At 71.0% G+C, this 459,191-nt stretch carries 417 protein-coding genes, 1 tRNA gene, 5 pseudogenes and 1 riboswitch (2 of these 424 only partly in view); of the genes and pseudogenes, 235 read left to right on the top strand and 188 right to left on the bottom strand.

Going from position 1 to position 459,191, the window contains the following annotated elements; translation table 11 throughout:
• Positions 1-167, bottom strand: the 5' portion of a protein-coding gene (locus AFR_RS28105; RefSeq protein ID WP_023560194.1) for a GAF and ANTAR domain-containing protein. The gene continues 553 nt to the left of window position 1, outside the view; 167 of the gene's 720 nt are visible here — the first part of the coding sequence; the start codon lies at positions 165-167; its stop codon lies off the left edge, out of view.
• 239 nt (positions 168-406) lie between these two features.
• Here AFR_RS28105 and fdh point away from each other — a divergent pair.
• The 3 genes and pseudogenes from fdh to nrfD all read left to right on the top strand — a co-directional run.
• Positions 407-3,628, top strand: a pseudogene (gene fdh, locus AFR_RS28095) (formate dehydrogenase); the annotation flags it as partial.
• Positions 3,629-3,647: 19 nt separating this feature from the next.
• Positions 3,648-4,679, top strand: a complete 1,032-nt coding sequence (locus AFR_RS28090) for a 4Fe-4S dicluster domain-containing protein (protein ID WP_023560191.1) — start codon at positions 3,648-3,650, stop codon at positions 4,677-4,679.
• Positions 4,676-5,758 (top strand): NrfD/PsrC family molybdoenzyme membrane anchor subunit, encoded by a 1,083-nt coding sequence (nrfD, locus tag AFR_RS28085; protein WP_084298160.1) that lies wholly within the window; start codon positions 4,676-4,678, stop codon positions 5,756-5,758. Before AFR_RS28090 ends, nrfD begins: the two co-directional genes overlap by 4 nt.
• 1 nt (position 5,759) lies before the next feature.
• Here the strand turns inward: nrfD and selD are convergent, their stop codons facing one another.
• Positions 5,760-6,770, bottom strand: a complete 1,011-nt coding sequence (gene selD / locus AFR_RS28080; protein WP_023560189.1) for a selenide, water dikinase SelD — start codon at positions 6,768-6,770, stop codon at positions 5,760-5,762.
• Positions 6,771-6,842: 72 nt separating this feature from the next.
• Between selD and AFR_RS28075 the strand changes: the two genes are divergently transcribed.
• The 3 genes from AFR_RS28075 to selB all read left to right on the top strand — a co-directional run bounded on the left by AFR_RS28075 (position 6,843) and on the right by selB (position 10,042).
• A tRNA-Sec gene (locus AFR_RS28075) sits at positions 6,843-6,936 on the top strand.
• Between the two features lie 42 nt (positions 6,937-6,978).
• Positions 6,979-8,271 carry an L-seryl-tRNA(Sec) selenium transferase gene (selA, locus tag AFR_RS28070; RefSeq protein ID WP_023560188.1) on the top strand — a complete coding sequence of 431 codons (1,293 nt, stop codon included), beginning with the start codon at positions 6,979-6,981 and terminating at the stop codon, positions 8,269-8,271.
• A gap of 1 nt (position 8,272) precedes the next feature.
• Positions 8,273-10,042 carry a selenocysteine-specific translation elongation factor gene (gene selB / locus AFR_RS28065; RefSeq protein WP_023560187.1) on the top strand — a complete coding sequence of 590 codons (1,770 nt, stop codon included), beginning with the start codon at positions 8,273-8,275 and terminating at the stop codon, positions 10,040-10,042.
• 7 nt (positions 10,043-10,049) lie between these two features.
• On the opposite strand, the gene AFR_RS28060 is transcribed toward selB, so the two are convergent.
• Positions 10,050-11,450 carry a hypothetical protein gene (locus AFR_RS28060; protein WP_023560186.1) on the bottom strand — a complete coding sequence of 467 codons (1,401 nt, stop codon included), beginning with the start codon at positions 11,448-11,450 and terminating at the stop codon, positions 10,050-10,052.
• A 101-nt stretch (positions 11,451-11,551) separates the two neighbouring features.
• Positions 11,552-12,271 (bottom strand): annotated as a pseudogene (locus AFR_RS28055) (carboxylate-amine ligase); the annotation flags it as partial.
• 229 nt (positions 12,272-12,500) lie between these two features.
• Between AFR_RS28055 and AFR_RS47495 the strand changes: the two are divergent.
• Positions 12,501-14,222: a serine/threonine protein kinase gene (locus AFR_RS47495; RefSeq protein WP_052359487.1), complete on the top strand. Its 1,722-nt coding sequence runs from the start codon at positions 12,501-12,503 to the stop codon at positions 14,220-14,222.
• 10 nt (positions 14,223-14,232) lie between these two features.
• On the opposite strand, the gene AFR_RS28040 is transcribed toward AFR_RS47495, so the two are convergent.
• Positions 14,233-14,937 (bottom strand): SDR family oxidoreductase, encoded by a 705-nt coding sequence (locus AFR_RS28040; RefSeq protein WP_238547398.1) that lies wholly within the window; start codon positions 14,935-14,937, stop codon positions 14,233-14,235.
• Positions 14,938-15,173: 236 nt separating this feature from the next.
• On the opposite strand from AFR_RS28040, the gene AFR_RS28035 reads away from it, so the two are divergent.
• Entirely contained in the window at positions 15,174-16,058 is an 885-nt protein-coding gene (locus AFR_RS28035) for a helix-turn-helix transcriptional regulator (protein WP_023560182.1), read from the top strand.
• A 6-nt stretch (positions 16,059-16,064) separates the two neighbouring features.
• Here the strand turns inward: AFR_RS28035 and AFR_RS28030 are convergent, their stop codons facing one another.
• The gene (locus tag AFR_RS28030; protein WP_041842811.1) at positions 16,065-17,402 is read right to left on the bottom strand and encodes a serine hydrolase domain-containing protein; all 1,338 of its coding nucleotides are present in this window, start codon (positions 17,400-17,402) and stop codon (positions 16,065-16,067) included.
• A gap of 199 nt (positions 17,403-17,601) precedes the next feature.
• On the opposite strand from AFR_RS28030, the gene AFR_RS28025 reads away from it, so the two are divergent.
• Positions 17,602-18,276, top strand: coding sequence for a class I SAM-dependent methyltransferase (locus AFR_RS28025; protein ID WP_084298158.1), 675 nt, complete (start codon positions 17,602-17,604; stop codon positions 18,274-18,276).
• Between the two features lie 11 nt (positions 18,277-18,287).
• Positions 18,288-18,941: a hypothetical protein gene (locus tag AFR_RS28020; protein WP_023560179.1), complete on the top strand. Its 654-nt coding sequence runs from the start codon at positions 18,288-18,290 to the stop codon at positions 18,939-18,941.
• Here the strand turns inward: AFR_RS28020 and AFR_RS28015 are convergent.
• A complete protein-coding gene (locus tag AFR_RS28015; RefSeq protein WP_023560178.1) occupies positions 18,908-19,579 on the bottom strand; it encodes an acetoacetate decarboxylase family protein in 672 nt (223 codons plus the stop codon). The genes AFR_RS28020 and AFR_RS28015 overlap by 34 nt on opposite strands.
• 41 nt (positions 19,580-19,620) lie before the next feature.
• Between AFR_RS28015 and AFR_RS28010 the strand changes: the two genes are divergently transcribed.
• Together AFR_RS28010 and AFR_RS44030 are read left to right on the top strand one after the other, a co-directional pair.
• Positions 19,621-20,730 (top strand): CaiB/BaiF CoA transferase family protein, encoded by a 1,110-nt coding sequence (locus AFR_RS28010; RefSeq protein WP_023560177.1) that lies wholly within the window; start codon positions 19,621-19,623, stop codon positions 20,728-20,730.
• A gap of 41 nt (positions 20,731-20,771) precedes the next feature.
• On the top strand, positions 20,772-21,539 hold the full coding sequence (locus AFR_RS44030) for a DUF6544 family protein (protein ID WP_023560176.1): 768 nt from the start codon (positions 20,772-20,774) through the stop codon (positions 21,537-21,539).
• Positions 21,540-21,542: 3 nt separating this feature from the next.
• Here AFR_RS44030 and AFR_RS44025 read toward each other — a convergent pair whose 3' ends face one another.
• From AFR_RS44025 to AFR_RS27985, 4 genes are all read right to left on the bottom strand, one after another.
• Complete coding sequence (locus tag AFR_RS44025; RefSeq protein WP_023560175.1) at positions 21,543-21,941, bottom strand: hypothetical protein; 399 nt, start codon at positions 21,939-21,941, stop codon at positions 21,543-21,545.
• A complete protein-coding gene (locus AFR_RS27995) occupies positions 21,941-22,960 on the bottom strand; it encodes a hypothetical protein (protein ID WP_023560174.1) in 1,020 nt (339 codons plus the stop codon). The genes AFR_RS44025 and AFR_RS27995 overlap by 1 nt, the downstream gene beginning before the upstream one ends.
• Positions 22,957-24,075 carry a glycosyltransferase gene (locus AFR_RS27990; RefSeq protein ID WP_023560173.1) on the bottom strand — a complete coding sequence of 373 codons (1,119 nt, stop codon included), beginning with the start codon at positions 24,073-24,075 and terminating at the stop codon, positions 22,957-22,959. The genes AFR_RS27995 and AFR_RS27990 overlap by 4 nt, the downstream gene beginning before the upstream one ends.
• Before the next feature lie 261 nt (positions 24,076-24,336).
• Positions 24,337-24,897, bottom strand: coding sequence for a GNAT family N-acetyltransferase (locus AFR_RS27985; RefSeq protein WP_023560172.1), 561 nt, complete (start codon positions 24,895-24,897; stop codon positions 24,337-24,339).
• 41 nt (positions 24,898-24,938) lie between these two features.
• Here AFR_RS27985 and AFR_RS27980 point away from each other — a divergent pair, with 41 nt between their 5' ends.
• The 3 genes from AFR_RS27980 to AFR_RS27970 are packed head-to-tail and all read left to right on the top strand — an operon-like array spanning position 24,939 to position 28,099.
• The gene (locus tag AFR_RS27980; RefSeq protein ID WP_041841193.1) at positions 24,939-26,198 is read left to right on the top strand and encodes an alpha/beta fold hydrolase; all 1,260 of its coding nucleotides are present in this window, start codon (positions 24,939-24,941) and stop codon (positions 26,196-26,198) included.
• A gap of 45 nt (positions 26,199-26,243) precedes the next feature.
• Positions 26,244-26,666 carry a hypothetical protein gene (locus AFR_RS27975; protein WP_023560170.1) on the top strand — a complete coding sequence of 141 codons (423 nt, stop codon included), beginning with the start codon at positions 26,244-26,246 and terminating at the stop codon, positions 26,664-26,666.
• Between the two features lie 44 nt (positions 26,667-26,710).
• Positions 26,711-28,099, top strand: coding sequence for a serine hydrolase domain-containing protein (locus AFR_RS27970; protein ID WP_023560169.1), 1,389 nt, complete (start codon positions 26,711-26,713; stop codon positions 28,097-28,099).
• A gap of 7 nt (positions 28,100-28,106) precedes the next feature.
• Here AFR_RS27970 and AFR_RS27965 read toward each other — a convergent pair whose 3' ends face one another.
• Positions 28,107-29,432: a glycoside hydrolase family 43 protein gene (locus tag AFR_RS27965; protein WP_023560168.1), complete on the bottom strand. Its 1,326-nt coding sequence runs from the start codon at positions 29,430-29,432 to the stop codon at positions 28,107-28,109.
• 154 nt (positions 29,433-29,586) lie between these two features.
• Between AFR_RS27965 and AFR_RS27960 the strand changes: the two genes are divergently transcribed.
• Complete coding sequence (locus AFR_RS27960; protein ID WP_023560167.1) at positions 29,587-30,432, top strand: SGNH/GDSL hydrolase family protein; 846 nt, start codon at positions 29,587-29,589, stop codon at positions 30,430-30,432.
• Between the two features lie 4 nt (positions 30,433-30,436).
• On the opposite strand, the gene AFR_RS27955 is transcribed toward AFR_RS27960, so the two are convergent.
• The 4 genes from AFR_RS27955 to AFR_RS27940 form a co-directional block, all read right to left on the bottom strand.
• Positions 30,437-30,979: a hypothetical protein gene (locus AFR_RS27955; RefSeq protein ID WP_052359485.1), complete on the bottom strand. Its 543-nt coding sequence runs from the start codon at positions 30,977-30,979 to the stop codon at positions 30,437-30,439.
• 102 nt (positions 30,980-31,081) lie between these two features.
• Positions 31,082-31,450, bottom strand: a complete 369-nt coding sequence (locus tag AFR_RS27950; protein WP_023560165.1) for a cyclic-phosphate processing receiver domain-containing protein — start codon at positions 31,448-31,450, stop codon at positions 31,082-31,084.
• An 18-nt stretch (positions 31,451-31,468) separates the two neighbouring features.
• Positions 31,469-31,852 (bottom strand): GntR family transcriptional regulator, encoded by a 384-nt coding sequence (locus AFR_RS27945; protein WP_023560164.1) that lies wholly within the window; start codon positions 31,850-31,852, stop codon positions 31,469-31,471.
• Entirely contained in the window at positions 31,849-32,664 is an 816-nt protein-coding gene (locus AFR_RS27940) for a hypothetical protein (protein ID WP_023560163.1), read from the bottom strand. Before AFR_RS27940 ends, AFR_RS27945 begins: the two co-directional genes overlap by 4 nt.
• Before the next feature lie 138 nt (positions 32,665-32,802).
• Here AFR_RS27940 and AFR_RS27935 point away from each other — a divergent pair, with 138 nt between their 5' ends.
• Positions 32,803-34,857 carry a serine/threonine protein kinase gene (locus tag AFR_RS27935; protein ID WP_238547397.1) on the top strand — a complete coding sequence of 685 codons (2,055 nt, stop codon included), beginning with the start codon at positions 32,803-32,805 and terminating at the stop codon, positions 34,855-34,857.
• A gap of 4 nt (positions 34,858-34,861) precedes the next feature.
• On the opposite strand, the gene AFR_RS27930 is transcribed toward AFR_RS27935, so the two are convergent.
• From AFR_RS27930 to AFR_RS27910, 5 genes are all read right to left on the bottom strand, one after another.
• Positions 34,862-35,071 (bottom strand): hypothetical protein, encoded by a 210-nt coding sequence (locus tag AFR_RS27930; RefSeq protein WP_023560161.1) that lies wholly within the window; start codon positions 35,069-35,071, stop codon positions 34,862-34,864.
• An 85-nt stretch (positions 35,072-35,156) separates the two neighbouring features.
• Positions 35,157-36,380, bottom strand: coding sequence for an NAD(P)-dependent oxidoreductase (locus tag AFR_RS48485; protein ID WP_202963955.1), 1,224 nt, complete (start codon positions 36,378-36,380; stop codon positions 35,157-35,159).
• A 40-nt stretch (positions 36,381-36,420) separates the two neighbouring features.
• A complete protein-coding gene (locus AFR_RS27920) occupies positions 36,421-37,722 on the bottom strand; it encodes an NAD(P)/FAD-dependent oxidoreductase (RefSeq protein ID WP_041841192.1) in 1,302 nt (433 codons plus the stop codon).
• A complete protein-coding gene (locus tag AFR_RS27915; protein WP_023560158.1) occupies positions 37,707-39,074 on the bottom strand; it encodes an aspartate aminotransferase family protein in 1,368 nt (455 codons plus the stop codon). The genes AFR_RS27920 and AFR_RS27915 overlap by 16 nt, the downstream gene beginning before the upstream one ends.
• A complete protein-coding gene (locus AFR_RS27910; protein WP_023560157.1) occupies positions 39,071-39,526 on the bottom strand; it encodes an Lrp/AsnC family transcriptional regulator in 456 nt (151 codons plus the stop codon). The genes AFR_RS27915 and AFR_RS27910 overlap by 4 nt, the downstream gene beginning before the upstream one ends.
• A gap of 256 nt (positions 39,527-39,782) precedes the next feature.
• Here AFR_RS27910 and AFR_RS27905 point away from each other — a divergent pair, with 256 nt between their 5' ends.
• The gene (locus tag AFR_RS27905) at positions 39,783-40,988 is read left to right on the top strand and encodes a saccharopine dehydrogenase family protein (protein ID WP_023560156.1); all 1,206 of its coding nucleotides are present in this window, start codon (positions 39,783-39,785) and stop codon (positions 40,986-40,988) included.
• On the opposite strand, the gene gabT is transcribed toward AFR_RS27905, so the two are convergent.
• Both gabT and AFR_RS27895 read right to left on the bottom strand, forming a co-directional pair.
• Positions 40,962-42,248 carry a 4-aminobutyrate--2-oxoglutarate transaminase gene (gene gabT / locus AFR_RS27900; RefSeq protein WP_023560155.1) on the bottom strand — a complete coding sequence of 429 codons (1,287 nt, stop codon included), beginning with the start codon at positions 42,246-42,248 and terminating at the stop codon, positions 40,962-40,964. The genes AFR_RS27905 and gabT overlap by 27 nt on opposite strands.
• Entirely contained in the window at positions 42,245-43,681 is a 1,437-nt protein-coding gene (locus AFR_RS27895) for a gamma-aminobutyraldehyde dehydrogenase (protein ID WP_023560154.1), read from the bottom strand. Before AFR_RS27895 ends, gabT begins: the two co-directional genes overlap by 4 nt.
• Positions 43,682-43,850: 169 nt before the next feature.
• Between AFR_RS27895 and AFR_RS27890 the strand changes: the two genes are divergently transcribed.
• Positions 43,851-46,190, top strand: a complete 2,340-nt coding sequence (locus tag AFR_RS27890; RefSeq protein ID WP_023560153.1) for an FdhF/YdeP family oxidoreductase — start codon at positions 43,851-43,853, stop codon at positions 46,188-46,190.
• Here the strand turns inward: AFR_RS27890 and AFR_RS27885 are convergent.
• From AFR_RS27885 to AFR_RS27870, 4 genes are read right to left on the bottom strand one after another with little or no spacing between them, the layout of a single operon-like run.
• Complete coding sequence (locus AFR_RS27885; protein WP_084298156.1) at positions 46,165-47,205, bottom strand: lysylphosphatidylglycerol synthase transmembrane domain-containing protein; 1,041 nt, start codon at positions 47,203-47,205, stop codon at positions 46,165-46,167. The two genes, AFR_RS27890 and AFR_RS27885, sit on opposite strands and share 26 nt — an antisense overlap.
• Before the next feature lie 42 nt (positions 47,206-47,247).
• Positions 47,248-48,879, bottom strand: coding sequence for an FAD-binding protein (locus AFR_RS27880; RefSeq protein ID WP_023560151.1), 1,632 nt, complete (start codon positions 48,877-48,879; stop codon positions 47,248-47,250).
• On the bottom strand, positions 48,876-49,076 hold the full coding sequence (locus AFR_RS27875) for a hypothetical protein (protein ID WP_023560150.1): 201 nt from the start codon (positions 49,074-49,076) through the stop codon (positions 48,876-48,878). The genes AFR_RS27880 and AFR_RS27875 overlap by 4 nt, the downstream gene beginning before the upstream one ends.
• Entirely contained in the window at positions 49,073-50,320 is a 1,248-nt protein-coding gene (locus AFR_RS27870) for an NAD(P)/FAD-dependent oxidoreductase (RefSeq protein WP_023560149.1), read from the bottom strand. Before AFR_RS27870 ends, AFR_RS27875 begins: the two co-directional genes overlap by 4 nt.
• 97 nt (positions 50,321-50,417) lie before the next feature.
• Between AFR_RS27870 and AFR_RS27865 the strand changes: the two genes are divergently transcribed.
• The 3 genes from AFR_RS27865 to AFR_RS27855 are packed head-to-tail and all read left to right on the top strand — an operon-like array spanning position 50,418 to position 52,314.
• A complete protein-coding gene (locus tag AFR_RS27865; protein WP_023560148.1) occupies positions 50,418-50,969 on the top strand; it encodes a hypothetical protein in 552 nt (183 codons plus the stop codon).
• Positions 50,970-50,982: 13 nt separating this feature from the next.
• Positions 50,983-51,819 (top strand): siderophore-interacting protein, encoded by an 837-nt coding sequence (locus AFR_RS27860; RefSeq protein WP_023560147.1) that lies wholly within the window; start codon positions 50,983-50,985, stop codon positions 51,817-51,819.
• Between the two features lie 60 nt (positions 51,820-51,879).
• Positions 51,880-52,314: a DUF885 domain-containing protein gene (locus AFR_RS27855; RefSeq protein WP_148308075.1), complete on the top strand. Its 435-nt coding sequence runs from the start codon at positions 51,880-51,882 to the stop codon at positions 52,312-52,314.
• Between the two features lie 23 nt (positions 52,315-52,337).
• On the opposite strand, the gene AFR_RS27850 is transcribed toward AFR_RS27855, so the two are convergent.
• Together AFR_RS27850 and AFR_RS48035 are read right to left on the bottom strand one after the other, a co-directional pair.
• Positions 52,338-53,858 carry an alpha-amylase family glycosyl hydrolase gene (locus tag AFR_RS27850; protein ID WP_238547396.1) on the bottom strand — a complete coding sequence of 507 codons (1,521 nt, stop codon included), beginning with the start codon at positions 53,856-53,858 and terminating at the stop codon, positions 52,338-52,340.
• A 48-nt stretch (positions 53,859-53,906) separates the two neighbouring features.
• A pseudogene (locus tag AFR_RS48035) lies at positions 53,907-54,251 on the bottom strand (DUF4259 domain-containing protein); the annotation flags it as partial.
• A 144-nt stretch (positions 54,252-54,395) separates the two neighbouring features.
• Between AFR_RS48035 and pulA the strand changes: the two are divergent.
• From pulA to AFR_RS27820, 6 genes are all read left to right on the top strand, one after another.
• Entirely contained in the window at positions 54,396-59,801 is a 5,406-nt protein-coding gene (gene pulA / locus AFR_RS27845; protein ID WP_023560144.1) for a pullulanase-type alpha-1,6-glucosidase, read from the top strand.
• A 49-nt stretch (positions 59,802-59,850) separates the two neighbouring features.
• Complete coding sequence (locus AFR_RS27840) at positions 59,851-61,728, top strand: propionyl-CoA synthetase (RefSeq protein WP_023560143.1); 1,878 nt, start codon at positions 59,851-59,853, stop codon at positions 61,726-61,728.
• A gap of 61 nt (positions 61,729-61,789) precedes the next feature.
• Positions 61,790-62,545 (top strand): hypothetical protein, encoded by a 756-nt coding sequence (locus tag AFR_RS27835; RefSeq protein ID WP_023560142.1) that lies wholly within the window; start codon positions 61,790-61,792, stop codon positions 62,543-62,545.
• A complete protein-coding gene (locus AFR_RS27830; RefSeq protein ID WP_023560141.1) occupies positions 62,542-62,895 on the top strand; it encodes a GntR family transcriptional regulator in 354 nt (117 codons plus the stop codon). Before AFR_RS27835 ends, AFR_RS27830 begins: the two co-directional genes overlap by 4 nt.
• 131 nt (positions 62,896-63,026) lie before the next feature.
• Positions 63,027-63,833, top strand: a complete 807-nt coding sequence (locus AFR_RS27825; RefSeq protein ID WP_023560140.1) for a trypsin-like serine protease — start codon at positions 63,027-63,029, stop codon at positions 63,831-63,833.
• 231 nt (positions 63,834-64,064) lie between these two features.
• Complete coding sequence (locus AFR_RS27820) at positions 64,065-65,318, top strand: IS701 family transposase (protein WP_023358104.1); 1,254 nt, start codon at positions 64,065-64,067, stop codon at positions 65,316-65,318.
• Between the two features lie 134 nt (positions 65,319-65,452).
• Here the strand turns inward: AFR_RS27820 and AFR_RS27815 are convergent, their stop codons facing one another.
• Positions 65,453-66,952 carry a class I SAM-dependent methyltransferase gene (locus tag AFR_RS27815; protein WP_193786326.1) on the bottom strand — a complete coding sequence of 500 codons (1,500 nt, stop codon included), beginning with the start codon at positions 66,950-66,952 and terminating at the stop codon, positions 65,453-65,455.
• Positions 66,953-67,037: 85 nt separating this feature from the next.
• Here AFR_RS27815 and AFR_RS27810 point away from each other — a divergent pair, with 85 nt between their 5' ends.
• The gene (locus AFR_RS27810; protein WP_023560138.1) at positions 67,038-68,387 is read left to right on the top strand and encodes an NAD(P)/FAD-dependent oxidoreductase; all 1,350 of its coding nucleotides are present in this window, start codon (positions 67,038-67,040) and stop codon (positions 68,385-68,387) included.
• Between the two features lie 4 nt (positions 68,388-68,391).
• On the opposite strand, the gene AFR_RS27805 is transcribed toward AFR_RS27810, so the two are convergent.
• From AFR_RS27805 to AFR_RS27790, 4 genes are read right to left on the bottom strand one after another with little or no spacing between them, the layout of a single operon-like run.
• The gene (locus AFR_RS27805; RefSeq protein ID WP_023560137.1) at positions 68,392-69,573 is read right to left on the bottom strand and encodes an ABC transporter permease; all 1,182 of its coding nucleotides are present in this window, start codon (positions 69,571-69,573) and stop codon (positions 68,392-68,394) included.
• Positions 69,570-70,250, bottom strand: coding sequence for an ABC transporter ATP-binding protein (locus tag AFR_RS27800; protein ID WP_023560136.1), 681 nt, complete (start codon positions 70,248-70,250; stop codon positions 69,570-69,572). Before AFR_RS27800 ends, AFR_RS27805 begins: the two co-directional genes overlap by 4 nt.
• Positions 70,247-71,338: an efflux RND transporter periplasmic adaptor subunit gene (locus AFR_RS27795; RefSeq protein ID WP_041841189.1), complete on the bottom strand. Its 1,092-nt coding sequence runs from the start codon at positions 71,336-71,338 to the stop codon at positions 70,247-70,249. The genes AFR_RS27800 and AFR_RS27795 overlap by 4 nt, the downstream gene beginning before the upstream one ends.
• Positions 71,322-71,876 (bottom strand): hypothetical protein, encoded by a 555-nt coding sequence (locus AFR_RS27790; RefSeq protein WP_023560134.1) that lies wholly within the window; start codon positions 71,874-71,876, stop codon positions 71,322-71,324. Before AFR_RS27790 ends, AFR_RS27795 begins: the two co-directional genes overlap by 17 nt.
• Positions 71,877-71,978: 102 nt before the next feature.
• On the opposite strand from AFR_RS27790, the gene AFR_RS27785 reads away from it, so the two are divergent.
• Positions 71,979-72,662: a response regulator transcription factor gene (locus AFR_RS27785; protein WP_148308074.1), complete on the top strand. Its 684-nt coding sequence runs from the start codon at positions 71,979-71,981 to the stop codon at positions 72,660-72,662.
• A gap of 1 nt (position 72,663) precedes the next feature.
• Positions 72,664-74,427 (top strand): sensor histidine kinase, encoded by a 1,764-nt coding sequence (locus tag AFR_RS27780; protein WP_023560132.1) that lies wholly within the window; start codon positions 72,664-72,666, stop codon positions 74,425-74,427.
• A 34-nt stretch (positions 74,428-74,461) separates the two neighbouring features.
• On the opposite strand, the gene AFR_RS27775 is transcribed toward AFR_RS27780, so the two are convergent.
• Positions 74,462-76,258, bottom strand: a complete 1,797-nt coding sequence (locus AFR_RS27775; RefSeq protein WP_023560131.1) for an ABC transporter ATP-binding protein — start codon at positions 76,256-76,258, stop codon at positions 74,462-74,464.
• A gap of 85 nt (positions 76,259-76,343) precedes the next feature.
• On the opposite strand from AFR_RS27775, the gene AFR_RS27770 reads away from it, so the two are divergent.
• The 8 genes from AFR_RS27770 to AFR_RS27735 all read left to right on the top strand — a co-directional run bounded on the left by AFR_RS27770 (position 76,344) and on the right by AFR_RS27735 (position 85,543).
• Entirely contained in the window at positions 76,344-76,751 is a 408-nt protein-coding gene (locus AFR_RS27770; protein WP_023560130.1) for a MarR family winged helix-turn-helix transcriptional regulator, read from the top strand.
• Between the two features lie 92 nt (positions 76,752-76,843).
• Positions 76,844-77,389 carry a TetR/AcrR family transcriptional regulator gene (locus tag AFR_RS27765; protein ID WP_023560129.1) on the top strand — a complete coding sequence of 182 codons (546 nt, stop codon included), beginning with the start codon at positions 76,844-76,846 and terminating at the stop codon, positions 77,387-77,389.
• 1 nt (position 77,390) lies between these two features.
• Positions 77,391-79,565: an MMPL family transporter gene (locus AFR_RS27760; protein WP_023560128.1), complete on the top strand. Its 2,175-nt coding sequence runs from the start codon at positions 77,391-77,393 to the stop codon at positions 79,563-79,565.
• 184 nt (positions 79,566-79,749) lie between these two features.
• Positions 79,750-81,297, top strand: a complete 1,548-nt coding sequence (gene mmsA, locus AFR_RS27755; RefSeq protein WP_023560127.1) for a multiple monosaccharide ABC transporter ATP-binding protein — start codon at positions 79,750-79,752, stop codon at positions 81,295-81,297.
• Positions 81,294-82,592, top strand: coding sequence for a multiple monosaccharide ABC transporter permease (gene mmsB / locus AFR_RS27750; RefSeq protein WP_023560126.1), 1,299 nt, complete (start codon positions 81,294-81,296; stop codon positions 82,590-82,592). Before mmsA ends, mmsB begins: the two co-directional genes overlap by 4 nt.
• A 58-nt stretch (positions 82,593-82,650) precedes the next feature.
• A complete protein-coding gene (locus tag AFR_RS27745) occupies positions 82,651-83,751 on the top strand; it encodes a substrate-binding domain-containing protein (RefSeq protein WP_023560125.1) in 1,101 nt (366 codons plus the stop codon).
• A gap of 173 nt (positions 83,752-83,924) precedes the next feature.
• Positions 83,925-85,106 carry an ROK family transcriptional regulator gene (locus AFR_RS27740; protein WP_041842795.1) on the top strand — a complete coding sequence of 394 codons (1,182 nt, stop codon included), beginning with the start codon at positions 83,925-83,927 and terminating at the stop codon, positions 85,104-85,106.
• A 38-nt stretch (positions 85,107-85,144) separates the two neighbouring features.
• A complete protein-coding gene (locus AFR_RS27735; RefSeq protein ID WP_023560123.1) occupies positions 85,145-85,543 on the top strand; it encodes a hypothetical protein in 399 nt (132 codons plus the stop codon).
• On the opposite strand, the gene AFR_RS27730 is transcribed toward AFR_RS27735, so the two are convergent.
• A complete protein-coding gene (locus tag AFR_RS27730; protein ID WP_023560122.1) occupies positions 85,540-86,175 on the bottom strand; it encodes an HAAS signaling domain-containing protein in 636 nt (211 codons plus the stop codon). The two genes, AFR_RS27735 and AFR_RS27730, sit on opposite strands and share 4 nt — an antisense overlap.
• A gap of 241 nt (positions 86,176-86,416) precedes the next feature.
• Here AFR_RS27730 and AFR_RS27725 point away from each other — a divergent pair, with 241 nt between their 5' ends.
• From AFR_RS27725 to AFR_RS27710, 4 genes are all read left to right on the top strand, one after another.
• On the top strand, positions 86,417-88,720 hold the full coding sequence (locus AFR_RS27725; protein ID WP_023560121.1) for a putative bifunctional diguanylate cyclase/phosphodiesterase: 2,304 nt from the start codon (positions 86,417-86,419) through the stop codon (positions 88,718-88,720).
• 317 nt (positions 88,721-89,037) lie between these two features.
• Positions 89,038-89,964, top strand: a complete 927-nt coding sequence (locus tag AFR_RS27720; protein WP_023560120.1) for a sugar phosphate isomerase/epimerase family protein — start codon at positions 89,038-89,040, stop codon at positions 89,962-89,964.
• Positions 89,965-89,976: 12 nt separating this feature from the next.
• On the top strand, positions 89,977-92,055 hold the full coding sequence (locus tag AFR_RS27715; RefSeq protein ID WP_023560119.1) for a PQQ-dependent sugar dehydrogenase: 2,079 nt from the start codon (positions 89,977-89,979) through the stop codon (positions 92,053-92,055).
• A gap of 97 nt (positions 92,056-92,152) precedes the next feature.
• The gene (locus AFR_RS27710; protein ID WP_023560118.1) at positions 92,153-92,920 is read left to right on the top strand and encodes a hypothetical protein; all 768 of its coding nucleotides are present in this window, start codon (positions 92,153-92,155) and stop codon (positions 92,918-92,920) included.
• Here AFR_RS27710 and AFR_RS27705 read toward each other — a convergent pair.
• The 9 genes from AFR_RS27705 to AFR_RS27665 form a co-directional block, all read right to left on the bottom strand.
• The gene (locus AFR_RS27705) at positions 92,907-93,341 is read right to left on the bottom strand and encodes a VOC family protein (RefSeq protein ID WP_023560117.1); all 435 of its coding nucleotides are present in this window, start codon (positions 93,339-93,341) and stop codon (positions 92,907-92,909) included. The two genes, AFR_RS27710 and AFR_RS27705, sit on opposite strands and share 14 nt — an antisense overlap.
• 99 nt (positions 93,342-93,440) lie before the next feature.
• Positions 93,441-94,577 (bottom strand): ABC transporter substrate-binding protein, encoded by a 1,137-nt coding sequence (locus tag AFR_RS27700; RefSeq protein ID WP_084298153.1) that lies wholly within the window; start codon positions 94,575-94,577, stop codon positions 93,441-93,443.
• A gap of 17 nt (positions 94,578-94,594) precedes the next feature.
• Positions 94,595-95,359: an ABC transporter permease gene (locus AFR_RS27695; protein WP_023560115.1), complete on the bottom strand. Its 765-nt coding sequence runs from the start codon at positions 95,357-95,359 to the stop codon at positions 94,595-94,597.
• On the bottom strand, positions 95,356-96,138 hold the full coding sequence (locus AFR_RS27690; RefSeq protein WP_023560114.1) for an ABC transporter ATP-binding protein: 783 nt from the start codon (positions 96,136-96,138) through the stop codon (positions 95,356-95,358). The genes AFR_RS27695 and AFR_RS27690 overlap by 4 nt, the downstream gene beginning before the upstream one ends.
• Entirely contained in the window at positions 96,135-96,977 is an 843-nt protein-coding gene (locus AFR_RS27685) for an ABC transporter permease (protein WP_041841186.1), read from the bottom strand. Before AFR_RS27685 ends, AFR_RS27690 begins: the two co-directional genes overlap by 4 nt.
• Positions 96,974-97,969 (bottom strand): TIGR03842 family LLM class F420-dependent oxidoreductase, encoded by a 996-nt coding sequence (locus AFR_RS27680; RefSeq protein ID WP_023560112.1) that lies wholly within the window; start codon positions 97,967-97,969, stop codon positions 96,974-96,976. The genes AFR_RS27685 and AFR_RS27680 overlap by 4 nt, the downstream gene beginning before the upstream one ends.
• A gap of 5 nt (positions 97,970-97,974) precedes the next feature.
• Positions 97,975-99,459 carry a CoA-acylating methylmalonate-semialdehyde dehydrogenase gene (locus AFR_RS27675; protein ID WP_023560111.1) on the bottom strand — a complete coding sequence of 495 codons (1,485 nt, stop codon included), beginning with the start codon at positions 99,457-99,459 and terminating at the stop codon, positions 97,975-97,977.
• An 8-nt stretch (positions 99,460-99,467) separates the two neighbouring features.
• Positions 99,468-100,868, bottom strand: coding sequence for a dihydropyrimidinase (gene hydA, locus AFR_RS27670; RefSeq protein ID WP_023560110.1), 1,401 nt, complete (start codon positions 100,866-100,868; stop codon positions 99,468-99,470).
• Complete coding sequence (locus AFR_RS27665) at positions 100,865-101,704, bottom strand: nitrilase-related carbon-nitrogen hydrolase (protein WP_023560109.1); 840 nt, start codon at positions 101,702-101,704, stop codon at positions 100,865-100,867. Before AFR_RS27665 ends, hydA begins: the two co-directional genes overlap by 4 nt.
• Positions 101,705-101,929: 225 nt before the next feature.
• Between AFR_RS27665 and AFR_RS27660 the strand changes: the two genes are divergently transcribed.
• The 6 genes from AFR_RS27660 (at position 101,930) to AFR_RS27635 (ending at position 107,554) form a co-directional block, all read left to right on the top strand.
• Entirely contained in the window at positions 101,930-103,306 is a 1,377-nt protein-coding gene (locus AFR_RS27660) for an aminotransferase-like domain-containing protein (RefSeq protein WP_023560108.1), read from the top strand.
• A 54-nt stretch (positions 103,307-103,360) separates the two neighbouring features.
• On the top strand, positions 103,361-104,626 hold the full coding sequence (locus AFR_RS27655; RefSeq protein WP_052359829.1) for an aspartate aminotransferase family protein: 1,266 nt from the start codon (positions 103,361-103,363) through the stop codon (positions 104,624-104,626).
• Positions 104,627-104,853: 227 nt separating this feature from the next.
• On the top strand, positions 104,854-106,080 hold the full coding sequence (locus tag AFR_RS27650; RefSeq protein WP_041841185.1) for an inorganic phosphate transporter: 1,227 nt from the start codon (positions 104,854-104,856) through the stop codon (positions 106,078-106,080).
• Positions 106,081-106,091: 11 nt separating this feature from the next.
• Positions 106,092-106,403, top strand: coding sequence for a hypothetical protein (locus AFR_RS27645; RefSeq protein ID WP_023560105.1), 312 nt, complete (start codon positions 106,092-106,094; stop codon positions 106,401-106,403).
• 8 nt (positions 106,404-106,411) lie between these two features.
• On the top strand, positions 106,412-106,738 hold the full coding sequence (locus AFR_RS27640; RefSeq protein ID WP_023560104.1) for a DUF3349 domain-containing protein: 327 nt from the start codon (positions 106,412-106,414) through the stop codon (positions 106,736-106,738).
• Between the two features lie 87 nt (positions 106,739-106,825).
• Positions 106,826-107,554 carry a metallophosphoesterase gene (locus tag AFR_RS27635; RefSeq protein ID WP_023560103.1) on the top strand — a complete coding sequence of 243 codons (729 nt, stop codon included), beginning with the start codon at positions 106,826-106,828 and terminating at the stop codon, positions 107,552-107,554.
• On the opposite strand, the gene AFR_RS27630 is transcribed toward AFR_RS27635, so the two are convergent.
• Positions 107,548-109,323 carry a flavin-containing monooxygenase gene (locus AFR_RS27630; RefSeq protein ID WP_041841184.1) on the bottom strand — a complete coding sequence of 592 codons (1,776 nt, stop codon included), beginning with the start codon at positions 109,321-109,323 and terminating at the stop codon, positions 107,548-107,550. The genes AFR_RS27635 and AFR_RS27630 overlap by 7 nt on opposite strands.
• Positions 109,324-110,217: 894 nt before the next feature.
• Here AFR_RS27630 and AFR_RS27625 point away from each other — a divergent pair.
• From AFR_RS27625 to AFR_RS27610, 4 genes are all read left to right on the top strand, one after another.
• Complete coding sequence (locus AFR_RS27625; protein WP_023560101.1) at positions 110,218-111,387, top strand: sigma-54-dependent transcriptional regulator family protein; 1,170 nt, start codon at positions 110,218-110,220, stop codon at positions 111,385-111,387.
• A gap of 2 nt (positions 111,388-111,389) precedes the next feature.
• Positions 111,390-111,806, top strand: a complete 417-nt coding sequence (locus AFR_RS27620) for a DUF1801 domain-containing protein (RefSeq protein ID WP_023560100.1) — start codon at positions 111,390-111,392, stop codon at positions 111,804-111,806.
• 87 nt (positions 111,807-111,893) lie between these two features.
• The gene (locus tag AFR_RS45385) at positions 111,894-113,063 is read left to right on the top strand and encodes a hypothetical protein (RefSeq protein ID WP_023560099.1); all 1,170 of its coding nucleotides are present in this window, start codon (positions 111,894-111,896) and stop codon (positions 113,061-113,063) included.
• A 71-nt stretch (positions 113,064-113,134) separates the two neighbouring features.
• On the top strand, positions 113,135-114,283 hold the full coding sequence (locus tag AFR_RS27610; protein WP_023560098.1) for a glycoside hydrolase family 3 N-terminal domain-containing protein: 1,149 nt from the start codon (positions 113,135-113,137) through the stop codon (positions 114,281-114,283).
• Here AFR_RS27610 and AFR_RS27605 read toward each other — a convergent pair.
• Positions 114,280-114,681 (bottom strand): nuclear transport factor 2 family protein, encoded by a 402-nt coding sequence (locus AFR_RS27605; protein ID WP_023560097.1) that lies wholly within the window; start codon positions 114,679-114,681, stop codon positions 114,280-114,282. The genes AFR_RS27610 and AFR_RS27605 overlap by 4 nt on opposite strands.
• 76 nt (positions 114,682-114,757) lie before the next feature.
• Here AFR_RS27605 and AFR_RS27600 point away from each other — a divergent pair, with 76 nt between their 5' ends.
• Positions 114,758-115,267 carry a TetR/AcrR family transcriptional regulator gene (locus AFR_RS27600; protein WP_023560096.1) on the top strand — a complete coding sequence of 170 codons (510 nt, stop codon included), beginning with the start codon at positions 114,758-114,760 and terminating at the stop codon, positions 115,265-115,267.
• 15 nt (positions 115,268-115,282) lie between these two features.
• Here AFR_RS27600 and AFR_RS44020 read toward each other — a convergent pair whose 3' ends face one another.
• The gene (locus AFR_RS44020; RefSeq protein WP_148308072.1) at positions 115,283-116,524 is read right to left on the bottom strand and encodes a 3-keto-alpha-glucoside-1,2-lyase-like domain-containing protein; all 1,242 of its coding nucleotides are present in this window, start codon (positions 116,522-116,524) and stop codon (positions 115,283-115,285) included.
• 199 nt (positions 116,525-116,723) lie between these two features.
• On the opposite strand from AFR_RS44020, the gene AFR_RS27590 reads away from it, so the two are divergent.
• Both AFR_RS27590 and AFR_RS27585 read left to right on the top strand, forming a co-directional pair.
• Positions 116,724-117,476 carry a GNAT family N-acetyltransferase gene (locus AFR_RS27590; protein WP_023560094.1) on the top strand — a complete coding sequence of 251 codons (753 nt, stop codon included), beginning with the start codon at positions 116,724-116,726 and terminating at the stop codon, positions 117,474-117,476.
• Positions 117,477-117,525: 49 nt separating this feature from the next.
• Positions 117,526-118,143: a maleylpyruvate isomerase family mycothiol-dependent enzyme gene (locus AFR_RS27585; protein ID WP_023560093.1), complete on the top strand. Its 618-nt coding sequence runs from the start codon at positions 117,526-117,528 to the stop codon at positions 118,141-118,143.
• 14 nt (positions 118,144-118,157) lie between these two features.
• Here AFR_RS27585 and AFR_RS27580 read toward each other — a convergent pair whose 3' ends face one another.
• Genes AFR_RS27580 through AFR_RS27570 form a run of 3 tightly spaced genes read right to left on the bottom strand, consistent with a single transcriptional unit; the run spans position 118,158 to position 122,206 of the window.
• Positions 118,158-119,864: a glycerol-3-phosphate dehydrogenase/oxidase gene (locus AFR_RS27580; RefSeq protein ID WP_023560092.1), complete on the bottom strand. Its 1,707-nt coding sequence runs from the start codon at positions 119,862-119,864 to the stop codon at positions 118,158-118,160.
• On the bottom strand, positions 119,857-121,374 hold the full coding sequence (glpK, locus tag AFR_RS27575; protein WP_023560091.1) for a glycerol kinase GlpK: 1,518 nt from the start codon (positions 121,372-121,374) through the stop codon (positions 119,857-119,859). Before glpK (AFR_RS27575) ends, AFR_RS27580 begins: the two co-directional genes overlap by 8 nt.
• On the bottom strand, positions 121,367-122,206 hold the full coding sequence (locus AFR_RS27570; RefSeq protein ID WP_041841183.1) for an MIP/aquaporin family protein: 840 nt from the start codon (positions 122,204-122,206) through the stop codon (positions 121,367-121,369). Before AFR_RS27570 ends, glpK (AFR_RS27575) begins: the two co-directional genes overlap by 8 nt.
• A gap of 126 nt (positions 122,207-122,332) precedes the next feature.
• Here AFR_RS27570 and AFR_RS27565 point away from each other — a divergent pair, with 126 nt between their 5' ends.
• The 3 genes from AFR_RS27565 to AFR_RS27555 all read left to right on the top strand — a co-directional run bounded on the left by AFR_RS27565 (position 122,333) and on the right by AFR_RS27555 (position 126,879).
• On the top strand, positions 122,333-123,088 hold the full coding sequence (locus AFR_RS27565) for an IclR family transcriptional regulator (RefSeq protein WP_041841182.1): 756 nt from the start codon (positions 122,333-122,335) through the stop codon (positions 123,086-123,088).
• Positions 123,089-123,106: 18 nt separating this feature from the next.
• Positions 123,107-124,600, top strand: a complete 1,494-nt coding sequence (glpK, locus tag AFR_RS27560; RefSeq protein WP_023560088.1) for a glycerol kinase GlpK — start codon at positions 123,107-123,109, stop codon at positions 124,598-124,600.
• 104 nt (positions 124,601-124,704) lie between these two features.
• The gene (locus AFR_RS27555) at positions 124,705-126,879 is read left to right on the top strand and encodes a helix-turn-helix transcriptional regulator (RefSeq protein WP_023560087.1); all 2,175 of its coding nucleotides are present in this window, start codon (positions 124,705-124,707) and stop codon (positions 126,877-126,879) included.
• On the opposite strand, the gene AFR_RS27550 is transcribed toward AFR_RS27555, so the two are convergent.
• Positions 126,876-127,994: a glycerophosphodiester phosphodiesterase gene (locus AFR_RS27550; protein WP_041842788.1), complete on the bottom strand. Its 1,119-nt coding sequence runs from the start codon at positions 127,992-127,994 to the stop codon at positions 126,876-126,878. The genes AFR_RS27555 and AFR_RS27550 overlap by 4 nt on opposite strands.
• 250 nt (positions 127,995-128,244) lie before the next feature.
• Here AFR_RS27550 and AFR_RS27545 point away from each other — a divergent pair, with 250 nt between their 5' ends.
• Positions 128,245-128,937: a DUF6392 family protein gene (locus tag AFR_RS27545; protein WP_023560085.1), complete on the top strand. Its 693-nt coding sequence runs from the start codon at positions 128,245-128,247 to the stop codon at positions 128,935-128,937.
• Positions 128,938-128,944: 7 nt separating this feature from the next.
• Here the strand turns inward: AFR_RS27545 and AFR_RS27540 are convergent, their stop codons facing one another.
• Entirely contained in the window at positions 128,945-129,655 is a 711-nt protein-coding gene (locus AFR_RS27540; protein WP_023560084.1) for a siderophore-interacting protein, read from the bottom strand.
• 1 nt (position 129,656) lies between these two features.
• Positions 129,657-130,823: an FAD-dependent monooxygenase gene (locus tag AFR_RS27535; protein ID WP_023560083.1), complete on the bottom strand. Its 1,167-nt coding sequence runs from the start codon at positions 130,821-130,823 to the stop codon at positions 129,657-129,659.
• A 90-nt stretch (positions 130,824-130,913) separates the two neighbouring features.
• On the opposite strand from AFR_RS27535, the gene AFR_RS27530 reads away from it, so the two are divergent.
• Positions 130,914-131,651, top strand: a complete 738-nt coding sequence (locus AFR_RS27530) for an AraC family transcriptional regulator (protein ID WP_023560082.1) — start codon at positions 130,914-130,916, stop codon at positions 131,649-131,651.
• Between the two features lie 16 nt (positions 131,652-131,667).
• On the opposite strand, the gene AFR_RS27525 is transcribed toward AFR_RS27530, so the two are convergent.
• Positions 131,668-134,604, bottom strand: a complete 2,937-nt coding sequence (locus tag AFR_RS27525; protein WP_023560081.1) for a glycine--tRNA ligase — start codon at positions 134,602-134,604, stop codon at positions 131,668-131,670.
• A gap of 44 nt (positions 134,605-134,648) precedes the next feature.
• Here AFR_RS27525 and AFR_RS27520 point away from each other — a divergent pair, with 44 nt between their 5' ends.
• Positions 134,649-135,800, top strand: a complete 1,152-nt coding sequence (locus AFR_RS27520; RefSeq protein ID WP_023560080.1) for an acyl-CoA dehydrogenase family protein — start codon at positions 134,649-134,651, stop codon at positions 135,798-135,800.
• An 8-nt stretch (positions 135,801-135,808) separates the two neighbouring features.
• Here the strand turns inward: AFR_RS27520 and AFR_RS27515 are convergent, their stop codons facing one another.
• Entirely contained in the window at positions 135,809-136,894 is a 1,086-nt protein-coding gene (locus AFR_RS27515; RefSeq protein ID WP_041841180.1) for an EstA family serine hydrolase, read from the bottom strand.
• 53 nt (positions 136,895-136,947) lie between these two features.
• Here AFR_RS27515 and AFR_RS27510 point away from each other — a divergent pair, with 53 nt between their 5' ends.
• Positions 136,948-137,592 (top strand): class I SAM-dependent methyltransferase, encoded by a 645-nt coding sequence (locus tag AFR_RS27510; RefSeq protein WP_023560078.1) that lies wholly within the window; start codon positions 136,948-136,950, stop codon positions 137,590-137,592.
• A 36-nt stretch (positions 137,593-137,628) separates the two neighbouring features.
• On the opposite strand, the gene AFR_RS44015 is transcribed toward AFR_RS27510, so the two are convergent.
• Positions 137,629-138,189, bottom strand: coding sequence for a hypothetical protein (locus tag AFR_RS44015; protein ID WP_023560077.1), 561 nt, complete (start codon positions 138,187-138,189; stop codon positions 137,629-137,631).
• Positions 138,190-138,295: 106 nt separating this feature from the next.
• Between AFR_RS44015 and AFR_RS27500 the strand changes: the two genes are divergently transcribed.
• On the top strand, positions 138,296-140,443 hold the full coding sequence (locus AFR_RS27500; protein WP_148308071.1) for an FUSC family protein: 2,148 nt from the start codon (positions 138,296-138,298) through the stop codon (positions 140,441-140,443).
• A gap of 581 nt (positions 140,444-141,024) precedes the next feature.
• Here the strand turns inward: AFR_RS27500 and AFR_RS27495 are convergent.
• From AFR_RS27495 to AFR_RS27465, 7 genes are all read right to left on the bottom strand, one after another.
• The gene (locus tag AFR_RS27495; RefSeq protein WP_023560075.1) at positions 141,025-142,068 is read right to left on the bottom strand and encodes a Gfo/Idh/MocA family protein; all 1,044 of its coding nucleotides are present in this window, start codon (positions 142,066-142,068) and stop codon (positions 141,025-141,027) included.
• Entirely contained in the window at positions 142,065-142,829 is a 765-nt protein-coding gene (locus tag AFR_RS27490) for a ThuA domain-containing protein (protein ID WP_023560074.1), read from the bottom strand. The genes AFR_RS27495 and AFR_RS27490 overlap by 4 nt, the downstream gene beginning before the upstream one ends.
• 10 nt (positions 142,830-142,839) lie before the next feature.
• On the bottom strand, positions 142,840-143,646 hold the full coding sequence (locus tag AFR_RS27485; protein WP_023560073.1) for a carbohydrate ABC transporter permease: 807 nt from the start codon (positions 143,644-143,646) through the stop codon (positions 142,840-142,842).
• Positions 143,643-144,584 (bottom strand): carbohydrate ABC transporter permease, encoded by a 942-nt coding sequence (locus tag AFR_RS27480; protein WP_023560072.1) that lies wholly within the window; start codon positions 144,582-144,584, stop codon positions 143,643-143,645. The genes AFR_RS27485 and AFR_RS27480 overlap by 4 nt, the downstream gene beginning before the upstream one ends.
• Complete coding sequence (locus AFR_RS27475; RefSeq protein ID WP_023560071.1) at positions 144,577-145,788, bottom strand: sugar ABC transporter substrate-binding protein; 1,212 nt, start codon at positions 145,786-145,788, stop codon at positions 144,577-144,579. The genes AFR_RS27480 and AFR_RS27475 overlap by 8 nt, the downstream gene beginning before the upstream one ends.
• An 80-nt stretch (positions 145,789-145,868) precedes the next feature.
• Positions 145,869-146,882 (bottom strand): LacI family DNA-binding transcriptional regulator, encoded by a 1,014-nt coding sequence (locus AFR_RS27470; RefSeq protein ID WP_023560070.1) that lies wholly within the window; start codon positions 146,880-146,882, stop codon positions 145,869-145,871.
• Positions 146,883-147,752: 870 nt separating this feature from the next.
• Positions 147,753-149,345 (bottom strand): sensor domain-containing diguanylate cyclase, encoded by a 1,593-nt coding sequence (locus tag AFR_RS27465; RefSeq protein ID WP_023560069.1) that lies wholly within the window; start codon positions 149,343-149,345, stop codon positions 147,753-147,755.
• 58 nt (positions 149,346-149,403) lie between these two features.
• Between AFR_RS27465 and AFR_RS27460 the strand changes: the two genes are divergently transcribed.
• The gene (locus AFR_RS27460; RefSeq protein ID WP_023560068.1) at positions 149,404-150,771 is read left to right on the top strand and encodes a UDP-glucose dehydrogenase family protein; all 1,368 of its coding nucleotides are present in this window, start codon (positions 149,404-149,406) and stop codon (positions 150,769-150,771) included.
• Positions 150,772-150,785: 14 nt separating this feature from the next.
• On the top strand, positions 150,786-151,670 hold the full coding sequence (locus tag AFR_RS27455) for an aminoglycoside phosphotransferase family protein (protein ID WP_084298150.1): 885 nt from the start codon (positions 150,786-150,788) through the stop codon (positions 151,668-151,670).
• A gap of 437 nt (positions 151,671-152,107) precedes the next feature.
• Here AFR_RS27455 and AFR_RS27450 read toward each other — a convergent pair whose 3' ends face one another.
• Positions 152,108-152,776 (bottom strand): copper homeostasis protein CutC, encoded by a 669-nt coding sequence (locus AFR_RS27450; protein ID WP_238547142.1) that lies wholly within the window; start codon positions 152,774-152,776, stop codon positions 152,108-152,110.
• Between the two features lie 274 nt (positions 152,777-153,050).
• On the opposite strand from AFR_RS27450, the gene AFR_RS27445 reads away from it, so the two are divergent.
• Both AFR_RS27445 and AFR_RS27440 read left to right on the top strand, forming a co-directional pair.
• Positions 153,051-155,519, top strand: a complete 2,469-nt coding sequence (locus AFR_RS27445) for a LamG-like jellyroll fold domain-containing protein (protein WP_023560065.1) — start codon at positions 153,051-153,053, stop codon at positions 155,517-155,519.
• Between the two features lie 99 nt (positions 155,520-155,618).
• On the top strand, positions 155,619-156,599 hold the full coding sequence (locus AFR_RS27440; protein ID WP_023560064.1) for an endonuclease/exonuclease/phosphatase family protein: 981 nt from the start codon (positions 155,619-155,621) through the stop codon (positions 156,597-156,599).
• Positions 156,600-156,612: 13 nt separating this feature from the next.
• Here AFR_RS27440 and AFR_RS27435 read toward each other — a convergent pair whose 3' ends face one another.
• Positions 156,613-157,179: a TetR/AcrR family transcriptional regulator gene (locus tag AFR_RS27435; RefSeq protein WP_023560063.1), complete on the bottom strand. Its 567-nt coding sequence runs from the start codon at positions 157,177-157,179 to the stop codon at positions 156,613-156,615.
• A gap of 82 nt (positions 157,180-157,261) precedes the next feature.
• Between AFR_RS27435 and AFR_RS27430 the strand changes: the two genes are divergently transcribed.
• Complete coding sequence (locus AFR_RS27430; protein WP_023560062.1) at positions 157,262-158,242, top strand: ketopantoate reductase family protein; 981 nt, start codon at positions 157,262-157,264, stop codon at positions 158,240-158,242.
• Positions 158,243-158,409: 167 nt separating this feature from the next.
• Here AFR_RS27430 and AFR_RS48480 read toward each other — a convergent pair whose 3' ends face one another.
• Entirely contained in the window at positions 158,410-158,541 is a 132-nt protein-coding gene (locus tag AFR_RS48480; protein WP_274519436.1) for a hypothetical protein, read from the bottom strand.
• A gap of 258 nt (positions 158,542-158,799) precedes the next feature.
• Positions 158,800-158,943, bottom strand: a complete 144-nt coding sequence (locus AFR_RS46875) for a hypothetical protein (protein WP_158510575.1) — start codon at positions 158,941-158,943, stop codon at positions 158,800-158,802.
• Between the two features lie 112 nt (positions 158,944-159,055).
• On the opposite strand from AFR_RS46875, the gene AFR_RS27425 reads away from it, so the two are divergent.
• The 8 genes from AFR_RS27425 (at position 159,056) to AFR_RS27395 (ending at position 168,763) form a co-directional block, all read left to right on the top strand.
• On the top strand, positions 159,056-160,444 hold the full coding sequence (locus AFR_RS27425; protein ID WP_023560061.1) for an OFA family MFS transporter: 1,389 nt from the start codon (positions 159,056-159,058) through the stop codon (positions 160,442-160,444).
• Positions 160,441-160,536 carry an MFS transporter small subunit gene (locus tag AFR_RS48825; RefSeq protein WP_023560060.1) on the top strand — a complete coding sequence of 32 codons (96 nt, stop codon included), beginning with the start codon at positions 160,441-160,443 and terminating at the stop codon, positions 160,534-160,536. The genes AFR_RS27425 and AFR_RS48825 overlap by 4 nt, the downstream gene beginning before the upstream one ends.
• Positions 160,537-162,329: 1,793 nt before the next feature.
• Positions 162,330-164,096, top strand: coding sequence for a glycoside hydrolase family 6 protein (locus tag AFR_RS27420; RefSeq protein WP_041841179.1), 1,767 nt, complete (start codon positions 162,330-162,332; stop codon positions 164,094-164,096).
• Positions 164,097-164,170: 74 nt separating this feature from the next.
• Complete coding sequence (locus AFR_RS27415) at positions 164,171-165,019, top strand: class I SAM-dependent methyltransferase (RefSeq protein ID WP_023560058.1); 849 nt, start codon at positions 164,171-164,173, stop codon at positions 165,017-165,019.
• A 78-nt stretch (positions 165,020-165,097) separates the two neighbouring features.
• Entirely contained in the window at positions 165,098-165,757 is a 660-nt protein-coding gene (locus AFR_RS44010) for a hypothetical protein (protein WP_023560057.1), read from the top strand.
• 75 nt (positions 165,758-165,832) lie between these two features.
• Positions 165,833-167,515, top strand: coding sequence for an RCC1 domain-containing protein (locus AFR_RS44005; RefSeq protein ID WP_023560056.1), 1,683 nt, complete (start codon positions 165,833-165,835; stop codon positions 167,513-167,515).
• Positions 167,516-167,568: 53 nt separating this feature from the next.
• Positions 167,569-168,294, top strand: coding sequence for a PP2C family protein-serine/threonine phosphatase (locus AFR_RS27400; protein ID WP_023560055.1), 726 nt, complete (start codon positions 167,569-167,571; stop codon positions 168,292-168,294).
• Positions 168,287-168,763, top strand: coding sequence for a GNAT family N-acetyltransferase (locus tag AFR_RS27395; RefSeq protein ID WP_023560054.1), 477 nt, complete (start codon positions 168,287-168,289; stop codon positions 168,761-168,763). Before AFR_RS27400 ends, AFR_RS27395 begins: the two co-directional genes overlap by 8 nt.
• Before the next feature lie 207 nt (positions 168,764-168,970).
• Here the strand turns inward: AFR_RS27395 and AFR_RS27390 are convergent, their stop codons facing one another.
• The 3 genes from AFR_RS27390 to AFR_RS27380 all read right to left on the bottom strand — a co-directional run bounded on the left by AFR_RS27390 (position 168,971) and on the right by AFR_RS27380 (position 171,059).
• The gene (locus AFR_RS27390) at positions 168,971-169,558 is read right to left on the bottom strand and encodes a DUF3455 domain-containing protein (protein ID WP_023560052.1); all 588 of its coding nucleotides are present in this window, start codon (positions 169,556-169,558) and stop codon (positions 168,971-168,973) included.
• A gap of 123 nt (positions 169,559-169,681) precedes the next feature.
• Entirely contained in the window at positions 169,682-170,230 is a 549-nt protein-coding gene (locus AFR_RS27385; protein ID WP_041841177.1) for a DUF305 domain-containing protein, read from the bottom strand.
• A 25-nt stretch (positions 170,231-170,255) separates the two neighbouring features.
• The gene (locus AFR_RS27380) at positions 170,256-171,059 is read right to left on the bottom strand and encodes a hypothetical protein (RefSeq protein ID WP_023560050.1); all 804 of its coding nucleotides are present in this window, start codon (positions 171,057-171,059) and stop codon (positions 170,256-170,258) included.
• A 455-nt stretch (positions 171,060-171,514) separates the two neighbouring features.
• Here AFR_RS27380 and AFR_RS27375 point away from each other — a divergent pair, with 455 nt between their 5' ends.
• Genes AFR_RS27375 through AFR_RS47490 form a run of 5 tightly spaced genes read left to right on the top strand, consistent with a single transcriptional unit; the run spans position 171,515 to position 178,054 of the window.
• Complete coding sequence (locus AFR_RS27375; RefSeq protein WP_023560049.1) at positions 171,515-173,395, top strand: ferric reductase-like transmembrane domain-containing protein; 1,881 nt, start codon at positions 171,515-171,517, stop codon at positions 173,393-173,395.
• Entirely contained in the window at positions 173,392-174,864 is a 1,473-nt protein-coding gene (locus AFR_RS27370) for an NADH-quinone oxidoreductase subunit NuoF family protein (protein WP_023560048.1), read from the top strand. Before AFR_RS27375 ends, AFR_RS27370 begins: the two co-directional genes overlap by 4 nt.
• Before the next feature lie 2 nt (positions 174,865-174,866).
• Positions 174,867-175,430 (top strand): TlpA family protein disulfide reductase, encoded by a 564-nt coding sequence (locus AFR_RS27365; protein ID WP_041842778.1) that lies wholly within the window; start codon positions 174,867-174,869, stop codon positions 175,428-175,430.
• A gap of 3 nt (positions 175,431-175,433) precedes the next feature.
• Complete coding sequence (locus tag AFR_RS27360) at positions 175,434-176,294, top strand: cytochrome c biogenesis CcdA family protein (RefSeq protein WP_023560046.1); 861 nt, start codon at positions 175,434-175,436, stop codon at positions 176,292-176,294.
• 2 nt (positions 176,295-176,296) lie between these two features.
• A complete protein-coding gene (locus AFR_RS47490; protein WP_023560045.1) occupies positions 176,297-178,054 on the top strand; it encodes a serine/threonine protein kinase in 1,758 nt (585 codons plus the stop codon).
• Here the strand turns inward: AFR_RS47490 and AFR_RS27350 are convergent.
• Complete coding sequence (locus tag AFR_RS27350; RefSeq protein ID WP_041841174.1) at positions 178,020-178,427, bottom strand: hypothetical protein; 408 nt, start codon at positions 178,425-178,427, stop codon at positions 178,020-178,022. The two genes, AFR_RS47490 and AFR_RS27350, sit on opposite strands and share 35 nt — an antisense overlap.
• 99 nt (positions 178,428-178,526) lie before the next feature.
• Between AFR_RS27350 and AFR_RS27345 the strand changes: the two genes are divergently transcribed.
• The 10 genes from AFR_RS27345 (at position 178,527) to AFR_RS27300 (ending at position 188,881) form a co-directional block, all read left to right on the top strand.
• Positions 178,527-179,585 carry a sensor histidine kinase gene (locus AFR_RS27345; protein ID WP_023560043.1) on the top strand — a complete coding sequence of 353 codons (1,059 nt, stop codon included), beginning with the start codon at positions 178,527-178,529 and terminating at the stop codon, positions 179,583-179,585.
• Positions 179,578-180,282 carry a response regulator gene (locus tag AFR_RS27340; RefSeq protein ID WP_052359481.1) on the top strand — a complete coding sequence of 235 codons (705 nt, stop codon included), beginning with the start codon at positions 179,578-179,580 and terminating at the stop codon, positions 180,280-180,282. Before AFR_RS27345 ends, AFR_RS27340 begins: the two co-directional genes overlap by 8 nt.
• 55 nt (positions 180,283-180,337) lie before the next feature.
• The gene (locus tag AFR_RS27335) at positions 180,338-181,216 is read left to right on the top strand and encodes an FAD binding domain-containing protein (RefSeq protein WP_023560041.1); all 879 of its coding nucleotides are present in this window, start codon (positions 180,338-180,340) and stop codon (positions 181,214-181,216) included.
• A 2-nt stretch (positions 181,217-181,218) separates the two neighbouring features.
• A complete protein-coding gene (locus AFR_RS27330; RefSeq protein WP_023560040.1) occupies positions 181,219-181,743 on the top strand; it encodes a (2Fe-2S)-binding protein in 525 nt (174 codons plus the stop codon).
• Positions 181,740-184,136: an aerobic carbon-monoxide dehydrogenase large subunit gene (locus AFR_RS27325; RefSeq protein ID WP_023560039.1), complete on the top strand. Its 2,397-nt coding sequence runs from the start codon at positions 181,740-181,742 to the stop codon at positions 184,134-184,136. The genes AFR_RS27330 and AFR_RS27325 overlap by 4 nt, the downstream gene beginning before the upstream one ends.
• 10 nt (positions 184,137-184,146) lie before the next feature.
• Positions 184,147-184,998, top strand: a complete 852-nt coding sequence (locus AFR_RS27320) for an XdhC family protein (RefSeq protein WP_023560038.1) — start codon at positions 184,147-184,149, stop codon at positions 184,996-184,998.
• Between the two features lie 3 nt (positions 184,999-185,001).
• The gene (locus AFR_RS27315) at positions 185,002-185,592 is read left to right on the top strand and encodes a nucleotidyltransferase family protein (protein ID WP_023560037.1); all 591 of its coding nucleotides are present in this window, start codon (positions 185,002-185,004) and stop codon (positions 185,590-185,592) included.
• Positions 185,582-186,481, top strand: coding sequence for an AAA family ATPase (locus tag AFR_RS27310; RefSeq protein WP_023560036.1), 900 nt, complete (start codon positions 185,582-185,584; stop codon positions 186,479-186,481). The genes AFR_RS27315 and AFR_RS27310 overlap by 11 nt, the downstream gene beginning before the upstream one ends.
• On the top strand, positions 186,478-187,707 hold the full coding sequence (locus AFR_RS48030; protein ID WP_023560035.1) for an SRPBCC family protein: 1,230 nt from the start codon (positions 186,478-186,480) through the stop codon (positions 187,705-187,707). Before AFR_RS27310 ends, AFR_RS48030 begins: the two co-directional genes overlap by 4 nt.
• A gap of 67 nt (positions 187,708-187,774) precedes the next feature.
• The gene (locus AFR_RS27300; protein ID WP_438829946.1) at positions 187,775-188,881 is read left to right on the top strand and encodes a vWA domain-containing protein; all 1,107 of its coding nucleotides are present in this window, start codon (positions 187,775-187,777) and stop codon (positions 188,879-188,881) included.
• Between the two features lie 12 nt (positions 188,882-188,893).
• Here AFR_RS27300 and AFR_RS27295 read toward each other — a convergent pair whose 3' ends face one another.
• Positions 188,894-189,850: a LysR family transcriptional regulator gene (locus tag AFR_RS27295; RefSeq protein ID WP_023560033.1), complete on the bottom strand. Its 957-nt coding sequence runs from the start codon at positions 189,848-189,850 to the stop codon at positions 188,894-188,896.
• Positions 189,851-190,050: 200 nt separating this feature from the next.
• On the opposite strand from AFR_RS27295, the gene AFR_RS27290 reads away from it, so the two are divergent.
• On the top strand, positions 190,051-191,814 hold the full coding sequence (locus tag AFR_RS27290) for a serine/threonine protein kinase (protein ID WP_023560032.1): 1,764 nt from the start codon (positions 190,051-190,053) through the stop codon (positions 191,812-191,814).
• Between the two features lie 262 nt (positions 191,815-192,076).
• Here AFR_RS27290 and AFR_RS27285 read toward each other — a convergent pair whose 3' ends face one another.
• Complete coding sequence (locus tag AFR_RS27285) at positions 192,077-194,593, bottom strand: Tex family protein (RefSeq protein ID WP_041842775.1); 2,517 nt, start codon at positions 194,591-194,593, stop codon at positions 192,077-192,079.
• Positions 194,594-194,690: 97 nt separating this feature from the next.
• On the opposite strand from AFR_RS27285, the gene AFR_RS27280 reads away from it, so the two are divergent.
• Positions 194,691-195,740, top strand: coding sequence for a zinc-dependent alcohol dehydrogenase family protein (locus tag AFR_RS27280; RefSeq protein ID WP_041841173.1), 1,050 nt, complete (start codon positions 194,691-194,693; stop codon positions 195,738-195,740).
• Here AFR_RS27280 and AFR_RS27275 read toward each other — a convergent pair.
• Positions 195,718-196,686 (bottom strand): helix-turn-helix transcriptional regulator, encoded by a 969-nt coding sequence (locus AFR_RS27275; protein WP_238547141.1) that lies wholly within the window; start codon positions 196,684-196,686, stop codon positions 195,718-195,720. The two genes, AFR_RS27280 and AFR_RS27275, sit on opposite strands and share 23 nt — an antisense overlap.
• A 76-nt stretch (positions 196,687-196,762) precedes the next feature.
• Here AFR_RS27275 and AFR_RS27270 point away from each other — a divergent pair, with 76 nt between their 5' ends.
• Positions 196,763-197,485 (top strand): PP2C family protein-serine/threonine phosphatase, encoded by a 723-nt coding sequence (locus tag AFR_RS27270; protein ID WP_041841171.1) that lies wholly within the window; start codon positions 196,763-196,765, stop codon positions 197,483-197,485.
• 127 nt (positions 197,486-197,612) lie between these two features.
• On the opposite strand, the gene AFR_RS27265 is transcribed toward AFR_RS27270, so the two are convergent.
• A complete protein-coding gene (locus AFR_RS27265; protein WP_023560027.1) occupies positions 197,613-197,951 on the bottom strand; it encodes a S24/S26 family peptidase in 339 nt (112 codons plus the stop codon).
• 58 nt (positions 197,952-198,009) lie between these two features.
• On the opposite strand from AFR_RS27265, the gene AFR_RS27260 reads away from it, so the two are divergent.
• Positions 198,010-198,558 carry a GNAT family N-acetyltransferase gene (locus AFR_RS27260; protein ID WP_023560026.1) on the top strand — a complete coding sequence of 183 codons (549 nt, stop codon included), beginning with the start codon at positions 198,010-198,012 and terminating at the stop codon, positions 198,556-198,558.
• On the opposite strand, the gene AFR_RS27255 is transcribed toward AFR_RS27260, so the two are convergent.
• From AFR_RS27255 to AFR_RS27215, 9 genes are all read right to left on the bottom strand, one after another.
• A complete protein-coding gene (locus AFR_RS27255; RefSeq protein ID WP_023560025.1) occupies positions 198,510-198,863 on the bottom strand; it encodes an MmcQ/YjbR family DNA-binding protein in 354 nt (117 codons plus the stop codon). The genes AFR_RS27260 and AFR_RS27255 overlap by 49 nt on opposite strands.
• On the bottom strand, positions 198,863-199,279 hold the full coding sequence (locus AFR_RS27250; RefSeq protein WP_023560024.1) for a VOC family protein: 417 nt from the start codon (positions 199,277-199,279) through the stop codon (positions 198,863-198,865). The genes AFR_RS27255 and AFR_RS27250 overlap by 1 nt, the downstream gene beginning before the upstream one ends.
• Before the next feature lie 443 nt (positions 199,280-199,722).
• Positions 199,723-200,451, bottom strand: a complete 729-nt coding sequence (locus AFR_RS27245) for a nucleotidyltransferase domain-containing protein (protein ID WP_023560023.1) — start codon at positions 200,449-200,451, stop codon at positions 199,723-199,725.
• Between the two features lie 43 nt (positions 200,452-200,494).
• Complete coding sequence (locus tag AFR_RS27240) at positions 200,495-200,887, bottom strand: GNAT family N-acetyltransferase (RefSeq protein ID WP_023560022.1); 393 nt, start codon at positions 200,885-200,887, stop codon at positions 200,495-200,497.
• A gap of 63 nt (positions 200,888-200,950) precedes the next feature.
• On the bottom strand, positions 200,951-203,113 hold the full coding sequence (gene glgB / locus AFR_RS27235) for a 1,4-alpha-glucan branching protein GlgB (RefSeq protein WP_023560021.1): 2,163 nt from the start codon (positions 203,111-203,113) through the stop codon (positions 200,951-200,953).
• A 23-nt stretch (positions 203,114-203,136) separates the two neighbouring features.
• Positions 203,137-204,447 carry a maltokinase N-terminal cap-like domain-containing protein gene (locus tag AFR_RS27230; protein WP_023560020.1) on the bottom strand — a complete coding sequence of 437 codons (1,311 nt, stop codon included), beginning with the start codon at positions 204,445-204,447 and terminating at the stop codon, positions 203,137-203,139.
• The gene (gene treS / locus AFR_RS27225) at positions 204,444-206,219 is read right to left on the bottom strand and encodes a maltose alpha-D-glucosyltransferase (RefSeq protein ID WP_023560019.1); all 1,776 of its coding nucleotides are present in this window, start codon (positions 206,217-206,219) and stop codon (positions 204,444-204,446) included. The genes AFR_RS27230 and treS overlap by 4 nt, the downstream gene beginning before the upstream one ends.
• 48 nt (positions 206,220-206,267) lie before the next feature.
• Positions 206,268-208,238: an alpha-1,4-glucan--maltose-1-phosphate maltosyltransferase gene (locus AFR_RS27220; RefSeq protein ID WP_041842772.1), complete on the bottom strand. Its 1,971-nt coding sequence runs from the start codon at positions 208,236-208,238 to the stop codon at positions 206,268-206,270.
• 139 nt (positions 208,239-208,377) lie between these two features.
• Positions 208,378-209,193: a spermidine synthase gene (locus tag AFR_RS27215; RefSeq protein WP_023560017.1), complete on the bottom strand. Its 816-nt coding sequence runs from the start codon at positions 209,191-209,193 to the stop codon at positions 208,378-208,380.
• A gap of 93 nt (positions 209,194-209,286) precedes the next feature.
• Here AFR_RS27215 and AFR_RS27210 point away from each other — a divergent pair, with 93 nt between their 5' ends.
• The 3 genes from AFR_RS27210 (at position 209,287) to AFR_RS43995 (ending at position 211,419) form a co-directional block, all read left to right on the top strand.
• Positions 209,287-209,853, top strand: coding sequence for a hypothetical protein (locus tag AFR_RS27210; protein ID WP_023560016.1), 567 nt, complete (start codon positions 209,287-209,289; stop codon positions 209,851-209,853).
• A gap of 152 nt (positions 209,854-210,005) precedes the next feature.
• A complete protein-coding gene (locus AFR_RS27205) occupies positions 210,006-210,509 on the top strand; it encodes a sigma-70 family RNA polymerase sigma factor (protein ID WP_023560015.1) in 504 nt (167 codons plus the stop codon).
• A complete protein-coding gene (locus AFR_RS43995) occupies positions 210,499-211,419 on the top strand; it encodes a hypothetical protein (protein ID WP_023560014.1) in 921 nt (306 codons plus the stop codon). Before AFR_RS27205 ends, AFR_RS43995 begins: the two co-directional genes overlap by 11 nt.
• Positions 211,420-211,491: 72 nt before the next feature.
• Here the strand turns inward: AFR_RS43995 and AFR_RS27195 are convergent, their stop codons facing one another.
• Together AFR_RS27195 and ppgK are read right to left on the bottom strand one after the other, a co-directional pair.
• Positions 211,492-211,953: a PPOX class F420-dependent oxidoreductase gene (locus tag AFR_RS27195; protein WP_023560013.1), complete on the bottom strand. Its 462-nt coding sequence runs from the start codon at positions 211,951-211,953 to the stop codon at positions 211,492-211,494.
• A 33-nt stretch (positions 211,954-211,986) separates the two neighbouring features.
• Positions 211,987-212,766 carry a polyphosphate--glucose phosphotransferase gene (gene ppgK, locus AFR_RS27190; protein ID WP_023560012.1) on the bottom strand — a complete coding sequence of 260 codons (780 nt, stop codon included), beginning with the start codon at positions 212,764-212,766 and terminating at the stop codon, positions 211,987-211,989.
• 218 nt (positions 212,767-212,984) lie between these two features.
• On the opposite strand from ppgK, the gene AFR_RS48025 reads away from it, so the two are divergent.
• The 3 genes from AFR_RS48025 (at position 212,985) to AFR_RS27180 (ending at position 217,971) form a co-directional block, all read left to right on the top strand.
• Complete coding sequence (locus tag AFR_RS48025) at positions 212,985-214,589, top strand: S8 family serine peptidase (protein WP_023560011.1); 1,605 nt, start codon at positions 212,985-212,987, stop codon at positions 214,587-214,589.
• Between the two features lie 41 nt (positions 214,590-214,630).
• Positions 214,631-217,075 carry a putative bifunctional diguanylate cyclase/phosphodiesterase gene (locus tag AFR_RS48615; protein WP_338012117.1) on the top strand — a complete coding sequence of 815 codons (2,445 nt, stop codon included), beginning with the start codon at positions 214,631-214,633 and terminating at the stop codon, positions 217,073-217,075.
• Positions 217,076-217,257: 182 nt separating this feature from the next.
• Complete coding sequence (locus AFR_RS27180; RefSeq protein ID WP_238547393.1) at positions 217,258-217,971, top strand: RNA polymerase sigma factor SigF; 714 nt, start codon at positions 217,258-217,260, stop codon at positions 217,969-217,971.
• Positions 217,972-218,041: 70 nt separating this feature from the next.
• On the opposite strand, the gene AFR_RS27175 is transcribed toward AFR_RS27180, so the two are convergent.
• Positions 218,042-218,611 carry a general stress protein gene (locus AFR_RS27175; RefSeq protein ID WP_023560008.1) on the bottom strand — a complete coding sequence of 190 codons (570 nt, stop codon included), beginning with the start codon at positions 218,609-218,611 and terminating at the stop codon, positions 218,042-218,044.
• Between the two features lie 15 nt (positions 218,612-218,626).
• Positions 218,627-219,577 (bottom strand): phosphatase PAP2 family protein, encoded by a 951-nt coding sequence (locus AFR_RS27170; protein ID WP_023560007.1) that lies wholly within the window; start codon positions 219,575-219,577, stop codon positions 218,627-218,629.
• A gap of 239 nt (positions 219,578-219,816) precedes the next feature.
• Here AFR_RS27170 and gsmA point away from each other — a divergent pair, with 239 nt between their 5' ends.
• Positions 219,817-220,950 (top strand): sporangiospore maturation cell wall hydrolase GsmA, encoded by a 1,134-nt coding sequence (gsmA, locus tag AFR_RS27165; protein WP_041842768.1) that lies wholly within the window; start codon positions 219,817-219,819, stop codon positions 220,948-220,950.
• A gap of 65 nt (positions 220,951-221,015) precedes the next feature.
• Entirely contained in the window at positions 221,016-223,340 is a 2,325-nt protein-coding gene (locus AFR_RS27160; protein ID WP_238547140.1) for an ATP-binding protein, read from the top strand.
• On the opposite strand, the gene AFR_RS27155 is transcribed toward AFR_RS27160, so the two are convergent.
• Complete coding sequence (locus tag AFR_RS27155; RefSeq protein ID WP_023560004.1) at positions 223,273-223,638, bottom strand: response regulator; 366 nt, start codon at positions 223,636-223,638, stop codon at positions 223,273-223,275. The genes AFR_RS27160 and AFR_RS27155 overlap by 68 nt on opposite strands.
• Before the next feature lie 149 nt (positions 223,639-223,787).
• Here AFR_RS27155 and AFR_RS27150 point away from each other — a divergent pair, with 149 nt between their 5' ends.
• The 6 genes from AFR_RS27150 to AFR_RS27125 all read left to right on the top strand — a co-directional run bounded on the left by AFR_RS27150 (position 223,788) and on the right by AFR_RS27125 (position 232,801).
• Complete coding sequence (locus AFR_RS27150) at positions 223,788-224,576, top strand: aldo/keto reductase (RefSeq protein WP_052359824.1); 789 nt, start codon at positions 223,788-223,790, stop codon at positions 224,574-224,576.
• 43 nt (positions 224,577-224,619) lie between these two features.
• Entirely contained in the window at positions 224,620-228,543 is a 3,924-nt protein-coding gene (gene hrpA, locus AFR_RS27145; protein ID WP_023560002.1) for an ATP-dependent RNA helicase HrpA, read from the top strand.
• Positions 228,544-228,598: 55 nt separating this feature from the next.
• Complete coding sequence (locus tag AFR_RS27140; protein ID WP_023560001.1) at positions 228,599-230,908, top strand: EAL domain-containing protein; 2,310 nt, start codon at positions 228,599-228,601, stop codon at positions 230,906-230,908.
• A 115-nt stretch (positions 230,909-231,023) separates the two neighbouring features.
• Complete coding sequence (locus tag AFR_RS27135) at positions 231,024-231,404, top strand: DUF6401 family natural product biosynthesis protein (RefSeq protein ID WP_023560000.1); 381 nt, start codon at positions 231,024-231,026, stop codon at positions 231,402-231,404.
• 67 nt (positions 231,405-231,471) lie between these two features.
• Complete coding sequence (locus AFR_RS27130; RefSeq protein WP_023559999.1) at positions 231,472-232,203, top strand: LamG-like jellyroll fold domain-containing protein; 732 nt, start codon at positions 231,472-231,474, stop codon at positions 232,201-232,203.
• A gap of 79 nt (positions 232,204-232,282) precedes the next feature.
• Positions 232,283-232,801, top strand: a complete 519-nt coding sequence (locus tag AFR_RS27125) for a GNAT family N-acetyltransferase (protein ID WP_023559998.1) — start codon at positions 232,283-232,285, stop codon at positions 232,799-232,801.
• Positions 232,802-232,873: 72 nt separating this feature from the next.
• Here AFR_RS27125 and AFR_RS27120 read toward each other — a convergent pair whose 3' ends face one another.
• The 7 genes from AFR_RS27120 to AFR_RS27095 form a co-directional block, all read right to left on the bottom strand.
• A complete protein-coding gene (locus tag AFR_RS27120) occupies positions 232,874-233,107 on the bottom strand; it encodes a hypothetical protein (RefSeq protein WP_023559997.1) in 234 nt (77 codons plus the stop codon).
• A gap of 156 nt (positions 233,108-233,263) precedes the next feature.
• The gene (locus AFR_RS27115; RefSeq protein WP_023364578.1) at positions 233,264-234,307 is read right to left on the bottom strand and encodes a cobalamin B12-binding domain-containing protein; all 1,044 of its coding nucleotides are present in this window, start codon (positions 234,305-234,307) and stop codon (positions 233,264-233,266) included.
• Entirely contained in the window at positions 234,304-235,965 is a 1,662-nt protein-coding gene (locus AFR_RS27110) for a PP2C family protein-serine/threonine phosphatase (RefSeq protein ID WP_023364576.1), read from the bottom strand. The genes AFR_RS27115 and AFR_RS27110 overlap by 4 nt, the downstream gene beginning before the upstream one ends.
• A 54-nt stretch (positions 235,966-236,019) precedes the next feature.
• Positions 236,020-236,823 (bottom strand): exodeoxyribonuclease III, encoded by an 804-nt coding sequence (locus tag AFR_RS27105; RefSeq protein ID WP_023364574.1) that lies wholly within the window; start codon positions 236,821-236,823, stop codon positions 236,020-236,022.
• 25 nt (positions 236,824-236,848) lie between these two features.
• Complete coding sequence (locus AFR_RS46870; RefSeq protein ID WP_158510574.1) at positions 236,849-236,986, bottom strand: hypothetical protein; 138 nt, start codon at positions 236,984-236,986, stop codon at positions 236,849-236,851.
• A 134-nt stretch (positions 236,987-237,120) separates the two neighbouring features.
• A complete protein-coding gene (locus AFR_RS27100) occupies positions 237,121-239,412 on the bottom strand; it encodes a putative bifunctional diguanylate cyclase/phosphodiesterase (RefSeq protein ID WP_041842765.1) in 2,292 nt (763 codons plus the stop codon).
• A gap of 23 nt (positions 239,413-239,435) precedes the next feature.
• Entirely contained in the window at positions 239,436-240,293 is an 858-nt protein-coding gene (locus tag AFR_RS27095) for a universal stress protein (RefSeq protein WP_023364568.1), read from the bottom strand.
• A gap of 180 nt (positions 240,294-240,473) precedes the next feature.
• On the opposite strand from AFR_RS27095, the gene AFR_RS27090 reads away from it, so the two are divergent.
• Positions 240,474-241,757, top strand: a complete 1,284-nt coding sequence (locus AFR_RS27090) for a citrate synthase (protein WP_023364564.1) — start codon at positions 240,474-240,476, stop codon at positions 241,755-241,757.
• Between the two features lie 31 nt (positions 241,758-241,788).
• Here AFR_RS27090 and AFR_RS27085 read toward each other — a convergent pair whose 3' ends face one another.
• A complete protein-coding gene (locus AFR_RS27085; protein WP_023364561.1) occupies positions 241,789-243,039 on the bottom strand; it encodes a glycosyltransferase in 1,251 nt (416 codons plus the stop codon).
• Between the two features lie 58 nt (positions 243,040-243,097).
• Here AFR_RS27085 and AFR_RS27080 point away from each other — a divergent pair, with 58 nt between their 5' ends.
• The 8 genes from AFR_RS27080 to AFR_RS27045 all read left to right on the top strand — a co-directional run bounded on the left by AFR_RS27080 (position 243,098) and on the right by AFR_RS27045 (position 252,065).
• On the top strand, positions 243,098-243,403 hold the full coding sequence (locus AFR_RS27080) for an ArsR/SmtB family transcription factor (protein WP_023364559.1): 306 nt from the start codon (positions 243,098-243,100) through the stop codon (positions 243,401-243,403).
• The gene (locus AFR_RS27075; protein ID WP_023364556.1) at positions 243,400-243,921 is read left to right on the top strand and encodes an SRPBCC family protein; all 522 of its coding nucleotides are present in this window, start codon (positions 243,400-243,402) and stop codon (positions 243,919-243,921) included. Before AFR_RS27080 ends, AFR_RS27075 begins: the two co-directional genes overlap by 4 nt.
• Before the next feature lie 56 nt (positions 243,922-243,977).
• The gene (locus AFR_RS27070; protein WP_023364554.1) at positions 243,978-244,475 is read left to right on the top strand and encodes a SigE family RNA polymerase sigma factor; all 498 of its coding nucleotides are present in this window, start codon (positions 243,978-243,980) and stop codon (positions 244,473-244,475) included.
• The gene (locus tag AFR_RS27065) at positions 244,472-245,782 is read left to right on the top strand and encodes a hypothetical protein (RefSeq protein WP_023364553.1); all 1,311 of its coding nucleotides are present in this window, start codon (positions 244,472-244,474) and stop codon (positions 245,780-245,782) included. The genes AFR_RS27070 and AFR_RS27065 overlap by 4 nt, the downstream gene beginning before the upstream one ends.
• 49 nt (positions 245,783-245,831) lie before the next feature.
• Entirely contained in the window at positions 245,832-247,403 is a 1,572-nt protein-coding gene (locus tag AFR_RS27060) for a gluconokinase (RefSeq protein ID WP_023364551.1), read from the top strand.
• A gap of 426 nt (positions 247,404-247,829) precedes the next feature.
• Positions 247,830-247,960: riboswitch (cobalamin riboswitch) on the top strand.
• Between the two features lie 31 nt (positions 247,961-247,991).
• On the top strand, positions 247,992-250,070 hold the full coding sequence (locus AFR_RS27055) for a VWA domain-containing protein (protein ID WP_041841168.1): 2,079 nt from the start codon (positions 247,992-247,994) through the stop codon (positions 250,068-250,070).
• Positions 250,071-250,113: 43 nt separating this feature from the next.
• Complete coding sequence (cobO, locus tag AFR_RS27050; protein ID WP_023364547.1) at positions 250,114-250,713, top strand: cob(I)yrinic acid a,c-diamide adenosyltransferase; 600 nt, start codon at positions 250,114-250,116, stop codon at positions 250,711-250,713.
• Entirely contained in the window at positions 250,707-252,065 is a 1,359-nt protein-coding gene (locus AFR_RS27045; RefSeq protein WP_023364546.1) for a cobyrinic acid a,c-diamide synthase CobB, read from the top strand. The genes cobO and AFR_RS27045 overlap by 7 nt, the downstream gene beginning before the upstream one ends.
• On the opposite strand, the gene AFR_RS27040 is transcribed toward AFR_RS27045, so the two are convergent.
• Positions 252,055-252,696, bottom strand: a complete 642-nt coding sequence (locus AFR_RS27040; RefSeq protein ID WP_023364543.1) for a TetR/AcrR family transcriptional regulator — start codon at positions 252,694-252,696, stop codon at positions 252,055-252,057. The genes AFR_RS27045 and AFR_RS27040 overlap by 11 nt on opposite strands.
• Before the next feature lie 56 nt (positions 252,697-252,752).
• Here AFR_RS27040 and AFR_RS27035 point away from each other — a divergent pair, with 56 nt between their 5' ends.
• Genes AFR_RS27035 through AFR_RS27025 form a run of 3 tightly spaced genes read left to right on the top strand, consistent with a single transcriptional unit; the run spans position 252,753 to position 254,292 of the window.
• Complete coding sequence (locus AFR_RS27035) at positions 252,753-253,049, top strand: hypothetical protein (RefSeq protein WP_023364542.1); 297 nt, start codon at positions 252,753-252,755, stop codon at positions 253,047-253,049.
• 1 nt (position 253,050) lies between these two features.
• Entirely contained in the window at positions 253,051-253,896 is an 846-nt protein-coding gene (locus tag AFR_RS27030) for a class I SAM-dependent methyltransferase (protein ID WP_023364540.1), read from the top strand.
• A gap of 12 nt (positions 253,897-253,908) precedes the next feature.
• Positions 253,909-254,292 carry a cobalamin biosynthesis protein gene (locus AFR_RS27025; protein ID WP_041842763.1) on the top strand — a complete coding sequence of 128 codons (384 nt, stop codon included), beginning with the start codon at positions 253,909-253,911 and terminating at the stop codon, positions 254,290-254,292.
• Here AFR_RS27025 and AFR_RS27020 read toward each other — a convergent pair.
• Positions 254,279-254,830, bottom strand: coding sequence for an isochorismatase family protein (locus AFR_RS27020; RefSeq protein WP_023364535.1), 552 nt, complete (start codon positions 254,828-254,830; stop codon positions 254,279-254,281). The two genes, AFR_RS27025 and AFR_RS27020, sit on opposite strands and share 14 nt — an antisense overlap.
• A gap of 65 nt (positions 254,831-254,895) precedes the next feature.
• Positions 254,896-255,123 (bottom strand): annotated as a pseudogene (locus tag AFR_RS27015) (helix-turn-helix domain-containing protein); the annotation flags it as partial.
• Between the two features lie 111 nt (positions 255,124-255,234).
• Here AFR_RS27015 and AFR_RS27010 point away from each other — a divergent pair.
• The gene (locus tag AFR_RS27010; RefSeq protein WP_023364530.1) at positions 255,235-257,283 is read left to right on the top strand and encodes a sensor histidine kinase; all 2,049 of its coding nucleotides are present in this window, start codon (positions 255,235-255,237) and stop codon (positions 257,281-257,283) included.
• Positions 257,276-257,974 carry a response regulator transcription factor gene (locus tag AFR_RS27005; RefSeq protein WP_023364528.1) on the top strand — a complete coding sequence of 233 codons (699 nt, stop codon included), beginning with the start codon at positions 257,276-257,278 and terminating at the stop codon, positions 257,972-257,974. The genes AFR_RS27010 and AFR_RS27005 overlap by 8 nt, the downstream gene beginning before the upstream one ends.
• Here the strand turns inward: AFR_RS27005 and AFR_RS27000 are convergent.
• From AFR_RS27000 to AFR_RS26980, 5 genes are all read right to left on the bottom strand, one after another.
• Positions 257,971-258,339 carry a PPOX class F420-dependent oxidoreductase gene (locus AFR_RS27000; RefSeq protein WP_023364526.1) on the bottom strand — a complete coding sequence of 123 codons (369 nt, stop codon included), beginning with the start codon at positions 258,337-258,339 and terminating at the stop codon, positions 257,971-257,973. The genes AFR_RS27005 and AFR_RS27000 overlap by 4 nt on opposite strands.
• A complete protein-coding gene (locus tag AFR_RS46255; protein ID WP_023364524.1) occupies positions 258,336-258,965 on the bottom strand; it encodes a hypothetical protein in 630 nt (209 codons plus the stop codon). Before AFR_RS46255 ends, AFR_RS27000 begins: the two co-directional genes overlap by 4 nt.
• Positions 258,962-259,330 (bottom strand): hypothetical protein, encoded by a 369-nt coding sequence (locus tag AFR_RS46250; protein WP_023364522.1) that lies wholly within the window; start codon positions 259,328-259,330, stop codon positions 258,962-258,964. The genes AFR_RS46255 and AFR_RS46250 overlap by 4 nt, the downstream gene beginning before the upstream one ends.
• Positions 259,331-259,398: 68 nt before the next feature.
• Entirely contained in the window at positions 259,399-259,965 is a 567-nt protein-coding gene (locus AFR_RS26985; protein WP_041842761.1) for a GNAT family N-acetyltransferase, read from the bottom strand.
• A gap of 5 nt (positions 259,966-259,970) precedes the next feature.
• The gene (locus AFR_RS26980; RefSeq protein ID WP_023364519.1) at positions 259,971-261,446 is read right to left on the bottom strand and encodes a glutamate-cysteine ligase family protein; all 1,476 of its coding nucleotides are present in this window, start codon (positions 261,444-261,446) and stop codon (positions 259,971-259,973) included.
• A 91-nt stretch (positions 261,447-261,537) separates the two neighbouring features.
• On the opposite strand from AFR_RS26980, the gene AFR_RS26975 reads away from it, so the two are divergent.
• Positions 261,538-261,864, top strand: a complete 327-nt coding sequence (locus AFR_RS26975) for a DUF3817 domain-containing protein (protein WP_023364516.1) — start codon at positions 261,538-261,540, stop codon at positions 261,862-261,864.
• Here the strand turns inward: AFR_RS26975 and AFR_RS26970 are convergent.
• A complete protein-coding gene (locus tag AFR_RS26970) occupies positions 261,827-262,675 on the bottom strand; it encodes an alpha/beta fold hydrolase (RefSeq protein ID WP_023364514.1) in 849 nt (282 codons plus the stop codon). The genes AFR_RS26975 and AFR_RS26970 overlap by 38 nt on opposite strands.
• 82 nt (positions 262,676-262,757) lie before the next feature.
• On the opposite strand from AFR_RS26970, the gene AFR_RS26965 reads away from it, so the two are divergent.
• Positions 262,758-264,032, top strand: coding sequence for an SGNH/GDSL hydrolase family protein (locus tag AFR_RS26965; RefSeq protein ID WP_023364512.1), 1,275 nt, complete (start codon positions 262,758-262,760; stop codon positions 264,030-264,032).
• 4 nt (positions 264,033-264,036) lie between these two features.
• On the opposite strand, the gene AFR_RS26960 is transcribed toward AFR_RS26965, so the two are convergent.
• Positions 264,037-264,576: a hypothetical protein gene (locus AFR_RS26960; protein ID WP_023364510.1), complete on the bottom strand. Its 540-nt coding sequence runs from the start codon at positions 264,574-264,576 to the stop codon at positions 264,037-264,039.
• Between the two features lie 181 nt (positions 264,577-264,757).
• Between AFR_RS26960 and AFR_RS26955 the strand changes: the two genes are divergently transcribed.
• Positions 264,758-265,723, top strand: a complete 966-nt coding sequence (locus AFR_RS26955; RefSeq protein ID WP_023364509.1) for an iron-containing redox enzyme family protein — start codon at positions 264,758-264,760, stop codon at positions 265,721-265,723.
• On the opposite strand, the gene AFR_RS26950 is transcribed toward AFR_RS26955, so the two are convergent.
• Both AFR_RS26950 and AFR_RS48015 read right to left on the bottom strand, forming a co-directional pair.
• A complete protein-coding gene (locus tag AFR_RS26950) occupies positions 265,669-265,950 on the bottom strand; it encodes a CDGSH iron-sulfur domain-containing protein (protein WP_023364506.1) in 282 nt (93 codons plus the stop codon). The genes AFR_RS26955 and AFR_RS26950 overlap by 55 nt on opposite strands.
• A gap of 1,749 nt (positions 265,951-267,699) precedes the next feature.
• Positions 267,700-268,308 carry a hypothetical protein gene (locus AFR_RS48015; protein ID WP_041841165.1) on the bottom strand — a complete coding sequence of 203 codons (609 nt, stop codon included), beginning with the start codon at positions 268,306-268,308 and terminating at the stop codon, positions 267,700-267,702.
• Positions 268,309-269,422: 1,114 nt separating this feature from the next.
• Between AFR_RS48015 and AFR_RS26935 the strand changes: the two genes are divergently transcribed.
• Complete coding sequence (locus AFR_RS26935; RefSeq protein WP_041841163.1) at positions 269,423-270,535, top strand: sigma-70 family RNA polymerase sigma factor; 1,113 nt, start codon at positions 269,423-269,425, stop codon at positions 270,533-270,535.
• Here the strand turns inward: AFR_RS26935 and AFR_RS26930 are convergent.
• From AFR_RS26930 to AFR_RS26915, 4 genes are all read right to left on the bottom strand, one after another.
• Complete coding sequence (locus AFR_RS26930) at positions 270,532-271,272, bottom strand: ATP-binding protein (RefSeq protein ID WP_023364500.1); 741 nt, start codon at positions 271,270-271,272, stop codon at positions 270,532-270,534. The two genes, AFR_RS26935 and AFR_RS26930, sit on opposite strands and share 4 nt — an antisense overlap.
• A 62-nt stretch (positions 271,273-271,334) precedes the next feature.
• Complete coding sequence (locus tag AFR_RS26925; protein WP_023364498.1) at positions 271,335-273,182, bottom strand: CheR family methyltransferase; 1,848 nt, start codon at positions 273,180-273,182, stop codon at positions 271,335-271,337.
• A gap of 33 nt (positions 273,183-273,215) precedes the next feature.
• Entirely contained in the window at positions 273,216-274,280 is a 1,065-nt protein-coding gene (locus AFR_RS26920; RefSeq protein ID WP_041841162.1) for a chemotaxis protein CheB, read from the bottom strand.
• Positions 274,281-274,347: 67 nt separating this feature from the next.
• Entirely contained in the window at positions 274,348-275,085 is a 738-nt protein-coding gene (locus tag AFR_RS26915; protein WP_023364494.1) for an ATP-binding protein, read from the bottom strand.
• Positions 275,086-275,218: 133 nt separating this feature from the next.
• On the opposite strand from AFR_RS26915, the gene AFR_RS26910 reads away from it, so the two are divergent.
• Positions 275,219-276,964 (top strand): ABC transporter ATP-binding protein, encoded by a 1,746-nt coding sequence (locus tag AFR_RS26910; protein WP_023364493.1) that lies wholly within the window; start codon positions 275,219-275,221, stop codon positions 276,962-276,964.
• 72 nt (positions 276,965-277,036) lie between these two features.
• Positions 277,037-279,325, top strand: coding sequence for an accessory Sec system translocase SecA2 (gene secA2 / locus AFR_RS26905; protein WP_023364491.1), 2,289 nt, complete (start codon positions 277,037-277,039; stop codon positions 279,323-279,325).
• On the opposite strand, the gene AFR_RS26900 is transcribed toward secA2, so the two are convergent.
• Both AFR_RS26900 and AFR_RS26895 read right to left on the bottom strand, forming a co-directional pair.
• On the bottom strand, positions 279,326-280,255 hold the full coding sequence (locus tag AFR_RS26900) for a DUF3500 domain-containing protein (RefSeq protein ID WP_023364488.1): 930 nt from the start codon (positions 280,253-280,255) through the stop codon (positions 279,326-279,328).
• Positions 280,252-280,653, bottom strand: coding sequence for an ankyrin repeat domain-containing protein (locus tag AFR_RS26895; protein WP_023364486.1), 402 nt, complete (start codon positions 280,651-280,653; stop codon positions 280,252-280,254). The genes AFR_RS26900 and AFR_RS26895 overlap by 4 nt, the downstream gene beginning before the upstream one ends.
• 52 nt (positions 280,654-280,705) lie before the next feature.
• Between AFR_RS26895 and AFR_RS26890 the strand changes: the two genes are divergently transcribed.
• From AFR_RS26890 to AFR_RS26870, 5 genes are all read left to right on the top strand, one after another.
• Positions 280,706-281,083 carry a hypothetical protein gene (locus AFR_RS26890; protein ID WP_023364484.1) on the top strand — a complete coding sequence of 126 codons (378 nt, stop codon included), beginning with the start codon at positions 280,706-280,708 and terminating at the stop codon, positions 281,081-281,083.
• Positions 281,084-281,338: 255 nt separating this feature from the next.
• Entirely contained in the window at positions 281,339-281,923 is a 585-nt protein-coding gene (locus tag AFR_RS26885; protein WP_023364482.1) for a winged helix-turn-helix domain-containing protein, read from the top strand.
• A 9-nt stretch (positions 281,924-281,932) separates the two neighbouring features.
• On the top strand, positions 281,933-282,556 hold the full coding sequence (locus tag AFR_RS26880; protein ID WP_023364480.1) for a nucleoside/nucleotide kinase family protein: 624 nt from the start codon (positions 281,933-281,935) through the stop codon (positions 282,554-282,556).
• Positions 282,557-282,775: 219 nt separating this feature from the next.
• Entirely contained in the window at positions 282,776-283,195 is a 420-nt protein-coding gene (locus AFR_RS26875) for a TraR/DksA family transcriptional regulator (RefSeq protein WP_023364478.1), read from the top strand.
• A gap of 71 nt (positions 283,196-283,266) precedes the next feature.
• Entirely contained in the window at positions 283,267-284,139 is an 873-nt protein-coding gene (locus AFR_RS26870; RefSeq protein ID WP_023364477.1) for a DUF72 domain-containing protein, read from the top strand.
• Here AFR_RS26870 and AFR_RS26865 read toward each other — a convergent pair.
• Both AFR_RS26865 and AFR_RS26860 read right to left on the bottom strand, forming a co-directional pair.
• The gene (locus AFR_RS26865) at positions 284,136-284,924 is read right to left on the bottom strand and encodes an aminotransferase class IV (RefSeq protein ID WP_023364475.1); all 789 of its coding nucleotides are present in this window, start codon (positions 284,922-284,924) and stop codon (positions 284,136-284,138) included. The genes AFR_RS26870 and AFR_RS26865 overlap by 4 nt on opposite strands.
• A gap of 9 nt (positions 284,925-284,933) precedes the next feature.
• A complete protein-coding gene (locus AFR_RS26860) occupies positions 284,934-285,668 on the bottom strand; it encodes a DUF72 domain-containing protein (RefSeq protein ID WP_238547139.1) in 735 nt (244 codons plus the stop codon).
• Between the two features lie 126 nt (positions 285,669-285,794).
• On the opposite strand from AFR_RS26860, the pseudogene AFR_RS26855 reads away from it, so the two are divergent.
• Positions 285,795-285,950, top strand: a pseudogene (locus AFR_RS26855) (BatC protein); the annotation flags it as partial.
• A 10-nt stretch (positions 285,951-285,960) separates the two neighbouring features.
• Positions 285,961-287,208 (top strand): cupin domain-containing protein, encoded by a 1,248-nt coding sequence (locus AFR_RS26850; RefSeq protein ID WP_023364470.1) that lies wholly within the window; start codon positions 285,961-285,963, stop codon positions 287,206-287,208.
• Between the two features lie 1,320 nt (positions 287,209-288,528).
• Here the strand turns inward: AFR_RS26850 and AFR_RS26845 are convergent.
• The 4 genes from AFR_RS26845 to AFR_RS26830 all read right to left on the bottom strand — a co-directional run bounded on the left by AFR_RS26845 (position 288,529) and on the right by AFR_RS26830 (position 293,501).
• Positions 288,529-289,242, bottom strand: coding sequence for an MFS transporter (locus AFR_RS26845; protein ID WP_023364468.1), 714 nt, complete (start codon positions 289,240-289,242; stop codon positions 288,529-288,531).
• Positions 289,239-291,875 (bottom strand): FtsK/SpoIIIE domain-containing protein, encoded by a 2,637-nt coding sequence (locus AFR_RS26840; RefSeq protein WP_041842758.1) that lies wholly within the window; start codon positions 291,873-291,875, stop codon positions 289,239-289,241. The genes AFR_RS26845 and AFR_RS26840 overlap by 4 nt, the downstream gene beginning before the upstream one ends.
• Before the next feature lie 883 nt (positions 291,876-292,758).
• Positions 292,759-293,019, bottom strand: a complete 261-nt coding sequence (locus AFR_RS26835) for a hypothetical protein (RefSeq protein WP_023364464.1) — start codon at positions 293,017-293,019, stop codon at positions 292,759-292,761.
• A gap of 107 nt (positions 293,020-293,126) precedes the next feature.
• Positions 293,127-293,501 (bottom strand): PIN domain-containing protein, encoded by a 375-nt coding sequence (locus AFR_RS26830; protein WP_023364462.1) that lies wholly within the window; start codon positions 293,499-293,501, stop codon positions 293,127-293,129.
• Positions 293,502-293,617: 116 nt separating this feature from the next.
• On the opposite strand from AFR_RS26830, the gene AFR_RS26825 reads away from it, so the two are divergent.
• On the top strand, positions 293,618-296,137 hold the full coding sequence (locus tag AFR_RS26825; RefSeq protein ID WP_023364460.1) for an ATP-dependent Clp protease ATP-binding subunit: 2,520 nt from the start codon (positions 293,618-293,620) through the stop codon (positions 296,135-296,137).
• A 37-nt stretch (positions 296,138-296,174) separates the two neighbouring features.
• Here the strand turns inward: AFR_RS26825 and AFR_RS26820 are convergent, their stop codons facing one another.
• Both AFR_RS26820 and AFR_RS26815 read right to left on the bottom strand, forming a co-directional pair.
• Positions 296,175-297,155: a LysR family transcriptional regulator gene (locus AFR_RS26820; RefSeq protein ID WP_023364458.1), complete on the bottom strand. Its 981-nt coding sequence runs from the start codon at positions 297,153-297,155 to the stop codon at positions 296,175-296,177.
• A 178-nt stretch (positions 297,156-297,333) separates the two neighbouring features.
• Positions 297,334-297,936 carry a hemerythrin domain-containing protein gene (locus AFR_RS26815; protein WP_023364457.1) on the bottom strand — a complete coding sequence of 201 codons (603 nt, stop codon included), beginning with the start codon at positions 297,934-297,936 and terminating at the stop codon, positions 297,334-297,336.
• Between the two features lie 68 nt (positions 297,937-298,004).
• Between AFR_RS26815 and AFR_RS26810 the strand changes: the two genes are divergently transcribed.
• From AFR_RS26810 to AFR_RS26795, 4 genes are all read left to right on the top strand, one after another.
• Positions 298,005-299,315: a M20/M25/M40 family metallo-hydrolase gene (locus AFR_RS26810; protein WP_023364455.1), complete on the top strand. Its 1,311-nt coding sequence runs from the start codon at positions 298,005-298,007 to the stop codon at positions 299,313-299,315.
• Positions 299,316-299,334: 19 nt separating this feature from the next.
• Positions 299,335-300,003, top strand: coding sequence for a hypothetical protein (locus AFR_RS26805; RefSeq protein ID WP_023364453.1), 669 nt, complete (start codon positions 299,335-299,337; stop codon positions 300,001-300,003).
• Between the two features lie 74 nt (positions 300,004-300,077).
• Positions 300,078-300,692: a helix-turn-helix transcriptional regulator gene (locus AFR_RS26800; RefSeq protein WP_041841161.1), complete on the top strand. Its 615-nt coding sequence runs from the start codon at positions 300,078-300,080 to the stop codon at positions 300,690-300,692.
• A 21-nt stretch (positions 300,693-300,713) separates the two neighbouring features.
• Positions 300,714-301,172, top strand: a complete 459-nt coding sequence (locus AFR_RS26795; RefSeq protein WP_023364449.1) for a DUF3291 domain-containing protein — start codon at positions 300,714-300,716, stop codon at positions 301,170-301,172.
• Positions 301,173-301,216: 44 nt separating this feature from the next.
• On the opposite strand, the gene AFR_RS26790 is transcribed toward AFR_RS26795, so the two are convergent.
• Positions 301,217-301,408 (bottom strand): DUF5703 family protein, encoded by a 192-nt coding sequence (locus tag AFR_RS26790; protein ID WP_023364447.1) that lies wholly within the window; start codon positions 301,406-301,408, stop codon positions 301,217-301,219.
• A gap of 5 nt (positions 301,409-301,413) precedes the next feature.
• Complete coding sequence (locus AFR_RS26785) at positions 301,414-302,430, bottom strand: aldo/keto reductase (protein WP_023364444.1); 1,017 nt, start codon at positions 302,428-302,430, stop codon at positions 301,414-301,416.
• Positions 302,431-302,595: 165 nt separating this feature from the next.
• Here AFR_RS26785 and AFR_RS26780 point away from each other — a divergent pair, with 165 nt between their 5' ends.
• From AFR_RS26780 to mshC, 5 genes are all read left to right on the top strand, one after another.
• Complete coding sequence (locus AFR_RS26780; RefSeq protein ID WP_023364443.1) at positions 302,596-303,648, top strand: LLM class F420-dependent oxidoreductase; 1,053 nt, start codon at positions 302,596-302,598, stop codon at positions 303,646-303,648.
• A gap of 2 nt (positions 303,649-303,650) precedes the next feature.
• On the top strand, positions 303,651-304,343 hold the full coding sequence (locus AFR_RS26775; RefSeq protein WP_023364441.1) for a histidine phosphatase family protein: 693 nt from the start codon (positions 303,651-303,653) through the stop codon (positions 304,341-304,343).
• 109 nt (positions 304,344-304,452) lie between these two features.
• On the top strand, positions 304,453-305,055 hold the full coding sequence (locus tag AFR_RS26770; RefSeq protein ID WP_023364439.1) for a DUF3090 domain-containing protein: 603 nt from the start codon (positions 304,453-304,455) through the stop codon (positions 305,053-305,055).
• 62 nt (positions 305,056-305,117) lie between these two features.
• Positions 305,118-305,867, top strand: coding sequence for an SCO1664 family protein (locus tag AFR_RS26765; RefSeq protein WP_084298440.1), 750 nt, complete (start codon positions 305,118-305,120; stop codon positions 305,865-305,867).
• A gap of 55 nt (positions 305,868-305,922) precedes the next feature.
• On the top strand, positions 305,923-307,161 hold the full coding sequence (mshC, locus tag AFR_RS26760; RefSeq protein WP_023364436.1) for a cysteine--1-D-myo-inosityl 2-amino-2-deoxy-alpha-D-glucopyranoside ligase: 1,239 nt from the start codon (positions 305,923-305,925) through the stop codon (positions 307,159-307,161).
• A 19-nt stretch (positions 307,162-307,180) separates the two neighbouring features.
• Here the strand turns inward: mshC and AFR_RS26755 are convergent, their stop codons facing one another.
• A complete protein-coding gene (locus tag AFR_RS26755) occupies positions 307,181-308,248 on the bottom strand; it encodes an alkene reductase (protein WP_023364434.1) in 1,068 nt (355 codons plus the stop codon).
• A gap of 121 nt (positions 308,249-308,369) precedes the next feature.
• Between AFR_RS26755 and AFR_RS26750 the strand changes: the two genes are divergently transcribed.
• Positions 308,370-308,834, top strand: coding sequence for a MarR family winged helix-turn-helix transcriptional regulator (locus AFR_RS26750; protein ID WP_041842757.1), 465 nt, complete (start codon positions 308,370-308,372; stop codon positions 308,832-308,834).
• Here AFR_RS26750 and AFR_RS26745 read toward each other — a convergent pair.
• On the bottom strand, positions 308,821-309,612 hold the full coding sequence (locus AFR_RS26745; protein WP_023364429.1) for a GntR family transcriptional regulator: 792 nt from the start codon (positions 309,610-309,612) through the stop codon (positions 308,821-308,823). The two genes, AFR_RS26750 and AFR_RS26745, sit on opposite strands and share 14 nt — an antisense overlap.
• A gap of 114 nt (positions 309,613-309,726) precedes the next feature.
• Here AFR_RS26745 and AFR_RS26740 point away from each other — a divergent pair, with 114 nt between their 5' ends.
• Positions 309,727-310,530, top strand: coding sequence for a class I SAM-dependent methyltransferase (locus AFR_RS26740; RefSeq protein WP_052359822.1), 804 nt, complete (start codon positions 309,727-309,729; stop codon positions 310,528-310,530).
• Positions 310,531-310,539: 9 nt separating this feature from the next.
• A complete protein-coding gene (locus AFR_RS26735) occupies positions 310,540-310,893 on the top strand; it encodes a hypothetical protein (RefSeq protein WP_023364425.1) in 354 nt (117 codons plus the stop codon).
• Here the strand turns inward: AFR_RS26735 and AFR_RS26730 are convergent.
• Positions 310,890-311,780: a TetR/AcrR family transcriptional regulator C-terminal domain-containing protein gene (locus tag AFR_RS26730; protein WP_023364423.1), complete on the bottom strand. Its 891-nt coding sequence runs from the start codon at positions 311,778-311,780 to the stop codon at positions 310,890-310,892. The two genes, AFR_RS26735 and AFR_RS26730, sit on opposite strands and share 4 nt — an antisense overlap.
• A 111-nt stretch (positions 311,781-311,891) precedes the next feature.
• On the opposite strand from AFR_RS26730, the gene AFR_RS26725 reads away from it, so the two are divergent.
• The 6 genes from AFR_RS26725 to AFR_RS45360 all read left to right on the top strand — a co-directional run bounded on the left by AFR_RS26725 (position 311,892) and on the right by AFR_RS45360 (position 316,378).
• Entirely contained in the window at positions 311,892-312,632 is a 741-nt protein-coding gene (locus tag AFR_RS26725; RefSeq protein WP_023364421.1) for an ABC transporter ATP-binding protein, read from the top strand.
• Entirely contained in the window at positions 312,629-313,927 is a 1,299-nt protein-coding gene (locus tag AFR_RS26720; RefSeq protein WP_023364420.1) for an FtsX-like permease family protein, read from the top strand. The genes AFR_RS26725 and AFR_RS26720 overlap by 4 nt, the downstream gene beginning before the upstream one ends.
• A 275-nt stretch (positions 313,928-314,202) precedes the next feature.
• Positions 314,203-314,610, top strand: a complete 408-nt coding sequence (locus tag AFR_RS26715) for a DUF6232 family protein (protein ID WP_023364417.1) — start codon at positions 314,203-314,205, stop codon at positions 314,608-314,610.
• A 219-nt stretch (positions 314,611-314,829) separates the two neighbouring features.
• Positions 314,830-315,726 (top strand): helix-turn-helix domain-containing protein, encoded by an 897-nt coding sequence (locus tag AFR_RS26710; protein ID WP_023364415.1) that lies wholly within the window; start codon positions 314,830-314,832, stop codon positions 315,724-315,726.
• A gap of 64 nt (positions 315,727-315,790) precedes the next feature.
• Positions 315,791-316,030: a DUF397 domain-containing protein gene (locus AFR_RS48735; protein ID WP_369076483.1), complete on the top strand. Its 240-nt coding sequence runs from the start codon at positions 315,791-315,793 to the stop codon at positions 316,028-316,030.
• 156 nt (positions 316,031-316,186) lie between these two features.
• Complete coding sequence (locus tag AFR_RS45360) at positions 316,187-316,378, top strand: DUF397 domain-containing protein (protein ID WP_023364413.1); 192 nt, start codon at positions 316,187-316,189, stop codon at positions 316,376-316,378.
• A 56-nt stretch (positions 316,379-316,434) separates the two neighbouring features.
• Here AFR_RS45360 and AFR_RS26705 read toward each other — a convergent pair whose 3' ends face one another.
• The gene (locus AFR_RS26705; protein ID WP_023364411.1) at positions 316,435-317,304 is read right to left on the bottom strand and encodes a PAC2 family protein; all 870 of its coding nucleotides are present in this window, start codon (positions 317,302-317,304) and stop codon (positions 316,435-316,437) included.
• Between the two features lie 368 nt (positions 317,305-317,672).
• Between AFR_RS26705 and metH the strand changes: the two genes are divergently transcribed.
• Positions 317,673-321,260 carry a methionine synthase gene (gene metH / locus AFR_RS26700; RefSeq protein WP_041842755.1) on the top strand — a complete coding sequence of 1,196 codons (3,588 nt, stop codon included), beginning with the start codon at positions 317,673-317,675 and terminating at the stop codon, positions 321,258-321,260.
• Here the strand turns inward: metH and AFR_RS26695 are convergent.
• From AFR_RS26695 to AFR_RS26685, 3 genes are read right to left on the bottom strand one after another with little or no spacing between them, the layout of a single operon-like run.
• Positions 321,245-321,889 carry a response regulator transcription factor gene (locus tag AFR_RS26695; RefSeq protein WP_041842754.1) on the bottom strand — a complete coding sequence of 215 codons (645 nt, stop codon included), beginning with the start codon at positions 321,887-321,889 and terminating at the stop codon, positions 321,245-321,247. The genes metH and AFR_RS26695 overlap by 16 nt on opposite strands.
• Positions 321,890-321,891: 2 nt before the next feature.
• Positions 321,892-323,220 (bottom strand): sensor histidine kinase, encoded by a 1,329-nt coding sequence (locus tag AFR_RS26690; RefSeq protein ID WP_023364406.1) that lies wholly within the window; start codon positions 323,218-323,220, stop codon positions 321,892-321,894.
• Positions 323,221-323,274: 54 nt separating this feature from the next.
• Entirely contained in the window at positions 323,275-323,832 is a 558-nt protein-coding gene (locus tag AFR_RS26685; RefSeq protein WP_023364404.1) for an AAA family ATPase, read from the bottom strand.
• A 41-nt stretch (positions 323,833-323,873) separates the two neighbouring features.
• On the opposite strand from AFR_RS26685, the gene AFR_RS26680 reads away from it, so the two are divergent.
• Positions 323,874-324,479, top strand: a complete 606-nt coding sequence (locus tag AFR_RS26680) for a LysE family translocator (RefSeq protein WP_023364403.1) — start codon at positions 323,874-323,876, stop codon at positions 324,477-324,479.
• On the opposite strand, the gene AFR_RS26675 is transcribed toward AFR_RS26680, so the two are convergent.
• From AFR_RS26675 to hpt, 3 genes are read right to left on the bottom strand one after another with little or no spacing between them, the layout of a single operon-like run.
• Positions 324,476-324,988, bottom strand: a complete 513-nt coding sequence (locus tag AFR_RS26675; RefSeq protein ID WP_023364401.1) for a pyridoxamine 5'-phosphate oxidase family protein — start codon at positions 324,986-324,988, stop codon at positions 324,476-324,478. The genes AFR_RS26680 and AFR_RS26675 overlap by 4 nt on opposite strands.
• A complete protein-coding gene (locus tag AFR_RS26670) occupies positions 324,979-325,686 on the bottom strand; it encodes an HAD family hydrolase (RefSeq protein ID WP_023364399.1) in 708 nt (235 codons plus the stop codon). Before AFR_RS26670 ends, AFR_RS26675 begins: the two co-directional genes overlap by 10 nt.
• Positions 325,683-326,231, bottom strand: coding sequence for a hypoxanthine phosphoribosyltransferase (hpt, locus tag AFR_RS26665; protein WP_023364396.1), 549 nt, complete (start codon positions 326,229-326,231; stop codon positions 325,683-325,685). Before hpt ends, AFR_RS26670 begins: the two co-directional genes overlap by 4 nt.
• Before the next feature lie 259 nt (positions 326,232-326,490).
• Between hpt and AFR_RS26660 the strand changes: the two genes are divergently transcribed.
• From AFR_RS26660 to AFR_RS26635, 6 genes are all read left to right on the top strand, one after another.
• On the top strand, positions 326,491-327,489 hold the full coding sequence (locus AFR_RS26660) for a CDP-alcohol phosphatidyltransferase family protein (RefSeq protein ID WP_023364395.1): 999 nt from the start codon (positions 326,491-326,493) through the stop codon (positions 327,487-327,489).
• A 49-nt stretch (positions 327,490-327,538) separates the two neighbouring features.
• Positions 327,539-328,237 (top strand): hypothetical protein, encoded by a 699-nt coding sequence (locus tag AFR_RS26655; protein ID WP_023364393.1) that lies wholly within the window; start codon positions 327,539-327,541, stop codon positions 328,235-328,237.
• Entirely contained in the window at positions 328,234-328,947 is a 714-nt protein-coding gene (locus AFR_RS26650) for a spermidine synthase (RefSeq protein WP_023364391.1), read from the top strand. Before AFR_RS26655 ends, AFR_RS26650 begins: the two co-directional genes overlap by 4 nt.
• A gap of 18 nt (positions 328,948-328,965) precedes the next feature.
• Positions 328,966-329,511 (top strand): hypothetical protein, encoded by a 546-nt coding sequence (locus AFR_RS26645; RefSeq protein WP_023364390.1) that lies wholly within the window; start codon positions 328,966-328,968, stop codon positions 329,509-329,511.
• 72 nt (positions 329,512-329,583) lie between these two features.
• Positions 329,584-329,925, top strand: coding sequence for an ArsR/SmtB family transcription factor (locus tag AFR_RS26640; protein ID WP_023364388.1), 342 nt, complete (start codon positions 329,584-329,586; stop codon positions 329,923-329,925).
• Positions 329,922-330,371 (top strand): SRPBCC family protein, encoded by a 450-nt coding sequence (locus AFR_RS26635; protein ID WP_023364385.1) that lies wholly within the window; start codon positions 329,922-329,924, stop codon positions 330,369-330,371. Before AFR_RS26640 ends, AFR_RS26635 begins: the two co-directional genes overlap by 4 nt.
• Here the strand turns inward: AFR_RS26635 and AFR_RS26630 are convergent.
• Complete coding sequence (locus tag AFR_RS26630; RefSeq protein ID WP_023364383.1) at positions 330,368-331,264, bottom strand: hypothetical protein; 897 nt, start codon at positions 331,262-331,264, stop codon at positions 330,368-330,370. The two genes, AFR_RS26635 and AFR_RS26630, sit on opposite strands and share 4 nt — an antisense overlap.
• Before the next feature lie 9 nt (positions 331,265-331,273).
• Positions 331,274-332,017 (bottom strand): YqjF family protein, encoded by a 744-nt coding sequence (locus AFR_RS26625; RefSeq protein WP_023364381.1) that lies wholly within the window; start codon positions 332,015-332,017, stop codon positions 331,274-331,276.
• A gap of 46 nt (positions 332,018-332,063) precedes the next feature.
• Here AFR_RS26625 and AFR_RS26620 point away from each other — a divergent pair, with 46 nt between their 5' ends.
• From AFR_RS26620 to AFR_RS26610, 3 genes are all read left to right on the top strand, one after another.
• Positions 332,064-332,555: a hypothetical protein gene (locus tag AFR_RS26620; RefSeq protein WP_023364379.1), complete on the top strand. Its 492-nt coding sequence runs from the start codon at positions 332,064-332,066 to the stop codon at positions 332,553-332,555.
• A gap of 117 nt (positions 332,556-332,672) precedes the next feature.
• Positions 332,673-333,410, top strand: coding sequence for a neutral zinc metallopeptidase (locus tag AFR_RS26615; RefSeq protein ID WP_023364377.1), 738 nt, complete (start codon positions 332,673-332,675; stop codon positions 333,408-333,410).
• A 105-nt stretch (positions 333,411-333,515) separates the two neighbouring features.
• Positions 333,516-334,163, top strand: a complete 648-nt coding sequence (locus AFR_RS26610; RefSeq protein WP_023364374.1) for an HAD family hydrolase — start codon at positions 333,516-333,518, stop codon at positions 334,161-334,163.
• A 43-nt stretch (positions 334,164-334,206) separates the two neighbouring features.
• Here the strand turns inward: AFR_RS26610 and AFR_RS26605 are convergent, their stop codons facing one another.
• Positions 334,207-336,759, bottom strand: a complete 2,553-nt coding sequence (locus tag AFR_RS26605) for an ABC transporter permease (protein ID WP_023364372.1) — start codon at positions 336,757-336,759, stop codon at positions 334,207-334,209.
• Entirely contained in the window at positions 336,759-337,526 is a 768-nt protein-coding gene (locus AFR_RS26600) for an ABC transporter ATP-binding protein (protein ID WP_023364369.1), read from the bottom strand. Before AFR_RS26600 ends, AFR_RS26605 begins: the two co-directional genes overlap by 1 nt.
• 224 nt (positions 337,527-337,750) lie before the next feature.
• Here AFR_RS26600 and AFR_RS26595 point away from each other — a divergent pair, with 224 nt between their 5' ends.
• Complete coding sequence (locus AFR_RS26595; RefSeq protein WP_023364368.1) at positions 337,751-338,242, top strand: toxin-antitoxin system HicB family antitoxin; 492 nt, start codon at positions 337,751-337,753, stop codon at positions 338,240-338,242.
• Between the two features lie 24 nt (positions 338,243-338,266).
• Entirely contained in the window at positions 338,267-339,058 is a 792-nt protein-coding gene (locus AFR_RS43985; protein WP_023364366.1) for a DUF4097 family beta strand repeat-containing protein, read from the top strand.
• A 206-nt stretch (positions 339,059-339,264) separates the two neighbouring features.
• Here the strand turns inward: AFR_RS43985 and AFR_RS26585 are convergent, their stop codons facing one another.
• Entirely contained in the window at positions 339,265-339,975 is a 711-nt protein-coding gene (locus tag AFR_RS26585; RefSeq protein WP_023364364.1) for a response regulator, read from the bottom strand.
• Positions 339,976-340,519: 544 nt separating this feature from the next.
• On the opposite strand from AFR_RS26585, the gene AFR_RS46245 reads away from it, so the two are divergent.
• On the top strand, positions 340,520-340,753 hold the full coding sequence (locus AFR_RS46245; protein WP_148308067.1) for a hypothetical protein: 234 nt from the start codon (positions 340,520-340,522) through the stop codon (positions 340,751-340,753).
• Between the two features lie 21 nt (positions 340,754-340,774).
• On the opposite strand, the gene AFR_RS26580 is transcribed toward AFR_RS46245, so the two are convergent.
• Complete coding sequence (locus tag AFR_RS26580) at positions 340,775-341,734, bottom strand: RecB family exonuclease (protein WP_148308066.1); 960 nt, start codon at positions 341,732-341,734, stop codon at positions 340,775-340,777.
• Positions 341,735-341,869: 135 nt separating this feature from the next.
• Between AFR_RS26580 and AFR_RS26575 the strand changes: the two genes are divergently transcribed.
• The 3 genes from AFR_RS26575 (at position 341,870) to AFR_RS26565 (ending at position 344,598) form a co-directional block, all read left to right on the top strand.
• Positions 341,870-342,973, top strand: coding sequence for a site-2 protease family protein (locus AFR_RS26575; RefSeq protein WP_041842749.1), 1,104 nt, complete (start codon positions 341,870-341,872; stop codon positions 342,971-342,973).
• An 11-nt stretch (positions 342,974-342,984) separates the two neighbouring features.
• Positions 342,985-343,932, top strand: coding sequence for a tRNA (adenine-N1)-methyltransferase (locus tag AFR_RS26570; RefSeq protein WP_023364358.1), 948 nt, complete (start codon positions 342,985-342,987; stop codon positions 343,930-343,932).
• 75 nt (positions 343,933-344,007) lie between these two features.
• On the top strand, positions 344,008-344,598 hold the full coding sequence (locus AFR_RS26565) for a hypothetical protein (protein ID WP_023364356.1): 591 nt from the start codon (positions 344,008-344,010) through the stop codon (positions 344,596-344,598).
• A 58-nt stretch (positions 344,599-344,656) separates the two neighbouring features.
• On the opposite strand, the gene AFR_RS26560 is transcribed toward AFR_RS26565, so the two are convergent.
• A complete protein-coding gene (locus tag AFR_RS26560) occupies positions 344,657-344,950 on the bottom strand; it encodes a ferredoxin (protein ID WP_023364354.1) in 294 nt (97 codons plus the stop codon).
• Between the two features lie 175 nt (positions 344,951-345,125).
• Here AFR_RS26560 and arc point away from each other — a divergent pair, with 175 nt between their 5' ends.
• The 6 genes from arc (at position 345,126) to prcA (ending at position 350,889) form a co-directional block, all read left to right on the top strand.
• Positions 345,126-346,904 carry a proteasome ATPase gene (gene arc / locus AFR_RS26555; RefSeq protein WP_041841158.1) on the top strand — a complete coding sequence of 593 codons (1,779 nt, stop codon included), beginning with the start codon at positions 345,126-345,128 and terminating at the stop codon, positions 346,902-346,904.
• Positions 346,905-347,080: 176 nt separating this feature from the next.
• Positions 347,081-348,598 (top strand): depupylase/deamidase Dop, encoded by a 1,518-nt coding sequence (dop, locus tag AFR_RS26550; RefSeq protein WP_023364350.1) that lies wholly within the window; start codon positions 347,081-347,083, stop codon positions 348,596-348,598.
• Between the two features lie 93 nt (positions 348,599-348,691).
• Positions 348,692-348,907 (top strand): ubiquitin-like protein Pup, encoded by a 216-nt coding sequence (locus AFR_RS26545; protein WP_023364349.1) that lies wholly within the window; start codon positions 348,692-348,694, stop codon positions 348,905-348,907.
• Positions 348,908-348,992: 85 nt separating this feature from the next.
• Complete coding sequence (locus tag AFR_RS48730; RefSeq protein WP_169739479.1) at positions 348,993-349,127, top strand: endonuclease domain-containing protein; 135 nt, start codon at positions 348,993-348,995, stop codon at positions 349,125-349,127.
• Positions 349,128-349,137: 10 nt separating this feature from the next.
• Positions 349,138-349,977 (top strand): proteasome subunit beta, encoded by an 840-nt coding sequence (gene prcB, locus AFR_RS26540; RefSeq protein ID WP_023364347.1) that lies wholly within the window; start codon positions 349,138-349,140, stop codon positions 349,975-349,977.
• Positions 349,978-350,034: 57 nt separating this feature from the next.
• Complete coding sequence (gene prcA / locus AFR_RS26535; RefSeq protein ID WP_023364345.1) at positions 350,035-350,889, top strand: proteasome subunit alpha; 855 nt, start codon at positions 350,035-350,037, stop codon at positions 350,887-350,889.
• A 342-nt stretch (positions 350,890-351,231) separates the two neighbouring features.
• Here the strand turns inward: prcA and AFR_RS26530 are convergent, their stop codons facing one another.
• Positions 351,232-352,146: a dTDP-glucose 4,6-dehydratase gene (locus AFR_RS26530; RefSeq protein WP_023364343.1), complete on the bottom strand. Its 915-nt coding sequence runs from the start codon at positions 352,144-352,146 to the stop codon at positions 351,232-351,234.
• A gap of 128 nt (positions 352,147-352,274) precedes the next feature.
• On the opposite strand from AFR_RS26530, the gene pafA reads away from it, so the two are divergent.
• Together pafA and AFR_RS45350 are read left to right on the top strand one after the other, a co-directional pair.
• Complete coding sequence (gene pafA, locus AFR_RS26525; RefSeq protein WP_023364341.1) at positions 352,275-353,633, top strand: Pup--protein ligase; 1,359 nt, start codon at positions 352,275-352,277, stop codon at positions 353,631-353,633.
• Between the two features lie 25 nt (positions 353,634-353,658).
• The gene (locus tag AFR_RS45350) at positions 353,659-353,880 is read left to right on the top strand and encodes a hypothetical protein (protein ID WP_041841157.1); all 222 of its coding nucleotides are present in this window, start codon (positions 353,659-353,661) and stop codon (positions 353,878-353,880) included.
• A gap of 7 nt (positions 353,881-353,887) precedes the next feature.
• Here AFR_RS45350 and AFR_RS26515 read toward each other — a convergent pair whose 3' ends face one another.
• A complete protein-coding gene (locus AFR_RS26515; RefSeq protein ID WP_023364337.1) occupies positions 353,888-354,379 on the bottom strand; it encodes a helix-turn-helix domain-containing protein in 492 nt (163 codons plus the stop codon).
• 62 nt (positions 354,380-354,441) lie between these two features.
• On the opposite strand from AFR_RS26515, the gene AFR_RS26510 reads away from it, so the two are divergent.
• The gene (locus AFR_RS26510) at positions 354,442-355,074 is read left to right on the top strand and encodes an O-methyltransferase (RefSeq protein ID WP_023364335.1); all 633 of its coding nucleotides are present in this window, start codon (positions 354,442-354,444) and stop codon (positions 355,072-355,074) included.
• A 1,244-nt stretch (positions 355,075-356,318) separates the two neighbouring features.
• Here the strand turns inward: AFR_RS26510 and AFR_RS26505 are convergent.
• Positions 356,319-357,401 carry a DUF3866 family protein gene (locus tag AFR_RS26505; RefSeq protein ID WP_023364333.1) on the bottom strand — a complete coding sequence of 361 codons (1,083 nt, stop codon included), beginning with the start codon at positions 357,399-357,401 and terminating at the stop codon, positions 356,319-356,321.
• Positions 357,402-357,409: 8 nt separating this feature from the next.
• Positions 357,410-358,435, bottom strand: a complete 1,026-nt coding sequence (locus AFR_RS26500) for a cation diffusion facilitator family transporter (RefSeq protein WP_438829908.1) — start codon at positions 358,433-358,435, stop codon at positions 357,410-357,412.
• 89 nt (positions 358,436-358,524) lie between these two features.
• Here AFR_RS26500 and AFR_RS26495 point away from each other — a divergent pair, with 89 nt between their 5' ends.
• From AFR_RS26495 to AFR_RS26465, 7 genes are all read left to right on the top strand, one after another.
• Positions 358,525-359,520: a helix-turn-helix transcriptional regulator gene (locus tag AFR_RS26495; protein WP_023364329.1), complete on the top strand. Its 996-nt coding sequence runs from the start codon at positions 358,525-358,527 to the stop codon at positions 359,518-359,520.
• On the top strand, positions 359,517-360,503 hold the full coding sequence (locus tag AFR_RS26490) for a helix-turn-helix transcriptional regulator (RefSeq protein ID WP_023364327.1): 987 nt from the start codon (positions 359,517-359,519) through the stop codon (positions 360,501-360,503). The genes AFR_RS26495 and AFR_RS26490 overlap by 4 nt, the downstream gene beginning before the upstream one ends.
• A gap of 10 nt (positions 360,504-360,513) precedes the next feature.
• Positions 360,514-360,783: a hypothetical protein gene (locus tag AFR_RS26485; RefSeq protein ID WP_023364325.1), complete on the top strand. Its 270-nt coding sequence runs from the start codon at positions 360,514-360,516 to the stop codon at positions 360,781-360,783.
• A gap of 168 nt (positions 360,784-360,951) precedes the next feature.
• Complete coding sequence (tatA, locus tag AFR_RS26480) at positions 360,952-361,317, top strand: Sec-independent protein translocase subunit TatA (RefSeq protein ID WP_023364323.1); 366 nt, start codon at positions 360,952-360,954, stop codon at positions 361,315-361,317.
• Positions 361,318-361,323: 6 nt separating this feature from the next.
• Entirely contained in the window at positions 361,324-362,271 is a 948-nt protein-coding gene (gene tatC, locus AFR_RS26475) for a twin-arginine translocase subunit TatC (protein ID WP_023364321.1), read from the top strand.
• A 24-nt stretch (positions 362,272-362,295) separates the two neighbouring features.
• Complete coding sequence (locus AFR_RS26470) at positions 362,296-363,195, top strand: YegS/Rv2252/BmrU family lipid kinase (RefSeq protein WP_023364319.1); 900 nt, start codon at positions 362,296-362,298, stop codon at positions 363,193-363,195.
• Positions 363,196-363,296: 101 nt separating this feature from the next.
• Entirely contained in the window at positions 363,297-363,494 is a 198-nt protein-coding gene (locus tag AFR_RS26465) for a hypothetical protein (RefSeq protein WP_023364317.1), read from the top strand.
• A gap of 10 nt (positions 363,495-363,504) precedes the next feature.
• Here the strand turns inward: AFR_RS26465 and AFR_RS26460 are convergent, their stop codons facing one another.
• A complete protein-coding gene (locus tag AFR_RS26460; protein ID WP_023364315.1) occupies positions 363,505-364,251 on the bottom strand; it encodes an HAD family hydrolase in 747 nt (248 codons plus the stop codon).
• Between the two features lie 86 nt (positions 364,252-364,337).
• Between AFR_RS26460 and AFR_RS26455 the strand changes: the two genes are divergently transcribed.
• Together AFR_RS26455 and AFR_RS26450 are read left to right on the top strand one after the other, a co-directional pair.
• The gene (locus AFR_RS26455; protein ID WP_041842746.1) at positions 364,338-367,139 is read left to right on the top strand and encodes a DEAD/DEAH box helicase; all 2,802 of its coding nucleotides are present in this window, start codon (positions 364,338-364,340) and stop codon (positions 367,137-367,139) included.
• Positions 367,139-367,471 carry a HEAT repeat domain-containing protein gene (locus tag AFR_RS26450; RefSeq protein ID WP_023364311.1) on the top strand — a complete coding sequence of 111 codons (333 nt, stop codon included), beginning with the start codon at positions 367,139-367,141 and terminating at the stop codon, positions 367,469-367,471. The genes AFR_RS26455 and AFR_RS26450 overlap by 1 nt, the downstream gene beginning before the upstream one ends.
• Here AFR_RS26450 and AFR_RS26445 read toward each other — a convergent pair.
• Complete coding sequence (locus tag AFR_RS26445; RefSeq protein WP_023364309.1) at positions 367,468-368,463, bottom strand: LacI family DNA-binding transcriptional regulator; 996 nt, start codon at positions 368,461-368,463, stop codon at positions 367,468-367,470. The genes AFR_RS26450 and AFR_RS26445 overlap by 4 nt on opposite strands.
• 52 nt (positions 368,464-368,515) lie before the next feature.
• Between AFR_RS26445 and AFR_RS26440 the strand changes: the two genes are divergently transcribed.
• Positions 368,516-369,331: a phytanoyl-CoA dioxygenase family protein gene (locus AFR_RS26440; protein ID WP_023364307.1), complete on the top strand. Its 816-nt coding sequence runs from the start codon at positions 368,516-368,518 to the stop codon at positions 369,329-369,331.
• On the opposite strand, the gene AFR_RS26435 is transcribed toward AFR_RS26440, so the two are convergent.
• Complete coding sequence (locus tag AFR_RS26435) at positions 369,315-370,229, bottom strand: saccharopine dehydrogenase family protein (protein ID WP_023364305.1); 915 nt, start codon at positions 370,227-370,229, stop codon at positions 369,315-369,317. The genes AFR_RS26440 and AFR_RS26435 overlap by 17 nt on opposite strands.
• A 71-nt stretch (positions 370,230-370,300) precedes the next feature.
• Between AFR_RS26435 and AFR_RS26430 the strand changes: the two genes are divergently transcribed.
• Positions 370,301-371,236: a helix-turn-helix domain-containing protein gene (locus AFR_RS26430; RefSeq protein WP_023364303.1), complete on the top strand. Its 936-nt coding sequence runs from the start codon at positions 370,301-370,303 to the stop codon at positions 371,234-371,236.
• On the opposite strand, the gene AFR_RS46860 is transcribed toward AFR_RS26430, so the two are convergent.
• Positions 371,212-371,370 carry a hypothetical protein gene (locus AFR_RS46860; RefSeq protein ID WP_158510572.1) on the bottom strand — a complete coding sequence of 53 codons (159 nt, stop codon included), beginning with the start codon at positions 371,368-371,370 and terminating at the stop codon, positions 371,212-371,214. The genes AFR_RS26430 and AFR_RS46860 overlap by 25 nt on opposite strands.
• Positions 371,371-371,420: 50 nt before the next feature.
• Between AFR_RS46860 and AFR_RS26425 the strand changes: the two genes are divergently transcribed.
• On the top strand, positions 371,421-371,885 hold the full coding sequence (locus tag AFR_RS26425; protein ID WP_023364302.1) for an SRPBCC family protein: 465 nt from the start codon (positions 371,421-371,423) through the stop codon (positions 371,883-371,885).
• 4 nt (positions 371,886-371,889) lie between these two features.
• Here AFR_RS26425 and AFR_RS26420 read toward each other — a convergent pair whose 3' ends face one another.
• The gene (locus tag AFR_RS26420; protein ID WP_023364300.1) at positions 371,890-373,194 is read right to left on the bottom strand and encodes a pectate lyase family protein; all 1,305 of its coding nucleotides are present in this window, start codon (positions 373,192-373,194) and stop codon (positions 371,890-371,892) included.
• A 119-nt stretch (positions 373,195-373,313) separates the two neighbouring features.
• Here AFR_RS26420 and AFR_RS26415 point away from each other — a divergent pair, with 119 nt between their 5' ends.
• From AFR_RS26415 to AFR_RS26405, 3 genes are read left to right on the top strand one after another with little or no spacing between them, the layout of a single operon-like run.
• Positions 373,314-374,264, top strand: a complete 951-nt coding sequence (locus tag AFR_RS26415) for a sigma-70 family RNA polymerase sigma factor (RefSeq protein ID WP_023364298.1) — start codon at positions 373,314-373,316, stop codon at positions 374,262-374,264.
• Complete coding sequence (locus AFR_RS26410) at positions 374,261-374,608, top strand: VOC family protein (protein ID WP_023364296.1); 348 nt, start codon at positions 374,261-374,263, stop codon at positions 374,606-374,608. The genes AFR_RS26415 and AFR_RS26410 overlap by 4 nt, the downstream gene beginning before the upstream one ends.
• A 9-nt stretch (positions 374,609-374,617) precedes the next feature.
• A complete protein-coding gene (locus tag AFR_RS26405; protein ID WP_023364294.1) occupies positions 374,618-375,400 on the top strand; it encodes an inositol monophosphatase family protein in 783 nt (260 codons plus the stop codon).
• Here AFR_RS26405 and AFR_RS26400 read toward each other — a convergent pair whose 3' ends face one another.
• The gene (locus AFR_RS26400) at positions 375,401-375,853 is read right to left on the bottom strand and encodes a DUF1707 SHOCT-like domain-containing protein (protein WP_023364292.1); all 453 of its coding nucleotides are present in this window, start codon (positions 375,851-375,853) and stop codon (positions 375,401-375,403) included. It lies immediately after the preceding gene.
• 97 nt (positions 375,854-375,950) lie between these two features.
• On the opposite strand from AFR_RS26400, the gene AFR_RS43980 reads away from it, so the two are divergent.
• Positions 375,951-377,639 (top strand): GDSL-type esterase/lipase family protein, encoded by a 1,689-nt coding sequence (locus AFR_RS43980; RefSeq protein ID WP_023364290.1) that lies wholly within the window; start codon positions 375,951-375,953, stop codon positions 377,637-377,639.
• On the opposite strand, the gene AFR_RS26390 is transcribed toward AFR_RS43980, so the two are convergent.
• The 11 genes from AFR_RS26390 to AFR_RS26340 form a co-directional block, all read right to left on the bottom strand.
• Positions 377,627-378,193, bottom strand: a complete 567-nt coding sequence (locus AFR_RS26390) for a DinB family protein (protein ID WP_023364288.1) — start codon at positions 378,191-378,193, stop codon at positions 377,627-377,629. The two genes, AFR_RS43980 and AFR_RS26390, sit on opposite strands and share 13 nt — an antisense overlap.
• 67 nt (positions 378,194-378,260) lie before the next feature.
• Positions 378,261-378,911, bottom strand: a complete 651-nt coding sequence (locus AFR_RS26385; RefSeq protein WP_023364286.1) for a double zinc ribbon and FHA domain-containing protein — start codon at positions 378,909-378,911, stop codon at positions 378,261-378,263.
• Positions 378,908-380,173 carry a vWA domain-containing protein gene (locus AFR_RS26380; protein ID WP_023364284.1) on the bottom strand — a complete coding sequence of 422 codons (1,266 nt, stop codon included), beginning with the start codon at positions 380,171-380,173 and terminating at the stop codon, positions 378,908-378,910. The genes AFR_RS26385 and AFR_RS26380 overlap by 4 nt, the downstream gene beginning before the upstream one ends.
• 11 nt (positions 380,174-380,184) lie before the next feature.
• The gene (locus AFR_RS26375) at positions 380,185-381,159 is read right to left on the bottom strand and encodes a PP2C family protein-serine/threonine phosphatase (RefSeq protein ID WP_023364282.1); all 975 of its coding nucleotides are present in this window, start codon (positions 381,157-381,159) and stop codon (positions 380,185-380,187) included.
• Between the two features lie 34 nt (positions 381,160-381,193).
• The gene (locus tag AFR_RS26370) at positions 381,194-383,398 is read right to left on the bottom strand and encodes a serine/threonine-protein kinase (protein ID WP_023364280.1); all 2,205 of its coding nucleotides are present in this window, start codon (positions 383,396-383,398) and stop codon (positions 381,194-381,196) included.
• Positions 383,395-384,591, bottom strand: coding sequence for a hypothetical protein (locus AFR_RS26365; RefSeq protein WP_023364277.1), 1,197 nt, complete (start codon positions 384,589-384,591; stop codon positions 383,395-383,397). Before AFR_RS26365 ends, AFR_RS26370 begins: the two co-directional genes overlap by 4 nt.
• A gap of 5 nt (positions 384,592-384,596) precedes the next feature.
• Positions 384,597-385,559: a glutamate ABC transporter substrate-binding protein gene (locus tag AFR_RS26360; protein WP_023364276.1), complete on the bottom strand. Its 963-nt coding sequence runs from the start codon at positions 385,557-385,559 to the stop codon at positions 384,597-384,599.
• Positions 385,559-386,881 carry a GlnX family signal transduction membrane protein gene (locus AFR_RS26355; RefSeq protein ID WP_023364273.1) on the bottom strand — a complete coding sequence of 441 codons (1,323 nt, stop codon included), beginning with the start codon at positions 386,879-386,881 and terminating at the stop codon, positions 385,559-385,561. The genes AFR_RS26360 and AFR_RS26355 overlap by 1 nt, the downstream gene beginning before the upstream one ends.
• A 152-nt stretch (positions 386,882-387,033) precedes the next feature.
• Positions 387,034-388,581 (bottom strand): long-chain-fatty-acid--CoA ligase, encoded by a 1,548-nt coding sequence (locus tag AFR_RS26350; protein WP_023364271.1) that lies wholly within the window; start codon positions 388,579-388,581, stop codon positions 387,034-387,036.
• 91 nt (positions 388,582-388,672) lie between these two features.
• The gene (locus AFR_RS26345) at positions 388,673-390,976 is read right to left on the bottom strand and encodes an ABC transporter permease (RefSeq protein WP_023364269.1); all 2,304 of its coding nucleotides are present in this window, start codon (positions 390,974-390,976) and stop codon (positions 388,673-388,675) included.
• Positions 390,973-391,719, bottom strand: a complete 747-nt coding sequence (locus AFR_RS26340) for an ABC transporter ATP-binding protein (RefSeq protein WP_023364267.1) — start codon at positions 391,717-391,719, stop codon at positions 390,973-390,975. The genes AFR_RS26345 and AFR_RS26340 overlap by 4 nt, the downstream gene beginning before the upstream one ends.
• A 111-nt stretch (positions 391,720-391,830) precedes the next feature.
• Between AFR_RS26340 and AFR_RS26335 the strand changes: the two genes are divergently transcribed.
• Together AFR_RS26335 and AFR_RS26330 are read left to right on the top strand one after the other, a co-directional pair.
• Positions 391,831-393,072 (top strand): sensor histidine kinase, encoded by a 1,242-nt coding sequence (locus AFR_RS26335; RefSeq protein WP_023364265.1) that lies wholly within the window; start codon positions 391,831-391,833, stop codon positions 393,070-393,072.
• A 41-nt stretch (positions 393,073-393,113) separates the two neighbouring features.
• The gene (locus AFR_RS26330; RefSeq protein WP_238547392.1) at positions 393,114-393,701 is read left to right on the top strand and encodes a LuxR C-terminal-related transcriptional regulator; all 588 of its coding nucleotides are present in this window, start codon (positions 393,114-393,116) and stop codon (positions 393,699-393,701) included.
• Positions 393,702-393,704: 3 nt separating this feature from the next.
• Here AFR_RS26330 and AFR_RS26325 read toward each other — a convergent pair whose 3' ends face one another.
• Complete coding sequence (locus tag AFR_RS26325; RefSeq protein ID WP_023364261.1) at positions 393,705-394,547, bottom strand: DUF1028 domain-containing protein; 843 nt, start codon at positions 394,545-394,547, stop codon at positions 393,705-393,707.
• Positions 394,548-394,595: 48 nt separating this feature from the next.
• Here AFR_RS26325 and AFR_RS43975 point away from each other — a divergent pair, with 48 nt between their 5' ends.
• Positions 394,596-395,339, top strand: a complete 744-nt coding sequence (locus tag AFR_RS43975; protein WP_023364259.1) for a hypothetical protein — start codon at positions 394,596-394,598, stop codon at positions 395,337-395,339.
• Positions 395,340-395,445: 106 nt separating this feature from the next.
• On the opposite strand, the gene AFR_RS26315 is transcribed toward AFR_RS43975, so the two are convergent.
• Positions 395,446-395,649 carry a hypothetical protein gene (locus tag AFR_RS26315; RefSeq protein ID WP_023364257.1) on the bottom strand — a complete coding sequence of 68 codons (204 nt, stop codon included), beginning with the start codon at positions 395,647-395,649 and terminating at the stop codon, positions 395,446-395,448.
• 38 nt (positions 395,650-395,687) lie between these two features.
• Positions 395,688-396,350: a maleylpyruvate isomerase family mycothiol-dependent enzyme gene (locus AFR_RS26310; RefSeq protein WP_023364255.1), complete on the bottom strand. Its 663-nt coding sequence runs from the start codon at positions 396,348-396,350 to the stop codon at positions 395,688-395,690.
• 73 nt (positions 396,351-396,423) lie between these two features.
• Here AFR_RS26310 and AFR_RS26305 point away from each other — a divergent pair, with 73 nt between their 5' ends.
• From AFR_RS26305 to AFR_RS43965, 4 genes are all read left to right on the top strand, one after another.
• Entirely contained in the window at positions 396,424-396,846 is a 423-nt protein-coding gene (locus AFR_RS26305; RefSeq protein ID WP_023364253.1) for a MarR family winged helix-turn-helix transcriptional regulator, read from the top strand.
• A 320-nt stretch (positions 396,847-397,166) separates the two neighbouring features.
• Positions 397,167-401,042, top strand: coding sequence for a ThuA domain-containing protein (locus tag AFR_RS26300; RefSeq protein ID WP_023364251.1), 3,876 nt, complete (start codon positions 397,167-397,169; stop codon positions 401,040-401,042).
• A 131-nt stretch (positions 401,043-401,173) separates the two neighbouring features.
• On the top strand, positions 401,174-401,545 hold the full coding sequence (locus tag AFR_RS46855) for a hypothetical protein (RefSeq protein WP_023364249.1): 372 nt from the start codon (positions 401,174-401,176) through the stop codon (positions 401,543-401,545).
• Between the two features lie 2 nt (positions 401,546-401,547).
• Positions 401,548-404,085 carry a caspase family protein gene (locus AFR_RS43965; RefSeq protein WP_023364247.1) on the top strand — a complete coding sequence of 846 codons (2,538 nt, stop codon included), beginning with the start codon at positions 401,548-401,550 and terminating at the stop codon, positions 404,083-404,085.
• Between the two features lie 72 nt (positions 404,086-404,157).
• Here the strand turns inward: AFR_RS43965 and AFR_RS26290 are convergent, their stop codons facing one another.
• A complete protein-coding gene (locus tag AFR_RS26290) occupies positions 404,158-404,913 on the bottom strand; it encodes an HpcH/HpaI aldolase family protein (RefSeq protein WP_023364245.1) in 756 nt (251 codons plus the stop codon).
• Entirely contained in the window at positions 404,906-405,793 is an 888-nt protein-coding gene (locus AFR_RS26285; RefSeq protein ID WP_041842740.1) for a 2-hydroxy-3-oxopropionate reductase, read from the bottom strand. The genes AFR_RS26290 and AFR_RS26285 overlap by 8 nt, the downstream gene beginning before the upstream one ends.
• A gap of 154 nt (positions 405,794-405,947) precedes the next feature.
• On the opposite strand from AFR_RS26285, the gene AFR_RS26280 reads away from it, so the two are divergent.
• Positions 405,948-406,772: an NAD-dependent epimerase/dehydratase family protein gene (locus AFR_RS26280; protein ID WP_023364241.1), complete on the top strand. Its 825-nt coding sequence runs from the start codon at positions 405,948-405,950 to the stop codon at positions 406,770-406,772.
• On the opposite strand, the gene AFR_RS26275 is transcribed toward AFR_RS26280, so the two are convergent.
• On the bottom strand, positions 406,769-407,581 hold the full coding sequence (locus AFR_RS26275) for an IclR family transcriptional regulator (protein WP_052359820.1): 813 nt from the start codon (positions 407,579-407,581) through the stop codon (positions 406,769-406,771). The two genes, AFR_RS26280 and AFR_RS26275, sit on opposite strands and share 4 nt — an antisense overlap.
• 125 nt (positions 407,582-407,706) lie before the next feature.
• On the opposite strand from AFR_RS26275, the gene AFR_RS26270 reads away from it, so the two are divergent.
• The 5 genes from AFR_RS26270 to AFR_RS26250 are packed head-to-tail and all read left to right on the top strand — an operon-like array spanning position 407,707 to position 413,186.
• The gene (locus AFR_RS26270; protein ID WP_041841152.1) at positions 407,707-409,032 is read left to right on the top strand and encodes a sugar ABC transporter substrate-binding protein; all 1,326 of its coding nucleotides are present in this window, start codon (positions 407,707-407,709) and stop codon (positions 409,030-409,032) included.
• Positions 409,029-409,964 (top strand): carbohydrate ABC transporter permease, encoded by a 936-nt coding sequence (locus AFR_RS26265; RefSeq protein ID WP_023364235.1) that lies wholly within the window; start codon positions 409,029-409,031, stop codon positions 409,962-409,964. The genes AFR_RS26270 and AFR_RS26265 overlap by 4 nt, the downstream gene beginning before the upstream one ends.
• Positions 409,961-410,842: a carbohydrate ABC transporter permease gene (locus AFR_RS26260; RefSeq protein ID WP_023364233.1), complete on the top strand. Its 882-nt coding sequence runs from the start codon at positions 409,961-409,963 to the stop codon at positions 410,840-410,842. Before AFR_RS26265 ends, AFR_RS26260 begins: the two co-directional genes overlap by 4 nt.
• Positions 410,839-412,104 carry a glucarate dehydratase family protein gene (locus tag AFR_RS26255; protein ID WP_041841151.1) on the top strand — a complete coding sequence of 422 codons (1,266 nt, stop codon included), beginning with the start codon at positions 410,839-410,841 and terminating at the stop codon, positions 412,102-412,104. The genes AFR_RS26260 and AFR_RS26255 overlap by 4 nt, the downstream gene beginning before the upstream one ends.
• Positions 412,098-413,186: a hypothetical protein gene (locus AFR_RS26250; RefSeq protein WP_023364229.1), complete on the top strand. Its 1,089-nt coding sequence runs from the start codon at positions 412,098-412,100 to the stop codon at positions 413,184-413,186. Before AFR_RS26255 ends, AFR_RS26250 begins: the two co-directional genes overlap by 7 nt.
• Here AFR_RS26250 and AFR_RS26245 read toward each other — a convergent pair.
• Positions 413,150-413,926 (bottom strand): sugar phosphate isomerase/epimerase family protein, encoded by a 777-nt coding sequence (locus AFR_RS26245; protein WP_148308064.1) that lies wholly within the window; start codon positions 413,924-413,926, stop codon positions 413,150-413,152. The two genes, AFR_RS26250 and AFR_RS26245, sit on opposite strands and share 37 nt — an antisense overlap.
• Before the next feature lie 201 nt (positions 413,927-414,127).
• Here AFR_RS26245 and AFR_RS26240 point away from each other — a divergent pair, with 201 nt between their 5' ends.
• Genes AFR_RS26240 through AFR_RS26225 form a run of 5 tightly spaced genes read left to right on the top strand, consistent with a single transcriptional unit; the run spans position 414,128 to position 417,846 of the window.
• Positions 414,128-414,322 carry a ferredoxin gene (locus AFR_RS26240; RefSeq protein ID WP_023364226.1) on the top strand — a complete coding sequence of 65 codons (195 nt, stop codon included), beginning with the start codon at positions 414,128-414,130 and terminating at the stop codon, positions 414,320-414,322.
• 18 nt (positions 414,323-414,340) lie between these two features.
• On the top strand, positions 414,341-415,060 hold the full coding sequence (locus AFR_RS45345) for a hypothetical protein (protein WP_052359474.1): 720 nt from the start codon (positions 414,341-414,343) through the stop codon (positions 415,058-415,060).
• Positions 415,053-415,640 carry a Fic family protein gene (locus AFR_RS45340; RefSeq protein WP_052359473.1) on the top strand — a complete coding sequence of 196 codons (588 nt, stop codon included), beginning with the start codon at positions 415,053-415,055 and terminating at the stop codon, positions 415,638-415,640. The genes AFR_RS45345 and AFR_RS45340 overlap by 8 nt, the downstream gene beginning before the upstream one ends.
• Complete coding sequence (locus AFR_RS26230) at positions 415,637-416,311, top strand: TMEM175 family protein (RefSeq protein WP_023364224.1); 675 nt, start codon at positions 415,637-415,639, stop codon at positions 416,309-416,311. Before AFR_RS45340 ends, AFR_RS26230 begins: the two co-directional genes overlap by 4 nt.
• A 50-nt stretch (positions 416,312-416,361) precedes the next feature.
• On the top strand, positions 416,362-417,846 hold the full coding sequence (locus AFR_RS26225) for a M1 family metallopeptidase (RefSeq protein WP_023364222.1): 1,485 nt from the start codon (positions 416,362-416,364) through the stop codon (positions 417,844-417,846).
• A gap of 19 nt (positions 417,847-417,865) precedes the next feature.
• Here the strand turns inward: AFR_RS26225 and AFR_RS26220 are convergent, their stop codons facing one another.
• Genes AFR_RS26220 through AFR_RS26205 form a run of 4 tightly spaced genes read right to left on the bottom strand, consistent with a single transcriptional unit; the run spans position 417,866 to position 423,247 of the window.
• A complete protein-coding gene (locus AFR_RS26220; protein ID WP_084298139.1) occupies positions 417,866-419,131 on the bottom strand; it encodes an extracellular solute-binding protein in 1,266 nt (421 codons plus the stop codon).
• 1 nt (position 419,132) lies between these two features.
• Positions 419,133-421,643 (bottom strand): caspase, EACC1-associated type, encoded by a 2,511-nt coding sequence (locus AFR_RS26215; protein WP_438829945.1) that lies wholly within the window; start codon positions 421,641-421,643, stop codon positions 419,133-419,135.
• A gap of 10 nt (positions 421,644-421,653) precedes the next feature.
• Positions 421,654-422,049 (bottom strand): hypothetical protein, encoded by a 396-nt coding sequence (locus AFR_RS26210; RefSeq protein ID WP_148308063.1) that lies wholly within the window; start codon positions 422,047-422,049, stop codon positions 421,654-421,656.
• Between the two features lie 46 nt (positions 422,050-422,095).
• Entirely contained in the window at positions 422,096-423,247 is a 1,152-nt protein-coding gene (locus tag AFR_RS26205; protein WP_023364214.1) for a DUF2786 domain-containing protein, read from the bottom strand.
• An 89-nt stretch (positions 423,248-423,336) separates the two neighbouring features.
• Between AFR_RS26205 and AFR_RS26200 the strand changes: the two genes are divergently transcribed.
• Positions 423,337-423,954 (top strand): LysE family translocator, encoded by a 618-nt coding sequence (locus tag AFR_RS26200; protein ID WP_041842739.1) that lies wholly within the window; start codon positions 423,337-423,339, stop codon positions 423,952-423,954.
• On the opposite strand, the gene AFR_RS48725 is transcribed toward AFR_RS26200, so the two are convergent.
• Positions 423,951-424,406 (bottom strand): MmyB family transcriptional regulator, encoded by a 456-nt coding sequence (locus AFR_RS48725; RefSeq protein WP_158510571.1) that lies wholly within the window; start codon positions 424,404-424,406, stop codon positions 423,951-423,953. The genes AFR_RS26200 and AFR_RS48725 overlap by 4 nt on opposite strands.
• A gap of 245 nt (positions 424,407-424,651) precedes the next feature.
• Between AFR_RS48725 and AFR_RS46240 the strand changes: the two genes are divergently transcribed.
• Positions 424,652-424,924 carry a hypothetical protein gene (locus AFR_RS46240; RefSeq protein ID WP_148308062.1) on the top strand — a complete coding sequence of 91 codons (273 nt, stop codon included), beginning with the start codon at positions 424,652-424,654 and terminating at the stop codon, positions 424,922-424,924.
• Positions 424,925-424,983: 59 nt separating this feature from the next.
• On the opposite strand, the gene AFR_RS26185 is transcribed toward AFR_RS46240, so the two are convergent.
• The 3 genes from AFR_RS26185 to AFR_RS26175 form a co-directional block, all read right to left on the bottom strand.
• On the bottom strand, positions 424,984-425,403 hold the full coding sequence (locus AFR_RS26185; RefSeq protein ID WP_023364207.1) for a hypothetical protein: 420 nt from the start codon (positions 425,401-425,403) through the stop codon (positions 424,984-424,986).
• Between the two features lie 63 nt (positions 425,404-425,466).
• Entirely contained in the window at positions 425,467-426,273 is an 807-nt protein-coding gene (locus tag AFR_RS26180) for a phosphatase PAP2 family protein (RefSeq protein ID WP_023364205.1), read from the bottom strand.
• Positions 426,274-426,342: 69 nt separating this feature from the next.
• The gene (locus tag AFR_RS26175; RefSeq protein WP_023364203.1) at positions 426,343-428,517 is read right to left on the bottom strand and encodes an MMPL family transporter; all 2,175 of its coding nucleotides are present in this window, start codon (positions 428,515-428,517) and stop codon (positions 426,343-426,345) included.
• Between the two features lie 175 nt (positions 428,518-428,692).
• Here AFR_RS26175 and AFR_RS26170 point away from each other — a divergent pair, with 175 nt between their 5' ends.
• The 14 genes from AFR_RS26170 (at position 428,693) to AFR_RS26105 (ending at position 442,483) form a co-directional block, all read left to right on the top strand.
• A complete protein-coding gene (locus tag AFR_RS26170; RefSeq protein WP_023364201.1) occupies positions 428,693-429,883 on the top strand; it encodes a sensor histidine kinase in 1,191 nt (396 codons plus the stop codon).
• On the top strand, positions 429,880-430,560 hold the full coding sequence (locus AFR_RS26165) for a response regulator (protein ID WP_023364198.1): 681 nt from the start codon (positions 429,880-429,882) through the stop codon (positions 430,558-430,560). The genes AFR_RS26170 and AFR_RS26165 overlap by 4 nt, the downstream gene beginning before the upstream one ends.
• 150 nt (positions 430,561-430,710) lie before the next feature.
• Positions 430,711-432,054, top strand: a complete 1,344-nt coding sequence (locus AFR_RS26160; RefSeq protein ID WP_041841149.1) for a glycoside hydrolase family 6 protein — start codon at positions 430,711-430,713, stop codon at positions 432,052-432,054.
• Positions 432,048-433,187 carry a cellulose-binding domain-containing protein gene (locus AFR_RS26155; RefSeq protein ID WP_023364194.1) on the top strand — a complete coding sequence of 380 codons (1,140 nt, stop codon included), beginning with the start codon at positions 432,048-432,050 and terminating at the stop codon, positions 433,185-433,187. Before AFR_RS26160 ends, AFR_RS26155 begins: the two co-directional genes overlap by 7 nt.
• A gap of 47 nt (positions 433,188-433,234) precedes the next feature.
• On the top strand, positions 433,235-434,314 hold the full coding sequence (locus AFR_RS26150; RefSeq protein WP_041841148.1) for a hypothetical protein: 1,080 nt from the start codon (positions 433,235-433,237) through the stop codon (positions 434,312-434,314).
• Between the two features lie 138 nt (positions 434,315-434,452).
• Positions 434,453-434,731 (top strand): MSMEG_0570 family nitrogen starvation response protein, encoded by a 279-nt coding sequence (locus tag AFR_RS26145; protein WP_023364190.1) that lies wholly within the window; start codon positions 434,453-434,455, stop codon positions 434,729-434,731.
• A complete protein-coding gene (locus AFR_RS26140; protein ID WP_023364188.1) occupies positions 434,728-436,050 on the top strand; it encodes an MSMEG_0569 family flavin-dependent oxidoreductase in 1,323 nt (440 codons plus the stop codon). Before AFR_RS26145 ends, AFR_RS26140 begins: the two co-directional genes overlap by 4 nt.
• The gene (locus tag AFR_RS26135; protein ID WP_023364185.1) at positions 436,047-436,847 is read left to right on the top strand and encodes an amidohydrolase family protein; all 801 of its coding nucleotides are present in this window, start codon (positions 436,047-436,049) and stop codon (positions 436,845-436,847) included. The genes AFR_RS26140 and AFR_RS26135 overlap by 4 nt, the downstream gene beginning before the upstream one ends.
• 9 nt (positions 436,848-436,856) lie before the next feature.
• Positions 436,857-437,369, top strand: coding sequence for an MSMEG_0572/Sll0783 family nitrogen starvation response protein (locus AFR_RS26130; protein WP_023364183.1), 513 nt, complete (start codon positions 436,857-436,859; stop codon positions 437,367-437,369).
• Positions 437,369-438,421, top strand: coding sequence for an MSMEG_0568 family radical SAM protein (locus tag AFR_RS26125; protein ID WP_023364181.1), 1,053 nt, complete (start codon positions 437,369-437,371; stop codon positions 438,419-438,421). The genes AFR_RS26130 and AFR_RS26125 overlap by 1 nt, the downstream gene beginning before the upstream one ends.
• Positions 438,418-439,770 (top strand): MSMEG_0567/sll0787 family protein, encoded by a 1,353-nt coding sequence (locus AFR_RS26120; protein ID WP_023364179.1) that lies wholly within the window; start codon positions 438,418-438,420, stop codon positions 439,768-439,770. The genes AFR_RS26125 and AFR_RS26120 overlap by 4 nt, the downstream gene beginning before the upstream one ends.
• A gap of 5 nt (positions 439,771-439,775) precedes the next feature.
• Positions 439,776-440,600 carry a carbon-nitrogen hydrolase family protein gene (locus AFR_RS26115; protein ID WP_023364177.1) on the top strand — a complete coding sequence of 275 codons (825 nt, stop codon included), beginning with the start codon at positions 439,776-439,778 and terminating at the stop codon, positions 440,598-440,600.
• Positions 440,601-440,603: 3 nt separating this feature from the next.
• Positions 440,604-441,440, top strand: coding sequence for a carbon-nitrogen hydrolase family protein (locus AFR_RS26110; protein ID WP_023364175.1), 837 nt, complete (start codon positions 440,604-440,606; stop codon positions 441,438-441,440).
• A complete protein-coding gene (locus tag AFR_RS26105; RefSeq protein ID WP_023364173.1) occupies positions 441,437-442,483 on the top strand; it encodes an MSMEG_0565 family glycosyltransferase in 1,047 nt (348 codons plus the stop codon). The genes AFR_RS26110 and AFR_RS26105 overlap by 4 nt, the downstream gene beginning before the upstream one ends.
• Here AFR_RS26105 and AFR_RS26100 read toward each other — a convergent pair.
• On the bottom strand, positions 442,468-445,437 hold the full coding sequence (locus AFR_RS26100) for a BTAD domain-containing putative transcriptional regulator (protein ID WP_084298138.1): 2,970 nt from the start codon (positions 445,435-445,437) through the stop codon (positions 442,468-442,470). The two genes, AFR_RS26105 and AFR_RS26100, sit on opposite strands and share 16 nt — an antisense overlap.
• Before the next feature lie 360 nt (positions 445,438-445,797).
• Here AFR_RS26100 and AFR_RS26095 point away from each other — a divergent pair, with 360 nt between their 5' ends.
• Positions 445,798-446,547 carry a hypothetical protein gene (locus AFR_RS26095; protein WP_041841147.1) on the top strand — a complete coding sequence of 250 codons (750 nt, stop codon included), beginning with the start codon at positions 445,798-445,800 and terminating at the stop codon, positions 446,545-446,547.
• 66 nt (positions 446,548-446,613) lie between these two features.
• Entirely contained in the window at positions 446,614-448,059 is a 1,446-nt protein-coding gene (locus tag AFR_RS26090; RefSeq protein WP_023364167.1) for an ATP-binding protein, read from the top strand.
• 3 nt (positions 448,060-448,062) lie between these two features.
• On the opposite strand, the gene AFR_RS26085 is transcribed toward AFR_RS26090, so the two are convergent.
• From AFR_RS26085 to AFR_RS26055, 7 genes are read right to left on the bottom strand one after another with little or no spacing between them, the layout of a single operon-like run.
• On the bottom strand, positions 448,063-448,983 hold the full coding sequence (locus AFR_RS26085; protein WP_052359472.1) for a tetratricopeptide repeat protein: 921 nt from the start codon (positions 448,981-448,983) through the stop codon (positions 448,063-448,065).
• Positions 448,980-449,426 carry a hypothetical protein gene (locus AFR_RS26080; protein ID WP_023364163.1) on the bottom strand — a complete coding sequence of 149 codons (447 nt, stop codon included), beginning with the start codon at positions 449,424-449,426 and terminating at the stop codon, positions 448,980-448,982. The genes AFR_RS26085 and AFR_RS26080 overlap by 4 nt, the downstream gene beginning before the upstream one ends.
• Positions 449,423-450,916 (bottom strand): FxSxx-COOH system tetratricopeptide repeat protein, encoded by a 1,494-nt coding sequence (gene fxsT / locus AFR_RS26075; RefSeq protein WP_023364162.1) that lies wholly within the window; start codon positions 450,914-450,916, stop codon positions 449,423-449,425. The genes AFR_RS26080 and fxsT overlap by 4 nt, the downstream gene beginning before the upstream one ends.
• Before the next feature lie 42 nt (positions 450,917-450,958).
• On the bottom strand, positions 450,959-453,181 hold the full coding sequence (locus AFR_RS26070; RefSeq protein WP_041841146.1) for a putative bifunctional diguanylate cyclase/phosphodiesterase: 2,223 nt from the start codon (positions 453,179-453,181) through the stop codon (positions 450,959-450,961).
• Positions 453,182-453,226: 45 nt separating this feature from the next.
• On the bottom strand, positions 453,227-455,464 hold the full coding sequence (locus tag AFR_RS26065) for a putative bifunctional diguanylate cyclase/phosphodiesterase (RefSeq protein WP_052359471.1): 2,238 nt from the start codon (positions 455,462-455,464) through the stop codon (positions 453,227-453,229).
• Between the two features lie 37 nt (positions 455,465-455,501).
• Entirely contained in the window at positions 455,502-457,133 is a 1,632-nt protein-coding gene (locus AFR_RS26060; RefSeq protein ID WP_052359470.1) for an isovaleryl-CoA dehydrogenase, read from the bottom strand.
• Positions 457,134-457,160: 27 nt separating this feature from the next.
• Complete coding sequence (locus AFR_RS26055; protein ID WP_041841144.1) at positions 457,161-457,871, bottom strand: alpha/beta hydrolase; 711 nt, start codon at positions 457,869-457,871, stop codon at positions 457,161-457,163.
• A gap of 73 nt (positions 457,872-457,944) precedes the next feature.
• Here AFR_RS26055 and AFR_RS26050 point away from each other — a divergent pair, with 73 nt between their 5' ends.
• Positions 457,945-458,709, top strand: coding sequence for an alpha/beta fold hydrolase (locus tag AFR_RS26050; RefSeq protein ID WP_023364152.1), 765 nt, complete (start codon positions 457,945-457,947; stop codon positions 458,707-458,709).
• Between the two features lie 55 nt (positions 458,710-458,764).
• Here the strand turns inward: AFR_RS26050 and AFR_RS48820 are convergent, their stop codons facing one another.
• On the bottom strand, positions 458,765-459,191 hold the end of the coding sequence (locus AFR_RS48820) for a helix-hairpin-helix domain-containing protein (protein ID WP_023364150.1). The gene runs 1,160 nt beyond the window's last position; the window shows 427 of its 1,587 coding nt (coding positions 1,161-1,587); its start codon lies beyond the right edge, outside the window; the stop codon is at positions 458,765-458,767.

The raw sequence follows: 459,191 nt of genomic DNA, 5'->3' as shown, positions 1-459,191 counted from the left end.
CTCCGGTGCACCATCGTCACCGAGACGTCGTCCGCACCCGGAACGGTGCGCTGCGCCAGCTCGGCGACGTGCGTCAGGACTCCGTCGAGGTCGGTCTCCGCGAGGTTGATGCGGGCGAGGGCCGCGAAAGCGGTGTGGGGGTCGAGGGTTTTCGACGGCATGGACATCGCGCTTTCCTGTCCCGGACCGCCGTGAGGCGGGGTCGATGGCGTCTGCGGATCTGCCGGCCCGAACGAGGCACCGGGACCTGCGCCCGTCGCCGGCCGAAGGCTTCCGCTACCGCGACGGGTAGCAGCCAGTCCGGCGGCCTTCCCACCTTTTCTGCCCGTAACCCTCGGAAGCCAAGAGTTTTTTGGTGCTCCGGCCTGGTGTGCGCCGGTCCGGGTTGTCATCTATGTTCGATCTCATGGGAGTCCGTACGTGGATCCAGGACTGGCCGGTCTACCGGCAGCTGACCGGCACCGACCCGCTGGGCCGGGGCGCGGCCGCGCAGTCCGGCCGGTCGAAGGCTCTGACCGCCCGGACGGAGACGGCCGACTCGGTCGCCCGGTCGGTGTGCCCCTACTGCGCGGTCGGCTGCGGGCAGCGGATCTTCGTCAAGGACGGCGAGATCGTCCAGATCGAGGGTGACCCGGACAGCCCGATCTCCAAGGGCCGGCTGTGCCCCAAGGGCTCGGCGAGCAAGAGCCTCGTGACCAGCGACCGCCGCCAGCAGAAGGTCCTCTACCGCCGGCCGTACGCCACCGCGTGGGAAGAGCTCGACCTGGACACCGCGATGGAGATGATCGCGGACCGGGTGCTCGCCGCCCGGGAGGAGACCTGGCAGGACAAGGACCCCGACGGGCTGGCGCTCAACCGCACGCTCGGGTTCGCCAGCCTCGGTGGCGCCACCCTCGACAACGAAGAGAACTACCTGATCAAGAAGCTCTTCACCGCGATGGGCGCTCTGCAGATCGAGAACCAGGCGCGTATTTGACACTCCGCCACCGTCCCCGGTCTGGGGACCAGCTTCGGCCGTGGCGGGGCCACCGGATTCCTCCAGGATCTGGCCAACGCAGACTGCATCGTCATCCAGGGCTCCAACATGGCGGAAGCCCATCCGGTCGGCTTCCAGTACGTCGTGGACGCCAAGAAGCGCGGCGCCAAGGTTTTCCACGTGGACCCGCGGTTCACCCGGACGAGCGCGCTCGCTGACACGTACGTGCCGATGCGGGCGGGTGCCGACATCGCGTTCCTGGGTGGTGTCGTCAACTACATCCTCAGCCACGGCAAGGATTTCCGGGAGTACGTGCTCGCCTACACCAATGCATCCACGATGGTCAGTGAGGACTTCCAGGACACCGAGGACCTGGACGGCCTGTTCTCCGGATTCGACCCGGAGACGAAGGCGTACGACCAGAAGAGCTGGGCGTACGCGGGACAGCAGGAGGAGGGCCAGGACGAGGAGGAGGCGCACACCGATCGGGAGACCGCGTCCGGGCTGGAGCAGGAGTCGCACGGCCCGCCGGTGCCCGCCGACGTGCCCCGCGATCCGACGCTGCAGGACCCCCGCTGCGTCTACCAGGTACTCAAGCGGCACTACGCGCGGTACACGCCGGAGTTCGTGGAGCGCACCTGCGGCGTCCCGCAGGACAAGTTCCTCGAGATCTGCGAGGCCTGGACCGCCAACTCCGGCCGCGAACGCACCACGGCGCTGGTCTACTCCGTCGGCTGGACCCAGCACAGCGTCGGTGTGCAGTACATCCGCACCGGCGCGATCATCCAGCTGCTGCTGGGCAACATGGGACGCCCGGGCGGTGGCGTGATGGCGCTGCGCGGGCACGCCAGCATCCAGGGCTCCACGGACATCCCGACGCTGTTCAACCTGCTGCCGGGCTATCTGCCCATGCCGCACTACCGCCAGCACCCGGGCTTCCGCGAGTGGGTGGACGCGATCCGGCACCCCGAGCAGAAGGGCTTCTGGGCCGAGGCCGAGTCGTACGCGACCAGTCTGCTCAAGGCCTACTGGGGTGACGCCGCGACCGCCGCCAACGACTGGGGGTACGACTGGCTGCCCCGCCTGACCGGCGACCACGGCACCTACCAGCAGGTTCTCGACATGATCGACGGCAAGATCAAGGGGTACTTCCTGCTCGGGCAGAACCCGGCCGTCGGGTCCGCGCACGGCAAGGCCCAGCGTCTCGGCATGGCGAACCTCGACTGGCTCGTGGTCCGCGATCTGTTCATGATCGAGAGCGCCACGTTCTGGAAGGACGGCCCGGAGGTCGCCACCGGCGAGATCGTCCCCGAGCAGTGCCGGACGGAGGTGTTCTTCATGCCGGCTGCCTCGCACGCCGAGAAGGAGGGCACCTTCACCCAGACGCAGCGCATGCTGCAGTGGCGCGAGAAGGCCGTCGAGCCGCCGGGCGACTGCCGCTCCGAGCTCTGGTTCTTCTATCACCTGGGCCGCCTGGTCCGGGAGCGCCTGGCCGGGTCCACCCTGCCGCGCGACCAGGGGATCCTCAACCTGACCTGGGATTATCCGCTCTCCGGCGAGCGCGGTGACGAGCCCAGCGGCGAGGACGTGCTCAAGGAGATCAACGGTTACGACACGGCGACCGGGGAGCCGGTGCCGAACTTCACCGCGCTCAAGGCCGACGGTTCCACCGCCTGCGGCTGCTGGATCTACTCCGGTGTCTACAAGGACGGCGTCAACCAGGCGGCCCGGCGCAAGCCCGGATCCGAGCAGGACTGGGTGGCTCGCGAGTGGGGCTGGGCCTGGCCGTCGGACCGGCGCACCCTCTACAACCGCGCGTCGGCCGACCCTGAGGGCAACCCGTGGTCCGAGCGTAAGAAGTACGTGTGGTGGGACCCGGAGGCGGGCGAGGCGGGGGAGTGGACCGGCTACGACGTGCCGGACTTCGAGAAGACCAAACCACCGTCGTACCGGCCGCCGGAGGACGCCACCGGTGTCGCCGCGATCGCCGGCGACGACGCGTTCATCATGCAGGGCGACGGGAAGGGCTGGCTCTACGCGCCCAGCGGTCTCATCGACGGCCCGCTGCCCACGCACTACGAGCCGTCCGAGTCGCCGGTCCGCAACCCGCTCTACGCCCAGCAGGCCAACCCGACGCGCAAGGTCTACGACCGTCCGGACAACCCGATCAACCCCAGCGCGCCGGATGAGCGCACCGGTGTCTTCCCGTACGTGTTCACGACCAGCCGCCTCACCGAGCATCACACCGCCGGGGGCATGAGCCGGCAGCTCGCGTACCTGTCGGAGCTGCAGCCGGAGATGTTCGTGGAGGTCTCACCGGAGCTGGCGGCCGAGCGCGGGCTGACCCACCTGGACTGGGCGCACGTCGTCACCGCCCGCGCCGCGATCGAGGCCAAGGTGCTGGTCACCGACCGCCTCGCCCCGCTGCGCATCGACGGCCGGGTCGTGCACCAGATCTGGCTGCCCTACCACTGGGGTGGCGAGGGCCTGGTCACCGGCGACTCCGCCAACGACCTGATCGGCATCACGCTGGACCCGAACGTGCTGATCCAGGAGAGCAAGGTCGGCACCTGCGACATCCGTCCCGGCCGCCGGCCCACGGGCCCCGAGCTGCTGGCCTACGTCGCGGACTACCGGAGCCGGGCCGGGCTCCGAGCTGAGGAGACCTGAGATGGCCGGACCGAACAGCCTGTACGGCCCGGTGGACCCGGCCCCGGACGCCGGATATGTCGACGCCCCGCCGCGGATGGGCTTCTTCACCGACACCAGCGTCTGCATCGGTTGCAAGGCGTGCGAGGTGGCGTGCAAGGAGTGGAACGCCATCCCCGACGACGGGTTCAACCTGCTCGGCACCTCGTACGACAACACCGGCGGACTGACGGCCAACTCGTGGCGGCACGTCGCGTTCGTCGAGCAGCCGGGCGGTGCGCCCGACGTCTTCGCCGGGCTGCCGGTCGGGCCGCCCGCGAGCCCGCAGAGCGCTGTCGTCGCGGCGTCCACCGGTCAGGACACGGGCACCGAACCCGGCGTCCGCCCGGCGGTCGACGCCCTGGCCGCGGCGGGCACCACCGGGACGCAGTTCCTCGGCATGCCCCTGTCCGACCTGCCCGGACGCACCCTGGACGCGCCGCGCAGCGACTTCCGCTGGCTGATGATGTCCAACGTCTGCAAACACTGCACCCACGCCGCCTGCCTCGACGTGTGCCCCACCGGGTCGCTGTTCCGCACCGAGTTCGGCACGGTCGTGGTGCAGGAGGACATCTGCAACGGCTGCGGCTACTGCATCCCGGCGTGCCCGTACGGCGTGATCGATCAGCGCAAGGACGACGGCCGGGCCTGGAAGTGCACGATGTGTTACGACCGCATCGGCGACGGTCTCACCCCCGCCTGCGCCAAGGCGTGCCCCACCGAGTCCATCCAGTACGGCGAGCTGGACGAGCTGCGCGCCCGCGCCGCCCACCGCGTGGAGAAGCTGCACGAGCAGGGCGAGAGCAGTGCCCGCCTCTACGGTCACGACCCGGAGGACGGCGTCGGTGGTGACGGCGCGTTCTTCCTGCTCCTCGACGAACCCGAGGTGTACGGCCTGCCCCCGGACCCGGTGGTGACCACCCGCGACCTCCCGGCGATGTGGAAACGTGCCGGCCTGGCCGCGCTGACCATGGCGGCTGCCGCCGTGGTGTCCTTCGCGGGACGGCGCGGATGAGGCCCCGCGAGGAGGCCGAGCGTCCCCGTGACGAGTCGCTGAGCCCGCCACCCGCGGGCCGGCCCGGCAGCGGCCTGGCCCGCGACGAGGCCCCGGGTGGCCCGGTCCGCGATCGCCGGGACCGCAGGGGGCGCGGGCGCCGCGGGGCGGACCGGCCGATGGTGCCGCCGGCCGATTTCCGGTCCTACTACGGGCGGCCGATCGTCAAGGCGGCGGTTTGGCGGCACGACATCCCCGCGTACCTGTTCACCGGTGGTCTGGCCGCCGGATCGGCGCTGCTCGCGGCGGGTGGAGACGCCACCGGCCGGCCGGCTCTGCGCCGGGCCGGCCGGTTCGCGGCGCTCGGAGCCGTCGCCGCCAGTGGCTACTTCCTCATCAACGATCTCGGGCGGCCGATGCGGTTCCTGCACATGCTGCGGGTGGCCAAGCCGACCTCGCCGATGTCGATGGGCACCTGGGTGTTCAGCGCCTTCAGCGCGGCCGCCGGAGTCGCCGCGGCGGCCGAGGTCGTCCCACCGCTGGCCCCTTTCGGCACTGTGGGGCAGTACGGCGCGGCACTCACCGCCCCGGCCCTGGCCACCTACACGGCGGTGCTGCTGGCCGACACGGCCACACCGAGCTGGCATGCGGCGTACCCGGAGCTGCCCTTTGTCTTCGCCGGCAGTGCCCTGGCCAGCGGTGCGGGGATCGGACTGATCGCGGCACCGGCCGATCAGGCCGGGCCGGCCCGCAGGATGGCGGCCCTCGGCGCCGCGCTGGAGCTCTACGGCGCCCACCGCGTCGAGACCACCAAGGGACTCCTGAGCGAGCCCTACCAGCAGGGCAAGGCCGGGCGCTACCTGCGGGCGGCGCGGACGCTGACGGCGCTCGGGGCCGCCGGTGCGGTGCTCGGCCGGCGCAGCCGCGTCGCCTCCGCGCTCGCCGGGGTCTCCCTGCTCACCGGTTCGCTGCTCACGCGGTTCGGGATCTTCGAGGGAGGGCAGGCCTCGGCCCGCGACCCGAAGTACACCGTCGTCCCGCAGCGCGAACGTCTCGCCGAGCGAGCAGCCGCGGACGGCGGCGCCAAAACGGCCGAGTAGTTCAGCGGATCACCAGCGTGACACCGTCCTGGCGGGCGGGGACGAGCTCGCCGACGACCGGATGCCCCGGCACCTCACCGGCGACCAGCAGACCACCCGAGGTCTGTGCGTCCGCGAGCAGCAGCAACTCGTCCTCGGAGACAGCACCGCCGTCGAGGTGCGGCCGGACCCAGTCGAGGTTGCGACGGGTGCCGCCGCTGACAAAACCGTCCCGCAGGGCATCCCGGGCGCCGTCCAGGAACGGCACCGCGGCGGCATCGACAACGGCGGTCACCTTGCTCGCCCGCGCCAGCTTGTGCAGGTGACCCAGCAGCCCGAAGCCGGTCACGTCGGTCGCGCAGACCGCACCGGCGGCCAGGGCGGCCTCGGAGGCGGCCCGGTTGAGCTCGGTCATCGCCGCCACCGCCTGCGGGAACACCTCGCCGGTGGTCTTGTGCCGGCTGTTGAGCACACCGATCCCGAGCGGCTTGGTCAGCGTCAGGGGCACACCCGGCCGCCCGGCGTCGTTGCGCATCAGCCGGTCCGGGTCGGCCACCCCGGTGACCGCCATGCCGTACTTCGGCTCCGGGTCGTCGACGCTGTGCCCGCCGGCGACGTGACAACCGGCCTCACGGGCCACGGCCAGCCCGCCGCGCAGCACCTCGGCGGCCAGTTCCATCGGGAGCAGGTCGCGGGGCCAGGCCAGCAGGTTCACTCCGACGACGGGTGCGCCGCCCATGGCGTACACGTCGGACAGGGCGTTGGCGACGGCGATCCGCCCCCAGTCGAAGGCGTCGTCGACGACCGGCGTGAAGAAGTCGGCGGTCGCCACGACGGCCACACCGGCGGCGATCCGGACCACCGCCGCGTCGTCGCCGTCGTCGAGCCCGACCAGCAGCTCACCCGGGCCCCGCGGCGCCGACTCGCCCATCAGGCCCGACACGACCTGCTCGAGCTCGCCCGGCGGGATCTTGCAGGCGCAGCCTCCACCGTGGGCGTACGCGGTCAGCCGCTTCTCCTGGATGCTCGTCACCCGTCCCACTTTTGCACGGGTGGCGGCGTTCCGCCCGTGCAGAGCGGGGCGTCCCGGCCTAGTGTGATCACCGGAGGCGTTCAGGTGGCTGGTGCCCCTCCCGGTCTTCAAAACCGGTGTGGCCCGGTATCCGGGCCGGGCGGGTTCGATTCCCGTCCGCCTCCGCTTTCCAGCTCCTCGAGGGGTGTGGGCGGGACAGGAGGCTCGGGTGGCGGACGCCACGGTCGACCGGCGCAGGCTGGTGCCGCGTACCGATGTGGTCCTGGACGACCCCCGGCTGGCCGGCGCTCTGACGCGGCTCGGCCGCCCGGCGGTCAAGGCCGTCGTCACCGCCGTCCAGCAGCGTGCGCGGGCCGGTGAGCTCGACCCGGCCGGGGTGGTCGACGCCGTGGTGGACGCGCTTCCCGGCACCGCGGGTGGCCTGCGGGCCGTCCTCAACGCGACCGGCGTGGTGCTGCACACCAACCTGGGCCGGGCCGCGCTGTCACCGGCCGCCCTGGACGCCATCGCCGCGGCCGGCGCGCACACCGACGTCGAGCTGGATCTCGCGACGGGCCGGCGCGCCCGGCGTGGCCGCACCGCTCTCGCCGCTCTGGCCGCCGCCGTTCCCGCTGCGGGCGCCGTGCACGTGGTCAACAACGGCGCCGCCGCCCTGGTCCTCGCCGCGACCGCGCTGAGCGCCGGACGGGAGATCGTCGTCAGCCGTGGTGAGCTCGTCGAGATCGGCGACGGTTTCCGGCTGCCCGACCTGCTCGAGTCCACCGGTGCCCGGCTCCGCGAGGTCGGCACCACCAACCGCACGTCCCGCGCCGACTACCTCGCCGCCGTCGGGCCGGACACCGGTTTCATCCTCAAGGTCCACCCGTCGAACTTCGTCGTCCGCGGCTTCACCCGTTCCGTCGGCGTCGCCGAGCTGACCGGGCTCGGCACCCCCGTCGTCGCCGACATCGGTTCGGGTCTGCTCGCCCCCGACCCGCTGCTGCCCGACGAGCCGGACGCGGCCACCACCCTGCGGGCCGGCGCCGATCTGGTCATCGCCAGCGGGGACAAGCTGCTCGGCGGTCCCCAGTGCGGCCTGCTGCTCGGCGCGGCGGACCTGATCGAGCAGCTCCGGCGGCATCCGCTCGCCCGTGCGCTGCGGGTGGACAAGCTGACCCTCGCCGCGCTGCAGGCCACGCTCACCGGTCCCGAGACACCCACCTGGCAGGCCCTCCGGTACGACCCGGCGGCGCTGCGCGTGCGTACCGAGAAGGTCGCCGCCGCGCTCGGCGCCGAGGTCGTGCCGTCCGTGGCGGTGGTCGGCGGTGGTGGCGCGCCGGAGCTCGAACTTCCGTCCTGGGCGATCTCGGCGCCCGCGGACCGGGCCGAGCCGCTGCGCCGCGGCAGCACCCCGGTCGTCGGCCGTGTCGAGCGCGGCCGGCTGCTGCTCGACCTGCGCTGCATCAGCGTGGATGATGACGCCGCGCTGATCGCCGCCGTCCGCTCGGCCGGAGACCGCTGACATGCACGTGCTGGCCACCGCCGGGCACGTCGACCACGGCAAGTCGACCCTGGTCCGGGCCCTGACCGGCATGGAACCGGACCGGTGGGCCGAGGAACGCCGCCGCGGCATGACCATCGACCTCGGCTTCGCGTGGACCGGCCTGCCGTCCGGCGCGACCGTCGCGTTCGTCGACGTCCCCGGTCACGAGCGCTTCGTGCCGACCATGCTCGCCGGGATCGGCCCGGTGCCCGCCGCGATGATCGTCGTCGCGGCCGACGAGGGCTGGCGGGCCCAGTCCGCCGAGCACCTCGCCGCGCTGGAGGCCGCCGGCGTGCGGCACGGGCTCCTGGTGGTCACCCGCAGCGACCTCGCCGACCCGGGACCGGCGACCGCGCAGGCCCGGGCCGAGATCGGCGCCACCCCGCTCGGCGACGTCGAGGCGGTCGCGGTCAGCGGCGTCACCGGCGCCGGGCTCGACGACCTGCGCGCCGCCCTGGACCGGCTGGTCGACCGGCTGCCCGAGCCCGACACCGGTGCCACGGTGCGGCTGTGGATCGACCGCTCCTTCACGATCAAGGGTGCCGGGACGGTGGTCACCGGCACGCTCGGCGCCGGCACCCTGCGACCCGGTGACGAGCTCGAACTGACCGGTGCCACCCGGCCCGTGCCGGTGCGCGTCCGAGGGCTGCAGAGCTTGGGCGCCGCCACCGACGAGGTCCGCGCGGTCGCCCGGGTCGCCGTCAACCTGCGCGGGGTCGGCAAGGACGATGCCGGCCGGGGCAGCGCGCTGCTGACCCCCGGCCGGTTCCGTTTCACCGACCTCGTCGACGTGCGCGTCCACGGAGACCCGGTGGCCGACCTCCCCGCCTCGGTCACCCTGCACGTCGGGTCGGCCGCCGTTCCCGCCCGGGTACGCCCGCTCGGCACGGACACCGCCCGTCTGCGGCTCGGCACAGTCCTGCCCCTGCGCATCGGCGACCGCGCCCTGATCCGCGACCCGGGCCGCCACCACATCGCCGGTGGGGTCACGGTCCTCGACGTCGTACCGCCGGGGCTCAGCCGCCGGGGTGCCGCCGCGGCCCGGGCCACCGAACTGGCCACGATGCACGGCGTGCCCGACGCGGCGGACGAGTTGCGCCGGCGCCTGCTCGTGCCGCGCGACGACCTGCTCCGGATGGGCGTCGACGACCCGGGTGCCGCCGTCGCGGGCCGCTGGCTGGCCGACCCCGGCCACTGGCGAGCGCTGGGTGAGCGGCTGAGTGAGGAACTGGCCGCGTACGCCGCCGAAAATCCGCTGGAGCCGGGCGCACCCGTCGAGGCGCTGCGGCACCGGCTCGGTCTGCCGGACCGGGCGCTGGTCGAGGCGCTCGTCCGTCCACCGCTGGTCAGCCGGGGCGGCCGGATCTCGTCCGGCGCCATGGGCGTACCGGAGGATCTGGTCCTGGCCGTCGACCGTGCTTTTGAAGGGCTGGCCGACCGGCCGTTCACGGCGCCGGAGGCGAACCGGCTCACCGAGCTGGGGCTGGGCGGCCGGCAGCTCGGCGCCGCCGTCCGGGCCGGGCTGGTGGTCCAGCTGGGCGGCACCGTGATCCTGCGTGCCGGGGCGCCGCGTCAGGCCGCCCGGGTCCTCGCCGGGCTGCCCGACCCGTTCACCGTGAGCGAGGCCCGGCAGGCGCTGGGCACGAGCCGGCGGGTCGCCGTGCCGCTGCTGGAACTGCTCGACAGCACCGGTGTCACCCGGCAGATGCCCGGCGACCGGCGGATCGTCGCCGCGGCACCGGGCGACTGACCTCCGCTCAGCCCACCAGGAAGCCCAGCCGCGACCCGGCCTGGCGCAGCGCGGTCACGACGTCCGGCATGGTCAGCGGATCCGGGTCCGGCGACTGCTTCTCCAGACCACGGATCACGGTGGACGCGTGACTGGTCGCCAGGGGCAGCAGGGGATAGCGGCCCATGGCCTGACGGCTCAGGTCCGGCCGGTGCCGGGCGAAACGGGACACGGCCCGCCACTGCGCGACATCGGCGTGCGTGTCGCAGACGGTGCCCGGCGCCTCCGGAAGACCCGTGACGGAGTCGAACGGCGCACTGCCGGCCAGCCACCACTCGGCCGCGTCGACCGCCGCCCGTGACGGGAACTCGCACCAGAACGGCACCAGGCCCGACTTCAGCACCCGCCAGGGGTCGACGAGCCGGCCGGACTCGATGACACACCGGTCGGCGTTCCGGCCGGCGGCGGCCAGCATCCGGCGGTACAGGTCGGCGACACACGAGCTCAGCGCGTCCGGGCCCCGGTAGAGCGCCCGGTGCACGGGCCGCCCGGAGTCGGCGCAGAGCCGGCGCAGGTCGCGGTCGAGCTCGGGCTCCCCGGCCAGCTCGGCGTAGCGGGGCAGGCCGTTCCACCCGGGGACCGGCCAGCTCTGCTCGCCGATGCTGTACATCAGCCGCCGGAACGGCGCGTACTCCATCGAGTACTGCTCCGGGGCCAGGCCACTTGCCGGGCTGCCGAGCTGGAAGCTGTGACCCGGGCCCGGCTCGACGACCGGCCAGCTGCGGGTGTCGCGCAACAACAGGACCGGCGCCCCCGGATCCAGGCGCGTCCGGAGGAAATGCCGGTACGCCGGAGGCAGCTGCCGCCACCGCACGTGGAGGGTGATCGTCGAGCCGCACAGCGGGCCACGGCGTACCGGATCGTGCACCTGCCGCACGCTGACCTGGGGGTTCCGGGCCAGGATCAGGCCGGCGGCAGTGGCCCCGGCGGCCATTGCGCCCGCCCAGTCACCGGCCGAGCTGTCGTCCCGCGGCACGGTGACCGTGAAGGTGGTCGGCAACCAGGCCGCGCCCAGCGCTGCCGCCAGGTGCACCGCCCCGCCGTGCGCGGAGCCGATCACCACCCCCGGATAGGACCCGGCCGGATAGTGCTCGGCGATCCAGGCCGCGACGGACGCCGCGTCCACGTGCGGAAGCTGTTCCAGCGGCACGGCCTCGGCCCGGTCGAGGTGCGCCAGCGCGTGCCGCCGCAACGAGTCCGGCAAGCTTCCGTGCCGGCCCAGCACCGGCACCCGGTTCAGGTCGTCGCAGCTTCTCCCGCGGGCGGCGCGGGACGCCGCCTCCAGGAGAGGGCGTTCGGGTCCGTCGTGCGACATGACCCGGTCCATGGTGAGTCCCCGTTCACCCGGGCCGGTCACGAACTCTTCCACGGCACGTTCTCCTCGCGGACGGTCACGGTCGGTCACTGTGGGTCGCCGCGTACCCGCATCGATCGGTTTCATTCACGGCGGACTCAGCCGTCGACGGTGAGCCGGGCCCGGGCGAGACCGTCGCGGACGAACCCCAGGTCGCCGTGCCGGGTCAGGGCGGGGCCGACCGCCGTGACCAGGTCGTCGAGCAGCGCCCAGGCGGGCCTCGACGCCAGGGTCCGCAGATCGAGCAGCGTCCCCTCCAGACCCTCGTGGGCGGCGTCGCGCTGAGCGGCGCGCAGCACGCGGTCGGCCACCGGCACCGCCGGTACGCCGGTGGCGACGTACTCCGTGGCGGTCGCGACCAGCGCGCGGAGGAGACCCGCCACCAGCACGGTGTCGTCGACCGTCGGGCACACGTCGCCGACCCGTACCTCCACACCCGCCGGGAAGGCGGCGGACGGCCGGGCCGTGGCCGGCAACACCCCGGTGGCGTCGTGCCCGGTGTCGGCACCCTCACGCAGCGGGGAGCCGGCGGTCAGCGCCTGGATCAGCGGCAGCCAGGCGAGAAGGTGGTCACAGACCTGGGACGCCGTCCTGCGATCCGGCACGGCGACGTGGACCCGCGTCCCGTGGGCAGCCGTCGCGGAGACCCGGCGCAGCTCCCTGAGCCGTGCCGCGAGCTCCGGCAGGCCGGTGCAGGGCGGCGTGACCGTCCTGACCGTGCTGTGCCGGACCTCCGGGCGGCTCTGCAGATCGAGCAGCAGAAACTCCTCCTCCACCCGCAGAGCCGGGACACTCGGCGCTCGCCGGCGGGCAACCCGGGGACCTTCGCTGTTCATGGGGCCGCGCATGCCCAGCAAACGCCGTCTCAACCACCCGTCCTGCGGCCACGGGTGAAGGAAGAACGAACCGCCGGACGAATGGTGACGGGCATCATGAAGGCCTGACACTTCGTGACACTTCCGGCACGCGGCCGTTGCGGGGACGAATCACGCCCACCAGGATGTCGTCGCCACAGCTGTCACCGGCCGCGAAAGGACACCACGACACGTGCAGCCAGACTCCTCCTTGAACGGGACCGGGCTGGACGAGCCCGCCACCGTCGACCTCAGCGGCCGGTGCGTCGGCAATTCGTACATCCTGATCTGCCCGGTGGGTCAGGGGGCGACCGGGACCGTGTGGCGGGGGATCGAACGGACCTCGGGCGAGCAGGTCGCCGTGAAACTGCTGCACGAGGGGCTGCTGCGGCAGCCGAAGCTGGTCACCCGCTTCGTTCAGGAACGCACGATCCTGATGCTGGTCAAGCACGAGAACATCGTCGGCGTCCGGGACCTCTTCAGCGCGGGGGAGTCGCTGGGCCTGGTCATGGACTTCGTTGCCGGGGGCAGCCTGCGCGAACGGCTGCGCTCGGACGGCACCCTCGCCCCCGGCGAGGCCGCGCGGCTGCTGGCCCAGGTCGCGGCGGCCCTGGCCGAGGCGCACGCGCTCGGGGTCGTGCACCGCGACGTCAAACCCGACAACATCCTGCTCCAGGCCGGCGACACCCGCGCCGACGTGCGCCTCACCGACTTCGGCATCGCCCGTGTGATCGACGCCGCCGGCCTCACCACCCCGCACTCCATCATCGGTACGCCGCACTACATGGCCCCCGAGGTCATCACCGGCGGTGACGCCTGCGCAGCCGCCGACGTGTACGCCCTCGGCGTTGTCCTCTACGAACTCGTCGCCGGGCGTACGCCGTACGCGGGAGAGCCGCTCGCCGTCCTGCGCCGCCACCTGGACGACGAGCCGGACCGGCCCGCCGGCATGCCCGACCGGATCTGGTCGGTGATCGAGTCCTGCCTCGACAAGGACCCTGCCGGGCGGCCCGCGGCCGGTGACCTCGCCACCGTCCTGCGCGACCTGGCCCGCATCCTGGCGTCCGAGCCCGCCCTGCCCCCGCCGCTGGACCACGCCGACGAGACCGTGCTGACCCCGGCCGTCCGCGCGACACCACCCCGAGCCCCCGAGGGCGGCCCGGCGCGCCGCCGCCGCCCGCCGAACAGCCCGCGGAGCTGGGTCTGGGGCCGCCGCAACGGCATGATCGTCGCCCTCGTCGCGGGCGCCGCCCTGATCGCGGGCATCGGCGGCTACCAGGCCTTCCAGCAGCGCGACGCGGGCTCCGTGCGGACCGACGCCGGTCCCGCGCCCGCACAAGGACTGGGCACCGGCGGTGGTGCCGCCGTGCTGCCGACACCCCTGACCTCCGGCTCGGCCCCACCCGCCGGCGCCGCGCCGCAGTCGGGCGCCGGTGCGCTGGGAGCGGCCACACCCACAACGACCAGGGCCGGGGGCAGATCCGCGCCGCCCCGCGCTGTCGCTCCGTCGGCCCCACTCGTTCCCAAGCCGGGAGTGACCCCGCCCGCACCCGGCAAAGTGGAGGGTGAGGCCGAGTACGGCCCGTACCAGTGCGCGGACACGAACAGCTGGAGCCTGGGCCACCCCGTCCTCGCCAAACCGTGTTACGCCTTCGGCGACGCGGTCCGCATCATCGGCAACATGGAGGCCACCCCGGGCATCCAGGTCGACATCACCATGTCGGTCCGCGACGCCGGCACGCAGGCGGTCGCCGCCGGCCCGTACACGTGCAAAGGCCTGATGTTCACCGACCTGGCCATGGAACACGTGTGCGGCCCGTTCGAGGTCAACATCCCGCACGGCGACACCTACTACGTCGAGGAATCCTGGGAATACACCGGCCGCGACCTGATCCCCAGCGGCACCGCCAAGAGCCCCGAATTCACCTGGTGACCCCCGACCGCTACGCGGTGGTGGCGATGCCGCCGTCGACGGGAATCACCGCTCCCGTCAGGTAGGCGCCGGCCCGGCCGGAGAGGAAGACGGCGACACCCGCCATGTCGTCGTCACGGCCGATCCGGCGTAGCGGGGCCGCCGCTGCGATCGCCTCGCCCAACTCGTCGAGGGTTGCCGCCATCATCGCCGACGGGAACGCTCCCGGCGCCACGGCGTTCACGGTGACGTGCTGCGGTCCCAACTCCCTGGCCAGCACCCGGGTGAGCTGATGAAGCGCGGCCTTGCTGCTGGAGTACGAGTAGTTGGGCCGGTGGGGGACGTGGATGGCGGCGATGCTGCCGATGTTGACGATCCGCGCCGGATTGTCGGCGCTGCCCGCCTTGCGAAGCGCGGGCAGAAGCGCCTGGACCAGCCAGAACGGCGCCTTCAGGTTCAGATCGACGACCGTGTCCCAACCCGCGTCCGGAAACGTCTCGAGCGGCTCGTCCCACATGGCGCCCGCGTTGTTGACCAGGATGTCGAGACGCTCCGAGCCGGCGGTGACGAGGCCGGCCAGCCGTCGGCACTCATCGTGGCGGGACAGGTCGGCCGGGATGGCCCGCACCTCACCGAAGCCGGACAGCTGTTCCTGCGCCTGAGCGCACGCTCCGGCGTCGCGTGAGCTGATCACCACGCGGGCGCCGGCCTGGAGAAGGCCACGCGCGATCATCATCCCGATGCCCCGGGTGCCGCCGGTGACGAGCGCGCGTTTTCCACTCAGATCGAAGAGTCCTGCATGGGTCGTGAATTGGTTGACCACCACTTGCCGCCTGTCTCGTGGGTTGTGCGGGGATACGGGCCCGTCGGGTACGTCCACAACAACCCCTTTCGGACGCGGGCGGGAGTCACTGCTCTTCCGGGTAACGGCAGTACCTCCCAGCACACCGCCGCGCGACCTACGGTGGTGGGGTGACCGACAGTGAGAGGCGTGAGCGGGCCGCCGAGGTGCGGGAGTTTCTCGGTACGCGTCGCGCCCGCATCACGCCCCAGCAGGCCGGGTTGCCCGTCTTCGGTGCCAATCGCCGGGTGACGGGGTTGCGCCGCGAAGAGGTGGCCCTGCTGGCCGGGATGAGCATCGACTACTACATCCGCCTCGAGCGCGGGAACCTGAGCGGCGCCTCGGACTCGGTGCTGGACTCGCTGTCCTATGCGCTCCAGCTCGACGATGCCGAACGGGCCTACCTCTACGACCTGGCCCGCGCCGTCAGCGCATCGCAGCGCCGGCCGCCCGCTGCGACCGGGCGGGTCCGGCCGATGGTTCTGCGGATGCTCGACGCGATGACCGACCTGCCGGCGTACCTCCGCAACGGGCGGTTCGACATCGTCGCCGCCAACTCTCTCGGCCGGGCCCTGTACGCCCCGGTCTACGACTCCCCGCTGTTCGCGCAGCGTGGTCCGGTCAACGTCGCGCGGTTCCTGTTCCTCGACCCCGGTTCGGCCGACTTCTGGCCCCGGTGGGAGAAGGCCGCGGACGACTCGGTCGCCTTCCTGCGTACCGAGACCGGCCGCTGGCCGCACGACAAGGGCCTGACGGACCTGATCGGGGAGCTCTCCACGCGGAGCGACGAGTTCGCGCGGCGCTGGGCCAGGCACGACGTGAAGTTCAACCGCTCCGGTGTGAAGCACCTCCGCCACCCGCTCGTGGGCGACCTGGTCCTGCCCTACGAAGCCCTCGACCTGCCCGCCGACCCGGGGCTCCGCATCACCGTCTACTCGCCCGAGGCCGGCTCACCCGAACGCCAGGCCCTCGATCTCCTGGCCAGCTGGACCAGCACGACCGCACTCGAGCACTGACACGTCCTAGCGGACGCCGCCGGCGACGGCGTTGGCTACGGCCACGCGGTGGGTGTCGGGGTCGGACCAGGACCAGTTGGGGTGGGCGCGGTTGGTGAGCAGGACCAGGACCAGCTTGCGGCGGGGCTCGACCAGCAGGGACGTGCCCGTGAAGCCCGTGTGGCCGAAGGTCGCCGCGGTGGAGAGTTTGCCCATGAACCACGACTGGTTCATTTCGACGCCGAGGCCGTGGTCGGCGGTGCGCTTCGGGCGTTCCGGGTCGATCGCGGGTTTGCCTTTGTTGACGTTGGTGAGCATCTTCCGGACCGTGGCCGACGTCAGGATGCGCTTGCCGTTGTGGGTGCCGCCGTTGAGGAGCATCTGGCCGATGACCGCGACGTCCCTGGCGGTGGCGAAGATGCCGGCGTGACCGGCGACGCCGCCGAGGTGGTTGCAGACGTCGTCGTGGACGGTGCCGCGGAGCAGGCCGCGGGACGAGCGGGCATCGGTCGCCACCAGGCGGTTCTTGGCGCCGACCCACTTGAGGGGCAGGAAGCCGGTGTCCTTCAGCCCCAGCGGGGTGGTCAGGTTGTCGCGGAGGGCCTTGTCCAGGGACTTGCCCGTGAGCTTCTCCACGAGGCGCCCCAGCACCATCAGCCCCACACTGGAATACCGGAAGGTCGTCCCCGGCACACCACCCTTGACCAGCGGCGTGCTCAGCACGGACTTCCAGCGGGCCGTGTTGTCCGGCAGGCCGGTGACCTTGGCCCCGACCGGCAGGGCACTGGTGTGCGCCAGCAGCATGGCGATCGTGATCGCGCCCTTGCCCGTGCCGGTGAACTCCGGCAGATACTTCTGCACGGGCGCGTCCAGCTCGACCTTGCCCCGGTCGACGAGCTGGAGCACGAGGATCGCGGTGTAGACCTTCGTCAGGGAGGCCACATCGAAGATCGCGTCGGTTTTCATGGTGACCCGTTTGCTCGCGTCCAGCTCGACGGGTCCGGCCTTGTAGCGCAGCGCGTGCCCGGCTGCGGTGTGGACCGTGGTGCGGCCGTCGACCATGACGAGGGCGACGGCTCCGGCGTACCCGGGATGTCTGGGGTTGTCGGAGGTCGGCTTGAGGTACTTGGCCAGGACCGACTTGACCTTGTCGCCGTAGGTGGCCGCGACGACGGCCTCACCGGCCGGGCGATCCGTGACGGCCGGCGCCGGACGGGTCGGCGTGCCGCCGGCGAGCGCCGGCTCGGGCGGGGCGGCCGGCTCGGCCCAGGTCGGCCCGGCCTGCGGGCTGCTGTCACCGCTGCCGCAGCCGGCCACGGTCGCGGCAAATCCGGCGCCGAGCAGCACTCGTCGATTCAAGGGCACGGCCACGATGATGGCACGCCGAGCTGCCGGAACGAACCCCTCAGGGGTGACCCCTCCGCGATTGACACTGCGGCGACGTGGCCCGCAGAATCGATTTCCCGGCCCACCGCAGGCCGGGAGAAGACGAGGCCGCCGCGTGCCACCTTCCGGAACCAGCGGATCCGATACCGGCCCCGCCCGGCCGCTCACCGACCTCCTGATGAACTCACCGATCCCACCGGCTCACCTGGTCCGCAATCTTGCGCTCTACCAGCGCCGGGACGCCGTGGCCGACACGCTCGCGCTCAACGAGATCTACCTCAGGATCCTGCGGGTGCCGGGCGTGCTGATGGAGTTCGGCACCCAGTGGGGACGCCGGCTCGCGGTCCTCGCGGCCCTGCGGGAGACGTACGAGCCGTACGACTACACGCGTGTGATCGTCGGCTTCGACACGTTCGAGGGATTCCCCGACCCGCACGACTACGACGGCTCGTTCGAGGAGATCCACCGGGGCGGGATGGCTGTCACCCCCGGTTACGAAGAGCATCTCGCCGAGGTTCTGCGGGCGCACGACCGGGAGAGTCACCAGTCGGACCGCGAACGGTTCGAGTTGCGCCGCGGTGACGTGCGCAAGACGCTGCCGGACTATCTGGTCGAGCGTCCCGAGACCATCGTCGGGCTCGCCTATTTCGACCTGGACCTCTACGAGCCGACCAAGGCCTGCCTGGAGATCATCCGGCCCCGGCTGGTGCCGGGCAGTGTGCTGGCGTTCGACCAGCTCGGCCATCGTGATTACCCGGGCGAGACGGTCGGCTTTCTCGAGTCGCTCGGGGTGCAGCCGTCGGCGGTGGAGAAACTGAACTACTCCCGGTCGCCGACACTCGTGACGATCTGACGGGCGGGACCGTGGCCGACCGCATCGACGTGCACCTCAAGGAGTACGAGCAGCTGCGCCACGAGCTGGTCCATCGCATAGGGCTGGCCTACGCCCTGATCACGCTCAACCTGACCGTTCTCGGGGCGGGGCTGACCGTCCTGCAGCGACTGCCCGCCGTCGGGGTGGGGCTGGCCATCGCCTCCAGCTCCCTGTGGCTGTTCTTCATCGACCACGCCAGCCAGGTCTACAAGATCGCCGCCTACATCGCGCTCCGGATCGGGCCCGCCGTCCGGACCGTGGCCCCCGAGGCGTTCCGCTGGGAGGAGTTCGTCCGGGAGCTCGACGCGGGCGGCTCGCGGGCCTCCCGGGTCCTGTACCCCGGCCAGTCCGGTCCGGCTCCGCAGAACTGGATCGTCTCCGGTGGACCCAGCCGCTACCTCGCCGCGCTCTTCGGGGGCTCACCACCGATCCTGCTGATCGCGTTCATCGTGTCGTCGGGGTTCGACGGGTCCGCCGCCGAGGTGGTGCTGCGGTTCGTGGTCCTGCTCGCGGGTCTCGGGATCTGGGCCATCGCGCTGACGCGGTACCGCGCCTTCCGGCGTACGGTCAGCGCCATCAACGAGGCGATCTCGGCGTCCTACCGCAACGATCAGGCCTCCGGCGGAGCGCCCGCCGGGGCGTAGGTGGTGTCAGCTTGTGCCCCGAAGCGCAGCCGGAAGTCGGCCAGGGTGGCCGTGAGCAGGGGGCGGCGGCCGGCGAGGTGGCGCAGCGGTCCGCCGGGTTCGATCCGCCAGGTGGCACCGCCGAGGCGCAGGCGCGCGTGGCCGCGTACCGGGGAGTGTTTGACGGTGTCGCCGAACGCCTGGGCCAGGGTCATCGGGGTCGGCCAGCGGCCGGGCAGGCGGATGCCGGGGCTGAAGGACGCCGCGGCGATCGGACCTCGCGCGGTGCTCGCGGCCCCGGAGGTGCGGCCGCTCGGGCCGGTGTGGACGGTGAGCTCGGCCAGGTCCTTGGGGATGCCCCACAGGGCGCGGCCGCCGTCGCGGGACGGCACACTGTCGACCCAGATGTCGGTGATGCTGACCCGCAACCGCCGGCCCGACCGGGTCAGGGCCGCGGCCAGCAGCTCCTCGTAGGTCAGGACACCGCCCGGCTCGTAGCGGACCCAGGCCACCCCGACTATCGCTTTCCGGCCGATGGTCACCGGACGCACGGTCGCGGCGAGCGGATCGGGCAGTGCCGGCAGCGTGTCGCGGGGCACGGCGAAGACCGACAGGAAAAGCTGACCGCGCAGGTCCCACGGTTCGGGCGGGTAGTTCACAGGCGGCCTCCCCATTACATCCTAGACCCCGGAGGTGTTCGATGACCGGTGCTCAGGGCCCCCTGCGCGGGCTCAAGGTGGTGGAACTCGCGGGGATCGGCCCGGCGCCGTTCGCCGGGATGCTGCTGGCCGACCTCGGTGCCGACGTCGTGCGTGTCGACCGGCCCGGACCCGGTTCGCCGCTCGCCGGTGACCCCCGCCTCGACCTGCTCAACCGGGGCAAACGTTCGATCACCGCCGACCTCAAGCAGGACAGCGGCCGGGAGCTCGTGCTCGCCCTCGCCTCGCGGGCCGCGGTCCTGATCGAGGGCTACCGGCCCGGCGTCACCGAACGCCTCGGCATCGGTCCCGCGCAGGTGCTGGCCCGCAACCCCGCCCTGGTCTACGGCCGGATGACCGGCTGGGGCCAGGACGGCCCGCTCGCCGGCAGCGCCGGCCACGACATCACCTACCTGGCGATCACCGGCGCGCTGCACGCGATCGGCCGCGCGGACGGCCCGCCGCAGGTCCCGGCCAATCTCCTCGGCGATTTCGGCGGCGGCGCGCTCTACCTGGTGGTCGGCCTGCTGGCCGCGCTGCGCGAGGCCGACCGCACCGGCCGGGGCCAGGTCGTCGACGCCGCCATCACCGACGGGGTCACCCACCTCACCACCCTCCTGTACGGGCTGAGCGCCGAAGGTCGGTGGGAGGACACCCGGGGTGTGAACCTGCTGGACACCGGCGCCCCGTTCTACGACGTCTACCCGGCGTCGGACGGCGGTCACCTGGCGGTCGGCGCGCTGGAGCCGCAGTTCTACGCTGAGTTCGTCCGGCTGCTCGACCCCGGTGACAACCTCCCCGCCCAGTACGACCGCGCCCGCTGGCCCGAGCTGCGTACCCGCCTCGCCGCCACCTTCGCGACCCGCACCCGCGACGAATGGGCGGTGATCTTCGAGGGCACCGAGGCGTGCGTGGCGCCGGTGCTGTCGTTCGCCGAGGCTGCCCGCCACCCGCACCTGGTGCACCGCGCCACGCTGGCCGACCGCGACGGGGTGCGCCAGCCGGCACCGGCGCCGCGCTTCTCGGCCACCCCGCCCGGGCCGGTGGGAGCACCCGCCCTTCCCGGCGAGCACGCCGCGTCGATCCTCGCCGACTGGGAGATCTCGCCCTGATCAGGCGTACGGTGGCGGCACACCGACCCGAAGGGCACTTCATGGCTTATCCGCGTGGACTCACCGACGACGTGCGTACCGATTGGGGCGACCTCGGCGAGGCCACCGGCAAGCCTGCTGTCTTCGGCGAGGGTGACCTGTCCGCTTTGCCGGAGCCGGTCCGGCGCTGGCTGACCCACTCGATCGCCCCGGAGACGCCGCTGCTGACCGCGGTGGAGGTCACCACGCACGGCACGGTCCGCGACAGCGCCTGGCGTGACTTCTCCGCGACCCAGCGCCTGTCACCGGCCCGCGGTTTTGTCTGGGCGGCGAACGGCACGATGGCCGGGATGCCGGTCACCGGCTTCGACCGCTACACGCGCCTGACCGGACAGAAACGCTGGCGGCTGCTCTCCCGGGTGCCCGTGCGGACCGCCGACGGGCCCGACCTCACCCGCAGCTCTGCCGCCCGGCTGGCCGGTGACCTGCTGATCGTCGCCCCGGCCGCCGCGCTGAGCAGCCGGGTGAAATGGCAGCCGCTCGACGCCGACCGGGCCGTCGCCCGGATCCGGGTCGACGCCGGATACCACGAGGTCACCCTGACGGTCGCCGCGGACGGGTCGCTGACCTCGATGTCGATGCCGCGCTGGGGCGCCGACACCCGGGGCTCCTTCAGCGAACGTGTCTTCGGCGCCGACCTCACCGACGAGACGACCTTCGAGGGTTTCACCATCCCGGGCACCGTCGTCGCCGGCTGGGACCACGGTACGGCCGCATGGGCGGACGGCCAGTTCCTGCGCTACACCGTCGACGCCGCCCACTACCGCTGACCCTCAGCGCCGGAAAGGGCTCCGGCGTGTGTCTCTGCGCTGCAGCAGCCCCGCCAGCGTCTCGCCGGGGGAGTAGGTGTGCTGGGACGGGTGTGACCGGACCCGGGGATCGTCCTGCTCCCCCGCACGCCGGGCGGCGATGCCGATGATCCAGCCGGCCACGTCCGTACCGGGGGCGGTGTGCAGGTCCGCGGACTGCCAGGCCTCGAGGAACGTGGCGGCGGCGACCTCGTCGGCCCGCTCGCCGCCGAGCGTCACGTGCACGGCGGCGTCCACGTCCGGCGCGAGGGCCTGGTAGAGCCGCGTGAACGCGTCCCGGTCGGCTGCGGCCGCCCGGCGGAGCAGTCGGAGCAGGCGTGCGGGTTCCCGCCGGTACTCGGGCAGGAACACCACCGTGTCCATCAGCCGTTGATCCGCTGCGCGTGCTGGAAGGTCGAGATGAGCGCCAGCGTCGACTCCGCGCCCTGGTTGAGGTTGGCGCCGAGCGGGGTCAGCCCGTCGTAACCGCCGCCCGTCTCCGGGTCCCACATCACCGTGCCGCGATCGTTGTCGCCGAGGAACCAGCCGATCGCCTGCCGGACACCGTCGTTCCAGCCCGTGTCGCCGGTGGCGGCGGCCGCGGTGGCGCAGGCGTCGGCGAGAGCGGCGGCCTCGATCGGCTGCTGGTCGTACCGCTGCCGCGGGGTCCCGTGCCGCCAGCCGGACGCCGGCAGCAACGACAGGTGCCCACGATCGAGCTGAAGGTCGCGCAGCCAGCTCAGCATGCGCAGGCCGGCCGCCCGCAGCGCGACGTCCTGCTGGAACTGCCCGGCGGCGATGACCACCTCGGCCAGGGCCGCGCTCGCGTAGGACAGGTGACGGCCCGGCCACGACCACTGCGGATCGGAGTCCGGCCACCCGACCGCCGTCGCCGCGTCGGAGAGCAGCGCGGCCGCGAGCGTGTTGCCCGGCTCCCGCCGCAGCACCTCGGCCGCACCGAGCCCGGCGAAGGCCATCGTGTGCGGTGCGGGCGAGCGGCGGGCCGCCCCCAGGGTGAAGGCGACCATGGCCTCCTGACGGATCCAGGGTGCGGTGCTGCGGGCTGCCGCCGTCCCCAGACCCCACAACGCCCGGCCCCACCAGTCACCCAGCCCGGGCTCGTCCTGCCAGCGCCGGTCGAAACCGAGCCGGTTGTGGAAGGCGCCGCTGTCGTGCTGGGCGTGGGTCAGGAAACCCAGATACGTCTCGGCCAGCCGCAGCACGTCCGGGGCGGGATCACGCTCGCGGCTCGTCACGACCAGGCCCCGGGCGACGTCGTCGGTGCAGTACCCGTGCTCGCGCCGCGCCACCGCGTGCCGGGCGTGCTCCAGCAGCCCGGTGTCGTCGGTGAGCCGGGACAGATGCACGAAGCTGGGCGCGCGGACGCCCAGAGCGACGGTCACGCCGGTGCGGCAGCGGTTCGCGCGCCCTCGGTGCTGAGCTTGTCCGCCAACGCCTCGTACTCGGCGGCGACCTCCGGCCAGCGCATCGTCACCGGGGTGCCGGCGGCGGCTCCGGCGGCGGCGGTCCGCGTGAGGATCTTGCGGATCGCGGTGGCCAGCGCGCGCGGGTTGCGGTGCGGGACGAGCAGGCCCGGGCCGTCGGTGAGGAGCTCGACCGCGTGCGGGAAGGCCGTCGCCACCACGGGCACGCCCGCGGCGACGGCCTCGATCAGCACGCCGGAGGTCACCTGCTCGACCGAGTCGTAGGGCAGCACGACAACATCGGCGGAACGGATGAGACCGCCCAGGGCGGCGTCGTCGAGATAGTGCGAGCGGTAGTCCATGTTCTGCGCCACTCCCAGCTCGGCGGCGAGCTGGTGCAAACCCGTCCGGTACGCCTCACCGTGCCGTTCGACCACCTTGGGGTGGGTGCGGCCGGCAACGGTGTAGACGGGGTCGAGACGGCTCAGGTGCGGCAGGGCGCGGATGGCCCACTCGATGCCCTTGCCGGGACCGAGCAGACCCCAGGTGAGCAGCTGCGGTCGCGGCCCGCGGGCCACCGGCGTACCGGTGGAGGCGCTGACACCGTGCGGGATGATCGAGAGCTTGGCCGGATCCACGTCGTACCCGGCGACGAGCCTCTCCCGGGCGGTGGTGGTCATCGTGACGGCGGCACCGGCAGTGGCCACGACCTGCTCGAGCACCGACTTCTGCCGGGGTGTGGGCCGGCCCGGCACGGTGTGCAGGACGACGATGCTGGGCACCCGCAGCCGCCGCATCAGCCGCAGTACGTCGGCGCCGTCCGCACCCGGATAGATGCCGTACTCGTGCTGGATGATCGCGATGTCGTAGCTGTTGAGAGCGTCGGCCGCGGCACGCCAGCCGCTCGGGTCCTGCGCCTGCCAGGTGTGCGAGACGTCCGGGCCCGGCGGTCCCTCACCACCGCCCGACGTGACACGGACGACGCCGCCGGAGCTCGCGCCCGCGGTGAGGCTCGCGGCCAGGGCGGCATTGAACGTCGCCAGCCCGCAGTAGGTCGGCGGGTGGGTGCTGAGGAAGCCGTATCTGGTGGCCACAGGGCCTGCTTTCACTAGAGGGCACGCGGGCACACCGGGTCACCCGGCAGGACCGGATCGGTGTCCGTGCGTCGCACCGGTGGTGCTGAGAAGCCGGCGGCACTCCGGCGGGGCGTGCCCGGCGCTGCTGGTGCCGATCGGAGAACCCGGTGACGAGCCGGTGGAGCGGTCACCACGAGGGTGTGATGTCGTCGTCCGGGTGCCGTCAGCCTACGCGCCCCCGACCGCGGACCGGATGACGGCTTCGTCACTGACGACCGGCTACCGCAGCTCACCCGGCAGAAGGCTGAAGATCATGGTGTCGCGGCGCGCGCCCTGGAAGGGCAGGTGGGAGCGCAGGACACCCTCGCGGACGAAGCCGCAGCGCAACGCGACCCGCTGGGAGGCGGCGTTGTCCGGTGCGCAGGTCAGTGTCAGGCGTTCAACCGCGAGCTGCCCGAGCGCCCACGCCGACAGCAGCCGCAGCGTCCGGGTGGCGATGCCGCGCCCACGGGCCTGCGGGGCCAGCCAGTAGCCCACCGAGGCCGACGCCGACCGGGGATCGACGTCGTAGATCGAGGTGCCGCCCCAGATCACGCCGGTGTGCGTGGCATCGGTGACGGCCAGGTTCAGGGACTCGCCGGCCAGGCGTCCCTCCTCATCCTGCGCGAAGGCCGCGCGGGTGTGCTCCTCGGTGAACGGTGTCGCCGGCGACCACGAGAACTGCTGGCACAGCGGGTCCGCAAAACCCGCGTGGCGCTGGGCCTCGTCCGCCTCGTGCCAGGCACGCAGGAGCACTGTGCCGTCGGTGAGCGGCGGTTCGGGGAAGGGCAGAGCTGACATGTCCCGAACCTAACGCCCGCGCGACTGGCTACCGTGGTCGGATGATCGCTACTCCCGGGTTGGCCGTCAGGGATCACACCATCGCCGTACCGCTGGATCATGCCGATCCGGACGGGGCGACCATCGATGTCTTCGCCCGGGAGGTGGTCTCGCCGGCGCGTGCCGGCGACGACCTGCCGTGGTTGCTGTTCCTCCAGGGCGGCCCCGGTGGCAAGAGCCCGCGGCCCCTGCAGGCCGAGGCGTGGCTGGCCCGGGCCCTGAAGACCCACCGGGTTCTGCTGCTCGACCAGCGCGGGACGGGCCGCAGCACCCCGGTGACCGCCCGGACGGTGGCCGGGATGGAACCGGAGCGGCTGGCCGCGTACCTGCGGCTCTTCCGGGCGGACAGCATCGTCGCGGACGCCGAGATCGCCCGTGAGCGCATCGCGGGGGTGCGGCAGTGGGAGACGCTCGGGCAGAGCTACGGCGGGTTCATCACTCTCGCGTACCTGTCGAGGGCGCCCGAGTCGCTGCGGGCCTGCTACGTGACCGGCGGTCTTCCCGGCCTGACCACCACCGCCGACGACGTGTACGCCCGCACCTACCCCCGCGTGGCCGCGAAGAACGCCGAGTTCTACCGCGAGTACCCGCAGGACGTGGCGACGGTCCGGAGGATCGCCGACCACCTCGAGGCGAACGAGGTGTTCCTGCCCGACGGCGACCGCTTCACCGCGCGGCGCCTGCGGGTCGCCGGGAGCTGCTTCGGGATGAGCGACGGGTACGCCCGGATCCACTGGATGCTGGACGAGGCCTGGCACGGCAAGGACCTGTCCGACGGTTTCCTCTATCAGATGATGATGGAGACGGCCTTCGTCGACATGCCCATCTTCGCGCTGCAGGAGTTCACCTACGGCCAGGGCACCTTCGCGGCGAACTGGTCGGCCGACCGTGAGCTGGCCAACCACCCCGAGTTCGCCGCCGACGCCGACCCGCTGCTCTTCACCGGCGAGATGTTCTACCCCTGGATGTTCCGCGAGATCAGATCCCTCGAGCCGTTCGCCGCGGCCGCCGACCTCCTGGCCGCCCACGCCGACTGGCCGATCCTGTACGACGCCGCCCGCCTGGCCACCAACGAGGTCCCCGTCCGCGCGGCGGTCTACTTCGACGACATGTACGTCGACGCGAACCTGCAACTGGAGACGGCCCGCGCGGTGGGCAACACCCGCGTCTGGATCACCAACGCCTACGAGCACAACGGCCTCCGCGCGGCCGGCGAATACATCCTCGATCGCCTGATGGGCATGGTCGACGGCCGGTACTGAAACGGCACACGCGGCCACGCTTCCCGGGCGTAGCATCGAACCACCATGGAACTGCACTGGTGGTCCATCGAGATCTTCGACAGCGCGACGCTATCGGCGGCGCGCTGGCAGGACGCGCACGGCAACGCCCTCACCGAGGCGGCTATCACCCACGGTGCGTACGAGTGGAGTTGGCGCCCGCACTCCTGGGGTGTGCTCCTCGAGATCGCCTTCCGCAGCGACGAGCAGTGGCACGTCTTCCGCGATCTGCCGGCCGTGCACGCCGCCCTCGACGCGGTGCCCGACCCGGTCAACGGTCTGATGGTCTACCCGGGTCGTGGCGGCAGTTCCGGCCGCGTCCAGCCCCGCCGCCCCCGCCCCATCATGGGGGCCGGCGCGGCGGCGCTGCCGATCGAGCCCGAGATGCTCGGCGCCGTTCTGGCTGAGAGCGAACCCCGCACGACCAGGCCGGGCCTGCTCGCGGTCTGAAAACCGGGGCGCCGGAAAGCTGCCGGCGTTGCTACGGTGCCCGGGTGCTCCTCCCTCGATCGACACCGGCTGCCTCGGGAGTCTCGTCCCGCGCGATCACCGCGCTGCTGGACCGGTACGAGGCGCAGGGCATCGAGTGTCACTCCATCATGGTCGTCCGCCACGGGCACGTTGTCGCCGAGGGCTGGTGGACGCCGTACTCCGCTGAGCGCCCGCACCTGCTCTACTCGCTGACCAAGTCGTTCACCTCGATCGCCGTGGGCCTGGTCATCGCCGACGGCCTGCTCTCGCTGCACGATCGAGTCGTGGACGTGCTCTACGACCACGTTCCGGCCGATGCCTCGGAGCAGGCGCGGCGTCTCACCGTGCACCACCTGCTGTCCATGACCACCGGACACGTCACGGACAGCCTCGACGAGGCCTGGGAGCGGGAACCGGACGACCTGATCCGGGGCTTCTTGCGCGTACCGTTCCCGGAGCCCGAGGGAACGCTGCACGCCTACGACAACGCGACCACCTTCGTCCTGGCCCGGATGGTGGAACGGGTCACGGAACAGGACCTGCCGCAGCTCCTGCGCGAGCGGCTGTTCGGCCCCATGGGCATCGATCACGCCGAGTGGGACCTGGTGGCGAGTGGTTCCTCCTTCGGATTCCACGGGCTGCACCTGACGACCGAGGCCGTCGCGGCGTTCGGTGAGCTGCTGCTGCACGGCGGCCGCTGGGGCGACCGGCAGCTCGTCCCGCGCGACTGGGTGGAGCTCGCCACTCGCCGGCACGTCTCGATCCCGGACAAGAACGACCCGGGCTTCGGGTACGGCTACCAGTTCTGGACGTCTCAGCACGGCTTCTACGGCGACGGTGCTTTCGGCCAGCAGTGTGTGGTCGTCCCGTCGCACGACCTGGTGGTGGTCGTGACCGCCGCCATCACGCAGGAGGGGGTCGGCACCGCGCAGTTCTGCTGGGAGACCCTGCTCCCCGGCCTGGACGACGTGGACAGTGCCCGCGACGACCAGCTCCTCGCCGAGCGGCTGCGGGGGCTGTCACTCACGCCGGTGCCGGGTTCGGCCGGGCCCGGGCGTTCCCTGACCGCGAAGATCGAGGGCTCGGTGGTGCCTTCCGGCTCTGTCTTGACCGTCGATCCCGATGAGCACGGCTGGCTGCTGAACCTCGGGTCCGGCATCGAGGTCGGGGTCGGGCACGGCGAGTGGCGGGAGAGCTCACCGCTCGGCCGGCCGGTCGTCGCCACCGGCGCCTGGCAGGGCGACACCTTCGTCGCCGAGCTTTATGTCATCACCTCCCCGCACCGGGTCCGGGTCGAGGCCCGCCCCGGTACGCCCACAGCCACCGTGACGTGGAGCAGCGTGCCCCTGACCAGTCCCGAACTGCGTCTGCACCTGAGGTCACCGCTCAAGACACGGCCGCACAACAGGTAGGTCCACCTCAGCCCAGCGGCGCGGAGACGGTGAAGGACGCGTCTGCCTTCAGCGTGGCGGAGTTGTCGTTGCGGTCGATGCGAAGTTCGTAGTTGTAGTGCCGGAGGTAGAAGCCCGGGTAGTTGTACGACTCGAAGGACGTCGTCCCGGTGCCGGAGAGGCCCGCCCGGCCGCAGAAGGTCGCGTCGTTGCGGAACGTCGCCGTGCCGTCGTTCGCCGAGAGGATCAGCCGGTTGTTGTTGTGGCGCAGGTAGCGGCCGGCGGGGTTCACGGACTGCAGTGAGTAACAGTTGCCGTTGGCCAGCCCGGCGCCGATCGTGAAGGTCGCATCGAGCCGGTCGGTGGCCGTGCCCGGCACCTCGACGTAACCGAGGCTGTTGCGGTGCCGGACGTACCGGTCGGGGAAGTTGGACGAGCGCAGCGAGCGGTTGCCGGTCGGCACGGCGGTGCTGTCGCCCACGTTCTCCCGCAGCACGGTGAAGTGCCGCACCGTGCCGGAGAGGCCGGGCAGTTCCGTCTTTGCCGACCACGTCGTCAGGTTGCTGCTGTCGGCGTAGTAGTAGCGGCCGGCCCCGTACTGGTCGAAGTAGAGCCGCCAGGCGCCCGACGGCAGCTGGACCAGCGCGGGCCCTTCCAGCCCGGAGCCCCAGCCGGCCCAGTTGCCCGTACCGGTGAAGGTCCAGGGGCCGGTCAGGGCCGGCGCCGTCGCGTGCTCGATGTACTTGGTGGTCTCGTTCTTGACGAACGCGTGGTAGGTGGCGCCGGAGCGGACGACAAACGTGTCGATGTGGTTGGCCGGGATGCCGATCGCGGTGCGCGCGCTCCACGTCGAGAGGTCACCGCTCGTCGCAGTGATCTTGTACGGCTGGAACTGCCCCGCCGTGCCCGCCGTCGACGCGGAGAACACGACGTGGACGCTGCCGTCGGTGTCCTTGAACCACTCCGGCGCCCAGGTGCTGCCGGTCGAGCCGTTCAGGCCGACGGTGACGTTGCGCAGGAACGTCCAGGTCACGTGGTCGGCGCTGCGGGCGAAGCCGATCGTGTTCCCCGTCCAGTTGGTCGTGTAGACGAGGTAGTAGTAGCCGTCGGTGTGCCGCATGACGCTCGGGTCGCGGATGAGCCCGGCCGGCGGCGTGTACGCGTTCGCCCGGATCAGGCTGTAGTCGGTGCCGTTCGCCGAGTCGTAGACGTACATGTTCGACTCGCTGGAGTTGGTGAACGCCGTCATCAGGTAGTGCGGCGCCGGGCCGGCCGCCTCGGCGGGAGCGACGAACAGCGCGGCACTCGCCAGGACACCGCTTACCACAGCGGCCAGAATCCGGATCTTCCGCATGGGCGCTCCCTGATGTGACCGTTAACATCGACGGTGTTCATCTCAACGCAACACATCGATCCCCGTCAAGGTGTATCGCGCCGTCCTCGACTTCCCGCCGGGCAATGCCTTACCGTCATGGAGTCGTCGCTCACCGTGAACGAGGGGATGGTCCGTGCCGCGTCGCTGGCAACTGGTCGCCTTGGTGCTCCTGGCCGCACTGGCCCTGGCCTGCGAGGGTGAAGGCACCGCCGCGCCGGACCCGACCGGCAAGCCGAAGAGCAACCGGCCCGCCTCGATGGCCGCCCTGGGCGACTCCATCACCGCCGGCTACGGCACCTGCTTCACCCTCGTCGCCTGCTACCGCAACTCCTGGTCGACCGGCAGCAGCGCCGCGGTCGACAGCCACTACCGGCGGATCCGGGACGACAATTCCAAGATCAAGGGCAACGCCGACAACTACGCCGTACCCGGGGCGCGGGCCAGAGGCCTCTCCGCGCAGGCCAAACGGGCGGTCGACGCCAAGGTCCAGTACGTCACCGTCCTGATCGGGGCCAACGACGCCTGCACCGACACCGCCGCCGGCATGACGTCCGTCGCCACGTTCCGTGAGCAGATCGACGCGGCCCTGACCCGCCTCAAGAAGGGCCTGCCCAAGGCGCGGGTCCTGGTCGTCAGCATCCCGGACCTCTACCGGCTCTGGCAGCTCGGCCACGAGAACACCAACGCCGTACGCGCCTGGAACCGCGGCGTCTGCCCCTCGCTGCTGGCCCGCCCCACCTCGACCGCCCAGGCCGACGAGGACCGCCGCCGCCAGGTCGACAAGCGTGTCGACGCCTACAACGACGAGCTCGCGGACGCCTGCGAGGACTACGGCAAGCGCTGCCGCTGGGACGGCGGGAGCGCTCACCGCGTGCGGTTCTCCCTCGACCTGGTCAACGAGCGCGACTACTTCCACCCCGACATCGAGGGTCAGAACAAACTCGCCGACGTCACCTACCCGGGCCGCTTCACCTGGTGACCCCTCAGATCTGCCGCACCCATCCCACCAGGAAGAGACCCCCGGCCACGCAGAGCCCGGCAGTCACCGGCGTCAGCCAACGGGCGCGGCGCTCCCCGTCCAGCGAGGCCGTCAACCGCTGATGCATCGCGGCGATGCCCACGAGCAGCGCCAACCCGGCCAGACTCAACGGAACGCTGATCAGGAAGTGCGCGGCCCACGCCCCACCACGGGTCGGCCCACCCCACGACGTGTCGTACGGCCCGGGATCGACAAAGCCGTAGAGGGCACCCCGCAGCACCATCAGCACCTGCATGCCGAGCGGAATCAGAGCAGCAACCCCCAGCAGCAGACTCTGCACCGCGTGGACCGCCACCGCGCCCGTGCCGGGACGGCCCTCCGCCACGGGTGCAGCCTGGAGCAGGCGCGTGCGCAAGGCCCGCCACCAGCCCGCCGCGCCCCGCCCGACCACCAGTGCGCCGAGCGCGACGGGAATCAACACCGCGCAGTAGGCGAGGCTGCGCCAGACTTTCTCCGCTGTGCCGGTCCGGGCAACAACTTCGTTCATGGTCAGGACTCCCGTGGTCGAGGACTGTCCCCTCATCCTCGGGATCGGGTCTTGCAGTTCCCACCGAGACGCCCCGCCCTTCCTGGTGTGGTTAACCCGCGGTCAGGCCGAGGGTGGGTTGTCGGCCAAGTAGCCGACCCGGGGCGACCCGGAAACGACGCGAACCGTGTAGCCCCACCGGGTCAGGGCCTGGCTGATGCGGGCCGCGCCCGGTGGGTTCGCGGAATGAATGTGGACGACGCCGATGGTCAGGGGGTTGCCGGTGAAGGCGGCTTCCTCGAGGACCGCCACGACCGGCCAGATGGTGTCGTCGCCGCCCAGGTCGTGATCGAGCCAGAGTTCGTCGATGCGGCCGGCGCCCAGGGTGGTGAGCAGCTGCACGCCCGCGGCGCTGGTCCGGGCGATCTCCGCGACCGTGCCGTCGGTGAAGGAGCGTAGGTCGTCGACCAGAACGATCTTGGGCGGAGTCATGTCGCGATTCACTGCCTCTCAATACCTGGCTTCGAGGGCTCGGTGCAGCGCGGCCAGGATGGCGTCGCGGCTCGCGCCGGCCGCCCGGGCTCGCCAGACGTAGTCCTCGGCGGCCCGGAGCAGGACGTCCGGTTCGGGTTCGGCCTGGGCGGGCCGGTCCGCGACCCGCGTGCCGCCGCCGCGGCGTGAGACGACCAGGCCGGCGGCTTCCAGCTCCCGATATGCCCGGGCCACCGTGCCGATCGCCAGCCCGAGGTCACCGGCGAGCTGACGCAGCGGTGGCAGTCGTTCGCCGCGGGGGAGTGCGCCGCTGCCGATCAGTTCCGCGAGCTGGCGGCGTACCTGCTCGTACGGCGGGGTGGGATCGGTCGTGACGACGCTGAGCTGGGGCGGTGAGGTCATGCCCGGCTCCGGCGGGACGGGGTGAGCAGGCAGGCGCCGCACCACACGGCCGTTCCGAACGCCAGCAGACTGAGCACCATCAGGGACCGGCCGGCGGGCTCCCACCAGGGCGTGTTGCAGGTGAGATCGGTCGATCCGAGCAGGACGCCCGCCGTGAGCGAGATGCCGGCCAGAGGGAGTAGCACGAGGATTCCGGCCGCCGCGGTGATCACCTCGGCCGAACGGCGGCGCGAGGAGTCGGTCTGCGGGCCACGCGCCACGCGGTGCAGGGCGTAGGCGGCCACGGCGAGCCCGGCGGCAACCAGGGCCAGGGCCGGAAGTGTGTAGTACGAGCCGGGCCAGGGCGTCTGCAGGAGCCCGGGGCAGCTCAGGGCCCGGCCCGCCCGGCCGAGGTCGTCCGCGGATCCGGCCGCAGTGGTCACCGTGGCGATGGCCGCGAGCAGCACTGTGGACACCACGACGACGCCGCCGAGCACACGGGGGACGTAGTCCCGGGCGCGCCGCACCCGCAGAGTGGCGCGACGGATCTCGCCGTCCGGGCCGGGACGGGTCAGCTCGCCGATCAGCGCACCGGCGAAGACGGTCAGGCCGAACGCCGGGCCCGCCACCAGGAAGCCGCGTCCCAGGTCGCCGCTGCGGGCCACCAGGACGGCAACGGCCGCCCCGGCCACGATCCCGGCCAGGCGCCAACCTGTCGTGGCCCGGAAGATCAACGGCGATGGTGACGGCGCCGGCCAGGCGACCCTGATGATCACCATGGCGGCGGTGCCGAGCGCCAGCAGCGCCAGGACGGCCGTGGCGAACGCGAACATCGGGCACCCCTTTTGTGTCATGTGCTTGATACAAGACTGAAGAGTGCCAGGTGGTGAGGGCTTGTGTCAATACAAGTCGGAGACCCGCCGGTGCCCCAAGGGTGGGCGCGAACCGGTACGGTCTCTCGCGTGTCCGACATGCCTCAGCAGCCGATCGGCGGCCGCTACCGACTCGTCCGGCCGCTCGGTCAGGGCGGTCAGGGTCGCGTCTGGCTGGCCCGTGACGAGGTGCTGCGCCGCGACGTCGCCATCAAGGAGCTCCTGCCGCCACCCGGACTGTCCGAAGAGGAACAGGACTACCTGTGCGAGCGCTCGATGCGCGAGGCCCGCACCATCGCCCGCCTCAACCAGACCAACGTGGTCCGCATCTACGACGTCCTGCCCTATGACGGACGCCCCTGGATCGTCATGGAGTTCATCGCCTCCAGGCCCCTCCACCAGGTGTTGCGGCGCGAGGGCCCGATGGCTCCGGAACGCGCCGCCCGCATCGGCCTGAGCGTGCTCGCCGCCCTGCGCGCCGCGCACGAGGCCGGGGTGCTGCACCGCGACGTCAAGCCGGCCAACGTGCTGCTGGCCCACGACGGTCGTGTCGTCCTGACCGATTTTGGTCTGGCGACCGCCTCCGAGGACCCCGGGATGACGCAGTCCGGCGTGGTGCTCGGCTCCCCGGCCTACCTCGCGCCCGAGCGTGCGCTGGACCACCCCGTCGGTCCCGCTTCCGACCTCTGGTCACTCGGCGCGACCCTCTATGCCGCGGTCGAGGGCCGTTCCCCGTACGCCCGGACGACCCCGATCGCGACGCTGGCCGCGCTCACCACCGAGCTGCCCCCGGCGCCGGAGCACGCGGGTGTGCTGCGCCCCGCGCTCGAAGGGCTGCTGCGCCGCGACCCGGAGGCGCGGATCAGTGCCGCGGAGGCGGAACACCTCCTGCTCCAGGCAGCCGGCGACGAGCCGAGCCTCGGCCTGCCCCTCCCGCCGCCCTCCGGCGGATCGTCCTTCGACCGCGAGGTCTCCTTCAGCAACGCCCCGTCACAGCCGAGCGCATCCATGAGCCGGCCGAGCGCATCCATGAGCCGGCCCATGAGCGGCGCCACCCCGATCTTGGACGACGCGCCGAAACCGCGGAGGTCCCGTCTGCGGATCGCGGCCGGTGCCCTGGTCGGTGTGGCCGTGCTCGCGCTCGGCGTCGGTGTGGTCCTGGCCAACCCCGGTCTGATCGGCGCGCAGGCCGGCGCCGCCCCGCAGCAGCCGTCCGCCGACCCGTCCCGGCACACCGCCGCCGGCTGGCACTACTACCGGGACAGCCCCGGCTTCACGGTCCCGGTTCCCGACGGCTGGCTCACGGTCCGCGACGGCCGCCACGTCGAGTTCCGTGAACCGGACGGTCCGGGCCTGCTCTCGGTCGACGAGCTCACGTTCGCCCCGTCCGACCTGCTCGCCGACACGCGCACCCGGGAGAAGCCGGCCCGCAAGAAGCCGGGTTACACCCGGATCGCGCTGGCCGCGGTCGACTATCAGGTCCGGGCCGTCGAGCACGAGTTCACCTACACCGGCCCCTCGGGTACGCCCATGCACGCGATCACCCGCAGCTTCGTCAGCGAGTCCCGCCGGGCGTACCTGATCGGCTGGCACACACCCGACGCCACCTGGGCCGCCAGCCGGCCGGCACTGGCCCTGGTCCTCGACGGCTTCCGGGCGAGCACCGTGGCACCCGCCCCGGCCCCGGCGTCCGCACGCCCGTCGAAGTCCGCGAAGCCCGCACCGAAGCCGACCCGTACCCGGACGACCACCCCACCGCCACCACCGCTGGCCGCGGGCGGGCAGTCGCTGCACAACCAGGCGACCGGCACCTGCGTCGACGTCCCGAACAGCGACCCGGCAACCACCCTCAACCTGCAGACGTTCGCCTGCAACGGCACGGTGGGCCAGCAGTTCCAGCTGCCCGCCGACGGCACGCTGCGTGTCCTGGGCAAGTGTGTGGAGGTGGCCGGCACCGCGGACGGGAGCGCGCTGCGGCTCGCCACCTGCACCGGCGGCGGCCTGCAGCGCTTCACCCTCAACGCCGCCGCCGACCTGGTGAGCCTCCAGCTCGACAAGTGTGTCGAGGTGCCCGTGGCCAACGCCGGCAACGGCGTCCGGATCCAGGTCGTGACGTGCGCCGGGCCGAGTCACCAGAAGTGGATCCTCGGCTGAGCAATCACATCATCATGTCGATCCGGCCCCCGGACATCTGCCGCGCGGCCAGGGCCTCGTTCGCTGCCTTGGTCGAGTCGATCTCGTTGGCGACCGCCAGCTTCTCGGCGGCCCGGGCCGCCAGGTCGGACGTCAGCTTCTGCTGAGAGCGCTGCAGTTCGATCCGCGGCAAGTAGTCGCTCGCCCGCGACGCTCCGATGGGCTCGATCGCCATGATGTCTCCTGTTCTCTCCGGCCTGCCTGTCGGGGCTCCCATCGTCCGGCCCTCACCGTTCTGCACCTAAATGCCGGCGATTTTTTCAGTACGCGATCCCGAGCGTGTGCCCCACCGTCCGAGGCTCGTCCAGAACCGCCAGCATGTGCCGGGCAACATCGGCCCGCGCGATGAACAGCCCGGTCCGCACGTTGCGATCCTCGGCCGTCCGATACCTCGGCCACAGCCGCACGTCCAGAAGCCGCGGCGGCCGCGACACGGTCCAGTCCAGCGCGCTGTCACGCAACACGTCCTCCATCCGGGCCAGATCGGCATACTGCCGCCGGAACGCCACCTTGGCCAGCGGCGCGATGACATGCCGCATCACGACCCCGTCACCCGGATTGAACCGCGGCGGCCGCGGCCGGCCCGGCGAAGCCACGGTCCCCACGGACGCGGCACTGACAACAACGATCCGGCGCACGCCGGTGGCCTGCATCGCCTCGACGAGCGCCTCGGTGCTTCGCCGGGCCACCCCGGCCCCCGCATCGGCCCCGGTCCGCGCCCCCACGGCCGACAGAACTGCATCAGCACCGCGCACCGCGTCCCGCACCACCTCCGGATCCGCGCCGACAAGATCCGCCACCACGACTCGAACGCGGCCATGCCCCGACGTCGGCTCGCCGGCAGCCCAGGCCCAACTTCGGTGAAGGTGGGTCTTCCGGGCCGGGTCGTGTTCTGGCGCCGGCTTGGGGGTGGTCCGGGCCCAACTTCGGTGAAGTTGGGCCTTCCGTGCCTGGCTATGTTCCGACGTCGGCCCGCCGGCAGCCCAGCCCCAACATCCGAGAAGTTGGGCTCCCCGGGCCCGGCCGTGCTTCGACGTTGGCTTGGGGGTGGTCCGGGCCCAACTTCGGTGAAGTTGGGCCTTCCGTGCCCGGGCATGTTCCGACGTCGCCCCGCCAGCAGCCCGGCCCCAATATCCGTGAAGTTGGGCCTTCGCCAACTCTGCGCGGGGGCGAGCGTCCTGACTCACATCCCGCGTCGCGGCCGAAGCCCTTCCACGAGCCGCGTTCCGCGTCACGGCCGAGCCTGTCCCGCGAGCTGGATCCTGCGTCACGGCCGAGCCTGTCCCGCGAGCCGCATCCCGCGCCACGCCCGAGACCGTCCCACGATCCGGGTCCGAGGCAACGGTCCCGGACGACGTGATCAGGTCGGGTGGCAGGTTCTCCGGATGACGGACCACGACCGTGACGTCATGGCCGGCCGAGACAGCCAGCCTCAGCAGGTGGCGCCCAATCCCGCCGGTAGCCCCGAAGATCGTCAGTCGCATGCCGCACCCCTCGAACCCGCCCTACTTGAACAGGTTCAAGTTAGCGTTCGCGGGCAAGTTCCCAGCGGTCGCGCAAGCCCGCACCGCGCAGGGCGGCGTTGATGCCGAGCCACCGAACCGGTTCCGGCTCCCACGGCCGAGAACGATGGCCGACCCAGGGCAACGTGGTCAGGTCGGTTAAATTGCCCGTGATCAGGTCGGCGAGCGTCCGCCCGGCGAGGTTGGTTGCCGCGACGCCGTCGCCGACGTAGCCGCCGGCCCAGGCCAGGCCGTTGTCGAGGCCGACCGAGGGCATCCAGTCGCGGGGGATGCCGAGCGGGCCACCCCACCGGTACGCGATGGGCGGGTCGATGCCGAACAGTTCGGTCAGGGTGCGCCGCAACGCCGAGAAGACGCGCGGCGACTGGTCGTAGGCGGGCCGCACGCTGGACCCGAAGTGGTACGGCGCACCGCGACCGCCGAAAGCAAGTCGGTCGTCGGCGGTGCGCTGGCCGTACACGATCATGTGGCGGTGGTCGGTGAAGGTCTCGCGCCGGGCCAGGCCGATCCGGTCCCAGGTCGACTGGGGGAGGGGCTCGGTGGCGATCATCAGCGAGTACACCGGGGCCAGGGTGCGGCGGTGGCCGGCCAGTCCCGCCGTGTAGCCCTCGAGGGCGCGGACGACGACGTCGGCACGTACCGTGCCGTGGTCGGTGACGACCGAGCCGCGGGACAGGCGCAGGGCGCGGGTGTTCTCGTAGATCGCGACGCCTGAGGCTGCCACGGCCGCGGCCAGGCCTCGGACCAGGGAGGCGGGCTGCAGCGACGCGCAGTCGGGGCTGTAGGTCGCGCCGAGCACGCCGGTCGCGCCGCAGATCTCGCTCGCGGCCGCGGCGTCCAGCAGGCGCACGTCGAGGCCGTACTCCTCGGCTTCGCGGGCTTCGGCCTCGGCGCGGCGCAGCTGTGGCGCGGAACGGGCGAGGGCGATGGTGCCGCCCTTGGCGTACGAGCAGTCGATGCCGGTCCGGCCGACCTCGTCCACGGAGGCCGCGAGGGCGCGGTGCATGGCCACGGCCTGCTCTCGTCCGTACCGGCGGGCCAGTTTGCCGACCGGGACCGGGAAGAGGCCGGAGCACCAGCCGCCGTTGCGCCCGGAGGCGCCGAAGCCCGCGTATTCGGCCTCGAGCACCGCGATCCGCAGGCCCGGGTCCGCCCGCGCGAGGTAGTAGGCGGTCCAGAGCCCGGTGTACCCGCCACCGACGATCGCGACGTCCACGCTGCGGTCGCCGGGCAGGGGCTCGCGGGCGGCGGCCGGTTCGCCGGTCGCCGCCAGCCAGAAGGATTCGTTCAGAGCCGGGTCCAGGCCTCGGTGAGCACACCGCGGAGCGCGTGCTCGATCTCGGCGAAGTGCTCTTCCTCGCAGATCAGCGGGGGAGCGAGCTGGATGACCGGGTCGCCGCGGTCGTCGGCGCGGCAGTAGAGCCCGCTCTCGAAGAGCGCCTTGGACAGGAAGCCGCGCAGCAGGCGCTCGGACTCGTCGACGTCGAACGTCGTTTTGGTCGCCTTGTCCTTGACCAGTTCGATGCCGAAGAAGTAGCCGTCGCCGCGGACGTCGCCGACGATCGGCAGGTCGGTCAGGCGTTCCAGGTAGGACCGGAAGAGCGCGGAGTTCGCCCGGACGTGGCCGTTGAGGTCCTCGCGTTCGAAGATGTCGAGGTTGGCCAGGGCGACCGCGGACGCGACCGGGTGCCCGCCGAAGGTCACACCGTGCGAGAACGAGTTTGCGCCCTGCAGGAACGGCTCGACCAGGCGCTCCGAGGCGATCATCGCGCCGAGCGGGACGTACCCGGAGGTCAGGCCCTTGGCGCAGGTGATGATGTCGGGGGTGTAGCCGTAGTGGGTGGAGCCGAAGTACTCACCGAGCCGGCCGAACGCGCAGATGACCTCGTCGGAGACCAGCAGCACGTCGTAGCGGTCGCAGATCTCGCGGACCCGCTGGAAGTAGCCGGGCGGCGGCGGGAAGCAGCCGCCGGCGTTCTGCACCGGCTCGAGGAAAACGCAGGCGACCGTGTCGGGGCCCTCGAACTCGATGGCCTCGGCGATGCGGTCGGCGGCCCAGATGCCGAACTGCTCCTCGCTCATCGACTCGTCGGGACGCCGGTAGTAGTTGGTGTTGGGCACCTTGATCGCGCCGGGCACCAGCGGCTCGAACTCCTGCTTGATCAGCGGCAGCCCGGTCAGCGACAGCGCGCCCATGGTGGTGCCGTGGTAGGCGATGGTCCGCGAGATCGCCTTGGTCTTCATCGGCTTGCCGGTCAGCTTGAAGTAGCTGCGCGCGAGCTTCCACGCGCTCTCCACCGCCTCGGAGCCGCCGGTCGTGAAGAACACGCGGTTGAGGTCACCGGGGGTCAGCCCGGCGAGCCGCTCGGCCAGCTCGACCGCGGTCGGGTGGGCGTAGGACCAGAGCGGGAAGTAGGCCAGCTCGGAGGCCTGCTTCGCGGCCGCGTCGGCCAGCTCGCTGCGGCCGTGGCCGGCCTGCACCACGAAGAGCCCGGAGAGCCCGTCCAGGTAGCGCTTGCCGTTCTGGTCCCAGACGTACGGGCCGGAGCCGCGCGTGATCACGGGAACCTCGGTGGCGCCGCCGGTGTACGACGACATGCGGGTGAAGTGCATCCACAGGTGGTCGCGGGCGGAGGCAGAGAGGTCTTCGGTCATCGGGTCCCCCACGCGTAGGTCTGCTTGGCGAGTTTGAGGTACATGAAGGTCTCCGTGCTGGTGACGCCGGGAACCGCGCGGATGGAGTCGTTGAGCAGGCTCAGCAGGTGCTCGTCGTCGGTGCAGACGAGCTCGACGAGCAGGTCGTAACCGCCGGCGCAGTAGACGACGTAGTCGACCTCGGGGATCTGGGCGAGGGCCTCGGCCACCGGGCGCAGGTTGCCGGTCACCCGGACGCCGACCATCGCCTGCCGGGCGAAGCCCAGCATCAGCGGGTCGGTGACCGCGACGATCTGCATCATGCCTCCGTCCAGCAGGCGTTGGACGCGCTGCCGGACGGCGGCCTCCGACAGCCCGATGATCTTGGCGAGCGCGGCGTAGGACATGCGTCCGTCACGCTGCAGGTGCTCGATGATCTGCTTGTTCACATCGTCCAGAGCCAGGTCCGTCACGCAGCGATTCTGGCCTGAGGTCCGGTTGTTGGCAACGGAATCCGTTGACGGATTCCCAGCACTCCCTTGATTCCGTCGCCAGGGCTCCCGGGAGTGCGCCGGGGTCGGGGGGTCGGTGGTGTGAAGCCCTTGCAACTGCGTTTATCGCAGATTTCTGAGCCATTGACAAGTGTTTCCGTCGCGCTAACGTGCTCGTAACACGTTTTCGGTGTGGTAGGCGCAACCCGCGCACCCCCTGGTCGAGAGAGGCGCTGCCATGCGTGTATTGCTCGTCGGTGCCGGCGGTGTGGGCGCCGCCGCGACCCGCATCGCGGCCCGCCGCGATTTTTACGACCTTTTTGTGGTGGCCGATCACGACTTCGCCCGGGCACAGACGGCAGTGTCCGGTCTGGAGTCCCGCGGCTTCGTCGCTGCCAAGGTCGACGCCTCGTCCGCGCAGGCCGTGGCCGATCTCTGCCGCGAGCACGGCATCACGCACGTGTTCAACGCCGTCGACCCGCGTTTTGTCATGCCGATCTTCGACGGCGCGTACGCCGCCGGCGCCGACTACCTCGACATGGCGATGTCGCTGTCGCACCCGCACGCCGAGCAGCCGTTCGAGAAGACCGGCGTGAAGCTCGGCGACGAGCAGTTCGCCGCGTCCGGTCAGTGGCTCGACTCCGGTCGCCTGGCGCTGGTCGGGATGGGTGTCGAACCGGGCTTGTCCGATGTCTTCGCCCGATATGCCGCCGATCATCTCTTCTCGCGCATCGACGAGATCGGGATCCGCGACGGCGGCAACCTGGTCGTCGCCGGTTACGACTTCGCGCCCTCGTTCTCGGTGTGGACGACGATCGAGGAGTGCCTCAACCCGCCGGTGATCTGGGAGAAGGACCGCGGCTGGTTCACCACCGAGCCGCTGAGCGAGCCGGAGATCTTCGACTTCCCCGGCGGCATCGGCGAGGTCGAGTGTGTGCACGTGGAGCACGAGGAGGTGCTGCTCATCCCGCGCTGGGTCGACGCGCGGCGGGTCACCTTCAAGTACGGCCTGGGCAAGGAGTTCATCGACGTCCTGAAGACCCTGCACAAGCTGGGCCTGGACCGGACCGCCCCGGTGTCCGTCGGCGGTGTCTCCGTGTCACCGCGTGACGTCGTGGCGGCCTGCCTGCCCGACCCGGCCGGTCTGGGCGACCGGATGACCGGCAGCACGTGCGCAGGCACGCTGGTCTCCGGCACGGACAAGGACGGCAACCCGCGGACCGTGTACCTCTACCACGTCGTCGACAACGAGTGGTCCATGCGGGAGTACGGGTCGCAGGCCGTCGTGTGGCAGACGGCCGTCAACCCGGTCGTGGCGCTGGAACTGCTCGCGACCGGGGTGTGGCGGGGTGCCGGCGTCCTGGGCCCGGAGGCCTTCGACGCCGTGCCCTTCCTGGAAAAACTGGTCGAGTACGGCTCACCCTGGGCGATGCGCGAGCAGTGACTCGGTGAGGATGCCGAGGCCCCGGGCCACCTGCTCGTCGCTGATCACCAGCGGCGGCAGGAATCGCAGCACGTTGCTGTAGGTGCCGCAGGTCAGCACCAGCAGCCCCGCGCTGTGGCAGGCCCGGGCCACCGCGGCGGTCCGCAGCGGGTCCGGTTCGATGCTGCCCGGCTTGACCAGCTCGATCGCCAGCATCGCGCCGCGCCCGCGCACCTCGCCGATTCCCGGGTCGTCCGCCGCGAGCGCGGTGAGCCGGGGCCGGAACAGCTCCTCGAGGTGCCGGGCCGCGGCGTTCAGGTCCAGCTCACGCATGGTCTCGATGGCGGCCAGCGCCGCTGCGCAGGCGATCGGGTTGCCGCCGTAGGTGCCGCCCAGCCCGCCCGGGTGGACCGCGTCCATCAGCTCGGCCCGGCCGACCACACCGGCCAGCGGCAGCCCACCGGCCATGCCCTTGGCCGTCGTCACCAGGTCGGGCTCCACACCCTCGTCCTCGCAGGCGAACCACGAGCCCGTGCGGCAGAAACCGGTCTGTACCTCGTCGGCGATGAACACCGCGCCGGCCTCGCGCACCCAGGCGGCCAGGGCCGGCAGGAACCCGGCGGCCGGGACGACAAAACCGCCCTCACCCTGGATCGGCTCGATCAGCACCGCCGCGACGTTCGCGGCACCGACCTGCTTCTCGATGACGTCGATCGCCCGGGCCGCGGCTTCCGGGCCGGTCAGCCCGCCGTCGCGCAGCGGGTACGACATCGGTGCCCGGTAGACCTCCGGTGCGAACGGGCCGAACCGGTGCTTGTACGGCATGGACTTCGCCGTCAGCGCCATCGTCAGGTTGGTCCGCCCGTGGTACGCGTGGTCGAACACCACCACGGCCTGCCGTCCCGTCGCGTGCCGCGCGATCTTGACGGCGTTCTCCACCGCCTCGGCACCGGAGTTGAACAGGGCCGCACGCTTGTCGAACGACCCCGGTGTCAGCGTCGCCAGCTGCTCGCACACCGCGATGTACGACTCGTACGGCGCGACCATGAAGCAGGTGTGCGTGAACCGCTCGACCTGCTCCCGCACGGCGGCCACCACCCGGGGCGCCGCGTTGCCGACGCTGGTGACCGCGATGCCCGAGCCGAAGTCGATCCACTCGTGGCCGTCGACGTCGGTGATGCTGCCGCCGGACGCACGGTCCACGTAGGACGGCACCACGGACGTGACTCCGCGGGCGACGGCGGAGTGCCTGCGCTTCTGCAGTTCCTCGGAGGACGTCATGACTCGACGCTGTGCATGACGTGCTTGAGCCGGGTGTAGTCCTCCAGCCCGTACACGGAGAGGTCCTTGCCGTGGCCGGAGTGTTTGAACCCGCCGTGCGGCATCTCCGCGACCAGGGGGATGTGGCAGTTGACCCAGACGCAGCCGAAGTCCAGCCGCCGGGTCATCCGCATCGCCCGCCCGTGGTCCCGGGTCCAGACCGAGGAGGCGAGGCCGTACTCGACGCCGTTGGCCCAGCGCACCGCCTCGTCCTCGTCGGTGAAGCGCTGGACGGTGATCACCGGGCCGAACACCTCGTCCTGGATGATCTCGTCCTGCTGCCGGAGCCCGGAGACGACCGTGGGGGAGTAGAAGTAGCCGCGGTCGCCGACCCGCGCGCCGCCGGCGTCGAGGCTGGCGTGGTCGGGCAGCCGGTCGAGGAAACCACCGACGCGATCGAGCTGGCGGGCGTTGTTCAGGGGGCCGTAGAGCACGTCCTCGTCGCTCGGCGGTCCCGTGCGGGTGCCGCGGGCCTGCTCGGCCAGCGCCGCGACGAAGTCGGAGTAGACACCGGGGGCGGCCAGCACACGGGTCGCGGCCGTGCAGTCCTGACCCGCGTTGAAGTAGCCGGCCTCGGCGATGGCCGCGGCGGCCGCCTCCACGTCGGCGTCGTCGAAGATGACGACCGGGGCCTTGCCGCCCAGCTCGAGGTGGGTGCGCTTGAGGTCGGCGGCGGCCGCAGAGGCGACCTCCATGCCGGCGCGGACCGACCCGGTGATCGACACCATCGCCGGCGTCGGGTGCGAGATCAGGGCGCGGCCGGTGTCGCGGTCACCGACCACGACGTTGAGCACACCCGGCGGGAGGAACTCGGCGGCGATCTCGGCCAGCATGATCGTGGTGACCGGTGTGGTGTCGGAGGGCTTGAGCACGACCGCATTGCCCGCCGCGAGCGCGGGTGCGAGCTTCCACACCGCCATCATCAGCGGGTAGTTCCACGGGGTGACCTGCGCGCACACGCCGACCGGCTCGCGTCGCACGTAGCTCTCGTAACCCGCGAGATATTGACCGGCCGAGCGGCCCTCGAGCAGCCGGGCCGCACCCGCGAAGAAACGGATCTGGTCGATCGCCGGCGGCAGCTCCTCGCTAGCGGTCAGCCCGAGGGGCTTGCCGGTGTTCTGCGACTCCGCGGCGACCAGCTCGTCGGCGCGGGCCTCCACGGCGTCGGCGAACCGCAGCAGGGCGCGCTGGCGCTCACTGGGTGTCGTGTCGCGCCAGATCTCGAAGCCGGACGCCGCCGCCTCCATCGCCCGGTCGACATCGGCCTGACCGGACACCGGCGCCGCGGCGAACACCTCGCCGGTCGACGGATCGATCAGGTCCTCGTACCGCCCGTCGACCGGCTCGGCCGCGGCCCCGCCGATGAAGTTGGTCAGCACACTCTTGGTGGTCATCCGGCCTCCCGCAGAGATATCACGCCTCGCGGAGACATCTTTTCACCGAATCCGCAGCTGACAAGACCCTGCGGCCACTGTTTCCGTCGCGATCGCGGCTCCGGTTGGCTTTATGACCATGGACGGGGAAGCTTGGCCCCAGGCGGGCACGCAGGGCGAAGGAGCAGACATGACGGAGATTCCGGGAGACCGGCAGGGTCAGGGCGCACCGGGAACGCCGGCGACCGGTCGCGGGCCCAACCGGGGCGGCGACTTCTCCCAGCGCGACGACCACCACCCGTCGGCCGGCTGGGGTGCCGCCCGCAGCGTCGGCAAGATCATTGCGGCCGCCCGCGAGCCCGTCGGCGCCCCGCACGCCGTCCTCAAGATGAACCAGCTCAAGCTCAGCGCCAAGAAGGACGGTTTCGACTGTCCCGGCTGCGCCTGGCCCGACGACCGCAACGGCCTGCACCTGGACTTCTGCGAGAACGGCGTCAAGCACGTCACCTGGGAGATGACCCGCAAGAAGGTCGACGGCGAGTTCTTCGCGAAACACACCGTCACCGAGCTCAACGGCTGGAACGACTTCGACCTGGAGAACCAGGGCCGGATCACCGAGCCGCTGAGCTACGACCCCGCCTCCGACAAGTACGTCCCGATCTCCTGGGACGACGCGTACGCACTGGTCGGCGACACCCTGCGCGGTCTGTCCGGGCCGGACGAGGCGTCGTTCTACACCTCGGGGCGGCTCAGCAACGAGGCGACGTTCCTCTATCAGCTGTGGGTGCGGGAGTTCGGGACGAACAACATGCCCGACTGCTCCAACATGTGCCACGAGGCGAGCGGCCGGGCCCTGACCGCCGCGATCGGCACCGGCAAGGGCACCTGCGACCTCGAGGACTGGGAGTCGGCCGACCTGCTGATCCTGATGGCGGTCAACGCGGCCTCCAACGCACCGCGGATGCTCACCGCCCTGGCCGAGGCGTCCCGCCGCGGCGCCGAGATCGTGCACGTCAACCCGCTGATCGAGGCGGCCAGCAGGCGCACGATCGTGCCGCACGACTTCGTCGCGATGGGCACCTTCCAGGCCACGAAGACGGGCACGATGAACGTGCAGCCGCGCATCGGCGGTGACCTCGCGCTGCTGCGCGGCGTGGCGAAGGTCGTCTTCGAGCAGGACGCCGTCGACCAGCACTTCATCGAGCAGCACACCGACCAGTACGAGGCGTACCGCAAGCTGGTCGACGACACGCCGTGGGACGACGTCGTCCACCAGTCCGGCGTCGCCGAGGAGATCATCCGCGACCTGGCCGGCCGCTACATCGCCTCGCGGCGTTCGATCATCGCCTGGTGCCTGGGCCTGACCCAGCAGGAACACAGCGTCGACACGATGCGCGAGATCATCAACCTGCTGCTGCTGCGCGGCAACATCGGCCGCCGCGGCGCCGGTCCGTCGCCGATCCGCGGGCACAGCAACGTCCAGGGCAACCGCACCTGCGGCGTCAACCACCACCCGACCGAGGAGTGGCTGGCCAAGCACGACGCCGCCACCGGCATCACCTCACCGCGTGAGCACGGGCTCGGCACGGTCGCGACCATCGAGGCGATGGCGGCCGGGCAGGTGAAGGTCTTCGTCAGCCTCGGCGGCAACTTCGCCCTGGCCGCGCCGGACACCCGGGCGACCTTCGCGGCGCTGCGCAACACCGAGCTGACCGTGCAGGTCAGCACGAAGCTCAACCGCAGCCACCTGGTGCACGGCCGTCACGCGCTGATCCTGCCCTGCCTGGGCCGCACCGAGCTGGACGTCCGGGCCACCGGCGAGCAGGGCGTCACGATCGAGGACTCGATGAGCTACGTCCACCTCTCGTACGGCAAACGCAAGCCGTCGTCGCCACTGCTGCGCTCGGAGTCCGCGATCCTGTGCGGTCTGGCCCGCGCCACGCTGCCGGAGTCGGCGACACCCTGGGAGGAGTACGCCGAGGACTACGACAAGATCCGCGACGTGATGGCCCGGGCCCTCACCGGCTTCGAGGACTTCAACCGACGCGTCCGCGAGCCGCTCGGCTTCCGGCTGGACCAGCCCGCCCGCGAACGCGTCTGGCTCACCCCGTCGGGCAAGGCGGAGTTCCACCCGTCGCCGCTGCCGGACGTGGTCCCGCCGGAGGGCCGGCTGATGCTCTCCACGGTCCGCTCGCACGACCAGTGGAACACCACCATCTACTCCGACAACGACCGCTACCGCGGTGTGAAGAACCTCCGCACGCTGCTCTTCATGAACCGCGAGGACATGGCCGAGCGGGGGCTGACGGAGTTCGACCTGATCGACATCACCAGCCACGCCCGCGACGGCAGCACGCGCTCGGTCTGGGGTTACCGCGCGATCGCCTACGACACCCCGCGCGGCAGCGTCACCGGGTACATGCCCGAGCTCAACATCCTGTGTGCCCTCACCGACAACAGCTCCCAGAGCGATCAGCCGCTGACGAAGCACCTGGTCGTCGAGGTCACGCCCGCCGCACCGGCACCGTAGTCGCCCGGCGCAGCGCGACCGCGGCGGCGCCGCCGACCGGGATGATCAGCCAGCAGGAGAGCAGCCGGTAGATCAGCACGGCGGCGGCGGCGCTGACCGCGGTCGCCCCGGTCGCGGTGAGCCCGGCGACCAGGGCGGTCTCGATGACACCGACACCGCCCGGGGTCAGCGGCACCTGCCGCACGATCTGCACACCCAGGTAGATCCCGGCGAGGGTGGTCACGCCGACCGGCAGCCCCAGCGCCCGGCACGCGGCGGCCAGGCAGAGCAGGTCGGTGAGCCAGTTGACCGCCGCGTAGGCCAGCGCCACCGCCCAGTCGCGCACCCGCAGCGACGCACCCTTCTGCCAGGCGTCACGGCCTGCGGCCACCAGCCGGCTGACCTTCCCGTACGGCTGGGTGCGCGCGCGTTCCGGCCGGCCGGCCTGCCACCGGCCGATCACGACGGCACCCGCGGCGACCACAGCGATCCCCGCGACGATCGCCAGCGGCTGCCAGCTCAGGAAAGCGCTAGGGTTCTGGGCGACCAGACCCGCACCACCGGCCAGGTAGAGCAGCGTCAGGCCTCCGATCGACGCCAGCCCGGAGACCACCGCGGAGGCGGCGCCGATCTTCCGGCCGACCCCGGCTTTCCTGTACTCCCGGATGGCGTACGCGGTCGACACCGCGGCCCCGGCCGGCAGACTGATGGACAGCGCCGACCGCGCCAGCGTGATCGCCATGATCCGCCGTCGTCGCAGCCGGACCCCGAGATTGTCGAGCAGCCGCCGCTGCTGGAACGCGAACGCGGCCAGCGAGACGACCTGCAGCACGGTGGCGAGGGCGACCCAGCCGTAATCCGCACCGGCCAGCGCCGCGAGGAACTCCCGCGGGTCGGGCAACCGTCCCCGCAGCCCGACGATCGCCAGCACGACGACCGCTGCCACGATGCCGCCGATGCGCAACCACCGCGAAAGGCCCGGACGGGCCGAAACCGCTGCCGGGCGCTCACGCACCTCGGATCGCGGACGTGACATCGCCTGATCCTCGCAAACGAGAGCCACCCGGTGACTGCCTCGTCACTGACCGTCCGATCGCCGTCCGGTGGCGTGGAGGGCGCCGAGGTATCCGAAGATCGCTGCCGGGGCGATGGTGGCGCCCGCGCCGGGGTAGGTGCGGCCCATGACCGAGGCCGTGGTGTTGCCGGCCGCGTACAGGCCGGGGATCGGGGTGCCCTCGGTGTCGAGGACGCGGGCGTGCTCGTCGGTCAGGAGACCCCCCTTGGTGCCCAGGTCGCCCGGGACAAGCTTGATCGCCTGGAACGGCGGCTTCTCCAGGGCGCCGAGGTTGGGGTTCGGCTCGACCGTCGGGTCGCCGTAATAGCGGTCGTACGCCGTCCGGCCCCGACCGAAGTCCTCGTCGACGCCGGACGCCGCGAAGCGGTTGAAGCGCTCGACGGTCGCGCGCAGCCGCCACGGGTCCATCCTCAGCTTGGTGGCGAGGCGCTCGATCGTCTCGGCCTGCACCAGCGTCCCGGTTTCCCGCAGCTTGCGACCACCGGCCGCGAGCGCCGCGAACAGGTAGCGGCGGCGATGCCGGCCGTCGACGATCAGCCAGGACGGTACGGCGTTGTGCTCGAGCATGTGGTGGCCGAAGTCGACGTAGCTCTCCGACTCGTTCAGATAGCGGTCACCCGCCCCGTCGACCACGATGCTGTACGGGAACGAGCGCTCCCACAGCAGAAACTGTGTCGTGCCGTCGGGCATCGGCACACCCGCACCCCACCAGGCGTCGTCCATCAGCGCGAGCTGCGCCCCGGCACGCTGACCGAGCTCGATCGCGGTGCCCTGGTCGCCGGTCGAGGCCGAGCTCCAGCCGGACAGGCCGTGGTGTTTCTCGCGCCACTCGGTGTTGTGCGCGAAGCCGCCCGCACCGAGCAGCACACCCTGCCGCGCGCGGACGGCCAGGCCGCCCGCGATCGCCCCGGTCACCTCGCCGTTCTCGATAACCAGCTCGGTCACCGGCGACTCCAGCAACACTTCGGTGCCCTGCGTCCGCACGATGTGCATCAGGCTCGCGGACACCGCTGTGCCCGTACCGTAGAGGCGTTTTCCGGTCAGGAGGGCCGCTGCCGTCCGGCCGGCGAAGCGGGCGCCGCGGGCAAAACCGTCGCGGGTGGACCAGGACCGGGCGATCAGCCAGACGTCGTCGGTCTTCAGCGGTACGGGCGGCAGGCCGTCACGGGCGCGCGACTTCGCGAACCAGTCACCGAGTTTGCGGACGTCGAACGGCTCGACCTCGATCGATCGGCCGGTCATCCCGCCCGGCTTGTCCGGGTAGTAGTCGGGATAGTCCGCCGCGACGGCCCAGCGCACACCAAGACGCTCGAGCAGCGTGTAAAGGCCGGGCACGGCGTGCACGAACGCCCGCCGCCGCTCGGGGGAGCTGGCCGGGCCGACGTCGCCGATGACCGTGTCCAGGTAGAGCAGAGCCTTCGCGGCGGTGTCGGTCTTGCCGAGCCCGGCCATGAGGGGGTGGGCCGGCATCCACAGGCCGCCGCCGCTCATCGTGGTCGTGCCGCCCCACAGCTCGGTGCTCTCGACGACCAGCACCTCGGCGCCGGCGTCCTTCGCGGTGATCGCCGCGGACAGCCCGGCGGCGCCGGTCCCGGCGACGAGCAGGTCGACCTCGCGGTCCCACCGCCGGGTCATGGCGCGTCGTCCTCCGAGCGGGAACGGTCGCCGATGTGCGCGAGGACCGCCGGGTCGGCGCTGCGCAACCGGTCGACCTCCTCACCGGCGTCGCAGGTGAGCAGGGCCAGTTCCACCGATTCCGGGGTACGCACGACCACCCGCCAGGTCGCCCCCGACTCCTCCCAGCGGCGCAGGTGCTCGAGGGCGTCACTCATGGCAGCAGGTCCGTCAGCGGCACGTCGGGGTCGGCGAGCCGTGCCGGGTCGACCGTCGCGCCGCGCAGACCGGCCTTGACCAGGTCCTGGATCTGATCCGTCACGTCCCACACGTTGACGTTCATGCCCGCCGCGACCCGCCCGCCGACGGTCCAGAAGGCGATGAACTCGCGCCCCTCCTCGTCGCCGCGGACGACCACCTCGGTGGTGCTGCCGGGCGGCACCCAGCCCGCGTACTCCATGCCGAGGTCGTACTGGTCGGTGAAGAAGTACGGCAGCCTGTCCCACGTGGCGTCCTGACCGAGCATCGCCTTCGCCGCCACCGGGCCGGTGTGCAGGGCGTTCGCCCAGTGCTCGACCCGCACCCGGGCGCCCAGCAGCGGATGGTCGATGTTGGCGAGGTCACCGGCCGCGAAGATGTCCGGATCGCTGGTGCGCAGCTGCCCGTCCACGAGCACACCGTTGTCGACCCGCAGCCGGGCCTGATCGGCGAGACCGGTGTTCGGGGTGACACCGATCGCCACGAGCACCGCGTCGGTGTCGATGACCGAGCCGTCGCTCAGCACGACCTGGGACACGTCGGTGTCGCCGCGGGCCTCCCGCACCTCGCTCACCTGGGTGCCGAAGCGGAAGGCGACCCCGTGCTCCTGGTGCAGCCCGAGGAAGACCCGCGCGAGCCGGTCACCGAGGACCTTCTGCAGCGGCAGCGCGGCCGGCGACACCACGGTCACGGTCGCGCCCCGGGCGCGGGCCGCTGCCGCGACCTCCAGGCCGATCCAGCCCGACCCCACGACGACCAGGCGCGTGTCCGACCGCACGGTCTCCGAGATCCGGTCCGAGTCCGCCAGCGTACGCAGGGAGAACACCTTCCCCAGCCCCGCACCCGGCACGCCGAGTGGTCGCGGTGAGGCCCCGGTGGCCAGCAGCAGTTTGTCGTACGCGAGGTCGTCGCCGTCGGAGAGACGCACCCGCTGCTTCTCCGCGTCGATGGCGCCGACGGTGGTGCCGGTGCGCAGCTCGACGTTGTTGGACGCGTACCAGGCCTCGTCGTGCACGAAGGCCTCGGACCGCTGGGCGGTGCCGAGCAGAAGGCCCTTGGACAACGGCGGCCGTTCGTACGGGATCTCGGTCTCCGTGCCGATCAGCGCGATGCGGCCGGTGAAGCCCTCGGCGCGCAGGGTCTCGGCGGCCTTCGCGCCGGCGAGTCCGGCGCCGGCGATGACGAACGTGCGGTCCCCGGTCATGGCACCCTCCTATCCGGACACCATGCCATGACTCTCGGGGTCACGTCCGGGTCAATCCCCGATGTGGCCCTGACGGTGTGCACGCGAGGCTGCTCCCATGTCGCGACTCATCAGGTTCTCTGCCGCTGCCGCACCCGCGCTCCTGCTCCTCTACGGCCTGCTGCGGGTGGTCGACGGGCTCGACGGCGACCGCCACAACGGCCCGGCGTGGGACCTCGGCCACCTGGCGTTCTTCGCCGGGATCGTGCTCTTCGCCGTGCTGGCGGTGGCGCTGCGCCGCACCGACGGGCCGGCGCTGCTGCTCGACCTCACCGTCGTGGCGACGGTGTTCGGCGCGGGCTGCTTCCTGTGGGTGATCCTCGGTGACCTGTTCGAGAGCTTCCAGCAGTCGGCGCCGCTCCCGGACGCACTCAAGCTGGTCGGTCCGGCGTTGTTCGAGGTCGGGCTGCTGGTCCTTCTCGTCCGGCAGGTGGTGCTGCGCCGGCTGCCGATCTGGAGCCCGGTGGCCGTGCTTGTCGGATTTGCGGCTATCGGGGTGAATCTCGACCTGCTGCCGATCGGTGCGACCCTGGTCCTGGTGGGACTGCTGCCGCTCTGGCTCCCCGCTCGGGTCCGTAAGGGTAGCCTTACCCGGACCGACGCTGAGTAGGGAAGTGTTTTGCATGGCGAACAGGCCTGTCCGGGCGGCGAAGATCGGCGAAGTCACCCGCGTCGAGCAGCTCACACCACACATGGTCCGGATCGTGGTCGGCGGCGCCGGGCTCACCGGGATGAGCGCCGGTGAGTACACCGACCTTTACGTGAAGATCTACTTCCCGCAGCCGGGTGTCACCTACCCGGAGCCGTTCGACCTCGCCACGATCCGCGAGACGATGCCGCGCGAGCAGCAGCCGGTCGTCCGGACCTACACGGTCCGCCGCTGGCTCCCCGAGATCCCCGAGCTGTGGATCGACTTCGTCGTCCACGGCGACACGGGCATCGCCGGACCGTGGGCGGCCGGCGCCAAGCCCGGCGACGCGGTCCACTTCATGGGCCCGGGCGGCGGTTACACCCCGGACCCCGACGCGGACTGGCACCTGCTCGCCGGTGACGAGAGCGCCCTGCCGGCGATCTCCGCGGCGCTGGAGAGCATGCCCGCCGGCGCACAGGTCAAGGCCTTCATCGAGATCGAGGACCCGGCCGAGGAGCAGAAGCTCGAAACGGCCGCCGACGCCGACATCACCTGGCTGCACCGCGGCGACCGCCCCCACGGCGACCTGCTCGTCCCGGCCGTCCGCGCCCTGACCTTCCCGCCCGGCCAGGTCCACGCCTTCGTCCACGGCGAGGCCACCTTCGTCAAGGACCTCCGCGGCCTGCTCCGCGTCGAACACGGCCTCCCGATGTCCCAGCTCTCCATCTCCGGCTACTGGCGCCGCGGCATGAACGAGGACGGCTGGCAGTCCAGCAAGCGCGAATGGAACCAGCAGGTCGAAAGCGAACAGGAGTCAGGCGCCGCCTGATCCGAGACGTTGTTCTGTCAATGGCGGCCGATCAAGCTCGTCGGCCGCCATGATGACGACATGCAATGGACGCCCGTGTGGGCTGTGCTCGGTGCTCTGATCGGCGCGACCGGGACCTACCTCGGTGTGGTGCGCGCGCAGCGCGAGACGCTGAAGCGCGAGCTGGAGGTCAGCCGATGGCGGCTGAGCGCCGACACCTACGTCGAGCTGCTCAACTGGACCGGGTGGGTGCAACACTGGTTCGTGGCCGGCGCACCGGACCCGCATGAACGGCCGTTGACCGTCGACATGGCCAGGATCGCTGCGCGACTCCGTGCTTTCGGTGACACCGGTGCGGCGGACAAAGCCTCCGAGCTCTTCCATCAGCTCAGACCTGAGGTCAGCGCCCAGAACATCTCGGGCAAAGCGCCTCCCGGCGACCACATTCGGGTTCTCGCCGAGCAATTGACCGAACTCGCGGGGCAGCGGCTCTCCATCACCGTGGTCCGCAAGTAGCCGCTTGCACGGCGGCAGCGCGTTCAGGCGTGGCGCAGCCAGGCGGCGGTGTCGGGTGGCAGGGTGCCGTCGCCGGGGAGCGGGCCGCTGGCCAGGACAACCTCGCCGGCGGGGAGCGGCACGGCGGTGTCGCCCATGGCCACGGCCAGGGTGAAGCCGCTCGTGCGGCGGGCGAGCAGCAGACGGTCCTCGGTCACCGACCAGTCGACGGTGTCCGCGGCGGGCAGCAGGTGCCGGAGCCGCAGGGCCGCGCGGGTCAGCGCGAGAGTCGACTCCGGGTCGCTCTCCTGGGCCTCTACCGACAACGGACCCCAGTGGTCCGGGACGGGCAACCACGGTGGCGCCGCGCCGACCGGGGAGAAGCCGTAGGTGCCGGACGGATCGGCCGTCCACGGGAGCGGCACGCGGCAGCCGTCGCGGGAGACACCCGAGCGGATCCAGGCCGGGTCCTGGCGGGCCTCGGGGGAAACGTCCACTTCGGGCAGCCCGAGCTCCTGACCCTGGTAGAGGTAGGCGGCGCCGGGGAGGCCGAGAATCGTCAGCAGTGCCGCCCGGGCCCGGGCCGCGCTGCCGTAGCGGGTGGGCCGGCGGACGACGTCGTGGTTCTCGACCACCCAGGTGACCGGTGACGTGGTGCGGGCGTGGGTGAGCAGGTCCGCTCCGACCTCGCACCACACGTCGGCGTCCCAGGGGGCGGCCACGAAGGCAAAAGCAAACACTTGGTCCAGCTCGCCGGGGCGGACGAACCGGGAGGCGCGGTCCGGTGGCAGGTTGACCTCGCCGATCAGGGTGCGCGGCGGGTCGTACGAGTCGGCGATCACCCGCCACCGGCGGTAGACCTCGTGGACCTCCTCGCGGTCGCTGGCCAGGGTGTTGCCGCGCAGCCGCATCGGCTCCGGGATCTGGTCCGGCGCCAGGTCGGGCAGCCCCGGTGCCTTGAACAGCCCGTACGCGACGTCGATCCGCAGCCCGTCGACACCACGGTCGAACCAGAAGCGCAGCACGTCGTCGAAGAACGGGGCGGTACGCGGGTCACGCCAGTTCCAGTCGGGCTGCTCCGGGGCGTACAGGTGCAGGTACCACTGGCCGTCGGGGACCTGCGTCCAGGCCGGCCCACCGAACACGCTGGGCCAGTTGTTGGGGGCGTCGGCGAAGTGGAAGCGGGCCCGTTCGGGGCTGCCCGGCCCGGCGGCGAGCGCGGCCTGGAACAGCGGATGCTGGTCGGAGCAGTGGTTGGGCACGATGTCGATGACCACCTTCAGCCCGAGCTCGTGCGCCCGGGCGACCAGCGCGTCGAAGTCCGCCAGCTCCCCGAAGAGTGGGTCGACGTCGGTGTAGTCGCTGACGTCGTACCCGTGGTCGGCCTGCGGTGACCGCTGGAACGGCGTCAACCAGATCGCCCCGGCCCCGAGACCGGCGACGTACCCGAGACGTTCGGTGATTCCGGCCAGGTCCCCGACACCGTCCCCGTCGGCATCCGCGAACGACCGCGGATAGATCTGATAGACCACGGCGTCACGCCACCAGCCTGCGCCGGAGCCCAGAATCGCGGCGACTCCCGCGACCTCGGCGAGCGCCTCGTCCCGATCCGCGGGCGAGACCCAGGACGTGGCCCAGTGGCCGTCGGGAGAGGTGGCAACGGTGAGCGCACGCAGTGCGTCGGCGGCCAGGTGTCGTGCGGGCTCCGGAAGTGCGGCGGCGAAGGCCTCGTCGTCGAGGAGATCCTGACCGCCAGGCAGGCTCGCGGCGACCAGTGCGGCTGCCGCGACCACAGTCTCCGGGAAGACGGTTCTCATCAACGAGCCCGGGTCGTCCAGGAGTTCCCGGAAGATCTTGCTGAGCTCGGCCGGTCGTGCGGCCGGGTCCAGCTCGGCCAGCTCCTCGAGAAAGTCCTGAGCACTGTCACTGGAGAACAGGCCGGGGCCCCACGTCGACATCCGCTGATTATGGCAGCCGGGTCGATGTCCACAGTGTTTCTGGCGCGATGCGTTGTAATTGCATGACAGTTACTGCAAGGTCTTGCAAGGGTGGCTCGCCGGAGGTTAGCGTGCGTCGTCGCCACTGCATCGGAAGGCCTCAATGTGGAAAAGTCGCTGTTCAGACGGGTTCTGCTGACCTGTGCGCTCCTGCTGCCGCTCGCCGCGGCGGCCCCGGCGGAAGCCGCAAAACCGGCCGAGCCCAGTGCGGCTGCCGTCGCGAGCTGGGGTTTCGACCAGCGGCCCAAGCCCTCCGAGCAGTTCTACTTCGTCCTGCCGGACCGGTTCGCCAACGGTGATCCGTCGAACGACCAGGGCAAACTCCCCGGTGACCGGCTGGCGACGGGTTTCGACCCGGCCGACAAGGGCTTCTACCACGGTGGTGACCTCAAGGGGATCATGGACCGCCTGGACTACATCCAGGGGCTGGGCACCACGGCGATCTGGCTGGCGCCGGTCTTCAAGAACCGCCCGGTGCAGGGCAGTGGCAGCGACGTCTCGGCCGGGTACCACGGCTACTGGATCACCGACTTCACGCAGGTCGACCCGCACTTCGGCACGAACGCGGATCTCGAGCGGCTGGTGAAGCTCGCGCATCAGCGAGGCATGAAGATCTTCCTCGACATCATCGTCAACCACACCGCGGACGTCATCAAGTACGCGGAGAACAAGTACGACTACATCGACAAGACGACGTCGCCGTACGAGGACGCGCAGGGCCGGGCGTTCGAGGACCGCAACTACGCCGACGGCACGCGGGCCTTCCCGAAGCTGGACGACGAGTCGTACCCGTACACGCCGGTGATCGACAAGAAGGACGCCAAGGTCAAGGTGCCTGGGTGGCTCAACGATCCGGCGATGTACCACAACCGCGGCGACTCGACGTTCGTCGGTGAGAACAGCGAGTACGGCGACTTCTTCGGGCTCGACGACCTCTTCACCGAGCGGCCCGAGGTCGTCAGGGGCATGACGAAGATCTACGGCGACTGGATCGCGAAGACCGGCATCGACGGGTACCGCCTCGACACGGTCAAGCACACCAACCTCGACTTCTGGCCGCAGTTCGCCGACGGGATCGACGCCGCCGCGCGCAAGGCCGGCAAGAAGGACTTCTTCATGTTCGGCGAGGTCTACAGCGCCGATCAGGAGGTCGAGTCGACCTACGTGCGCCGCGGCGGTCTGCCCGCCACCCTCGACTTCTCCTTCCAGGCCGCCGCGAAGTCGTTCGCCGCCGACGGTGGACCGGCCCAGGCCCTGTCCGACCTGTACGCGGCCGACGACCTCTACACGACCGGCACCACGGGTGCGGACCGTCTGCCCACATTCCTCGGCAACCACGACATGGGCCGCATCGGCTCGTTCATCGAGGCCGGCCCCGCGGATCCCGGCACCTACCTGCGCCGTGACCAGCTCGCGCACGAGCTGATGTTCCTGACCCGCGGCCAGCCGGTCGTCTACTCCGGCGACGAGCAGGGCTTCACCGGCCCGGGCGGCGACAAGGACGCCCGGCAGGACATGTTCGCCACGAAGACCGCGGACTACCTCGACGACGACCTGATCGGCACCGAGCGCACCCACGCGGTCCCCAACTACGAGACCGCCCACCCGATCTACAAGACCATCAAGACCCTCGGTGAGCTGCGCCGCGGTCATCCCGCGCTGGTCGACGGCCTGCAGATCACCCGGTACGCGGACACGGGCCCCGGCGTCTTCGCGAGCTCCCGCATCGACCGCAAGAGCCGTACGGAGTACGTCGTCGCGGCGAACAACGCGACCACCGCAAAGACCATCACGCTCGACACGTGGACGCCGAACGCCTCGTTCCAGGGCCTCTACGGCGGCGCGGTGTCGTCCACGACCGCCGCCGACGGCAAGCTGACGATCCTGGTCCCGGCGCTGTCGGCGATCGTGCTCAAGGCCGGCAAGCCGATCGCGGCGCCGGCGGCAGCACCGACCGTGAAGTTCACGGCTCCCGCGGCCGGTGCACTCGTGCCCACCCGCACCGAGTTGACCGCCGAGACCACCGGCGACCCGCTCGCCACCGTCACCTTCGCCGCGCAGGTCGGCAACGGCCCGTGGAAGCTGCTCGGCACCGCCGACCGCGCGCCCTACAAGGTGTTCCACGACCTGACCGGGCTGGCCGGTGGCACACCGGTGAAGTACAAGGCGGTCGTCCGCGACAGCAAGGGCCGGCTCGCGAGCACGTCGACGCAGATCAAGGTCGGTACGCCCGCGGTCACCAGCGGCCCCGACTACGCGATCGTGCACTACCAGCGGCCCGCGGGCGACTACGACAACTGGGGGCTGTACGCCTTCGGGGACATCGACCCGTCGGCCGCGACGACCTGGCCCGCCGGGCAGCCGTTCGACGGCGTGGACGCGTACGGGCGCTTTGCCTGGGTGAAGTTGAAGCCGGGTGCGAAGAACGTGGGTTTCATCGTGGTCGACAAGGACGGTGTGAAGGACGTCGGCGCCGACCGTTTCCTCGACCCGACTAAAACGCCGGAGGTGTGGCTGAAGCAGGGTGATCCGGCGGTCGGCACCGAGGCGCCGGCGGTCGAGCAGGACGAGAACACCGCCGTCATCCACTGGCGTCGCGCCGACGGTGACTACAGCGGCTGGGGCCTGCACGTCTGGGACGGCGCCGCGAACCCGACCGAGTGGACCGCGCCGCTGCAGCCGGCCGCGACCGACAAGTTCGGTGTCACGTTCCGGGTGCCGCTGGCGCCGGGAGCGACCGGGCTGAACTACATCCTGCACAAGGGCGACGCCAAGGACCTGCCCGGCGACCAGCGGCTGGACTTCACCGCGGCCGGGCACGAGGTGTGGCTGCTCTCCGGCGTACCGGATCGGCTCCTGCCGGTGGTCCGGAAGGCCGGCGGCGGTGTCGCGGACCTGAGCAAGTCGGCCGCGGTCTGGATCGACCGGGGAACGATCGCCTGGAAGACCGGCACGGGCTCGACCCTCGAACCGGTCGGCGCGGGCACCGACGGGCGTGTCTACGACCTGGTCTGGGCGCCCGAGGGCGGGATGAGCATCGTCGACGGTGAGCTCGCCGGTGCGCATCAGAGCATCCGGCTCGGCGCGCGGCGCAACGGCCTCACCGAGGCGCAGCGGATCAAGAACCCGCACCTGTGGCAGTATCCGGCGTTCCAGGTCAGTGACGTCTCCAAGCTCAAGGACGTGCTGCGTGGCCAGGTCGCGGTCACCGAACGCGATGCCGAGGGCAAGCTCCTTTCGGCCACCGGCGTGCAGACCGCGGACGTCCTCGACGACGTGTACGCCAAGGCGGCGTCGGCGAAGCTCGGCCCGACGTTCAGCGGCGGGCGGCCCACGCTCGCGGTCTGGGCGCCGTCCGCGCGTACCGTCGGGCTCGAGGTCTTCGACAACCCGGCGGCGGCCGCGAAGCTGGTGCCGATGACCCGCGACGCCGCCACCGGGGTGTGGTCGGCGACCGGGCCCCAGGACTGGAAGGGCAAGTTCTACCGGTACCGCGTGACCGCGTGGCAGCCCGCCGCGGGCAAGGTCGTGACGGCGTCGGTGACCGACCCGTACTCGGTGGATCTGACGGCGGACTCGACCCACAGCCGCATCACGGACCTGGCCGACAAGGCGCTCGCGCCGTCCGGCTGGTCCGGTCTGCGCAAGCCGGCCGTCAAGCCCGGCAAGGTGCAGATCTCCGAGCTGTCCGTGCGGGACTTCTCGATCGCCGACACGACCGTTCCGGCGGCCGAGCGCGGCACCTACCGGGCCTTCACCGACCTGCGGACCGCCGGCATGAAACAACTGAAGTCCCTGGCCCAGGCGGGTACGACCCACGTGCACCTGCTGCCGGTCTTCGACTTCGCGACCATCCCCGAGAAGCGCGCCGACCAGAAGCAGCCCGCCTGTGACCTCGCGGCCCTGCCGCCGGACTCCGCCGAACAGCAGAAGTGCATCGCGGCGGTCGCGGCCCAGGACGGCTTCAACTGGGGTTACGACCCGCTGCACTACACGACACCCGAGGGTGGTTACGCGGTCGACCCGGCCGCGCGGATCAAGGAGTTCCGGCAGATGCAGGCCGGTCTCAACGCCGCCGGCCTGCGCACGGTCCTCGACGTCGTCTACAACCACACGTCGGCCGCCGGCACCGACCCGCACTCGGTGCTCGACCAGATCGTCCCGGGCTACTACCAGCGGCTGCTGGAGGACGGCACGGTCGCCAACTCCACCTGCTGCGCCAACACCGCCCCTGAGCACACGATGATGGGAAAGCTGGTCGTCGACTCGATCGTGACGTGGGCCAAGGCCTACAAGGTGGACGGGTTCCGTTTCGACCTGATGGGCCACCACCCGAAGGCGAACATCCTGGCCGTGCGGGCCGCCCTCGACCGGCTCACGCTCGCCCGGGACGGCGTCGACGGCAAGAAGATCTACCTGTACGGCGAGGGCTGGGACTTCGGCGAGGTCGCGGGCGACGCCCGCTTCGTGCAGGCCACCCAGACCAACATGGCCGGTACGGGCATCGGCACGTTCAACGACCGGCTGCGCGACGCGGTCCGTGGCGGCGGCCCGTTCGACGACAACCCGCGCATCCAGGGCTTCGCCTCCGGCCTGTTCACCGAGCCCAACGGTGACGCGGCCAACGGCACCGCCGAGGAGCAGAAGGCCCGGCTGCTGCACTACCAGGACCAGATCAAGGTCGGCCTGAGCGGCAACCTCGCCTCCTACAAATTCACCAGCAGTGCCGGTACGCCCGTCACGGGCAAGGACGTCGACTACAACGGCGCACCGGCGGGCTACACCGCGGCGCCCGGCGAGGCCATCACCTACGTCGACGCGCACGACAACGAGATCCTGTACGACGCGCTGGCGTACAAGCTGCCCCAGGTGACCTCGGCGGTCGACCGCGCCAAGATGCAGTCGGTCGCCCTGGCCACCACGGCGCTCGGCCAGGGTGCCGGGTTTGTCACCGCGGGCAGTGAGCGGCTGCGCTCGAAATCGCTCGACCGTAACTCGTTCAACTCCGGCGACTGGTTCAACCAGATCTCCTGGGACTGCACGAAGGGCAACGGCTTCGGCCGCGGCCTGCCCCCGGCCGCCGACAACGAGGCCAAGTGGCCGTACGCCAAGCCGCTGCTGGCCGACCCGAAGCTGATCCCCGGCTGCGACGCGGTGAACCTGTCCGACGCCCGCTACCGGCAGCTTCTCGAGATCCGCAGGTCGTCGCCGGTCTTCGGGCTGCCGACGGCGGCCGAGGTGCAGAAGCGCCTGACGTTCCCGCTGTCGGGCACGGCCGAGACCCCGTGCGTGATCACGATGCATCTGGACGGGCGCGGCCTCGACCGCCGCTGGAAGTCCGTCACGGTCGTCTTCAACGCCACCCCGGCCGAGGCGGCACAGACCGTCCCGGCGCTCAAGGGAACCTCGGTCGCGCTGCACCCGGCCCAGCACGAGCCGGCCACGTTCGACCGGGCCACGGGCACCTTCAAGGTCCCGGCGCGCACGGTGGCGGTGTTCGTGCAGAACTGATCCGGTCCCGCCCTGGACGTACCGGCCTGCCGGTGGTCACCATCGCTGCATGGGTGACTACCGGCAGGCCTACGACCGCAGTCTCCGCGACCCCGAGGGCTTCTGGCGGGAGGCGGCCGAGGCGATCGACTGGGACGTCCCACCCGGGCGGATCCTCGACGACAGCGACGCCCCGCTCTACCGCTGGTTCCCCGGCGCCCGCCTCAACACCTGCCACAACGCCCTCGACCGGCACGTCGACGCCGGGCACGGCGACCGGCCGGCCCTGATCCACGACAGCCCGGTCACCGGACAGCAGCGCACCTTCACGTACGCCGAACTGCGCGACGAGGTGGCGCTCTTCGCGGGGGCGTTACGTCGCCTCGGTGTCGGCCCGGGTGACCGCGTTGTCATCTACCTGGCCATGGTCCCGGAGGCGGTCATCGCGATGCTGGCCTGCGCCCGCCTCGGCGCCGTCCACTCGGTGGTCTTCGGCGGTTTCGGCGCACCCGAGCTCGCCGCCCGCATCGACGACGCCCGGCCGGTGGTGATCGTGGCCAGCTCCTGCGGGGTCGAGGCGTCGCGCGTCGTCCCGTACAAGCCGCTGCTGGACCGGGCGCTCGGGCTCGCCGCCCACCAGCCCGCGCACTGCGTGATCCTGCAGCGGCCGCAGCTGGTCGCCTCGCTCGAACCCGGCCGCGATCTGTCCTGGTCCGATGCGGTCGCCGGCGCTTCGCCGGCCGAGTGTGTGCCGGTCGCGGCGACCGACCCGCTCTACATCCTCTACACCTCCGGGACGACCGGGCGGCCCAAGGGAGTCGTCCGCGACAACGGCGGTCACGCGGTGGCCCTGCGCTGGTCCATGGACGCGATCTACGCGGCCGGGCCCGGCGACGTCTTCTGGGCCGCGTCCGACGTGGGCTGGGTCGTCGGCCACTCCTACATCGTCTACGCACCCCTGCTGACCGGCGCGACCACCGTCCTCTACGAGGGCAAACCCGTCGGTACGCCCGACGCGGGCGCGTTCTGGCGGGTGATCGCCGAGCACCGCGTCAACGTCATGTTCACCGCGCCCACGGCGATCCGCGCGGTGAAGAAGGAGGACCCCACCGGCAAGCTGATCGAGGGCTACGACCTGTCCAGCCTGCGCCTGCTCTTCCTCGCCGGTGAACGCCTCGACCCGGAGACCTACACCTGGGCGGGGGAGCGGCTGGGCGTACCGGTGATCGACAACTGGTGGCAGACCGAGACGGGCTGGCCCATCGCCGCGAGCCCCCGCGGCCTGGAGGACCTCCCGACCCGGCCCGGCACCCCGTCGGTCCCGGTCCCGGGCTACCGCGTCCGCGTGGTCGACCCGTCCGGCGCCGACGTCCCCGCGGGCCAGGACGGGGCCATCGTGATCGGCCTCCCGCTGCCCCCGGGCTGTCTGCCGACACTGTGGCAGGACGACGAACGGTACGTGCGCTCGTACCTGTCGGCCTTCCCCGGCAACTACCTGACCGGCGACGGCGGCCGTTTCGACGCCGACGGTTACCTCTACGTCATGGGCCGCACCGACGACGTCATCAACGTCGCCGGCCACCGCCTCTCCACCGGTGCGATGGAGGAGGTCCTGGCCGCCCACCCGGCGGTCGCGGAGTGCGCGGTGATCGGCGTCCACGACCCGCTGAAGGGCCAGTCGCCCCGCGGCTTTGTCGTCCTCAAGTCCGGCGCGACCATCACCGAGGACCAGCTGCGGACCGAACTGGTCGCCATGGTCCGCGACCGCATCGGCCCGGTCGCTTCGTTTCGCCGCGTCGATGTCGTGCCGGGCCTGCCCAAGACCCGCTCGGGCAAGATCCTGCGCCGCACGATGCGCGGCATCGCCGACGGCGTCCCCGAGCCCGTCCCGTCCACCATCGAGGACCCCGCGGTCCTGGACGCCCTGCGCCCGATCCTCACCACTTGACGTTGTCGCAACCTTTGACGCATGCTGTTGAGACAAAGCTTGCGACATTGGAGGTGGGGTCATGCGTGAGGCAGATCGTGTGGAGACCGGTCGGTGGCTCGAGCGGCACGGCCTGACCGGCGCCGAGCCCACCCCGTTGCTGGCGACACGGCTGGCCGTGCGGCGGCGGGCGCGGATCGCCGACAGCCTCCTGCTGGCCGGGTTCCTGATCGGCGCGGCGCTCGCGCACGTCTCCGGCCGGGCCACGTCGTTCTGGATGCCGCTGCTGGTGGTCGTGCTGCTGTCCGGGCAGTGGCTGCTCGGCCGGTGGGTGCGGCGCGCCGACCAGCGGGCCGGCGCGCAGCTGTCCCGGCGGGTCGCCCACCCGGTGCAGCTCGGCTGGCGGGCCGTGCTGGGCCGGCCCTACGCCGTCTTCACCGTGGCCTCCTTCGCCGCCGCCCTGGTGCTCGCGGTCAGTGTGCTGCCCGGGGCCGATCCGGTCCTGCGCTACGGCGCGATCGTCGTCCTGATCGGCCTCACCGGCGCCGGTGCCGGCACGATCCTGCAACTGCGCCAGGTGCTGGCCAGCCCGGCCGTCGCGGAGGACGAGGTCTCGCTCACGGCGGATGTCGTCATGCGGGTCGAGGACGTCCGCGCCCTCGTCACACCCAGCCTGGTCTGGACCCTCCCGGCCATCTTCCTGTACGGCACATCGTTCGGCTGGTGGAACGTCGTCGCCCTGGCCCTCGTCGTGGTGGGCGCGGTTGTCCTCGGCCTGCTCCAGCACCGCACCGCCTGTGTCGGCGCGGCGGCCCGCCAGGCCCTGGCCGCCCGATGATCGTCATCGACGCGTCGTCACCGACGCCACCGTACGAGCAGCTCCGCGCCCAGCTCGCCCGGCAGATCCAGGACCGCTCCCTGGTCGTCGGCACCCGGCTGCCGACGATCCGCCGCCTCGCCGCCGACCTCGGGCTCGCCGTGAACACCGTCGGGCGGGCGTACCGGGAACTGGAGGACGCCGGGCTGATCGAGACCCGCGGCCGGGCCGGGTCGTTCGTCTCGGCCGCCGGCGAGCAGGCCCTCGAGCAGGCCCACCGCGCCGCCCGCGACTACGCCTCGGTCACCAGCAGCGCCGGCATCGACCCCGCCCACGCCCTCCGTATCGTCGAGGCCGCTCTCAAGTGTTGAACGCCCACCGGGACGCAGCCTGCTGGTGCACCGATCGCGGCGCAGGGCCACGTTCGGATTAGGCCGGGTGTGGCGCGGCCCGGCCCGGCGGACGGATGGAGTGTCACAAAAAACTCACCTAGCGTCAAAACATGATGATCCGCCCCACCGCCCGCCGACGACGTCTGCTCGCCGCTGCGGGATCACTGCTCACTCTCGGCCTGCTCGGTGTTGCCGCGCCGGCCGAAGCCATCGTCAAGGGCGAAGTTGTCCCCGGCGGCTGGGCCGGCGACCGGGTGCCCGCCGTCAACCTGTACGGCTTTGTCGGCCGGATGGCCGTCGGCTGCACCGCCTCGCTGGTCGCACCGGGCGTGGCCCTCACTGCCGGGCACTGCGGCAAGGTCACCGGCACAAAAGTGTGGTTCGGTGTGCTCAACGCCGACCGGGACACCGGCGTGGAACGCACCATCGTCAAGCAGCAGAACCTGGGCGACGCCGCCTTCTCGGCCGGCGCGTCGATCCTCGTCGTGTGGCTCGACCGGCCGGTCCGCGAGGTCGCCCCGGTGGCTCTCGCCCGCCCCGACCAGGGCGCCCTGTGGTCCGGCGGCTCGGCCCTCTCCGCCTACGGCTGGGGTCAGATCAATGATCCTTGCATCGTCGGCGGCAGAACCGTCCCCACGGCCGAGCTCCGCCGCACCGGCATGAAGATCGTCGATACGGCGGTCTCCACCGGGATCTACCGCAACCTGGCCAAGGTGCGGAGCCTGGGCGCAGGTCACCCGTCCAAGGGGGACAGCGGCGGCCCGCTGATCGCTCAGGAGGGCGCCGGACGGCCCTACCTGGTCGGCGTTTTCCAGGCCGCCGCGGGCTTCTGCAAGGGCAAGAACTACGCGTACTACTACAACCGCGTCTGGACCCAGCAGAAGTTGCGGGACTACGTGAACTCCCAGCAGCGCTAGAGGGTGTCTGGTGGATCACGGCGAGTCTGCGGCGAGGTCCAGGTTTCGCGTCGCCAGTGGGCCGGAAGGTCGCATACCGGTGTTGTATGTGGCCTTTCGGACCGCGCAGCGAGGCGGAAGCTGGGCCCGGCGCAGGCCGTCGTGATCCACCAGACACCCCCTAGTAGTGCTTTGTCATCTTTTGGGTGGGTGACGGTGACATATCAATGCTGATCTTGGTGTCCTGGAGGGATGGACACTGCTGAGGTTCAGCAACTGGCCGATGATCTGGACGCGTTCGTGGCGGATGTGTTCGCTTCATTGACCAGGTCGCGGTGGCAGGAGCGCGCCGAGCATTACCTGCGCGGTCTGATGTTGGACGGTCGTCGCAAGTCGATCCAGCCGATGGCGGCCCGGCTTGCCGGGCCGCACGAACAGGCGTTGAACCATTTCGTCACCAACAGTCCGTGGGATGCCGCGTTGGTGCGCCGACGGCTGGCGGTGCGGATGGACGAGGCGATCGTCCCGGCTGCGTGGGCGTTGGACGACACCGGCTGGCTCAAATACGGTACCGCGTCGGTGGGTGTGACCCGGCAATACACCGGCACGGCCGGGAAAGTGACCAACTGCCAGATCGGAGTCAGCCTGAACCTGGTCACCGACACCGCGTCGTGCCCGGTCGACTGGCGGCTGTTCGTTCCCGAGTCCTGGGACCCGGCCAGCGACAAGGCCACCTCCGAGACCCCCGAGCGCCGCCGCAAAACCGGAATGCCGGACGACGTCGTGCATCGCGAGAAGTGGCGTCTGGGCATGGACATGATCGATGAAGCCCGCGGGTGGGGGCTGACGCCGCCGTTGATCGTCGCTGATGCCGGTTACGGCGACGCCGCTGAGTTCCGCCAAGGTCTCGAGGACCGGAACCTGAGCTACGTCGTCGGCGTGAACTGCGCGCATACCGCTTTCACCATCGACGCCCAGCGCACCTCACCCCCGTATAAGGGTGCTGGCCGGCGGCCGCCGCTGATCTACCGGCAAGCCGCACCCGGCCTCAAAACCCACGTCTTGGCCGCCGGCCGCGACGCGACTCGCAGGGTCACCTGGCGCGAGGGTTCACGCCGCCGGGCCGGCAAAGCCCGGAAGATGGGCGGCAGTTTCGTGTTCCTGCGGCTGCGTCCCGCCAGCCTGGTGCATCGCCGGGCCGTCGGCTTCGACGAAGACCTGCCCGTGCGGTGGCTGATCGCCGAATGGCCACCCGGCGAGCCGGAACCGACCCGCTACTGGCTGTCGAACCTGCCCGCCACGACCCCATATCGGCACCTCGTCAGGCAGGCCAAGCTGCGCTGGCGCATCGAACACGACTACCGCGAGGTCAAAACCGGGCTCGGCCTGGACCACTACGAAGGCCGCACCTGGCAAGGCTGGCACCACCACACCACCCTGGTCTCCGCCGCTCACGCGTTTCTCACCCTGCAACGCCTGGACCCAAAAACCCGTGCGCCGGAATGACTCTCTACGCCGTACTCCGACGCCTGCAACACCTGCTGGCCCGCCTCATCGGCACCTGCCCGACCTGCCAAACCCGCTTCCCGCAACGAAAAACCCGCGCGGGAAGAGGACCATGACAAAGCACTACTAGGCGCTCAAGTGTTCAAGGGGCGGCGGGCGACCAGCAGGACGTGGGTGACCGGCCAGTCGAGGGGGGTGGCGTCCGGGGTGGTCAGGGTGGCGGTGGGGGCGAGGCGGTTGTCGACGATCCAGTCGTTGCGGGTGGTGTGGGAGGCCGGGTCGACCTCGAAGCCCACGTCCGCCAGCAGGGACTTCCAGTCGGCGTACTCCAGGCCGCAGAACTGCTCCTGGGTTTCCGAGAGCCAGTTGTCGGTGTAGTCCTTGCGGGTCAGGTAGTCCATCGCGTCGCCGAAGGTCAGCTCGAGCGCGTCGCCGGCGGGGGAGTACGTGAAGGGGAAGCGGTAGTCGACGGCGAACTGGTCCAGGCGCGCCCTCGTGGACAGGCCGCCGACGTACGCCGAGACCTCCTCCGGGGGCAGTTCGCCCAGGTCACGGCGTACCGAAGCGGGGTTGGTGCCGTCGGTCGTGGTGAGGGTGAGGTGGACCGGGCGGTCGCGGCCGTCGGGGCCGCAGACGTCGCTGTTGATCCAGACGCCGCCGGGGGCGGTGTGGTCGTAGATGGCCTGGGCGAAGCGGCGCATCGACTCCCAGCGGTCGCCGTAGGACCAGATCTCGTGGGTCAGGGCGAACGTCAGTGTCGTGTCGATCGAACGCGGCGGGAAGATGGCGCCGCCGAGGACGTTGCGGCGGTAGAAGAAGACGTTGGCGTTGTGGAAGACGCCCTGGGCCTTCTTGTGCATGCACTCCTCGTAGAGGTGGCGGGCGATCTCGACACCGATGAGGTCGCTCTCGCGCAGGGCCGGGTCACGGTCGGCGAGCTCGAGGACCGCGCCGGCGCCGCAGCCGATGTCGACGATGCGGCCTGGGCGGACGTGCTGGTCGACGAGTTTCCACTTGCGGGCCGCGCTGTCGGCGAACGCCTCGACGTAGGTGCGGTAGTTGCGGGTCGGGGTCAGGCCGCCCTCGTCGCCGACGACCGGGTCGTTGACGACCGAGCGGACGGTCTCGACCAGCTGGTAGCGCTCGAAGACGTCGATGGTCGCGGGGTGGGCCAGCTCATGCCAGGTCTCGTCACCGGCCGCGAGGCGCAGCAGGACGTCCCACGGGCGGGCCGGCTCCGGGTCCTCCGAGGCCTCGACGCCGGCGATGCGGAAGCCCAGCGCCGAGTAGAGCGCCGCGACCGCGGGGGTCGAGCACGCCACCACGGTGTTGTCCGGGGTCAGGTCCAGGCCGGTGGCCACCGTGATGTTCTTGAGCGTGACCTCGGCGAACCGGTCCGTCGGCGTCGTGTCGAAGACCGGGACGACCACGGAACGCAGGTCGGCGAGCACACTGAAGCGCTCGATCGCCGCCTCGCGCCGGTGGTACGGCACCGGATTGCGCTTCGTGTTCTCGTGGTTGGCCGACGTGACCGCCCACACAACCGTCGCGCCGGGCCACCGTCGCAGGTACTCGGCCTGAAAACGGGTAAGGACGTGGTGACGTCCTGGGAACAGCAAGAAGAGAGTTTCCATCACGTCGTTGATACCGTACGCGCAGGACGACCACGACAACCGGAGACTTTTGATGCCTCAACGATCTGATCGCCGGCACCGCGTAGTGGTCGTCGGAGCCGGCTTCGGCGGGCTGTTTTCCACGAAGGCGCTGCGTAAGGCGCCCGTCGACATCACGCTGATCAACAGCACCGCCTATCACCTGTTCCAGCCGCTGCTCTACCAGGTCGCGACGGGCATCCTCTCGGAGGGTGAGATCGCGCCGCCGATCCGGGAGATCCTCAAGCGCCAGGACAACGTCGACGTGAAGCTCGGCACGGTCACCGACATCGACGTCGCCACGAAGACGGTCGCGGTCGAGGCGCCGGGCATCGACTACACCGTCGAGTACGACACGCTGATCGTCGCCGCAGGCGCCTCGCAGTCGTACTTCGGCAACGACGCCTTCGCCGAGTACGCACCCGGCATGAAGAGCATCGACGACGCCCTGGAGCTGCGGGCGCGCATCTTCGGTGCGTTCGAGCTGGCCGATCTGCAGGCCAACCCCGAGGACGTCGAGCGCTGGATGACCTTCGTGGTCGTCGGGGCGGGCCCCACGGGTGTCGAGATGGCCGGGCAGATCGCCGAGCTCGCGCACCGCACCCTGCCGGGGCAGTACAAGCACATCGACCCGCGCAAGGCCCGGATCATCCTGGTCGACGCGGTCGGCGCGGTGCTGAACACCTTCGGTGACCACCTGTCGACCCGGGCGCTGCGGCAGCTGCACCTGCTCGGTGTCGAGGTCGAGCTGGAGACCAAGGTCGTCGGTGTCGACGCGACCGGCATCGAGGTCGAGACCGCCCGCGGGCACCAGCGCATCGAGTCGATGACCAAGATGTGGGCCGCCGGTGTGGCCGCCCCGCCGCTGGCCCGCAAGCTCGCCGCGGCGGCCGGCGCCGAGACCGACCGGGCCGGCCGGCTCAAGGTCAACCCGGACTGCTCGGTGCCCGGGCACCCGGAGATCTTCGCGGTCGGCGACATGATGGCGCTGGACCAGCTGCCCGGTGTCGCCCAGGTCGCCATCCAGAGCGGGCGGCACGTCGCCGACCAGATCAAGCGCCGCCTCGACGGCCGCGAGACCGGTCAGGCGTTCAAGTACTTCGACAAGGGCAGCATGGCGACGATCTCCCGCTTCTCGGCGGTGGCGAGCATCGGCAAGCTGCGGGTGTCGGGGTTCCTCGGCTGGCTGATGTGGCTCGCGGTCCACCTGCTCTATCTGGTCGGCTTCAAGAACCGCCTCACCGCGGTGCTGCACTGGGCGGTCAGCTTCCTGGGTCGCGGGCGCTCGGAACGCGTGTCGACGTTCCAGCAGGCGTACGCCCGGGCCGCCGTCCGGGAGTACGGCGACCCGTTCGAGCGCCGCCGGGCCGCGGAGGCCGAGGCGACGCAGGTCCAGCCGGCCACGACGGTCAGGTGACCGGTCACGTCGCCAGCGCCTCGGTCGGGGGCAGGCGCGCGGCGCGGATCGCCGGGTAGCCGCCGGCGACGATCCCGACCAGCACCGCGACGCCGACCGCACCGGCCGGCGTCTGCGGTGAGAGGACCGGTGGCCAGCCCTGGCGCAGGGCGTAGGCCACCGTGGCCGCACTGCCCAGCGCCGCCCCGGTCAGGGCGCCGAGCAGCGACAGCACGACCGACTCGGCGAGGAACTGCGCCCGGATCCAGCCGCGGTGCGCGCCCAGCGAGCGCCGCAGCCCGATCTCGCGGCGGCGTTCCAGCACCGAGATGACCATCGTGTTGGCCACCCCGATGCCGCCGACCAGCAGCGCCACCGCGGCCAGGCCGAGGAAGAGCGCCGAGAAGGTGGTCTCCGTCGCGCGTTTGGCGGCAAGCGCGTCCGACGGGCGGCTCACCCGGACCAGTCCCGGCCCCTGCGGGTGGATGGTCGCGGCCAGCACCGCGCGGACGTCCTCGACGGCCGCGTCGTCGGCGCGGACGTAGAGGACCGTGGGCCGCCCGTCGAAGTGCAGCAGGGCGCGGGCCGCGTCCCAGCCGACGAGCACGGCCCGGTCGATCTCCGGTGCGAGCGGGATCGGCCGCAGCACCCCCACGACGGTGAACTTCCGCCCGTCGACGACCGTCTGCGGTGAGGAGCCCGGCGCCACCTCGGTGATGCCCAGCCGGCTCGCCGCCTCGGCGCCCAGCACCACCACCGGGAACCGCTGGTTCGCGGCGTCCAGGAAGCGGCCGGACCCGACGTGGCCGCCGAGCACACCGAGCAGGTCGAGATGCGCGGCGAGCACCGCCGTACCGGAGGCCGGGTCGGTCCGGTCGTTGCGCTGGATCCCGAGGTGGGTGTTGGCGACCGCTGTCGCCGCGGTGACCGGCGCGATCCGCTCGGTCATGGCCACGGACTCCGGCGCCAGGAGCACCGGCGGGTCCTGATCGGGGACGGCGCTCGCCTGCGACAGGTTGGTGCCGAGGCGGTCGAGCTGTTCCAGCAGCCCGGCCCGGCTGGACGCGGGCACGCCGGTGACGACGACCATCGTGGCGACACCGATGGCGATGCCCAGCGCCGACAGGGCCGCGCGCAGCCGCCGGGTCCGGATGCCGAAGAACCCCAGAGCGAGCAGGTCCAGCGGGGAGAGCCGGACCCGCCTCATCCGGGGCCACCGGTGTCCCGGACGAGCCGGCCGTCCCGCAGCTCGACCCGGCGGGGCAGGGCGGCGGCGATGTCACGGTCATGGGTGATCACGGCGATGGTCGTCCCCTCGGCGTTCAGGCGGGTGAGCAGGTCCAGCACCGACCGCCCGGTACGGCTGTCCAGCGCACCCGTCGGCTCGTCGGCCAGCACCAGCGAGGGCCCGTTGACCAGCGCACGGGCGATGGCCACCCGTTGCCGTTCACCACCGGAGAGCTGGTGCGGCTGGTGCTGCGTACGGTGGGCGAGCCCGACACGGTCCAGGGCGGCCGCCGCGAGCGGGCGCCGGCGGCGGCGGGGGACCCCGGCGTACTGCAGGCCCAGGGCGACGTTCTCGGCCGCGCTCAGCCCGTCGGTCAGGTGGAACTGCTGGAAGACGAAGCCGAGTTGCTGCCCGCGCAGCGCCGAGAGCCGCCGGTCGCGCAGCCGGGCGGCATCCTGCCCGCCGAGGGTCACCGTGCCGCTGGTCGGCCGGTCGAGGGTGCCCATGATGTGCAGCAGTGTCGACTTGCCCGAGCCGGACGGCCCGACGATGGCCAGCAGCTCACCCGCGGCGATCTCCAGGGTGACGTGGTCGAGGGCGGTGACCGTGCCGCCGTACACCTTGCTGACGTCGTGCACGGCGAGGACCGAGGTCATGAGGCGGTCACCACGGTGACACCCTCGTCGAGGCCGGGCCCGCTGACCTCGACCCGGCCGTCGGCGAACAACCCGGTGTCGACCGGCACCAGGGCACCACCGGCGATCTGCACCGCGTACCCGCCCTCGAGCAGCGCCAGCAGGGCGCCGACCGGCACGGCCAGGACGTCCGGGCGGGTCTCGCCGGTCACCTCGACCTGGACCGGCGCAGCGGTGAGCCGGGACACCGCCCCGGAATCGTCGAGCTTGACGGTGACCGTGGTGCGGGGCTGTTCCGTGCCGTCCCCGCCTTCCGGAGCACGGGCCGTCGTGCCGACCGACGTGACCTTCGCCTTCGCGACATCCCCGTCGGGCAGCGTGACCCGCACGGCGTCCCCGCGCCGGACCGAGCCGCTGTCACCGGCGTCGAGCTGCACGGTCACGACCTTCGCCGTACCGGTGACGGCCATCAGCGGCGCGTCGGACGGGCGGCCGGGCCGGGCGATCAGGGCCGCGACACGCAGCTTGCCGCTGTGCACGAGCACGTCACCGGGGGCGATGACCCCGGTTGCCGGTACGCCGTGATCGGTCTGCCACCGCTTGACGGCCGCGATGAGCGACCGGGTCATGACCCCGTCGCCCGCGTGCACCTTCAGCGGCGCCGGCTCGGCAGGACTGCCCGGCAGCGGCTGATCCCCGGTGCGGTACCCCAGGGCCCGCAGGTTGTCGACGACCACCCGCACGTCCCGCCCGACCAGGCCGGCCCGGTCCAGGGGCCGGAAGAGCGGCGTCCGGCCGTAGAAGAGCGGCACCGGCCGGTCGTCACGCCGGTAGACCGGTTGCCCGCGTTTGACCACGGCACCCTGTTTCGGCAGCCAGGTGACCGTGCCGGCACCACCCTCGAGCTCCTGCGGCGTGCCGTAGCCCAGCTCGCCGGAGACCGTCCGCGTCGTCGACAGGTCGGTCCGGGTGACCACCGCTGTAGCCGCGGGCGGCCCGGTTGCTTCCTCGGTGCCGGTGGGCTTGCGCTCGGGCAGGAACCGCAGCCCGGCGACGACCAGCCCGGCCAGGACCAGCACCAGGGCGGCCCACCTAACCCCTCTTGCCATCGTAAGCCTGCACCTCGCACGCCTCGGTCACCGCGTCCGCGTTCGGGAAGTCGCCCCACTTCGGGCCGGGCTCCCAACCGTCGGCCACCTTGTGGACGTCGTCGCCGTGGTCCTTCAGGCATTGCCAGAAGTTGTTCTCGTCGTCCTTCAGGTACGGGTTCTGCTCCGGATCCTTCTCCGGCGGCGGCTGCGGCAGGGTGTGGTCACAGGCTTTGTGGATCTCGGGTGTGTCGGCCTGCATCTTGCCCTCGGCGCTGTTGAACTCGTAGACGCCTTCGGCGTTCTTCTTCATCGGCACGCCGGCTCCGGCGAGACAGGCGTAGAAGGCGTTCCAGAGCTGGTCCTCCTCCTCGCGGCTCATGTCCATGCGCATGACGGGCGGGCCGGCGGACCTGGCCGGGGCCGAGGCGCCGGCGACCGGTTCGCTGCGGAAGCTCACGACCTTCGGGGCGTTGTCGTCACCGGACGAGGACGAACAGCCGGCGACGCCGCCGAGACAGAGGGTCAGCGCCAGCAGGGCGCGCAGGGGAGTGGGCATGCCGGAGATCGTGCGGGCCCGCGATCAGCCGTCCGTCAGTCACTTGTATCGAGGTTGTCAGATTTTCCGGGCGTCCTTGCGACCCTGCCTATAGTCGGCACCGTGCGAACCCAGGTGCTCATCGCCGAGGACGACCCCCGGCAGGCCGAAGGCGTCCGCCGCTACCTGGTCGCCGAGGGCTACGAGGCGCTGGTGGTGCCGGACGGCCGCGCCGCCATCGACACTGTCCGGCGTGAACGCCCCGACCTGCTCATCCTCGACGTGATGATGCCCAAGGTCGACGGGCTCGACGTGTGCCGCGTGCTGCGCGCCGAGTACGACCTGCCCATCCTCGTGCTGACCGCCCGGTCCAGCGAGGAGGACCTGCTGCTCGGTCTCGACCTGGGCGCCGACGACTACCTGACCAAGCCGTACAGCCCGCGCGAGCTGATGGCCCGGGTGCGGACCCTGCTGCGCCGCACGTCGCGGGCGGTCACCGTGGATCATCGGGTCCATGCCGTGGCCGGCTTTGTCGTCGATCCGGTACGCCGTGAGGTGCGCCGCGGCGACACCGTCGTCGTCTGCACCCGCGGCGAGTTCGAGGTCCTCGCGACACTGGCCGCCGAGCCGGGCCGGGTCTTCACCCGCCGGCAGCTGCTGCAGCGCACCCGGGGCTGGGAGAGCTACCCGACCGACCGCACCATCGACATGCACGTGCTCAACCTGCGTCGCAAGCTCGAGTCCGACCCGGCCCGCCCGCGCCACCTGATCACGGTCTACGGCGTCGGCTACAAGCTGAGTCCCTGACGTGGGCGCCACCCGGGTGCCGCTGCACCGCAGCCTGCTCACCCGTCTGCTGGCCACCTCGCTCGCGGTGGCCGTCTGCGCCGTGGCCGCCACCGCGTGGCTGGCGGTCCGCACGACGAGCCGGGTGATCAGGCAGGAGCAGGGCCAGTCCATCGCGGCCGACAGCAGGATCTACGACGGGCTCCTCGGGTACGCGGCCACCCACGCGAGCTGGCAGGGTGTCGAGCCGGTGCTGACCGAGCTGGCCGCCGGTACGGGCCGCCAGGTCACCCTCACGGACGCCCAGGGCCGGTGGCTGGCCGGCCGCACGGGTGAGCTGCCGTCCCGCCCGTCGGCCGTGGTCGACGCCCTGCACGTCGACACCGCACTGCGGGGCGGCACCAACGCGACCGAGATCGACCCGCGGGCGGTCGGGCCGTTCCGGCTCACCGCGGCCGAGCGTGCGGTGCTGCGCAAGGCGGCCACGGCGCAGATCGCCTGTCTCGAGGACATCGGCTTCGGCGGTGTGCTCACCGAGTCGCCGTCGGGGCGGGTGTCCGTCTCGGCGCAGGGTGATCTCGACACCCAGGGTGCGCTGTTCAAGTGTGACCGGGGGATCGGCCCGACGAGCACCGAGAAGAGAGCCCTCGACAAGCTCACCGGCCTGGTCACGGGTTGTGTCGAACGCCAGGGAGCCCGGATCAGCCTCCAGCTGTCGGCCGACTTCTCCTACCGGGCCAAGACCGGCCCCGGGGTCGACGACGGGCAGATCCGCGACTGCCTCGACGCGGCCCGCCGCGAGCAGCTGCGGCCGTACGTGGCGCCGGCCGCCCGGCTCTACATGGGAAGTCCGGCCCGGCAGCCCGACGCCACGTTCGACCTGACCGGCCGCAACGCCGGGTATGTCGCCGGGGTCACGGGACTGGTGCTGCTCCTCGCGGTGCTGGTGACCGTGCTGGTGGGACTGCGGCTGGTCCGCCCGCTGCGGGTGCTGACGGCGGCCGCGCAGCGCCCGCTGGACCGCGACGCCCCGGTGCCGGTCACCGGCGACGACGAGATCGGCCGGCTCGCCGCGGCCTTCAACGACCTGGCCGAGCGCCGCCAGGTCAGCGAACGCCGGCGCAAGGCGATGGTCAGCGACGTCGCGCACGAGCTGCGGACCCCGCTGTCCAACATCCGCATCTGGCTCGAGGCCGCCCAGGACGGTCTGGCCCCGCTCGATCCCGAGCTGCTGGACCTGCTGACCGAGGAGGCGCTGCTTCTGCAGCACGTCATCGACGACCTGCGGGATCTTGCCGCCGCGGACGCCGGTTCTCTGCGGCTGCACCCGTCGCGGGTCCACGTCGAGGACCTGCTGCGGCAGGTGGCCGAGGCGCAGCGGGAGACCGCCACGCGCGGCGGCGTCGACCTGCGGCTGGAGCTGGCCGGTGACCCGGAGGTCGAGCTGGACCCGGTCCGGCTGCGGCAGATCGTCGGCAACCTGCTGTCGAACGCCGTCCGGCACACCCCGCCGGGCGGCCGCGTCGTCCTGCGGTCGCGGATCGCGGGTGACGAGCTGCTGGTCGAGGTGGCGGACACGGGCTCCGGCATCGCGCCGCAGGACCTGCCGCACGTCTTCGACCGGTTCTGGCGGGCCGACAAGGCGCGCAGCCGGCAGACCGGGGGCAGCGGCCTGGGCCTGGCGATCGCCCGCAAGCTCGCGCGCGAGCACGGGGGCGATCTGACCGCGGCGAGCCGGCCCGGCGCCGGCAGCACCTTCACCCTGAGGCTGCCCTCACGCGGCTAGCCCGGCCGGGGTGCCGGCCACCGGCCGACCAGGCTCACGCGGCCAGGTCGGCGTACCGGCCACCGACCGAGACCAGGCTCTCGTGGGTGCCGGACTCGAGGATCCGGCCGTGGTCGACCACCACGATCTGGTCGGCGTCACGGACGGTGGAGAGCCGGTGCGCGATGGTCACCGTCGTCCGGCCGCGGGCCAGCTCGTCGAACGCGCGCTGCACGGCCCGCTCGGTCGAGGTGTCGAGCGCGCTGGTGGCCTCGTCCAGGACCAGGATCCGCGGGTCCCGCAGCAGGGTCCGGGCGATGGCGATGCGCTGCTTCTCACCACCGGAGAAGCGGTGACCGCGCGAGCCGACAACGGTGTCGTAGCCGTCCGGGAGCCCGGCGATCAGGTCGTGGATCTGCGCGGCCCGGGCGGCCTGCTCGATCTGCTCGTCCGTGGCCTCCGGGCGGGCGTACCGCAGGTTCTCCCGCACGGTCGTGTGCAGCAGGTACGTCTCCTGGCTGACCACGCCGACGATGCCCGCGAGGTCGGCCAGCCGCAGGTCGCGCAGGTCGATGCCGTCGACGGTGATGCGTCCGGCGTCGGGGTCGTAGAGGCGCGCGATCAGTGCGGCCAGGGTGCTCTTGCCCGAGCCGGTCTCGCCGACCAGGGCCAGGGACGTGCCGGCGGGCACATCGAGGCTGACACCGGCGATCGCCGCGGTCTCACTGCCCGGGTACGCGAAGGTCACGTCCTCGAAGCGCAGGTGGCCGCGTACCGGACGGGTCAGGGTGACCGGCTCGGCGGGATCGTCCACCTCGACCGGCAGGTCCAGATATTCGAAGATGCGGGCGAAGAGCGCGAGCGAGCTGGTCAGCTGGACCCCGACGCCGAGCAGGCCCATCAGGGGCCGGAAGAGCCCGGCCTGCAGCGAGGTGAACGCGACCAGGGTGCCGATGCTCAGCTTGCCCGCGGTCATCGGCAGACCGGCGCTCAGGTAGATGAGCGCGGGGATCGCGGCGAAGATGATGCTCATCGCGGCCATGCGCCAGCGGCCGGCCAGCTCGGAGCGCAGCTCCAGGTCGATGAGGCGGGTCGACGACGCGGTGAACCGCTCGACCAGCGCCGGGCCGGTCCCCATGGTCTTGCTCAGCTGCACGCCGCTGATCGACAGGCCTTCCTCGACGGTGACGTTGAGGTCGGCGAGCTCCCGCTGGCGCTGCGCGGTGATCTCCTTGCGCATCTTGGCGACGCGGCGGGTCAGGTAGATCGCGGGCGGCAGGACGACCAGCGAGACGAGGGAGAGCTGCCAGCTCAGGGCGGCCATGGCGACCGCGGTGGCGACGGCGGTGGTGAGGTTCGAGGCGATCGAGGTCGCGGTCGAGGTGACCACGGACTGCATGCCGCCGATGTCGTTGGTGATGCGCGACTGCACCTCGCCGGTCCGGGTCCTGGTGAAAAAGGCCACGGACTGGCGCTGTAGGTGGGTGAAGACGTCGGTGCGCAGCCGGTGCATGACACGCTGGCCGACGGTGGTGGAGATCCAGGTCTGGACGACCCCGAGCGCGGAGGTCACGGCGGCGACGGCGACCATGCCGGCGACCAGCCAGACCAGCAGCGTCAGGTCCTGCTGCGGCAACGCGCGGTCGATGACCTCGCGGAGCAGGAAGGGGGAGGCCATGGCGATCACGGACGAGGCCACGATGATCGCGGTGACCAGGGTCAGGGGTGTGCGGTGAGCGGTGAAGAGCCGTCCGATGCGACGGAGCGAGACCTCTTTGGCCTGCTTCTTCTCGGCGGCGGTGACGGTCTGGGAGCGGCCTCGGCGGCCGGTTTCGACAGGTGGCGATTCCAAGAGCAACAACCTTCTTCCGGTACGGGTTAAGCTGAGGTTACCTCAACATGAGGCTACAACCGCAATCGCTGATACGGTATTCCCCGTGGACGACGACCACCTCTCCGAGCTGTTCTGGTCCGTGGCCCGCAACCTGCGCCACCTCAACCGCGAGGCTCTGGAGCCGCTGAACGTCTCGCCGTCGCACGGCCGCGCGCTCAACGTGCTGCTCAAACACGGCTCGCTGCGCCCGGGTGCCCTCGCCGAGCATCTGCGCATCGCGGCCCGCTCGGCCACCGAGGTCGTCGACGACCTGGAGCAGCGCGGTCTCGTGGCCCGGGCCCCCGACCCCGCCGACCGCCGGGCGACCCTGGTGACCCTCACGGCGGAGGGCCGGGCCGCCGGCGACGCGATCCGCTCGGCCCGCCAGCAGGCGGCGGAGCGGTTCTTCGCCGCGCTCAGCGACACCGACCGCACAGAGCTGACTCGAATTCTTCGCCAGCTCCGCGACTGACAATCTCCTGCGGGGGTAGCAGAGAGTTACGTCAGTCACTTTCCTGACCGATCGGCCAGCTTCTGACCGATCGGTCAGGCATGCTGAGATCCATGGTCCGCACCAGTACGCGGGACGAGATCCTCAGCGTCGCCGCCGAGCAGTTCGCCCACTCCGGGTTCAAGGGCACCTCGCTGCAGGACATCGCCGCCCGGGTGGGCTGTTCCAAGGCCACGTTGCTCTACCACTTCGCCAGCAAGGAAGCGATCTTCGCCGAGATGCTGGCACCCGCCGCGCGGGAGTTCGCCGAGCTCAGCGCGGGCTTCGCCGCCCTCGACGACCGCGCCGCCCAGGCCGCGGCCATCGAGGGCTTCGTCGATCTGGTGCTGCGGTACCGCCGCGAGATCTCGCTCATCTACGACGGCACGGCGCAGTTCCTGCAGGAGCCGGCTTTCGAGTTCCTGCTCCCGCTCACCGAGGACCTGTGTTCCGTGTTCGCCGCGCGCTCCACGGACCCGGCCACCCGCCTGGCCGCGGAGGTCGTACTCGCGGGCATCGTCACCGTCGCCATCGACAAGGACGACGAGGGCCTGCGCGAGGCCCTCATCGGTGTCGCCAAGCGTGCCCTGATCACCCCTATCCCTCACGACAAGGACTGACATGGCAACCCTGTTGTACCGGCTCGGCCGGGCCTCGTTCCGGCGCCGCAAGCTCGTGGTCGCCCTGTGGCTCGTGCTGCTGGCCGCGCTCGGTGGCGCCGCCCTGGCCTTCAAGGGACCGACGTCGAGCAACTTCACCATGCCCGGCACCGAGTCGCAGCGTGCGATCGACGCGCTGCAGAAGGAGTTCCCCGAGGCCAGCGGGGCCACCGGCACGATCGTCGTCGCCGCGCCGCAGGGTGCCACGCTCGCCGATCCGCAGCTCAAGGCGGCGGTGCAAGGGTTGGTCAAGGAGGCCGGCACGCTGCCGGGTGCACTCGCGGCCGTCGACCCGTACGCCGTGAAGGCGCTGTCCCAGGACGGCCGTCACGCGCTGATCCAGGTCCAGTTCGCCGAGCGCGCGGATGCCGTGACCGAGGACCAGCGCACCGCCTACGAGAACAGCGGCGCCGCGGCCGAGGCAGCCGGCCTGCAGGTGGAGCACGGCGGCGAGGTGATGAACGCACCGCCGGAGGTCGGCGGCACCGAGGCCATCGGCGTGGTCATCGCGCTCGTCGTCCTGGTGATCACGTTCGGCTCGCTGGTGGCCGCGGGCATGACCATGCTCAACGCGCTGATCGGTGTCGGCGCCGGCATGGCCGGTCTGTTCGCGCTGAGCAGCGTCATCGACCTGACCAGCACCGCGCCGGTCCTGGCGCTGATGCTCGGCCTGGCGGTCGGCATCGACTACTCGCTGTTCATCACCTCGCGCCACCGCCAGAACCTGGTCGACGGCCTCGAACCCGAGGAGGCGGCCGCCCGCGCGGTCGGCACCGCCGGGTCCGCGGTCGTGTTCGCAGGCATCACGGTGGTCATCGCGCTCGCGGGTCTCGCCGTGGTCCGGATCCCGTTCCTCACCGTGATGGGCCTGGCCGCCGCCGGCACCGTCGCGGTCGCCGTGGTCGTCGCCATCACGCTGCTGCCCGCACTGCTGGGCTTCGCCGGTGAGAAGGTCCTGCCCCGCAAGCTGCGCGGGCACGCCGCCTCGCACGCCACGACCAAGGAGGCCTTCGGCTTCCGCTGGGCCCGCATCGTCACCCGGCTGCGCATCCCGGTCATCCTGGTCGGTGTGCTCGGCCTCGGCGCCCTGGCGATCCCGGCCATGGACATGCGGGTCGCCCTGCCCGACGCGAGCGCGGCCGCTCCCGGTACGCCGGCCCGTGAGGCCGCCGACCTGATCACCGCCGGCTTCGGCCCGGGTTTCAACGGCCGGCTCGCGCTGGTCGTCTCCAGTGACTCGCCCGAGCAGACGGGCGCCGCGGTGCAGCAGGTCAGCCAGGTCCTGCAGGGCACACCCGACCTGCTCACGCTGACCCCGCCTAACCTGAGCCGGGACAAGCTCACCGCGCTGCTGGCGATCATCCCGCAGACCGGCCCGACCGACGCGGCCACCGAGGAGCTGGTCCACGAGGTCCGCGACCGGGTGGCCGGTGTCAGCGGTGCCGAGGTGGCGGTGACCGGGCAGACCGCCGTCGGCATCGACGTGTCGGAGAAGCTGTCCGACGCCATGCCCGTCTACCTGTTGCTGGTGGTCGGACTGTCGGTGCTGCTGCTGATGCTCGTCTTCCGGTCGGTGCTGGTGCCGCTCAAGGCGGCGCTCGGCTTCCTGCTGACCGTCGGCGCGACCTTCGGCATCACGGTGCTGGTGTTCCAGGAGGGACACCTGGCCTCGCTGGTGGGTCTGGACACGCCGGGCCCGCTGGTCAGCTTCCTGCCCATCCTGCTCATCGGCATCCTCTTCGGTCTGGCCATGGACTACGAGGTGTTCCTGGTGTCCCGGATGCGCGAGGACTACGTGCACGGTGCCGACGTCCAGGCGGCGACGATCAGCGGCATGGGTCACGGCGCCCGTGTGGTCACCGCGGCCGCGCTGATCATGACGTCGGTCTTCGCCGGCTTCATGCTGATCGACGACCCGGTCATCAAGTCCATGGGCTTCGCCCTCGCGATCGGTGTCGCCATCGACGCGTTCGTGGTCCGGATGACGATCGTGCCGGCCGTGATCTCACTCCTCGGACGGGCCGCCTGGTGGCTGCCGGCCTGGCTGAACAGGGCATTGCCGAATGTCGACATCGAGGGTGAGCGCCTGCGCGATCAGCTGAGCGAGGAACCTGAACGGGAAACCGTCACCGTCTGAACGAACGACCGCCGGGGTGTGCACAGCACGCCCCGGCGGTTTATTGCCGGATTGTTACCTGTCCGGTGATCTAGAAACTTGCGAATCATCTTCTGCTCTGAATAGGTTGCCTTCGGCAACAAAACCACATCACAGCCAGACCCCTCCCGGAGGCATCCATGACGTTGGCGAGGTGGTGCGACCTATGAGCGACACGCACATCCTCCTGGAGATGCGCTCCATCACCAAGGAGTTCCCCGGAGTCAAGGCCCTCTCCGACGTCAACCTGGTGGTGCGCGCCGGCGAGATCCACGCGATCTGCGGTGAGAACGGTGCCGGCAAGTCCACGCTGATGAAGGTCCTCAGCGGGGTCTACCCGTACGGCACGTACGACGGTGACATCGTTTACCAAGGGGCGGAGACGCGCTTCGGTGACATCCGGGCCAGCGAGAACGCCGGCATCGTGATCATTCACCAGGAGCTCGCGCTCATCCCGGACATGTCGATCGCCGAGAACATCTTCCTCGGCAACGAGCCCCGCAAGCGCGGCGCGATCGACTGGAAGGCCGCCAACCGCCGGGCGCTCGACCTGATGGCGCGGGTGGGCCTCCAGGAGGACCCCGACACGCTGATCAAGGACATCGGCGTCGGCAAGCAGCAGCTGGTGGAGATCGCCAAGGCGTTCGCCAAGGACGTCAAGCTGCTCATCCTCGACGAGCCCACCGCGGCCCTGAACGAGGCCGACTCCCGCCACCTGCTGGACCTGCTGCGCGGGTTCCGCGAGCGCGGCATCACCTCGATCATGATCTCGCACAAGCTGAACGAGATCGAGGCGATCGCCGACCAGATCACCATCCTGCGGGACGGCAAGACGGTCGAGACGCTGAACATCAAGGCGGACGGCGTCGACGAGGACCGCATCGTGCGGGGCATGGTCGGCCGCGAGCTGAGCAGTCGCTTCCCGGACCACACGCCGAAGATCGGCGAGGTCTTCTTCGAGGTCAAGAACTGGAACGTCCGGCACCCGATCTCCGCCGACCGCCAGGTCTGCAAGAACGAGAGCTTCGTGGTGCGCCGCGGCGAGATCGTCGGCTTCGCCGGCCTCATGGGCGCCGGCCGTACCGAGCTCGCGATGAGCGTCTTCGGCCGCTCGTACGGCGTCTGGGAGTCGGGCACGATCATCAAGGACGGCAAGGAGATCGAGCTCAAGTCGGTCTCCGACGCCATCGCCAACGGTCTGGCGTACGTCAGTGAGGACCGCAAGGCGATCGGCCTCAACCTGCTCGACGACATCAAGACGTCGACGGTGGCCGCCAAGCTGAAGAAGATCTCCCGGCACGGCGTCCTGGACGAGGTCGCGGAGTACAAGGCCGCCGAGTCCTACCGCAAGGAGCTGCGGACCAAGGCTCCGACGGTCGACGAGGGCGTCTCCAAGCTCTCCGGTGGCAACCAGCAGAAGGTTGTCCTGGCGAAGTGGATGTTCACGGACCCGGATCTGCTGATCCTCGACGAACCGACCCGCGGCATCGACGTGGGCGCGAAGTTCGAGATCTACGGCATCATCCAGCGGCTCGCCGACCAGGGGAAGGGCGTTGTTGTCATCTCCTCGGAGCTGCCTGAGCTGATCGGGCTCTGCGACCGCATCTACACCGTGTTCGAAGGCACCATCACCGGCGACATTCCCCGGCGGGACGCGGACCCGGAGACCCTCATGAAGCAGATGACCTCGACGAAGAAGATGCAGACGCGATGAGCCGATTCAAGGACCTTCAGAAGAACCTCTTCGGAGGCACCACCTCCAACGCCCGTCAGTTCGGGATGATCTTCACGCTGGTGGCGATCGTCGTCCTGTTCCAGGTGCTGACCGACGGCCTGACCCTGCGCTCGGACAACCTGATCGCGTTGTTCCAGCAGAACTCGTACATCCTGATCCTGGCCATCGGCATGCTGATGGTGATCGTGGCCGGGCACATCGACCTCTCGGTCGGCTCGATCGCGGCGTTCGCGGGCATCCTGGTCGCCAAGTCGATGGCGGAGTGGGACCTGCCCTGGCCGGTTGCGATCCTCTTCGGCCTGCTGATCGGCGCGGCCATCGGCGCCTGGCAGGGCTTCTGGGTCGCCTACATCGGCGTACCCGCGTTCATCGTGACGCTGGCCGGCATGCTGATCTTCCGTGGCGGCAACCAGTTCATCGGTAACGCCAGCACCATCCCGGTGCCGGAGGGCTTCCGGACGATCGGCGCGGGCTTCCTGCCCGAGGTCGGCCCGAGCACGGGGTACAACAACCTGACGCTGCTGCTCGGTCTCGCCGCCTGTGCGGCCGTGGTCTGGCGCGAGGTGCAGGCCCGCAAGACGCGCCGCGAGATGGACGCCGACGCCGCTCCGCTGTGGATCTCCATCTTCCGGATGGCCGTCATGGTCGGCGTGCTCGTCTTCGTCACGCTGCGCTTCGCCAGCGGCCGCGTCGGCACCAGCTTCCCGGTGTCGGGCATCATCCTGGTCGCGCTGGTCATCCTGTACTCGTTCTACACCCGCAACACCGCCGGTGGCCGGCACATCTACGCGGTCGGCGGCAACTCGCGCGCCGCGGAGCTGTCCGGCGTCAAGCTTCAGCGGGTCAACTTCTTCGTCATGATGAACATGTCCGTGCTGGCGGCGCTGGCCGGCATGATCTTCGTGGCGCGTTCGGCGGCCTCCGGCCCGCAGGACGGTAACGGCTGGGAACTGGACGCGATCGCCGCTGTCTTCATCGGTGGCGCGGCTGTCTCCGGCGGTATCGGCACCATCAGCGGATCCATCGTCGGTGGTCTCGTCATGGCCGTGCTCAACAACGGTCTGCAACTCCTGGGCGTCGGCACCGACCGGGTCCAGATCATCAAGGGCCTGGTCCTGCTGCTGGCCGTCGCACTCGACGTCTACAACAAGAGCCAGGGGCGCTTCTCCATCATCGGAAGCATCATGCGCCCATTCCGCCGGGAGGCATCAGCCGGACCGGCTTCATTGTCGGACGCGGGCTCAGAACCCGCCAAGACAACGGTGTCCGGCTGACGGTCACCGAACCCCTCTCACCCTGTATCACCACTGAAAAGAAAGGCATTACCCCCCAATGCGTAATTTCTTCGGCAAGACGGTGGCCATCGGCGCCATCTCGATGCTGGCCCTTACGGCCTGCGGCGGCGGCCGTGACGAGGAGACCGGTGGCTCCGACGCCCCGGCCAAGGGCTTCGCGGCCAACTCGCTCATCGGTGTGGCCCTCCCGGCCAAGACCTCCGAGAACTGGGTTCTCGCCGGTGACCTGTTCACCAACGGCCTGAAGGAGGCCGGCTTCCAGAGCGACGTGCAGTACGCCGGCGCGTCCACGACGGTTGCCGACCAGCAGGCGCAGATCACCGCCATGGTCACCAAGGGCGCCAAGGTCATCGTCATCGGCGCGACCGACGCCGCGCAGCTGTCGACCCAGGTCGCCGCGGCGCACCAGGCCGGCGCGAAGGTCATCGCGTACGACCGCCTCATCACCAACACGCCGGACCTCGACTACTACGTCGCGTTCGACAACTTCAAGGTCGGCCAGCTCCAGGGCCAGGCCCTGCTGGACGGCATGAAGGCCAAGAAGGCGACCGGCCCGTGGAACGTCGAGCTCTTCTCGGGCTCGCCGGACGACAACAACGCCGGTGTGTTCTTCAACGGTGCGATGGACGTCCTCAAGCCGGCCATCGACAAGGGTGACGTCGTCGTCGCGTCGAAGCAGACCGACGTCAAGCAGACCGCCATCCAGGGCTGGAAGGCCGAGGGTGCGCAGGCCCGCATGGACCAGCTGCTGACCTCGACCTACGGCAGCAAGGAGCTGGACGGCGTCCTCTCCCCGAACGACACGCTGGCCCGCGCGATCATCACCTCGATCAAGGGTGCCGGCAAGCCCGTCCCGGTTGTCACCGGTCAGGACTCCGAGGTCGAGTCGATCAAGTCGATCATGGCCGGCGAGCAGTACATGACCATCAACAAGGACACCCGCAACCTGGTCAAGGAAAGCATCAACATGGTCAAGGCTCTGCAGACCGGTGCTGCCCCCCAGGTGAACGACACCAAGTCCTACAACAACGGCAGCAAGGTCGTCGACACGTTCCTGCTCCCGCCGGTCGCCGTCACCAAGGCGAACGCGGCCGAGGCGTACGCGAACGACCCGAAGCTCGCGCCGCTCACCAAGTAAGTACGACTGGGTAGTCACTGACGGCCCTTGGGTCCCCGGAGTCCGTCTCCGGGGACCCTTCGTCGTCAGGGATACCGACATTTGCTCCAAAACAGCTCGGAGAGGGGGTCGGCATCGTGGCCACACCCGTACGATCCGGCCTTTCCCGGGCCGGTCGTCACCCGGAGGTTCCCCTGCCCGCGGCGCCCGGCGCCAGCCAGGAGGAGATCCGCCGGCAAAATCTGGGCGCCCTGCTGCGGTACGTCCACGTGCACGGCCCGACCTCCCGCGCCGAGCTGACCAGCCGGCTCGGGCTCAACCGCAGCACCATCGGCGCCCTCGCGGCCGACCTCGTCACTGCCGGCCTGGTCACCGAGGAAGCGCCCACCACCGTACGCCGGGCCGGCCGGCCCTCCCTGGTCGTGAGCCCCTGCTCCGAACGCGTCTACGCGATCGCGCTGAGCATCGAGGCCGACCGGCTGCGGGCCGCCTGCATCGGACTCGGCGGCCGAATCCTCGACCTGCGTGAGGTGCCCCGGGAGCCCGGGAGCACAGCCCTCGAGACGATCGCCCCGCTGGCGGCGGTCGCCCGGGAGATGGCCGGCGGCCTGGCCGAGGACGCCCTCTGCACCGGCGGCGGTGTGGCCGTGGCCGACACGACCCGCGACGAGGACGGCCGGATCCGGATCGGCGGCGCCGACGAGGAGCTGAACGCCGCCCTTGACGCCGAGTTCGGCAGCGGCCCGGCCTTCGTCGCCGGGGACATGGCCGACATCGCCGCCCTGGCCGAGCACATCCGCGGTGTCGCCGCCGGCCTCGACGACCTCGTCTACCTGCACGGCGACCTCGGCATCAGTGCCGGCATCATCACCGGCGGGCGGCTCGTCGCCGGCCACCGCGGGCACAGCGGCAAGGTCGGTCACATGGTGGTCAATCCCGACGGCCTGCCCTGCGGCTGCGGCTCGAAGGGCTGCTGGGAGACCGAGATCGGCGCGGCGGCCCTGCTGCGGCACGCCGGACGCGAGCCGGGGGAGCCCGGTGCCGTCCTCGACGTCCTGCGGGCGGCGGCGCGCGGTGAGCGTACGTCCCGGGCGGCCGTCCACCAGGTCGCCGGCTGGCTCGGTTTCGGTGTCGCGAACCTGGTCAACGTGGTCAACCCCGACCTGGTGGTCTTCGGGGGTGCCCTGCGCGAGGTCTACATCGCGGGCGCGGGGGTGGTCCGCCGCCGCCTGGACGGGATCGCGCTGCCCGCCTCCCGCGAACACGTCCAGCTGCGAGCGGCGACGCTCGGCCGCAACGCCGCCCTGATCGGCGCCGCGGAACTCGCCTTCGATCGTCTGCTCGCCGACCCGTTGAACGCGGGGGTTGCGGGGTAGGAGCAGACTGAGCAGGCCCAACCGAGAAGAGGCGTTCCATGGCGGGATCAACGGCGAGCACGGCGAGCAGTCGCTGGACCGGTCTGCTCATGTGGCTGCTGCCGCCGCTGTTCGAGCTCCCCGTGGTGGTCGCTCTCTGCTCCGGCGTGCCCGAGGTCGCCCGCGAGGCGGTCTTCGGCGCCCCCGGCACGCAGGTCGTGGTGCTGCTCGCCTTTGTCGCCTCGGTGGGCGGCTTCGTGGCCGCGGCCCGCGGCACCAGCGGTCTGGTGCAGGCGGGGATCGCCGGCATCCTCGCGATCGCCGCCGGTGTGGTGGCGGCGCTCGGCGCGGGCTTCCTGACCGGTGGCGGCTTCCTGGTCCTCGGTCTGCTCCTGGTCCACTCCGCCGTCTCGATCGCGATGCTCGCCCGCGCCACGCTGCGCCGCACCACCCCTTAGGGCCGGTGCTCCCGGCGGGCGGTGAGGCCCGGGAGCAGGGACAGGCCGGCGATGACCGAGCCGGCGACCATCGCCAGGTAGGCCAGCACCAGGATCTCGGCACCACCGCCGATGGCCATCGCTCCCAGGACCATGACGAACCCCAGCAGGGCCGGCAACGCCGTGAGCACCCAGGCGGCCGTCTTCTGCGCCGGGCTCCACCGCGGTGAGCCCGAGACCAGCAGCAGACCCGCCAGCGGGCAGATCACCGGCAGGATCACGGAACCCGCGGTGAGCAGGCCGATCCCGGCGTACTCAAGATGTCCGGAAGGCGCCACCCGGACGGCGGCCGGGGCCATCGGGACGGGCACGGCGGGCCGGCGCAGGTGGGCGGGAACGCGCCCGCGGCGGGCAGCTGCCGCGAGCGCCTCGGGAGGGCCCAGACGCTGGAGGATCTCCCCGGCGTCCTCGAGGGGGTTGGCCGGAGACGTCCGGCGCATGGCGATGTAGTCCGCGACCGTGGTCATCAGCTCGTCCCGCAGACCCGGCTCGAGCTCCTCGCTCGCGGCCCAGAGCGCGGCCAGGTAGTCGAGGACGAGCACGTCCGTGTGCGCCAGCGGCGCCGTGTCGTAGTGGTGCGGTACGGCCGTCATGCGGTCCCCCTGGGTCGGTGCGCGTCAAGTGCAGCCAGCATCGCCTCGGACTGCCCCCGGCCACATCTGGCCGCGGACGGAGAAGCCGGGGTGCACTCCGTCTTTCGGCCGATCCGTTTCTCCGATGGACCTCCCGTGCCCGGTGGTGCAGGGTGGGCCTGTGAGGCGCGGCGATCATGCGAGTTGTGCCACGAAGCCGGATTTATCTACACCGGGCGACCGGGCCGCCGATGCATTCAGCATGGCCGACGACACCCGCGTACCCTCGCGCTACGTGTGGATCACCGCCGGCCTCGCCGTTGCGAGTCTGCTGTGGTACCTCCTGTTCAGCACCGTGGGCGCCGGTCACGTGGCCATCGCGTACGTCGCCGTGCCGCTCGAGGGACTCGTCGCGGTCGCTGCGTTGTTCCGCCTCTGGCGGAGGGTCCGCAGCGAGCCGGTGGCCGGGCGGTTCTGGCGTGCCCTGCTGATCGCCGCGGTCTTCATGACCGTCGGCTACGTGCTGATGCTGATCAACGCCGCCCGGTTCTCGGCCGGCGACATGCCGCCGGACATGCCCCTGTCGGCTGCCGTGGCCGTCGGTCTCGGCTTTGCGCTCGCCATGTGGGCCGTCGCCCGAGTGCCGCAGGGCGCGGTCAGCCCGGCCGAACGCTGGCGGATGCACCTCGACCGGGTCGTGGCCTTCCTGGGCTGCGCCACGGTCCTCTGGCACTTCGGACTCGCTCCCATGCTCACCGCGACCGAGCGGTGGAGCCCGCAGACGCTGACCCTGGTCGGCCTCGCGTTCCTGCTGACCATCGGCGGCATCACCAAGGTGTCCTACCTCGGTGACGGGCCCGTCGACCGGACGGCGATGCGCCTGGTCGCCACCATGGGCCTGGCCGCCGCCGGGGTGGCGGTGCTCGCCACCACCTTCGGCAACGCGGGCGGTGTCCCGTCGCAGTCCGTCGTGCTGCCGATGGCGCCGGTGCTGCTCGTCCTCGCCGTCCGCGCGCAGGGCACGGCGAGGCTCGGCCGCCGCCGGGTGTCGCGCCGGTCGTCGCCACTGCTGCCGTACCTGGCGATCGCCGGCGGTGACCTGCCCCTGATCGCCATCGCCGCCGGGCCGCTGCAGTGGCCCGGCCGGGTCTCTCTCCTCGCCGCCGTCCTGGTCAGCGTGCTCGTCACGATCCGCCAGTTCGTGGCGTTCCGCGACAACAAGCTCCTGCTACGCGACATCCGCGGCCAGGAGGTACGCCTGCAGCACGAGGTCAGCCACGACGGCCTGACCGGTCTGGCCAACCGCGCCCGCTTCCGCGACGCCCTGCACACGGCCCTGGAGAACGGCGAGTCCGCGACCGTGCTGCTGGTCGACCTCGACGACTTCAAGACCGTGAACGACTCACTCGGCCACGACGTCGGCGACCGCCTGCTCGTGGCGGTGGCCCACGTCCTCGACGAGGCCTGCGGCACCGACGCGCTGCCCGTCCGCATCGGCGGCGACGAGTTCGCCGCGCTGCTCGTCGGTGGCACCACGGTGGGGGAGACGGTCGCTCAGCGCATCCTCGACGCCCTCGAGAGCCCGATCAGCGAGCACCGCCTGCTCGTGCAGGCCAGCATCGGCATCGCCACGGCCGCGCCCGCCGCGACGGTCGACGGTGTCCTCCGCGACGCCGACGTCTCCATGTACGCCGCCAAGCAGCGCGGCAAGGCCGGCTTCGTCCGCTACGAGCCGGGCATGGAACAGCCGGTCCTGGCGCACATCCAGCTCGGCGGCGAGATCCGGCGGGGCCTCGACGAGGGCGAGTTCCGCGTCGTCTACCAGCCGGTCGTGCTGCTGGAGACCGGCAAGGTCATCGGCGTCGAGGCGCTGGTCCGCTGGGAGCACCCGACCCGCGGCACGGTCCCGCCGATCGAGTTCATCCCGGCCGCCGAACGCACCGGCCTGATCGTCGAGCTGGGCCGCTTCGTGCTGCGCGAGACCTGCCGGCAGACGGCGGCGTGGCTGGCCGAGTTCGGCCCCGACGCCCTGCAGAAGCCGGGGGTCAACGTCTCGGCCCGGCAGCTGCACGACCCCGGGTTTGTCGCCGACGTGCTCGCGGCCCTCGCCGACAGCGGCCTCTCGACCGACCGCCTGGTCCTCGAGCTGACCGAGTCCGCGGTCCTGCGCGGCAGCCAGATCTCGCGGACCCTGCACGAGCTCGACCGCCATGGCGTCAAGCTGGCCCTCGACGACTTCGGCACCGGCGAGTCGTCGCTGAGCCTGCTGCGGGCGTTCCCCGCCGCGATCATCAAGCTCGACAAGTCCTTCGTCGACGGCATCGAGATCGACGACGCGAACCCGGCGGCGCGCGACGCCCGCCAGGCGGTCGCCCGCGCGGTCATCCAGCTGGCGGGTGCGCTGGGCCTGGACACCGTCGCCGAGGGCATCGAGAACGAGGCGCAGGTGGAGCAGCTGCGCGCCCTGGGTTACACCCTCGGCCAGGGTTACCACCTGGCCCGCCCGATGAACGCCGGCAACTTCACCGCCCTCCTGGCCTCCCAGCGCGACGCGGTGGCCGCGTAACTTCGTCGGAGTGACCGTTCACAACGGAGCGTGAGCTGGGCGAAGCCCTTCGGACCGGGTGATGTCCGGCGTGTCCACATCGGTCTGACTCACGGCATTGACGGGGACTTATGCCTCGGCCCAGCGAAACTTTTGCATATTTCGAAGATTCTTTTGGCCACTCAGGCGAAACAAACCATTAACATCAGCAAGCGAACGACTTCGATGCACCAAAAGTGCTCCGACGTGGCGCGCGGTCCATGAGGGCCTCCGCTTGATCGGCCGCTTCCGCGCGCCCACGTCCATCCCGCACCATCTACCGGGAGGCAGTGCAAGCGATGCAGAACGAGTCCACCGTCAGCCGCCGAAACCTACTGGGCGCCGCAGCCGCCGGCGCCGCCGCGATCGGCACGTCCGCCGTGCTGGCCTCGCCCGCCGAGGCCGGGGGCAGGGGCGGTCACCACCCGTCCCGGGTGCCGCGCGACAAGATCAGCGTGCAGCTCTACACCCTGCGCGACCAGCTCAACATCGACCTCGACGCCAGCCTGGCCGAGCTCGCCGAGATCGGCTACAAGCGGGTCGAGCACGCCGGCTTCGTCGGGCGTACGGCGGCGCAGTTCCGGGCCGCCCTGGACCGTGCGGGTCTCAAGGCGACCTCCGGGCACGTCGGCATCCCGCAGCCGTTCAACGCCTCGACCTGGCAGAAGGCCCTCGAGGATGCGCTGATCGTCGGCAACAAGTACATCGTGCACCCGTACTTCGGTGGCGCTGCCGACGGTGGCCCGATCGTGGACGGGTCCGTCTACAAAGCCTTCGCGAAGGACCTGAACAAGGCCGGTGCGCTGGCGCGCAAGGCCGGGCTCAGCTTCGGGTACCACAACCACCACAACGAGTTCGCCCGCCAGGACGGCGGCAAGCGGACCGGATTCGACATCCTCACCGGCGAGACCGACCCCGGTCTGGTCCACCTCGAGGTGGACCTCTACTGGGCGTGGCGGGGAGCCAACGACCCCGTGGACCTGATCCACCGGCACAAGGGCCGGATCCGTCAGGTGCACGTCAAGGACATGGCGACCTCCAGCAGCTTCGCCGACCCGGGCACCGGCCTGATCGACTTCGGCCGCATCTTCGAGCACTCCCGCGAGGCGGGGCTCGTCGAGTACATCGTGGAACGTGACGACGCGGGCAGCCCGCCGCGTACCCCCGCCGACGCCCTGGTCACGGCCGAGGTCGGCTTCCGGTACCTCGACAACCTCCGGTTCTGAGAGGGGAACTGCATGAAGCGACTTCTGACCGCCGTACCCGTACTGGCTCTGGTCGCGACGGCGCTGTCGGCGCCGTCCGGGCCGGCCACCGCGCAGGCCGCCGCCGCGCCGCCGCCGGACTCCGCCTTCCAGAAGGTCACCCTGAACGACTTCCCGGGTGAGCCGATCGCCCTGGCCGTGCTGCCCGACAAGCGGGTGCTGCACACCTCCCGCAAGGGTGAGGTCCGGATCAACGACCCGAAGAGCGGCCGCAACATCCTCGCCGCGACCATCCCCGTCTATCTCCACGACGAGGAGGGTGTGCAGGGCGTCGCGATCGACGGCAACTTCGCCCAGAACAAGTGGGTCTACATCTACTACTCGCCGCCGATGAACACCCCGTCCGACGACCCGGCGACCCCGGGTGTCAACGAGGGTGACGCCCCGGAGACGGGCACCGCGGCGGACTTCGCGCGCTACAAGGGCGTCATGCGCCTTTCGCGCTTCAAGCTCAACGGCAACACGCTCTCGCTCGGCAGCGAGCAGAAGATCATGGAGGTCGGCACCGACCGCGGCATGTGCTGCCACGTCGGCGGCAAGATCGACTTCGACAACGCCGGCAACCTGTACCTGTCGACGGGTGACGACACCAACCCGTTCGCCTCCGGCGGGTACGTGCCGATCGACGAGCGGGCCAACCGCAACCCGGCCTTCGACGCCCAGCGCACCGCCGGCAACACCAACGACCTGCGGGGCAAGCTGCTGCGCATCAAGGTCAACAACAACGGCAGTTACTCCATCCCGAAGGGCAACCTCTTCAAGCCGGGTACGGCGTACACCCGCCCGGAGATCTACGCGATGGGCCTGCGCAACCCGTTCCGCTTCGCGGTCGACAAGAGCACCGGTGTCGCCTACGTCGGTGACTACTCGCCGGACGCCAACTCGCCGAACCCGGCGCGTGGACCGGCCGGTCACGGTCGCTGGATGGCCATCGACAAGCCCGCGAACTACGGCTGGCCGTACTGCGTCTCGCCCGAGCTGCCGTACGTCGACTACGACTTCGCCACCGGGACCTCGGGCGCACCGTTCAACTGCGCCGCGCCGGTGAACGAATCACCGAACAACACCGGCAAGCGCAAGCTCCCGCCGGTCGAGAAGGCCGAGGTCATCTACTCGTACGCCGCCAGCGCCGAGTTCCCCGAGCTGGGTACCGGCGGCATCGGCCCGATGGGTGGGCCGGCGTACGAGTTCGACGCCAAGAACAAGTCGGCGACCAAGTGGCCGCAGTACTACGACGGCAAGCCGCTCTTCTACGAGTGGACCCGTGACTACGTCAAGGGCTTCAACCTGGGCCCGGCCAACGAGGTCACCTCGATCGAGTCGGTGCTGCCGTCGATCGTCTTCGACAACCCGATGGACCTCGAGTTCGGCCCGGACGGCGCGCTCTACGTCCTCGAGTACGGCGACGGCTACTTCTCCGAGAACCCGGAGGCGCAGCTGGCCCGCATCGACTACGTGCGCGGCAACCGGACACCGATCCCGCGTGTCAGCGCCACGCCCACCAGCGGCGAGGCACCCCTGACCGTCACCTTCTCCAGCGCCGGCACGACCGACCCGGACGGTGACAGCCTGAAGTACGCGTGGGACTTCAACGGCGACGGTGTTGTCGACTCCCGGCAGGCGAACGCGGTCTACACGTTCACCGAGAACGGCAACTACCGGCCGACGCTGAAGGTCACCGACCCCACGGGTCGCTGGGCGTCCGCGGAGGTTCTCCTCCCGGTCGGCACGCTGGCCCCGGTGGTCACTCTGGTGACACCGACCGACGGTCAGCCGTTCGAGTTCGGTGACGTGGTGCCCTTCGAGGTCAGTGTGGTCGACGACCAGCCGGTCGACTGCTCGAAGGTCACGGTGACCTACATCCTGGGTCACGCCGAGCACGGGCACCCGCTGTCCACGGCCTCCGGCTGCTCCGGCTCGATCACCACGTTCCTCGACGCCGGTCACGCCGGTGCCGACGACCTGACCGGGGTGTTCGTCGCGCAGTACACCGACTCCGGCACCCCGCCGCAGAGCGGCTCGGACCAGGTCGTCCTGACCCCGACCGCCTGACCCGAGGAGTACGACCCGAGGTCACCGCCGTCACCCACGGCGGTGACCTCGGCCGTTTCCCGCCCATCCGGCCACCACTTGCGTCACGCTGAGAGACGTGGGGACGCACCTGGAGCAGTGGTGGGCGCAGTTCCTCGAAGCCTCGGACCGCTTCGACGCCGCGTACGTGGTCGAGGGCATCAGTGATCTTGTCGGGCCGTACATCAAGGCCCCGCTGCTGCGCCGCGAGGTGAAGATCGCCGCCGACAACGTGGTCCGCTACCTCGAGCGTCCCAGCAGCAAGGAACGCGCCGAGCAGGCCCGCGAGGCCTCCGACCGCCTGGTCCGCACCCTGGACCGCATCGAGGACCGTTCCACCGGCTCGGCGATCTCGACCGAGGAGGCGGGCATCATCGGCCTGGCCCTGCGCGGCGAGTACGCCGCCGCGGCCGCCGCCGCCGAACCCCTGGTCGGCACGTCCAAGCTCCAGCGCCTCTTCGTGACCGCCCTGCGCCTGGAACGCTTCGACATCCCGATGGCCCTGCGCCTGCTCGACGGCGGCCAGACCCCGCGGGAGGCGGTCCGCTCGGGCCACCTGCTCGGCAAGTACAGCTGGTGGCCCTCCTGGCTGCTGCGCATCGTGACCGAACGCGCGCTGGAGGGCACCCTCGACGAGGAGACGATCGTCGCCCTCGACACCTGCGCGTACGCGGAACTGACCCCGATCCAGGCGAACCTGGCCCGCAAGCTCCTCAGCGGCAACGAGTCCCTGATCGACACGGCCGCCCACCGCCTGGCCGGCCTCGGCGAGACCGAAGCCGCCGCCGCCCTCCGCCAGGGCGACATCAACGCGGTCGCCCTGGCGGCACGGCTCATCCCGTTGTGACCTCGGGGTGGTGGCAGACCGCTTCGAGGTTGATGCCGTGGGGGTCGGTCACGAAGGCGCCGAAGTAGTCGTCGTGGTATTCGGGGTGGACGCCGGGCTCCAGCCGGGAGGTGGCTCCGGCGGCGAGGGCGGTCTTGTAGAAGGTCTGGACGTCGTCGCGGGTGTCGACGGTGAAGGCCAGGTGCATGTTGGTGCCGACCGTGCCGCCGTCGATGAGCCAGAAGTAGGGCTTGACCCGGTCGAGGCCGAAGCCGGTCATCGCCGTCGGCTGGTTCGGGGTGGCGTTCGGCGGGATCTCCAGCATCTTGGTGATCCCGATCGAGGCGAGGACGGGCTCGTAGAACGCCACGGCGGTGGCCAGGTCGGGTACGGCGATGTTGAGGTGGTCGATCCGGGAGCCGGAACGGTCGAGATCAGTCATGCCGCCACGATGCCCGTCATTGCGGTCACTTCCTGACCGGTACACGAAAGGACCCGGCCGTGGGGAGACGGCCGGGTCCTTTGCCGGGAGGGCGGGTGGCTATGCGCCGCCCGCTGTCAGCGTCACGGTCTGGGGCTGGAACGCTGCTCCGTTGATGTCTACGCCCGCCGTCTTCGCCTGGTTCAACGCCTGCTGGATGTAGTCGTTGGTGTAGGCGAGACCCTCGGGCTGCTTGGTCAGGACGGTGTCGCCGGTCTGGTTCTTGGTGGTCATCGACAGGTCGACGGTCTGCTTCCAGTCGGCCTCGTTGATCAGGCCGACGCCGGCGGTGGAGGGCCAGACGAGCTTGTTGACCTCGTTCATCTGCCAGAGCTGGTGACTCTTGCCGAGCTTGGAGCCCTTGGCCACGACCAGGTCGCGGCACTTCTCGGCGTTGTCGCGGCAGTACGCCCAGCCCTTGATCGTGCCGGCCAGGAACTTCACCGTCTGCTGCTGGTACGCGGGGTCGTTCAGCTTCTCGGTGTTCGCCCACACCGCGTCCTGCAGCATCGACGAGCCTTCGGTCTTCCAGTCGAGGATGGAGAAGTCCTCGGGGGTGTAGAGCTTGCCCGTCGCCGGGTTCGTCGCCTCGAGGAGCTGGGCGTACTCGTTGTAGCTCATCGCCTGGGCGGCGTCGATCTCCTTCTTGAGCAGTGCCTGCATGTCGAACTGCTGCTGGACCAGGGTGACGTCCTTGCCCGGGTCGAGGCCGGCCTTGGTCATGCCGGCGAAGAGCTCGAACTCGTTGCCGAAGCCCCAGTTGCCGACCTTCTTGCCCTTGAGGTCGGCGGCCTTCGTGATGCCGCTGTCCTTCCACGCCACCTGGTACGTCCCCGAGCGCGCGAAGATCTGCCCGACGTCGGTGATCCCGGCGCCCTGCTCGCGGGAGGCGAGGGCCTTCGGCACCCAGGCCACGGCGTAATCGGCCTTGCCGGTCGCGAGCACGGTCTGCGGCACGATGTCGACGCCGCCTTCGAGCAGCTGGACGTCGAGGCCCTGCTCCTTGTAGAAGCCCTGGTCCACGGCGGCGATGTAGCCGGCGAACTGGGCCTGGTAGAACCACTGCAGCTGCAGCTTGATGGGGGTCAGGGCGCCGCTGGCACCGGGGGCGGGGGTCGACGGGGTGTCGGCGGTGCCGCAGGCGGACAGGATCAGCGCGGACGCGGCGACAACGGGGAGGAAGAGCTTCTTCAACAAGGTGGTCTCCCGAGAAACTACGAGATCAGGCGGGTTTTCCAGGGCATCGCGAGCCGCTCCAGCAGGAGCGTCGACAGGTAGAAGACAAGTCCGAGCAGGCAGGCGCCGACCACGAAGGCCCAGGCACGGGGGTAGGCGGTGAACGCGGCCGCGGAGGTGATCCGTGACCCGAGCCCGTTCTGCAGCCCGCCGAAGTACTCGGCGACGACCGCGGCGATGACGGCCAGCGACGACGCCTGTCGCAGGCCGGTGAAGACGAAGGGCAGCGCGCCGGGCAGGCGGACCAGGCGGGTGAACGTCCAGCCGCCGGCGGCGTAGCTGGTCATCAGCTCCCGGTGGGTGGGGTCGACCTCGCGCAGGCCGCGCAGGGTGTTGATGAAGACCGGGAAGAACACGATGATCCCGGCGATCAGGCGCCGCGGCACGCTCGAGGTCGACTCGAACATGTTGTTGAGGATCGGGGCGAGGGCGATGATCGGCAGCGCGTTCAGCACCGCGGCCAGCGGGACGGACACCTCGGACAGCAGCCGGAAACGGCTCGCGGCCATCGCCGCCAGGATGCCGGCCACGGTGCCCCAGGCGAGACCGATGAGGGCGTTGAGACCGCTGGCCAGCGCCGCCTCCCAGACGTTGGTGCGCTGGGCGACGAGCTCGTGCCAGATCGCCGACGGTGCGGGCAGGATGAACGGCGCGATGCGGCCGAGCGACACGACGAGCTCCCACGCGACCAGGGCGGCGATGCCCAGGAGGACGGGCGGGGCGACGCGCCACAGCAGCTTCACGGGGTGGCCGCCGCGGGGGAGGACCCGCGCAGGGCCTGGCGTACCGAGGTGATCGCTTCGAAGTAGGCGGGGGACTGCCGGGCCGCATCGTCGCGGGACGGCAGGTCGATGTCGATGGTCGCGGTGATCCGCCCCGGCCGTGGTGTCATGACGACGACCTTGTCGGACAGGAACACCGCCTCCGAGATGGAGTGGGTGACAAAAACCGTGCTGGTGCCGGTCTTGGCGCAGATCGCGAGCAGCTCCGACTGCAGCCGCTCGCGGGTCATCTCGTCGAGGGCGCCGAACGGCTCGTCCATCAGCAGCAGCGGCGGGTGCACGGCCAGGGCGCGGGCGATGGCGACCCGCTGCTGCATGCCGCCGGAGAGCTGCGCCGGATAGTGCCCGGCGAAGTCGGCCAGCCCGACCAGGGCCAGCATCTCCGTCGCGCGGGCCTTGCGCTCGGCCCGTGAGGCGCCGCGCAGCTCCAGGGGCAGCTCGACGTTGCGCTGCACGGTCCGCCACTCGAAGAGGCCGGCTTGCTGGAACGCGATGCCGTACTCCTGGTCGAGGCGGGCCTGGGTGGCGGACTTCCCGGCCACCTCGACGACGCCGGCGGTGGCCGGGATGAGGTCGGCGATCAGCCGCAGCAGCGTGCTCTTGCCGCAGCCGGACGGGCCGATGAGCGAGACGAACTGCCCGTCGCCGATGTTCAGGTCGATGTCGGACAGGGCGGTGACCTCGTCGGGCCGGCCCTGGTTGAAGACCTTCGAGACGTCCCGCAGGGATACCGCAGTCACATCGTCACCACCGATACGCGTCGTCGGTGCCGCATGAGCGGCAGTTCCAGCAGGCTGACCAGTGCGGCGACGACCAGCCCGAGCAGGGCGGCGCCGAGCATGGCCGTGTAGACCTTCGCGGGGTCCGAGGTGGCCTCCCGGGAGTACTCGATGATGAGACGGCCGATGCCTCCCCGCGTACCGGTGGAGATCTCACCGACCACCGCGCCCACGACGGCGGCGGCGCCGGCCAGCCGGAGCGCGGGAAAAAGATAGGGCAGCGACGCCGGGAAGCGGAGTTTGAGCAGGGTGCGCCACCAGCCGGCGGCGTAACTGCGCATCAGCTCGACGCCCGCCGCCTGCGGCGACTGCAGACCGCGCAGCATGCCGACGGCCACCGGGAAGAAGGCCAGGTACGCGGCGATCAACGCGACGGTCATCCACTCGGGCCAGATCGTGCCGCCCCACCCGGCGATCAGCGGGGCCAGCGCGACCAGCGGCACCGTCTGCGACAGGATCACGTAGGGGAGCAGGCCGCGCTCGACGATCCGGAACCGTTGCATGGCCACGGCCAGCAGCAGGCCGATGACCGCGCCCGCGACGAAGCCGACGGCGGTGATGCCGAGCGTGAAGAGGCTCGCGCTCAGCACCACCTGCCAGACCGGCCGGCCACCCGTGAGCTCCGGGCGGCCGAGCCGTTGCAGCATGTCCCAAACGTGCGGCATCGACAGGTCGTCGGCCCGGGGCAGGACACGCACTCCGAGGAGCACGGTCCCGTCCGGATTGCCGACCGCCTTGTAGCCCTCCCACAGGGCCACCAGCACGACCAGGCCGACGACAGCACTGAACACACGTCTCACGAGACCACCGGAATGATCTTTTCCCCGTACGCGCGCAGCGTCGCGTCCTTGTCGTCGTGCTGCAGGTAGAGCGCGAACTGGTCCACGCCGATGGCCCGCAACTCCTCGAGCCGCTTCAGGTGGTTCTCGATCGGGCCGAGGATGCAGAACCGGTCGACCACCTCGTCCGGCACGAACGACGTGTGCGAGTTGCCCGCCCGTCCGTGCTCGGCGTAGTCGTACCCCTGGCGGCCCTTGATGTAGTCGGTCAGCACCTGCGGCACCGCGCCGTCGCCGCCGTACCGCGCGACGATGTCCGCGACGTGGTTGCCGACCATGCCACCGAACCACCGCGTCTGGTCCCGCTGGTGCTCGAGGTTGTCGCCGACGTAGGCCGGTGCCGCGACACAGAACTTGATCGCCATCGGGTCGCGCCCGGCCTTCTCGGCGGCGTCCCGCACCGCCTTGATCATCCAGGCCGCGATGTCCGGGTCGGCGAGCTGCAGGATGTAGCCGTCACCCACCTCACCGGTCAGGGCCAGAGCCTTCGGCCCGTACGCGGCGACCCACACGTCCAGCCGGCTCTCGGGCGCCCAGGCGAACTGCAGCTCCTGTCCGCGCAGCGTCACCTGCTCCCCGCTCGCCAGCCCCTTGATGACACCGATGCTCTCGCGCAGCTGCCCGAGGGTGTTCGGCTGCAGACCCAGGACCCGCAGGGCGGAGTCGCCCCGGCCGATGCCGCAGATCGTGCGGTTGCCGTACATCTCGTTGAGGGTGGCGAACTGCGAGGCGATGACCGTCCAGTCCCGGGTGCCGGGGTTGGTGACCATCGGGCCCACGATCACCCGCTCGGTGTCGGCGAGGATCTTGCTGTAGATGACAAACGGCTCCTGCCACAGCACGTGCGAGTCGAACGTCCACACGTGGCTGTACCCGAGGTCCTCGGCCTTCTTCGCCCACTCGACGATCTCCAGCGCGGGCGGGTCGCACTGCAGGACAACACCGATGTCCATGCCGCTCACCGCACCTTCGGGAAGCCGAGGTCGATCTCCGAGGTGGCCGGGTCGGGCCAGCGCGAGGTGACGACCTTGCTGCGCGTGTAGAACTGCAGACCCTCGGGGCCGTACATGTGCAGGTCACCGAAGAGCGAGGACTTCCACCCGCCGAAGCTGTAGTACGCCACCGGTACGGGCACCGGCACGTTGACGCCGACCATCCCGCAGTTGACGTCGTACTGGAACCGCCGTGCGGCGCCGCCGTCGCGGGTGAAGATCGCCGTCCCGTTGCCGTACTCGTTGGTGTTGACCAGGTCCAGGGCTTCCTCGTACGTCTCCGTGCGTACGACCGACAGCACCGGGCCGAAGATCTCGTCGGTGTAGAGCGGCGAGTCCGTCGGCACCTTGTCGACCAGTGACGCGCCCAGGAAGAAGCCGGGCCCGTCGCTGATGGGGGCGTCCCGGCCGTCGACCACGACCTCCGCGGTGCCGGCGTCGGCGAGGTAACCGGCGACCTTGTCGCGGTGCTCGCGGCTGATGAGCGGGCCCATCTCGGCCGCCGGGTCGCTGGCCGGGCCGACCGCGATGCGGCCGATCCGGTCGCTGATCGCCGCGACCAGGTCGTCACCGACCGAGCCGACGGCCACCACGACCGAGACAGCCATGCAGCGTTCGCCGGCCGAGCCGTAGCCCGCACTGACCGCGGCGTCCGCGGCCGCGTTCACGTCGGCGTCCGGCAGCACGACCATGTGGTTCTTCGCGCCGCCGAGCGCCTGCACCCGCTTACCCTTGGCGGTCGCGGTCTCGTAGATGATCCGGGCGACCGGTGTCGAGCCGACGAACGACAGCGCCTGCACGTCCGGGTGGGCGATCAGCGTCTCGACGGCCTCCCGGTCACCCTGCACGACGTTGAACGCGCCGTCCGGCAGCCCGGCCTGGCGCAGCAGGTCCGCCAGCATCAGCGAGACTGACGGGTCCTTCTCGCTGGGCTTGAGGATGAACGTGTTGCCGCAGACCAGGGCGTTGCAGAACATCCACATCGGGACCATGGCCGGGAAGTTGAACGGCGTGATCCCGGCGACGACACCGAGCGGCTGGCGGATCGAGTAGACGTCCACACCCGACGACGCCTGCTCGCTGTAGCCACCCTTGAGCAGGTGCGGTGCGCCCGCGGCGAACTCGATGTTCTCCAGGCCCCGGGCCAGCTCTCCGCCGGCGTCCGCCACGGTCTTGCCGTGCTCCTGGCTGACCAGCGAGGCGATCTCCTTGCGGTTCGCGTCCACCAGCTCGCGGAAGCGGAACATCACCTCCGCGCGGCGGGACAGTGACGCCGCCCGCCAGGCCGGGAACGCCGCCTTCGCCGACGCGACCGCCTTGGCAGTCTCGTCCGCCGTCGCCGCGACCACGTACGCCTGCTGCTCACCGGTCGCCGGGTCCCACACGGGGAGCTGCCGGCCGCTGGTGCCCTCGACGGCCGTACCGTCGATCCAGTGTTTGATCTCGCGCATGTGGCCCCCTAGACCAGGTAGTCCGAGAGTCCGCGGCGGACGTACCGGCCGTGGCCCTTGCGTCCCTTGTATTCGTCGCCCTGCACGACCACCGTGCCGCGGGAGATGACCGTGTCGACCTTGCCCGCGATCTCCCAGCCCTCCCAGGCGGAGTAGTCCATGTTCATGTGGTGCGTCGACGCGCTGATCCGGGTACGGCCGTTCGGGTCGTAGAGCACGATGTCGGCGTCGGACCCGGGCGCGACGACACCCTTCTTCGGGTACATGCCGAACATGCGGGCCGGGGTCGTCGCGATCGTCTCGACCCAGCGGGCCAGCGACAGCTTGCCGTCGACGACACCTTGGTAGAGCAGGTCGACACGGTGCTCGACGCTGCCGATACCGTTCGGGATCTTCGAGAAGTCGCCGATCCCCATCTCCTTCTGGTCCTTCATGCAGAAGGGGCAGTGGTCGGTGGAGACGACGGCGAGGTCGTTGGTGCGCAGGCCCCGCCACAGGTCGGCGCGGTGGCTCTCGTGCTTGCTGCGCAGCGGCGTCGAGCAGACCCACTTGGCACCCTCGAAACCGGGCGCGCCGAGCTGGTCCTCGAGCGTCAGGTAGAGGTACTGCGGGCAGGTCTCCGCGAACACGTTGCGGCCCTGGTCACGGGCGGCGGCGACCTGCTCGAGCGCCTTGCTCGCGGACAGGTGCACGATGTAGAGCGGGCAGTCGGCGGCCACACTGGCCAGCCAGATCGCCCGGCTGGTCGCCTCGGCCTCGAGCTCCTGAGGCCGCGTGACACCGTGGTAGTACGGGTCGGTCTCGCCGCGTTCCAGGGCCTGCTTGACCAGGACGTCGATCGCCGGGCCGTTCTCCGCGTGCATCATGATCATGGCGCCGTTGTCGCGGGCCTTCTGCATCGCGCGCAGGATCTGGCCGTCGTCGCTGTAGAACACCCCCGGGTACGCCATGAACAACTTGAAGCTGGAGATGCCCTCGTCGTTGACGAGCTGGTCCATGGCCTTGAGCGACTCGTCCGTGACGCCGCCGAGGATCATGTGGAAGCCGTAGTCGATGTGGCAGTTGCCCGCCGTCTTGGCGTGCCAGGCGGCCAGACCGTCCTGCACCACCTCACCGGTGCGCTGGATCGCGAAGTCGATGATCGTGGTGACACCGCCGAACGCTGCTGCCCGCGTACCGGTGTCGAAGCTGTCGCTCGCCTCGGTGCCGCCGAACGGCATCTGCATGTGGGTGTGCGCGTCGACCGCACCCGGAATCACGTACTTGCCGGTGGCGTCGATCGTCTCCACGTCCTCGGGGCCGCGGCCCGGCGCGAAGACGGCGGCGATGGTCTCGCCGTCGACCAGCACGTCGGCGGCCGAGGCCCCGGTCGGGCTGACAACCGTCCCACCCTTGATCAGGTACGTCACGGCTGCACCAGCCCGTCGTAGCTGTCCGGGCGCCGGTCGCGGTAGAACGCCCAGCGGTCGCGGACCGTGGCGAGCAGGTCGAGGTCGAGGTCGCGGACGATCAGCTCCGGGTTGTGGGTGTCGCCGACGTCGCCGACGAACTTGCCCTCCGGGTCCACGAAGTACGACTGGCCGTAGAAGTCGTTGTCACCCAGGTCCTCGATGCCGGTGCGGTTGATCGCGCCGATGAAGTACTCGTTGGCCACGGCACTCGCCGGCTGCTCCAGCTGCCACAGATACGAGGACAGGCCCCGGCTGGTCGCCGACGGGTTGAAGACGATCTGGGCGCCGTTGAGACCGAGCGCGCGCCAGCCCTCGGGGAAGTGCCGGTCGTAACAGATGTAGACGCCGACCTTGCCGACCGCGGTGTCGAACACCGGGTACCCGAGGTTGCCCGGGCGGAAGTAGAACTTCTCCCAGAAGCCCTTGACCAGCGGGATGTGGTTCTTGCGGTACTTGCCGAGGTAACTGCCGTCGGCGTCGATCACGGCGGCGGTGTTGTAGAGGACGCCCGGCTGCTCCTGCTCGTACATCGGCAGGACCATGACCATGCCCAGCTCGGCCGCGAGCGCCTGGAAGCGTTCGGTGGTCGGGCCGGGGACCGACTCGGCGTACTCGTAGTAGGCCGGGTCCTGGACCTGGCAGAAGTAGGGGCCGTAGAACAGCTCCTGGAAGCAGATCACCTTGGCGCCCTGGGCGGCGGCGTCACGAGCGTAGACCTCGTGAGCCTTGATCATCGATTCCTTGTCGCCCGTCCAGTTGGTCTGGACGAGGGCGGCGCGGATGACGTTGCTCATGATGCCGGCCCCTCTCTGTAGGTCACTCTGATGGCGGTGGCGTGGGTCACCCCACGATTGTGATCGTCTCTCCACCGCCTGTCACCGGTCCCTGGTCATCGCTTGACATCCGGGCCCGATGTCGTAGGACACTAATGACACAGCTCAGGGCGAACAATTGCTCGGCTGTTACCAAATGTTTCGGTCGAGAAAATTCGCACCGAGCCCGATCGGGAGGCTGACGGTTTGCTGGGGCTCATCGCCGGCGCGGTCGACGACCGCAGCGCCCGGGGCATCGCCGCGGCCGTCAGCCGCCTCGTCACCGCCGGTGAGCTGCCGGTCGGCGCGAGGCTGCCCACGGTGCGTGACGTCGCCCGGGAGCTCGGGGTCAGCCCGACCACGGTGAGTGAGGCCTGGCGCAGCCTGACCCGCGCGGGCGCGATCCAGACCCGCGGCCGGTCCGGCTCGTTCGTCACCACCCCGGCCCTCCCACGGCAGAGACTCCGGTACGCCCAACTCGGCGGCTTGTTACAGGGAGTGGTGCGCGACTTCTCGACCGGCGTCCCCGACCACGATCTGTTGCCCAACCTGACCGAGTCCCTCAAACGTGTCGGCGATGCCCGGCTCACCACGAGTTATCTCGAGGGTCCGGTGCTGCCGCCCCTGGAGGCGGCGTTGCGGCGACGGTGGCCGTACCAGGTCGAGCAGTTGACCGTGGTGGACGGTGCCCTCGACGCGCTCGACCGGGTGACCGCGACGGTCGTCCGCTTCGGAGATCACGTCCTGGTGGAGAACCCGGCCTTCCCGCCCGTGCTCGACCTGCTCGAAGCGGCCGGCGCGACGGTCGTCGGCGTGCCGATCGACGAGCACGGGATGTGCCCGGACGCGCTCGGCGAGGCCCTCAAGACCTACGACCCGGTCGCGGTCTTCCTGCAGCCGCGGGCGCACAACCCCACCGGGGTGAGCCTGACCGCCCGCCGGGTCTCCGAGCTGGCGGACGTGCTGGCGGCGTACCCGGAAGTCACGATCGTGGAGGACGACCACGCCGGGGACATCGCAACCGCGCCCCCGGTCAGCCTGGGGACCCGCCTGCCGGACCGGACCGTCCACGTCGCCGGATTCTCCAAGAGCCACGGTCCCGACCTGCGGCTGGCCGCCCTCGGCGGCCCGGCCGCGGTGATCACCGCGATCGCCGACCGCCGCCTGCTCGGTCCCGGCTGGTCCAGCCGCCTGCTCCAGGCCGTCCTGCTCGACCTGCTGACCTCCGCCGACGCGATCGCGCAGATCGCCGCCGCCCGCGACGTGTACGCCCAGCGCCGCGCCGCCCTCCTGACCGCACTCGCCGCCCACGGCGCGACCGCGGTGTCCGCCGACGGCATCAACCTGTGGCTGACCGTCGAGGACCAGCAGATGGCCATGCTCGCCCTCGCCGCCCACGGCATCGCCGTCGCCCCCGGCGCGCCGTTCGAGGTCACACCCCTCGGCGCCGACCACGTCCGGGTGACCGTCGGCCTGATCCGCGACGACTTCGACTCCCTGGCACAGATCCTCGCCTCCGCTGCCGGTGCGCCCTCGCGCGCCAGCGGCAACCGTTCCCGCCCGCACCCGCGCGGCTGGCGCTGACTCCCGTAGGAGGAACCCGTGACCGATGACCTGCTCGCCCGGCACCAGGCCGTCATGCCCTCCTGGGTGACGACGTACTACGGCGACAACGCGATCGAGCTGGTGAGCGGCTCCGGCCGGCGTGTCACCGACGCCGCCGGACGCACCTACCTGGACTTCTTCGGCGGCGTGCTGACCAACATGCTCGGGTACGACATCGCCGAGGTGCGCGAGGCCGTCGAACGCCAGCTCGCCACCGGCATCGTCCACAGCTCCACGCTGTACCTGATCCGGCAGCAGGTCGAACTGGCCGAGAAGATCGCCCGCGTCTCCGGCATCCCGGACGCCCGGGTCTTCTTCACCAACTCCGGCACCGAGGCCAACGAGGCCGCGCTGCTCTTCACCACGAACCACCGCCGCTCCAACCAGATCCTGGCGATCCGCAACAGCTACCACGGCCGCTCCTTCGCGGCGATGGCCATCACGGGTCACCGCAGCTGGTCGGCCAGCGCCCTGAGCCCGGTCAGCGTCTCCTGGCTGAACTCCGGCGAACGCCTCCGCGGCCGCATGAAGGGCCTCTCCGACGCCGACCACATCGACGCGGCCGTCGAAGACCTCCGCGAAGTCCTGGCCACCACCACCTCCGGCGACGTGGCCGCCCTGATCGCCGAACCGATCCAGGGCGTCGGCGGTTTTGTCCACGCCCCCGACGGCCTGCTGGGCGCTTTGAAGAAGGAACTCGACAACCACGGCATCCTGCTCATCGCCGACGAGGTCCAGACCGGCTGGGGGCGTACGGGTGACCATTTCTGGGGGTACCAGGCCCACGACGTCCAGCCCGACCTGATCACCTTCGCCAAGGGCATCGGCAACGGCTTCGCCCTGGCCGGCGTCGTCGGCCGCGCCGAGCTGGTCAACGCCGTCCCGGCCACGAGCTTCTCCACCTTCGGCGGCAACCCGATCTCGACGGCAGCAGGCAACGCCGTCCTGGACTACGTCCTCGACCACGACCTCCAGGCCAACGCCGCACGCACCGGCACGATCCTCCTCGACGGCCTCCGCGCAGCGCTCGGCGACACCAAGATCGTCGGCGAGATCCGCGGCCGCGGCCTGATGATCGGCATCGAGTTCGTCCGCCCCGGCACCACCGACCCCGACACGGCCGCGACCATGCGCGTCTTCGACGAATGCCGCAAGGGCGGCCTGCTGGTCGGCAAGGGCGGCCTCTACGGCAACGTCCTCCGCATGGGCCCGCCCCTCACCCTCACCGAGGACGAGGCCCGCGAAGGCCTCGCCATCCTGACCGAAGCCATCCGCACCGCCGACGCCGAATCCTTCTGAGCCCCAGGCCGGCACCCACCCGGGTGCCGGCCTGCTCACGTCAGGCCGTAGACCTGGTTGACTTCCAAGAGCACGCGGCGCCGAACACTGGCCCTTGGCTGTCTATTCCCATTTGCAAGTGAACATCAGATGGAATTTCGCTGACCGGTCCGAGGCGGTCGACAAAATTTCCTACGTGTTACCTGCGGGGTCTGTTGCTGGTTGATCCTCCGAGCGACTATCTGCATGTGACAGAGACTTCCGTGATTCTCGCCCTGGTGGTGATCACCGCTCTCGGGTTCGACTTCACGAACGGGTTCCACGACACCGCGAATGCGATGGCCACGTCCATCGCCACCCGCGCCCTCAAGCCGAAGGTCGCCGTTGCCCTTTCCGGCATCCTCAACCTCGTCGGGGCTTTCCTCTCCGTCGAGGTTGCCCTGACCGTCACCAACGCCGTTGTCAAGATCCAGAACTCCAACGGTACGCCGAAGCCGGAACTGCTCGTGGACGGTGGGTCGGCGCTGTTGCTGATCGTGCTGGCGGGCCTGGTCGGCGGCATCGTCTGGAACCTCCTGACCTGGTTGCTCGGGTTGCCCTCGAGCTCCTCGCACGCGTTGTTCGGCGGCCTGATCGGCGCCAGCATCGCGGGGCTGGGCTGGGCCGGGGTCAACTGGAACGGCGACGGCAGCAAGCTCGACGGGGTCATCGGCAAGGTGATCCTCCCGGCGCTGATGTCGCCGGTCATCGCCGGTGTCGTCGCCGCCGCGGGTACCTGGCTGATCTACCGGGTGACCGTGGGGGTCGCCAAGCGGTTCACCGAGAACGGGTTCCGGTGGGGGCAGATCGGCAGTGCTTCGCTGGTCTCGCTCGCGCACGGCACCAACGACGCGCAGAAGACGATGGGTGTCATCACCCTCGCCCTGATCGCCGCGGGGGACTGGACCGACACCAAGAACATCCCGTTCTGGGTCAAGGCCGCCTGTGCGCTGGCGATCGCCCTCGGCACCTATCTCGGGGGATGGCGGATCATCCGTACCCTCGGCAAGGGTCTGGTGGAGATCGCGCCGCCGCAGGGGCTGGCGGCGGAGTCCGCGGCCGCGGCAGTGATCCTGTCGTCGAGCCACCTCGGCTTTGCGCTGTCGACCACGCACGTCGCGACGGGCTCGATCCTCGGCTCGGGTGTGGGGCGGCCGGGCGCGCAGGTGCGGTGGCGGGTCGCCGGACGGATGGTCGCCGCCTGGCTGATCACCCTGCCGGCCGCCGCGATCGTCGGCGCCGTCATGTGGTGGGTCGGCAACCTGCTCGGTGGTGGTCTCGCCGGTTCACTCGCGATCTTCGTGATCCTGCTGGCGGCGGCCGTGTTCATGTGGCTGCGGTCGCGGCGCACGCCGGTCGACCACAACAACGTCAACGACGAGTGGGAAGGCGCGCCGCCTGCGGACGAGCGCGTGCCCGCCGGTGCGGCGAGCTGAGAGGGAGCGACATGCACAACCTGGGATTTGCACTCGAAGGCGCGTGGAAGGTCCTGCTCGCCAGTGTCATCCTCGGCGCCGGTCTGCCGCTGCTCTTCGCCCTCGGGATCCGCTCACTCGCGTACGGCGCCGGTGGTGACGCCGAGGTGCACGAGTCCGGCGTGACCGGTCCGAAGCCGCACGCGATCGGCACGGTGCTCGGATATGCGCTGTTCGCGATCGTGTTGCTCGGCGTCGCCCTGGGTATCACCTTCATCGTGGCCAGCGGTTTTGGTAAGGCGCTGAGCTTCGAGCACATCTACCCGATGATCGTGGACAAGTAGGGGTTGCTGTGAGCGATCTCCGTTCGAACTTCATGATGCGGGCCGTCGAGTGGCTCCGGGCCGGTTATCCGACCGGTGTGCCGCGCCAGGACTACGTGGCGCTGCTCGGCGTGCTGCGGCGCAAGATGACCGAGGAAGAGGTCCGGAAAATTGCGGTGGACCTCGCCGACCAGTCGGTGCTGTCCGGCGACGACCCGATCAGCACCGAGGACATCGAGCAGGTGATCAGCGCGTCCATGCTGCAGCAGGCGACACCGGAGGACGTGGTCCGGGTGTCCGCCCGCCTCGCCGCCGGTGGCTGGCCGCTGGTGGACCCGCCCGACGACGGCGAGTGACGGTTACGCGGGCGGCGGAATCCGCCGCCCGCTGAATCGCCCCTTCCGGGGCAGCGGGCGCCGACGGTCGTCCCTAGCGTCGCCCGCATGATGATTGCGCACCTCAGTGACTCGCAGCTGCTCGCCGGCGCCCTCGCAGGCGAACCGGCGACAGCCCTGAATCGCGCGTTCGGGCGGCTGCTCGCACTCGAGCCGCCGCCCGATTGTGTGGTCATCACCGGGGACCTGGTCGAGACCGCCGGCCCGGGCGAGTACGCCGTCCTGCGCGACATCCTCGACCGGTGCCCGTTCCCGGTGCACGTGGTCGGCGGCAACCACGACGGCGAGCGCCTCGTCGACGAGCACGGCGGTACGCGTTACCTCGCCGGGGGTACGTGTCTGGCGTACGCGGTGGATTATCCGGAAGCGACCGTGATCGTGGCCGATTCGCCGATCCCGGGCCGCCCCGAGGGGCGTCTGGGCGCCGGCCAGTTGCGGTGGATCGACGAGACGCTCGGCCGGCGACCGGACGTTCCGGCGATCATCTGCCTGCATCACCCGCCGGTGACCGTCGGCATCCCGTTCCCGGACGGTATGGGGCTGCTCGACGCGGCCGAGCTGGGTGAGGTGATCGCCCGGCGGGGCAACGTCGCCCGGGTGCTGGCCGGCCACGTGCACCCCGATGTCGCCGTGCCGTTCGCCGGGACGCTCGTGAGTATCGCCTCGGCGACCTACCGGCAGAGTGCGCCGGGGCCGACGAGTTTCCTCCTGCACGTGCTGACCGGGGACGGGTGCGCGACGCATGCCGTCCCGGCCGGCGACGTGTTCGCCTACTGAGTGTGGTGGACCTCCTGGAGGCCGTAGACCGGGGTCGGTATTCCCTCGTACCGGGCCTTGAGCTGCAGTGCGAGATAGAGCGAGTAGTGCCGCGACTGGTGCAGGTTGCCGCCGTGGAACCACAGGTTCTCCTGCTGGGTCGGCTTCCACATGTTGCGCTGCTCGCCCTCCCACGGCCCGGGATCCTTGGTCGTGCCGGACCCCAGCCCCCAGACCTTCCCGACCCGGTCGGCCGTCTCCTGGTCGATGAGGTCGGCGACCCAGCCGTTCATCGAGCCGTAGCCGGTGGCGTAGACGACCAGGTCGGCGTCGAGCGTGGTGCCGTCCTGCAGCACGACCGCCGTCTCGGTCAGGTGGTCGACCTGGCCCTGGACCAGCTTGATGCGGCCGTCGGCGACGAGCTCGGCCGCACCCACGTCGATGTAGTAGCCGGACCCGCGTCGCAGGTACTTCATGAACAGGCCGGACCCGTCGTCACCCCAGTCGTGGCGGAACCCGGCCTTCTCCAGGCGGGCGTAGAAGTCCCGGTCGCGTTCGGCCATCTGCTCGTACAGCGGGATCTGGAACTCGTGCATGATCCGGTAGGGGAGCGAAGCGAAGATCATGTCGGCCTTGTCGGTGGTGACACCCGCCTCGACCGCGCGCTCGGAGTAGAGATCACCGAGCCCGATGTCCATCAGCGACGCCGACTTGACGATGTGCGTCGACGAACGCTGCACCATCGTCACGTCGGCCCCGTGCTCCCACAGCGCACCGCAGATGTCGAAGGCCGAGTTGTTCGACCCCACCACCACAACCTTTTTCCCCCGGTACGCCTCAGGGCCGGGATGTCCGCTCGAGTGATGCTGCTCGCCCCGGAACACGTCCTGACCCGGGAACGTGGGCCAGTTCGCCTTGCCGGACATGCCGGTCGCAAACACGAGCTGCTTCGGCCGCAACTCGACCGACTCGCCGTCCCGGTCAACGATGACACTCCACGTCTTCGTGTCCGCGTCGAAGCTCGCCGACCGCACCTCGGACCGAGACCAGTACGGCACCTCCATGACCCGCGTGTACATCTCCAGCCAGTCACCGATCTTGTCCTTCGGCGCGAACACCGGCCAGTTCTTCGGGAACGGCAGGTACGGAAGATGGTCGTACCAGACGGGATCGTGCAGGCAGAGACTCTTGTACCGCTTACGCCACTGATCACCCGGCCGGTCGTGCCGGTCCAGCACCAACGCCGGTACGCCCAACTGCCGCAGCCGCGCCCCGAGCGCGATGCCGCCCTGACCACCACCGATGACCACAACGTACGGCTGCTCGGCGTACCCGAGGGTCTGCTCCTCGGTCCTGCGCCTTTCGAGCCAGGAGGTGCGGCCGGGCTCGAGCTCGTGCTCGACACCCTGCGGGCGGCCCTCCTCGAAACCCTTGAGCTCCCGCAAACTGGTCAGCAACGTCCACGCGCCGTCATCCTTGAGCCGCAGATGCCCGGCGCCGCGGCCGACGCGGGTCTCGAAACGGATCCACGCTTCGGTGACGTCACCGGCCTCCGTGGGCTCGCCGTCGACCTCGAACTTGCCCGGGTCGGCGTCGTCTAGGCGGGCCCTGAGCAGGTCGGCGACGCCGGCACGACCCTCCACGGTGGTGATGTTCCAGGAGAACGCGACCAGGTCGCGCCAGAAGCTCTCGACGCCGAAGAGGGCCGCGGCCCGCTCGACGTCCCGGTCGCGTAGCGCGGTCTCGAACTCGGCGAGCCACGCCTCCACCCGATCTCGTGTCTCTGTCATGCCCTCAGCACACGGGGTGGTACCTGTTCCGCAACAGGGTTGCAATGTGTTGCACATCTTCACGGCCCGGCGGGCGGGCCCAACTTCCTTGTAGTTGGACCTGGCTGGCGGCTTGCAGGCCCGACTTCCTTGTAATTGGGCCCGGCCGGCGGCTTGCAGGCCCGACTTCCTTGTAATTGGGCTGGCTGGGTGGGGCCCGACTTCTTTGAGGCCGGGTGAGGGCCCGATTTCCTTGTAGTTGGGCCTGGCTGGCGGCGTGCTTGCCCGACTTCCTTGTAGTTGGGCCCGGCTGGGCACGTGGAGGGCCGACTTTCTCAAGGTTGGGGCTGTGCGGCCGGGTGGGGGCCCGACTTCCTTATAGTTGGGGCTGTCCGGCTGCGTGGAGGACCAACTTCTTTGAGGTTGGGCCTATCTGGGCGGGTGAAGGCCCGACTTCCTTGAGGTTGGGCCTATCTGGGCGGGTGAAGGCCCGACTTCCTTGAGGTTGGGCCTATCTGGGCGGGTGAAGGCCCGACTTCCTTGAGGTTGGGCCTATCTGGCCGGGCGAGGGCCCGACTTCCTTGAAGTTGGGCCTGGGCCAGCGGCGTAGGGGCACAACTTCCTTGAGGTTGGGGCTGTCCGGCCGAGTGAGGGCCCGACTTCCTTGAAGTTGGGCCCGGCCGGCGGCGTGCTTGCCCGACTTCCTCGTAGTTGGCCCTGATCGCGCGCTTGGAGGGCGACTTCCTTGAAGTTGGGCCTGGCCAACCCCATGGAGGCCCAACTTCCTTGAAGTTGGGCCTGGGCCGGCCGCCGGGTGAGAGCCCAACTTCCTCGAGGCTGGCCTTTCTCGCTCGCGGTGTGGCGCCCGTCACAGCCTGCGGGTTACGCTCGCCGAGTCGGTGAGGAGGCCGGAGCGTGGGCGAGTTGAGCGCGATCAGCCCCGGCACGGACCTGTCCCAGCACGCCCGCGAGCTGACCCGGGTCCACGATGCCGTGCTCGGTGGCCGTCGTGCCCCGGGCCGCCCCCGCGCCGTGGTCGCCCGCTCCTGGTCCCGTGTCATGCGAGCCGGGCTCGACCCCGACGGTGCCAACGCCCGTGACCCGTTCACCCGGGACGAGGTTGAGCGCCGCCGCCGCGAGTCGCCCCTGAGTCTGATCGTCGGCGAGCTCGCCCAGGTGATCCAAAATGTCGCCCTGCTGGTGGTGACCGACGCCGACGGGGTCATCCTGTGGCGTGTCGGCGGCCCGTCCGTGCTGCGCCGCGCCGACACGCTCGGGTTCGGGGAGGGCGCCACCTGGACCGAGTCTGTGGTCGGGACCAATGCCATCGGTACGGCCCTGGTCGAGGCGGCACCCGTGCAGCTCTTCTCGGCCGAGCACTTCGAGCAGGCGCAGCACGCCTGGTATTGCAGTGCACACCCCATTCACGACCCGCGTACGGGTGAGCTGCTCGGCATCGTCGACGTCAGCGGACCCGCTCTGACTCTGCATCCGGCGATCGAGGCGCTGGTTGGTACGGGCGTACGTCTGGCCGAGTCGCAGCTGTGGCGGCACCACGCCGCACGGCTGGAGCGGTTGCGGCGGTCCGCTGAGCACATTGTCGGTACCGCCGCCGGGCCGTTGCTGATCGTCGACGATCACGGCTGGGTTGCGCACAATTCCGGTGTGGCCGCTCGCGACCGCATTGCCGCGCCGCGGGCAGACACGGCTCTCGCCGTACCCGGGCTGGGTCTGTGTCTGCCGGAACGACTTGCCGAGGGCTGGATCGTGCGCCCGGCGGGGGCGGCGCACACGATCCGGGCGCGGCTGGACCGGACCGGGTCACCGCTGCTGTCGGTGACCGGGGCCGGGTCGGTGTGGCGGGCGCCGCTGACCCGGCGGCATGCGGAGATTCTCACGCTGCTGCACCACGCGGGTGCCGAGGGGCTGAGCGCCGGCCGGTTGAGCCGGGCGCTCTACGGCGACGATGCGCACGTGGTGACCGTCCGGGCGGAGATCTCCCGGCTGCGGCGTGCCATCGGTGCCCTGGTCGTCACCAACCCGTACCGTCTGGCCGACGGTGTTGACCTGCAGATCGTGAGCTGACCATGTCCGGCCCCGCAACCGTCCCGACCGGTGCCAGCGTGGGGGACTTCCTCGCCGCTGTGCAGGATCCGAAGCGGCGCGCCGACGCCCAGGCCCTCTGCGCGCTGATGGCCGAGGCCGCCGGGGTCGCGCCGGTGATGTGGGGACCGTCCATCGTCGGCTTCGGCAGCTACCACTACCGGTACGCCTCGGGGCAAGAGGGCGACTGGCCGGTGGTCGGGCTGTCGCCCCGCAAGACCGCCATGACGATCTACCTGTCGGCGGGTTTCGAGCAGGAGATCCTCGACCGGCTCGGCCCGCACCGGCTCGGCAAGGCGTGTCTCTATCTCAAGCGGCTCGCGGATGTCGACGACGCCGTGCTGCGGGAGCTGGTGGCGGACGCGTTCCGCAAGCTGGACGGCCGCACCCTCGCACCGTGAACACTTTCTTCGCCAGATCTTGATCCTTCGTGGGAGCGCTTCCGTATGAGGGGGCGAGGTCCTACGACAGGAAGGCTCAGGCGAAGAATGAATTCCTCCCGTACCACCGCCCGACGCTGGCAGATCGCCGGAGTCGGTGCGGTCGCCGTGGTGCTCGTCGGTGTCGGCCTGGGTGTCGCATCCGCCGCAGAGAGCGGCCCGCCCACGGTGAACTGCCCCGGAGTCGCCGGAGCGCTCGGCGCCGTGCCGGACCGTGCCAGTGACGAGATCGCCCGTAACCTCACCCTGCTCAACACGCAGATCGCCGAGGCGAACAAGCGGCTGGTCACCAGCGCCGGTGAGGGTGGTCCCGCCTTCATCCAGAACGCGATCCTCGGCCCGCTGAAGGACAAGCGTGTCGCGACCATCAACCGGATGGCGACCGCGATCGGCCGCAGCGCCCCCAAGCCCGACCTCGACGTGAACAAGCTTGCGACGTGCTCGCTGAACGAGAACGGTGGCGGCGCGGCCGCACCCGAACCCACCGCGGCCCCGGAAGCTCCCGACACGGCTGCGGGCGCCGCCCCGACCGTCGACTGCCCGGCGGTGGCCGACGAGCTCGGCACGGTCCCGGCGCAGGCCCAGGCCGAGATCGAGCGCAACCTGGCCCTGCTCGACACGCAGATTGCCGAGGCGAACAAGCGCCTGGCGTCCAGCGTGGGTGAGGGTGGCAAGAACTTCATCCAGAACGCGATCCTCGGCCCGCTGAAGGACAAGCGTGTCGCGACCATCAACCGGATGGCCACGGCGATCGGCCGGAACGCGGACAAGCCGGTGCTGGACGTGGACGGCCTGGCCACGTGCTCGCTCAACGAGAACGGCGGCGGCGGCGAGGAAGCCGGGAACGGTGGCGCAGGCGAGGAAGCCGAGAACGGCGACGGTGGCGAGGAAGCGGAGCCGGCGCCGACCGAGGTCGGGACCGGTGAGGCGCCGACCGTGAACTGCCCCGACGTCACCGGCCTGCCGGCGATCCCGGCGCAGGCCCAGGCCGAGGTCACCCGCAACCTGGAGCTGCTCGACACCCAGATCGCCGAGGCGAACAACCGTCTCGCGTCGACGATCGGCCAGGGTGGCCCGAACTTCATCCAGAACGCGATCCTCGGCCCGCTGGAGGACAAGCGCATCGCCACGCTCAACCGCATCGAGACGGCGATCGGCCGGAACGCCGACCGGCCCGAGGGCCTGGAGCGCTTCGGCGCCTGCAGCCTGAACGAGTAACCGCAGCACGAGGATGGGGCCACTCCGGTGGCCCCATCCGTCGTTGTGCCGCCCGGCTAGCGTGGGCCCGGATGATGATCAGATCGTGGTGGGCCCTGCCGGTCGTGGTGCTCGCGCTCGTCGGCCCGCCCGCACCGGTTGTCAGTCGTCCACCCGCCACGTCCACGGTGTCGTCGCCCGCCGGCACGTTCCCGGCCTGTGTGACGGCCGCGGTGGAGACGATGTCGCTCGAGGAACAGGTCGGCCAGACCCTGATGGTCGGCGTCCCGCTGCACTCACCGCAGGGGATCGGTGGTCTGGTCGCCGGTTATCACCTCGGCGGCGTTTTTCTGTCCGGGCGCAGCACCCGCTCCTCGGCCGGCCTGCGCGCCGACATCACGGCGTTGCAGCGCACCGCGAAGGTGCCCTTGCTGGTCTCGGTCGATCAGGAGGGCGGCAGCGTCCAGGCGTTGCAGGGCACCGATTTCCCGGACATCCCCGCCGCCACGACCCTCGGCGCGGGCCCGCCGGACGAGCTGCGCCGCACGGTGCGCGACAGCGCCGATCGCCTGGCGGGGATCGGCGTCACCGTCAACCTCGCGCCAGTCGCCGACACGGTCCCCTCCGGTACGGACGACAGGAACCCGCCCATCGGTGCGTTCCGCCGCCAGTACGACTCCGACCCGATCAAAGTCGCGGAGGACATCCGTACGGTCGTGGCCGCGTCCCAGGGCGCCGGAGTCCTGACGATCCTCAAGCACTTCCCGGGCCTGGGACGGGTCCGCGCGAACACGGACACGTCCACACGCGCCGTCGACCGCACGGCGACCGTCGACGACCCGTACCTGGATCCCTTCCGGGCCGGGATGCGGCAGGACTCGGCCGGGGTGATGATCTCGCTGGCGACCTACCCCCGGATCGATCCGGCGTCGATCGCGGCGTTCTCCCGGCCGATCGTCACGGGCCTGCTGCGGGAACGGTACGCCTTCACCGGCCTGATCATGTCCGACGACCTGGGTGCGGCCGACGCGGTCGAGTCCGTGCCGACCGGTGACCGGGCCGTACGCTTCCTGGACGCGGGCGGCGACCTCGCGCTGACGATCCGCCCGCAGAACGTCGGACCGATGGTCGCCGCACTCCTCGCCGCGGCCCGCACCTCACCGGTCTTCGCGGCCCGGGTGACCGACGCGGCCTCCCACGTCCTCGCGGCCAAACACCGGGCTGGCCTCCTGCGCTGTTAACCGGGCATCGCGGCGGCGAGCAACATCGAGTGCTGGTATTCACGCCATCGCGCAATACGTCCTTCATGGACGGTCAGCACCGCGATGAACGGCGCCGACGCGGAAACCCCGGTGGCGGGAATCGTCGCGGCCAGCTCGTACTCCACGACGATGGTCCGCGGGTCGGCGGTGTCGTGGACCGCGGCGACGTGACAGCCGTCGAAGCGGAACGGCACCGAGGCGTGCCCGGCGCGGACGTACGCGAGGACCTCCGCCCTGCCCTCCCGCCGGACCGGCCGGCCCGGTGGCGCGAACGGCGTCTCCAGCACCACGTCATCGGTGAGCATGTCCTCGTCGAAAGCGGGCCGGTCGGTCAGCCAGTGCTCGCGCACGCGCTCGAAGAGCTGTCGAGGTGTCACGGGGCTCCCTCCGTTAAACTGAGTGTCGGCTCGACTTACCATAGTGAGTCACGACTCATTTTCCAAGGGGGATGGCGTGCGGGCAGACGCGCAGCGCAACCGGGAACGCATCCTGGACGCCGCGGAAGAGGTGTTCGCGCAGCTGGGCGCGTCCGCGTCGACCGAGGAGGTCGCCCGCCGCGCCGGCGTTGCGATCGGCACGGTCTTCCGGCACTTCCCGTCCAAGGACGACCTGCTGGCCGCGATCCTCAAACGCCTGCTGGCCCGCCTGGTTCAGGACGCGTCCGAGCTCGGCGGCGCGGACGGCCTCTTCACCTTCTTCGAACGCCTCGTCGCCCAGGCCGCGGACAAACGCATGGTGGTCGAGCTGGTCGGCATCAGCATCCCCTCAGCGGTGGCCACCCTGGGCGACGCGGTGGGCAATCTGCTGCACCAGGCCCAGGCCGCCGGCACGGTACGCCGTGACATCGCCCTGCCAGAGGTCATGGCCCTCCTGGTCAGCCTGTGCCAAGGCGCCCTGCAAGGCGGCTGGCCCCCCGACCTCCAAACCCGCACCCTCGCCGTAATCTACGCCGGCCTCCGCTGACATGCGCCGGCGGCGCTAGGCAGTCGGCGTGGGTGTCGGGGTCGGGCCGTAGGGCACCAGGGGGCTGGACGCGGAGTTCCACGCGGCGTCGTACGCGATCACTCGCACCAGCGGGTTGCTGCCGTTGACGGTGACCGTGGCGGTCGGCTCGCTGACCTTTGCCAGCAGCCGGACCTCGTCGATGTTGGTGACCAGGATGACGTGGTATTCGCGGACAGCGACGTTGTCGGTCGCCGGGGTCCAGGTCAGGATGCCGCGGCCGTCGGCGGTCCGCCCGCTGAGCACCGGGCTTCCGGGGGCCGAAGGCGCCACGGCGTCGTCACCGGTTTTCGGGTAGCTCGGTGGCTGCGGGACGCTCGTGCGGTCCGTGACGAGCGAGACGTTGCCGGCCGCGTCCCGGGCTGCGACGGAGAACTGCATGGACGCCGCCGTCGGGCTGAAGGGCAGGGTCACGGGGCCGGTGCCGGTGACAGTTCGCACCGGGATCTGCTGATAGAACTGCTCACCCTGGTAGACGATGTAGTCCACCACGCCGACGTTGTCGATCGTCGGCCGCCAGGTGAGTGTCACGGTGGTCGGCGTGACCTCGACAACGCTCGGCCGTCCCGGTGCGAGCGGCGCCTGCGTGTCGGGTGAGGTCGCCGTCCAGCCGTCGACACGGACGTCGTCGAACGCCGCGGTGGCGTAGTTGGTGGCGACGGCGGCGCGTCCGCGGGTGAGGCGGGTGTCGGTGGCGTTGAGCAGCGGCGTGCCGTTGACAACACCGATGAGCTGCGAGCCCTTCACGACCAGGCTCAGCGATCGCCAGAACTGCAGCGCCGAGGCGTAGTCGGCGGTGGCCAGCACGGTGGTCCGTCCGCTCACCACCCGGCCCAGCTCGACCTTGTTGTCGGCGCGGGTCGTCAGGTAGTAGTGGCTGCCGTCGCTCTGCACCCGCGCCTGCACGCCGGCCGATGAGCGGGAGTCGCGGTAGGCGAGGGGCTGTACGCGTACGGAGACGGCGTAGTCCGACCAGGACTGATCGCCGGTGCGTGCGGTGGCCCGGGCGCTGACCGAGTCCTGCCGGAACGTCTCGTCGGCGACCGACCAGCGGCCACCGGACGTTCGCCAGCCCGCGGCGTTGCCGTCCTGGAAGTCGTCGCTCAGCAGCACGGGCACTGCGGCCGCTGCGGGATCAGCCGGTCCGCTGACCACCAGCGCCGCGGCCAGGCCCGCACCGAGAAGACGACGGGTCCACGTGCGAACGACTGCCCCCATGACAGAAGGCTAGAAGCCCCATCGGCCAGCGTCAATGTCGTGCTTCCGATAACCGATTGCGGCCTCCGCGGCGCCGTGACAAGCTGCCTTTCCGCACCTCTGACTGAAGGAATGACGCCTGTGATCTCGGTTCGGCCCTCGGCCATCTGAGCACGTCTCCAGCGTCTTCACTTCTCACCGTCAGAGGTTCGTCTTGATCATGGATGCCCGCATCCAGCAGTCCGTCGTCGCCAACCTGTCGGCCCGTCCCGCACCCGTCGAGGTGGGACCGTTTGTCATCGGGGTCGACCCCGGCACCGACAGCCCTCACATCAACTACGCGACACCCCGGCCCGGCGTACCGATCAGCGCGGCGGACGTGTCCGCCCTGGTCGCCGCCTTCCGGCAGGTGGGCCGCAAACCCCGCCTCGAGTACGTGTCCAGCACCGCACCCGGGCTCGAAGCACTCTTGGGTGCCGCCGGGTTCGCCGTCGAGGCCCGGCACGACTATCTCGTCTGCGTGCCCGGCTCGCTCACCGTGCCGTCCACACCGGACGGGTACGACGTGCGCGAGCCGGTCACCGCCGAGGAGATCGCGGCCCTGATCCGGGCTCAGAACGAGGCCTTCGGCGGCGAGCCGGTGGCCACCGAAGCCGACGTGGCGCGAGTGAAGCGCCTGCAGGCCGCCGGGGGCATCGCGATCGTGGCCGTCGCGTCCGACGGCACCTGCGCCGGAGGCGGCCAGGCCGTTCCGCCCGGCAACAACGTCAGCGAAGTGGCCGGCATCGCCGTCCGCGACCAGCACCGCCGCCGTGGCCTGGCCGGCGCGATCACCGCGGCGGTGGCCGGCGCGTTGTTCCGCGGGGGTGCGGAGATCGCCTGGCTGGAAGCCTCCGGCGAGGACTCCTGGCGCGTCTACGAACGTGTCGGCTTCCGCCCGGCCGGCAAACGCCTCTATCTCGTACTCGACTGACCTGCGGCAAACCGTGAGACCCGGGCGGCCGGCTGGCAGACTGGCGCAGGTGTGGGAGCTGGTACATGCCGAGCGGGCCGCGCTCGCCGGGGACCTGAAGGATCTGCCGGGCGAGCGGTGGCAGACACCGTCGCTGTGTGAGGGGTTGTCGGTGCGTGAGGTCCTGGCGCACCTGACCGCAGCCGCCCGGCTGAACGGCCCGCGCTGGCTGGCGGGGGTGATCCGCTGCCGGTTCGATTTTGACAAGCAGGTCACGATGCGGCTGCGCGAGCAACTCGGCGCCGACGGCACGGAGACGTGGGAGCGTTTCCGTGCCGTCGTCACGAGCACGACCAAGCCGCCGATCCCGGTGCCGGCGATGCTCGGCGAGATGGTCGTGCACGGCGAGGACATCCGCCATCCGCTGGGCATCCGGCGCGACTACCCGGCGGCGACCCTCGCCCAGGTGGCCACCTACTACTCCGGTACCGACATGGTGGTCCTGGCCAAGGGCCGCATCGGTGGCCTGCGGCTGGTGGCCGACGACAGCCCGTTCACGGCGGGCTCGGGAGAGCTCGTCTCCGGCAGCACCCTCGCCCTGATCATGGCCATGACCGGCCGCGCCGGCCACGGCGGCACTCTCACCGGCGCGGGCGCCGAAATGCTGCGTGCCCGCGCCGGTGGCTGAGTGACCGCCCGGAGTCAGGGGGTGCGGAGAGGCACCACCTCGGGGGCGCCGAGGCGGGCCGCGTCGGCCGTCTCGTCGTCCGGTTGTTCCTGCGAGGCGCGTTCGGCCTCGACGCGGAGGCGGTAGTTCCGGACCTCGCGGTCGGTCTGGTCGGGGCTCCAGCCCAGGACGCTACCCATCAGGTCGGCCGCGACATCGGCCGCGGCCAGGCCGCGGTCGAAGGTCTCGATGGAGATCCGGGTACGCCGGGTGAGGACGTCCTCGAGGTGCCGGGCGCCCTCGTGGCTGGCGGCGTACACCAGCTCGGCCCGCAGGTGGTCGTCGGCGCCGTCGACCGGTTTGCCGAGGCCGGGATCGGCCCTGATCAGGTCGAGCAGCTCGTGGATCAGGGACCCGTACCGCCCGAGCAGGTGTTCCACCCGTGCGACGTGCAGGCCGGACTCGTCGGCCAGGACGCGGCGGCGGTTCCACAGCGCCTGGTACCCGTCGGCGCCCAGCAGCGGTACGCGTTCCGTGCACGACCGGGGTACCGAGCGGCCCAGCCCGTGCACCGCCGCGTCGACGGCGTCGCGGGCCATCACCCGGTAGGTCGTGTACTTGCCGCCCGCCACCACGACCAGGCCCGGGGTGGGGCTGCCGACGGTGTGCTCGCGGGACAGCTTCGACGTGGACTCCGACTCGCCGGAGAGCAGCGGGCGCAGGCCGGCGTAGACACCCTGGACGTCGGTGCGGGTCAGCGGGGTGGCGAGCACCTTGTTGACCTGGTCCAGCAGGTAGTCGATGTCGGTGCTGGACGCGGCCGGGTGCGCCTTGTCCAGCGTCCAGTCGGTGTCGGTGGTGCCGACGATCCAGTGCCGGCCCCACGGGATGATGAACAGGACACTGCTCGGGGTGCGGCTGATGATGCCCGTCGCCGACTGGATGCGGTCGCGGGGCACGACCAGGTGGATGCCCTTGGACGCGCGGACGTGGAACTGCCCGCGTTCGCCGACCAGCGCCTGGGTGTCGTCGGTCCACACACCCGTGGCGTTGATGACCTGCTGCGCGCGTACCTCGAAGGTCTTGTCGTGCTCGAGGTCGTGGACCCGGACGCCGGTGACCCGCTCGCCCTCCCGGAGGAATCCCACCACCTCGGCGCGGGACGCGACGTGCGCGCCGTAGGCCGCGGCGGTGCGGGCCAGGAACATCGTGTGCCGGGCGTCGTCGAGCTGGGCGTCGTAGTACTGCAACGCACCGACCAGGGCGTCACGCCGCAGCGCCGGAGCGACCCGCAGCGCGCCGCGCCGGGAGAGGTGCCGGTGCCGCGGCAGGCCGGGCGCCGCCGCGGCCATCGTGTCGTAGAGCAGCACACCGGCGCCGGCGTAGAGGCGTTCCCAGCCGCGGTGCTGCAACGGATAGAGGAAGGGGACCGGGCGGGCCAGGTGCGGCGCGAGCCGGGTCAGGATGAGGCCGCGTTCGCGCAGGGCCTCGCGGACCAGCGCGAAGTCCAGCATCTCCAGGTAGCGCAGGCCGCCGTGGATGAGTTTGCTGGACCGGCTGGACGTGCCCGAGGCGAAGTCGCGCGCCTCGAGCAGGCCGACGGACAGGCCGCGGGTGGCGGCGTCGAGGGCACTGCCCGCGCCCACCACCCCGCCACCCACGACGAGCACGTCGACCTCGTTGCCGGCCAGCGCGGAGAGCGCGGCTTCCCGCGCGGCCGGTGAGAGCGTGGTGTCAGTCAACGTCGACCCAATCGAGAGTGCGTTGCACGGCCTTCTTCCACCGGCCGTACCCGTCTGCCCGCTGTTCGTCGTTCCACTCCGGTTGCCAGCGGCGGGACTCGTTCCAGTTTTCGCGCAGTTCGTCGGTCGACTTCCAGAAACCGACGGCAAGACCGGCGGCGTACGCGGCGCCGAGTGCGGTGGTCTCGGCCACGACGGGCCGGCTCACCGCCACACCCAGGACGTCGGCCTGGATCTGCATGCACAGCTCGTTGACCGTGATGCCGCCGTCGACCTTGAGCACGTCCAGGGTCACGCCGGAGTCCTGCGCCATGGCCTCGACGACGTCGCGGCTCTGGTAGCAGATGGACTCGAGGGTGGCCCGGGCGATGTGCGCGTCGGTGTTGAAGCGGGACAGGCCGACGATCGCGCCGCGGGCGTCGGAACGCCAGTACGGCGCGAACAGCCCCGAGAACGCCGGCACAAAACAGACGCCGCCGCTGTCGGGGACCGACGCCGCCAGGGTCTCGCTCTCGGAGGCGGCGTTGATGATGTGCAACTGGTCGCGCAGCCACTGCACGGCCGAGCCGGTGACGGCGATCGAGCCCTCCAGGGCGTAGACCGGTGCCGCGTCGCCGAACTTGTAACAGACCGTGGTGAGCAGGCCGTTGTTCGAGCGCACCAGCTCCGTACCGGTGTTGAGCAGCATGAAGTTGCCCGTACCGTAGGTGTTCTTGGCCTCGCCCGGCGCGAAGCAGACCTGGCCGAACATCGCCGCCTGCTGGTCACCGAGGTCGCCGGTGAGCGGGACGTCGCCGCCCAGCGGGCCCGGCGCGTGGGCCATGCCGTAGGTGTTCGGGTCCGACGACGGCCGGATCTCCGGGAGCATCTGCCGCGGGATGTTGAAGAACGACAGCAGCTCGTCGTCCCACTCGAGGGTCTCGAGGTTCATCAGCATCGTGCGGCTGGCGTTGGTCACGTCGGTGATGTGGTTGCCGCCGTCGACGCCACCGGTGAGGTGCCAGAGCAGCCAGCTGTCGGTGTTGCCGAAGACCGCTTCACCGCGTTCGGCCGCCTCGCGGACCCCGTCGACGTTCTCCAGGATCCACTGGATCTTGCCGCCGGAGAAGTACGTCGCCGGTGGCAGGCCGGCCTTCTGCCGGATGACGTCACCGCGCCCGTCCCGGTCCAGGGCGGAGGCGATCCGGTCGGTACGCGTGTCCTGCCAGACGATCGCGTTGTAGTAGGGCCGCCCGGTGCGCCTGTTCCACACCACGGTGGTTTCGCGCTGATTGGTGATGCCCAGTGCCGCCAGATCACTGGCCTGCAGGTTCGCCTTCTGCATGGCCGTACGGATGACGGAGACCGTGCGGTCCCAGATCTCGATCGGGTTGTGCTCGACCCAGCCGGCCTGCGGGAGGATCTGCTCGTGCTCGAGCTGGTGGCGGCCGACCTCGTTCCCGCCGTGGTCGAAGATCATGAATCGGGTGCTGGTGGTGCCCTGATCGACGGCACCGACGAAGTCAGCCACGGTTTGCCTCCACGGGTTCGGTTCGCTGGGTGGGGAGCTCACCGGGCTCCTGCGGGGCGTCGGACGGGAGGAACCGCCCGATGAGTCCCTGGTAGAGGCCGGCGCCCACGATCCCGCCGACGATGGGGCCGACGATCGGGATCCAGAAGTACAGATAACCCGTCTGGTCGCGGAACGCGCCACCATATCCGGTGAAGAAGCTGGCGAGCCGCGGGCCGAGGTCACGCGCGGGGTTGATCGCGTAGCCGGCGTTGGTGCCCCAGGCCATGCCGATGCCGACCACGAGCAGGCCGATGATGAACGGCGTCAGGTTGGCGCCCGGGGGAGTGCTCGCGGCGTCGGTGATGGCCAGGATGAGGAACAGCAGGATCGCCGTGCCGATGACCTGGTCGCGCAGGGCGCCCCACTCGCTGACCGGCAATGTCCCGTTTCCCGGCAGGGTGGAGAAGACGCCCTGGGTCTTGATGGTGAGACCGGGGTCGGCCGCGTGCAGGACCTCGGTGTAGTTCCACCGCACGAGCAGCGCGGCGACGAACGCCCCCAGCAGCTGGGCCAGGGAGTAGGGGGCGACCTTGCGCCACTCGAAGCCCTTGAAGACCGCGAGGGCGATGGTGACCGCCGGGTTGAGGTGCGCGCCGCTGATGCGTCCGGCGACGTAGACGCCGAGCATGACGCCGAGGCCCCAGGCCCAGGCGATGCTGTCGTGGTCGCCGATGCCGCCACCCGCGACCTGCGCGACGACGCCGACGCCGAAGAGGATGAGGATCATGGTCCCGGCGAACTCGGCGGCCAGTTCGCCGAGCATTCCCGGGATCTTCAGTCGTGCTGCCATGTGCCCTCCAGGGTCCGATGTGACCCGACGTTAAGGAGGCCTGGAGGGCCCGGCAATGAACGTCGTTCGGCATTGTCGAACGCTCAGCGTGCGCGTGTCGTAACGGATCGGCATAGCATCGGAAACGTGCCCGGAACGGTGCAGTCGATCGAGCGAGCAGCCGCGATCCTTCGGATGCTCGCCGGTGGCACGGGCCGGCTCGGTCTGGGAGAGATCGCGAAATCTCTCGATCTCGCCAAGGGCACGACCCACGGAATCCTGCGTACGCTGCAACATGTCGGCTTCGTCGAACAGGATCGGGTGTCGGGCCGCTATCAGCTCGGCGCGGCACTGCTGCACCTCGGCACCAGCTATCTCGACATCAACGAACTGCGTTCCCGCTCGATCAACTGGGCGGACCCGCTCGCCGCCCGCAGCGGTGAGGCTGTCCGGATCGGCACCGTCCTCGAGGGACGCGTGCTGGTCGTCCACCACGTCTTCCGGCCCGACGACACCTTCCAGACCCTCGACATCGGCACGCTCCTGCCGCTGCACGCCAGCGCGCTCGGCAAGGTTCTGCTCGCGTACCGGTCGGCGCTGCCGCCCGCGGAGCTCGAGCAGTTCACCCGGCGCACCGTCGTGTCGCCCCGCGAGCTGGCCGCGGCCCTGGAACAGGTGCGCCTGGCCGGCTGGGCCGCCGAGATCGAGGAGCTCACCCTCGGCGAGGCGGCGATCGCCGCACCGATCCGCGGGTACGGCGGCCTGGTCGTCGGCGCGATCGGCGTCTCCGGCCTCGTCGAACGGATCTGCGACACCAGGTACCGGCCGCAGCCGCAGCTGGTCGGCTACGTCCGGGACGCCGCCCGCGCGGTCTCCCGGGATCTCGGGGCCGCCCGGCACTGAGGCTCAGGGGGAGGAACCATGACCGAGCGCTACGTGGTCGCCATCGACCAGGGCACCACCTCGACGCGGTGCATCGTCTTCGACCGGCACGGTCAGCTCGTCTCCCTGGCCCAGCAGGAACACAAGCAGTACTTCCCGCGGCCGGGCTGGGTCGAGCACGACGCGGCGGAGATCTGGCGCAACGTCGAACGCCTCGCTCCGCTGGCCCTGAGCCGGGCCGGGATCACCACGGAGCAGGTCGCCGCCGTCGGGATCGCCAACCAGCGCGAGACCACGGTGCTGTGGGACAGGCGTACGGGTGTGCCGGTCGGCCGGGCCATCGTCTGGCAGGACACCCGCACCGACGGCCTGGTCAACGCGCTCGTCGCCGCACCCGGCGCCGACGAGGTGCAGGAGCGGTGCGGGCTGCCGCTGGCCACGTACTTCTCGGGGCCGCGGGTCAGCTGGATGCTCGACCACACCCCCGGCCTGCGGGAACGCGCCGAGAGCGGCGAGGTGCTGTTCGGCACGATGGAGACCTGGCTGATCTGGAACCTCACCGGCGGCCTGCACGTCACCGACGTCACCAACGCCAGCCGCACGATGCTGCTCGACGTGCGCACCCTGCGGTGGTCGCCGGAGGCGTGCGCGTTCTTCGGTGTGCCGATGGCGATGCTGCCCGAGGTCCGCCCGTCGGTCGAGGTCTTCGGCACGGCGACGGCCGCGTTCCCCGGCGTCCGCATCGGGGCGGCGCTCGGCGACCAGCAGGCCGCACTCTTCGGGCAGACCTGCTTCACCCCGGGCGAGGCCAAATGTACGTACGGCACCGGCAGTTTCCTGCTGCTCAACACGGGTACGGAGCTGGTCCGCTCGACCCACGGGCTGCTCAGCACGGTGGCGTACCAGCTGGCCGGTGAGCCCGCGCAGTACGCCCTCGAGGGCTCGATCGCGATCACCGGCTCGCTGGTGCAGTGGTTCCGCGACCAGCTCGAGCTGATCGCCAGCGCGCCGGAGATCGAGACCCTGGCCCGGACGGTCAGCGACAACGGTGGCTGTTACATCGTCCCGGCCTTCTCCGGTCTGTACGCCCCGCACTGGCGCAGCGAGGCCCGCGGTGTGATCGTCGGCCTGACCTCCTACATCACCAAGGGTCATCTGGCCCGGGCGGTCCTGGAGGCGACCGCGTGGCAGACCCGCGAGGTCGTCGACGCGATGAACGCCAACTCCGGCCTGACCCTCAAGACGCTCAAGGTCGACGGCGGGATGACGGCCGACAATCTGCTCATGCAGTTCGTCGCGGACGTGCTCGACGTGCCGGTGGTCCGCCCGCTCGCCAGCGAAACGGTGTCGCTGGGTGCCGCCTACGCCGCCGGCCTGGCGGTCGGCTACTGGTCCGACCTGGAGGATCTGAGCCGCAACTGGCACCGCGCGGCGCAGTGGATGCCCGCGATGGACCCGGCGGTCCGCGACTCGGAGTACGACAACTGGCGCCGCGCGGTCGAGCGCACCTTCGACTGGATCAAACCCGCCTGATCGAGCCGGCGCGCGAAACATTTTTGACACATCGGTGAAATCGCGGGGCTTGCACATCCGGGCATCGTCGGCCGAAACTGGCCCGTATGGTAGTTGCACCACTAGTGCAAGAAGCCCTCGACGACGAGGCCGCCGAAGCACTGCTGGCCGACCGGCTCCCGGGGCTGCCCGGCGAGGTGGCGGTCGCGCTGATCCGGCTCGCGGGCGGTGACCCCGCCGTCCTGCTGGAGATCGCCGGAGCACTCACACCGGAGCAGATCCGCGGCACCGTTCCGCCGCCGTGCACCCTGTCCACGACCAGCGCACTCGGGCGCAGCTGCCGGGCGGTGGTGGCCCGGTTGCCCCGGCGCACCCGCCACGCGCTGCTGCTCGCGGCGGCGGACGCGGACCTCACCCCCGGCGAGCTGCTCGCTGCCGCCGGTGCCGACGACCTCGCCGTGGCCGAGCAGGCCTGCCTGATCACGATCACCGCCGACACCGTCCAGTTCGTCCCGGCGGTGCTGCGTGCGGTGATCTACTACGACGCCCCGCTCGCCGCCCGCCGGGCCGCGCACCGGGAGCTGACCGTCGTGCTCACCGGACGGGGCGAGCGGTTGCGGGGCCTCGTGCACCGTGCCGCCGCCGCGCCCGGTGCCGACGACGGCCTGGCCGCCGAACTCCTCGACGCCGCAGCCGACGGGCCGCCACCGACGGCGACGGCCGCGTACAGGTATGCCGCCGGGCTCTGCACCGAGCCGGACATGGCCGCGGATGCCCTGGTCGCGTCGGCCCGGCAGGCGTGGCTGGCCGGTGAGCGGCACCAGGCCCGGCTGCTGCTGCGCCGGGTCGCCCGCCGCACGGCGTTCCGTGCGCACGCCCGGGCCCGTCACCTGACCGGCGAGATGGACCTGCGGGAGGGCGACCCCGTCGTCGCCCGTGACACGCTGCTCGACGCGGCCGCCCGGCTCGCGACCCACGACGTCCCCGCCGCCCTCGACGCGCTGCTGCTCGCCGGGGAGGCCGTGCACCTGGCAGGGGAGCACGGCCGCTATCCGGAGGTGGCCCGGCAGACCCTTGCGCTGTGCCGCGGCGACGAACCGGTGGCCGTCGCACTGGCCTACCACCAGGTCGCCGGGCTGTCCGGCCTGTACGCCGGAGAGCACGCCGCGGCGTTCGGCCACCTGCGGACCGTCCTGCGGCTCGCCACCCGCGTCGAGGACCCGGCCGCGCTGATCCGCGCCGCCCACGCCGGTGTTTTCGTCGGCGACGGCCCGGGTGCGCGGACGCTCGCCGGCCGCGCGGTGGCCCTGGCCCGCCAGCGCGGTGAGGTCGCCCTGGTCCCGCAGGGGCTGGAGGTGGCCGCCTTCGCCGGGCTGGCGACCGGGCACTACGAGGCCGCCACGACCGCCGCGACCGAGGGTGCCGCCCTGGCCCGCGCCACCGGCCAGCCGGGCCTGGCCGAGAGCCATCTCGGCATACTCGCCGTGCTGGCCGCGCTGGTCGGTGACCGCGACACCTGTGTCCTGCGGGTCCGTGAGGCGGACGCCCACGACAGCGCCGAAGGCCCGGGTCAGGCGCGGGCCCTGTGCGAGTGGGCGCTCGCGCTGCTGGACCTGGTCGAGGGCCGCCCGCAGGCCACCGTGGACCGTCTCGGCACGATCTTTCTGGCGCCTTCCGGCCACGGGAACCTGGTCGTGCAGATCGCCTCGACCCCGCACCTGATCGAGGCGGACTGGCGCTGCGACCCGCGGACGGCCACGCTCGACGGCGCGTTCGAACCGTTCGACCGCTGGGCCGCCGGTACGGGTCAGCCGTCCTGGCTCGCCCTGCGGGCCCGGTGCCGGGCGCTGCGCTCGGCTGACCCGCAGGCGGCCGAGGACCACTTCGAGGAGGCGCTGCGCCAGCACCGGCGGGGCGACGCGGACTTCGCGCGGGCGCACACCGAGCTGCTGTTCGGTCGTGACCTGCGCCGACGGCGGCGCCCGGGTGCCGCCCGCGAGCACCTGCGGCGGGCGGAGGAGACCTTCCGCCTGCTCGACGCCGGGCCGTGGGCCGTGCAGGCGGACGTCGAGCTGCGGGCGGCGGGTGCGGCCGTACCGTCCCGGCCGGTCCCGGCGGCCCCCGGGCTGACCGCTCAGCAGGAGCGGATCGCCCGGCTGGTGGCCGACGGGGCCACCAACCGGGAGGTCGCCGAGCAGCTCTTCCTCAGCCCCCGGACGATCGATCACCACCTGCGCAACGTTTTCGCCCGCATGGGCGTCCGCTCCCGCACCGAGCTGGCGCGCCGGCTCGCGAGTTAGACCTTCGCGAAGACGACGCTGCGGGCCAGGACGCCGATGTCGGGCTGGTCGGTGAACAGCCCGTCGAGCCCGGTCTTGAGGAAGGTGACCTGCTCGTCGATGGCCCGCCCGTACGCGTTGGGGTCCGTCCCGACCCGGTAGTCGACCGGCAGGAACTGGTTCTCGGCCCGGAACGTGTACGGCATGACCTTGATATCGGCCGCGTGGGCGTCGGCGACCAGGCCGGTCGGCGTGCCCAGGGTGCCGTCGGCGTTACGGGGGATGATCTGGTTCTTCTCCGGCCCGATGCCGTCGACGTACCGGGAGAGCTGTCGCAGCCCGGCCGGCGTCAGGTAGTCCGCGTAGGTCTTCGTGTCGTCGAACGGGCTGCCGGCCGCGCTGGTCAGGAACACCATCGGCGCCCGCAGGCGGTACTCGTCGTGCAGCAGCTCGAGGTTCTTCGCCTCGAACGACTGCACGAAGACCTTGGCGTCGGCCCGGTCCAGGCCGTTGCGGCGCAGCGCCCGGACCAGCGGCGTCTCCAGGTCCAGGCCGAGGCGGCGGAAGTAGGTCGGGTGCTTGGTCTCCGGGAAGACGCCGATCTCGCGGTCGAGCTCCCGCGACAGCTTCTTGCGCAGGTCCAGGATCTCCTGGAACGTCGGAACCTGGAACAGTCCGTTGTAGAGGGTGTTGTGCTGGCGCACCTGCGGGATGCGCTCGGTGGCCCGCAGGGTCCTGAGCTCGGCCAGCGTGAAGTCGTGGGTGAACCAGCCGGTCACCGACACGCCGTCGAGCACGACGGTGCGCTTCCGCGCGGCGAACTCCGGCCGCGACGCGACGTCGGTGGTCCCGCCGATCTCCGGCTCGTGCCGCGCCACCAGGACGTGGTCCTTGGTCGAGACCAGGTCCGGCTCCATGAAGTCGGCGCCCATCCGGGCGGCCAGCTCGTACGACGCGAGCGTGTGCTCGGGCCGGTAGCCGGAGGCGCCCCGGTGTCCCACGACGAGCGAGTCCTCGTCGTGCCTTCCGTGCCCCTCGTGCTGCGGTGTCGCGAGGGCGGGCGTCGCCGCCCCGAGCACGGCCGGTACGCCGGCGGCCAGCGCGCCGAAGCGCAGCACCTGTCGGCGATCTGCCACGGTTTCCTCCACGGGATCCGCCGGCGACCGTCGCCGTACCTCCCGAAGCCGAGTTCAGGCGATGCGTCCGACGCCGAGGCGAAGTCGCCGTGGCTCCCCGGCAAACGCCGTCAGAAGGATCATCGGGGAGAGGTGTACCGGTGTGTCCTGTTGGGCACCTGGAGTCCAGGTCATCCCTTGAGGCCGATAAGTGATCGGCTTAGGGTGGTGGTCCGAACGCTCACCGTGAAACGCCGTCGTGGGAGACACCATGGGATTTCTCGAGCGTCGCCCCGACCGGAACACGCAGGTCACACGGCCTGACGACCGGTACGGGTCCAAGCCCCGCCCGCAGACCGGCGGCTCCAACGAGCCCCTCTACGAGGCGCGCCGCTCCAACGGTGACCCGATCGGATTACCTTCCCCGGCACCCGCGCCGGCGCCGGCGCCCGTCACGGCTGCGGCTGTGGTCCCCGCGCAGCCCCTGGCCCGCCCGGTGGGACGCACCGACCTGACGATGCTGCTCGGCCGCACGGTGCTCGAGGCCCGTGTCCAGCAGATCTGCCAGGAGTACGGCCTGATCCCGCGGTCCGGCCCGGCGGTCGGCTCCGGGCTGTCCCGCTCCTACCTGGCCCGCGACGCCGGTGTGGAGCTCGCCGCCGACGCGCACGGCACGGTCACCACGGTGTTCCTCCACTTCAACGGGGACGACGGCTTCACGTCCTACCAGGGCGAGATCCCCGGCGGCGCCGGCAGTGTCGCCCGCCGCTCCCACCTGTGGGCCATGCTGGGCCGCCCCGACGAGCAGGGCGACCCCTACCGTGACCGTTTCCTCGGTGACTACGGCCCGTGGGACCGCTGGATCCTCGCCGGTTTTGCGCTGCACGCGCAGTTCGCCACCGACGGTGAGCTGCTCAGCCGCATCACCCTGACCCTGCCGGACCGCCTGCCCCGGGCCGCCTGAGGACGGCTCAGTCGAGGCCGGTGCGGTTCTCGGCCCAGTACGCCTTGCCCCTGACCTGCCGGGGTTTGTGCTCCCAGCCCCGGCTGTCACGCCGGACCGCGTGCACCGTCGCCGCGTCGCCGGTGACCACCAAGGTGTACGCCGTCCGCGCTGCACCGTCGCGGGCCCGGCGCAGCAACTCGCCACGGTCGGTGGACTTCGCGACGACCGTGACCCGTTCGGTGATGCCCAGCCCGGAGAGCACACCGGTGAGCCCGGCCGGATCCTGCGCCTCGAAGACGGACGTCACGTCGTCGCCGACGGTCCGCAGCGCGCAGGCGAGCGCCACGCTGGACTCGTCGCCGATGAACAGCACCGGGCCGGTGGCCTCGCGCAGGTCGATCGAGCGGCGCGGCCCGAACACCTCACACGTCCGGCCCTCGGCCACCTCCTCGAACCACTGCGCCGCCGGACCGGTCCCGTGCGTGTATGCGATCAGCTCGGTCGTACCGCGGGCGGTGTCCCAGCTGATCGGCGTGTAGGTGCGCAGGCTGAGCGAGCCGCGCCGGGGCCGCATCTGCAGTTTTGCCCCGGGCACCCAGGCCGCCTTCCGGAACGCCTCGGCCGACAGCTCCACCCGGACGAAGGCGGGCGAGAGCCGGCTGCACCCCGTGACCTGCGCATCGTCCAGCATGGCCCCACTGGCCAGGTCGGCCAGTCGTCCGGCAAGTCCGGCCATCTCAGGCTCCCAGCGGCAGATAGTCGTGCAGGGGCAGGTCCTCGACCAGGGTCCCGAAGTCGGTGAAGTCACCGGGCCCGAGGGTGTCCTCGTCGTTGAGCTTCCGCGCGGCCGCCTGGTTGCGCAGCACGTACCCGCGGATCTTGTCCTCGTAGCGGCGGATGCCCGTCGCCGGGTCCTCGGCCGCGGCGGCGATCTCGCCGGCCAGGACGTAGGCGCCGACCATCGCCATGGACGCACCCTGCCCGGTGGTCAGCGACACCGCATAACCGGCATCGCCGACCAGCGCGACCCGCCCTCGCGTCCAGTGCTCCATGATCACCTGGATGCGGGCGTCGAAGTGGAACCCCGAGGCGTCGTGTTTCATGTGCTCGATGATCTGCGGGACCACCCAGCCCAGCCCGGCGGACCGCTCGGCCAGCAGCTGCTTCTGGGCGTCCTCGTCGCGATGGTCGTAGACGACGGGTTCCTTGCTCCCGAAACCCAGGTAGGCCCGGGCGGTGCCGCTGCTGTCCAGACCGATCAGCCCGGCACCGGAGTCGTTCTCACTCAGGTAGAAGGTCTGCCAGTGGTCCAGGCCGAGGAAGTTGGGAATGGTCATGACCGCGACGTAGCCGCCCATGTAGCGCAGGAAGGGCTCCTCGGGACCGAACACCAGCCGCCGGGTGCCCGAGTGCGCACCGTCGGCGCCGATCACCACGTCGAAACGTTCCGGTGCGGCGTGGCGGAAGTCGACGTCGATCCCGTGCTCGTCCTGCCGCAGGCCCGTGATCCGGTCGTCGAAGACGAACCGCACGTCCGGCCCGCACGCCTCGCGGAGGATCTCGACCAGGTCGTCGCGCAGCACCTCGAGGTCCTCGGAGTCCAGGCGGCCACCGGTGAGAGTGCGTTCCGTCGAGCGGTGGATCTCCGTCCCGGAGTCGTCCACCATCGACATGCCCCGCAGCCGGGTCGTCCGGCGGCGGAAGTCCTCCAGAACGCCCGTCCGGCGCGCCACCTCGAGCGCCGGGCCGCGGATGTCCAGGGCCTGTCCGCCCGGGCGCAGACCGGCTGATCGCTCGACGACGGTCACGGCAAAACCGAAACGGTCGAGCCAGCAGGCCGCGGTCAGACCGGCCACGCTCGCCCCGGACACCAGGATCCGGCCCTTGTTCTCGTTGATGATCACTCCGTCGACGCTAGAGCGGCCACCGTGCGCTCGGAGGCCAACCGATACCCCGAAACGGCCAAGGTCGGCGCTCGAGGGCATGATCAGCGAATGAGCCCGGTCCCGTCACTCATCCTGAGCATCGACCGGGGCGAGTCCGGGCCCCGGGACGACTTCGGGACCCATGTCCACCCCGAACCCCTGCTGTTGTGGACCTGGACCGCCACGGTGCTCGTGACCGCCGCGGAACGCGACTGGCTCGTACCGCCCGGGCATGGGCTGTGGGTGCCCGGCGACGTCGAGCACAGCGGAGCGGTGCTGCGCGGGGGCGCCGGATCCGCCCTCGTCTTCGACCCGGCGACCTGCCCGGTCGCCTGGCCGCGGCCCACCGGCGTCTCCGGCGGGCCGTTGGTGCAGGCGCTGATCACGCACCTGTTCGAGACCGATCCGGGCGATCCGGACCGGGTCCACGCCGAGGCGCTGCTGTTCAGCCGGCTCACACCCCTGCCACCGCACGACCTGCACGTCACCCTGCCGGCCGACCCCCGCATCAGGGTCATCGCCGAACGGCTCATTGCCGACCCGGCCGACCCCCGTGACCTCGCGGCCTGGGCCGATCACACCCACGCCGGTCTGCGGACGCTGAGCCGGCTCTTCCAGAACGAGACCGGACTCAGCTTCGCCCGCTGGCGCACCCGGGTCCGGGTGCGCGCCGCCATCCCGCTGCTGGCCGCGGGAGCGACCGTCGACTCGGTGGCCCGGCAGGTCGGCTACCGGAAGACGAGTGCCTTCATCGCCGCCTTCCGCCGCGTCACCGGTCAGACCCCCGGCACCTACCTCCAGGCCTGACCCTGCCGGGCACCGGTCAGAGGCGGAGCTGGGGCCAGTCGAGCAGGTCGGCGCCCAGGTCGCGAATCGTGGCGAGCAGGCCGAGGCGGGCCGCCCGGACCGCCGGATCGTCGGCCATCACGAAGACGTCGTCGAAGAAGGTGTTGATCGGATCGGTGATGCGACCCGCCACCGCGGTGAAGTGCGTGAGATCGGTTGCGGCATCGAGCTCACCGCGCACCGACACCACGGCCTCGTGCAGGGCGACCTCGGCCGGCTCCTTGAGGACGGACGGGTCGTAGGACGCCGCCGTGCCGTCGGGGACGATGCGGCGCGAGCGCTGGATCGCCTCGGCCAGTGCCAGGAACCTCGGGTCCGCGATGAGCCGGCCGAGCTGGGCCAGGAGAAGATCGGCGAACGACGGACGGCCCGCGTGGGGCAGGACCGCGCGGACCCGGTCGACCGGGTGCCCCTCCTCGACCAGGACCTGCTCGAGACGCTTGGCCAGGAACTCGCCGGTGTCGACCAGGACACGACCGGGCACCTCGACCGGCTGCAGCGCCGCCGCCGCGGCCAGGGCGTCGGTGAGGCTGATGCCGGACAGGGCCGGGTGGGCGCGGTGGACGGCGAGCAGGCCCAGCACCGCGCGGCGCAGGGCGAACGGGTCGCTGCTGCCGGTGGGCAGGCCGACCGTCGCGGCCAGACCGGTGACCAGGTCGAGGCGGTCCGCCAGGGACAGCAGCGCGCCCGGCAGCGACACCGGGAGGTCGTCGCCGGTCTGGCGGGGAAGCTCGGCCTCGTAGACGGCCTGCGCCACCTCCCGGGTCTCGCCCGCATGGAGGGCGTAGTCGCGGGCCATGACACCGGCCAGGCTGGTCATCTCGGTCACCAGCTGGGAGCCGAGGTCGAACTTGACCAGCTGGGCGGCGCGTTCCAGGGTCGGCGACGGGCCGTCGGCCAGCGCGCCGGCCAGGGCGGCGATGCGGCCGGCCCGGTCGGCCATCGAGCCCAGCTTGTCGGTGAACGTGAGCCGGGACAGCTTGTCGCGCATCGCGGCCAGCGGCAGCTGCCGGTCGGCGCGGTAGAAGAACGCCGCGTCCTCGTAGCGGGCCCGCAGGACCGCCTCGTTGCCGGCGCGGACCAGCTCGACGTCGACCAGGCCGTTGGCGACCGTCACGAACATCGGCAGCAGCGCACCGTCGGCGTCGCGGACCGGCAGGTACCGCTGGTGCTTGCGCATCACCGTGGTCAGCACCGCCGAGGGCAGCTCGAGATAACGCTCGTCGAAGGTGCCGAGCAGCGGCGTGGGCTGCTCGACCAGGTAGGTGATCTGGTCGATCAGCGCGCTCTCGCCCGCGACGTCGATCTTGCCGGAGTCCCACACCAGGTCCTGGGCGCCGGTGACGATCAGCTCGCGGCGGTCGTCGGCGTCGGCGACGATGCCGTTGATCGCCAGCGTCTCCATGAACGACTCCGCGGAGGCCACACTCACCCGGGGCTGCGCGGCGGTGCGCAGCACGCGGGTCTCACGCCCGGCGAGCAGCGCGGACACGGCCACCGGCACGATCTCGTCACCCCACAGGGCGACGAGCCAGCGGACGGGACGGGTGAACGCCAGCTCGGGATCGTTCCAGCGCATGTTCTTGGCCGAGCGCAGGCTGCCGGCGACCTTCGCGAGCACGTCACCCAGGACGGCCGGTGCGGCGCGTCCCGCCTCGTGCTTCTCCACCACCAGGTGGGCCACGCCGTTGACCTCGGCCGTCTGCAACGACTCGACCGAGACACCCTGGGAACGCGCAAAGCCCGCGATCGCCTTCTCCGGCGCCGTGGTCTTGGGGCCCTTGACCGTACGCACGTGGTCTTCCTCGCGCGCGGCGACCGCGTCGACAACGGCGATCAGGCGACGCGGTGTGGCGTGCACGCGGATGTCGCCGTGCGCGAGGCGCGTCCCGGCGAGGCGCTCGGTGAGCTCGCGCTGCACCTGCGTACGGGCGGTGCGGGCCTCGCTCGGCGGCATCTCCTCGGTGCCGATCTCGAAGACCAGGGTGCGCGGGGCCGTGCCCTCCACGACGGTCTCGAAGGCGGCCGCGGCGGGCAGCGGCTCGACCACGCCGAGCGGGTGCCCCAGCTCGTCGCGGCGGGCGACCCAGAGACGGGCAACGTCACCGGCGAGGCGGCGCATCCGGCCGAACTCGGCGGCCCGGTCGGCGGTCGAGACGGCACCGCGGGAGTCGAGGACGTTGAACGCCTGCGAGCACTTCAGCACGTACGAGTGGGCCGGCACCGGGAGGCCCTCGTCGATCATGCGCTGGGCCTCGGCGGCGTAGAGCTCGAGCAGCCGGCGGTTGGTGGCCACGTCGGCGTCGTCGAGGTAGTACCGGGACATCTCGTACTCGGCCTGGCCGAAGACCTCGCCGTAGCTGACACCCTTGGCGTACTCGATGTCCTTGAAGTGGGTCACGCCCTGCAGGGCCATGATGATGCGCTCGATGCCGTAGGTGATCTCCACCGAGGGCGGCTCGAGGTTGAGACCGCCGGCCTGCTGGAAGTAGGTGAACTGGGTGATCTCCAGGCCGTCGAGCCAGACCTCCCAGCCCAGGCCCCAGGCGCCGAGCGCGGGGGAGGCCCAGTTGTCCTCGACGAAGCGGACGTCGTGCGCGGCGACGTCGATGCCGAGGGCGGTGAGGCTGCCGAGGTAGAGCTCCTGCGGGTTGCCCGGGTCCGGCTTGAGGATGACCTGCAGCTGGGTGTGGGTCTGGAGGCGGTTCGGGTTCTCGCCGTACCGGGAGTCGTCGGGCCGCACGGAGGGCTCCACGTAGACGACCCGCCACGGCTCCGGACCGAGGATGCGCAGGAACGTGGCCGGGTTCCAGGTCCCGGCGCCGACCTCGGTGTTCATCGGCTGGACGACCAGGCACCCCTGATCCGTCCAGTACGCGGTGAGCCGGGCGAGAGCATCCTGCATGGTGAGCATGGCGTCACAGTCTAGTGACGGCGTCACCTGGGTATACGACCCCCATGTCGGAGCTGCTGGTGGGAGATCTGTACCGGTTCCAGGACCTGCTGAACGCCGAGGAGGCCGCCGTCGTCGAACGGGTCCGCGCCTGGCTGGCCGCCGAGGTGACGCCGATCGCGAACGATCACTGGTCGCGGGCCGAGTTCCCGTACCCGCTGATCAAGGGCTATCACGACCTGGGCATCGCGGGCCGCGAGCAGTCCAACCTGCTCTCCGGCTGGCTGGCCCTGGAGATGGCCCACGCGGACGCGTCGATGGCGACATTCTACGGCGTGCACTCGGGCCTGGCCATGGGCAGCATCACCACCTGCGGTTCGCCGGAGCAGCAGGAGCGCTGGCTGCCGGCCATGACGTCCTTCGACCAGATCGGCGCGTTCGCCCTGACCGAGCCCACCGGCGGCTCGGACGTCGCGGCCGGTCTCCGCACGACGGCCCGGCGCGACGGTGACCGGTGGATCCTGAACGGCGAGAAGCGGTGGATCGGCAACGCGACGTTCGCCGACCTGATCGTCGTCTGGGCCCGCGATCTCGAGGACAACCAGGTCAAGGGTTTTGTCGTCGGCAAGGACAACCCGGGCTTCCGCGCCACCAAGATCGAGAACAAGATCGCCCTGCGCATCGTCCAGAACGCCGACATCGTCCTGACCGACTGTGTCGTCGACGAGGCCGACCGCCTCCAGAACGCCAACACCTTCAAGGACACGGCCAAGATCCTGCGGCAGACCCGCAGCGGTGTGGCCTGGGAAGCGGTCGGGGTCATGCTCGCCGCCTACGAGATCGCCCTCGCGTACGCCAAGGAGCGCGAGCAGTTCGGTCGTCCCATCGCGAAGTTCCAGCTGGTCCAGGACCTGCTCGTGCGGATGCTCGGCAACGTGACCGGGTCACTGGGCATGGTGGTCCGCCTGGCCCAGCTGCAGGACGCGGGCGAGTTCAAGGACGAGCACTCGGCGCTGGCCAAGGCGTACACGACGACCCGCATGCGCGAGGTGGTCGGCTGGGCCCGCGAGCTGCTGGCCGGCAACGGCATCGTGCTGGACTACAACATCGGCCGCTTCGTCGCCGACGCCGAGGCCCTGTACTCCTACGAGGGCACCCGCGAGATCAACACGATGATCGTGGGCCGCGCGGTGACCGGCCAGAGCGCCTTCGTCTGAGCCGCCGGCTAACTCCAGAACTCCATCGCCAGCTCCAGGGCCCGGAAGTCGCCCGTCGTGCCGCCGATCATGCGATTCGGGGTGTAGGCGATCGACGTCCGGGCGTCCAGGTCGACGATGGCCAGCGAGCCGCCGTAACCGCCCCAGAAGATCGTGTTGTCGTTGGGCATGAGGCCCGCGCCGAGGGCAAAACCGAGACCCCAGCGCATTGTCGTGCCCAGCACCAGATCAACACCGGAGACCTGCTCCTCCAGTGCCCGGCGGCAACCCTCCTCGGACAGGAACCGGTGGCCCTGCGACACACCGCCGTTCGCCAGGATCGCGTGGATGCCGGCCACCGCCCGGGCATTGCCGATGCCGTTACCCGCAGGGATCTCCGCGGCCTGCCATTCCCGCGTACGCGTCAGTAAAGGGTCGAGATCGGGATTGTCCGCGACCACTTTCCAGAGCTCCGCGGTGCCCGGCGGCGGCCCGTCGGCAGGCGGGATCAGATCGGCGACCCGCGACCCCTCGGACGCCGGCAGCCCGATGTGGAAGTCCGCACCCAGCGGCCCGGCGATCTCCTCGCGGAACAGAGTGCCCAGCGTCCGCCCGGTGATCCGCCGGAGCACCTCACCGATGAGATAGCCCTGGGTCACCACGTGATATCCCGACGCGGTGCCCGGCTTCCAGTACGGCTCCTGCGCGGCCAGCAGCGCCGTCACTTTCTCCCAGTCGTACAGGTCGTCGCTGGTCACGGGCTCACGCCACCCGCACAGCCCGGACGAGTGACTCATCACCTGAGCGACCGTCACCTCCGCCTTGCCGGCCGCGGCGAACTCCGGCCAGTACCGGGCGACCGGCGCGGCGAAGTCCAGCTCCCCACGATCGGCGACCAGCAGCGCGGTCAGCGCCGCCATCGTCTTGGTCGTCGAGTAGACACCGACGATCGTGTCCGCCACCCACGGCCGGGTCCGGGCCTCGTCCGCGAAGCCCCCGTGGAGGTCGATCACCACCTCGTCGTCGACGGTGACGCAGAACGCCGCGCCCAGATCGGTGCCGTCGGCGAGATTCCGGTCGAACACTTCCCGTACCCGCGCGAAAGGCTCCGTCATCGCCCCACCCTGGCGACCGCCGCCCACCCCGTCCACCGATTTACGCTGCCTCGATGGACACCTACTCCAAGATCGCGCGGGCGTACGACGAGCAGGTGCGCGGCGAGCTGGCGCACAAGCCGCTCGATCGGGCCCTGCTGACAGCGTTCCTCGAGCTGGCCGGACACGGCACGGTGGCGGATGTCGGTTGCGGCCCCGGGCACGTCACGCGCTTCCTGGCCGACCGGCACCCCGGCGTCATCGGCGTCGACCTGTCACCGGGAATGATCGCGATCGCCCGGGAGCGGGTGCCGGACTCGACCTTCAGCGTCGGCTCCATGCTGTCGCTGCCCGCCGCCGACAGCTCGTGGGCCGGCGCCGTGGCGCTCTACTCGATCATCCACCTGACGCCGGCCGAACGGGCCGTCGCGTTCGGGGAGTTCGCCCGGGTGCTCAAGCCGGGCGGGCCGCTGCTGCTCTCGTTCCACGTCGACAGCGCCGAGGTGGCGGCGGGGGAGAGCACCCACCTGACCGAATGGTTCGGATCCGAGGTCGACGTGGACGTCCACTTCCTCGACCCCGTGGTGATCACCCGCGAACTCACCGCCGCCGGCCTCGCGGTGCAAGCAACCCTGATCCGAAAGCCGATCGCCGGCGCCGAGTTCCCCAGCCGCCGCGCCTACCTGACCGCGTGCCGTGAACCCGCCTCCGAGTTCTGACCGGACGCGCTGGTCGACCGGCTGCGGGTAGCCGGTTCAGGGGTGGTCGTAGGGGTTTCCGGCCACGGAGGCCTCTACTTCGTCCCAGATCTTCTTGCGGCCGATCAGGTCGATCAGTACCGCGCCGGGTGTGCCCAGGTAGCGCTCGATTCTGATGGCCTTGACCAGGCACTCCACCGTCTCGTCGTGGAAAGCGAACACGTAGTGGGTGAGGCGGTCGTGCCAGCCGGGCTGGTGGTTGGAGTGGACCGAGTTGATCTGCTCGGCCTCGGTGATCCAGCTGGAGTTGAGCACCCGGTAGTTGCCCATCCAGGTCAGGCCCTTGTCGGCCAGGGGGTGCCCGCGGAGCGCCTCCTCGTTCGGGCCGCCGATCTTGATGGCGTGGACGCCGTAGAGCTGGATGACGCCGAGCAGGTCCGCGTGTTCGTCGTCGGCGTCGAGGATGCGGAGGCTGGGGTCGGTCAGGTCCGGCGTGGGTTCCTGGGTGTGGACGACGATCGAGGCGCGGTTGCGGTAGCTGAGCACCTGCGGATCCGGGGCCCCGGTGCTCCAGTCGAGGCCGAGGTCGTACTTGTGGGCAGTTTCCTCGCTGGTCATGGCGCCGGAGCTTAGGGACCGGCCACCGCGCAGACCAGGCGATACCGGCGGAAGAGCTGGCGGAATCGCTGTACAGCACCGTGGCCGGGGTGGAAAGGTCACCGGCGTGAGGTGGTTGCGGCGGCATGACCCCGACCTGGTGGCCGTACGCCGTGCGGCCCGGGTGACGCTGGTCGCCTGTCTGGGGTTCTACTTCTGCCGGTACGTGCTCGGCAGCGCCGCGATGGCGCCGTACGCGCTCTTCGGTGCTGTTGCTCTCGGTGTGCTGTCGCAGATTCCCGGCAGTCCGCGGCGGCGGGCCCGGACGCTGCTCGCCGTGCTGCCGGTCTGCTGGCTGCTGGTCACGCTGGGCACGATGCTGTCGGTGTCGAACTGGGCGGCGGCCGCGGGGATGTTTGTCCTCGGGTTCGCGGTGACCTTCGCCGGGGTCGGTGGTCCGCGCCTGGTCGGGCTGGCTGCCGGCATGCAGCTGCTCTACATCCTGCCGTGCTTCCCGCCGTACGAGCCGGGGGAGCTGGGTCATCGGCTGGCCGGGGTCACCCTGGCGGTGCTCCTGCTGGCCGGGGCCGAGCTGGTGCTGTGGCCGGATCCCGCGCCCGTCGCGTACAGGAAAAAGCTCGGGGAGGCCGTCGGCACGCTGGCGCAGTGCCTGGACGCGATCGCGGACGCCTGGTCGGGTGACCCGTCGGGGCGGGACCGGCTGGCCGCGCTGCTGCCCGAGGCGACCGACGCGGCCGACGCGCTGCGGCCCTCGCGGCTGGCACCCATCGACCGGCCCGCGTCCGCCGGGCGTCGCGACCGCGCGCTGACCTCGGCCGCCGGTACAGCGCGGCTGGTGCTCGGCCGGGCCGTCGATCTCTACTTCCTCGACGATCACGACGCCTCGGATCTGCCCGCGGCGGCCGCGCTGCTGCGTCAGACGGCCTCGTGCGCGGCGGCGGCCGCCGACTGGTTGCAGGGTGAGGGCGAGGTGCCCGACACCGACCGGATCGCCGGCGCCATCGACGACTTCCGGGCGACCCGGGCCGCCACCGCGCCCGACGGCCTCCCGCCGGAGCGGCTGGCTCTCGGCGCGCTCGCGCTGAGTCTCGGGGAGTGGACCAAACACCTGGTCACGGCCCTGCGGATCGTTGCCGGCGCGCCGATTCCGGCCTCCTCACCGACCGGCCTTTTCTGGTACGCCTACCGCCGCACCCCGTGGCTCTGGCTGCACCGGCTGCGGGAGCACCTGACACCGCGGTCGGTGTACTTCCAGGGAGCTCTGCGCCTGGCGGCGGCGCTGGCCGTGGCGCGGTTGCTGGCCGGGGTGCTCGACCTGTCGCACGGCTTCTGGGTGCTGCTGACGATCCTCACCGTGCTCCGGACCTCCGCCGCCGAGACACGATCCGCGCTGCGACCGGCGCTGATCGGCACGGTGCTCGGCTCGGTCGCCGCCGCAGGGCTGCTGGTCTTCGGGACCGAGCCCACCGCGTACGCGATAGCCCTGCCCTTCGTGATGCTGGTCGGCTTCGCGGCGGGCCCGCTGCTGGGCCTCGGCTGGGCACAGGGGTTGTTCACCGTGGTCATCGCACTGGTCTTCGCCCAGGTCGCCCCGACGGACTGGCATCTCGCCGAAGCCCGCATCCTCGACGTGGCGGTCGGCGCGGCGATCGGCGTGCTGATCGGCCTCTTCGCGTGGCCGCGCGGTGGTGCGGGCGAGCTGCACCGGGCCACCGCCAACTTCCTGGCCGCGAGTGCGGCGGTCGTCCGCGAGACGGTCAGTGTCCTCGCGGACAACGCCGTCCGCGGTGACGCCCTCGACCGGGCGCGGGAGACCGGACGGCTGGCCGAAGCGTCCTTCGCGCTCTACCAGAGCGAACGCCACCCGGCCGCCGCGGTCGACTGGCAGGCCACGCTGGTCGCCGGTCACCACGCCGTTCGTGGCGCCGAGGCACTGCTGCGCACCTGCCCGACCGGTCGCCTGCTGCCGTGCGTGACCCCGCTGATGGTCTCGTCGGCCGACGTGGCGGCCCGCTTCGACCGGGTGGCCGAGGCACTACGCGAGCGTGACCGGGCGACGCTGCTCGGCGCGGCGCCCGACCCGCCGGTGCTGTCCTGGCCTACCGATCTGGGCCCGGATCTTTACCACCTGGCCGACCTGCGGGTGTGGCTCGACGGGCTCCGCGACGACTTGGGCCGGATTGCCGGTCTCCCCGAACACACCGGCGAGGTCAGCGACCTGCGGGTTCGCGCAGCCGGGCTGGCCTCAGGCTGAGCTGAACGATCGGTCGTGGTCGACTCGGCCCGGGCCGGCCCGCACGGCTTGAAGGCCCAACTTCAAGGAAGCCGGGCCTTGAAGGCGTTTGGACGCTGAGCTGAGCTGGTCCGCGTGGTCCTGGATCGGGTGTGGTGGCGTTGATGGCCCGACCTCAAGGAAGTTGGGCCTTTAGGCGGCGTTGATGTTGAGCTGAGCTGGTCCGCGTGGTCGTGGATCGGGTGTGGTGGCGTTGATGGCCCGACTTCAAGGAAGTTGGGCCTTTAGGCGGCGTTGATGTTGAGCTGAGCTGTCCGCGCGGTCGTGGATCGGGTGTGGTGGCGTTGATGGCCCAACTTCAAGGAAGTTGGGCCCTTAGGCGGCGTTGACGCCGAGCCGAGCCGGTCCGCCCGGCGGCGTACCGGGCCGTTGGCACTTGATGGCCCAATTTCCTTGAAGTGGGGCCATCACGAAGCGCCAAGCCGCGCCAAGCCGCTCCGCGCCGAGCCGCTCCGCCCGACGGCATTGGCACTTGAGAGCCCAACTTCAAGGAAGTCGGGCCTTCAAGCACCCCCAGCCAAGCCGACCCGCGCCCATAAGCCTCACCCGAGCGCAGCCCGCACGTCCGTCCACCCCTGCAAAACCTTCCTGACCTCAGGCCGCGTCTCGTCCCGCAGGGCCTCAGAATGGGCCTGGCTCAGCACATCGTCGATCATCACCGGGCGGCCCTCGGCGCTGGACCGCACAGCCGCCTCGACCATCGCGAGGCTCAGGACGTTCCCGTGGACCTCACCCATCGGCGTCTCCCCGGTCCGCAGCGCCTCCACGAAGACACTCAGCGCCCCGGCGATGCCGCTGGGTGCTTCGACGGCGGGTACGGACGGGCCGACCGGGTCGTGGTCGCCGTCCCAGAGCGCCGTGCCCTCCTGGCCGACGACCCGCCACGACCCGTTCCACGACGATTCCGGGCCTGGCGCGCACCAGCTGCCGTGATACACATACCGCGCGCCGCCGGTCATCTCGAACACGGCGGCCGCGCAGGCGTCGCCGGCGAACCAGCTCCACGACGGGTTCCAGGTCTGGCAGGAGACCTGGACCGGGTCGGCGCCGAGCAGGAACCGCGCCGAGTCGAACGCGTGGATCGCCATGTCGACGAGGAGCGGCTGGGCCATCTCCTCACGGAAGCCACCGAAGTGCGGCGCCCGGAAGAACTCCGTGCCGACCGTGGCGATCGGACCCAGACCGGCGGTCATGTCCCGCAGCGTGAAGAGCTGCGGATTCCAGCGCCGCGACTGGCTCACCATGAACAGCCGTCCGCCGGCCTCGGCCGCCGCCGTCAATGACAGCGCCCGCGCCACGGTGTCGGCCACCGGTTTTTCGCCGAGCACCGGGAAACCGGCGAAGAGCGCGGCGGTCGTCACGGCATGGTGCGCAGCCGGGACCGTCACGTTGATCACCGCATCCGCCCCTGCGCGCGCCGCCACGGAAACGACGTCCGTGCCGGTCGGGAGGCCGGGTGCCGCACGCCGGGCCGCGTCCAGGTCCAGGTCGACCACACCGGCCAGCTCCACGCCGGGGTTCTCGGCGATCGCCGAGAGCCAGGCCCGGCCCATGGCGCCCGCGCCGACCAGGACGACCCGGGTCATTCGATCGGCCCGGAGTAGGAACGTCCCTCGAAGAACTCGCCGGTGTCGTACCGCAGCAGCTCCGGCACCGCCCGGGCCGGCCGGTCGCTGCGGGCCCACTGCACGCCGTTCGCGATCACCCGGCGGATGTCCTTGTGGTGATAGACCGGGTAGTCCTGGTCGCCCGGCTTGAAATAGAAGATCTTCCCGTACCCGCGGCGCCACGTGCAGCCACTGCGGAACACCTCGCCGCCGCTGAACGAGCTGATGAAGATGAGCTCGTCCGGTGCCGGGATGTCGAAGTACTCGCCGTACATCTCGTCCTCGTCGACGACGATCGGGTGCGGCACACCCTGCGCGATCGGGTGCGACGGGTCGACCGTCCAGAGCAGCTCACGGTCGTGCTCGTTGCGCCAGCGCAGCGTGCACGTGGTGCCCATCAGCTTGCCGAAGATCTTCGACCAGTGCCCGGAGTGCAGCACCACCAGGCCCATGCCGGAGAGCACGTGCCGGTGCACCCGCTCGACGACCTCGTCGGCGACCTCGCCGTGGGCGGCGTGCCCCCACCACGTCAGCACGTCCGTCTGCGCCAGGACCTCCTCGGTCAGGCCGTGTTCCGGATCGTCCAGCGTCACTGTGCGTACGGTGGCGGCCTCGCCGAGGTTCTCGCGGATGCCCGCCGCGATCGTCTCGTGCATACCGTCCGGGTAGATCTTCGCGACGTGTTCCTCGACCTGCTCGTGGCGGTTCTCGCCCCACACGGTCACGCGGATCTCTGGCATGGGTGTCCCTTCACTTGACGGCCCCGCCGGTGGTGCCCGCGGCCACGTAGCGCTGGGCCACGAGCAGCAGGATCACCGCGGGGATGGAGGCCAGGACCGCCGTGGCCATCACGGCGGACCAGTCGTTCACGTACGTGCCGATGTACTGGTAGAGCCCGAGGGTGACCGGCCGGACCTCCTCGGTCGTGGTGAGTGTGAGCGCGAAGAGGAAGTCGCCCCACGTGAACAGGAAGGTGAAGAGCCCGGCGGTGATCAGCGCGTTCCGGCTCATCGGCAGCACGATCGACACGAACGCCCGGATCGGTCCCGCGCCGTCGGTCCGCGCGGCCTCCACGACGGACATCGGGATCCCGCCCATGAACGCCCGGACGATGAGGATCGCGAACGGGATCCCGGCCGTCGAGTCGGCCAGGATCAGCCCCGGGATCGAGTTCAGCAGCCCGAGATCGTTGTACGCGCTGTAGAGCGCGTTGGCGACCACGATCCCCGGCACCATCTGGCTGATCAGGATCCCGAACAGCACCCAGTTCGCGCCCCGGATCCTGAAGTGCGCCAGCGCGTACGCGGCCGGCGCGGCCACCAGCAGGCTGAACACCACACTCCCGAGCGACACGATCAGGCTGGTGACGAGGTTGCGGCCCTGCTGGTCGAGGGCGGTCGCGTACCCGTCGAAGCTGACGTCGAGCGGCAGCCACGGCACGTCCACGGCGGACCCGCCCGGCTGCAGCGACACGTTCACCATCCAGTAGACCGGGAACAGCAGTACGCCCAGGATCAGGACGCCTGCCACCGTGCTGCCCCACGCGCGGCGTCTCATTCGTCCACCGCCCGTCGTGTCGCCCGCAGGTACAGGACCGCGAACGCGAGCGAGATCAGGATCAGGACGTTGCCGACCGCGGCACCCTGACCGAAGTCGAACTCCTGGAACGACAGGTGGTACGACTGCGTGGCCAGCGTCTGTGTCGCGTTCGCCGGGCCGCCGTTGGTCAGCCCGAGGATGATGTCGAGCACCTTGACGGTGTAGACGACACCGAGCACGAGCACCACGCCGACCACCGGTCGCAGCAGTGGCCAGGTGATGTACCGGAACGCTCGCCGGCCCGTCGCGCCGTCGACCGCCGCGGCCTCGTACAGCTCGTCGGGGATGTCCTGCAGTCCGCCGTACAGGATCGTGGTGTTGAAGGGGATCCCGATCCAGATGTTGACGATGATCACGGCGATCAGCGCCAGGGACGTGCTGGTCAGCCAGCCTGGCCGGTCGGCGACGCCGGTGGCGCCGAGGAAACGGTTGAGGGCGCCGTTGTCCTGGTCGAGGATCCACCGCCACACCGCCCCGGAGACGATCAGCGGGATGAGCCATGGCAGCAGCAACAGCGACCGCAGCACACCGCCGAGCGGGAACCGGCGGTGGAAGAACACCGCCAGCGCCAGCCCGATCACGAACTGCCCGGCGATCGACCCGACGGTGAACAGCACCGTGTTGACCAGTGCCTTGTCGAAGACCGCCGAGCCCAGCGCCCGCGTGTAGTTGTCCAGCCCGACCCACGGCGCCTCACCGGTGTAGAACGTCGCCGTCGTGTAGCTCTGGAAACTCATCAGCACGTTCTTGGCCACCGGATAGCCGAAGAACAGCAGGAGATAGAGCACCGCCGGCACCAGGAACAGCACCTGCAGCAGTCGCTCCCGCGACCGGGCCGGGACGGGCTTTTCCTGTACGCCGGCCGGCCGCTCGCGCAGGAGGACCTGCTCAGCCATTCTGGGCCTGCTGCAACGCCTGTTGCGGCGCCGCGCCTCCGGTCAGCGCGGTCTGCACCCCGGTGTAGATCTTCGTCGCCGCCTTCGGCCAGTCGGCGCCGAGTTCACCGGTACGCGCCCGGGCGGTCTGCACCGCGGTCGTGAAGGCCTTCATGGACGGGTTCGCGGCGACGAACTGCTCGCCCAGCGCGGTCTTGGTCGGCACGGTCTGCCGCAGCTTGCCGAGCGAGAGCTGGCTGTCGTCGGCGTTGAGACACCCGACCACCTTCGCCGCCTTGGCCTGACGATCCTTCGACCCGGTCTGCGGGATCGTCCACGTCTCGCCGCCGAGCGGGGCGACCACGGTGCCACCCGCCTGCGGAGCCGGGATCGGCACGACGTCGTAGTGCAGCTTCGTGTCCTCGTTGAGCACCGGGAACTGCCACGGGCCGTTGACCATCATGGCCGCCTTGCCCGCCTTGAACTGGTCGTTCACGTCGGCCTGCGTCCAGTTGAGCACCGACCGCGACGCGGACTTGTCCCCGAGCAGATCGACCCACAGTTGCAACGCCTGCGCGACCTGCGGCGTCGCGATGTTCTTCTCGTCGCCACCGTTCGACCACATGAACGGCAGGAACTGCCAGGTGCCCTCGTAGTTGGCCGGGGCGGAGAACGCCACGCCGTACCGGTCACCCTTGGTCAGGGTCTTGGCGGCCGTCCGGAGCTCGGCCCACGTAGTCGGCGGCTGCACACCCGCCTCGGCCAGCAGATCCTTGTTGTAAAAGAGCCCGATCGTGTTGGTGACCGGCTGCAACCCGAAGAGCTTTCCCTGGTACGTGGAAGCGTCGACCACACCCTTCGCGTACCCGTCGGCGGAGAGCCCGAAGTCGGTCACCGGCGCGAGGGCCCCGGTGGCGGCGATCTGTTGCAGGTCGGGGTTGTCGATCATGAGCACGTCCGGCAACGTCCGCGACGAACTCTGCTGCAGCACCTTGGCGATGAGGTTGGCGCCGGGCACGGTCTCCCGCTCGATGGTGACGCCGTTCTGCTGCCCGCACTTCTCGAGCGCCTGCTGATAGACCGTCTTGTCGGGCTCGTTGTTGTAGTAGTCGAGAACGCGCAGCGTGCCGGAGTCACCGGAGTCGTCACTGCCGCCGCCGCCACAGGCAGCCGCGGCCAGCACGAGCGGGACGATCATCAGGGTGGCGAGGACGGGTCGGTGCATGGCTTGTCCCTTCTGTCGGGACCGTCGATACGTATCGACGAACGGAATGCCGGAGCGGTGCGTGGACGCCCCCAGGAGCGTCAGACGGCCAGGGTGGTCTGCCGTCGGGTCAGGCGGGGAGAGATGAGATCAACAGGATCGATCGGGACGGAGCTGTCGCGGTCGAGCAGCCGGAAGAGCGTGCGCATCGCCCGGCGTGAGACATCACGGGGTTCCAGAGAGACGTTCGTGACCGGCGGGGTGGTGGACTCGGCCAGCACGTCGGTGCAGAGCCCGACGACCGAGACGTCATGGCCGGGGATCAGCTTGCGTTCGGTCAGGATGTTGAGCACCGGTTGCACGGCCTCGGTGTTCGGCACGACCAGTCCGAGCCGCTCACCCCGCCGCGGCCGGCCGGCTGCGTCCAGCGCGGCGATGACGCCGGCCGGTCCGCGTTCGGGCAGCTCATGGAGCTCGTAGGGCAGCCCGTGCGCCCGCGCCGCCGCGTCGGTGCCGCTCCGGAAGCGGCGGATGAAGTTGAGATCGCGCGTGATGATGTCGGGCGGGTGGCCGATCACCACGATCCGGTCGTGGTTCGCGGCGAGGTGGTCCACCGCCAGCTTCCCGGCAAGTTCGAAGTCCATGTCGACGCACGGGAGGCCCAGGGGCTCCTCGGGAAGGCCGATCAGGATCACCGGTACGGTCAGCGCCGCAGCGACCGGGATACGGGCGTCGCGGGCCTCGATGTCGAGCAGAACGATCGCATCGCACAGCGAGCGGGACGCCAGCCGGGTCAGACCGGCGGACCCCTCGTCGCGGGTGACGAGCAGAACGTCGTGGTCCTGCTCCCGCGCAGCGTTCGCAATGGTCTCGATGAACGGGAGCAATCCCGAGGTGTCAGCGCCGGGGCCGAACGGCACGACAAGACCGATCACCTGCGTGCGCTGGCTCTTCAACGCCCGGGCGCCGGCATTGGGCTGGAAGGCCAGCTCCTCGATCGCGGCCTCGACCCGGCGGCGGGTCTCGGGGGAGATCGAACGGCGGCCGCTCATCACGTAGGACACCGTGCTCTGGGAGACGCCGGCGAGCCGGGCCACGTCCCTGCTGGTGACCATTCGGCTCACCTCCTGTCGATACGTATCGACCGTTTGGAGTGAGCGTAGTCACAGGCTTTCTTGATTTTCAAGAGCCGTCGCGAAACCTGCCCGAAATCTGGCAGATCCCGGACGGCAGTCCAGCCTTCGATGGCGTTGGGCAGGCCCGACTTCATTGATGTCGGGGCTTCAAGCGCGCCATGGCACCGGATCCGAGGCCGTCTCCCCGAGGGCGTCATGGCCGCGGGATTCCGTCCAGCCTGGCGCTCGCGCGGTCGGTCGGCGCAGCCCGGGCCCAACTTCAAGGAAGTTGGGCCTTTGCGGGGCCGGCCACCAGCCAGGTCGTTCGGGACGGCGCGGATGGGGGCGGGTTCGTGGGGGCCGCTTCGGCTGCGGGGTTTGTCGTGGCCGACGCTGCCGGGTCGGTCCAACTTCAAGGAAGTTGGGGCCTTCGCGAGGCTATTACCCAGGTCATTCGGGAAGGCGTGGATGGGGGCAGGTTCGTGGGGCCGCTTCGGCTGCGGGGTTCGTCGTGGCCGGCGCTGCCGGGCCCAACTCCAAGGAAGTTGGGGCCTTTGCGGCGTCATTACCCAGGTCGCTCGAGACGGCGTGGATGGGGGCAGGTTCGTGGTGCCGCTACGGCCGCCGGGTTCGTCGTGGTCAGCGCAGCCGGGACCGACTTCAACGAAGTTGGGCCTTCGCGCAGCCGGGACCGACTTCCTTGAAGTTGTGCCTTCGCACAGCCGGGACCGACTTCCTTGAAGTTGGGCCTTCGCGCTGCCGGGACCGACTTCAAGGAAGTTGGGCCTTCGCGTAGCCGGGCCAATACCCCAGGTCATCTGGAACCGGCGTGGGCCGGGGCAGATTCGGCGAGGTGAACGTGGCGCGGGCTCAGCCGCCGGCGATGCGGACGCCGCCGCCCTCGCGCTTGGCGCGGTACATGGCCGCGTCGGCGCCGCGCATCAGTGTTGTCATGTCGTCGGCGTCGGACGGGAACAGGGCGATGCCGATGCTCGCGCCGATCCGGATCTCCCGGCCGTCGATGTCGTACGGGTCGCACAGCCGCGCATGGAGGCGCGCCGCGATCGCCGAGGCTGTCCGCACGTCGGGGTTGCGCGCCAGCAGGACCGCGAATTCGTCGCCGCCGAGGCGGGCGACGACGTCGTGGTCGCGTACCACGGACTGGAGGCGGTGACCGACGGCTTGCAGGAGGAGGTCGCCGGCATGGTGGCCGACAGTGTCGTTGATCTTCTTGAAGCCGTCGAGGTCGAGCAGCAGCAGGGCCAGGCGGGCGCCGGTGGCCATGGCGATCTCGACCTCCTGTGAGGCGCGGTCCAGCAGCTGCGAGCGGTTGGGCAGCCCGGTGAGGCCGTCGTGGTACGCCTGCCGGGTCAGCTCGGTGACGTGCCGCCGCTCCGACTGGCGCAGGCGCGCGCTGTCGACGATCAGGGCGCCCTCCATCGCCACCTGGCGGGCCAGGGCCTGATCGCGGCCGGACCAGTGGCGGGTGCCGGAGTTGCCGCACATCACCATGCCGGCCGGGCCGGACGCCGACAGCAGGGGCATCGCGATGAACGAGCGCAGGTCGAGCGTCTCGACAAAACCGCCCGCGCGGATGCGGGTGCGCTCGACGTCGCCGACCAGGAGCGGGCCTTCGAGCTCGAGCATCGCCTGCCAGACCGGGGAATCGGCGGCGACCTTGCCGACGAGGTTGCGGGTGAGCTCCTCGCTCATCCGCTCGGTCATGCCGACACCGGTGGCGTACCGGATCCGGCCGTCGGGGCCGATCAGGTGCACCGCGGCGCGCTCGGTCCGGAACGCCTCGCCGGTCGCGGTGGCCAGCAGCCGGCCCGCGTCCTCGACGCTCATCGCCGAGGTGCCCTCCTCGAACAGCCGGCGGATCGTGGTGGCGGCGTGCGCGACGTGCTGGTGGTGGCGGTCCGCCTCGAGAACCTGCAGCGTGGAGGCGAGCTGAAGAGCGATGGTCCCCGCCACGTACGGCCGCAGCGCCGCCAGCGCCGACCCGGTCAGCACGAGTACCCCGAGAGTCCGGCCGCCGATACGCAGCCGCACGGCCGTACGGTGGCCGGCGACGACCGGGGGAGCACCCGCCGGGGCCCGGAACACCCGCCCGGCGACGGTGATGTCGTCACCGGCGACGTCACCGTGCGTGGCGTCAGGAGTCAGACTGCCGTCGTCGGGGTCGAGGGTGAAAACGGACGCGGCGCGCAGCCCGCAGGGGCCGGCCAGCCGCAGCGCGATGATCGACAACACGTGGGCGACCGAGGGGATGTCCCTGGTCATCACGTCGATGAGGTCGATGTGCAGCTGGATCTGATCGTCCCAGACGACAGCGGGCGGCGACTGGGGCGCGACAACGCCCGCTGTACGCACATCGTTGCCCACGGTCACGGCGTGACAGATCGGCAGTGACGCGACTCGCCTGAGGATCCCGGCGATGACGGTGCACGAGACCTGACGCATTACGGTGCAGCCACCGGGTACATGCGGAACCGGTCACGAGGTGAAGGAGAGTGCGGGCATGAGGGTGTGCGTCGTCGGAACCGGTTACGTGGGTCTCACCACCGGTGTCAGCCTGGCCTTTCTCGGCCACGACGTCACCTGCGTCGACCTCGATCAGGCCAAGGTCGACCTGCTCGCCGGGGGCCGGTCGCCGATCTACGAGCCGCACATGGACGCGCTGCTGGCCGACTCCGCCGAACGGATGACGTTCACCACGGACTACAGCATCGCCGTGCCGGACGCCGACGTGGTGTTCATCGCCGTGCAGACCCCGTCGCTGCCCGACGGCAACCCCGACCTGAAATATCTGCGCTCGGCCGCGGAGAGCGTCGGCAAGCACATCAGCGGCGAGTTCACCGTCGTGATCAACAAGTCGACCGTGCCGATCGGCAGCAGCAACTGGGTCGACTCGATCCTGCGGGAGTCCTTCGAACGCACCCACGAGCGGCGCAGCGACGGCGAGTTCTCCGTCGCATCGAATCCGGAGTTCCTGCGCCAGGGCGCGGCGATCCAGGACACGCTCTACCCGGATCGGATCGTGGTCGGCTCGGACAACCCGCGCAGCCTGGACGTCCTCAACCGGCTCTACCGCGAGATCCTCAACCAGACCTTCACCCCGCCGACGTACCTGCCGCGCCCGGGCGAGCTCGGCGCGGTGCCCATGGTCTCCACGGACCTCGCGTCGGCCGAGCTGATCAAGTACGCCGCGAACGCGTTCCTGGCCCTGAAGATCAGCTTCGCGAACGAGATCGGACAGCTGGCCGGCAAGGTCGGCGCGGACATCTCGCAGGTCACCCGCGGCATCGGCCTCGACACCCGCATCGGGCCGCGCTTCCTGCAGCCCGGCATCGGCTGGGGCGGCTCCTGCTTCGGCAAGGACACGGCCGCGCTGATCGCCACCGCCGCCGACTACCACCACTCGATGCCGATCGTCACCGCCGCCCGCGAGGTCAACCAGCTCCAGCGCCGCCTCGTGGTCGACCGCCTCCTCGACGAGCTGCGCATCCTCAAGGGCCGCCGGATCGGCCTGCTCGGTCTCGCGTTCAAGCCCAACACCGACGACATGCGCGATGCCCCGGCCCTGGACATCGCCCGCATGCTCATCGACCGGGGAGCCCGCGTACGCCTGCACGACCCCGTCGCCGCGGAACGCTTCCGCCGCGAACAGCCGGACCTGGTCCCGCACCTGGCCGACGAGGTCGAGGACGTCTTCGACGACAGCGACGCCGTCGTGCTGGTCACCGAGTGGTCGCAGTACCTCGACCTCGACTGGGCGAAGCTGGCGTCGCTCATGCGTACCCCGGTGATCCTGGACGGCAGGCACTGCCTCGACCCGCAGCGTCTCACCAAGCTGGGCTACCGCTACCTTTCGCTCACCGGCAGGTAGATCTGATCGTGCAGATGCATGCCGGGCAGCTCGACGTGCCCGGGGAAACGGTCCGGCGCCTCGTGGACGCGCAGTTCCCGCAGTGGCGGGGGCTGCCCGTTCGTCCGGTCGCCTCGGAGGGCACGGTCAACGCGATCTTCCGCGTGGGTGACGGCCTCACCGCGCGGTTCCCGCTGGTGCCCGGCGACCCGGGCGAGATCCGGGCCGATCTGGAAGCCGAGGCGGCGGCCGCCGGGCTGCTGGCCGGCCGCACCCGGTTCCCGACACCCGAGCCCGTCGCGATCGGGGAGCCCGGCGCCGGCTATCCGCTGCCGTGGTCGGTGCAGACCTGGATCTCCGGCACGGTGGCCACCGCGAGCGACCCCGGCAAGTCGGCGAAGTTCGCGTCCGACCTGGCCGAGTTCATCCGCGGCGTCCGCGCGATCGGCACCGGCGGGCGGACGTTCTCCGGCCGCGGTCGCGGCGGCGACCTCCGAGCCCACGCCGAGGGAACGGAGACCGACCTGCGCAACAGCGAAGGCCTCCTCGACGTGCCCCGGCTGCGGGGGCTCTGGCTCGACTTGATCTCGCTACCGCGGCGCAGTCCCGACGTTATGAACCACGGCGACCTCATGCCCGGCAACGTCCTGGTGTCCGGCGGCGGGCTGGCCGGTGTGCTCGACGTCGGCGGTCTCGGACCCGCGGACCCGGCCCTCGATCTTGTCGGCGCCTGGCACCTGCTGGAGAGCGGGCCGCGGCAGGTGCTGCGTGACGAGCTCGGCTGCGACGACCTGGAGTGGGAACGGGGGCGGGCTTGGGCGCTCGAGCAGTCGCTGGGGCTGGTCGCGTATTACGCCGAGACCAACCCGGGGATGAGCCGGATCGGTCGTCGCACGCTCGACCGGCTCCTGGCCGCCTGACCGGCCGTCGGGGTGACGCTCGGTTCGGCCAGGCCAACTTCCTTGAAGTTGGGGCTACGAACGGACCTCGGTGTGATGCCCGGCGCGTCGGCGCGCTGACGCCCGGCGGGTAGGCCCAACTTCCGTGAAATTGGGGCTACAACGGCTCTGGGCGTGATGGCCGGCGCGCGGACTCCTGGCTGGGTAGGCCCTACTTCGGCGAAGTTGGGGCGACAGCGGACCGGGGCGTGATGCCCGGAGCGCCGGGCGCTGACGCCTGGCTGGGTAGGCCCGACTTCGCTGAAGTTGGGCCTGCAACGGACCTGGGCGTGATGCTCTGGCCAGGCGCGCTGCCGCTTGGTTGGCGGGCAGGCCCAACTTCGCTGAAGTTGGGCCTGCAACGGACCTCGGCGCGATGCCCCGCCCGCCGGTCACTCCAACCCCGCGGCCGACCCGAACTACGACAGGGCAGATCGCCACGCACGGACGAGATCCGCGTCCACCGGCGCGTCCCAGCGACCATCCGGCCGCACGGCACTCCCGGTATGGAACGCATCCACCCCCGCCGCCCGCAACGGCGCAACGTGGTGCGGGCGCAGACCCCCACCAGCCAGAACGCGCGGCGTGGAGTGCGCCTCGGAGATCAGAACGGGCAAACCCTCGGCGACGGTGGCGGGCCCGCCGGCCGTCAGCACGGTGTCCAGCCCAGGAAGCCCTTCGAGGGCCCGGCGAGCGGCGCCGCGGTCAGCCGTATGGTCCAGCGCCCGGTGGAACGTCCAGCGGCACCCCTCGATCGCCCCCAGGACCGCCTTGACGGCCACGAGATCTACGGCGGCGTGCGAGTCGAGGAAGCCCAGAACGAACTCGTCGGCTCCGGCAGCGCGCAGGGCGGTCGCGGCTTCGACCAGGGCTTCTGCGTTGCTCAGGGCGTACCCGTCCTGGGAGCGCAGCATGACGCGGACCGGGATGTCGACCGCTTCCCGGACCGAGGCGAAGGTTGCGAGGTCCGGGGTGAGGCCCTGCCGGCGCATGTCGGTGACCAGTTCGATCCGGTCGGCGCCCCCTGCACGGGCAGCCCGCGCATCGACGGCGTTCAACGAGATGACTTCCAAGATCGATTCTGGCACGGCCGCATCGTCGCACATCCGGCTGAACGGGCTGCCTGATCCGCTGCGCGTCCATGGTGGAAAGTGTCTGACCATCGAGGTTCTTCGCTCGAAACCTTGACGTGATCTGAGCAATCTTGTTGAAATGTGTTTGCTCCTGGGTGGTCCCACCAGCGCTTCCTGTGATGTTCGTCGTCCACGGTGGAGCGCCGATCGGTGCTGCCCGCGTTCTTTCCCCACCGAGAGGACCAAACGCGTGACCACACCCTGGACCTTGAGACGGAGAGTCACGACAGTGGCGGCCGTCACTCTTCTTGCCGTCGGCACCGCGGGAGCGGCGGGCGCCGCGCCGGCGCCCGAGGCCGGCCCCGCCTGGCACAAGGGCATTCCGCCCATCGCGACCCCCTGGACGGCCGAGGTCGGCCCCGACAACGCGCTGCCCGAATATCCCCGTCCGCAGCTGGTCCGCAGCCGCTGGCAAAATCTGAACGGCGTGTGGGAGTTCGGCAAGGCCGCGGTCGACCAGGCGCCGCCCGTCGGGCAGGAGCTCGGCGAGCGGGTGCTGGTGCCGTACCCGATCGAGTCGGCGCTCTCCGGCATCCAGCGCCGCGAGGACCGGATGTTCTACCGGCGCACGTTCACCGTGCCCACCGACTGGAAGGTCGGCAAGGGGCAGCGACTGGTGCTGCACTTCGGCGCGGTCGACTACGACGCCAAGGTGTGGGTCAACGGCACCCAGGTCGCGACGCACCGTGGTGGGTACGACGGCTTTGACATCGATGTCACCGATGCGCTCAAGGGCAAGGGCCCGCAGGAGCTGATCGTCTGGGCCGAGGATCTCACCGATGCCACCGGCCAGCCGATCGGCAAGCAGCGCCGTGTGTCCGACCGTGGCATCTTCTACCAGGGCAGTTCCGGCATCTGGCGCACGGTCTGGATGGAGCCGGTCGCGGTCTCCAGCATCTCGTCGCTGACGACGACGCCGGACGTCGGCGCTTCCCAGCTCAAGATCAAGGTCAACACCGTCCGCGGCGACGGGCTGACGGTCCGGGCCGTTGCGCGCAGCAACGGCAAGGTGGTCGGCAGGGTCACCGGAGCTGCCGGTACGGATCTCAAGCTGCCCGTTCCGAACGCCAAACTGTGGTCGCCGGACTCCCCGTTCCTGTACGACCTCGAGGTCACCCTGCTCAGCGGCAAGAAGAGCCTCGACACCGTGCAGTCGTACTTCGGTATGCGCGAGATCGGCACCAAGAAGGGCGCCGACGGCAAGCTGCGGATCGCCCTCAACGGCAAGATCCTGTTCAACATGTCGACGCTCGACCAGGGCTTCTGGCCGGACGGCCTGAACACCGCGCCGACCGACGCGGGCCTGAAGTTCGACCTGCAGCAGCACAAGGACATGGGCTTCAACGCCGTCCGCAAGCACATCAAGGTCGAGCCCGACCGCTGGTACTACTGGGCCGACAAGCTGGGCCTGCTGGTCTGGCAGGACATGCCCGCCGCGAACACCGGCCCGATCCCGGAGCCGTGGCGTGACCAGTTCGAGTCCGAGCTGCACGAGATGGTCAAGGAACACGCGAGCTGGACGTCGATCATCGCCTGGGTGCCCTTCAACGAGGGCTGGGGCGAGTGGGACCGCACGGCCACCGGCCGCATCGCCGACGACGTCAAGAAGCAGGACCCGAGCCGGCTCGTGAACGCCCACAGCGGCGTGAACTGCTGCAACTCCAAGGGTGACTCGGGCAAGGGCGACGTCATCGACTTCCATCAGTACCTCGGCCCGGCGTCACCGGCGCCCGACGCGACCCGGGTGTCGATCGACGGCGAGCACGGCGGGTACGGCCTCAAGGTCTCCAACCACATGTGGTTCGGCGACGGCCAGGCGTACGAGATGACACCCGACTCGGCCACCCTGACCCGCAAGTACGTCGAGAACCAGCGGGCGGTCCTCACGGCGGCGCAGTCGTGCGGCATCAGCGCGGCGATCTACACGCAGATCACCGACGTCGAGGGGGAGCTCAACGGCTTCTGGACCTACGACCGGCAGGTCGCCAAGATGGACTTCACCCAGGTCCGGGCGATCAACCAGGAGATCATCGCCAAGGCCGACGGCACCGCGACGAACGTCCCGCAGCCGCCGGCCGGCACTCCCGGCCTGACCGGCATCGCGTTCTACCCGCTCGACGGCACGACCGAGGACGCCGCGGGTGACCACGACGCCACGCTGGTCGGCGGTCCGGCGTACGTCGCGGCCAAGAACGGCCAGGGTGTCGACGTCAACGGCTCCACGCAGTTCATCGACACGGGCGCGCCGGTGCTCAACACGGCCTCGGACTACACCGCCTCCGCGTGGGTGAAGCTCGACAAGGCCGACGGCGCGTTCCAGACGATCGTCAGCCAGGACGGGGCCAGCAACAGCGACTTCTTCCTGCAGTATTCGGGCGCCGACCAGCGCTTCGCGATGAGCTTCACGGGTGTGCGGGCACTGGGCCCGAGCAAGCCGGAGGTCGGCCGCTGGTACCACGTGACCGGTGTGCGCGACAGCGTGGCGGGTGAGCTGCGGCTCTACGTCGACGGTGAACTCGCCGGCCGGACCGGCGCCTGCCTCCCGCAGGCCGCCCCGACGGGCAACACGGTGATCGGCCGCGGCAAGTACGGCGGCAACTCGGTCGACTACCTGGACGGCACCGTCGACCAGGTCCACCTCTACGACCGGGCGCTGTCCGCGACGGAGATCAAGGCCCTGTTCGACTCGGGCCAGTAGTCCCTGCGGTCCTGCAGCGGACCCCGTTCGGCCAGGTCCGCTGCAGGATCAAGGACACAACCACTTCCCCGGTACGCCGGCAGCCCTAGCGTCGGCGGCATGGCAGAGCTGCGTATCGCCACGTTCAATCTGGAGAACTTCGACGAGACGGCCGCCGGCGATCGGCCCAGCCTCGCCGAGCGGGTGGCGCTGATGCGGCCGCAGATCGTCCGGCTGCGTGCCACCGTCGCGTGTTTCCAGGAAGTCCACGGGCAGGAACGGCCCGGGCAGCCGCGCGGCCTGCACGCCTTGAAGGAGCTGCTCGCCGGCACCGAGCTGGCCGGTGCCGAGCTGGTCAGCACCAAGCCCAAGGACGACGGCGTCTTCAACGAGCGCAACCTGGTCGTCGCCACCCACCTGCCGGTGCAGTCCCGCCGCCAGCTGCGCAACGAGCTCGTGTCGGCGCCGACGTACCGGCGGCTGACCGCGATCCCCGCCGACCAGTTCCCGATCGAGGTCGGTGTCGAACGCCCGATCCTGCACGTCGGCCTCGCCCTCGCCGGCGGGACACTGCACGTGATCAACGTGCACCTGAAGTCGAAGATCCCCACGCCGATCCCCGGCCAGGCCGTCGACACCTTCACCTGGCGCAGCGCCGACGCGTGGGCCGAGGGTGTGTTCCTCTCCTCGATGAAACGCATGGCCCAGGCCCTCGAGGTGCGCCGGCTCGTCGACCAGATCCTCGACGCCGACCCGGACGCCCGGATCGTGGTCGCGGGTGACTTCAACGCCACCCCCGACGAGATCCCGGTCCTGGCCATCCGTGGACGCGTCGAGGACACCGGCAACGGTGATCTCGCCGGCCGGATCCTGGTGCCGATCGAGCACACGGTCCCCGAGCCGAGCCGCTACACGCTGTTCCACCAGGGCCGCGGCGAGATGCTCGACCACATGCTGGTCACGCGCAACCTCCTCGCGTACTACCGCGGCTCGGAGATCCACAACGAGACGCTGCACGACGAGTCGGCCTCGTTCGCCACCGACAGCAAGTTCCCCGAGTCCGACCACGCCCCGGTCGTCGCCACGTTCGACCTGCCCTGAGACCGGGCCCCGGTCAGGCCGTCCGGGGACGGAGACCGTCGATGACCACGGTGATGGCACCGTCGGCGTCGGTTCGGCACTCAGGGTCATAGGCCGTGCAGACGCCGTGCAGAGACATCATGACGGCGCCCGCGCCCACATCGTCGCGGAGCGTTCCGGCCCGGGCGCCGGCGGCCAGGAGATCGGTGACCACCTGGCCGAGCGCCCGGGTGCCCTCGGCCAGAGCGCTCGTGCGGGTGGCCATGAGTGTCGCCATGGTCCGGGCCAGGCCCTCGTTGGAGTACAGGTGGTCCACAAATCCGTGCAGGAAGGCGGCCAGCGCCTCGTCGGCGGGCAGGCTGGCCTGCAGGTCGCGGGCGCGGTCGCACATCGAGACGAGTTCTTCCCGGTAGACCGCCTCGGCCAGGGCCTCGCGGGTGGGGAAGTGGCGGTACAGCGTCCCGGTGCCCACGCCGGCCAGCTTGGCGAAGTCGTCGAAGCGCAGATCGAAGCAGCCGCCGGCGAAGAGCTCGCGGGCCTTGGCCAGCAGGGCGTCGCGATTACGGCGCGCGTCGGCACGCAACGGCTTGACCTCTGTCACGCCGTACCTCCTTGACAAGTGGAGACTGTCTCCATATTTTCTAAGTGGAGATGATCTCCGATTGTAGACCACGAGGTGCCGTGTGAAGATCTTGATGTTCGGCCGGGGCGTTATCGGCGCAATGTACGGCTGGGCCCTGGAACGGGCCGGGCACCACGTCGAGTTCTTCGTCCGCCCGGGCCGGGCCGCGGAGTACGGCGGAACGATCGACCTCGAGGTGCTCGACGCCCGGCGCCGGCCGTGGGGAAAGCGCGTCACCGAGAGCTGGCCGGTGACGTACCGCGAAACGCTCGAACCGGACCACGACTTCGACCTGATCGTGCTGAGCGTGCAGCACTACAACTTCGCGGAGGCCGCGGCCTTCCTCGGTCCGCGCGCCAGTGGCGCCACGGTGCTCGTCTTCAACAACCTGTGGGTCGAGCCGCTGACCGCCACGGAAGCCCTCCCCGCCGACCAGGTGGCCTGGGGTTTCCCCGGAGCCGGCGGCGGCTTCGGCGACGACGGCGTGCTGCGCGGCTCGCTGCTCCCCGTGGTCTTCTTCGGCACCCTCGACCGTCCGCAGACCGCACGCGAGCAGGCCGTACGCCAGGTGTTCCGTGAGGCAGGGTTCAGAATCACGGAGAGCTCCGACTTCCGTGGCTGGCTGTCGATCCACTTCGTCCAGAACGCAGGCCTGCACACCCAGAGCCTGAAGCGGGGCTCACTGTCGGGGCTGACGCCCGGCGACGTCCGCGAGGCGCTCCTCGCCACCCGCGAGCTGCTGGCGCTCGTCGAGGCGCGCGGTGTCGACCTGCGACGGCATCGCGGCGAGTTGATGCCGTTCAAGGCGCCCGTCCGGCTGGCGGCACCGGCCATGGCGTGGTTCTTCAAGCACTTCCCGCCGATGCGCGTCGTGATGGAGGCCCACGCCAACCCCGAGGAGCTGCGCGCGGTCTGCCGCGACACTCTGGCCGAAGCGCGCCGGCTCGGCGTGGAGGTGCCCCGGCTGGAGGCGGCCGAGCCGTACTTCGACGCTCAGCGCCACGGGTCGGCGGGGCGGCAGCCCGGCCCCGCCTTGCCGTAGATCACGGTGCCCGCCGGGTCGGTGCAGCAGTCGTCCCGCCCGGCCGACGGGCGGCGGCCGATCTCGAGTCCGGCGCGGTCGTAGCTGACCAGCTCGGCCTTTCGGCGGACGTCGTCGGTGCGGGTGATCAGGCCGAACGCGCCCTTCCTGGTCAGGTCGCAGGCGACTTAGCCCTGGTCGGTGAGGAAGAGGAAGACATAGCGGCCGTCCGGACGTGCCGCGACGGTGAGGTCGTCGAGCGGCACCGGGACGAACGGCGGCGGTTCGGATCCTCGCCGCGGCGGTCCGGGTCGAGCCACTCGAGACAGGGCTGGGCGGCGCGGCGCAGGTCGAGCTCAGTTCGTTCGGGCTCATCGCGAGCACCGGACGCGTCGTCAGGGCGTACCGGGAAAGAGACGGCGACCCTGGCGATCAGGGTGAGGGTCGCCACGGCCGCGACCAGCCACCGTTAGTGGGCGGACCGCGGGCGGGCCGGACGGGTCGCAGGGGTCGGGGTGAGCAGATTGCCGCGCATGCGGCCCGCCCGGTCGCGGTCGGCGGGGGAGTGGGCACGTCGATCATCGCGGGCCCTCGTTCGCGAGCAGCTCGGTCAGGCGGGCACGGGCCCGGCTGATCCGGGACCGGATCGCGAGCTGCACCTGCGTCCGCTTGCGCCACGCCACGAGGAACGTCGCCGGCGTGATGTCCTCGCCGCGCTCCACGAGCCGGCGTCGTTGCGCCCTGCTGTGTCCGACCGGGCAACATTTGTTGCAGCAAGTTTCCAGCGGGTTGATGATGATCCTCGATAGCTCATCCAGGTCTGGGAGGCGCCCGATGCTGTCCGCGCTCGACCGTCAACGCTCCGTGGCGCCGCCCGGTTTCAGCCGCTGGCTGATTCCCCCGGCCGCGCTGTCCGTGCACCTCTGCATCGGCCAGGTTTACGCGACCAGCGTTTACAAGAATTCGTTCATCGCCCACTTCGACGCCGGCCAGACATCCGTCGGCATCATCTTCAGCATCGCCATCGTCATGCTCGGCCTCTCGGCGGCGGTCGGCGGCACGTGGGTGGAGGCGAACGGCCCCCGCAAGGCGATGTTCGTGTCGGCCTGCTTCTGGGCAGCGGGCTTCCTCGTCGCCGCGCTGGGTATCAGCACCAAACAGATCTGGCTCGTCTACCTCGGCTACGGCGTCCTCGGCGGAATCGGCCTGGGTATCGGGTACATCTCGCCGGTCTCCACGCTGATCAAGTGGTTCCCGGACCGCCCCGGACTCGCCACCGGCCTCGCCATCATGGGCTTCGGCGGTGGCGCGCTGATCGCCAGCCCGCTGTCGCGGCAGCTCCTCTCGGCCTACGACTCCGGGTACGACCCGAACGTGGCCACCTCCGTCGCCTCCGGCGGGGCCCTGGTGGCGCTCTTCCTGACGCTGGGCATGGGCTACTTCGTGATCATGATGTTCGGCGTCTTCAACGTGCGCGTCCCACCCGAAGGCTGGGAGCCGGAAGGCTTCGACCCGGCCTCGGTCAAGGAGAAGCCCCTGGTCACCCTGGCCAGCGTCTCCGCGGCCAACGCGATCAAGACACGCGCGTTCTGGCTGCTCTGGATCGTGCTCTTCTGCAACGTGACCGCGGGCATCGGCATCCTCGAACAGGCCAGCCCGATGATCCAGGATTTCTTCCGCGACAACGCCGGCAAGTCCAGCGTCGCGGTCGCCGCCGCAGCCGGCTTTGTGGGAGTGCTGTCGCTGTTCAACATGGCCGGTCGATTCGTCTGGTCGTCGACCTCCGACCTCATCGGCCGCAAGCGCATCTACATGGTCTACCTGGGCGTGGGCATGATCCTGTACGCGTTGCTCGCGGCCGCCGGTCACGCCGCGGTCGGCCTGTTCGTCATCCTGGCCGGGGTCATCCTGTCGTTCTACGGCGGTGGCTTCGCGACAATCCCGGCGTACCTGCGGGACTTGTTCGGCACCTTCCAGGTCGGCGCTATCCACGGCCGTCTCCTGACTGCGTGGTCAGCGGCGGGTGTTGTCGGACCGCTGATCATCAACGGCTTCCTGGATGCGCAGGGCAAACCGGGGACGCTGACGGCTTCGGCCTACCAGCCGGCGTTGTTCACGATGGTTGGGGTGCTGGCGGTCGGGTTCATCGCGAACCTGCTGGTCAAGCCGGTGCCTGAACGCTTCCACGAGAGTCGTACCGAGGAGAAGGAGGCCGTGGCATGATCCGGCTTGTGGTGTCCTGGGCCCTGGTGGCGGTCCTGCTCGGCTACGGCGTGATCCAGACTGCGATCACCGCGGCGAAGCTCTTCCAGTAGATCTATCTCTCAGCGGCGGTCCTGAATCGGCTCATCGGCCGTCAGGGCCGCCGCTGTTCGTCCACCCGGACCGCGACGATATCGGCCGGCGTAGGAACGGTCGGGCAGGGTCACGGCTCTTCCCTTGGGCCCGACTTCCTTGAAGTTGGGCCTTCCCGGTCACCAGATCGCCCAACTTCCTTGAAGTTGTCTTCGCCCCGGCATGGTGGTCTGGGTCTGCTTATGGTTGTCCCTGCTCAGTGGCGGCGCGGGCCCAACTTCCTTGAAATTGGCCTGTTCGGTTGTGAGGAAGGCCCGACTTCCTTGAGGTTGGGGTTTTCCGGGCTGTGGAAGGCCCGACTTCCTTGAGGTTGGGGCTTCCCGGGTCGTGGAAGGCCCGACTTCCTTGAGGTTGGGGCTTCCCGGGCTGTGGAAGGCCCGACTTCCTTGAGGTTGGGGTTTTCCGGGCTGTGGAAGGCCCGACTTCCTTGAAGTTGGGCCTGTCCCGGTTGTGATGGGCTCGGTATTCGGGCATGGGTTGCTCCGCCGTCGGATCGCCGCGGCTCGCTCTGCGATCAACCTGTCCCGTCGGTGGAGTGCCCGCCTTCCTTGAAGTTGGGCACTCCACCGGTTGCGGAAGGCCCGACTTCCGTGAAGTTGGGCCTTCCTGGCCTTGGCGAGCCCGACTTCCTTGAAGTTGCGCTCGCCCGGTCGTGAAGCCCCAACTTCGTTGAAGTTGGGCCTTCCTGGGCATGGGAGGCCCCGACTTCGTTGAAGTTGGGCCTTCCCGGCCGTGGGAGGCCCCGACTTCGTTGAAGTTGCGCTCGCCCGGTCGTCATGGGCCTGGCATCCCGGCCCGAGAACGGTCCGCCGTTGCATGGTCGCGGCTTACTACGGTCCGCCGCGTATGACCGCGGCTTACTTACGGTCCGCCGATCCCGATCCCGATCCCGGTCGCGGCGAGGGCCTAACGCGTTCGAGGTTGGGCTTCCCGGTCACGGGCGGCCCTGACTTCCTTGGAGTTGGGCCGGTTCGGTGCGGGGAGAGCCTGACTTCCTTGAGGTCGAGCTACACCGGTCACGGAGGCCCGATTTCAAGGAAGTCAGGTCTGGCCGGTTATTTCAAGGAAGTCAGGTCTGGCCGGTTGTGGAAGGCCCGGCGTCCCGGCCGGGTTGCTCCGCCGGCGATCGCCGCGGCTTGCGTGAGGCTGGCCTGTCCGTCATGGGATGGCCCCACTTCGAGGAAGTCGGGCCGTCCACCCAACTTCGAGGAAGTCGGGCCGTCCACCCAACCTTAAGGAAGTCGGGGGTGCGCCGGTGATCGGGTGAAGCGCTTCGGGCAGACAGGGCCAGCTGGGCCGTCTACACGGACCGGGTCGCAGTCCGGTGCCGGAGCGCGCCAGCACCGGCGCCAATCGATCACGGGTCCGAGTAGGCAGCCCAAGCCGACCACCCGAAGTTCTGGCGGGGAGACGGAGTTTCGCAGTGGACACAAATTTGCAGAGCGTCGACGTGCTTCCCGGGCAGGACACCACCCAGGGTGCGGTGCTCCAAACGGCGCGTTGAGCTGCACGATGACCCCTCGCGGCGGCCGGCAGAGCCTCACCGGAGGGCGGGTCGCGCGACCAAAGTGGAGACCGGAGAGGCCAGACACGAAAAGTTTCGCAGTCATTACGTATTGATGTCATGGGAGCGCTCCCATAGTCTGGCGTCACGCAGGAGGTCAGCGACACCGGTCGATCTCCTGCGCGGAAGTTCGTTCCCCTCGGCCGTGCCTGCCCCGGGCGCAGCCATGTCTTCCAGGAGCGCTTGCGCATGAGTCCACGTCCCCACACCGTGACGCGCGGCCTGACGGCCGCCGCCGCGATCACCCTCCTCAGTGGCGCCGGCATTGCCGTCGCGGCGTCGCAGGCCAGCGCCGCGGCGGGCTGTCGTGTCACTTACTCGGTCAATCAGTGGAGCACCGGGTTCACCGGCAACGTCTCCGTGACCAACCTCGGCGATCCGATCTCCGGCGGCTGGAATCTGACCTGGGCCTTCGGCGGCAATCAGCGGATCACCCAGGGCTGGAGTGCCACCGTCACCCAGTCCGGTCAGAACGTGACCGCGACCAGCCCGTCGTGGGCGAACAGCCTGGCCACGAACGCGTCGGCGACGTTCGGCTTCAACGCCGACTATTCCGGCACGAACGCGACCCCGGCCACGTTCAGCCTCAACGGTACGGCCTGCACCGGCACGCCGGGCGGACCGACCACGCCGCCGCCGAGCAACCCGACGACGCCGCCGCCGACGACACCGCCACCGACCACGCCGCCACCCACGACGCCGCCGCCGTCCGGTACCAAGGCGGACAACCCGTACGCGGGTGTGCAGGGGTACGTGAACCCGGAGTGGAAGGCCAAGGCCGACGCGGAGCCCGGCGGCAACCGGGTCTCCAGCAACCCGACCGCCGTCTGGCTGGACCGGATCGCTGCCATCGCCGGCACCACCGGCAGCAGCTCCAACGGTTCGATGGGCCTGCGTGACCACCTGGACGCGGCTCTCGCCCAGGGCGCCGGTTACGTGCAGTTCGTCATCTACAACCTGCCCGGCCGGGACTGCTCGGCGCTCGCCTCCAACGGTGAGCTCGGCGTGAACGACCTGCCGAAGTACAAGAGCGACTACATCGACCCGATCGCGGCGATCCAGGCCGACCCGAAGTACGCGGGTCTGCGGATCATCAACATCATCGAGATCGACTCGCTGCCGAACCTGGTCACCAACACCAACGTCGCCACCTGCGCCACCATGAAGGCGAACGGCGGGTACGTGCAGGGTGTCGGGTACGCGCTGAACAAGCTCGGTGCGATCGGCAACGTCTACAACTACGTGGACGCCGCCCACCACGGCTGGATCGGCTGGGACACGAACTTCGGCCCGACCGCGGACATCATGTACCAGGCTGCTGTGGCCTCGGGCAACGTCAAGAACGTCCACGGGTTCATCACGAACACCGCGAACTACTCGGCGCTGACCGAGCCGCACTTCAACATCAACACGAACGTGAACGGTACGTCGGTGCGGCAGTCCAAGTGGGTCGACTGGAACTACTACGTCGACGAGCTGTCCTTCGCCCAGGCGTTCCGCACCAAGCTGGTCTCGACCGGCTTCGACGCGGGCATCGGCATGCTGATCGACACGTCCCGCAACGGCTGGGGCGGTAGTGGCCGGCCCGCCGCGGCCAGCACCTCTACCGACGTCAACACCTTCGTCAACTCGTCGCGCATCGACCGCCGGATCCACGCCGGCAACTGGTGCAACCAGGACGGTGCCGGTCTGGGCGAGCGTCCCAAGGCTGCCCCGGCCGCCGGTATCGACGCCTACGTCTGGGTCAAGCCCCCGGGTGAGTCCGACGGCTCCAGCACCCTCATCCCCAACAACGAGGGCAAGGGCTTCGACCGGATGTGCGACCCGACCTACACCGGTAACGAGCGCAACGGCAACAGTGCCACCGGCGCCCTGGCCGGGGCCCCGATCTCGGGGGCCTGGTTCTCGGCACAGTTCCGCCAGCTGATGGCCAACGCGTACCCCGCACTTCCCTGATCCATCCCTGAATCGCGAGCGGCCCGGCTCTCCCACGACCGGGCCGCTCGCCCATGTCCGGATACGGTCGGCGGATGACAACGGACAGGTGGGCCGACTGGCTCCTGCGGCATCGTGACGGCGGCTCGGCCGAGCTGCGTGACCTCTTCGCACCGCAGCTGCTGGCGTTCCGGGACGGTGTTCTCGGTCGCGCGGCCGTCGCGCCGGGGGACACGCTGCTGGACGTCGGCACCGGCACCGGCCTGATCGGACTGGGTGCCCTCGACCTGGTCGGTCCGTCCGGTCACGTGATCTTCAGCGACGTCTCGCCCGCCCTGCTCGACGAGTGCCGCCGGCACGCCGACCCGGAGCGCAGCAGTTTTGTCGAGGCGGGGGCCGACGATCTGAGCGCGATCCCCGACGCGTCGGCCGACGTCGTCACCACCCGGTCGGTGCTGATCTACGTGACCCGCAAGGCCGAGGCCTTCGCCGAGTTCCGCCGTGTGCTCCGCCCCGGCGGCCGGTTGTCGATCTTCGAGCCGATCAACAGCTTTCCGGTACGCCGGGAAGTGCACGACATGTTCGGCCTGGGCCCGACCCCGGTGGCCGACCTGGTGTCCAAGGTCCGTCAGGTCTACACGGGGCACGCCGCGATGGTCGACTTCGACGAACGGGACCTGCTCGGCTGGGCCGTCGAGGCGGGCTTCACCCAGGTGACGCTCGACTACCGGGCCGAGGTCGACGTGCCGGGACCGCCGATCGGGGACTGGGCGGCCCTGAAGCGGACGGCCCCGAACCCCCTCGCCCCGACCTACGGCGAGGCGATCGAGCAGGCACTGACCCCGGCCGAACGCGACCGCCTCGACGCCTGCGTCGAGAGCCTGGCGGGCCTGCCGACACGGCACACGATGGCCACGGCCTACCTCAGCGCCGTTCGCTCCTGAACTGCACCCGGACCGCACCCGAACTGCTCTCAGGTCTCCTTACCGTTGCGAACACCCCACCCCGTTAGGGAGACGTGAGTGTCCGACGGCTTTTTCCTGTTCTACATCCTGATGCTGCTGGCGACCGCGGTCCTGCTGTCGGTCCTGGGCGTCAAGGGCTTCGGCACCTCGACGCTCAGCCGGGTGCTCAGCTTCCTGATCGCCGCCGCCAGCCTCGCGTACGCGGTCTACCTGGTCTTCTTCTTCCCAGGCGGGCGCTACACGATCTCCTTCTGGGCGTTTGTCGGCCCGGTCTACGCGGTGACCCGCATCGTCAAGCACCGTAAGGCGGTCCGCGAGCAGCGCCAGGAGCAGGCGAGCCAGTTGTGGGGCCCGGCGGGCGCACCGACGTTCCCGCAGAACTACGCCGCCCACCCGGGCATCCCGCTGCAGAGCGGGCATTCCGCCTTCACCCCGCAGGCCGGCGGCAGCCAGGTCTTCGGCGAGCAGGAGCCGGCGCCGTCGTGGCCGGCCGAGCCGGTGTCGACCGGACGGCACGCGCGGGCAGAACCCGTGGCCTCCGGCACCGAGCCGCAGCCGTTCGCGTTCGATCACGCCGATCCCGGCAGTGGCCGGCCCGGGGCGCTCGACGCCTACGGCCGCCCGGCCGCCGACGCACCCTCGGGTCTGCCGCGACCGTCCGGCCTCGCCCCCACGACCGGTTACGGGCAGACGCCGCCCGCTCCGAGCCTGCGGTAGAGGCACCACCGGACGCGTGGGACGTATGGGGCTTTCCGCCCCTGAAGCCCGATGCGGTGTGATTCGCTGACCCGCATGTGGATCTTCATCCGGCTCGCCGCAGCGGCCGCCCTGCTCCCGCTGTTCCCCCAGCCGGCGAGCGCCGCCCCCGTGCCGGATCCCACCATCACCCGAGCGACCCCGGCGCCGGAGCCCGCTGTGGTCCGGGCTGCGCAGGCTGCGATTCTGGAGCGGGCCGGGCTGGCGCCGGGTCCGTCGGCCCAGGAGTCCGGCGTCGGCGCCGGGGTTGTCGCGGCCGGGCCACGGCACACGTGCGCGATCGTGCAGTTCGCCGACCTCTGGTGCTGGGGCGCCAACCCCGACGGGCGTCTCGGTGACGGGACGACCCGGAGCTCGGCTGCACCCGTACGCGTGTCGGCGAAGGGTGGTCTGGCCGGTACGGCCGGGATCCTGAACGTCCAGGCCGGACGCGCCCACACCTGCGCGCTCACCCTGGAGTCCGCGGAGGCGGGGCTGGTCGCCTACTGCTGGGGTGCCAACGACGAGGGGCAGCTCGGTGACGGCAGCTTCGACCCGCGGCCGCGCCCGGCGCAGGTGGCGGCCGGGGTGGTGCAGATCGTCACCGGCGCCGACCACACCTGCGTGCTCACGGTGGAGCTGACCGTCTCGTGCTGGGGCCGCAACAACGCCGGTCAGCTCGGTGCCGGCACGCTCGGGACCAGCGAGGCCAACCCGCAGGAGGTGCCGGGTCTCACCGGCGTCATCGACCTGGCCGCCGGTGACGACAACACCTGTGCCCTGGACCAGACCGGCAAGGCGTGGTGCTGGGGTGCGGGCTCCCATGGCCGGCTCGGTGACGGCGGCGGTGTCTCCGCGGACCCCTCGCCCGTGCCGGTGGCGGTCGCCGGTGGCCCGTACGGGGAGATCAGCCTGGGTCGCCGGCACGCCTGCGCCCTGGGTACGGGATCAGCCGTGTACTGCTGGGGCGCCGACGATCACGGTCAGGCCGGCGGGCGCGGTGACCGTGACGTCCCCACCCGCAACGGGCAGCGGACCTACACCGGTGTCCGGGCGGGCGGCGACTCGACCTGCGGTGTCACCTCCGCCGGGGAGGCGTTCTGCTGGGGTGCCAACGGTGACGGCCAGCTCGGCACCGGTGACCTCGCGGACCGGGCCCGGCCGGCGGCGATCGACCGCAGCCGGATGCGGACGTCGTCGCTGGCCCGGCTGCTGCTCGGCAGCGGATCACCCCGCGTCGCCGACCTCTCCGTCGGCGCGCACGGCAGCTGCGGTGTCGACGTCTCGATGAGCGTCTACTGCACGAGGAGCGGCCTGCTCACCGCGGTGCCGCTGGCGCCCGGCAGCGTCACCGGCGTACGGGTGGCGGCGCAGCCGGGTGCTCTGCGGGTCAGCTGGACCGCGCCGGAGGAGACCGGCGCCGACCGGATCGGGGCGTACGTGGCGCTCGCCTTTGTCGGGGCCGGCCTCGACGACAGCCGGAGCTGCACCGCGAACCCGGCCCTGACCTGCACGATTCCCGGCCTGGCGGGCGGCGAGCAGTACACGGTGCTCGTGGCCGCGGTCAGCCGGGGCGGCATCTCCTACAGCGCGGTCGCCCACGGCGTCCCGGCCGGTGCGGGCTCCGGCGGGGGCCTGCCGGTCACCGGTCCGGGGCCTGCGGCGGCTCTCGGGCTGGTCCTGCTGACCCTCGGCTGGTCACTGCGGCGGGCGTCCCGTTCGGTAGGCTGCCGCCACTGAGCATCGGGGGGTGCGTCATCGAGCAGGTCGAGGTCGGGCGGACCGGACAGTCCGTGGCGGGCCGCGCCCTGACGGTGGGTGCCGGCAGTGTGATCGGCAACCGCTACCCGGCCAACTTCGACGTCCTGCACGTCGACCCGTCCCGGCCCCTGGTGGTCGTGGCCGACGGGATGGGCGGCGGCCGGGGGAGTGCCGTGGCCGGGCGTACGGCGGTGGATGTTTTTGTGGCCCGGGCCGCGCCCTCTCCGCAGGCCCTGCGTGCTGCGGTGGCCGAGGTGCAGACCCGGGTCCGGGCGGCGGGTGCCGGGCTGGGTGAGCTGACCGGCTGCACGTTGACGGCCTTTGTCGGTGCGGAGGACGAGCCCGCCGCGTGGATCGTCCAGCTGGGCGACTCACGGGCCTACCGCCTGCGCGGCGGACTGCTCGAGCTGCTCACCACCGACCACACGATCGCCTGGCTCGGCGCCGTCTACGGCTGGTGGCCGGCGGACTCGTCCCAGGCCCACGCGGCGCGGTACCGCCTGACCCGCTACGCCGGGCATCCGGACGCGCCGGAGCCGGACGTCCTGAGCGTGACGCTGCACCCCGGCGACGTTTATCTGCTCTGCACGGACGGCCTCGCCGAGCAGGTCGGGTACGACCGCCTGGCCGAGGTGCTGGCCTCACCCGACCCGGACCGCGCCGCCGAGACGCTGCTCGGGGACTCCCTGCGCGCGGGTGGCGACGACAATGCGACGGCTGCGGTGATCCGCGTCGGGACAGGAGCGACCCATGGCTGACATCCGTCTGCGGCCGGTGCGTGACGAGGATCTGGACACGTTCTACGACCAGATGCGTGACCCCGAGGCGGTGCAGGTGGCCGCGTTCACCGCCGAGGACCCGGACGACCGTTCCGAGTTCGACGCCCACATGGCCCGGGTGCTGGGCCGGCCCGACGTCACGATGCGGGCGATCACCGTGGACGGTGTCCTGGCCGGGCACATCGCGAGTTTCGAGGTCGGTGGGGACACCGAGATCACCTACTGGCTGGGGCGCGAGTGGTGGGGCCGGGGCATCGCGACCCACGCCCTCGGCCTGCTCCTGGAGCTGGTCACGGTCCGGCCGATCACCGCGCGCGCGGCCGGCGACAACGCCGGCTCCCTGGCCGTGCTCCGCAAGACGGGCTTCCGCCCGATCGGGACCGAGATCGCGTACGCCACGGGCCGCGGCAAGGAAATCGAGGAGACGGTCCTGCGCCTCGACGCGTAGGGTCCCCGGTACTCCAGCTGGCTCCCCGGAGATACGCCGCAGTGCGGGATCTCGGCGCCGACGAGGTGATGCTCTACTGCTGGGCGACCGGTCCGGAGCAGGTCGACCGGCTCGCGGACGCCTGCGGCTGACAGGGAGATGCCGGTGCTCCGCCCAGCAGGCGGGGCACCGGCATCCGGCCCCTCGGGAATGTCAGGTCGAAGAGGGTCAGCTCTTCTTGAAGAAGCGGTACACGGCCTTGTACGGCACCGACTTCGTCTCGCCCGGGGCGCAGGCGGTGGCCGGGGCGACGCCGCCGACCGTCGAGAGGCGCTGGATGAACGTGACGTCACCGAAGACACCCGGACCGCGGGTCTTCGCACCGGTCACCAGCAGCTGCGGGATGCTGTTCGGGGTGGCCGACGGCGCCGACTTCGGGGCGGTGCCCTCGATCAGCGAGCCGTCCTCGTCGGACTCCCAGCTCGGTCCGCGGAAGTGCAGGGCGGAGACGACCTTGACCGGCTTCAGGGTGATGCCGGTGAGCGAGGCGGCGGGCTCGATGAGCGCCCACTTGGCGTCGGTGCAGCCGTAGATCTGGACACCCTTGGCCTTGAAGACCGAGGTCAGGGTGTTACCGGCCGGGGGGACGAGCTCGGCCGGAACGGTGGTCGATCCGCCGAGGAAGCGGTCCGCGGCGCTCGCCGGTGCAACGGGGGCGGGCTTGTCGTCCGCGAACGAGGAGCCGGCGGAGATGGCGACGAGCGCCAGCGCGGCCGCACCGACCCCGGTCGAGATTCGGACAGTCTTGGTCTTCAAGGATCCTCCACAGTAGGGCGTTGCGCCCGACCCACCCTAGGGCTACCGTGCGCGACGGTCTCTTAGCTGCGGCCTAAGTCTTCCGCAGGTTTACCCCAGGAAATCGTGGAGGAAGATCGTCCGTCAGGGGCCGAGCGCCGTGCGCAGCTGCTCGATCTCGGCCGTCCGGGAGAGCTGGATCTGCTTGGCGAGGGCCAGGGCATCGCGGTTGCGGCCGCCCTCACTCTCCGTCCTGGCCAGGGCGATCGCCTCGCTCTGGTGGGTGCTGAGCAGCGTGACGAACCTGCGCTCGAAGGCGACGCCGGAGGTCTTGCGCAGGGCCGCGAGCTCTTTGCTGCTCGCGGCCGGTCCGGGCGGATCCTGCTTCCAGGTGGCGAGCCAGCCGGTCAGCAGGATCACCTCGTCCTGCTGTGTGGCGACGATGGCCTCGGCGAGCGTCCGCAGCTCCGGCCGCTGCGCGCGCACCGCACCGAGCCGCGCGAGCTCGATGCCCTCGCGGTGGTGCGGGACCAGCTGTTGTGCGAACTGCACGTCGATGGGGCTGAAGTCACCGGACACGGCCGCTGTCGCGACCGGTCCGGGCCCAGGGTCGTTCTCCGGGTCGTTCTCCGCCGTCCCGCATCCGCCGAGCAGCAGTACGACGGCAGCCGCGTACGGCACGAGCCGAGTCATCCTCACCCGGAGGAATCTACGGCTGTCAGTGGGTCGGGTAGAAGCCGGTCGGCACCTGGCTGTGTTTCGGGGCCCGGTTGCGCAGCCGCAGCCGCATCAGCAGACCGACGCCGAGGAAGACGAGGATGCCGCCGACGATCAGGCCGGGACCGAGGAGGCTCGGGGTGCCACCACTGCCGGAGGCCGGCACGGCGGCGACGTTGTCCTGGGTCTTCGCCGGCTCCGGTTCGTCGGCCTGCTCGTCGGTCGCGGACTCCTCCGGTTCCGGGGAGGCCGACTTGCTCGGCGACGGCTTCTCCGACGGGGTCTTCGTCGGCTCGGCCTCGGGCTCCTCGCCGGTGATCTTGCTGCGGGCCGTCGTCTCCTGCAGCAGGGTCCGGCCGGCGTTGAAGGCCTGCGCCTGGAAGAGGACCTGACCGGAGTCGGAGTTGTCGTCGAAGGCGACCTGGTAGCGGGCCGTCACGGTACGGCCACGGCAGAGCTGGCCCGGGTCGAGGCGGACGTCGGTGATCCGGGCGGTGTCGGCGCCGCTCGTCTCCACCTGGACCGGGAAGCTGCCGTTGTCCTCGACGCGGGCGACCTCGATCTCGTCCAGGTCCGGGCCGGACACCTGCATGATCAGGGACCAGCGGACCTTCTGGCAGCGGTTCAGCTCGGACGAGGCGACGACGGTGACCGTCCGGGCCCGGGCGCCCGCGGTGAAGGTGCCGGGCACCTCGGTGATGGCCACCTGGAAGCCGGGTTCGACCGCGGAGGCCCGGCCCGGGAGGGCAAGTGTCGCGGCGACCATGGCCAGAACCGTGGACAGCAGAGCGACGCGATGCCGCACAGCAACCAACTCCTTACGCAGAGGCGTCAAGATGCACGCACGTGAGGTAGTTCGGTGCTGCCGGGCAAAAGGTTCAGCCCGAGCCCGAGGATCACTCGGGATAACACTTTATTTTTCCCTTACCCCTTGGTTACCGACAGGTATCTCTCCAGCTCAGACGGTTTACCGTGGTGATCGGTAGCACCCGGGCGCAAGATCTGCCCGAAAGTTCTTCCCGAACGTTCATCCGAACCCGGGCCGCACACGTAGATGGGGGAGGGCAGGAGACCGGCAGCAACACACCGTGAGGAAGGCAGGACGCCGGTAGACCAGCCCGACAGTAACGAGCGCGGGGTATCCCCCACGGATGCCGGTGTCCCGACCGCCCAGGACGGACACCTTGCCGCTGCGGAGAACGAGGAGTTATGGCCCGGACGAAGAACAGCCAGCGATCCGCCAGTCGTGTGGATGTGCCCATGAGTGCCACCGGCGGCCGGACACCGCCGTCGAAGGCCAGCTACGCCGTGCTCGGCGTCTCGATCGTTGCGGCGCTCTGGGCCGCCGCAATGCTGACTTCCGTGGGCAAGTACGCCTACGTCTACTTCTTCGCGTACTCCGAGTTCTACATGGGTGTCATCAGCCTCGTGGCGCTCTCGATCACGATCATGCTGGGACTGGTCGCCACCGACCGGCTGGTCCTGTCGATCCGCCAGCGGGTGCTGCTGCAGTCCGCGCACCGCACGACCGGCCTCATCGCGGTCGCCTCGCTCTTCGTGCACGTCTGGACCAAGGTCGCCGAGCAGCACGTCGGTGTGCTGGACGTCTTCGTGCCGTTCCTCGTGCCGTACAACACGCTCTTCATCGGTCTGGGCAGCCTGTCCGCGTACGTGATGGTGCTGGTCATGTGGACCGGTATCGCCCGGTCGCGGTTCATCGGCAAGGGCCGGCCGTGGATGTGGCGCGGGATCCACGCGATCTCCTACCTGATGTGGCCGATCGCGCTGCTGCACGGTCTGGGTGCCGGCCGCCCGGCGGCCACCTGGGTCGTCGTCAGCTACGTGGTCTGCGTGGTCGGTGTGCTGGTCGGCCTGGCCGTGCGCCTGTCGGTGAGCCTGAACCGCCGCAAGGACTTCGCGTCGCAGGCCGGCACCGGAACGGGCAAGATCCAGCCGGTCGGCAAGCTGGTGCCGACCACGACCGCGAGTGTCAAGAGCCGGGGCAAGAGCCGCCGCGACGACGCCGTGGTCTCCGACCGCGGCAACGCACCGGCCGCCGCCCTGGAGACCTGGGCGCCGGCCGCCGGCGCCTCGCCCCGGACCACGGGTGCCCCGGCCCTGCGCGAGGAGCCGGTCGCCGCGCCGATCAGCACCGCTCCGGTCAGCCCGGTGCCGCTGGACGCCGGGCGCCGCCCGCGCCGCGGTGTGGACGACGACGAGCGGGCCCGCCGCCGCCGTGACTTCGACGACTCGCCCACCCAGCGGTGGGAGTTCGAGGACGACGACATGCCGGCGGCGCGTTCCGCCCGGTACGCCGAGGACGATGTCCCCGCGCCCCGCCAGCGCCGGGCCGCCGCGGCCGAGCGCTTCGACGAGCCGACCCGGGCGATGTCCCGCCGCGCTGTCGAGGACGGCCTCCGCCGGTACGACGAGGACGACGAGGTGCCGGTGCCGCGGGGCCGGCGCCGGGCCGACGACGAGTTCGCCGAGGAACGGCCGCGCTCGCGGCGGTACGCCGGCACCGAGTTCGAGGAGGAGCCGGCGCCGCGCCCGCGCAGCCGCCGGTACACCGACGACGACGACATGCCTGCCCCGCGCACCCGTCGTGCGGTGGACGACGACATGCCGGCACCGCGCAGCCGTCGCGCCGCCGAGGAGGAGGCGCCGCGCTCCCGGCGCTTCGCCGACGAGGACGACATGCCGGCACCGCGGCAGCGCCGCTACCCCGAGGACGAGCACTACGAGGAGGCGCCGCCGCGCCGCCGGTCCAGTCGCTACGCGGACGACGAGCCTCCGCGCCCGTCCCGCGCCTCGCGATACGCGGAAGACGCGGAGACTGCGCCCCGGGCCCGGCGCGACCGGGGCGCTGACGTCGACAGCGCCGACTCGGGGCGGCACAGCCGCAGCGAGTTCGTGGACCTGGCCGGTGACCCGCGTGTCACCGCCGACGCGGACTTCATGGAGCCCGACGAGACGCCGACCCTGGTCGACATGGCGTCCCGGCGGGCCCGCAGGGCGACACAGCAGGAACCCGCCCGTTCGACGAGCCGGGGGGCTCGTCGTGGCGGTAAGGGCGGCCGCGGCATGGACGAATCGGTTGACGACCAGTACTGGCGTCAGCTGCGAGGGGAAGCACAGTGAGTTCAGACCAGGTCCCGCCAGTCACCAGCATCGGGACTCCGCGGATCACCGCGGGGTTCGACGAGTACGGCCGGCTCGACCTGATCGCCCATCAGGAGGTGCACGGCGGTTTTGCCGCGCTCTCCAGCGGTGAGCTGATCGGTCTGGCCGACCGCATCGAGCTGCGGGGACGGGGCGGCGCGGGTTTCCCCTTCGCCCGCAAGGTCCGTGCCGTGCTCGACTCCTGTCAGCGCCAGGACCTGCCCCCGGTCATCGTCGTCAACGCGACCGAGGGTGAGCCCCCGTCCTGGAAGGACAAGGCCGTGCTGACCCGCGGCCCGCACCTGATCCTCGACGGTGCCGCGCTGGCGGCGGCCGCACTCGACGCCGAGGAGATCGTGATCGGCATCGCCGATGACGGCATCGGCCAGCAGTCGCTCGCGGCGGCCCTGGCCGAGCGCCGGATGCCGGTGCCGACGCGGATCGTGACCGTCCCGCACCGGTTCATCTCCGGTGAGGGTGGCGCGCTCGTCCGCGGCATCAACGGCGAGGCGCACATCCCGCCGGGCCGCAAGGTCCGGTCCAGTGACAACGGCGTCGGCGGGCTGCCCACCCTGCTCTCCAACGCGGAGACGTACTCGCAGCTGGCGATCGCGGCCCGGCTGGGCCCGTGGGAGTACAACGCGGTCGGCATCCCCGAGGAGCCGGGCACGGTCATGCTGACCGTCGGCGGCTCGGCGACCGCGCCCGCCGTGGTCGAGGCGCCGACCGGCACCCCGCTGATGGACGTGCTGACGATGTGCGGCGCCGACATCGGCCCCGGGCTGCTCGTCGGCGGGTACCACGGCAAGTGGATCACCGCCGAGGCCGCCAAGACCGTCACCATCTCGCGCAAGGGCTTCGCCAAGGTCGGTGGCACCCTGGGCGCCGGCATGCTGATCCCGATCGGCTCGTCGACGTGCCCCCTGGGTGAGGTCGCCCAGGTCACGCAGTACCTCGCCGGTGAGTCCGCCGGTCAGTGCGGCCCGTGCCGTCTCGGCCTGCCCGACCTGGCCCGCGCGGTCACCCTGGTCGCGCTCGGCGGCAGTGCACTGGAGAACGTGCGCCAGGCCGCCGGTGTGGTCAAGGGCCGCGGCGCCTGCAGCCACCCGGACGGCACCGCCCGTTTTGCCCTGTCGGCGCTCGAGGTCTTCGCCCGGGACGTGGAGCTCCACGCCAACGGCGAGGGCTGCGGCAAGCAGGTGCGCGGCATCCTGCCGCTGCCGTACCACACCGATCAGGGCGCGCGGAAGCTCGCGGTGGACTGGTCGCGCTGCGACGGTCACGGGCTCTGCTCGGCGGTCGCTCCGGAGATCATCCGGCTCGACGCCAACGGCTTCCCGGCGTTCCCGCAGACGCCGCTGCCGCCGTGGCTGGAGAACGGTGCCCGCAAAGCGGTCAACGTGTGCCCGGCCCTCGCCCTGCGGCTGACGGAAGCGGGTAAGAAGTGACGGTGTCCAAGCTCAAGGCCCTGATCGCGGCGGCGGCGGTGACCGGTCTCCTGGCCGGATGCGGCAGCAGCCCGGCGGCGGAGCCGGCAGCCGACGCGGCGCTGCCGGTGGCAGCCGGGACCGGGGCGTCCGCACCCGCGGCCGGCGTCCCCGGTGTGGTCGTGCCGGCGTCGCTGAAGTTCACGGGCCGGACCTTGGACGGCAAGACCTTCGACGCGACGACCATGGCCGGCAAGCCGACCATCCTCTGGTTCTGGGCGCCGTGGTGCGCGACCTGCGCCAGTGAGGCGATGTCGATCAGCGACCTGCAGGACGAGTACGCCGGCCGCCTCAACATCCTCGGGATCGCGGGTATGGGCAACAACAAGGACATGCACGAGTTCGTGTCCGACCTCGAGGTCGGCGCCGTGCCGCACCTCGACGACGAGCCGGGCAAGCTCTGGAAGAAGTTCGGCATCACCGAGCAGAGCACGTACGTGATCCTCGACAAGGCCGGCAAGGTCGTGGTCCGCAGTTATCTCGACGACCTGCAGCTGACCGACAAGGTCAAGTCGTTGGTGGCGTGAGCCGTGCAGGCCACGCTGCTGCTCGCACTCACCGCCGGGATGCTCGGCGCCGTCAACCCGTGCGGCTTCGCGCTGCTGCCGGCGTACCTGTCGGTGCTGGTGGCGGGCGAGGAGAGTGACGGGCCGCGGGCGACGGTGGCGGCAGTGGGTCGCGCTCTGCGCTGCACCGCCGCGCTGACCGCCGGCTATGTCGCGGTCTTCGGCACGTTCGGGCTGCTGCTGGCCCCGCTGACCGGCTGGTTGATGCCGCGGCTGCCCTGGCTGACCGTCGTTTTCGGGCTGGGGCTGGTCGCGCTGGGCGGCTGGCTGCTCGCCGGCCGCTCGCTGCCGAGCCCCGGCAAGGGCCTGCGGGCACCGCGGCTGACCGGCTCGGCCGCGTCGATGGTGCTCTTCGGGATGGCGTACGCCGTGGCCTCCCTCGGGTGCGCGATCGGGCCGTTCCTGGCGATCGTCGTGTCGAGCCTGCGTGCCGGCTCGATCGGTGAGGGTGTGGCGCTGTTCGTCAGCTACGCCGCCGGGATGGGGCTCGTGATCGGGGTGACCGCGCTCGCCGTCGCCCTGGTCCGCGTGTCGGCCGTGGCGAAGCTGCGCCGGGCGGCGGCCTTCGTCCCGCGGATCGGCGGCGCGGTGCTGGTTCTCGCCGGAGCGTACGTGGCCTACTACGGATGGTATGAGCTGCGGCTTGTCAAGGATTTGAGGACTTCCGGGCAGGATCCGGTGGTGAATCTTGCCGCGGATCTCCAGCGCGAGTTGAGTGGTGTGGTCGGCCGGCTGGGCGCGGGATGGTTCGTGCTGCTGCTCGCCGTCCTGGTCCTGGCAGCGCTCCTGCTGTCCCGGCGCCGCCGCACCTCAGTAGGGAGTTGATCGTGGACACCGCGTACCGCGTGAGTCCACTGCGCCGGGGCGATCCCGAGCGGCTGGGCGAGTACTGGCTGACCGGCCGGCTCGGCTCCGGCGGCATGGGCGTGGTCTACCTCGCCACCGACCGTGACGACAACTACGTCGCCATCAAGCTCGTGCACGCCGCACTCTCCGGCGACCCCGAGTTCCGTGGCCGCTTCCGCAGCGAGGTCGACCGGGCCAGGCAGGTCCCCTCCTTCTGTACGGCCGAAGTCCTCGACGCGGACCTCGACCACAACCCGCCGTACCTGGTCGTCGAGTACGTCGACGGCCCCAGCCTCGCCGAGGTCGTGGAGGAACGCGGCCCGCTCAGAGCTGCCGCCCTCAACTCCCTGGCCGTGGGCGTGGCGACCGCGCTGACCGGCATCCACGGCGCCGGTGTCATCCACCGCGACCTCAAGCCCGACAACGTGCTCCTGGCGCCGGGCAGCCCCAAGGTCATCGACTTCGGCATCGCGCGGGCGTTCGAGGCGACCAGTCAGCACACGCGCACGGACCAGATGGTCGGCACGGTGGCGTACATGGCGCCGGAACGCTTCTCGTCCGAGCCCGGTACGCCGCTGACCGCCGCTGCTGACGTGTTCGCTTGGGGTTGTGTGGTCGCGTACGCCGGCACGGGCATGACACCGTTCCACGGCGACTCCCCGCCGGCGACCGCCGCCCGCATCCTGACCCAGCCGCCGCACCTCGGCGGGCTGCCCGAGCCGCTGCGCGGACTGGTCGAGCTGTCGCTGTCCAAGAACCCCGAGGACCGCCCGACGGCCCGCGAGCTGCTGGACATGCTGCTCGGCGACCGGCCCCCGCGGCGTACCCCCGTCTTCTCCCCGCCGCCCGACTTCCCGTACGAGGAGCCGGCGCCGGTGCCGGCCGGCCGGGGTCGCAGCCACCGTCTGCTGGCTGCCCTCGCCGTCCTGCTCGTGCTGGCCGGTGTCGCCACGGTGGCCCTCGTGCTCAACAACCACGGCGGCGTCGGCAACCCCCTCAACACCGGAGCGACGCGTGGTGGCGGCACGGCCGCGGGAGCACCCGAGTCCCCGGCCGACAGCAGCACGGGCGCCCCGGCTCCCGAGACACCGCCACCCACCGCTCCCGCCGACTACACCGAGCCGGCCGCGGAGCCTGCCGAGGAGCCCGAGGAGGAGTCGAGCCCGGTGCCGGTCGAGCCGACGGGCGGCGAGCCGATCATCCAGGACCCGCTGAACCAGCCCGGCCAGTGGCTCGACAGCGAGATCCGCGAGCAGAACGCCAACTGCTTCACCCGCGGTGTCATGAAGGCCGGCCGCGTCGACCGCGGCACCTACCAGTGTGTCGGCCCGGACGAACGCATCGAGGACGACTTCGGCGTCGAGGTCACCACCGCGCTGCAGTCCGCCGGCAGTTGCGCGGCGATCTGGTTCCACTGGGACCCGAAAGCCGGCGGCCAGGTCCTCCGCGTCTGCCAGGACGAGATGTCGATCGCCGCCGACAAGGCCGACGACCGCCGCGTCTACGGCCGCATCAAGCTCGGCAACCGCATCGCCCTCCGCAAGTCCACCCGCATCCACCTGGTCGTCCGCGAGGGCGAGGCCCAGGTGTTCCGCGGCGGCAAGTTCGCGGGCAGCGTCCCCCTGCCGGACTCCGGCCCGGACGAGGGCCAGGTCCTCCTCGGCCTCAGCGTCGAAGCCGTCGACACCGACCCGCCTTACACCGTCACCTTCGCGAACGTCGACATCCGCTCGTTCTGAGTCGCCCGAGCCCCCAGGCCACCACGCCGCAGACGGTGCCGAGGGCGATGCCGGTGAAAAGGCTGCTCAGGATCACTGCGCCGCGGAGGACGAGGTCCGGGATCGCGGTGTCGACCGTGCCAGGGCTCCAGAAGACGGTGTGGACGACGGCTAGGCAGAGGCCGTAGACGCAACCCGTCGCCAGCAGGGCCAGGAACGGATTGCTCGCGTGCAGCACCGCCACCACGACCCAGATCAGCAGCGGTACGAAGACCAGCACCGCGTTGAGGACTGTGCCCTCGTGGATCACGTCGAGGTCGTGCAGGACGGCACGGGGAACGGCCAGCAGGGCCAGCGCCACGATCGTCGCCACGGGCAGGCCGAGTCTTGTCATGCCGCCGGACGGTACGCACGCGCGGGCCGGGGCGGATCCCGCGCAGGGCGTCGCTTTTGGGCGTACGTGGGGGAGGGGTTGCTCTTCTAGGATCAGGGGATGGGCGTGGACACGGCCGTGGCGGTCGGGGTGGCCGCTGTGCTCGCGGTGGTGGTGTCGGCCGACCAGGGTGGTGGGATCGGGGCTGCCGCCTATCTGTGGGCGGCCGCGCTCGGAGCGCTGATGTTCTGGCGACGGCGTTACGCGCGGACGGTCCTAGCGCTCACGGTGCTGGGTCTGTTCGCCTACTACGCGGCGGGTTTCCCGGCGATCGGTGTTGCTGTCCCGGTGGCCGCCGCGCTCTACGCCGCCGCCGAGGCCGGGCGCCGCCTGGCCGCCGGTGTCGCGGCGACCACGGTGCTGGCCGTCTCGGTGACCTTCCGGCTGATCGAGGGTGAGGACGCCCGCTACCTGGTGCTGTACGACGCGGTCGGGCACGCCGCGTTGATGGCCGCCGCGATCGTTCTCGGTGAGCTGGTCCGCGCCCGCCGGCGGATCGTGGCGCTGACCGATCGGCAGATCGCTCTGGAGGCCGACCGGCGGCTCGCGGTGCACAAGCAGGCGCTGGCCCGGGAGCTGCACGACGCGATCGGGCACACCCTGACCGTCGCGGCGATCCACACGAGTGTCGCCCGGCAGGAGGTCAGCCGGGGTCCGGCCAAGGCCGAGGCCGCTCTGGATCACGTCTCGCAGGCCGTCTCGCAGGCGCTGACCGAGCTGCGCGCGACGGTCCGGGAGCTGCGGGTCCCGTCGCTCGACGACGTGGACTCGCTCGCGGAGACAGCCCGGGCCGCCGGCTTCGAGGTGCGGACGCGGATCGAGGCCGTCGACGCGCCGGAGCTGTCGGCGGCGGCGTACCGGCTGGTGCAGGAGGCGGTCACGAACGCCCTGCGGCACTCGGCCGGGCGGGTCATCGAGGTCGACGTCCGGCACGCCGGTGCCGATCTGCTCGTCCGGGTCCACGACGACGGCACCCCGGCCGGGCCCGCCGCCGAGAACGCCGGGCTCCGCGGTCTGCGGGACCGGGTCGCCGCGCTCGGCGGACGGCTCGACGCCGGCCCGGGGGAGCGGGGCTGGCAGGTCAGCGCCGCGTTGCCGCTGGGGGTGGGACGTGACTGACCGTCCCGTCCGCGTGGTGCTGGTCGACGACCAGTCGCTGATCCGGGCCGGGATCGCGGTGCTGCTGGCCGGGGGTGACGACGGCGCGATCGAGGTCGTCGGGGAGGCTTCCGACGGTGGCGGTGTCGTGGCGCTGGTCCGCCGGACGCGGCCGGACGTCGTGCTGATGGACATCCGCATGCCGGGTACGGGCGGGCTGCGCGCCACCCGGGAGCTGCGCGCGGATCCGGACTGCGGCGGCGTGGCCGTGCTGATGCTGACCACCTTCGACACCGACGACGAGGTGCTCGGCGCTTTGCGGGCCGGCGCCGACGGTTACCTGCTCAAGGATGCCGCACCGGACGCGTTGCGGGCGGCCGTCCGCGCCGCGGCGGCCGGGCAGGCGGTGCTGGCGCCCGGCATCACCCGGCAGGTCATGGCCCACGCGGCCACCGCTGTCCCGGCGCGGCCCGACCCCCGGCTCGCGCTGCTCACCACCCGCGAGCGTGAGGTACTGATCGGCCTGGCCCGGGGTGACGACAACCCGGCCATCGCGCGGGCGATGCGGCTGAGCCCCGAGACCGTACGCACCTACGTGAGCCGCATCCTGAGCAAGCTCGGCGCCACGAGCCGGGCTCAGCTCGTGGCCCTCGCGCACCGCAGCGGCCTGGCCGCCACCGAAGCCGGCGCCGACGTCGACAGTGGAATGCCGGATTAAGCATTGGCTTAGGTTGCCGTTGACAGGTTGATCAGGTCGCTGCCCATACTGCGGCATGCAGGTTCCGGCACCCTTCGAATACGCACGGGCCACCACCGTGGACGAGGCCATCGGGCTCATGGAGCGCTACGGCGACACCGCCCGGCTCGTGGCCGGCGGCCACAGTCTGCTGCCCATGATGAAGCTCCGGCTGGCCAACTTCGAATACCTCATCGACATCAACGATCTGCACGGCGAGCTCGGGTACATCACGACCGGACCGGACGAGGTCCGCATCGGCGCGCTGACCCGCCACCGGGAGCTGCTCGAGTCCGACGCCCTGGCCGCCGCGCTGCCGATCTTCCGTGACGCCGAGCGGGTGATCGCCGACCCGGTGGTCCGCAACCGCGGCACGCTCGGCGGCTCGCTCTGCCAGGCCGACCCGTCCGAGGACCTGTCCGCGGTGTGCACGACCCTCGGCGCCAGCTGCGTCATCCGCTCCTCGAGCGGCACCCGGACCGTGAGCATGGAGGACTTCCACCGCGGCCCGTACGAGACGGCGGTCGCCGACGGGGAGATCCTCGTCGAGGTCCGCATCCCGGTACGCCCGCGTGGCGGCAGCGCGTACGCGAAGGTCGAGCGCCGCGCCGGTGACTGGGCCGTCGTCTCGGCCGGCGCTGCGGTGTGGCTCGACGCGTCCGGTCAGGTCGCGGACGCCCGCGTCGGACTGGCCGCCGTCGGCCCGAACACCACCGGCATCCCCGCGATCTCCGCCGCGCTGCGGGGCCGGGAGCCGTCGGAGGAGCTGTACCTCGAGGCCGGTGTGATCGCCGCCGAGAACTGTGAACCGGTCACCGATCAGCGGGGCAGCGCCGATTACAAGCGTCATCTCGCCCAGGAGCTCACCGTCCGTACCCTGCGCCGGGCCGTGGCGCGCATCGCCGAGAGAGGCTGAGCATGCAGGTCTCGATGACCGTCAACGACGTCGAAGTCACCGAGGAGATCGAGGGGCGGACGCTGCTCGTGCACTTCCTGCGCGACCACCTCGGGCTCACCGGCACCCACTGGGGCTGCGACACCAGCAACTGCGGCACCTGTGTGGTGTGGATGGACGGTGAACCCGTCAAGTCGTGCACCGTGCTCGCGGCGATGGCCGGTGGCCACGCGGTGCGTACCGTGGAGGGCCTGGCCAAGGGCGCCGAGCTGGACCCGGTCCAGGAGGGCTTCATCCAGTGCCACGGGTTGCAGTGCGGCTTCTGCACCCCGGGGATGATGATGACCGCCCGCGCGCTGCTCGACCGTAACCCGGACCCGACCGACACGGAGATCCGCGAGGCCATCTCCGGCCAGATCTGCCGGTGCACCGGGTACGCGACGATCGTCCGCTCGGTCCGCTGGGCGTCGGTCAAAGAGGCCTCGGTCAAACAGGCCTCGGTCAAACAGGCCTCGGTAGAAGAGGCCTCCGAAGAGGTGACGGCGTGACCACCGTTCAGGATGCCGGGAAGCTCACCACCTTCGAGGACAACGACCAGAAGCCCGTCGGGCACGGCCGGATGCTGCGCAAGGAGGACCCGCGTTTTGTGCGGGGCCGTGGCCGCTACACCGACGACGTCCAGCTGCCGGGCATGCTGCACCTGGCCATCCTGCGCTCGCCCTTCGCACACGCGAAGATCGTCAGCATCGACACCAGCGCCGCCGCCGCGCTGCCCAAGGTCAAGGCCGTCGTCACCGGTGCTGACCTGGCCGCGCAGGGGCTGGCCTGGATGCCGACACTCTCCAACGACGTGCAGGCCGTGCTGGCCACCGACAAGGTCCGCTTCCAGGGCCAGGAGGTGGCGTTTGTCGTCGCCGAGGACCGGTACGCCGCCCGCGACGCACTCGAGCTGATCGACGTCGAGTACGAGGTGCTGGACCCGGTGATCGACGTCCGGAAGGCACTCGCGCCCGAGGCGCCGGTCATCCGTGACGATCTCGACGGCAAGACCAACAACCACTGTTTCGACTGGGAGACGGGCGACAAGGCCGCGACCGAGGCCGTCTTCGCGGCGGCCGACGTGGTCGTCAGCCAGGACATCGTCTACCCGCGTGTGCACCCGGCACCGATGGAGACGTGCGGCGCGGTCGCGGACTTCGACCCGGTCGAGGGCAAGCTCAAGCTCTGGTCGACCACGCAGGCACCGCACGCGCACCGCACCCTCTACGCGATCGTCGCCGGCATCCCCGAACACAAGATCCAGGTGATCTCACCGGACATCGGTGGCGGCTTCGGCAACAAGGTGCCGATCTACCCCGGGTACGTGTGCGCGATCGTCGCCTCGATCGTCACGGGCAAACCGGTGAAGTGGATGGAGGACCGCTCCGAAAACCTGATCAGCACGGGCTTCGCGCGGGACTACATCATGCGCGGCGAGATCGCCGCGACCCGCGACGGCAAGATCCTGGGCATCCGCACGGACGTGCTCGCGGACCACGGCGCCTTCAACGGTACGGCCGCACCGGTCAAGTATCCGGCCGGCTTCTTCGGGGTCTTCACCGGTAGTTACGACATCGAGGCCGCGTACTGCTCGATGACCGCGGTCTACACCAACAAGGCGCCGGGCGGGGTCGCGTACGCGTGCTCGTTCCGGATCACCGAGGCGGTCTACCTGGTCGAGCGGATCGTCGACTGTCTCGCGGCCGAGCTGGGCATGGACCCGGCCGAGCTGCGCCTGAAGAACTTCATCAAGCCCGAGCAGTTCCCGTACACCACCAAGACCGGCTGGGTCTACGACTCGGGTGACTACGAGCCGACGATGCGCCTGGCGATGGACATGGCCGGGTACGCCGACCTGCGCAAGGAGCAGGCCGAGAAGCGTGAACGCGGTGAGCTCATGGGCATCGGCATCGCGTTCTTCACCGAGGCCGTCGGCGCCGGACCGCGCAAGGACATGGACATTCTCGGCCTGGGCATGGCCGACGGCTGTGAGCTGCGGGTGCACCCGACCGGCAAGGCTGTCGTCCGCCTCAGCGTGCAGTCGCAGGGGCAGGGCCACGAGACGACCTTCGCGCAGATCGTCGCCGAGGAGATCGGCATCCCGCCGGCCGACATCGACGTGGTCCACGGCGACACCGACAACACGCCGTTCGGGCTCGGCACGTACGGCAGCCGGTCCACGCCGGTCTCGGGTGCCGCCGCCGCACTGGTCGCCCGCAAGGTCCGCGACAAGGCCCGGCTGATCGCCTCGGCGATGCTCGAGGTCTCCGTGGCCGACCTGGAGTGGGAGAAGGGCGCGTTCCAGGTCAAGGGTGACCCCGGCAAGTCGGTGACCATCCAGGACATCGCCATGCGCGCCCACGGTGCCGGTGACCTGCCCGAGGGCGTCGAAGGCGGTCTCGAGGCGCAGATCTGCTACAACCCGTCGAACCTGACGTACCCCCACGGCGCGTACATCTGTGTGGTCGACATCGACCCGGGCACGGCCGTGGTGAAGGTGCGACGGTTCATCGCCGTCGACGACTGCGGCAACCGCATCAACCCGATGATCATCGAAGGTCAGGTGCACGGCGGCCTGACCGACGGCGTCGGCATGGCACTGATGGAGATGATCTCCTTCGACGAGGACGGCAACTGCCTCGGCGCGTCCCTGATGGACTACCTGATCCCCACCGCGCTCGAGGTGCCCGACTGGGAGACCGGCTTCACGGTCACCCCGTCACCGCACCACCCGATCGGCGCCAAGGGTGTCGGCGAGTCCGCCACCGTCGGCTCGCCGCCGGCCATCGTCAACGCCGTCGTGGACGCCCTCGCGCCCTTCGGCATCCGCCACGCGGACATGCCGCTCACCCCGTCCCGGGTCTGGGACGCGATGCGCGGCGCGCCCCAGCCGCCGATCTGAGGGTGAGACCGTGACCGACATCGCCGAGCGCGCCCGGACGCTGACCCAGCAGCGGCGTCCGTTCGTGCACGCCACCGTGGTCCGCGCGCAGGAGCCGACCTCCGCCCGCGCGGGCGACGCCGCCGTCATCCTCGACGACGGGTCCATCGAGGGCTTCGTGGGTGGTCAGTGCGCGGAGAGTTCCGTACGCTCCGCCGCCCTCGGCACCCTGCGCGACGGGCAGACGCTGCTGCTCCGCGTGCTGCCGGACGGCACGGCGGACTTCCCGGAGACACCGGGCGCGCTGGTCGTGGTCAACCCGTGCCACTCCGGCGGGGCGATCGAGATCTTCCTGCGCCCGGTGCTGCCCCGCCCGGTGCTGCGCCTGGCCGGCGACAACCCCATCGGCTCGGCGGTGGCCACCCTCGCTGCCTTCCTGGACTTCGAGGTGACCCGGGACGGTACGCCCGAAGGCGCCACGGCGGCCGTGATCGCGGGGCTGGGGAAAGGTGAGGAGGACACGATCCGCGCGGCGCTCGACGCCGGTGTCGGCTTCATCGCCCTGGTGGCGAGCCGTAAGCGCGGCGCGGCGGTGCTCGACGCGATGGGCCTGACCGCCGGCGAGCTCGCGCGCATCCACACGCCCGCGGGTCTCGACATCGGTGCCCGCACGCCGCCGGAGATCGCCCTGTCGATCATGGGCGAGGTGGTTCGCGCGGTCCGCGTCGACGGCCTCGCCGCGTCGTCCACCGCGGTCGCTGCGCTCACCGCGACCGACCCGGTCTGCGGGATGACGGTCGTGCTCGGACCGGACGCCCTGACCGCGAACGGTCACTACTTCTGCGGTCCCGGCTGCCGCGTAGCCTTCCTCGCGCGGGTCTGACCCGTGTTCGTGACCGGTGTGGTGCTCGCGGCGGGGAATTCGGTGCGATTCGGGCTGGGTGAGGCGAAACAGCTGCTCCCGTACCGGGGAAGGACCCTGCTCGACGCCGGCCTGGACCTGGCCCGGGCCTGCGCCTTCGACCAGCGGCTGGTGACGCTCGGCGGGTCGGCCGCCGCGGTCCGCGCCAGGGCCGACCTGACCGGTTTCGACACGGTCGACGTGCCGGCGGCCGGCACCGGCTGTGGTGCGTCGGTGAGCACGGCCGTCCGGTCGGTCGACCCCCGCGCCGACGGGCTCGTGCTGCTGCTCGGCGACCAGCCCGGCGTCCGCGTGGCCACGGTCACCGCGCTGCTCACGGCCGGTGGCCCCCTGCGGGTCAGCCGGTACGCCGACAGCCTCGGCCACCCGTTCTGGTTCGGCCGGGAGATGTTCGGGGCGCTCGGTGAGCTGCACGGCGACAAGGCGGTGTGGAAGCTGCTGCACTCCGGAACGCACCCGGTGACCGAGGTGGAGGTGGCCGGGCCCGTGCCGATCGACGTCGACACCCGCGAGGACTACGAACGACTGCTGGCCGGAGACCACCTTGTCCGCTGACCTCCTCACCGGCCCCGCCGACGTCCGGCGCGGACTCGACGCCGTCGACTACCTGGTGGACGACGGGCTGGCCATGGCGTTGTTCCTGGCCCTGCGCCTCGGCCGGCCCCTGCTCCTCGAAGGCGAACCCGGCGTCGGCAAGACCGCCGCGGCCAAAGCCCTCGCCCGCGTGCTCGACACGACGCTGATCCGCCTGCAGTGCTACGAAGGCCTCGGCGTGCCCGAGGCGCTCTACGAGTGGAACCACCAGCGGCAGCTGCTCGCGATCCGCCTCGCCGAGGCTCGCTCGGAACGGCTCGGCGAGGCCGACCTGTTCACCGCCGAGTTCCTCCTCGAACGCCCGATCCTGCGAGCCGTCCGCGAATCCGGACCGGTACCCCCGGTGCTGCTCATCGACGAGATCGACCGCGCCGACGACGAATTCGAGGCGCTGCTCTTCGAGTTCCTCGGCGAGGCCGCGATCACCATCCCCGAGCTGGGCACGTTCACCGCCGTCCGCCCGCCGATCGTGGTCCTGACCTCCAACCGCAGCCGCGAACTCCACGACGCGCTCCGCCGCCGCTGCCTCTACCACTGGATCGACTACCCGTCGGCCGCCCGCGCCGCGGAGATCCTCCGGCGTACCGTCCCCGGCGCCGACACCGCCCTAATAACCGCCGCGACGGCCTTCATCGGCCGGGTCCGCGGCCTCGACCTCGACAAGTCACCCGGCCTGGCCGAAACGATCGACTGGGTCGCCGCCCTGTCCGCGCTCGGCGTCACCGAGCTGATCCCGTCGCAGGTGGTCCGCACGCTCGGCGCCATCGCGAAGACCCCCGACGACCGCGACCTGATCACGGCCGCCCTCCCGGCCGCGCCCCCGGTCGCACCCCCGGAAAGGCAATCATGAAGATCACCAACGAGTTCACCGTCAACACGCCCATCGACCGGGCCTGGACGGTGCTCACCGACCTCGAAGGCATCGCACCCTGCCTGCCCGGCGCCCACCTGACCGGGGTCGAAGGCGACACCTACACCGGCAAGGTGAAAGTCAAGGTCGGACCGGTCGTATCGGACTTCACGGGCACGGCCCGCTTCGTCGAGAAGGACGACCACAACCGCCGCGCAGTCATCGACGCCAAAGGCCGCGACGCCCGATCCGCGGGAAACGCAGCGGCGGTGGTGACCGCGCAACTGCGACCGGACGGGGACCGCACGCTGGTCAGCGTGGACACCGACCTGAAGATCTCGGGGAGGCTGGCCCAGTTCGGCAGCGGCATGATCAAGGAGGTGTCGGGCAAGCTCCTGAACCAGTTCGTCACCAACCTCGAAGCCAAACTCGCCGCCGAACAGCCCGCCCCGGCCCCCGCTGCGTCGGCCTCCGCGGCTCCGGCCGCTACGGCGGCAGTTTCTGCGGCGCGGCCCGCTACGGTCCCGGTTCCTTCGGCTCCGGCCGCCACGGCCTCCGTCTCTGCGGCCTCGGCCGCTACGGTCCCGGTTTCTGCGGCTGCCGCCACCACCAATACCACCCCCGCCACCACCACCCCGGCCGCCACCACCACCCCGGCCGGCACCACCACCCCCGCCACCGGCCCAGCCCCCGCGGCTGCGCCGGCCTCTGAGGGTGTCTTGCCTGGGGTGGGGGAGGCAAAGCTTGGCTCGACTTTGTCGGGTGACGGCGGGTCCAAGGCTGGCAGCAATGGAGTAGGGGCGACTGGAGGAGTTGCTTCGGGGTCCGGGGGTGGTGGGGCGGTCGGGGGTGAGACTGTTTCGGCTGGTCGTACCACGTCGGGGGCTGATCAAGCTGCGGCGTCCGATGCCGGGGCGGGATCGGCTTCGGGGCGGGAGAACGGTGCGGTGACGTTGCCTTTCTCGGCGGACACGGGGCCGGCGCAGGCGCCCGTGGCCGGGGCGCGGGAGTGGATTGCCGGGGATCCGCATGCGGTTGAGGCGTCCGGCGCGAGCACCACCCCGGTTGCTGCTTCTGGGGGCGCTCTGGGCGTACAGGATCAGGAGCCGGAGCCGCTCGATCTGCTGGCGCTGGCCGGGGGGTCGGTTTACAAAAGGGCGATTCCGGTGGGAATCGGGGTCGTGGCGGTCGCTGCCGTGATCATCTGGTTCGTTGCCCGGCGGTGACCTGCTGCGCGGGGCCGACCGGGCGGCTTTTGCGGTCGGGCTGGCCGATCGGCTGCGGCGTGCCGGGGTGCCTTGCGGTCTGACCGATGTGGAGGACTTTGTCCGGGCGCTCGGGGTGTGCCCGCCGCTGTCGCGCGACCGGCTCTACTGGGCCGCGCGGGTGAGTCTGGTGCGGCGGCAGGCAGATCTGGCGGCGTTCGAGGGGGTGTTCGCGGGGATCTTCGACGAGACGCCGGCGGTGTCCGAGCGTCGTGGACCCGCGCCGCGTGGTGAGTCGTTCGTGTCGCTGCCGGCCGCGGAAGGGGCTCCTGACCAGGGCGGACTTCCGTGGGCAACGCTGCCGCCGGTGGTTGCGGACGCCGAGGAGTCCGCCGCCGACCGCGGTGTCCCGGAACGCCGGCCGAGCGCGCTCGCGGCGCTGGCCGAGCTGCCGTTCGAGGACCTGGACGCCGCGCAGGTGGCGGCGCTGGGGGAGCGGTTGCGGGCGGTGGACTGGCCGACCCGGCGGACACGACGGCAGCAGACCGGTTCGGCCGGGCGCCGGATCGCGGTGCGCCCGACCCTGACCCGGGCCCGCCGCACCGGCTGGGAACCGGTCGCCCTGGTGCGGTCCCGGCCGGTCCGCCGCCCGCGTCGCGTGGTGCTGCTCTGCGACGTCAGCCAGTCGATGCAGGCGCAGGCCACGGCCTACCTGCATCTGATGCGGGCGTTCGCGACGGTCGCGGACGCGGAGGTCTTCGCTTTCGCGACGACGCTGACGCGGCTGACCGTGGTGCTGCGGCACACGTCGGCCGCGACTGCCGTGGCCCGTGCCGGTGACCTGGTCACGGACCGCTTCGGGGGCACCCGCATCGCCACGAACCTCCGCGCGCTGCTGGCCTCCCACCACGGCAACACCGTCCGCGGCGCGATCGTGGTGATCGGCTCCGACGGCTGGGACAGCGACCCACCCGCCGACCTGGCCGCGGTCCTGGCCCGTTTGCGCCGCCGGGCGTACCGGATCATCTGGATGAATCCCCGTGCCGGGGTGCCGGGTTTTGCACCGCAGGTCGGGGCGATGGCTGCGGCTCTGCCGTTCTGCGACCGGCTTCTGCCCGCCGGCACCTTCGCCGACCTGACCGGGGTCGCGGCAGAGATCGCTGCCTGCGTGAGGCCGGCCACCCGGGGCTGTTGATGATCGGCTGGGTCAGCTCCAGAGGGTGACGTGGACCGAGGGGCGGAAGTGACCGACCGTCACGCCCGCGCCGCGCATCATCGCCTGGATCGCACGGGGCGTCGCGGCGAACCGGCTCAGCTCGGCCGCCGGCGACGGGCTGCCCTGCTCGGTGAGCATCAGCGAGTGCCAGACCGTCTCGAACGTCGCCTGCGGGCCGGTGACGTGCAGCAGATGACCGTGCGCCACGTCCTGCGCGACCGTGAAGGACAGGCCCGCCGCCACGCCTTTGCCTCGTTTGGCCTCTTCGAGGGCTGCGGCGTGGCTCTGGAAGATCTGCTGGTTTTCCTCGGGGACACCCAGGCGGCGCAGCAGGGCCGGGACCGCGCCGACGTCGGCCGCCGCGGACGGGCCGAGCAGCCAGGTCTGCTCGCGCAGCTGGTGCGGCCCGGCGGACACCCCGGCCAGGGGATGGGTCGGGCCGACGACCAGGACGACGCGGTAGTTCATCACCGGGCGGCTCGCCAGGCCGGGCTCGACCGCTGCCGGCTGCGGGCCGATCGCGATGTCGACCGTCCGGGTCAGCAGCAGCGTGTCGAAGTGGGCGGGGTTGCGAACACTCAGCTCGACGTCGAGATCCGCCGCCCGTTTGGCGAACAGCTCGATGAGACCGGGCGCCGCGTGTTCGGCGAAGAGGCTCGATGCCGCGACCCGGAGCAGGCGCCGGCCGCGACCGGCCGCGCTGACCTCGAGCACCGTGCGGTCCTGCAGGCCGAGCAGCTCGGCCGCGCGGCTGGCCAGCCGCAGACCACCGGGCGTGAACGCCAGACCCGCGGCCGTCCGGGTGAACAGTTGATCTCCCAGCTCACGGCGGAGCTGACCGATGTTCAGGGAGACCGCCGACTCCGAGACCTCGAGCTGGGCGGCCGCCTGCTTGACGGAGCCCAGTCGCACGACGGCCGAGTACGCCCGCAACTGCGTGGGCGTCACAATCGCGCTTCCATGCCGGTAAACCTATCCCGGCCCGGGCCCGCGTGGCCGCCCCCGATCGATCAGTGCGGGGCGGGCGTCTGTGTCGGTTAGGCGGCAGAGGCGGGACGGGTATTCGCAGGTAGTGACAACGCCCGATAGGGTGACCTTTCTGTCGGGGGCGGGCGGCATTGTGTCGCCGGGGGCGTAGGAGTAGTGGCATGTCGGACGAGCGGACCACACCGCTGCGCCCGCGTGACCCCCGCAAGCTCGGTTCCTACGAGCTGATCGGCCGCCTCGGCGAGGGCGGCATGGGCACGGTCTACCTGGCCCGCAGCGCCGCCGGTGTGCTGGTGGCGGTCAAGATGGTCCGGGCCGACCTGGCACCCGACGACGCGTTCCGGCGCCGTTTCCGCAGCGAGGTCAACCGCGTGCGGCAGGTGCCGCCGTTCTGCACGGCGGAGGTCCTCGACGCCGATCCCGACCACGAGCAGCCCTACCTGGTCGTCGAGTACGTCGACGGGCCCAGCCTGGCCGAGGTCGTCGAGGAACGCGGGCCGCTCACGGCGTCCAATCTGCACAGTGTCGCCATCGGTGTCGCCACCGCACTGACCGCGATCCACGGCGCGGGTGTGATCCACCGCGATCTGAAACCCCGCAACGTGCTCCTCGCGCCCGGCAGCCCCAAGGTCATCGACTTCGGCATCGCCCGGGCAATGGAGGCGACCAGCGCGCACACGCAGACCGACCAGATGGTGGGCACGGTCGCCTACATGGCCCCGGAACGCTTCGCCTCCGACACCGACACCCCGCTGACCCCGGCCGCCGACGTGTTCGCGTGGGGTGGTGTCGTGGCCTACGCGGGCACCGGCCGGACGCCGTTCAGCGCCGACTCGCCGCCGGCCACCGCGGCCCGTATCCTCACCCAGCCGCCCGACCTGACCGGTCTCAGCGGCCCCTTGCGCGACCTCATCGGGCACGCGCTGGAGAAGGACCCGGCCAACCGCCCCAGCGCCCGCGAACTGCTCGACCTGCTGGTCGCCGGCCCGCAGCGGCCCGCCGCCTCCGGTGCCGCCCTCGACCACCAGCCCGGTCTCCGGCACGCCGCCGAGGAGGCGCAGGCGGTCACCGGGTACCACGCGGGCCGTCAGCTGACCGCGCTGGCGGCGCCGACAACGCTGGTCGGGTACAGCGAGAACTCGATCGTCACCCAGCCGGTGCCGACCTCACCGGCCGGACCGACAACACCCTTCCTGCTCCACGACCCGACCCCGCGGCGCCCCTGGGTCCTGCCGGTCGCGGTCGCACTGCTGGTCATCGCGGTGCTCGCGGTCGGCGGCATGGCCGCGACGTTCTGGCCGCGCGGCGGAACCGACGACCCGGTGGCCGGCCCCAGCTTCCCGCCGGACCCAGACCCCGACGCGGGCCTGCTGCTCGCCGACCCCCTCCTGCAGCGCCGCCTCTGGCAGTCCACGGTCGACAGCCGAGAACAAGCAAGCTGCTCCTTCGACGGCGGCCTCATCGTCCGGCGCGAGACCCGCGGCGTCTTCAAGTGCCGCGGCCCCGAGGACGCCGAACCCGACGACCTCCAGGCCGAGGTCGGCATCCGCCTGCTCACCGCCGACAGCTGCGCCTCGATCTGGATGCGCTTCGACGACAACCGCGGCTACCAGGTCCGCATCTGCGAACGCAACGTCTACATCGGCTCGCACAAGTCGCGCAGCATGACGGTCTACAAAACCTTCCCCCTGGACGACACCCCGATCGGCGTCGGCGCCCCGGCCACCCGCATCACGGTCAGCGTCGTCGGCAACGTCCTCGAGGTCCTCCGCGACGGCGAACTCGTCGGCAGCGTCCCGGTCCAGGACAAGGAAATCACCAGCGGCAAGGTCGTCCTCGGCCTCTTCACCGAACGCGGCGCCCCGCAACAGGGGCCCTACGTGGTCTCCTTCACCAACATCAAGATCTGGCCCATCGAACGCTGAACGACGCGGCCGCCCGCCCCGAGGGTGATCCGGACCCGCGCCCAGGCCCAACTTCAGTGATGTCGGGCCTTCGTGGCGTCGGCGAGGGCCCGTCACCCGATGCGCCGGCCCTGGGATTCCGGCCCGCGCTCATCAACCGGTGGGCCGGCCCCTCGAGGATCCGACCCGCGCCCTTCACCGATGGGCCGGCCACTGAGGGATCCGGCCTACGCATCGTGAACAAGAGGGCCGGGCCCCGTGAGGGACCCGGCCCGTTGTTGTTTCAGTCCTTGGTCAGACCGGCACGGCGCAACGCGTCGGCCATGGCGTCGTTGCCGAAGCCGCCGCCGCTCGACGAGCCCTGGCCGCGGCCGCCGCCCTGACGCTGGCCGCCGCCCTGGCGGGGCTGGCCGCCACCCTGGCGCTGACCTCCGCCGCCCTGGCCGCCACCTTGGCCTCTGCCGCCGCCTTGGCCGCCGCTCTGGCCGCCGCCTTGGCCGCCGCCCTTGCCTCCGCCACCGGCCTGGCCACCCTGAGGGCCGCCTCCGCCTCGGCGTTGCTGGCCTCCGCCGCCGCCCTGGCGCTGGCCGCCGGGCTCGCGCGGTTCGCGGGGAGCGCGCTGCTCGGGCTTGTCCTCGAGTTTCATGGTCAGGGAGATCCGTTTGCGGACCTCGTCGACCTCGACGACGCGGACCTTCACGACGTCGCCGGACTTGACGACCTCGCGGGGGTCCTTCACGTAGGTGTTGGACAGGGCCGAGACGTGCACGAGCCCGTCCTGGTGGACGCCGACGTCGACGAAGGCGCCGAAGGCGGCCACGTTGGTGACGACGCCTTCGAGGATCATGCCGGGGCGGAGGTCGGCGATCTTCTCGACGCCGTCGGCGAAGGTGGCCGTGGTGAACGCCGGTCGGGGGTCGCGGCCGGGCTTCTCCAGCTCGCGGAGGATGTCGGTGACGGTGGGGAGGCCGACGGTGTCGGTGACGAACTTCTCCGGGCGCAGGGCCCGGAGGAGCGGGCTGTTGCCGATCACCGTTTTGAGGTCACCACCGGCGGTGGCGAGGATCGTGCGGACCACGGGGTACGACTCCGGGTGCACGCTGGATGCGTCCAGCGGGTCGTCGCCGTCGGGGATGCGCAGGAAGCCCGCGCACTGTTCGAAGGCTTTGGGGCCGAGGCGGGCGACCTTCTTGATCTCGGAGCGGTTCTTGAACGGGCCGTTGGAGTCGCGGTGCAGCACGATGTTCTCCGCGAGGCCCGCGCCGATGCCGGAGACCCGGGTCAGCAGGGGAGCGGACGCCGTGTTGACGTCGACGCCGACGGCGTTCACACAGTCCTCGACGACCGCGTCGAGGGACTTGGACAGTTTCACCTCGGACAGGTCGTGCTGGTACTGCCCGACGCCGATCGAGCGGGGGTCGATCTTCACCAGTTCGGCGAGCGGGTCCTGCAGGCGGCGGGCGATGGAGACCGCACCGCGCAGCGAGACGTCCATCCCGGGCAGTTCCTGCGATGCGTACGCCGAAGCCGAGTAGACCGACGCGCCGGCCTCGGACACCATGACCTTGGTCAGCCCGAGGTCCGGGTGCAGCTTGATCAGGTCGGCGGCGAGCCGGTCGGTCTCCCGGGACGCGGTGCCGTTGCCGATGGCGACCAGGTCGACGTTGTGTTCCTTGGCCAGGGCGGCCAGCGTGTGCACCGACTGGTCCCACTTGTTCTGGGGCACGTGCGGGTAGATCACCGAGGTGGCGACACATTTGCCGGTCGCGTCGACGACGGCCACCTTCACACCCGTACGGAATCCGGGGTCGAGGCCCATCGTGGAACGCGTGCCGGCGGGCGCGGCAAGGAGCAGGTCGCGCAGGTTGGCCGCGAAGACCCGGACGGCCTCGTCCTCGGCCGCCTGCCAGAGGCGGACACGGATGTCCGCGCCGAGGTGGATCAGAATGCGGGTGCGCCAGGCCCAGCGGACCGTGTCGAGCAGCCAGCGGTCACCCGGCCGGCCGTGGTCGGTGATGGCGAACTTCCCGGCGACCGAGGCCTCGAAGGACGAGGGTGTGCCGTCCTCGACGCCTTCCTCGGGCTCCATGGTCAGGTCGAGGACGTCCTCCTTCTCGCCGCGGAACATGGCGAGGATGCGGTGCGAGGGCAGCTTGGTGAACGGCTCGGCGAAGTCGAAGTAGTCGGCGAACTTCGCACCGTCGGTCTGCTTGCCGTCGCGGACCTTGGCGACCAGCCGGCCCTTGGTCCACATGCGTTCGCGCAGCTCACCGATGAGGTCGGGATCCTCGGCGAAGCGTTCGATGAGGATCGCGCGGGCGCCGTCGAGAGCGGCCGCCACGTCGGCGACACCCTTGTCGGCGTCCACGTAGGGCGCCGCCTCGGCCTTGGGGTCGCGGGTCGCGTCACCGATCAGCAGGTCGGCGAGCGGCTCGAGACCGGCCTCGCGGGCGATCTGCGCCCGGGTGCGGCGCTTGGGCTTGAAGGGCAGGTAGATGTCCTCGAGGCGGGCCTTGGACTCGGCGCCGAGGATCTGCGCCTCGAGGGCGTCGTCGAGCTTGCCCTGCGAGCGGATCGACTCGAGCACCGCCGCGCGGCGGTCCTCGAGCTCCCGCAGATAACCGAGGCGCTCCTCGAGCGTCCGGAGCTGCTGGTCGTCGAGAGTGCCGGTGACCTCTTTGCGGTAGCGGGCGATGAACGGCACCGTGGCGCCGCCGTCCAGCAGGTCGACCGCAGCCGTCACCTGACCCTCGCGGACCCCGAGCTCCTGGGCAATGCGCTGATGGATGGTGGTCGTCACGCCGACGATTGTGACCGAGGGGTCCGACACTTGTCGCGTCGCCCCGCGAAACCGGCGTTAATGATCACCCCGTTGCGGCGCGGGTAAGGTCGGCCCCATGCACGCTGCTATGTGGCACGCCCCCCGCGACGTCCGCTGGGAAGAACGTCCCGATCCGGTCGTCCAGCTGCCCACGGATGCCGTCGTCCGCGTCGTCGCGGCCTGCGTCTGCGGCTCCGACCTGTGGACCTATCGCGGCGCCCGCCCGCCCGCGGACCCCCACCCGATCGGTCACGAGTTTGTCGGCGTGGTCGAGGAGATCGGCGCCGGGGTGACCACGGTGAAGGAAGGCGACTTCGTCGTCTCGCCGTTCTCGATCAGCGACGGCACCTGCGTGCACTGCCGGCAGGGCATCACCACCTCGTGCGTCCAGGCCCAGTGGTACGGCGGCACGGACCCCGACGGCCGCACCCTCGACGGCGGCCAGGGCCGGTACGTGCGGGTGCCCCTGGCCGACGGCACCCTGGTCGCGACGCCGGGCCTGCCGGACACCAAGCAGATCCCGGCCCTGCTCGCCCTCTCCGACGTGCTGGTCACCGGCCACCACGCCGCTGTCTCCGCCGGCGTCGGCCCCGGCCGTACGGTGGCGGTGGTCGGTGATGGCGCCGTCGGTCTGTGCGCGGTCCTCGCGGCGGTCCGGCTCGGCGCGGAACGCGTGATCGCCTTTTCGTCGCACACCGACCGCCAGGAGGTCGCCACCGGCTTCGGCGCGTCCGACATCATCTCCGAACGCGGTGACGAGGGCGCCGCGGCGCTGCGCGACCTGCTCGGTGACCTGGGCGCGGACGCCGTCCTCGAGTGCGTCGGCACCAGCGAGTCGATGGCGCAGGCCCTCGCTTCGGTACGCCCGGGCGGCGCCGTCGGTTATGTCGGAGTGCCGCTCGGCGGGGCCGAACTGCCGATCAAGCAGATGTTCGGCGCCAACATCAGGGTCGCCGGTGGGGTCGCGCCGGTCCGCCCGTACCTGCCGGAGTTGCTCGCGGAGGTGCTGGCCGGAACGCTCGACGCGAGCGCGGTCTTCGACCTTCAGCTGCCGATGGACCGGGTCGCCGAGGCCTACGCGGCGATGGACGAACGCCGGTCGATCAAGACGCTGCTGTGGCCCTGAGATCCCGCTGAACCGCCCACAACGCGGCCTCCGTGCGCGAGGCGGCACCTGTCTTCCGCAGCAGGTTCGAGACGTGCACGGTCACCGTGCGCACCGAGATGCCCAGCGCCCGGGCGATCTGCTTGTTGGACATGCCCTCGGCCAGACAGCCGATGACCTCCCGCTCCCGGGCGGTCAGCTCCGGCTGATCCTGCAGGTACGTCGGCAGCGTGGCGTCGGCCAGCGCCTCCGGCCCCCCGGCCATCGCGATCAGCTCGGTCAGCCTGTACGGGTTGCCGCCCGTGCGGCGCCACACCGCCTCCGCCACGTCGGCCGGTGGGCAACTGTCGCCGTACACATGATCGAGAATTTGGGTCACCTGCCCGGCGGTCAAGGCACCCAGATGCTGGCGCACGGCCCCGGGAGCACCCGACAGCCGGGCCAGGACCCGGGCCGTGAGCAGCGGGGACACCGCCTCGTCCGGCGGCCGGCTGGTCACGAGCACCAACGCCGGGAGGTCCGCGCCGGCCAGCTCACCGATCAGGTTCAGGCTCGCCGGGTCAAGAGCATGAAGATCTTCCACCACGAGTACGGCCGGACGACCGCCGACGAGCGTCCGCACCGTGGTCACGGCCAGCCGCAGCAGCGCATCAGGCGTGTACCGCTCCCGGGGGACATCGGGATCCTGCGCCAGCCAGGCCAGCGCGTCGGGAGGCACGGGCAGCTCGGGCCGCGTCCCCAGATCGGCGAGCGCGGCGGCCAGCCAGTCGTAAGGTGCGGGCGAATGCAGCCGCGCCGAACCGGACAGCACCACCTGCGGCGTGGTGACCTGCAAAGCAGCCGCAGCCAGGGTCGTCTTGCCGGTGCCGGGCAGGCCGGTGATCACCGCGGGGACACACTTCTTGCGGGTACCCACACGTTCCCAGGCGCCCCGGAGCTCGTCCAGTGCGTCCGTTCGTCCCACCATCGGTACCGGCATCACCACCCAACACTACGTACTACGTACTACAGACACCGCCGCAGCCCTTTGGCAGTCTTGTGACATGAGTGTCGTGCTTCGTGCGGTGGCCGCCTCCGACCAGGGCCTGGTCCGGTCGAACAACGAGGACGCCGTCTTCGTCGGCGGCCGGTTGCTGGTGGTCGCCGACGGCATGGGCGGCCTGCCAGCCGGCGAACTGGCCAGCGACATCCTGGTCCGCGCCCTGGCCGACGTCGACACCATGCCCGACACCGGCGAACCCCTCCAGGACCTGGTCACGGCGCTGGGCACCGCCAACGAGCGCATCGAGGCCGCGGTCACCGAGGACGACGCCCGCGACGGCATGGGCACGACGGTGACCACCCTGCTGCTGTCCGGCGACCGCGTCGCCGCGCTGAACGTGGGCGACTCCCGGTGCTACCTGAGCCGCGACGGCGAGCTGACGCAGCTGACGCGCGACGACACGTACGTGCAGGCGCTGGTCGATCAGGGTGTTCTGACCCCTGATGACGCCCGCAGGCACCCGCAGCGCGCCCTGGTCACCCAGGCGGTCCAGGGCGGCCCGTTCCGCCCGGCGGGGCGCATGGTGCCGGTGCGGGTGGGGGATCGGTTCCTGCTGTGCAGCGACGGGCTGAGCGATTATGTCGAGGACGAGGTGATCGCTACCACGCTGCGGTCGTACCCGGACCGGCAGGTGTGCGCGGCCGAACTGATCGCCCGGACTCTGGAAGCCGGCGCCCCCGACAACGTCACGGTGATCGTCGCCGACGTCGAAGCAGCCGGCTGAGCCCGCCGCCGGGCCGGCTCACGGGCCGGCTGACGGGGCGGCGCGATCGGGGCCGGGCTCGTGGTGGGTCGGTCGGCGTGACTCCGGCCGGGCTCGTGGTGGGTCGATCGGTGCCACCCCGGCCGGCTCATGGTGTGTCGGGGCGGCGGGGCCGGGGTCGGCCGTCGACCGCGGTGCAGCGGCCGTAGACCCGGTCGTAGCTGGTCCAGCCGTTGACGCGCCCGCGGTTGTTGCTGATCTGCACGCGCCGCTTGGCCGGATCGACCGCCGACACCAGGTGCAGGTAGACGGCGCCGGCCACCCGGCACAGCACGATGTCGCCGACAACGACCGTAGCCGGGTCGACGGGTTCGACGGTGACGAGTTGGCGGCTGCGGATCAGTGGAACCATCGACGAACCGGTCGGCCGGAACTCGACGGCCGACCCCGCCGCGACCCGCGCGGCGACAGCGATCAGGTTGCTCATGTCCGGCCCATGATGGGCGCCGGGCAGCCGCGGCCGCCACCGCATTAGGCTCGGCCCTGTGCTGATCACGACTGAGCGGCTGGTGCTGCGCCGCTTCCGCGCCGGCGACGCGGAGACCCTGGCGGCCTACCGCTCGTCACCGGACGTGGCGCTCTACCAGTCGTGGGACGCGCCCTACCCGCTGGAGCGTGCCCGCTACGCCATCGAGTCGATGGCGGAGGCGGATCCGGCCCAGCCCGGCTGGTTCCAGTACGCGATCGAGACCAAGGCCGGCAAGACGCACATCGGCGACGTCGGCGTGAACCTCAACGACAATCTGCTGCAGGCCGAGATCGGGTACACCGTGGCGCCGGAGCACCAAGGCAACGGTTACGCGACCGAAGCCGTCCGGGCCGTGCTGAATCACCTCTTCCGCGTGCAGGGCCTGCACAAGGTCGCCGCGGAGTGCGACGCCCGCAACGAGGCCTCGGCCCGGCTCCTGGAACGGGTCGGCTTCACCCGCGAGGGCCACCTGCGCCAGCACACCTGGATCAAGAACGAGTGGACGGACGACCTGCTCTACGGCCTCCTCGAAGTGGACTTCTTCGGCCTCGACACCGTGTCGTAGGCGTCCTGGCACAACTCGCCGATCTCGTCCCAGCCGACATCGCCGTCCAGCCGCACCCCGATCCAGCCCCGATGCCCGACATAGGGCGGCCGGAAGAACCGCGCGGGATCAGCCAGGATCAGTTCCTCCTGAGCCCCGGCCGGCGCAGCACACCACAGATGCGGGAACTCGTTGTCGTGATGCCCGTGCTCCCACAACGTGACGAAGGTCCGCTGCCCGTTGACGAACCACGTCGGCGCCCCATGACTGAGCCGCTCGGTGACCCCCGGCAGCCCCAGACAGATCCGCCGAACCTCCGCCAGCATCAGACCTGCGGCGCCGTGATGTTGACCATCCACTCGACCCCGAACCTGTCCCGGCACGTCCCGAACTCGTCGCCCCACATCTGCTTCTCGAGCGGCGTGCTCACCGACCCGCCGTCGGACAGCTGCGCCCAGTAACCCCGCATCCGGTCACCCTCGTCACCACTCAGACTGATGGCGATGTTGTTGCCGGTGACGTGCTCCATCCCGGGCGGCGAATCGGCCCCCATCAGCGCCAGCCCGTCCGGGGTCTCGAGCATCCCGTGCATGACCTTGTCGGCCAGCTCCGGGTCCGGCGCCCCGAACTCACCGAACGTGTTGATCACGAGGTTGCCCCCGAAAACCGAGTGATAGAACTCCATCGCGGCCCGGGCGCTCCCGCCCTCGAAAGCGATGTAGGGATTGAGGCGAACAGTCATGATCGGCTCCTTTGCCGAGGTCAGCTACGTCTTCGAACCCTAGACCCCAGCACCGACACTTTCTCGCGCCTGTGGACAAGCAACCCCGGATCAAGACCAAGCTGTCGTACCTGGGTGGGTGGCACCGGCCGTCGCGTCAAACGCTCTGATGCTGCTGGCACGTGTGCCGAGGAACGGCACGGCGGCTGACGCCGATTGGTGGGATGGGGTGTGGCCGGCTTCGGCCCCCACTCGCCTGCCTCGCGGCCATGGGTCGACCGCGGCCCGGCATGGGTGCCGACTTGACGCTCAAGGGCGGGTCGGCATGGTGGGTCGACGGACGAGCGCCGGGGTGGCCCGGGCTCGAGCACGCGCCGACCGATTCCGACTTCTGCCGCTGGACGTCGTCCGGCGGAATGTGGCGCAGGTCCAGACACGCTCCGGAAAGGCGGTCGACGCTGGGACTACAAATGTGGAGCAGCCGCTCCGCGAGTTGTACGGCGGGCGTCGCGCCAGGCGATGAGGGCGGTGCGGAAACGCGGCGAAGGGACGGGGTTGCCGTGCCGGCGAGACCGTAGTTGGTCGATCAGCCAGGCCGGGGCGTGAGCTTGTTCGATCGCCCGGCTCTTGGTGAGGAGGGTGCCGGTGTGCAGGGCGTGACGGCCGCGGGCCATGGAGGTGAGGCCCAGGTCGGCGATGACCGGGTTCAGCCACAACCACGGACGCCAGGCCGCCCAGGTCCAGTAGCCGGTCAGTTCGGCGCGGGCCGCCGCGCGGATGTCGTCGTCGCTCATCGCGGGCAGGACGTCGGCGGGTGGACGGCCGAAGATGGCGTACCCGTGGCGCACAAGCTCCGCCCTGGTGATCCCGGACAGGATGCGCTGCACGAGCTGACCGTGGGTCCAGGTCGGATGCAGGACGTGGACGTCGTCGGCCTGGGCGGCGGAGACGTAGACGCATCCGAGGTCCATGCCTGCCGCCACACCGCCGTCGAGCTCACGATGCAGGGCCACGAGCGTCGACTGGCGGCTGTTGTCCATCGGACCGTCAACGACGGCGACCAGATCAAGGTCGCTGACCCCGGGAAGGTAGTCACCGGTGGCCAGAGACCCCGCGACGAGGAGGTCCGTGACCCACCCCAGCGCCTCGAGCTGCCGCCCGAACTCCAGCACAGCCGGCGGCGAGGTCACCATGACGTCAGCCTATCGACCGTGCCGAAGAGTGGGGCAGGCAGCGTCAGGTGGTCTGGAGGGGCTTGGAGCAGAGGACGTCCGGGTAGGGGATGTAGCCCAGCGCCTGCCAGAAGCTCAGACCGTCCGTGTTGTCGGGCATCACGAGCAGGTTCACGCGGGGGCAGCCCAAAGCCGTGAATCGCTGTTCCAGTTCGCCGACCAGGCGGGTGGCCAAGCCCTGGCGGCGGTGGGCCGGGTGGACGGCCAGGCGGAGGATCCAGCCTCGGCGGCCGTCGTAGGTGCCCATGACGACGGCCACGATCTGTTCGTCCGATTCGGCGACCAGGAAAAGTTCGGGGTTCAGTTCGGCGCGGGGGACGGGTTCGCGGCCGGCCGCTGCCCACACGGCGACGACCGCGTCGTAGTCGGGCCAGCGGAACTGGCGGATGGTGGTCACGGAGCTCCCCAGGGAAAAGGCTGCTGCCTCCGGAGTGGAGGTGGAGGCAGCAGCCGTTGCCGATCAGGCGTCGAGCTTGAGCCAGACCGCGCCCAGCGGGGGCACCCGGAGCGACGCCGAGGCGTTCAGGCCGTGCCAGGGCATTTCTTCGGCGTGGACCTCACCGAGGTTGCCGACACCCGAGCCGCCGTAGAGGGAGCTGTCGGTGTTGACGACCTCGCGCCAGACGCCGGGGCGGGGGAGGCCGATGCGGTAGTTCTCGTGCGGGACCGCCGCGAAGTTGACGATGCAGGCCAGCGTGTCGCCGTTCGGGGCGAAGCGGAGGAACGAGAACGTGTTGTGCTGGGAGTCCTCGCTCGTGATCCAGCGGAAGCCGCTCGCGGTCGTGTCCTGGGTCCACAGCGCGGGGGATTCCTTGTACACGCGGTTCAGGTCCTGGATCAGCTTGTGGATGCCACCACCGCGGCTGTCGTCGGCGAGGAGGTCCCAGTCGAGGCCGCGTTCCTCACTCCATTCCTGACGGTCGCCCATCTCGGTACCCATGAAGATGAGCTGCTTGCCGGTGAAGGCCCACATGAAGCCGAACAGGGCGCGGGTGTTGGCGAGCTTCTGCCAGTCGTCGCCGGGCATCTTGCCGGTGAGGGAACCCTTGCCGTGGACGACCTCGTCGTGGCTGATCGGGAGGATGTAGTTCTCGCTCCACGCGTACACGGTGGCGAAGGTCATCTGGTGGTGGTGCCACTGGCGGTAGATGGGCTCCTTCTCCATGTAGGAGAGGGTGTCGTTCATCCAGCCCATGTTCCATTTGAAGCCGAAGCCGAGACCACCGAGGTGTGTCGGGCGGGTGACGCCCGGCCACGCCGTCGACTCCTCGGCGATGGTGACCACGCCGGGGTTGTTGCGGTAGACGGTCGCGTTCATCTCCTGGAGGAAGCTGATCGCGTCGAGGTTCTCCCGGCCGCCGTACTGGTTGGGGGTCCACTCGCCTTCCTTGCGCGAGTAGTCCAGGTAGAGCATCGAGGCGACGGCGTCGACACGCAGGCCGTCGGCGTGGAACTCCTCGCACCAGTAGTTGGCGTTGGCCACCAGGAAGTTGCGGACCTCGCGCCGGCCGAAGTCGAAGACGTACGTGCCCCAGTCGGGGTGCTCGCCGCGGCGCCAGTCACCGTGCTCGTAGAGCGGGGTGCCGTCGAAGCGGGCCAGGGCCCACTCGTCCTTGGGGAAGTGGGCGGGCACCCAGTCGAGGATGACGCCGATGCCGGCCTGGTGCAGCTTGTCGACCAGGTAGCGGAACTCGTCCGGCGAACCGAAGCGGGACGTCGGCGCGAAGTAGCCGGTGACCTGGTAACCCCAGGAGCCACCGAACGGGTGCTCCATGACGGGCATCAGCTCGACGTGCGTGAAGCCGGTCTCCACCACGTAGTCGACCAGCTGCTCAGCCAGCTCGACGTAGGACAGGCCGGGCCGCCACGAGCCGAGGTGCACCTCGTAGGCGCTCATCGGTTCCTGGTGCCACTGCTTCTTCGCGCGTTCGGCCATCCAGTCGGCGTCCTGCCATTCGTAGGACGAGGCAAAAACGACTGACGCCGTACGCGGGGGGATCTCGGTGTGCTGGGCCAGCGGGTCGGCCTTCTCGCGCCAGACACCGTCACGACCGAGGATCTTGAACTTGTACTTGGTGCCGGACGACGCGCCGGGGACGTAGAGCTCCCAGACGCCGCTGCTGCCGAGCGAGCGCATCGGCCAGCCGTCGAACGGGCCCCAGCCGACCACGTCGCCGATGACCTGCACGCCGCGGGCGCTCGGCGCCCACACGGCGAAGGCCACGCCGCCGTCCCGCGGCTGCGCACCCAGGACCTTCCACAGCTTCTCGTGCCGGCCCTCACCGATCAGGTGCAGGTCCAGCTCGCCCAGGCTGGGCAGATGCCGGTACGGGTCGTCGCAGACCGTCCCGTCGACGTCGAGCCGGTAGTCGAGCACCGTACCCGGGAGCTCGACGGCGAAGATGCCGTCGGGGTGGACCTGGGCCATCGGGGTCTTCTCGCCGTCGACGACGACAAAAACGTCCTTGGCACCCTTGCGCATGGTGCGGATGACCGTCTTGTCACCGGACGGGTGGGTGCCCAGCACACCGTGCGGGTCGTGGGTGTCGCCGGAGACGACGGCGTTCAAGGCACGCTGGTCACCGGTCACAGCGGGCGTGGGCGGGGTGGTCTGCCCGATCATCGGAGCTCCTTCGGGGGTGGTCATCAGCCGACGAGCCGGGCGATCGACCGCAGCGGGATCCGCAGCCAGCCGGGCCGGTGCCGGGATTCGTACGCGGCCTCGTAGACCGCCTTGTCCAGCTCGTACGCCGCGAGCAACGCACCCTGCTCCCGCGGATCGTGCCCGGAAGCGGCCGCGTAGCCGTCGCAGAACGCGTCGCGGTTGCGGTCGACCCATTCGCGGGCCCGGCCGGCGAGGTGCTCGTCGTCGTCCTGGTCCACCAGCAACTGGTAGGCGGCGTACTCGTAACTGCGCAGGACGCCGGCGACGTCGCGCAGGGGTGAATCGGGCTGGCGCCGCTCGTCGAGGGGCTGGCCGGGCTCGCCCTCGAAGTCGATGAGCAGCCAGGCCGCGGGCACCCGCAGCACCTGGCCGAGGTGCAGGTCGCCGTGCACACGCTGCACGGTGATCTGCTCGCCCGTCAGCTTGCGGAAGCTCTCCTCGATCGCCGGGCCGTACGTGGCCAGCTCCGGCACCGCGGCGGTCGCCGAGGCGAGCCGGGCGATGACGGAGTCCACCGGGAACGGCGCCGGGCCCGAGCCGAGCTCGGCCGCCAGCGTCTGGTGCACGGAGGCGACGGCCTCGCCGAGGCGGTAGGACTCGCCCGCGAAGTCGCCACCGACCTCGTCGGCGCCCAGCTCGGCGTCGGCGAACAGGTCGCGGGCGCTGGCGGTGGCCATCGCCCAGCCCTCTGCGGAGTTCAGGGCGTACGCGGTGACCATGCCGAGGGGGTAGGGCTCGCCGTCCTGGGTGGTCTCGAACGAGCCGAGCAGCTTGGCCACGTGCGGGTTACCGGCCCGGCCGAGCACCCGGTTGAGCTCGATGTCGGGGCTGATGCCGCGGTCGACCCGGCGGAAGACCTTGAGGATGGCCTCCTGCTCGAAGATGACGCTGGTGTTGCTCTGCTCGGCGTCGAAGACCCGTGAGGCGTGCTCCAGCGGGAACGTCGCGTCCGGCTCGGACTGGAACACGATGTCCCCGACGGTGGCATCGGACGAGACCAGCGACAGCAGGTACGTCGCGGCGGCCGGGTCGTACAGGCCGTCGTAACCGGTGCGGTCGCCGTCCGTGCCGATCGTGGCGACCGAGCTGTACTCCGAGATCGGCCCCGAGTCCCAGGCCACGAGCACCTGGTACCGCTCGGAGCTGCCGTCGGTGTAGGACACGTCGAGCAGGACCAGATCGAGGTCGTCCTTGAGCGGCGTGGACGAGGCCTGCTTGACATCGTCCAGCGTCCGGCTGCGGCCCGCGTACCAGCGTTGCTGGGGGAGCCATTCGGCGTAGGGCAGCGTCATTGCTTCTCCTCGGACCCGCACAGCTGGAACCAGTAGAACCCGTGTCCCGGCAGCGTCAGCAGGTAGGGCAGCTGGCCGATGCGCGGGAAGTTCACGTGCCCGGTCAGCTCGACCGGCGTGTACCCGTTCCAGTGCTGCAGGTTCAGCTCGATGGGCTGGGGGAAGCGCGAGAGGTTGTTGACGCAGAGCACCACGTCGTCACCGTCCTCGCGCAGGAACGCCAGCACCGACGGGTTGGAGCCGCCGAGCTCGCGGAACGTGCCGGTCGCGAACGCGTCGTGGCGGCGCCGCACGGCCAGCATGGTCCGGGTCCAGTTCAGCAGCGACGTCGAGCTGTCGCGCTGGGCCTCCACGTTGACCGACTGGTACCCGTAGATCGGGTCCTGGTTGGCCGGCAGGTAGAGCCGTCCCGGGTTGGCGGTGGAGAAGCCCGCGTTGCGGTCGGGCGTCCACTGCATCGGGGTCCGCACACCGTCGCGGTCACCGAGCCAGATGTTGTCGCCCATGCCGATCTCGTCGCCGTAGTAGAGCACCGGCGAGCCGGGCAGCGACAGCAGCAGGGCGGTGAACAGCTCGATCTGGTTGCGGTCGTTCTCCAGCAGCGGGGCGAGCCGGCGGCGGATGCCGACGTTCGCCTTCATCCGCGGGTCTTTTGCGTATTCGGTGAACATGTAGTCGCGTTCTTCGTCCGTGACCATCTCGAGCGTGAGCTCGTCGTGGTTGCGCAGGAAGATGCCCCACTGGGCCATGTCCGGGATCGCCGGCGTCTGCGCCAGGATCTCGGAGATGGGGAAGCGCGACTCGCGCCGGACCGCCATGAAGATGCGCGGCATCAGCGGGAAGTGGAACGCCATGTGGCACTCGTCGCCACCGGTGTCGGCGTCACCGAAGTATTCGACGACGTCCGCCGGCCACTGGTTGGCCTCGGCCAGCAGCACCCGGCCCGGGAACTCGTCGTCGATCACCTTGCGGCAGTGCTTGAGGAACGCGTGGGTCTCGGGGAGGTTCTCGCAGTTGGTGCCCTCCCGCTCGAAGAGGTAGGGCACCGCGTCGAGGCGGAAACCGTCGATACCGAGGTCCAGCCAGAAGCGCAGGACGTCGATCATCGCTTCCTGGACGGCCGGGTTGTCGTAGTTCAGGTCCGGCTGGTGCGAGAAGAACCGGTGCCAGTAGAACTGCCGGCGTACCGGGTCGAACGTCCAGTTCGACTCCTCGGTGTCCACGAAGATGATCCGCGCGTCGGAGTACGGCTCGCTGGTGTCGCTCCACACGTAGTAGTCGCCGTACGGCCCCTCGGGGTCGCGCCGCGACTCCTGGAACCAGGCGTGCGAGTCGGACGTGTGGTTCATGACCAGGTCGGTGATGACCCGGATGCCACGCTTGTGCGCCGCGTCGAGCAGCGCCACGAAGTCCTCGACCGTGCCGAACTCGGGCAGCACCCGGTAGAAGTCGCGGATGTCGTAGCCGCCGTCGCGCAGCGGTGAGTCGTAGAACGGCGGCAGCCACAGGCAGTCGACGCCGAGCCACTGCAGATAGTCCAGCCGCTCGATGAGCCCGCGCAGATCGCCGGACCCGTCGGAACTGGAGTCGTAGAAGGCCCGGACCAGCACCTCGTAGAAAACGGCGCGTTTGAACCAGGTCCGGTCCGCCGGCAGCGTGCGGGCATGACCGAAGTCGTCGGCGGTGGGGTGTTCGACCACCCCGTCCTCGACGTGGCTGCCCTCCGCGGGATCGTGCTCGACGTTCTCGTCGAGTTCGCTCGTCAGGTCCATCAGACGTTCACCTACCCCACCCCGCAGGAACTGAATCGCTTGTGCCGCCTAGCGGCGGGGATGCACCACAAAAACGTGTGCCGGCTCGACGTACGGGTCGATCCGGACCGCGTTGTGCTGACCCCACTCGTACGTCGCCCCGCTGATCTGGTCGGTGACGGTGAACCGTTCGTGCCAGTCCAGGCCCAGCGTCGGCATGTCGAGTGTCGTGTTACCCCATTGCACGTTTGCCGAGTCGAACGAGCAGATCACCAGAACGGTGTTGCCTGTCTCCGGATCACGTTTCGACCAGCACAGCAGCGACGGGTTGTCGATCTCGTGGAATTCCAGGTTCCGGAGCCACTGCAGCGCCGGATTCTCGCGCCTGATCGCGTTCAATTTGGTGATGTACGGCGCCAGCGTGCGTCCGGTCCGCTCGGCACCGGCCCAGTCCCGCGGCTTGAGCTCGAACTTCTCGTTGTCGATGTACTCCTCGGCACCCGGCCGGTTCACGTGCTCGAAGAGCTCCAGCCCTGCATACATGCCCCACGACGGCGAGAGCATGCTTGCCAGCACCGTCCGGATCTTGAACATGGGCGGGCCGCCGTGCTGCAGCGACTCGTGCAGGATGTCCGGGGTGTTGGGCCAGAAGTTCGGCCGCATGTAGTCGAGGGACGCCTTGAGCTGGCCCATGTACTCACGCATCTCCCAGGCCGTGGTGCGCCAGGTGAAGTACGTGTAGGACTGGGTGAAGCCGATCTTGCCGAGCCCGCCCATCATGGCCGGCCGCGTGAACGCCTCGGCCAGGAACAGCACGTCCGGGTCGACGGCCTTGATCTTGGAGATCAGCCACTGCCAGAAGTTGAGCGTCTTGGTGTGCGGGTTGTCGACGCGGAAGATCTTGACGCCGTTCTCCACCCAGTGCAGGACGATCCGCAGGACCTCCTCGCGCAGACCCTTGGGGTCGTTGTCGAAGTTGATCGGGTAGATGTCCTGGTATTTCTTGGGCGGGTTCTCGGCGTACGCGATGGTGCCGTCGGCGCGCGTGGTGAACCACTCGGGGTGCGTCTTGACCCACGGGTGGTCGGGCGCGGCCTGCAGGGCCAAGTCCATCGCGATCTCGAGGCCGTTGGCGTGGGCGACGCCGATGAAGTCGCGGAAGTCCTCCAGCGTGCCCAGCAGCGGGTTGATCGCGTCGTGGCCGCCCTCGTCGGAGCCGATCGCCCACGGTGAGCCGACGTCGATGCCCGGCCGGGCCACCAGCGTGTTGTTGCGGCCCTTGCGGTTGATCTTGCCGATCGGGTGGATCGGCGGCAGGTAGAGCACGTCGAAGCCCATCGCCGCCACGGCCGGGATGCGCTCGGAGGCGGTCTTGAACGTGCCGTGCTTGATCGGCGTCGCGTCCGGGCCGATCTCCGCACCCTCGGAGCGCGGGAAGAACTCGTACCAGGAGGAGTAGAGCGCCCGCTGCCGGTCGACCCAGATCACGTACGAGCGGGTGGTGGTCACCAGCTGGCGGACCGGGTGCTGCCAGAGCAGCTCCTCGAGGTCCAGCGCGGGCGAGACGCGGGAGAACAGCGAGCGGTCCTCGTCGCGCAGCGCGGCGGCGGCGGCGCGGACCCGCTCCTCCTCGGCCTGCGGCACGATCTTGGACGCGAGGTCGAGCACGTCGGCGCCCTCGGCCAGGTCGTTGGCCAGGTCCTCCAGGCCCTGCCCGGCGCCGATCTTCTTGGTGACCGCGTTGCGCCAGGTCAGGTACGGGTCGTCGAAGGCCTCGACGGTGAACGTCCAGCGGCCGACCCGGTCCGGCTTGATCACCCCGTGCCACTGGTCGAGGCCGGGCTCGCCGGGGACGAGCCGGGTGAACGGCTCGGCCTCGCCGTGCGGGCCCTGCCATACCACGTTCACACCGAGCGAGTGGTGGCCTTCCCGATAGGACACCGCGGAAATGGGGACGAGCTCGCCGACCACCGCCTTCGCGGGGTAGCGGCCACAGGACACCGATGGCGTCACATCTTCGATGGGAAAGCGACCGGTCATGATCTCCACCGTAGTCAGAAAGCGCGGGGGCAGGCATGGCGACGGGCGATTTACGGCAGCCGTCGACCCTTGATTTCTCCGGTATGGAGCAACCGCAAACGGCCGCGCACCCGGTGTCGTTCAACCTACCGGAGAGCGCTCAGCCCAGCCCGTCGAGGCGCGCCCTGGCACCGGCCAGGAAAGCGTTCAATTCAGCGCCGTACCAGACGTGTGCCGGTTCTGTGTCACGGGCGACCGAGCGGGTGATCCTTTCGACGTTCAGGACGCCGGGCCGGTGGGTGGCGGCGAGCACCACGTTGCCGGCCTTGCGCCCGCGCAGCATGCCCGGCGGGGCGATCAGCGCGACGTCACCGAAGGCGGCACGCAGGGTCGCCGCCTGGATCCGCGAGTAGGACAGCGGCGGCACGTCGGTCAGGTTCATCGCGAGCACGCCACCGGGTCTGAGCAGGTGCGCGGTCGACTTCGCGAAGCCCACTCCGGCCACGCTCGCCGGCATGGCCGCGCCCTCGAACACGTCGACCACGATCACGTCGTACCCGTGCTGCGGTCCGGAATCGGTGAACTCGCGGGCATCACCGACCACGACCTCGACGGAGGCCGGCCAGGGCAGTGACCGCGAGACCAGGGCGAGCAGCAGGCCGTCGCGCTCCACCACGGTCTGCTCGGACCCGGGCCGCGTCGCCTCCACCCACCGCGCCAGCGTCAGCCCGCCACCTCCCAGATGCAAAACCTTCACCGGTACGCCCGCAGGCGCCGACAACCGCACCACGGTCGCCAGCCGGCGCACGTACTCGAACGCGAGGAAGGTGGGATCACCCAGGTCGACGTACGACTGCGGCACGCCGTCGACCAGCAGCGTCCAGCCCCGCTCCCGGCTGTGGTCCGGTTCGAGCGAGGCCGTCCCGGAGGCGACGCGCGTGAAGATCGTTGCGCGTCGGTTGCCGTGCGTTGCCATCGGGGCGAGGCTACTCAAGCAGGCCTGTCCGCCGCCGAGAGGTAGCGGTGACGCACCCCGGCGTGGGGTGCGCACCGAACCCTGGGGGCTCACATGGCCGGACCGTCCACCGCGCTGTCGCCGGTCATCGCGGCAAGCACGCACTGGCTGATCCGTGCCTACCCGTCCAGCGGCGCCGACCGGGCCGCCGACACCCTGGCCGAGCTCCAGGCCCGGCAGGCCGTCACCGTCGCGGCCTGGCTGCGCTACCCGACGCCGGTGGACGCCGAGCTGGTCGCCATGGCCGGTCCCGGCGGCTCCGCGGTGCTCGACTGGAAGGCCGGCAGCGAGCCCGACGACGAGATGGCCGAGGACGAGGGCTGGCGTACCTGGGTGGACGAGGTCGTGGTCAGCTGGGCCGCGTGCCTGCTGGCCGACCCTCTCCTGGCGGCGCGCGCCGTCGACTCGGTCGCCGCTGTCGTACCGATCAACGACGACCGGCCCCGCCCGCGCCCGCGCCGGGCCGGTGACCTGCCCACGGAGTTCCGCCGGCTGACCGCGCCGGACTCCCGTGACCTCGAGGCAGCCGCCCTGCTGCGCCACCCGGATCTGCTCGAGACCGTGGCTGACCTGCACCGCGACGACCTGCTCTACCTGCTGCCGAGCTCGATGGCAGCCTGACCGACCCTCCGCGCGGCCGGGGCGCAGCGGACCTCTCCCGGGGGTCCGCTGCGCCCCGTTCCGTCTTTCCGCGAGAAAGTTGTCGATGTCCGCAGCAAATCCGCGAGCGCACCCGTTTCGCTGATATCAGGGCCGACAGCGGGGGGACAGGGATGCGCGATGCGCATGGATTCGACGAGTTCTACCGGGACACGTCACTACGGATGGTGCGGTACGGCCTGGCATTGACCGGCGATCTCGCCGAGGCGCAGGACATCGTGCAGGAGGCCTACACGCGGGCCTGGCGGCACTGGCGGACGGTGGCGGCACACCCGGCCCCGGAGGGCTGGATGCGGCTGGCGATCTCCCGCCTGGCGACCGACCGGTGGCGCCGGCTCAGCGGCTGGCGGGCCGCCCTGACCAGGACCGGTCCACCGGAGCCGGCCCCGCCACCCAGCGAGGACACCGTGATGCTCACCGCGGCGCTGCGGCAGTTGCCCGCCAATCTGCGGCAGGCCGTCGCTCTGCACTACCTCTTCGACATGTCCGTGGCACAGATCGCGGCGGAGACCGGTGCTGCCACGGGCACGGTCACGTCCTGGCTGCACCGGGGCCGTACCGAGCTCGCCGCCATCCTCAACGCGGGACGTCCCCTGGAGGTGCACGATGCCGAATGATCTCGAGAGCGCCTTCGCGGCGCTGTCCGACGACGCCGCCCGGGCCCGGCTGGCCCCCGCGGCCAGCCTGCGCCGCCGCTCCGACCGCCGGGTCGTGACACGCTCGCTGGCCGGTGTCGCCGCGGCCGCCGTCCTGGTGGCGGGCGTGACCGTCGGCGCCCGGCTGGTCCTGGCCGACGAGGCCCTGCCGCCTCTGCCTCCCGCGCAGAGCACCGCCCCGACGGTCGCACCGTCGCCGGCGCCGTCCCTCTCACCGTCGGCGACACCCTCGTCACCACCGCCGAGCAGCCCGTCCTCGCCACCGCCGTCGTCGCCGCCGGAGACCGAGGAGCCGTCGATCCCCAAGTCGATCCCGGCACGGGCGTTCCTGACGCGCTCGGACGCCAACGTTGCTCAGCTCTACCGCTCCGACAGTGCGCACGGGTCGCCGGACCTCTGCTCGGCGGCGAGTTACCCGAGCGACAGCAAGGACGGCGTTCGCGGTACGTCGAACATCGTCTACCGCAACCCCGGTGACGGCGAGGACTACACGCCTGTGGGTCAGGTCGCCGACACGGTGGTGGTCTATCGCGGCGACGGCGCCGAGGAGTTCATGGACGAGCTCCGGGCGGCGGTCCGCAACTGTCCCGAGGGCAAGCGGGACAACCTGACCTACAAGTACCGCTCGCTGGGCTCGGTCGGCGTCGGGGACGAGTCGGTGCTGATCCAGGGCTCGACGCCGGCCCGCGGCGACAACGGTGAACTCGAGAGCGACGGGTCCACCTACAAGATCTACTTTGCGGCGGTCCGCGTCGGTGACTCGGTCGCCCTGGTGGAGAACACCGGCTACGAATCGATCTCCGCCGAGCGTCCGGTGGCGGAGAGCTTCGCCCGCAAGGCCGCCCAGCGGCTGGAGAACTGGCGGAGCTGACATCTCGCGCGAAGCGCGGCAGAGACAACCGGCGGCAGGTGACCACGGGGGGACACCTGCCGCCGGTGCCGTTCAGGCCAGGCGCGCGGGGAAGCCGCCGGTGGCGACGGGCCCCCAGCGCTCGATCGTCACGCGGATCAGGGACTTGCCCTGGTCACGCATCGCCTGGCGGTACTCGTCCCAGTCCGGGTGCTCGCCCGAGATCACCCGGAAGTACTCGACCAGCGGCTCGACCGAGTCCGGCGGGTCGATGACCTCGGCGACACCGTCGACCTGCACCCAGGCGCCGCCGAAGGTGTCCGAGAGCACGCAGACGCTGACCCGCGGGTCGCGGCGGATGTTCGCCACCTTGGCCCGCTCCGGGTAGGTGGAGATCACGATGCGGCCCTCGGTGTCGACGCCGCAGGTGTTGGGTGACGCCTGCGGGCGGCCGTCCTTGCGGGTGGTCATCAGGATCGCCTGGTGCCGGGGCCGGAGGAACTCGAGCAGCTCCTCCCGGCCGACCGGGGTGTTCGTCGCGACGGTGCGGGCCATTGACTCTCCTCAGCTCTGGTTGCCGGCGCCGACTCAGCTCTGGTTGCCGGCGTCGACCGCGATGGCGCCGGGGTGGCCGTGGGCCTGCTCGGCCGTGACGGCGGCGCCGATGATGCCGGCGTTGTTGAGCAGGGTGGCCGGCACGATCGGGGTCCGGATCTCGATCAGCGGCAGCCAGCGGTCGGACTTCTTGCTGACCCCGCCGCCGACGATGAACAGCCGCGGCGAGAGCAGCATCTCGACGTGCCGCAGGTACTCCTGCACCCGGCCCGCCCACTTCTCCCAGCTCAGGTCGTCCTGCTCGCGGGCCCGGTCGGAGGCGCGCAGCTCGGCGTCCTTGCCGTCCAGCTCCAGGTGGCCGAACTCGGTGTTCGGGATCAGGACGCCGTCGAGGAACAGGGCGCTGCCGATGCCCGTACCGAAGGTCAGCATCATCGTCAGGCCGGGCTGGTCCTTGCCCGCGCCGAAGGCGACCTCGGCCACACCCGCGGCGTCGGCGTCGTTGAGCACGGACACGGGGACGCCGAGCCGCTCGGTGAACAGCTGCGCCGCCGGTGCGTCGATCCACGACTTGTCGACGTTCGCGGCCGTCCGCGTGACACCCTCGACGACCACGCCGGGGAAGGTCACGCCGACCCGGTCGTACCCCTCGAACTGCGCGGCCACCTGCGCGACCGCCTCCACGACGCTGCCGACGTCGGACGGCTGCGGGGTCGGCACCCGGAACCGCTCGGCCAGCAACTGACCGCCCACCGTGTCGACCGGTGCCCCTTTCACGCCGGAACCGCCGATGTCGATGCCCAGGATGGCCATGCCAGTACTCCGTCTCCGGTGCGTTTCCGATGGGTGTACCCACACCCACCCGGAACCGAATCGTGCCATCACCCTCGTTCTGCGCTCCAACCGGTGACCACCACCACGACGATTTTGATCAGATCCGGCGGCGTCCGGCCGATGAGGCGGCTGTACCGGGCACCGAGTCCCACGGGCGACCCCCCGCCCCGTGGGCCCGGAGTCATCGAAGGAGAGCCATGCGGACACCTCCCCTGGCAGCAGCGGCGCTGAGCGCCGTGCTGGGCGCCACCCTGGGCGCCTCCGTGCTCGTGGCGGCCTCACCGGCCTCGGCCGACCCCGGTCCGCCGCCGGCGCCGGCGCCGCCGGGCAGCGGCTGGCTGAACCAGGCCGGCACGACGCTGCTGAACACGGTCATCAAGGGCGCGGGCGGTGACAAGGCCGACAAGGACGACCCCGACGACGGCGACAGCAGGACCGGGGCGGCCCTCACCGGCGCGGGGATCGGCGTCGCGCTGATCGACTCCGGTGTCTCGCCGGTGCCGGGTCTCAACGGTCGCGGCAAGGTGATCAACGGCCCCGATCTGTCCTTCGAGTCCCAGGCGCCCAACCTGCGCTATCTGGACACTTTCGGTCACGGCACCCACATGGCCGGCATCATCGCCGGTCAGGACCCGGCCACGGTGGTGGCGGGGTCGCGTTTCAAGGGTGTGGCGCCCGGCGCGCACATCGTCAACGTCAAGGTCGCCTCGGCCGACGGCGCCAGCGACGTCTCGCAGGTGATCGCCGGCATCGACTGGGTGGTCGCCCACCGCAACGACAAGGGACTCAACATCAAGGTCCTCAACCTCTCGTACGGCACGGAGTCGGCCCAGGCGGCGACCCTCGACCCGCTCGCGTACGCGGTCGAGAAGGCCTGGGAGGCGGGAATCGTGGTGGTCGTGGCGGCGGGCAACGACGGCTTCGGCGCGAACGCGGTGACGATGCCGGCCGCCGACCCGGACGTGATCGCGGTCGGCGCGGCGGATCCCCGGGGCACCGACACGCGGACCGACGACACGGTCGCCTCCTTCACCAACCGCGGCAACGCGTCACGGCACCCGGACGTGCTCGCCGCCGGCAGTTCGGTGGTCTCGCTGCGCAGCCCGGGCTCGTACATCGACCGCACGTACCCGACCGCGCGGTTGAGCACGACCCTCGACCCGGGCCAGCGCTTCCTGCGCGGCAGCGGGACGTCGCAGGCCGCCGCGGTGGTCTCCGGTTCCGCGGCTCTGCTGCTCGAGCAGCGGCCGGGCCTCAAGCCCGACGCCGTCAAGCAACTGCTGATGAGCACGGCCGACCCGATCGCAGGCGGCGACGCCTACGCGGCCGGTTCCGGGCAGATCAACATCGCCCGGGCTGCCCGGACAAAAACCGCCAACGGCTTCAAGCAGCTCAACCTGGCCGCGACCGGCCTCGGCACGCTGGAGGCGTCCCGCGGCGGCGCGTACGTCTACGACTCCGTCACGGGTACGCCCCTGACCGGGGAGAAGGACATCTTCGGCCGGGCCTGGAACGCCCTGAGCTGGGCAGTCGCGTCCGGCCGGCAGAAGAGCTGGAACGGTGGCACCTGGAACGGGTCCACCTGGACCGGGACGGCCTGGGGAGCGGCGGTGGCCGGCGAGCAGACGTGGGCGCCGTCGACGTGGACCGGCCGCTCGTGGGCGGGCTCGCAGTGGGCCGGCCGCAGCTGGTCGGGTGCCACCTGGAGCGGGCGCAGCTGGTCCGCGCAGACCTGGACGGGACGGTCCTGGAGCGGGCGGAGCTGGTCCGCGGCCGGCTGGACCGGGGAGCCGTGGCAGTAACCGGCCGCAGGCGGCGGCTGCACCCGCGGCTCGCGGTGGGGATGCTCACCGTGGCCATGGGTGTGGCCTCGGCCGCCGTGGCGTTCCTGCTGGCCGGACAGGGTTTCTTCGCGTTCGCGCTGAACCCGGGGTGGCTCGCCGGTCTCGCGGTGCTGTTCTTCGTCACCGAGGGCCTCACCGTGCACGTCCGGGTGCGCCGCGGCGCGCACGGCATCAACGTCTCCGAGATCCCGATGGTCGGCGGGCTGCTCGCGTTCGACCCCGTCACGGTCATCGTGGTCCGGGCGCTGGCCGGCGGTGCCGGCATCCTGGTCCTGCGCCGCCAGCGCGGCCAGAAGCTGGCCTTCAACGTCGCCCTGCTCGCGGTCCAGGCCAGTGTCGGTGGGCTCGTCTTCCACACCATCGCACCGCGGGCGCTGGGCACCACGGTCCACGGCCTCGACCCGCGGGACTGGCTGGCCACGTACGCGGCCATGATCAGCGCCGACGTGGTGGCCGCCGTGCTGCTGACCGCCGTCATCGCCGTGCACGACGATCCGGGGGAGTGGCGGAGGCTCCCGGCCGCGCTGCGCAGCACCTGGGTCGTCGTCGTGACCACCACGGTCGCCATGATCAGCTTCCTGGCGGTCGTCGAGGCGCGGTGGGCCCTCGCGCTGGTGGGCATCGTGATCGTCGTGCTGTTCCTGGCCTACCGGGCGTACGTCGCCCTCGGTGACGGCAACGCCGAGGTCGAGCAGCTCTACGCCTTCACCCGGGCGCTGGACGGCGCCCGGGGCATCGACGAGCTGGTCGAGGTCGTGCTGGACCAGGCCCGCGACGTCCTGCGGGCCGGGACGGCGGAGCTGGTCGTGGCCCATGGCACCGAGCTGCGGCACACCCGCCTGGACGGCCTGTCCGGCCGCGTGACGGCGACCCTGGGACGCGACGACGACTGGCTGCGCCCGGCCCTGCTCGGCAGCCCGGTGCTGCGCCCGGAGGAGGCCGGCGGTGAGGCCATGGCCGTGCCGGTGGCGTTCGGCGGCACCCGCGGTGTCCTCGTCGTGACGGACAGCCTCGCCGACGCCGGCGGGTTCTCCGAGGCCAAGCTGCGGCTCTTCGAAGCCCTGGCCAACCACGCGGGTGCCGCCCTCGGCCGGGCCGACCTGGTCGACCGGCTGCGCCGCGAGGCCACCGAGAAGGAACACCTCGCCCTGCACGACACCCTCTCCGGGCTGCCCAACCGCAGGTACTTCCACGAGCTGCTCGACGCCGAGCTGGCCACCGCCCGCGAGCAGGGCACCGGCGTCGCCGTCCTGGTCCTCGACCTGGACCGGTTCAAGGAGATCAACGACGCGCTCGGCCACGAGACCGGCGACGCCCTGCTGCGTGAGGTCGGCGAACGGCTGCGCGGCCACCTGGACGGCCGCGGCCGGGTCGCCCGGCTCGGCGGTGACGAGTTCGCGGTGCTGCTGGCGACCGACGGCACCGCGGAGGCGGCCCTGGCCGTCGCGGCGCAGGTGGCCGAGGTCGTCGAGCGGCCCATCCTGCTCGGCCCGCTCACGCTGGCCGCCCGCGCGAGTGTCGGTGTCGCGTCCGCCCCGCTGCACGGCGACGACTCCCAGACCCTGACCCGCCACGCCGACGTCGCGATGTACGCCGCCAAGGACAGCAACGGCCTGCGCCTCTACGACAGCGAGCTCGACACCAACAGCCCGGAACGGCTGGCCCTGATCGCCGACCTGCGCCGGGCCGTGGAGCGCCGGGAGCTGGAGGTCGCCTACCAGCCCAAGGTCGACCCGCGGACCGGGCAGGTCGTCGGCGCGGAGGCCCTCGCCCGCTGGCGCCACCCCGAGCGCGGCCCGATCCCGCCCGATGTCTTCATCCCGCTCGCCGAGCACAGCGGCCTGGTCTGGCCGCTGACCCTGCACGTGCTGGAGCTGGCGTTGCGCCGCCGGGCCGACTGGGCCCGCGCCGGCCACGACCTGCACGTCGCGGTCAACCTCTCGCCGAACAGCCTGCTCGACGCGGCGCTGCCGGAGCTCGTGGCCCGGCTGCTGGCCGAGACCGGCAACCCCGCGCACGCGCTGACCCTGGAGATCACCGAGAGCACGATTCTCGCCGACCCGGCCGGCAGCCGCGCCACCCTCGACCGGCTGCACGCGCTGGGTGTGCAGCTGTCGATCGACGACTTCGGCACCGGGTACTCCTCGCTGGGCCGGCTCCGGGAATTGCCGATCCACGAGGTGAAGATCGACAAGTCGTTCGTGCAGCGGATGGCCGTCGACCACCGGGACCGGGCCGTGGTGCGCTCGGCGGTGCAGCTCGGGCACGCGCTCGACATGCGGGTGGTCGCCGAGGGCGTCGAGGACGCCGACACCTACGCGTACCTCGCCGACGAGGGCTGCGACGTGGTCCAGGGCTACCTGTTGTCCCGGCCGCTTCCCCCGGAAGAGTTCAGTTCGTGGATGAATGCGCGGTCACGCAATGTCACTCATACTTACGGCTAGTCACGGCTGGTCCGCTCGGCTAGCGTGAAAACAAGTGAACGGTCGCCGCGTGCGGGCACGGCTCTCTGCCCGTTTGATGGAGGACCACCCAGATGACCACTGTTGTCCACAGATCAGCCCAGAGATCGATCACGGTGAGTGAAGCTTCCGCCCCCGGAAGCCCCGCCGAACTCCTCGACCGCATGGCCGCGACCCCGCCCGGGGCCCGCCGGCGCGCAGCCCGTGACCGGGCGATCGAGGCGTGGCTGCCGCTGGCCCGGCACCTCGCCCACCGCTACTCCGGCCGTGGTGAGCCCACCGACGACCTGATCCAGACCGCGACCGTCGGCCTGATCAAGGCCGTCGACAAGTTCGACCCCGAGCGCGGTGTCGACTTCGCCGGATACGCCATCCCCACCATCATCGGTGAGATCAAGCGCCACTTCCGCGACCGCACCTGGTCCGTACGCGTACCGCGCCGCCTGCAGGAACTGCGCCTGTCGATCACCGAGGCCAACAGCACCCTGACCCACACCCTGGGCCGCTCGCCGACCGTCGCCGACATCGCCGTGCACCTCGGCGTCACCGAGGAAGACGTCCTGGAAGGCCTCGAAGGCGCCCGCGCCTACAACGCCACCAGCCTGTCCACCCCGATCAGCGCCGACGGCACCACCGAGCTCGGCGACACCCTCGGCGGCGAGGACCACGAGTTCGAACTGGCCGAGACCCGCGTCGCCCTGGGCCCCGCCCTGGCCCTGCTCGACGAGCGCGAGCAGAAGATCCTCACCCTGCGCTTCTACGGCAACCTGACCCAGTCGCAGATCGCCGACCAGGTCGGCATCTCCCAGATGCACGTCAGCCGCCTGCTCACCAAGGCCCTGACCAAGCTCCGCACCGAGCTCGCCAACTCCCTCTAGGCCACGAACGGCAAGAGCGCCGCCTCCCGGACCGGGAGGCGGCGCTTCTGTGTCTGCTGCGGAGCTGCTGTCAGCTGGCGCCGCTGTTCTGCCAGTTGAGGCGGGTGAGCAGCTGGCGGGCCTGCTCGGAGACCTCGGCGTCGACGACCACGGCGTACTGGCCGGCCTGCAGCGAGCTGCGCGAGGTGAAGTCACGCCGGCCGCCGGTCATCGCCTGGGCGATGGCGCCGAAGACGGCACCCCAGGCGGCACCGATGAGCAGGCCCAGGAAGATCAGGCCGAACCAGTTCGAGTTGCTGAAGATGCCGAAGAACAACCCGATGAACAGACCGAACCAGGCGCCGCTGGCCGCGCCGGCCATGGCGGCCCGGACCGTGGTCATCCGGCCCAGGACGTTCTCGACCAGGCGCAGGTCCGTGCCGATGATGCTGGTCCGCTGGACCGGGAACTGGTTGTCGGACAGGTAGTCGACGGCCTGCTGGGCCAGCGCGTAGTCCGGGTAGCTCGCGACGGACACGGTGGGCCCGGCCGGGGCGGCGGCCGCGGCGGGATCCGCCGCGGGGGTCACCGGGACGCCGGCGGGGCCGGCGGGGATGCCTGCGGCGGGGGCGGTGGGTGGGGTGTCGGAAGGGGTGGTCATGGCGGGAACTCCTCCTCAGTCGGCGGCCGGCGCCGGATGCGCGGCCGCCTTGGTCGTCACGGCGTCGCCCACCGGCTGATCGCCGGCCGCGAGCCGCACCCAGATCGCAAAGACCGCGGCGACGACCGCCGTGATGGCGGCGACACCGGCGGCGAAGGCGAACCGGCCGGAGACCAGGTCCGGCACGGCCCGCTCGGAGAGGACGACGGCGCCGATGCCCAGCAGGGCGGCCAGCGCGCTGAGCGCTCCCACGCCACCGAAGAGCAGCATGGCGAGCCGGTTGGGCCGGGCGGTGACGCCGGGGATCCGCGCCCGGCGGGCGCGGACCAGGGCCGACGCCCCGGCACCCCAGGCGAGCACGACGAACAGCGCCGCGACGGTGTCGCTCGGCCGGTGCCACTCGGCCCAGACGGTGGCGATGGCGATGATCGTGACGTACGCCGCGCCGATCAGCGCCACCGTGCCGCGGATCGCGAACGGCAGCACCAGGATCAGGGCGAACGCCACGGAGGCGGCCGCGGTGGTGTGGCCGCTGGGGAACGAGTTCGGCATCCCGGTGCCGTCGAGGTCCGGCCGGGGGAGCCGGCTCTTGAAGAGGCGGGTGCTCGCGTTGGCCCCGATGACCAGCAGACCGGCGGCCAGCGCCAGGTCGACACGGCGCCGGATGAAACCGATCGCCGCGGCGGCCACGCAGACCAGCACGAGGCTGGCCAGGGTGGTGCCGTTCAGCGTCCGGTCGAGCACTTCGACGACGCGGGGATGGTTCACGTCGGCGCCGCGCATCATCATCGTGTCGACGGTCTGCCCGAGAGGCGTCCGCACGCAGGCGAGGTAGACCCCGACGACGGCGGCGGCGGACAGCAGCGCGACAGCAGCATGTCCCAGCACGTGCCAGAAGCCGCGCCCGGCTCGGCGCTCCGCGGGCGCTGAGGTCTTCTTGGCGGGGCGGGATGCCAGGGCCGTCATCGGTGGGGATCCTCCTGAGCGTCACGGGTGGGCGGTTCCGCATTGCCCAGACGGCACGCGTCTCAAGCACACCTGCGGCGCGGATCATAGCCCCCTTCTGTGACGTCTGCCCCTTCCGTCACCGCCCGGCCCTACGGCAACTCGGATGCACCCGCTCGCTCCCTGGCCCCGCAACGGCGCGCCGGGACCTTCATGAGGACGCCGAGACACGGATGCCGGCCGCGATGAAGGGGACGTTCATGCTGCACACCGCCCGCCGACTGCTCACCGCGCCGCTGCTGCTGGCCGCGCTCGGTGCCGGGCTGGTCGTCGCACCCACAGCGGCCAGCGCCGCCGGGGTGTCCGCCACCATCAAGGTCGGCAGCACGCTCCAGGTGCGCTCCGCCCCCTCGCTGAGCGCCAAGATCGTCGGCACCGTGCGCAACAAGCAGAAGGTGACCGTCTCCTGCTTCGTCACCGGGCAGAAGGTCCGCGGCGCCGTGCGCACCACGACCGCCTGGGACCGCCTGAGCACCGGCAAGTACGTCTCGCACGGATACGTGAAGGCCTCCCGCTCGATCCCGCGCTGCGCGGTGAGCTCCCCGACCGCCGTGCCGAGCAAGACCAAGACCTCGGGCACCTCCCGGTACGTGATCGGCACCGTCAAGAGTGTCGACAGCAAGGTCAACCTGCGCTCGGGCCCGTCGACGGACTCGGCGGTCACCGGCACGGTCACCAACGGTACGAAGATCGACCTGACCTGCGCCGTCACCGGTTCGCTGGTCGACGGCACGGTCCGCTCGACCAACCAGTGGGACCGCACCCCGACGGGCAGTTTCATCTCGCACGCCTACGTCTACTCCGGCACGCTGCCGGTCTGCGCGGGTTCGACCACGCCGACGCCGTCGGTGACGCTCACGCCGGCGGAGTTCATCCGGGCCTCGGTGCCCGGTGCGCAGCGCGGCTGGCGTGAGTACGGCGTCCCGCCGTCGGTCACCATCGCCCAGGCCATCCTCGAGTCCGGCTGGGGCCGCAGCGGCCTGGCGTCGGTCGACCGGAACTACTTCGGCATCAAGTGCCAGAACGGCAGTTACGGCAAGCTGGCCAACGGCTGCCACGTCTACCGCACCAACGAGTGCACGAAGACCGGCACCTGCTTCTCCACCTCGGCGAGCTTCCGCACCTACGCCACGCAGTCGCACTCGTTCCGTGACCACGGCAACTTCCTGAAGGTCAACAGCCGGTACGCCGGCGCCTTCGAGCACACCAGGGACGCGAACAAGTTCATCTGGAAGGTGTGGAAGGCCGGGTACGCGACCGACCCGAACTACTACACCAAGGTCACCGGCATCATGGCCTCCTACGATCTGTACCAGTACGACACCTGGAAGTGAATCGTTCTCACCCCCGTCGGCGGAACCTCGTCGGCGGGGGTGATTTGCGTCTTATGCTCCCTTCAGTGAGGGGCGGCAGCACCGGACAACAGGCGACAGGGGCATGGCAGGGCCGATTTGTCGGCCCCCTGCTCGCTGCCAACGTGGTCGTGATCGGTCTGACGGCCACCCTGCTCACCGTGGGCGCCCTCCGCACGGGCCAGCGCGAGAGCGCCGCCCGGGTGATGGACCAGCGCACCTCGGTCGCCCGCGTGGCGGTCGCGGGGGAGGCCGGGCGCTACCGCGACCTGCTCCAGGCGGTCGCCGCCGGCCTCGGCACCAACGCCCGGCTGACCGCCGCCGACTTCGCCGCCGCCACGGCCCCGCTGGAGGGCGCCGGCCTGGTCGGTGCCACCTCCGTCGCGTACGTCGTGGCGACGCCGCCCGCGCGGATCGCCGCCACTCAGACCTTCTGGCGTGGCCGTGGCGCCGACGCACTGACTCTGGCGCCGCGCGGGCAGCACGCCGAGCACTACTTCTCGATCTTCCAGCGCAGCCTCAACAACGGCGGCCCGGCCATGACCGGCCTCGACGTCGCCGCGTCCCGCGAGGCGTCCTCGGCCCTGACCGAGGCCCGCCGGACCGGCCGGCCCACGATCTCCGACACGTACGTGCTGCTGCGCGACCGCAACATCCCCGTCGCCCAGCAGCAGCTGTCGTTCCTCTTCGCCGCCCCCGTCTACTCCCCGGCCGAGGACGCCGGAGGCCTGCCCGAGTTCCGCGGATGGGTCGCGCTCGGCCTGCACGGGCAGGACTTCCTCGGCGGTGTCCTCGGTGTCGCCAGCCAGGGGCTGCTCGACGGCGAGCTCTTCGCGACCAACGGCGACGGGCGCCGCGTCCTGGTGGCCGGGTACGACGCCCGGGGCCGGAGGGACCTGACCCGGCAGGCGACGTTCCCGGTCGCCGACCGCCAGTGGACGCTGCTGACCGGGGCCGACTCGCAGAACCTGCCCGGCGCGCGCAGCAGCATGCCGGCGATCGTGCTGATCGGCGGCATCCTGCTGTCGGCGATGCTCGCGTGCCTGGTCTGGATCCTGGCCACCGGCCGCTCCCGGGCGCGGGAGCAGGTGCTCGTCGCGACGGCCGAGCTGCGGACGGCCGAGGCGGAGAGCCGCCGCCAGGCCGGGCTGCTCGGCGCGATCATGTCCAGCCTCGGCGACGGCGTCGGTGTGGTCGACGAGAACGGCGCGTTCCTGCTGCACAACCCGGCGGCCCAGGCCCTGCTCGGTGTCAGCGACGACGTCGACGGCCCGGATTCCTGGCAGCAGCACTTCGGGTTGTTCCGCGCCGACGGCCGGACGCCGTTCCCGGTCGAGGAGATGCCGCTGGTGCGGGCGCTGCAGGGCGAGGCCTCCGACGGGGTCGAGATGCTCATCCGCAACGACCAGCGGCCCGACGGGATCCTGGTCAGCGTCGACGGGCGGCCCCTGGACGCCGGCGCGGCCGGGCGGCACGGCGCTGTCGCCGTCTTCCACGACATCACCGAGCTGCGCCGGTACGAGACCGACCTGGCCGTCTTCGCCGGTGTGGTGGCGCACGACCTCAAGGCGCCGCTGGCGGTCATCCGGGGGCACTGCGAGACCGCGGCCGACGAGCTGGCCGAGGCCCCGGAGGGACCCGAGGTCTTCGAGGCCCGCGCCGCCCTCGACCGGATCGCCAACGCGGTCGACCGGATGGCCGCGCTGATCGACACGCTGCTGGCCTACACGACCTCGCGGGACGCGCCGCTCAAGCTGACCGCGGTGCAGCTCGGGCCGCTGGTGGCCGACGTGGTCGAGCACCGCACCGAGCACCCGCGGCCCGGCGACAGCCCGCCGCCGGACTTCTATCTCGGGCCGCTGCCCGAGGTCCAGGCGGACCCGGCGATGCTGCGCCACGTCGTCGACAACCTGATCGGCAACGCGCTCAAGTACGTGCAGGTCGGCAAGAGTGCCCGGATCGACGTCACCGCCGCGGGCGGTCCGCCGGGCTGGACCCGGATCGAGATCGCCGACCGGGGCATCGGCATCCCGGACGACGACAAGCCCAACATCTTCGAGTCGTTCCACCGCGCCCGGACCGCCGCGGGGTACGCCGGCACCGGTCTCGGCCTGGCCATCTGCCGCCGCATCGTGGAACGCCACGGCGGCACGATCGGCGTCGCCGACAACCCCGGCGGGGGTACCCGCTTCACCTTCACGTTGCCGCTGGCCGCGCGTACCAGGAACGCTCTGGACCGGGCACTGGCCGAGCGCGCGGCAGCGGCGGGCTCGGTGCCGCCGGAGATCGCGGGGGTGGGGCCGATCAGGCCGGCCGAGGCGGAAGCAGCGCCGCCACGCACGCCAGAAGCTGGGCGGGCAGAAAAGGCTTGAGCAGGGTGGCGTTGGCGCCGACCGCGGCCGCCCGCTCGTCGCCCGGCAGCATCGACCCGCTGGCCAGCACCACCGGGATGTGCTGGAGCCCGGCGTCGGCCCGGATCGCCCGGCACAGGTCGAGCCCGTTCATCCGGGGCATGTCCACATCGGTGACGACCACGTCGGGCAGGTGTTTGCGGACCGCCTCGAGCGCGGCGGCACCGTCGCTGGCGACGACCACCTGATGCCCGGCACGCTCCAGGGCGCGCTGGAGCACAAAACGGATGTCATCGTGGTCCTCGGCGACGACGATCATGGAGCCCTCGGCTTTCGTTCTGCCGGAGGTCCGGCCGGAGAAGCTGTCGGAGTGATATCGAACGAGTCCGCCGGGTGGACACGGGCTCGGGCCGGTCTTCCTTGCACCGCGGCAAACATCCATGTCTGATCCGCGGTCGCGTGGGCAAGATGGAGGGCATGACGATTCCCTCCGTGACGCTGGGCGGCGTGGCCGAGATGCCGCTGCTCGGCTTCGGCACGTGGCAGATCCGCGGCGACGCCGCCTACGAGGCGGTCCGGGAGGCCCTCGAGGCCGGTTACCGCCACCTCGACACGGCCACCATGTACGGCAACGAGGCCGAGGTCGGCCGCGCGCTGCGGGACAGCGGTGTGCCCCGCGACGAGGTCTTCGTCACGACCAAGCTGCCGCCCGACCGGGCCGGCCGGGAGCGCGCCACGCTGGACCAGAGCCTGGCCGCGCTCGGGCTCGACGCCGTCGACCTGTGGCTGATCCACTGGCCGCCGAGCCGCGGGAAGTCGGTCGCGGTCTGGCGGGAGTTCCTGACGGCCCGCGAGGAGGGCCGTGTCCGGGCCGTCGGCGTGAGCAACTACGACCTCGGTGACATCGACGAGCTGATCGCCGAGACCGGTGAGAAGCCCGCGGTCAACCAGATCCGCTTCGGCCCGACGCTCTACGACGCCAAGCTGGTCGCCGGGCACCGGGAGCGCGGTGTGGTCGTCGAGGGGTATTCGCCGTTCAAGACCACGAACCTCCACGACCCGGTGCTCACCCGGATCGCCACCGCGCACGGCGTCGACCCGGCGCGGGTGGTGCTGCGCTGGCACGTCCAGCACGAGATCGTGGTCATCCCCAAGAGCGTGACACCCGAGCGCATCGCGACAAACGCCCAGCTCGATGGGTTCGTCCTGACAAATGAGGAGATGGCCGAGATCGACGCGCTGGCAGGGCGGCGGTAATCACGAGGCGGATCGCGGCGGATCTGCCTATTGTTGACGCGCCATGTCTGTAACGCCCATCCAGGACCCCGCCGAGCTCCGCCGCCGCGCGTCCGACCTCCTTCCCCGCGACGAGCGCCGTCTCCAGCGCCGGATCGAGGGCACTCGCCGCATCCGCGACGAGCTCGCCCGCGCCGCCGTGCTCACCGAGATCGCCGCCGAGATCACCCAGGCCGAGCAGCGCCGTGAGGCGCGGCTGGCGAACGTCCCGCCGATCACCTATCCGGAAGAGCTGCCGGTCAGTCAGCGCCGCGACGACATCCTCGCCGCGATCCGCGACCACCAGGTCGTGGTGATCGCGGGCGAGACGGGCTCGGGCAAGACCACCCAGCTCCCGAAGATCTGCCTGGAGCTGGGCCGCGGTGTGCGCGGTCAGATCGGGCACACCCAGCCGCGGCGGATCGCCGCGCGCACGGTCGCCGAGCGCATCGCCGAGGAGCTCGGCACCCCGCTGGGGTCGACCGTCGGTTACAAGGTCCGCTTCACCGACCAGGTCACCGACGAGACCATGGTCAAGGTCATGACCGACGGCATCCTGCTCGCCGAGATCCAGAACGACCGGATGCTGCGCCGGTACGACACCCTGATCATCGACGAGGCGCACGAGCGCAGCCTCAACATCGACTTCATCCTCGGCTACCTCGCGCAGCTGCTGCCCCAGCGTCCCGACCTCAAGCTGATCATCACGTCGGCCACGATCGAGACCCAGCGGTTTGCCGAGCACTTCGCGGGTCCCGCCGGCCCGGCGCCGGTCATCGAGGTCTCGGGCCGGACCTATCCGGTCGAGGTCCGGTACCGCCCGCTGGTCGAGACGACCGGCGAGGAGGACGAGGAGTCCCGGGAGGAGCCGGTCGACCAGGTCGACGGCATCGCCGCCGCGGTCGACGAGCTCGGCGCCGAGAGCAGTGGCGACATCCTGGTCTTCCTCAGCGGCGAGCGGGAGATCCGCGACACCGCCGACGCCCTCAACCGCCGCGACCTGAAGAACACCGAGATCGTCCCGCTCTACGGCCGGCTCTCCGCGGCCGAGCAGCACAAGGTCTTCCAGCGGCACACCGGCCGCCGCGTCGTGCTGGCCACCAACGTCGCCGAGACGTCCCTGACGGTCCCCGGCATCCGGTACGTCATCGACCCCGGTACCGCCCGCATCTCGCGGTACAGCAGCCGGCTCAAGGTGCAGCGGCTGCCGATCGAGGCCGTCTCGCAGGCCAGCGCCAACCAGCGCAAGGGGCGCTGCGGGCGGACGTCGGACGGCATCTGCATCCGGCTCTACTCGGAGGAGGACTTCGAGTCGCGGCCGGCGTTCACCGAGCCGGAGATCCTGCGGACCAACCTCGCCAGCGTCATCCTGCAGATGACCAGTCTCGGCCTCGGCGATCTGGCCGCGTTCCCGTTCATCGACCCGCCGGACAAGCGCAACGTCACCGACGGTGTGAAGCTCCTGGAGGAGCTCGGCGCGCTGGAACAGCGCAAGCTGACCCCGATGGGCCGGCAGCTCGCCCAGCTGCCCGTCGACCCGCGGCTGGCCCGCATGGTCATCGAGGCGGACAAGCAGGACTGCCTGGCCGAGGTCATGGTCATCACCGCGGCGCTGTCCATCCAGGACCCGCGGGAGCGGCCCGCCGACAAACAGCAGCTCGCGGACGAGAAGCACGGCCGGTTCGCCGACAAGGAATCCGACTTCTTCAGCTACCTCAACCTCTGGCGGTACCTGAGGGAGAAGCAGCGCGAGCTGTCCGGCAACCAGTTCCGCCGTCTGTGCCGCAGTGAATACCTCAACTACCTGCGGGTCCGCGAGTGGCAGGACATCTACTCGCAGCTGCGGCAGGTCGCCCGTACGCTCGGGCTGACCCTCACCGAGCGTGACGAGCTCGCCGCGGGCCAGGCCGTGCACACGGCCATGCTGTCCGGTCTGCTCTCGCACATCGGCCTCAAGGACACCGACAAGCGTGAATACCTGGGTGCCCGGGGTGCCAAGTTCGCGATCTTCCCGGGCTCGGCGCTGTTCAGGAAACAACCGCGCTGGGTGATGTCGGCCGAGCTGGTCGAGACGTCGCGGCTCTGGGGCCGGGTGAACGCGCGCATCGAGCCGGAGTGGGCCGAGAAGCTCGCTCCGCACCTGGTCAAGCGCAGTTACAGCGAGCCGCACTGGGAGAAGAACCAGGGCGCCGTGATGGCGTACGAGAAGGTGACCCTCTACGGGCTGCCGATCGTGCCCCGGCGCAAGGTCGGTTACAGCAAGGTCGACCCGGCGATGTGCCGTGAGCTCTTCATCCGCCACGCGCTGGTCGAGGGCGACTGGGAGACCCACCACAAGTTCTTCGCCGAGAACACCAAGCTGCTGGCGCGCATCGAGGAGATCGAGAACAGGGCGCGGCGCCGCGACATCGCCGTCGACGACGAGACCGTGTACGCCCTCTACGACGCCCGCATCCCCGCCGACGTGGTCTCGGCCCGGCACTTCGACGCCTGGTGGAAGAAGGCCCGCCACGACGACCCGAACCTGCTCACCTTCACCCGTGAGCTGCTGGTCAACGCGGGCCGCGACGCCGTCGACCCGGGCGCGTACCCGGACGCCTGGCTCGCCGACGGCGTCCGCCTGCCGCTGAGCTACCAGTTCGAGCCGGGCGCGGCCGCCGACGGTGTGACCGTGCAGGTGCCGCTGGCGCTGCTCAACAAGCTCGACGCCGACGACTTCGGCTGGTCGGTGCCCGGCCTGCGCAAGGAGGTCGTGGTGGCGCTGATCCGGGCGCTGCCCAAGCACCTGCGGACCAGCTTCGTGCCCGTGCCGGACTGGGCGGAGGCCGTGCTGAGCCGGGTGCCCGCCCGCCGGGGTTCGCTGCCCGACGCGGTCGGCGGTGAGCTGCGCCGGCTGACCGGCACGATGGTGCCGCGGGACGCCTGGCGTCCCGACCAGGTGCCCGACCACCTCAAGATGAACTTCCGGGTGGTCAACGAGGACGGCGCGGTGGTCGGTCAGGGCCGCGACCTCGACGTGCTGCGTGCGAGTCTCGCGCCCAAGGTGCAGGCGACCATCTCGGCCGCCGCCGGTGCCATCGAGCGCCGCGGCATCACGACGAACGACTTCGGCACCCTGCCGCGCTCGGTCGCCCAGGTCCGCGGTGGGTACGAGGTCACGGTCTATCCGGCGCTGACCGACGAGAAGGACAGTGTGGCCGTCCGCGTCTTCGAGACGGAGGCCGAGCAGCGTGAGGCGATGCGGGCCGGCACCCGGCGTCTGCTGATGCTCACCCTGCCGCCGGCGGCCCGGTTCCTGCAGGGCCGCCTCGACAACCGCGCCAAGCTGGAGCTGTCCCGCGGCAACCCGTACAAGTCGATCGCCGATCTGCTGGACGACTGCGCGGGTGCGGCCGTCGACAAGCTGGTTGCCGACGCGGGTGGTCCGGCCTGGTCCAAGGAGGCTTTTGCCCAGCTGCGCGACGAGGTCCGCGCCGACCTGGTCGACGCCGTCGCCAACGTCGTCACGCAGGTGCGGGCGGTGCTCGCCACGGCGTACGAGGTGGATCAGCGGCTGGCCGGCACCCGCGACCCGTCCCTGGTGCCGGCGCTGGCCGACATCCGGCAGCAGCTCAAGGGCCTGGTCCATCCGGGGTTCGTCACCGAGACCGGCTGGAAGCAGATGCATCACCTGCCGCGGTATCTCCGCGGCATCATGCACCGGCTGGACCGGCTCGGCGGCACCCTGGCCCGGGACCGGCAGCTGATGGCGCAGATCCACGAGATCGAGCAGGAGTACCGCGAGCTGCGGGCCGAGCTGCCCGCCGGTGGACCGGCCGACGAGGGGCTGCGGGAGATCCGCTGGATGATCGAGGAGTTGCGGATCAACTTCTTCGCCCAGGCCCTCGGTACCGCGTACCCCGTTTCGGACAAACGCATCTACAAGGCCATGGACCAACTGCCCGCGTAGCACCTTCTGTCCGGTTCCGGCCACTCTTGTCGGGCTTCCATGCGACCGTGGTCGGGTGGGGATCGTTGCTGAGTCCGGACGCCCCTGGTGGCGCTGGTACCTCGGCGCCACCGGGGCGCTCGTGATCGTCACGCCCCTGCTGCCGACGCACGGCCTGCGGGTCGTCATGCAGCTGCTGGGCAGCACGGCGGTCATCGCGGCGCTGGTGGCGGGCATCCGGCTGAACCGGCCGCGGCACGTTCTGCCGTGGCGGATCCTGCTGGGCTCCGTGATCTTCACCGTGGTCGCCAACGTGACCTGGCCGGTGCTCCGGGCCGCCGGGATCATCGGTGCGTCGCCGGCCGTCGACCTGCTCTACTACACGACCTATCCGGTGCTCGCCGTCGCGCTGGCGCTGCTCCCGGTCCACGGCCGGCCGGGGTTGAACTTTGCCGGCTACACCGAGGCCGGCATCATCACCAGCGGCGCCGCGGTGGTCTGGTGGACGCTGCTCGTCGACCCGCTGGTGATCGACACGAACCACACGCCGGAGCAGCTGCACGTCGTCGTGTACCCGATGCTCGACATGGTGATCTTCGCTCTCGGCCTGCGGCTGCTGCTGGTCGGCGGGACGGCCTCGGTGACCTACCGCCTGATCGCGGGGGCGACCGGCGCGCTGCTGATCGCCGACACCGCGATGTTCGTCGTGTCGGTCGCCGGCGGGCAACCGCCCGTGGTCAGCATCGTCTGCTGGCTGGTCGCCAACGCCCTGCTCGGCGCCGCGGCCCTGCATCCCTCGATGGCACACACGGCGACCGAGCCGGCGGACGACCTGCCCGAGGACATCGGCACCGCCCGGATCTACATCGTCACGGTGGTGGCGACCCCGATCATGACGGCGATCTACCTGCTGCACGAGAGCTGGAACAGCCGGGTGGCACCGGCGGACATCATCGTGCCTGTCGGGGCGACAGCACTGACCGCGGCGCTGGTGGTGGCCCGGATGCGCCAATTGAACGTGCTGTCCCGCCGGCGTGCCGTCGCGCTGCAGGCCTCCCTCGACAGCGAGGCGCGCCTGCAACAGGAGTTGCGTGAGCGGGCCCAGCACGACCTGCTGACGGGTCTGCCGAACAGGTCGCTGCTGTACGACCGCATCACCTCGGCGCTGGCCCGCGAGATCCCCGGCGCCCTCTTTGTGCTCGACCTCGACGACTTCAAGGAGGTCAACGACCGGTTCGGGCACGCGATGGGCGACGACCTGCTGCTCGCGGTGGCGGCCCGGCTCCGCGAGATCCTCGGCGAGCGGGGCCTGCTGGCCCGGCTGGACAGCGACGAGTTCGCGGTGCTGCTGACCGGTGTCGAACCGGAGCAGGTCGAGGCGTGCGCGCACGAGGTGCTCGTGGCGATGCGCCGCCCGGTCGAGGTCCAGGGGCACGAACTCTTCGCCACGGCCAGCGTGGGCCTGCGCCGTCTGAGGCCGGACCTCCTGACGGCCGACATCCTGCGTGACGCGTACCTGGCCCTGCACTCGGCCAAGGCGGCGGGCCGCGACCAGTTGGCGACCTTCGACCGCAACCTGCGCGAACAGCGCCGGGCGACGGCCGCCACGGTCGAACGCCTCCGCGGCGCCGTCGCCCGCGACGAACTGCTGGTCCACTACCAGCCGCTGGTCCGGCTGGCCGACGAGCACCTGGTCGGCGTGGAGGCCCTGATCCGCTGGCAGCCGGCGGGACAGCAGATGATCCCGCCGGACCAGTTCATCCCCTCGGCGGAGGACAGCGGCCTCATCGTCCCGATCGGCGCCTGGGTGCTGCGCCGCTCGTGCGAGGTGGTGTCCGAGTGGCACCGGCGTCACGGCGCTGTCGTCTCGGTCAACGTGTCGCCCCGCCAGCTGCGCGAACCCGACTTCGCCACCCAGGTCCTGGACGCGTTGAAGGCCTCCGCGCTGCCGCCCGCCGCGCTGATCCTGGAGATCACCGAGGGTGTCCTGGTCAACTCCGGGGTGGTCACCGAGCAGGCGATCCGGCACCTCACGACACTGCGGGAGCAGGGTGTGCGGGTCGCCGTCGACGACTTCGGCACGGGTTACTCGTCCCTGGCCTACCTGCGCGACCTCCCGATCGACCACATCAAGATCGACAAATCCTTCATGCCGGCCCCCGGTACGCCCGACCCGGCCGCCCGCACCATGGTCAAGGCGATCATCGACCTGGCCTCCGGGCTGGAACTGGGCACCATCGCCGAAGGTGTCGAGACCCGCGAACAGGTCGAGCTGCTGCGGGAGCTGGGGTGCGAACGCGCGCAGGGCTACTACTTCGCGCGTCCGCTGCCCGAGGCCGAGGCCGCCGAGCTGCTGGCCCGCGCCGGGCGCAGCGCCCACGTCTGAATTCTGTCCCCTTCCGAGCGGTTTCACCGGCGCCGGGGTGCGTGGCGGGGAGCGGTCGGGTGCCGTTCGGTTACCTGGCTGTCAACCGGTGACGCGAGGCCCTAGCGTCCTTCCCATGACGAACGAATTCCTGGCCTTCGCCCCGATTTCCACCGCTCCCGCCGTCGACCCGGCCCGCGCGCTGCTGGACGAGATGATGGCACGGGTCGGCGTCGACGGCCTCGCCGCCGCCCTCGGCGACACGGGCCTGCTGGCCCAGGTCGACCAGCACGCCGCGGCTGTCCGCGACGCGCTCATGCACGCCGGCCGTGAGGTCGACGCCGAGGGGCTGGCCGCGTACGCCAAGTCCATCGCCGCCGCCGCCGAGCGGATGGGCCGCCCGGTGCCGCAGCCGGGTCACGCGTACCTGTCGGGTCCGGCCTGGCTGGCGGCCGAGTGGCACCTGATGCGCCTGGTGGCCGTCTGCATGATCGCCGAGTCGGCCGGTCTGCTCTGACCGGATCAGCCGAAACGCTGAACCCGCCGTTTTGGCATTGAAGCGATACTTACGTACCTTTTGTACTATGCGTCTCATCGTCCTCACCGTGGCCACCGCCCTGGCGTTCACGGCCACACCCGCCCTCGCCGCACCCGTCGCCGCTCCGGCACCGGTCACCGTCGCCCGGTACAGCTTCGACGGGGGAGTGGGCGCAACCGGCCGGATCGCGGACCTCTCCGGCAAGGGACCCGCCCTCACCGTCCGGACCGCCGACCGGGGCCGGGTCAACTTCAACGGCACCACCGCCGACAAGTACGCGTCCTTCCCGGCCGTCTGCACCACCGGTGCGGCGACCTGCCCCCGAGCCCTCCTCGAAGGCACGGACGACGCCGACCTCGACCCGGGCACCCGGATGTTCCGCTGGGGCGCCTCGGTACGCCTGACCAAGGCCCAGGTCGTCCGCTCCTCGAACGTCGTCCAGAAGGGCGTCGTGGACACCGAGAGCCAGTGGAAGATGCAGGTCGGCGCCAACCAGGGCAAGGCCAGCTGCGTGGTGGTCGGCCAGGGCTCCGCCCAGATCTACCTGGTCCGCTCCAGCATCGGCGTCGCCGACAACGCCTGGCACGACATCATGTGCCAGCGCTCCGGCGCGGTCCTCTCCGTCTACGTCGACGGCACCCAGCGCGGCAGCGTCGCGATCCCGGCGACGGTCTCGATCGCGAACAACAAGCCGCTGCGCATCGGCGGCCCCAACTTCAACACCAAGAGCGACATGTACCACGGCCTCCTCGACGACGTGTACGCCCGCCTCGGCTGACCGGAGATCCTCGGCAACGGCAAAGGCCGGAACCTCTGGCGGGGGTTCCGGCCTTGCCGTTGCTGCCAAGCTGCGGGGCATGGATGTTCGTCTCGAACCCTGGTCGGAATTCGCGCTCGACCTCCTGCGCCGGATCAACACACCGCGGATGCGCCGGCACGTCGGCGGTCCCGAGCCGGAGGACCTGTTGCTCGCCCGGCACCGCCGCTACCTGGAGATGCCGGCGGCCGGTCGCGGCTGCATGTTCGCCGTCCTGCTGGGCGGCGAGATGGTCGGCAGCATCGCCTACCACCGGCGCGACTGGCAGGGCGAGCAGATCTACGAGACCGGCTGGAACGTCCTGCCGGCGTACCAGGGCCGAGGTGTCGCCGTGGCCGCCGGTACCGCCCTGATCGCCACCGTCCGTGAGCTGGCCCGCCGGCCCGGCGCGCCGCACAGCCTGCATGCGTTCCCGTCTGTCGAGAACGCCTCCTCCAACGCACTGTGCCGCCGCCTCGGCTTCGATCTCCGCGGCCCCTGCGATTTCGAGTACCCGCCGGGCAGCGGTCTCGTGATGCGCAGCAACGACTGGCACATCGACCTCACCGGACCCGGCTGATCGCCCGGCGTCGCGTTGCCGGCCCGGGCCACGGCACGGGTGTGTCGCGGCCCGGACCTGGTGGTCGGCGGCCTAGCTGCGGCGGAAGGCGTAGGAACGGCCGGAGCCGCCCGGAGCGCGGCCGGCACGATCCCGTTCCGAGCGCTGGCGCGCTGCGAGCCGGGCGTCGCCTGCGCCGTGGTGCGTGGCTGTCGTGACGGTGTCCGTCGGCTGGTCCGGGGTGCCGGCATTCAACTGCGGCACCGCCACGGCCAGGTCCTGGCGGGCAAGGTCGTCGCGGTCGACGTGGATTGTGAAGTCAGGCATGGTGCGACCTCCTCGAAATGACGAGGCGAGCAAGAGACAAGTCGGATGAAGTCCGCGCGCAAGGAACGGCGCGCCCAGATGCAGTGGGCCTGAAAAGGCTGCGTCAGGAGATCATGCCGACACGGTAAGCCCGCGGCCGCGGACCGCGCGACCGAATTACGGCCGGAGTTTCGCCACGCCCGCGTCGATGACCGCGATGGCCGCGGGATAGTCGCGGAGCTGGTCGCGGACCAGCATCAGACCGATCTGGAGCGCCACCGGCGGCACCTCGCGCGCTTCGAGCACCGCGGACGTCCACTGGACGAAGTCGGTGAAGATCTGCGCGTCGTCGACGTAGAGGGCGGCGGCGAGGAAGTCGACCACGTGGCCGAGGTCCTCGGCCGTCGCGTCGTGCTGACGCTGGTCGTACCCGCTGACCGGCGGATACGCCGCCGCGAGCCGGACCAGTGCCGTGCTCACCAGATCACCCCGGTGGCGCACGACGTACGTGTATTCGTCGTCGCCGAGGAACGCCGTCTCGTACGGGTCGCCGATGCGCGGGGGCCAGTCACCGTTGAGCCGGTCCAGGGCTTCCTGGGCGCCGGCGGCCCAGGCGTCGGTGCCGAGTTTGACCGCCCAGCGGCCGTCCGGGCCGAAGCCGCGTCCTCCGGCGATCACCGGCACGCCGACCGAGCGGCAGGCGGTGATCGCGGCGTGCGCCCGGGGCAACCGGGTCGCGATCATGCAGCTCAGCGCCACGGCGTCGGGGCCGGTCTGGTGGAGGTGGGTGACGAGGTGGGTGCCGGGGACGTTCGCGCCGAGGAAGTCGACGCGCCAGCCGTCGAGGCGCAGCATCTCGCCGAGGATGCGGACGGGCAGGGCGTGCCATTCGCCGTCGACGCAGGCGACGGTGATCCGGCCGCGGGTCGGGCGGACGGACGAGCGGGCGGCGACGGCCGCGAGGGCGCGTTCGCTGATCGCCGTCGCGGCGTGCTCGCGGGCGATGGACCACTCGTTGGCCGCCCACAGCTCACCGACGCGGCCCTGGGTGCGGGCGATGAGGTCGAGCATGACCCGCTGCGGGGGTGTGCCGTTCTCGAGGAGCTCGTTGACCACCTCGACGGCGCCGTACTCGTCGCCGTCGCCGACCAGGCGCAGGTATTCCTCGCCGAGCCCGGGGTCGTCGAGCGAGCGCGGTGGTGTCGTGGTGAAAACCGTCATGAGCGGCGGCGGCCCCTCCGGGTGGCGTCGATCGCAAACGGGGAGGCGCTGGTCCCACCGGTTTCCATGAGACTCAGCTTGGTGCGGGCCGGTGCGCGGACCGCGAGCATCGCGATGTCGTCGCGGACCCCGCCGTGCACCCAGTCGGAGACGAGCTGGCGGACCCGTTCGACCGCCGCCGCGCCCGGCATGCCCTGACAGCTGGCCAGGGCGTCACGCAGGCGGGTCTCGCCGTACTGCTCGTTGCCGGTGGCACCGCCGCGGGCCTCGGTCAGGCCGTCGCTGTACATCAGGCAGAGCTCGCCGGGCGCCAGCTCGATCGTCGCCGGCCGCACCAGGATCTGGGGCACCACGCCGATCAGGGTGCCGGTCACCGGGACCGCCTCGACGGTCCCGTCGGCGCGCAGCACCAGGGGAGCGGGGTGACCGCCCGTCGCCAGCTCGAGCCGCACGCGGCCGTGCTCGGAGCGGCTGATCGCGCCGACGACCAGGGTGACGAAGCGGTGCTGGCGGCTGGAGCCGAGCAGCGCGCGGTTGAGCACGGTCAGCATCGCGGCCGGGTCGGAGCCGACCAGGCGCAGGGCCCGCAGCGTCTGCCGGACCTTGCCGGTCAGCACGGCCGCCTCGGGACCCTTGCCACAGACGTCACCGAGCGCGATGACCGTCTCGGGGCTCTCCTCGGTCGGGCCGAACACGTCGTAGAAGTCGCCGCCGATGCGCAGGGCGTCCTTGGCGGCCTGGTAGGAGCCGACCAGCTCCACACCCTCGGGCTGGGGCAGCTCCGGCGGCAGCAGGTCGGCCTGCAGGATCGCGGTGGTGTCGACCTGCTCGCGGTAGAGCGCCGCGGCCGAGACAGCCGCACCCGCGCGGGCCGCGAAGATCCGGGCCAGCATCTCGTCCTCGGCGGAGAAGACCGCGTCGGGGCCGCGGCGGGCCAGGACCAGCGCACCGGCCGGCTCGGCGTTGCCGGGCAGCGGCGTCACCAGCAGCGCACCGACCGGGCCGAAACCCTCGGGGAGCAGCCATGCGGGCACCTGGGAGGCGTCCAGCCAGCGGCTCGGGATCGGCGGGAAACCGCCCAGCGCTTCCTCCAGGCCGGGCACCTCACCCAGCACCTTGTCGCGCAGGGTGCCTTCCTCGGCCGCCTCGCCCTGGACCAGGCGCACCCACTCGCTCTGCCGGTGGCGCGTCGGGAGGACGACCACGGCGGCGTCGGCGAGGTGGGCCACGGCCAGCTCGACGGTCGTCCGGACACAGCGGCGCTGATGCAGCGACGAGGAGAGCCGGCGGCCGGCCTCGGCGAGGAAAGCTGTCCGCGCCTGCTCGGCCTCGTGCGCCTCGGCGCGCCGGATCTCCTCGGTGATGTCCCGCAGGTACCACGCGTAGTGATCGGCGTCGAGAGCTTGCCGGCGGCCGTGCAGGTGGCGTTCCGCGACCTCGTCCGTGAACGAGTCGGCCTGCTCGGCCGTGGCGCGGGCGAGAGCTCCGCCGGTCGCGACGAGACCCGGCAGCAGTTCGGTCGCCGCGGCGTTGGCCAGCAGGATCGTGTCGTCAGAGGCCCGGCACAGCAGCACGGCCTCGGCGGACGCGTCGAGTGCCGCGCGCAGCAGGGCAGGCGCCGGTGCCAGAAGTGGCGTCACCGGTGTCCGGAGGTCCATCCGTTCCCCTCTTCGTCGCCCGCCGTCAGAAGCCGATCCAAGCCAGCCTACGCGCTAGGCCGGAATCCGGCCCGGCTCGGACGGGGGAACGGGCGCGTCGGTGTCCACCACGATCGGGGCATGGTCGGACGGTCCCTTGCCCTTGCGGGCCTCCCTGTCGACCACGGCGTCGCGCACCGTGGCGGCCACGTCGGGGGTGGCGTAGACCAGGTCGATCCGCATGCCCTTGTTCTGGTGGAACATCCCGGCACGGTAGTCCCAGTACGTGAAGGGGTGATCACCCTTGAGCGGGCGGGGGACCACGTCGACCAGGCCCAGGTCACGCAGGGCGGCCAGGGCGTCGCGCTCGGGCGGGGTGACGTGCGTCGACGCGGCGAACAGGGCGGGGTCCCAGACGTCGTCGTCGGTCGGCGCGACGTTGAAGTCGCCCGTCACGACCGCCGGTCCCTCCTGCGCGGCCAGAGCCGTCCTCAGCGCGGCGAACCAGGCCAGCTTGTACGTGTAGTGCGGGTCGTCCGGCGTGCGCCCGTTCGGCACGTACACGGAGGTGAAGCGGATGCCGCCGCAGGTGGCGCTGATCGCGCGCGCCTCGGGGTCGGGGAAGCCGGGCTCACCGTCGAAGCCGTGGCGCACGTCCTCGAGGCCGATCCGGGAGAGAACGGCGACACCGTTCCAGCGGCCCTGGCCGTACGAGGCGGTCTGATATCCGAGGTCGGCGACCTCCGTGGCGGGGAAACCGTCGGCCGCGACCTTGGTCTCCTGCAGGCAGAGCACGTCAGGCTTGGTCTGGTCCAGCCACTCCAGCAGCCGGGGCAGGCGGGCCTTGACCGAGTTGACGTTCCAGGTGGCGAAGCGCATCCCACCAGCTTGCCACCTGTGGGGGTCAGTGCTCCGGAGTGCGGTGCTCGGCGTCCATCCGCGTGGCGGCCAGCAGCGCACCTGCGAGGCCCGAGGCCAGTACGAGCAGAACGGCCACGAGCCAGATCACGGAACCCTCGGATCCGATCAGCGTCGTCATCATGTGTCGCCTCCTCCGGTCTCAGTCATCGGCCGCGGATTCCCCCAGTGGAGGGTTCCGGGCCGAGCGAATAATGCCGGACTTGTCGCCGTGACGCCAGAGGTGGGCGAGACGATTGTCACCCTGTGGGGAACGGGTCAGGTGTTGCGGGCACCGAGGCGCTCGGCCCCGGACGCGTGCTGACGTGCGCTCCAGTGGCTCGCGAAGTCGCCGGCCGGGACGCCCGGTCCCCAGAGCCAGCCCTGGCCCTGGGTGACACCGACGGCGGCGAGCGCGTCACGCTGCACACGGGTCTCGACACCCTCCGCGACGATGCTCAGGCCGAGGGCCCGGCCCATGGCGACCACCGCGCGCACGATCTCCTCGTCCTCACCGCCTTCGCCGAGCCCGGAGACGAACGACCGGTCGATCTTCACGCCGGTCACCGGGAACTTGCGCAGGTAGCCCAGCGCCGAGAAGCCGGTGCCGAAGTCGTCGACGAGCAGCTGGACCCCGAGCTCGCGAAGCTCGAAGAGCACCTTGGCGGTGACACTGCCGCCGTCGGCCATCACCGACTCGGTCATCTCCAGCGCCACCGCCGACGCCGGTACGCCGTGGGTCATCAGCTCGCCGGAGACGACCATCGGCAGCTCGGCCTGGCTCAGCTGGCGGGGCGAGACGTTGATCGAGAGGTAGAAGTCGGCGCCGACCGTCCCGTCCGCACGCCACCGCGACAGCTGCCCCAGCGCCTCGTTGCGGACCCAGTCGCCCAGCGGGCCGATCAGCCCGGCGTCCTCGGCGACCGGGACGAAGGTCATCGGCGGGATCGGGCCGCGTTCCGGGTGGTTCCAGCGCACCAGGGCCTCGGCGCCGACCGGCCGGCCCGTCTCCATCCGCACGATCGGCTGGTAGACGACGCTGAGCTGGTTCTCGGCCAGCGCGGTCCGCAGGGCCCCCTCGAGCTCGATGCGCTCGCGGACCCGGTCGTGCATCGAGGTGTCGAAGATGGTCGCGCGGCCCGGGCCCTCGGCCTTGGAGCGGTACATCGCCGTGTCGGCGTCGCGCTGCAGCGCCTCGGCCGTGACCGCGGGGGTGCCGTCACCCGGGGCGTGCGCGATGCCGATGGAAGCGCTGATGACGACCTCGGTGTCACGGACCGGCAGCGGCCGCGCGAAGCACCGGTGGATGTCCTCCACCAGCCGCAGCGCAGCCTGCTCGTCGCCGACGGACGCGATCAGGAACTCGTCGCCGCCGACCCGGGCCAGCATCGTGCCCGCCGGGACCGCCGACCGCAGCCGCAGCGCGACCTCGATGACCAGCTGGTCGCCGGTGTCGTGACCCCAGGAGTCGTTGACCCACTTGAACCCGTCGAGGTCGAGGAAGTAGACCCAGACCCGCCGGGTGCCCTCCGGCGGTGTCGCGGCGAGCAGCCGTTCGATCTCCGCGGAGATCATCCGGCGGTTCGGGAGCCCGGTCAGCGGGTCGTGCATGGCCTGGTGCTCGGAGTGCAGCTGCGCCGCGACCTGCGCCTGCACGGCCGAGACGGCCCGCAGCAGCAGGAGCGCGACGATGGCGATGCCGCAGGCGCCGATCAGCATGCGGTATTCGACCGACCGGCCACCGACCGTCACCAGCAGCACGAACGGTGTGATCACGGACGGCACGAGCAGGAGCATCCGGCGCCAGGACCAGGCCTGGACCGGATGGCGGGCCGCGCGGCCCAGCTCCACCACCGACGGGTGCAGGGCCGAGACCCCGAGCAACGTGTACGCCAGCAGAAAAGGCACGTCCAGCAGCGGCGACGCGTAGGTCCGCCCGGAGACGCCGATGATGGCGTACGCGAGGTCACCGACGACCATCAGCGCCATGCCGGCCACCAACGCCGCCAGGCTCACGGGCCACGTACGCGCGGTGAAGGTGAGGTTGATGCCCAGCGCGAGCAGCACCACGTCGAAGAGCGGGTAGAGGCCGGCCAGCACCGAGACGAGCTGCGGGCGCCCCTCGATCGCCGCCGCCGGAGCGGCCAGCAGCAGTGCACTGGCGAGCCCGCCGGCCAGGCACACCATCAGCCCGTCGAGCAGGGCGTGGCGTTCGATGCTCCCGCGCGCCCGCAGCAGCATGACGAAGAAGAGGCCCAGGAGGACGTACCCGGGGATCGTGAAAGCGTCGGCGAGCAGCGGCCGGCTCTCGACCGCGGGCCGGACCACGACGCCGACCAGGAAGAAGATGCCGGCGGCGCCCATGAACGGCCACGCCTTGCGGGGCTCGGCCCGGAAGCGGCGCGGAGCGGCGAACAGCGCCCAGACGGTGCCGATGCCGATCACGGCGAAGGCGGCCGTGCTGACCGCGGCGCCGAGATTGACCGTGTAGAGGACGGTGGCGAGGACACCGGCCACCCCGAAGAGCAGCCACCACCGCCGACCCCGCGTCGACGGAGCTGTGGTCAGCACCGTCATCTCCCCCTGGCAGTCCGTCAGCTCATCAGCGCTCCCGCCGATCGCACCGTACCCGCCACCGGCGTCACCCCGGCAGGGGTTCCGTGGACAAACACGGTCGGGCACGCACACCGGCGCAGCAACTGCTGGGCCACGCCACCCAGCAACGTGCCGCCACCGGCGCCGCGCGGTCCCACGATCATCATGCGGGCTCGGCGGGACGCGCGTACGAGAGTCGCCGCAGGTTCTCCGATCAGCAGGCTGGTGCGCACGGGCCAGGACCCCGGCAGGGTGGCCACCGCGGTGTCGAGCAGCAGCTGACCGGCAGCCCGGCGGGCCTCGGTCTCCACCACGTGCAGCACCTCCAGAGCGGTGCCGCGCCGCTCGGCCTCGGCCGCGGCGACGCGCAGCGCGAGCAGCGAGGTGGGGGAGCCGTCGACTGCCGTCATCAGGGGCCCCGCCGGCGGGCGGACACCCCGGGCCACGAAGACCGGGCGGCGCGACCGCGAGGCCACCTGCACCAGCACCGAGTCGACGGGCAGGCGCGGGGTGCTCGCGAGGTCGTCGTCGGCCAGCACGAGCAGCTCGGCATTACGGCTCAACCGCAGCAACTCCCGCACCGGCAGCCCGTCCAGCACCAGACCCTCGACCCGGACGCCGGGAACGGTGCGAGTCGCGGTGCCGACCGCTTCCGCGACGATCTCGCTCGCCTCGTGACGCGCCTGCGCCCAGTCCGGTGCGTCGGCGGACCCGGCGCCCGGCCCGGTGAACACGTGCACGACCCGGAGCGGGTGGCCCCGGGCCATCGCCTCCCGGGCGGCCAGACGGGTCGCGGCAAGACCCGCCGCGGTGCCGTTGACACCCACGACGACAGGAGCAGGGCCCGGAATCTGCATCGGTTCACCACCTCCGCACCGCGACGACGCGGTTACACCGACCATTATCTATGGTGTGTACGGCGATGGCGGTCGTGATCAATCCCTCAGCGGTCGACCGCTTGATGACCCGTTCAGGTTGAGGGTTTACGGTGAACGGCAGGTTATTGGCGACATCTGCCGGTGAAGTGAGGGAAATACATGACGGATGTCAAGCTCGACCACCCCGGTGGCCAATTGTCCATGCCGGTCCGCGAGGCGGTCGAGGGTCCAGGCGGCATCGATGTCAGCGCGCTGCTGAAGGAGACCGGATACGTCACCCTGGACCAGGGCTTCGTCAACACGGCTTCCTGCGCGTCGGCGATCACCTACATCGACGGTGACGCCGGCATCCTGCGCTATCGGGGCTTCCCGATCGAGCAGCTCGCGGGCAAGGCCTCGTTCCTCGAGGTCTCCTACCTGCTGATCCACGACAAGCTGCCGACCCCGGCCGAGCTGGCCGAGTTCGGCGACAAGATCCGGGTGCACACGCTGCTGCAGGAGGAGATGCGCGCCTTCTTCTCCGGCTTCCCCCGTGACGCGCACCCGATGGCGGTGCTCTCCTCGGCCGTCACCGCGCTCTCGACGTTCTACCAGGACGCGCTCGACCCGGCGGATCCCGAGCAGGTCGAGATCTCCGGGATTCGGCTCATGGCGAAGCTTCCGACCATCGCGGCGTACGCGTACAAGAAGTCGATCGGTCACCCGCTGCCGTACCCCGACAACTCGCTCGACTACGTCGAGAACTTCCTCCGCATGACGTTCGGCCTGCCCACCGTGAACTACGAGGTGGACCCGACGCTGGCGAAGGTGCTCGACATGCTCTTCGTGCTGCACGCCGACCACGAGCAGAACTGCTCCACGTCGACCGTGCGGCTGGTGGGTTCGGCGCAGGCCAACCTGTTCGCGTCGGTCTCGTCGGGCATCAACGCCCTGTCGGGCCCGCTGCACGGTGGCGCCAACTCCGCGGTGCTGGAGATGCTCGAGGGCATCCGCGCCGACGGCGGCGACGTGGACGCGTTCGTGCGCCGCGTCAAGGCCAAGGAGAAGGGCGTGAAGCTCATGGGCTTCGGGCACCGGGTCTACAAGAACTACGACCCGCGCGCCGCCATCGTCAAGAAGGCCGTCCAGGACGTCATCTCCACGATGGACCGGCCGGACCCGCTGCTCGAGATCGCCCTGAAGCTCGAGGAGATCGCCCTCGCGGACGACTACTTCGTCTCCCGCAAGCTGTACCCGAACGTCGACTTCTACACCGGCCTGATCTACAAGGCCATGGGGTTCCCGACGAAGATGTTCACGGTGCTGTTCGCGCTCGGCCGGCTCCCCGGCTGGATCGCGCAGTGGGGCGAGATGATGGCCGACCCGACCACCAAGATCGGCCGCCCGCGCCAGCTCTACACGGGCGAGGCCGAGCGTCAGTTCGTCCCGATCACCGAGCGCTGATCGGTTTTCCGCCGGCAGCCGTCCTCCTGATTCAGGAGGACGGCTGCTGTGTTTTCAGCCAGGCGATAATTCGGGCGGCGCCGTCCTCGGTCCTGAGCGCCGCCGCGACCTCCTGCGCCCGGGCCGCGTGCCGCGGGTCCGTCGTCGCCGCGCGGAGGGCACCGGCCAGGCGGTCCGCCGTCAGCCGCGGCAACGGTACGCCCGCAGGCGCGACCCCGAGCTCCCGCAGGCGCCGCGCCCAGAACGGCTGATCCGCCAGCACCGGGACGGGCACCGCCGGCACTCCCGCCCGCAGCCCGGCCGCGGTGGTGCCCGCGCCGGAGTGGTGCACCACGGCCGCCATCCGCGGGAAGAGCCAGTCGTGCGGCATCGGGCCCACGCTGAGCACGTCCGGGCCGCCCGCCACCGTCAGCCCCGACCAGCCGGCCTGCACGATCGCGCGGACACCGGCCTTGGTCACCGCTTCCAGCACCGGCGCCGCGAGGCGCTCGCCGCGTCCCGCCGCCATGCTGCCGAAGCCGATGAACACCGGTGCCGGGCCGGCGGCCAGGAAGGCTTCCACCTCGCGGGGTGGCGTCCAGCCCGACGGTCGCTCCGGCCACCAGTAGCCGACCACCTCCTGCGAGGCGGGCCAGTCGGCCGGACGCGGCACGACCGTCGGGCTGAAGCCGTGGAACGTGGGCCACCGGTGCTGTTGTGCGCGTTGCAGCGCCGCCATGCCGCGCTGCGGCAGCCCGAGCCGGCGGCGCAGATCGCGGACCGGGCGGGCGTAGAGCGGGTGCGCCGCCGACTCCAGGAAGCGCCCGGTGAGCCGGTTGCCGAGCCGGCCGAGCGGTCGCCCGCCGATCAGCACCGGCCCGAAGTCGCCGGTCGGGAAGACCGGTTGCAGGAACACCCCGGCCCACGGGATGCCGGCGGCCTCGGCGACCTGGTAGCCCAGCGGGGCGACCACCGTGGACAGCAGCATCGCGTCGGGCCGGGTCTGCTCGACGGCGCGCACGATGCCGTCGCCCAGTTCGGCGACCAGCGGGCGGGCGATGCGCATCAGCCGCAGCAGCGCCCGCGGTCCGGTGCCGGAACCGGAGCCGTCCTGGCCCCGGGCCTGCGGCAGGATCTCGCGCAGGTCGCCGGGCAGCGGCACGAACGGCAGCTCCACGGTGTCCCGGAACGGTTCGTGGGTGGCCAGGGTGACCTCGTGCCCGGCCTCGCGCAGCCGGGCGCCGAGCCCGGTGTAGGGCGCCACGTCGCCCGTCGAGCCGGACGTCACGATCAGCACCCGCATGCGATGATCATAGCTACATGCCTTGACGGTTATATAACCGCGGTGGCATGGTCAGTGGGTGCCTGTCGACGCCATCGCCGTGCTCGCCGAGCCGACCCGCCGCCGCATCCTCGACGAGCTCCGCCTCGCCGACAGCAGCGTCAGCCGGCTCGTCGAGACGCTCGCCATGAGCCAGCCCGCCGTCTCCAAACACCTGAAAGTGCTGCGGGAGGCCGGGTTCGTGTCCAGCCGCACCTCCGCGCAGCAGCGGATCTACTCCCTCGAACCGGAGCAGTTCCGGGCCCTCGACGCGTGGCTCGCGCCGTACCGGCGTCTGTGGAACAGGCACCTCGACGCCCTGGAACGCCACCTGGAGGAATCATGAGCGACCTCGAGTCCGGCCCGGCCCGCGACGCGACCGTCGAGCCCGACGGCGCTCGGTGGGCCCTGATCTTCGTCCGCGATCTGCGGCACCCGCCGGCCAAGGTCTGGGCCGCCCTGACCGATCCCGGACGCCTCGACCAGTGGGCGCCTTTTGCCGCGGCGCGCGACCTGTCGGTCACCGGCGACACGACCCTGGCGATGGTCGACGGTCCTGATCGGACAGACCTGCCCGCCACCGTACGCCGTGCCGACGCCCCCGAGGTCCTCGAATACACCTGGGGTGACGACCTGCTGCGCTGGGAGCTGGAACCGATCCCCGAAGGCACCCGGCTCACGCTGCGGCACGTCTTCGAGCACCGCGACGAGGTCCCGATGTTCGCCGCCGGATGGCACCTCTGCGCCGCGGTGCTCACCCGCCTCCTCGACGGCCACCCGGTCGGCGTCATCCGCGGCCGCGACGCCATGAGCCACGGCTGGGAGACGCTCCGGGACGCGTACGCGAAAGAACTCGCCCGGTAGCAACCTTTCCCCGTCCGCCGGTGTCAGGCACATTGACGGGCGGGGAGAGGGCGGGGATGCGCGACGGATTCGACGACTTCGTACGAAGTCGCAGCACCGGGCTGCTCCGCGTCGCCTACCTGCTCACCGGTGACCGGCACACCGCCGAGGACCTCGTGCAGGAAGTCCTCGAGCAGATGTACGTGAAGTGGCGGCGCATCCAGGGCGCCCCCGAGGCGTACGCCCGGCGCGCGCTGGTCAACCGGTCCACCAACCGGTGGCGCAGCCGCGGCCGGCGCCCCGAGGCGCCGCTGGCCCACCACGACGTCGCCGAACCGGACCACAGCGAGCACATCGTCGTCCGCGACGCGGTTGTCGAGGCGCTGCGCACCCTGCCACCGCGGCAACGGGCCGCCGTGATCCTGCGCTACCTGGACGACCTGCCGATCGCGGAGGTCGCCCGGGCGCTCGACTGTTCCGAGGGCAACGTGAAGAGCAACGCCTCACGCGGCCTCGAACGCCTGCGCACAGTCCTCGCCCCCGTCACCGCCACGACCGAAGGGGGAGCGCGATGACCGACACCGACATCCGTACGGCACTGGAACGCGCCACCGGCGACCTGTCCTCGCCGCCCGACCTGCTCGAGCGGGTCCGCGCCGGCGGGCACCGCCGTGTCGTCCGCCGCCGCGCGGTGCTCGGCGCCGGACTCGCCACGGTCGTCGCCGGATCGGCCGCGGGTGTGGGCCTGTCCAGGGACCACGGCGACCGGCGGGCACCGGTGGCCTCACCGCTGCTGGACGGTCCGACGCGGGGTGACCTGCGGGAGGACACCGCCTATCTGGACAGCGTCCGTGCGGCCTGGCGTGACCACGTCGGCAGCAAGCGCCTGGTCGGCGAGCCGAAGGTCGTCTGGGCCGGGACAGCCCCGCACGACAGCCGCGCCGCGGTCGTCGCGCAGCGGGTGCGGGAGGAGGTCGCGTCGCCGATCGGGCAGATCGACTACGGCATGATCGGCTTCGTCGAGCAGACACCGGCCGGCCCGGTGGTCATCTCCCTCGAACAGATGCTCACCCTGGCGTCGAACTCCGCGGTCGCCCTGCTCGGCCCCGACCGCGACGTCGTGATGATCCTCGACGACGGCCGCGACGCCCGGTACTCCCCGAGCCTCACCTACGACGCCGGCGGCCGGATCAGGCGTACCTTCACCGCACCGGACTTCCGGGCCCACGACGGCGTCTTCTTCGCTACGGCCGGCAAGCAGAACACCTCGGTCCAGATCGCCGTCCGCGCCGGCCGCCGCGACGGCGCCGGCAGCCTCGCCGTCGGCCTGGCCAACCAGTCCGCGCTGATCGAGGCGGCCGGCGGCGGGCGTCCGGGCTCCGGGTGGTCCGGCTCCGAACGCCTCGACCGCCGGCTGCCGGGCCGCGACCGCGCCTGGCCCGCCGACGCGGACCTCGACCGTGACGGTCTCGGCCCGTGGGACCTCTCCACCCGCGAGGGGTACGCGGACACGTACGGCTACTGGATCACCCCCGCAGTCGACACCTGGCTCATCCGGGGCGCGACCGCCGACCGCCGCCGCTTCGTCGTGCAGACGCTGACGGCACCCGACGGCCGCAGCCGCGTCTTCCTGCAGCTGGAGACCCCCGACGCGGTCCTGAACGGCTTCACCGATCCCGGCGCGGCCCTGACCCTGCAGGTGCGGCTTCCCGACAGGCAAGGTGTGGTGGTCGCGGCCGGCAACGCGACTCTGCGTTACCGGACCCGGGCCGGTGGCTGGCTGCCGGTCACGGGTGACGCGGCGCTGCTGCCGGACGCTGCCCGCGAGGTCGAAGTGACCCGGGCGGGTGCGCGCCCGGTGCTGGTGCCGTTGCGCGGTTAGGGTGATTCTCCAGTGGCCCACCGGCCGTCATCGACCAGGGAGGGTCTGCATGGACGTCGTCATCGGCATCGACACCGGAACCACCGCGACAAAAGCGATCGCCGCCGGCCCCGCCGGTGAGGTCCGGGCCATGACGAGCGTGCACTATCCCCTCTCGGTCCCCGGGCCGGGCCAGGCCGAACTCGACCCGGACAAGCTCCGCGACGCGGCGATCGAAGCCCTCGTCACGGTGGCCAAGGAGTCCGCCGCACAGGGCGACCGGGTCATCGCCATCGGCCTGAGCGCCTTCCTGCACGGCCTCGCCCCGATGGACGCGAACGGCGCCCCGCTCGGCCCCCTGATCACCTGGGCCGACAACCGCGCCTCCGGCCAGGCCGACGAGATCAACGCCGCCGGTCGTGCCAAAGGCCTCCAGGCCAGGACGGGCACCCCGGTCCACCCGATGTCACCCCTCGCCAAGCTGACCTGGTGGAACGCGAACGACCCGGCGAAGGTGCGCGACACCCCGCGCTGGGGCGGCGTCAAGGAAGTGGTCCTGGCCGGACTCGCCGCCGAGGGTTTCCTCCTCGACCTGTCCCTGGCCTCCGGCACCGGCATGTACGACATCCACGAACGCCACTGGGACCCCGAGGCCCTGTCACTGACCGGCGTCCGCGAGAACCAGCTCGCCGAGGTCGTCCCGACCACCCACCGGCTGCGCCTGCGCCCCGAGGTGGCCTCCGCCGCCGGCCTGCCCCCGGAAATCCCCCTGATCATCGGCGCGGCCGACGGCCCCCTCGCCAACCTCGGCGTCGGCGCCACCCCCGCGGGCGTCGCGGCTGTCTCCCTCGGCACCAGCGGCGCCCTGCGCACGATCGTCAACGGCCCCACCGCGGACAATGCCGGCCGCTTGTTCTGCTACGCCCTCACCGAGGAACACTGGGTCGTCGGCGGCGCGATCAACAACGCCGGGTCGGTGGTCCGCTGGGCCGGGGAGACCTTCGCCGGCAGCTTCGACCGCCCGGCCGCCGAGGGCGAGGACGCCGACGTCCGCGACGCCGCCCTCCTCGTCGAAGCCGCCGAGATCGCCGCCGGCAGCGAAGGCCTCCTCTGCCTCCCGTACCTCCTCGGCGAACGAGCCCCCTGGTGGCGCGGCGGCATGCGCGGCGCCTACCTGGGCCTCCGCCGCGAACACGGCCGCGCCCACCTCGTCCGAGCCGCCGTCGAAGGCGTCTGCCAGCAACTGGCCCTGGTCCGCGACACCTTCGCCGACGAGGGCATCGCCATGACCGAGGTCCGCGCCACCGGCGGCGCGGTGGCCTCGGAACTCTGGGTCGGCATCCTCGCCTCAGCCCTCGACCTCCCCGTAGCCGTCGCCGAAACCCCGGAAGGCACAGCCCTGGGCGCCTGCCTCCTCGCCCGCCACGCCCTCGGCGAACTCCCGGACCTGGACCAGGCCGCAGCCATGATCGGCATCAACGACCACACCCGCCCGGACGAGTCGGACGCCGCCCTCTACCGCCGCCTCCGCCCCCTGGTCGAACGCTCAGCCCTCGCCGTCACCGACGTCCTCACCGAACTCGACAAGATCGCCCCCGAACCCCTCCCCGGCACCGAAAAAGCCGTCCCCAACCCCACCTGACCCACGACCACTGCCTGGCCGCCCAACCACCGCTGCGCGCCCGCCTGCCAGGCCTCGCTTGCGGGCGCGGTTGGTCCGTGCGACCGCCTTGCCTCACCCTCGACCGGTCCGCGGCGCCGGTTGGTTGCTGACCGGTCGGGTCTTTCTGAGCGGGTGGCATCGGCAGACAGGGCTGATGCCGGCCGCTGGGCGGCAGCCGCGAACGTCGGCTGGGTCTGTCGGGCCCGGTTGCTCTGCGCTGATGGCGGACCCGGGCGAGCGAGCGGCCGGGGTTCGGGGCTGGTCTGGGAGCACGGAGCCGGCAAACGGCGGGAGCGACGGTCTGTACCCGGCACGGACCTACGACATGACCTTCAAGATTTTGATCGTCATCAGTAGCGGCCGGCCGAAGTCGTGAGTATCCCCACCCCCACGTTGACGGGGTGGTGGGGGTGAGAAAGAGTGGCTCGCGAGCGGCAGTGGAGGAACCCGGTGGGAGACCGGGACGGTCCCGCCACTGTGACCGGGGGTTCACGCCCCTGGAAGTCAGGAGACTCCGGCCGCTCGCACCTTCTGCACGTGGGCGCGGACCCGCGGAAAGGACCGGGCGTGACGCCGTACCCGTTCTCTGCTGTCGTCGGACTTGACGATTTGCGGCTTGCGCTGTTGTTGACTGCTGTTTCGCCCGCTGTCGGCGGGGTGCTCGTGCGTGGGGAGAAGGGCACGGCGAAGTCGACCGTGGTCCGGGCGCTGGCTTCGTTGCTTCCCGAGGTTGATGTGGTGCGGGGGTGCCGGTTCGCCTGTGATCCTGCCGCGCCCGACCCGGGGTGTCCTGATGGGCCGCACGAGCCGGGGGCGCCGCACGGGCATCGGCCGGCGACGCTGGTCGAGTTGCCGGTCGGGGCCACCGAGGATCGGGTGGTCGGGACGCTGGACATTCAGCGGGCGCTGGCCGACGGGGTGAAGGCTTACGAGCCGGGTCTGCTCGCCGCCGCGCACCGGGGTGCGCTGTATGTCGACGAGGTCAATCTGCTGCCGGATCACCTGGTGGACCTGCTGCTGGACGCGGCCGCCATGGGGCGTGCCCACGTCGAGCGGGACGGTGTGTCGGTCAAGCATGCGGCGCGGTTCCTGCTGGTGGGGACGATGAACCCCGAAGAGGGTGAGCCTCGGCCGCAGCTCGTCGACCGGTTCGGCCTCGTTGTCACCGTGTCGGCGCCGCGGGATGCCAAGTTGCGGGCCGAGGTGGTGCGGCGGCGGCTGGCGTACGAGGCGGGGCCGGATGCTTTTGCGGCGCGGTTCGCGGCTGACGAGACCGCGCTGGCTGCGCGGATCCTGGCGGCTCGTGAGGCGGTGCCGTCGGTGCTGCTGCCCGACACCGAGCTGGACCGCATCGCCCGGGTCTGCCTGGCCTACGGGGTCGACGGGATGCGCGCGGACATCGTGGTCGCCCGCTGTGCGGTGGCACTGGCGGCCTGGCACGGACGCGACCGGGTCACCGCCGACGACATCCGTGACGCGGCCCGCCTGGCTCTGCCGCACCGGCGCCGCAAGGACCCGCTCGACCCGCCCGGTACGGACGAGGAGCGCCTCGAAGAAGCCCTCGACCAGGCCGGCATGGACGACGATCCGGACGACGACCCGCAGCCGCCGTCGGGCGGCCCGGACGACAACGGCCCCGACTCCGGCGGTGGCCCCGACAGCAACGGGACCCCGGACAGCAGCAACCGCCCGCAAAGCAGCGGAGGCCCGAACAGCAGCGGCCCGGACAGCAGCGGCCCGGACAGCGGCAACGGCCCGGACGGCAGCAGCAGCCCGGACAGCAGTAACGCCTCCGAGCGTGGCGACGACTCCCGATCGAGTGACGGCACCCCGAAAGAGGGGCAAGCGTCCGGGGGTGCCGCGGCGGTCCAGGCCGGTGCCGCCTACCGCCCGCGGGCTCTGCGGATCGCCGCCCGTGGCGAGGGCGGTCACGCCGGTCGTCGGTCACCGGCTTTCGCCCGGCGGGGCCGTGTGGTCGGCTCCCGCATTCCGCGCGGCAAGCTCGCCGGAGCACCTCACCTCCCCGCGACCCTCCGCGCCGCCATTCACCGTGGGGCGCTGACGGCGGGCGCGCAGGTGGTGCAGCCGCGGGATCTGCGGGAGGCCGTGCACGTCGGGCGTGAGGCCAACCTGGTGCTTTTTGTCGTCGACGCCTCCGGTTCGATGGCGGCGCGCAAGCGGATGACCGTCGTGAAGACGGCTGTGCTCTCGTTGCTGCGCGACGCCTATCAGCGGCGGGACCGCGTCGGGATGATCACTTTCCGGGGCCGGACGGCGGAGCAGGTGCTGCCGCCCACGTCCAGTCACGAGGTGGGGGTGCTGCGGCTCGCGAGTCTGCGGACCGGTGGGCGTACCCCCCTCGCCGCCGGGCTGCGGGCCGCGGCCGCGACCATCGCGATCGAGCGGCGGCGGGATCCTCGCCGTCGCCCGCTGCTGATCGTCGTCACCGACGGGCGGGCTACCAGCGGGCCCGATCCGGCACTGGTCGCGCCGGCCCTGGCCGGCGTGGCCGCGGTGGTGGTCGATTGTGAGTCGGGGCCGATCCGGCTGGGTCTGGCCCGTCGCCTCGCCGCCGCACTCGAAGCGGACGTGATGCCGCTCGACGCCCTGGCCGCGGGCAACACACCGATCGGGAAGGCTGCCTGATGCTGCAAATGCACCGCACCGCACCGATGAGGAAGGCAGCCTGATGCCGCAGGGACAGGTCACCACCGTGCCGCAGGACGGGCTCACCACCCGGCAGCGGCGGCGCCAGGCCGTGCTGGCTGTCCACACCGGACACGGCAAGGGCAAGTCGACGGCCGCGTTCGGGATGGCGTTGCGTGCGTGGAGTGCGGGCTGGCCGATCGGGGTCTTCCAGTTCGTGAAGTCCGAGAAGTGGCGTGTCGGCGAGGAGGCCGCCCTCAAGGCCCTGGGCCAGACCGGCGGCGCGACCGTCGCCTGGCACAAGATGGGTGAGGGCTGGTCCTGGATCCAGCGGGCGGGCACCGAGCGGGACCACGCCGCCGAGGCCGCCGAGGGCTGGGCGCAGATCAAGCGGGACCTGGCCGCCGAGACGCACCGGTTCTACGTGCTCGACGAGTTCACGTACCCGATGAAGTGGGGCTGGGTCGACGTCGCGGACGTCGTCGCGACCCTCGCCGACCGGCCCGGCACCCAGCACGTGGTGATCACCGGCCGGGACGCGCACCCGGATCTGCTCGCCGCGGCCGATCTGGTCACCGAGATGACGAAGGTCAAGCATCCGATGGACGCGGGTCGCAAGGGTCAGCAGGGCATCGAATGGTGAGCATCCCGCGTGTTGTCATCGCAGCGCCGGCGTCGGGACACGGGAAGACCACGGTGGCCACCGGGCTGCTGGCCGCCTTTGCCGCCCGGGGTCTGAAGGTCGCGCCGTTCAAGGTCGGGCCGGACTACATCGACCCGGGTTACCACTCGCTCGCGGCGGGCCGCCCGGGCCGCAACCTCGACCCGGTCATGGTCGGCGAGGAGCTGATCGGCCCGCTGTTCGCGCACGGTTCGGCCGGCACCGACCTGGCGGTGGTCGAGGGTGTGATGGGCCTCTACGACGGGCGTACCGGGGCGGGTGACACCGGCTCGACCGCCCACGTCGCCGGTCTGCTCGACGCGCCGGTCATCCTCGTGGTCGACGCCGCTGCGCAGGGCCGGTCGGTGGCCGCGCTGGTGCACGGCTTCCGCAGCTTCGGTTCGGTGCGCCTGGCCGGTGTCATCCTCAACCGGGTCGGGTCGGACCGTCACGAGGCGATCCTCCGCGAGGCCTGCGAGGAGGTCGGCACCCCGGTCCTGGGGGCGATGCGCCGCGCCGACGCGGTGGCCGCCCCCTCCCGCCACCTCGGGTTGGTCCCCGCCGCCGAACGCCGATCCGAGGCCCTCGCCTCGGTGTCCGCCCTCGCGTCGCTGGTCACGGCCTCGGTGGACCTCGACGCCGTGCTCGCCGTGGCCCGTTCCGCGCCGTCGCTGCCGGTGACACCGTGGACCCCGATCGCCCCCGACCCGGTGCCGGGCCGTCCGATCGTTGCGATCGCGGGTGGTCCGGCTTTCACCTTCGCGTACGCGGAAACGGCCGAACTCCTCGCCGGAGCGGGAGCGGAAGTCGTGACCGTGGACCCGCTCCGCGACGAGAAGCTGCCGGACGGCACCCGTGCCCTGGTCGTCGGCGGAGGCTTCCCCGAGGTGTACGCCGCGGAGCTCTCGGCCAACGAGCCGCTCCGCCTCGCCGTCGCCTCCCTGGCCGCGGTGGGCCTGCCGATCGTGGCCGAGTGTGCGGGCCTGCTGTGGCTCTGCCGCACCCTGGACGACGCCCCGATGTGTGGTGTCCTCGACGCGGATGCCGCCATGACGCCGACCCTGACCCTCGGTTACCGCGATGCGGTCGCCCTGACCGACAGTCCGCTCTACCGCGCGGGCTCGCGCATCACCGGGCACGAGTTCCACCGCACGACCGTCCACCCGCGGTCGGGCCTGCTGCTGGAACCGGCCGGGGGAGCGGCCTGGGCCTGGCGTGGAGCCGACCCGGAAGGCTTCGCCACGCCGACGTTGCAGGCGTCCTACCTGCACCTGCACTGGGCGGCCGACCCGGGGATCGCCCGCCGGCTGGTCGCGCAGGCGGCTACGGCCTGACGAGGACCGCGCCGGCGACGCTGTCGACGTACCACTGCTGGAAGCGTTCGGCCGGCCAGCCGCGTTCGCGGACCAGCCAGTCGTAGTTGCGCACGTCCTGGGCCAGCCAGAGCACGTCGGTGACCTCGCCGGCGCTCAGCTCGGGTCGCAGCTCACCGGTCGCGGCCAGGTCCGCGGCGAACATCGTCATGCCGTGCCGCCGGTCGTCGAGGTTCTTGCGCCAGATGGCCGCGGCGTCGGCGTCGGCGGTGGCCGCACCGGCCAGCGCGAGCATGACCTGCGCCTGCCGCGCATGGGTCTCGGTGAGGTGCCGCGCAAACCGGCCGAGCTTCTCCCGGGCCCCGGTCAGCGCCCGGATCTCCGCCGTGAAAGGCCTGTCGGGTACGGCCACAGGCGTGTCGTCCCCCGCGACGGTGACGTCGATCAGGTCGGACAGCAGCTGCCGCTTGGTGCCGAAGACGGCGTAGAGCGTCTGTACCGACACGCCGGCCTCGGCGGCCACGGTGGTGAGCGGGGTGGCCGCGTAACCCGGGTCGACGAAGAGCCGGGCCGCCGCGTCCAGGATGGCCCGCCGTGTCCGCCGCGCCTGCTCCTGTCGCCGGGCCGACGCGTAAGGCCTGGTTCCGGTCACGGGTGGAGTGTAGTAACGTTTTCGCTAGAGCTTCACTCTAGCGAAAGTTGGTCGCGATGCCGTTCGGTGTGGTGCAGGAGATGCCCGGAGTCAGCGAAGCCGAATATCGCCAGGTGGAGAAGCATCTCGGCCCGGACCGGCCGCCGGGTCTGCTGGCCCACGTCGCCGGTCCCACCACCACCGGTGGCTGGCGGATCATCAACGTGTGGGCGGACGAGGCCGCGTTCCGCACGTTCCAGTCCGAACGCCTCGTCCGTGCCGCGGGCCTGGCCGCCCAGGAGGACGGCTTCGACCCGGCGAAGGCGGCCCACTTCAGCTCCGTCAGCGTCGACGGCGCCGAGATGCCGTTCTGAGATGGCGACCACGACAGCCCTGCGCGCCCGCAACGCGGACTTCTGGGCCCGGGCCGCGCCGGGCTGGATCGCCCACGCCGATCACCACGACGACTGGAGCCGCCCACTGGGCGCTCCGGCCCTCGATCGGCTGAGCATCGGACCGCGTGAGCGGGTGCTGGACGCCGGCTGTGGCTGTGGTGGCACGACCGCGGACCTGGCCCGGGCGGTCGGTGCTGCGGGCTACGCCGTCGGTGTTGACCTCTCCGAGGAGATGGTTGCCGCCGCCCGGCGCCGGCACCCGGGCGTGGAGTTCGTGGCCGGCGACCTCGAGACGATGAAGGTGGTGCGCGGCGCGCCGTTCGACGCGGCGTACTCGTGCATGGCGTTGATGCTGCCCGCCGACCCGGTCGCGGTCCTCACGACCGTCATGAACTCGTTGCATCCGGGCGGCCGCCTCGCCGCGACGGTGTTCCGCGAGCAGTCCACCGTGCCGTGGCTGCCGGCCGCGGTGCTCGGCGCCGCCGCGCACGTGGGCGCCCTGCCGCCTCTGCCGGTCGGCGACGAGCCCGGCCCGTTTGCGCTCGCGGACCCCGCGCGGACGCGGAAAGCGCTGACGGCCGCCGGCTTCGACACCATCGCCATCGAGCCGCGGGACGTCGTCCTCGAGACCCCCGACGACCCGGACGCGGTGACCTCCTGGCTGATCGGGATCGGCCCGGCCGGCGCCGCCTACCGCGAGGCGCCACCGGAGGCGCAGGCGGCGGCCCGGTCGGGCGCGGCCCGCCTGCTGAGCCGATTCCGGACACCCGGTGTCGGCTATCGTCTGCCCACCGGCATCTGGCTGATCACGGCCGAGTGTGCCTGACCGGGGGTGACCGTGACGGGACTGCTGGTCCTGGGCCTCGGCGCCCGCTCGGCCACGCCTGCGGCCGACGTCGAAGCCGGAGTCAGCGCCGCATTGGTGCAGGCGGGAGTGCTTCCTGCGGCCATTACGGTCCTGGCCACCCTGGACCGCCGCGCGGCCGAGCCGGGCCCCCGGGTTTTGGCCGAGCGGCACGGGTGGCGGATCGTCGGCTACACCGCCGAGGAACTGGCCGCCGTCGACGTCCCGCACCCGTCGGAGACGGTGGCCCGTCGGAGCGGCACCGCGTCCGTCGCGGAGGCGGCTGCACTGCTGGCCGCCGGGCCGGGCGCCTCGCTGGTGCTGCCCAAGCGTGTCGTCGGGGGCATCACCGTCGCGATGGCCCTCAGCCGAAACTGACGTTCTTGGTCTCCACCGTGCCGGCCACCCGACCGGGTGCCTTGTGGCCGTCCCAGTAGAGGTTGGTGTGGGCGATGACCTTGTCCGGGGGTGGCGCGCCCCACTCGGAGAGATCCTCCGTGGTGTGAGCGTCGCTGACCAGGATCGTGTCGTATCCGCGGACGAGCGCGCCGTGGAGGGTCGAGCGGATGCACTCGTCGGTCTGGGCGCCGGTGACGATGAGACGGCCCACGCCGAGGCCGGCCAGGACGGTCTCGAGCTCGGTCTCCTCGAACGAGTCGGCCCACGCCTTGTCGATGTGCTGGTCGGCGTCCTCCGGGCTGAGCTCGGGAACGACCTGCCAGGGCTCGGTGCCTTTCACCAGCACGTCGTCGAACTGCTGCACCCAGACCACGGGAACGTTCTCCGCGCGGGCCTTGCTGACCAGGCTGCCGATGTTGGCGACGACCGCGTCACGCTCGTGTGTGCTCGCGACGACGCGGTTCTGCACGTCGACGATGACAAGTGCGGTGTTCGGCCGGTCCTGCAGCGTTGTCACACGGTCACCTTCAGGCGGGAGCGGGCGCAGATCATCATGCGGACGCGAGGACGCTGCGGGCCCTTGCGCAGCAGCTCGGAGCGCACCTGCTCGAGGAGGTCGGTGAGGGGCAGCCCGAGTGCCCGGCAGATGCCGGCCAGGATCTCCGACGAGACCTCCTTGCGGCCCCGCTCGATCTCCGACAGGTAGGCCAGGGAGACCCCCGCGGCCTCGGCGACGTCCTGCAGTGTGCGGCCCTGCTGCAGACGCAGGCGGCGCAGCACGATCCCGATGGCCGACCGGAGCAACGACATGCCGACCAGTCTAGGGTCTGTCCGGCGTCCCGGGGTCGTTCCGGTTGCCCGCAGGCCGGCCGGGGGTTGTCCTGGTGTGCCGGACCCGCCCGGCGGTCCAGACTGAGGGACATGCGCGGGGTCCCGGCGGTGTTCGCGGTGGCGGGTGGGGTTGCCCTCGCTGCCGCGGTCGTGCTGCGCCTCGCGGCCGGTGATCCGGGGGCGGCCGGCTGGACGATCGTCGGACCGGGTCCCTTCTACGCCGCCGGGCTCTACGCGGTGGTGCGGCGCCCGGCCGAGCGGACCGGGTCGTGGATGCTCATCTGCGGGGCGCTCTTCGCGATCGAAGGTGTGCTGGGCGGTTCGGTGCTGCCGCTGATCGCGGACCGGTCGTGGGCCTGGCTGGTGGTCCTGCTGCGTCAGGCGGCCGAGGTCGGCAGCGTCGTCGCCGGTACGGCTCTGATCGGGCTGTTCCCCGCGGGGCGGATCCGGCGTACCGGTGAGCGGTGGGTCCTGTGGTGTGTCGCCGGGATCGGTGCCGGGCTGGTGGTGCTGTCCGCGATGTCGTGGCCGACGTTGTCCGCCGGGACGTTCCGGCCGCCGCTGTACCCCGTGGTCAGCCCGATCTATGTCGAGGCCCTGGCGCCGGTGGGACCGGTGGCGGGACTGGCGTCGAAGGCGTTCTTCGCGTCGACCCTGCTCGGCGTGGGGATGCTGTACCTCCGCTACCGCACCGCACCGCCCGCCGACCGGCGGCGGGTGCGCTGGCTGCTCCTGGGCTGCGGCAGCGCCCTGGTGCTGTGGCTCGCCCTGGCCGCGGTCGTCTCGGCGGCGCCGGCAGCCTCCTTCGCGGTCGCCGTCGCGGTGCTGTGGCCGCTCACGGTCGTGCTGATCCTGGGCTCGTTCCTGCTCGGTGTGTCCGGCGACGGCGTGCTCGACATCGACCGGCCGGCCCGCCGGCGGCTGGTCTACCGGCTGCTCTGGCTCCTGATCGCGGCGGTCTACACGATCGCGGCCGCCGCGGCCGGGGTGGTGGCGAGCCGGTACCTGTCGATCGGGCCGGCGGTGCTGCTGGCGACCACGGCGGCGCTGGCGTTCCAGCCGGTGCGGCGGCGGCTCGAACGGCTCGCGGACCGGTGGGTGTTCGGCGCCCGGCTCGACGGGTACGCCGTGCTCACCCGGTTCGGCGCGGTCCTGGAGTCGACCCCCGCGCCCGCACGGCTGCTGCCCGACCTCGCCGACGCCATCAGGCAGGGCCTCGACCTGCGGTGGGTACGCGTACGCCTGGATCTCTCCACCGGGGTGGCGGGAGACGACGACGGCGGTGACCCGGAGCTGGTCGTGCCGCTGACCTACGCCGGCACCGGCCTGGGTGTGATCGAGTGCGGTCCGCGCCGGGACGGGCAGCTGCTGGACGAGGACCGCCGCCTGCTCGGGCACCTCGCCGGTCAGGCCGCGACCGTGGTCCACGCCGCGCACCTGAGCACCGAGCTCACCGAGCGCATGACGGTCATCCGGGAGCAGACGGCGGAGCTCGCCGCCTCACGGGCCCGGGTGGCGCAGGCCCGGGACGCCGAACGGCGGCGCCTGCAGCGGGATCTGCACGACGGTGTGCAGCAGGATCTGGTGGTGCTGTCCGCGAAGGTCGCCCTGACCCGGGAGCGGCTGCGCCGCGGCGACGAGAGGGCCGGCGCTTCCCTGGCCGAGGTGCAGACGGATCTGACCGCCCTGCTGGGGTCGCTGCGCGACTTCGCGCACGCCATACACCCACCCGTCCTGGCTGACCGGGGTCTGCTCGAGGCGGTCGAGGCCACAGCGTCCCGGCTGCCCCTCGAAGTGGTGATCGAGGCGGACGCGGCCCTGCGGGGTGTGCGCTACCCGCCGCCGATCGAGGCGGCCGGCTGGTACGTGGTGGCGGAGGCGCTGACCAATGTCGTGAAGCACGCGAACGCCGCCCGCGTCGTCATCGGCCTGCGGGAGTCCGGCGGCTCCCTCGTCGTGCGGGTCGGCGACGACGGGCGGGGCTTCGACCTCGACGCGCCGCGCGGACTCGGCCTGACCGGGCTCGCCGACCGGGTGTCCATCGTGAATGGGACGATGCGGGTCGACAGCGATCCGGCGCGGGGCACGACCGTCACCGCGGACCTCCCGGTACGCGACGAGGAGGCCGGTGATGACTGAGCCGATGCGGCTGGTCCTCGCCGACGACAACTACCTCGTCCGCGAGGGCACCCGAAGGCTGCTGGAGGACTCGGGCGAGGTCGTCGTGGTGGCGGCGGTCGGCTCGGCGGCGGAACTCCTCGATGCCGTACGCCGCCTGCGGCCGGAGGCGGTGCTCACCGACATCCGCATGCCGGTCTCCGGTGACATCGGGCAGTCCTCGATGGAGGGCATCGACGCGGCCCACACGATCCGGGCGACCGACCCGCACGTCGGGGTGCTCATCCTGTCCCAGTACGCGGAGGAGTCCTACGCGTTCGAGCTCTTCCGCAACGGGACCGCGGGTCTGGCGTACCTGCTCAAGGACCGGGTCGGTGACCTGGACCAGCTGCTGGCGGCGCTGCGGGCGGTCATCGCCGGTGGCTCGGTCATCGACCCGCAGGTCGTCGACGCGCTGGTGACCCGCCGCGCCCGGCTGCGGGAGTCGCCGCTGGCCCGCCTGACCGGGCGCGAGCTGGAGGTGCTGCGCGAGATGGCCCAGGGCCGCGGCAACGCGGGCATCGCGGCCCGGCTGTCGCTGTCGGAGTCGTCGGTGGAGAAGTACGTCAACACGATCTTCGCCAAGCTGGCCCTGACCGGTGAGCAGCACGTCCACCGCCGCGTCGCGGCCGTCCTGACCTTCCTCCGCGACGCGGGTCTCCACACCCCTTAGCTCAGACGGATCTCGACGCCCACCATCGGGTGGCGGCGCAGCCGGGTTTCGTAGAAGTGCACCAGCCGGGCCAGGTGGTGCCGTGCTTCCTTGATGCGGACCGCGCGGCGGTGACCGTCACCGAGGAGGATCGTGGCGATGCCGGCGTGCTCGGGCCCGGTCAGGCGTCCGGCCTTGTCGCAGGCGGCGATCGTCACCCGGGGGTTGTTCCGGATCCGTTTCACCTTCCCGCTGTCGGCCAGGGTGGTGGTGTAGACCACCTCGCCGTCGACGGCGTGCCAGACCGGGGTCGGCACCGGGGTGCCGTCACGGCGGTAGGTGGTCACGCACAGGAACTCGGCGTCGGCGATCCCGGCGGGCATCATCGGGCAGCCACGCTGTGCTGAAAAGAGGGGGAGCGGTCGTGGCGGATCAGCGCGACGCCGAGCACGCCCCACAGCACCATCCACGCCACCAGCGCCAGCCGGCCGGCGACCATCGGACCCATCACCCCGGGCAGCACCACCACGAACACCGCGACTCCACAGATCAGGACGAGGTACCGGGCGTGACCGGCGAGCCCGCGGGCCCGGACGACCGCAACGCCGGCCATGACCAGGCCGACCCCGATGAGGATCGTCGACACCCCGTAGCCGGCCTCCAGCCGGTCGGTGGCGGTGGTCGGATAGGCGGAGTCCGCGAGGGCGTACGCGCCGACCTCGCAACCGGTCAGGACGGCCAGCCCGGCGACGGTCGTCGTGATGCCCGCCCGGCCGAGGCGGGTGCCGCCGGTGGCACCCGCCCACACCAGACCGAGGACGCCGATGAGAAGCAGCACGTGGCTGACCGCGAAGGACGCCTCGGCCAGCCGGTGCGCACCCGGCGACAGGGGATAGCTGAACCGGTCGGGTGTCACGGCCGGTGTCACGAAGACCAGAGCCAGACCGCCGGCGGCGCCGATCGCCGCACCGAGCACGCACAACAGACCGGCGTATCCGGTCCGGCCTCTCATGACCGTGCCGCCTGCACGGAACGGCGTCGCAGCGTGCCGGCCGTCAGGAAGAGGCCCACCACGCTGAGCACGATCGACAGCGCGATGATCACGCAGACCCACAGCGGTGCGCCGAGGCCGAACGCCGGCAGGCCGAGGGCGGTCGCGACGACCCGGGCGGCCACGGCGGTCAGCAGCCCGGCGCGGCTGCCGGACCACGCCACCGCGGCCCCGATCATGGACAGCAGGCCCAGACCGGCGGCGAGGAGGATGACCCCGACGGGCGCCGGGGCCGACGAGTTGAGCGCGAACAGCTGGAGGACGTCCAGCAGCCCGGCGGTCGCGAACGCCGCCAGGCCCAGCTTGAACGGTGCGGAGATTGTCATACACCGACGCTAGGAAACTCCGCCCGTGGGGACGACCAGGCTGACCGCAGCTTCGCCTGAGGACAACCTCAGGTGCCGGCGGTCCGGGCGTGCAGGTGCATGTCGTGCCAGCCGTCCGGGTGCAGGGCCTGACTGCGCAGGGTTCCTTCGTACGCGTACCCGGCGCGCTCGGCGACCCGGCAGGAGGCCTCGTTGGCTGTCGAGTGGCGGACCTCGATGCGGTGCAGCCCGAGGATCGAGAAGGCCCAGCCGGTGAGGACCTCGAGCGCCCCCGCGGCGATGCGCCGGCCACGGGCCTCGGGCAGCACCCAGTACGAGATCTCGGCCTGCCCCTCGGCGAGGTCGATCGTCCGGAGGCTGATCTGCCCCAGGACACGATCGTCCGCGACGGCCCAGCCGGCGCCGGTCTCCTGCCGCCACCGGTCGGGCCAGGAACGGATCCAGGTCAGCGACTCGTCGGCCGTCATCGACCGCGCGTGCCACCGCTGGATGCCCTCGTCGGCGTACGCCGCCGCCACCACGCGGGCGTCCGCGATCTGCCACGGCCGCAGCATGAAACCCACCCCGGCGAGCAGGGGCTGATCGAGGCGGGCCAGCGTGCCGGCGGCGACGACGGGGGAGACGAGTCGGGGCACGCGGGTCAGCCGACCGGCCACTCGTGGACGGGGACGTTCTCGTGCATCGGCGGGAGGTACCGGCGCAGCATCTCGTGCAGCGCACCCTGCCTGTCCATGCCCTCACCCTCGAGGGCGTGCAGCGTGTCGACCTGCCACGTCGCGCCGTTGCGGCCGGTGAGGCAGCGCTGCTCGATGATGCCCAGCAGGCGGTCCCGTTCGCCGGGGGAGACGCCCCACTTGTCGAGGCCCTCCTTGGCCAGCGGGAGCAGCCGGCGCAGGACGAGCTCGGAGACGGGCACGTACCCCAGCCCGGGCCAGAAGACCGACGCGGCGATCCCGTGCCGGGCGCACGAGTGGAAGTTCTCCTCCGCCGCGCTGAACGACATCTGGGTCCAGATCGGACGCTCGGCCTCGGCCAGCATTCGCACCAGGCCGTAGTAGAAGGCGCCGTTGGCCACCGTGTCGACCACCGTGGGCCCGGCCGGGAGCACACGATTTTCCACGCGCAGGTGCGGGCGGCCCTTCACGACCGCGTAGATCGGCCTGTTCCAGCGGTAGACCGTGCCGTTGTGCAGGCGCAGCTCGGACAGCTGAGGGATGTCGCCGCTCTCCAGGATCTGCTCCGGATCGTCGTCCTCGCAGATCGGCAGCAGAGCGGGGAAGTAGCGGACGTTCTCCTCGAACAGGTCGAAGACCGAGGTGATCCAGCGTTCGCCGAACCACACCCGGGGGCGGACACCCTGGGCGCGGATCTCCTCCGAGCGGGTGTCGGTGGCCTGCTCGAACAGCGGGATCCGGGTCTCGCGCCACAGTTCGCGGCCGAACAGCAGCGGGGAGTTCGCCCCGAGCGCCACCTGGATGCCGGAGATCACCTGGGCGGCGTTCCAGTACGCCGCGAACTGGTCGGGGCTGACCTGCAGGTGGAACTGGGTACTGGTGCAGGCCGCCTCGGGCGCGATCGTGTCGGTGGTGACCGCCAGCCGGTCGATGCCGTCGATCCGGATGTCGAGGTCCTCGCCGCGGGCCGCGAAGATCTGCTCGTTGAGCAGCTTGTACCGCGGGTTCGCCGACAGCGCGTCGGCGGTCATGTGCTCCTTGCGCAGCGTCGGCAGGATGCCGATCATCGCCATGTGCGCGCCGACACTGCGGGCGTGCTCCTCGGCGTTGTTGAGGCTGGCCCGCAGTTCGCGTTCGAGGTCGGCGTTCTCCTCGCCGGCGAGCCGCCGCGGCGCCACGTTTATCTCGACGTTGAACTGGCCCAGCTCGGTCTGGAAGTCCGGATCCGCGATGGCCGCGAGCACCTCGGCATTGCGCATCAACGGATCCGCGTTGTCGTCGACCAGGTTGAGCTCGATCTCCATGCCGGTCATCGGCCGTTCGAAGTCGAACCGTGAGTCCCGCAGCATCGTCGCGAAGACGTCGAGACTGCGCCTGATCTTCTGCCGGTACTGCGATCTGTCCTCGCGGGTGAATGTCCTCTGGTCGACCTCTTCGCCCACCGCGCACCGCCCCTTCGCCAGCACCTATGATCTCCTGGTCAGCCCTTCGGCGCACCAGGAGAACGCGTCGAAACACCCGAGAGGTTTCCGCGTGCGCCGCATACCTGCCCTCTTTGCCGCCGTCGCAATCGCCGAGGCCTGCAGCTGGGCGGCTCTGCTCGTCGGCATGTTCTTCAAGTACGTGGTGGTGCACAACGAGATCGGCGTCCAGATCGCGGGACCGATCCACGGCGCCTTCTTCATGGCGTACCTCGCGGTCACGGTGATCCAGGCGCGCCTCGCGGGCTGGAAGTGGTGGGTCACGCTCGTCGCCCTGGCCTGCTCGATCCCGCCTTTCGCCACGATCGTCTTCGAGCGCTGGGCTCGCTCCCGCGGCCTGATCAGGATCGCCGCAGCAGAGCCCGCAACGCAGTCGTGAGCGCCTGAGGGTTCTCCTCGGCCATGTGGTGACCGCTGTCGATCGCCACACCCTCGACATCGGCGGCCCAGTCCCGCCAGATGGACAACGGATCGCCGTAGAGCTCCTCCATGTCGTCCCGGGTCGACCACGCGAACAGCGTCGGGCACGTGATGATGCGGCCCTCGGCCCAGTCGGCGTCGTCAGCCTCCCGGTCCGCGCGCAGCCCGGCCCGGTAGTCGCAACACATCGCGTGCACGGTTTCCGGGTCGTAGATCGCCTCGCGCTCCTCGGGCGGCACGGAGTCGCCGAGTCCGTACCACGCTTCCGGATCTGCGTTGATGACCCGTTCCGCCGGCTTCGCCGTCTGGCCCAGGAAGAACCAGTGCCACCACAGCTGCGCAAACCGGCTCCCGGCCCGCGACAGCGCTTCGCCGATCGGTACGCCGTCCAGCACGGCGAGGTGGCTGACCGCGTACGGGTGGTCCAGCGCGAGCCGCATCGCCACGTAACACCCGCGGTCGTGCCCGGCCACGGCGAAGCGGGAGTGGCCCAGCTCCGTCATCAGCGCCACGATGTCACCGGCCATGGCCCGCTTGGAGTAGCCGCTGAAGTCCTCACCCGCCGGCGGTTTGGACGACCGTCCGTAACCGCGCAGGTCCGGGCAGACCACCGTGTGGTCCGCCGCCAGGTCCGCCGCGACATGCTGCCAGGTGACATGGGTACGCGGGTGGCCGTGCAGCAGCACGACGGGCGGGCCGCTGCCGCCGTGCCGTACCCGCAGGGTCGCCGCGCCGACGTCGATGTGGTCCAGGTCGAAGCCCTCGAACATGATCGTTGCGTTACCCAGCCTTTACAGAACGAAGCAACAGATCGAGACTGATCGTTGTCTTTGATCCTTGGAGGGGGCAACGATGCGCAGATTCTCCAAGATCCTCACGGCGTCGGCCCTGCTGGTGGCCGCGGTCGGAGCGCCGGCGTCCGGCTCCGACCGGACCGCCCGGGACCGGCCCGCGTGGTCGACGGCGTGGGCGACCGCGCCCGCCGCGGCGGTCGGTGGTGTCGAGCAGGGGTACGCCGGCTTCACGATCCGCAACGTCGTCCACACCACCACCGGTGGATCGAGTGTGCGGATCCACCTGTCCAACCGGTTCGGCACTCAGCCCGTACTGATGGGGCATGTCACCGTCGCGATCTCCGCGCACACCGGTGGCCGGCGGGACGGCACGATCGACGCCAGCACCGGCGCGGCGAAGGCCGGCACGCTGCGCGACGTCCTCTTCAACGGCCGGGGCTCGATCACCGTGCCCGCGCGGGCCGAGGTCGTGAGTGATCCTGTACGCCTGCGTGTGCCCGCCGACCAGGACCTGCTCGTGACGACGTGGACCCCGCAGCCGTCCGGCACGGTGACGTACCACCCCGCGGCGATGCAGGACTCGTTCTTCACCCGCGGGCCGGCCGACCATGCCGGTGACGAGGCGGCGACCGCGTTCACCGAGACGACGCGGGTCTGGCACTACGTCAGCGGCGTCGACGTCAGCGGCGGGCCCGGCACCGTGGTCGCACTCGGCGACTCCATCACCGACGGCGTCACGTCGACCTGGGGTGCCAACAGGCGCTGGACCGACTATCTCGCCGCACGCCTCGCGACCAGCCCGGTGCCCGACTACGGCGTGGCCAACTCCGGCATCAGCGGCAACCGTGTGCTGCTCGACAGCAACGCGCCCAACTACACGATCTACGACAGCTTCGGCCCGAGTGCACTGACCCGGCTGAACTGGGACGTGCTCGACCGCGCCGGCGCGCGCTCGGTCATCGTCTTCGAGGGCATCAACGACATCCAGCAGACACCGCACCAGGACGACCCGGAGCAGATCATCGCCGGGCTCGCCCAGATCGCCACGCAGGCGCACTCCCGCGGGCTGCGGGTCGTCGGCGCGACCATCATGCCGTGGAAGGGCTGGGACTCCTGGACGCCCGAGCTCGAGAAGACCCGCGTCGCCGTGAACGAGTGGATCCGCGACGGCGGTGACGGCGCGCTCGACGGGCTCGCCGACTTCGACGCGGCCACCCGGGACCCGGCCGACCCGGAACGGATGCTACCCGCGTTCGACAGCGGGGACCACCTGCACCCGAACGACGCCGGGGACAAGGCGATGGCCGCGGTGGTCCCGCTGTCGCGGCTGTAGAAGCTCAGCTGATCCAGGCCGCCAGCAGGGCGGTGGCGATCGTCAGGCCCAGCACGGCCTGGATCAGCAGCCCCGGGCCCAGGTGCGACCACATCGTCGGGATGCGCGGGGTCAGCGGCTGCAGGGTGGTCAGGTTCAGGATCTGGTGCATCTTCACCGGCAGATCCGGATCCTTCTGTACGCGCGTGTGCACCTGCACCAGATCGCCCCGGTGCAACGCCGACTGGGGCAGCTGGCCGTGCATCTCCACCTCGTACGTCTGGCCCAGGTCGTCTCTGAGGCGTACCGGGGTGACCAGGTACTCGGGGCCCTTCTTGAGGTCCTTGAACTTGCGCCGCGCGCCACCGCCACCGCTGCGCAGCAGGGCGAGCAGCAGGGCGCCGATGGCCTGGGCGATGGTGGCGGTCACAAAAACCGCCACGAGCAGCGGCTGACCGACCTTGACCTCGCGGGTGTACGAGGCGCGGAAGCCGAGGAACCGGCCGGTGATGACGGGACCGGCGTGCCGGAGGATCCGCTCGCGGTAGAGCTCGGTGTCGTCCATGGGGACTTCTCCTGGGGTGGGAGAGTTACATCCCTCGATCGTACGGAGAGCTACATATCGAACACAGTGAGTGAATTGGCATCTCATGCGATCGCCGGCCCGATCTCACCGAGGCCGGCTCGGTTTAGCAGGGGTGACACCGGGCATTCGCCCCATCCGCCCTTTCATGCAAGGACCACACATGAAGCTGCCTTCTGCCCGTGGACCACTCTCCGCCGAGGTCATCGACGCTCTGGCCCACCCGCCGCACGACCTCCCGACGCTGCCGGACGCGGCCGGCGACGAGGACCTGCACCTGACGCTGTTCGTCCTCTACGAGCTGCACTACCGCGGCTGGGACGGCGTCGACGACCACTGGGAATGGCACCCCGGTCTGATCGCCCTCCGCGCCGGGCTCGAGACCCGCTTCGAGGCCGACCTGCGCGACCTCGCCGGTGAAATCCCGGCCACCGGCGACGTGCCGCACGCGCTGATCGCCATGGCCGGCGAGACCGGCGGGCCGTCGCTCTCCGGGTACCTGCGCGGCCGCGCGACCCGCGAACAGTTCTGCGAATTCGCCCAGCACCGGTCCGTCTACCACCTGCGGGAGGCCGACCCCCACACCTTCGCGATCCCCCGGCTCGCCGGGAAGGCCAAGGCCGCCCTCATCGAGATCCAGATCGACGAGTACGGCGGAGGCGCGGCCAACCGCATGCACCAGGAGATGTTCCGCGACACCATGACGGAGCTCGGCCTCGACACCACGTACGGCGCCTACGTCGACGTCGTGCCGTGGCAGACGCTCGCCAACAACAACCTCATGTCGCTGTTCGGGCTCCACCGGCGGTGGCGGGGCGCGCTCCTCGGGCACCTCGCCGGGTACGAGATGACCTCGACCGGGCCGAACCGCGCGTACGGGAACGCCCTGCGCCGGCTGGGTGGGTCCGAGACCGCCACCCGCTTCTACGACGAGCACGTCGAGGCCGACGCCGTCCACGAGCAGATCGCCGCCTACGACATGTGCGGCTCGTTCTGCCGCGCCGAACCCGCCCTCGCAGCCGACGTGCTGTTCGGCGCGCGGTGCGTGCTCGCGATGGAGGACCGCTGGGCCGCCTACGTGCTCGAACGCTGGGCCGCAGGCGAATCGTCGCTGCGCTGGACACCCTGATCGCGAGGCGCGGGGGTCTCACGAGCGGTGCCGGCCCGGAACCCGATGGCCTTGTGGGTCCCGTCGCAGAACGGCTTGATGGCGGACTTCCCGCACCGGCACAGCGCGACAGTCCCGCGGCCCGGCTCGATGACCTCACCCTCCGGCGTACGGATCGTGAAGTCACCCCGCAACAACAGGGGGCCGTCCTCGTAGGGAATCACCGTCGCGGCGTGCTCGTCGTTCATGCCGCTCGGGGTGCCCCGGCCACCCGCCGCAAAACCACCCGCCCGTCCGTCGTCCGTCTACCGATTGCGCGAAACGGTCACAGAGCCGTGCGGGACACGGTGAACTTGCACTGAACGCCTGTCGCGGGCGATCTACGGGGGTGGGACGGCATGGGCCTGATCGGCATGAAGTACATCAATCCAGACAGTGTCCTGGCACGCACGGCCTGGGAGATGGTCCAGACCCACGCCGGCGGACTGGGCCCGCACGACGGCCTGACCGTCTGCCCGGTCTGCGGCGAACCCCTCCCGTGCACGGCCGGCCGAGCCGCCGCCGAAGTCGTCGCCGCCGCAGGGCTGGCCGAATCGTCCGGCCTGGTCCAGGCCGCCCGGCAGGGCCTGGGCTCCCCGCTCGGCCTACCGGAACCACCGAGCGCTGCCCCGGTGTCGCCCGGCGTCGCGCGCCCGTCCCCGGCACAGTCGTCGTTCTCCGCGCCCGCCGAGCCCTTGCCCGAGCCGCTGTACGTGGCCCCGTCGCCTGCCCCTTCGCCTGCTTCTTCGCCTGCGCCCGTCGCTTCGGTGCCTGTTTCGCCGCCTTCAGTGGAGCGTCGGCCTGTTGCGCCGCCGTCTTTCGACACGCCGCGGGAGCCGGTGAGCTCGTTCGGCGGTCCGTCCCAGCCCGGCGATCCTTCGCAGGCCGGCGGGCCGTCCCAGGCCGGTGGTCCGTCCCAGCCTGACGGGTTCTCCCAGGCCGGCGGTCCGTCGCAGGCCGGTGGTCCGTCGCAGGCCGGTGGTCCGTCGCAGTCCGGCGGTTTGTCGCAGCCCGGCGGCTCGGTGCCGGTCGGCCGCGAAGTGCCTCCGGGTGCAGGTCGGGGTCCCGGCCTTCCTCCGGCGGGGCTCACAGCGCCTGGTCCGGAGTCCTTCGGGCCGTCCTCGTCGGCGCAGGTCTCGCCCGCGCAGCAGGGAGCGTTCGCCGGTCAGCCGTCCGCCCGCCCCGCATTCGGCGGCGAAGGCCCTTCGGACCTCGCCCGTCCCGGTAGCGAGTCCGACCAGGCACCGAATTCCTTCCCTGCTCGTTCGCCGTCTCCTGACCCCACCTCCGTCGGCGGCTCATCTGCTGGTAACTCGTCACCCGTCGCCGGCCCGAGCGGATCGGCGCCGGGCAACGCGGATGTCACAGGTTCCGCCCGGCCGGTTGCTCCCGAAAGGCCGCGGATCGAACCCGACATCGACCCGCTGCTGCTCGGCCCGCCGCTGTTCGCCCAGCAGAACCGCCCGCTCGACGCACCCCGCTTCACGCCGTCGGCCCGCCCGCCCGGCACCGAACCCGCCGTCGGCCAGAACGGCTCCACAGCGGCCCGGCCGTCACCGACCGGCAGCACCGAGCCTTCGCGCCAGGAATGGACCGACCGGCTCGACGCGGGCGCGCACGGGGGACCGACCTCAGCCGGCGATTTCGACCCGGCCGGCCGGGTCGGCCCGGGCCTGCCCACCGAGCCGACGCCGGGCGGTTCCGGACGCCCGTCAGCTCAGCCGGAGCAATTCGGTTCGGCAGCGCAGCCGGTTCCGGGCGCCCAGCAGCACCAACCCGGTAACCCTGGCCAGACGCCATCAGTAGCCCAGCCCAACCACCCGACGCCGCAGCCGGGTCACTTCGGCCAGTCCGGCCAGTTGGGCCACCCCCGTGAGTTGGGCCAGCCCAGTCAGTCCGGCCAGCCGAGTCGCTTCGGGCAGCCGGGCCAGTCCGGCGAGCCTGCAAAGACCTCGCAACTAGGCCATCTCGGTCAGAGCGGCCAGGTCGGTGCGCTCGGCGAGCGGGGCCAATCGCACGCAACCAGCCAGCCGGGTCAGGGCGATCAGCTCGGTCAGGCCGCTTCGGCCGGCCAGTGGGACGACGCCGGTCACCTCGGCCGGTCGGCGCCGACCGGCCAGCCCAGCGAACCCCACCAGCAGGGCCATTTCGGTCAATCGGGTCTCGGCCAGCCGGTCCAGGGCGGCCGACCGGGTCACGCCGGCCAGCAGGACGGGCTCGGTCAGCCGGGCTCGGGCGGTCAGGGCAGTCCGGCCGTTCACGCAAACCAGCTCGGTCAGCCGAGGGAGTCTGGCAGCCCGGGCCAGCCCGGCAGCCTGGGCCAGCCCGGCACCGCGAACCAGCCCGGTAGCCCGGGCCAGCCCGGCACCGCGAACCAGTCCGGCAGCCTGGGTCAGTCCGGCAGCCTGGGTCAGCCCGGCAGCCTGGGTCAGCCCGGCAGCCTGGGTCAGCCCGGCAGCCTGGGTCAGCCCGGCAGCCTGGGTCAGCCCGGTCAGCCCGGTCAGCCCGGTCAGCCCGGTCAGTCGGGGGAGTCCGGCAATCTGGGCCAGTCCGGTCAGCCGGTCCAACCCGGGCAGTCAGGGCAGCACGACGTGTCAGGCCCGTCGGCTCAGCCGGGTCCGTTTGCTCAGCAGGGACAGTCCGCCGCGGCCGGCCAGCCGGGTCAGGCGTCGCCGGCCGGTGTAGACGGTCACTTCGCGACTCGTGCGCAGGCTGCTGATCCGGTGGCGTCGGCGTTTGCGCGGCCGGCCGAGGCCGATCGGGGTGCGGCGTCCGGTGTGGAGGGCCAGTTCGCGGCTCGTGCGCAGGCTGCTGATCCGGTGGCGTCGGCGTTTGCGCGGCCGGCCGAGGCCGATCGGGGTGCGGCGTCCGGTGTGGAGGGCCAGTTCGCGGCTCGTGCGCAGGCTGCTGATCCGGTGGCGTCGGCGTTCGCGCGGCCAGCTGAGACCGCCCGCGGTGCGGGGTCCGGTGTGGAGGGTGCGGGTCCGTCGCGGGCGCCTGACCCGGTGGCGTCAGCGTTCGCGCGGCCCGGAGCTCAGCCTGCTCCCACCGGTCAGTTCGGTCAGGCGGCCCAGCAGGGTGAGGCTCGGCCGTCGCCGGCCGGCGCGCCTGCCCGTCCTCCGCTGGAGCCGCCGCAGCTGGGTCAGCTCAACCGGCCCGTCGAGCCCGAAGGTCAAGCTCCGGCTGGGCAGTTCCAGGCGGGTCAAGCCGGGGCAGGACAGGATCGGGCAGGGCAGGGGCCGGCAGCTCAGGGCCCCGGGGCGACGGCTGCGGAGACGCAGTTTCTGGCGACTCCGGCCCATCACTTCGCGCCGCCGGCGGGTGGCGCGCGGGGTCAGGAGCAGGGAGAGAGTGCGCCGGAGGATCCGGGTGTGACGCCGTCGGGGCTGCCTTCGCGGTCGGTTGTGCCGCCCGCGGCGCCGCGGAACGGGACGGTCGACGAGGAGGGGCCCAGCGGCCTGCCTCGCCGCGGGTAGTGACCGTGGGTGCCTTGCGGACCGTGACGGTTGCCGAGCCTTGAGGCACCTCTAACCGGTGAACGCCCTTGCTTTCGGGCGGGGCGTTTGTCATAGGGACGATGTTTCGGAATACGCTCAGTCGGGCAGTAGGTCGCTGATGCCGGCCGGGGATCACTGAAGACACCTGAGCCACGCGCTGGGGCGCGGCCGGGAGGGGGTTGCGATGCCCGCTGAACGCGTACTCGAAGATCTTGATGTGGCCGCGACCGAATACGCGGTGCAGTTCCGTGATGCGGATCCGGCTGAGCGTGCTGCGCTGCGTGACGAGTTCGCGGCTTTCTGCCTGCCCTTTGCCACGCGGATGGCGCGGCGGTACCGCGGGCGCGGCGAGGCGATCGAGGATCTTGTCCAGGTGGCGCGGCTCGGGCTGATCAAGGCCATCGATCGTTATGACCCGGAGCGGGGGTCCTTCACCGCGTACGGGGTGATCACGATCTCCGGTGAGCTCAAGCGGCACTTCCGTGACCGGACCTGGGGGGTGCACGTCCCGCGGCGTCTGCAGGATCTGTGTCTCGAGGTCGGGCTGACCAGCCGCGTGATGACGGCGGAGCTGTCCCGCACGCCGACGCCGGAGGAGATCGCCGAGCGGTTGCGGATCCCGGTGTCGGAGGTGTCCGAGGCGATCGCGTCGGCGGGCGGTTACACGCCGGCGTCGCTCAACGCGCCGGCGCTCGGGGCCGACAGTCCGGTGGAGCTCGGTGATCTGCTCGGGGTGACCGACGCGCAGCTGGAGGCGGTGGACGACAAGCTGACCGTGGCCGGTCTGCTGCTGCGGATCCCGGCCCGGGAGCGGCAGATGCTCGCCATGCGGTTCTACGGCAATCACACGCAGGCGGAGATCGCCGCCGAGCTGGGGATCTCGCAGATGCACGTGTCGAGGCTGCTGAGCCGTGCGCTGACCTGGCTGCGGCAGGCCATGCTGAGCGACACGCCGCCGCGGTGGGAGGGCATCCTCGACGACACGTACGGTCTGCACGTCTCGACGGCCCGGGCCGGGGACCGGCTCACCGTGCACGTCCGGGGTGAGGTCGACCGTGACACCGCGGACCGGCTCCGGCTGTCGCTGCGGCAGGCGGTCTCGGCGGCGGACGCCGGTCGGGTCGTCATCGATCTGTCCGCGGTGCCGCTGCTGGACGCGGCCGGGGTGGCGGTGCTCTTCGACGCGGCGTCGGCGGCCTCGGTGGCCGGGGTCGGTCTGAGTCTGGCCGGTGCTCAGCCGCAGGTCGCCCACATCCTGGCGGTCACCGGTCTGCGGGACCTGCTCGCGACCGGTTAGGGCCGCTCCGGGTCGATGGACAGGGAGGCCCAGACGACCTTGCCGCCCTCGCAGGGGAGCCAGCCCCACGACTGTGCTGATCCCTCGATAAGGGCGAGCCCACGCCCCCGCATCGCGGTTGCGCCCTGAGGCGGGAGCCGGACCGGCTCGGCCGTGCTGCCGTCGCGGACGGCGATCTGCAGGAAGCGTGGCCGGAGCGAGAGCCGCAGGGTCATCATCGTGCCGGCGTGGTCGATGACGTTGCTGACCAGTTCGCTGGTGATCAGGCTGGCCGGTCCGATGAGGTCCGGCAGGCCCCAGCGGGCGCACGCGTCGGTTGCCACGTCCCGGCCTTGCCGCGATGCGCCCGTTATGGGCAGCAACTCGTCCGTGATCGTCGAGAGGCTCTCCCGCTCGATGCCGCTCTGGACGCGGGCCTCGGCGAGGGTCGCGAGGACCGGCAACGACCGGTACGCGGCGGAGTCCAGAGCCAGCCGGGCGAGCGCCGACGGTGCGCACAGCACCATCGGGATGCCCGGCCAGCGTGCTGCCTGCCGGCGGACGGCAACAAAAACGGACAGGGCCAGCGGATCGGCGACGCCCAGCCCCGACAGCTCGACCAGCAGCGCGTCGGGCTGTTCGGCGAGGCACTTGAGGAGTCGCTCGTGGAGGCGGGAGACGTCGGCCATCTCCAGCGTTCCGGACAGGGTGGCGAGGAGACGGCTGCCGTCGTCGCTGATTGTGCAGTCGACCGGCACGAGGGACGCCTTTCGCCGTGATGGTGGTGCAGGGTTGGGGGTTTACCCCCGTGAGTGAATGGTCAAACGCCCGTCTGTTCGGCCTCCATGACGATGATGGCGCCCCCGCTCTCCGGACCGGTGTTCGGCCCGGTCAGCGGGGTGCAGACGACGCGGACGGTGACGGCCCGGCCGCGGCGGTTGACCGCCTCGACCGTCACCTCGGCGGGGACGGCGGCCTCGGTGAGGATGCCGCGCAGCAGCGGCCGGAGCTGGTCGAACGGCAGGCCGATGTCGAGGTTGAGGAAGTGCTGGCCGACAACCTCGTCCGACCGCAGCCCCCACAGGTCCTCGGCGCGATCGTTCCACACCCGGATGCGCAGATTGTGGTCGACCACGACAACCCCGGCCTTCAGGCTGGTGAGCACCGTCTCCAGGAAGGCGTTGGCGTCGTCGAGCTGTGCGGTGCTGATCCGCAGCTGGTCGTTGATGGTCTGGAGCTCGTCGTTGGTGGACTGGAGCTCCTCGTTCATCGTCTCCAGCTCCTCGTTGGTCGACTGGAGCTCCTCGTTGGTGGTCTCCAACTCCTCGACCGTGGACTGGAGTTCCTCGTTCGTGGTCTCCAGCTCCTCGTTGGTCGACTGCAGTTCCTCGTACGCCGCCTCGAGCTGCTGGTGGGCGTGCTCGAGATCGTCCTGCAGCCGGCGGGAGGCGGTGACGTCGTTGAAGATGAGGTTGACGCCCAGCAGGCTGCCGTCGGTGCCGGTGAGCGGGCTGACCTGCACCTCCAGGTGGATCAGCTCGCCGCCGCGGAGGTACTCCACGTCGGTGACCCGCATGCTGCGCCGTTCGATCTGGGCCTGCTCGATGTAGCGGCGCAGCTCGACCGGCCGGTACGACAGGTCGAGGTCGCGGAAGGGGCGGCCGATGTCACGCGACGACACGCCGAACAGCTTCTCCAGCCTGGTGTTGGCCAGGGCGACCACCCCGTCGGAGGTGAGCCCGAGCTGAGCGACGGGGCTGGCCGCGAAGGCCTCGTTGCGGAGCTCGTCGAGTCCGCCGACCGGTGGCTGCACGGTCGGCAGGGCCTCGGCGAAGACGGCGCCGCTCTGCTGGTGCAGCCGCGGCACCCGGCGGAAGACCCGGCGTTTGAGGTCGACCGGCGTGAAGATGCCACCGTGGCTGAGCAGCATCTCGGCCCGGCCGAGGAAGAGGATGCCGCCCTCGGACAGCGCGAAGTGGAAGCGGGTGAGGATCTTCGCCTGGGTCTCGGCGTTGAAGTACATCAGGGTGTTGCGGCAGGTGAGCAGGTCTATCCGAGAGATCGGCGCGTCCTGGACGAGGTCGTTGCGGCCGAAGATGACCGAGCGCCGGAGGTCCTTGCGGAAGAGGTACTTCCCGGCGGACTGCTCGAAGTACTTCGGCACCAGCTCCGCCGGGACCGCCGCGATCTGCTGCTCGGTGTACCCGGCCTGGCGGGCTTCGGTGAGCTGCTCCTCGTCGACGTCCGTGGCGTAGATCTTGACCCGCTCGCGGAACTCCTCGACTCCCAGCGCCTCGGCCAGCACGATGGCCAGGGTGTACGCCTCCTCGCCGGAGGCGCAGCCGGCGGACCAGACGCGGATGGGCGCGTTGCCGGGGCGCGTCGCCAGGATCGGCTTGAGGATGTCGGACCGCAGATAGTCCCAGGCGTCGGGGTCCCGGAAGAAACCCGTGACGTTGATCAGGATCGTGTTGAACAGCGCCGTGAACTCGTCCGGGTGGACCTGCAGGAAGTCCTGGTACTCCGCGTAGTCGGACAGGCCGACCTGCGCCATCCGGCGGTCGACCCGGCGGATCAGACTCGACCGCTTGTACCCGGTGAAGTCGAAGCCCCGCGACTCCTTGAGATGGATCAGGAGAGCCTCGAAGTCCGGTGCGGTGGAGATCATGGTCGCCTTCCGTGACTGATCGGTGCGGCGACGTCAGCGCACGTCGGACGGCAGGATTTCCGCGTCCTCGGGTGGAGCCGTGTCGGTGTCGGAGTCCGGCATCGAGCCGAGCCGGTCGATCAACCGCCGGATCGTCGCCCCGGCGGCGTCGGCGTCCGCGGCGATGCTCTGGAAACGAGCTCCCGTGCTGGCCCGGCGGTTCTCACCGCTCCTGGCCATCCGGCGGCTCAGGGCCGACTTCTCCTCCAGCGCCCGGAGGGCGATCCAGAGCGCACTCTCCAGGGCGAGCGCCTGCTCGTCGAGGAGGCTCTCGGGTGACCAGCCGTGCCCGACCCGGCACCGGTAGCGCTGCTGGAGGCCGTCGCCGATCTGGAAGAGGCTGCCACCGCACGTCGGGCAGCCGAAACCGGCCGGCGGGGCGAACTCGTCCGTGGTCATCGGGGCGAGGTCCGACATGGCCACCTCGTTGTCCAGGAGTGTGTCGGCCGAGGGAGTCTGACCGGGGGGAAGAGGCATGGCCGTTATCTCCGCGAGGAGGCCGCCCAGTTTCGCGGCCGGTGCGACGTGCTCCGTCGGCGCTCGCACGAGAGCGGCGCGGGGCATGGAGGGATAGAGGGCGTCCGCCGGATCCTGCACCACTGCCGTGCCCTGGCGGGCGACGATGGCCCCGAGCCCGGCCGCCCCGTCGTCGCGTGAGCCCGAGAGGACCACACCGACACCACGAGGACCGTACGCGCGCGCGACCGAGCGGAACAGCGGGTCGATCGCGGGCCGGTGGCCGTTCTCCGCCGGGCCGTGCGACAGCCTGATGTGCCCGTCGAGCAGGAGCAGATGATGATCGTTGGGCGCGACGTGGATGCGTCCGAAGCGGAGGGGTGCTCCGTCCACCGCGATGGCCGCCGGGAGCGGGCCGCTGCGATCCAGGATCGAGCTCAGGGCGCTCGGAGCGTCCCGGGGGAGGTGCAGCACCACGAGGATCGCGCCGGGAAAGTCGGGGGGAAGCCCGCCGACAAGTGCGCGCAGCGCCTCGACACCACCGGCGGAGGCGCCGATCGCGATCACGTCTCGACGTTCCTCGAGCTGTCTTTCGACAGTCACACCGTTGCCCCTGCCGTCACTCTGTTCTTACTGTCACGCTGGTCTGACGGTCACGCTGATCTGACCGTCAGACTGCCCCTGCGGTCATCTGCGTCCAGACCACCTTACCGTCCGAGACAGGCAGGACTCCCCAGGCGTCCGTGAGTTCTCGGATCAGCTGCAGGCCACGACCGCCGGCCTGGGCCGTTCCGGGTTGCTGGGGGCGGGGGAGCAGACGGCTGCCGTCACGGACGGTGAGGCAGATCCGGCTGTCGCGCAGGCCGACGGTGAACTCCATCGTGGTGTGCGCGTGCCGGACGACGTTGGCCACCAACTCGGTGGCGACCAGGGCGGCGGTCGAGGAGATCTCGCTGTGCTGCCAGCCGGCGCAGGCCTGGGTGACCAGCTGACGGACCTGGCGGCAGGCGTCCGGCACAGGTCGGAGCCGGATCCGGATGCGGCGCGGCTCGGGCTCCTCGGCGGCCTGGGCGAGCGCGTCCTCGCAGCTGACGGCGGTGGTGACGGTGGCGCAGCCGGGCCACGCCTGGATCGCGGCGGTGGTCTCGGGGCCGGCGCCGCAGAGCACGATGGGCACGGCCGGCCAGTCGGCCGTACGGCCGACGACGGAACTGAGCACCTCGAGAGCGCCGGCGTCGGGTACCTCGAGCGCGGACACGTCGATCAGCAGCGTCTCCGGCTGAGCCGACAGGCACCTGTCGACCGCCCTCGCCAGAGCGTCCTGCGTGATGCCGTCCAGCACGCCACTGACCCGCAGAATCGCCACCGGAAGACCCTGCACGGGCCGGCACACCAGCTGGCTCGTCATCAGCCTCCCTCCACAACTCGACGTAACCGTCACGTCGCGGGTCTCCTGTGCCCGGTGGAGGGCCCGGGCAAACGCGGCGGGGAGTGCCGAGCGACACGGTACCGGGCGGGCGGCACGCGGCTACGCTCGCCTCATGGCCGAGCGGCGGGTGCAGCGCAGGGTGGGACTGCCCGCGCTGCTGCCCTATCTGCGCGAGCACCGGGGCACGCTGATCGTGGTCGGTTCCCTGTCGCTGGTGACCGCCGTCGCCGCGCTCGTCCAGCCGGTGCTCATCAGGACCGTGCTGGACGGCATCTCGGCCGGCACCTCGATCGGCGGTGCGGTCGCCCTGCTCGTGGCGCTGCTGCTGACCGGCGCCGCGATCGACGGCTTCCGCGACTTCCTGCTCCAGCGCACCGCCGAGGGCCTGGTCCTGACCACCAGGCGGCGGCTGGCCCGCCATCTGCTGCGCCTGCCGATCGCCGAGTACGACACCCGCCGCACCGGTGATCTGCTGTCCCGGGTGGGCGCCGACACCACACTGCTGCGGGCGGTCGTCACCTCCGGGCTGTTCGAGATCGTCACCGGCGCGGTGATGGTGGTCGGCGCGACGATCGCGATGGCCCTGCTCGACCCGCTGCTGCTCGGTGTCGCCGCGGCCGGTCTGGCGGTCGGCCTCACCGTGGCGATCACCGTCTCCCGGCGGGTGCGCGGTCTCTCCGAGCAGGCGCAGGCCCGGCTCGGCGAGATGACCTCCGCGGTCGAGCGGTCGCTGTCGGCGGCCCGCACGATCCGCGCCAGCGGCGCCGAGGACCGCGAGGCGGAGACGGTCGGGCGCAGCGCCACGGAGGCGTACGACGCGGGGATGCGGGTGGCCCGGCTGCGCGCGCTGATCGGACCGGCGTCGACCGCGGCCACCCAGGGCGCGTTCCTGCTGGTCCTGGGGGTCGGTGGCGCACGGGTCGCCGCGGGGGCGATCAGCGTCGGCGACCTCGTGGCGTTCATTCTTTTCCTCTTCTTCCTGGTGCTGCCGCTCGGGCAGGCGCTGAACGCGTACACGCAGTTGCAGACCGGCCTGGGAGCGCTGCAGCGGATCGAGGAGATCCTGGATCTGCCGTCGGAGACGGCGGAGGACCGCCCGGCGCAGGCCGGGTCCGGGTCCGCCGAGCCCGCGATCGTCTTCGAGAACGTCACCTTCGGTTATCCCGGCGGCGGCACCCCGGTGCTGCAGGACGTGTCGTTCACCGTCCCGGCGGGCAGTCGCGTGGCACTGGTCGGGCCGTCCGGCGCCGGCAAGTCGACCGTGCTGGCCCTGATCGAACGCTTCTACGAGGTCACCTCCGGCACCATCCGGGTGGGTGGCACCGACATCCGCGATCTGCCCCGCGACGCGCTGCGCCGGCGGCTGGGCTACGTCGAGCAGGAGGCGCCGGTCCTCGCGGGCACGCTGCGTGACAACCTCCTGCTCACCGCCCCGGGCGCCGACGAGGCCCGGCTCCTGCGGGCACTCGACGAGGTCAATCTCGGTGCGCTGGCCACCCGTACGCCGGACGGGCTCGACGTGCAGGTGGGTGAGGGAGGCGTCCTGCTCTCGGGCGGGGAGCGCCAGCGACTCGCCATCGCCCGGACGCTGCTGGCCGACGCGCCGATCCTGCTGCTGGACGAGCCGACGAGCAACCTCGACGCGCGCAACGAGGCGGCGCTGCGCGAGGCGATCGCGGCGGCCTCGTTCCAGCGGACGCTGGTCGTGGTGGCCCACCGCCTGAGCACCGTGGTCGACAGCGACCAGATCGTGGTCGTCGAGGCGGGGCGGGTGGTCGCCACCGGCCCGCACCGGGAGCTGCTGGAGACGAGCCCGCTCTACCGCGAGCTGGCCACCCACCAGCTGCTGGTCTCCTGAGCGGTGTCCTGAGCGCAGAACGGCCGGGAGTAGGCACCACGTTCCAAGGTAAGTGAAGTACCGTAATCGCCCATGGGTGTGTCGCAGCGGTTCAAGAACCGTTTCCGTAAGTTCCTGCAGCGTCCGGGTACCACGGTCGATCTGGCGCCGCTGGAGAAGCGGCTGCCGGACATCGAAGCCCGTGAGGAGGCGCTGCGCGAGCTCGACGACGCCGCGCTCACCGAGGCCGCCGGTGCCGCGAAGGACTACACCGAGATCTGTGCCGTCGGCCGCGAGGCCGCCTGGCGGGCCCTCGAGCAGCGGCCCTACGACGTGCAGCTGGTCGGCGCGATGGCGCTGCTCTCCGGCAAGGTAGCCGAGATGGCCACCGGTGAGGGCAAGACGCTCACCGCGACCATCGCGGCGTACGGTCACGTCCTACTGGGCAACGGCCCGGTGCACGTGCTCACCGTCAACGACTATCTGGCCCGTCGTGACGCCACCTGGATGGAGCCCGTCTACACCCTGCTCGGGCTCACCGTCGGCTGGGTCACCGAGGCCTCCACGCCGGAGGAGCGCCGCGCGGCGTACGCCGCCGACGTCACCTACGTCTCCGTCAGCGAGGGTGGTTTCGACTACCTGCGCGACCAGCTGGTCACCGACGTCGAGGACCGCGTGCAGCGTGAGCTGGCCACCTGCATCGTCGACGAGGCCGACTCGATCCTGATCGACGAGGCGCGGGTGCCGATGGTGCTCGCCGGCAGCATCGCCACCGAGAGCGACCCGGTGCACGACGCCGCCGAGCTGGTGCGTGACCTGCGGCCCGGCAAGGACTACGAGGTCGCCGAGGACGGTCGCAGTGTCGCCTTCACCAACGCGGGCCTCGCCGCCCTCGAGGAGAAGATGGGCATCGACCTCTACGCCGACGACCAGGTCGCGCAGCTCTCCGCGGTCAACGTCGCGCTGCACGCCCGCGCCCTGCTGCGCCGCGACGTCGACTACATCGTGCGCGACGGCGGCGTCGAGCTGATCGACGAGATGCGGGGCCGGGTCGCCCAGCGGCGGCGCTGGCCCGACGGTCTCCAGGCGGCCGTCGAGGCCAAGGAGGGCCTGACCGCCACCGCCGAGGGCGAGGTCCTCGACACGATCACCGTGCAGGCCTACATCGCGCTCTACAAGACGGTGTGCGGCATGACGGCGACCGCGGTGCACGTCGGTGAGCAGCTCCGCGAGTACTTCAAGCTCGAGGTCGCGGTCATCCCGTCGAACACCCCCAACATCCGCGAGGACGAGCCCGACCGCATCTACTCGGCGCACGACATGCGCGACGAGGCGCTGGTCGAGGAGATCAAGATCGCCCACGACAAGGGCCGTCCGGTGCTGATCGGCACCCTCGACGTGAAGGCCTCCGAGCTGCTGGCCAAGCAGCTCGCCGCGGCCGGTGTGCCGAGCGTCGTGCTCAACGCCAAGAACGACGACGAGGAAGCCTCGATCATCGCGGAGGCCGGCGCCCTCGGCGCGGTCACCGTCTCGACCCAGATGGCCGGCCGCGGTGTCGACATCCGTCTCGGCGGCAGCGACGGCAAGGACGCCGAGAAGGTCGCCGAGCTCGGTGGCCTGTTTGTCATCGGCAGCGGCCGCCACGACAGCCGCCGCGTCGACGACCAGCTTCGTGGCCGCGCCGGTCGCCAGGGCGACCCCGGTGGCTCCGTCTTCTTCGTCAGCCTCGAGGACGACCTGATCACCCGGCACGCCGGTGACATCCTGCCGTCGTCGCCGCGGATGGACATGGACGGCGTCGTGCACGACGAGCAGGTCGACTACGCCGTCGAGCACGCCCAGCGGGTGGCCGAGGGTGTCAACCACGAGATCCACCGCAACACCTGGCGCTACAGCGTCGTGATCGAGGGTCAGCGACTCGCCCTGGCCGAGCGCCGGGAGCGTCTGCTCACCTCGGAGATCGCCGCCATCATGCTGCTGGAGCGGTCGACCGAGAAGGCCAAGGAGATCGACGAGGACGTGCTCTCGGAGGCGGCCCGGTCGATCGCGCTCTACCACCTCGACCGGCTCTGGGCCGAGCACCTGGCCGAGCTGTCCGAGGTCCGCGAGGGTGTGCACCTGCGCGCCCTGGGCAAGCTCGACCCGCTCGACGAGTTCCACCGCTCCGCCGTGCCGGCGTTCCAGAAGGTCTTCACCGAGATCGAGTCGCGCACGATCGCGACCTTCGAGGAGCTCGACCTCAGCGACGGTTACCACCCGGACAACGCCGAGATCGTCCGGCCGAGCGCGACCTGGACCTACCTGGTCCACGACAACCCGTTCGGCTCCGAGCTGGACCGCCTCATCGCGGCCGTCGGCCGCCGCCTCACCTCGGGCGGCTGATCACCGATCGTGCGGAACGCCCGCGCGGTGGGTGGCGAGGATGTCCCCGCCGAACTCCCCGCGCGGGCGGCGCAGCACGCTGTGTGCGTGGTTGCCGTCGTCGGTCGTGTTGTCGAACTCGATGAGCAGGTCGTCGGCCTGGACCCGGTAGTAGTGCCGGGTGCCCGGTCCGGGCGGGCCCTCCCACGCGAAGTGGACGTCTCCGCCGGCCGGGTCGAGACCGGCGGCGAGCTCGTCCGGCAGCCGGCCCAGGTGGACGGCGACCAGCTGGTCGAGAAGTGCCCGTTCGCCCGGCCGCAGATCGGCGCGGGCCACCCCGGACGGCTCGAGGCGCGCGCTGGCGGGGCTGGTGGCGGAACGGATGTCGTACGGCGCCTCGTCGGCCACCACCGCGCGTCGCCGGGTCGCCGCCGGCATGCTGCGCAGGAGCTCGTGGCCGAGGTCCTCCTCGATGGCGAGGGGCCGCAGCACGACACGCCCGGCGGTGTCGACCCGGGCGGGGTTCGCACCGAGGAACACCGGCGCGGGGGAGACCCGGTCGTCCGACACGGTCATGCTGACCGACAGGTGATGCCCCTCGAAGCGCCAGCCCCACTCGTCGTCGGAGGGTGAGCCGAAGACGATCACCTGATAGTCCTCGCTGTGCCGGCCGCGGGCCCAGCCCTCCCGGCGGTCGAGGATCTCCTCCAACGCGAGCACGGCCATGGCCTGGGCGTACGCGGGCGGGCTGAGCGCGGTGGCCAGGAGCCGGTGTGCGGCCTTGCGGGCGGTCCGGTCCAGATCGGCGATGCTCAGGCCGGGCCGGGGACGCGGGCGGTACTCGATCCAGCGCCGGGCGTCGTCGTCCGTGAAAGCGGCTGCGGCGGGTGCGCCGCCGGGCGCCGCGAGAAGGGCTGCCGCGGCCTCGCGCATCTCGCCGGCCAGAGTCATGACGACACTTCACCACGGAGCAGCGCGGCCATCTCGGGCAGGTTGAAGAACTCGGCCGTCTCGAGCGCCGACGGTTTGCCCCCGGCCGGGTCGGCACCCGCCTTCAGCAGCGTCGTGACACTTTCGGCGTTCTTCCGGAACACCGCGGCGGCCAGTGCGGTCTGCCCGCGGTCGTTGACCCGCTGAGGATCGGCGCCGTGCTCCAGCAGCACCGCCACCGTCGGCGGGTGGTTGTGGTACGCCGCCAGGATCAGCAACGTGTCGCCCTTGTTGTTGGTCAGGTTGGCCGGCAGCCCCTGATGCAGCTGACCGGACAGCTCCTCGGCCGACCCGGAACGCGCGAGGTCGAACATGCGGTGCGCGTACGCGATGGTTTCGGCATCCAATTCCTCCGCCATGCGGGCCAGCCTACGGTGCTAATGTCTTCCGCACATTCTCCGGGGGTGAGCGGTGACCGACGGGGTCCACGTGGGCCGTGCAGGTGTCGACGGCGCGGCCAACCAGGGCTGGCTGCTCGGCCATTTCATGCCCAAGGGTGAGCTGTTGCACAGCGACGACGTCGAGGTGAAGTGGGGCGTGCATCCCCCGGGTGACCGGAGGGCCGCATGGGCCACGGGGGAGATCCGCACCGCGCTGCTCGTGTTGATCAAAGGCGCCTTCGACATCGAGCTCCGTGACCGTACGGTGCTGCTGCGGGAGCCCGGCGACTATGTCGTCTGGGGGCCCGGCGAGGATCACTCGTGGCAAGCCGGCGACGTGGAGACGGTGGTCCTCACGGTGCGCTGGCCGTCGCTGCCGGGCTGGCGGCTGCCGCCGTCCGCGCCGTGATCCCGCCCGGGAAACTGTCGTTTATTCAAGGTTCCGACAAAGGGCGGCCCGCCGTTAACCGGCGTGACAGTAATCGCATTAAGAGTGCGAAGAAACACGATGCTCCGAGAGAAATGGAACGAGTTTCCCACAGTGTGGATGCCGCCTTGACCGGGTGAGCCCATGGCCGGAAACATCGACCGCGGTTTAAGCGTGCATTAATTAGACGACCGTTGTGGTGTCGCGGCGTTTTCATTCTTTGACGCAGGAGGATTCATGGCGGTCACCGCCCTGCCGGCGCGCACAGGACGACATGCGAAGGGGTCCGGCCGGGTGGCCACGATCCGCCGCGTCGAGGCCCCGGCAGCCGCCCCGCCCACCGCGTTGACCATCACGCTCAACATCCCGCTGACGGGTGACACCCTGCCGCCGCAGGCGCACCGGCTGATCGAGGCCGTTCGTGAGCTGGTCGAGGCCGGTCAGGGTTCCGTCGCCATGGACCAGCCGCAGCCCGCGGCCGAGCCGGCGACCCCGGCCCGCGAGTGGGCCGACGGCACGGTCGAGGTGCGCCTGCTGACGGCCTCGCGCCAGGTCCACGTCGACGGTGAGCTGCTGCCGCTGACCCGGCTCGAGTTCGACCTGCTGCTCTTCCTGGCCGACCACCCCCGCCGGGTCTTCAGCCGCACGCAGCTGCTCACCGCGGTGTGGGGTTACGAGCACACCGGCGAGCGGACCGTCGACGTCCACGTGCGCCGGCTGCGCGTCAAGATGGGTGCTCAGCTCCCGTTGATCACCACGGTCTACGGCGTCGGTTACCGCCTCGCCGACGAGGCCCGGATCGTGGTGCTCCCGCACGACTAACATTGCCCGGTGCGTGTGCGTCCGGTGTCGATCGAGGTCCTTGTCGAAGAGCTGGCCGATCGGCTCGCCGGGACGGGCGGGCGGGTGCGGGTCGCCGTCGACGGCGCCGCGGCCGCCGATCCCGGTGCGCTCGCCGACGCGCTGGTCGGCCCGCTGCGGGTCCGGGGGCGCCCGGCCATGCGGATCTCCACCGACGACTTCCTGCGCCCCGCTTCCGTACGCCTGGAGTTCGGCCGGACCAACCCGGACTCGTTCTACCTGGGCTGGCTCGACGAGGCCGGACTGCGTCGTGAGGTCCTCGACCCGTCCGGTCCCGGCGGCAACGGGCGGATCATCACGCGTCTCTGGGACGCCCGCACGGACCGTGCCGCCCGTGACCCGTACGTCGAGCTGCCCGCCGACGCGGTGGTGATCGTCAGCGGGCCGCTGCTGCTCGGCGCCGGGCTGCCCTTCGATCTGACCGTCCACCTGCAACTCTCCGCCGGAGCCCTGGCGCGGCGGACGGAGCCGGACGAGCACTGGACGCTGCCCGCGTTCGAGCGGTACGGCAGCGAGGTCGATCCGGCGTCGTTCGCCGACGTCGTGATCCGTCTCGACGACCCACGACGGCCCGCCCAGGTCCTCGGATCATGAGTGAATCGCGGATCACACCCCTGTTGACCTGCGACGCGAAAGCCTATTTCCGCAGTCCGTGGCGGTAACGTGCACTGACAGTTATGCTGCGGTTACTTTTTTGCGGGGTTCCCGTTTGGGATCTTCGGCGGTGGGTATCTGCGGGCTCCACGGTGCGACGCCAAGGGCCGGCGCGGGGGACGTCCACCGGCAGGGGCAGAGGGAAGGCAGGGGGAGCACATGCTCGTCAACAGCGCGGTCATCACGGGTAAAGGTGCCGACACCAAGGGACGCTCGAGCGATGAGATCGAGCAGATCCGAGGACTGCTGCGGACCCGGTTCGACGATCTGACGGCCGAGTACGAAGAGGCCGTGGCCGAGAACCACCAGCTGCGGCTCGTCGAGATCGGCGACGCCGCCGGCGACGACCAGGCCGACAGCGGATCCAAGACCGCGGAACGCGACGCGGCGTCGTCGCTCATCCGCACTCTGCTCGACCGGCGGACGCAGGCGGAACACGCCATGCAGCGCCTCGAGGACGGCACGTACGGCAACTGCGAGGGCTGCTCGAAGCCGATCCCGGTGGAGCGGCTCACGGTGTTCCCCTCGGCGACCTCGTGTGTCGCCTGCAAGTCCAACCGCGAACGGCGCGCGGGCTGAGCCCAGGCTTGTCCAGGTCCGCCGCCCCCACCCGGGCGGCGGACCTGCTTCATCAGGGATAACTTGGGCTCATGGGTGAGATCCAGGTCGGCACGGCGTCGTGGACCGACAAGACGTTGCTCGACTCCGGGTGGTACCCGCAGACGGCCGACAACCCCGAGAAGCGCCTGGCCTACTACGCCAAGCAGTTCCCGGTGGTCGAGGTCGACGCGACGTACTACGGGCCGCCGGCCGAGCAGACCACGCGGTTGTGGGCCGAGCGCACACCCGAGCACTTCACCTTCAACATCAAGGCCTTCAGCATGCTGACGGGCCACCCGACGAAGGTGTCGGCGATCTACAAGGATCTGCGCCCGGACACCGACAAGAAGAACGTCTACCCCGGTGACCTGCCGCCGCAGGCGTACGAGGAGATCTGGACCCGGTTTCTCAGCGCCCTGGATCCGCTCGTCGAAGCGGGCAAGCTGGGCGCGCTGCTGTTCCAGTTCCCGCCGTGGTGGGGCATCCGCCGCTCCAACAAGGATTACCTGCTCGAGGTCGCGGCCCGGTGCCGGCCGCTGCGCCCGGTCTTCGAGTTTCGCAACGCGTCCTGGTTCGACGGCGACAACGCCGGGGAAACGCTGGACTTCCTGCGCAAACACAACCTGCCGCTGGTCTGTGTCGACATGCCGCAGGGCCACAAATCGTCGGTGCCGCCGATCACGGCAGCCACGGCCGACGATCTTGCGGTGGTGCGTTTCCACGGCCACAGCGACAAGTGGACCAGCAAGGACATCCACGAGAAGTTCGGCTACAACTACTCGAAGAAGGAACTCCGCGAGTGGGCGCCGAAACTCCGCGCCCTCGCCGACGAGACCCGGACCACCCAGGTTTTCATGAACAACTGCTACACCGATTACGCCCAGCGCAACGCGACCACGTTGATCGAACTCCTCGGCGATTAGAGCTCGTCCCAGGGCACTGTCGCCCAGGCCTCCTGCAGGGTCTCCACGAGCAGGCCGTCGTCCTTGAGCGGAAGCTCGTCGATGCTGGCCACCGGCCGGGCCGGGCAGACGGTGCTCACCGCGGCGGCGGCCGCAAGACTCGTCAGCTCCTCGGCGTCGATCGGCCGCAGCGTCCACGGCGTGCCGTTGATGCTCATCGCGATCTGGAGCAGCACCATCGTGACGCCCTTCAGCGCCGGCGCGACCGGCCACACGACCTGGCTGCCGTCCCAGAACGCGACGTTCCAGGACGTGCCCTCGCGAACCAGGCCGTCGCGGCCCAGGAACAACGCGTCGTCGAAACCGGCCAGACGCGCCTCGCGCAGCCGATAGCTCAGCCCCATCGTGGCGCGGTGCTTGTGCTCCGGCAGGTCGCGCTCGTAGACCACCGACTGCACCCGCAGCGGCGGGCCGGGCTCCTCCGGCGCCGGGTCCAAGACCGACACCAGCACGTCCGGCGGGCCCTGCTCATCGGAACCTGGCACAAAAGTCACCCGTACGGAGGCGTCGCGGACGCCGCCCAGGGCGTGCCGGATCAGGCCGAGCAGCCGGTGCTCCTCCGCGACGCCGATGCGGTGACCGAACAACTCCTCGGCCCCGTCGGCGAGCCGCGCCAGGTGCAGCGCCAGGCCACGGACCTGCTGATCGCGCACCTGCAGCGACGTGTAGTGCCCGTAGTTGAGGGCCGTGATCCGGTGCAGCTGCGCCAGGTCCGGCGTCTGCCCGTTCAGCTCGACGTTCAGCACTCCACCAACCTACGGCGTGCGTGTGACACTCCGCCCGCGGCGGCGGGCCAGCGCGGCGAGGGTCACGGCATCGCTGACGGCCGCGCCGCCCGGGTCGTTGTTGAAGAAGACGTACGCCTCCTCGTCCGGCAACCGGTTCAGCCACGACCCCAGCGACGTACGCCCGTAGTGCGGCCACGGCCGGGCCCGTCCCTCGTGCAGCCGCAGGTAGACCCAGTCGGTCGTCCGCCACAGCGGCGTCACCGGCCGGCCCTTGCGATCGGCCCAGGAGAGGGCGGCGCCGTGCCGCGTCAGCAGGTCCCGCACCTCGTCGGTCCACCACGACTCGTGGCGCGGCTCGACGGCGACCTTGACCTCTTTCGGGAAGTGGCTCAGCGTCTCGTCCAGCGCGGCCACGTCGACCTTCAACGTCGGTGGCAGCTGCACCAGCACCGGCCCGAGTTTGCTCCCGAGCGCATCGGCCCGGCTCAGGAACCGCGCCACCGGCTCGGCCGGCTCCTTCAGCCGCTTGATGTGCGTCAGGTAGCGGCTCATCTTCACCGCGACCACGAAGTCGTCCGGCGTCCGGTCACGCCACTGCGCGAACGTGGTGCGTTCCGGCAGCCGGTAGAAGGCGTTGTTGACTTCCACGGTGGCGAACGACTCGGCGTACTTCTCCAGCCAGAGCCGTTGTGGCAGCTTCGGCGGGTAGAGGCGGTCCTCGCCCCGCCAGTCCCGGTACTGCCAGCCTGAGGTCCCGATCACCAGCACACCGCGTGCATACCCGGTTAGACGTGATCTCACGCGGGTACGGAGAGGGCTCCACCAGCCCCAACGCCGGGGCGACCAGAAGGAGTTCACACCATGCGACTCAGCGACGACGACATCACCGGCGGCAGCAGCGTCTCGGGCGAAGGCGTGGCCGACGGCGGCGCCAACCCGGGCGGTCACGACGGCGGTGCCGACGGCGGCGCGGGCGAGGGCCCGGCCGACGGCGGCGCGAACCCGGGCGGCCACGACGGTGGCGCCGACGGCAGCGCGCTCTGAGGCTGCGGACATGACGACCGACCGGCCGGGCGGCACCGAGGACCGCCCGGCTCTGGCGCGTGCCGTGGCCGTCGACCCGGCGAAGTTCGCCGAGGCGTACTGGGGACGGCAGCCGCTGCTCACCCGGGCCGACGAACTCGCCGGCCCGGACGGTTTCACCGACCTGCTGTCACCGTCGGCGGTCGACGAACTGCTCAGCGAGCGCGGCCTGCGCACCCCGTTCCTCCGGGTCGCGGACAAGGGCACGGTCCTGCCCGCCTCGGCCTTCACCGGCAGCGGCGGCTCCGGCGCCGAGGTCAGCGACCAGGTCATCGACGACAAAATCATGACCCTGTACGCGGACGGTGCGACTCTGGTCCTGCAAGGCCTCCACCGCATCTGGCCGCCACTGATCGACTACGCCCGCCGGCTCGGCGAGGAGCTCCGGCAGCCTCTCCAGGTCAACGCCTACCTGACCCCCGCAGGCAACAAGGGCTTCGCCACCCACTACGACACCCACGACGTGTTCGTCCTGCAGGTCGACGGCACCAAACGCTGGCGCATCCACGAGCCGGTCCTCCCCGACCCCCTCGAACGCCAGACCTGGGGCGGCCGCGCCGATGAGGTCGGCGCCGTAGCCGAAGGCCCAGCCGCACTGGACGTGGTCCTGTCCCCGGGCGACGCCCTCTACCTGCCCCGCGGCTGGCTGCACTCCGCCCAGGCCCAAGGCGAACGCTCCCTGCACCTGACCTTCGGCGTCCGCGCCCTGACCCGGTACGCCCTGGTCGAAGAACTCCTCCAGCTCGCAGCCCAGGACCAGCGGCTCCGCGCCACACTCCCGTTCGGGCTGGACGTCGCCGACCCCTCCGCTGTCGAGCCGGAACTCGGCCGCACGGTCGAAGCCCTGCGCGACTGGCTCCAGACCGTCGACCCGGCCGACGTGGCCGCCCGTCTCCGCGAGCGCTCCTGGCCCGCAAAACGCCCCGCCCCGATCCGGCCCCTGGCCCAGCTCGAATTCGCCGACCGTCTCACCGCCGCCGACCGCATCACGGTCCGTGACGGGCTGCGCTGGCAGCTGTCCGCCGACGGGCCCGAGCACGTGCTGTTGCGGCTCACGGGGCGCACGCTGCGCTTCCCCGTTTTCTGCGCGGACGCCGTACGGGCCGCGCTCGGCGGCACGGCCCACCGTGTCGGTGACCTGCCCGGACTCGACGACGACCCCGACCGTCTCGTCCTGGCGCGCCGCCTCCTGCGCGAAGCACTCGTCGTCCCGGCCTGAAATGTGCCTCCGGGCGCCGGCCTCAACCGGCGCCCGGCCTCGAGCTGGCTCAGCGTCCGGCCAGCTCAGCGTCTGGCCAGCCCGGCCTCCAACCGGCTCAGCGTCTGGCCGGCTCAGCGTCTGGCCGGCTCAGCGTCTGGCCGGCTCAGCGTCTGGCCAGCTCAACAGTTTGAACGACATCCAGCGGGCCGCCGCGCTCAGTCAGCAACGCCTGACAACGGGATCCGGGCGGTCGGTCGCCGTGACTGACGTCGAAGGCCTGCCGGCGACCTGGTCCGACCGACCGGTGACGGTGCGGCGGCGGCGCGACACGACGCTGCGGCGGCGGCGTGATCCGCGCCGAGTGTGGTCGTGCGGATAGGCGGTATCCCCGATCAGCATGGCCGGTCAGGGCTTAACGAAGGCCCAACATCGTTGATGTTGGGCCTTCGGCAGGTCGGGGAGGCCCCACATGGCTGATGTTGGGCTTCCGGTGGGCCAGGGAACTCCCGACATGGCTGATTTCGGGCTTTCCGTGGGCCTGTTGACGCCGTCGTGGGCTGGCCGGTCGGGGGCTTTGAAGCCCCAACATCGTTGATGTTGGGGCTTCGGTAGGTCTGGGGAGCCCCGACATGGCTGATGTTGGGGCTTCGGTGGGCCTGGGAGGCCCCGACATGGCTGATGTTGGGGCTTCGGTGGGCCTGGGAGGCCCCGACATGGCTGATGTTGGGGCTTCGGTGGGCCTGGGAGGCCCCGACATGGCTGATGTTGGGGCTTCGGTAGGTCTGGGAGGCCCCGACATGGCTGATGTTGGGGCTTCGGTGGGCCTGGGAGGCCCCGACATGGCTGATGTCGGGCTTTCCGTGGGCCTGTTGACGCCATCGAGGGCTGGCCGGTCGGGGCTTAGAAGCCCAAACACGGCTGATGTTGGGCCTTTGGTGGGCCCGGGAGGCCCCCGACATGGCTGATGTCGGGCCTTCTTTTCATGGGGTTGGCCTGGACCGCCAAGGTCTACCCGGGTCGCGTCCAGCAGCGCGAACAGCGGCGGTTCGTCACCGGATCAGCGCGGGCGAGCCAAGACCGACAGCCGCCGCCGGCATGTTGCATCTCGGTGGTCAGGCGCCCCGGGAGCGACCCCACGTCATCGACACCTGACGCCAGGATCCGTTCCCAGGCAGGTCCATCACCGCAGTTTGATCTTCCACGAGCCGCCGAGCCGCCTCGAAGCTCCCACGATTCCGTCGAACCCAGCGGTGATCTCGCCACCTTCCTGACCTGGGCGGACGACCCGGCCCGGTCGTGCTGCGGCAGGCAAGTGCAAGATCAGGACGCCGCGCAAGGTCAGCCCGCGGCGGTGGCGCCACGGGCGAGAGCAACGACCAGACCTGCCGCGATCAAGCTGGCGATCAGCACCGTGGCGACCGCGGAGGCGTCGAGCTGCACACTGCGGCGGTCGGCCACCCGCTTGGCGGTCACCACGGCCAGGATCGGGCCCAGCAGCGCGACGATCAGCGCCACCACGGGCAACCCGACCGCCAAATCACCGCCGGCTTCCCGGCCGGCCCAGCGCAGAAGCGACCAAGCCGCCACGCCGACGGCGCCGCCGAGGGCGCCCAGCACGGCGTACAGGAGGGAAGCGCTGCCTGAGGCCGGGCGGGCGGCTGGAGTTGCCCCGGCCAGGGCTGTTGCTTCCTGGAGGTAGTCCTCGGCGTCGCGGTCGCGCTGGCGGGGGATCGTCGGCTGGGGGGCCTGGGCGCCGAAGCGGTCGGCGAGACGCCCGGTCTTGTGCGCGAAGTCGGCCCACAGCCCCGCGGCGCGGGCGTCGACCTCGTCGCGGGCGCGCTGGGCCGCCCGCACCGCCGCCTGGGTTTCGCGGATGCGCTGGTCGGCGGCCCGGACGGCGTTGTCGGCCTCGATCGCGCGGGTGTCGTGCCAGGTGCGCGCCTCGGCGCGGTGGGTGGCGGCCTCGTCGTCCAGGTTGGTCAGTTTGCGGACGACGCTGCGGTAGTCGGGCGCGCGGCGTTCGAGGGTGCCGTCGGTGTCGGAGGTGGTCATGACGGTCCGTAGGGGATGATCGTTTCGGCGCCGCGGTGCACCGATCGGTCGAAGTGGAGCGCCCGCCAGGGCCGCGGGTACCAGTTCGGCGGGGTGTTGCCCGGGAAGTACGGGCTCAGTTCGCTGCCGTGGGAGTCCAGCGCGACCCAGGCGCCGATCGTGTCCGTGCGGGAGCCGGGGCCGCCGAGGGTGTCGCGCAGCAGGGACGCGCCGCGCCACCAGCCGATGACGTGGATGCGGCGTTCCGGGCCCTGGCGCAGGATCTTGCGCAGCAGGACGTTGCTTGCGCTGGGCAGTGCGTCGGCGGCGTACAGAAAGAGGAAATGCGGCCGGTCGGACGTGGTGGAGGACTCGGCGTCGGTGGCGGTGTCCTCGAGCAGGAACTCGACGTTGTCGTTGTCGAACTTGCCGGTGTCTGCGGGCAGACGCGTGTGCAGGGCCGCGACCGCTGTGCTCGCGTCGGTGTCCAGGCAGGCGACCGAGAAGCGGGCGGCGCCGGGTCCGAACTGCGCGGCGAGCGACCGGGCGGCCGTGCCGAGCACCGCGCAGGCGTCGTCGACCCGGGTGCCCAGCACCGCGATGTTGCGGCCCGGCGCCCGGCGCAGCGGTGTCTTGGCGGAGCGGGACTCGACGTCGATCGTCTCGCCGAGCAGGACCACCGGCGCGGCGACGGCCTCCGCGGGGACAAAACGGCGGTATTCCGGGCTGTCCTCCAGCCGCGGGATCGCGTCGCCGTCGAAGAGGCGGGGTGCGACCAGCTCCGGCGGGCGGTGGCGCCACAGCTGGTGCTGGAGTTCGCTCCACCGTTCGCGGTTGCCGGCGTCGGGCACGCGGACGATCCTGTTCGCCTCGAGCGCGCCGGAGTCGGCGTTGACCACCGCGTGGTAGCGGGGCAGGGAGTCCGCCGCGTGGTTGGTCTCCGCCAGCACCCTTCGTGCCCGGGGCAGGGCGATGCGCAGTGAGAACTGTGCGACCAGTGCGGGCCGGCCCCACAGCGCCTCGATGCCGGAGACGTCCTGGCTGGCCAGCACCAGGTGGATGCCCTGGGACCGGCCGCGCCGGGCGAGGTCCTCGAGCAGGTCGACGGCCTCGGCGGCGACCGCGTCACGGCCGGAGAGCAGCACCTGGAACTCGTCGACCACGGCGACGATGCGCGGCCAGGAGCCCGTCGGATCCTCGGCCCGCAGCTCGGCGAGGTTGGTCACCTCGTGGCGCTTCGCGGCGTCGGCGCGGCTGCGCAGCTCCGCGCCGAGGAACCGCAGCAGGGCCAGACCGAACTCGCGGTCGGTGTTGACGTTGACACCCACCAGGCGCACGTGCGGCAGCCAGCTGGGGTCGCGGCGACCCGGCGCGAAGCGGGCGAACGACACGCCCTCCTTGAAGTCGAGCAGGTAGAAGGCCAGCTCGGCAGGGGAGTAGCGGGCGGCGAGAGCACCCATCCAGGCGTAGATCAGGTTGGTCTTGCCGGTGCCCGACGGCCCGGCGATCAGGGCGTGCGGCGGATAGTCGCTGAGGGTCACGTGCACCGGCGAGCCCTGCGGGCTGTCGCCGAGCGGTGCGGTCAGCGCCCGCGCCGAGCTCTGTTGCCACGCGTCCTCGGGCAGCAGGCTGTCCAGCGCCACCGGGGCCGGGCCGGCGGCGACCTGATCGGCGATCTCCCGGCAGGTGCGGGTGATCACGGCCGCAGGGGGCCCGGGGTCGAGCCGCACCGGCAGGTCACCGCACCCGCTCAGCCGGGCGTCGTCACCCGGCGCCACGTCGACAACCTCGATCCCGGTCCCGGCCCCGACCGGAAAACCCCGCATGATCAGGTGTACGCCGCACGCCGCGCCCGTTCGCAGCAGCCGGTCGAGCTGTCCCCGCTCGTGGCGGGAGAGTTCGTCACCGCCGAGCAGGATCGCCACGCGCCACGGCTCGGGACGGCGCCCGGTGGCGGCGGCCAGCTCCCGCAGCGAGGAGTGCTCACCGGCGAGCACGGTCTCGTTGATGCGGCGGACGTGGTCGACGAGGTCGTCGAGCAGCGCGGCCAGCCCGCCGGGCCCGACGAAGGTCAGCACCCCGGCCGGGGCCAGTGGCGCAAACCCCGCGAGCCCTCCGCCGAGCTGCTCCGGGTCGTACCCGGTGAGCCGGATCCGCCCGGCCTCCACACTGCCCAGTGCGCGCAGCAGCAGCGAGGCGACCACGTCGTCCCCCAGCGACTCGTCGCCGCGGATGACGACGTGCCCGTGGTCGAGGAGCGGCACCAGCGCCGGCACCTCCTCGTCGTACGGCAGGAGCAGGCGGCCGACCCGGAGCTCGGGTGCGGGGACCTGGGTGCCGCCCGGTGTCGGGCGCCAGACGACCCAGGGCATCCCGGCGGCGCCCGGCGCGGCGGCCAGCGCGGTCTCGGCCGCGGCCCCGGCGAGGGCGGCCAGGTCGCGTTCGTGCTGTTCGTCGATCTCCCGGAGACGCTTGTCGCGCTGGTCGGCGAGGCGGATCCGGCGCTCGCGGGCCGCGGACGCCACCCGGGCCCGGCGCGTGACGGCGGCTTCGTACTCCTCCTGCGCGGCCTCGAACTGCTCCTCGGCCGCGCCGAGGGCGTGCGACAGCGCGGCGCGGACCTCGACGACCTGCTGCGCCCGGGTGTCAGGCATCGACACCACGGGGTGGGAGCGGTTCGGGGGCCTCGGCGTCGAGTGTGGCCGGGTCGCGGCCGAGGCGGGCCAGCAGCACCCCGGTGAGCACGCTGGCGGTGACCGCGGAGTCGGCCGGGTGCCCCGGCTGCTGGGCACCCGCCGGCGTGCGGCAGACCCGGCCAGCAGCGTGTCGAGCACGTCGGGCGGGGTGCCCGGCAGCAGCGACTTCACGCGGCCGCCGGCGGCACTGCGCAGCCGGGGCAGGTCGTCCGGGCCCGGCTCGTGGCCGAGCAGGTCACCGGCGAGGCGGCGCAGGACGGGCGGGGTGACCGCCGACAGCCCGAGACCGGTCGCGGCGTTCACACCGTGCAGGTCGCGGCCGAGACGGGCCCGGTCGCCGGACCGGACCCCGGCGGCGACGCGGCGCAGCAGCTCGGCGGTGTTAGCGGGACGCTCGGGTGTGGAACCGTCGGCCTTCGGCGGGGGTGGCGCCTCGCCGGTGAGCTTCTCGACCCGCTCGCGCCACCACGGCTGCAACTGCTCCGGGGGCGGCGCCTGCTCCTGCTGCTCGCCACCGGCCGGCTGATCTTTGTCTTCCTTGAGGCCGGCTTTCCAGTCCCTGTCCGGGGGAGCGCTGGCGTCCGCGGCCAGACCGAGCTGCGCCAGATAGGCCGCGATCGCGTCCTGGGCCAGCCGGAGCGCGGCCGCGGCGTGCTCGGCGTGCTCGGTGGCGTTGCCGAGCTGCGGGACGCCGATCGGGTCGACCGAGGTCTGGCGCACCCAGTTGAGCAGCTCGGTGGCACTGCGGAGCCGCTCCATCGCCACCGACACGAGCCCGGTGGGCAGCTCGTCGGACGTGGCCCGGAGCTGGGCGCCGACTTCCTGCAGCAGAGACATCGTGTTAGAGGGTCGCCGTGTAGGTCTGCGCCTGCTCGACCGCGAGCAGCGTGGCGCCGAGGCACTCCTCGAGCTGCTGGTCGGCCTGCGACAGGGAGGCGTGCGCGGCACCGACGGCGTCGTTGGCACTGCCGTCGAGGGCCGCGGCGAGGCTCTGCTGCGCCTCACCCAGCTTCTCCCGGGCTGCCTGGATCGCCGCCTGACCCTCCGTGACCTGTTGGAGTGCGGCATCCACGGCCGCTCTGACCTCGGCGACGCTGGCCACTCGTGCAGCCTCCTGCAGTGTCGGTACGACGGTAGGGACTCAGAATAGTCGTCCCTGATGGGATGGTCGTGCCCGCACGCCCCTTTCGTGAAACCGGGCCTGCCCGGTCATCGCGGGACGGCGCCCGGCCCCCGCACTTCCGCGCCCAGGGCTGTCACCCGTTCGCGCAGACCACGGTCCGCCGTGACCACCACGACACGCCGTCCGGGGCCTTCCCGCGCCACGAGGTCCACGATCGTGTCGTCGCCGGATCCGGGCGCGCGCTCCACGCGTACCCCCGGGACGGCGGGGACGTCCCGGGCCTTGCCCTCGACGACCAGGACGAGCTCGACGGGCCCCGGAAGATCTGTCAGACCCTCGGTGTTGAGGGGAAGGAGTGCGTCGCGCAGGCGGGTCGTGGCCCCGGCGCGGTCGCGCCACCAGCCGTCCGGTTTGGAGCCGACGACGTTCGCGGCGTCGACGACCAGCAGCGGTGAGGCCATGTAATCAGCGTCTCACAGCGGAATCAAACAGACCCCTCAGGCGCTGTGCTACCCGGAGATACCGCCGGACACAGATCGACGACGGTGGTTCTGGCTACATCTGGAGGAAGACACTCATGAGTCCCGATGACTGGGAAGACCCTTTCGCTCGTTTCTTTGCTTCGGCCGATCCCCGGCGCTCCGCCCAGCGGATCGACATCACCAGGTTCATGAGCGCCGACGCGCGTCAGGTGCTCACGGACGCCGCACGCCGGGCCGCCGAGGTGGCGCCCGCGGGCATCGGCATCGCCGACCTGGACACCGACCACCTGCTCTGGGGCGTGCTCCAGCAGGACGCGCAGCAGGCGCTCGTCCGCCGGGCCGGGGCCGACCCCGACGCGCTGCTCGCCCAGCTGGGCGGCGTCTCGCGTGCACCGGGCTCCGAGCTGCCGGATCACCTGGCGCTCACCCCGGCCGCCAAGCGCGCCCTGCTCGACAGTCTGCAGATCTCGCGGGCCGTCGGCGCCTCCTACGTGGGCCCCGAGCACATCCTGATGGCGCTCGGACTCAACCCGGACTCCGTCGCCGGCCGGCTGCTCGCGTCGCGGATCGACCCGCGCACGCTCCAGCAGGCCGAGCCGCAGGCGGGCCGTGGTGGATCGAACGGTCGTGGCAACGAGCCCGGCAGCAACAGCAAGACCCCCACACTCGAGCAGTACGGCGTCGACCTGACCGAGCTTGCCCGCAGCGGTGAGCTGGACCCGGTCATCGGGCGCGCCGACGAGATCGAGCAGGCCGTCGAGGTGCTCTCGCGGCGTACCAAGAACAACCCCGTGCTGATCGGCGAGGCCGGCGTCGGCAAGACCGCCGTCGTCGAGGGCCTGGCCCAGCGCATCGTGGACGGTGACGTCCCGCAGACCCTCGCGGGCAAGCGTGTCATCCAGCTCGACCTGGCCGGACTGGTCGCGGGTACCCGCTACCGCGGCGACTTCGAGGAGCGCCTGCGCAAGGTCATCGACGAGATCCAGGAGAGCGGGGAGGGCCTGATCGTCTTCCTCGACGAGATCCACACCTTGGTCGGCGCCGGTGGCGGCGGTGACGGCGGCGGGATGGACGCGAGCAACATGCTCAAGCCCGCCCTGGCCCGTGGCCGCATGCGGGTGGTCGGTGCGACCACGCTGGACGAGTACCGCCGCAACATCGAGAAGGACGCGGCCCTGGCCCGGCGTTTCCAGCCGGTGCTGGTGGGTGAGCCCAGTGTCGAGGACACCGTGGCGATCCTGCGCGGCCTGCGGGACAACTACGAGGCCCACCACCAGGTCCGCATCACCGACGAGGCGCTCGACGCCGCGGCGGAGCTGTCGGACCGCTACATCACCGACCGGTTCCTGCCGGACAAGGCGATCGACCTGATCGACCAGGCCGGCGCGCGGGTGCGGCTGCGGGTCAAGACGCCCACGACCGACGTCCGTGAGCAGGAACGCCGCATCGAGCAGCTCACCCGCGACCGCGACCAGGCGGTCGCCGCGGAGAACTACGAGAAGGCGTCGAGCCTGCGCGACGAGCTCAACGCGCTCCGGCAGCAGATCGAGGAGGCCGGTTCGGGCGAGGGTGGCGTGCCGAAGGTGACCGAGGTGGACATCGCCGACGTCGTCTCCCGGGCCACCGGCATCCCGGTCTCCCAGCTCACCGAGGAGGAGCGCGAGCGTCTCCTGCGACTCGAGGCGCACCTGCACGATCACGTGATCGGTCAGGAGGAGGCGGTGGCGGCCGTGTCCGAGGCCGTGCGGCGCTCCCGTGCCGGACTGGGCGACCCCGACCGGCCCGTGGGCAGCTTCCTGTTCCTCGGCCCGACCGGTGTCGGCAAGACCGAGCTGGCCCGATCGCTGGCCGAGGCGCTCTTCGGCGACTCCGACCGGATGATCCGGCTGGACATGAGCGAGTTCCAGGAGCGGCACACCGTCTCCCGGCTCGTCGGTGCCCCTCCCGGCTACGTCGGTTACGACGAGGCCGGTCAGCTCACCGAGGCTGTGCGGCGCCGGCCGTACTCCGTGGTGCTGCTGGACGAGATCGAGAAGGCGCACCCCGATGTCTTCAACATCTTGCTGCAGGTGCTCGACGACGGCCGGCTCACCGACAGCCAGGGCCGGACGGTCAGCTTCAAGAACACCGTGCTGATCATGACCAGCAACATCGGGTCGGACATCATCAGCGGTACGAAGCGGACGCTGGGCTTCGGCGCGGAGTCCACGTCGCCGGACCAGGATCTGCAGGACAAGCTCGACCGCCGGCTGCGCGAGCAGCTGCGGCCCGAGTTCATCAACCGGATCGACGAGATCATCGTCTTCCGGCAGCTCGAGACGGAGCAGCTGCGCCGGATCACCGAGCTGCTGCTGGAGGAGACCCGGCGCCGCCTGCACGCGCAGGACGTCACGCTGGAGATCACCACGGCGGCGACCGACTGGCTCGCCGACAAGGGCTTCCAGCCGGAGTACGGTGCCCGTCCGTTGCGCCGCACGATCCAGCGTGAGCTGGACAACCGGCTCTCGCGGATGCTGCTCGCCGCCGATCTGGCGCCCGGGCAGACGGTGCACGTCGATGTCGCCGAGGGTCAGCTGACCTTCACGGCGTCGTCACCCGCGCCCGCAGCGGCCTGAATTTCACGACGGCGGCTCCCCTCCGGGGGAGCCGCCGTCATGCTGCCGCCAGTTGGACGCCACCGAGCTGCGGGTGGTCCTCGAGCCATTCGATGTAGAGCGGGTTGCGGGCCGCGACCTCGGCGTACGCCTCCCCGGCCATGCCGACCAGCCGCGGTGCGACCCGGGCGGCGGGGCTGTCGGGGTGCCAGCCGAGCACCTGCCGCCAGCGCAGGGGAGCACCCTGCAGCGGCCGGTGGGTGAGCCCGGCGGGCGGCCGGAACGTCGGCTGGCAGACCGCGAGCGCGAGCCCGGACTCGACCATGTCGACACAGCCGCGGATGTCGGTCTCCAGCATCCGCTTGGGGGTGAAGCCGGCGCGGGCGCAGGCCGCGGCGAAGCAGTCGCTGAAGCAGCCGTCACCGGTGCCGGCGACCCACTGCTCGTCGGCCAGCTCGGCCAGGTCCACCTCGACACCCTTGGCCGACGGGTGGTCGTCGGGCATCAGCACGCACACGCCGTCGACGGCGATCGTCTGCCACACCAGGCCGTAGTCGGCCGACGGGATGGCGTCGCCGCAGACGCCGACCTGGGCGTAGTCGAGCTTCCCGGCCAGCACCATGGTGGCCAGTTCCTCCACGTAGTACGACGCGTGGGTGGAGATCTGGGCGTCGGGCTGGGCCTCCGACAACCGGTGCACCATGCCGCCGATGACGGGCCCGCCGATCGCGCCGATGCGATATCGCGTCATCACGCTCTCGTCGGCACCCGACCCGGCGAGCCGGGCCGCCTCGTCCTGGAGACCTTTCATCGCCGGCAGCAGCACCCGGGCCCGGGACAGCACCAGCTCACCGAGCGCCGTCGGCCGGGCACCGCGACGGTCTCGTTCGAAGAGCGGGCCGCCGAGGGTCCGCTCGATGCGTTGCAGCTGGGCGGTGAGGGCCGGCTGGGCGAGGCCCAGCAGCGACGCCGCCTTCGTCACGCTGCCCGTCTCCGCGATGGCACAGACCACCTTGAGATGCCGCAGCTCCAGGTTCATAGCGTGACGGTAGGACGTTCGCGGGATATCGGCTAGACCTTCGGCCAGCCAAAGATCCTCCACTTGTGACAAATGGGTTAACCAAAAGGACAGAACCAGCTAACCCGTACGCCGTTACCCGTGCGTAACGTGAACACGTTTTCACTATCCGTGAAATTACGTCCACTTTGTACTTTGTTTATAGATCACGCGGGTACGTGGTCCGCCGGCCCACCACGTCGCGCACCTTGTCGACGATCGCCACCGCCGGATCGACGATCTTGTTCCATGGTGGTGACGCCGGCGTCCCCGGGTGCGGGCGCGTCGGCGCGGCCTCTTCGGCGAGCTCGACCCGGTTGCCGAGCCTGATCAGATCCTCCACCGAGGCCATCTGCAACAGCAAGGGCAACAGCTCACCGGAAGCAGCCGTGGAGTGCCGGTGCAGCCGCCGGCAGACGTCGTCGGCGCGCGCCGCCCGGTTGGTGTCGTCCGCCGCCTCGAGGAGCCGCAGCGCCTCGAGCATCGCGCGGTCCTCGGCGATCTCCCGCTCCACGAGCACGTAACCGTCCGGCACGGTCGCCTTCACCGCGGGATACAGGTACTGCTCCTCGGCGGAGAGGTGCCGGGACAGCTCGGCACTGATCACCTGGGCGAGGGTCTGCCGGCGGGCGGCGTCGGTGCCGTCGCCGGTCAGCTCGTCGCACAGCGCGATCAGCTCGCGGTGCTCGCGCTCGATGACGTCGACGACGCTGGGGCCGGTCGTCTCGCCGCCCACGGGCGGCAGCGGGGGAAGGAGGGTCACGGGACGGCTCTTACCCGTACCTGATCACCGGCCAAACGCGACCGGGAGCGAGCTGGTAAGAAGGGCGGATGGAACCTCTCTCCGCCGCCGACGAGGTCGTCGACATCTGCCGCGACCTGCTCCGGATCGACACCAGCAACACCGGCGATCCCCGGACGACCGTGGGCGAGCGCGTCGCCGCCGAGTACGTCGCCGGCAAGCTGACCGAGTCCGGCATCGACGTCGAGCTGCACGAGTCCGCGCCCAAGCGGGCCAACCTGGTCGCCCGCATCCCCGGTGCCGACCGCTCCCGCGGCGCCCTGCTGGTGCACGGGCACCTCGACGTGGTTCCGGCGGACGCGAGCGAGTGGTCCGTGCCGCCGTTCTCGGGGGAGGAGAAGGACGGCTACCTGTGGGGCCGCGGCGCGATCGACATGAAGGACTTCGACGCGATGATGCTCGCCGTCGTCCGCGACTGGCAGCGCACCGGGTACGTCCCGCCCCGCGACATCGTCCTGGCGTACACCGCCGACGAGGAGGCGGGCATGGAGTTCGGCTCGCAGTTCCTCGTCCGGGAGCACGCCGGGCTCTTCGAGGGCTGCACCGAGGCGATCGGCGAGGTCGGCGGATTCTCCTACACGATCAACGACGACCTGCGGCTCTACCTGGTCGAGACGGCCGAGAAGGGCATCGACTGGCTGCGGCTGCACGCCAAGGGCCGGCCGGGCCACGGCTCGTTCGTGCACGACGACAACGCCGTCACCGCCCTGGCCGAGGCCGTCGCCGCGGTCGGCCGGCACAAGTTCCCGATGGTGATCACGCCGGCCGTGCGGTCCTTCCTGGAGCAGGTCTCCGAGGCGCTCGGCATCGAGCTCGACCCGGCCGAGCCCGAGCTGGCCATCGCCAAGCTCGGCCCGATCGCCAACCTGATCGGCGCGACCGTGCGCAACACCGCCAACCCGACCCGGCTCGAAGCGGGTTACAAGGACAACGTCATCCCCGGCAAGGCGTCGGCGACCATCGACTGCCGCACCCTGCCGGGGCAGGCCGAGATCTTCCTGGAGCAGCTGCGCGGGGTCATCGGCCCCGACATCGAGATCGAGCACATCTCCCAGCAGGACGCCCTCGAGACCGGCTTCGACGGTGCGCTCGTCGAGGCGATGGGCGCCGCCCTGCGGGCCGAGGACCCGGGTGCGCGCACGGTTCCGTACATGCTCTCCGGTGGCACCGACGCCAAGGCGTTCAGCACTCTCGGGATCCGCTGCTTCGGGTTCGCGCCGCTCAAGCTGCCGGCCGACCTGAACTTCTCCGCGCTGTTCCACGGCGTCGACGAGCGGGTTCCCGTGGAAGGACTACAGTTCGGCGTGCGTGTGCTCGACCGACTGCTGCGAGCGAGCTGATGAGAGGACTTTTCACACCATGACCGACCAGTACGCGGAGCTCGACGCCGCACTAGAGCGGGTCGTCGAGGCTGCGCAAGCCCACCTGGCGGCGGTGAAGGCCGCACAGGGCCGGGTTGACGACGACGATGTGTGGCAGGCGTACGTCAACCTCAACAACACTTCCTTCGCGTACGACGAGCAGCTGCTCGAGGCGTTCGGCGAAGTGACACCGTGGGACGTCGAGTCGATCGACCCGGACGAGGCGGACCAGCGCTTCGGCGGTGGTGTCGGCGGCCTCGACGGCGGCGACGCCGACCCCCACCCGCGGGTGATCTCGGTGCGTCAGCGCCGCGACTACCGCGTGCCCAGCGTCGCGGCGCTGCTGCGCGTGGCCGACGCCGCCCGCCGCAACCTGGTGCCCGGCGACGAGGAGGCCGGACCGGTCGACTCGGTCGGCGAGGCCGTGCTGGAGCTGCTGCAGGCCGGCGACGGTTCGCTGTCCTCCCTCGACGTGCCGGAGCTGGAGCCGCTCGACGGCCTGCTCACGGTCAGCGAGGTGGCCACGCCGCTCGACCTCGAGGCGTTCGCCGACGAGGACGGTGCCGGCCCGTTCGCTCCTTCCGACGACGACCTGCTGGTCGGCCGTCTGGACGAGCACCCGTACCTCTCCGACGAAGAGGACGACCACGCCGGTCACAACCACTGACCTGCCCGGCCGCTGCCGGGGATGCCACCGAGGCGTCCCCGGCAGCGCCGTGCCCGGCGGGTAGCGTCGGCGTCATGTCAGTGGAAGCCATCGGTGCGCTGCGCGAACCGGCGCGCCGGACGGTGTACGAGTACGTCGCCGCGCAGGCGGACCCGGTCAGCCGCAACCAGGTGGCCGAGGCGGTCGGCATCGGCCGCACCCTGGCGGCGTTCCATCTGGACAAGCTGACCGAGGCCGGGCTGCTGGAGGCCTCCTCCGCGCCGCGGACCGGTGGCCCGGGGGCGGGGCGGCCCGCCAAGGTCTACACCCGCTCGGCCGTCGAGCACGCGGTGTCGCTGCCTCCCCGCGACTACCGGCTGCTGGCCGAGGTGCTGGCCGGTGCCGTCGAACGCGCCGGTGTGGAGCCGGCCGCCTACGACGCAGCCCGCGAGCGGGGCCGAAAACTCTCCGGCGGTGAGCTGATTCCCGCCCTGGAGTCGCTCGGTTACGAGCCCTTCATCGACGGCAGCCGGACGGTCAGGCTGCGCAACTGCCCGTTCCACGCCCTCGCACAGACCCATCCCGGGCTGGTCTGCGGGCTGAGTCAGGCGCTCGTCGAAGGCCTGGCGGACGGTGCGCGGACCGTCCGGCTCGATCCGGGGCCGACCGGCTGCTGCGTGGTGATCGACTCTAAAAACAAAAATGATTGACATAGAACGTACGCTCACCGCATGGCCGACCATCACCTCGCCCAGCTGAACGTCGCCCGCCTGCGCGCACCCCTCGACAGCCCCGTCCTCGCCGACTTCGTGGCACTGCTTCCCGAGGTCAACGCCCTGGCCGAGAGCTCGCCCGGTTACGTCTGGCGCCTGCAGGACGAGTCCGGTGACGCGACGGCGCTGCGGCCCTTCGGCGCGGACCTGATCGTCAATCTGACCGTGTGGGAGTCACCCGAGTCGCTGCGCGGTTTTGTCTACCGGACCGCTCACCTGGAACCGATGCGCCGGCGGCGGGAGTGGTTCGTGCCCCTCGACCAGCCGCATCTTGTGCTGTGGTGGATCCCGGCCGGCCACGTGCCGGACCTCGCCGAGGCCGCGGACCGGCTGGAACGGCTGCGCCGGAACGGCCCGTCGGGGGAGGCGTTCACCCTCCGGGAGCCGCACCCGGCACCCGGCGCGCTCGCCGCATGAAGAGGCGCCCGCCCCGGTCCTCGGGGCGGGCGCTCGGTGTTCGGTTATATCGAGAGACCCGGCTGGTGGGGCCCCTGCACCTTCCGGCGGAGCATGACCTGGCGGGTGCCGTCGCGGAAGAGCTGGACGCGGGCCAGTTCCCAGCCCGAGAACTCCGCCTGGATCGCCAGCTGTGCCGCAGCGGTCAGGCGATCGACGTTCGACGGCAACCGGAGCGGCGCGTACTCGTAGTCCATGAGTCCTAATATGCGCCGAGGTCCGGCGTGTCACCAGTCCCCGGGCCGGTCAGACCCTCTCTTTCCGGGTAGCCGACGGTGATCGCGGACACGTCGTCCAGGGCGGCGGCGATCTCGTAGGGCAGGGTCAGCTCGTCGCTGAGCAGAGCGCCCTGCAGCTGCCCGGCGGTCCGCGCGCCCAGGATCGGGGCCACGACACCCGGGCGGTCCCGGATCCAGGCCAGCGCCACCTCCAGCGGCGAGACCCCGAGCCCACCGGCCGCGATCACCAGCGCTTCGACGATGCTCGAGCTGCGGGGTTCCAGGTACGTCTGCACGAACGGTGCGAGGTGCTCGGTGGCGGCCCGGGAGTCCAGCGGGCGGCCGTTGCGGTATTTGCCGGTCAGCACACCCCGGCCCAGCGGCGACCACGGCAGCACGCCGATGCCCAGCGCGGCCGCGGCCGGCAGGACCTCGCGCTCGATGCCGCGTTCGAGCAGCGAGTATTCGACCTGGGTGGCGACGATCGGCGCCCGTGCCGGGAAGGCCTGCTGCCAAGCGGCGGCGCGGGCGGTCTGCCAGCCGGCGAAATTCGACACACCGACGTACCGGACACGCCCGCTGTTGACCGCGTGATCCAGCGCCGACAGCGTCTCCTCGAGCGGCGTCTGCGGGTCGTACCCGTGCACCTGCCAGAGGTCGACGTAATCGGTGCCCAGCCGGCGCAGCGAGGCGTCCAGGGTGCGCAGCAGGTGACCGCGGGAGCTGTCCCGGCGGCGGAAACCGTGCTGTCCCAGACCGGCCTTGGTGGCGATCAGCACCTCGTCGCGGGGCACCAGGTGGTCGAGCAGCGAGCCGATGACGTTCTCGGCGTCGCCGTCGCCGTACACGTCGGCGGTGTCGAGCAGGGTGCCGCCGGCCTCCAGGTAGAGCTTGAGCTGGGCGGCCGCGTCGTCGGGATCGGTGTCACGGCCCCAGGTCATGGTGCCGAGGGCCAGCCGGGAAACCGCCAGCCCGCTGCGGCCGAGCGGTCGTTGGTGCATGGGTGAACCTTATTCAGACCCGACCCCGCGCGAAACGGCGAGAGCAGCTCAATAGGGCCGCGAACCGTCGGGTTGGCGACCGAAGTGCCGGAAGATCACTGAGCGTGTTCGCCTAGGCTGCCAGTGCGGAGCATCGGTGCTCTCGCAGCACCTTCGGGAGGACCCGTGCGGCTCGGACTCAGCCTCGGATACCAGACCTCGTGGACCACACCCGCCGACCATCTCGCCATGGCGCAGGAGGCCGACCGGCTCGGCTACTCCGTGGTGTGGGCGGCGGAGGCGTACGGCTCGGACTCGCCGAGCATGCTGGCCTGGATGGCCGGGCAGACACGCTCGATCGACCTCGGCGCCGCCGTCATGCAGATCCCGGCGCGCAGCCCCGCCATGACGGCGATGACGGCCGCGACGATCGACACCCTCTCCGGCGGCCGGTTCCGCCTCGGTCTGGGCGTCTCCGGCCCGCAGGTCTCGGAGGGCTGGCACGGGGTCCGTTTCGGCAAGCCGCTGGCCCGCACCCGGGAGTACGTCGACATCGTCAAGCTCGCGATCGCGCGCAAGCCCGTCGCCTACGACGGCGAGCACTACACGCTGCCGCTGCCCGACGGTCCCGGCAAGGCGCTGCGGCTGGGCTTCCACCCGCCGCGTGACCACATCCCGCTCTACCTGGCGGCGGTCGGCCCGAAGAACCTCGAGCTGGCCGGTGAGATCGCCGACGGCTGGCTGGCGATCTTCTTCGCGCCCGACGCCGCGGGGGAGTACCTGCAGCACATCGAGCGTGGCCGGGCCAAGTCCGGCGCGGGGCTGACCGGCTTCGACGTCGCGCCCTCGGTGCCCGTGGTCATCAGCGACGACGTGGCCGCCGCCGCGGACGTCATCCGGCCCTACGCCGCGCTCTACGTCGGCGGCATGGGCAGCCGCGAGCAGAACTTCTACAACCAGCTCGCCGTCCGGATGGGCTACGCCGACGCCGCCAAGGAGGTCCAGGACCTCTACCTGGACCGCAAGATCCGCGAGGCTGCCGGCGCGATCCCCCAGGACTTCATCACCCGGACGTCGCTGGTCGGCAACAAGGAACGCATCACCGAACGGATCCGCGAGTACGCCGCCGCGGGTGTCGGCACGCTCTCCATCAGCCCGTACGTCGGTGACCTGGAGAGCGGGATCGCCACCCTGCGGACCGTCGCGGAGGCGTTCGAGGCGTCAGGCGTGGCCGAGTAGCCGTGGCGACCGTCCTGCTTCTCCGCCACGGGCGGACCACTGCGAACGCGTCCGGCGGCCTCGCCGGGCGCATGCCGGTCGAGCTCGACGAGACCGGCCGGGGCCAGGCCCAGCGGGTCGGTGAGCGGCTGCGCAAGCTGCCGCTGTCGGCCGTCGTGACCAGCCCGCTGATCCGGTGCCGGCAGACCCTCGAGCTGGCCCTGCCGGACATCGTCCCCGAGGTCGACGAGGGCCTGATCGAGTGCGGCTACGGCGACTGGGAGGGCCGGCCCCTCAAGGAGCTGTCCCAGGAGCCGCTCTGGCCCGTCGTCCAGCAGCACCCCAGCGCCGTGGTCTTCCCCAACGGTGAGGCGATGGCGGCCATGTCGGCCCGCGCGGTCGCCGCGATCCGGCACTGGGACGCGAAGGTGACCGCCCAGCACGGTCCCGACGCGCTCTGGCTGGCGTGCAGCCACGGCGATGTGATCAAGGCCATCGTGGCGGACGCGATGGGGCTGCACCTGGACGAGTTCCAGCGCCTGGTCGCCGACCCGGCCTCGGTCAGCGTCATCCGGTACACCCCGACGCGGCCGTTCCTCGTGCGGCTCAACGACACGGCCGACCTGTCGGCCCTCGTGCCGCCGCCGAAACCCGCCGAAGGTGCCCTGCCGGAGTCCGACGCGGCCGTGGGCGGTGGCGCGGGCGGAGGCGCATGAACACGTCGTGTGACCGGCGTGTTACCACAGCGTGTGCACCGTTTGCGCCCTCGGCGAACCGCGGCGGCAGGCTGCGCGCCCGCGCGCACGGGCGGATAGGGTCGAACCCATGACCCACCAGGTGCATGCCTTCGAGCCGCCCGAGCGGTTCGTCGCCGGGACGGTGGGCGAGCCCGGGGACCGGACATTCTTCCTCCAGGCCCGCGGTGGCGGCCGGGTGGTCAGCGTGGCGCTGGAGAAGGTCCAGGTGCAGCTGCTCGCCGAGAAGCTCGAGGAGCTGCTCACCGAGGCCGGGCGGCGTTTCGGCGTCGACCTCCCCGAGGTCCCGGTGCTCGCGACCAACGACAACGAGCCGCTCGACACCCCCGTCGACGAGGAGTTCCGCGTCGGCACCCTCGGCCTCGCCTTCGACGTCGACACGACCACGGTTGTCATCGAGGCCATCGAGGCCGGCGAGGGTGACGCGGAGGTCGAGCTCGGCGAGGACGACGACGAGGACGACGACAGCCCGATCTCCGACGATGACGACGACGACGAGCCCGACGACGACCTCGACCGGCTCCGCGTCCGGCTGACCCCGGAGGCGACCCGCGCGTTCATCGACCGGGCCCGCCGGGTCGTCAACGCCGGCCGCCCGCCGTGCCCGCTCTGCGGCCAGCCGCTCGATCCGGCCGGGCACCTCTGCCCCCGGCACAACGGTTACCACCGGTGACGACGGAGCCCGCATCCGTGCTCGCGGAGGACGAAGCTCTGGCCCTGCTGAGCCGCGGCCGGATGGAGCTCGAGGGCCGGCTGGTCGACGCCTCCAACACCACGCTGCGGGCCGAGATCACCCTCGACGGCCTGACCCGGCGCTGCGTCTACAAGCCGGTGCAGGGTGAGCGCCCGCTCTGGGACTTCCCCGACGGCACCCTGGCCGGCCGGGAGGTCTCGGCGTTCCTGGTCTCGCAGGCGACCGGCTGGGGGCTGGTGCCGCCGACCATCCTCCGCGACGGCCCCCTCGGCCCGGGCGCCTGCCAGCTCTGGATCGACGAGCCCGAGGACGCCGAGTCGCTCATCGGCTTCGTCCCGGCGTACGACGTGCCGGAGGGCTGGCTGCCGATCGCCCAGGCCCGCGACGAGGACGGCGACGCGTACGCGCTGGCCCACGCCGACGACCCCCGGCTGTCGCGCCTCGCGGTGCTGGACGCCGTCATCAACAACGCCGACCGCAAGGGCGGCCACGTGCTCTACGCCCCCGACGGCCGCATCCACGGCGTCGACCACGGCGTCAGCTTCCACGTGGAAAACAAACTGCGTACCGTGCTCTGGGGCTGGACGGGCAAGACGATCCCGGCCGAGTCGATCGAGGTGCTGAACCGGGTGGGGGAGCTGCTCGACGGCACCCTCGGTGAGGCCCTCGAGGAGCACCTGACGGTCTCCGAGGTGCAGCACGCACGGCTGCGGGTGCGCCGGCTGCTGCGCTCGACGCGCTTCCCGAAGCCGCCCCAGGACTGGCCCGCCGTCCCGTGGCCACCGGTCTGAGGCTTTACTCACGCCGGGCGGGTGTCCGCGCGTACGGCTGGATAGGCTCCTGACCATGGACGCATGGACGGGGCACGACGTGCCGACGCTGCCGGGGAACGCACCGCTGCCGGCACTGTACGACTCGGCCCGGCGATCGGTGCAGCCGACGACGCCGGACGGCGCCGCCACGATGTACGTCTGCGGCATCACGCCGTACGACGCCACGCACCTCGGTCACGCCGCCACCATGATCACCTTCGACCTGGTGCAGCGCCTCTGGCGTGACGCCGGCCTCGACGTCACCTACGTGCAGAACGTCACCGACATCGACGACCCCCTGCTGGAGCGGGCGGCCCGCGACGGCGAGGACTGGATCGTCCTGGCGATGCGCGAGACCGCACTGTTCCGCGAGGACATGGAGGCGCTGCGGATGATCCCGCCGGCGCACTACGTCGGTGCGGTCGAGTCGATCCCGGCGATCGCCGCCCACGTGCGCGAGCTGCTCGACGCCGGTGCGGCGTACCGCCTCGACGACGGCACCGGCGACATCTACTTCACGATCGCGGCGTCACCGTCGTTCGGGTACGAGTCCAACCTGTCGCGCGAGGAGATGCTGGTCCTGTCGGCGGAGCGCGGCGGCGACCCGGAGCGTCCCGGCAAGCGCGACCCGCTCGACCCGCTGCTCTGGCGCGGCGCCCGCGACGGCGAGCCCGCCTGGGACGGCGGTGACCTCGGCCCCGGCCGCCCCGGCTGGCACATCGAGTGCGCAACCATCGCCCTGGGCCTGCTCGGCGACACGATCGACGTGCAGGGCGGCGGCAACGACCTGCTCTACCCCCACCACGAGTGTTCGGCGGCGCACGCGGAACGTCTCACCGGTGCCGAGCCGTTCGCGACCCACTACGTGCACGCGGGCATGATCGGCCTCGAGGGCGAGAAGATGTCGAAGTCCAAGGGCAACCTGGTCTTCGTCTCCCGGCTGCGCGCCGACGGCGTCGACCCGATGGCCGTTCGGGTGGGTCTGCTCGCCGACCACTACCGCACCGACCGCCAGTGGACGGACGACGTGCTCAAGGCTGGTCAGCAGCGCCTGGCCCGCTGGCGGGACGCGGCGGCGGCGACCTCCGGCCCGTCCGGCGAGGGTCTGCTCGACGCGGTCCGCGAGGCCCTGCGCAACGACCTCGACACCCCGTCGGCGCTCGCCCTGGTCGACGCCTGGTCCGAGGCCGCCCTGGCCGGCGCGGGCGACGATGCCGCCGCCCCCGCGCTGATGGCCAGGACGGTCGACGCGCTGCTGGGCATCAAGCTCTGACCGGCCTACCGGCCTGTCCTCAGGCGGAGGTCAGCGCCGGGTAGTCGGTGTATCCCTCGTGGTCGCCGCCGTACGCCTTGGCGTAGTCCGGCGTGTTGAACGGGCCGCCCGCGGCGAGCCGCTCGGGCAGGTCCGGGTTGGCCAGGAAGAGCGCACCGTACGACACCAGGTCGGTCTCGCCGTTCTCGATCTGCTTCAGCGCCTCGGGCCCGGTCCACGCGCCCGGCGTGTACGGGTTGAGGATGAACGCCCCCGCCCACCGGTCCCGCAGCATCGCGGTGAACTCGGTGTCCGGTCCCTCGCCGACGTGCAGGTACGCGAGCCCGAGCGGGGCCAGCGCGTCGAGCAGCGCCAGGTAGGTCTCCCGGTGGTCGTCCTCGACGATGTCGTTGAACGGGTTCGCGGGGGAGATGCGCAGGCCGAGCCGGTCGGCTCCGATCTCGGCGGCGACGGCCTTCGCGACCTCGACGGTGAGCCGGATGCGGCCCTCGATCGTGCCGCCCCACTCGTCGTCGCGCCGGTTGGCGTTGGTCGAGAGGAACTGGTGGAGCAGGTACCCGTTCGCGCCGTGCAGCTCGACACCGTCGAAGCCGGCGTCGATGGCGTTGCGGGCCGACCGGACGAAGTCCTGGATGGTCGCGGTGATGCCGTCCGCGTCGAGCGGCTCGGGGGTGACGAGGTCCAGCGGCCCGTCGGCGGTGAAGACCTGACCGGCGGCGGCGACCGGCGACGCGCCGACCGGGTGGGCGCCGTGCAGCGTCGGGTGCCCGATGCGGCCGGTGTGCATGAGCTGGGCGAAGATCAGGCCACCGCGCTCGTGGACGGCCGCGGTGACGGGCTTCCAGGCCTCGGCCTGCTCCGCGGTGTGCAGTCCGGGGGTGTTCATGTAGCCCTGTCCGACGGGGGACGGCTGTGTCCCCTCGGTGATGATCAGCCCCGCACCGGCGCGCTGGCCGTAGTACGTCGCCATGAGCTCGGTGGGAGTCGCGCCCGGCCCGTACGCCCGGCTGCGGGTCATCGGGGCCATCACGATCCGGTTGCGCGTGGTGTAGCGGCCCACCGGGAAGCCGTCGAATGCCGTGGTCATCGAGATCTCCTGTCCTGGACAGCTAATTCACTGTCCAGGACAGCTAATGCCGGACCGGGCGCGATTATTGCCGGTTCGGCGGGTGATCGCCGACACACCGGTGACGGCTACGCTGACCTGCATGGGAGAGCGGGAGGTCGTGCCGGGTGCTGCCGCCGGCGGGCCGATCAGCCATACGATCTTCCGGCTCGCCCGGATTCACCGGCTCATCGCCGGGCGGCTGCTCCGCGAAGTGGGCCTGCACGCCAGCCAGGAGCTGCTGCTGATGCGGCTCTGGGACGGCGGCCCGCAACGCCAGACCGACCTCGGCGCGGAGCTGGGCACGGACTCCGCCGCGACGACCCGCATCGTGCAGCGTCTGGAGGAGTCCGGTTACGTCCGGCGGGTTCCCGACCCCGCCGACCGCCGGGCCACCCTGGTCGAGAACACGGCTCAGGGGCTGGCGCTGCGCGAGCACGTCGAGCGGATCTGGGAGCACCTCGAGGAGCTCACCGTGGGCGAGATGACACCCGAGCAGCAGCAGACCGCCCTCGACTGCCTGCTGCGGCTGGAGTGCAACCTGCACACAGGAGTTACGCGAGAGTGAGGCCTGGGTCCGGGTCGGGCTCGGGCACCGGCGCCGGGATGCGATATTCCTCGGTCAGGGTCGTCATCGGGCCGGGCCAGGTCGCCTGGGCGACCTCGATCGGTTTGCGGGTCTCGTCGAAGGCCACGTGCAGCAGGTGCAGCACCGGGGTGTCCGGGCGGATCTGCAGGATCTCCGCCTCCTCGCGGCTCGGCTGCCGGGCGCTGATCGTGTCGGTCGCCGACGCATAACGCCGCCCGATCGCCTCCTCGGCCTCCTGGTACAGCGGGCGGCCGAACGCCTCGGCGCGTTCCAGGGAGGTGCCGGTCGCGTCGGTGACCCGGAACCAGGAGGCACCGACCTCGACCGTGGCGTCGTCGGCGCGCACGAGGTGTCGGCGGACCAGCATCTCCGTGCCGTCGCGGACGCCGAACGCGTCCGCGACCTCGGGCGGCGCGGGTTCCCGGCCGACACCGGCCAGCTGCTGCCTGTACCGGGCGGCCAGGTCCGCGTGATAGCCGCGGTGGGCGCCGTAGCGGCCCCGGGAGAGGCGGTTGAGCCGCCGCCGGGTGCCGCGCACGTACGTGCCGGAGCCGGGCTTGGTGATCAGGATGCCCTCGACGCGGAGCTGGTCGACGGTGCGCTGCACGGTCTGTTTGGCCACCCCGAACATCTCGGCCATCGCCGGGATCGAGGGCAGCCGCTCGCCGGGGTTCCAGTCGCCGCGGCGGATCCGCTCGCGCAGCTGCGCGGCGATCTGACGGTGCGGGAACTCGGCGGCGCCGGGGTTGATCGTCATGGCCATCCCTTCAGACCCAGGTTCCTAGGATGCCTTACGCGGTGTGCGCCGGGTGACAACGACACGCCGGAAACTCGGTCGACCCTCGCGGGCGGAGCATCGACGATGGTGCTCATGCTGAGTCCCGAGATCCTCGAGTACTACCAGCGTGGCGGTGAGCAGGAGCGGCTCACCGCCGGCGCCGGCCGCCTGGAGTTCCTGCGCACCTGGGACGTCCTGACCCGGACGCTGCCGCCCGCGCCGGCCCGCATCCTCGACGTGGGTGGCGCCACGGGCATCTACGCCCGGCCGTTGGCGGAGGCCGGTCATTCGGTACGCGTGATCGACCCCGTCCCGGAGCACGTGACCACGTCCGGTGCACTGGACGGCGTGACCGCGGCCGTCGGCGACGCGCGTGACCTGCCCGAGGCGGACGGCAGTGCGGACGCGGTGCTGCTGCTCGGCCCGCTCTACCACCTGGGTGATCGCGCCGACCGCCTCACCGCCTGGCGCGAGGCGGCCCGGGTCGTCCGCCCCGGCGGTGTGGTCGTCGCCGCCGTGATCAGCCGGTACGCGTCCATGCTCGACGGCATCCTCAAGGGCTTCTTCGCCGACCCGGCGTACGTGTCCATGGTGGACCGCACCCTGACGGACGGGGTGCACAGCCACCGGGGGCAGGTGCCGAGGTGGTTCACCAGCGCGTACTTCCACCACCCGGACGAGCCCGCGGCCGAGGCGGCCGAGGCGGGTCTCACGGCCGCACGCACTGTCGCGGTCGAGGGCCCGGCCTGGCTGACGGGTCCGCGGCTGCTGGAGTTCCTGGACGACGACCACCTGCGTGGCGTCATGCTGGACCACCTGCGCCGGGTCGAGGCCGAGCCCAGTCTGCTCGGCGCCAGCAGCCACCTGCTGACCGTCGCGCACCGCCCGGCCGTTTAAGGTGTTCGCGTGGAAGCCCTGCGGTTGATCCTGCGATACGCCCACCTGATCGGTTTCGCCCTGCTGCTCGGCGGCGCGATCGCCCAGTTCGTCTCCGGCAAGCTGCGGATCAACCCCGCGATGCTGTGGGGCTCGATCATCCAGGTGGTCACCGGCCTGGCGCTCGCGGCGCCGCTGCGCGGTGGCGGTGACGACGAGCCCAGCCCGGTGAAGCTCGGGGTCAAGCTCCTGATCGCCATCCTGATCTTCGTGATGGTGTTCATCCCGTGGCGGCGCAAGCGCGAGAACGTCAACCGCGGCCACTTCATCGGCATCATCGCCCTGACCCTGATCAACGCCGCGATCGCCACCTTCTGGCGTTAGCGGTCCAGCAGGGGAGCGAGCCCGTCGAGCAGGCGTTGCAGGCCGAACTCGACGAGCGTGCCGAGGTCGAACTCGCGGTCGTCGGCGGCCAGGTAGCGGGCCATCATCGGTAGCCGGCCGGTCGCCAGCACGGCCTCGAAGCGCTCCCGCTGGCCTTGCAACCACTGCTCGCCGGTCATCCCGGTCTCCTGCTCGGCCAGCGCCTCGTTCTCGAGGTTGATCGCCGTGCCGCGCACGTGGTTCGCCACCATGACCGCGGCCCGGAACTGCGTGTTCGTGTCGAGGCCGTGCCCGTCGAGCGCGCGCATCGTCCACTCGGTGTGGGCCATCGCGCGCGGTGCCAGCAGCGGGCGGGTGAAGGACACGGCCTGGGCGAGCCAGGGGTGGCGGCGGTACATCGTCCACTGCAGGCGGGCGATCGCCTCGACGCAGGCCCGCCAGCCGTCGTGGTCCGGGTCGAGGTCCGGCAGCGGGTAGCGCCCGAAGACCCCGTCCATCATGAGCAGCAGCAGCTCCTCCTTGTCGGCCACAAAACGGTAGAGCGACATCGTCGGGAGCTCGACCTCGGCGGCGAGCCGGCGCATGGTCAGCCCGGCGAGTCCTTCGGCGTCGGCGATGGTCACGGCGGCGCGTACGACCCGCTCGCGGTCGGGTGCCGCGTCCGGGGTCACCGCCTGCGTCGTCACGACGGTGCCCACACCGGGCACTGCGCGGACCAGCCCCTGCTCACGCAGCGTGGACAGGACCTTGGTGGCGGTCGCCATCGCGATCCCGTACCGCTCGGTGAGCTGCCGGGTCGACGCGATCCGGTCGCCCGGCGCCAGCTCACCGGTCGTGATCCGGCCGGCGATCTCCGCGGCGATCCTCCGGTACGGCGGTACGCCCACAGTGTCCTCCCCTGCACTAGTGCACCTGACCCTAGTGCACTAGTCAACGCCAACCGATAGGGGTGCCAGCACCACTTCACGCGCCGACTAGTGCGCTCGTACGGTGTACCAATGACTGCTGCCGCGCACCTCGATTCGCTCTACAGGACCTACGACGACATCGGCACCGCCGTCACCGCCCTCGACGGCGTGACGGCCACCTTCCCCGCGGGCACCTTCACAGCGGTGATGGGCCCGTCCGGCTCCGGTAAGAGCACCCTGCTGCAGTGCGCGGCGGGGCTCGACCGGCCCACCTCCGGCCGGGTGTTCATCGACGGCGCCGAGCTGACGGCCACGAAGGACACCGCGATGACCAAGTTCCGCCGCCGGCGGGTCGGCTTCGTCTTCCAGGACTACAACCTGCTGCCCGCGCTGACCGTCGAGCAGAACGTGCTGCTCCCGCTGCGCCTCGACGGCCGCCGCGCCGACCGGGCCCGCAGCACGGAGATCCTCACCCGGCTCGGGCTCGGCGAGCGCCTCCACGACCTGCCCGAACAACTCTCCGGCGGGCAGCGGCAACGGGTGGCGATCGCCCGCGCCCTGGTCACCGAACCGGCCGTGATCTTCGCCGACGAGCCGACCGGTGCCCTCGACCTGCGCAGCGCCCGGGAGGTGCTGACGCTGCTGCGGGCGGTGGTGCACGAGCACGGCCGTACTGTCGTCATGGTCACCCACGACCCGGTCGCGGCCGCGTACGCGGACTCCGTGCTCTTCCTGGCCGACGGCCGGCTGGCCGGCTCGCTGAGCGCGCCCACGGCGGAGGCTGTCGCGGAGCGCCTGGCTCACCTCGGTGACCGGGTCGGTGCCGCATGATCGCCGTTGCGCTGCGCAACCTGCGGCACCGCCCCGGCGGCTTCCTCGCCACGTTCCTGTCCGCGTTCCTGGGCGCGACGCTGCTGATGACCTTCGCGTCGCTGCTCGACACGGCCGGCGGCGCCGACGACGCCAGCGCGGAATCGCTGGTCACCACGGCGAGCGTGGCCGGCGGCTGGTGCCTGATCATCGTCGTCTTCGCGGTCACGTCGACACTGAGCCTGGCCGTGCGCCGCCGGGCCGACCAGATCGCCCTGCTGCGCCGCGTCGGTGCCACCGGACCCCAGCTCCGCCGGATGATCGTCGGCGAGGCGGCCGCGGTCGCGCTGCTCGCCGCGGCTGTGGCCGTACCGGCAGGGCTCGTCCTGGGCCGGGTGCTGCTCACCCTCATGCAGGACACAGGCCAGGTCGCCGCGGAGGTCGATTACGTCTACGGCCCGATCGCACCGGCGCTGGGCTTCGGCGTGACGCTGCTCGGCGCGGTGCTGGCGGCGCTGGCCACGTCCCGGCGTACCGGTGCGGGAACCCGGCGGGACCGTCCCCGCGCGCGGCGGATCGCGGGGGTCTTCTTCGTGCTGGTCGGGGCCAACTGTGCGGTGCTGACCGCGACCCTGATGGACGGCAAGGGCATCGACGCGATGCAGACGGCGGGCCAGGCGGGCATCTGGGCGTCGATCGGCCTCGCCCTGTGGGCCCCGGAGCTCCTGCGCCTGGTCACCGCGCTGCTGAGCGTGCCGCTGCGACTGCTCGGCGGCGCCCCGGGCGAGCTGGCCGTCCTCCGCGCCCCCGCCTCGGCCGGCGCGGTGATGCCGGTGGTCCTCTTCACGGGTATCGCGACGGGCACGGTCTACATGCAGGCCATCGAGGACGAGGCCTCGGACGGCCAGGTCCAGCCGGACTTCGCCCAGGACATCCAGACCCTCAACTACGTGGTCGTCGGCATGATCACCGTCTTCGTGGCGATCATGCTGGTCAACACCCTGATCGCGGCGACCGCCCACCGCCGCCGCGAATTCGCCCAGCAGCGCCTCGCGGGCTCGACCCGCGGCCAGCTCACCGCCATGGTCGCTGGCGAAGCCCTGCTGGTCACGGTCACCGGCGTCCTGACCGGCACCGCCGCCTCACTCTTCACGATCCTGCCGTTCGGCTCGGCCCGCATCGGCCGCGTCTGGCCCGACACCACCCCGACCGCGTACGCGGTGATCGTCGCGATCGCGGTGACCCTCACCACCCTGTCGGTCCTGACCACCACCCGTCGCACCATTCGAGGTCCAGCAGTCGCGGCGATCGCTTGAACGTTGTGCGCGAACGGCTCTCACCCGGTGGTGAGAGCCGATTCCCCGCTGAGTGAGTAGCTCTATCTGCTACACAGCAGATAGAAGCCTGGCGATCATGCATATTCCGGCCGCATACTCTCATTGCGTCACTCCAAGGAGGCGTTGCGCGTCTGGGAAGGCGGGGACATCGGCCAGATGTCCCTGGTCTCCATCTCCGAAACGGGGAGGAGGACCCCGCAACGCCGATCCTCAGCAACTTTGTCTCCTCCGGCAGACCTCAAGAAGGAGGAGCGATGAGGGTTTTCTACCGCGGGCCCGGTGCGGTCATCACTGCTGAGTTGGTCACCGTCGTGCATTCGGTGCGGCGCAGCTACGTTCTCGCCGAGCTCGAACACGTCCACATCGTCCGCCAGCAGGGCCGTAACGGTCTCGCCGACCACCGGGCGATGGGGGTGTCCGCACTGGTCAGCGGCATCATCGTGGTCCCCGTCGTCGGCCAGGTCTCCGCACTGCTTGCTGCCGTCGTGATCATCGTTCTGGTGCTGGGTGCGGTTGTCTACATGCGGCTCGGCCCGCCGGCCCACCACGAGCTGGTGGCAACCTATCGCGGCCGCCGGGTGGTGGTGTTCGCCTCCGACAACGAACGCGAGTTCGACCAGGTATGCCGCGGCTTCCAGCGCGCGAAAGAGCAACAAAGCTGACCGCAACCCAGCAATCTGCCATGTAGCAGAAAGTCTTGGTGGCCACTTAATCCTGCGATTACACCGTCACGACTACCCAAATCCATCGTTGAATGAAGCGGCGGGACGTGCGATACCAGTGCCTTCCTCCTTGGCGGCTGCTATGTTGCAGTTAGCAACGTAGCTACCTGGAGCATCCTGTATTGGGGTGTCCAGGATGGACCGACTAGGCGGTAATGCATGACGGCCGCGCGGGACGAGACGCCTGCTGTCGCCCGACAGCGGGTGCGCCGCGCTCTCCGCAAGGCGCGCCGAGCTGCCGCCCTAACCCAAAGTGATGTTTCGACCGCTCTTCGTTGGTCTCTGTCCAAGGTTCAGCGGATCGAGAGTGGTGAAGTCGGTATTTCGGTCACGGACCTCCGAGCGCTCTTAGATGTCTACAGCGTCGTTGACGAAGCCTTGATCGAGGCCCTGATCCACGACGCGGTCATTTCACGGCGCCAGCGTTGGCTGGTAACTTCCGAGCACCGTGAGCATCTGACTCCGGGCCTTCGACAGCTGCTCCAGTTCGAAGCCCAGGCAACGGTCATCCGCGCCTATCAGCCGTTCATTTTCCCAGGAGTGCTGCAGACTCCGGCTATGGCTGAGCACCTTCTCGGATGGTTCGACAAGTCTCTTTCCGAACAGGACCGCAAGGTTCGCTTCGATGTCCGGATGCTGCGTGCGCGGCGGATAACGCAGCAGGAGGATGCGCCAACGTACCTGCTTATGCTTGATGAGGCAGCGCTGCGCAGGGAAATTGGTGGAAAGGCCGTGATGGCCGATCAGTTGGAGGCTGCGGCTGCGGCTGCGGCGCGTACCAACATCCACATTAGGATTGTAAGGCTTGCCGAGGGTGCAACCGTCGGAATGCTTGGCGCGTTCACTGTTCTGGATTTGAGTGACGACGAAGACGACGTCGTTCTATACCGCGAGTTTTACAGCACCGATCAGGTGATCCACGATGCGGAAACTGTCTCCTCCTTTCGAGCACGATTCGAGTCGATGTGGTCTCGGTGCTACAGCCGGCAAGATTCTCTCGGGTTGATACGCGCGGAGGCGGCTTCGCTGCGCGCATCCTTAATCCGAGGCCCATGACTGCGGAGGTCCGTCCGCTGTGCAGCCAAAGGCGCTGGCGGGGTGCCGCTTCAAACACGGGGCAATGCCGCCACGTGCTTCGGTTCGTTCGAAGACCTTCGGGAGAGAGCTTCTGACGCTCATGGTGAAATGGTCTAAAAGTTCTTATTGTTCCGACTCGGCATGCGTTGAGGTGGCGGTTGTCGACGTAAACGAGGTTGGTTTGCGTAATTCAACACTTCCTGGGCGACGCCTTCAGTTCGACATGATCAATTGGCGTGATTTCATCGCCGCTGTCAAGGCAGGTGAATTCCAGAACCTGTAGTTGAGTAGGCCGTGTCTCCGCATTCACGCCTGAGGCGCGGCCTACCCTTGCCTTCTAGTCCGTTCGAAGAGCTGTAACACAGGGCGATAACGCAAGGGCTCGTCTTACCGTTACCCGTCGCGTACTCTGTGTAGTCCCATGCATGGAGGCCAATAGATGCGATCGAAGATGGACCGCGAGGTGCGTTGGATCAGCCGATGCGCAGATGGAGCTTGCGTCGAGGTTGCGCTGGATGGCGAAGACGTCCTCGTGCGAGACAGTAAACGAACTGATGGTCCGAGCTTAAAATTCAGCCGGTCCGAGTGGGCTGCGTTCCAGGACGGGATTCTCGCCGGCGACTTCGACTAGCAGTCTGGGCGGTACGGTCCCGCGGCTGGCGGGACCGCACGCCCAAGAGCGAATCGTTACCAGGAGCCCGCGGTCGGACCCGCGGAACCGCCCCGGCGGCGGAGGTACTTCTCGAACTCGCTGGCGATCTCGTCGCCGGTGAGGGGCTTGATGCCTTCGTCGCCGACGCGTTCCTCGAGCTCACGGACGTAGTCGCCGAGCTCGGAGTCCTGTTCGGCGGCGGCGCGGACGCGCTTCTCCCACTCGTCGGACTCCTCGGCGAGGTCGGCCAGCGGCACCGGCAGGTCGAGGACGTCCTCGAGGCGGCTCAGCAGGGCCAGCGTCGCTTTCGGACACGGCGGGTTGTTCGCGTAGTGCGGGACGTGCACCCAGAACGAGAGCGCGTCGACCGCGGCGCGGCCGGCGGCCTCCTGGAGCACACCGACGATGCCGGTCGGGCCGTCGTAGCGGGTCGGGACGACCTTGTACTTCTCCGCGACCTCCTTCTCCGACGCGGTCCCGCTGATCGGCAGGGGCCGGGTGTACGGGACGTCGGCGAGCAGGGCGCCCAGCAGCACGATGCGGTTGACCTCGAGGCTGTGGCACACCTCGAGGATCTGCTCGCAGAAGGTGCGCCAGCGCATGCTCGGCTCGATCCCGCGGATGAGCACCACGTCGCGGTCGGTGCCGGGCGGGCTGGCCACGCTGAAGCGGGTCGTCGGCCATTCGATCTTGCGGGTCTCGCCCTCGGCCATGGTGATGGTCGGCCTGCTGACCTGGAAGTCGTAGAACTCCTCCGGGTCGATGGTGGTGATCTCGCGGGCCTGCCACACCTGCTCGAGGTGCTCCACCGCGGCCGTCGACGCGTCGGCCGCGTCGTTCCACCCTTCGAAGGCGGCGATCGCCACGGGGGAGCGCAGCAGGGGTAGACCGTCGAACTCTGTCACGGTGCCAACCTTTCGTACCTCACGTACGCAAAGCCTACGTGTACGACCGTCATCGCACCCGATGGCCGCGCCGTCCCGGGGCTTTGCGTGGAGAGACCCGTCACAATGCGTCCGCCCTGGCGGCAAAAGGTGGTGATATCGATCGGTGCTCACCGTGTCACACCTGCGGGTCTCCCGCAGTGGGACGGCTTTTGGGCGTGCCCGCAAACTCGGGTAATCTCGGACGCCAGGTCGAGAGGCGCTGCGACGGGCCTGACCCGCCACGCTCGACCCTGATTCGCAGCACAAGGGCGCCTCCGATGACACGGAGGTGGCCTATGACCGCATCACCACGCCCGCGCGACATCACTGCGGCGCTCAAGCAGCAGATGGGCGAGCGCGTCATGGTGCTCGACGGCGCCTGGGGCACGATGCTCCAGGGTGCGAAGCTCACCCCCGAGGACTATCTCGGCGACGTGATCAAGGACCACCCCCGTGACGTCACCGGTGACCCCGACCTGCTCAACCTGACCCGGCCGGACCTGATCCTCGACGTGCACCGGCAGTATCTGGCCGCGGGCGCCGACATCACCACGACCAACACCTTCACCGCGACCAGCATCGGCCAGGCCGACTACGGCCTGGAGTCGCTGGTCCGCGAGATGAACGTGCAGGGTGCCCGGCTGGCCCGTCAGGCCGCCGACGAGATCGGCGGCAAGTTCGTCGCCGGTTCGATCGGCCCGCTGAACGTCACGCTGTCGCTCTCGCCCCGGGTCGATGACCCCGCCTACCGCGCGGTCACCTTCGACGAGGTGCGCGCGTCGTACGCGGAGCAGATCTCGGCGCTGGCCGAGGGTGGTGTCGACCTGCTGCTCATCGAGACGATCTTCGACACGCTGAACGCGAAGGCCGCGATCGCCGCCGCCCGTGAGGTCGCCCCGCACCTGCCGCTCTGGATCTCCGTCACGATCGTCGACCTGTCCGGCCGGACCCTGTCCGGGCAGACCGTCGAGGCGTTCTGGCGGTCGATCGAGCGCGCCGAGCCGCTGGTCGTCGGTGTGAACTGCTCGCTGGGCGCCGCCGAGATGCGCCCGCACGTCGCGGAGCTGGCCAAGCTGGCCAACACCTACGTCGCGTGCCACCCGAACGCCGGCCTGCCCAACGCGTTCGGCGGTTACGACCAGACGCCGGACGAGACCGCCGCGCTGGTGAGCGAGTTCGCCGCGTCCGGGATGGTCAACATCGTCGGTGGCTGCTGCGGCACCTCGCCGGCCCACATCGAGCGGATCGCCGCCGCGGTCAGCGGGTCCGCGCCCCGCGTGATCGCCGCCCCGGCCGAGACGACCCGGTTCAGCGGGCTCGAGCCGTTCGCGATCGGCCCGGACATGGGTTTCGTGATGATCGGCGAGCGCACCAACGTCACGGGTTCGGCCAAGTTCCGCCGCCTGATCGAGTCCGACAACTACCAGGCCGCGGTCGACGTCGCCCTGGAGCAGGTCCGCGGCGGCGCCAACCTCCTCGACGTCAACATGGACGCCGACCTGCTCGACAGCGAGCAGGCCATGACCACCTTCCTCAACCTGATCGCCACCGAGCCGGAGGTCGCCCGGATCCCGGTGATGATCGACAGCTCGAAGTGGACCGTGCTCGAGGCGGGCCTCAAGTGCGTGCAGGGCAAGGGCGTGGTCAACTCGATCAGCCTCAAGGAGGGCGAGGAGCAGTTCCTCACCCAGGCGCGCCGGATCCGCGACTACGGCGCCGGTGTGGTCGTCATGGCCTTCGACGAGCAGGGCCAGGCCGACACCACCGAACGCAAGGTGTCGATCTGCGGCCGGGCGTACGACCTGCTCGTCGAGAAGGCGGGGTTCGCCCCCGACGACATCATCTTCGACCCGAACGTGCTGGCCGTCGCCACCGGCATCGCCGAGCACAACGGGTACGCGAAGGCCTTCATCGACGCGCTCCCGCTGATCAAGGAGCGCTGCCCCGGCGCGCGCACCAGCGGCGGCATCTCCAACCTGTCGTTCTCCTTCCGCGGCAACGACGTGGTCCGGGAGGCGATGCACTCCGTCTTCCTCCTGTACGCCGTCCGCGCCGGCCTCGACATGGGCATCGTCAACGCCGGTCAGCTGGCCGTCTACGCCGACATCCCGGCCGACCTGCTGGAGCTCGTCGAGGACGTGATCTTCGACCGGCGCGACGACGCGACCGACCGGCTGGTCACGTTCGCCTCGACCGTCACCGGTTCGGGCACCAAGCGCGAGGTCGACCTGGCCTGGCGTGACGCGCCGGTCGCCGAGCGGCTGTCGCACGCGCTCGTCCACGGCATCGTCGACTTCATCGAGGAGGACACCGAGGAGGCCCGCCAGGGTCTGGACCGGCCCCTCGAGGTGATCGAGGGCCCGCTGATGGACGGCATGAAGATCGTCGGCGACCTGTTCGGCTCCGGCAAGATGTTCCTGCCCCAGGTGGTCAAGAGCGCCCGCGTGATGAAGCGCTCGGTCGCCTATCTCGAGCCGTTCATGGAGGCCGAGAAGGAGAAGGCCCGGCTCGAGGGCCGTGTCGACACCGGCCGGGGCCAGGGCAAGGTGGTCCTCGCCACGGTCAAGGGCGACGTCCACGACATCGGCAAGAACATCGTCGGCGTGGTCCTCGGCTGCAACAACTACGAGGTCATCGACATGGGCGTGATGGTCCCGGCCGCGAAGATCCTCGATACCGCCGTCGCGGAGGGCGCCGACGTCATCGGCCTCTCCGGCCTGATCACCCCGTCGCTGGACGAGATGGTCTCCGTCGCCGCCGAGATGCAGCGTCGTGGCCTCAAGCTGCCGCTGCTCGTCGGCGGGGCGACCACGTCCAAGCAGCACACTGCGGTCCGGATCGCGCCCGCGTACGACCGCACGACCGTGCACGTGCTGGACGCGTCGCGGGTCGTCGGCGTGGTCTCGGATCTGCTCGACGGCAACCGTGCCGAGAAGCTCGACGCGGCCAACCGCATCGACCAGGAGCGCCTGCGCGAGCAGCACGCCAACCGGCACGCCCAGCCGATGCTGACCCTGGCCCAGGCCCGCGCCAACCGTGAGGAGGTCGACTTCACCGGCCTGCCCACACCGGCGTTCACCGGCCTGCGGGTGGTCGAGCCCGACCTGGCCGCGCTCCGCGAGATGATCGACTGGCAGTTCCTCTTCCTCGCGTGGGAGCTCAAGGGGAAGTTCCCGGCGATCCTGGACCAGCCCGTCGCCCGCGAGCTCTACGACGACGCGACCACGCTGCTCGACGAGATCATCGCCAACGGCTCGTTCCAGCCCCGCGGTGTCTACGCGTACTGGCCGGCGCACTCCGAGGGTGACGACATCGTCCTGGCTGACGGCGTGCGGTTCCCGATGCTGCGTCAGCAGACCCAGAAGCCGCAGGGGCGTGACAACCGCTGCCTCGCCGACTACATCGCCCCCGAGGGGGACCACCTCGGTGGTTTTGCGGTCACCATCCACGGCGCCGAGACCCTGGCGGCGAAGTACGAGGCCGAGCAGGACGACTACCGCGCGATCATGGTCAAGGCCCTCGCCGACCGTCTCGCCGAGGCGTTTGCCGAGTACATCCACCTCCAGGCGCGCCGCGACTGGTTCGAGCCCGACGCGCAGCCGGAGCTGGCTGATCTGCACGCCGAGCGTTTCCGGGGCATCCGGCCGGCCCTCGGATATCCGGCCAGCCCCGACCACAGCGAGAAGAAGGAGCTCTTCGAACTCCTCGAGGCGGAGAAGCTCGGCCTCGGCCTGACCGAGTCGTTCGCCATGACCCCGGCGGCCAGCGTCAGCGGCCTGATCTTCGCGAACCCGGCGGCGAAGTACTTCACGGTCGGCCGGCTCGCCAAGGACCAGATCGACGACTACGCCGAGCGCCGCGGCATGCCCGTGGACGAGGTCGAGCGCTGGCTGCGCCCGAACCTCGCCTACGAGCCGGCTCAGGAGCTCAAGTAGCGCAGGACGGCCAGAACCCGGCGGTTGTCGGCCTCGTCCTGAGGCAGTCCGAGCTTGTCGAAGATGCTCGCGACGTGTTTCTCGACGGTGCCGCCGGTCACCACGAGCGTGCCGGCGATGCCGGCGTTCGACCGTCCCTCGGCCATGAGCGCGAGCACCTGGCGTTCACGCGCGGTCAGTGCCGCCACGCCCCCGGCGTGGCGGCTGACGCGCAGCAGCTGGCCGACGACCTCGGGGTCGAGCGCCGTGCCGCCCGCGGCGACGCGCCCCAGGGCGTCGGCGAAGTCGGCGACGTCGGCCACCCGCTCCTTGAGCAGGTATCCGGCGCCTGCCGCGTTGCCCTCCAGCAGCCGGGCCGTGTACTTCGTCTCGATGTACTGCGACAGCACCAGCACCCCGGTGCGGGGCTGCCGGGTGCGGATCTCGAGCGCGGCGCGCAGCCCCTCGTCGGTGTGGGTGGGCGGCATCCGGATGTCGGCCACCACGACGTCGGGCTGAAACTCGGCCACCGCTTCCAGCAGCGCGCCACCGTCGCCCACAGCGGCGCACACCTGGTGACCCTCGTCCTCGATCAGCCGGGCGAGCCCCGCCCGGAACAGCACGGCGTCCTCGGCGATCACCACGCGGATCGTCATGCGCGCAGGGGGAGCTCGACGGTGACCCGCGTCGGGCCGCCGGGCGGGCTCGCGATCCTGAGCGAGCCGTCCACCACGGCCACCCGCTGCGCGAGCCCGGTCAGGCCCGTGCCGCGGCCCGGGTCGGCGCCACCCGTACCGTCGTCGGCCACGCTGAGCCGCAGCACGTCCCGCTGACCGGCCGCCCGGACGGCGAGCCTGGTCGCGCGGCTGTGCTTGGCCGCGTTGGCCAGCAGCTCGGCGGCACAGAAGTACACGATGGTCTCGATCGCCGGAGTGGGACGGACAGGGATGCTGACCTCCAGCTCGACCGGGACGGCACTGGTGGCTGCCAGCGAGGCGAGGGCGTCCGGCAGTCCGTTGTCGAGGACCGGCGGGTGCAGGCCCCGGGCCAGATCGCGCAGCTCACCCAAAGCCTCCTTGGCGCCCAGCAACGCGGTGCCGACCAGCTCCCGGACGGCCGCGAGGTCCTCGACCTCGCCGTCGGCGCCGAGCTTCTTCCGGGCCAGGCCCAGGTTGAGGGCCACCGTGGCCAGCCGGATCTGCGCGCCGTCGTGGAGGTTCCGCTCGAGGCGCCGCAGCAGGGCGGCGGAGTCGTCCACGGCCAGCGCCCGGCTCGTCTCCAGGTCGTGGACCCGCTGCGCCAGGCGTCCCGGCCCGAGCAGACCCCGGATCAGGAACGCGTCGACCGCGGTGACCGCCCGGGTGACCCACGGGGCGACCAGCAGCATCGCCGCTCCCGCCGCCGCGGCGGCGAACGTGCCCGGCAGTGTCGTGACGTGGAACGTGCCGTCGCCGAACCACCCGAACGGCGTGAACACCGGCAGCGGGCTCAGCCGGGTCCCCGGCGGATGGTTGCGGAACGCACCCCAGATCAGCGGGTACGCAAGATTGACCAGCCCGCCGGCCCAGAGCGCCACGGCGTACAGCTGCAGCAGGCCGACCGGCAGTTTGACCAGCAGGTAGGCGACGACCCGCCAGCCGGTCCCGTCCCGCGGGCCGGGCCAGGCGCGACGTACCGGTGGCGGAAGCGCGACCCGCGTCCCGAGCAGCCGGTCGGCCAGCCTGATCTGCAGCGCGCCGAGCCGCCGGGCCGCCGGGGACGAGACCAGCAGCACGAGCAGCAGGCCCGCACCGGCACCGGCGCCGGCGATCTGCGCCGGGGACGGGTTGCCGCGCCCGCCGTCGGCCGCCCACCAGATCAGGTCCGTGCCGAGCACCACCAGCACCGGCGGGCTGACCAGCGCAAACGGCAACGCGGCGACGCAGAACGCCAGCCCGCTGAGGTGGCGCCGGGTGAAGGGCGCAACGGCCGTGATGGTCACGCGGATGACGGTAGGGAATCACCGGGCCGCGAGACATCCGGCTGGCACCCGGCCTCAGCCGGGGGACAACCCCCGCAACACCCGGACCAACAGCTCGTAGGTCTCCTCGACCGCGCCGGCCCGGCACGTGATCTGCACCGCCCCGGGGTTCAGGGCCTTGACCAGCCGGTCGTACATGGCACCCAGGGCGGCGGATCCACCGCTCTGCTCGAGGAGCCGGTGGTGGTGGCGGATCCACGGGTCGTCGCTGTCCCGGGCCCGGCGGCCGAAGCGTTCGATCGCCGCGTCGCGCTCGTCGAGCAGCACGATCTCGTGAAAGGTCGCGCCGTGCTCGTGCGCGAGCTTCTCGACCGCCGTGATGTCGTCGGATCCGGCGGCGTACTGCGGCAGGAGAACCTCGTGACCGCCGTCCAGGTGGGCTGCCGCCATCGCCCGGACCAGGGCCCAGGTGATCGGCCAGGTGTCGAGCTCCTCGTCCCGCCACCCGCCGACCAGGCGGTGCACGGCGTCGACGTCGAGGTTCAGGGCACCGGGGTGCCGGTCGGCGTAGAGGGCCGCCAGCGTGGACTTGCCGATGCCCGGCGGGCCGTTGAGATGGACGAGTCGCCGCACGCCGTGACCCTACCGGCCCGGGCACCGATAGGTTGGCGGTCGTGACCACGTTCAGCAGTCTGGGGTCGTTCGTCGTCGTGGTGGGTCTGCTGACCCTGACGCCCGGCCTGGACACCGCGTTGATCGTGCGGACCGCCGCGGTCGGGGCGCGGCGGCGGGCCTGGGGTGTGGTCCTCGGCATCCAGACCGGCACCCTGGTGTGGGGCGTGCTCACCTCGGCCGGTGTCACAGCACTGCTGACCGCTTCGCAGGTGGCGTACGAGATCCTGCGGTGGGCCGGGGTCTGCTATCTGATCTGGATGGGTCTGTCGATGCTCCGGGGGAGGGCGCAGCCCGAGCCGGAGGCCACCGGCGGCGGCTGGCGCCGGGGCCTGCTGACCAACCTGCTCAACCCGAAGATGGGTGTCTTCTACGTGGCGCTGCTGCCGCAGTTCATCCCCGCGGGCGCGCCGGTCTTCGCGTTCGGGGTGCTGCTGACCGGTGTCCACATCGCCCTGGGCACCGCCTGGTCGGGTGTTCTGGTGCTGCTGGCCCGGCGGTTGCGCGTCACCCTGCAGCGGCCCGCGGCGCGCCGGGTGCTCGACCGGATCACCGGGACGGTCATCGCCGGCTTCGGGATCAGGCTGGCCGTCCAGGACGGTTTCTAGGCGGGCTTCCAGACCTGGCGCGGGGCGTACCCGTCGCGGCGCAGCCAGTGTTCGGTGTAGACGATGCGGCCGGCCGGGATGACCACCAGCGGGCCCTGCGGGGGATCGTCGAGCGAGCGGGACCGTTCGACGTGGTCGGACTGCCAGCGGACCGCCGGCCAGTACGTCGCGAAGTCGTCGTCCCCGGGGAGCAGCACGCGGGCCTCGCCGAAGATCTGCGCGCCGCGGCTGCTGGCCTGGCCGACCAGAGGCGCGAAGACACCGACCGACACCCGCGGGTCCCCGGCGATGTTGCGCAGCTTGGGGGAGCCGGCCGCCGCGGTGAACATCAGGGTGAAGTCCAGGTGGAAGTAGCGCACCGGTGTCGCCAGCGGCCCGGCGGGACCGGTCGTGGCCAGCACACACATGTTCTGCGAGGACAGCAGGTTGAGGATGCGTTCGGAGAGGCGGTCACGGTCGAGTCGCTCGGTGGGCGCGGGTCCGGCGAGCCAGGGGTTCGTCACGGGCATGACGGATCTTGGCACAGCACCACGTCGACGATGTCGGAGACCTCGTCGACCACGAAGTCCGGGACGTGGCTGTCGGGGTCGTCGCGGTACGACGCCGCGGTGGGGTAGTTCGCGTTGGTGACGAGGATCGGATGCATGCCGGCCCGGGCGGCGCCCCAGTGCTCGCGGCTGCCGCCGTCACCGACGTACCAGCAGGAGGCCGGGGGAACGCCCAGCCGGTCGGCGACCGCGGCATAGAGGCGCTGATCGGGCTTGCGGTGCCCTTCGCGCCAGGAGAAGACGGCGGCGTCGATCAGCGGTGCGAACGGTGTGCCGGGCCAGCTCTCGTACAGCTCGCTGCTGCAGTCGCTGATCAGGCCGAGCCGCAGTCCGCGGTCGCGCAGGGTGTGCAGCACGTCGAGCACGCCCGGCCGGGGTGTGCTGACGCTCGCCGATCCGGCCAGCTGGGTGCGCACGGCCGCGTCGAGCTCGGACTCGGCCGGGGTGGTGCCGCAGCGCCGGGCCATCTCGCGCAACGTCTCCCGGGTGTCGCCGAACTCCCCGACGATGCGCCGGGCGAACGAACCCGTCATCTCGGCGCAGAACGCCGCCGGAGACACACCCAGCGCGGCCGCCGTCGCGACGAAGGTCGCCTGGCGGCCCGCCTCGACCGACGGGTCGGTCAGCGTGCCGAAGAAGTCGAAGACGACCGCTTTCACCGGACGGCGTGCGGTGCCAGGACGGCCGCGCAGCGCAGGTTGCGGTAGTGCCCGCGGTTGTCCAGGCCGTAGCCGACGATCATGCCGGGGCCGACGTCGAAACCGACGTAGGCCGGCACCGCGAACTGCGGTGTGTCCGGCTTGCGCATGAGGGCGCAGACGGCGATCGACTCGGGGCGGCGCTGCTGCAGGTTGGAGATCAGCCACGACATGGTCAGGCCGGTGTCGATGACGGTCTCCATGATGATCACGTGCCGCCCCTCGATGTCCAGATCAAGGTCCTTGAGCAGGCGTACGGACCCGGAGGCGCGTTTGCTGGTCGTGTACGACCGGATCGCCATCCAGCCGATCTCGACCTGGCTGTCCAGGGCGCGGGCGAGGTCGACGGTGAAGGTGGCCGCACCGCCCAGCACACCCACGAGGACGACGTCACGGCCGGCGTAGTCCTTGCCGATCTCCGCCGCCAGCTCGGCCACGCGGGCCAGGATGCGGTCCTCGGTCAGCAGTACGGATTCGAGATCGTCCGCGACGTGGTCGGCGTCCACCGTTGTCCCCCTGTGCAAGTCGCCGGGCCTCGCCCGAGGTCACGCCGAAATCCTGACACGCGCGGGAGCGACGGCCAACTCGTGCTCCGTCCCCGGAGAGTGATTGCGGAGCTGTGGCACCCTCCGAGTTCATCCTGTGGCCAGAAACCCTGGGTCGTTTGTCCAGATTTCCAGCCTGGGTGCTCCGTTGTGAGACGGTCTCCTGTAATGTCCGCGCGTCCCACTATTCATGTATTCATCACCACGGTGGAGTTGTGGCATGGCACAACGGTTCACGCTCGACGAGATCCGCTCTCGCACCTACAAGGATCGCGACGCGTGGTGGACCGTCTGGCTCGTCGACCCGCTCGCCTCGCGGCTGGTCTGGCTCGTCGCCCCGGTCCGCTGGGTCACCCCGAACGTCCTCACGATGGGCGCGTTCGTGCTCGGCATCGTCACCGCCTACTGCTTCGCGCAGGGTGACTACCCGTGGCTGGTGGCCGGCGCGATCATCTTCCACCTGAGCTTCGTGCTCGACTGCATGGACGGCAAGATCGCCCGGCTCAAGGGTACGGGTTCGGTCTTCGGCGCCTGGCTCGACTACGTCTTCGACCGCCTGCGGGTCCTCACCTGCGGCCTCGCCCTGATGGGCGGGCAGTGGGCGAAGACGCACGACCAGACCTACCTGTGGCTGGCCGCCGCGGTCATCTTCCTCGACATGTTCCGGTACCTGAACGCCCTGCAGATGGGCAAGGTCAAGAACGACATGCGCCGCCGCCTCGAGGCCGCCCGCGGCGAGAACTCGGGCCTGCCGGTGTTCGTCGAGGAGACCGGCATCGAGCACCCGGTCGGCACCGGCGCGACCGCCACGACCGTCACCGGCACCACCGGTGAGGAACGCCCGGTCATCGACCTGTACGGCGACTTCCGCACCAAGTACAGCGCCTTCGTGAAGGTCCGCAACATGCTGGTGCGCAACCGGATCCGGGCGCACGTGTTCAGCGGCATCGAGTTCCAGATGTTCATCTTCATCCTCGGCCCGCTGACCAACCAGATCAAGTTCTTCACCATCTTCTCCGCGGTGGCGCTGGCGGCGTTCGAGCTGCTGCTCATCTACAAGCTCTGGACGGCGACCCGCAGCTACGTCCGCGAGCTCGCCAAGATCGGCACCTCCGAGGCCGAGGCCGAGGCGGTCGCCGTGGCCACCGGTGCCGAGGCGCCCGGCGGCGAGGACGCCGACGACCCCGAGGCGATCACCGGGGCCCGCATCACCGCATAACCGTCCCCCGTCCGGCCGGTCAGCAGCGCAAGTGGCAAGCTGACCGGCCATGGACGGAGTCGCGGTCGCAGTCAGCCTGATCGCCTGCCTGCTCGTCGTGGGCGGTCTGATCACCGGACTGGTGATCCTGCAGCGCCGCCAGGAGCGCCGCCGCCTCGCCTCGTTGCAGCACTGGGCGTTCACCAACGACTGGCGGCTGGTGCCCCACCCGAACGTCGACTGGGCGAACCGCCTGCCCGGCCGCAACCGCCGGGGCGTCACCCTGGCGCTGACCGGCCCGCTGTGGGGCCGCCGGGCCAGCGTCGCCGACTACTCCTACACCGAGTCGACGTCGACGTCCTCGCCGGACGGCAACGGCGGTACGACCCACGGCACGCAGACGACGACCCACTCGTACACCGTGCTGGTCGTGCATCTCGAACGCCCTTCGCCGTACCTGGGGATCCAGCCGCGGGGTGTGCTCTCGAAGTGGGGCCGGGCTCTGTTCGGCACCGGTACGGCACTGGGCCACGAGCGGTTCGACAAGGACTTCCGCGTCGTGGGTGAGCCCGGCGCCTCTCCGTACCGTCTGCAGCCGGCCCTGCTCGCCGCCCACGTCGACGGGGCCGCGCCGCCCTGGACGCTGGTCGGCACCGATCTGTTGACCTTCAGGCCGGGGCGCCTCGGCGACCCGGCGTCGATCCCGCAGTTGCTCGGCCCGCTGTTCCGCGTGGCCGACCTGCTCACCGGTCAGGTGGCGATCCGATGAGTGCCCGCTTCGAAGAACTCGCCTGGCGTGAGACGCCCATCGGTGAGATCAGCCTGCGCCGGCGGCTCGATCCGCGGCTCCAGGTCGACGTCTACGAGGTGAAGATCAACGACGAGTTCCTGATGTCGAGCCTCTTCACCGTCGCGGAGATCGAGCTGGCCCGGCTGGGGCTGGCCGCGCTGCCGGCCGAGGCACGGCCCGACGTCGTTGTGGGCGGGCTCGGGCTGGGATACACCGCGAGGGCCGCGCTGGAGGACCCGCGGGTGGCGTCGCTGCTGGTGGTCGACGCGGTGGGGGAGGTGATCTCCTGGCACGAGCGCGGGCTGCTGCCGGAGGCCGCCGCGCTGACCACCGATCCGCGCAGCCGCCTGGTCGAGGGCGACTTCTTCGCGATGGCCGCGGGGGATCAGGGCTTCGACCCGGACCAGCCCGGCCGGTGCTTCGACGCGATCCTGCTCGACGTCGACCACAGCCCCCGGCACGTGCTGGCGCCGGCGAACGCGGAGCTCTACACCGTCGCCGGCCTGCGCAGGCTCACCGCGCACCTGCGCCCGGGCGGCGTTTTTGCGCTCTGGTCGGACGACCCGCCGGACGCGGAGTTCGAGGCCGTGCTGGCCGAGGTGTTCGAGAAGTCCGCGGCACACGTGGTGACGTTCCCCAACCCGCTGACCGGCGGCGAGTCTGCCAACACCGTATATGTAGCTACATAACCGGGCATACTGGCATCCGTGGACGATCACCCGCTGGAGCCCGGTGAAGATGCCACCACGTTCTTCCAGCCGCGCGGCCTGGTCTTCGTGACCATGCTCTGGGTGATCGCGCTGGTCTGGCTGCTCTGCCGTGGCCTGTACGTCGTGGTCCTGCTGCTCCTCGGGATCCGCCCGACGGCCGCCGACATCGTCACCATCGCCGAGAGCCTGCTGATCGTGCCGGTCGTGACGGCCAGCGTGGTCATCCTCGTCGCCTGGCGCCGGCTGGGCTGGATGAAGAGCTCGGTGCTGGGCCTGGAGTTCGCGGCGACCGGCCGCCGGGGTGTGCACCTGCAGTGGTCGTCGATCGCCTCGGTCGGGCTGCGGCACTGGGGCCCGTTCACCGAGCTGGTGGTGACCCCCACGAGCATGGCGGCTGTGACCGAGCTGCCCGGCCCGGGGCGGCGCCCGCGGGTGCTGCGCCGCGAGTCCGGTTCGGCGTTCCTGATCGACGTCGGCCTGATGTCGCCCGGTCCCGAGACACTTCTCGCCGAGCTGCACCGCCGCATCCCGTCCCGCGTCTGAGCGGGGGTTGACCCGGACGGTCACAGCTCCTATGTTTAACGCATCCGTTAATTAACGAAGGCGTTAAACACGATGGCGACCGACCGGCTCAGCACGATCTTCGCGGCACTGGCGGACCCGACCCGCCGGGCGATCCTCGCCCGGCTGGCCGACGGTGACGCCACCGTCTCGGAGCTGGCCGAGCCGTTCGCGATCAGCCTCCCGGCGATCTCCCGGCACCTCAAGGTCCTGGAGCAGGCCGGGCTCATCACCCGCAGCCGCTCGGCCCAGTGGCGTTCCAGCAGTCTGCAGGCCGAGCCGTTGCGCGAGGCCACCGCCTGGATGGATCACTACCGGCGGTTCTGGGACACCAACTTCACGCGCCTCGACGCGCACCTGCGCCGCCTCCAACAGTCAGAGGAGAACGACTCATGAGCACCACCACGGACCTCGTCGTCACCAGGATCTTCGACGCACCCCGCGAGCTGGTCTACCGCGCGTTTGTCGACCCCGACCAGCTCGCCGCGTGGTTCGGCCCGGTCGGTTTCAGCGTGCCCCGCGACAGTGTCGACATCGAGGCCAAGGTCGGCGGTCACCAGCGCTTCACCATGGTCAGCGACGCCGACCCGGCGCAGGCCTCACCGATCGACGCGACCTTCACCGAGGTCGTCGAGAACGAACTGCTCGTCGGTGAGCAGGACATCTCCGCCGTCTCCTCGGTCGAGGGCGCGGTCATGCGCCTGCGGGTCGAGTTCCACGACGAGCCCGGCGGCAAGACGCGCCTCGTCCTGACCCAGGGCCCCTACGCCCCGGAGATCGAGCCGATGGCGCGCGAGGGCTGGGCGAGCTCCTTCACCAAGCTCGACACGCTTCTGGCCTAAGACCGCCGTGGTCGGCGCAGTGCCCACGCCGCCAGCAGGGCGCCGGGCAGCAGACCGAGCCCCAGGGGTACGCCCACAGGTGCGTACACGAGGTGTGACAGGGGTCCTCGGATCACCGGCAGGTCACCGACCTCGAAGCGTTCGCCGGGCCGGCCGCCGCACACCACGGTGACCGGTCCGGCCTGCGGCAGCTCGAAGGTGCCGAGCAGCTCGGTGACGATGCTGTCGCTGTTGTCGGTGAACTCCACCGACGGCCGGGACAGCTTGCGGCCGAGGTCGCACGGCTCGCTCCCGAAGTAGCCGAAGAGGGCGTGCCGCCCGGCATCGAGCTGCACGGTCGCCCGCTGACCGCCGTCGATCAGGGTGGTTCCGGGCGGCACGAACGTCGACGTGGAGAGCTCACCGCCGACACGCACGAACTCCGGCACCACCACGAGCCCGGCGACCGCCGTGAGTGCCGCGGCCACCAGCAGCAGCCGCCGCGACAGGGGTGCCTCGCGCGGCTTGCGGAAAAGGCCCAGACCGAAACCGGCTGCCGCGGCGACCACCACCGCGAGCACGTTCAGCGGACCCCAGCCGCCCTCGCGCAGGTCCTGGGCGAGCGGCACGATCCAGCGGTAGACCGCGTCGTTCGCCACGAAGCAGACGACCGCGGCCACCACGATCAGCACCAGGCCGGCCAGCGGTGCCGTCCGCCGGCGGGCCGCGGCGTAGCCGAGACAGAGGCCGGCGATCGCGGCGAGGACGGTCACGGCCATGACCAGGTCGTCCGAGTCCGGGCGGTAGCCGCCGTACTCGCTCGCGTCGAGGACGACCGGTGCGGTCAGCAGAGCGGCCGGGATCCAGCCGAACGCGAGGGCGGCGGACCGCAGGAACCCGGCGGCGGTGATCATGGCGCGAGGCTAGCGGGCGGTGTCCAGCGTCTGTGGCGCGCCGAAGGTCACCGGCACACCGGGGGAGTAGAGGACGCTGACCGGCGGTCCGGCCGGTGCGGGCAGTCCGGCGGCGGTCAGCAGCTCGTCGTCGAGATCGAGCAGCTCGGCGCGGTGCAGCGGCCAGCGCGGGTGCTCGTTCGGCAGGTGCAGGCTGCTGCCCCAGGCGCGGGTGTGCAGACCCCAGCGGGCGGTGACGAAGTGGTCCACGGCGGACGGCTCGGGGACGGGCGCTCCCACGCGTACCGAGAAGGAACTGGCGGCCCCACGGGGGCCGGGCCAGCGTCGCCGGCTGGTGTAGCGCAGGACGTCGCGGTCCTTCTCCAGGCGCATCCGGGACCACTTGTAGGGCAGGCGCAGCAGGGCCTGCGCGGTGAGGACGGGCAGCAGCCGCTCGGCGTCGAGCGAGAGGAAGACAACCGCGCGCCGGCCCTCGCCGTCGACGCTGTAGAGGCGCACGTTGGTCTCGCAGAACGTCCCCAGATAGGGGATGCCGGGGCCGCGCAGGGCGCCCAGCTTCACCATCCGGAAGCCGATCAGCCCGGCATAGGTCACACCGTCGAGCGTGTCGGGGACGGTGCCGCGGGGCAGGAACGGCGCGACCACCTCCGGGGGCAGCGCCCAGTGCAGGAACGCCAGGTCGTGCCAGCGTTGCACCAGCAGTGAACGGCGCACCGGGCGTACCGTCTCGGGGGTCACGTCCTCGATCCGCACGCTTCCCATCATGCGCCGCTGGCGCGCCCGTCCTAGAGTCGCCCCCGTGAACACGGGGATCGGGGAACGCGCGCGGCTGAGCCCGCCGCTGGTGGTGTCGGGGGTAATTTTTGCGCTCGACGCGGTCGTCTGTCTGCTGCTGGCGCTCATCTGGGTGCTGCCGACGGTCTCGACCATCTACGGCGGGCCGCCCGAGGAGGCGACCAGCCTAGCCTCGGCCGCCCTGCACCTGGTGTTCCTCGCGGTGCTGGCGCTGTGGTGCCCGGCCGCGGCGACACTGGTGCTGGGGGTGCGCACCCGCGTCGCCCGGATGATCGGGATGTGGACGGCCGCGCTGCTGGTCGTGGCCTCGGCCGGTCTCGCCGCGGAAGGCCTCGGCTTCGACTGGGACCTGGACCTGGGCCTGTGGCTCTACACGCCGGTGATCCCGCTCGTGCTCAACCTGGTCGTGGTCGCGCTGCTGATCACCCCGCGGACCCCGGTGCGGCCGCCGGACCAGCAGCAGCTCATCGACCTGGACGTGCGGTCCTCCTACTGAGGTTTCGCTGACGCTCGCTGCGGCGTCCACAGTGACCGGCCCGGCGGATCGAACCCCCCGGCACCTCCCGTGCGTATCGTGGATGTCACCCGGTAACGCCAGCCCTCGGAGGACCGCATGCCGGTACAGCGTCGCCCCCACCCCGCCCTGCTGGCCTTCGTGGCGGCGGCGCTCGTCGCCCTCGGCTGCGTCTCCGTGCCCGAGGAGGACACCGGTGCCCCGGCCCGGCCGGCGCCGACAACCGCGCGCACGACCGGCCCCGCCGGCGAGGACCCGGACGGCACCGACACCCCGGAGGAGTTCGCGGCCGACATCGGCGACGCGACCCGGGTCGCCGAGGAGTACTGGAAAAAACAGTTCAGCGACTCCGGCATCGACTTCCGGCCGGTCAAGCGGGTGATCCCGTACGAGGAGGAGGGCGAGGTCGAGTGCGGCGGGCAACCGCTCGGGCTCAACAACGCCGCCTACTGCTCCGCCGGTGACTTCATCGCGTACGACGTGAACTGGGCGTTCGGCGCGTTCCGGCAGATCGGTGACGCCTTCATCTTCTACCTGCTCGGCCACGAGTACGCCCACGCGATCCAGCTGCGGCTGCGCATCCAGAAGGAGTTCACGATCGAGCAGGAACTGCAGGCCGACTGCATGGCCGGGGCGTACATCGGCGACACCGAGCGCAAGGGCCACCTCAAGCTCGACGAGGGTGACCTGGACGAGCTCGCGGCGGGTCTGGAGGCCGTCGGTGACGACCCGGGCCAGCCGTGGTTCGCCGAGGGCGCGCACGGCTCGGCCGAGCAGCGCACCGACGCGTTCGACAACGGCTACCGGCGCTCGCTGGACCCGTGCGGCGTGTCGTAGCTGTCACACCGGCTCACACGGCGCGTCCGGGCCGGGGACAATGGGCGGGGAAGACGACTCGATCGGCCCGGGAGGCCTGCCCTGACATCACGACAACCGGCTGCGGTGCTCTTCGACATGGACGGCACCCTGGTAGACAGCGAAAAGGTCTGGGACGTCGCGCTGTACGAGCTTGCCGCTCGTGCGGGCGGCACACTGTCACCGGCGGCCCGGCACGCGATGGTCGGCAGCAGCATGGCCACCTCGATGCGGATCCTGCGGGAGGACCTCGGCCAGCCCGACCGGGACGAGGCCGCCGACGTGGAGTGGATCGAGTCCCGCGTCGAGGAGCTCTTCGCCCAGGGCCTGGTCTGGCGCCCGGGTGCGCTCGAGCTGCTCCACGCGGTCCGCGCGGCCGGCCTGCCGACCGCCCTGGTCACCTCGACCGGCCGGCGACTGGTGGAGATCGCCCTGAACACCCTGGGCCGGGAGAACTTCGACGCCGTCGTCTGCGGCGACGAGGTGTCGGCTCCGAAACCGGACCCCACGCCGTACCTGACCGCGGCCGATCTGCTCGGTGTGAAGATCGCCGAGTGTGTGGCGATCGAGGACTCGCCGACCGGGCTGGCCAGCGCGGTCGCCTCGGGTGCCGCGGTGCTCGCCGTACCGGCCGAGCTGGAGCTCCCCCCGACCGACGGCGTCCACCTGCGCGACTCCCTGGAAGGCGTGGATCTCGCCTTCCTCGGATCCGTCCTGACCTCGATCCACGGCTGACCGTCCGCGCCGGCTCCCGTTCGGGAGCCGGCGCGTTCCGGGGTCAGTCGTGGGCGATCGCGCCCAGGACGTTGAGCCGGGCGGCGCGGATCGCCGGCAGGACCGCCGCGATCACCCCGACCACGGCCGCGAGCACCAGGTAGGTGCCCATCCGGGCCCACGGCAGCACCAGTTCGGTGATGCCGTCGCTCTCCAGCGCCCGGGTCACCGCCGTGCCGAGCCCGGCGCCGACGACCACACCGAGCAGCGCGCCGAAGACCGAGATGACCACGGCCTCGACCGTCACCATGCGCATCGTCTGGGCGCGGCCCAGGCCGACCGCACGCAGCAGTCCCAGCTCGCGGGTCCGCTCCAGCACCGACAGCGCCAGAGTGTTGATGACGCCGAGGACAGCGATCAGGATCGCCAGCGCCAGCAGGATCTGGATCATCGTGATGACCATGTCCAGGCTGGCGGCCTGCTGGTCGATGAAGGCCGTCGCATCCTGGGCGGACACCTCCGGGCTGTCCGCCAGCAGCGCCTTGACCTGCGGCAGCACCTGGGCCAGTGACGCGCCGTCGTCCAGCCGGACAAAGCCGATCACCGGCTGCGTGACGCCGAAGTCCCTGGTCGTCGCGAGCGGCAGCAGGTAGCTGCCGGGCAGCGTGTCCTCGGCGTACGTGGCCACGATCGTGTAGTCGCGGGGATCACCGCGGGACGGCTGGATCTTGACCTTGGTGCCGACCTGCCAGCCGTACGTGGTGGCCTCGGGCACGCTGACCGCGATCTGGTCGTCCTTCAGTGTCGCCAGGGTGCCACTCGCGGCGGTCGCCCCGTACGTCTCGGTCAGCGCGGCCAGGTCGTCGGTCGCGTCGACCCAGTGCTTCTCGCCGTTGATCAGGACCTGGTCGTTCCAGAGGCCGGCGGCTGCGCGTACCCCCGGGATCGCCGCGGCCCGGCCCACGACGGCCGGGTCGTAGGTCGGCGGCCGCGGGCCGTTCTGGTCCCCGCTGATGATCACCTCGGCCTTGAGGACGCTGGCGGCCTCGGCCTTGAGGCTCTTCTTGGCCGAGTCCATCACCACGGTGACCCCGGTGACCAGCGCGATGCCGACCATGAGCGCGGCGGCGGTGATCGCGGTGCGGCGCGGGTTGCGGCCCGAGTTGAGCCGGCCCAGCCGACCCGGCAGCGACCACGAGAAGAGCCGGCCGATCCCCGACACGACGGGCTTGCTGATCAGCGGTGTGAGCAGCGCGATGCCGATGAACGACACCAGCACCCCACCCAGGATCGTCCACAGCGTGGCGTCCCCGGCGTCGCCGAAGAGGCCGACGCCCAGTGCCGCGGCCCCGGCGGCCGTGACGACGCCACCGGCGACGGTGATCCGCGTCAACGGCCGGTCCGGGGTTGCGACGTCCTGCATGGCCGCGATCGGCGCGATCCGCGACGCCCGCAGCGCCGGCAGGACCGCGGCGAGCACGGTCACCACCACACCGACGGCGTACGAGCTGATGACGGCCGCGAGCGGCACACCGATCGGCGCGAGTTCCAGACCACCACCACCCAGCGTCCCGAACAGATACGCCAGCCCGGCGCCCACTCCCACACCCGCGGCGAGTCCGAGCGTGGCGGCGAGTAGTCCGATCACGACGGCCTCGACCAGCACGGACGCGATGACCTGCCGGCGGCTGGCCCCCAGCGCTCGCATCATCGCGAGTTCCCGTGTCCGCTGCGCGATGATGATCGAGAAGGTGTTGAGGATCAGGAAGATGCCCACGAACAGCGCCACACCGGCAAATCCCAGCAGGATGTTGTTGAAGAAGCTCAGCCCCTCCTGCAGCCCGGCGGCACTGTCCTCGGCGAGCTGATCACCCGTCTTGGTGTCGAAGCCGGCGCCGACAGTCGAGGCGATCCGGTCCCGCAGCGCCGCCGGCGTCACACCGTCGGCCGCCTGCACCCGGATCGAGCTGTAGACACCGGTCTCACCGAGCATCAGCTTCTGCGCGACGGGCTCGGTGAAGGCGACCTCCTGGACGCCGCCGAGACTGTCCCTGTTGCCGGTGTAGCCGTAGACCCCGACGAGTGTGAACTCCTTCTTGGGCTCCAGCGTCAGCACACCGACGCGGTCGCCGACCTTGATGCCGGCGGCCTTCGCGACGGCCGCGTTGACGGCGATCTCGTCCGCGGCAGCCGGGCCGCGGCCCTCACGCACCTCGGTCAGGCTGTCCATGCCGGTCCAGGCGACACCGAGCCGCGGCGGCCCCATCGAGGTGAGCACCTTGCCGTCACTGCCGATCACCCGGGCCCCGTCGGCCTCGACCAGCCCGGTCGCCTTCTCCACCCCCGGTACGCCCTTGACCTGCCCGACAACGGACGCGGCGAGCGGCGTGGTGACCTGTTCACCCTCGAACTCGGCCACCTCGATCTTCGGCTTGGCGCTGACACCGACGTCCGTGGTCGAGTACGCGCTCGCGAACACCGAGTCGAATGACCGGCTCAACGTGTCGGTGACGACAAACGCCCCGGCCACGAACATGACGCCGAGCACCACCGCCAGCCCGGACAGGATGAGCCGCAGCTTGCGCGCCAGCAGGCTCTTCAGGGTCGCGCGCAGCATCAGAGCATCACCGGTTCGGCGTGGGTGTCCAGGCGCTTCATCATGTCCAGCACCGTCTCGGGGGTCGGCTCGAGCAGCTCGTCGACGATCTCCCCGTCGGCCAGGAAGACCACCCGGTCGGCGTAGCTGGCCGCCACCGGGTCGTGCGTGACCATGACGATGGTCTGCCCGTGCTCGCGGACACTGGCCCGCAGGAACGAGAGCACCTCGGCCCCGGACCGCGAGTCGAGGTTGCCCGTCGGCTCGTCGGCGAAGATGACGTCCGGCCGCCCGACGAGCGCCCGGGCGCACGCCACCCGCTGCTGCTGGCCACCCGAGAGCTGACTGGGCCGGTGGCTCAGCCGGTCGCGCAGCCCCACGGTGTCGATGACGACGTCCCACCACTGCGGGTCGGGCTTGCGCCCGGCGATGTCCAGCGGCAGCCGGATGTTCTCCTGCGCGCTCAGCGTCGGCAGCAGGTTGAACTGCTGGAAGATGAAACCGACCCGGTCACGCCGCAGCCGCGTGAGCGCCTTGTCGCCCAGCTTGGTGATCTCCGTCCCGCCGACGTGCACCTGCCCCCGGTCCACCGTGTCCAGACCGGCCAGGCAGTGCATCAGCGTCGACTTCCCACTGCCCGACGGACCCATGATCGCCGTGAATCTGCCCCGCTCGAACTGGGCGCTCACCCCGCGCAACGCGACGACCCGAGCCTCCCCGGTGCCGTAGACCTTCCAGACCTCGCTCGCCCGCGCGGCCACCGGCTCGCCCGCCGTCGTCGTCGTCACTTTTCCCCCTGGTGGTGTCCCGTGTGGACCGGCCGGGCCTGTTCGCCCGGCCGGCCCGCTCAGTTTTCCGTCGTGAGCAGGCCGAGGCGTCCGCCCGCAGGGGGAGCGTGACGCGGAGATTTGCTCGGGGATTCCTCCAGCGCGCTCTCAGGGTTGACCCTGATTCCCCGCCTGACGTCGCCATGACGGTTGACTGGCGTCGTATATGACGTCACTATGACGTCATGGACCTGACCCCGTACCTCGAATCGCTGCGAGCGGACCTCTCCGCCGCAGCCGCACCGGGCGGCCCCGAAACGGTCCGCGCGGCCGAACTGCTCGGGCACGCCATCGAACCCTCGGCCCGGCTCGCCCTGCTCCAGGCCCTCTCCGACGCCACCGCCGAGATCACCACCCGCCTGAACGGCCCGGTGGTCGACGTCCGCCTCCGCGGCCGCGAGGCGGACCTGGTCGTCAGCCACACCGAACCCGGCCCCGACCCGATCGCACCCCCGACTGCGGCGCCCGCCGACGGCGGTGACCTCGCCCGCCTGACCCTGCGCATGCCCGAAAGCCTCAAGACCCACGTCGAACAGGCCGCCGCGGCCGAGGGCATCTCCGTCAACGCCTGGCTCGTCCGGGCCGTCTCCTCCGCGGCCACCCGCCCCGCCACCGAGGGCCAGGTGACCCGCGGCAGCCGATCCGGCAAACGCATCACCGGCTTCGCCCAGGCCTGACCAAGTTTTTCGAGAGGACCGACCATGTTCGAGTTCGACCACGCCACCCCCGTATCCGTCTCCCTGCGCCTCCAGCGCGGCACGGCCGACGTCATCGCCGAGCAGCGCGACACCGTCCAGGTCGACATCGCCGACGCGGACCCCGACACCTTCACCGTCCGCCTGGACGGCGACACCCTCGCCGTCCACGCCCCCGAATCAGCCCTCTGGCAGTGGCGCCGCACCCCCAAGGCCCGCGTGATCGTCCGCGTGCCCGAAGGCAGCTCTCTCTCGGTGAAATCGGAGACGGCCGACCTGCGCGCCGCCGGCCGCTACAACACGGTTTACGCGGCGCTCCAGTCCGCCGACGCCGAGGTCCAGCACGCCGACGGCGACATCAACCTCAAGACGGAAAGCGGCGACCTCCGCGTCGGCCAGGCGGGCAGCTCCGTCCGGCTCGGCAGCCAGTCGGGCGACCTGGAAGCCGGTGACGTCACCGGTGACGTCACCGCCAACACCGCCAGCGGTGACATCATGATCCGCGCAGCCGCAGCGTCGGTCCACGCCGAAACAGCATCGGGCGACGTCGAGGTGGGCCTCACCCGCCGCGGCCGCGTCCGCTTGAAGACGGCCTCCGGCGACGTCTCGGTCGGCGTCGCCGCGGGCACGGGGGTCTGGCTGGACGTGAGTACGGCCTCCGGCTCCACGGTGAACAACCTGTCGATGACCCCGTCAGGCCCTCCGGCGGAAAACCAGGCGACCCTCGAACTCGTCGTCCGAACCGCCAGCGGCGACATCACCATCCATCGCGTCCACGCCGACGCCCCCGCCCTCTGACGTCCTGGCCCGTCGGCCCTCACCCGCTTCTCCCCGGTGAGGGCTGGGCACGCCGCGGTCCTGCCTCGTCGCCGGTCCCCAGCCCGTGTCCGTCCGGCCGGGTGGTCATGGTTCTGCTGTGTCCGTGCTGACGATTTTTTTCGGTCCGGGCTGGGCTGGGATGGCCGTTGTGCCGTCTCGCCGTCCGTTCCCGTGGCCGGTCGGTCTCAGGCGCCAGGGTGGATCAGGCCGGTCTCGTAGGCGAAGACGACCGCCTGGACACGGTCGCGGAGGCCGAGCTTGGTGAGCATGTGACCGACGTGGGTCTTCACCGTCGTTTCGCTGACGGTCAGAGCCCGCGCGATCTCAGCGTTGGAGTGTCCCTTCGCGACATGGAGGAAAACCTCACGTTCGCGCTCGGTCAGCACGTCGAGCACGGCCGCGACCGGCTCGGTGGAGGGCGCGGGCAGCACCTCGGCCAGCCGGACCAGCAGCCGCGCCAGAATGAGCGGGGCCACCACCGAGCCACCGCCGGCCACCACCCGGATGGCGGACACGAGCTCCGCGGGCGGCACGTCCTTGCAGAGATATCCGGCCGCTCCCGCCCCCACCGCGGCAAGCACATGCTCATCGGTGTCGAAGGCGGTCAGAATCAGCACCCGAACCGGCAACCCCGAAGCGGTGATGGCCCGCGTGGCCCCGAGCCCGTCGAGCCGGGGCAGCCGAACGTCCATCACAACCACATCAGGCAGCAGCCTTCGGGCCAGGTCCACGGCCTCGACCCCGTCGCCGGCCTCACCCACGACGCTGAGCCCGTCGGCCCCGCTCAACGCCATGCGCAGCCCGGACCGCAGCATCGGCTGATCGTCGGCCAGCAGCACCCGCACCGGCCGAGCGCCCGCCGCGGCACCAGCCGCCGTTCGGTCCCGTGCCGTCATCCCCTGTGCCTCCCGCGCAGCCCGACCAGGCCCCGCAAACACTAGGCGATCCCGAACCCCCACCGATCCCCGCAACCCACCCGGCCGCCAACCGCTCCGGTGCCGCCGGCTCGGCCGCCAACCGCTCCGGTGCCGCCGGCTCGGCCGCCAACCGCTCCGGTGCCGCTGCTCCGGTCTCGAGGTCCGCTCAGGTCCGCGAGCCCGGCCCGTGGCGGCTCAAGCAGCGAACCCCGCGGTCGGCGGTCCGGTCCACCCAGGTGGCGGCGAACTCGTCACCGTGCGGCACGCGGCCGGTTGCGCTGTGCGCGAGGCCCATCCGAGCAAGCACCACGACCGTGGGGCCACCCCGGCCGTGCCGAGCATGCGGTCCGGGGGCAGCGCCGCTAGGCGGCCGTCCCCCGCCTGCGCGGCCCAGCCCAGCCCGGCGCGGCCCAGCCCAGCCCGGCGCGGCCCAGCCCAGCGCAGCGCGGCCCGGCGCGGCCCGGCCCAGCCCGGTGTGGGCCCAGCGCAGCGCAGCCCGGCGCGGCCCGGCCCAGCCCGGTGTGTGCCCAGCGCAGCCCGGCGCGGCCCGGCGTGGCCCGGCGCGGCCCGGCCCAGCCCGGTGTGGGCCCAGCGCAGCGCAGCCCAGCGCGGCCCGGCCCAGCGCGGCCCGGCCCAGCCCGGCGCGGCCCGCGCGGCCCAGACCAGTCCGGCGCGGCCCAGCCTGGCCCCGCCAAGCCCGGTCAGAACACCGCGCCTGGCCCCGCGGCCGCTGGTGCTGACCGGCCTCGGTGCGTGAAGTTCTCGACGTCGAGGCCTCCTACGGCTCGATGGTGGGTTCGGCGGCTTCGGCGACGGCGGAGACGTCCCCGACGATCACTTCGACCGGCTCCGGGTACGGCGGAGGCGTCCCCCCGAACTCAGGGCAGAACGCCTGATGGCTGCACCAGCCGCACAGCTTGCTCGGCTTCGGGCGGAAGTCCTTTTCCGCCTTCGCGCGCTCGATGGCCTGGGACAACGCGACCAGGGTGCGTTCGAAGCGTTCGAGTTCGGAGGCGTCCGGGCTGTAGTCGCAGATCTCGGCGTCCTTGAGGTAGAGCAGGCGCAGGACGCGGGGGACGACGCCGCGGGTGCGCCACAGGACCAGGGCGTAGAACTTCAGCTGGAACAGGGCGCGGCCTTCGAAGGCTTCGCGGGGTGCGCCGCCGGTCTTGTAGTCGACGACGCGGAGGTCGCCGGCCGGGGAGACGTCCAGGCGGTCGATGTAGCCGCGGATCAGCAGCTCGTCGTCGACCAGGGTGGAGACCAGGCTTTCGCGTTCGGCCGGCTCGAGGCGCTGGGGGTCCTCGACGGCGAAGTAGCCCGACAGCAGGTCGCCCGCGCCCGCCAGGAAGGCGGCGATCCGGTCCGGCTCGTCCGACACCAGGGCGTCGGGGGCGTCCTCGGCCGGTGCGAAGAGGCCGCCCAGCACCGGTTCCTGCTCGATGAGGCGTTCCCACTCCGGCGCGACCAGGGCGGCTGCGGACTCCGGGGTGCGGTCGGCCGCGGGCAGGTCGAAGAGGCGCTCCAGTACGGCGTGGACGAGCGTTCCTCGTACCTGATCGGGGGTGGGTTTTTCGGGCAGGCGGTCGATGGTCCGGAAGCGGAACAGCAGCGGGCAGGTCTTGAAGTCCGCGGCGCGCGACGGCGACAGGGACGGCCCGGACGGCCGCTCGTCACGGCCGGGGACACGACCGGGGGCCGGGTCCGCGGAGGGGGACAAAACCGTTTCTGCCGTCATGGGGGTAAGGCTAGGGGAGGGGTACGACGAAACCGGCGAGGCGGGGCTCTCAGGCTCGGTCCGTAGCATCGACGCGTGGACGAAGGCGCACGGCAGACCCGCCCCGCCCGGCGACCCGGCCGGCTGGTCGGTCACGTGCTGGGCATCCCGGTGTTCCTGCACCCCTCGATGCTGCTGCTGGCGCTGCTCGTCACGGTTGTCTACGGCGGTTACGTGCAGTCCGAGCTCGGACTTCCGGGCCCTTTTGCGTACGCCGTGGGTTTCGGGTTCGTGGTGTGCCTGCTCGGCTCTGTGCTGTTGCACGAGCTGGGTCACGCGGTCACGGCCAAGCGGTTCGGCATCGGTGTGCGCGGCATCACGCTCGAGCTCCTCGGTGGCTGGACCGAGATGGACCGCGATGCCCCCACGCCGCGGATCGACGCGCTCGTCTCGCTGGCCGGGCCGGCCGTCTCGTTCGCGCTCGGTGGGCTGGCCACGGCGGCCGCGTTCGCGCTGCCGGACCGGACGGTCGCGGGGGAGATCGCGTTCCAGCTCGCGGCCAGCAACGTCATCGTGGCGATCTTCAATGTGCTGCCGGGGCTGCCGCTGGACGGCGGGCGGGCGCTGCGGGCCGGGCTGTGGGCGCTGATCAAGGACCGGAACCGCGCCACGGAGGCCGCGGCCTGGGCCGGGCGGGGGATCGCGCTGCTGACCGGCGCGGCGGTCTTCACGCTGTACCGGCTGAACGTCATCACGTTGTTCGGCCTGATCTTCATCCTGCTGGTGGTCTTCACGCTGTGGCAGGGCGCCGGGCAGTCGATCAGGCTGGCGCGGATGACACGGCGGTTCCCCCTGGTCGACCTGAGCGCACTGGCTCGCCCGCTATACGCCGTACCGTCGGGGACGCCGCTGGCGGAGGCACAACGCCGCGCTGATGCAGAGGGCCGGGCCAAGGACACGCTGGCCGTGGCTGATGCGAGCGGGCGGGTCGTGGCGCTGGTCGACACGGCCGGGGCGGCCGCGGTGCCGGCCGACCGGCGGCCGTGGGTGTCGGTCGACACGGTCGCGCGGGACCTGGGCCGGCTGCCGGCGCTGGCACTCGGTCTCAGCGGCGAGCAGGTGGTCCGGGCGGTGCAGGCCCACCCGGGTGCGCAGTACGTGGTCACCTCCGGGGAGGATGTCGTCGGCGTGCTGCACGTCGCGGACCTGGCCGAGTTGCTGGAGCCGCGCCGCACCGCACGCCGGCCTGCACCGAACTGAGAGAGGGATCCGTGACCGTCCAACCCACCACCGTCGTCGACGAGCCCGTGCCCGCCCACCACGGGCCGTTCCGCGAGGGCGACCGTGTGCAGCTCACGGATCCGAAGAACCGCATGCACACGATCGTGCTGGAGGCCGGCAAGGAGTTCCACACCCATCGGGGCGGCCTCGCGCACGACGCCCTGATCGGCCTGCCCGAGGGCAGCGTCGTGGTCTCCGCCGGCGGTACGGCCTACCTGGCGCTGCGCCCGCTGCTCTCCGACTACGTGCTCTCCATGCCGCGCGGCGCTCAGGTGATCTATCCGAAGGACGCCGCCCAGATCGTCGCGATGGGTGACGTCTTCCCCGGCGCCAAGGTCATGGAGGCGGGTGTCGGGTCGGGCGCGCTGACCTGCTCGCTGCTCCGGGCGGTCGGGAGCACGGGCGAGCTGCACTCGTACGAGCTGCGCGACGACTTCGCGGCGATCGCCCGCAAGAACGTCGAGGCGTTCTTCGGGGGCCCGCACCCCGCCTGGCACCTGCACTCCGGTGACGTGGCCGACGCCGAGGGGACCGGTTTCGACCGGATCGTCCTCGACATGCTGACGCCCTGGGAGGCCCTGCCCATGGTCGAGCGGGCGCTCGTCCCCGGCGGCGTCTTCATCGCCTACGTGGCCACGACGCCGCAGCTCTCCGAGGTCGTGGAGGCGCTGCGCGAGCGCGGCGGCTGGACCGAGCCGCGGGCCTGGGAGTCGCTGGTTCGCGACTGGCACGCCGAGGGCCTCGCCGTGCGGCCCGACCACCGGATGATCGCGCACACCGCCTTCCTGGTGTCGGCGCGCAAGCTCGCCCCCGGAGTGAACGCACCGCCGCGCCGGCGCAAACCCAGCAAGGGTGCTGAGGCGTACGCCCTGCGCAGGGCCGCTCAGGCTGCTCTGGCCGCCGAGCGTACGGAGACGCCCGACGATACCGGGGTGTGACGGCCCGGTGCGGATCCGGTAGTTTCCGTCGCGGGTTTTGATGGGGTTCGGGAGCGGAGGGAACGGGTGGGCGCGATGAGTTCTCCGCCGTTCGGTGGCAGTAACGAGATGCCGGCGGTTTTCCCTGACTGGTCGCCTTACGAGGACCTGGATTCGGCTGCCCGGGCCTATCTGCGCGATCCCGAGGTGGCGCTCGACGCCCTCTTCGGGGTCCTGCGCGGGGCGTCCGTGCTGTGTTTCACGCTGGAACGCTTCGTCAACGAGGTCAACGGCGTCTGGCAGGAGGTCGTCATCTGCGACGGCAGCCGCCTGGTGCTGTGGCACGGCGAGGACGTGGCGCCCGGTGACGGCCCGGTCGGGTCGATGACCTCGTCGCTGCGGGTGGTCCCGCTCTCGACGGTCACGGAGGTGGGTTGCCGCCGGCGTCTCACCCGTACGTCGTCAGGGCAGGCACGGGTCGACAGCATCGACGTCTACCTGTTGCTGAGCTCCGTGGACGACGCCGTGCCGCCGCCGGGGATGGCCGAGGACGAGGGCCGGGCCGCGCTACGGCACGACGCGCTGCGTTTCGGCAAGACGCTCGACGACGGTGGACCGGGGCAAATCGCCCGTTTGGAAGAGTTTTCCCGAGTTGTCGCATCTTTGGTCGGACGCCCGACCCTGTGACATTTTTCGCTCCGCCGGACCCGTTCGTGGACGGTCCGGCGGGGCCCGCTCGGAAGCCTCAGTCGGCGTCCGGGCCGGCGACCTCGACGTCGTCGGAGCTCCGCACGACGTGGATGCAGTCGCCGGGGCACTCCTTGGCCGCGTCGATCACCTCGAGCCGCAGCCGGGCCGGCACGTCGGTGCGCACTCCAGGGTTCTGCAGCAGCTCACCGGTGCTGCTCTTGACGTACGCGAGGCCGTCGATGTCGAACTCGAAGACCTCCGGTGCGTACTGCACGCAGAGCCCGTCGCCGGTGCAGAGGTCCTGGTCCACCCAGACCTCAAGTTCGCCTGTCTCGGTCTGTGTCGACACCGCGTTCCTCCCCTGACTCGCCTTGTCCGACGTTACCCGAAGCCTCTGACCACTCGGTGCACCCACCTGACCCAATCGATCAAGGTTCAGTGACGAGGGTGTTGCATGGGTCGAAATCCGGCCCGCAGCGGCTACTGTTATCCCCAAGACGTTCGAGCCCCCGGGGAGGTGGGACGTGGCACGTAGCGACGAGGCGTCAGGCGCCGCACGTTGGGAGAAAGAGGCCAACGATCTCTCCAGCCAGGTTGCGTTCCTGCAAGAGGAGCTGGCACTGGTAAGGCGCAAGTTGACCGAAAGCCCCCGACACGTCCGGCAGATCGAGGAACGGCTCGCGGCGACGCAGACGCAGCTGGCCCGGCTGACCGAGAACAACGACCGGCTCGTGGCGACCCTCAAGGAAGCCCGATCCCAGATCGTCACTCTCAAAGAGGAGATTGACCGGCTCGCCCAGCCGCCCAGCGGCTACGGCGTATTCCTGGCCGCCCACGAGGACGGCACAGTCGATGTCTTCACCGGCGGACGCAAACTCCGGGTGGCGGTCTCCCCGTCGCTGGAGGTCGAGGAGCTCAAGCGGGGGCAGGAAGTTCTGCTCAACGACGCGCTCAACGTGGTCGACGCGTTCGGCTACGAGCGGGTCGGCGAGGTCGTCCTCCTCAAGGAGGTCCTCGAGAACCCCGCCGGTGGTCCGGGCGACCGGGCGCTGGTCATCTCGCACGCCGACGAGGAGCGGATCGTCCATCTGGCCGACTCGCTCCAGGTGTCCAAGCTGCGGGCCGGCGACTCGCTCATGATCGAGCCGCGCTCGGCGTACGCGTACGAGCGCATCCCGAAGAGCGAGGTCGAGGAGCTCGTCCTCGAGGAAGTGCCGGACGTCGACTACACCGACATCGGTGGCCTCCACTCCCAGATCGAGCAGATCCGCGACGCGGTGGAGCTGCCCTTCCTGCACGCCGAGCTGTTCCGGGAGCACCAGCTGCGCCCGCCGAAGGGCATCCTGCTCTACGGCCCGCCCGGTTGTGGCAAGACCCTGATCGCCAAGGCGGTCGCCAACTCGCTCGCGAAGAAGATCGCCGAGCGCCGCGGCGAGGAGAAGCACACCAGCTACTTCCTCAACATCAAGGGTCCCGAGCTGCTCAACAAGTACGTGGGTGAGACCGAGCGGCACATCCGCCTGGTCTTCCAGCGGGCGCGGGAGAAGGCCGGCGAAGGCACACCGGTCATCGTGTTCTTCGACGAGATGGACTCGATCTTCCGCACCCGTGGCTCCGGCGTCTCCTCCGACGTCGAGAACACCATCGTCCCGCAGCTGCTCAGCGAGATCGACGGTGTCGAGGGCCTCGAGAACGTCATCGTCATCGGCGCCTCCAACCGGGAAGACATGATCGACCCGGCGATCCTGCGCCCCGGCCGTCTCGATGTGAAAATCAAGATCGAGCGTCCGGACGCCGAGGCGGCGAAGGACATCTTCGCCAAGTACATCCTCAGCGGCCTGCCGCTGAGCACGGACGACCTGGCCGAGCACGGCAACGACAGGGACGTCACGGTTGCCGCGATGATCGAGGCAGTCGTGCTCCGGATGTACACGGAGACCGAGGAGAACCGCTTCCTGGAGGTCACCTACGCCAACGGTGACAAGGAGGTCCTGTACTTCAAGGACTTCAACTCCGGCGCGATGATCCAGAACATCGTCGACCGTGGCAAGAAGATGGCGATCAAGGAGTTCCTCACCTCCGGCAAGAAGGGCCTCCGGCTGCAGCACCTGCTCGACAGCTGCGTCGACGAGTTCCGGGAGAACGAGGACCTGCCCAACACGACCAACCCCGACGACTGGGCCCGTATCTCCGGCAAGAAGGGCGAGCGGATCGTCTACATCCGTACGCTCGTCTCCGGTGGCAAGGGCGCAGAGGCCGGCCGCTCGATCGAGACGGCCAGCAACACCGGTCAGTACCTGTAACCGAAGACGGCAACGCCCGACGCGGGCGGGGAGGCGCTACGACGCGCCCCCTCGTCCGCGTTGTGCATCTCTACTCTCCGTATCGTGGTGCGCACGTGCGGGGGCGAGAACCGATACGGAAGCGTCTAGGCTCGATACATGGGCAACGGCAGCACAGTGGCGGGTGGGGTGGTCGCATGAGCGTTCGACGGATCATGGGTACCGAGGTCGAGTACGGCATTTCGGTGCCCGGGCAGCCCGGCGCCAACCCGATGGTCACCTCCTCGCAGGTGGTCAACGCCTACGGGGCACGACCGGAGCTCAACCGCGGCGGCCGGGCCCGGTGGGACTACGAGGAGGAGTCGCCGCTGCGCGACGCCCGCGGGTTCACCTACTCCGGCGCCGCGTACGACCCGGCGGACGCGCTGGCCGACGAGGACCTCGGCCTGGCCAACGTGATACTGACGAACGGCGCCCGCCTCTACGTGGACCACGCGCACCCGGAATACAGCACCCCGGAGTGCACCAACCCGATGGACATCGTCCTCTGGGACAAGGCCGGCGAGCGGGTCATGGCCGAGGCGTCACGCCGGGCCGCCACGATCCCCGGCACGCACCGCATCCAGCTCTACAAGAACAACACCGACAACAAGGGCGCCTCGTACGGCTCGCACGAGAACTATCTGATGAGCCGTCAGACGCCCTTCGCGGACATCGTGGCGCACCTGACGCCGTTCTTCGTGACGCGGCAGATCTTCTGCGGCGCCGGCCGGGTCGGCATCGGCCAGGACGGCTCCGGCGCCGGCTTCCAGATCTCCTCGCGGGCCGACTTCTTCGAGGTCGAGGTGGGTCTCGAGACCACCCTCAAGCGGCCGATCATCAACACCCGCGACGAGCCCCACTCGGACGCCGACAAGTACCGCCGCCTGCACGTCATCATCGGCGACGCGAACCTCTCGGAGATCTCCACCTACCTCAAGGTCGGCACGACCGCCCTGATCCTCAACATGATCGAGGAGAAGGTCTTCACCGGCGAGCTGGGTGTGGCCGATCCGGTCTCCGAGCTCAAGGCGGTCAGCCACGACCCGTCGCTCAAGCACCTCATGCGTCTGCGGGACGGCCGCCGGCTCACGGCTCTGGACCTCCAGTGGGCCTACTACGAGCGGGCCAAGGAGTTCTGCGACGAGCGCTACGGCACCGACACCGACGAGCAGACCCGCGACGTCCTCCAGCGCTGGGAAGACGTCCTGGACCAGCTCGGCCGCGACCCGATGCAGCTCTCCGACCAGCTCGACTGGGTCGCCAAGCTGCGCCTGCTCGAGGGCTACCGCGAGCGGGAGAACCTGACCTGGTCCTCGCCGAAGCTCGGCCTGGTCGACCTGCAGTATTCGGACGTCCGGCCGGAGAAGGGCCTCTACCACCGCCTCGTCGCCCGCGGCTCGATGAAGACGCTGCTGGACGACGAGCAGACCCAGCGCGCGATGGTGAAGCCGCCCGAGGACACCCGCGCCTACTTCCGGGGCGAGTGCCTGGCCCGGTACGCGTCCGAAGTGGTCGCCGCCAGCTGGGACTCGGTCATCTTCGATGTCGGGCGCGAATCGCTCGTGCGTGTCCCGATGATGGAGCCCGAACGGGGGACCAAGAAGCACGTCGGTGCCCTGTTCGACAAGTGCGACACCGCGAAGGACCTGCTCGAGGTGATCACGAGCCGTTGATCGAAACGCCCGTGCGCACACAGGCGTTTTTGTCGGACCGGCGAGGTAAGTTTTTCCCAACCCGAAGCGGTTGGGTCACGAAGGGGGACAGCCATGGCAACGCGAGACACCGGCGGTCAGTCGCAGTCCGGCAAGGGCAAGCGCGACGAGGAGATCGAGGACGTCACCACCGAGGCCAACCCTGAGGTTGCCGAAAGGCACGCCGAGATCACCGAGGACGTCGACGACCTCCTCGACGAGATCGACTCCGTCCTCGAGGAGAACGCCGAGGAATTTGTGAGGGGTTACGTCCAAAAAGGCGGCGAGTGACCTGAAAGACCGATTCGTCACATTGGTGTAGCGGTATGGCCGGCAGGTTCGTGAGTCACTCACGAGGCCCTGACGGCCATCTGCGATCTGTGGTGCTCCCGACCCCCAACACGTCGATCACGATCATCGCACCGGGTGGGTTCGCGGGATACTGTGCTTCAACTGCAACGGCGGTCCGGGACGACCCGAGGGGTTCTCACCGGAGCGCTTACATATCTGAAAGGAACCACGTGGCAGCGGGCTTTGATCCATCCGGGCGTCTTCCAGATGTGTTCACCAACGCGGGGACGTCCTCCTTCACGCAGTTCCTGAGCCTCGCGGCCCCGGAGATGTTGCCGGGTCGCCGGCCGCTGCCTCCCGGGCTGTCCGCCGACATCGCACCGCACGGCACGACCATCGTCGCCATCGCGACCGCCGAGGGCGTCGTCATGGCCGGCGACCGGCGGGCCACCATGGGCAACCTCATCGCCAGCCGGGACATCGAAAAGGTGCACCCGGCCGACGCCTACTCGCTGATCGGCATCGCCGGCACGGCGGGCATCGGCATCGAGCTGATGCGGCTGTTCCAGGTCGAGCTGGAGCACTACGAGAAGATCGAGGGCGCGATGCTGTCCCTCGACGGTAAGGCGAACCGCCTGGCCGCCATGGTTCGAGGCAACCTCGGTGCGGCCATGCAGGGCCTGGCTGTGGTTCCGCTCTTCGCGGGCTTCGACCTGTCCCCGTCCGACCCGTCCCGGGCCGGGCGCATCTTCAGCTTCGACGTCGCGGGCGGCCTCTACGAGGAGACCGGCTACGACGCGATCGGCTCGGGGTCGCTGTTCGCCAAGTCCGCCCTGAAGAAGAAGTACCGGGCCGGGGTCAGCACCCAGGACGCCGTCCGCCTGGCGGTGGAGGCTCTGTACGACGCCGCCGACGACGACACGGCGACCGGCGGACCGGACCTGACCCGCAAGATCTACCCGGTGGTGATGACCGCCACCGCGGACAGCACCCACCGGCTCACCGAGGCCGAGATCAACGCGGTGGCCGAACAGGTGGTCGCCGGACGGATGGAGAACCCGGGCGGCTGAGCGCCCGGCAGTCCTCGCACCCACCCCGCCATCCGGTCATCGAAGGAGTAGCCACCCGTGGCCATGCAGTTCTACGCCTCACCCGAGCAGGTCCAGCGCGACCGCTCGGAGTACGCCCGCAAGGGCATCGCCCGCGGCCGCTCCGCCGTCGTCCTCACCTATGAGGGCGGGGTTCTGCTGGTCGCCGAAAACCTGACCTCGCTCCGCAAGATCAGCGAGCTCTACGACAGGATCGGCTTCGCGGCTGTCGGCCGCTACAACGAGTTCGAGAGCCTGCGCCGCGCCGGCGTGCGGATGGCCGACCTCAACGGCCTGGCCTACGACCGCCGGGACGTCACCGGGCGGGCGCTCGCGAACGCCTACACCCAGACGCTCGGTGCGATCTTCTCGGAGACGCAGAAGCCGTACGAGGTGGAGATCTGCGTCGCGCAGGTCGGCACCTCACCCGAGTCCGACGAGCTGTACCGCATCACCTACGACGGATCGGTCCAGGACGAGCCCGGCTTCATGGCCATGGGCGGCTCGGCCGAAGCCATCTCCACCGTCCTCAAGTCCCGGCACGACGTGGCCGCGGACCTCGCCACGGCGCTGGCCCTGGCCGTCGAGGGCCTGGCGAGTGTCGGCGGCGAGAACGGCACACCCCGCACCCTGGGCGCGTCCCAGCTCGAGGTGGCGGTCCTCGACCGCAACCGCAAGGGCCGCACCTTCCGCCGCATCGCCGGGGCGGCGCTGACCACCCTCCTCGAAGGCGGCAAGGACGAGCCCGAGAAGGAGGTCGGCGAGGCCGGCGACGTCGCCCCGCCGGCGCCGGGCGAGGACAAGCCGACCGTGTCGGCCGCCTCGGTCGACCTGGAGGGCAAGAACGAGGACCCGGCCGAGCCCGCGGACGACACCAACGGCGACGGCTCCTGACACCACCCACCGCCCGCCCCTGAACCCAGGGGCGGGCCGGACAACGCCCTTCCGTCCCTGAACCGGGCCGGACAACGTCCTTCCGTCCCTGAACCGGGCTGGGTGGCGTTCGTCCGCCCTTGAACGCAGGGGCGGGCCGGACAACGTTCGTCCGCCCTTGAACCTGGGGCGCTTGGGCGGCGTTCGTCCGCCCTTGAACGTGGGGGCGCTTGGGCGGCGTTCGTCCAGCCTTGAACGGGTCTCGCGCGAAGCGCGGCGGGGGCGGGCTGGGCAGCGTTCGCTTGCCCTTGAATGTGGGGCGGGCTGGGCGGCGTTCGTCCGTCCCTGGACCGGGCGGGCGGGTCAGTCGGCGGTCAGGGGGCGCCACCAGTCCTCGTGGTTGCGGTACCACTGGATTGTGTCCGCCAGACCGGTGGTGAAGTCGACCTGCGGCCGATAGCCCAGCTCTTCGCGGATCTTGCTGTCGTCCAGCGTGTGGGGGAGAGGCTGGTCCGCGACCTCCGTCGACTGGTCCGTGTCCGTGGCGAATGCGTCCAGCAATCGATCCGCGAGAAGCGCCTGCGTGCCGCCCACGTGGTAGATCTCGCCGGCCGTGCCACCAAGCAGTACCAGGGCCGTGGCTCGGCAGTGGTCGGTCACGTGCAGCCATTCTCGCGGCTGACCATCGTTCAGCGGCGCCGGGCGGCCCTCCAGCAGGTCCGTGACGCTGCGGGGGATGATCTCCGAGGGGTGCTGGTACGGCCCGTAGGTGCCGGCGCCACGGATCACCACGACCGGCAGCCCGTGGGTGCGGTGGAACGCCAGCGCCAGCAGGTCCGCGGCTGCTTTGGTGGCGGCGTACGGGGAGTGGGGAGCGAGACGGGATCCGGTGCCGGGCGGGCCGTAGACCTCGGCGGTTGAGACCTGGACGAAACGCTGGACGCCGTGCCGCAGTGCCGCGTCGAGCAGCACCTGGGTGCCGAGCACGTTGGTCGCCGTGAAGTCCGGCGAGTTCTGTGGCTCGGCTGCGAAGTTCACCACGGCGTCGTGCCGGGGCAGGACGGAGTTGACGAGGGGCTCGTCGCAGATGTCACCGGGTACAAAATCCAGGTTCTTGCTCTCGGCGACCGGGCCCAGATTGGCGAAGTGGCCCGCCTCGGTGAGCTTGTCGAAGACGGTGATGCGGGCGTCCTCGAGGCCCGGCAGCGCGTCCGCGAGCACGGTGCGGACAAAGCAGGACCCGATGAAGCCGGCGCCGCCGGTGACCAGAAGATTCATCAAGCAGCAGTGTATGCGCAGGTCATGGGCCTGCGAGTTGATCTATCGAGACGAACCACACGCTGTGCATCGGTGAAAGGGCGCGTTGTCACTGCCGCTGATGCCCCTGGTGCGGCTAGTGTTTCGTCATGGAACGGCGAATTTTCGGCCTCGAAACCGAGTACGGAGTCACGTGCACCTACCGGGGACAGCGGCGGCTGTCGCCGGACGAGGTGGCCCGCTACCTGTTCCGCCGAGTGGTGTCCTGGGGACGCTCCAGCAACGTGTTCCTCCGCAACGGTGCCCGCCTCTACCTCGATGTCGGTTCCCACCCCGAGTACGCGACGCCCGAGTGTGATTCCGTCACCGATCTGGTCGCCCACGACCGTGCCGGTGAACGGATCCTCGAAGGCCTTCTTGTCGACGCCGAGAAACGGCTGCACGACGAGGGGATCGCGGGCGAGATCTACCTCTTCAAGAACAACACCGACTCGGCCGGCAACTCGTACGGCTGCCACGAGAACTATCTCGTCAGCCGGCACGGGGAGTTCGGTCGCCTCGCCGACGTCCTCATCCCGTTCCTCGTCACCCGCCAGCTGATCTGCGGCGCCGGCAAGGTGCTGCAGACCCCGCGCGGTGCGGTGTTCTGCCTGTCGCAGCGCGCCGAGCACATCTGGGAGGGCGTCTCCAGCGCGACGACGCGCAGCCGCCCGATCATCAACACCCGTGACGAGCCGCACGCCGACGCCGAGCGTTACCGCCGCCTGCACGTCATCGTCGGTGACTCCAACATGAACGAGGTCACCACCCTGCTCAAGGTGGGCAGCGCCGACCTGGTGCTGCGCATGATCGAGGCGGGCGTGGTCATGCGGGACCTCTCGCTGGAGAACCCGATCCGGGCCATCCGTGAGGTTTCCCACGACATCACCGGCCGCCGCAAGATCCGTCTGGCCAACAACAAAGAGGTCAGCGCACTCGAGATCCAGCAGGAATACCTGGCCAAGGCGACCGAGTTCGTCGAGCGCCGCGGCGGCGACCCGACCGCCAAGCGCGTCGTCGAGCTGTGGGGCCGGGTGCTCAACGCGATCGAGACCGGCGACCTCGACCCGGTCTCCCGCGAGATCGACTGGGTCTCGAAGTACAAGCTGATCGAGCGGTACCAGGCCAAGCACGAGATGCCGATGAGTCACCCGCGCATCGCCCAGCTGGACCTCGCCTACCACGACGTGCGCCGGGGCCGCGGCCTCTACGCGCTGATGGAGAAGCGCAAGCAGGTCGACCGCATCTCCAACGACCTCGAGATCTTCGAGGCGAAGGAGACCCCGCCGCAGACGACCCGGGCCCGCCTCCGCGGCGAGTTCATCCGGCACGCCCAGGAAAAACGCCGCGACTTCACCGTCGACTGGGTGCATCTCAAGCTCAACGACCAAGCGCAGCGTACGGTCCTGTGCAAGGACCCGTTCCGCGCCTACGACGAACGCGTCGAACGCCTCATCGCCAGCATGTAGGGCGGGAAGCTAGGCTGGCCGGGCCATGACATCACCAGCACACGAGCCCGGCCAGCACCCGCCCGCCGAAAAACCCGAGCGGACGGTCGAGGACGTCATGTGGGGGCGCGTCGAGCGCCGCCGCGAGAAGGTCCGGTCGCAGGTCGAGCACGCCCGCAAGGGCAACCACAAGATCCCCACCTGGCTCATGGCAGCGGTCCTGGGCCTGGTCCTGCTGGGCTGGCTCTACCTGATCTTCTTCGGGTGACCCACCCTCACTGCTCCGCCGGCAGCACGGGAACGTTCGCGCGGTAAACGCTGAGCAGCACGCTGTACGGCAACCCGTCGTTGTCCTCGGGCAGCGTGAGGGACTCCAGCATCGCGGCCACCTCGGCTGCTTGTGCGGTCGTCATCCGTACATGTCGGAGCATGGTCCGATCGCTGGCCGGCACCATCTCACCCAGCGCCGCCGCCACCAGAAACTCCCCACCGACCGGCGCATCCGCAGCGATCCGCAGGCGCTCGCTCGCGGGCTCGAAATACTGCTCGGTGCCGCCGCGCACCTGCCGCTCGTGCGCGACCCGCAACAGGCCGGCCTCCTGCAACACCTTCACGTGATAGCCGACAGTGCCCTTCGCGACGTCCAGCGCGGCCGCGAGCTGCGCCAACGTGGCCGGCCGCTGTCGCAGGGCAATGACCAGCCGATGCCGCAGCGGATGCCCCAGCGCCTTGAACTGGGCCGGCTCGCGAAGTTCCAGTTCTCGCACCCATCAAGCGTCAAGGAAACTCGACTCTTGTGCAAGCGTCGAAAATATTAGACGCTTGATGCATGACGATCAGCGACTATCTTCTGGCCCACTGCACGCCCGCCGACGACATCCTGCTCGACCTCGCCGCCGAAACCGCCGCCACGTTCCCCGACGCCGCCGGCATGCAGATCTCCCACGACGAAGGCGCCCTCCTGACCATGCTGGTCAAACTCACCGGCGCCCGCAAAGCCGTCGAGGTCGGGGTGTTCACCGGCTACTCCGCCATCTGCATCGCCCGTGGCCTCGGCCCGGACGGTCATCTCCTGGCCTGCGACGTCTCTCCGGAATGGACCGCCACCGCCCGCAAATACTGGCAGCGAGCTGAGCTTGACGACCGCATCGACCTCCGCTTGGCCCCCGCCGCCGAAACCCTTCGCGCGCTTCCGGCCGAGGCGGACATCGACTTCGGTTTCATCGACGCTGACAAAGAGGGCTATCCGGTCTACTACGAAGAGCTTCTGCAACGCCTCCGGCCGGGCGGTCTGCTGGTCCTCGACAACGTCCTGCAGCGCGGACACATTTTGGAGGAGAACCCGAGCCGGCCTGCGGTCGCCGCGATGCAACGCATGAATGACACGGTTGTCGCCGACAAAAGGGTGGAATCGGTCATGCTTCCCGTCCGTGACGGGGTCACCCTGATCCGCAAGCTTTGACCGGTCTTTGAGCTGGATCATCTCCGGATCAGTGGGGCTGCCGTTGGCGAAGCGGCCTGCCGGTCCCGTGGAAGTGGTCGGCTCGCCGCCCTGGTATCTGGGGCTGGTGCCGGCGGGCGGCGTGACGGTCCGTGCCGGGCGCGATCTACCCGGTCATGGAATGGCTCGGTGCTGCTGCCCGATCCCGTCCGCACAAGCTTGAGCGGCCTGCCGCGCCCTTTGATCGACACGACTTCCTTGAGGTTGGGGGTTCGGGCGCTTTGAGAGCCCAACTTCGTTGAAGTCGGGGCTTTGGCGCGCTCGGAGGGGCCAATCTCGTTGAAGTTGGGCCTTGGGGGCGCTTGGTGGGCCCGACCTTCTTGAGGTTGGGACTTCGGGGCGCTCGGAGGGGCGAACTTCGTTGAGGTTGGGCTTCGGGGCGCGTGGAGGGGCCAGCCTTCTTGAGATTGGGGGCTTTGGGCGCTTAGAGACCCCAATTTCGTTGAGGTTGGGGCTTTGGCGCGTTGGGAGGGGCCAACTTCGTTGAAGTTGGGCCTTGGGGGCGCGTGGTGGGCCTGACTTCCTTGAGGTTGGGGCTTTGAGGTGCTCGGAGGGACCAACTTCGTTGAAGTTGGGGCTTTGGGCAGTGGGAGGACCCCGACTTCAAGGAAGTTGGAGTCCCTGTTCACGGAGCGCCGACCGAGTGCCTGCCCGCGCCGAGCGTCGGCGGGCGGGCCGGCGGTCGGTGCCAGGCGCGATCTCACCGATCGTGGAACGGCTCGGTGCCGCCTCGATCTGGTTGCGGACAAGATCGAGTAGCCGCCTCCGTCTTGATCCACCCAACTTCCTTGAAGTGGGGCTCAGGGGGCGCTTAGCGGGCCCAATTGCAAGGAAGTTGGGCCCGCCTTCACGCAGCGCCAGCAGAGTGCCCACCCGAGTCAAGCATCGGCGGGCAGGCGGGCAGGCGGGCAGGCGGGCAGGCGGGCAGGCGGGCAGGCGGGCAGGCGGCAGGCGGTCATGCAGGCGTGCGGTCATGCAGGCGTGCGGGCGTGCGGGCGTGTGGGCGTGTGGGCGTGTGGGCGTGCGGGCGTGCGGACAGGCGGACAGGCGGACAGCCGGGCGTGCGGGCAGGCGGTCATGCAGGCGTGCGGGCAGGAGGTCAGGCGGCGATACGGCGGCGGTCAAGCGCGATTTGACGAGAGTCCTGCGCCGAGGGCACCGCGCGGACAGATCGAGTCCGTCCGCGCGATACGTGATCCGGATGCTCAGACGATGAGGGTGGCGGCGTGACGCCCGGCCGCTGCGGCAGTGATGAAGTAGGCGTGGTCCTCGGTCAGACCACGGCCCATCGTGGACAGCTTGACCGGGCTCGCTTGCAAGGCCGCGTCCAGACCGGCCGTCGGAACCTCGACCACCCGGTGCAGCGTGGTCAAAGGCGCCAGCGCGTCCGCGACCTCCTTCGCCAGGTCGACAGGAAGGTCGTCGGGGATGACCAGGTCGGCCGGGACCAGGGCGACCCGCCCGTACGCCGTGAGGCTGTGGTGGGAGACGCCGCGGTGGCGGGGCCGGCCGTCGCCGTCGGAGATGCGCAGCGAGGCGACCGGCGTGCCCTGGAGGGCGACCGTGGCGTTGACGGCTTCACCGAGGGCTACGCCGGAAAAGCCCCAGGTAGTGCCGGTGCCGAGGTTGCCCGGGCCCTGGGCGACGATCGCCACGTCGGCTTGCAGGACGTGGCGGGCGGCCAGGAGGCCGGTGTGGACGGTGCTCGCCTCCAGGTCGCCGCCGAAGGACTGGCCGGTGGTGATGGTGCCGGCGAGGTGGTTTCGGAGGCCGTCGAGGGTGCGGGAGAACCAGGCGGGGAGGGCGCCGCCGTCGGTCATCACGTAGGCGACCTTGGCGTCGGGGCGGTCGGCGTGGATGCCCGCCAGGATCGCCGGGAGAGCCGAGTGGAGGTCTGCGGTGACCACCGGCATGCCGTCGAGGGTGTCTGCTTCGGCCATCACCGCGCGGTGCGGGGAGGCTTCCTCGTCGACGCCGAGAAGGATGGGCTGGAGGGGGGTGTAGCGGGCTTTGACCAGGTGACCGGCGTCGCGGTCCGTGCCGGTGGTCGGGGGGTCGGCGGGGAGGCGGTCGGGGAGGGCCACCACCAGCGCGTAGCCGCCCGTGCCCAGGCCCATGACGAGCGCACCCACGTTGAGCAGGACTCGGTCGCCGGGTTCGGGGGTGCCGGTCAGGGACGGGTACGCGAGCGCGCGCACCTCCCCGTCCTCGGTCGTGACGTCGAGTTCGAGCGCACCGCGCCACTCGCGTCGTACCGTCGAGACCGTTCCTGATCGCCAGCGCACCATGGCGGCGACTATAGGTCGACGCCGCCGTCTCGGTGGTTGCGACCCGCCTTGCCGCGGGTGGGGTCGAGGAAGACGTAGCGGATCCCGGGGTAGCGGGCGCGGAGGCGGCGCTCGGCCTCGTCGGAGGCTTCCTCGATCTCTGCGCCGGACACGTCGTCGTCGAAGTCGACCTTGGCGGCGACCAGGATGTCGCCGGGGCCGAGCTGCATCGTCAGCAGGGTCGGCACCGAGGTCACGACGGGGATGCCGGCCAGGTCGTCGGCGATCTGGTTGTGCATGCGGCGCGGAACCGCGCGGCCGACCAGCAGGGACACGTTCGCCCTGGCCAGGATGGTCGCCACGACCAGGAGCAGGAGACCGATCGCGATCGAGGAGAGACCGTCCCAGAACTCCGAGCCGGTGAGCTCCGTCAGGCCGAGGCCCACCGCCGCGAGGATCAGGCCGATCAGTGCGGCCGAGTCCTCGAAGTAAACAGCCTTGACGGTCGTGTCGGGTGTCAGCCGCAGGAACCTGTACGGCGTGATGCCCCACTTCCTCGACGCGCCCGCCACCTGTCGTTTGGCGCGCAGGAACGAGGTGCCCTCCGCCACGAACGAGACCGCCAGGACGATGTACGACAGCAGGTAGTCGCCGCCCTCCTCGCCGGTCATGATGGTCGTCACACCGTGGTAGATGGAGAAGCCCGCACCACCGACGAAGGTGAACAGGGCGGCGATGAACGCCCAGACGAAGCTCTCCTTGCCGTAACCGAACGGGTGCTCCTCGTCGGCGGCCTTGCCACCGCGGCGCAGCGCCACGTAGAGGAAGACCTCGGTGACGGTGTCGGCGAAGGAGTGCGCGGCTTCCGACAGCATCGCGGCCGAGCCGGACAGCATGCCCGCGACCAGCTTGGCCGCCGCGATGGCCAGGTTGGCGAGGCCCGCGATGATGACGGTGCCGACGCTTTCGTTCTCCGCCTGCGGTTCCGGTTCCGACGGGGCGGGGAGCACGGTCGCGGCCGCCACTCCGAAGGGGGTCTCTGGGGTCTCGGGCACGGGACCATGCATTCCCTTCCCGGGTACGAATAACCGTCCGCGGCCTGCGAGTACCGCTCTTCGGCGGTGATGCTGCTAGCGTTTCGGTCGTGTCGCGGACCCGTACCGAGCGCCTGGTGAACCTGGTGATCTGTCTGCTGTCCACGCGACGGTTCCTGACCGCCGCGCAGATCGCCGCGACCGTCCCCGGTTACGAGCACGACCCGGAGGATCCGCGCGACCACGAAGCGTTCCAGCGCAAGTTCGAACGGGACAAGGCCGAGCTGCGTGAGCTGGGCGTTCCCCTCGAAACCGGCCTCGCGAGTGCCTTCGACACCGAGTCCGGATACCGGATCGCCCACCGCGAGTACGCCCTGCCCGACATTCCGCTCGAACCGGACGAGGCGGCCGCTGTCGGCATCGCCGCGCGGCTCTGGCAGCACGCCGGCCTGGCCGCCGCGGCGTCCTCCGGTCTCGCCAAGCTGCGCGCCGCCGGTGTCGAGGTCGACCCGCAGGCCACCCTCGGCGTCGAGCCGGTCGTCACGGTCGACCCGGCTTTCGGGCCGCTCACCGGGGCGGCCCGCTCCCGCCGGGCGGTCACCTTCTCCTACCGCGTACCCGAGGTCGACGAACCGTCCACACGGCGGCTCCAGCCGTGGGGTGTCGTCTGCTGGCAGGGCCGCTGGTACGTCGTCGGCCACGACCGCGACCGTGACGCCACCCGCTGCTTCCGGCTGTCCCGCATCGTCGGCTCGGTGCGTGCCGTCGGGTCCGAGGGCGCGTTCACCCCGCCGGAGAACGTCGACCTGATCAGCCACGTCGCACGCTGGTCCGGGCCGGTCGAGCGCAACGGCCGCGCGACCGTGTTCGTCCGGCACGGGCGGGCCGCCGGTCTGCGCCGGATGGCGGTCGAGACGGTGCCCGGTCCCGACGGCGACCGACTGACCGTGCCTTACTCCGACGTCGAGTGGCTCGCGTCGCGGCTCGTGGGTTACGGCGCCGACGTCCGTGCGGACGGCCCGCCCGAGCTTCGTGAAGCCGTCATCCAGCAGCTCAAGGAGGTCGTGGTGCGCCACGAGCGGGTGCTTCCCGCGGTGGCCCGATGACGCCTCAGCCGCGTACCCGGGAGAACAAGGCCTCGGCCGACCGCCTGGGCCGGCTGCTCAATCTGGTGCCCTATCTCCTGGCCCGGCCGGGGATTTTGGTCGCCGAGGCGGCGGCGGCCTTCGGGATCACCGAGCGGCAGCTGCGGGAGGACCTGGAGCTGCTCTGGGTCTGCGGCCTGCCGGGTTACGGGCCGGGCGACCTGATCGACATGGCGCTCACCGACGACCGGGTGACGATCACCTACGACGCCGGGATCGACCGGCCGTTGCGTCTCAACCCCGACGAGGCACTTGCCCTGGTCGTGGCGTTGCGGATGCTCGCGGAGACACCAGGGATCGGTTCGCGGGACGCCATCGAACGGGCCCTCGCCAAGATCGAGAGTGCGGCCGGCGACCTGGCCGACACCCCGGTCGCGGTGCGGCTGCCCGCGAACGTCGAGAAGGTCGACGCGATCCGCGGTGTGGTCGAGCGCCGGCACGCGCTACGGCTCACCTATTACACGGCCGCCCGCGACGAGACGACGGACCGGGTCGTGGACCCGATGCGGATGCTGATGGTCGGCCCGCGCGCCTACCTGGAGGCCTGGTGCCGCCGGGCCGAGGGCACACGGTTGTTCCGGGTCGACCGCATCGACGCGTTCACCGAGCTCGACGAGCCGTCCGCGCCCCCGGCGCAGGCGGTGCCGCACGACGTCAGCGACGGGATCTTCCATCCGACGCCGGACCTGCCGCTGGTCACGCTGCGGGTCGGCCGCGGCAGCCGGTGGATCACCGAGTACTACCCGTGCGAGGAGGTCCGGCGCGACGGCGACGAGTGGATCGTGACGATGCGGGTCACCGATCTCGGCTGGGCGCAGCGCCTGCTGCTCGGTCTCGGCTCGGACGTCACCGTCGTCGGCCCGGTCGAGCTGGTCGACCGCATCCGCGAACAAGCCTCCACCGCGCTGGACCAGTACGCAGCCCCGGCACCGGCCACCGCCTAAGCTGTCCGCCATGGTGAAGTGGATCGTGATCGCCGTGGTGGTCCTCGCCCTGATCGTTCTCGTGGCGTCGGTGCTGTCCGTGCTGGGCCGGCTCTCGGGTCTGGAACGGGCCGGGCGCAAGCTCGAACGCCGCCAGCAGGAGGCGACGAAGCTGCAACAGGGTGCCGTGGTGCTCGAGCAGTCCGTCGCTGAGCTGCAGCAACGGGCCGAGCTCATGCAGTCCCAGCTGGCCGTCATCAAGGCGGGCCGGGGCGCCTCGGACGGGAAACACTCCTTATAGAAGGCCTGAGCCGCGTGGTAGCGTGCGGCCTTCGCGGCCCGTTGTCCGAAAATTCCTCGGGCCGAAGCCTAATCAAACAGGTCCGGCAGGGGTCTCTCTCAACAACCACACGTACGATGGACCCCGCATCACCCGTCAGGACCCTGATCCGATCGACTGGAGTTACCCATGGGCGCCCTCAAGCCGTGGCACATCGCCATCTTCGTAGTCGTCCTCGTGCTGCTCTTCGGCGCGAAGCGGCTGCCGGACGCGGCCCGGTCGCTGGGCCGGTCGCTGCGGATCATCAAGGCGGAGACGAAGGGCCTCGTCGACGACAAGGACGACAACGTCGCCGACAAGGCCGAGCCGCAGTACTCGCGGCAGCCGCTCCACCCCAACGAGATCCACCAGCCGGGTCAGCCGGGCTACCAGCAGGCGCCGCCGCCGGCCAACGGCCAGCAGTACCAGCAGGCGCCGCCGGCCAACGGCCAGCAGTACCAGCAGCCGCCGGCGCAGCCGTACGTCGACCCGGTGCAGCGCACCAACGACCGCTGACCTGTCGTGGCCCTCTCCCTGCGCCGATCGGGGCCCACCAAGTTCCAGCAGGCCTCCGACGGCTCCATGACGCTGATCGAGCACGTCCGGGAGTTGCGTAACCGCCTCTTCTGGGCGTCGCTCGGCATCATCGCCGGCCTGATCGTCGGCTTCATCGTGTCCCAGCCGGTCTTCCACCTGCTGTCGGGCCCGTACTGCGCGCTGCCGAGTTCGTACATCGACGGGGAGTGCCGTTTCCTCGTCCTCGGTGTCGCCGACACCCTCATCCTGCGGCTCAAGATCGCGCTCTGGGTCGGTCTGATCGTCGGCGCCCCCGTCTGGCTGTTCCAGCTGTGGGCGTTCATCGCACCGGGCCTGCACCGGCACGAGCGCAAGTGGGCCTACGTCTTCGTCGCGATCGCCGCGCCGCTGTTCGCCGGCGGCGCTGTCCTGGCCTATTTTGTGGTCCAGCACAGCCTGGCCTTCATCATGCAGGCCGGCGTCATCGGCAGCTCGACGCAACTCGAGGTGACTGCATACGTCGGCTTCGTGACCAGCATGATCTTGTTGTTCGGCGTGGCCTTCGAGTTCCCACTCGTGCTGCTGATGCTGAACTTCACGGGCGTGGTCACCGCGAAGCAGCTGATGGGCTGGTGGCGGATCGTCGTCTTCCTGTCCTTCGGTTTTGCCGCCATCGCGACCCCGGACCCCGGGCCGTTCGGCATGACGCTGCTCGCGGCCTGCATGGTGCTGCTCTACCTGATCGCCGTGGGTGTGGCCGCCATCAACGACAAGCGCAAGGGCCGCGGCAAGGAGATCTACGAGGGTCTCGACGACGACGCGGTCTCGCCGCTCGAGGACGACCGCGAGCCGGTCGCCGCGGGCAACCGCATCGAGATGCCGTCCCCGGTCGAGTCGCCGGAGCCCGTGTCGAAACCGTTGCCGCTCGAGAGCCGTTACGACGACATGACCTGACACGCCGGCCGGTAACCTCCGGCTGTGACGAGCAACGACATCGCGGTGCTGGCCAACCCTCGTGCGGGGCGTGGCCGGCACCGCGGTCTGCTTCCCGGGGTGGTCGACCGGCTCGCGTCCTCCGGGCGGGCGGTGCGGATGCTGAGCGCGGCCACCGCCGAGGAGGCCGAGAAGGCCTGCCACCGGGCTGTCGCCGAGGGCATCGGTGCCCTGGTGGCCGTGGGTGGCGACGGCACCCTGCACCGCGCGATGCAGGCGGTGGCGGGCACGCAGGTCGGCTTCGGGGTGGTCCCCGCCGGGACGGGCAACGACTTCGCGGCCGGCACCGGCGTACCGGGGGATCCGCTGAAGGCTGCGGAGGCGATTGCCGCGGCTGTCCGCGAGGGGCGGGCCACCCCGATCGATCTGGCCCGGGTGACAACCGCGCAGGGTGACGTGCGGTGGTTCGGGGCGGTCCTGGCCGCCGGTTTCGACGCGATCGTCAACGAGCGCGCCAACCGGATGCGCTGGCCGCGCGGCCCGCGCCGCTACGACCTGGCCATCGCGCTGGAGCTGACGCGGCTCCGGCCCCGCCGGTACTCGCTGATCCTCGACGGTGCCGACCGCAGCTTCACCGGGGTGATCGTGGCGATCGGCAACTGCCGCAGTTACGGCGGCGGCATGCTCATCTGCCCGGACGCCGACCCCTCCGACGGCCTGCTCGACGTCGTGATCGCCGGTCCGCTGGGGCGCGGCGCGATCGCCCGGCTCAAGCCACGCCTGCGCCGCGGCACCCACGTGACCGATCCGGCCGTGACCAGTTACCGGGCCAGAGAGATCAAAATCACTTCCCAGGACATCATCGCGTACGCCGATGGCGAGCGGATCGCGCCCCTGGATCTTGTCGTGTCCTGCGTGCCCGGGGCTCTGCGGCTGCTGCGATGAGCCGTGCGGGTGCGGTCCGGTTGCGGTGGGCGCCCCGGGGTCAGCGCCGGTCGGAGCGGGCCGAAGTGACCGGTGAAGCCGCAGATCATCGGGGAGGCAGCATGTCGATCGGATCGCTGAGCTCGGGCACCGTGTCCACCGCGACCCTCGCGTCGGCCGACGCGTCCGCGAACGCTGCGAAGGCGCGGGAGACCGAGGCTGCTCCGACGATCGCCGACCATGTCGCACTCGCCGACGAGCAGGAGCCGATCCGCAGTGTGTCGAGCACGCTCGGCACACTCGTGGACACGTACCTCTAGACCCAGCCCTCTAGACCAGGCAGCCCGCCAGCGCGAGGGTGGCGCCCAGGCCGTTGTGCCGCCCGGCTTCGGCGGCCGGCAGGACCAGCGCCGCGCAGCCCGCCTGCACCGCACCGGCGTCGGCGGCGCTGTCGCCGACCATCAGCGTGCGCTCCGGGTCGGCGCCGAGCATGCCGCAGGCGCGCAGGAAGATCGCCGGGTCGGGTTTGGTGCGGCCGACCTCGTAGGACAGCGCAAACGCGTCGACCAGGCCGTCGAGGCCCCAGGCGGCGAAGTGCGGGCGGATGTCGAAGCCGATGTTGCTGACCACCGCCACCTTGATGCCCGCGTCGTGCAGGGTGCGCAGGGTGGCCTCGGTATCGGCGTACGGGAGCCAGCCGTCGGCGCCCAGTAGCCGGTCGTAGAGGGCGTCCGCCAGACCTTCGACGTCGGTGTTCACCGTTTCCGCCAGGCCCGTGTAGGCGGCGCGGTGACTGTGTTCGTACAGGTCACGGTCGGCCCAGTGCTCGGCCAGGTGCAGCGGGACGCGGTAGGGCAGGGGTCCGCCGGCCCGGCCGGCGGTGACCAGGCGATCGGCCAGGATCGTGGCCTTGCCCCGCTCCAGCTCGCGCCCGCAGGCGGCCGCGGCGGCGATCACCCAGGCCACGGGCTCCTCGACCTGGGCGAGCGTGCCGTGGAAATCGAAGAGCACGGCGTCGACCTGTCGGCGCGACGGGTAGGCAGTCGAATCGGCGGCATCCGGCACGCCGTGCACCATACCTAGCGCCTGTGACGGAACTGTCGGCAACCGCCCGGCAAGCCATGACCTTCGTTGTGTCACAGGTACGCACTAGCCTGGTGTTCATGACAAGCCCCGCCGACGATGTCAGCCCCGCCGAGCGGTTTGCGGCTTCGAGGCGCCGGGCGGCCCGCGTGGCCGAGTTCCCGGCGCTCGAGGACTTCATGCTCGACGTCGGGTTCGACCTCGACGATTTCCAGCGGCAGTCCTGCGAGGCCCTCGAGCGCGGCAGCGGGGTGCTGGTCTGTGCGCCCACCGGCGCCGGCAAGACGGTGGTGGGTGAGTTCGCGGTGCACCTCGCGCTGCGGGCCGACGGCTCCGGCATCCGCCGCAAGTGTTTCTACACCACGCCGATCAAGGCCCTGTCCAACCAGAAATACCACGACCTGGTGGAGCGCTACGGCGCCGAGCAGGTCGGTCTGCTCACCGGCGACAACGTCATCAACGGCGACGCACCCGTGGTGGTCATGACCACCGAGGTGCTGCGCAACATGCTCTACTCCGGCTCGGCCAGTCTCCAGGGCCTGGCCTACGTCGTGATGGACGAGGTGCACTACCTCGCCGACCGCTTCCGCGGCGCGGTCTGGGAGGAGGTCATCATCCACCTCCCGGCGTCCGTGACGCTGGTCTCGCTGTCGGCCACGGTCAGCAACTACGAGGAGTTCGCCGACTGGCTCGTGACCGTCCGCGGTCAGACCGAGGTCGTGGTCAGCGAGCACCGGCCGGTCCCGCTGTGGCAGCACATGCTGGTCGGCAAGCGGATGTTCGACCTGTTCCACGACGCCGACGCGGCCCGCAAGCACGACGTGCACCCGGAGCTGCTGCGATACACCCGCGAGATGCTGCGTCGGCTCGAGCTGACCGACCGGACGTCCGGGCCGGGCTGGCAGGGCCGCGGCGGGCGCACGCGCCGCTGGCAGCCGCCGCCGCGGGCCGAGGTTGTCGACCGGCTCGACCGGGCCAACCTCCTGCCCGCGATCCTGTTCATCTTCAGCCGGGCGGGTTGTGACGCGGCCGTGCAGCAGTGCCTGGCCGGCGGGCTGCGGCTCACCAACGCCGACGAGCGCGCCGAGATCCGCCGCATCGCGCAGGCCAAGGTCGCGAGCATCCCGTCCGAGGACCTGTCGGTGCTGGGTTACTGGGAGTGGCTCGACGGGCTGGAGCGCGGCGTCGCCGCCCACCACGCCGGCATGCTGCCCGCCTTCAAGGAAGCCGTCGAGGAGTGTTTTGTCCGCGGCCTGGTCAAGGCCGTCTTCGCGACCGAGACCCTCGCGCTGGGCATCAACATGCCCGCGCGGTGCGTGGTGCTCGAGCGCCTGGTGAAGTTCAACGGTGAAGCGCACGTCGACCTCACCCCGGGGGAGTACACCCAGCTGACCGGGCGCGCCGGTCGCCGGGGCATCGACATCGAGGGTCACGCGGTCGTGCTGTGGAGCCCCGAGGTCGACCCGCGGCACGTGGCCGGTCTCGCCTCGACCCGCACCTATCCGCTGCGGTCGAGCTTCCGCCCGTCCTACAACATGGCGGTCAACCTGGTCGGGACCGTCGGCGCCGACAAGGCCCGCGACCTGCTGGAGTCGTCGTTCGCGCAGTTCCAGGCCGACCGCTCGGTGGTCGGCCTGGCCCGGCAGGTGCAGCGCAACCTCGAGACCATGCGGACGTACGGCGACGAGGGCGCCTGCCACCACGGCGACTTCGACGAATACTTCGGCATCCGCATCGCCATCGCCGACCGCGAGCGGGCCATCGCCCGGCAGGGTGTCACGCAGCGCCGTGCGGCCGCGGTGTCCTCACTGGAGAAGCTCCGCGTCGGTGACGTCATCCGGGTGCCCCAGGGCCGCCGCGCGGGTCTGGCCGTGGTCCTGGAGCCCGTCAACGGCGGTTTCGGTGAGCCACGCCCGCTGGTGCTCACCCAGGACCGCTGGGCGGGCCGGGTCAGCCCGGCCGACTTCCCCGGTGCGGTCGACGTCCTCGAGCGCATCCGGGTGCCGAAACACTTCAACCACCGCTCGCCCGCGGCCCGCCGCGACCTGGCCGCCATGGTCAGCGCCACCGGCCTCGACCGGCACACCGGCGGCTCCGGCCGTCGCGGCCGTAACAAGGGTGCCGCCCCCGGCGAGGACGCCGAGATCGCGCTGCTCAAGGTGCAGCTGCGCCAGCACCCGTGCCACGCCTGTCCCGACCGGGAGGAGCACGCCCGGTTCGCCGAGCGCCGCCACCGCCTCGCCCGCGACACCGACGCCCTGCGCGACAAGGTCTCCGGGCGGACGGGGTCGCTGGCCCGCACCTTCGACCAGGTCTGCGCGGTGCTCGCCGGCCGGGGTTACCTCACCGCCGACGGCGAGGTGACCGACTCCGGGCGGATGCTCGGCCGCATCTGGACGGAGGCCGACCTGCTGGTCGCCGAGTGCCTGCGCCGCGGTGTCTGGGAGGGCCTGGCCCCCGAGGAGCTCGCGGGTGCGGTGTCCATGGTGCTCTACGAGTCGCGCCGCGAGGGCGACGAGCGGGCGTCGGTGCCCAAGGGCGCAACGACGGTCGCTGTCGACGACTGTCACAAGCTGTGGGCCGAGATCGAGTCCGACGAGGCCGCGCACGGCCTGTCGCTGACCCGGGAGCCCGATCCGGGGTTCGTCTGGCCGATGTACCGGTGGGCCCGCGGTGAGCCGCTGGCCAAGGTGCTGGCGAGCGGGCACAACTACGAGTCCGACATGCCGGCGGGCGACTTCGTCCGCTGGGCGCGCCAGGTGCTGGACCTGCTGGCCCAGCTCAAGGACGCGTCGTCGGCCTCGCAGGGTGTCCGCGACACCGCGCGCAAGGCGATCACCGCGATCAACCGGGGAGTGCTGGCCTACCAGACGGCACTCTGATGGCCCGCGAGTTCGAGCGCTGGTTGCGGCTCCTCCACAGCCGCGATCCCGGCACGTCCGACGACGGCTACTTCGCGATCAGCCGTCACGCGCGCGAACTCGTCGACGACCTGCTGGCCGAGTACGACCGGGAGCGTGGCCCGGCCCGCCTCTCTCTGCTGATGCTGCTCGGCGACGCCCGCTCGCCGAAGGCGTTCGACGTGCTCGCCGCCGAGCTGACCAGCGAGGACGAGACGATGCGCCGCTGGGCCCGCCACGGCCTCGAAGCCCTCGACACCAAGGAGGCGCGCACACTGCTCTGGCGGGACAGACAGAACAACCCGCCGGGCTAAGGCGCGCTGTCCCGGATCACCAGGCGGTGGGCGGCGACGATGCGGCGGGGTGGTTTGTCCGGCGTGCGGTCGGCGAGGCAGGTGAGCGCCTCGCGGGCGATGGCTGCCTTGTCGGGGGAAACGGTGGTCAGCGACGGGGTGGCGTAGAGGCCGTCCTCCACGTCGTCGAAGCCGACGACGGCCAGGTCGGCCGGGATGCGCAGGCCGTGCTGCTGTGCGGCCTGCATCGCGCCCAGCGCGAGCTGGTCGCTGAAGCAGAAGACGGCGTCGAACGAGGCGTCCGCGTCGAGCAGGCTGCGTAGCCCCGCGGCACCGTCCGCGCGGTGCAGACGTTGCACCGGGACTTCGAGCGCCGGGTCGGGTTCGAGGCCGGCGGCGTGCAGCGCCTGGCGGTATCCGTCGAGGCGGCGGGCGGCGGTGCCGTTCTCCAGGTGGGGTTGCAGGCCGATCGCGGCGATGCGCCGGCGGCCGATACCGATCAGGTGGGTGGTGGCCTCGTACGCGGCCGCCACGCTGTCGACGGCGACGTGGTCGAGCAGCCCGTCGGCGTCCTGCTCACCCAGCAGCACCAGGGGCACACCACCAGGGCCGCGGCGCAGGTCCTCGGGGGACAGTGCCCACGGGCTGAGGATCAGGCCGTCGATGACCTGGCCGCGGACCCCTTCGAGGAGGCGGCGTTCCTGGTCCGGGTCGCCGTCGGTCTGCTGGACGAGCAGCATCCAGCCGTGCTGCTCCGCCTCGCGGACGAGCAGGCCGGCCAGCTCGCCGAAGTAGGGCGAGGCGATCTCGGGGATGGCCAGCGCGACGAGCCCGGACCGGCCGCCGCGCAGGTGGCGGGCGGCGGCGTTGGGTCTGTACTGCAGTTCGTCGATGGCGCGCTGCACCCGCGCCCGGGTCTCCGGGGCGACCAGGGCGAAGCCGCTCACGACGTTCGACACCGTGCGCACCGACACCCCGGCGCGGGCGGCGACCTCACGCAGGCCTGCGCTCATCCGCGAAAACTTCCACTTGCAACGTTGCATGCCACGTTGCAATTATGAGGGCATGACACCTGTTGACGCCACCCGGGCCAGGGACGAGATCTACGACCAGGGCATCACCGCCTGCAAGGGCGCTTTCAGCGTCGAGTGGGCCGATGCACTCCGCGAGGACATGGAGACCGCCTTTGCCGAGGCGCTCGCCCGTCCGGACGGGGCGGTCGGCCGTGGACCGCACCGCTACTACGTCGAGATCCACCCCGAGCAGTTGCGCGGGTTCGTCGACCTGGTCACTCATCCGTGGGTGACGGCGGTGTGCGAGGCGGTTCTGGGTCCTGCGTACGAGATCGTGGAACTGGGTTTTGACGTGCCGCTCGCCGGCGCGATCAACCAGCCCTGGCACCGCGACTTCCCGATGCCGGAGATCACGCGGTCGGAGCGGCGGCTCGACTCGCTCGCGTTCAACCTGACCGGCGTCGACACCGAGGAGGACATGGGACCGTTCGAGATCGCTCCGGGCACGCAGTTCGACGACGAGCCGGCCTTCGGGCACGGCATGTTCCCGCCGAAGCCGTTCTATCCTCGCTACGAGGAGCGGGCGGTCCGCAAGTACCCCAAGCGCGGCGACATCTCCGCCCGGTCGGCGCTGACCATCCACCGGGGCACCCGCAACTACTCGCAGAAGTCGCGGCCCGTGCTCGTTCTCGGTGTGGACGCGCCCGGTGGGATCAACGGCGAGCGGCACGACACGGCCGTGACCCACGGCTTCTGGGAGACGCTGCCCGAGCAGGTCAAGCAGCACCTGCACTGCCCGATCGTCGACAAGCTCACGCCGATCACCCAGAAGCACACCATCGAGGGCCTGGTCATGGGCGAGGCGTGAGCGGAAGCTCCTCGAGGAAGGCAGCGGCGTCGAAACGAGCGCCGACGCAAGCAACACCCGGAGCCAGCTCGCGCAGCGCCGCCTCGACGACCAGCGGTGCGGTGATTGCGTAGATGTCGTGGCCGCTCGCCACTGCACGGCGTTCCTCGGTGCTGGACCGGGCGACGACCTCGACCAGGAACGTCTGCGCCGAACGCCCCAGCCCGTCGACGGCGACCGGTCCCTGCGGATCGGGGCCGTGCAGGTCGTCGACCGCGTTGGCCGACATGACCGTGGTGATCTCCCGGACGTCGAGATGCGACGGGATCGTGGCGCTGTCGGCCGTCGTGAACTCGCCGACGACCTCTCGCGTGCCGACGGGCTCTACAAAGGTCCACTTGCTGCGCGGTGCGTCACCCGTCATCTCGTGCAGCTCGTGAGCTGCGAAGACGATCCGCCGGCCGTTGCGCCGCGAGGCCGAGACGCGGCCGGTGGCCCTCGTACCGGGGGTGGGACGCCAGCTGCTGAGGGCGTACGCGATGGTCACTTGATCGGCGCTCTTCCAGTCGCCCATCGCTGAGGTTGCCAGGAGGTCGCCGAGGCCGCCGAAAAACGCGACCGCCGGGACGATGGGGATCTCCGTCCCGGCGAAGGTGGCGAAGGTGTCCGCGACGACCTCCAGCTCCGCGGTGACGTCCAGGTAGGCGATCCCGGCGCGGATCGCGGCCCGGATGACCGGCTCGGCGGTGGCCGCGAAAGGTCCGGCGCAGTTGATCACCGCGTCGGCGTCGCGGAACGCCGCGTCCAGATCGGTGCCGCGGCCGCACGGGATCGATGTCACGCCCCGGCTGCGCAGCTCGGCGACGACAAAACCGCCCGTGTGGCCCGTGGCCCCCAGGACCGCGATCCGCTTGTTCATGGTGTCCAGCCTCGGGGCTGCCCGCCGGAGGGACCAGCGTCCGGAACGACACGCCCCGTACAGTTTCGGACATGCCCTCCGTCGCCCTGGCCGTCACGGACGGCACGCCCCTGTTCGAGCTGGCCGCCGCCTGCGAGGTCTTCGGCGTCGACCGCGGACTCGCGGAACCCTGGTACGACTTCACCGTCTGCGGCGACGACGGCGCGGCGGTCGGCGGCTGGCTCACGGCCGGCATCCGCCACGGCCTCGACGCGCTCGCCGACGCGGACACGGTCATCGTCCCGTCCTGCCGCGACGCCGAGGAAACCCCGCCACCCACCCTGGTCGCCGCGGTCCGTGCGGCCCACCACGCCGGCGCCCGCATCGCGTCCCTGTGTACGGGCGCCTTCGTGCTCGCCGAAGCCGGACTTCTCGACGGCCGCCGCGCCACCACCCACTGGGCACACACGACGCTGCTGGGCGACCGCTACCCCGCGGTGAGCGTCGACCCGGACGTCCTCTACATCGACGACGGCGACGTGCTGACCTCCGCGGGCAAAGCCGCCGGCCTCGACCTCTGCCTGCACCTCGTCCGGACCGACCACGGTACGGCGGTGGCCAACGCCCTCGCGCGCAGCCTGGTCGTGCCCCCGCACCGGCAGGGCGGCCAGGCCCAGTACATCCCCGCGGCGGTTTCGCACGGGCCGGACCACGCACTCGCCGGACTGCTGCCGTGGGCGCTCGAACACGTCGCCGAGCCGCTGACCGTGACCGATCTGGCCCGCCGCGCCGGAATGAGCACCCGCAACCTCGCCCGGCACTTCCACGCGGTGACGGGAGTGAGTCCACTGCGGTGGCTGCTGACGCAGCGGGTGCGGCTCGCGCAGGAACTCCTGGAAACTACGGACCTGAGCATCGAACAGCTCGCGTCACGCACGGGCCTGGGCACGGCGACAACCCTGCGCCGCCACTTCAAGGAGCAGCTGGGCGTCCCGCCCGAAACCTACCGCCGCACCTTCCGGCCCTGAGAGCGGCGGCGGCAGGAGAAGAGCGCGGTGGCGAAAGCGCCGAGGCCGAGCACCAGCAGGCCGACCTCGCTGGGCGAGGCGAGCTCCACCAGCTGGGGATCGCGGGACGGGGTCTTGTTCTCCGTGGTCTCCATCGGCTGACCGTATGCGATCAGGTCAACTGCGCCGGGCCTAGGATCGGGCCATGGGCCGCACCGACCGCGTCAGCCGCTTGATCGCCGCATCGCCGACGACCGTCTACAACGCACTTCTCGACCGGGGAGCGTTGGAGGCGTGGTTGCCGCCCGAGGGGATGAGCGGGCGTGTCGAGCGGTGGGATCCCCGGCCCGGGGGCGGGTTCCGGATGGTTCTCACTTATCTCGACGCGGCCGGCAGTCCCGGCAAGACGTCGGAGGCGACGGACGTTGTCGACATCGAGTTCGGCGACCTGGTGGCGCCCGAGCGTGTGGTGCAACGAGCTGTTTTCGAGGCTGACGATCCTGCTTTTGCGGGCGTCATGACCATGACGTGGCACCTCGTTCCCGCCGGGGAGGCCACCGAGGTGACCGTCACCGCCGAGGACGTGCCGTCCGGGATCAGCCAGGCCGACCATGAGGAGGGGATCGCTTCCTCGCTGGCCAACCTGGCGTCGTACGTCGAGAAGGCCTGACCGGTCAGATGCCGAGTCGCCGGGCTCCCGCGGTGGTGTTGACGAGGCGGGGAACGTCGGCCGTCGGGTCGAGGCCGAGGCGCAGGGTGGGTGTCCAGCCCGCGTCCGGCGACAGGTCCGGGTCGTGGGCGGCGTTGTAGGCCGCCACCAGGTCGACGGGCTGGGGAGTGCGGTGGCCGATCTGGACCAGGGTGCCGATCGCGGTGATGCGGGTGCCCTTCCAGTAGTGGACGATCTCGCTGTCGGGCAGGTCCTCGGCGCGGAGGAAGAAGTTGTTCTCCGCGTAGATGCTGGACTCCACGCCGACGCCCAGTGAGTATCCGTAGCTCTCGTCGGTCGCGGTGTACGCGTTGTTGTAGATGTCGACCTGGCCGAAGCGGACGCGCGGCGCCCGCTGGACGACGTTGGCGAAGCGGTTGTGGTGGATCGTGACGCGGAGCTTGCCGACGTCGACGCCGGGGGTGTCGGTCGAGCCGATCAGCATCGTCTTGTCGTGGTCGTAATAGTTGTTGTACGAGACCGTCACCAGGTCGGAGCCGCGGATGATGTCGCTGGCGCCGTCGTGGACCTGGTACGGGCGGCCGAGGCGGATCGGCTGGTCCGCGTCGTGGTTGTTGCCGTCGCTGAACGTGTTGTGGTCGAGCCAGACGTTCGTGGCGCCGCTGAGCGAGACCAGGTCGTAGAGGGAGTTCCAGTTGCCGGCCTCGCCGTCGGTCGGGTCCCAGGCGGGGAAGCAGTCGGCCGCATCGGTGAGTTCGAGGTTGCGAACGATCACGTTGGCGACGTTCGTCAGGGTCAAGCTGCCGTGGTCGATGCGGGCGCCGTTGATGCCGATGATCGTGGTGTTCGCCGGCACGGGGATCTTGATGCGGTCACCCTGGTTCCTGGCCGACCGCACGCGGGCCTCCTCGAGCGGGCCGGTCGGTTTGGTGGCACGCCCCCACACCGCCGGGTCGTACGCTGCCAGGAACGCGTCGAGGTCGTAGGCCGGATCGGCGTAGTCGGCGCAGGTGGCGCCGGCGTTCATGTCGATGCGCCCGCTCACGAAGACGATCCGCGGGGCGGCGTCACCGCTCACGGCGGCCAGCAGCTCGGCGCGGTTGCGGGCCACGAAGATGTGGGCGTCGTCCGCGGCCGAGCCGCCGGTGGTGCCCGCTCCGGCCGACGCCCAGCCGTCACCGGCCGCGAGAGGTTGCCGCGCCAGCTGTAGAGCAGCGGGGGAGGCGCCCGCGGCGGCGGTGGCCGGCACGGCGGGACTGAGGCCGAGAACGGTGAGAACAGCGACGGTGGCCAGGGCGAACGTACGCATGGACGCGCTCCAGGAAGAGGGGAGGAAAGCGCTTACCGGAGCCAACGGTTACACGCGTGTTTCGGCCAGTCAATGGAAACGAATGTGCAGGAAGTTTGCAGTCTCCCTAGGCTGGGGCGGTGCAGGCCGAGGACTTCCGCGTCGAACTGACCGGGTACGCGTACCGGATGCTCGGGTCGGGATCGGAGGCCGAGGACGCGGTCCAGGAGACGCTGCTGCGCGCCTGGAAGAACGCCGGCCGGTACGACGAGGAACGTGGGTCGCTGCGCACCTGGCTCTACCGGATCGCCACGAACGTGTGCCTCGACATGCTGCGCAGCGCCCAGCGGCGGGCCCGGCCCGTCGACCTGGGCCCGGCCGTGGAGGCGGGCGCCCCGCTCGGTGTGCCGCTGCCGGAGTCCACCTGGGTACGCCCGATCGCCGACGCCCGGGTTCTGCCCGGGGCCGACGACCCCGCCGAGCAGGCGGTTCGCCGTGAGTCCGTACGCCTGGCGTTTGTGGCTGCGCTGCAGAAGCTGTCACCGAGGCAGCGGGCCGTGCTGATCCTGCGTGACGTGCTCGGCTGGCAGGCGGCCGAGGTGGCCGCCCTGCTGGAGACCTCGGAGGCGTCCGTGACCAGCGCCCTGCAACGGGCCCGCGCGTCGGTCCGCCGGGATGCGCCGGTCGCGCCGCTGGAGCCGGACGCCGAGGCGCTGCTCGACCGCTACTGCCGGGCGTTCGCCCGTTACGACGTGACCGCGATGATCGCGCTGCTGCACGAGGACGCGACGATGTCGATGCCGCCGTTCACCTGGTGGCTGCGCGGCCGGGAGGCCATCGCCGACGTGCTGCGTCACGGTGGCGGGTCGTGCGAGGGCGCGCGGATGGTCCCGGTGGCGATGAACGGCACGACGGCGTTCTGGCAGGAGCGGCCGACCGGGCCGGGTGGCGCGTTCGAGCCGTTCGCGTTGATGCTCTTCGAGACCGCGGGCGGCCTCATCACCGAGATCGTCACTTTTCTCGACGAGCGGCCGATGAGTTCCGGGCCGCTGCCGCGTATCCCCTCCGAGAACGAGGAGGATTCATCGTGAGCACCCTGCAAACGATCATCTGTACGCGGGACACCGCCCGTCTGCTGGCCTTCTACCAGGGGCTGTTCGGCGCGCACGAGGTGATGCGGTACGAGGACTTCTACGTCGGTCTGCAGGTCGGCGACTCCGAGCTGGGGATCGTCGCCGAGGACAAGACGGACCTGGAGGCGCCGCAGCGGATCGCGCTGAATTTCGCCGTCGACGACGTGGACGCGCTGCTGCCGCGTGTGAAGGAGCTCGGCGGGACGGTGCTGGGACCGCCGAACGACATGCCGTGGGGCCAGCGGGTCGCCCACGTCGAGGACCCCGACGGCAACGCCGTCAACCTCACCTGCCGGACCTAGGATGGGTGCGTGCAGAGTGATCTTGAGCTGGCCCGGACGGCCGTCCTCGCGGGGGCGGCCGTCGGCCTGCGGTATTTTGCCGCCCTCGCGGATCTGCCGCAGGAACGCAAGACCGACGGCAGTGTGGTCACCGAGGCCGACCGGGCCGTCGAGGCCGCCGTCCGCGAGGTGCTGACCGCCGCGCGGCCCGATGACGCGATCCTCGGCGAGGAGGGCGGCGCGACCGGTGCCGGCGAGCGCCGGTGGATCATCGACCCGATCGACGGCACCGCGCAGTTCGTCGCCGGCGACAACCGCTGGCTCGTCCTGCTCGCCCTCGAGGAGGCCGGCGAGATCACCACCGCGGTGGCCGCGGTCCCCGCGCAGGGCCGGGTCTGGTGGGCGAGTCGCGGTGGCGGCGCCTTTTCGGCAGACCTCGACGGTACGGGTGAGCAGCGCCTCCACGTCGGTCAGGCCACGACGGCATTGGCCGGCGCCCGCCTCGGTGCCATTCCGGTGCCGCCCAACCTGACGGCGGCCGACGAGGCGATCACCGCGCCCCTGGCCGCCGTGGCCTCGGTGGTGGACTGGGACGTGCACGCGGCGCTGCTCGTCGCGAACGGCGAACTCGACCTGGCCCTGCAGACCCGCGGCCAGGTCTGGGACTTCGCCGCCACCTCGCTCATCGTCTCGGAGGCCGGCGGCTCGTACGGCGGCGCCGACGGCATCCGTGGCCCCCGGGCCGGCGTCTCGCTCTTCGCGGCGAATCCGGCGCTGTGGCACGCGGCGCACGCGGTGCTCTGGCCGGTGTAACTACGGAGACGTGCTCGACGAGCGGACGAAGAGCAGGGCCAGCAGCGCGCCGATCGACAGGACCACGCTGATGATGCCCAGCACCCGGCCGAACAGCGCCGGACCGACCCCGTGGGCGCCCCGGCCGCGGGTGCTCATCACGATCGCCGCGATGCCCGGGATCCACCCCAGCAGGCAGAACGCCATCGGGATGCTGATCACGCCGAGGATCAGCGAGATCCGCCCGGCGTTGCGGTTCGGCGGGGTCGGTGGTGCCGCGTTGCGCGGATCCCACTGCAGCCGCGGCGGCAGATCCTGGACCTGACCGAGCAGGTCGGAGGCGTACGTCGCGGTGCTCACCGCGACCACGCGGGCGTCGTACTGCGGTGTGGTCAGCAGGCCCTCGTCGAGTGCCCGACTCAGCTGGTCGAGCACCTGGGTGCGGTGCACTGTGCCGATGCGCTCGTCCTTCATCGAAGGGCAACGTATCGCGCCGCGGAGCGGGGCGGCGGGGAAACGCTGCTTTCCGGTAGGTTCCGGGCCTTCATCAACATCATGGGGGAAATACCGGATGCGTCGTCTTCACCTCTTTCTGGCCGCGCTTGTCGTGGCCCTGGTCCCCGCGATCGCCGCGCCGGCCCAGGCCGCCGCGGTCACCGGGCGGGCCGTCAAGATCATGCCGCTGGGTGACTCGATCACCTGGGGGACCGGCTCGATGAACGGCTCGATCCCCGGCTCGGGCTACCGCGCCGGGCTCTGGACCAAGCTCGTCGCCGGCGCCGGGCTCGCCGTCGACTTCGTCGGCAGCATGAATTCCGGCTCGCTGCCCGACACCGACAACGAGGGCCACTCCGGCTATCGCATCGACCAGATCACCGCGAACGTCACCGGCTGGCTCACCGCGGCCCAGCCCGACGTCATCCTGCTGCACATCGGCACGAACGACTTCTGGCAGGACCATGAGACCAGCACGGCCTCGAAGCGGCTCGGCCTGCTCCTCGACAAGATCCACCAGGTACGCCCGTCGGCGACCCTCATCGTCGCCGAGATCGTCCCGACGCGGCAGGACGCCCTCAACACGAAGATCGACGCGTACAACGCGGCCATCCCGGGGCTGGTGGCCACGCGGGCGGCGGCCGGTCACAACATCCGCAGCGCCGACCTGCACGACACCATGACCGACGCCGACTTCGCCGACACGCTGCACCCGAACAACACCGGGTACGAGAAGATGGCGAACCTCTGGCACTCGGCCCTCGAGCCGGTGCTCGGCGGGGGACGGGAGTGGCCGCTGCTGCGTACCGGTCTCGAACCGGGTGAGACCGCGCCGACCTGGATCGACACCGTGGACCGGGCGTCCGGCGTCGGCGGGTACCAGGCCGGCCTGACCACCATGGAGACCGGCCCCCGCACCGGCACGTCCCACGGCGGCGCGAACGCCCTGATGTACTCCGGCAACGACCAGAGCACCAGCCTCTCGTACTCGTACATGCGGGTCTTCGACACGCACCTGCGGATCTCGCCGAGTTCCGTGCTGTCGTACTGGATCCGACCCCAGCAGACGAACGGCACCTACGTCGCCGTCGGCCTGCTCTTCACCGACGGCAGCTCGCTGCGCGACTCCACCGCCGTCGACCAGTACGGCGTCCGCGCCCACCCGCTGCACCAGGGCCAGGGTGGTCACCTGGTCGTCAACCAGTGGAACCTCGTCACGGTGTCACTGTCCGCGCTGGCCGGTCGCACGGTCGACCGTGTGCAGCTGGGCTACGACCAGCCGGCCGCCACCGGTGTCTTCCGCGGCTTCGTCGACGACATCGCCGTCACCGACCACGGCCTCCCGGCGCAGAACCTGGCCCTCGACCGGCCGGCCACCGCGACCACCGAGCCGTGCGCGGAGACGGAGACCCCGGCTCAGGCCACCGACGGCGTGACCACCACCAACAGCAAATGGTGTACCCGAGCAGCCGGCCAGTGGCAGGTCGACCTCGGCACCGCCTCACCCGTCGGCCGCGTGGTCCTGCGCCACGCCTCGGCCGGCGGCGAGTCACTGGCCTGGAACACCCGCGCGTACCACGTGGAGACCAGCGAGGACGGCGAGACCTGGACCGCCTTCGCCACCGTCACCGACAACGCCGACGGCATCACGACCAGCTCGGCCGACCCCGTCACCGCCCGCCACGTCCGCGTGACCGTGGACGCGGGCCGCCAGGACGAATACCCCCTGACCCGCATCTACGAGGTGGAGGTCTACGCCCGGTAGGCGGAGGCGGCGCGTTCGACCCCGGCCCGGTGGGCCTCGCGGGCCGGGGTGTCGATCTGCTGCTCGTCGCCGGTCACGCCGGTGTGGCCGTCCAGCTGCTCCCGCAGGATGTCGGCGTGGCCGGCGTGCCGGGCGGTGTCGTTGAGGATGTGGACGATCACGCCGAAGAGTTTCACGTCGGGGCGGGGCCACCAGGGCACGTGGCCGGGGGCGTCCAGGGGGAGTTCGGTGATCGTCGCGTCCGCGTGGTCCCAGGCGCGCCGGTAGAAGGTGATGATGTCGTCGCGGGTCTCGTCCGGGGTCACCCACAGGTCGCTGCCGTCCGCGTCCTGCCAGCGGGGCAGCGGCTCGGGGAACGGCCGGTCGAAGATCTCGCCGAGGTAGCGGGCTTCCCAGGTCGCCAGGTGTTTGACCAGGCCGAGCAGGTTGGTGCCGGTGACGGTCAGGGGGCGCCGGATGTCGTACTCGGACAGGCCGTCAAGTTTCCGGACCAGCGCGCGGCGGGTGAACTGGAGCTCGTCGTGCAGGTAGTCCTTCGCGTATTCGTCGATCACAGGAGTCGAGCCTGCCACCCGGTGGCAAGGGGGCGGCCCGCACCGCGCCGGTGCGGGCCGCGTGGGGTCAGGCCGGGGCGTGGAGGGTGATGGTCGTCCACGCGCCGACGTGGACGTGGTCGCCGTCGCCGACGCTGCGGGTCTGGCCGGCGGTGAGGGGCCGGGGTTCGTCGTTGAGCCAGGTGCCGTTGGTCGAGCCCAGGTCGGAGACCAGCCAGACGCCGTCCACGCTCAGGGTCAGCAGCGCGTGGCTGTGGGAGACACCCGGGTCGGCGTCCGCGAGGTCGATCTCCGGGTCGGTGCCCTTCGAGGTGCTCTTGCGGCCGATCCGGACCTGCGGGGCGGGCAGGGACACCGTGCGTTCGCCGGTCTCCTCCGGGAAGTCGACACCCTCGATCTTGTTGGCCTCGAAGTACTCACGGTCGGCGAAGATCGTGGCCGTCCACTGGCCGGTCACGGGAGCCGCCGCGGTCGTGGGCTGGGTCAGGACCGGGACCTTGCCGGTGCTGTGGTCGAAGCCGCAGTCCTCGCAGAAGCGGCCCGCACCGGCGCGCGGCGTGCCGCAGTTGGGGCACGGCTCGCCGCTGGGGAAGGCCGGGGGAGCGGCGGGGGCGACACCGGGGGAGAAGACCGCGGTGCCACCGATCTTGGCCCCGCAGGTGTCGCAGAAGTCGTCCGTCGTGGACGCGTGGCCCTTCGGGCAGGCGAAGGTCGTCATTGGGCACGTCCCACCCGGACGGTCTTGGTGGAGCGGGTGTCGAGGGCCATCTCGTCGGCGGCCTCGACCTTGCGGCGCAGGCGGACCGTGCCGGTCGCGGCGTCCTCGATGTCGACGACCGTGGCCAGCAGCTCCTCGGTGGCCGTGTTGCCGCTCTCGTGCGCGAGCTGGGCGGCCCGGCCGAACTTGAGCGTCGCCGTCCGGTCGTCGCCGGCCTTGCGGGCCTCGATGCCCTGCTGGATCGCGTCGGCCAGCTCGGCCTGACCGGTGTAGTGGGCGACCTGGCGGTTGATGCGGGTCGACAGCGCGGAGTCCTCGGTCCAGACCGCGCGGACGAGCGTCTGGGCCAGCACGGTGTCACCCTCCACGACGGACACCCGCGCGGCGAGCATCTCGTCGCCGGCGGCGCCGGCGGTCACGTCGATGCAGACGTGGTAGTCGCGGCTCTCCGAACCCCAGGAGCCGAGCGGGTAGCGGCCGGCACGAGGGCCGTCCTCGACACGTTTGCCGGTCAGGTCGGCCACCTGCGGCTCGACCTGCTTGACGAAGCGGACCGTGGAGTTGACCGGCGTCCAGACCTTGAGCTGCACGTCGGCGCTGGTCTTGCCCATCGCGGCCGTCATCATCTGCTCGAACGCCTCGGCCAGGTCCTGCGGGCGGGCCACGATGTCGACCGTGCCCAGCATGGCCGTGGCGATCTTGCGCAGCTCGGAGACGGTCCAGTTGGTGCCGACGCCGCGGCAGTCGCAGGTGAAGCTGCCGCCGATCTCCTGCAGGACACTCTCCAGGTAACCCTGGTACTCGCCGTTCTCGCCGTCGGTGAGCAGGATGGCGTGGGTGATGTCGCCCGGGCGCTGCGAGAAGAGCTGGCCGGCGAGCTTGAGCCAGGCGCCCATCGCGGTGCCGCCGTTGGCCTGGAGGCGGTCGATAGCGCTGATCGCCTGGGCGCGGGTCTCGGCGGTCGCGACGGCGAGCTGGCCCGGCGCGGGGAAGAGCTGCTGAGCCGTGCTGACACCGGCGATGATGGCGAAGCGGACGCCGTCGTCGATGCAGTTCACGGCGGCCTTGGCGGCCTGCCGGGCGGCGGCCATGCGACCCTCGGCCTGCATCGAACCGGAGCAGTCCACGATGATGATCTCGGTGGCGCCGGCCGTGCGCCGTCCGCCCTCCGCGCCGGACGAGGCGACGGTGACGATCGCGTTGACTTCGGTCGCGCCCAGGGCGAGGAACTCGTTCTGGAACGCCTCGGCGGTGTACGGCACGGGCTCTCCCTTTAGCTGTCGAGGGTGTTCAGGGGGACGAGGACGACGGTGATGTTGTCGGAGCCGCCCGCGGCGTTGGCGAAGTCGATCAGCGACCGTGCCGCCGCCAGCAGGCTGTCCGTGTCACGCAGGGCGGCGCGCACCGTGTCGGCGAACGCGGCCGGCTCGGTCAGGTAGTTCCACAGGCCGTCGCTGCACAGCACGAGGTGCCCGGGTGTCTCGGCGAAGAACGAGCCGGTCCGCGGGTGGATCTTCCCGGCGTCCGCGCCCAGCCAGGCGGTGATGGCGTGCGCCTTCGGGTCGTTCCAGGCGGCCTGCGGCTCGGCCCCGAGGGAGATCGCGTGGGTCGCCCACGAGTCGTCCTCGGTGAGCTGCTCGGCGTCACCCTCGGCGGGGATCCAGTACGCCCGGCTGTCGCCGACCCAGCCGTACCCGATCTCGGTGCCGCGGACGCAGGCCGCGACGATCGTGCAGGCCGGGTTGGACGCGGCGCGGCGGGGGTCGCCGGTCCCGGCGAGCTCGGCGACCTGGGCGCCGGCGGTGATCAGGGCCTCGGCGACACTCTCGGGCAGCTCGCCCGTGGCCGCGCTCAGGCCCTTGCCGGCGGCCTCGGCGGCGGTCTCGGAGGCGACGTCCGGGTCGAACGACGACGACACCCCGTCGCAGACCACGATGTCGATGTCCGCGCCGCGGGTCGCCAGCCACATCGCGTCCTCGTTGCGGTGGTGCCGCAGGCCGCGGTCCGTGACGGCGGCGGCGATCAGCCCGGCGTCGGCCTCGACGTGGTCACGCGGGCGGGCCGCGAGCAGCCCGCAGTTGCCGCAGTAGCCGTCGTCGCCGACGACCCCGGCGGCGCCGCACGACGGGCAGTCCTTGCCGATCGCGAGCCCGGCCCCGGTGGCCAGGGCCTTGCCGCAGTTCTCACAGAACGCGGCTCCGGCGGCGCGTTCGTCGGCGCAGGACGCGCAGTCCTCCTGAGCGGTCATGCCGCCTCGTCTTTCCTCAGCGCGGCCGTCGGCCTCATGTGCGGGTCCTGGGCCGGGACGCGTTCGCCAGATCCACCAGGCGGATCCTCTCCGGTCCGTGGACGGCCCGGGCCATCTCCCGGTACGCGTCCTCGAGCGCGAAGCGTACGTCCCGCTCGCCCGCCAGGCCTCCACCGGTCGTGCCGACCACGGCGGACGGCACGGCTGTCCCGGCCTTCAGCGTGGTCAGGGCCCGTTCGAGCAATTCGGCGCGCAGGGCGGCGAGCTGTGCCGCCTCCATCTCGAGGCGGTCGATCAGCTCGGCCGCGGCCGCGAGCGAGGCGACGTCGGCGGCAGCGGACGCGTGCGACCGGACCAGCGCCCGCACCGCTCCGACCTGCGAGCTCCTGTACGCCGCAGAGGTGCCCGGCACCCGGTTGTACGCCTCCACGGCCCCTTCGCGGTCCCCGGTGGCGAGCCGGCACCGCGCCAGCCCCGACGACGCGGTCGTGTACGCCGGGTCGGTGCGGCTGACCACGTCGTAGTAGCCGGCGGCCTCCGCGGGGCGCTGTGCGAGCTCCAGGGTCAGGCCGAGCGCCAATTTGGGGGCGAGCTCGCCGGGCAGCGCGGAGTAGACCGCGTCGAACTGCGCCTGTGCCCGGGCCAGGTCACCCGAGGCCAGGGCGAGGACTCCGTCGTACCAGGCGAGCCGCCAGTCGCCGCCGGCCGCCGCCGCGATGGTGTCGCGCAGCCGGACGGCGTCGGTGAACGCGTCGGGGGTCCGGCGGGCCGCGCCGAGGTCGATCAGCGCCCGCAGGGCCCGCAGCTGCACCTCGAAGGTGTTCTGCGGCGCCTTGCCGAGCAGGGTGAGGACCTCCTGCGGCTCGGTCACCGTCACCGAGGCGAGGAAGGCGGCCGACGGGTCGGTCAGGTCGATCATCGGGGCGGGCAGGAAACGCCAGTTCGGCTCGTCGCTGCGCGGGTCGGTGCGCAGCTCGCCGGTGAACAGCCGGGACGTCGACGGGCGCGGCTCGCCGTCGGCGGCGAGCACCTCCCGCAGCACACCCAGCATCTGCTCGGTCATCTCACCGGCGTCGACAAAACGCTCGGCCGGGTCGGCGCGGGTCGCCCGGTGCAGCAGCCGGTAGAAGGACTCGTGCCGCTGGTAGACCTCGAAGTCGCCGTGCTCGGGCAGGCTCTCCTTGAAGGTGCTCTGATAGCCGCGGAAGTCGGTGGTCAGCACGGCCAGGGTGCGGCCGATCGTGTAGAGGTCCGACTGGATCGACGGGCCGGCCTGGGCCATCTCCGGCGCCTGGTAACCGACCGTGCCGTACAGGGCGGCGTCCTGGTCGTCGATGTGCACCACACCGCCGAGGTCGATCAGCTTGACCTGGTCACCGGTCTGGATCACGTTGTCCGGCTTGAAGTCGCAGAAGATCAGGCCGCGGTCGTGCAGGTAACCGAACGCGGGCATGATTTCCAGGACGTAGGCGAGGGCCTGGTCCAGCGGCAGCGGGTCGGCCTGGTTGCCGTTCGCCGTCCGCCGGTCCTTGAGGATGCCCTTGAGCGACTCCCCGCCGACGTACTCCATGACGATGTAGCCGGCGCCCTCGTGCTCCACGAAGTTGTAGATCTTCACGATGTTCGGGTGCTCGACCTCGGCCAGGAACCGCTGCTCGGCCACCGCCGCGGCCAGCGCGTCCTCGTCACCGGAGTTGAGCAGGCCCTTGAGCACGACCCAGCGGTCCGAGACACGCTTGTCGTTGGCGAGGTAGATCCAGCCGAGACCGCCGTGGGCCAGCGCGCCGATCACTTCATATTGCCCGCCGACCAGGTCGCCCTTGACCAGTTTGGGGGTGAAGTTGAAGGCCTCGCCGCAGGACGGGCAGAAACCGGACGTGCGCCCGGTGCGGTCACCGCGGGACCGCCCGACCGCGTTGCCGCACTTCGCGCAGTACCGCTTGTCCTCCGGCACCTCCGCGACGGTCATGATCGCGGTGGCGGGGTCACGTTCCGGCAGCGGCGCCACGTCGACGAGCCCGCCACCGAAGCGCCGCCGCCGGCTTCCCGTGCGGGCACTGCCGGTGCGTGCCGTTCCCCCGGTACGCGTGGAGAGCGCACCCGTGCGTACCGAAGGGGTGGTTGCCGTGCGCTGTTTCGGAGACGGCGACGGCGAGGGTGCGGACGCCGCCGGGGCCATCCCGCAGGTGTCGCAGTAGCCGTCCTGGATGGTGCCGGGACAGTTGCGCTGGCAGTTCACTGAAGGCCGTCCCTCGCAGTCGTGGCGGTGAGGCGGGCCACCGCGTCCTGGTACGCGTTCACCGCGGCCCGCGCGGCATCGAGGTCGCAGGGTGCGGTGTAGAGCGCCGTGCGTGCCCGCTCGGCGAGCGGGGCCAGCGCCGGGTCCTCGGCGAGTCCGCGGCGGCTCGCCTTGGCCTGGTACGCGTCGAGCCGGCCCCGCAGCTCGTTGCGAGTGGAGAGCATCCCGCTGTTGCGCGCGGCGACGCTGCGCAGGGCCTCGAGTCGTTCGCGGGCCCGGCGTGTCCAGTCCGCGAGCCGGGGGCTGATCAGCGACCAGTGCCCGGCGGCGGCGAGCGCGTCCAGGGCGGCCAGATCGGGCCGCAGGTCGGGACCGGCCGCCGAGGCGATGACCGAGCCGGCGAAGCGGCCCGCGACGCTCTCCTCGGCCACGGCGGCGGCCCGGGCGGCCTCGCCGAGCTGCGTGGCCAGGGCGTGTGCGTCGGTGAGCCGCTGGTTCAGGGCTTCGCGCAGCTCTCCGGCGGAGGTGCGCTCGGCGTCGGCGCGGTCGAGCAGCGTGCGGACGGCGGCGAGCGCCGCCTCGTCGCACCCGAGCGGGTCCGAGGCCATCATCGCGGTGAAGTCGCCGAGCCGGCGGTCGGCCTCGTCGAGCGTCGCGGACCGGGTGAGGGTGCGCAGGTGGGCCAGCGACGACGCGACGGTGGCGGCCTCGGGCATCAGCCGGTGCCAGACGTCACCCGCCCGGACGGCGACGTCGACCGCGGTCTTGAACGCGGCCTCCATCGCGGACAGCAGCTCGGCGGGGGAGCAGGTGGTGCTGACCTGACCGGCCCCGAGCAGCCCGCGCTGGGCCAGCGGCACGGTCCGCGTCGACAACGTGATCGAGCGGCCGAGCACCTGGTGCACGTACGCGGCCTTCTCGGGGTCGGTGAACCGCCGCTGGTTGCGCGCCGACCGGGCTGAGGTGATGAGCGCGGTCAGCATGCCGTAGCCGTCCCACAGCTGCGTCAGCGCGTCGGTCGCGTCGGCCCAGGCGGCGGCGGTCCTGCCGGTCAGCGGTCCCTTGTCGAGGTCCCGGCGGGCGGTGTTGTTGTCGAGATCCACCAGGTTCGAGGCGACCGCGGCGGCGGCGGCCTCGAGGCGCATCAGCTCGTTGTCGGCGCGGCCGAGCAGATGCTGGGTGGGTGCGGTCATCAGGGTCAGTCCCGGTACTCGGCGGCCGGTGGCTTCGGTGCGGCACCGAAGTCACCCAGCCATCGCTCGTACGTGGACCTCCAGGTGCCGTTGCTGCGGTTCCTGGCCAGCACGGCGTTGACGAAGCGGGTGAAGTCCTCGTGCTGTTTGGGCATCGCCATGCCGTACGGCTCCTCGGTGAAGCGGTCGCCGATCACTTTCGCGTACGGGTCCTGGGCGGCCAGGCCGATCAGGATGGTGTCGTCGGTGGAGATGGCCTCGACCTCGTTCTGCTGGAACGCGACGAGGCAGTCGCCGAATCCGGGCCGGTCGACCGCGATCGGCTTCGTCCTGGAGGCGACCTTGCCGATGTTGTCGTACGACGTGGAGCCCTTAGCGGCGCAGACTCTCTTGCCGCCGAGGTCGTTGATGGTCTTCGCCGGGGAGTCCTTGGAGACCAGCACCTTCTGCCCGGCGTTGTAGTAGATGGTGGAGAAGTTGACGTCCTTCCAGCGGGCACAGTTGGCGGTCATCGTGTCGGCGACGATGTCCACGGAGCCGTCGAGGACCGAGGTGACGCGTTTGTCGTACCCGATGACCTTGATCTGGATCTTGTCCGGGTCGCCGAAGATGGCCGCGGCGATCTGCCGGCCCATGTCGACGTCGAAACCCTCGACCTTGCCGGTGAACGGGTTGCGCGAGCTGAAAAGCAGTGTGTCCTGGCTGGTGCCGAGCACGAGCCGGCCGCGCTTCTGGATCGTCTCCATGTAACTGCCCGCCGGCATCTTGCCGGGTGCCGGCAGGGCGCCGGCCGGGCGCAGACTCGCCTGGGGCCTGCAAGAGGTGTCGGCGGGTGCGGCCTGACCGCTCGGCGCCACCTCGGCGGACGGGGTGGGCCGGCCCGGCAGCGGCGAGGAGTCACCGGCGCATCCGGTGGCGGCGAGCACGGTCAGCGTGGAGACGGCGACGAGGGCGGCACGGAGACGCATCAGCGGTACTCCTCGAGTCGGGTCCGCAGACCGGCGAAGGCGAGCCCGCAGACGACCAGGGCGAGCAGCGGGCCGAGGACGGTCAGCAGGCCCAGGCCGCGCCCGGCGTCGCTGATCTCGGCGCTGAACACGTCCTTGCGGCTCTCCAGCGCCCGGTCGATGAAGGTGGTGAGACCGGTGAAGGTCTGTGTGGTCCCGGAGCCGACGGCCAGCTTCACCGCGCCGTCGTAGTTGCCGCCGTTGTCGAGCTTGCGCACCTCGTCGTGGGCGGCGACGTAGGAGCGGTGGCTGGTGATCGCCGACTGGACCGCCTGGCCCGCGAAGCCGGTCGGCATCATCGCGCCGGCGTCGCCGAGCAGCCCGTCGAGCTGCTTGGTCGTGGCGTCGAAGTCCTCCTCCAGATCACCCTCGCCGGAGCGCGCGGCCAGCGTCAGCGCCTCGTCGCCCCGCTCGCGCAGGGCGGCGATGCGGGCCTCGGCGAGCAGGGCCACCGGACGCGATCCCTCGGAGTCGGCCTCGGACAGATGCGCGCGCTGCGCGATCAGCACCCCGCCGACGCCGAGCGCCAGGATCAGCGTCACGGCGGTGGCGGTGACCAGCGGCAGGTTGAACGTGCGCCGCGTCGTGCGGCTGAGGTAGCGCTGGGCCAGGAGCAACGCCCCGAGCAGCCCGGCCAGCAGGATCAGCAGCAGCGCCGTCCACCAGGAGCTGCGGGCGTCGGCGTACCCGTCGTTGACCTCGGCCTGCGCGGCCTGGAAGAGCGCCTGCGCCTGCGGCTGCAGCGACTCACGGCTCAGCGTGGAGGCCGAGGAGAGGTACGCGGCGCCGATCGGCAGGCCCTGGCGGTTGTTGGCGCGGGCGCTGGCCACCAGGGCGGCGTACCGGGGGAGGTCGGCGGAGAGCGCGCGGATCGCTTCGGCGGAGCGACCGTCCTCGGGGGTGCGCCGGGCGGCCGAGGTCAGCGCGGTGGCCGCCCGATCGAGGTCCTCCTCGTAGAGGTCGGTCAGGCCGGACGGTTCGAGCCCGCCGGCGAGGAACGCCTGCGCGGCGGTCGTGTCGGCGCGGGCCAGCGCGGAGTAGATCGTCTCGGCCTCGACCAGCAGGGGCTGCGCGCGGTTGCCGAGGTCGTCGGTGCCTCGTGAGGCCGAGGCCGCGGTCAGGCCGGCGACCAGACCGGTCAGCAGGGCCAGCGCCACCAGGGCGGCGAGGATCAGCTGGAGGCGGCCGGGGGAGGTCCGCCGGAGCCGGCCGACACGACTCAGGACACCGCCGCGGGTGTCCGCCACGACCGGAGCCACCCGGTGCAGCTGCGCTGTGCTCAAGCTTCCTCCGTCAGTGCCGTGCGTGGTCGGACGCTCACCCCGGCCACTGTGCCGCACGCATGCAAACGATCTTCGTGGTGAGGTGGGTGCCCGAGTCTATGCACGAACGAGCGCCCGGAGAGTCCCCCTCCGGGCGCTCTTTCGGGGGTACGTCAGGTCAGGGCACGCTTGAGCAGCTTGCCCGTCGCGGTCATCGGCAGCGTCTCGGCGAACTGCACGACCCGCGGGTATTTGTAACTGGCCATCTGCTCCTTGCCCCAGGCGACGAGCTCCTCCTCGGTGATCGTGGCGCCGTCCTTGAGAATCACGTACGCCTTGACCTCCTCGCCGTGGCTGGGGTGCGGCACCCCGATGACCGCGGCGAGCGACACCGCCTCGTGGGTCATCAGGACCTCCTCGATCTCCCGCGGGTAGACGTTGAATCCACCGCGGATGATCATGTCCTTGGCCCGGTCGACGATGTAGTAGAAGCCGTCCTTGTCCCGGCGGCCCAGGTCACCCGTCCGGAACCAGCCGTTGTTGATCACCTCGGCGGTCGCCTCGGGCCGGTTGTAGTAGCCGTTCATGATGCAGTGGCCCCGGATCGCGATCTCGCCGATCTCGTCGCTGCCCTCGATGGTGTTCCAGGCCTCGTCGATCAGCTTGACCTCGACACCCCAGATCGGGATGCCGATCGAGCCGGGCCGCGGGTCGCTGTCCGGATCGCTGAAGGTCGCCACCGGAGACGTCTCGGACAGGCCGTAGCCCTCCAGGATGGTGACCCCGAAACGCTGCTGGACCTCCTTGATGATCTCCAAGGGCAGGCTGGACCCGCCGCTGACCGCGATCCGCATGTTCCGCGCGATCTTCTCCACGTCGACGTCGTCGGTGAGGGCGTTGAGCAGACCCCAGTACATCGTCGGTACGCCGGCGAAGAACGTGACGTTCTCGGTCTGCAGCAGCTTGACCGCGGCCGCCGCGTCGAAGCGTGGCAGCAGCACCAGCGTCGAACCGCTGGAGAAGCCCGCGTTCATGTTGACCGTGGAGCCGAAGGAGTGGAACAGCGGCAGCACCAGCAGGTGGGTGTCGGTGCCCGGCTTCGTCTGGAACAGCCGGTTGCAGGTCAGCGCGTTCAGGATGAGGTTGGAGTGGCTGAGCTCGGCGCCCTTGGCCTGTCCGGTGGTGCCACTGGTGTAGAGGATGACCGCCGGATCCGTCTCGGCCGCCAGGACGGTCTCGAAGACCGGCGACTGCCCGGTCAGCGCCCGGCCGAGCGTCTCGGCGCCTTCGATCGGCGACGGCGCCGCCGGATCGGCGGTGACCAGGAAGAAATGCTCGCAGCCGTCGGCCTGCCCGAAGCCGGTGTGCCCCTCGGCACCCATCGGCAGCTCCGGTGAACCCTGGAAGCAGAAGTACGCCTTGGCCTCCGAGTCGGTCAGGTGGTACGCGATCTCCCGGCCCTTGAGCAGCACGTTCAGGGGCACGACGACCGCTCCGGCCTTGAGGATGCCGTAGTAGATCACCGGGAAGTAGGGCAGGTTGGGGCAGGAGAGCGCCACCTTGTCGCCGGGGCCGATGCCCCGGGACCTGAGCAGGTTGGCGACCTGGTTGGCGCCCGCGTTCACCTGGGCGTAGGTCAGGCGCTGGTCACCCAGGACGACCGCGGCGCGCTCGGGGTAACGACGGGCACTGTCCTCCAGGAAAACGGAGAGATTGAGCATGCGTAAGTCTCCTCGAACGGTCCGCTGTGGCGTCGGTCTCAATCCCAACATGCCCGGGTACGCCGACTGAACCCTCCGTTTCGTTTTTGTTTCACCTGGACCCAGCTCCGGCACGCAGGACGGGCGCACCGGCCGCCAGCACGGCGACCACGGCGCACACGGCCACGACGACGGCGGTCTGCCCCCACGGCACGACCAGGTCGATCGCCTGTCCGAGCTCCCTCTCGATCGAGCGCCGCGCCGCCAGCAGGCAGATCAGCGACACGCTGCCACCGAGCAGGGTGCCGGTCACCACGGCCAGGAACGCCTCACCGGAGGTCACTCGCAGCACGTGCCCGGTGCCGCCACCGGCCAGCCGCAGTGCCCGGAACTCGGTGCGCCGGGCGGCCGTGGCCATCAGCAGGGTGTTCGCCACGGCCAGGCCGGTGTATCCGACACCGAGGCCGAGCAGGACCACCAGGAAGATGTCGATGATGTCGCCCTCCTCGTCGATCTCGATCTGCACGTAGTCCCGGGCGGAGAGGACCTGAAGCCCGGCGGCCGGGGCGGCCGGACCGGTGAGCAGCACCGCCTCGGCCAGCGCGCCCGGATCGTGCCGCAGGACGAGCTCGCGCGGGAGCAGGATCGGTGCCGGTGCGTCGTCGCGGACCGCGGTGACCGGCAGCGACGCGGTGGTGCCGTCGGCAAAACGGACATCCAGGGTTGGTCCCAGGTCGGTGGACGTCACCACGCCGTCCACCTGATCGGTGCCGACCGCGTCGTAACCGGTGGTCTTTCCGTCGCGGGTGACCAGCAGGCGCGTGGGGAACCGGGCGTCACCGGGCTGACCCGTCACCGCCGCCTGGGACAGCCCGGGGGTGCCGTCGGGGGCGGCGACCAGCGCCGCGGGCACCTCGGCGGCCGCATCGACACCGGCGGAGTCGGAGATGGTCGCGACGGTCCCGGTGAAGAGCACCGCAAAACCCACGGCCAGCAGCACCGGCGCCGCGGTCGAGGCGACGCGCCGGGTCCCGGTGAGCGTTCCCTCGCGCAGCAGCATCCCGCTCGCGCCGTGCCGCCACGGCCAGGTGCCGAGCCGGACCAGCGGCCCGATGACCACCGGCGCCAGCAGTGCAGCTCCCACGAGCAGCAGCATCGCGCCGCCCAGGGTGGCCGACGACTGCGCCTGGGCGTCCAGGTTGGGCAGGGCCACCAGCAGTGCGCCGCCGCCGGCCGCCGCGAGCGGGCCGGCGATCCAGCGGAGCAGCGTCATCGGGCGCGGCTCGATCGCCGCCTCCCGCAGCGCGTCCAGGGCCGGCACGCGACTGGATCGCCGGGCGGCCGCCCACACTCCGATCAGCGCGACCACGATGCCCAGGACAAAGGCGGCGCCGAGGGCAACCGGTTGCAGCGTCACGGTGAAGCCCGCCGGTTCCAGTCCGGCGGACACCAGCGGTGCTGCGAGCAGGGGAGCGGTCACTGCCCCCAGGACCACGCCCGCCACGCCGCCGAGGAGAGCCACGACCAGGGTTTCGGCGTACATCATGCGGATGACCTGGCCGCCGGTGGCGCCGACCGCGCGCAGCAGGCCGATCTCGCGGCGGCGCTGGGCGGCGCTCAGCGCACAGGTGGAGGCGACCACGAAGACCGCGACGAAGGTGCCGAGGAAGACCATGGCGATCAGCAGCTGCGCGCCCAGCCAGCGGATGCGGGTCACGGACTCCGGCTCCAGCGCGTCCCGGGCCGAGCCGGACAGCACGGTGCCGTCCGCACCGACGGCCGTGCGGGCCGCCGCGGCAATGCTCTCGGGCTCACCGCTGACGGTCAGGCCGATGACGCGTACGCCGGACGCCAGCGCGGTCGCGGCGGTGTCGGCGACGTAGAGGCCCGGCCCGTCGGTCGTACCGGTCACCGTCCAGGTCGCCGGGCCGCGCGCGGTCAGCACCTCGATCCGGGAACCGGGTGCAGCACCGGCCAGCGCCACCTCACCGGGCCGGGCCGGGGCCGCACCCGCACTGAGCCTGTACCCACCCAGCACCGCCGACGACCAGGCGTGCCCCTCGGTGCGTGCCGCCTCGGGGTCGCCGGTCGCTCGTCCCGCCACCACCCGCTGCACGTAGAACGACGGGTCCGCGATCGCGGCCGTCACACCGGGAACCGCGGCCAGGCGCTGCGCGAGACCGGTGGCCTCGGCGGTCGTCCAGGAGCGGTACTCGGGATAACCGGACTCGGTGTCACCGACCGAGGGGGAGTGCACGAGCACCGGCGCGGCAGCCAGGCGGGCGGGCGTCTGCGGCTGCGACGACGCCCAGATGGTCGTCGACCCCGCGACGACGGCGACCCCCAGGGCGATCGCCACGAACGTCCCGGCGAACGCGGCGAAGCGGTGCCGGACCATGCTCCACGCGAGGCTCATCGCTCCTCCAGCCGGGCCATCCGGACCGCGATCTCCGACGCGCCCGACGGGTTGTCCAGGGCGTCCACGACCCGGCCGTCGGCGAGGAACAGCACCCGGTCGGCGTGCGCGGCCGCGTACGGGTCGTGGGTGACCATGACGATCGTCTGCGCGTGCCGGTCGACCGCCGTCCGCAGCAGGCGCAGCACCTCGCGGGATGCGGTGGTGTCGAGAGCGCCGGTCGGCTCGTCGGCGAAGAGCACCGCCGGGCGCGACACCAGGGCACGGGCGATGGCCACCCGTTGCTGCTGGCCGCCGGACAGCTCACTCGGCCGATGCCTGGCCCGGTCGGCCAGCCCGACCTCGGCCAGCATCTGCTCGACCTGACCGGGTGCCGGGCGGCGGCGCGCCAGGCGCAGGGGCAGGCCGACGTTCTGCTCAGCGGTCAGTGCCGGGATCAGGTTGAACGCCTGGAACACAAAACCGACCCGCTCCCGCCGCACCTTGGTGAGCGCGCGTTCGGACAGACCCGTGAGGCTGACGCCGTCGATGGCCACCTCTCCGCTGGTCGCGCGGTCGAGTCCCGCGGCGCAGTGCAGCAGGGTGGACTTGCCGGACCCCGACGGGCCCATCACCGCGGTGAAGGTGGCCGGCGGGATCTCCACGTCGACCGCGTCGAGGGCGGTCACCGCGCTTTCCCCCGTACCGAAGATCCTGGTGACGGCCCGGAGGCGGACCGCCGTGCCGATGGTCGTGATGGTCATGCCCGGAAGCCTTCCGGCCCGGCGGGCCGGGCACATTGGCGCGCGGGCGAGGATCGAAGGTATATCCAGCACTACTGAGCGCGGCGGGACCCGCCGGTAGCGTCACTGCCCATGCCGGTCCGTAACGTCCTCGACGCGCTCACCATGCGGCCGACCCGCTTCCTGACGTCGTCGTGGCCGTGGCGCTCGCTGGCCTACCTGACCGGCGGCGCGCTGATCGGCATCGCCACGATCTGTGCCGTCGTCGTGCTGCTGGCCGCGGGCCTGGTCCTGTCGGTCGTGGTCGTCGGCATCGCCGGATATGTGGCCACGGTCCTGTCCGGGGTCGCCGTCGGGCGCCTGGAGCGGTGGCGGATGCGGCTGGTCGACCACGCCGAGCTGCCCGACCCGCACCGCAGTCCGCCCGCGCCGGGTCTGCGGTCCTGGCTGAGGTGCCGGCTGCGCGAGCAGGCCACCTGGCGCGAGCTCGGGTACACCATGCTCTCCGCACTGGTGCTGTGCTGGATGGACGCCGCCGTCGTCTACGCCGCGGTGTTCGTTCCCACGAGCCTGCTGTTCGCGCCGTACTACCTGTACGGCGAGACGTCGTTGTGGACGACCGTGCCGCTGGCCCTGTGCACGCCGTTCGCGCTGGCCGTCGGGGCCTACCCGGTCACTGCCTGGGCGGGTGCGCGGGCGGCGATGGCCCGCGCCCTGCTCGCGCCGCGCAGCGACGACACCGACGCCAAGCTGGTCGAGCTCACGCGGTCCCGGGCCCGGCTGGTCGACGCGTTCGAGGTCGAACGGCGGCGGATCGAGCGCGACCTGCACGACGGTGCCCAGCAGCGACTCGTGGCGCTGAGCATGCAGCTCGGCCTCGCCCGTCTCGAACTCCCCGCCGGATCGCCGGCGGAGACGCAGGTGGCGGCCGCGCAGGACCTGGCCAAGGAGGCCCTCAGCGAGCTGCGTGAGCTGATCCGCGGCGTGCACCCGAAGGTGCTCACCGACCGCGGGCTGGCGGCGGCGGTCGGTGAGGCGGCCGGGCACGCCCCGGTCCCCGTCGACCTGGACCTGCGGCTCGACCGCCGGCTGCCGGACGCGGTCGAGGTGACCGCCTACTTCGTCGTTGTCGAGGCCCTGGCCAACGTGGCCAAACACAGCGAAGCGACCCGGGCCGCGGTGTCCGCCGGTCTGATCGGCGAGCGGCTGCACCTCGACGTCCGCGACGACGGGCGCGGCGGCGCCGACCCCGACCGGGGCACCGGGCTCGTCGGGCTGGCCGACCGGGTCGCCGCGGTCGACGGGACGGTCGCGCTGTCCAGCCCGCCCGGCGGCCCTACCCTGGTGCACGTGGAGATCCCGTGCGCGTGGTGATCGCCGAGGACGGGCTCATCGTCCGCGAGGGCATCGCGGGGATGCTGCGCCACTTCGGCCACGAGGTCGTCGCGGCCGTGGCCGACGCGCCGGCGCTGCTGGCGGCGGTGGCCGAGCACCGGCCCGACGTCGTGGTCACCGACGTGCGGATGCCACCGGGGTTCAGCGACGAAGGACTGCAGGCGGCGATCGCGTTGCGGGCCGCCGACCCCGACCTGCCGGTGCTGGTGCTCAGCCAGTACGTCGAACAGACGTACGCGGCCGAGCTGCTCGACTCCGGCCGGTCCGCGGGTGTCGGCTACCTGCTCAAGGACCGGATCGGTGACGTCTCCGAGTTCGTCGACGCGCTCGTGCGGGTGGCCGCCGGGCGTACGGTCGTCGACCCGGAGGTGGTCCGCCAGCTGCTCGGCCGGCGCCGTGACCCGGTGCAACGGCTTACCCCGCGCGAGCGTGAGGTTCTGTCGCTGATGGCCGAAGGTCGCTCGAACACCGCGATCGCCCGCGCCCTGGGCGTGACCGAGGCCGCCGTGGCCAAGCACATCGGCAGCCTGCTGGCCAAACTGGACCTGCCACCCGACGCCGACGACCATCGCCGGGTGCGCGCGGTCCTCGCGTACCTACGCGGCTGAACTTCAGGCGCCGCGCAGCTGGTCCAGCACCAGCGGATCGATGTGCCCGGCGACGATGCGCTCCTCCAGGTTCGCGATGCCGGCCCAGGAGGCCAGCGCCTCGTCGAGGTCGGCGAGGTCGGGACCGGCCTGATGCCCCGCCGCGGCGAGCAATGCGCGGACCTCGTCGCCGACCGGTCCGCTCAGCTCCAGCAGCGTGGCCGGGTCCGGACGCTCGAAGTAGAGCGAGTGCATCTCGAGCAGGCGGCCCAGCTCGGTCACCGGTGCGGTGTGGTCGTCGACGCGGAGGTCCACCAGGACGTCGCTCGTGCCGCCGTACCCCTGGCCCTTGGCCACCACCAGCAGGGCGGCACTCTGCCGACCGCGCCGGTCACCGCCGGCCTCGTCACCGGCGCGCAACGCGGCCAGCAACCGGTACGCGAGCCGCGTGATCTCCGCCCCGGCCAGCCATTCGTCCCGCATCCGGTCCACGACCTGCGGCCCGGCCAGCATGTTGCCCTGGATCGCGAAGCCGTCACCGGCCGCGCCGCCCGCCCACGGGTGACAGGCCGGGCCGGTGAACGTGGCCCCCGGACCGCTCGTCCCGACCACGCCGACCTGCCGGTGGTCGACCGGGCCGTCGTCGGCGGCGATCAGACCCGCGACGGTCTCGGTGGCCGGCACCCCGGTGCCGAGCAGCGCCAGGGCCTGCGGCCGGTACGCGAGGTTCGCGTAGGACTGGGTCGCCACCGCGCCCACCTCCGCGAGAGCGGCCGGCACCGCGGCCCCGACACCGAGAAACTTGCTGGCCACGGCCACACCCAGCGCGCAGCCGTCGGCCGAGCGCGCCACGATCGAGAAGGTCATGCGCGCACGTTAGCCCAGCCGTAACAAGCCCGGAGAACACTGGGTCCCATGCAGTGGCTCCCCGTCGCCCGCGAGGTCTCACCGGGCCTGCTCACCAACGAGGACCCCCGGTTGCGCGGCGCGTGGCATCCGGTTGCCCTCACCGGCGAGCTGCCCTGCGACGTGACCCTGCTGGGTTCGCGCTATTCCCTGGTCAGCCGGGAGGGAGTCCTGCACGTCCAGCCCGAGCCGTGGGCCGTCACCGAACGCTGGGGCCTCGTCTGGATCGCGCCGGAGGAGCCGCGCACCGAGCTCTTCCTGGACGCCGACACCGCCGACCGGACCTCCGTCGGCGCCTGGCTGCCCCCGGTCCGCACACCGGCCTCCGCCGACGTCGAGCTCTCCGAGTTCATGCACGCCAGGACCTTCGGCGCGGCCGAGGAGAACCAGATCCCCCGGTACGCCGTGAGCACCGGACCGGACGGGTTCAAAAGTGCCGACGACCGCGGCGCCACGTACGTCTACCGGGCCCCGTTCCAGCTGCTGTTACGCCTCGAGGAACCGGACGCGGTCAGGACGATCCTGTTCTTCGCGCAGCCGGAGACGCTGACCAGCACGCGCGTCTACACCAAGCTGCTGCTCCACGGCGTCGCCGACCCCGGTCCCGAGGTCGTGGCCCGCGAGGTGGCCGTGCTCGCCGAGGACCTGGAAGTCCACCGGGCCATGCGTCAACTGCTGTCACCGCACGACCACGCCGATCTTCTGGGCGTGACCCTGCGCCGCATCCTGGCCGACTTCGTGAACGGCCCCTGACCACACCCTGTCGCGCCCGCCCCCGCCCTGGGTGAGGCCGGCGCCGAGTTGCTGCGGGCGGGAGAGGTGCTTGCCGGCACCCGACCCGCCCGTGGCGTTCGCGGTGTCAGCGTCCGAGAGCGAAGCGGGACCGCTTCTTCTGCTTGCCGAAACGTCCCTGCAGGGTGTCCGCGCCCTGGCGCAGCAGCCGGGTGCCCCGGCTGGGTCCACGGCGGGCCTCGAGGGTCTGACTGAGCTTGCGGGCACCGGCTGCCGCCAGCGGAATCGCCACTGCCATCAGCACGTAGCGCCGGATCAGGCCGAAAATCATGAGTATCTCCCGGTGACAGAGGATGTGCGCCCCTCTGACTACCCCGCCCGGCGCGCCTGAACCGTGCCCGGCCCGCCCGTCACCCGCATGTGCTCCGCGCCCGGGCCCGAGAGCTGGTCCAGGGCGGCCCGCCGTCCGGTGAGCAGAAGCAGGATCGCGCCTATCGACCCCTCGACCACCGGCCCTGCCCCGGCCGACCACGAGTCGTCGGTGGCCCGGAACGAGAACCCCCGAAGCCGGCGCTCGGCCCGGAACGGCCACAGGTCGGGCCACACCCGGTCGGCCGCGGCAGCCGAGGCCTGCACCGGCATGGGCCTCCGCAGGCCGAGCGGCAAGGCGATGTCCTGCCCGTGCACCAGCACGTCGATGAGCGGTTCGAGAGGCGTGACCCCCGGTGCCGTACGCCGCGACCCGGCCATCGCGCGCAGCAGTGCGGCGTACCGGTCGGGAGGCACGCGCACGGCCTGGCGCCGGGCGCTGTCCCGGATCATCCGGCTGAGACTGCCGCGGGCCCGAACGGTGTCGAGCAGCGCCGTGACCAGACCAGTCTGCGACAGCGTGAGATGCGCGGCCACGTCACGCACCCGCCAGCCCTCGCACAACGACGGTGTCTCCCACTGCTGCGGAGTCAGGCTCTCGAAGAGATCGGCAAGCCCGGCCCGCTCGGTGTCGATGGCCTTCCACACCTCGTCGTGATCCATGACGGCCTCCCTCTTTTGGTACGATCCTCTTACTAAAATGGTAAGGGAATCTGTCCATGTCAAGGGGGAGAGCGTGAATCTCGGCCTGCTGTGTTTTGTCGCCTACCGCGCGATGGAGTCCGGCGTCCTCGAGGCGCTGGCCGCCGCCGGCCACGGCGACCTCACCGCCGCGCAGGGCCGGGTCTTCGCCCGCATCGGCGAGAACGGCACGCGCGTGACCGAGCTGGCCGAGCAGGCGCAGATCACCAAGCAGACCGCCGGTTTCCTGGTCGACCAGCTCGAACGGGCCGGCTACGTCGAGCGGGTGCCCGACCCCTCTGACGCCCGCGCCCGCCTCGTCCGGATCGCGCCCCGCGGCTCGGAGGCGGTGAAGGTGGCCCGTGCGGCCGAGGCGGAGATCGAGGCAACGTGGACTCGGCACCTCGGCAAGCAGAGCGCCGCCCAGCTGCGCCGCTCACTGACCAAGCTCCGCGAGATCACCGACCCGTACGCCTGAGGCCCGTTTCGCCCGCCTTGGTGGGGAAGCGCTTCCCCGAGAGGGGCCGCGGCGGGCTCTCTCCCAGCAGGCGGATTTTCACGGCTGTCGATGAAATCGTTGATGGGCGATGACGAATCTGTTAACTTTTTCTCACCTCGATGGGAAAGCGCTCTCCGTCGGCATCGAGGTCCGAACCAGACGACGGCCCCGCATCCCCGACCGGGTGCCGTCGAGAGCCGTCCCCGTCCACCACCCGCGAGGTCGCCCACCGCGGCCGCGTTCGAGACGTGATCGGCGCACGTCTCGGTTGCTTCCTCACGAGAGGTACCCAACCGATCATGATTCGAAGAATTCTGCTGACCGTCGCTCTTGTACTGGCCGGGATAGGTGTCAACGTCGCCCCCGCGTTCGCGGCCGATTTCTCGGTGCTGATCTTCAGCAAGACGGCGGGGTTCCGGCACGACGCGATCCCCGCGGGGATCACCGCGATCCAGCAACTGGGCGCGCAGAACAACTTCACGGTCGAGGCCACCGAGGACGCCGCCCAGTTCACCGACGCGAACCTGGCCCGCTTCAAGGCGGTCATCTGGCTGTCCACCACCGCTGACGTGCTCGACGCCGGCCAGCAGGCCGCGTTCGAGCGTTACATCCGGGCCGGCGGCGGTTATGTCGGCGTGCACGCCGCTTCCGACACCGAGTACGACTGGCCCTGGTACGGCAACCTCGTCGGCGCCTACTTCTCCGGCCACCCCGCGATCCAGCCGGTCACCGTCCGCATCGAGGACACCGCGCACCCGTCCAATGCGGGCATCCCGGCGAACTGGAACCGCACCGACGAGCTGTACAACTACCGCACCAACCCGCGCTCGCAGGTGCACGTCCTCGCGAACCTCAACGAGGCCACGTACACGGGCGGCACCATGAACGGCGACCACCCGATCTCGTGGTGCCGGCCCTACGACGGCGGTCGTTCCTGGTACACCGGCCTCGGCCACACCCAGGATAGCTACACCGAGACGCACTTCCGCACCCATCTGCTCGGCGGGATCAAGTACGCCGCGCAGAACGTCGGCAACTGCTCGGTGCAGGCGCCCGGTGGCACATTCAGCCAGGTGAACCTGGCCAAGGGTGTGGCCGAGACCGGTGAGCCGATGGGTCTCACCGTGCTGCCGAACCGGGGTGTGCTGCACACCTCGCGGAACGGCGTCATCCGGTACACCGACGTCAACGGCAACACCAAGGTCGCCCTGACGCTGCCGGTCTACAGCCACGACGAGGAGGGTCTGCAGAGCATCAAGGCCGACCCGAACTTCGCCACCAACCGCTGGGTGTACGTCTACTACGCGCCACCGCTCAGCACGCCGGGCGGCGACGCCCCGTCCACTGGCACGGCGGCGGACTTCGCCCCGTTCAACGGCTCCAACAAGCTGGCCCGGCTCACCGTGCGGGACGACAACACGATCGACCCGGCCTCGCTGGTGACGATCCTCGACGTGCCGACCAGCCGTGGGCTGTGCTGCCACGTCGGTGGTGACATCGACTTCGACGCCGCCGGCAACCTGTACCTGTCCACGGGTGACGACTCCAACCCGTTCGACTCGGCCGGCATGGCGCCGCTGGACGAGCGGGCCGACCGCAACCCGGCCTACGACGCGCAGCGCACCTCGGGCAACAGCAACGACCTGCGCGGCAAGGTGCTGCGGATCAAGCCGGGTGCAACGGGCGGCTACACCGTCCCGGCCGGCAACATGTTCGCCCCGGGCACGGCGAACACCAAACCCGAGGTGTACGCCATGGGTTTCCGCAACCCGTTCCGGATGAGCGTGGACAAGGCCACCGGGGTCGTCTACCTCGGTGACTACGGCCCCGACGCCGGCTCGGCCGACCCGCAGCGCGGGCCCGCGGGCACCGTCTCGTTCGAGCGGATCACCCAGCCGGGCTTCTACGGCTGGCCGTACTGCTCCAACTACAACACTCCCTACCAGGAGTTCACGTTCCCGAGCGGGCCGTCGTCCGGTCCGTACAACTGTGCCGGCGGGCCGACGAACAACTCGCGGAACAACATCGGCATCACCGCCCTGCCGGCGTCGCGGGCGGCCTGGCTGCCCTACGGCGGTCAGGGGCCCTGGCGGCCGGAGCTGGGCGGGGGCGGGCCCATGGGCGGCCCGGTCTACAACTTCAACGCGGGGCTGAACTCCGACGTGAAGTTCCCGGCGTCCTACAACGGAAAGGCCTTCCTCGGCGAGTTCACCAGCCGCTGGATCAAGGCGGTCACCCTGAACGCCGACGGTACGGCCGGCGCGATCGAGCCGATCCCGTGGTCCGGAACCGCGATCATGGACATGGAGTTCGGGCCCGACGGCGCCCTGTACGTGCTCGACTACGGCACCACCTGGTTCGGCGGCGACGACAACTCGGCGCTCTACCGGATCGAGTACAACAGCGGCGGCAACCGCGCACCGATCGCTCAGATCAGCGCCACCCCGTCGTCCGGCGCGGCTCCGCTGGCCGTGCAGTTCAGCTCGGCGGGCAGCAACGACCCGGACGGCGACCCGATCACGTACGCCTGGGACTTCACCAGCAACGGCAGCACCGACTCCACGGCGGCCAACCCGACGTTCACCTACCCGGCGAACGGCGAGTACACCGCGACACTGACGGTACGGGACAGCGGCGGCAGAACCTCGACGGCCAGTACGGTCGTGGGAGTCGGCCGGCCCTCCATCCAGTTGGTCGCACCGCCCGACGGATCGGTGTTCCAGTTCGGTGACCTGGTGCCGTACGAGGTGCGGGTCACCGATCCGAACGCCGGCACCATCGACTGCAGCCGGGTCGTGGTCAACTACATCCTGGGCCACGACAGTCACGGCCATCCGATCACCAGCAAGACCGGCTGCACCGGGTCGATCCAGACCACGGTGGACGGTGAGCACGACGCGAGCGCAAACGTCTTCGGGGTGCTCGCCGCCGTGTACACCCCGGTCGCCGGGGTCGCGGTCCAGGACCAGCACGTGCTGCAGCCGCGGACCCGGCAGGCCGAGCACTTCGCCACCATGAACGGTGTCCAGGTCGCCGCCAAGGCCAACGCACACGGCGGCAACGCCGTCGGCTACATCGAGAACGGCGACTGGATCTCGTTCACGCCGTACAACCTGGCCGGCGTCACCGGGATCAAGGCGCGGGTCGCCTCGGCCGGCGCCGGTGGCACGCTGACCGTACGGGCCGACTCGCCGACCGGCCCGGTGGCCGGCACGGTGCAGGTCGCCCCGACCGGTGGCTGGGAGACCTGGGCCGACGTCACCGGGACGATCAGCCCACCGAGCGGGACGAAACAGCTGTACCTGGTGTTCACCGGCGGCGCGGGATCGCTGTTCGACATCGACGACTTCACGTTCACCTCCGGCGGCACCTCTCAACCGCCCACGGGGAACCTGGCGTTGAACAAGCCGGTGACGGCGTCGAGCGCGGAGTCCGGCACGTACCCGGCCTCGGCCGCGGTGGACGGTTCGCTGACCACCCGGTGGGCGAGCACCTTCAGTGATCCGCAGTGGATCCAGGTCGACCTCGGCCAGTCGACGTCCATCGACCGGGTCAAGCTGACCTGGGAGGCGGCCTACGGTTCGGGGTACCAGATCCAGACGTCACCCGACGGGACCACCTGGACCACGGTCCGGACGGTCACCGGGGGAGACGGCGGGGTCGACGACAACACCGCACTGGGCGCCACAGGTCGTTTCGTGCGGATCAACGGTACGGCCCGAGCCACCGCCTGGGGGTACTCGCTGTTCGAGTTCGAGGTCTACGGCGGCAGCGTCGTCCCGCCGCCCCCGGGCAACCTGGCGCTGAACAAGCCGGCAACGGCGTCGAGCACCGAGGCGGTCGCGTACCCGGCCTCCGCCGCGGTGGACGGTTCGCTGACCAGCCGGTGGGCCAGTGCCTTCGCCGACCCGCAGTGGATCCAGGTCGACCTCGGCCAGTCGTACCCCGTCAACCGGGTCAAGCTGACCTGGGAGGGGGCGTACGGCTCCGCGTACCAGATCCAGACGTCGGCCAACGGGACGACCTGGACCACGGTCCGGACGATCACCGGCGGCAACGGCGCCGTGGACGACAACACCGCACTGGCCGCCACCGGCCGGTACGTGCGGATCAACGGCACGACCCGCGCCACGGCCTGGGGCTACTCGCTGTTCGAGTTCGAGGTCTACAGCTGACCGGACGGAACGCGGGGATCTCCGAGGTCCCCGCGCTCCGCAGCAGCCCAGGCCCAACTTCAAGGAAGTTGGGCCTTCGCCATCACCGCCCAACCCCGTAACCCGGACGCGGTGCCGCTCGTTGGACCCCCGTGATCTCCGCACCGAACGCCGTTGTCGTCTCCGTGGCCGCCGCCGAGTTCCCGTCCGAGGACCTGCTGCGCCAGCTGCACGGCGAGCTGCGCCGCGCCGGGATCCCGTCGGAGCAGGTGTCCGGCGAGGCCGAACCCGGCACGAAGAGCACCGCGGGTGCGGTGGCCTCGCTCGTTGTCGCCGGTGTGCTCTCGGCGGCCGGCCTGCGCGCGATGTCCCAGGTCCTCGTCGCGGCGATCCAGCGGTCACAGAAACGCAAGATCGAGATCCGCCGGGGCGACGACGTCCTGATCCTCGAAGGGCCGGCCGTCGGAAAGCTCGGCCCGGCGATGATCGAGGACTGGCTCCGCCGCAACCCCGGCTCCGCCTGACGGTGGCCGGCCGGTACGCACTGCTCGTCGCCGCCGGTGACTACGACGACGAATACTTCGCGCAACTGCGATCACCCGCGCAGGACGTGCAGAGCCTGGCGCAGGTGCTGGAGGACCCGGGCCTCGGCGGCTTCGAGGTCCAGGTTCTGCAGAACGCCACCGAGAGCGAGATCCGCGTCGCGCTCGACCTGCTGACGGCGGAACGGGACCCGGACGACTTCGTCCTCGTCTACTTCTCCTGCCACGGTCTCCGCGACCAGTCCGGCGACCTGTTCTTCGCCACGACACCTACGAGGCGGGCGCTGCCGTCGAGCACGGCGGTGGCCGCCTCGTACGTCGCCGGGCGGCTCGAACAGACCCTGGCCGGCAGCCGGTTACTGCTCCTGGACTGCTGCTACAGCGGTGCCTTCGCCACCGGTTTTGCCAAAGGCGGCGACGAACCCCTCGGCGGCGAGATCCGCGCCTCCCGCGGCTACGTCTGCATCACGGCCTGCAACGAGTACGAGCTCGCCTACGAGGGTTCCGAGCTGGTCCTCGACGAGCCGGTCGAATCCGCCTTCACCGAGAAGCTCATCGAAGGCCTGCGGACGGGCGCCGCGGACCTCGACCGGGACGGCTGGGTCGAAACGGCTGAGCTGCACGGATATGTGTACCAGGCGCTCGGCCCGGAGCGCCGGCAGACACCGTCCTACTTCGCGGCCGGAGTGCAGCAGAAGCTGTTGGTGGCGCGCACGCCGGAGAACCCGGTGCCCGTGGTGGTCACCCGCGAGGTCCGGCGGGTGCGGACGCCGCGTTTCCACGCCGCGCGGTTTCCGCCGTTCCGTTTCGCCCGGGAGGACCGCGCAACACCGACGGTGCTGGCCGAGGCGATGGTCCAGCACCCCGCCGAGGCTGCGGAGTTGTTCCGCTCCGACGACGACCGCCGCGCCCTCTACGACTGGATCCACGTCGACGTCCGAGACCGCACCCTCGAACGCAGCATCTTCCGCAAAGCCTCACCCGACGCGGCGGCTGCCGAAGCCGCGACGGCAGTGTTCGTCGCCACCTTCGCGCCGCACCTACCGGCGATGTTCCGAGGCCGGCCGGTCAGTGAGAATGATCTGCTCCGGACGGCCGAGGCGGCGATCGGGGGCAATGACGAATCCGCCCGGTGGATCGAGGATCTGCAGGCCCACAACGTGCTGCGCACGCTCGCCCGGCACGACTGCACGGACGAGACGCACCCGTGCGGCCTGGGCGCGCCGTGCGGGATTCTGCTCGAGCTCGCCACGCGCTGGGATGAGGCGCTGCCGAAGGCGCAGGCCGCAAGCCTGAATGTCGCCTGCGACAAACGGCTCCTGGTTGGCCAGGTCCTCCTGGTGGTCGCTGACCCGAAGACCTGGGCGGCAACGCTCGCTCCCACTGACGACATGCCCGCCTGGTGGGTGGGCCTGGCGGCAAGGCCGAGTGTCGGCAGTCTGGCTGTCGCCCTCCTCACGCAACCCGCCGCCCACGCCGAACGGAACCAAGAGCGTGTCGTGGAGGCTGCTCGAAGGCGTGCGAAGGAGCTTTCGGCCGCCGAGGAAGAGCAGAAGCGCCAGCGGCAGGAGGCACACGCTGCAAAGTGGGAGAAGGCCTGGAAGGCGGATGCCCGCAGGGCCGGAGTTCGCCGTAAGTTGCGGGCCCGCCGGAACCGCGTGCTCCGCCGGGCCGTGCTGGTGTCGTTTGTTCCGCTGATCGCCGCGCTGGTCGGTGTCGCTGTCAGCGTCCGGCTGTGGCGGGGAGAAACAGCCCCACCGGAGATCTACCATCTCGACCTCGTGTTTGTGCTGATCGATCTATTGCTGGGCCTGACTCTTCTTGCTCCGGTCGGCGGTCTTTTCCTGATCGCACGGAGGCGCAGGGCTCTCGGCACAGTGATCGCCGTCGTGACTGCTGCCGCGGCTGTCGCTGCGGTGCCGCTCGTCGGGCAACTCTGGGTTGTGCACGCTCACGGCCAATACACCGATCACGCCTGGGAATCAGGGCTTCCGGTGGACGACAACTACGAGCCCATCCCGAGCGACTGCGGCTACACCTGGGATGCGTCTTTGATCGTGGCCATGAGGGACGGTGCCGGCGACTCCTGCCGTCGTGCGGAGATCTACGTGAACGGGCGTCACACAGGCACCTACGACCTGCCCGCCGGCACGACGAAGATGGTCGGCACTCCGTGGTGGCGGCTGGGCTTCGACAACGATGAGGTCGCCGCCACGGTGCTGATGGGTCCGAAGAACACCTGGCGGCTCGTCGGGCTGCGGGCCGCAGCCCCGCACCGGCCGCTGTGGCAGAGCCGAAAAGCCCTCGACAGCCTCGATCCCGAGCTGCTCCACTTCGCACGCTCCGGAGACACGATCGTCATCGAGGGACGCACCAAGCTGTATTCCATTGATCTCCGCACCGGGGAGGCGGTGGGTGACCAGCGCTGCCCTGCCGGTCAGAAATATGCCGGAATGGGCATCTGGACCCGCGATCCGATTTCCATGATCTGCAACGGCGAGCATGTCCGGGTGAGTCTCTGAGTGCCGGTGGTCCCGGGCCGGGCGGGGAGCGGCCCACCCCGCTTTCCCGCCCGGCCCGGGACCACCGGTGGTTCAGCCGCCGCGGAGGAAGCGCACGGCGTCGTGGGCGGCCCGCGCCAGCAGCGACGCGTCCGAGCCCACCCCCACGAACTGGAAGCCCAGGCCCGCGTACTCCAGGGCCTGTGCGGCGTTGCCGGCCAGAATGCCGGCCGCGACCCCCGCGTTTTTTGCCGCGGCGAGCACCTCGTCCAGCGCGGCGCGGAAGTCCGGGTGGGTGAAAGCACCGGGTACGCCGAGGTCATGAGACAGGTCGCGGGGCCCCACGAACAGGACATCAACTCCCGGGATGGCGGCGATCTCGGTGACCGCGGCCAGGGCGCGGCGGCTTTCGATCTGGACGATGCCGAGGACCCCGTCGTTGGCGGTGGCCAGGCCCTCGGGTCGCAAACCGAAGTCGTAGACGCGGTTGTACGTGGCGACACCACGATCACCTGCCGGCGGATACCGCAGGTGGCGGACGGCTTCGGTGACCTCCGCGGCCGTCTCCAGGCGGGGGAACATCACGCCGGTCACGCCGACGTCAAGGACGCGGCCCGTGCGGATGCGTTCGGCGGTCTCCACGCGGGCGAACATCGCCAGGCCGCGGGCTTCGGCGGCGATCTGCTGGTGGAGGAGGGCCGGTTCGTCGCCGCCGCCGTGTTCGAGGTCGACCAGGAGCCAGTCGAAGCCGGCGACCGCGCAGGCCTCGGCGGACAGGGCCGAGCCGAAGCCGAGGAAGGTGCCGTAGAGGATTTCGCCGGTGCGGAGGCGTTCGCGCAGGTCAGTCATGGGTGCGGCCTGACATCCGCTCGGTGGCGAGCAGCAGCGCCGTGTGGTCGAGGCCGCCGTCGCCCTGGGCGCGGAGGGCCGCCATGAGCTGACCCAGCAGGGCGCCGACGGGGACCACCGCTCCGGCTTCGCGGGCTGCGTCGAGCATGATGCCGAGGTCCTTGTGGTGCAGGTCGGAGCGGAAGCCGGGAGTGAAGGTGCGGGCGAGCATGCCCGCGCCCTTGCGGTCCAGGACTGTGCTGCCGGCCAGGCCACCGGCGAGGACCTGGAGTCCGGCGTGGGCGTCGACACCGCTCGCCTCGAGGAGCACGATGGCCTCCGCGAGGAGCTGGATCGTGCCGGCGACGACAAGCTGATTCGCGGCCTTGACCGTCTGCCCGGCGCCGGAAGGTCCGACGTGGACGATGGTCGTGCCGAGGGCGCTGAGCACCGGACCGGCGGCTTCGAAGTCGGCTGCGGCACCACCGACCATGATGGACAGAACGCCTTCGACCGCACCCTGTTCTCCGCCGGAGACCGGGGCGTCCAGCGGGCGGAGGCCCCGGTCGGCAGCGGCGGCCGCGACGGCTCGGGCGGTCCGCGGCCGGATCGTGGACATGTCGATGAGCAGCGTTCCCGGCCGGGCGTGGGCGAGCACACCGTCCGGCCCGAGGATCACCTGCTCGACGTCGGGGGAGTCCGGCAGCATCGTGATCACCACGTCCGCGCCGGTGACTGCTTCGGCGAGGCCGGTCACCGGGCGGCCGCCCGCCGCGGCGAGCCGGTCGAGGCCGGCCCGGCTGCGGGTGTGGCCCGCCACGTCGAAGCCCGCCTTGACGAGATTGGCGGCCATGGGCGAACCCATGATCCCCAGGCCGATGAAGCCGATGGCGTCTGGCATGAACACCCCGTCCACATATATGGATGCACAACGTAATGCTGAACGGCATCCAACCTAGGCGCGGCGGATTATCCGGTCAAGCAAGTGATACGTATGGGAATGCGGTGCTAGGCTCCCGGCGCATCGACGACGGTCACATCTGCGGAGGTATCCGATGGCTCAGCGACTCCTCATCACCGGCGGCTCGGGCAAGGTGGCGACCTCGTTGCGCCCGCGCCTGGCCGCCCCGGGGCGCACGCTGCGACTGCTGGACATCGTGGCGCCGGCGCCGGTCGACGGGAGCGGCGACGAGGAGGTGGTCATCGCCTCGGTGGACGACCTCGACGCCCTGACCGCGGCGTTCGCGGACGTGGACGCGATCGTCCACCTGGGTGGGCAGAGCAAGGAGTCCGACGCCGAGGACGTGCTGCGGCTCAACGCGTACGGGACCTATTGTGTCCTGGAGGCGGCCCGCCGCGCCGGGGTGAAGCGGGTTGTCCTGGCGTCGTCGAGTCATGCCGTCGGTTTCCACGAGCGCGACGACAGCTACCCCGACGGGCTCCCGGCCGACCTCCCGCCCCGCCCCGACACCCTGTACGGCTGGAGCAAGACCGCCGTCGAGTCGCTGGGCCGCCTGTACGTGGACCGCTTCGGCCTGGACGTGATCTGCCTGCGCATCGGCCTGTGGTTCCCGACGCCGCCGCAGCTGCGCGGGCTGGCCCTCTGGCTGTCACCCGACGACGGCGCCCGGCTGGTCGAGGCCTGTGTCGCCGTCGAGCATCCGGGATATCGGATCGTCTGGGGTGTCAGCCGCAACACCCGCCGCTGGTGGTCACTGGCCGAGGGCGAGGCGATCGGCTACTTCCCGAAGGACGACGCCGAGATCTTCGCGGAGCGGTACGTGGCGGAGTTCGGCGAGCCCGACTTCGAGCACGACCCGCTGTTGAACCGCGTCGGCTCGTACTGGTGCGACCACCCGCTCGGTCAGCGTATGGGCTAGCGGATGCCCTCGCGGCGCAGGGTCGTCGCGAGCGCGTGGGTGTGGGCGGTCACGGCCGCCACCACCTTGTCCAGGTGGGCGCCCTTGGCCAGGTCGGCCGGCATCGAGCAGGAGATGGCGTCGGTGGCCGGGATCCGGTAGCCGACCGCGACGGCCACGCAGGCGACACCCTCGGTGCCCTGCTCGACCTCGAAGGCCCAGCCGCGCTTGCGGACCGCGTCGAGCTCGGCGTGCAGGGCGGCGCGGCCGGTGATCGTGCTGGGGGTGACCGACTCGAGCTCGGCCGGCAGCAGTGTGTCCACTTCGGCCTCGGTCAGCTCGGCGAGCAGCGCCTGGCCGAGCCCGGTGACGTGGGCGGGCAGCCGGCGGCCGACCCGGGAGATGACCCGTTCGGCCTCGCGGGACTCGCGGCTGGCCAGGTAGAGCACGTGGGTGTCGTCCCGGCGGGCGTAGTGGATCGTGTGCCCGACCTCGGTCCGCAGATCCTCGAGAGTTTCGTACGCGAACCGCAGCGCCGGGTCACGGTCCAGGTAGGCCGTACCGGAGAGAAGGGCGTGGGGGCCGACGCCGAAGGCCGAGCCGCTCTCGTCGGACTCGACCCACTTGAGCTCGCGCAGCGTGCGGACCAGGGCGTGCAGGCTCGACCGCGGGTAGCCCATGCGTTCCTGGAGCTCCGACAGTGTCAGTTTGGTCGGTGAGGCGGCGAGCGTCTCGAGGATCTTCACCGTGCGCTCCGCCGACTTGACCGGCGAGGAGTCATTCGCGGTGATGGATGTGTGGGTGGCCGGTCGGGATCGAGCAAGAGCCATGTCAGCCACCATCGCGATCGATTGTTTCAGGACTGTTGACGGCCATAGTACCGAAAGCTAGCTTGTGCGTACTTGCCTTCCACAAGCTCGAAACGCTTCCACATATGTAGACAGGAGGCATCCACATGTCTACCAGAAGACTGCTGGCCGCGGCCGTGGCCGTACTGATCACCGCCACCGGGCTCACCGCCTGCGGCGACGACGGTGCGCCGGAACAGGACGCGAACGCAGCGCTGGACATCTGGATCCGCAAACCCCCGGGCTCCGGCTCCGAGAAGACCGCCCAGGCGATCGCCGCCGGATTCACCGCCGCCACCGGCACCCCGGCCAAGGTCACCGCGCTCTTCGAGGACTTCGAGACGAAGCTCCAGCAGGCCGCGGCCCAGAAGGATCTGCCCGACATCGTCATCAACGACACCGCGCAGCTCGGCACGCTCGTCAAGCAGGGTCTGGTCCGTGAGGTGGACAAGACCGCGCTGGCCGGTGGCGCCGACCTCACCCCGACCTCGTGGGACGCCGCCACGAGCGCCGACGGCAAGACCTTCGGCGTACCGTTCTCGGCCCAGTCGTTTGCGCTCTTCATCCGCAAGGACTGGCGGGAGAAGGTCGGTGCTGAGCTGCCGAAGAGCTGGGCCGATCTGGACGCCCTCGCCAAGTCCTTCACCACGGGCGACCCTGACGGCAACGGCAAGGCCGACACGTACGGCTATGTCGTACCCGGCTCCACCAAGCGCGGTTACACGGCCTGGTACCTGACCAGCTTCCTGTGGTCCGGTGGCGGCGACTTCCTCAGCGGTGACGCCGGCAACTACACGCCGGCGATCAACACCCCGCAGTCGGTCGCGGTGGTCGACGAGTTCAAGAAGCAGTTCTGCACCGACAAGGACGTCGTCCCCGGGGCGGTCACCCTCGAGACCACGCAGGCGCATCCGCTCTTCGAGACGGGCAAGGGCGGGATCTACTTTACCGGGCCGTACAACATGGCGCGGTTCGACAAGAGCCTCGGCAAGGACAAGTACGAGGTGGTCGCGCTGCCGGCCGGTCCCGGTGGCAAGGCGCAGTCGCTCGCCGAGGGGGAGAACGTCTACCTGATGGCCGGCAGCACCAACGAGACCGGGCAGCAGAAGTTCGCCGAGTACGCCGTCTCCGTCGCGGGTCAGACCATCGGCATGGCCGGTGACTCCGACGGTGGCATCGTCCGGCTGCCGGTCAACTCGACCGTGCAGCTGGCCTCGGTCCGCAAGGACACGCGGTGGGCGACGTTCGAGGAGGTCTTCAAGTCCTCCGGCCGCTACACCCCGGCGGTGCCCGACTGGACGCCGTTCCGCCAGTCCGCCGCCGAAGCCCTCAACGGCATCGTTGCGAACTGTTCCTCGGACACCAAGACCGAGCTCGACAAGCTCGCCAAGACCTTTGACGAGGAGCTGACCAAGCAGGGGGTCAAGGGATGACGATGGCGCCCGCCGCGCCGGTACGCACGGACGAGCCCCCGTCCGTCGCACCGGTGCGGCGGAGCCGCTTCCGCAGGCATCTGCCCGCGTGGCTCTTCCTCGCCCCGGCCCTGCTGCTGTTCGCGGTGTTCAAGTTCGTGCCGATGTTCCGTGCCGTGGAGATGAGCTTCCACGAGGTGCGCCCCTACCTCGGCGATCGTTTTGTCGGCCTGGACAACTACCGCGAGGTGCTCACCAACCCGTCGTTCACCGACGCGATCGGCCACACGATCGTGCTCGCGGTCGGTCAGACCGTCGGCTCGCTCGTCCTCGGGTTCGCCCTCGCGCTGCTGCTGGAGGGCTCGTCCCGCGGCCTGTGGTTCGTGCGTACGGCGGTGTTCCTGCCGACGGTCGCCGCCATGGCCGTGGTCGCGGAGCTGTGGCGCATCCTCTACTACCCGGCCGGGGACGGCGCGATCAACAGCATCCTGGGCTGGGTCGGCGTCGGCCCGTCGCAGTTCCTCAACGACGCCGGCTCGTCGTTGTGGTCGGTCATGGGTGTCGGCATCTGGCGCGGCGCCCCGTACGACATGATGATCTTCCTGGCCGGGCTGGCCGGTGTGGACCGGACCCTCTACGAGGCGGCGGCGGCCGACGGCGCCGGGCCGTTGCGCCGGCTGTGGCACGTGACGATCCCCGCGCTGCGACCGGTCCTGACCATCCTGCTGACCCTCGCCGCCATCCGCGGCCTGCGGGTCTTCACCGAGATCTTCCTGCTCACCAACGGCGGCCCGAACGGCGCGTCGGAGGTCGTCATGACGCTCGTCTACAAACTCGGCCTGGAACGCAACGAGCTCGGCATCGCCTCGGCCGGCTCGGTCCTGCTGCTGCTCGCCACGGTGGTGCTGACCGTCGCCGTCCAGGTGGCCCGGCGCCGGGGGGAGCAGCGATGAGCCGCCGCAACGCCGGAGCCCGGCTCGACACCGCCCTCGGCTGGGGCGCGGCTCCCGGCCCCGTCGCGTTCGCCGCGCGGGTGCTGCTCTATCTGGTGCTGGTGGCCGTTTTTTCCGGGCCGCTGATCGCGTTGCTGGTCAGCGCGTTCGGGCCGGTGACCGATCCGACGCGGCTCACGCTGATCCCGCGCGGGCTGACCCTCGACAACTTCGCCGCCGCCATCGACCGGGACGTGCTGCGGTACCTGGCCAACTCGTTCATCGTCGTCGGCTGCGGGCTGCTGCTCCAGATCCTGGTCAGCGTTTCTGCGGCGTACGCACTGGCCCGGAAGCGATTCCCGGGCCTGCAGCTGGTCATGCTCCTGATCCTCTCCACGCTGATGCTGCCCGAGGAGATCCTGGCGATCCCGTTGTCGCTCGTGCTGGCCGACGTGCCGATCTTGCACGTCAACCTCATCGGCACGCTGGCCGGCATGATCGTGCCCGTCGGCGCGTGGGCGTTCTCGATCCTGGTCATGACGGAGTTCATGAAGGAGATCCCCGCCGAGCTGGAGGAGGCCGCCCGGCTCGACGGCGCCGGTGACCTGCGGATCTTCTGGTCCGTGGTGCTGCCGCTGTGCCGGCCCGCGCTCGGTGTCATCGGCATCTTCGGCTTCACGATGATCTGGGACCAGTACATGTTGCCGCTGCTGGTCGCCGACGACGCCGCTCAGTTCACGCTGCCGCTGGCGTTGCGGACCCTGCGCAGCGACGATCAGGTCGGGCTCGGTGTCCTGCTGGCCGCCGCGCTGCTCGCCCTGCTGCCTTCCGTGCTGGCGTTCCTCGCCCTGCAACGCCAGTTCATGCGCGGCCTCACCTCGGGAGCGATCAAAGGATGACAGACCTTCCGGTACGCGACGTGGCGGTGACCCCGATCGCGTTCCCCGACCCGCCGTTGCTCAACTCGGCCGGTGTGCACGAGCCGTGGGCGCTGCGCGCGATCGTGGAGATCCGCTGCGGTGACGGCCTGACCGGCGTCGGCGAGACCTACGGTGACGCGCCGCACCTGGCTCTGCTGGCCGCGGCCGCTCGTTCGCTGACCGGCCTCGACGTCTTCGACCTCGCGGGTCTGCGCAGCCGGGTCGCGGCGGCCATCGGCACCGTCGACACCCCGGACCGGCACGGGCTGACCGGCGGTTCCAGCGCCGCGAAGACGCTGGCCCGGGTCGTGTCGCCGTTCGAGGTCGCGCTGCTCGACCTGCAGGGGAAGGCCATCGGCCGGCCCGTGCACGCCCTGCTCGGCGGCAAGGTCCGGGACACGGTGCCGTTCTCCGCGTACCTGTTCTACAAGTGGGCCGGTCATCCGGGCGCCGAGCCGGACGAGTACGGCGAGGCCCTCGACCCGGCCGGGATCGTGGCGCAGGCCCGAAAGCTGGTCGACCGGTACGGCTTCCGGTCGATCAAGCTCAAGGGTGGGGTGTTCCCGCCGGACGAGGAGATCGCCGCGATCCGGGCGCTCCGCGCGGAGTTCCCCGGCCTGCCGCTGCGCCTCGACCCGAACTGCGCCTGGACCGTGGGCACCTCGGTCAAGGTCGCCGAGGAGACCGCCGGGCTGCTCGAATATCTGGAGGACCCGACCGGTGGCCTGGCCGGCATGGCCGAGGTCGCCGCGCTCGCCCCGATGCCCCTGGCCACGAACATGTGTGTGGTTCAGTTCGCGGACCTGCCCGAGTCGGTGGCACGTGGCTCGGTCGGCATCGTGCTCGCCGACCACCACTACTGGGGTGGGCTGTCCGCGTCGGCCCGGCTCGCGACGATCTGCGACACGTGGGGGCTCGGCCTGTCGATGCACTCCAACAGTCACCTCGGCATCTCGCTCGCCGCGATGACACACCTGGCGGCGGCCACACCGAACCTCACGTACGCCGTGGACACCCATCTGCCGTGGCAGCTCGGGGTGGACGTCGTCGATTCGCCGCTGACCTTTGTGGACGGTGACGTGGTCGTGCCCGACGCACCGGGTCTCGGGGTGGCCGTCGACCCGGACGCGCTGGCCCGGCTCCACGAGAACTACGTCGCCTGCGGGATCACCGAACGCGACGACACCGCGTACCGGCGCCGGTTCGAGCCTGGTTACGAGAAGCTGAGGCCACGATGGTGAGCGGGCACGCGTACCCGTGGGACGTGCTCGGCGACCCGGACTTCGTGGCGCGGGCCGCCACTGCTGTGCCGTCCGTGACGCTGGCAGCGACTTATCACTCGACCCGTGCGGCGACACCGCTGCACCCCGCGCGGCAGATCGTCGACGCCCGCTACGCGGCGTTGTACCGCCCGGTCCGGGAGTCCGCCTGGAAAGGGCAGCTGCTGCGGGCGGCGGCCCCGGACTGGCTGGACGAGAAGGACCCGTTCGGCGAGGCGGCCGAGGTGCTGCGGTCGGCCGGGCTGGCCGTCACCGCGTGGATCGTGCTGACCCACAACACCCGGCTGGGCCTCGAGAACCCGTCCGTCACGGTGGTCAACTGCTTCGGCGAGCACTACCCGTACGCGTTGTGCCCGGCGCATCCGGCGGTGCGCGCCTATGCGGCGACGCTGGCGGCCGAGGCCGTACACGGGCTGGACGTCGACGGGATCTCGCTGGAGGCGTGCGGTCAGCTGGGGCTCCAGCACCTCGGCCACCACGAGAAGACCGACGGCGCGTGGAGCGACCTGGCCGTACGGCTGCTGTCCATCTGCTGCTGCGCCGCCTGCCGGTCCGGCTGGACGAACCCCGACACGATCGTCGCCACCCTGCGCGAAGCCGTCCGTGCCTCCGTGGAGCCACCCGCGGAGCTGCTGGCCGAGGTGCTCGCGAACCGGCAGGCGAACACGGACGCTCTCCGCGCCGAGGTGCTGGCGGCGGTCCGGTCCCCGGGCAGGCCGATCACCCTGCACGCCAACCCGGACCCCTGGGCCACCGGCCCGTCACCCGGGCTCACGCCGGCCGCGGCGGCCGACGTCGACGCCCTGCTCGTCCCGGCCTGGCCGACCACCCTGGCCTCCGCTGACCTCGTACGCCAGGCGGCGGCGACCGGTGTGCCCGTGGACGCGTACGTGACGGTGCTGCCACCGGCCGACCCCGGTGTGCTGCCGGCGCACGTGGACCGGTTGCGGGCGGCCGGGGCGAGCCGGATCAGCCTGTACCACCTGGGCCTGGCCGGTCGCGGGCGTCAGGACCTGCTCAGGGAGATCGCTTCCCGGAGATGACGCAGGTCCCGCGCGACGGTGGCCCCGGGATCGGTCATCGGGTAGTGCGCGTGCAGGGAGAGCGGTCCGTCGTAGCCACGCTGGTGCAGGGTCCGCAGGATGTCCGGCCACTCGAGGACACCACCGTCGGCGAGCGGCTGCCAGCCGAGCCGCTCGCCGAGCCAGGCCGCGTTCTTGACGCCCACGCAGGCCACCCGGTCACCGAGCAGGTCCAGGCTCATCGCCAGGTCCTCGCGGCCCTCCATCACCTGGTTGCCCGGATCCGCGTAGACCGCAAGCTCCTCGGTGAGCCGCAACGCGTGGGCTGCCGAGGGGTGAATCGTCCCGTGATGCAGCTGCAGGGCGATCCTCAGGTGATGCCTTCGCGCCAGTGCGGCCAGGGCGGCCAGCTCCCGCCGGGCCTCGGCGGCGATGCGCTGATACCCCAGCCCGGCGTCGTACCGCCACCAGCCCACCCGGACCAGCGGCACACCGGCCTCCGCGCAGACCCCGAAGACCCGGTCGGCGGTGGCGTCGGCCCGCACCAGATCGGTCGTGACGACGTCGATCCCGAGCCCGTGCCGGGCGAACTCCTTCGCCACCTCGAGCAGCCGCTGCGGCTCCCCGGGCGTCACGGTCTGCCCGTCCCGGACGACAACCTCGCCACCGTCAGCGCTCATGCCGCCCAGAATCTCCGCGAGCCGCCCGGGCTCGAGTTCCCCGAACGGCTTCGTCATGACAAGTACGCGGAAGGCATCCATGGATGAGGACGATACGCAGCGAGCGGCGCTGATGCACCCAGCGCGCCGACCGGAGGCGCCGGAATCGGGTCCCCTGCTGGTGGTGCCGGCGCCGCTGCGCGTACAGGAAAATGGGTCCTTTTTGCAGGGTTTGCTATGGCCATTGACCCGGCGCGGGGGACCGTGCAGTGTGGACGCGGTGACTCCACGTGAGGAGAGCTCGTGAAGATCGCCGTCGACATGGAGTTGTGCATCGGCTCGGGCACCTGCGCCATGACCGCTCCGGCGGTCTTCGACCAGGACCAGGACGAGGCGCTGGTGGTCATCCTCGACCCGGAGCCGCCGCCCGAGCAGTGGGAGGCCGTGCGGTCGGCCGTCCGCCACTGCCCGGCCGCGGTGATCACCGTGCTGGACTGAGGTTGTCAGAATGGCCCGGTGTATGGACCGGAGTGGCACGACATCCAGCCCTTCCGCCTGACCTGGCCGGACGTTGATCCGGCCCGGCACCCGTTCGACCGGGACCAGGCGCTGACCGTGGTGCGGGAGCTGGTGGCCCCGGCGCCCGAGCGTCCCGCCAAGGGTTCTCCCTATGCGCAGATCAGCGCGTGGAACAAGCGCGAGGCCGATCCGTGGGCCAACGACGCCAGCCGGGTGCTGGTGCGGCACTACGGCTCGTGGGCCTCCGGCTGGCGCTGGTCGCCCGGCGAGGGTGACTGGGACGGCGGCCCGGTCGGGTCCTGGTGCTGCGCCCAGCATTCGATCACCACGCCCGACGGCACCCTGGAACTGGTCGCCACCTGCCTGGTGGAGTGGCGGGACCATCTGGAGGATCTGGCCGAGCGGTTCGGGCGGTTCCTGCCGCTGCCCGCGGACGCGCCGGCCGACGTGCGGCTCGACACCTTCGAGCGCGCGGTCGCCAACCTGACGACGGTGGTCGCCGATCGCACCCAGGGCGACAGCGGCTGGTACGGCCATCTCAGCCTGGTCCTCGACTGGTTCCTGGCCGCGGGCGATTATCCCGTGCAGGACCACAAGGAGCTGATCAGAGGCACCATCCGCGGCAGTTTCCAGAGCTGGGTGAGCCCGTCGAACACCAAGATCCGTGAGGTGGCCGAGAAACTCGGCGCGGACCTCGCCCACGCCACCGATGACTGATCACCTGCTCGGCTGGCTGCGGATCCGCGAGCACGTCCCCTGGTCCGGGCTCGGCGTCGAGACCGGTCCGGTCCGCGGCCGGGCCGACGGCGTCGAGGACTTCGTCCGGGACCGCCGCCCCGAGCTCCTCCCGGCCCTGACCCGGGTCCGTACCGCCGACGTCCTCACCTTCGAGACCCTGGCCTCCTGGCTCGGCCTCCCGGCCACCTTCCGGACCGGCCCCGCGTACGCGAAGAGAGGCCGCGAGCACTACGGCCTGCATCCCGGCATCGAGCGACGCCTCGCGGAGTGTCTCGCCGAAGCCGTCGCACCGGGCGTGCCGGTCGCCGCGCGGGCCGCCCGCGTCTACCTCGACGTCGCGTTCTTCCACCCGTTCCCCGACGCGAACGCCCGCGCCGCGATGCTGGCGCTGTACTTCGTCCTGCTGCGCGACGGTGTGGTCCTCGACCGTGCCGAGCCGATCCTGCTGGTGACACGCCGTGCCGACGACGCCGAGGGCGCCGCCGACCTGGCCCGGCTGGTCGACATCATGATCGCCGCCACCCGCCGGCGAACGCATCGGCATACGCTCCCGGCGTGACTGCTGAGAACACGGACGTCGAGGCCGGGCGTACCCCCGAGCGGGTCGGGTTCTTCACCGACGCCGTTTTTGCCATCGCGATGACGCTGCTGGTCATCGAGATCCCGCGCCCCGAGGAGGCGCCGGAGTTCAGTGTCGGCGACGGCGTGAGCAAGACGCAGGCCGCCGGGCATCTCTGGCACTTCCTGACCGGCCAGACCGGCTCGTTCGTCGCCTACCTGCTGGCCTTCTTCATGCTCTGGACGGCCTGGCGGCAGCACCACACGCTCTTCGACCGCATCGGCCGGCTCTCACCCGGGCTGGTCGCCTGGCACTTCCCGTTGCTGCTGCTCATCGGCTTCCTGCCCTACCCGGCCACGGTCTACGGTCACCACACCGCCAACCCGGCCGCGGCGCTGCTCTTCGTGCTGACCGTCGGCGGGCTGCTGATCTGCCGGGCCGGTGTTCAGAGCCAGGCGCTGCGGGACGACCTGCTGCACGCCCACGTGGACGCGTCCGAGGTCGCCGCGGGTGCCCGGGCCTCGTGGATCGTCGCCGCGTACTGGCTGGTCACGATCGTGCTGTGCTGGTGGACGCCGTGGGTGATCATCGCCTGGACGCTGACCCCGGTGCTCGGGGCGATCCTCAACCGGGGGAGCAGGCGTCGAAGGACTTCGATAGGTTCGAGCTGACCACTCCAAGCCGGACCGTGACCCGGTCCGCGACGGAAGGAAGTTCGACCGTGCGCAAACTGCTGGTGGCAACGCTTGCCACCGCACTGACCTTGGCCGGTGGCGCGCTCCCGGCCCAGGCCGCACCCGCACCCGGCGGCGCCGGGCTGGGGGACGAGTATTTCCCCGACTACGGCAACGGCGGTTACGACGTCTCGCACTACGACGTCCGGCTGCGGTACTACCCGTCCGACGACCGCCTGACCGGCACCACCACGATCCTGGCCGAGGCGACGCAGGACCTCAGCTCGTTCCACCTGGACTTCGTGCTCGACGTGGCCTCGGTGAAGGTCAACAACCGGCCCGCGACCTTCAAGCGCGAGGGTGACCACGAGCTGGTCGTGACCCCGGCCCGGGCGGTCACCGACGGCCAGGCGATGACCGTGGTGGTGCAGTATTCCGGCGTGCCGTCCAACAAGGTCGCGGCCGGCTTCACCGCCTGGGTCCGCACCCCCGACGGTGCCCTCGCGGTGGGCGAGCCCGAGGAGGCCTGGTGGTGGTTCCCGAGCAACGACCACCCGAGCGACAAGGCCACCTTCGACGTCTCGGTCGCCGTGCCCGACGGTGTCGAGGTGATCAGCAACGGTGTCATGCCGCGCAACCCCGTGCAGGAGATCCTGGGCTGGACCCGCTGGAGCTGGCGGTCGGTCAAGCCCCAGGCGACCTACCTGGCGTTCCTGGCCATCGGGCAGTACGAGATCACCCGTGACACCACGGCCGACGGCCAGCAGGTCATCAACGCGTACTCCGACCTGCTCACGCCCGACTTCGAGGACGCGGCCAAGGCCAGTGTCGAGCGGACCGCCGAGATCGTCGACTGGGAGAGCGGGCTGTTCGGCCCGTACGCGTTCGAGGCCCGCGGTGGTGTTGTCGCCCCGCCGGACACCCTCGGTTTTGCCCTGGAGACCCAGACGCGGCCGGTCTACTCGTCCGGCTTCTTCCGCTCCGGGTCGAACACGTCGGTGATCGTGCACGAGAACGCCCACCAGTGGTTCGGCGACACCGTGTCGGTCGACCAGTGGAAGAACATCTGGCTCAACGAGGGCTTCGCCAGTTACGCCGAGTGGCTCTGGTCCGAGGAGCAGGGTGAGGGCACCGCCCAGGAGATCTTCGACTACCTGTACGCCGTCGAGCCCGACGACTTCTGGACCGTCGCACCGGCCGAGCCCGGTCCGTCGGAGATCTTCGGTGGCGCCGTCTACGACCGGGGGGCGATGACGCTGCACCAGCTCCGGAACACCATCGGCGACCAGGACTTCTTCACGCTGCTGAAGACGTGGGTGGCCGAGCACAGGTACGGCAACGGCAACACCGAGCAGTTCATCGCGCTGGCCGAGAAGGTCTCCGGTGAGCAGCTCGACGACCTGTTCGACGCGTGGCTCTACACGCCGTCGAAGCCGGCCGTGGACGGCATGTCGGCGTTCGCGGAGCCGGTGGCGCCGAAGTCGTGGGCCAAGATCCAGCAGACGCACGAGCTGCTGCGCGACCACAGCTGAGCGGCGGGGCCCTGCGGGATCATCGGCCCTGCAGGGCCCTCGTCAGCTGGTCGGCCAGATCCCGCGGCAACGCCGGACTACGCCCGACCAGCACCTCGTGCACCCGCTCGTTGAGCACCCGGCTGAACGTCACGTAGTTCGGTGAGACCGGGCGCAGACGGGCGGTGTCGATCGCCTCGCGCAGCCGCGGCAGGTAGGCGTACTTCTGCTTGATCGCCTCGTCCTCGTAGACGGCGGCCCGGGTCGCCGCAAAACCGCCGTTGTCGAAGAGCAGCCGCTGACTGCGTTCGTTGGTCAGGAACTCGATCAGGGCCTGCGCCGCCCGGGGCTTGGTCGTCCGCTCCGAGATCGCCAGATTCTGCCCGCCGAGGACACTGTCACCCGGCAGCCGTGTCACGTCGAAGGCGAACGGTTTGCCGGCCGGCTCGGCCGTGCGCATGGCCCGGTAGGCCACCGGCCAGTTGCGCATGAACATCGTCTGGCCGTCCCGGAACGCACTCCGGCTGCTGGTCTCCTCGAACGACACCGAGTCCGGCAGGACCAGCCCCGGTTTTGCGTCCCGTGAAGGTGTGAGCAGCTTGGCGGCCTCGTCCCACTTGGCCAGGTCGAGAGTGACCCGGCCGTCGGGCGCGACCGCCAGGTCACCGCCCAGCGACCACACGGTCTCGAGGAAGTTGACCGTGAGTCCCTCGTAACTGTTGAGCTGACCGGTCCAGGTGGCCTTGAAACCGGGCTTCGTCCCGGCGGCACGGATCTTCGACCAGTCGAACGGCGGCTTCAGCCCCTGGTCGGTGCGGTAGTAGAGCAGGCCGGCGTCGGTGTTGAACGGCAGTGCCCACAGCTGATCGGCGTACCGGCAGGTGGCCAGGGGCTTGGTCATGAACGCCTGGTCCGGCCGCTCGGCCAGCAGCGACTCGTCGATCGGGCGGATCAGCCGGCGCCCGGACGGCGGGGCGGCGAAGCGGGCGGTCCAGGCCACGTCGAGGTTGAAGATGTCGGTGCCGCCGTCGCCGGCGCGGTTGACCATCTCGGCGTACTGGCCGTCGGCGGCCTCCGGCAGGGTGACGATCCGGGCCTGGTTGCGGGGGTGGGTGTCGTTCCAGATGGTCACCAGCTGCTGCCGCTGCCCGCCGGCGCTGTCGTCCTGCCCGCTGAGGATGACCAGTTCGCCGCTCTCGAGCTCCTCCGGGCCGGCGAGCGGGCCGAAGACGAACAGGCAGGCCGCGATGGCGGCGCCGGTCAGGTTGCCGGCGACGAACGTCATCCAGTGTCTGCGGCGCGGCATGTCAGTTCCCCGTTTCCCAGGCGGCCCGGAACAGGCCGGTGAGCACCGGCTCGAGTGAGCCCTTTCCGGCGTCGAAACAGCGGCCGCCGGTGCCGGTCGCCAGGCCCGCCAGCGTGGCGTCGGCGCAGCTCACGTCCCCGACGGCGATGACAAAGATGCGGACACCCGCGGTCTGTGCGGCCGACGGGCGCGGCTGCCCGCTGGTGTCCTGACCGTCGGTGAGCACCACCAGCGTCCGCAGTGGATCACCCGGGCCGGCGCGCAGGGCGGAGGCGCCGCGGCGGACCGCCTCGTAGAGGGGTGTGCCCCCGGCCGGCTGGATCGGCGCCGTGGCGCGGTGGACCCGGCCGACGGGGTCCGCACCGGCCGGGGCGATCGGCAGCACCTCACGGGTGGCCCGGCCGCTGAAAGTGAGCAGGCCGAGCTCGTCGCGCCGGCCCAAGCGGGTGGCCGCCTGCTCGACCGCGGCCGCCGCGACCTCGAAGCGGGTCCGATCCGGGTCGGGTGTCACGGTCCTCATCGAGCCGGACGCGTCCAGCGCGACCAGGAACCGGCCGGGCCGGCGGGTGGCCGCGTGGAGCGTGGCGGTGTCGCTGCGGGTCAGTTCGTCCGGCTCGTCAGGGACGACACGGGCGAACGGCCAGACGGTGAGAGCCCCGTAAGCCGGCCCGAGGGGCTCGTCCGCGTCCAGGCCCGGCGGGCGCAGACCGGCCCGAAGCAGCACCTGGCGGCCCGGGATCTGCCGGAGCCAGCGCACGAACCAGGTCGCGTACGCCCGGGTCGTCGCGCTCTGGGCGCGTCCCTGCCAGTCCAGCGTCACCACGACCTGCTCCAGCGCGGGCGTGTCGGCCGGATAGAACGCCAGCAGCCGGTCCGCGGACGCCGGGGGAGCGGCACCCGTGCACGCGCCGTCGAGGGGATCACCGCGGTTGAAGCGGACGAGTTGCTGCTCGGTGACGATCACGGCCGTGCTGCTCCGGGCCGCCCGCTGCCGGCACAGCAGGCCGGCCTCGTCGCCGACCGGGTAGGTGCCGGCGTCGAGAGCCTTCTCCAGCGGCTGCTCGACCGTGGTCCGCGCCACGGCCTGGTCGATCGTGCCGTCGGCGTACAGCTTGGCGGTGGCCATGCGGGCGATCACCGAGGAAGCGAAGTCGGCGCGGACGACCCCGGGGTCCCGGCTGACCGCGGCGAACAGGTCCGGCCAGGACAGCACGGCCCGCCGCAGGCCGTCGTCGGCGCGGGCCCGTGCGGGCACACCGAGCACGACCGGTGTCTGCGCGACCTGCTCCACGCGGTCGATGACGTCCCGGAGCCCGCCGGGCGGCACGTCGGTCGCCGCCGCCGGCAGCCAGACGTCCGGTTGCGGCCCGGCGTCGCGGAGGTAGTCGGCACCGTCCTCGCCGGTCGTCCAGCCCCGCCGCAGCCCCGCGGTCACCTCACCGGCCTCGACCGGATAGACGTAGAGATCAACACCGCGGCAGCCGTGCTGCCGGCCGGCGACCCAGTCCTCGAACCCGGCGGCTATCTCCCTGTACGCGGTGAGCCCGCCCGGCGCGGCAGCCACGCGGACCTGCACCGGTGTCGGGCAGCCGCCACCGCCGATCGTGCTGTCCGCCTGCGTGGCGCAGCCGCTGAGCAGTCCACCGAGCACGAGCAGCGGCACCAGCACCCGCCGGGACAGCGGTCCGTGGTTCGTGGGGACCGGTGCGGGTCGCGGCCTCGGCGTGCGGACCGGTTGCGGCCGATCGACGACCTGGGGCAGCGCACTGTGCGCGATCCGCAGGACGCCCTGCATCCGGTGCGCCGAATAGGTCGGGTTCTGCCGCCGCCCCTTCGCGATGCGTCCCATCTGGGTGGCGACGTACTGGTACAGCTCGTTGACGTCGACCTCGCCGTCCCGGTTGAGGTCGGCCTCCCCGGTCTCGAGCCCGTCCACGACACAGCGGGTGAAGAGACCGCTACGGATCTTGTCGCCGTCGCCGTTCGTCTCGAAGGCCTGCTCGATCGACGTCGACGCCGTGATGATCACGGTGCCGCGGGTGCGCCGGTCCTCCTCGTCCTCCTCGGTGGCGGCCTGGCCGGGCGCGGCCGGCGGGAGCGGGATGGCCAGACCCTCGTCGTGCACAAAAGCGCCGGAGAAACAGCAGTCGAGCAGCACGACGGTCTTGCGCGCCGGACTGTTGCGCATCTCGTGGCTGACGTGCTCGGCCGAGAGCCCGGTGACCCACAGGGAGTCGGGCACGGTGTCGCGGTTGACGAAGAACAGTTTGCCGCGATCGTCGCGTTTGCCGTGTCCGGTGATGGCCAGCAGCAACAGGTCGTCCGGCTTGGCCTTGGAGAAGAACCGCTTCACCGCCAGCCCGGCCGCACGCACGGTGGGATTGTGGAGGACCTTGACCTCGAAGTCCCCGATGCGCGGGTCGGCGAGGACACGTTTCAGGTCGGCGGCGTCCTTGGTGGTGCCGGGCAGCGTGGCGAAGGTCCTGCTGCGGTAGCGCTGCGTCGCGATGATCAGCGCACGTCTACGAGTCAGGGTCGATGACCTCCTCGATGAACGTCTTGATCAGCTGGTCCGCCTGCGCGTCGGTGGCGTTGGTGAGGATCAGCTCGCCACGAGGGGTGCGGAGCTCGATGCGGCCTCGACCCTTACGGCCCTGCCGGCGCCGCCAGTCGGCCACGTAGGTCAGCAGGTGGGTCAGCACTTCCGGCTGCGCGACGATGGTCAGCAGCAGGGTGCCGACGGCCAGCAGCTCGGCGCTCTTGGCGCCGTCGGGAGCCTCGCCGGGCCGGGTGGCCTGCTCGACGGAGACGATGTCGTCGAAGTCGTGCAGCTCGTCGAGGAGTTTGTGCATGGCCTCGTCGGACGCGGTCTCGTCGTCGGCCACCACGGTGATGCGAACCACTATTGTCTTGCCCACACTTGAACCCTACACAGTGGAATCAAGATCTTTCAGTCCGTGATCCTCAGTGCAGCCGGGCCTCGTCGGCCGCCTCCCGACCCGACTCCCAGCCCTCGAGGTTGCCCACCCGGAAGCCGCGCCCACGGACCGTCTGCGGGAACGAGCGGTCACGGGCCTCGCGGACCCGCAGATCGCGGGAGGCCAGCACCGGCAGCAGCGCCGACGTGTCACCGGTCTGCTCCAGCGCCACCCGGCTGGCCTCGGCGAGCCGTTCACCGATCCGGACCGCATAGCCGACCAGGAACGACTGCCGGAAGGTCTTGAGCCGGGACCGTCCCGCCTTGCCGCCGGGCGGCTCGGTGCGGGCCATCGCCCGGTGCGCCTGGACCAGCAGCGAGGTGTGCAGCAGGTCGACCGCGTCGATGTCGGCGTCGAAGCCGAACACGGTCGCGAAGCCGAACTCGGGCGACCACACGACATGACAGCGGTTGGCGCGGGCCACCGAGGTCAGCAGCGACGCCTTCTCGTTCTCATAGGGGTGGTCGACGCCGATGCGCCGGGCGTACGGGATCACGGTCTCGCTGTCGGCGCTCAGCAGCGCCTCGTCGAGGCTGTGCCGCGAGATCAACTCCTGCGCCTTGGCCGTGTAGGCCTCGGCCTCGGCCGGGAACGTGGTGGCCTCGGCCTTGGCCAGCAGCGCCCGCACCCGTTCGAGCTTCGCGTCGGTGCCGGGCGCCCGCCGGGCCGGCGTCGCCTGACCCGGCGGCGGGACCAGCATCTCGATCGGTGGCAGCGTCGCCAGCAGGGCGAGCAGCGACAGCATCGCGTCGATCAGCGTCACCCGGTCGACCCGGCGGTGAGCGACCGTCTCCCGCAGGTAATCGGCGTCGTCACCCCACCAGGGCCGGGCGTCCAGCTCGGTGGCCTGCGCCCGCCAGCGCGCGTCGACGCTCTTCGGGGCAAAACCTCGCAGGTACGCCGCGACGGCATCCGCGATCAGCAGCGGCTGCACCCCTGAACCGCGCCGGGTCACGACCCGGTGCAGCTCGGCGGGCTGCCAGCCACCCCGCCAGAGCCGCGCGGTGGCGTCGAACAGCGCCGCGGTCAGGACCGGGTCGACCTCCGTGGCCGGCGCGACGGCGAGCAGGTCGAGGCCGTCCTCGTACCCGGTCTGCCCCGCGACCACCGCGGCGATCGTCTCCCGCACCGATTTCACGAGGTCATGATGCCCGGTCCCCCGGAATGCCGTCGGACCGCGGTGCCGCCGGGCGGCGCACGTCACCCGTCCGGTCGTACGGTGTGATCATGACGACGGTGACCCAGCTGGTGGCGTTCTGCGGTGTGGTGAGTCTCGGGGCGATGTCACCCGGGCCCGACTTCGCGGTGGTCGTGCGCCGGTCCGCCCTCCGCGGCCGGACCGAGGGCATGGCCGCAGCCGCCGGCATCGCCACCGGGGTGTTCCTCTGGGCCGTCGCCGCGGCCGCCGGGGTGGCCGCCCTGGTCGCCACGGTCCCGGTCGTGCTCACCACCATCCGGTACGCGGGTGCGGCGTACCTCGCCTACCTGGGCATCCGGGCGTTACTGGCCGCGTTCCGCCCCGCCCCGGACGGCCTCGCGGTCGCCCCGGGCACCACCGGCGGCGCCTTCCGCGACGGGCTGCTGTGCAACGCGCTGAACCCGAAGGCCGCAGTGTTCTTCCTGGCCCTGCTGCCGCAGTTCCTGCCCGCACACCCCACCGCGGTCGACACGCTGACCCTGTCGTTGCTGGCAGTGGCCGTGACCCTGGTGTGGTTCTTCACGGTCGCCAACCTGGTGGCCGCGTTCCGGCGCCTCTTCGCACGTTCCCGCGTCCGCCGCACGATCGACGGCCTCAGCGGCGCGGCCCTCCTCGGCCTCGGCGCCCGCCTGGCCCTCGCCCGCTAGGCGCCGGCCTGGTCGTCAGGCTCGACGGGTGACGAGGTCAGGGTGTGCCAGGCCGTCAACGCCGGACGGTCCGGGGTCCGAAGAAGTGGGGGCTGTACCAGATCAGGCGCTGCGTAGTGTCCTCGCTGAGCAGTGCATGGCAGTTGTAGACGATCAAGCCGAGGCGGGGGGTGCAGCAGCCGCTTGAACTCGTGGCGGCGAACGGCCACCTCATGCCGGTCCCACAACTGACCGAACCACGGGCTGCGAGTGGTGAGCTCGTCGATGAGCCGGATGGCGTCCGGATCCGCCGGGTCCCGACGGGTGACGCCGGCGCGCAGGTCGGCGACCAGGGTGTGTGCCTCCGCGTCATGGTCCTCGGCAGGAAATTGGGCGCGTATGCCGGAATCGGTTAACCAGCGGTACACGAAGCTGGCGGTGATGTCGGCGGGGTCCGGTGCCGGGCCGTTCAACTCGATCGCAAGCCGCGCGACCTCGTCGCGGCGCAGACCGGCGACCCTGCGCCGCGGACCGGCGGTCAGCCCGACCTCGGGTTCGGGTTCGTGCAGGTCGGTGAGCAGTGGGACGAGGCCGGACCGATGCCGTCACGCCGGGACTTGAGGAACGCTCCTAGCTCGAGGAAATCACCTTCCCGTCGGCGTACGGAGTACCGCTGGAGGGCTGGTTCATCCCGGCCGCCGGAGACAGCGACAAACTGGTGATCGCCAACCATCCCATGGGCTTCAGCCGCTCCGGGCTGCCCACCCACCTCGAGCCGTGGCGCTCGCAGTGGGCGCCCAGCGGCAACGACATCGAGATCAATTTCATCCCGGACTACGTGCTGGGCTCGATTGCCTGTGCCCGCAGCCGCGCCGACACGCGCGCCATGAGGATCGGCCCGTTCAGTCGCTGCCTCGGCGCCAACGCGACGTTCTGTGCGGCTAGCTGTGTTGCCTGGGGACGTTGGTCAAGCGGGCGATGGGGCTCGTAGGCCGCCAATGGCGGGTGATGTTTTGTGACAAGCGCTGCCGTTGTGGTACCGGGTCCGGGTCATTCCGCGGTGCGCGGTCGTTCGCCTGCGAGCAGCGCGAACGACGCCAGTGCGGCGGCCAGCAGAGCCGCCACCCAGATGACAAAACCGCGGTCGACACCCTGCGGCGCCAGCAGCACCCCGGAGATCACGACCGCGACGGCGGCCGTGGCCATCACGAGGCGGGTGGTCCGTTGCGCTGTGACACCGGCAGGGACGGCGGTGCCGGGCTCGATGCCCTGCCAGCGCCACACGGCCATGGTGATGACCGCCGCGCCGGCGGCTCCGGCACTGCCGGTGACGATCAACGGCACTGCCAGCCCGTAGAGGCCCAGGGCCGCGGCGCTCGCGCCGGACAGGGCGAGCAGGGTGAAGGTCACGACCGCCAGGCTGTGCAGTGCCGCGCTCCGGCGCAGACGCCACAGTTCGGCACTCGTCATCACGCTTCTCCGCCCGGCTCGGTCGGCGTCATCATCCCACGGTCGTCACCCGCGGGACGCCGGTCAAGGGCGTCCGGGGACGCGGGTGGTTCTCGGGCGGGAGCCGCGGCGGGGGCGGCGGCCGGGTCCGCCGCCGCGGATCCGGCGCGGGTGCGGGACCGGTGGGGGAGCGGGCCGGCGTTCCGCGGTGGTCGTGAGGCGCAGGATGGCCGCGAGCAGGACCGACACCACGATCGCGTCGAGCCAGTAGTGGTTGGCGGTGCCGACGACGACGAGCAGCGTGAGCAGCGGGTGGGCCAGCCAGAGCCACCGCCGGCGACCACTGGTCAGCCTGATCAGGGTGATCGCCACCAGCAGGGCCCAGCCGACGTGCAGGGACGGCATGGCCGCGTACTGGTTGGTGAGGTCGTCGGTGCCGGGGGTGCCGTAGACGCTGGGGCCGAAGAGGTGGCCGGTGTCGACCAGGCCGGTCTCCGCGAGCATCCGGGGCGGCGCCAGCGGGAACATCAGGTGCACCACCAGTGCGGCGCCGGTGAGCAGGGCCAGGGTCGTGCGGACCGCCCGGTAGTGGCCCGGGCGGCGCAGGTACACCCACAGCAGGAAGCCGATCGTGGCCGGGAAGTGCACGTACGCGTAGTAGCTGTTCGCGACCTGGACGAGGTCGCCGGCCCGGAGGATCAGGTGCTGCAGTCCGGTCTCGCCGGGGAACCGCAGCAGGCGTTCGATCTCCCACACCCGGTCCGCGTTGACGAGCGCCTCGTCGACACGCCCGTCCGCCACCAGCCGGCCCAGGCTGTACGCCACCCACAGCGCGGCGATCAGCGCCAGTTCGCGCAGCGGCGCCGGACGCTCCTCGGAGGCCACGCTCACGGGGGTCACCTCTGTTCACCAAAAAAAGGGGCCCGGGCCGCCGACGGGGGGCGGCGGCCCGGGCCTTTCTCATCGACCGGCGGACACCAGATCCGAGGGTTGGTGTGCGGGTTCCTCAGGATCGGCCGGGATCTCGCGGAGTTTGTCGCCTTCGACGTCGATGTCCGGCAGGATCCGGTCGAGCCAGGCGGGCAGCCACCAGGCGCGGCGGCCGAGCAGGGTCATCACCGCCGGGACGATCGTCATGCGGACCACGAAGGCGTCGAAGAGGATGGCCGCCGCCAGTGCGAAGCCGATCGACTTGATCAGCGACTCCGGCGAGAGGATGAAGCCGGCAAAAACGCTGACCATGATGATCGCCGCGGCGGTCACGACGCGGGCGCCGTGGGCGAAGCCGTTGACCACCGCCTGGGTGGGTTCGGCGCCGTGGACGTGTTCCTCGCGCATCCGGCTGACCAGGAAGACCTCGTAGTCCATGGCCAGGCCGAAGACGATGCCGATGAGGAAGATCGGCAGCATGCTGATGATCGGTCCGGCCTGCTCGACGCCGAGCAGCGAGCCGAACCAGCCCCACTGGAAGACCGCGACGACGGCTCCGAAGGTGGCCACCACCGAGAGCAGGAAGCCGCCGATCGCCTTCAGCGGCACCAGCACCGACCGGAACAGCAGCATCAGCAGCAGGAAAGCCAGAGCCACGATCACCGCCAGGTACGGCAGCAGCGCCGCACCCATCTTCGCGGACATGTCGATGTTCACCGCCGTGAGGCCCGTGACCGAGAGGTGCAGCGAGCTGTCCTGGTCGCGGATGGTGTGCACCAGCGTCTCGGTCGCCGCGCTGTCCGGGGCGCTGGCCGGGATGACCTGCAGGATCGCGGTGTTCCCGGCCGGGTTGAAGGCGGGCGGGCTGACCGTCACGACACCGGGCAGGCCCTTGATCACGGTGGCGGCCTCGGTGGCGGCCTGCTTCGGGTCGGGGCTGCCGGCCGCGTCGACGACCACGGTCAACGGCCCGTTGAAGCCGGGCCCGAAGCCGTCGGTGAGCATGTCGTACGCCTTGCGCTGGGTCGTCTCCGGGCTCGCGAGGTTGTCGCCCGGCAGGCCGAGCCGCATGTCGAGGGCGGGGATCGCCAGCACCAGGAGACCGAGGACGGCGACGACCAGGACGGCCACGGGGCGCCGGGTGACAAATCGCGCCCAGCGCAGACCGGCAGCGGGCTTGGTGGAGACGGTTTCCTTGCGGCGACCCATGATCTTCTTGCCGGAGAAGCCGAGCAGGGCGGGCAGCAGTGTCAGCGCGATCAGCACAGCGATGACCACGGCGAACGCAGCCGCGAGACCCATCTGGGTGAGGAACGGGATGTTGACCACGGCCAGCGCCGCGAGCGCGATGATCACCGTCAGGCCGGCGAAGGTGACGGCGGAACCGGCTGTGCCGACCGCCCGGGCGGCGGCCTCCTCGTAGTTACGGCCACCGACGATCTCATGGCGGTAGCGCGAGACGATGAAGAGCGCATAGTCGATCGCCACGGCGATGCCGAGCATCAGCGCGAGCGTCGAGGTGCTGCTGCCGAGGTCGACAAAACCGGACGCGATCTGGATCCCCAGCACGGCGGCGGCGACACCGAGGATCGCGGTCAGCAGCGGCAGACCGGCGGCCAGCAGCGAGCCGAAGGTGATGACGAGCACCACCGCGGCGACCAGGATGCCGAGGATCTCGGAGTTGCCCGGTCCGCCCTGCTCCTCCAGCGCGTCACCGCCCATCTCGATGGCGAGCCCGCTCTCGCGGCCGGTGTCGGCGGCGGCGGTCAGCGCCTCCCGGTCGCTCTCGGTCAGTGCGACCGCCGCGACCTTGAACGAGACCTGGGCGTACGCGACGGTGCCGGCCTGGTTGATCGTGCCCTGCAGCGGATCGCTGACCGCGGCCACGTCGGGCCCGGTCTTGAGCTGTGCAACCGTCTGGGCGATCGCGGCCTTGTTGGCCTCGTCCGTGAGCTTTTCACCGGACGGGGCGGCGAAGACGACGCGGGCCTGGGCGCCGTCGGCGGCAGTGCCGGGGAAGCGCTCGCTGAGCAGGTCCATCGCTTCCTGGGCCTCGGTGCCCGGGATGGAGAACGTGTCGGACGTGGGCCCCGACAGTGTGGCCGCGCCGACGCCCAGTAAGGCCAGCGCGGCCAGCCAGAGCGCAAGGATCAGTTTGCGCCGGCGGAAACTGAACCGGCCGAGCCGGTACAGGTAGGTGGCCATCGGATGCTCCCGGGTCGGTGTTTGGCTGACCCTTGAAACGATCGTCAGAACGGCGCTCCGGCGCGTCGTCCCGGCGTAGACACCCGCATACCATCAGCGCGGTATTTCCCGGCCGGGCCGTGTACTACGAGGAGACGACGACCCGGTGGGGTGCTGCCGCGTACGGTCACGTGTGATGGCACAGATCGGCGTTCTTCAGATGAGGCAGTGGCGGCTGACCGCATGGCATCCGCTGCTGGTCGACGTCCTGGTCGCGCTGGTGCTCGCCGCCGCCGTGCTGAAGTCGACGGTCTTCAGGTCCGGCGAGCCGGTGACGGCCCGTGACATGGTGGTCGTCGGCGTCGCCTTCCTCGCGGTGCTGCTGCGGCGCTCACATTCCAAGATCGCCCTCGGGGTGGCCACGATCGCCTCCACGGTCGCGGTGGTGAAAGGTGTCAGCAACCCCGGTCTGATCGTGGTCCTGGGTGTGATCACCTATTCCATCGCCGCGCACACCGACCGCCGCAGCAGCAGCTGGTTCTGCGCGCTGGCCGCGGCGACCGTCGTCTACGGCGCCGCGGTGGTCGTCTCCGGGGGCACCTGGTGGCGCCCGGACGTCCTCGGCGTCTTCGCGTGGATCTTCATGGCCGCGGCCGTGGGTGACGCCGCGCGGACCCACCGCGCCTATGTCGCCGAGGTCGAGGAGCGGGCCCGGCGGGCCGAGCAGACCCGCGAGGAGGAGGCCCACCGCCGGGTCATCGACGAGCGCCTGCGGATCGCCCGCGAGCTGCACGACGTCGTCGCCCACCACATCGCGGTGATCAGCGTGCAGGCCGGCGCGGCCACCCACGTGCTGGAACGCCGCCCGGACCAGGTCGGCCCCGTGCTCGCGCACATCCGCGACGCCTCCGAGACCGTGCTCAGGGAGATCCAGTCGGTGGTCGGCGTCCTGCGCAACTCCGACGACGTGCCCACCACCGAGCCGGCCCCCGGCCTGGCCCGGCTCCCCGACCTGGTCGGCGCCCTGCAGGCAGCCGGTTTTTCGGTACGCCACCAGCGCCGCGGTGCCCCTCGCGAGCTCCCGGCGCTGGTCGATCTGGCCGCGTACAGGATCGCCCAGGAGGCCCTGACCAACGCCCACCGGTACGGCGACGGGCGCGCCACCCTGCTCGTCGAGTACGCCCCCAGCGGCGTCATCCTCGAGGTGACCAACGAGATCCGCGACGGTGACGCGGTCGCGGGCACCGGGTACGGCCTGATCGGCATGCGGGAGCGGGCCACGGCAGCCGGCGGCACCGTGACCGCCGACCCGCTCGGCGACGGGCGGTTCCGCGTGCACGCCGTGCTGCCCACCGAGGAAGCAACCTCGAAGGGCTGCTACCGGTGACCATCCGCGTGCTGCTGGCCGACGACCAGATGCTGATCCGGGCCGGCTTCAAGATGATCATCGACTCGGAGCCGGAGTTCGAGGTGGTGGGCGAGGCCACCGACGGCCGGCAGGCGGTCGACCTGGCCCGCAGGACCCGCGCCGACGTGATCCTGATGGACATCCGCATGCCGCACATGGACGGCCTCGAGGCCACCCGTCGTATCGGCGCCGACGACAACCTGGCCGGGGTGCGCGTCCTGGTGCTCACCACCTTCGAGAACGACGACAACGTGGTGCTCGCGCTGCAGGCCGGTGCCAGCGGTTTCCTGGGCAAGGGCGTCGCCCCGGCCGACCTGCTGCACGCCATTCGCGTCGTGGCCGGCGGTGAGGCGCTGCTCTCCCCGAAAGCCACCCGTGGGCTGGTCAGCCGGTTCCTGAGCCGCCCCGAGACCGCAACGGCGGAGCCGGTGAGCCTCGACGGCCTCACCGAACGCGAACGCGAGATCCTGGTGCTGGTCGCCCACGGACTGTCCAACGACGACATCGCCGAACGCCTCTACGTGTCACCGCTGACCGCCAAGACCCACGTGAACCGCGCGATGACCAAACTCAACGTGCGGGACCGGGCGCAACTGGTGGTGCTGGCGTACCGGAGCGGGCTGGTCCGCCCGGGCGAGCAGCTGCCGGCAGTGTGACCGTCTCGGCTGTGCACACGGCCCTGGCAGCAGGGTCCTCGCAAGTTTCGTAACTGCCTGACGGCCTTGAGATTTCGCCCGTGTTACAACTACCGTGGTCAATGCATGGGAGCGCTCCCACGTCCCCTGCCCGTCCCCAGGAGTTGTCGAATGCGCTTGAGAAGCCTCGCCACTGCCGGCGTGGTGGTCGCCACCACCGCCGTGCTCTGGCCCGGAACAGCCTCCGCTGCCGAGTCCCCCTACTACGTCGACCCGCAGACCAGCGCGGCCAGGTGGGTTGCCGCGAACCCCGGTGACTCGCGTGCTGCCGTGATCCGCGACCGGGTGGCCAGCGTTCCCCAGGGCCGCTGGTTCACCGCGAACAACACCGCGACGGTCGCTGCCGAGGTCGACGCGTACGTCGGTGCGGCCGCCGCCCTCGGCAAGACGCCGATCATGGTCGTCTACAACATCCCCAACCGCGACTGCAGCGGCGCCAGCTCCGGCGGTCTGGCCAACCACACCGCGTACCGGCAGTGGGTGGACCAGGTCGCCGCCGGGCTGAAGGGCCGGGCGGCCGCGATCATCCTCGAGCCCGACGTGCTGCCTCTGATGACCAGCTGCCAGACCGCGGCGCAGCAGGCCGAGGTGTACGCCTCGATGGCGTACGCGGGCAAGAAGTTCAAGGCCGCCTCGAGTGCCGCCAGGGTCTACTTCGACGCCGGTCACTCGGCCTGGCTGACCCCGTCGGAGATGGCTGCGCGGCTGGTTCGCGCGGACATCGCCAACAGCGCCGACGGCATCTCGGTGAACGTGTCGAACTACCGCACCAACGCGGAGTCGATCCCGTACATCAAGAACGTCATCGCTGCGACCGGTGTCAGCCGCCTCAAGGGTGTCATCGACACGAGCCGCAACGGCAACGGTCCCGCGGGCAGCGAGTGGTGCGACCCGGCGGGCCGCGCGATCGGCATCCCCAGCACGAACGCCGTGTCCGACCCGATCCTGGACGCGTACCTGTGGATCAAGCTGCCGGGTGAGGCCGACGGCTGCATCGCCGGCGCCGGGCAGTTCGTGCCGCAGCGCGCCTACGACCTGGCGATCGCGGCGGGCCCGGTGACGCCGCCGCCGTCCGGCCCCACCACGCCGCCGCCGTCCACGCCGCCGGCCACGACCCCGCCGCCGACGACCCCGCCGCCCACCGGTGCCGCCTGCTCGGTCAGCTACTCCGCCAACGCGTGGTCGAACGGGTTCACCGCCGACGTGCGGATCACCAACAACGGCCCGGCGCTGACCGCCTGGACGCTCACCTTCACCGTGCCGTCGAACGTGACCCTGGCCAGCGGCTGGAGCGGCACGTGGTCACAGTCCGGCAGCACCCTCACCGTGCGCAACGCCTCCTGGAACGGCAACCTCGCCACCGGTGCCAGCACCGGCACGGGCTTCCAGGCCAGCTTCAGCGGTGCCGCCCCGGCCAATCCCACGGCCTTCACGCTGAACGGTGTCGCGTGCTGATCAAGCTGGCGGCGGCCGGCGCGCTGCTGATCGGCGCGGTGCTCGTCGCCGTGACCCCGGCCGCTGCCGCCACCGCCTGCGACGTCACCTACACGGCGAACCAGTGGAGCACCGGCTTCACCGCGGACGTGAAGGTGACCAACAACGGCGCGCCCGTCTCCGGCTGGGTGGTCACCTGGAGCTTCCCGGGCAACCAGCAGGTCAGCAACGGCTGGAACGCGCAAGTCACCCAGTCCGGCAGTGCGGTGACGGCAACCGCGCCGTCGTACAACCCGAGTCTGGGTACGGGTGCGTCGGCGTCGTTCGGCTTCCAGGCGTCGTACTCGGGCACCAACACGGCACCGGCGACGTTCGCGCTGAACGGCGTCCGGTGCAACGGCGAGGCGCCGCCGACCTCGGTCCCGCCAACGTCGGTCCCGCCGACTTCTGTTCCGCCCACCTCCCCGCCGCCCACGCCGGTGGGCTGCGGGGCGGGCGCCCGGTGTGACGGCTTCGAGGGGACGCAGGCCGACTGGACCGTCACGACACCGGACTGTTCCGGAGCCGGCAAGACGGCGTACGACACCGCGGTCACGCACAGCGGCAGCACGTCCTTGCGCGTCGACGGCGCGGCTGGTTATTGCAACCACGTCTTCGTCCGCAACACCGCATTGCTGCCCGCGGGGGCTTCGGCGTTGTTCGTGCGCTACTGGGTGCGCCACACCACCGCCCTGCCCGCGTCGCACATCACCATGGTCGCCCTGCGCGACGTGAACGACGGCAACCGGGACCTGCGCTTCGGCGGCCAGAACGGCGCCCTGCAATGGAACCGCGCCTCGGACGACGCGACCCTGCCCGAGCAGAGCCCGGCGGGCGTGGCGTTGTCGGCGCCGCTTCCGGTCGGTCAGTGGAACTGCGTCGAGTTCAAGGTCGACGGCAGCAACGGCACGATGGAGACCTGGCTGAACGGTACGTCGGTGCCGGGCCTGCTCCAGGACGGTGTGCCGACGCACGACATCGACGGCCAGTGGCTCAACCGCACGTACCGTCCCGCCCTGTCCGACCTCAAACTCGGCTGGGAAAGCTACGGCGAGGGCGCCGACGCCCTCTGGTACGACGACGTGGCTGTCGGAACGGCCCGCGTCGGCTGCTGATCCACCGCATCGAGAAGCGGCGGTGCCACAACGGCACCGCCGCTTCTTTGTCGTCACTGGTCGACAATGACCCGATGGTTCCTCTGCAGTCGCTCGAAGCCCGCACCCTGAGCGCCGAGCTGCGCGGTGACGAGGAGACCTGGCGTCGGCTGCACGCCCTCGACGATGGTGAAGGTTCCCTCTGGGCCGAGGTCATGCCGACCGCCCTGGTACTGGCGGCGGTGCGGCGGTTCGGGCGCGGCGATCTTCGTCTGATCACCGTCTTCGTCCGGAAGTTCCTCGCCCGCCGCGGAGACGACGTGTTCCCCGCGGCGAGTGTCGAGGCAGTGCTGCGAGGCGTCCTGGGCGAAGACCTGCTCTTCAGATCCGTCGAGCCCGCCGAGGCCGGCGACATCATGTACGCGCTTCTGTTTGCCCTAGTCGACGACCTCGATCTCGACGACGAGCAGGCCGACGGGCTTCTGGCCGCGGTCGAGAAGCAGCTCGAGGTGGATCGCCGTGCCTTCGGTGTGCCTCCGGAAGGGCCTCCGGATGCACCGGTTCTGCCCGATGTGATGCACCGGCGCACCAGAAAGCCGTACCTGAGCAGCGACGACCTCGTACCGTCACCGGAGGCCGATGGCATACCGGCTCCCCGCCGCTCTCGCCGTGGCACCAGGAACGCTGTGCCCTCGACGCTGGCCGGCCGGTTCATCCGTGCCGCCATGCTGCGCAAGAGCGAGGAACGCAGGCATCTGTCGTCCGTTCTCAAGGATTTGGGCACGGACGACGCCACGATCCTCACCAGGGCGACATTTGTCGTTGCTGTCCGACGCCACTTCAGTCCTTCCGTTCACCTGCGGGAGATCAGTGACCTGGCCGCGGCGGCGCAGGCCGCGTTCTATCCCGCCCTGAACTTGATGGCCACCGAGTTCATGGTGCGTGCCGCGCTGGGGGAGGTCGTTCCGGATCCGGGCCTGTCGGTGCATGACGAGATCTTGGCCAGGACATTGGTACTCGGGACCTTCGCGGATTGGTGGGAACGCGACGAAGCCGTCGTCGGTTCGGTGATCGCCCGGGCGGAGGCGGACGTTGCAGAGGCCGGCGGTTCGCTCGCTCGCGAGGATCGGAAACGCGGCGAGCGGTGAGCGCAGCACGCGGGAAATGCGCCGGACACAGGGGATCGAAGTGAGGAGTATCTAACGCGCGGTTGTTCCGGATGAAACTCCGCGGAAACGCCTCCTGCCTTGACTGGCTCCTGAAAGCGCAGGTGGGAGGTGTTCTGCATGCCGGAACGGTATGTGGTGGTGCGCTGGCCCGACGGGCCGTCGTTGCGGATCTACTCACCCTCGACAGTGGTCGAGGACTACTTCCGGGCCGGGGAGCTGTACCCGGTCGGCGACTTCGTCCGGCGCAGCCGCGAGGCGCTCACGATCGCCAGCGACCGGGTGCTCGCGGCGTACGGGTTCCCGTGTGCGAACGCCGCCCGGTCGATGGCCGTGATCGCCGATCATGCCCGCAGTTTTCCCACGGGTGACGTCCTCGTCGAGGGGATCGAGTCGTGAAGATCGCGGGCACGCACCATCCGGTCGTGGTCATCGGTGGCGGGCAGGCCGGGCTGTCGATGAGCTGGTACCTGCGGCAGCGCGGCATCGATCACGTCGTCTTCGAGCGGGAGCGTGTCGGTCACGAGTGGCGTGAGCGGCGCTGGGACTCCTTCTGCCTGGTGACGCCGAACTGGCAGTGTCAGCTGCCCGGCTTCGGCTACACCGGTGACGACCCGGACGGGTTCATGCTCGGCGCGGACGTCGTGGGGTACCTCGAGAAGTACGCCGCGTCGTTCGGCCCGCCGCTGGCCGAGGGTGTGGCGGTGACGCGGCTGCGGCGTACGCCGTCAGGAGTCTTTGATCTGGTCACCACGGCCGGGAACTGCACCGCCGACCAGGTGGTCGTCGCGACCGGGCCCTATCACAACCCGGCCGTGCCGCGGATCGCCGAGCGGTTGCCGGACGACGTCGCCCAGCTGCACTCGTCGCAGTACCGCAGTCCCGAACGCCTGCCCGAGGGCGCTGTCCTGGTCGTCGGCACCGGGCAGTCCGGCTGCCAGATCGCCGAGGACCTGCATCTGGCCGGGCGGCGGGTGCACCTGGCTGTCGGCAGCGCGCCGCGGGCCGCCCGGCGCTACCGGGGCCGGGACACGCTGGCCTGGCTGGACGAGATGGGCCACTACGCGCGGGGCATCGACGAGTTCGCCGACGCCGACGAGGTGCGGCTGCGGGCCAACCACTACATGACCGGCCGTGACGGTGGCCGCGACATCGACCTGCGGGCCTTTGCCCGCACCGGGATGCGCCTGTACGGGCGACTGCGCGCGATCGACGACACGACCGTGTCGTTCGCGGACGACCTGGCCGCGAACCTCGACAACGCCGACGCGGTGGCCGAGGGCATCAAGGACGCCATCGACCGGTACATCGTCGCCGCGGGTGTCGAGGCGCCGGCCGAGGACCGCTACGTTCCCGTGTGGGAGCCGTCGGGTGAGCCGGCCGAGCTCGACGTCCGTGACGTCTCGGCGGTCGTCTGGGCCACCGGGTACCACCGCGACCACCGCTGGATCGAGGTCCCGGTCTTCGACGGGCGGGGATACCCGACGCACGACCGTGGTGTCACCAGCTGCCCGGGGCTCTACTTCCTGGGGCTGCCGTGGCAGTGGACGTGGGGGTCGGGGCGGTTCGCCGGGGTGGCCCGTGACGCCGGGTACCTCGCCGACCGGGTCACCGCGACCCGCCGTCAGCGTGTCACCGAGGAGGTCAGCTGGCTCGCCGGTACGCCCACCGAGACGTACCCGGATCTGGACTGGTTCACCCCGAGGGCTGCCGCATGAACGACGCGCACAGGCATCTGGGTGTGCTCCCCGCGTACCCCTTTTATGGCGGCCCGCCGGTGAACCCGGACGTGACCGCCCGGGCGACCATCGACGAGCTGCTGAAGGATCTCGACGCGGAGGGGACCGAGCGCGCGCTGATCCTGCCGAACTACGGCGTGCCCGACCCGGACGTGGCGTTCGGCTTCAACGAGCTGGTCGTCGAGGCGGCGCAGCGTGACGACCGGATCCGGTGCGGGCTCTGGGTTTCCGCGCGGGAGCAGGACACCGCACGCACCGCCGAAGCCCTGGAACTGGCCGGCGAGGACGGTGTCCGGGCGTTGAAGCTGAGCTTCCTGCTCGGCGGCAGCGTCGACGACCCCGGCCTCGAGCCGATCTTCGCAGCGGCCCGCGAGCACAACCTGGTCGTCCACGTGCACACCTCGCCGGGCGCGGCCTCCGACATCGACCAGGTGGGCAAGCTGGTCGACCGGTACGGCGACGACGTCAAGGTGCACCTCGTGCACTTCGGCGGGGGCATGAGCGGCCACATCAAGCTGATCGGCGGGCGGTTCTTCGACTGGATCGCCGCCGGCAAACAGGTCTACACCGACCTGTCCTGGGCCATCGGGTTCGCCCCGCGCTGGCTGGCCCGGGAGATCGACCGGCGGGGGCTCGGTCACGACCGGGTGCTCTTCGCCAGCGACGAGCCGTGGGGTGACCACGCCGGCGAGCTGGCCCGGGTGCAAGCAGCCGTCGGCGGCAGTGAGCTGTCCGCCGCGGTCTTCGGCACGACCTTCGAGAAACTCTACGGATAGGAGTCAGCCATGACCGACCTGACCGAGCTCGAGCAGAAGAGCATGAGCGAGATCCCGCACCCGGCGCTCGCCGAGGGATCCAGCATCTACGGTGGCACCAAGGTCTTCCCCGACTACAAGGCCGAGGAGGGCGAGACCTACTTCACGCTCGTGCACGGCATCGCGCACGAGTCGTCGGTCAGTTTCGTGGCCGTGCTCCAGGCGACCCGGGCGCTGCGCAAGGGCTTCGAGTCGGCCATCTACTTCTACGGTCCCGGCTCGCTGAACTGCCTGGCCACCCGTGGTTTCCCCACGACCGGTGCGTCGGCGTTCCCCGGTGAGCACAACATCAACAACTCGCTGAAGACCTTCATGGCCGAGGGCGGCAAGGTCTACTGCTGCCGCTTCGGGCTGTCGCTGCACGGCGCCCGCGAGGAGGACCTGATCGAGGGTGTCATCCCGACACACCCGCTCGACGTTCAAGACGCGTTGATCCACTACGCGCGCAAGGGCGCCATCATCAACTCCACCTACATGTTCTGATGACGCTCGGCTTCCGCGCCGAGCTAGCGGTCCGGGGCGTACGGGTGGCCACACCCGTGCGCCGCCCGGCGGGCGCCGGACCGAGCGACGACGGCCACCTGGTCATCAACGGCGCCAACGCCGCCCTGCCGATCAACCCCGACAGCCCCTACGAGATCCGCGACGACAAGGTCTGGCTCGGCGAGACCGACACCGGCCTGTCGCTGCAGGTCGTCCGGCGACCGCAGTTCTACGACCTGACCACCGCCGACGGCGTGCGCTACGAGCAGATCGCCCGGCTCCACGGCCGGGACGTCCTGGCCACCACCGTGGTCCAGACCTGCATCCGGTACGCCGAGGAGCAGCGCTGCCGTTTCTGCACCATCGAGGAGTCCCTGCGGTCGGGCTCGACGATCGCGGCCAAGACACCGGCCCAGCTGGCCGAGGTCGCGGAAGCCGCCGTACGCCTCGACGGCGTCAAGCAGATGGTCATGACCACGGGCACCACGACCGGCCCGGACCGTGGCGCCCGAAACCTGGTCCGCTCGGTGCGGGCCGTCCTGGAAGCAGTGCCCGGCCTGCCGATCCAGGTGCAGATCGAGCCTCCTGGTGACCTCGACGTCATCGACGACCTCCACGCCGCGGGCGCCTCCTCGATCGGGATCCACGTGGAGGCCCTCGACGACACCATCCGTCGCAAATGGATGCCCGGCAAGGGTTCCGTGCCGATGGCCGAGTACGAGGCGGCCTGGGACCGGGCGGTCGCGGTCTTCGGCCGCAACCAGGTCTCGACCTACCTGCTGATCGGGCTGGGTGAGGACCCGGACGACCTGGTCGAGGGCGCCGGCAAGCTGATCGCCCGCGGCGTCTACCCGTTCGTGGTGCCGTTCCGCCCGATGACCGGCACTCTCGCCCGCCGCGACGGCATCCCCGGACCGGCACCCTCGCTGGTCCGCGACATCTCGGCCCGCGTCGCCGCCCTCCTCCGCGAGGCAGGCATGCTCGGCGCCGACCAGAAGGCAGGCTGCGCAGCGTGTGGTGCCTGCGGCGTTCTTCAGGCGGCCGGCGGATGACCGACCTCGTGCCGGTGCTGCTGGGGTCGGCTCCCTGGGTGATCGAGCAGGCCGCCGATCTCCGCGACTATCACCGCCTGCGGCGCCGGGTGTTCGTCGAGGACCAGGGGCTCTTCGCGGGCACCGATCTCGACGACCGCGACGACGACCCGCGCACGGTGGTCCTGGTCGCGCGGGCCGCCGGCGGCGAGCTGCTCGGCGGCGTGCGGGTCGGTCCCGCCGCCGCGGGACCGGATCTCGGCTGGTGGGTGGGCGGCCGGCTGGTCGTCGACCCCGCGGTCCGCGGTGCGCAGGGCATCGGTCCCGCCCTGGTACGCGCAGCCTGCGCCTACGCGGAGAACGCCGGAGCCCTGCGCTTCGACGCCACCGTGCAGTCCCGCCGGGAGCGCATGTTCCGCCGCCTCGGCTGGGAGACGATCCGGCCGCAGTCGGTGAACGGGCAACCACACTTCCTCATGCGCTGGCCGATCGGCCGTCTCGCCGCGCTGGCCGCCGCGACCAAGAACCCGCTCGGTGACCTGGTCCGGGGTCTGGCCCCGGCCGGATTCACCGGTGACGACGGCGCGCCCGTGCCGGGCAGTGACCTCATCGCCGCCTGTGACGCGATCCTGCCGTCCATGGTGGAGCGTGACCCGGACTGGGCGGGCTGGTGTGCCGTGCTGGTCAACGTCAACGACCTGGCGGCAATGGGCGCGGAGCCGGTCGGGCTGCTCAACGCCGTCGGGGCCCGGGACGCGGCGTTCGCGGCGCGGATCCTGGGCGGGCTGCGGCGCGCCGCGGACGCGTACGGGATCCCGGTCCTCGGTGGTCACACCCAGCTCGGTGTGCCTGCGTCACTGTCGGCGACGGCGCTGGGCCGGACGGACCATCCGGTGCCGGGTGGCGGAGGACGACCCGGCCACCGGGTACGGCTCACGGCCGACCTCGGCGGGCGCTGGCGACCCGGCTATCACGGGCGGCAGTGGGACTCGACCAGTCACCGCGGCCACGCCGAGCTGCGCGCGCTGCAGGCGTACGTCGGTGCGGCCCGGCCGGAGGCGGCCAAGGACGTCTCCATGGCCGGGATCGCCGGGACACTCGGCATGCTGGCCGAGGCGAGCGGCTGCGGTGCCGTGCTGGACGTCGCGCGGGTGCCGCGGCCCGAAGGCGCGTCGATGGGGGACTGGCTCAGCTGTTTCCCCGGTTTTGCGATGCTCACGACCGGCGACCAGCGTGCCGCCGACCCGCGTCCCGCCGTCACCGCCGGCTGCGGCGAGCTGGTGCCGGGCCAGGGTGTCCGTTTGCGCTGGCCGGACGGCGAACTCACCGACGCGATCAACTCTGGTGTCACGGGATTGGGGACAGCATGATCAGGATGGCGGCGGTGGCGGAGGCGTTCGACCGCGATCTGGAAGGCGACTTCGCGCGGATCGAGAAGCTGATCGGAGCCGCGCGGGCCGACGGGGTGCAGCTGCTGGCCCTGCCGGAGGCCGCACTCGGTGGTTATCTCGCACACCTCGACGGCGGCGCCGATCAGCCACCGGCGCTGCGCCTCGACGGTCCGGAGATCGCACGGCTGGTCGAGCTGGCCGGTGACATGGTCGTCTGCGCCGGCTTCTGCGAGGCCGACGGTGAGCGGCGGTTCAACAGCGTCGTCTGTGTCGGCGGCGGCCGGATCCTCGGCCGGCACCGCAAGGTGCACCAGCCGCTGCGGGAGAACGCCAGTTACGACTCCGGCGACGAGTTCGCCGCGTTCGACACCCCGGTCGGGCGGCTCGGCCTGCTGATCTGTTACGACAAGGCGTTCCCCGAGTCCGCGCGGTCCCTCGCCCTCGACGGCGCCGAGATCATCGTGTGTGTGTCGGCGTGGCCGGGCAGCCGCACGGACGCACCGGCGGATCTGGCCGACGACCGGTGGACCCGCCGCTTCGACCTCTTCGACCGGGCCCGGGCCCTGGAGAACCAGGTCGTCTGGGTGTCGGCCAACCAGTCCGGCACCTTCGGGTCGTTGCGGTTCGTGTGCAGCGCCAAAGTGGTCGATCCGGGCGGCGACGTGCTCGCGACCACGGGCACCGCGCCCGGTATGGCCGTCGCCGACGTGGCGGTCACCGAGGCTCTGACCACGGCCCGGCGGTCGATGGGCCACCTGCGGGACCGGCGCCCGGACGCGTACCCGAAGCTCGCACCGGCCATCATCTGACGCATGGCAGTCACCCGGATCGCCGCCGCCGCGGCCCACTTCGGCCGCGACCTCGACTACGACCTCGGGCGCATCGGCAAGCTCGTCGCCGATGCCCGCGAGGCCGGCGCCGGGCTGCTCGTGCTGCCGGACGCTGCCCTCGGCGGTTACCTCGCCGACCTGCGCCGCCCCGACCCCGACGCGCTGCCGCCCGCGCTCGAGCCCGACCACCCGCTGTTCGACAAGATCGCCGCCCTGGCCCGGGACATGGTCGTCTGCGTCGGCTACTGCGAGGCCGGCGGCGACAACCGCTACAACGCCGCCGTGTCCCTCACCGGCGACGGCGTCCTGGGCCGCCACCGCAAGGTCCACCTGCCCGCGGCCGAGGTCACCGCGTACGCGGCCGGCGACACGTTCGCGGCGTTCGACACCCCGGTCGGACGTGTCGGGATGCTCATCGACTACGACAAGACGTTCCCCGAGTCGGCCCGGACCCTGGCGCTGGACGGCGCGGAGATCGTCGCGTGCCTCTCGGCCTGGCCCGCCAGCATCACCAACCAGGCGCCGAAGCTGTCCCAGGACCGCCAGTCGCGGCTGTTCGACCTCTACGACTGTGCACGCGCCGCCGAGAACCAGATCGTGGTCGTCTCGTCCAACCAGACCGGCGCCGTCGGCGGCATGCGGTTCCTGGGACAGGCGAAGGTCGTCGGGCCGGCGGGCAACATCCTGGCGCGTACCTGGGCCAAGGCCGGGCTGGCCGTCGCCGAGCTGGACGTGGCCGCCGAGATCGCCGCCGCCCGCCGGGTCCTGCGGCACCTCGACGAGCTGCGCCCGGCCACCTACCGGACGGCCGCGCCGTGAGGATCGCCCTGCTCAGCTACTCGACCCGGCCACGCGGCGGTGTGGTGCACACGCTCGCCCTGGCCGAGGCGCTGGCCGCGCTCGGGCACGACGTGACGGTGTGGACGCTCGGTCGCGGCGGCGGCTTCTTCCGGGCCGTCGACCCGGCCGTACGCCTGGAGATCGTGCCGTTCCCGGACGCGCCCGGCGAGACCGTCGGCGAACGCATCCTGCGCTCGATCGCGGTGCTGCGGGAGGCCTTCGACCCGTCCGGGTACGACGTCGTGCACGCGCAGGACTGCATCAGCGCCAACGCCACCGACCGCTGCGTGCGGACCGTGCACCACCTCGACCAGTTCACGACACCGGAGCTCGCTGCGTGTCACGAGCGGGCGATCGTGCGGCCCTACGCGCACATCTGCGTCTCGGCGGCGGTGGCAGCCGAGGTCAACGCGGGCTGGGGACTGACACCCACGGTCATCCCCAACGGTGTGGAGGCTGCGCGGTTCGCGGCGGCCGTTCCCGACACCCGCCACGGCACGTACGTCCTGGCGGTCGGTGGCATCGAACCCCGGAAGGGCTCGATCGACCTGCTGGACGCGTACGCGGTGCTCCGCAGGGATCTTCCGGAGTTGAGGCTGGTCGTGGCCGGTGGCGAGACGCTGTTCGACTACCGCGACTACCGGGCGGCGTGGGAGCAGCGGGCCCGCGACCTCGGCGTCGTCCCCGAGGTGCTGGGCCCGGTCGACCACGACGAGCTCCCCGGTCTGGTCGCCGGCGCGGCGGCGTTCGCGTTCCCGTCCACCAAGGAGGGCTTCGGGCTCGCCGCGATGGAGGCCCTCGCCGCCGGTGTCCCGGTCGTGGTGCGCGACCTGCCCGTGCTGCGTGAGGTGTTCGGCCCGGCCGTCGGGTACGGCACCGAGCCCCTGTCGCTGGCCGAGGCGTTGCGGCACGCGATCGAGAAGCCCGACCCGGACCGCCGGGAGGCCGGGCGGGCGCTGGCCGCCGCGCACACCTGGGCCGAGGCCGCGCGGCGCCACGCCGACTTCTACGCTTCGCTGTAGCCCTTCTCGCGCAGCTTCGCCGCCTGCGCCGGATCGATCTCCTCGAGGTGACCGATCGCCTCGTTCAGCGCGTCCCGGGCCGCCGCCTGATCACCGGCGGCGTGCTCGGTGTCGGCCAGATGCTCCAGCACGACCGCCGACAGCAGGTGATCGCCCTGGTCCAGGCAGAACGGCAGGGCGCGCTTGAAACAGTCCCTGGCCTCGGCGTACTCCCCGAGGTGGAAGTGCGCCCAGCCCACGCTGTCGAGCGCGGCCGCCGTGCCGTACGCGTCCCCGGCGGCCTCGTGCAGAGCGAGCGAGTCCTGCGCTGCCGCCAGCCCCCGCTGATGGTCGCCGATCTGCGTGGCGAGCCAGCCGACGGCGTTCAGCGCGTGGCCCTCGCCGATCCGGTCGCCACCGCCCCGGAACAACACGAGGGCCTTCTCGGCCTCGACCAGCGCCGCCCGCGGGTCACCCGTCCGGTCGAGGACCTGGCCGAGGTTCAGATAGGCGCGCCCCTGCGTCCGGCTGTCACCGCCGGCCTCCGCGATCGACAGCGCCCGGCGCAGCTCCGCCGCGGCGTCGTCGTACCGGTGCAGGTGGCTGAACGTCATGCCGAGGTCCAGGTGCGAGATGGCCTGCCGGCGCAGGTCGCCGAGCCGCTCCGCCGAGCCGATCGCCGTCGTGAGGACCTCGGCCTGCGCCGCGAACTCGTTGCGCATGTGCCGCATCATCGTCGCCGACCAGGACAGCTGCCACGCGCGGTCGTCGAGGCCGGCCTCCGCGGCGAGCCGGGTGACCGGCCCCAGCACCGGCAGCTCGGCGGCGGCCCACGCGGCGGCGTCCTCCGGCCCGGACAGCTCCGGCACCGACACCCCGTCGAGTGGTGCGGGCAGCTCGAAGCTCTGCCGCCCCGGGAACATCAGCCGGTCCGCGGCGTGCGCCGCCCGGCCGTAGTGGTCCACCAGCCGCTCGAACGCCGCCTGCCGGACCTCGGTGCCGGCCGCCTGCTCCAGCGCGTAGTGGTGCAGCAGGTCGTGCAGCCGGAACCGGCCCGGCCCCGACTCCTCCAGCAGACTGACCCGGACCAGCTCGGCCAGCACCTCGGCGGTGGACTTCTCGTCCCGCCCGGCCAGGCTGGCCGCGGCCGCGAGCGACAGATCCGTACCCGGATGGATCGCCAGCAGCGGGAACAGGTCCCGGGCCGCCGGTGGCAGCGCCTCGAACGTCCACGAGAAGACCGCGCGGACGTCGCTGGGCAGATCACCACCGTCGAGCGCGTCGAGGCGGGCAGCCCGCAGCTCGGCGGCCAGGGCCGACAGCTCCAGACCGGGCTGCGTCGCCGCCCGTGCGGCCACCACGGCCAGTGCCAGCGGCAGATAACCGCACCGCTCGATGATCTCGAGGGTGGCCTCCTCGTCGGCGGCGACCCGCGCGGCGCCGAGCCGCCGGGCCAGCAGCTCCCGCGCCTCACCGGTGCTCAGCAGATCCAGCGCCACCGGCACGGCGCCGTCCGTCACGACCAGCCCGGTCATCCTGTCCCGGCTGGTCACCAGCGCGAGACAGCCGGCGGCGCCGGGCAGCAGCGGGCGAACCTGCTCGGCGTCGCGGGCGTTGTCGAGCAGCAGCAGGATCCGCCGCCGGGCCAGCAGGCTGCGCAGCAGCGACGACCGGTCGGCCACCGTCGGCGGCAGGTCACCCGCCGGGACCCCGAGAGCCTCCAGCAGGGCGCGCAGCGCGTCCGCCGGATCGGCCGGCCCGGCGGGATCGAAGCCGCGCAGGTTCACGTACAGCTGGCCGTCGGTGAACCGGGCCGCGGACCGGTGCGCCCAGTGCAGCGCCAGCGCCGTCTTGCCGACCCCCGCCGCACCGGTCACCGCCGAGATCACCACCGCTGTCCCACCCGGGTCGAGCGTGTCGGCCACGGCGTCCAGCCGGGCCAGCTCACCACCGCGGCCGGTGAAATACCGCCCGCCCGGCGGCAGCTGCGCCGGCACCGGGCGCCCGTCGGACCGCCCCCGCAAAACCTCCTGATAGGCCGCCCGCAGCTCGGCCGTGGGATCCACTCCCAGCTCGTCGGCGAGCCGGCCCCGGATCCCCTCGTACGCCCGCAGCGCCGCCGCCTGAGCCCCGGAAGCAGCCAGTGTGGTGATCAGCCGGACGTGCAGCCCTTCGTGGAGCGGCTCGTCCTCGGCGATCGCCTGCAGCGCCGCCGCGGCGCGTCCCGGCTCGCCCCGGGTCGCGGCGAGGTCGGCGTACAGGAGGGTGGCCTCGAGGCGCTCGGCCGCGACGGCCGCGGCCGCACCCAGACCGCCGAGCACCGGGTCGGCGTCACCGAGCAGGCGGCCCCGCCACAGCCCGAGCGCCGTCCGGAGGTGACCGTCGGCCACGGCATGCTCCTGCCGCTCGACGGCCTCCCGTGCGGCCCTGACCCCGGCCCGGAAGAGCGCCAGGTCCAGCTCGTCCCCGGCGGTCAGCCGGTAACCGTCACCGGCCCGGACCAGCACGCTGTACGCGCCGGCGGCCCGTCCCGGCTCCAGCCACCGCCGCACGGTCGCCACATAGGAGTGCATGAGGTTCTGGCTGCTCGCCGGGGTGGCCTCCGGCCACAGCACGTCCACGATCCGGTCCCGGCCGACGGCCTCGCCGTGGTGCAGGGCCAGCAGCCCCAGCAGCCGCCGCGGCAGCGCACCGGCGGGTTCCACGTCGGTGTCACCGTGCCGCACCAGCAGCGGGCCGAGGATTCCGATCGACAGGGGTCCGCCCTGCCGCTCCCAGCTGCCCGCCGGCATCCGCAGGACCTCGGCGAGAGCGGCCACCGACCGCCGCCGTGGGCGTGCGTTGCGGTCCTGCTCGAGATCGCGCAAAGTCCGCACGCTGATCCCGGCCGCCGCGGCAGCCTCGTCCTGGGTCAGGCCCGCCCGCTGCCTGTACTCCCGCAGCGTTGCACCCAGCGACGGCATCCGTGGTGTCATGAGCAGCGGCCTCCACCGGCGCACGACGGAGCAGCCCGGCCGGCCCCCCGTGTCGCCGGCGGCCCATTCTGCCGATGTTTCTGCCGGTTCTCCAGGGCGGCGGTCACGGACGGCGACGTATTCGCAGCTCAACCCCCCGACAGGAAATCCGAATCAGACTCGCCTCCACCACAAGATCCGTTCCAGACACCTCGCCTACTCTCGACTCGTCGCCGGTCCGGCGCCGTTCCTCGGGGGAGAACGGCGCCGGCGCCAGCCTTCGGGTACGTCCGGCGGCGCTTTCGGGTACGTCCGGCGGCGTAGGGCAGGGGACGCCCCGCGACGGATGCCCGGGTCGCCGGGTGCCGCGAGGCTGAGCCCATGACGTTGTCGGTGGCTGTTCCTGCGCGCTTGTCGGTCGAGCGGATCTGTCTGCTGGTCGGGGTGGCGCTCATCGGCAGCGGGCTGATCCACCTCGCGATCCTGATCATCAGTGGCGGGTCCTGGGAGGGTCCGGTCTCGTGGCGGAAGCCCGCGACGTTCGGGGTGTCGTTCGGGCTCACGCTGATCACCGTCGTGTGGGTCTCGGCGTACCTGCCGTTGCGTGACCGGATGCGGCGGATCCTGCTGGCGGTGTTCGCGCTGGACTGCTGCGTCGAGGTCGGCGGGATCACCCTGCAGGCGTGGCGCCACGTGCCGTCCCACGTCAACCGCGAGACGGCCTTCGACTCGGGGGTGTCCACGGTCCTGGCCGCCGGCGGCGGGATCCTGGTGGTGGTGCTCGGGCTGCTGGCCGTGGCGGCGTTCCGGGCCCGGGCCGCACCGAGCATGCGGCTGGCGATCCGCGCCGGATTTGTCACCTTGATGATCGGGCTGGCCTCCGGCGCCGCCATGATCGCGCGCGGCGTCGTGGCGGTGAACGCCGGGGACCAGCAGCGTGCCTATCAGGTGCTCGGGTTCCTCAAGCCCGTCCACGGGGTCAGCCTCCACGGGATCCTGGTGCTGCCCGCGATCGCCTGGCTGCTGACCTTCACCAGCTGGGACGAGGCCCGCCGCACCCGCCTGGTGTGGCTCGCCGTGATCGCCTACGGGGTCGCCGTTGCCGGTGCCCTGATCGTCTCGCTGACCTGATCAGCGTCGCCGCTGAGTGAAAGTGTCGGTGCGGCGTGTCACTCTTGGTCGGGAGAGGGGGCCGTCATGTCCTTCGAGTACGCCGGCGCCACGGTCGAGATCGTCGACGCCACCACCATCCTCGCCGCCGCGCGGGTCAACCCCGTCGAGCTGCTGCGCCGGGCCACGTTCCCCGCGCCGGTGCGCCGGGCCGAGCTGACCGTGACCAGCGCCGACACCGACACCGGGCCGGTCCACGTGTTCGTCGCCGAGATCCGGACCAACGACGACGACATCCCCCACAAGGAACGCATCCGGGCGGTGGTGCTCGGCAACGACCCCGTCGGGGTGCTCCTGGCCAAGCGCATCGCGGCCGGCGACCCGGTGGCCACGCGGATCGTGGACGGGGTGGGGGCGGCTGCCGTGGCCGCGTACAAGAAGCTCGGTCTCGACCGGCCGAGCAGTGAGCGTGAGCCGGGGTCCGCGGTCCTCGCCGACGCGGCGGCCGGACTCCAGGCGGCGGTCACCTATGACAAGGACGGTGTCGTGCGGCTGCGTGCCGAGGTCGCCCGCGACGACGTGCAGCCCGAGCACCTCGAGGCGATGATCCGGCTGACACTGCAGGCCGTGGTCGAGCTCATGGGCCCGGAGGCCGGCGAGCAGGCGCTGGCCGGGCGCACCTACGTCGTCAGCCGCGAGACCATCCCGAAGGTCGCCACGACCACCCAGACCGTCACGCTCGACCAGGTCGGCGGCCTGGCCGACCTCGTCGCGGAGCTGCGCCAGATCGCGGTGTCGTTCCGGCACCCCGAGGCGATGGCCCGGTGGGGCGCCCGCCGGCCACAGGGCATCCTCATGTACGGCCCGCCCGGCACCGGCAAGACCATGCTGTCCCGGGCCCTCGCCAACGAGATCGGCGCCGACTTCCGCGAGATCCGCACCCCCGAGATCCTCGACAAATGGCTCGGCGGCTCCGAACGCAACATCAAGCAGATCTTCCGCGACGCCCGCCGCTACCGCGTACCGACCCTGATCCTCTTCGACGAGTTCGATTCGATCATCAGCTACGCCGGCTCCGGCGGCGACGCGGCCAGCCAGGCGATCAACGCCGTGGCCGGCATCTTCAAGCAGGAGATGAACGACCTCATCGAGGCCAACCCCAACGTCATCGTGGTCGCCACGACCAACTTCCCCCACCGGGTCGACGACTCCCTGATCCGCTCGGGCCGCTTCGACGTCAAGATCTCGGTCCCGAAACCGGACGAGGTCAGCCGCGCCGAGATCTTCCGCAAGATGATCGGCCAGCTGGTCGCGGTGCACGAGGAGCCAGGCTTCACGATGTTCGGCGACAACCTCGATTTGGCGGAGCTCGGCCGCCTCAGCCACGGCATGACCGGCGCGGACATCAAGGAGGCGCTGCGGCGGGTCCAGCTGACGAAGGCGATGCAGGACGCCCGCACGGGCGGCCTGGTCGACCCGATCAGCCAGGAAGACCTCAAGGCCAGCATCGGAGAGCTGCTGGGGCCGCGCTGAGACCTACTGTCGCCTGATGCGGGCCGCTCGTTCGCGAAGCGGTGCCGCGTCGTCGGCTCGGCCCAGATCCTCGAGTATCTCGGCCAGGCTGACCAGACTGTTGGCCAATTCCGGATGGTCCGGGCCGTAGGCCCTCTCGAGGACGTCCGTAGCGCGTCGCGAGAGGTCATGAGCCTCCTCCAGCCGTCCCGTGACTCGCAACAGGTTGCCGAGATTGATCATGCTCACGGCGAGTCCGGGATTGTCCTCACCGAGGTTCTCCCGGCTGAGCGCCACGGCGCGTTCGAGGTGCTCTTGTGCCTCATCGAACTGCCCCGTTGCCTCCAAGATCAGGCCTAGATTGTTCAGCAGGATCGCAACGGAGGGATGGCTGAGACCGAGCTCTGATTCGCCGATGGCCAGTGCCCGTTCGAGGAGTCTCCGTGCCTCGTCGAAGTTCCCCTGTTCTCCGAGAATGTTCGCCAGGTTGATGAGGTTGAAGGCCACCTCTGAGCTGTTGCATCCGTGAGCTTCCTCGGCGAGTGCAAGAGCCCGCTCCGCAAGCGGTTGTGCCTTCTCGGGAAAACCCGTGAGGTTCACGCTCCTGGACAGGTTGTGGAGCCGCGCAGGGATCGCGGGGTGACCAGGATCGACGGTCCTCTCGGTGAGGATCAGACCGCGCTCCATCAAATCTCGTGCCTCGGTCAATTGTCCTTGCACTTCGAGGTACGCGCCGGCGCGATCCATCAGATAGGCACAATGTTCGGCAGTGACCCTGTCGGGAGTCCAAGCCTGCTTCTCCCACTGTTCGATGGCTGCCAACGCATGCGGCAACACCACTTCCCAGCGTGGCCAATCTTCAGGTGTTTCGGTGATGACACCCGGAACATCGGCGCTGAGCAGGGCAATGGCCGTGCCGAGGGGATCGAACTGCGTGGTGGTCATCGGGCGAGGGTGACGATGAACAAGACCAGGCCGTAGGTGGCTATGCCCAGGTGGAGGCCGGTCCAGAGGCGGTGGAGGCGGACCTTGTGGAGCTTCGGGTATTCGCTGTAGTGGGCCGCCCGGTTCTCCTCCAAGGCGTCCTTGGCAGGTAAGGCACCCAGGTCCGTCAGGGCCTTGGTCAGCGCCCGCGCCTGGCTCAGATGATAAGCCGCGCGCTCGTGGTATTTCGCTGAGGACAGGGCGCCGTAGAGGCCTATTGCGATGATCAGGATGGACAGCGGCAGGGTGGTCAGGGCGAACTTCTGCTGCGCGATCAGGGCGCTCAATGCGGCCGTGATGACCAGCAAATAGTTCGTGAGCAGGGAGCGCTGGGTCTCCGACTGGCGGAGCTGGTCGCGGTGTTCGCTCCAGTAGGCCAGGATCGCGGATTCGGACTGACTCAACGGGTCTCCTCATGGGTGAAGTGCAGGCGGAGGGCGCCCTGGACCAGGCGGTGGAGTTGCAGGCCCGTCGGGGTGCGCGTGGCCAGCGAATAGTCGACCGCAAGCGCCACAGTTTCGGTGAAGTCGAGGGGGTCGGACGCGGCGGCGGCGAGTTCTGGTGGGAGCAGGTCGGTGTGGCCGGTGAAGAGGTCGAGCGGGATCGGCAGGGGAGCCAGGTAGGCGCAGATGGCCAGGAGCTGCAGCGAGGCCGGGTTCTCCGCACCGACCTTTTCGAAGCTCATGGTCCACAGCGAGGCCACCGTGGTGTCCTTGCGGTTCGCCACCTTGCCGCGGCTGTAGAGGTCTTGGGCGCGGGTCCGGAGCAGTGAGAGGTATTCGCCGGCGGGCAGGGAGGTGCGGTCGAGGTAGGCCGCCGCCTGTTCCAGGGCCAGGGGGAGGCGGCCGAGTTCTTCCGCGATGCTCAGCGCGACGTCCTCGGCCAGGGCCGGGACCCGGGCCCGCATGAGGGCCACCGCCTCCTGCGGGTCGACTACGTCGAGGTCGAGGACCGCGCCGAGTGAGCTGAAGCCGCCGCGGCGGGTTGTCACGATGACGTGGCCGGGGGTGTCCGGGGGCATCAGGCCGCTCGGGAGCCAGGCGCTGATTTCCTCGGCCTCGTCGGCGTTGTCGAAGATCAGCAGCCAGCCCGGCACCCGGCGCAGGGACTCGTGGACCAGCCGGCGGAGCTCGCCGGGGTCGCCGTCGGGTTCGTGGCCCAGTTCCTTGGCGAGGGCGGCGAACTGGTCGGGGAGCAGGGCTGGTTCCTCGGCGGCGATCCACCAGACCAGGTGGTAGTCGGCGGCGTGGCGGTGGGCGTACTCGTTGGCGAGCTGGGTCTTGCCGATGCCGCCCATGCCGTGGACCGCGTGCACGGTGACCGTGGAACCCGTGGTCAGGCCCTGGCGGAGGTCTCGGAGGCCCGCATCGCGGCCGGTGAAGTTCGGGTTGCGGGCCGGGACGTTCCAGCTTGCGGGCAGCACGCCCGGGAAGACCGGCGTTGCCCGCGGGGTCAGCGGGAAAGCGGGTGGCGTGTCCGGCTTGGAGCGGCCTTTGATCGCCCGGCCCACCATCTTCTGGATTCTGGTCCGGGCTACCGGTTCGGTGGTGTCGAAGACGTCGATGCCGACCACCCCGGCGAGCAGACCCGGGCGTTCACATGTGCTCACGCGTACGGTGAGGAGTTTTTGATCTTTGCCGTCGGGGTCCGCGGCCCAGGCGGCCTGCCATTCGGCGCCGCCGTAGACGGAGGTCAGGTAGTCGGGGGAGAGCAGCGCGATCGTGCGGGCCGACTCGGCGGTGCCTTGCTGCATCTGCCGGATCCAGTTGGTGCCCGGGACGAAGTCCCAGGCCTGCACCAGGACGGTGTAGCCGTCCTCCTCGAGGAGCCAGGCGATCCACTCGGCCCAGGCACGATCAGCCTGGGTGTACGAGAGGAAGAAGTCGCTCGTCACCCGGACAGGGTTCCACAGTGCGCAAAGCCTGCCGTCGTCCGATCAGGTGACGACGACGGCGTTCGCGGAGAAGTCGGGCTGGGCGACGGGGCGGCCGAAGTGGTAGCCCTGGGCCAGGCGGTAACCGAGGCGGTGGAGTTCGGCGGCCTGCTCGGCGGTCTCGACACCTTCGGCGACCGCTCGCAGGCCGAGGCCGTTCGCGACTTGGATGAGCGCGGTGGCGATGACGGCGTGGCGGCCGGCCATGGTGATGTTGTCGACGAAGGACTTGTCGACCTTGATCACGTCGACGGGGACGGTCTGGAGGAGGCCGAGGGACGAGTGGCCGGTGCCGAAGTCGTCGAGGGCGATGCTGACGCCCAGGTCGCGGAGTTCCTCCAGGGCCTGCACGGCGTGGCTGCCGCCGAAGACCGCGGTCTCGGTGACCTCGACCGTGAGGTGCTCGACCGGCAGGCCGGTCTCGTCGAGGGCTGCCGCGACCACGCCGGAGAAGCCCGGCTGGGCGAGCTGGCGGGCCGAGACGTTCACGCTGATCTTGTGGGGGGCCAGGTCGCCGAGGTCGGCGCGCCAGTCGGCGGCCTGGGCGCAGGCCGTCCGCAGGATCCAGGCGCCGAGCTCGACGATGAGGCCGTTGCGTTCGGCCGCCGGGATGAACTGGTCCGGTGACACGAAGCCGCGCAGCGGGTGGTCCCAGCGGACCAGCGCTTCCACGGCCCGGATGCGGCCGTGGGGCAGCTCGACGATCGGCTGGTAGACCAGGCGGAACTGCCCGGTGTCGAGGGCGACCCGCAGCTCGGCCCCGATGCGGGCCTGTTCGTCGGCGGCGTCGTCGAGGTCGAGGTGATAGCGGCGGTGCTTGTCGCCGGACTCCTTGGCGGCGTACATCGCGACGTCGGCGCGGCGCAGGACCTCGAACGGGTTGGTGGTGCCCGTGCCGTCGGTGACGCCGATGCTCGCGTCGACCAGCAGGTCGTGGTCGTCGACCTGGATCGGGGTCCGCAGGGTCTCGGCGAGACACGTGACCGTGAGGTCGGCGGACTCGCACGTCGCACCCGGCATCAGGATGGCGAACTCGTCGCCACCCATGCGCGCCACGAGCACGTCCGGCCCGAGGGCGGTGACCAGCCGGCCGGCGAGCACCGCGAGGAGCTGATCGCCGACGGCGTGACCGAGGCGGTCGTTGACACCCTTGAAGTCGTCGAGGTCGAGCAGTGCCACCTGGACCGGTCCCGCGCCGAGGGCGCCGCGCAGGGCCTGCTCCAGCCGGCGGCGGTTGGGGAGACCGGTCAGGTCGTCGGCCATGGCGAGTTCCTGGAGCTGGTCCGCCTGCTCCTGGACGCGCGAGACGAAACCACCCATCCGGGCCACGACCAGCAGGAAGAGCACCACCGCGGCGGCGGCGATGGACAGCCGGTCGACGGCGTCCCCACCGATGCCCGGGACGAACAGCAGCGCCGGTGCGAGCAGCGAGCAGACGGTCAGGGCGGCGAGGCGCAGACGGGAGACCCGGACCTCCGAGACGCGGCCGGACGTGATGCCGGAGAACCGCATCGACGGGTGCAGAGCCGCGGCGCCCCAGGCGACGTAGGACAGCAGCCAGCCGGCGTTGAGCACGTCGAGGTCACCGTCGGAGTAGAGCGAGACCAGGGAGTACGCGATGTCGGCCACCAGCATGAGGATCGCGGCGATGCCGAGCAGCCGGGTGCTCGGGGCGCGGCGCTCCGTGCCGGTGTACAACCGGGCGAGCATCGCCAGCAGCAGGGCGTCCGCGGCCGGGTAGGCGACGCCGATGATCCGTTCGAGGGTCGAGGCGGTCGAGTCCGCCGCGATCGGGTGCATGACGAAGACCCAGAAGACCAGGCCCAGCCCGGTGCCGATGATCGCGGCGTCGACCAGCCCGGCCAGGTCGCGGCCCGACCGGCCCCGCACGAGCAGGACCAGACCCACGACCAGCATCGGGTACGCGCCCAGATAGAACACGTCAGCGAAGGACGGGTACGGCTCCTCGTGCAGGACGTACTGGTGGTACTCCCAGGTCAGGTCGCCGAGAACCCAGGTGATCTGCCCGGCGGCGAACCAGTACCACATGGCCGGGCGTTCGGGGCGGTGCAGGCGTACGGCGAGCAGGATCAGCAGCGCCGAGATCAGGCCGATCGCGTTGTAGGCCAGGTTGGCCGCCAGGCTGTCCTGCGGGAGCAGGAAGAACCCGCCGGTCAGCGACGTACCCGCCACCAGCCACAACCACCAGAGTCTGTCCTTCCGCACGGATGGCCATCGGCGTCCGGGCGGCACAGTTGAGGGTTCCACGGCTCAGGCGACGATCGTCACGGCGGCACCGCGGAAGTCCGGCTCCGGGACCGGCTTGCCGAAGTGGTATCCCTGCGCCAGGCGGTAGCCGAGGCGGTGCAGCTCGGTGGCCTGCTCGGCCGTCTCGACACCTTCGGCGACCGCCTGCAGGCCCAGGCCGTTGCTGACCTGGATGAGCGCGGTGGCGATGACCGCGTGCCGGCCGGCCATCGTGATGTTGTCGACGAACGACTTGTCGACCTTGAGGACGTCCACGGGGACAGTCTGGAGCAATCCGAGCGAAGAGTGGCCGGTGCCGAAGTCGTCCAGGGCGATCCGGACACCCAGTTCGTGGAGGTCCTTGACCGCCTGGACGGCCTGACCGCCGCCGAAGACCGCCGTTTCGGTCACCTCGACGATGAGGTTCTGGGCACCCAGACCGGTCCAGGCCAGCACCGATGCGACCAGCTCGGTGAAGCCGGGCTCGGCGAGCTGCCGGGCCGAGACGTTCACGCTGACCCGTTCGGGAGCGGCGTCACCGAGGGAGTTGCGCCAGACCATCGCCTGGGCGCAGGCGGTCCGCAGGATCCACGCCCCGAGCTCGACGATGAGGCCGTTCTGCTCGGCGACGGGGATGAACTCGGCCGGGCTGACAAAACCGCGGTCCGGGTGGTCCCAGCGGATCAGGGCCTCGACGGAGACGATGCGGCCGTCGGGCAGCGAGACGATGGGCTGGTAGACGAGCCGGAACTGGCCGGTGTCCAGCGCCGTCCGCAGCTCCGCCCCGAGGCGGGCCTCCTCACCGGCGCGCTCGTCCATCTCCGGCGCGTACCGGCGGTGCCGGGTGCCACCGTGCTCCTTGGCCGCGTACATGGCGACGTCGGCACGGCGCAGAACCTCGTACGGGTCGTCGGTGCCGGTGCTGTCGGCGACACCGACGCTGGCGCCGACCAGCAGCTCGTGCCCGGCCACCTCGACCGGCTTGCGCAGGGAGGCGGTGAGCCGGTCCACGATCGCGGCCATCTCGGCCGGTGTCGCGGTGGCGACCAGGACCGCGAACTCGTCGCCGCCCATCCGGGCGACGAGGTCGTCACCGCGCAGCCGCCCGGCGAGGCGTTCCGCCACCACGGCCAGCAGCCGGTCACCGACGGCGTGGCCGAACCGGTCGTTGACGTCCTTGAAGCCGTTCAGGTCGAGCATCGCGACCTGCGGCGAACCGGTGAGGACGGCCGCGGCCAGCCGTTCCTCGAAGAGCCGGCGGTTCGGCAGCCCGGTCAGGTCGTCGCGCATGGCGAGGTCCTCGAGCTGCTGCGCCTGACGCTGCACCTGGTTGACAAAACCGGACATCCGGGCGAGGACCAGCAGGAACAGCACCACGGCGCCGATGCCGATCGCCAGCCAGTTGAGCTGGTGGGCCCCGCGGGCGGCGCCCTGCACGAACAACAGCGTGGGGACGAGCAGGGTGCTCGCGGCGAGCAGGGCCAGCCGACGGCGACCGAGCCACGGCTGGGCGGGCCGCACCGGCACGGTGCGACCGGCCGACGGGTGCAACGCCGCGGCGCCCCAGCCCACGTTGGCCAGGATCCAGCCGCACGCGACCAGCCCTTCCAGCTCCGGCGCATGGATGATGACCAGCTGGAAGAACACGTCCGAGATCAGCAGGGCGGTGGTGCCCGCGGTGAGCAGGCTCAGGCCCACGGAGGGACGCCCGGACCGGGTCAGCATGCGCGCCACCACCACGAGCAGCAGCATGTCGCAGGCCGGGTACGCGGCGCCGAGCAGGCGCTGCACCATGGGGATCGACGCGTTCGCGGCGATCGGGCCGATGGCGGAGACCCACCACACCAGGCTGAGACCGGTGGCGACGATGGCGGCGTCGAGCAGCCCGGCCAGATCCCGTCCGCGCCGGCTCCCGGTCAGCAGCAGCGATCCGACCACCAGCAGCGGGTACGCGCTCAGATAGAAGCCGTCCGCCGGTGAAGGGAACGGCGCCTCGTGCAGCACCTGACGGTGGATCTCGTACGTGATGTCACCGGCGAGCCGGAAGCCGATGCCGGTGGCGAACACGTACCAGCCGAGGCTGTTGACGGGCCGGTTGCGGCGGATCCCCGCGAGGACCGCGACCAGGGTGGCCAGCACGAACAGGTCGAAGACAACCGCCGTGACCAGGGTGCCCTTCGGCAGGAAGGGGTACACCAGGGCGACGGCGAGGCCGGTCGCCGTCCACGCACCGACCACCCGGTCGACTCGAAAATTCCGCACGTCCCGCCATCGGCAGTGGCGCGGCTCACCTGAGTGATCAGGCCGGCCAGGCTCGGTCGACCAGCGCCGCCGTGTCCACGCCCCGCGGCAGCGTGCCGAACGTGTGCCCCCAGTCGCCGCCCAGCCGGCTGGCGCAGAACGCGTCCGCCACCACCGCCGGGGCGTGCCTGACCAGCAGCGATCCCTGCAGCACCACGGCCATCTGCTCGACGATCCGGCGGGCGTCGGACTCGAGGTCGTCGCCGTCACCGAGCAGCGCGGTCAGCTTCGCCGTGGCGGTGTCGAGCCGCCCGTCGGCGCCCGCGGCCAGGGCCACCTCCGCCCGGAACGCGTCCAGGCTGCCCGGGTCGCGGCGCATCGCGCGCAGCACGTCGAGGGCCTGGACGTTGCCGGAGCCCTCCCAGATCGAGTTCAGCGGTGCGTCACGGTACAGGCGGGGGAGCCCCGAATCCTCGACGTAGCCGTTGCCGCCCAGACACTCGAGGGCCTCGGCGACCACGGCCGGCTGCCGTTTGCACACCCAGAACTTGCCGACCGCGATGGCGAGCCGACCGAAGGCGCGTTCGTTCGCGTCACCGCGTACGCCTCGGTCCACAGCGCCCGCCAGACGCAGCGCGAGGGCCGTCGCGGCCTCGGACTCCACGGCCAGGTCGGCCAGGACGTTCCGCATGAGCGGCTTGCCGATCAGCGGGCCGCCGAAGGCGGACCGGTAGCGCGCGTGATGCACCGCCTGGACCAGCGCACCGCGCATCCCGGACGCCGAACCGGTCACACAGTCGAGCCGGGTCATCGCGACCATCTCGATGATCGTCCGGACGCCCTGACCCTCGTCACCGACGAGCCAGCCGACGGTGTCGTCGAACTCCGGCTCGCTGCTGGCGTTGCTGCGGTTGCCCAGCTTGTCCTTGAGACGCTGGATGCGGAAGGTGTTGCGCTCCCCGCCCGGCAGCACCCGCGGCACCAGGAAGCAGGACAGCCCGGCGGGCGCCTGCGCCAGCACCAGGAAGAGATCACACATCGGCGCGCTGGTGAACCACTTGTGCCCGCGCAACCGGTAGCTGCCGTCCGCGGCGGGGGTGGCGGTGGTCGAGTTCGCGCGGACGTCCGAGCCACCCTGCTTCTCGGTCATGCCCATGCCGGCGAGCAGCCCACGCTTGGTTCCCGGGTCGCGCAAGCCGGGATCGTACGCGCGGGCCGTCAGCAGGGGCTCGTAGACCGCGGCCAGCTCCGGGGCGTTGCGCAGGGCCGGGACCACGGCGTACGTCATGGAGATCGGGCAGGAGTGGCCGGCCTCGACCTGACTCCAGGTGAACAGCCCGGCCGCGCGGGCGACGTGCGCCCCGGCCCGCTGATCGGCCCACGGGGCGGCGGCGAGACCCTCGCCCACGGCGACGTCCATGAGGCGGTGCCAGGCCGGATGGAACTCGACCTCGTCGACACGGTTGCCGTACCGGTCGTGGGTCAGCAGGCGGGGCTCGTGACGGTTGGCGTCGTCGGCCCAGCGCTGCGCCTCGGGCTGCCCGCCCAGCTTGCCGAGCCGGTGCAGGTCGTCGGCGGCCCAGCCGGCGCCCTCACGGGCGACTCCCTCGAGCAGGGCGGCATCCGCGGCGATGTCGTGACCGGCCAGCGGTGGCGGCTGGTTCACGACCTCGTGAGTAGCAGGGGACATCTCCCCAATGTATGACCTTTACCGGCCTCACGACGACGGTGGGGACCAGGTCGCCGCCATCGCCAGGATGCAAGCCGCCACCGCGTCCGGGTCGACGAGCTGATGGAGGTGCAGGCCGGGCAGCCGCTCCACCGCCCACCCACGGGCGGCGGCCTCGTGCGCGACCTCCTCGTACGGCGGCGCGAAGAGCAGGTAACCGCACGGCTGCCCGTCCCACCCCTCGGGGACGGGGATCCGCTCCTCGTAATAGGCGAGCGGCAGCCGCGGCTGCTCGGCCTCCATCGCCTCCCGTGCGGCCCGGTCCGGGAACATCGGGGCGACGTCCGCCTCCTCGAACCACGTCGTCCACGGCGGCAGGATCCCGTCGACGGCGATGCCCCGCAGGAACTCCAGCGTCTCGGGTGTGGCCACCGGCGTTGTGCCCTGCCGCTCCGGCAGCGCCGCGTCGACGAAGAGGCACCCGGCGACCGGCCGGCCCAGCGCACCGGCGATCACCGGCACGAACAACCCGGCGTTGCTGTGCGCGACGACGACCACCGGAAGATCCGCCGGCAGTGCCGCGACCTGCTCGGCCACCAGCTCGGTGACCCGCGGCCAGAACGGCGCCGGAGCCGCCGCGACCCCGGCCAGCGACGGCACCACCACGGTCGCACCAGCGGCGGTGAGCCGTGCGGCGACCGGCCCCCACGTGCCGGGACCGACCGAGGGGCTGTGCACAAGAACGAAGGCGGCGTCCATGATGCTCACAGTCCCCGATCCGGCCCTCCCTGACCAGAGCGCCGGCCGAACTGTCCCGCTCTAAGGTCGGATCATGCAGCTCGCTGACGAAGTGCACGGGGAGGGCAGGCCGATCGTGTGCCTGCCGTATTTCAGCCTGGCCGCCACGGTCACGGCGGCCGCACTGGAACCGGTCTTCGCCGGGCGGTCCGGCTGGCAACGCCACTACCTGGACCTGCCCGGCCACGGCGCCGCCCCGCCGGGCCCGGGAACAGCCGCCGAGATCGTCGACCTCATCGCCGGCCGGATCGAGGCGCCCCGGTTCCACCTGGCCGGTTTCTCCGGCGGCGGCTACCTCGCCGCGGCCCTCACCCGCCGCTTCCCGGACCGCGTCGCCGGGCTGCTGCTCGTCGTCCACGGCGTCCGCTTCCGCAAGGAGGAACGCGACCTGCCACCCGACAACCGTGAGCCCGCCCCCGAAGGCTGGCTGACCGGCGTCGAGGACACCTTGCACGGCCACCTGAGCGAGGCGATCGGCCACCGCACCCCCGAGGTCGCCGCGCGCGTCGCGGCCGTGGTCGGCCCCCGCCTCTCCCGCTCCCAGGACTACCTGGAAACCCTGCGGGACAAGGGCTTCCCGCTCCCCGACGAGCTCTCACCCCTGGAGTACGACGGGAGCGCGCTCGTGATCACCGGACGTGACGACCTGGTCTGCGGGTACACCGACCAGTACACCGCCATGGCGCGTTATCCCCGCGGGACCTTCGCGGCCGTGGCCGGCGCCGGGCACTACCTGCCCTTCGAACGCCCGGAAGTCTTCACCGGCCTCGTCGGCGGCTGGCTCGACGCGCAGCGCTGACGGCAAACGCCCGGTCCCGCGGGTGCGGGACCGGGCGTCCGGGACGTGCGGTGGGTCAGCTCTGCAGGACGTTCCGGTCGGCGAGGAGCTGGGCCTGCTGCGGCCAGGTCGCCAGGCTCGGCGAGAACCGCATGCCGGCGGCGGCGATCGCGGCCCGGAGAGCCGCCTCGTCGCTGGCGGCGAGCCGGGCAAAGGTGGTGATGCCTGCCGACTGCAGGGCGCGGGCCATCTTGGGGCCGATGCCCTCGATGCGGGTGAGGTCATCCGGCTTCGCCGTCTCGGCGGCCGTGTCACCAGCCGTCACGCCGACCGTGTCACCAGCCGTGCTACCGGCCGGGTCACCAGCCGTGTCGCCGACCGGGTCACCGGCTGTCTCGCCGGCTTCGGGGAGGCGCTGGGCGGGCACGGCGTCGGCGAACGCCGGCTCCGGCTCGGCCGGTGCCTCGATGATGACCGGGGCGGGCTCGGAGGCCAGGTCGTCG

The organism is Amorphoplanes friuliensis DSM 7358 (assembly GCF_000494755.1).
Taxonomy (GTDB): domain Bacteria; phylum Actinomycetota; class Actinomycetes; order Mycobacteriales; family Micromonosporaceae; genus Actinoplanes; species Actinoplanes friuliensis.
The sequence above is the reverse complement of the archived record's forward strand: the minus strand, read 5'-3'. Positions and strand labels throughout refer to the sequence as shown.

Bases quoted from the DNA above. Each gene is read 5' to 3' on its own strand.
- AFR_RS28090 (WP_023560191.1), top strand. From the start codon at position 3,648: ATGGCCGGACCGAACAGCCTGTACGGCCCGGTGGACCCGGCCCCGGAC.
- nrfD (WP_084298160.1), top strand. From the start codon at position 4,676: ATGAGGCCCCGCGAGGAGGCCGAGCGTCCCCGTGACGAGTCGCTGAGC.
- selB (WP_023560187.1), top strand. From the start codon at position 8,273: ATGCACGTGCTGGCCACCGCCGGGCACGTCGACCACGGCAAGTCGACC.
- AFR_RS28040 (WP_238547398.1), bottom strand. From the start codon at position 14,937: ATGATGATCGCGCGTGGCCTTCTCCAGGCCGGCGCCCGCGTGGTGATC.
- AFR_RS28025 (WP_084298158.1), top strand. From the start codon at position 17,602: ATGAACTCACCGATCCCACCGGCTCACCTGGTCCGCAATCTTGCGCTC.
- AFR_RS28010 (WP_023560177.1), top strand. From the start codon at position 19,621: ATGACCGGTGCTCAGGGCCCCCTGCGCGGGCTCAAGGTGGTGGAACTC.
- AFR_RS44030 (WP_023560176.1), top strand. From the start codon at position 20,772: ATGGCTTATCCGCGTGGACTCACCGACGACGTGCGTACCGATTGGGGC.
- AFR_RS44025 (WP_023560175.1), bottom strand. From the start codon at position 21,941: ATGGACACGGTGGTGTTCCTGCCCGAGTACCGGCGGGAACCCGCACGC.
- AFR_RS27985 (WP_023560172.1), bottom strand. From the start codon at position 24,897: ATGTCAGCTCTGCCCTTCCCCGAACCGCCGCTCACCGACGGCACAGTG.
- AFR_RS27980 (WP_041841193.1), top strand. From the start codon at position 24,939: ATGATCGCTACTCCCGGGTTGGCCGTCAGGGATCACACCATCGCCGTA.
- AFR_RS27975 (WP_023560170.1), top strand. From the start codon at position 26,244: ATGGAACTGCACTGGTGGTCCATCGAGATCTTCGACAGCGCGACGCTA.
- AFR_RS27965 (WP_023560168.1), bottom strand. From the start codon at position 29,432: ATGCGGAAGATCCGGATTCTGGCCGCTGTGGTAAGCGGTGTCCTGGCG.
- AFR_RS27955 (WP_052359485.1), bottom strand. From the start codon at position 30,979: ATGAACGAAGTTGTTGCCCGGACCGGCACAGCGGAGAAAGTCTGGCGC.
- AFR_RS27950 (WP_023560165.1), bottom strand. From the start codon at position 31,450: ATGACTCCGCCCAAGATCGTTCTGGTCGACGACCTACGCTCCTTCACC.
- AFR_RS27945 (WP_023560164.1), bottom strand. From the start codon at position 31,852: ATGACCTCACCGCCCCAGCTCAGCGTCGTCACGACCGATCCCACCCCG.
- AFR_RS27940 (WP_023560163.1), bottom strand. From the start codon at position 32,664: ATGTTCGCGTTCGCCACGGCCGTCCTGGCGCTGCTGGCGCTCGGCACC.
- AFR_RS27935 (WP_238547397.1), top strand. From the start codon at position 32,803: ATGCCTCAGCAGCCGATCGGCGGCCGCTACCGACTCGTCCGGCCGCTC.
- AFR_RS27930 (WP_023560161.1), bottom strand. From the start codon at position 35,071: ATGGCGATCGAGCCCATCGGAGCGTCGCGGGCGAGCGACTACTTGCCG.
- AFR_RS48485 (WP_202963955.1), bottom strand. From the start codon at position 36,380: ATGCGACTGACGATCTTCGGGGCTACCGGCGGGATTGGGCGCCACCTG.
- AFR_RS27915 (WP_023560158.1), bottom strand. From the start codon at position 39,074: ATGACCGAAGACCTCTCTGCCTCCGCCCGCGACCACCTGTGGATGCAC.
- AFR_RS27905 (WP_023560156.1), top strand. From the start codon at position 39,783: ATGCGTGTATTGCTCGTCGGTGCCGGCGGTGTGGGCGCCGCCGCGACC.
- gabT (WP_023560155.1), bottom strand. From the start codon at position 42,248: ATGACGTCCTCCGAGGAACTGCAGAAGCGCAGGCACTCCGCCGTCGCC.
- AFR_RS27895 (WP_023560154.1), bottom strand. From the start codon at position 43,681: ATGACCACCAAGAGTGTGCTGACCAACTTCATCGGCGGGGCCGCGGCC.
- AFR_RS27890 (WP_023560153.1), top strand. From the start codon at position 43,851: ATGACGGAGATTCCGGGAGACCGGCAGGGTCAGGGCGCACCGGGAACG.
- AFR_RS27885 (WP_084298156.1), bottom strand. From the start codon at position 47,205: ATGTCACGTCCGCGATCCGAGGTGCGTGAGCGCCCGGCAGCGGTTTCG.
- AFR_RS27880 (WP_023560151.1), bottom strand. From the start codon at position 48,879: ATGACCCGGCGGTGGGACCGCGAGGTCGACCTGCTCGTCGCCGGGACC.
- AFR_RS27875 (WP_023560150.1), bottom strand. From the start codon at position 49,076: ATGAGTGACGCCCTCGAGCACCTGCGCCGCTGGGAGGAGTCGGGGGCG.
- AFR_RS27870 (WP_023560149.1), bottom strand. From the start codon at position 50,320: ATGACCGGGGACCGCACGTTCGTCATCGCCGGCGCCGGACTCGCCGGC.
- AFR_RS27865 (WP_023560148.1), top strand. From the start codon at position 50,418: ATGTCGCGACTCATCAGGTTCTCTGCCGCTGCCGCACCCGCGCTCCTG.
- AFR_RS27860 (WP_023560147.1), top strand. From the start codon at position 50,983: ATGGCGAACAGGCCTGTCCGGGCGGCGAAGATCGGCGAAGTCACCCGC.
- AFR_RS27855 (WP_148308075.1), top strand. From the start codon at position 51,880: ATGCAATGGACGCCCGTGTGGGCTGTGCTCGGTGCTCTGATCGGCGCG.
- AFR_RS27840 (WP_023560143.1), top strand. From the start codon at position 59,851: ATGGGTGACTACCGGCAGGCCTACGACCGCAGTCTCCGCGACCCCGAG.
- AFR_RS27835 (WP_023560142.1), top strand. From the start codon at position 61,790: ATGCGTGAGGCAGATCGTGTGGAGACCGGTCGGTGGCTCGAGCGGCAC.
- AFR_RS27830 (WP_023560141.1), top strand. From the start codon at position 62,542: ATGATCGTCATCGACGCGTCGTCACCGACGCCACCGTACGAGCAGCTC.
- AFR_RS27825 (WP_023560140.1), top strand. From the start codon at position 63,027: ATGATGATCCGCCCCACCGCCCGCCGACGACGTCTGCTCGCCGCTGCG.
- AFR_RS27820 (WP_023358104.1), top strand. From the start codon at position 64,065: ATGGACACTGCTGAGGTTCAGCAACTGGCCGATGATCTGGACGCGTTC.
- AFR_RS27815 (WP_193786326.1), bottom strand. From the start codon at position 66,952: ATGGAAACTCTCTTCTTGCTGTTCCCAGGACGTCACCACGTCCTTACC.
- AFR_RS27805 (WP_023560137.1), bottom strand. From the start codon at position 69,573: ATGAGGCGGGTCCGGCTCTCCCCGCTGGACCTGCTCGCTCTGGGGTTC.
- AFR_RS27800 (WP_023560136.1), bottom strand. From the start codon at position 70,250: ATGACCTCGGTCCTCGCCGTGCACGACGTCAGCAAGGTGTACGGCGGC.
- AFR_RS27795 (WP_041841189.1), bottom strand. From the start codon at position 71,338: ATGGCAAGAGGGGTTAGGTGGGCCGCCCTGGTGCTGGTCCTGGCCGGG.
- AFR_RS27790 (WP_023560134.1), bottom strand. From the start codon at position 71,876: ATGCCCACTCCCCTGCGCGCCCTGCTGGCGCTGACCCTCTGTCTCGGC.
- AFR_RS27765 (WP_023560129.1), top strand. From the start codon at position 76,844: ATGGTCCGCACCAGTACGCGGGACGAGATCCTCAGCGTCGCCGCCGAG.
- AFR_RS27760 (WP_023560128.1), top strand. From the start codon at position 77,391: ATGGCAACCCTGTTGTACCGGCTCGGCCGGGCCTCGTTCCGGCGCCGC.
- mmsA (WP_023560127.1), top strand. From the start codon at position 79,750: ATGAGCGACACGCACATCCTCCTGGAGATGCGCTCCATCACCAAGGAG.
- mmsB (WP_023560126.1), top strand. From the start codon at position 81,294: ATGAGCCGATTCAAGGACCTTCAGAAGAACCTCTTCGGAGGCACCACC.
- AFR_RS27745 (WP_023560125.1), top strand. From the start codon at position 82,651: ATGCGTAATTTCTTCGGCAAGACGGTGGCCATCGGCGCCATCTCGATG.
- AFR_RS27735 (WP_023560123.1), top strand. From the start codon at position 85,145: ATGGCGGGATCAACGGCGAGCACGGCGAGCAGTCGCTGGACCGGTCTG.
- AFR_RS27730 (WP_023560122.1), bottom strand. From the start codon at position 86,175: ATGACGGCCGTACCGCACCACTACGACACGGCGCCGCTGGCGCACACG.
- AFR_RS27725 (WP_023560121.1), top strand. From the start codon at position 86,417: ATGGCCGACGACACCCGCGTACCCTCGCGCTACGTGTGGATCACCGCC.
- AFR_RS27720 (WP_023560120.1), top strand. From the start codon at position 89,038: ATGCAGAACGAGTCCACCGTCAGCCGCCGAAACCTACTGGGCGCCGCA.
- AFR_RS27715 (WP_023560119.1), top strand. From the start codon at position 89,977: ATGAAGCGACTTCTGACCGCCGTACCCGTACTGGCTCTGGTCGCGACG.
- AFR_RS27705 (WP_023560117.1), bottom strand. From the start codon at position 93,341: ATGACTGATCTCGACCGTTCCGGCTCCCGGATCGACCACCTCAACATC.
- AFR_RS27680 (WP_023560112.1), bottom strand. From the start codon at position 97,969: ATGGACATCGGTGTTGTCCTGCAGTGCGACCCGCCCGCGCTGGAGATC.
- AFR_RS27675 (WP_023560111.1), bottom strand. From the start codon at position 99,459: ATGCGCGAGATCAAACACTGGATCGACGGTACGGCCGTCGAGGGCACC.
- AFR_RS27665 (WP_023560109.1), bottom strand. From the start codon at position 101,704: ATGAGCAACGTCATCCGCGCCGCCCTCGTCCAGACCAACTGGACGGGC.
- AFR_RS27655 (WP_052359829.1), top strand. From the start codon at position 103,361: ATGCCCTCCTGGGTGACGACGTACTACGGCGACAACGCGATCGAGCTG.
- AFR_RS27645 (WP_023560105.1), top strand. From the start codon at position 106,092: ATGCACAACCTGGGATTTGCACTCGAAGGCGCGTGGAAGGTCCTGCTC.
- AFR_RS27635 (WP_023560103.1), top strand. From the start codon at position 106,826: ATGATGATTGCGCACCTCAGTGACTCGCAGCTGCTCGCCGGCGCCCTC.
- AFR_RS27630 (WP_041841184.1), bottom strand. From the start codon at position 109,323: ATGACAGAGACACGAGATCGGGTGGAGGCGTGGCTCGCCGAGTTCGAG.
- AFR_RS27620 (WP_023560100.1), top strand. From the start codon at position 111,390: ATGTCCGGCCCCGCAACCGTCCCGACCGGTGCCAGCGTGGGGGACTTC.
- AFR_RS45385 (WP_023560099.1), top strand. From the start codon at position 111,894: ATGAATTCCTCCCGTACCACCGCCCGACGCTGGCAGATCGCCGGAGTC.
- AFR_RS27610 (WP_023560098.1), top strand. From the start codon at position 113,135: ATGATGATCAGATCGTGGTGGGCCCTGCCGGTCGTGGTGCTCGCGCTC.
- AFR_RS44020 (WP_148308072.1), bottom strand. From the start codon at position 116,524: ATGGGGGCAGTCGTTCGCACGTGGACCCGTCGTCTTCTCGGTGCGGGC.
- AFR_RS27590 (WP_023560094.1), top strand. From the start codon at position 116,724: ATGGATGCCCGCATCCAGCAGTCCGTCGTCGCCAACCTGTCGGCCCGT.
- AFR_RS27570 (WP_041841183.1), bottom strand. From the start codon at position 122,206: ATGGCAGCACGACTGAAGATCCCGGGAATGCTCGGCGAACTGGCCGCC.
- glpK (WP_023560088.1), top strand. From the start codon at position 123,107: ATGACCGAGCGCTACGTGGTCGCCATCGACCAGGGCACCACCTCGACG.
- AFR_RS27545 (WP_023560085.1), top strand. From the start codon at position 128,245: ATGGGATTTCTCGAGCGTCGCCCCGACCGGAACACGCAGGTCACACGG.
- AFR_RS27540 (WP_023560084.1), bottom strand. From the start codon at position 129,655: ATGGCCGGACTTGCCGGACGACTGGCCGACCTGGCCAGTGGGGCCATG.
- AFR_RS27530 (WP_023560082.1), top strand. From the start codon at position 130,914: ATGAGCCCGGTCCCGTCACTCATCCTGAGCATCGACCGGGGCGAGTCC.
- AFR_RS27525 (WP_023560081.1), bottom strand. From the start codon at position 134,604: ATGCTCACCATGCAGGATGCTCTCGCCCGGCTCACCGCGTACTGGACG.
- AFR_RS27520 (WP_023560080.1), top strand. From the start codon at position 134,649: ATGTCGGAGCTGCTGGTGGGAGATCTGTACCGGTTCCAGGACCTGCTG.
- AFR_RS27515 (WP_041841180.1), bottom strand. From the start codon at position 136,894: ATGACGGAGCCTTTCGCGCGGGTACGGGAAGTGTTCGACCGGAATCTC.
- AFR_RS27510 (WP_023560078.1), top strand. From the start codon at position 136,948: ATGGACACCTACTCCAAGATCGCGCGGGCGTACGACGAGCAGGTGCGC.
- AFR_RS44015 (WP_023560077.1), bottom strand. From the start codon at position 138,189: ATGACCAGCGAGGAAACTGCCCACAAGTACGACCTCGGCCTCGACTGG.
- AFR_RS27495 (WP_023560075.1), bottom strand. From the start codon at position 142,068: ATGACCCGGGTCGTCCTGGTCGGCGCGGGCGCCATGGGCCGGGCCTGG.
- AFR_RS27490 (WP_023560074.1), bottom strand. From the start codon at position 142,829: ATGCCAGAGATCCGCGTGACCGTGTGGGGCGAGAACCGCCACGAGCAG.
- AFR_RS27485 (WP_023560073.1), bottom strand. From the start codon at position 143,646: ATGAGACGCCGCGCGTGGGGCAGCACGGTGGCAGGCGTCCTGATCCTG.
- AFR_RS27480 (WP_023560072.1), bottom strand. From the start codon at position 144,584: ATGGCTGAGCAGGTCCTCCTGCGCGAGCGGCCGGCCGGCGTACAGGAA.
- AFR_RS27475 (WP_023560071.1), bottom strand. From the start codon at position 145,788: ATGCACCGACCCGTCCTCGCCACCCTGATGATCGTCCCGCTCGTGCTG.
- AFR_RS27470 (WP_023560070.1), bottom strand. From the start codon at position 146,882: ATGGTCACCAGCAGGGACGTGGCCCGGCTCGCCGGCGTCTCCCAGAGC.
- AFR_RS27465 (WP_023560069.1), bottom strand. From the start codon at position 149,345: ATGCGTCAGGTCTCGTGCACCGTCATCGCCGGGATCCTCAGGCGAGTC.
- AFR_RS27460 (WP_023560068.1), top strand. From the start codon at position 149,404: ATGAGGGTGTGCGTCGTCGGAACCGGTTACGTGGGTCTCACCACCGGT.
- AFR_RS27455 (WP_084298150.1), top strand. From the start codon at position 150,786: ATGCATGCCGGGCAGCTCGACGTGCCCGGGGAAACGGTCCGGCGCCTC.
- AFR_RS27440 (WP_023560064.1), top strand. From the start codon at position 155,619: ATGGCAGAGCTGCGTATCGCCACGTTCAATCTGGAGAACTTCGACGAG.
- AFR_RS27425 (WP_023560061.1), top strand. From the start codon at position 159,056: ATGCTGTCCGCGCTCGACCGTCAACGCTCCGTGGCGCCGCCCGGTTTC.
- AFR_RS48825 (WP_023560060.1), top strand. From the start codon at position 160,441: ATGATCCGGCTTGTGGTGTCCTGGGCCCTGGTGGCGGTCCTGCTCGGC.
- AFR_RS27420 (WP_041841179.1), top strand. From the start codon at position 162,330: ATGAGTCCACGTCCCCACACCGTGACGCGCGGCCTGACGGCCGCCGCC.
- AFR_RS27415 (WP_023560058.1), top strand. From the start codon at position 164,171: ATGACAACGGACAGGTGGGCCGACTGGCTCCTGCGGCATCGTGACGGC.
- AFR_RS44005 (WP_023560056.1), top strand. From the start codon at position 165,833: ATGTGGATCTTCATCCGGCTCGCCGCAGCGGCCGCCCTGCTCCCGCTG.
- AFR_RS27395 (WP_023560054.1), top strand. From the start codon at position 168,287: ATGGCTGACATCCGTCTGCGGCCGGTGCGTGACGAGGATCTGGACACG.
- AFR_RS27385 (WP_041841177.1), bottom strand. From the start codon at position 170,230: ATGACTCGGCTCGTGCCGTACGCGGCTGCCGTCGTACTGCTGCTCGGC.
- AFR_RS27375 (WP_023560049.1), top strand. From the start codon at position 171,515: ATGAGTGCCACCGGCGGCCGGACACCGCCGTCGAAGGCCAGCTACGCC.
- AFR_RS27350 (WP_041841174.1), bottom strand. From the start codon at position 178,427: ATGACAAGACTCGGCCTGCCCGTGGCGACGATCGTGGCGCTGGCCCTG.
- AFR_RS27345 (WP_023560043.1), top strand. From the start codon at position 178,527: ATGGGCGTGGACACGGCCGTGGCGGTCGGGGTGGCCGCTGTGCTCGCG.
- AFR_RS27335 (WP_023560041.1), top strand. From the start codon at position 180,338: ATGCAGGTTCCGGCACCCTTCGAATACGCACGGGCCACCACCGTGGAC.
- AFR_RS27330 (WP_023560040.1), top strand. From the start codon at position 181,219: ATGCAGGTCTCGATGACCGTCAACGACGTCGAAGTCACCGAGGAGATC.
- AFR_RS48030 (WP_023560035.1), top strand. From the start codon at position 186,478: ATGAAGATCACCAACGAGTTCACCGTCAACACGCCCATCGACCGGGCC.
- AFR_RS27290 (WP_023560032.1), top strand. From the start codon at position 190,051: ATGTCGGACGAGCGGACCACACCGCTGCGCCCGCGTGACCCCCGCAAG.
- AFR_RS27280 (WP_041841173.1), top strand. From the start codon at position 194,691: ATGCACGCTGCTATGTGGCACGCCCCCCGCGACGTCCGCTGGGAAGAA.
- AFR_RS27275 (WP_238547141.1), bottom strand. From the start codon at position 196,686: ATGGTGGGACGAACGGACGCACTGGACGAGCTCCGGGGCGCCTGGGAA.
- AFR_RS27270 (WP_041841171.1), top strand. From the start codon at position 196,763: ATGAGTGTCGTGCTTCGTGCGGTGGCCGCCTCCGACCAGGGCCTGGTC.
- AFR_RS27265 (WP_023560027.1), bottom strand. From the start codon at position 197,951: ATGAGCAACCTGATCGCTGTCGCCGCGCGGGTCGCGGCGGGGTCGGCC.
- AFR_RS27255 (WP_023560025.1), bottom strand. From the start codon at position 198,863: ATGCTGGCGGAGGTTCGGCGGATCTGTCTGGGGCTGCCGGGGGTCACC.
- AFR_RS27250 (WP_023560024.1), bottom strand. From the start codon at position 199,279: ATGACTGTTCGCCTCAATCCCTACATCGCTTTCGAGGGCGGGAGCGCC.
- AFR_RS27245 (WP_023560023.1), bottom strand. From the start codon at position 200,451: ATGGTGACCTCGCCGCCGGCTGTGCTGGAGTTCGGGCGGCAGCTCGAG.
- glgB (WP_023560021.1), bottom strand. From the start codon at position 203,113: ATGATCGGGCAGACCACCCCGCCCACGCCCGCTGTGACCGGTGACCAG.
- AFR_RS27230 (WP_023560020.1), bottom strand. From the start codon at position 204,447: ATGACGCTGCCCTACGCCGAATGGCTCCCCCAGCAACGCTGGTACGCG.
- treS (WP_023560019.1), bottom strand. From the start codon at position 206,219: ATGGACCTGACGAGCGAACTCGACGAGAACGTCGAGCACGATCCCGCG.
- AFR_RS27220 (WP_041842772.1), bottom strand. From the start codon at position 208,238: ATGACCGGTCGCTTTCCCATCGAAGATGTGACGCCATCGGTGTCCTGT.
- AFR_RS27215 (WP_023560017.1), bottom strand. From the start codon at position 209,193: ATGGCAACGCACGGCAACCGACGCGCAACGATCTTCACGCGCGTCGCC.
- AFR_RS27210 (WP_023560016.1), top strand. From the start codon at position 209,287: ATGGCCGGACCGTCCACCGCGCTGTCGCCGGTCATCGCGGCAAGCACG.
- AFR_RS27205 (WP_023560015.1), top strand. From the start codon at position 210,006: ATGCGCGATGCGCATGGATTCGACGAGTTCTACCGGGACACGTCACTA.
- AFR_RS43995 (WP_023560014.1), top strand. From the start codon at position 210,499: ATGCCGAATGATCTCGAGAGCGCCTTCGCGGCGCTGTCCGACGACGCC.
- AFR_RS27195 (WP_023560013.1), bottom strand. From the start codon at position 211,953: ATGGCCCGCACCGTCGCGACGAACACCCCGGTCGGCCGGGAGGAGCTG.
- ppgK (WP_023560012.1), bottom strand. From the start codon at position 212,766: ATGGCCATCCTGGGCATCGACATCGGCGGTTCCGGCGTGAAAGGGGCA.
- AFR_RS48025 (WP_023560011.1), top strand. From the start codon at position 212,985: ATGCGGACACCTCCCCTGGCAGCAGCGGCGCTGAGCGCCGTGCTGGGC.
- AFR_RS48615 (WP_338012117.1), top strand. From the start codon at position 214,631: ATGCTCACCGTGGCCATGGGTGTGGCCTCGGCCGCCGTGGCGTTCCTG.
- AFR_RS27180 (WP_238547393.1), top strand. From the start codon at position 217,258: ATGGCCGCGACCCCGCCCGGGGCCCGCCGGCGCGCAGCCCGTGACCGG.
- AFR_RS27175 (WP_023560008.1), bottom strand. From the start codon at position 218,611: ATGACCACCCCTTCCGACACCCCACCCACCGCCCCCGCCGCAGGCATC.
- AFR_RS27170 (WP_023560007.1), bottom strand. From the start codon at position 219,577: ATGACGGCCCTGGCATCCCGCCCCGCCAAGAAGACCTCAGCGCCCGCG.
- gsmA (WP_041842768.1), top strand. From the start codon at position 219,817: ATGCTGCACACCGCCCGCCGACTGCTCACCGCGCCGCTGCTGCTGGCC.
- AFR_RS27155 (WP_023560004.1), bottom strand. From the start codon at position 223,638: ATGATCGTCGTCGCCGAGGACCACGATGACATCCGTTTTGTGCTCCAG.
- AFR_RS27150 (WP_052359824.1), top strand. From the start codon at position 223,788: ATGGAGGGCATGACGATTCCCTCCGTGACGCTGGGCGGCGTGGCCGAG.
- hrpA (WP_023560002.1), top strand. From the start codon at position 224,620: ATGTCTGTAACGCCCATCCAGGACCCCGCCGAGCTCCGCCGCCGCGCG.
- AFR_RS27135 (WP_023560000.1), top strand. From the start codon at position 231,024: ATGACGAACGAATTCCTGGCCTTCGCCCCGATTTCCACCGCTCCCGCC.
- AFR_RS27130 (WP_023559999.1), top strand. From the start codon at position 231,472: ATGCGTCTCATCGTCCTCACCGTGGCCACCGCCCTGGCGTTCACGGCC.
- AFR_RS27125 (WP_023559998.1), top strand. From the start codon at position 232,283: ATGGATGTTCGTCTCGAACCCTGGTCGGAATTCGCGCTCGACCTCCTG.
- AFR_RS27120 (WP_023559997.1), bottom strand. From the start codon at position 233,107: ATGCCTGACTTCACAATCCACGTCGACCGCGACGACCTTGCCCGCCAG.
- AFR_RS27115 (WP_023364578.1), bottom strand. From the start codon at position 234,307: ATGACGGTTTTCACCACGACACCACCGCGCTCGCTCGACGACCCCGGG.
- AFR_RS27110 (WP_023364576.1), bottom strand. From the start codon at position 235,965: ATGGACCTCCGGACACCGGTGACGCCACTTCTGGCACCGGCGCCTGCC.
- AFR_RS27105 (WP_023364574.1), bottom strand. From the start codon at position 236,823: ATGCGCTTCGCCACCTGGAACGTCAACTCGGTCAAGGCCCGCCTGCCC.
- AFR_RS46870 (WP_158510574.1), bottom strand. From the start codon at position 236,986: ATGATGACGACGCTGATCGGATCCGAGGGTTCCGTGATCTGGCTCGTG.
- AFR_RS27095 (WP_023364568.1), bottom strand. From the start codon at position 240,293: ATGCAGATTCCGGGCCCTGCTCCTGTCGTCGTGGGTGTCAACGGCACC.
- AFR_RS27090 (WP_023364564.1), top strand. From the start codon at position 240,474: ATGACGGATGTCAAGCTCGACCACCCCGGTGGCCAATTGTCCATGCCG.
- AFR_RS27085 (WP_023364561.1), bottom strand. From the start codon at position 243,039: ATGCGGGTGCTGATCGTGACGTCCGGCTCGACGGGCGACGTGGCGCCC.
- AFR_RS27075 (WP_023364556.1), top strand. From the start codon at position 243,400: ATGAGCGACCTCGAGTCCGGCCCGGCCCGCGACGCGACCGTCGAGCCC.
- AFR_RS27070 (WP_023364554.1), top strand. From the start codon at position 243,978: ATGCGCGACGGATTCGACGACTTCGTACGAAGTCGCAGCACCGGGCTG.
- AFR_RS27065 (WP_023364553.1), top strand. From the start codon at position 244,472: ATGACCGACACCGACATCCGTACGGCACTGGAACGCGCCACCGGCGAC.
- AFR_RS27060 (WP_023364551.1), top strand. From the start codon at position 245,832: ATGGACGTCGTCATCGGCATCGACACCGGAACCACCGCGACAAAAGCG.
- cobO (WP_023364547.1), top strand. From the start codon at position 250,114: ATGCCGCAGGGACAGGTCACCACCGTGCCGCAGGACGGGCTCACCACC.
- AFR_RS27045 (WP_023364546.1), top strand. From the start codon at position 250,707: ATGGTGAGCATCCCGCGTGTTGTCATCGCAGCGCCGGCGTCGGGACAC.
- AFR_RS27035 (WP_023364542.1), top strand. From the start codon at position 252,753: ATGCCGTTCGGTGTGGTGCAGGAGATGCCCGGAGTCAGCGAAGCCGAA.
- AFR_RS27030 (WP_023364540.1), top strand. From the start codon at position 253,051: ATGGCGACCACGACAGCCCTGCGCGCCCGCAACGCGGACTTCTGGGCC.
- AFR_RS27010 (WP_023364530.1), top strand. From the start codon at position 255,235: ATGCGCGGGGTCCCGGCGGTGTTCGCGGTGGCGGGTGGGGTTGCCCTC.
- AFR_RS27005 (WP_023364528.1), top strand. From the start codon at position 257,276: ATGACTGAGCCGATGCGGCTGGTCCTCGCCGACGACAACTACCTCGTC.
- AFR_RS27000 (WP_023364526.1), bottom strand. From the start codon at position 258,339: ATGATGCCCGCCGGGATCGCCGACGCCGAGTTCCTGTGCGTGACCACC.
- AFR_RS46255 (WP_023364524.1), bottom strand. From the start codon at position 258,965: ATGAGAGGCCGGACCGGATACGCCGGTCTGTTGTGCGTGCTCGGTGCG.
- AFR_RS46250 (WP_023364522.1), bottom strand. From the start codon at position 259,330: ATGACAATCTCCGCACCGTTCAAGCTGGGCCTGGCGGCGTTCGCGACC.
- AFR_RS26970 (WP_023364514.1), bottom strand. From the start codon at position 262,675: ATGTTCGAGGGCTTCGACCTGGACCACATCGACGTCGGCGCGGCGACC.
- AFR_RS26965 (WP_023364512.1), top strand. From the start codon at position 262,758: ATGCGCAGATTCTCCAAGATCCTCACGGCGTCGGCCCTGCTGGTGGCC.
- AFR_RS26960 (WP_023364510.1), bottom strand. From the start codon at position 264,576: ATGGACGACACCGAGCTCTACCGCGAGCGGATCCTCCGGCACGCCGGT.
- AFR_RS26955 (WP_023364509.1), top strand. From the start codon at position 264,758: ATGAAGCTGCCTTCTGCCCGTGGACCACTCTCCGCCGAGGTCATCGAC.
- AFR_RS26950 (WP_023364506.1), bottom strand. From the start codon at position 265,950: ATGAACGACGAGCACGCCGCGACGGTGATTCCCTACGAGGACGGCCCC.
- AFR_RS26935 (WP_041841163.1), top strand. From the start codon at position 269,423: ATGCCCGCTGAACGCGTACTCGAAGATCTTGATGTGGCCGCGACCGAA.
- AFR_RS26925 (WP_023364498.1), bottom strand. From the start codon at position 273,182: ATGATCTCCACCGCACCGGACTTCGAGGCTCTCCTGATCCATCTCAAG.
- AFR_RS26915 (WP_023364494.1), bottom strand. From the start codon at position 275,085: ATGACGAGCCAGCTGGTGTGCCGGCCCGTGCAGGGTCTTCCGGTGGCG.
- AFR_RS26910 (WP_023364493.1), top strand. From the start codon at position 275,219: ATGGCCGAGCGGCGGGTGCAGCGCAGGGTGGGACTGCCCGCGCTGCTG.
- secA2 (WP_023364491.1), top strand. From the start codon at position 277,037: ATGGGTGTGTCGCAGCGGTTCAAGAACCGTTTCCGTAAGTTCCTGCAG.
- AFR_RS26900 (WP_023364488.1), bottom strand. From the start codon at position 280,255: ATGACTCTGGCCGGCGAGATGCGCGAGGCCGCGGCAGCCCTTCTCGCG.
- AFR_RS26895 (WP_023364486.1), bottom strand. From the start codon at position 280,653: ATGGCGGAGGAATTGGATGCCGAAACCATCGCGTACGCGCACCGCATG.
- AFR_RS26885 (WP_023364482.1), top strand. From the start codon at position 281,339: ATGGCGGTCACCGCCCTGCCGGCGCGCACAGGACGACATGCGAAGGGG.
- AFR_RS26875 (WP_023364478.1), top strand. From the start codon at position 282,776: ATGCTCGTCAACAGCGCGGTCATCACGGGTAAAGGTGCCGACACCAAG.
- AFR_RS26870 (WP_023364477.1), top strand. From the start codon at position 283,267: ATGGGTGAGATCCAGGTCGGCACGGCGTCGTGGACCGACAAGACGTTG.
- AFR_RS26850 (WP_023364470.1), top strand. From the start codon at position 285,961: ATGACGACCGACCGGCCGGGCGGCACCGAGGACCGCCCGGCTCTGGCG.
- AFR_RS26845 (WP_023364468.1), bottom strand. From the start codon at position 289,242: ATGACCACCTCCGACACCGACGGCACCCTCGAACGCCGCGCGCCCGAC.
- AFR_RS26840 (WP_041842758.1), bottom strand. From the start codon at position 291,875: ATGCCTGACACCCGGGCGCAGCAGGTCGTCGAGGTCCGCGCCGCGCTG.
- AFR_RS26830 (WP_023364462.1), bottom strand. From the start codon at position 293,501: ATGGCCTCACCGCTGCTGGTCGTCGACGCCGCGAACGTCGTCGGCTCC.
- AFR_RS26825 (WP_023364460.1), top strand. From the start codon at position 293,618: ATGAGTCCCGATGACTGGGAAGACCCTTTCGCTCGTTTCTTTGCTTCG.
- AFR_RS26820 (WP_023364458.1), bottom strand. From the start codon at position 297,155: ATGAACCTGGAGCTGCGGCATCTCAAGGTGGTCTGTGCCATCGCGGAG.
- AFR_RS26810 (WP_023364455.1), top strand. From the start codon at position 298,005: ATGGAACCTCTCTCCGCCGCCGACGAGGTCGTCGACATCTGCCGCGAC.
- AFR_RS26805 (WP_023364453.1), top strand. From the start codon at position 299,335: ATGACCGACCAGTACGCGGAGCTCGACGCCGCACTAGAGCGGGTCGTC.
- AFR_RS26800 (WP_041841161.1), top strand. From the start codon at position 300,078: ATGTCAGTGGAAGCCATCGGTGCGCTGCGCGAACCGGCGCGCCGGACG.
- AFR_RS26795 (WP_023364449.1), top strand. From the start codon at position 300,714: ATGGCCGACCATCACCTCGCCCAGCTGAACGTCGCCCGCCTGCGCGCA.
- AFR_RS26790 (WP_023364447.1), bottom strand. From the start codon at position 301,408: ATGGACTACGAGTACGCGCCGCTCCGGTTGCCGTCGAACGTCGATCGC.
- AFR_RS26785 (WP_023364444.1), bottom strand. From the start codon at position 302,430: ATGCACCAACGACCGCTCGGCCGCAGCGGGCTGGCGGTTTCCCGGCTG.
- AFR_RS26770 (WP_023364439.1), top strand. From the start codon at position 304,453: ATGACCCACCAGGTGCATGCCTTCGAGCCGCCCGAGCGGTTCGTCGCC.
- AFR_RS26765 (WP_084298440.1), top strand. From the start codon at position 305,118: ATGGAGCTCGAGGGCCGGCTGGTCGACGCCTCCAACACCACGCTGCGG.
- mshC (WP_023364436.1), top strand. From the start codon at position 305,923: ATGGACGCATGGACGGGGCACGACGTGCCGACGCTGCCGGGGAACGCA.
- AFR_RS26755 (WP_023364434.1), bottom strand. From the start codon at position 308,248: ATGACCACGGCATTCGACGGCTTCCCGGTGGGCCGCTACACCACGCGC.
- AFR_RS26750 (WP_041842757.1), top strand. From the start codon at position 308,370: ATGGGAGAGCGGGAGGTCGTGCCGGGTGCTGCCGCCGGCGGGCCGATC.
- AFR_RS26745 (WP_023364429.1), bottom strand. From the start codon at position 309,612: ATGACGATCAACCCCGGCGCCGCCGAGTTCCCGCACCGTCAGATCGCC.
- AFR_RS26740 (WP_052359822.1), top strand. From the start codon at position 309,727: ATGCTGAGTCCCGAGATCCTCGAGTACTACCAGCGTGGCGGTGAGCAG.
- AFR_RS26725 (WP_023364421.1), top strand. From the start codon at position 311,892: ATGACTGCTGCCGCGCACCTCGATTCGCTCTACAGGACCTACGACGAC.
- AFR_RS26720 (WP_023364420.1), top strand. From the start codon at position 312,629: ATGATCGCCGTTGCGCTGCGCAACCTGCGGCACCGCCCCGGCGGCTTC.
- AFR_RS26715 (WP_023364417.1), top strand. From the start codon at position 314,203: ATGAGGGTTTTCTACCGCGGGCCCGGTGCGGTCATCACTGCTGAGTTG.
- AFR_RS26710 (WP_023364415.1), top strand. From the start codon at position 314,830: ATGACGGCCGCGCGGGACGAGACGCCTGCTGTCGCCCGACAGCGGGTG.
- AFR_RS48735 (WP_369076483.1), top strand. From the start codon at position 315,791: ATGCCGCCACGTGCTTCGGTTCGTTCGAAGACCTTCGGGAGAGAGCTT.
- AFR_RS45360 (WP_023364413.1), top strand. From the start codon at position 316,187: ATGCGATCGAAGATGGACCGCGAGGTGCGTTGGATCAGCCGATGCGCA.
- metH (WP_041842755.1), top strand. From the start codon at position 317,673: ATGGGCGAGCGCGTCATGGTGCTCGACGGCGCCTGGGGCACGATGCTC.
- AFR_RS26675 (WP_023364401.1), bottom strand. From the start codon at position 324,988: ATGCCCGTGACGAACCCCTGGCTCGCCGGACCCGCGCCCACCGAGCGA.
- AFR_RS26660 (WP_023364395.1), top strand. From the start codon at position 326,491: ATGGCACAACGGTTCACGCTCGACGAGATCCGCTCTCGCACCTACAAG.
- AFR_RS26655 (WP_023364393.1), top strand. From the start codon at position 327,539: ATGGACGGAGTCGCGGTCGCAGTCAGCCTGATCGCCTGCCTGCTCGTC.
- AFR_RS26650 (WP_023364391.1), top strand. From the start codon at position 328,234: ATGAGTGCCCGCTTCGAAGAACTCGCCTGGCGTGAGACGCCCATCGGT.
- AFR_RS26640 (WP_023364388.1), top strand. From the start codon at position 329,584: ATGGCGACCGACCGGCTCAGCACGATCTTCGCGGCACTGGCGGACCCG.
- AFR_RS26635 (WP_023364385.1), top strand. From the start codon at position 329,922: ATGAGCACCACCACGGACCTCGTCGTCACCAGGATCTTCGACGCACCC.
- AFR_RS26630 (WP_023364383.1), bottom strand. From the start codon at position 331,264: ATGATCACCGCCGCCGGGTTCCTGCGGTCCGCCGCCCTCGCGTTCGGC.
- AFR_RS26615 (WP_023364377.1), top strand. From the start codon at position 332,673: ATGCCGGTACAGCGTCGCCCCCACCCCGCCCTGCTGGCCTTCGTGGCG.
- AFR_RS26605 (WP_023364372.1), bottom strand. From the start codon at position 336,759: ATGCTGCGCGCGACCCTGAAGAGCCTGCTGGCGCGCAAGCTGCGGCTC.
- AFR_RS26595 (WP_023364368.1), top strand. From the start codon at position 337,751: ATGGACCTGACCCCGTACCTCGAATCGCTGCGAGCGGACCTCTCCGCC.
- AFR_RS43985 (WP_023364366.1), top strand. From the start codon at position 338,267: ATGTTCGAGTTCGACCACGCCACCCCCGTATCCGTCTCCCTGCGCCTC.
- AFR_RS26585 (WP_023364364.1), bottom strand. From the start codon at position 339,975: ATGACGGCACGGGACCGAACGGCGGCTGGTGCCGCGGCGGGCGCTCGG.
- AFR_RS26580 (WP_148308066.1), bottom strand. From the start codon at position 341,734: ATGACGGCAGAAACGGTTTTGTCCCCCTCCGCGGACCCGGCCCCCGGT.
- AFR_RS26565 (WP_023364356.1), top strand. From the start codon at position 344,008: ATGAGTTCTCCGCCGTTCGGTGGCAGTAACGAGATGCCGGCGGTTTTC.
- dop (WP_023364350.1), top strand. From the start codon at position 347,081: ATGAGCGTTCGACGGATCATGGGTACCGAGGTCGAGTACGGCATTTCG.
- AFR_RS26545 (WP_023364349.1), top strand. From the start codon at position 348,692: ATGGCAACGCGAGACACCGGCGGTCAGTCGCAGTCCGGCAAGGGCAAG.
- AFR_RS26530 (WP_023364343.1), bottom strand. From the start codon at position 352,146: ATGAATCTTCTGGTCACCGGCGGCGCCGGCTTCATCGGGTCCTGCTTT.
- pafA (WP_023364341.1), top strand. From the start codon at position 352,275: ATGGAACGGCGAATTTTCGGCCTCGAAACCGAGTACGGAGTCACGTGC.
- AFR_RS45350 (WP_041841157.1), top strand. From the start codon at position 353,659: ATGACATCACCAGCACACGAGCCCGGCCAGCACCCGCCCGCCGAAAAA.
- AFR_RS26510 (WP_023364335.1), top strand. From the start codon at position 354,442: ATGACGATCAGCGACTATCTTCTGGCCCACTGCACGCCCGCCGACGAC.
- AFR_RS26505 (WP_023364333.1), bottom strand. From the start codon at position 357,401: ATGGTGCGCTGGCGATCAGGAACGGTCTCGACGGTACGACGCGAGTGG.
- AFR_RS26490 (WP_023364327.1), top strand. From the start codon at position 359,517: ATGACGCCTCAGCCGCGTACCCGGGAGAACAAGGCCTCGGCCGACCGC.
- AFR_RS26485 (WP_023364325.1), top strand. From the start codon at position 360,514: ATGGTGAAGTGGATCGTGATCGCCGTGGTGGTCCTCGCCCTGATCGTT.
- tatA (WP_023364323.1), top strand. From the start codon at position 360,952: ATGGGCGCCCTCAAGCCGTGGCACATCGCCATCTTCGTAGTCGTCCTC.
- AFR_RS26465 (WP_023364317.1), top strand. From the start codon at position 363,297: ATGTCGATCGGATCGCTGAGCTCGGGCACCGTGTCCACCGCGACCCTC.
- AFR_RS26460 (WP_023364315.1), bottom strand. From the start codon at position 364,251: ATGGTGCACGGCGTGCCGGATGCCGCCGATTCGACTGCCTACCCGTCG.
- AFR_RS26455 (WP_041842746.1), top strand. From the start codon at position 364,338: ATGACAAGCCCCGCCGACGATGTCAGCCCCGCCGAGCGGTTTGCGGCT.
- AFR_RS26450 (WP_023364311.1), top strand. From the start codon at position 367,139: ATGGCCCGCGAGTTCGAGCGCTGGTTGCGGCTCCTCCACAGCCGCGAT.
- AFR_RS26445 (WP_023364309.1), bottom strand. From the start codon at position 368,463: ATGAGCGCAGGCCTGCGTGAGGTCGCCGCCCGCGCCGGGGTGTCGGTG.
- AFR_RS26440 (WP_023364307.1), top strand. From the start codon at position 368,516: ATGACACCTGTTGACGCCACCCGGGCCAGGGACGAGATCTACGACCAG.
- AFR_RS26435 (WP_023364305.1), bottom strand. From the start codon at position 370,229: ATGAACAAGCGGATCGCGGTCCTGGGGGCCACGGGCCACACGGGCGGT.
- AFR_RS26430 (WP_023364303.1), top strand. From the start codon at position 370,301: ATGCCCTCCGTCGCCCTGGCCGTCACGGACGGCACGCCCCTGTTCGAG.
- AFR_RS46860 (WP_158510572.1), bottom strand. From the start codon at position 371,370: ATGGAGACCACGGAGAACAAGACCCCGTCCCGCGATCCCCAGCTGGTG.
- AFR_RS26425 (WP_023364302.1), top strand. From the start codon at position 371,421: ATGGGCCGCACCGACCGCGTCAGCCGCTTGATCGCCGCATCGCCGACG.
- AFR_RS26420 (WP_023364300.1), bottom strand. From the start codon at position 373,194: ATGCGTACGTTCGCCCTGGCCACCGTCGCTGTTCTCACCGTTCTCGGC.
- AFR_RS26400 (WP_023364292.1), bottom strand. From the start codon at position 375,853: ATGAAGGACGAGCGCATCGGCACAGTGCACCGCACCCAGGTGCTCGAC.
- AFR_RS43980 (WP_023364290.1), top strand. From the start codon at position 375,951: ATGCGTCGTCTTCACCTCTTTCTGGCCGCGCTTGTCGTGGCCCTGGTC.
- AFR_RS26385 (WP_023364286.1), bottom strand. From the start codon at position 378,911: ATGACGACCTTCGCCTGCCCGAAGGGCCACGCGTCCACGACGGACGAC.
- AFR_RS26375 (WP_023364282.1), bottom strand. From the start codon at position 381,159: ATGACCGCTCAGGAGGACTGCGCGTCCTGCGCCGACGAACGCGCCGCC.
- AFR_RS26365 (WP_023364277.1), bottom strand. From the start codon at position 384,591: ATGACCGCACCCACCCAGCATCTGCTCGGCCGCGCCGACAACGAGCTG.
- AFR_RS26360 (WP_023364276.1), bottom strand. From the start codon at position 385,559: ATGCGTCTCCGTGCCGCCCTCGTCGCCGTCTCCACGCTGACCGTGCTC.
- AFR_RS26350 (WP_023364271.1), bottom strand. From the start codon at position 388,581: ATGCTCAATCTCTCCGTTTTCCTGGAGGACAGTGCCCGTCGTTACCCC.
- AFR_RS26345 (WP_023364269.1), bottom strand. From the start codon at position 390,976: ATGAGCCTCGCGTGGAGCATGGTCCGGCACCGCTTCGCCGCGTTCGCC.
- AFR_RS26340 (WP_023364267.1), bottom strand. From the start codon at position 391,719: ATGACCATCACGACCATCGGCACGGCGGTCCGCCTCCGGGCCGTCACC.
- AFR_RS26335 (WP_023364265.1), top strand. From the start codon at position 391,831: ATGCCGGTCCGTAACGTCCTCGACGCGCTCACCATGCGGCCGACCCGC.
- AFR_RS26330 (WP_238547392.1), top strand. From the start codon at position 393,114: ATGCTGCGCCACTTCGGCCACGAGGTCGTCGCGGCCGTGGCCGACGCG.
- AFR_RS26325 (WP_023364261.1), bottom strand. From the start codon at position 394,547: ATGACCTTCTCGATCGTGGCGCGCTCGGCCGACGGCTGCGCGCTGGGT.
- AFR_RS43975 (WP_023364259.1), top strand. From the start codon at position 394,596: ATGCAGTGGCTCCCCGTCGCCCGCGAGGTCTCACCGGGCCTGCTCACC.
- AFR_RS26315 (WP_023364257.1), bottom strand. From the start codon at position 395,649: ATGATTTTCGGCCTGATCCGGCGCTACGTGCTGATGGCAGTGGCGATT.
- AFR_RS26310 (WP_023364255.1), bottom strand. From the start codon at position 396,350: ATGGATCACGACGAGGTGTGGAAGGCCATCGACACCGAGCGGGCCGGG.
- AFR_RS26300 (WP_023364251.1), top strand. From the start codon at position 397,167: ATGATTCGAAGAATTCTGCTGACCGTCGCTCTTGTACTGGCCGGGATA.
- AFR_RS26290 (WP_023364245.1), bottom strand. From the start codon at position 404,913: ATGACTGACCTGCGCGAACGCCTCCGCACCGGCGAAATCCTCTACGGC.
- AFR_RS26285 (WP_041842740.1), bottom strand. From the start codon at position 405,793: ATGCCAGACGCCATCGGCTTCATCGGCCTGGGGATCATGGGTTCGCCC.
- AFR_RS26280 (WP_023364241.1), top strand. From the start codon at position 405,948: ATGGCTCAGCGACTCCTCATCACCGGCGGCTCGGGCAAGGTGGCGACC.
- AFR_RS26275 (WP_052359820.1), bottom strand. From the start codon at position 407,581: ATGGCTCTTGCTCGATCCCGACCGGCCACCCACACATCCATCACCGCG.
- AFR_RS26270 (WP_041841152.1), top strand. From the start codon at position 407,707: ATGTCTACCAGAAGACTGCTGGCCGCGGCCGTGGCCGTACTGATCACC.
- AFR_RS26265 (WP_023364235.1), top strand. From the start codon at position 409,029: ATGACGATGGCGCCCGCCGCGCCGGTACGCACGGACGAGCCCCCGTCC.
- AFR_RS26260 (WP_023364233.1), top strand. From the start codon at position 409,961: ATGAGCCGCCGCAACGCCGGAGCCCGGCTCGACACCGCCCTCGGCTGG.
- AFR_RS26255 (WP_041841151.1), top strand. From the start codon at position 410,839: ATGACAGACCTTCCGGTACGCGACGTGGCGGTGACCCCGATCGCGTTC.
- AFR_RS26250 (WP_023364229.1), top strand. From the start codon at position 412,098: ATGGTGAGCGGGCACGCGTACCCGTGGGACGTGCTCGGCGACCCGGAC.
- AFR_RS26245 (WP_148308064.1), bottom strand. From the start codon at position 413,926: ATGGATGCCTTCCGCGTACTTGTCATGACGAAGCCGTTCGGGGAACTC.
- AFR_RS45340 (WP_052359473.1), top strand. From the start codon at position 415,053: ATGACTGATCACCTGCTCGGCTGGCTGCGGATCCGCGAGCACGTCCCC.
- AFR_RS26220 (WP_084298139.1), bottom strand. From the start codon at position 419,131: ATGCCGCGCCGCAGACACTGGATGACGTTCGTCGCCGGCAACCTGACC.
- AFR_RS26200 (WP_041842739.1), top strand. From the start codon at position 423,337: ATGACGACGGTGACCCAGCTGGTGGCGTTCTGCGGTGTGGTGAGTCTC.
- AFR_RS26185 (WP_023364207.1), bottom strand. From the start codon at position 425,403: ATGACGAGTGCCGAACTGTGGCGTCTGCGCCGGAGCGCGGCACTGCAC.
- AFR_RS26175 (WP_023364203.1), bottom strand. From the start codon at position 428,517: ATGGCCACCTACCTGTACCGGCTCGGCCGGTTCAGTTTCCGCCGGCGC.
- AFR_RS26170 (WP_023364201.1), top strand. From the start codon at position 428,693: ATGGCACAGATCGGCGTTCTTCAGATGAGGCAGTGGCGGCTGACCGCA.
- AFR_RS26160 (WP_041841149.1), top strand. From the start codon at position 430,711: ATGCGCTTGAGAAGCCTCGCCACTGCCGGCGTGGTGGTCGCCACCACC.
- AFR_RS26145 (WP_023364190.1), top strand. From the start codon at position 434,453: ATGCCGGAACGGTATGTGGTGGTGCGCTGGCCCGACGGGCCGTCGTTG.
- AFR_RS26135 (WP_023364185.1), top strand. From the start codon at position 436,047: ATGAACGACGCGCACAGGCATCTGGGTGTGCTCCCCGCGTACCCCTTT.
- AFR_RS26130 (WP_023364183.1), top strand. From the start codon at position 436,857: ATGACCGACCTGACCGAGCTCGAGCAGAAGAGCATGAGCGAGATCCCG.
- AFR_RS26125 (WP_023364181.1), top strand. From the start codon at position 437,369: ATGACGCTCGGCTTCCGCGCCGAGCTAGCGGTCCGGGGCGTACGGGTG.
- AFR_RS26120 (WP_023364179.1), top strand. From the start codon at position 438,418: ATGACCGACCTCGTGCCGGTGCTGCTGGGGTCGGCTCCCTGGGTGATC.
- AFR_RS26115 (WP_023364177.1), top strand. From the start codon at position 439,776: ATGGCGGCGGTGGCGGAGGCGTTCGACCGCGATCTGGAAGGCGACTTC.
- AFR_RS26110 (WP_023364175.1), top strand. From the start codon at position 440,604: ATGGCAGTCACCCGGATCGCCGCCGCCGCGGCCCACTTCGGCCGCGAC.
- AFR_RS26100 (WP_084298138.1), bottom strand. From the start codon at position 445,437: ATGACACCACGGATGCCGTCGCTGGGTGCAACGCTGCGGGAGTACAGG.
- AFR_RS26095 (WP_041841147.1), top strand. From the start codon at position 445,798: ATGACGTTGTCGGTGGCTGTTCCTGCGCGCTTGTCGGTCGAGCGGATC.
- AFR_RS26090 (WP_023364167.1), top strand. From the start codon at position 446,614: ATGTCCTTCGAGTACGCCGGCGCCACGGTCGAGATCGTCGACGCCACC.
- AFR_RS26085 (WP_052359472.1), bottom strand. From the start codon at position 448,983: ATGACCACCACGCAGTTCGATCCCCTCGGCACGGCCATTGCCCTGCTC.
- AFR_RS26060 (WP_052359470.1), bottom strand. From the start codon at position 457,133: ATGTCCCCTGCTACTCACGAGGTCGTGAACCAGCCGCCACCGCTGGCC.
- AFR_RS26055 (WP_041841144.1), bottom strand. From the start codon at position 457,871: ATGGACGCCGCCTTCGTTCTTGTGCACAGCCCCTCGGTCGGTCCCGGC.
- AFR_RS26050 (WP_023364152.1), top strand. From the start codon at position 457,945: ATGCAGCTCGCTGACGAAGTGCACGGGGAGGGCAGGCCGATCGTGTGC.